This window comes from Microbacterium sp. AC026, from assembly GCF_979258475.1.
Window position 1 is genome coordinate 281,278 of record NZ_OZ409857.1, and the last position, 454,912, is coordinate 736,189.

Annotated in this window: 409 protein-coding genes, 12 tRNA genes, 1 other RNA gene and 52 pseudogenes (1 of these 474 cut by a window edge); 225 read left to right on the forward strand and 249 right to left on the reverse strand. The window is 67.2% G+C overall.

The genetic code is table 11. The features are described from left to right. Positions 1–62: 62 nt before the first annotated feature. Both ACZZ93_RS01515 and ppgK read right to left on the reverse strand, forming a co-directional pair. Positions 63–1,550, reverse strand: a complete 1,488-nt coding sequence (locus ACZZ93_RS01515; protein WP_463510343.1) for an amino acid permease — start codon at positions 1,548–1,550, stop codon at positions 63–65. A 178-nt stretch (positions 1,551–1,728) separates the two neighbouring features. Beyond that, a complete protein-coding gene (gene ppgK / locus ACZZ93_RS01520) occupies positions 1,729–2,475 on the reverse strand; it encodes a polyphosphate--glucose phosphotransferase (RefSeq protein WP_053096292.1) in 747 nt (248 codons plus the stop codon). Between the two features lie 70 nt (positions 2,476–2,545). Between ppgK and ACZZ93_RS01525 the strand changes: the two genes are divergently transcribed. From ACZZ93_RS01525 to ACZZ93_RS01540, 4 genes and pseudogenes are all read left to right on the forward strand, one after another. Further along, positions 2,546–2,758: a hypothetical protein gene (locus ACZZ93_RS01525; protein WP_053096290.1), complete on the forward strand. Its 213-nt coding sequence runs from the start codon at positions 2,546–2,548 to the stop codon at positions 2,756–2,758. A gap of 2 nt (positions 2,759–2,760) precedes the next feature. Then, positions 2,761–4,098 carry a type I glutamate--ammonia ligase gene (gene glnA, locus ACZZ93_RS01530; RefSeq protein WP_042541155.1) on the forward strand — a complete coding sequence of 446 codons (1,338 nt, stop codon included), beginning with the start codon at positions 2,761–2,763 and terminating at the stop codon, positions 4,096–4,098. Positions 4,099–4,107: 9 nt separating this feature from the next. Then, positions 4,108–7,082 (forward strand): annotated as a pseudogene (locus ACZZ93_RS01535) (bifunctional [glutamine synthetase] adenylyltransferase/[glutamine synthetase]-adenylyl-L-tyrosine phosphorylase). A 9-nt stretch (positions 7,083–7,091) separates the two neighbouring features. Then, positions 7,092–8,021 (forward strand): diacylglycerol/lipid kinase family protein, encoded by a 930-nt coding sequence (locus ACZZ93_RS01540; protein ID WP_053096286.1) that lies wholly within the window; start codon positions 7,092–7,094, stop codon positions 8,019–8,021. Here ACZZ93_RS01540 and ACZZ93_RS01545 read toward each other — a convergent pair. Further along, positions 8,008–9,162, reverse strand: coding sequence for an AI-2E family transporter (locus ACZZ93_RS01545; protein WP_082586596.1), 1,155 nt, complete (start codon positions 9,160–9,162; stop codon positions 8,008–8,010). The two genes, ACZZ93_RS01540 and ACZZ93_RS01545, sit on opposite strands and share 14 nt — an antisense overlap. A 141-nt stretch (positions 9,163–9,303) precedes the next feature. Between ACZZ93_RS01545 and ACZZ93_RS01550 the strand changes: the two genes are divergently transcribed. Then, complete coding sequence (locus ACZZ93_RS01550) at positions 9,304–9,492, forward strand: hypothetical protein (protein ID WP_053096284.1); 189 nt, start codon at positions 9,304–9,306, stop codon at positions 9,490–9,492. Positions 9,493–9,550: 58 nt separating this feature from the next. Next, complete coding sequence (locus ACZZ93_RS01555) at positions 9,551–9,790, forward strand: hypothetical protein (protein WP_053096281.1); 240 nt, start codon at positions 9,551–9,553, stop codon at positions 9,788–9,790. A gap of 242 nt (positions 9,791–10,032) precedes the next feature. Here the strand turns inward: ACZZ93_RS01555 and glnA (ACZZ93_RS01560) are convergent. After that, positions 10,033–11,456: pseudogene (gene glnA / locus ACZZ93_RS01560) on the reverse strand (type I glutamate--ammonia ligase). A 160-nt stretch (positions 11,457–11,616) separates the two neighbouring features. Between glnA (ACZZ93_RS01560) and ACZZ93_RS01565 the strand changes: the two are divergent. Further along, entirely contained in the window at positions 11,617–12,003 is a 387-nt protein-coding gene (locus tag ACZZ93_RS01565) for an RDD family protein (RefSeq protein ID WP_150115179.1), read from the forward strand. A gap of 6 nt (positions 12,004–12,009) precedes the next feature. Here the strand turns inward: ACZZ93_RS01565 and ACZZ93_RS01570 are convergent, their stop codons facing one another. Next, entirely contained in the window at positions 12,010–12,489 is a 480-nt protein-coding gene (locus tag ACZZ93_RS01570; RefSeq protein WP_053096276.1) for an ATP-dependent zinc protease family protein, read from the reverse strand. A gap of 26 nt (positions 12,490–12,515) precedes the next feature. Between ACZZ93_RS01570 and ACZZ93_RS01575 the strand changes: the two genes are divergently transcribed. After that, positions 12,516–13,703, forward strand: a complete 1,188-nt coding sequence (locus tag ACZZ93_RS01575) for a RimK family alpha-L-glutamate ligase (protein WP_053096274.1) — start codon at positions 12,516–12,518, stop codon at positions 13,701–13,703. A gap of 63 nt (positions 13,704–13,766) precedes the next feature. Here the strand turns inward: ACZZ93_RS01575 and ACZZ93_RS01580 are convergent, their stop codons facing one another. Further along, positions 13,767–14,477, reverse strand: coding sequence for a DUF4191 family protein (locus ACZZ93_RS01580; protein ID WP_053099128.1), 711 nt, complete (start codon positions 14,475–14,477; stop codon positions 13,767–13,769). Between the two features lie 161 nt (positions 14,478–14,638). On the opposite strand from ACZZ93_RS01580, the gene ACZZ93_RS01585 reads away from it, so the two are divergent. After that, positions 14,639–15,619 (forward strand): hypothetical protein, encoded by a 981-nt coding sequence (locus ACZZ93_RS01585; protein WP_463510344.1) that lies wholly within the window; start codon positions 14,639–14,641, stop codon positions 15,617–15,619. Positions 15,620–16,148: 529 nt separating this feature from the next. Here the strand turns inward: ACZZ93_RS01585 and sucB are convergent. The 3 pseudogenes from sucB to ACZZ93_RS01600 all read right to left on the reverse strand — a co-directional run bounded on the left by sucB (position 16,149) and on the right by ACZZ93_RS01600 (position 20,869). Continuing rightward, a pseudogene (sucB, locus tag ACZZ93_RS01590) lies at positions 16,149–17,950 on the reverse strand (2-oxoglutarate dehydrogenase, E2 component, dihydrolipoamide succinyltransferase). Positions 17,951–18,017: 67 nt separating this feature from the next. Then, positions 18,018–19,390 (reverse strand): annotated as a pseudogene (lpdA, locus tag ACZZ93_RS01595) (dihydrolipoyl dehydrogenase). Between the two features lie 2 nt (positions 19,391–19,392). Then, a pseudogene (locus tag ACZZ93_RS01600) lies at positions 19,393–20,869 on the reverse strand (leucyl aminopeptidase). Positions 20,870–20,972: 103 nt separating this feature from the next. Between ACZZ93_RS01600 and ACZZ93_RS01605 the strand changes: the two are divergent. The 3 genes from ACZZ93_RS01605 (at position 20,973) to ACZZ93_RS01615 (ending at position 24,006) form a co-directional block, all read left to right on the forward strand. After that, the gene (locus ACZZ93_RS01605; protein ID WP_053096264.1) at positions 20,973–21,914 is read left to right on the forward strand and encodes a proteasome assembly chaperone family protein; all 942 of its coding nucleotides are present in this window, start codon (positions 20,973–20,975) and stop codon (positions 21,912–21,914) included. Between the two features lie 167 nt (positions 21,915–22,081). Further along, positions 22,082–23,314: an RNA polymerase sigma factor gene (locus ACZZ93_RS01610; RefSeq protein ID WP_053096261.1), complete on the forward strand. Its 1,233-nt coding sequence runs from the start codon at positions 22,082–22,084 to the stop codon at positions 23,312–23,314. Next, positions 23,314–24,006 (forward strand): coenzyme F420-0:L-glutamate ligase, encoded by a 693-nt coding sequence (locus ACZZ93_RS01615; RefSeq protein ID WP_053096259.1) that lies wholly within the window; start codon positions 23,314–23,316, stop codon positions 24,004–24,006. The genes ACZZ93_RS01610 and ACZZ93_RS01615 overlap by 1 nt, the downstream gene beginning before the upstream one ends. 75 nt (positions 24,007–24,081) lie before the next feature. On the opposite strand, the gene ACZZ93_RS01620 is transcribed toward ACZZ93_RS01615, so the two are convergent. Then, positions 24,082–25,098 carry a sugar-transfer associated ATP-grasp domain-containing protein gene (locus ACZZ93_RS01620; RefSeq protein WP_053096256.1) on the reverse strand — a complete coding sequence of 339 codons (1,017 nt, stop codon included), beginning with the start codon at positions 25,096–25,098 and terminating at the stop codon, positions 24,082–24,084. A 397-nt stretch (positions 25,099–25,495) separates the two neighbouring features. Here ACZZ93_RS01620 and ACZZ93_RS01625 point away from each other — a divergent pair. Then, a pseudogene (locus ACZZ93_RS01625) lies at positions 25,496–25,855 on the forward strand (alanine racemase C-terminal domain-containing protein); the annotation flags it as partial. 25 nt (positions 25,856–25,880) lie between these two features. Continuing rightward, positions 25,881–26,921 carry an alanine racemase gene (locus ACZZ93_RS01630; protein ID WP_463510345.1) on the forward strand — a complete coding sequence of 347 codons (1,041 nt, stop codon included), beginning with the start codon at positions 25,881–25,883 and terminating at the stop codon, positions 26,919–26,921. A 54-nt stretch (positions 26,922–26,975) separates the two neighbouring features. Here ACZZ93_RS01630 and ACZZ93_RS01635 read toward each other — a convergent pair whose 3' ends face one another. Next, on the reverse strand, positions 26,976–27,188 hold the full coding sequence (locus tag ACZZ93_RS01635; protein ID WP_042540282.1) for a DUF7455 domain-containing protein: 213 nt from the start codon (positions 27,186–27,188) through the stop codon (positions 26,976–26,978). Between the two features lie 182 nt (positions 27,189–27,370). On the opposite strand from ACZZ93_RS01635, the gene ACZZ93_RS01640 reads away from it, so the two are divergent. After that, entirely contained in the window at positions 27,371–29,473 is a 2,103-nt protein-coding gene (locus ACZZ93_RS01640) for a DNA gyrase/topoisomerase IV subunit B (RefSeq protein WP_082297819.1), read from the forward strand. An 86-nt stretch (positions 29,474–29,559) separates the two neighbouring features. On the opposite strand, the pseudogene ACZZ93_RS01645 reads toward ACZZ93_RS01640, so the two are convergent. Next, a pseudogene (locus tag ACZZ93_RS01645) lies at positions 29,560–32,000 on the reverse strand (DNA gyrase/topoisomerase IV subunit A). 59 nt (positions 32,001–32,059) lie between these two features. Between ACZZ93_RS01645 and ACZZ93_RS01650 the strand changes: the two are divergent. Further along, the gene (locus ACZZ93_RS01650) at positions 32,060–33,181 is read left to right on the forward strand and encodes an alkaline phosphatase family protein (RefSeq protein WP_463510346.1); all 1,122 of its coding nucleotides are present in this window, start codon (positions 32,060–32,062) and stop codon (positions 33,179–33,181) included. A gap of 27 nt (positions 33,182–33,208) precedes the next feature. Here the strand turns inward: ACZZ93_RS01650 and sepH are convergent, their stop codons facing one another. Next, positions 33,209–34,243, reverse strand: a complete 1,035-nt coding sequence (gene sepH, locus ACZZ93_RS01655; protein ID WP_463510347.1) for a septation protein SepH — start codon at positions 34,241–34,243, stop codon at positions 33,209–33,211. A 196-nt stretch (positions 34,244–34,439) separates the two neighbouring features. Here sepH and ACZZ93_RS01660 point away from each other — a divergent pair, with 196 nt between their 5' ends. Continuing rightward, complete coding sequence (locus ACZZ93_RS01660) at positions 34,440–34,733, forward strand: DUF4193 domain-containing protein (protein WP_042540214.1); 294 nt, start codon at positions 34,440–34,442, stop codon at positions 34,731–34,733. Positions 34,734–34,847: 114 nt separating this feature from the next. Here ACZZ93_RS01660 and ACZZ93_RS01665 read toward each other — a convergent pair whose 3' ends face one another. Further along, on the reverse strand, positions 34,848–35,312 hold the full coding sequence (locus ACZZ93_RS01665) for a DUF3093 domain-containing protein (protein ID WP_056278808.1): 465 nt from the start codon (positions 35,310–35,312) through the stop codon (positions 34,848–34,850). 12 nt (positions 35,313–35,324) lie between these two features. Between ACZZ93_RS01665 and dut the strand changes: the two genes are divergently transcribed. The 5 genes and pseudogenes from dut to dxs all read left to right on the forward strand — a co-directional run bounded on the left by dut (position 35,325) and on the right by dxs (position 42,207). Further along, complete coding sequence (gene dut / locus ACZZ93_RS01670) at positions 35,325–35,798, forward strand: dUTP diphosphatase (protein ID WP_463510348.1); 474 nt, start codon at positions 35,325–35,327, stop codon at positions 35,796–35,798. Continuing rightward, complete coding sequence (locus ACZZ93_RS01675) at positions 35,791–36,378, forward strand: DUF3710 domain-containing protein (protein WP_056278806.1); 588 nt, start codon at positions 35,791–35,793, stop codon at positions 36,376–36,378. Before dut ends, ACZZ93_RS01675 begins: the two co-directional genes overlap by 8 nt. Further along, positions 36,375–37,109, forward strand: a complete 735-nt coding sequence (locus tag ACZZ93_RS01680; protein WP_463510349.1) for a DUF3159 domain-containing protein — start codon at positions 36,375–36,377, stop codon at positions 37,107–37,109. The genes ACZZ93_RS01675 and ACZZ93_RS01680 overlap by 4 nt, the downstream gene beginning before the upstream one ends. Positions 37,110–37,217: 108 nt before the next feature. Further along, positions 37,218–40,098, forward strand: a pseudogene (locus tag ACZZ93_RS01685) (aconitate hydratase). A 168-nt stretch (positions 40,099–40,266) separates the two neighbouring features. Continuing rightward, entirely contained in the window at positions 40,267–42,207 is a 1,941-nt protein-coding gene (gene dxs / locus ACZZ93_RS01690) for a 1-deoxy-D-xylulose-5-phosphate synthase (RefSeq protein ID WP_056278804.1), read from the forward strand. 57 nt (positions 42,208–42,264) lie between these two features. Here dxs and ACZZ93_RS01695 read toward each other — a convergent pair whose 3' ends face one another. The 4 genes from ACZZ93_RS01695 to ACZZ93_RS01710 all read right to left on the reverse strand — a co-directional run bounded on the left by ACZZ93_RS01695 (position 42,265) and on the right by ACZZ93_RS01710 (position 45,151). After that, complete coding sequence (locus tag ACZZ93_RS01695) at positions 42,265–42,960, reverse strand: SPFH domain-containing protein (RefSeq protein WP_053096235.1); 696 nt, start codon at positions 42,958–42,960, stop codon at positions 42,265–42,267. Between the two features lie 141 nt (positions 42,961–43,101). Beyond that, positions 43,102–44,031 carry a glycerol-3-phosphate dehydrogenase/oxidase gene (locus ACZZ93_RS01700; RefSeq protein WP_463510350.1) on the reverse strand — a complete coding sequence of 310 codons (930 nt, stop codon included), beginning with the start codon at positions 44,029–44,031 and terminating at the stop codon, positions 43,102–43,104. Beyond that, the gene (locus ACZZ93_RS01705; protein WP_463510351.1) at positions 44,007–44,546 is read right to left on the reverse strand and encodes an FAD-dependent oxidoreductase; all 540 of its coding nucleotides are present in this window, start codon (positions 44,544–44,546) and stop codon (positions 44,007–44,009) included. The genes ACZZ93_RS01700 and ACZZ93_RS01705 overlap by 25 nt, the downstream gene beginning before the upstream one ends. Further along, the gene (locus tag ACZZ93_RS01710; RefSeq protein WP_463510352.1) at positions 44,543–45,151 is read right to left on the reverse strand and encodes a TetR/AcrR family transcriptional regulator; all 609 of its coding nucleotides are present in this window, start codon (positions 45,149–45,151) and stop codon (positions 44,543–44,545) included. The genes ACZZ93_RS01705 and ACZZ93_RS01710 overlap by 4 nt, the downstream gene beginning before the upstream one ends. 20 nt (positions 45,152–45,171) lie before the next feature. Here ACZZ93_RS01710 and ACZZ93_RS01715 point away from each other — a divergent pair, with 20 nt between their 5' ends. The 3 genes from ACZZ93_RS01715 to ACZZ93_RS01725 are packed head-to-tail and all read left to right on the forward strand — an operon-like array spanning position 45,172 to position 49,356. Next, a complete protein-coding gene (locus tag ACZZ93_RS01715) occupies positions 45,172–46,803 on the forward strand; it encodes an FAD-binding oxidoreductase (protein WP_463510353.1) in 1,632 nt (543 codons plus the stop codon). Beyond that, on the forward strand, positions 46,796–47,707 hold the full coding sequence (locus ACZZ93_RS01720; protein WP_463496943.1) for a YegS/Rv2252/BmrU family lipid kinase: 912 nt from the start codon (positions 46,796–46,798) through the stop codon (positions 47,705–47,707). Before ACZZ93_RS01715 ends, ACZZ93_RS01720 begins: the two co-directional genes overlap by 8 nt. Next, entirely contained in the window at positions 47,704–49,356 is a 1,653-nt protein-coding gene (locus ACZZ93_RS01725) for a GMC oxidoreductase (protein WP_463510354.1), read from the forward strand. The genes ACZZ93_RS01720 and ACZZ93_RS01725 overlap by 4 nt, the downstream gene beginning before the upstream one ends. 44 nt (positions 49,357–49,400) lie before the next feature. On the opposite strand, the gene ACZZ93_RS01730 is transcribed toward ACZZ93_RS01725, so the two are convergent. From ACZZ93_RS01730 to ACZZ93_RS01745, 4 genes are all read right to left on the reverse strand, one after another. After that, complete coding sequence (locus tag ACZZ93_RS01730; protein WP_463510355.1) at positions 49,401–51,560, reverse strand: 3-hydroxyacyl-CoA dehydrogenase NAD-binding domain-containing protein; 2,160 nt, start codon at positions 51,558–51,560, stop codon at positions 49,401–49,403. 5 nt (positions 51,561–51,565) lie between these two features. After that, positions 51,566–52,771 (reverse strand): thiolase family protein, encoded by a 1,206-nt coding sequence (locus ACZZ93_RS01735; protein WP_463510356.1) that lies wholly within the window; start codon positions 52,769–52,771, stop codon positions 51,566–51,568. A 73-nt stretch (positions 52,772–52,844) separates the two neighbouring features. Continuing rightward, entirely contained in the window at positions 52,845–54,038 is a 1,194-nt protein-coding gene (locus ACZZ93_RS01740; protein ID WP_463510357.1) for a ribonuclease D, read from the reverse strand. Continuing rightward, positions 54,031–54,612 (reverse strand): DUF3000 domain-containing protein, encoded by a 582-nt coding sequence (locus ACZZ93_RS01745; protein WP_056278798.1) that lies wholly within the window; start codon positions 54,610–54,612, stop codon positions 54,031–54,033. Before ACZZ93_RS01745 ends, ACZZ93_RS01740 begins: the two co-directional genes overlap by 8 nt. Before the next feature lie 25 nt (positions 54,613–54,637). Here ACZZ93_RS01745 and ACZZ93_RS01750 point away from each other — a divergent pair, with 25 nt between their 5' ends. Beyond that, positions 54,638–55,792: an alpha/beta hydrolase family protein gene (locus ACZZ93_RS01750; RefSeq protein ID WP_056278797.1), complete on the forward strand. Its 1,155-nt coding sequence runs from the start codon at positions 54,638–54,640 to the stop codon at positions 55,790–55,792. Here the strand turns inward: ACZZ93_RS01750 and ACZZ93_RS01755 are convergent. Further along, the gene (locus ACZZ93_RS01755; protein ID WP_053096218.1) at positions 55,776–56,207 is read right to left on the reverse strand and encodes a SufE family protein; all 432 of its coding nucleotides are present in this window, start codon (positions 56,205–56,207) and stop codon (positions 55,776–55,778) included. The two genes, ACZZ93_RS01750 and ACZZ93_RS01755, sit on opposite strands and share 17 nt — an antisense overlap. Positions 56,208–56,226: 19 nt before the next feature. Then, a complete protein-coding gene (locus ACZZ93_RS01760; RefSeq protein WP_463510358.1) occupies positions 56,227–57,120 on the reverse strand; it encodes a sulfurtransferase in 894 nt (297 codons plus the stop codon). 146 nt (positions 57,121–57,266) lie between these two features. On the opposite strand from ACZZ93_RS01760, the gene zapE reads away from it, so the two are divergent. From zapE to ACZZ93_RS01780, 4 genes are all read left to right on the forward strand, one after another. Then, positions 57,267–58,316: a cell division protein ZapE gene (gene zapE, locus ACZZ93_RS01765; protein ID WP_056278794.1), complete on the forward strand. Its 1,050-nt coding sequence runs from the start codon at positions 57,267–57,269 to the stop codon at positions 58,314–58,316. 115 nt (positions 58,317–58,431) lie between these two features. After that, on the forward strand, positions 58,432–59,670 hold the full coding sequence (locus ACZZ93_RS01770; protein WP_053096211.1) for an ammonium transporter: 1,239 nt from the start codon (positions 58,432–58,434) through the stop codon (positions 59,668–59,670). 20 nt (positions 59,671–59,690) lie between these two features. Next, the gene (locus ACZZ93_RS01775; RefSeq protein ID WP_083569336.1) at positions 59,691–60,269 is read left to right on the forward strand and encodes a type II toxin-antitoxin system PemK/MazF family toxin; all 579 of its coding nucleotides are present in this window, start codon (positions 59,691–59,693) and stop codon (positions 60,267–60,269) included. A gap of 94 nt (positions 60,270–60,363) precedes the next feature. After that, entirely contained in the window at positions 60,364–60,747 is a 384-nt protein-coding gene (locus ACZZ93_RS01780) for an SPW repeat domain-containing protein (protein WP_463510359.1), read from the forward strand. 51 nt (positions 60,748–60,798) lie between these two features. On the opposite strand, the gene ACZZ93_RS01785 is transcribed toward ACZZ93_RS01780, so the two are convergent. The 3 genes from ACZZ93_RS01785 to ACZZ93_RS01795 all read right to left on the reverse strand — a co-directional run bounded on the left by ACZZ93_RS01785 (position 60,799) and on the right by ACZZ93_RS01795 (position 61,871). After that, positions 60,799–61,167, reverse strand: coding sequence for a GIY-YIG nuclease family protein (locus ACZZ93_RS01785; protein ID WP_463510360.1), 369 nt, complete (start codon positions 61,165–61,167; stop codon positions 60,799–60,801). Positions 61,168–61,250: 83 nt separating this feature from the next. Further along, complete coding sequence (locus tag ACZZ93_RS01790; RefSeq protein WP_463510361.1) at positions 61,251–61,703, reverse strand: hypothetical protein; 453 nt, start codon at positions 61,701–61,703, stop codon at positions 61,251–61,253. A 92-nt stretch (positions 61,704–61,795) separates the two neighbouring features. Continuing rightward, positions 61,796–61,871: transfer RNA gene (locus ACZZ93_RS01795), tRNA-Val, on the reverse strand. Between the two features lie 152 nt (positions 61,872–62,023). Between ACZZ93_RS01795 and ACZZ93_RS01800 the strand changes: the two genes are divergently transcribed. The 3 genes from ACZZ93_RS01800 (at position 62,024) to ACZZ93_RS01810 (ending at position 62,317) form a co-directional block, all read left to right on the forward strand. Beyond that, positions 62,024–62,096, forward strand: a tRNA-Gly gene (locus ACZZ93_RS01800). Positions 62,097–62,149: 53 nt separating this feature from the next. Further along, a tRNA-Cys gene (locus ACZZ93_RS01805) sits at positions 62,150–62,220 on the forward strand. 25 nt (positions 62,221–62,245) lie between these two features. Next, positions 62,246–62,317: transfer RNA gene (locus tag ACZZ93_RS01810), tRNA-Val, on the forward strand. A gap of 71 nt (positions 62,318–62,388) precedes the next feature. On the opposite strand, the gene ACZZ93_RS01815 is transcribed toward ACZZ93_RS01810, so the two are convergent. Further along, positions 62,389–63,738, reverse strand: coding sequence for a cryptochrome/photolyase family protein (locus ACZZ93_RS01815; protein ID WP_463510362.1), 1,350 nt, complete (start codon positions 63,736–63,738; stop codon positions 62,389–62,391). 56 nt (positions 63,739–63,794) lie between these two features. After that, positions 63,795–64,214: a DoxX family protein gene (locus tag ACZZ93_RS01820; RefSeq protein WP_463510363.1), complete on the reverse strand. Its 420-nt coding sequence runs from the start codon at positions 64,212–64,214 to the stop codon at positions 63,795–63,797. Positions 64,215–64,315: 101 nt separating this feature from the next. Here ACZZ93_RS01820 and ACZZ93_RS01825 point away from each other — a divergent pair, with 101 nt between their 5' ends. From ACZZ93_RS01825 to ACZZ93_RS01835, 3 genes are read left to right on the forward strand one after another with little or no spacing between them, the layout of a single operon-like run. Next, on the forward strand, positions 64,316–64,675 hold the full coding sequence (locus ACZZ93_RS01825; protein WP_053096200.1) for a YnfA family protein: 360 nt from the start codon (positions 64,316–64,318) through the stop codon (positions 64,673–64,675). Between the two features lie 46 nt (positions 64,676–64,721). Beyond that, complete coding sequence (gene thrS, locus ACZZ93_RS01830; protein ID WP_053096198.1) at positions 64,722–66,722, forward strand: threonine--tRNA ligase; 2,001 nt, start codon at positions 64,722–64,724, stop codon at positions 66,720–66,722. Next, positions 66,719–67,267 carry an HIT family protein gene (locus ACZZ93_RS01835; RefSeq protein ID WP_463510364.1) on the forward strand — a complete coding sequence of 183 codons (549 nt, stop codon included), beginning with the start codon at positions 66,719–66,721 and terminating at the stop codon, positions 67,265–67,267. The genes thrS and ACZZ93_RS01835 overlap by 4 nt, the downstream gene beginning before the upstream one ends. Before the next feature lie 21 nt (positions 67,268–67,288). Here ACZZ93_RS01835 and pdxY read toward each other — a convergent pair whose 3' ends face one another. After that, complete coding sequence (gene pdxY, locus ACZZ93_RS01840; RefSeq protein ID WP_320488356.1) at positions 67,289–68,140, reverse strand: pyridoxal kinase PdxY; 852 nt, start codon at positions 68,138–68,140, stop codon at positions 67,289–67,291. Between the two features lie 46 nt (positions 68,141–68,186). Beyond that, positions 68,187–69,494: an aminotransferase class I/II-fold pyridoxal phosphate-dependent enzyme gene (locus tag ACZZ93_RS01845; RefSeq protein ID WP_463510365.1), complete on the reverse strand. Its 1,308-nt coding sequence runs from the start codon at positions 69,492–69,494 to the stop codon at positions 68,187–68,189. A gap of 114 nt (positions 69,495–69,608) precedes the next feature. On the opposite strand from ACZZ93_RS01845, the gene pdxS reads away from it, so the two are divergent. From pdxS to ACZZ93_RS01870, 5 genes are all read left to right on the forward strand, one after another. Further along, positions 69,609–70,502 carry a pyridoxal 5'-phosphate synthase lyase subunit PdxS gene (gene pdxS, locus ACZZ93_RS01850; RefSeq protein WP_056278787.1) on the forward strand — a complete coding sequence of 298 codons (894 nt, stop codon included), beginning with the start codon at positions 69,609–69,611 and terminating at the stop codon, positions 70,500–70,502. Continuing rightward, a complete protein-coding gene (gene pdxT / locus ACZZ93_RS01855) occupies positions 70,492–71,097 on the forward strand; it encodes a pyridoxal 5'-phosphate synthase glutaminase subunit PdxT (RefSeq protein WP_053096188.1) in 606 nt (201 codons plus the stop codon). The genes pdxS and pdxT overlap by 11 nt, the downstream gene beginning before the upstream one ends. A gap of 73 nt (positions 71,098–71,170) precedes the next feature. Then, positions 71,171–72,634 (forward strand): DUF3375 domain-containing protein, encoded by a 1,464-nt coding sequence (locus tag ACZZ93_RS01860; RefSeq protein WP_463510366.1) that lies wholly within the window; start codon positions 71,171–71,173, stop codon positions 72,632–72,634. Then, positions 72,627–73,286 carry a DUF4194 domain-containing protein gene (locus ACZZ93_RS01865; RefSeq protein ID WP_053099121.1) on the forward strand — a complete coding sequence of 220 codons (660 nt, stop codon included), beginning with the start codon at positions 72,627–72,629 and terminating at the stop codon, positions 73,284–73,286. Before ACZZ93_RS01860 ends, ACZZ93_RS01865 begins: the two co-directional genes overlap by 8 nt. Continuing rightward, complete coding sequence (locus tag ACZZ93_RS01870; RefSeq protein WP_463511716.1) at positions 73,283–76,636, forward strand: ATP-binding protein; 3,354 nt, start codon at positions 73,283–73,285, stop codon at positions 76,634–76,636. Before ACZZ93_RS01865 ends, ACZZ93_RS01870 begins: the two co-directional genes overlap by 4 nt. A gap of 15 nt (positions 76,637–76,651) precedes the next feature. On the opposite strand, the gene ACZZ93_RS01875 is transcribed toward ACZZ93_RS01870, so the two are convergent. Continuing rightward, the gene (locus ACZZ93_RS01875) at positions 76,652–78,031 is read right to left on the reverse strand and encodes a pyridoxal phosphate-dependent decarboxylase family protein (protein WP_320488350.1); all 1,380 of its coding nucleotides are present in this window, start codon (positions 78,029–78,031) and stop codon (positions 76,652–76,654) included. 155 nt (positions 78,032–78,186) lie between these two features. Here ACZZ93_RS01875 and ACZZ93_RS01880 point away from each other — a divergent pair, with 155 nt between their 5' ends. From ACZZ93_RS01880 to ACZZ93_RS01915, 8 genes are all read left to right on the forward strand, one after another. Next, the gene (locus ACZZ93_RS01880; protein WP_053096182.1) at positions 78,187–78,948 is read left to right on the forward strand and encodes a YebC/PmpR family DNA-binding transcriptional regulator; all 762 of its coding nucleotides are present in this window, start codon (positions 78,187–78,189) and stop codon (positions 78,946–78,948) included. Between the two features lie 45 nt (positions 78,949–78,993). Beyond that, positions 78,994–79,578: a crossover junction endodeoxyribonuclease RuvC gene (gene ruvC / locus ACZZ93_RS01885; protein ID WP_053096180.1), complete on the forward strand. Its 585-nt coding sequence runs from the start codon at positions 78,994–78,996 to the stop codon at positions 79,576–79,578. Positions 79,579–79,587: 9 nt separating this feature from the next. Next, a complete protein-coding gene (gene ruvA / locus ACZZ93_RS01890) occupies positions 79,588–80,193 on the forward strand; it encodes a Holliday junction branch migration protein RuvA (RefSeq protein WP_056278784.1) in 606 nt (201 codons plus the stop codon). Beyond that, positions 80,186–81,211: a Holliday junction branch migration DNA helicase RuvB gene (ruvB, locus tag ACZZ93_RS01895; protein ID WP_053096175.1), complete on the forward strand. Its 1,026-nt coding sequence runs from the start codon at positions 80,186–80,188 to the stop codon at positions 81,209–81,211. Before ruvA ends, ruvB begins: the two co-directional genes overlap by 8 nt. A gap of 81 nt (positions 81,212–81,292) precedes the next feature. Continuing rightward, on the forward strand, positions 81,293–81,706 hold the full coding sequence (locus tag ACZZ93_RS01900; protein ID WP_053096173.1) for a preprotein translocase subunit YajC: 414 nt from the start codon (positions 81,293–81,295) through the stop codon (positions 81,704–81,706). A gap of 52 nt (positions 81,707–81,758) precedes the next feature. After that, positions 81,759–83,489: a protein translocase subunit SecD gene (secD, locus tag ACZZ93_RS01905; protein WP_053096171.1), complete on the forward strand. Its 1,731-nt coding sequence runs from the start codon at positions 81,759–81,761 to the stop codon at positions 83,487–83,489. Further along, positions 83,489–84,481: a protein translocase subunit SecF gene (secF, locus tag ACZZ93_RS01910; protein WP_056278783.1), complete on the forward strand. Its 993-nt coding sequence runs from the start codon at positions 83,489–83,491 to the stop codon at positions 84,479–84,481. The genes secD and secF overlap by 1 nt, the downstream gene beginning before the upstream one ends. Before the next feature lie 65 nt (positions 84,482–84,546). Then, positions 84,547–86,796: a RelA/SpoT family protein gene (locus ACZZ93_RS01915; RefSeq protein ID WP_053096167.1), complete on the forward strand. Its 2,250-nt coding sequence runs from the start codon at positions 84,547–84,549 to the stop codon at positions 86,794–86,796. Here the strand turns inward: ACZZ93_RS01915 and ACZZ93_RS01920 are convergent. The 3 genes from ACZZ93_RS01920 to ACZZ93_RS01930 form a co-directional block, all read right to left on the reverse strand. Further along, positions 86,783–87,004 carry a hypothetical protein gene (locus ACZZ93_RS01920; RefSeq protein WP_463510367.1) on the reverse strand — a complete coding sequence of 74 codons (222 nt, stop codon included), beginning with the start codon at positions 87,002–87,004 and terminating at the stop codon, positions 86,783–86,785. The two genes, ACZZ93_RS01915 and ACZZ93_RS01920, sit on opposite strands and share 14 nt — an antisense overlap. 74 nt (positions 87,005–87,078) lie before the next feature. Then, complete coding sequence (locus ACZZ93_RS01925; RefSeq protein WP_463510368.1) at positions 87,079–87,333, reverse strand: hypothetical protein; 255 nt, start codon at positions 87,331–87,333, stop codon at positions 87,079–87,081. Positions 87,334–87,394: 61 nt separating this feature from the next. After that, on the reverse strand, positions 87,395–88,552 hold the full coding sequence (locus ACZZ93_RS01930; RefSeq protein ID WP_463510369.1) for a DUF349 domain-containing protein: 1,158 nt from the start codon (positions 88,550–88,552) through the stop codon (positions 87,395–87,397). 415 nt (positions 88,553–88,967) lie between these two features. On the opposite strand from ACZZ93_RS01930, the gene nirB reads away from it, so the two are divergent. The 4 genes and pseudogenes from nirB (at position 88,968) to ACZZ93_RS01950 (ending at position 93,799) form a co-directional block, all read left to right on the forward strand. Beyond that, positions 88,968–91,547 (forward strand): nitrite reductase large subunit NirB, encoded by a 2,580-nt coding sequence (nirB, locus tag ACZZ93_RS01935; protein WP_285365494.1) that lies wholly within the window; start codon positions 88,968–88,970, stop codon positions 91,545–91,547. 8 nt (positions 91,548–91,555) lie between these two features. Beyond that, positions 91,556–91,762: pseudogene (locus ACZZ93_RS01940) on the forward strand (nitrite reductase (NAD(P)H) small subunit); the annotation flags it as partial. Positions 91,763–91,907: 145 nt separating this feature from the next. Next, positions 91,908–92,675, forward strand: a complete 768-nt coding sequence (gene cobA, locus ACZZ93_RS01945) for a uroporphyrinogen-III C-methyltransferase (RefSeq protein WP_053096161.1) — start codon at positions 91,908–91,910, stop codon at positions 92,673–92,675. Beyond that, the gene (locus ACZZ93_RS01950) at positions 92,672–93,799 is read left to right on the forward strand and encodes a uroporphyrinogen-III synthase (protein ID WP_053096159.1); all 1,128 of its coding nucleotides are present in this window, start codon (positions 92,672–92,674) and stop codon (positions 93,797–93,799) included. The genes cobA and ACZZ93_RS01950 overlap by 4 nt, the downstream gene beginning before the upstream one ends. Before the next feature lie 64 nt (positions 93,800–93,863). Here the strand turns inward: ACZZ93_RS01950 and ACZZ93_RS01955 are convergent, their stop codons facing one another. After that, entirely contained in the window at positions 93,864–94,160 is a 297-nt protein-coding gene (locus tag ACZZ93_RS01955; RefSeq protein WP_053096157.1) for a hypothetical protein, read from the reverse strand. Positions 94,161–94,272: 112 nt separating this feature from the next. Between ACZZ93_RS01955 and ACZZ93_RS01960 the strand changes: the two are divergent. The 45 genes and pseudogenes from ACZZ93_RS01960 (at position 94,273) to ACZZ93_RS02180 (ending at position 144,627) form a co-directional block, all read left to right on the forward strand. After that, positions 94,273–95,602, forward strand: a pseudogene (locus ACZZ93_RS01960) (replication-associated recombination protein A). A gap of 161 nt (positions 95,603–95,763) precedes the next feature. Next, a complete protein-coding gene (gene rpsD, locus ACZZ93_RS01965) occupies positions 95,764–96,393 on the forward strand; it encodes a 30S ribosomal protein S4 (RefSeq protein WP_052677824.1) in 630 nt (209 codons plus the stop codon). Between the two features lie 106 nt (positions 96,394–96,499). After that, positions 96,500–96,688: a hypothetical protein gene (locus ACZZ93_RS01970; RefSeq protein ID WP_053096155.1), complete on the forward strand. Its 189-nt coding sequence runs from the start codon at positions 96,500–96,502 to the stop codon at positions 96,686–96,688. Positions 96,689–96,767: 79 nt separating this feature from the next. Beyond that, complete coding sequence (alaS, locus tag ACZZ93_RS01975; RefSeq protein ID WP_053096153.1) at positions 96,768–99,428, forward strand: alanine--tRNA ligase; 2,661 nt, start codon at positions 96,768–96,770, stop codon at positions 99,426–99,428. Continuing rightward, positions 99,425–99,889: pseudogene (gene ruvX / locus ACZZ93_RS01980) on the forward strand (Holliday junction resolvase RuvX); the annotation flags it as partial. The gene alaS and the pseudogene ruvX, both read left to right, overlap by 4 nt. 244 nt (positions 99,890–100,133) lie before the next feature. Beyond that, positions 100,134–101,438 carry an endolytic transglycosylase MltG gene (gene mltG, locus ACZZ93_RS01985; RefSeq protein WP_463510370.1) on the forward strand — a complete coding sequence of 435 codons (1,305 nt, stop codon included), beginning with the start codon at positions 100,134–100,136 and terminating at the stop codon, positions 101,436–101,438. Beyond that, positions 101,435–102,451, forward strand: coding sequence for a hypothetical protein (locus tag ACZZ93_RS01990; RefSeq protein WP_463510371.1), 1,017 nt, complete (start codon positions 101,435–101,437; stop codon positions 102,449–102,451). Before mltG ends, ACZZ93_RS01990 begins: the two co-directional genes overlap by 4 nt. Continuing rightward, complete coding sequence (aroC, locus tag ACZZ93_RS01995; RefSeq protein WP_463507967.1) at positions 102,355–103,530, forward strand: chorismate synthase; 1,176 nt, start codon at positions 102,355–102,357, stop codon at positions 103,528–103,530. The genes ACZZ93_RS01990 and aroC overlap by 97 nt, the downstream gene beginning before the upstream one ends. Beyond that, positions 103,514–104,032 carry a shikimate kinase gene (locus tag ACZZ93_RS02000; RefSeq protein WP_053096143.1) on the forward strand — a complete coding sequence of 173 codons (519 nt, stop codon included), beginning with the start codon at positions 103,514–103,516 and terminating at the stop codon, positions 104,030–104,032. Before aroC ends, ACZZ93_RS02000 begins: the two co-directional genes overlap by 17 nt. After that, the gene (aroB, locus tag ACZZ93_RS02005; protein ID WP_072591293.1) at positions 104,029–105,117 is read left to right on the forward strand and encodes a 3-dehydroquinate synthase; all 1,089 of its coding nucleotides are present in this window, start codon (positions 104,029–104,031) and stop codon (positions 105,115–105,117) included. The genes ACZZ93_RS02000 and aroB overlap by 4 nt, the downstream gene beginning before the upstream one ends. Then, positions 105,114–105,551: a type II 3-dehydroquinate dehydratase gene (gene aroQ, locus ACZZ93_RS02010; protein ID WP_372983530.1), complete on the forward strand. Its 438-nt coding sequence runs from the start codon at positions 105,114–105,116 to the stop codon at positions 105,549–105,551. The genes aroB and aroQ overlap by 4 nt, the downstream gene beginning before the upstream one ends. Before the next feature lie 75 nt (positions 105,552–105,626). Next, positions 105,627–106,187 (forward strand): elongation factor P, encoded by a 561-nt coding sequence (gene efp, locus ACZZ93_RS02015; protein WP_053096137.1) that lies wholly within the window; start codon positions 105,627–105,629, stop codon positions 106,185–106,187. 3 nt (positions 106,188–106,190) lie between these two features. Next, a complete protein-coding gene (nusB, locus tag ACZZ93_RS02020) occupies positions 106,191–106,601 on the forward strand; it encodes a transcription antitermination factor NusB (protein ID WP_053096135.1) in 411 nt (136 codons plus the stop codon). A gap of 56 nt (positions 106,602–106,657) precedes the next feature. Next, positions 106,658–109,957, forward strand: coding sequence for a DEAD/DEAH box helicase (locus ACZZ93_RS02025; protein WP_463510372.1), 3,300 nt, complete (start codon positions 106,658–106,660; stop codon positions 109,955–109,957). Between the two features lie 75 nt (positions 109,958–110,032). Then, on the forward strand, positions 110,033–111,610 hold the full coding sequence (locus ACZZ93_RS02030) for a Rieske 2Fe-2S domain-containing protein (protein WP_463510373.1): 1,578 nt from the start codon (positions 110,033–110,035) through the stop codon (positions 111,608–111,610). 124 nt (positions 111,611–111,734) lie between these two features. Then, a complete protein-coding gene (locus ACZZ93_RS02035) occupies positions 111,735–112,196 on the forward strand; it encodes a hypothetical protein (protein WP_463510374.1) in 462 nt (153 codons plus the stop codon). A gap of 68 nt (positions 112,197–112,264) precedes the next feature. Beyond that, complete coding sequence (gene pyrR / locus ACZZ93_RS02040; RefSeq protein WP_056278772.1) at positions 112,265–112,795, forward strand: bifunctional pyr operon transcriptional regulator/uracil phosphoribosyltransferase PyrR; 531 nt, start codon at positions 112,265–112,267, stop codon at positions 112,793–112,795. Beyond that, the gene (locus tag ACZZ93_RS02045) at positions 112,792–113,757 is read left to right on the forward strand and encodes an aspartate carbamoyltransferase catalytic subunit (RefSeq protein ID WP_053096128.1); all 966 of its coding nucleotides are present in this window, start codon (positions 112,792–112,794) and stop codon (positions 113,755–113,757) included. Before pyrR ends, ACZZ93_RS02045 begins: the two co-directional genes overlap by 4 nt. Further along, positions 113,754–115,058: a dihydroorotase gene (locus tag ACZZ93_RS02050; protein WP_056278771.1), complete on the forward strand. Its 1,305-nt coding sequence runs from the start codon at positions 113,754–113,756 to the stop codon at positions 115,056–115,058. The genes ACZZ93_RS02045 and ACZZ93_RS02050 overlap by 4 nt, the downstream gene beginning before the upstream one ends. Continuing rightward, positions 115,055–115,582, forward strand: coding sequence for a PH-like domain-containing protein (locus ACZZ93_RS02055; RefSeq protein ID WP_056278770.1), 528 nt, complete (start codon positions 115,055–115,057; stop codon positions 115,580–115,582). The genes ACZZ93_RS02050 and ACZZ93_RS02055 overlap by 4 nt, the downstream gene beginning before the upstream one ends. Continuing rightward, a complete protein-coding gene (gene carA, locus ACZZ93_RS02060; protein WP_463510375.1) occupies positions 115,579–116,724 on the forward strand; it encodes a glutamine-hydrolyzing carbamoyl-phosphate synthase small subunit in 1,146 nt (381 codons plus the stop codon). The genes ACZZ93_RS02055 and carA overlap by 4 nt, the downstream gene beginning before the upstream one ends. Beyond that, complete coding sequence (carB, locus tag ACZZ93_RS02065) at positions 116,724–120,011, forward strand: carbamoyl-phosphate synthase large subunit (protein WP_463510376.1); 3,288 nt, start codon at positions 116,724–116,726, stop codon at positions 120,009–120,011. The genes carA and carB overlap by 1 nt, the downstream gene beginning before the upstream one ends. Next, positions 120,008–120,852, forward strand: a pseudogene (pyrF, locus tag ACZZ93_RS02070) (orotidine-5'-phosphate decarboxylase). The gene carB and the pseudogene pyrF overlap by 4 nt, the downstream one beginning before the upstream one ends. Then, positions 120,845–121,753 carry a guanylate kinase gene (gmk, locus tag ACZZ93_RS02075; RefSeq protein ID WP_187249657.1) on the forward strand — a complete coding sequence of 303 codons (909 nt, stop codon included), beginning with the start codon at positions 120,845–120,847 and terminating at the stop codon, positions 121,751–121,753. Before pyrF ends, gmk begins: the two are co-directional and overlap by 8 nt. A 65-nt stretch (positions 121,754–121,818) precedes the next feature. Next, complete coding sequence (gene rpoZ, locus ACZZ93_RS02080) at positions 121,819–122,076, forward strand: DNA-directed RNA polymerase subunit omega (protein ID WP_042536631.1); 258 nt, start codon at positions 121,819–121,821, stop codon at positions 122,074–122,076. A gap of 92 nt (positions 122,077–122,168) precedes the next feature. Beyond that, the gene (metK, locus tag ACZZ93_RS02085) at positions 122,169–123,362 is read left to right on the forward strand and encodes a methionine adenosyltransferase (protein WP_463510377.1); all 1,194 of its coding nucleotides are present in this window, start codon (positions 122,169–122,171) and stop codon (positions 123,360–123,362) included. Positions 123,363–123,369: 7 nt separating this feature from the next. Then, positions 123,370–125,352, forward strand: coding sequence for a primosomal protein N' family DNA-binding protein (locus ACZZ93_RS02090; RefSeq protein ID WP_463510378.1), 1,983 nt, complete (start codon positions 123,370–123,372; stop codon positions 125,350–125,352). Between the two features lie 66 nt (positions 125,353–125,418). Further along, a pseudogene (gene fmt / locus ACZZ93_RS02095) lies at positions 125,419–126,337 on the forward strand (methionyl-tRNA formyltransferase). After that, a pseudogene (locus ACZZ93_RS02100) lies at positions 126,334–127,895 on the forward strand (RsmB/NOP family class I SAM-dependent RNA methyltransferase). Before fmt ends, ACZZ93_RS02100 begins: the two co-directional pseudogenes overlap by 4 nt. Before the next feature lie 3 nt (positions 127,896–127,898). Next, the gene (gene rpe / locus ACZZ93_RS02105; protein WP_463510379.1) at positions 127,899–128,579 is read left to right on the forward strand and encodes a ribulose-phosphate 3-epimerase; all 681 of its coding nucleotides are present in this window, start codon (positions 127,899–127,901) and stop codon (positions 128,577–128,579) included. After that, positions 128,576–128,839 (forward strand): phosphoribosyl-ATP diphosphatase, encoded by a 264-nt coding sequence (locus tag ACZZ93_RS02110; RefSeq protein ID WP_017202142.1) that lies wholly within the window; start codon positions 128,576–128,578, stop codon positions 128,837–128,839. Before rpe ends, ACZZ93_RS02110 begins: the two co-directional genes overlap by 4 nt. Positions 128,840–128,877: 38 nt before the next feature. Then, a complete protein-coding gene (hisG, locus tag ACZZ93_RS02115; protein WP_053096106.1) occupies positions 128,878–129,720 on the forward strand; it encodes an ATP phosphoribosyltransferase in 843 nt (280 codons plus the stop codon). After that, positions 129,720–130,480, forward strand: a pseudogene (hisF, locus tag ACZZ93_RS02120) (imidazole glycerol phosphate synthase subunit HisF). The gene hisG and the pseudogene hisF overlap by 1 nt, the downstream one beginning before the upstream one ends. Then, positions 130,477–130,824: pseudogene (hisI, locus tag ACZZ93_RS02125) on the forward strand (phosphoribosyl-AMP cyclohydrolase); the annotation flags it as partial. The pseudogenes hisF and hisI, both read left to right, overlap by 4 nt. A 7-nt stretch (positions 130,825–130,831) precedes the next feature. After that, positions 130,832–131,422 (forward strand): Trp biosynthesis-associated membrane protein, encoded by a 591-nt coding sequence (locus ACZZ93_RS02130; protein ID WP_463510380.1) that lies wholly within the window; start codon positions 130,832–130,834, stop codon positions 131,420–131,422. A gap of 48 nt (positions 131,423–131,470) precedes the next feature. Beyond that, the gene (locus ACZZ93_RS02135; RefSeq protein WP_053096098.1) at positions 131,471–131,716 is read left to right on the forward strand and encodes an HGxxPAAW family protein; all 246 of its coding nucleotides are present in this window, start codon (positions 131,471–131,473) and stop codon (positions 131,714–131,716) included. 2 nt (positions 131,717–131,718) lie between these two features. Continuing rightward, positions 131,719–132,489 carry an indole-3-glycerol phosphate synthase TrpC gene (gene trpC / locus ACZZ93_RS02140; RefSeq protein WP_072592282.1) on the forward strand — a complete coding sequence of 257 codons (771 nt, stop codon included), beginning with the start codon at positions 131,719–131,721 and terminating at the stop codon, positions 132,487–132,489. Next, entirely contained in the window at positions 132,489–133,757 is a 1,269-nt protein-coding gene (gene trpB / locus ACZZ93_RS02145) for a tryptophan synthase subunit beta (protein ID WP_053096096.1), read from the forward strand. Before trpC ends, trpB begins: the two co-directional genes overlap by 1 nt. Next, positions 133,754–134,556, forward strand: a pseudogene (gene trpA / locus ACZZ93_RS02150) (tryptophan synthase subunit alpha). The gene trpB and the pseudogene trpA overlap by 4 nt, the downstream one beginning before the upstream one ends. Positions 134,557–134,566: 10 nt before the next feature. Then, positions 134,567–135,595 carry a prolipoprotein diacylglyceryl transferase gene (gene lgt, locus ACZZ93_RS02155; RefSeq protein WP_463510381.1) on the forward strand — a complete coding sequence of 343 codons (1,029 nt, stop codon included), beginning with the start codon at positions 134,567–134,569 and terminating at the stop codon, positions 135,593–135,595. Positions 135,596–135,729: 134 nt separating this feature from the next. Continuing rightward, a pseudogene (gltB, locus tag ACZZ93_RS02160) lies at positions 135,730–140,252 on the forward strand (glutamate synthase large subunit). Beyond that, the gene (locus tag ACZZ93_RS02165; protein ID WP_463510382.1) at positions 140,245–141,711 is read left to right on the forward strand and encodes a glutamate synthase subunit beta; all 1,467 of its coding nucleotides are present in this window, start codon (positions 140,245–140,247) and stop codon (positions 141,709–141,711) included. Before gltB ends, ACZZ93_RS02165 begins: the two are co-directional and overlap by 8 nt. A gap of 55 nt (positions 141,712–141,766) precedes the next feature. Beyond that, positions 141,767–143,218, forward strand: coding sequence for a pyruvate kinase (pyk, locus tag ACZZ93_RS02170; protein WP_053096089.1), 1,452 nt, complete (start codon positions 141,767–141,769; stop codon positions 143,216–143,218). Between the two features lie 287 nt (positions 143,219–143,505). Beyond that, positions 143,506–144,012, forward strand: coding sequence for an esterase/lipase family protein (locus ACZZ93_RS02175; protein WP_463510383.1), 507 nt, complete (start codon positions 143,506–143,508; stop codon positions 144,010–144,012). 72 nt (positions 144,013–144,084) lie between these two features. Then, the gene (locus tag ACZZ93_RS02180) at positions 144,085–144,627 is read left to right on the forward strand and encodes a hypothetical protein (RefSeq protein ID WP_187249650.1); all 543 of its coding nucleotides are present in this window, start codon (positions 144,085–144,087) and stop codon (positions 144,625–144,627) included. A 16-nt stretch (positions 144,628–144,643) separates the two neighbouring features. Here ACZZ93_RS02180 and ACZZ93_RS02185 read toward each other — a convergent pair. Next, positions 144,644–144,726: transfer RNA gene (locus ACZZ93_RS02185), tRNA-Leu, on the reverse strand. Positions 144,727–144,827: 101 nt separating this feature from the next. Here ACZZ93_RS02185 and ACZZ93_RS02190 point away from each other — a divergent pair. Then, the gene (locus ACZZ93_RS02190) at positions 144,828–145,448 is read left to right on the forward strand and encodes an ANTAR domain-containing response regulator (RefSeq protein ID WP_042536652.1); all 621 of its coding nucleotides are present in this window, start codon (positions 144,828–144,830) and stop codon (positions 145,446–145,448) included. A 3-nt stretch (positions 145,449–145,451) separates the two neighbouring features. After that, positions 145,452–146,015, forward strand: coding sequence for a GNAT family N-acetyltransferase (locus tag ACZZ93_RS02195; RefSeq protein ID WP_463510384.1), 564 nt, complete (start codon positions 145,452–145,454; stop codon positions 146,013–146,015). Here the strand turns inward: ACZZ93_RS02195 and ACZZ93_RS02200 are convergent. Further along, positions 145,990–146,418: a hotdog fold thioesterase gene (locus tag ACZZ93_RS02200; RefSeq protein ID WP_056278760.1), complete on the reverse strand. Its 429-nt coding sequence runs from the start codon at positions 146,416–146,418 to the stop codon at positions 145,990–145,992. The two genes, ACZZ93_RS02195 and ACZZ93_RS02200, sit on opposite strands and share 26 nt — an antisense overlap. A 45-nt stretch (positions 146,419–146,463) precedes the next feature. Here ACZZ93_RS02200 and polA point away from each other — a divergent pair. The 6 genes and pseudogenes from polA to ACZZ93_RS02230 all read left to right on the forward strand — a co-directional run bounded on the left by polA (position 146,464) and on the right by ACZZ93_RS02230 (position 154,903). Further along, a pseudogene (gene polA / locus ACZZ93_RS02205) lies at positions 146,464–149,096 on the forward strand (DNA polymerase I). Between the two features lie 102 nt (positions 149,097–149,198). Continuing rightward, positions 149,199–150,875 (forward strand): DUF885 domain-containing protein, encoded by a 1,677-nt coding sequence (locus tag ACZZ93_RS02210; RefSeq protein WP_463510385.1) that lies wholly within the window; start codon positions 149,199–149,201, stop codon positions 150,873–150,875. Positions 150,876–150,928: 53 nt separating this feature from the next. After that, a pseudogene (locus tag ACZZ93_RS02215) lies at positions 150,929–151,962 on the forward strand (LLM class flavin-dependent oxidoreductase). A 41-nt stretch (positions 151,963–152,003) separates the two neighbouring features. Further along, positions 152,004–153,356: an MFS transporter gene (locus tag ACZZ93_RS02220; protein ID WP_072591281.1), complete on the forward strand. Its 1,353-nt coding sequence runs from the start codon at positions 152,004–152,006 to the stop codon at positions 153,354–153,356. Positions 153,357–153,393: 37 nt separating this feature from the next. Further along, positions 153,394–154,152, forward strand: a complete 759-nt coding sequence (locus ACZZ93_RS02225; RefSeq protein ID WP_463510386.1) for an SGNH/GDSL hydrolase family protein — start codon at positions 153,394–153,396, stop codon at positions 154,150–154,152. Next, a pseudogene (locus tag ACZZ93_RS02230) lies at positions 154,149–154,903 on the forward strand (formylglycine-generating enzyme family protein). Before ACZZ93_RS02225 ends, ACZZ93_RS02230 begins: the two are co-directional and overlap by 4 nt. Before the next feature lie 16 nt (positions 154,904–154,919). Here ACZZ93_RS02230 and ACZZ93_RS02235 read toward each other — a convergent pair. Beyond that, complete coding sequence (locus tag ACZZ93_RS02235) at positions 154,920–155,069, reverse strand: hypothetical protein (RefSeq protein ID WP_285365548.1); 150 nt, start codon at positions 155,067–155,069, stop codon at positions 154,920–154,922. An 85-nt stretch (positions 155,070–155,154) separates the two neighbouring features. Next, positions 155,155–156,480, reverse strand: a complete 1,326-nt coding sequence (locus ACZZ93_RS02240) for an MFS transporter (protein ID WP_463510387.1) — start codon at positions 156,478–156,480, stop codon at positions 155,155–155,157. Between the two features lie 96 nt (positions 156,481–156,576). On the opposite strand from ACZZ93_RS02240, the gene ACZZ93_RS02245 reads away from it, so the two are divergent. The 5 genes from ACZZ93_RS02245 to ACZZ93_RS02265 all read left to right on the forward strand — a co-directional run bounded on the left by ACZZ93_RS02245 (position 156,577) and on the right by ACZZ93_RS02265 (position 160,263). Beyond that, the gene (locus ACZZ93_RS02245; RefSeq protein WP_053096079.1) at positions 156,577–156,945 is read left to right on the forward strand and encodes a VOC family protein; all 369 of its coding nucleotides are present in this window, start codon (positions 156,577–156,579) and stop codon (positions 156,943–156,945) included. Between the two features lie 15 nt (positions 156,946–156,960). Continuing rightward, positions 156,961–157,506, forward strand: a complete 546-nt coding sequence (locus ACZZ93_RS02250) for a GNAT family N-acetyltransferase (RefSeq protein WP_463510388.1) — start codon at positions 156,961–156,963, stop codon at positions 157,504–157,506. Positions 157,507–157,533: 27 nt separating this feature from the next. After that, complete coding sequence (locus tag ACZZ93_RS02255; RefSeq protein ID WP_372983546.1) at positions 157,534–157,866, forward strand: ArsR/SmtB family transcription factor; 333 nt, start codon at positions 157,534–157,536, stop codon at positions 157,864–157,866. A 34-nt stretch (positions 157,867–157,900) separates the two neighbouring features. Continuing rightward, on the forward strand, positions 157,901–159,010 hold the full coding sequence (locus tag ACZZ93_RS02260; RefSeq protein ID WP_463510389.1) for a GNAT family N-acetyltransferase: 1,110 nt from the start codon (positions 157,901–157,903) through the stop codon (positions 159,008–159,010). A gap of 383 nt (positions 159,011–159,393) precedes the next feature. Further along, positions 159,394–160,263 (forward strand): HNH endonuclease, encoded by an 870-nt coding sequence (locus tag ACZZ93_RS02265; RefSeq protein ID WP_157538185.1) that lies wholly within the window; start codon positions 159,394–159,396, stop codon positions 160,261–160,263. Between the two features lie 839 nt (positions 160,264–161,102). Here the strand turns inward: ACZZ93_RS02265 and ACZZ93_RS02270 are convergent. The 3 genes and pseudogenes from ACZZ93_RS02270 to ACZZ93_RS02280 form a co-directional block, all read right to left on the reverse strand. Beyond that, positions 161,103–161,973: pseudogene (locus ACZZ93_RS02270) on the reverse strand (arsenic resistance protein); the annotation flags it as partial. A gap of 52 nt (positions 161,974–162,025) precedes the next feature. Continuing rightward, on the reverse strand, positions 162,026–162,421 hold the full coding sequence (locus tag ACZZ93_RS02275) for an arsenate-mycothiol transferase ArsC (RefSeq protein ID WP_056278753.1): 396 nt from the start codon (positions 162,419–162,421) through the stop codon (positions 162,026–162,028). Positions 162,422–162,441: 20 nt separating this feature from the next. Then, positions 162,442–163,116 (reverse strand): arsenate reductase/protein-tyrosine-phosphatase family protein, encoded by a 675-nt coding sequence (locus tag ACZZ93_RS02280; protein WP_056278752.1) that lies wholly within the window; start codon positions 163,114–163,116, stop codon positions 162,442–162,444. A gap of 48 nt (positions 163,117–163,164) precedes the next feature. Between ACZZ93_RS02280 and ACZZ93_RS02285 the strand changes: the two genes are divergently transcribed. Genes ACZZ93_RS02285 through ACZZ93_RS02295 form a run of 3 tightly spaced genes read left to right on the forward strand, consistent with a single transcriptional unit; the run spans position 163,165 to position 165,340 of the window. Next, complete coding sequence (locus ACZZ93_RS02285; RefSeq protein WP_056278751.1) at positions 163,165–163,917, forward strand: MIP/aquaporin family protein; 753 nt, start codon at positions 163,165–163,167, stop codon at positions 163,915–163,917. Positions 163,918–163,928: 11 nt separating this feature from the next. After that, on the forward strand, positions 163,929–164,933 hold the full coding sequence (locus ACZZ93_RS02290; protein WP_463510390.1) for an NAD(P)/FAD-dependent oxidoreductase: 1,005 nt from the start codon (positions 163,929–163,931) through the stop codon (positions 164,931–164,933). After that, positions 164,930–165,340, forward strand: coding sequence for a hypothetical protein (locus ACZZ93_RS02295; RefSeq protein ID WP_463510391.1), 411 nt, complete (start codon positions 164,930–164,932; stop codon positions 165,338–165,340). The genes ACZZ93_RS02290 and ACZZ93_RS02295 overlap by 4 nt, the downstream gene beginning before the upstream one ends. 162 nt (positions 165,341–165,502) lie before the next feature. Here the strand turns inward: ACZZ93_RS02295 and ACZZ93_RS02300 are convergent, their stop codons facing one another. The 6 genes and pseudogenes from ACZZ93_RS02300 to ACZZ93_RS02325 all read right to left on the reverse strand — a co-directional run bounded on the left by ACZZ93_RS02300 (position 165,503) and on the right by ACZZ93_RS02325 (position 170,817). After that, entirely contained in the window at positions 165,503–165,814 is a 312-nt protein-coding gene (locus ACZZ93_RS02300) for a hypothetical protein (protein WP_056278749.1), read from the reverse strand. A 27-nt stretch (positions 165,815–165,841) separates the two neighbouring features. Further along, positions 165,842–166,645, reverse strand: coding sequence for a F510_1955 family glycosylhydrolase (locus ACZZ93_RS02305; protein ID WP_230100797.1), 804 nt, complete (start codon positions 166,643–166,645; stop codon positions 165,842–165,844). 158 nt (positions 166,646–166,803) lie between these two features. Beyond that, positions 166,804–167,403, reverse strand: a complete 600-nt coding sequence (locus ACZZ93_RS02310; RefSeq protein WP_056278748.1) for a DUF305 domain-containing protein — start codon at positions 167,401–167,403, stop codon at positions 166,804–166,806. A 602-nt stretch (positions 167,404–168,005) separates the two neighbouring features. Then, a pseudogene (locus ACZZ93_RS02315) lies at positions 168,006–170,040 on the reverse strand (heavy metal translocating P-type ATPase). A 139-nt stretch (positions 170,041–170,179) separates the two neighbouring features. Next, positions 170,180–170,503, reverse strand: a complete 324-nt coding sequence (locus tag ACZZ93_RS02320; protein ID WP_017201932.1) for a heavy-metal-associated domain-containing protein — start codon at positions 170,501–170,503, stop codon at positions 170,180–170,182. Positions 170,504–170,535: 32 nt separating this feature from the next. Then, positions 170,536–170,817 (reverse strand): metal-sensitive transcriptional regulator, encoded by a 282-nt coding sequence (locus tag ACZZ93_RS02325; protein ID WP_026049679.1) that lies wholly within the window; start codon positions 170,815–170,817, stop codon positions 170,536–170,538. A gap of 160 nt (positions 170,818–170,977) precedes the next feature. On the opposite strand from ACZZ93_RS02325, the gene ACZZ93_RS02330 reads away from it, so the two are divergent. Next, complete coding sequence (locus ACZZ93_RS02330; RefSeq protein WP_463510392.1) at positions 170,978–171,544, forward strand: TlpA family protein disulfide reductase; 567 nt, start codon at positions 170,978–170,980, stop codon at positions 171,542–171,544. Next, positions 171,541–172,302 (forward strand): cytochrome c biogenesis CcdA family protein, encoded by a 762-nt coding sequence (locus ACZZ93_RS02335; protein WP_029264089.1) that lies wholly within the window; start codon positions 171,541–171,543, stop codon positions 172,300–172,302. The genes ACZZ93_RS02330 and ACZZ93_RS02335 overlap by 4 nt, the downstream gene beginning before the upstream one ends. 97 nt (positions 172,303–172,399) lie before the next feature. On the opposite strand, the gene ACZZ93_RS02340 is transcribed toward ACZZ93_RS02335, so the two are convergent. The 15 genes from ACZZ93_RS02340 to ACZZ93_RS02410 all read right to left on the reverse strand — a co-directional run bounded on the left by ACZZ93_RS02340 (position 172,400) and on the right by ACZZ93_RS02410 (position 185,299). Beyond that, positions 172,400–173,755, reverse strand: a complete 1,356-nt coding sequence (locus ACZZ93_RS02340) for a peptidoglycan DD-metalloendopeptidase family protein (protein WP_029264090.1) — start codon at positions 173,753–173,755, stop codon at positions 172,400–172,402. Positions 173,756–173,948: 193 nt separating this feature from the next. Next, a complete protein-coding gene (locus ACZZ93_RS02345; protein ID WP_463510393.1) occupies positions 173,949–174,632 on the reverse strand; it encodes a copper resistance CopC family protein in 684 nt (227 codons plus the stop codon). A 112-nt stretch (positions 174,633–174,744) separates the two neighbouring features. Further along, complete coding sequence (locus ACZZ93_RS02350) at positions 174,745–176,226, reverse strand: cytochrome c oxidase assembly protein (RefSeq protein ID WP_463510394.1); 1,482 nt, start codon at positions 176,224–176,226, stop codon at positions 174,745–174,747. Positions 176,227–176,521: 295 nt separating this feature from the next. After that, on the reverse strand, positions 176,522–177,037 hold the full coding sequence (locus ACZZ93_RS02355; RefSeq protein ID WP_036304312.1) for a DUF3515 family protein: 516 nt from the start codon (positions 177,035–177,037) through the stop codon (positions 176,522–176,524). Then, on the reverse strand, positions 177,022–178,623 hold the full coding sequence (gene lnt / locus ACZZ93_RS02360; RefSeq protein WP_463510395.1) for an apolipoprotein N-acyltransferase: 1,602 nt from the start codon (positions 178,621–178,623) through the stop codon (positions 177,022–177,024). The genes ACZZ93_RS02355 and lnt (ACZZ93_RS02360) overlap by 16 nt, the downstream gene beginning before the upstream one ends. Further along, positions 178,607–179,557: a cytochrome c oxidase assembly protein gene (locus ACZZ93_RS02365; RefSeq protein ID WP_017201925.1), complete on the reverse strand. Its 951-nt coding sequence runs from the start codon at positions 179,555–179,557 to the stop codon at positions 178,607–178,609. The genes lnt (ACZZ93_RS02360) and ACZZ93_RS02365 overlap by 17 nt, the downstream gene beginning before the upstream one ends. Positions 179,558–179,582: 25 nt before the next feature. Continuing rightward, positions 179,583–179,918 (reverse strand): DUF6804 family protein, encoded by a 336-nt coding sequence (locus ACZZ93_RS02370; protein WP_017201924.1) that lies wholly within the window; start codon positions 179,916–179,918, stop codon positions 179,583–179,585. Further along, entirely contained in the window at positions 179,915–180,454 is a 540-nt protein-coding gene (gene lspA / locus ACZZ93_RS02375) for a signal peptidase II (RefSeq protein WP_017201923.1), read from the reverse strand. The genes ACZZ93_RS02370 and lspA overlap by 4 nt, the downstream gene beginning before the upstream one ends. Beyond that, positions 180,447–181,151 carry a copper resistance CopC family protein gene (locus ACZZ93_RS02380; protein WP_136025674.1) on the reverse strand — a complete coding sequence of 235 codons (705 nt, stop codon included), beginning with the start codon at positions 181,149–181,151 and terminating at the stop codon, positions 180,447–180,449. The genes lspA and ACZZ93_RS02380 overlap by 8 nt, the downstream gene beginning before the upstream one ends. Beyond that, positions 181,108–182,022: a cation diffusion facilitator family transporter gene (locus ACZZ93_RS02385; RefSeq protein WP_017201921.1), complete on the reverse strand. Its 915-nt coding sequence runs from the start codon at positions 182,020–182,022 to the stop codon at positions 181,108–181,110. The genes ACZZ93_RS02380 and ACZZ93_RS02385 overlap by 44 nt, the downstream gene beginning before the upstream one ends. Before the next feature lie 26 nt (positions 182,023–182,048). Continuing rightward, the gene (locus ACZZ93_RS02390; protein ID WP_463510396.1) at positions 182,049–182,849 is read right to left on the reverse strand and encodes an NAD(P)-binding domain-containing protein; all 801 of its coding nucleotides are present in this window, start codon (positions 182,847–182,849) and stop codon (positions 182,049–182,051) included. Then, complete coding sequence (locus ACZZ93_RS02395; RefSeq protein ID WP_463510397.1) at positions 182,846–183,019, reverse strand: NAD(P)-binding protein; 174 nt, start codon at positions 183,017–183,019, stop codon at positions 182,846–182,848. Before ACZZ93_RS02395 ends, ACZZ93_RS02390 begins: the two co-directional genes overlap by 4 nt. Then, positions 183,016–183,681 (reverse strand): DsbA family protein, encoded by a 666-nt coding sequence (locus ACZZ93_RS02400; RefSeq protein ID WP_017201919.1) that lies wholly within the window; start codon positions 183,679–183,681, stop codon positions 183,016–183,018. Before ACZZ93_RS02400 ends, ACZZ93_RS02395 begins: the two co-directional genes overlap by 4 nt. Before the next feature lie 71 nt (positions 183,682–183,752). Then, positions 183,753–184,226, reverse strand: coding sequence for a hypothetical protein (locus tag ACZZ93_RS02405; RefSeq protein WP_463510398.1), 474 nt, complete (start codon positions 184,224–184,226; stop codon positions 183,753–183,755). Between the two features lie 116 nt (positions 184,227–184,342). Continuing rightward, positions 184,343–185,299: an acyltransferase family protein gene (locus ACZZ93_RS02410; RefSeq protein ID WP_017201918.1), complete on the reverse strand. Its 957-nt coding sequence runs from the start codon at positions 185,297–185,299 to the stop codon at positions 184,343–184,345. 129 nt (positions 185,300–185,428) lie between these two features. Here ACZZ93_RS02410 and cmtR point away from each other — a divergent pair, with 129 nt between their 5' ends. The 5 genes from cmtR to ACZZ93_RS02435 are packed head-to-tail and all read left to right on the forward strand — an operon-like array spanning position 185,429 to position 189,807. Then, positions 185,429–185,788, forward strand: coding sequence for a Cd(II)/Pb(II)-sensing metalloregulatory transcriptional regulator CmtR (gene cmtR / locus ACZZ93_RS02415; RefSeq protein WP_017201917.1), 360 nt, complete (start codon positions 185,429–185,431; stop codon positions 185,786–185,788). Further along, complete coding sequence (locus tag ACZZ93_RS02420; RefSeq protein WP_463510399.1) at positions 185,785–187,695, forward strand: heavy metal translocating P-type ATPase; 1,911 nt, start codon at positions 185,785–185,787, stop codon at positions 187,693–187,695. The genes cmtR and ACZZ93_RS02420 overlap by 4 nt, the downstream gene beginning before the upstream one ends. Next, positions 187,695–188,303 (forward strand): cadmium resistance transporter, encoded by a 609-nt coding sequence (locus ACZZ93_RS02425; RefSeq protein WP_056417465.1) that lies wholly within the window; start codon positions 187,695–187,697, stop codon positions 188,301–188,303. Before ACZZ93_RS02420 ends, ACZZ93_RS02425 begins: the two co-directional genes overlap by 1 nt. Next, on the forward strand, positions 188,300–188,833 hold the full coding sequence (locus tag ACZZ93_RS02430; RefSeq protein WP_056417462.1) for a signal peptidase II: 534 nt from the start codon (positions 188,300–188,302) through the stop codon (positions 188,831–188,833). Before ACZZ93_RS02425 ends, ACZZ93_RS02430 begins: the two co-directional genes overlap by 4 nt. Further along, the gene (locus tag ACZZ93_RS02435) at positions 188,830–189,807 is read left to right on the forward strand and encodes an arsenic resistance protein (RefSeq protein WP_056278740.1); all 978 of its coding nucleotides are present in this window, start codon (positions 188,830–188,832) and stop codon (positions 189,805–189,807) included. The genes ACZZ93_RS02430 and ACZZ93_RS02435 overlap by 4 nt, the downstream gene beginning before the upstream one ends. Before the next feature lie 287 nt (positions 189,808–190,094). Here ACZZ93_RS02435 and ACZZ93_RS02440 read toward each other — a convergent pair whose 3' ends face one another. Both ACZZ93_RS02440 and ACZZ93_RS02445 read right to left on the reverse strand, forming a co-directional pair. After that, entirely contained in the window at positions 190,095–190,520 is a 426-nt protein-coding gene (locus ACZZ93_RS02440; protein WP_463510400.1) for a hypothetical protein, read from the reverse strand. Between the two features lie 46 nt (positions 190,521–190,566). Then, positions 190,567–190,710, reverse strand: a complete 144-nt coding sequence (locus ACZZ93_RS02445) for a hypothetical protein (protein ID WP_157538179.1) — start codon at positions 190,708–190,710, stop codon at positions 190,567–190,569. Between the two features lie 229 nt (positions 190,711–190,939). Between ACZZ93_RS02445 and ACZZ93_RS02450 the strand changes: the two genes are divergently transcribed. After that, on the forward strand, positions 190,940–191,071 hold the full coding sequence (locus ACZZ93_RS02450) for a hypothetical protein (protein WP_268776162.1): 132 nt from the start codon (positions 190,940–190,942) through the stop codon (positions 191,069–191,071). Positions 191,072–191,248: 177 nt separating this feature from the next. On the opposite strand, the gene ACZZ93_RS02455 is transcribed toward ACZZ93_RS02450, so the two are convergent. From ACZZ93_RS02455 to ACZZ93_RS02470, 4 genes are all read right to left on the reverse strand, one after another. Next, complete coding sequence (locus tag ACZZ93_RS02455; protein WP_230100800.1) at positions 191,249–192,490, reverse strand: Fic family protein; 1,242 nt, start codon at positions 192,488–192,490, stop codon at positions 191,249–191,251. Positions 192,491–193,193: 703 nt separating this feature from the next. Further along, positions 193,194–193,985 carry a hypothetical protein gene (locus ACZZ93_RS02460; protein WP_157538177.1) on the reverse strand — a complete coding sequence of 264 codons (792 nt, stop codon included), beginning with the start codon at positions 193,983–193,985 and terminating at the stop codon, positions 193,194–193,196. A gap of 36 nt (positions 193,986–194,021) precedes the next feature. Further along, on the reverse strand, positions 194,022–194,702 hold the full coding sequence (locus ACZZ93_RS02465) for a hypothetical protein (protein ID WP_463510401.1): 681 nt from the start codon (positions 194,700–194,702) through the stop codon (positions 194,022–194,024). Between the two features lie 284 nt (positions 194,703–194,986). After that, the gene (locus ACZZ93_RS02470; RefSeq protein ID WP_463510402.1) at positions 194,987–195,364 is read right to left on the reverse strand and encodes a hypothetical protein; all 378 of its coding nucleotides are present in this window, start codon (positions 195,362–195,364) and stop codon (positions 194,987–194,989) included. A gap of 93 nt (positions 195,365–195,457) precedes the next feature. On the opposite strand from ACZZ93_RS02470, the gene ACZZ93_RS02475 reads away from it, so the two are divergent. From ACZZ93_RS02475 to ACZZ93_RS02485, 3 genes are read left to right on the forward strand one after another with little or no spacing between them, the layout of a single operon-like run. Further along, positions 195,458–195,814, forward strand: coding sequence for a hypothetical protein (locus ACZZ93_RS02475; protein WP_463510403.1), 357 nt, complete (start codon positions 195,458–195,460; stop codon positions 195,812–195,814). 60 nt (positions 195,815–195,874) lie between these two features. After that, positions 195,875–196,081, forward strand: coding sequence for a hypothetical protein (locus ACZZ93_RS02480; RefSeq protein ID WP_463510404.1), 207 nt, complete (start codon positions 195,875–195,877; stop codon positions 196,079–196,081). Beyond that, entirely contained in the window at positions 196,078–196,572 is a 495-nt protein-coding gene (locus ACZZ93_RS02485) for a hypothetical protein (RefSeq protein WP_463510405.1), read from the forward strand. The genes ACZZ93_RS02480 and ACZZ93_RS02485 overlap by 4 nt, the downstream gene beginning before the upstream one ends. Here ACZZ93_RS02485 and ACZZ93_RS02490 read toward each other — a convergent pair. The 3 genes from ACZZ93_RS02490 to ACZZ93_RS02500 all read right to left on the reverse strand — a co-directional run bounded on the left by ACZZ93_RS02490 (position 196,563) and on the right by ACZZ93_RS02500 (position 198,346). Continuing rightward, a complete protein-coding gene (locus ACZZ93_RS02490; protein ID WP_157538173.1) occupies positions 196,563–196,904 on the reverse strand; it encodes an SOS response-associated peptidase family protein in 342 nt (113 codons plus the stop codon). The two genes, ACZZ93_RS02485 and ACZZ93_RS02490, sit on opposite strands and share 10 nt — an antisense overlap. A gap of 25 nt (positions 196,905–196,929) precedes the next feature. Beyond that, entirely contained in the window at positions 196,930–197,427 is a 498-nt protein-coding gene (locus ACZZ93_RS02495) for a hypothetical protein (RefSeq protein ID WP_314094311.1), read from the reverse strand. A 175-nt stretch (positions 197,428–197,602) separates the two neighbouring features. Continuing rightward, a complete protein-coding gene (locus tag ACZZ93_RS02500; RefSeq protein WP_463510406.1) occupies positions 197,603–198,346 on the reverse strand; it encodes a hypothetical protein in 744 nt (247 codons plus the stop codon). Between the two features lie 226 nt (positions 198,347–198,572). Here ACZZ93_RS02500 and ACZZ93_RS02505 point away from each other — a divergent pair, with 226 nt between their 5' ends. Beyond that, positions 198,573–199,025, forward strand: coding sequence for a helix-turn-helix domain-containing protein (locus ACZZ93_RS02505; protein WP_463510407.1), 453 nt, complete (start codon positions 198,573–198,575; stop codon positions 199,023–199,025). Positions 199,026–199,369: 344 nt separating this feature from the next. Here ACZZ93_RS02505 and ACZZ93_RS02510 read toward each other — a convergent pair whose 3' ends face one another. The 4 genes from ACZZ93_RS02510 to ACZZ93_RS02525 form a co-directional block, all read right to left on the reverse strand. Further along, entirely contained in the window at positions 199,370–200,077 is a 708-nt protein-coding gene (locus tag ACZZ93_RS02510; protein WP_463510408.1) for a hypothetical protein, read from the reverse strand. Between the two features lie 786 nt (positions 200,078–200,863). Next, on the reverse strand, positions 200,864–201,202 hold the full coding sequence (locus ACZZ93_RS02515) for a helix-turn-helix domain-containing protein (protein WP_082586583.1): 339 nt from the start codon (positions 201,200–201,202) through the stop codon (positions 200,864–200,866). Positions 201,203–201,206: 4 nt separating this feature from the next. Next, positions 201,207–202,313 carry a tyrosine-type recombinase/integrase gene (locus ACZZ93_RS02520; protein WP_056278731.1) on the reverse strand — a complete coding sequence of 369 codons (1,107 nt, stop codon included), beginning with the start codon at positions 202,311–202,313 and terminating at the stop codon, positions 201,207–201,209. Positions 202,314–202,645: 332 nt separating this feature from the next. Further along, a complete protein-coding gene (locus ACZZ93_RS02525; RefSeq protein ID WP_053096077.1) occupies positions 202,646–202,972 on the reverse strand; it encodes a hypothetical protein in 327 nt (108 codons plus the stop codon). A 100-nt stretch (positions 202,973–203,072) separates the two neighbouring features. On the opposite strand from ACZZ93_RS02525, the gene ACZZ93_RS02530 reads away from it, so the two are divergent. After that, positions 203,073–203,918, forward strand: a complete 846-nt coding sequence (locus tag ACZZ93_RS02530; RefSeq protein WP_463510409.1) for a class I SAM-dependent methyltransferase — start codon at positions 203,073–203,075, stop codon at positions 203,916–203,918. Positions 203,919–203,984: 66 nt separating this feature from the next. Here ACZZ93_RS02530 and ACZZ93_RS02535 read toward each other — a convergent pair whose 3' ends face one another. Genes ACZZ93_RS02535 through ACZZ93_RS02545 form a run of 3 tightly spaced genes read right to left on the reverse strand, consistent with a single transcriptional unit; the run spans position 203,985 to position 207,176 of the window. Continuing rightward, entirely contained in the window at positions 203,985–206,336 is a 2,352-nt protein-coding gene (locus ACZZ93_RS02535; RefSeq protein WP_463510410.1) for an ATP-binding cassette domain-containing protein, read from the reverse strand. A gap of 25 nt (positions 206,337–206,361) precedes the next feature. Next, complete coding sequence (locus ACZZ93_RS02540; protein WP_056279056.1) at positions 206,362–206,772, reverse strand: VOC family protein; 411 nt, start codon at positions 206,770–206,772, stop codon at positions 206,362–206,364. 5 nt (positions 206,773–206,777) lie between these two features. Next, the gene (locus tag ACZZ93_RS02545; protein WP_232224559.1) at positions 206,778–207,176 is read right to left on the reverse strand and encodes a helix-turn-helix transcriptional regulator; all 399 of its coding nucleotides are present in this window, start codon (positions 207,174–207,176) and stop codon (positions 206,778–206,780) included. 179 nt (positions 207,177–207,355) lie between these two features. Here ACZZ93_RS02545 and ACZZ93_RS02550 point away from each other — a divergent pair, with 179 nt between their 5' ends. Then, positions 207,356–207,955 carry an HdeD family acid-resistance protein gene (locus ACZZ93_RS02550; RefSeq protein WP_053096073.1) on the forward strand — a complete coding sequence of 200 codons (600 nt, stop codon included), beginning with the start codon at positions 207,356–207,358 and terminating at the stop codon, positions 207,953–207,955. A gap of 63 nt (positions 207,956–208,018) precedes the next feature. Here the strand turns inward: ACZZ93_RS02550 and ACZZ93_RS02555 are convergent, their stop codons facing one another. Then, entirely contained in the window at positions 208,019–208,783 is a 765-nt protein-coding gene (locus ACZZ93_RS02555) for an SDR family oxidoreductase (protein WP_463510411.1), read from the reverse strand. 120 nt (positions 208,784–208,903) lie between these two features. Here ACZZ93_RS02555 and ACZZ93_RS02560 point away from each other — a divergent pair, with 120 nt between their 5' ends. The 5 genes from ACZZ93_RS02560 (at position 208,904) to ACZZ93_RS02580 (ending at position 211,590) form a co-directional block, all read left to right on the forward strand. Beyond that, the gene (locus tag ACZZ93_RS02560) at positions 208,904–209,377 is read left to right on the forward strand and encodes an NfeD family protein (RefSeq protein WP_053096071.1); all 474 of its coding nucleotides are present in this window, start codon (positions 208,904–208,906) and stop codon (positions 209,375–209,377) included. 9 nt (positions 209,378–209,386) lie between these two features. Further along, the gene (locus tag ACZZ93_RS02565) at positions 209,387–210,487 is read left to right on the forward strand and encodes an SPFH domain-containing protein (protein WP_463510412.1); all 1,101 of its coding nucleotides are present in this window, start codon (positions 209,387–209,389) and stop codon (positions 210,485–210,487) included. Then, a complete protein-coding gene (locus ACZZ93_RS02570; RefSeq protein ID WP_463511717.1) occupies positions 210,369–210,722 on the forward strand; it encodes a glycerophosphodiester phosphodiesterase family protein in 354 nt (117 codons plus the stop codon). Before ACZZ93_RS02565 ends, ACZZ93_RS02570 begins: the two co-directional genes overlap by 119 nt. Next, positions 210,719–211,081, forward strand: a complete 363-nt coding sequence (locus tag ACZZ93_RS02575) for a glycerophosphodiester phosphodiesterase family protein (protein ID WP_463510413.1) — start codon at positions 210,719–210,721, stop codon at positions 211,079–211,081. Before ACZZ93_RS02570 ends, ACZZ93_RS02575 begins: the two co-directional genes overlap by 4 nt. 125 nt (positions 211,082–211,206) lie before the next feature. After that, complete coding sequence (locus tag ACZZ93_RS02580) at positions 211,207–211,590, forward strand: RNA polymerase-binding protein RbpA (RefSeq protein ID WP_053096068.1); 384 nt, start codon at positions 211,207–211,209, stop codon at positions 211,588–211,590. Here ACZZ93_RS02580 and lnt (ACZZ93_RS02585) read toward each other — a convergent pair. The 11 genes and pseudogenes from lnt (ACZZ93_RS02585) to ACZZ93_RS02635 form a co-directional block, all read right to left on the reverse strand. Continuing rightward, positions 211,587–213,110 (reverse strand): apolipoprotein N-acyltransferase, encoded by a 1,524-nt coding sequence (gene lnt / locus ACZZ93_RS02585; protein ID WP_463510414.1) that lies wholly within the window; start codon positions 213,108–213,110, stop codon positions 211,587–211,589. The genes ACZZ93_RS02580 and lnt (ACZZ93_RS02585) overlap by 4 nt on opposite strands. Before the next feature lie 11 nt (positions 213,111–213,121). Beyond that, positions 213,122–215,597, reverse strand: a pseudogene (locus tag ACZZ93_RS02590) (DEAD/DEAH box helicase). Further along, on the reverse strand, positions 215,594–216,352 hold the full coding sequence (gene tatC / locus ACZZ93_RS02595; protein ID WP_053096065.1) for a twin-arginine translocase subunit TatC: 759 nt from the start codon (positions 216,350–216,352) through the stop codon (positions 215,594–215,596). The pseudogene ACZZ93_RS02590 and the gene tatC overlap by 4 nt, the downstream one beginning before the upstream one ends. 54 nt (positions 216,353–216,406) lie before the next feature. Then, on the reverse strand, positions 216,407–216,664 hold the full coding sequence (tatA, locus tag ACZZ93_RS02600) for a Sec-independent protein translocase subunit TatA (protein ID WP_053096064.1): 258 nt from the start codon (positions 216,662–216,664) through the stop codon (positions 216,407–216,409). A 27-nt stretch (positions 216,665–216,691) separates the two neighbouring features. Beyond that, positions 216,692–216,940 (reverse strand): WCX domain-containing protein, encoded by a 249-nt coding sequence (locus ACZZ93_RS02605; protein ID WP_463510415.1) that lies wholly within the window; start codon positions 216,938–216,940, stop codon positions 216,692–216,694. 139 nt (positions 216,941–217,079) lie between these two features. After that, positions 217,080–217,586, reverse strand: a pseudogene (locus tag ACZZ93_RS02610) (WYL domain-containing protein); the annotation flags it as partial. After that, positions 217,498–217,818 carry a WCX domain-containing protein gene (locus ACZZ93_RS02615; RefSeq protein ID WP_463510416.1) on the reverse strand — a complete coding sequence of 107 codons (321 nt, stop codon included), beginning with the start codon at positions 217,816–217,818 and terminating at the stop codon, positions 217,498–217,500. The pseudogene ACZZ93_RS02610 and the gene ACZZ93_RS02615, both read right to left, overlap by 89 nt. Then, entirely contained in the window at positions 217,719–218,669 is a 951-nt protein-coding gene (locus ACZZ93_RS02620) for a helix-turn-helix transcriptional regulator (protein WP_463510417.1), read from the reverse strand. The genes ACZZ93_RS02615 and ACZZ93_RS02620 overlap by 100 nt, the downstream gene beginning before the upstream one ends. Next, entirely contained in the window at positions 218,669–219,586 is a 918-nt protein-coding gene (locus tag ACZZ93_RS02625) for a hypothetical protein (RefSeq protein ID WP_463510418.1), read from the reverse strand. Before ACZZ93_RS02625 ends, ACZZ93_RS02620 begins: the two co-directional genes overlap by 1 nt. A gap of 10 nt (positions 219,587–219,596) precedes the next feature. Then, positions 219,597–220,616 carry a tRNA (adenine-N1)-methyltransferase gene (locus ACZZ93_RS02630; RefSeq protein WP_053096060.1) on the reverse strand — a complete coding sequence of 340 codons (1,020 nt, stop codon included), beginning with the start codon at positions 220,614–220,616 and terminating at the stop codon, positions 219,597–219,599. After that, positions 220,613–221,296, reverse strand: coding sequence for an HAD family hydrolase (locus ACZZ93_RS02635; RefSeq protein ID WP_072591272.1), 684 nt, complete (start codon positions 221,294–221,296; stop codon positions 220,613–220,615). The genes ACZZ93_RS02630 and ACZZ93_RS02635 overlap by 4 nt, the downstream gene beginning before the upstream one ends. A gap of 91 nt (positions 221,297–221,387) precedes the next feature. Between ACZZ93_RS02635 and ACZZ93_RS02640 the strand changes: the two are divergent. After that, positions 221,388–222,235 (forward strand): annotated as a pseudogene (locus ACZZ93_RS02640) (PAC2 family protein). Between the two features lie 18 nt (positions 222,236–222,253). On the opposite strand, the gene ACZZ93_RS02645 reads toward ACZZ93_RS02640, so the two are convergent. Together ACZZ93_RS02645 and ACZZ93_RS02650 are read right to left on the reverse strand one after the other, a co-directional pair. Further along, entirely contained in the window at positions 222,254–223,078 is an 825-nt protein-coding gene (locus ACZZ93_RS02645; protein ID WP_053096057.1) for an undecaprenyl-diphosphate phosphatase, read from the reverse strand. Positions 223,079–223,123: 45 nt separating this feature from the next. After that, the gene (locus ACZZ93_RS02650; protein WP_056278716.1) at positions 223,124–224,419 is read right to left on the reverse strand and encodes a M20/M25/M40 family metallo-hydrolase; all 1,296 of its coding nucleotides are present in this window, start codon (positions 224,417–224,419) and stop codon (positions 223,124–223,126) included. Positions 224,420–224,532: 113 nt separating this feature from the next. Here ACZZ93_RS02650 and ACZZ93_RS02655 point away from each other — a divergent pair. Next, positions 224,533–224,615, forward strand: a tRNA-Leu gene (locus ACZZ93_RS02655). 122 nt (positions 224,616–224,737) lie between these two features. Here the strand turns inward: ACZZ93_RS02655 and ACZZ93_RS02660 are convergent. Further along, positions 224,738–225,834: pseudogene (locus tag ACZZ93_RS02660) on the reverse strand (VIT1/CCC1 transporter family protein). Between the two features lie 125 nt (positions 225,835–225,959). Continuing rightward, a complete protein-coding gene (locus ACZZ93_RS02665; RefSeq protein ID WP_463510419.1) occupies positions 225,960–227,702 on the reverse strand; it encodes a DEAD/DEAH box helicase in 1,743 nt (580 codons plus the stop codon). A gap of 147 nt (positions 227,703–227,849) precedes the next feature. Here ACZZ93_RS02665 and ACZZ93_RS02670 point away from each other — a divergent pair, with 147 nt between their 5' ends. Continuing rightward, complete coding sequence (locus tag ACZZ93_RS02670; RefSeq protein ID WP_053096053.1) at positions 227,850–228,677, forward strand: SGNH/GDSL hydrolase family protein; 828 nt, start codon at positions 227,850–227,852, stop codon at positions 228,675–228,677. Between the two features lie 23 nt (positions 228,678–228,700). Here the strand turns inward: ACZZ93_RS02670 and ACZZ93_RS02675 are convergent, their stop codons facing one another. Continuing rightward, positions 228,701–229,504, reverse strand: coding sequence for a TrmH family RNA methyltransferase (locus ACZZ93_RS02675; protein ID WP_053099109.1), 804 nt, complete (start codon positions 229,502–229,504; stop codon positions 228,701–228,703). A gap of 97 nt (positions 229,505–229,601) precedes the next feature. Here ACZZ93_RS02675 and ACZZ93_RS02680 point away from each other — a divergent pair, with 97 nt between their 5' ends. Further along, complete coding sequence (locus ACZZ93_RS02680; RefSeq protein ID WP_053096052.1) at positions 229,602–230,441, forward strand: Sir2 family NAD-dependent protein deacetylase; 840 nt, start codon at positions 229,602–229,604, stop codon at positions 230,439–230,441. Beyond that, a pseudogene (locus ACZZ93_RS02685) lies at positions 230,438–230,920 on the forward strand (histidine phosphatase family protein); the annotation flags it as partial. The gene ACZZ93_RS02680 and the pseudogene ACZZ93_RS02685, both read left to right, overlap by 4 nt. 130 nt (positions 230,921–231,050) lie before the next feature. Here ACZZ93_RS02685 and ACZZ93_RS02690 read toward each other — a convergent pair. The 5 genes and pseudogenes from ACZZ93_RS02690 to ACZZ93_RS02710 all read right to left on the reverse strand — a co-directional run bounded on the left by ACZZ93_RS02690 (position 231,051) and on the right by ACZZ93_RS02710 (position 237,011). Beyond that, a complete protein-coding gene (locus tag ACZZ93_RS02690; RefSeq protein ID WP_463510420.1) occupies positions 231,051–231,857 on the reverse strand; it encodes an HpcH/HpaI aldolase/citrate lyase family protein in 807 nt (268 codons plus the stop codon). Next, positions 231,854–232,339, reverse strand: coding sequence for a MaoC family dehydratase (locus tag ACZZ93_RS02695; RefSeq protein ID WP_463510421.1), 486 nt, complete (start codon positions 232,337–232,339; stop codon positions 231,854–231,856). Before ACZZ93_RS02695 ends, ACZZ93_RS02690 begins: the two co-directional genes overlap by 4 nt. A 41-nt stretch (positions 232,340–232,380) precedes the next feature. Continuing rightward, positions 232,381–233,528, reverse strand: a pseudogene (locus ACZZ93_RS02700) (acyl-CoA dehydrogenase family protein). Positions 233,529–233,530: 2 nt separating this feature from the next. Then, the gene (locus tag ACZZ93_RS02705; RefSeq protein WP_463510422.1) at positions 233,531–235,453 is read right to left on the reverse strand and encodes an acetyl/propionyl/methylcrotonyl-CoA carboxylase subunit alpha; all 1,923 of its coding nucleotides are present in this window, start codon (positions 235,451–235,453) and stop codon (positions 233,531–233,533) included. A gap of 5 nt (positions 235,454–235,458) precedes the next feature. Next, positions 235,459–237,011: pseudogene (locus tag ACZZ93_RS02710) on the reverse strand (carboxyl transferase domain-containing protein). A gap of 112 nt (positions 237,012–237,123) precedes the next feature. Between ACZZ93_RS02710 and ACZZ93_RS02715 the strand changes: the two are divergent. After that, on the forward strand, positions 237,124–237,717 hold the full coding sequence (locus ACZZ93_RS02715) for a TetR/AcrR family transcriptional regulator (RefSeq protein WP_295104899.1): 594 nt from the start codon (positions 237,124–237,126) through the stop codon (positions 237,715–237,717). Here the strand turns inward: ACZZ93_RS02715 and ACZZ93_RS02720 are convergent. The 3 genes and pseudogenes from ACZZ93_RS02720 to pdhA form a co-directional block, all read right to left on the reverse strand. Beyond that, positions 237,710–239,073: pseudogene (locus tag ACZZ93_RS02720) on the reverse strand (dihydrolipoamide acetyltransferase family protein). The gene ACZZ93_RS02715 and the pseudogene ACZZ93_RS02720 overlap by 8 nt on opposite strands. Next, positions 239,070–240,080, reverse strand: coding sequence for an alpha-ketoacid dehydrogenase subunit beta (locus tag ACZZ93_RS02725; RefSeq protein WP_056278708.1), 1,011 nt, complete (start codon positions 240,078–240,080; stop codon positions 239,070–239,072). The pseudogene ACZZ93_RS02720 and the gene ACZZ93_RS02725 overlap by 4 nt, the downstream one beginning before the upstream one ends. 2 nt (positions 240,081–240,082) lie before the next feature. Beyond that, on the reverse strand, positions 240,083–241,198 hold the full coding sequence (gene pdhA, locus ACZZ93_RS02730) for a pyruvate dehydrogenase (acetyl-transferring) E1 component subunit alpha (protein ID WP_463497047.1): 1,116 nt from the start codon (positions 241,196–241,198) through the stop codon (positions 240,083–240,085). A 168-nt stretch (positions 241,199–241,366) separates the two neighbouring features. Between pdhA and ACZZ93_RS02735 the strand changes: the two genes are divergently transcribed. After that, entirely contained in the window at positions 241,367–241,840 is a 474-nt protein-coding gene (locus ACZZ93_RS02735) for an Lrp/AsnC family transcriptional regulator (RefSeq protein ID WP_463510423.1), read from the forward strand. Here the strand turns inward: ACZZ93_RS02735 and ACZZ93_RS02740 are convergent. Continuing rightward, positions 241,812–242,711, reverse strand: a complete 900-nt coding sequence (locus tag ACZZ93_RS02740; protein ID WP_053096042.1) for an alpha/beta fold hydrolase — start codon at positions 242,709–242,711, stop codon at positions 241,812–241,814. The two genes, ACZZ93_RS02735 and ACZZ93_RS02740, sit on opposite strands and share 29 nt — an antisense overlap. A gap of 80 nt (positions 242,712–242,791) precedes the next feature. Here ACZZ93_RS02740 and ACZZ93_RS02745 point away from each other — a divergent pair, with 80 nt between their 5' ends. The 7 genes from ACZZ93_RS02745 (at position 242,792) to ACZZ93_RS02775 (ending at position 247,241) form a co-directional block, all read left to right on the forward strand. Beyond that, positions 242,792–243,544 (forward strand): exonuclease domain-containing protein, encoded by a 753-nt coding sequence (locus ACZZ93_RS02745; protein ID WP_295102172.1) that lies wholly within the window; start codon positions 242,792–242,794, stop codon positions 243,542–243,544. 267 nt (positions 243,545–243,811) lie between these two features. Next, positions 243,812–244,462 (forward strand): helix-turn-helix transcriptional regulator, encoded by a 651-nt coding sequence (locus ACZZ93_RS02750; RefSeq protein WP_463510424.1) that lies wholly within the window; start codon positions 243,812–243,814, stop codon positions 244,460–244,462. 86 nt (positions 244,463–244,548) lie between these two features. After that, the gene (locus ACZZ93_RS02755) at positions 244,549–244,881 is read left to right on the forward strand and encodes a DUF7882 family protein (RefSeq protein ID WP_056278704.1); all 333 of its coding nucleotides are present in this window, start codon (positions 244,549–244,551) and stop codon (positions 244,879–244,881) included. A 77-nt stretch (positions 244,882–244,958) separates the two neighbouring features. After that, positions 244,959–245,789, forward strand: coding sequence for a glycosyltransferase family 2 protein (locus ACZZ93_RS02760; protein ID WP_463510425.1), 831 nt, complete (start codon positions 244,959–244,961; stop codon positions 245,787–245,789). Then, positions 245,786–246,619, forward strand: coding sequence for an endonuclease/exonuclease/phosphatase family protein (locus ACZZ93_RS02765; protein ID WP_463510426.1), 834 nt, complete (start codon positions 245,786–245,788; stop codon positions 246,617–246,619). Before ACZZ93_RS02760 ends, ACZZ93_RS02765 begins: the two co-directional genes overlap by 4 nt. Next, on the forward strand, positions 246,616–246,933 hold the full coding sequence (locus tag ACZZ93_RS02770; RefSeq protein ID WP_463510427.1) for a hypothetical protein: 318 nt from the start codon (positions 246,616–246,618) through the stop codon (positions 246,931–246,933). The genes ACZZ93_RS02765 and ACZZ93_RS02770 overlap by 4 nt, the downstream gene beginning before the upstream one ends. Then, complete coding sequence (locus ACZZ93_RS02775) at positions 246,876–247,241, forward strand: hypothetical protein (RefSeq protein WP_463510428.1); 366 nt, start codon at positions 246,876–246,878, stop codon at positions 247,239–247,241. The genes ACZZ93_RS02770 and ACZZ93_RS02775 overlap by 58 nt, the downstream gene beginning before the upstream one ends. Here ACZZ93_RS02775 and ACZZ93_RS02780 read toward each other — a convergent pair. Together ACZZ93_RS02780 and ACZZ93_RS02785 are read right to left on the reverse strand one after the other, a co-directional pair. Continuing rightward, positions 247,223–247,296: transfer RNA gene (locus ACZZ93_RS02780), tRNA-Ile, on the reverse strand. The two genes, ACZZ93_RS02775 and ACZZ93_RS02780, sit on opposite strands and share 19 nt — an antisense overlap. 29 nt (positions 247,297–247,325) lie before the next feature. After that, positions 247,326–247,862, reverse strand: a complete 537-nt coding sequence (locus ACZZ93_RS02785) for a gamma carbonic anhydrase family protein (protein ID WP_056278703.1) — start codon at positions 247,860–247,862, stop codon at positions 247,326–247,328. Between the two features lie 140 nt (positions 247,863–248,002). Between ACZZ93_RS02785 and ACZZ93_RS02790 the strand changes: the two genes are divergently transcribed. Beyond that, positions 248,003–248,488: a Dps family protein gene (locus ACZZ93_RS02790; protein ID WP_463510429.1), complete on the forward strand. Its 486-nt coding sequence runs from the start codon at positions 248,003–248,005 to the stop codon at positions 248,486–248,488. A 57-nt stretch (positions 248,489–248,545) separates the two neighbouring features. Here ACZZ93_RS02790 and ACZZ93_RS02795 read toward each other — a convergent pair whose 3' ends face one another. From ACZZ93_RS02795 to ACZZ93_RS02815, 5 genes are read right to left on the reverse strand one after another with little or no spacing between them, the layout of a single operon-like run. After that, complete coding sequence (locus tag ACZZ93_RS02795; RefSeq protein WP_463510430.1) at positions 248,546–250,042, reverse strand: amidohydrolase; 1,497 nt, start codon at positions 250,040–250,042, stop codon at positions 248,546–248,548. Then, positions 250,039–250,680 (reverse strand): FMN-binding negative transcriptional regulator, encoded by a 642-nt coding sequence (locus ACZZ93_RS02800; protein ID WP_053096036.1) that lies wholly within the window; start codon positions 250,678–250,680, stop codon positions 250,039–250,041. Before ACZZ93_RS02800 ends, ACZZ93_RS02795 begins: the two co-directional genes overlap by 4 nt. A gap of 23 nt (positions 250,681–250,703) precedes the next feature. Beyond that, entirely contained in the window at positions 250,704–251,702 is a 999-nt protein-coding gene (locus ACZZ93_RS02805) for an Fpg/Nei family DNA glycosylase (RefSeq protein WP_463510431.1), read from the reverse strand. A 1-nt stretch (position 251,703) separates the two neighbouring features. Next, positions 251,704–252,189, reverse strand: a complete 486-nt coding sequence (locus ACZZ93_RS02810) for a ribose-5-phosphate isomerase (protein WP_053096034.1) — start codon at positions 252,187–252,189, stop codon at positions 251,704–251,706. A 37-nt stretch (positions 252,190–252,226) separates the two neighbouring features. Continuing rightward, positions 252,227–253,411, reverse strand: a complete 1,185-nt coding sequence (locus ACZZ93_RS02815; protein WP_463510432.1) for a ferrochelatase — start codon at positions 253,409–253,411, stop codon at positions 252,227–252,229. Positions 253,412–253,535: 124 nt separating this feature from the next. Between ACZZ93_RS02815 and pepN (ACZZ93_RS02820) the strand changes: the two genes are divergently transcribed. The 4 genes from pepN (ACZZ93_RS02820) (at position 253,536) to ACZZ93_RS02835 (ending at position 259,336) form a co-directional block, all read left to right on the forward strand. Continuing rightward, positions 253,536–256,088, forward strand: coding sequence for an aminopeptidase N (gene pepN / locus ACZZ93_RS02820; protein WP_463510433.1), 2,553 nt, complete (start codon positions 253,536–253,538; stop codon positions 256,086–256,088). A 73-nt stretch (positions 256,089–256,161) separates the two neighbouring features. Further along, entirely contained in the window at positions 256,162–257,235 is a 1,074-nt protein-coding gene (locus ACZZ93_RS02825; RefSeq protein ID WP_320488224.1) for a mechanosensitive ion channel family protein, read from the forward strand. Further along, a complete protein-coding gene (locus ACZZ93_RS02830) occupies positions 257,190–257,681 on the forward strand; it encodes a globin (RefSeq protein ID WP_394194394.1) in 492 nt (163 codons plus the stop codon). Before ACZZ93_RS02825 ends, ACZZ93_RS02830 begins: the two co-directional genes overlap by 46 nt. Continuing rightward, complete coding sequence (locus ACZZ93_RS02835) at positions 257,678–259,336, forward strand: FAD-binding dehydrogenase (RefSeq protein WP_400340988.1); 1,659 nt, start codon at positions 257,678–257,680, stop codon at positions 259,334–259,336. Before ACZZ93_RS02830 ends, ACZZ93_RS02835 begins: the two co-directional genes overlap by 4 nt. Before the next feature lie 12 nt (positions 259,337–259,348). Here the strand turns inward: ACZZ93_RS02835 and ACZZ93_RS02840 are convergent, their stop codons facing one another. Further along, positions 259,349–260,014 carry a hypothetical protein gene (locus tag ACZZ93_RS02840; protein ID WP_400340987.1) on the reverse strand — a complete coding sequence of 222 codons (666 nt, stop codon included), beginning with the start codon at positions 260,012–260,014 and terminating at the stop codon, positions 259,349–259,351. A gap of 51 nt (positions 260,015–260,065) precedes the next feature. On the opposite strand from ACZZ93_RS02840, the gene ACZZ93_RS02845 reads away from it, so the two are divergent. Then, positions 260,066–260,953: an acyl-CoA thioesterase gene (locus tag ACZZ93_RS02845; protein WP_463510434.1), complete on the forward strand. Its 888-nt coding sequence runs from the start codon at positions 260,066–260,068 to the stop codon at positions 260,951–260,953. 29 nt (positions 260,954–260,982) lie between these two features. Here ACZZ93_RS02845 and ACZZ93_RS02850 read toward each other — a convergent pair. The 4 genes and pseudogenes from ACZZ93_RS02850 to ACZZ93_RS02865 form a co-directional block, all read right to left on the reverse strand. Further along, a pseudogene (locus tag ACZZ93_RS02850) lies at positions 260,983–261,470 on the reverse strand (acyl-CoA thioesterase). Between the two features lie 7 nt (positions 261,471–261,477). Beyond that, on the reverse strand, positions 261,478–263,157 hold the full coding sequence (ettA, locus tag ACZZ93_RS02855; protein WP_363520815.1) for an energy-dependent translational throttle protein EttA: 1,680 nt from the start codon (positions 263,155–263,157) through the stop codon (positions 261,478–261,480). An 83-nt stretch (positions 263,158–263,240) separates the two neighbouring features. Beyond that, entirely contained in the window at positions 263,241–263,744 is a 504-nt protein-coding gene (locus ACZZ93_RS02860; RefSeq protein WP_400340985.1) for a DUF6993 domain-containing protein, read from the reverse strand. 81 nt (positions 263,745–263,825) lie between these two features. Beyond that, the gene (locus ACZZ93_RS02865) at positions 263,826–264,371 is read right to left on the reverse strand and encodes a single-stranded DNA-binding protein (RefSeq protein WP_053096024.1); all 546 of its coding nucleotides are present in this window, start codon (positions 264,369–264,371) and stop codon (positions 263,826–263,828) included. Positions 264,372–264,573: 202 nt separating this feature from the next. On the opposite strand from ACZZ93_RS02865, the gene ACZZ93_RS02870 reads away from it, so the two are divergent. Continuing rightward, positions 264,574–264,843 carry a hypothetical protein gene (locus ACZZ93_RS02870; RefSeq protein ID WP_400340983.1) on the forward strand — a complete coding sequence of 90 codons (270 nt, stop codon included), beginning with the start codon at positions 264,574–264,576 and terminating at the stop codon, positions 264,841–264,843. 24 nt (positions 264,844–264,867) lie between these two features. On the opposite strand, the gene ACZZ93_RS02875 is transcribed toward ACZZ93_RS02870, so the two are convergent. Then, positions 264,868–264,943, reverse strand: a tRNA-Arg gene (locus ACZZ93_RS02875). 59 nt (positions 264,944–265,002) lie between these two features. Between ACZZ93_RS02875 and orn the strand changes: the two genes are divergently transcribed. The 6 genes from orn (at position 265,003) to ACZZ93_RS02905 (ending at position 267,658) form a co-directional block, all read left to right on the forward strand. Continuing rightward, positions 265,003–265,629 (forward strand): oligoribonuclease, encoded by a 627-nt coding sequence (gene orn / locus ACZZ93_RS02880; protein WP_187249616.1) that lies wholly within the window; start codon positions 265,003–265,005, stop codon positions 265,627–265,629. Positions 265,630–265,665: 36 nt separating this feature from the next. Then, positions 265,666–265,741 (forward strand) — tRNA-His (locus tag ACZZ93_RS02885). A 125-nt stretch (positions 265,742–265,866) separates the two neighbouring features. Continuing rightward, positions 265,867–266,496: a LysE family transporter gene (locus ACZZ93_RS02890; protein WP_187249615.1), complete on the forward strand. Its 630-nt coding sequence runs from the start codon at positions 265,867–265,869 to the stop codon at positions 266,494–266,496. A gap of 36 nt (positions 266,497–266,532) precedes the next feature. Beyond that, a complete protein-coding gene (locus tag ACZZ93_RS02895; RefSeq protein WP_400340982.1) occupies positions 266,533–266,880 on the forward strand; it encodes a metallopeptidase family protein in 348 nt (115 codons plus the stop codon). After that, positions 266,877–267,170: an ATP-dependent Clp protease adapter ClpS gene (gene clpS / locus ACZZ93_RS02900; protein WP_053096019.1), complete on the forward strand. Its 294-nt coding sequence runs from the start codon at positions 266,877–266,879 to the stop codon at positions 267,168–267,170. The genes ACZZ93_RS02895 and clpS overlap by 4 nt, the downstream gene beginning before the upstream one ends. Next, positions 267,167–267,658 carry a DUF2017 family protein gene (locus tag ACZZ93_RS02905; protein ID WP_053096018.1) on the forward strand — a complete coding sequence of 164 codons (492 nt, stop codon included), beginning with the start codon at positions 267,167–267,169 and terminating at the stop codon, positions 267,656–267,658. The genes clpS and ACZZ93_RS02905 overlap by 4 nt, the downstream gene beginning before the upstream one ends. Before the next feature lies 1 nt (position 267,659). On the opposite strand, the gene ACZZ93_RS02910 is transcribed toward ACZZ93_RS02905, so the two are convergent. The 6 genes from ACZZ93_RS02910 to gatC are packed head-to-tail and all read right to left on the reverse strand — an operon-like array spanning position 267,660 to position 273,211. Beyond that, on the reverse strand, positions 267,660–268,241 hold the full coding sequence (locus ACZZ93_RS02910) for a nucleoside/nucleotide kinase family protein (RefSeq protein ID WP_400340981.1): 582 nt from the start codon (positions 268,239–268,241) through the stop codon (positions 267,660–267,662). Then, positions 268,225–268,542: a hypothetical protein gene (locus tag ACZZ93_RS02915; RefSeq protein WP_053096016.1), complete on the reverse strand. Its 318-nt coding sequence runs from the start codon at positions 268,540–268,542 to the stop codon at positions 268,225–268,227. The genes ACZZ93_RS02910 and ACZZ93_RS02915 overlap by 17 nt, the downstream gene beginning before the upstream one ends. A 37-nt stretch (positions 268,543–268,579) precedes the next feature. Continuing rightward, the gene (gene dinB / locus ACZZ93_RS02920; protein WP_463510435.1) at positions 268,580–269,836 is read right to left on the reverse strand and encodes a DNA polymerase IV; all 1,257 of its coding nucleotides are present in this window, start codon (positions 269,834–269,836) and stop codon (positions 268,580–268,582) included. Between the two features lie 47 nt (positions 269,837–269,883). After that, positions 269,884–271,398 carry an Asp-tRNA(Asn)/Glu-tRNA(Gln) amidotransferase subunit GatB gene (gene gatB, locus ACZZ93_RS02925; protein ID WP_447647755.1) on the reverse strand — a complete coding sequence of 505 codons (1,515 nt, stop codon included), beginning with the start codon at positions 271,396–271,398 and terminating at the stop codon, positions 269,884–269,886. Continuing rightward, a complete protein-coding gene (gene gatA, locus ACZZ93_RS02930; protein WP_463510436.1) occupies positions 271,398–272,915 on the reverse strand; it encodes an Asp-tRNA(Asn)/Glu-tRNA(Gln) amidotransferase subunit GatA in 1,518 nt (505 codons plus the stop codon). Before gatA ends, gatB begins: the two co-directional genes overlap by 1 nt. After that, positions 272,912–273,211, reverse strand: coding sequence for an Asp-tRNA(Asn)/Glu-tRNA(Gln) amidotransferase subunit GatC (gene gatC / locus ACZZ93_RS02935; protein ID WP_053096012.1), 300 nt, complete (start codon positions 273,209–273,211; stop codon positions 272,912–272,914). The genes gatA and gatC overlap by 4 nt, the downstream gene beginning before the upstream one ends. Positions 273,212–273,278: 67 nt before the next feature. Between gatC and ACZZ93_RS02940 the strand changes: the two genes are divergently transcribed. Then, a complete protein-coding gene (locus ACZZ93_RS02940) occupies positions 273,279–274,979 on the forward strand; it encodes a long-chain-fatty-acid--CoA ligase (protein ID WP_053096011.1) in 1,701 nt (566 codons plus the stop codon). Between the two features lie 47 nt (positions 274,980–275,026). After that, positions 275,027–276,870: pseudogene (locus ACZZ93_RS02945) on the forward strand (DEAD/DEAH box helicase). A gap of 104 nt (positions 276,871–276,974) precedes the next feature. Here the strand turns inward: ACZZ93_RS02945 and ACZZ93_RS02950 are convergent. Genes ACZZ93_RS02950 through ACZZ93_RS02965 form a run of 4 tightly spaced genes read right to left on the reverse strand, consistent with a single transcriptional unit; the run spans position 276,975 to position 282,088 of the window. Beyond that, positions 276,975–277,451, reverse strand: coding sequence for a hypothetical protein (locus tag ACZZ93_RS02950; protein WP_056278684.1), 477 nt, complete (start codon positions 277,449–277,451; stop codon positions 276,975–276,977). Then, a complete protein-coding gene (ligA, locus tag ACZZ93_RS02955; protein ID WP_463510437.1) occupies positions 277,448–279,763 on the reverse strand; it encodes an NAD-dependent DNA ligase LigA in 2,316 nt (771 codons plus the stop codon). The genes ACZZ93_RS02950 and ligA overlap by 4 nt, the downstream gene beginning before the upstream one ends. 42 nt (positions 279,764–279,805) lie before the next feature. After that, the gene (gene mnmA / locus ACZZ93_RS02960; protein WP_187249587.1) at positions 279,806–280,903 is read right to left on the reverse strand and encodes a tRNA 2-thiouridine(34) synthase MnmA; all 1,098 of its coding nucleotides are present in this window, start codon (positions 280,901–280,903) and stop codon (positions 279,806–279,808) included. A 9-nt stretch (positions 280,904–280,912) separates the two neighbouring features. Next, positions 280,913–282,088 carry a cysteine desulfurase family protein gene (locus ACZZ93_RS02965; protein ID WP_056278682.1) on the reverse strand — a complete coding sequence of 392 codons (1,176 nt, stop codon included), beginning with the start codon at positions 282,086–282,088 and terminating at the stop codon, positions 280,913–280,915. Positions 282,089–282,183: 95 nt separating this feature from the next. On the opposite strand from ACZZ93_RS02965, the gene glgX reads away from it, so the two are divergent. From glgX to glgB, 3 genes and pseudogenes are all read left to right on the forward strand, one after another. Next, complete coding sequence (gene glgX, locus ACZZ93_RS02970) at positions 282,184–284,256, forward strand: glycogen debranching protein GlgX (RefSeq protein ID WP_053096005.1); 2,073 nt, start codon at positions 282,184–282,186, stop codon at positions 284,254–284,256. 75 nt (positions 284,257–284,331) lie between these two features. Further along, positions 284,332–286,394 (forward strand): annotated as a pseudogene (locus tag ACZZ93_RS02975) (alpha-1,4-glucan--maltose-1-phosphate maltosyltransferase). Further along, positions 286,391–288,595: a 1,4-alpha-glucan branching protein GlgB gene (glgB, locus tag ACZZ93_RS02980; protein ID WP_463510438.1), complete on the forward strand. Its 2,205-nt coding sequence runs from the start codon at positions 286,391–286,393 to the stop codon at positions 288,593–288,595. The pseudogene ACZZ93_RS02975 and the gene glgB overlap by 4 nt, the downstream one beginning before the upstream one ends. Positions 288,596–288,663: 68 nt before the next feature. Here the strand turns inward: glgB and ACZZ93_RS02985 are convergent, their stop codons facing one another. Together ACZZ93_RS02985 and ACZZ93_RS02990 are read right to left on the reverse strand one after the other, a co-directional pair. Further along, the gene (locus ACZZ93_RS02985) at positions 288,664–289,593 is read right to left on the reverse strand and encodes a tetratricopeptide repeat protein (protein ID WP_072591237.1); all 930 of its coding nucleotides are present in this window, start codon (positions 289,591–289,593) and stop codon (positions 288,664–288,666) included. Further along, on the reverse strand, positions 289,590–291,608 hold the full coding sequence (locus ACZZ93_RS02990) for a glycosyl transferase (RefSeq protein WP_463510439.1): 2,019 nt from the start codon (positions 291,606–291,608) through the stop codon (positions 289,590–289,592). Before ACZZ93_RS02990 ends, ACZZ93_RS02985 begins: the two co-directional genes overlap by 4 nt. 179 nt (positions 291,609–291,787) lie before the next feature. Here ACZZ93_RS02990 and ACZZ93_RS02995 point away from each other — a divergent pair, with 179 nt between their 5' ends. Then, on the forward strand, positions 291,788–292,849 hold the full coding sequence (locus tag ACZZ93_RS02995) for an AI-2E family transporter (protein WP_053096001.1): 1,062 nt from the start codon (positions 291,788–291,790) through the stop codon (positions 292,847–292,849). Here ACZZ93_RS02995 and ACZZ93_RS03000 read toward each other — a convergent pair. The 9 genes from ACZZ93_RS03000 to rpsB all read right to left on the reverse strand — a co-directional run bounded on the left by ACZZ93_RS03000 (position 292,846) and on the right by rpsB (position 299,554). After that, positions 292,846–293,559 carry an alpha/beta hydrolase gene (locus ACZZ93_RS03000; protein WP_463511718.1) on the reverse strand — a complete coding sequence of 238 codons (714 nt, stop codon included), beginning with the start codon at positions 293,557–293,559 and terminating at the stop codon, positions 292,846–292,848. The genes ACZZ93_RS02995 and ACZZ93_RS03000 overlap by 4 nt on opposite strands. 2 nt (positions 293,560–293,561) lie before the next feature. After that, positions 293,562–293,849 (reverse strand): hypothetical protein, encoded by a 288-nt coding sequence (locus tag ACZZ93_RS03005; RefSeq protein WP_320488202.1) that lies wholly within the window; start codon positions 293,847–293,849, stop codon positions 293,562–293,564. Positions 293,850–293,858: 9 nt separating this feature from the next. Next, positions 293,859–294,116 carry an aggregation-promoting factor C-terminal-like domain-containing protein gene (locus ACZZ93_RS03010; protein WP_463510440.1) on the reverse strand — a complete coding sequence of 86 codons (258 nt, stop codon included), beginning with the start codon at positions 294,114–294,116 and terminating at the stop codon, positions 293,859–293,861. A gap of 464 nt (positions 294,117–294,580) precedes the next feature. Further along, positions 294,581–295,165, reverse strand: a complete 585-nt coding sequence (locus tag ACZZ93_RS03015) for a DivIVA domain-containing protein (protein ID WP_072591233.1) — start codon at positions 295,163–295,165, stop codon at positions 294,581–294,583. After that, positions 295,165–296,304, reverse strand: coding sequence for a phosphatidate cytidylyltransferase (locus ACZZ93_RS03020; RefSeq protein WP_056278676.1), 1,140 nt, complete (start codon positions 296,302–296,304; stop codon positions 295,165–295,167). Before ACZZ93_RS03020 ends, ACZZ93_RS03015 begins: the two co-directional genes overlap by 1 nt. 5 nt (positions 296,305–296,309) lie before the next feature. Then, positions 296,310–296,864, reverse strand: coding sequence for a ribosome recycling factor (frr, locus tag ACZZ93_RS03025; protein WP_053095997.1), 555 nt, complete (start codon positions 296,862–296,864; stop codon positions 296,310–296,312). Positions 296,865–296,930: 66 nt separating this feature from the next. Further along, the gene (pyrH, locus tag ACZZ93_RS03030) at positions 296,931–297,647 is read right to left on the reverse strand and encodes a UMP kinase (RefSeq protein WP_056278675.1); all 717 of its coding nucleotides are present in this window, start codon (positions 297,645–297,647) and stop codon (positions 296,931–296,933) included. 90 nt (positions 297,648–297,737) lie between these two features. After that, entirely contained in the window at positions 297,738–298,565 is an 828-nt protein-coding gene (gene tsf / locus ACZZ93_RS03035; RefSeq protein ID WP_053095995.1) for a translation elongation factor Ts, read from the reverse strand. A gap of 44 nt (positions 298,566–298,609) precedes the next feature. Then, positions 298,610–299,554, reverse strand: coding sequence for a 30S ribosomal protein S2 (gene rpsB, locus ACZZ93_RS03040; RefSeq protein WP_053095994.1), 945 nt, complete (start codon positions 299,552–299,554; stop codon positions 298,610–298,612). A 305-nt stretch (positions 299,555–299,859) separates the two neighbouring features. Between rpsB and ACZZ93_RS03045 the strand changes: the two genes are divergently transcribed. Further along, positions 299,860–300,387 (forward strand): murein hydrolase activator EnvC family protein, encoded by a 528-nt coding sequence (locus ACZZ93_RS03045; protein WP_463510441.1) that lies wholly within the window; start codon positions 299,860–299,862, stop codon positions 300,385–300,387. A gap of 16 nt (positions 300,388–300,403) precedes the next feature. On the opposite strand, the pseudogene ACZZ93_RS03050 reads toward ACZZ93_RS03045, so the two are convergent. The 9 genes and pseudogenes from ACZZ93_RS03050 to ACZZ93_RS03090 form a co-directional block, all read right to left on the reverse strand. Then, a pseudogene (locus tag ACZZ93_RS03050) lies at positions 300,404–301,305 on the reverse strand (tyrosine-type recombinase/integrase). A gap of 35 nt (positions 301,306–301,340) precedes the next feature. Further along, entirely contained in the window at positions 301,341–302,522 is a 1,182-nt protein-coding gene (gene dprA / locus ACZZ93_RS03055) for a DNA-processing protein DprA (protein WP_463510442.1), read from the reverse strand. Continuing rightward, positions 302,519–304,048 carry a YifB family Mg chelatase-like AAA ATPase gene (locus ACZZ93_RS03060; RefSeq protein ID WP_463510443.1) on the reverse strand — a complete coding sequence of 510 codons (1,530 nt, stop codon included), beginning with the start codon at positions 304,046–304,048 and terminating at the stop codon, positions 302,519–302,521. Before ACZZ93_RS03060 ends, dprA begins: the two co-directional genes overlap by 4 nt. Beyond that, positions 304,045–304,407, reverse strand: coding sequence for a YraN family protein (locus ACZZ93_RS03065; protein WP_463510444.1), 363 nt, complete (start codon positions 304,405–304,407; stop codon positions 304,045–304,047). The genes ACZZ93_RS03060 and ACZZ93_RS03065 overlap by 4 nt, the downstream gene beginning before the upstream one ends. Positions 304,408–304,508: 101 nt before the next feature. Then, positions 304,509–304,835 carry a DUF2469 family protein gene (locus ACZZ93_RS03070; protein ID WP_042541663.1) on the reverse strand — a complete coding sequence of 109 codons (327 nt, stop codon included), beginning with the start codon at positions 304,833–304,835 and terminating at the stop codon, positions 304,509–304,511. A gap of 47 nt (positions 304,836–304,882) precedes the next feature. After that, on the reverse strand, positions 304,883–305,542 hold the full coding sequence (locus ACZZ93_RS03075; RefSeq protein ID WP_463510445.1) for a ribonuclease HII: 660 nt from the start codon (positions 305,540–305,542) through the stop codon (positions 304,883–304,885). Beyond that, positions 305,539–306,273 (reverse strand): signal peptidase I, encoded by a 735-nt coding sequence (gene lepB / locus ACZZ93_RS03080; RefSeq protein WP_053095952.1) that lies wholly within the window; start codon positions 306,271–306,273, stop codon positions 305,539–305,541. The genes ACZZ93_RS03075 and lepB overlap by 4 nt, the downstream gene beginning before the upstream one ends. A gap of 117 nt (positions 306,274–306,390) precedes the next feature. After that, a complete protein-coding gene (gene rplS / locus ACZZ93_RS03085; protein WP_053099097.1) occupies positions 306,391–306,738 on the reverse strand; it encodes a 50S ribosomal protein L19 in 348 nt (115 codons plus the stop codon). A 179-nt stretch (positions 306,739–306,917) separates the two neighbouring features. Beyond that, entirely contained in the window at positions 306,918–307,406 is a 489-nt protein-coding gene (locus tag ACZZ93_RS03090) for an MFS transporter permease (RefSeq protein ID WP_072591208.1), read from the reverse strand. 121 nt (positions 307,407–307,527) lie between these two features. Here ACZZ93_RS03090 and map point away from each other — a divergent pair, with 121 nt between their 5' ends. Next, on the forward strand, positions 307,528–308,310 hold the full coding sequence (map, locus tag ACZZ93_RS03095) for a type I methionyl aminopeptidase (protein WP_053095949.1): 783 nt from the start codon (positions 307,528–307,530) through the stop codon (positions 308,308–308,310). On the opposite strand, the gene ACZZ93_RS03100 is transcribed toward map, so the two are convergent. Together ACZZ93_RS03100 and ACZZ93_RS03105 are read right to left on the reverse strand one after the other, a co-directional pair. Beyond that, positions 308,290–308,766 carry a pyrimidine dimer DNA glycosylase/endonuclease V gene (locus tag ACZZ93_RS03100; protein ID WP_463510446.1) on the reverse strand — a complete coding sequence of 159 codons (477 nt, stop codon included), beginning with the start codon at positions 308,764–308,766 and terminating at the stop codon, positions 308,290–308,292. The two genes, map and ACZZ93_RS03100, sit on opposite strands and share 21 nt — an antisense overlap. After that, positions 308,763–309,500 carry a class I SAM-dependent methyltransferase gene (locus ACZZ93_RS03105; RefSeq protein WP_463510447.1) on the reverse strand — a complete coding sequence of 246 codons (738 nt, stop codon included), beginning with the start codon at positions 309,498–309,500 and terminating at the stop codon, positions 308,763–308,765. Before ACZZ93_RS03105 ends, ACZZ93_RS03100 begins: the two co-directional genes overlap by 4 nt. An 88-nt stretch (positions 309,501–309,588) precedes the next feature. Between ACZZ93_RS03105 and ACZZ93_RS03110 the strand changes: the two genes are divergently transcribed. After that, a complete protein-coding gene (locus tag ACZZ93_RS03110) occupies positions 309,589–310,161 on the forward strand; it encodes a histidine phosphatase family protein (RefSeq protein ID WP_072592272.1) in 573 nt (190 codons plus the stop codon). On the opposite strand, the gene trmD is transcribed toward ACZZ93_RS03110, so the two are convergent. The 4 genes and pseudogenes from trmD to rpsP form a co-directional block, all read right to left on the reverse strand. Further along, on the reverse strand, positions 310,158–310,868 hold the full coding sequence (gene trmD, locus ACZZ93_RS03115) for a tRNA (guanosine(37)-N1)-methyltransferase TrmD (protein ID WP_053095944.1): 711 nt from the start codon (positions 310,866–310,868) through the stop codon (positions 310,158–310,160). The genes ACZZ93_RS03110 and trmD overlap by 4 nt on opposite strands. A gap of 102 nt (positions 310,869–310,970) precedes the next feature. Next, positions 310,971–311,528: pseudogene (rimM, locus tag ACZZ93_RS03120) on the reverse strand (ribosome maturation factor RimM); the annotation flags it as partial. After that, positions 311,491–311,720, reverse strand: a pseudogene (locus ACZZ93_RS03125) (RNA-binding protein). The pseudogenes ACZZ93_RS03125 and rimM, both read right to left, overlap by 38 nt. A gap of 6 nt (positions 311,721–311,726) precedes the next feature. Beyond that, positions 311,727–312,161, reverse strand: coding sequence for a 30S ribosomal protein S16 (rpsP, locus tag ACZZ93_RS03130; RefSeq protein ID WP_053095939.1), 435 nt, complete (start codon positions 312,159–312,161; stop codon positions 311,727–311,729). A gap of 209 nt (positions 312,162–312,370) precedes the next feature. On the opposite strand from rpsP, the gene ACZZ93_RS03135 reads away from it, so the two are divergent. Then, on the forward strand, positions 312,371–313,522 hold the full coding sequence (locus ACZZ93_RS03135) for a glutamate--cysteine ligase (protein ID WP_072592271.1): 1,152 nt from the start codon (positions 312,371–312,373) through the stop codon (positions 313,520–313,522). A gap of 2 nt (positions 313,523–313,524) precedes the next feature. Here ACZZ93_RS03135 and ACZZ93_RS03140 read toward each other — a convergent pair whose 3' ends face one another. Beyond that, entirely contained in the window at positions 313,525–314,496 is a 972-nt protein-coding gene (locus tag ACZZ93_RS03140) for a sugar-binding transcriptional regulator (RefSeq protein ID WP_463510448.1), read from the reverse strand. A 100-nt stretch (positions 314,497–314,596) separates the two neighbouring features. Between ACZZ93_RS03140 and ACZZ93_RS03145 the strand changes: the two are divergent. From ACZZ93_RS03145 to glpK, 3 genes and pseudogenes are all read left to right on the forward strand, one after another. Continuing rightward, a pseudogene (locus ACZZ93_RS03145) lies at positions 314,597–316,305 on the forward strand (glycerol-3-phosphate dehydrogenase/oxidase). Between the two features lie 92 nt (positions 316,306–316,397). After that, on the forward strand, positions 316,398–317,150 hold the full coding sequence (locus ACZZ93_RS03150; RefSeq protein ID WP_053095936.1) for an MIP/aquaporin family protein: 753 nt from the start codon (positions 316,398–316,400) through the stop codon (positions 317,148–317,150). 29 nt (positions 317,151–317,179) lie between these two features. Further along, the gene (gene glpK, locus ACZZ93_RS03155) at positions 317,180–318,694 is read left to right on the forward strand and encodes a glycerol kinase GlpK (RefSeq protein ID WP_463510449.1); all 1,515 of its coding nucleotides are present in this window, start codon (positions 317,180–317,182) and stop codon (positions 318,692–318,694) included. Positions 318,695–318,696: 2 nt separating this feature from the next. Here the strand turns inward: glpK and ACZZ93_RS03160 are convergent, their stop codons facing one another. Then, positions 318,697–319,632: a LysR family transcriptional regulator gene (locus ACZZ93_RS03160; RefSeq protein WP_053095933.1), complete on the reverse strand. Its 936-nt coding sequence runs from the start codon at positions 319,630–319,632 to the stop codon at positions 318,697–318,699. A gap of 78 nt (positions 319,633–319,710) precedes the next feature. Here ACZZ93_RS03160 and ACZZ93_RS03165 point away from each other — a divergent pair, with 78 nt between their 5' ends. Both ACZZ93_RS03165 and ACZZ93_RS03170 read left to right on the forward strand, forming a co-directional pair. Next, positions 319,711–320,412, forward strand: coding sequence for an EamA family transporter (locus ACZZ93_RS03165; RefSeq protein ID WP_463510450.1), 702 nt, complete (start codon positions 319,711–319,713; stop codon positions 320,410–320,412). Continuing rightward, entirely contained in the window at positions 320,355–320,618 is a 264-nt protein-coding gene (locus tag ACZZ93_RS03170) for an EamA family transporter (RefSeq protein WP_463510451.1), read from the forward strand. The genes ACZZ93_RS03165 and ACZZ93_RS03170 overlap by 58 nt, the downstream gene beginning before the upstream one ends. Positions 320,619–320,627: 9 nt before the next feature. On the opposite strand, the pseudogene ffh reads toward ACZZ93_RS03170, so the two are convergent. After that, positions 320,628–322,180 (reverse strand): annotated as a pseudogene (ffh, locus tag ACZZ93_RS03175) (signal recognition particle protein). 13 nt (positions 322,181–322,193) lie between these two features. After that, a complete protein-coding gene (locus tag ACZZ93_RS03180; RefSeq protein WP_463510452.1) occupies positions 322,194–322,814 on the reverse strand; it encodes a TetR/AcrR family transcriptional regulator in 621 nt (206 codons plus the stop codon). Positions 322,815–322,907: 93 nt separating this feature from the next. Here ACZZ93_RS03180 and lipB point away from each other — a divergent pair, with 93 nt between their 5' ends. Together lipB and lipA are read left to right on the forward strand one after the other, a co-directional pair. Beyond that, the gene (lipB, locus tag ACZZ93_RS03185) at positions 322,908–323,561 is read left to right on the forward strand and encodes a lipoyl(octanoyl) transferase LipB (RefSeq protein WP_363522983.1); all 654 of its coding nucleotides are present in this window, start codon (positions 322,908–322,910) and stop codon (positions 323,559–323,561) included. Next, complete coding sequence (gene lipA / locus ACZZ93_RS03190) at positions 323,558–324,547, forward strand: lipoyl synthase (protein WP_053095923.1); 990 nt, start codon at positions 323,558–323,560, stop codon at positions 324,545–324,547. The genes lipB and lipA overlap by 4 nt, the downstream gene beginning before the upstream one ends. 16 nt (positions 324,548–324,563) lie before the next feature. On the opposite strand, the gene ACZZ93_RS03195 is transcribed toward lipA, so the two are convergent. The 3 genes and pseudogenes from ACZZ93_RS03195 to smc all read right to left on the reverse strand — a co-directional run bounded on the left by ACZZ93_RS03195 (position 324,564) and on the right by smc (position 329,544). After that, on the reverse strand, positions 324,564–325,064 hold the full coding sequence (locus ACZZ93_RS03195; protein ID WP_053095921.1) for a DUF2004 domain-containing protein: 501 nt from the start codon (positions 325,062–325,064) through the stop codon (positions 324,564–324,566). 44 nt (positions 325,065–325,108) lie between these two features. After that, a pseudogene (ftsY, locus tag ACZZ93_RS03200) lies at positions 325,109–325,980 on the reverse strand (signal recognition particle-docking protein FtsY). A 24-nt stretch (positions 325,981–326,004) separates the two neighbouring features. Next, positions 326,005–329,544 carry a chromosome segregation protein SMC gene (gene smc, locus ACZZ93_RS03205; RefSeq protein ID WP_463510453.1) on the reverse strand — a complete coding sequence of 1,180 codons (3,540 nt, stop codon included), beginning with the start codon at positions 329,542–329,544 and terminating at the stop codon, positions 326,005–326,007. Between the two features lie 543 nt (positions 329,545–330,087). Here smc and ACZZ93_RS03210 point away from each other — a divergent pair. The 5 genes from ACZZ93_RS03210 to ACZZ93_RS03230 all read left to right on the forward strand — a co-directional run bounded on the left by ACZZ93_RS03210 (position 330,088) and on the right by ACZZ93_RS03230 (position 334,648). Further along, positions 330,088–330,366 carry a hypothetical protein gene (locus tag ACZZ93_RS03210; protein WP_053095916.1) on the forward strand — a complete coding sequence of 93 codons (279 nt, stop codon included), beginning with the start codon at positions 330,088–330,090 and terminating at the stop codon, positions 330,364–330,366. A gap of 13 nt (positions 330,367–330,379) precedes the next feature. Continuing rightward, positions 330,380–331,468 (forward strand): GNAT family N-acetyltransferase, encoded by a 1,089-nt coding sequence (locus ACZZ93_RS03215; RefSeq protein ID WP_463508046.1) that lies wholly within the window; start codon positions 330,380–330,382, stop codon positions 331,466–331,468. Next, positions 331,465–332,544 (forward strand): GNAT family N-acetyltransferase, encoded by a 1,080-nt coding sequence (locus ACZZ93_RS03220; protein ID WP_463510454.1) that lies wholly within the window; start codon positions 331,465–331,467, stop codon positions 332,542–332,544. Before ACZZ93_RS03215 ends, ACZZ93_RS03220 begins: the two co-directional genes overlap by 4 nt. 89 nt (positions 332,545–332,633) lie before the next feature. After that, complete coding sequence (locus tag ACZZ93_RS03225; RefSeq protein WP_053099093.1) at positions 332,634–333,329, forward strand: ABC transporter ATP-binding protein; 696 nt, start codon at positions 332,634–332,636, stop codon at positions 333,327–333,329. Beyond that, a complete protein-coding gene (locus tag ACZZ93_RS03230; protein ID WP_463510455.1) occupies positions 333,326–334,648 on the forward strand; it encodes an FtsX-like permease family protein in 1,323 nt (440 codons plus the stop codon). Before ACZZ93_RS03225 ends, ACZZ93_RS03230 begins: the two co-directional genes overlap by 4 nt. Positions 334,649–334,651: 3 nt before the next feature. On the opposite strand, the gene mutM is transcribed toward ACZZ93_RS03230, so the two are convergent. From mutM to ACZZ93_RS03260, 6 genes are all read right to left on the reverse strand, one after another. After that, positions 334,652–335,515: a bifunctional DNA-formamidopyrimidine glycosylase/DNA-(apurinic or apyrimidinic site) lyase gene (gene mutM / locus ACZZ93_RS03235; protein ID WP_394194176.1), complete on the reverse strand. Its 864-nt coding sequence runs from the start codon at positions 335,513–335,515 to the stop codon at positions 334,652–334,654. Then, a complete protein-coding gene (gene rnc / locus ACZZ93_RS03240; RefSeq protein WP_463510456.1) occupies positions 335,508–336,125 on the reverse strand; it encodes a ribonuclease III in 618 nt (205 codons plus the stop codon). The genes mutM and rnc overlap by 8 nt, the downstream gene beginning before the upstream one ends. 91 nt (positions 336,126–336,216) lie before the next feature. Beyond that, entirely contained in the window at positions 336,217–336,426 is a 210-nt protein-coding gene (gene rpmF / locus ACZZ93_RS03245) for a 50S ribosomal protein L32 (RefSeq protein WP_017830754.1), read from the reverse strand. Between the two features lie 2 nt (positions 336,427–336,428). Further along, positions 336,429–336,977, reverse strand: coding sequence for a YceD family protein (locus tag ACZZ93_RS03250; protein ID WP_463510457.1), 549 nt, complete (start codon positions 336,975–336,977; stop codon positions 336,429–336,431). Between the two features lie 82 nt (positions 336,978–337,059). Further along, positions 337,060–337,557 carry a pantetheine-phosphate adenylyltransferase gene (gene coaD, locus ACZZ93_RS03255; RefSeq protein ID WP_053095905.1) on the reverse strand — a complete coding sequence of 166 codons (498 nt, stop codon included), beginning with the start codon at positions 337,555–337,557 and terminating at the stop codon, positions 337,060–337,062. A gap of 30 nt (positions 337,558–337,587) precedes the next feature. After that, positions 337,588–339,762: an ATP-dependent DNA helicase RecG gene (locus ACZZ93_RS03260; protein ID WP_372983598.1), complete on the reverse strand. Its 2,175-nt coding sequence runs from the start codon at positions 339,760–339,762 to the stop codon at positions 337,588–337,590. A 61-nt stretch (positions 339,763–339,823) separates the two neighbouring features. On the opposite strand from ACZZ93_RS03260, the gene rsmD reads away from it, so the two are divergent. After that, positions 339,824–340,426 (forward strand): 16S rRNA (guanine(966)-N(2))-methyltransferase RsmD, encoded by a 603-nt coding sequence (gene rsmD, locus ACZZ93_RS03265; protein ID WP_372983599.1) that lies wholly within the window; start codon positions 339,824–339,826, stop codon positions 340,424–340,426. On the opposite strand, the gene thiL is transcribed toward rsmD, so the two are convergent. Continuing rightward, a complete protein-coding gene (thiL, locus tag ACZZ93_RS03270; protein ID WP_363522965.1) occupies positions 340,396–341,391 on the reverse strand; it encodes a thiamine-phosphate kinase in 996 nt (331 codons plus the stop codon). The genes rsmD and thiL overlap by 31 nt on opposite strands. A 23-nt stretch (positions 341,392–341,414) precedes the next feature. Here thiL and ACZZ93_RS03275 point away from each other — a divergent pair, with 23 nt between their 5' ends. Then, positions 341,415–341,921 carry a DUF3515 family protein gene (locus tag ACZZ93_RS03275; protein ID WP_053095897.1) on the forward strand — a complete coding sequence of 169 codons (507 nt, stop codon included), beginning with the start codon at positions 341,415–341,417 and terminating at the stop codon, positions 341,919–341,921. Between the two features lie 11 nt (positions 341,922–341,932). Here ACZZ93_RS03275 and ACZZ93_RS03280 read toward each other — a convergent pair whose 3' ends face one another. From ACZZ93_RS03280 to leuC, 6 genes and pseudogenes are all read right to left on the reverse strand, one after another. Beyond that, positions 341,933–343,015 carry a D-alanine--D-alanine ligase family protein gene (locus ACZZ93_RS03280; protein ID WP_053095895.1) on the reverse strand — a complete coding sequence of 361 codons (1,083 nt, stop codon included), beginning with the start codon at positions 343,013–343,015 and terminating at the stop codon, positions 341,933–341,935. Further along, positions 342,921–344,077: pseudogene (locus ACZZ93_RS03285) on the reverse strand (NAD(P)H-dependent glycerol-3-phosphate dehydrogenase). Before ACZZ93_RS03285 ends, ACZZ93_RS03280 begins: the two are co-directional and overlap by 95 nt. After that, positions 344,043–344,798 (reverse strand): lysophospholipid acyltransferase family protein, encoded by a 756-nt coding sequence (locus ACZZ93_RS03290; RefSeq protein WP_053095891.1) that lies wholly within the window; start codon positions 344,796–344,798, stop codon positions 344,043–344,045. The pseudogene ACZZ93_RS03285 and the gene ACZZ93_RS03290 overlap by 35 nt, the downstream one beginning before the upstream one ends. A gap of 5 nt (positions 344,799–344,803) precedes the next feature. Beyond that, the gene (gene murA / locus ACZZ93_RS03295) at positions 344,804–346,171 is read right to left on the reverse strand and encodes a UDP-N-acetylglucosamine 1-carboxyvinyltransferase (protein WP_463510458.1); all 1,368 of its coding nucleotides are present in this window, start codon (positions 346,169–346,171) and stop codon (positions 344,804–344,806) included. A 65-nt stretch (positions 346,172–346,236) separates the two neighbouring features. Then, positions 346,237–346,836, reverse strand: coding sequence for a 3-isopropylmalate dehydratase small subunit (gene leuD, locus ACZZ93_RS03300; protein ID WP_072591193.1), 600 nt, complete (start codon positions 346,834–346,836; stop codon positions 346,237–346,239). Between the two features lie 2 nt (positions 346,837–346,838). After that, a complete protein-coding gene (gene leuC, locus ACZZ93_RS03305) occupies positions 346,839–348,290 on the reverse strand; it encodes a 3-isopropylmalate dehydratase large subunit (protein WP_056278653.1) in 1,452 nt (483 codons plus the stop codon). Positions 348,291–348,477: 187 nt separating this feature from the next. On the opposite strand from leuC, the gene ACZZ93_RS03310 reads away from it, so the two are divergent. Both ACZZ93_RS03310 and ACZZ93_RS03315 read left to right on the forward strand, forming a co-directional pair. Next, positions 348,478–349,773 (forward strand): O-acetylhomoserine aminocarboxypropyltransferase/cysteine synthase family protein, encoded by a 1,296-nt coding sequence (locus ACZZ93_RS03310; protein WP_463510459.1) that lies wholly within the window; start codon positions 348,478–348,480, stop codon positions 349,771–349,773. Then, positions 349,770–351,082, forward strand: a pseudogene (locus ACZZ93_RS03315) (LLM class flavin-dependent oxidoreductase). The gene ACZZ93_RS03310 and the pseudogene ACZZ93_RS03315 overlap by 4 nt, the downstream one beginning before the upstream one ends. Positions 351,083–351,099: 17 nt before the next feature. Here ACZZ93_RS03315 and ACZZ93_RS03320 read toward each other — a convergent pair. Then, positions 351,100–351,597 carry a DUF427 domain-containing protein gene (locus ACZZ93_RS03320; RefSeq protein ID WP_295100346.1) on the reverse strand — a complete coding sequence of 166 codons (498 nt, stop codon included), beginning with the start codon at positions 351,595–351,597 and terminating at the stop codon, positions 351,100–351,102. A 51-nt stretch (positions 351,598–351,648) separates the two neighbouring features. Between ACZZ93_RS03320 and ACZZ93_RS03325 the strand changes: the two are divergent. Together ACZZ93_RS03325 and ACZZ93_RS03330 are read left to right on the forward strand one after the other, a co-directional pair. After that, a pseudogene (locus tag ACZZ93_RS03325) lies at positions 351,649–351,903 on the forward strand (LON peptidase substrate-binding domain-containing protein); the annotation flags it as partial. A gap of 119 nt (positions 351,904–352,022) precedes the next feature. Next, complete coding sequence (locus ACZZ93_RS03330; RefSeq protein WP_463511776.1) at positions 352,023–352,226, forward strand: hypothetical protein; 204 nt, start codon at positions 352,023–352,025, stop codon at positions 352,224–352,226. Between the two features lie 51 nt (positions 352,227–352,277). Here the strand turns inward: ACZZ93_RS03330 and ACZZ93_RS03335 are convergent, their stop codons facing one another. Continuing rightward, a complete protein-coding gene (locus ACZZ93_RS03335; protein WP_053095882.1) occupies positions 352,278–353,282 on the reverse strand; it encodes a TerC/Alx family metal homeostasis membrane protein in 1,005 nt (334 codons plus the stop codon). 247 nt (positions 353,283–353,529) lie between these two features. Between ACZZ93_RS03335 and ACZZ93_RS03340 the strand changes: the two genes are divergently transcribed. The 4 genes from ACZZ93_RS03340 (at position 353,530) to ACZZ93_RS03355 (ending at position 357,035) form a co-directional block, all read left to right on the forward strand. Further along, positions 353,530–354,087: an RNA polymerase sigma factor gene (locus ACZZ93_RS03340; protein ID WP_056278648.1), complete on the forward strand. Its 558-nt coding sequence runs from the start codon at positions 353,530–353,532 to the stop codon at positions 354,085–354,087. Further along, positions 354,084–355,163 (forward strand): DUF4349 domain-containing protein, encoded by a 1,080-nt coding sequence (locus tag ACZZ93_RS03345; RefSeq protein WP_463510460.1) that lies wholly within the window; start codon positions 354,084–354,086, stop codon positions 355,161–355,163. Before ACZZ93_RS03340 ends, ACZZ93_RS03345 begins: the two co-directional genes overlap by 4 nt. A gap of 79 nt (positions 355,164–355,242) precedes the next feature. Then, complete coding sequence (locus ACZZ93_RS03350; protein ID WP_463510461.1) at positions 355,243–355,791, forward strand: ArsR/SmtB family transcription factor; 549 nt, start codon at positions 355,243–355,245, stop codon at positions 355,789–355,791. Next, the gene (locus ACZZ93_RS03355) at positions 355,788–357,035 is read left to right on the forward strand and encodes an MFS transporter (RefSeq protein WP_463510462.1); all 1,248 of its coding nucleotides are present in this window, start codon (positions 355,788–355,790) and stop codon (positions 357,033–357,035) included. The genes ACZZ93_RS03350 and ACZZ93_RS03355 overlap by 4 nt, the downstream gene beginning before the upstream one ends. 52 nt (positions 357,036–357,087) lie before the next feature. Here ACZZ93_RS03355 and ACZZ93_RS03360 read toward each other — a convergent pair. After that, positions 357,088–357,160 (reverse strand) — tRNA-Glu (locus ACZZ93_RS03360). Between the two features lie 153 nt (positions 357,161–357,313). Between ACZZ93_RS03360 and ACZZ93_RS03365 the strand changes: the two genes are divergently transcribed. Continuing rightward, positions 357,314–357,952 (forward strand): MBL fold metallo-hydrolase, encoded by a 639-nt coding sequence (locus ACZZ93_RS03365; RefSeq protein WP_463510463.1) that lies wholly within the window; start codon positions 357,314–357,316, stop codon positions 357,950–357,952. Between the two features lies 1 nt (position 357,953). Next, positions 357,954–358,757, forward strand: a complete 804-nt coding sequence (locus ACZZ93_RS03370; protein WP_463510464.1) for an aminoglycoside phosphotransferase family protein — start codon at positions 357,954–357,956, stop codon at positions 358,755–358,757. Positions 358,758–358,827: 70 nt separating this feature from the next. Here the strand turns inward: ACZZ93_RS03370 and pepN (ACZZ93_RS03375) are convergent, their stop codons facing one another. Continuing rightward, positions 358,828–361,311, reverse strand: a complete 2,484-nt coding sequence (gene pepN, locus ACZZ93_RS03375; RefSeq protein ID WP_463510465.1) for an aminopeptidase N — start codon at positions 361,309–361,311, stop codon at positions 358,828–358,830. Between the two features lie 82 nt (positions 361,312–361,393). Between pepN (ACZZ93_RS03375) and ACZZ93_RS03380 the strand changes: the two genes are divergently transcribed. Continuing rightward, the gene (locus tag ACZZ93_RS03380) at positions 361,394–361,840 is read left to right on the forward strand and encodes a MarR family winged helix-turn-helix transcriptional regulator (RefSeq protein WP_053095875.1); all 447 of its coding nucleotides are present in this window, start codon (positions 361,394–361,396) and stop codon (positions 361,838–361,840) included. A gap of 35 nt (positions 361,841–361,875) precedes the next feature. Beyond that, a pseudogene (locus ACZZ93_RS03385) lies at positions 361,876–362,732 on the forward strand (3-hydroxyacyl-CoA dehydrogenase). A gap of 6 nt (positions 362,733–362,738) precedes the next feature. On the opposite strand, the gene ACZZ93_RS03390 reads toward ACZZ93_RS03385, so the two are convergent. Beyond that, positions 362,739–363,698, reverse strand: a complete 960-nt coding sequence (locus ACZZ93_RS03390) for a DNA topoisomerase IB (protein WP_431739069.1) — start codon at positions 363,696–363,698, stop codon at positions 362,739–362,741. 194 nt (positions 363,699–363,892) lie between these two features. Here ACZZ93_RS03390 and ACZZ93_RS03395 point away from each other — a divergent pair, with 194 nt between their 5' ends. Next, positions 363,893–364,714, forward strand: a complete 822-nt coding sequence (locus ACZZ93_RS03395) for a hypothetical protein (protein WP_072591174.1) — start codon at positions 363,893–363,895, stop codon at positions 364,712–364,714. A 52-nt stretch (positions 364,715–364,766) separates the two neighbouring features. Here the strand turns inward: ACZZ93_RS03395 and ACZZ93_RS03400 are convergent. Both ACZZ93_RS03400 and gltX read right to left on the reverse strand, forming a co-directional pair. Then, positions 364,767–364,838, reverse strand: a tRNA-Gln gene (locus ACZZ93_RS03400). A gap of 149 nt (positions 364,839–364,987) precedes the next feature. Next, positions 364,988–366,493 (reverse strand): glutamate--tRNA ligase, encoded by a 1,506-nt coding sequence (gene gltX, locus ACZZ93_RS03405; RefSeq protein ID WP_056278639.1) that lies wholly within the window; start codon positions 366,491–366,493, stop codon positions 364,988–364,990. Positions 366,494–366,666: 173 nt separating this feature from the next. On the opposite strand from gltX, the gene ACZZ93_RS03410 reads away from it, so the two are divergent. Continuing rightward, positions 366,667–367,911: an acyl-CoA dehydrogenase family protein gene (locus ACZZ93_RS03410; protein WP_463510466.1), complete on the forward strand. Its 1,245-nt coding sequence runs from the start codon at positions 366,667–366,669 to the stop codon at positions 367,909–367,911. 87 nt (positions 367,912–367,998) lie between these two features. Here the strand turns inward: ACZZ93_RS03410 and ACZZ93_RS03415 are convergent, their stop codons facing one another. The 7 genes and pseudogenes from ACZZ93_RS03415 to ACZZ93_RS03445 all read right to left on the reverse strand — a co-directional run bounded on the left by ACZZ93_RS03415 (position 367,999) and on the right by ACZZ93_RS03445 (position 374,679). Then, positions 367,999–368,337, reverse strand: a complete 339-nt coding sequence (locus tag ACZZ93_RS03415; protein WP_463510467.1) for a hypothetical protein — start codon at positions 368,335–368,337, stop codon at positions 367,999–368,001. Positions 368,338–368,392: 55 nt separating this feature from the next. After that, positions 368,393–368,761 carry a class I SAM-dependent methyltransferase gene (locus ACZZ93_RS03420; RefSeq protein ID WP_463510468.1) on the reverse strand — a complete coding sequence of 123 codons (369 nt, stop codon included), beginning with the start codon at positions 368,759–368,761 and terminating at the stop codon, positions 368,393–368,395. Continuing rightward, positions 368,758–370,014: an MFS transporter gene (locus ACZZ93_RS03425; protein WP_463510469.1), complete on the reverse strand. Its 1,257-nt coding sequence runs from the start codon at positions 370,012–370,014 to the stop codon at positions 368,758–368,760. The genes ACZZ93_RS03420 and ACZZ93_RS03425 overlap by 4 nt, the downstream gene beginning before the upstream one ends. Further along, a complete protein-coding gene (locus ACZZ93_RS03430) occupies positions 370,011–370,787 on the reverse strand; it encodes a fumarylacetoacetate hydrolase family protein (RefSeq protein WP_187249545.1) in 777 nt (258 codons plus the stop codon). The genes ACZZ93_RS03425 and ACZZ93_RS03430 overlap by 4 nt, the downstream gene beginning before the upstream one ends. A 78-nt stretch (positions 370,788–370,865) precedes the next feature. Further along, a pseudogene (locus ACZZ93_RS03435) lies at positions 370,866–371,965 on the reverse strand (branched-chain amino acid aminotransferase). A gap of 60 nt (positions 371,966–372,025) precedes the next feature. Then, positions 372,026–373,069 carry a 3-isopropylmalate dehydrogenase gene (locus tag ACZZ93_RS03440; RefSeq protein ID WP_463510470.1) on the reverse strand — a complete coding sequence of 348 codons (1,044 nt, stop codon included), beginning with the start codon at positions 373,067–373,069 and terminating at the stop codon, positions 372,026–372,028. 74 nt (positions 373,070–373,143) lie between these two features. Further along, a complete protein-coding gene (locus ACZZ93_RS03445; protein WP_463510471.1) occupies positions 373,144–374,679 on the reverse strand; it encodes an MFS transporter in 1,536 nt (511 codons plus the stop codon). A 112-nt stretch (positions 374,680–374,791) separates the two neighbouring features. On the opposite strand from ACZZ93_RS03445, the gene ACZZ93_RS03450 reads away from it, so the two are divergent. Then, positions 374,792–375,337 (forward strand): TetR/AcrR family transcriptional regulator, encoded by a 546-nt coding sequence (locus tag ACZZ93_RS03450; protein WP_053095865.1) that lies wholly within the window; start codon positions 374,792–374,794, stop codon positions 375,335–375,337. Positions 375,338–375,409: 72 nt separating this feature from the next. Here the strand turns inward: ACZZ93_RS03450 and serA are convergent, their stop codons facing one another. The 3 genes from serA to ACZZ93_RS03465 all read right to left on the reverse strand — a co-directional run bounded on the left by serA (position 375,410) and on the right by ACZZ93_RS03465 (position 377,997). Then, positions 375,410–377,014, reverse strand: a complete 1,605-nt coding sequence (gene serA / locus ACZZ93_RS03455) for a phosphoglycerate dehydrogenase (RefSeq protein ID WP_053095864.1) — start codon at positions 377,012–377,014, stop codon at positions 375,410–375,412. 114 nt (positions 377,015–377,128) lie between these two features. Next, positions 377,129–377,479 (reverse strand): hypothetical protein, encoded by a 351-nt coding sequence (locus tag ACZZ93_RS03460; RefSeq protein ID WP_056278633.1) that lies wholly within the window; start codon positions 377,477–377,479, stop codon positions 377,129–377,131. Next, positions 377,476–377,997, reverse strand: a complete 522-nt coding sequence (locus ACZZ93_RS03465) for a hypothetical protein (RefSeq protein WP_463510472.1) — start codon at positions 377,995–377,997, stop codon at positions 377,476–377,478. The genes ACZZ93_RS03460 and ACZZ93_RS03465 overlap by 4 nt, the downstream gene beginning before the upstream one ends. A gap of 77 nt (positions 377,998–378,074) precedes the next feature. Between ACZZ93_RS03465 and ACZZ93_RS03470 the strand changes: the two genes are divergently transcribed. Continuing rightward, the gene (locus tag ACZZ93_RS03470) at positions 378,075–379,004 is read left to right on the forward strand and encodes a hypothetical protein (RefSeq protein ID WP_187249538.1); all 930 of its coding nucleotides are present in this window, start codon (positions 378,075–378,077) and stop codon (positions 379,002–379,004) included. Positions 379,005–379,070: 66 nt separating this feature from the next. On the opposite strand, the gene ilvC is transcribed toward ACZZ93_RS03470, so the two are convergent. The 8 genes and pseudogenes from ilvC to ACZZ93_RS03510 all read right to left on the reverse strand — a co-directional run bounded on the left by ilvC (position 379,071) and on the right by ACZZ93_RS03510 (position 387,837). Further along, positions 379,071–380,120, reverse strand: coding sequence for a ketol-acid reductoisomerase (gene ilvC, locus ACZZ93_RS03475; RefSeq protein WP_072592268.1), 1,050 nt, complete (start codon positions 380,118–380,120; stop codon positions 379,071–379,073). 25 nt (positions 380,121–380,145) lie between these two features. Then, the gene (gene ilvN, locus ACZZ93_RS03480; RefSeq protein ID WP_056278631.1) at positions 380,146–380,655 is read right to left on the reverse strand and encodes an acetolactate synthase small subunit; all 510 of its coding nucleotides are present in this window, start codon (positions 380,653–380,655) and stop codon (positions 380,146–380,148) included. Positions 380,656–380,657: 2 nt separating this feature from the next. Next, positions 380,658–382,460 (reverse strand): acetolactate synthase large subunit, encoded by a 1,803-nt coding sequence (locus tag ACZZ93_RS03485; protein ID WP_463510473.1) that lies wholly within the window; start codon positions 382,458–382,460, stop codon positions 380,658–380,660. Between the two features lie 61 nt (positions 382,461–382,521). Further along, complete coding sequence (gene ilvD / locus ACZZ93_RS03490) at positions 382,522–384,240, reverse strand: dihydroxy-acid dehydratase (protein WP_053095858.1); 1,719 nt, start codon at positions 384,238–384,240, stop codon at positions 382,522–382,524. A gap of 9 nt (positions 384,241–384,249) precedes the next feature. Next, on the reverse strand, positions 384,250–384,924 hold the full coding sequence (locus ACZZ93_RS03495) for a trehalose-phosphatase (protein ID WP_463510474.1): 675 nt from the start codon (positions 384,922–384,924) through the stop codon (positions 384,250–384,252). 182 nt (positions 384,925–385,106) lie between these two features. Further along, positions 385,107–386,515: pseudogene (locus ACZZ93_RS03500) on the reverse strand (alpha,alpha-trehalose-phosphate synthase (UDP-forming)). A gap of 51 nt (positions 386,516–386,566) precedes the next feature. Continuing rightward, on the reverse strand, positions 386,567–387,481 hold the full coding sequence (locus ACZZ93_RS03505) for an MFS transporter (protein ID WP_463510475.1): 915 nt from the start codon (positions 387,479–387,481) through the stop codon (positions 386,567–386,569). Beyond that, complete coding sequence (locus tag ACZZ93_RS03510; protein ID WP_463510476.1) at positions 387,475–387,837, reverse strand: hypothetical protein; 363 nt, start codon at positions 387,835–387,837, stop codon at positions 387,475–387,477. The genes ACZZ93_RS03505 and ACZZ93_RS03510 overlap by 7 nt, the downstream gene beginning before the upstream one ends. Positions 387,838–388,074: 237 nt before the next feature. Here ACZZ93_RS03510 and ACZZ93_RS03515 point away from each other — a divergent pair, with 237 nt between their 5' ends. Next, complete coding sequence (locus ACZZ93_RS03515) at positions 388,075–388,356, forward strand: hypothetical protein (RefSeq protein ID WP_053095855.1); 282 nt, start codon at positions 388,075–388,077, stop codon at positions 388,354–388,356. Between the two features lie 3 nt (positions 388,357–388,359). Here the strand turns inward: ACZZ93_RS03515 and ACZZ93_RS03520 are convergent. The 3 genes and pseudogenes from ACZZ93_RS03520 to ACZZ93_RS03530 form a co-directional block, all read right to left on the reverse strand. Continuing rightward, positions 388,360–389,561, reverse strand: a pseudogene (locus ACZZ93_RS03520) (acetyl-CoA C-acetyltransferase). 23 nt (positions 389,562–389,584) lie between these two features. Next, complete coding sequence (locus tag ACZZ93_RS03525) at positions 389,585–390,235, reverse strand: CoA transferase subunit B (RefSeq protein ID WP_187249537.1); 651 nt, start codon at positions 390,233–390,235, stop codon at positions 389,585–389,587. A 1-nt stretch (position 390,236) separates the two neighbouring features. Next, complete coding sequence (locus ACZZ93_RS03530; RefSeq protein ID WP_463510477.1) at positions 390,237–391,010, reverse strand: CoA transferase subunit A; 774 nt, start codon at positions 391,008–391,010, stop codon at positions 390,237–390,239. A gap of 106 nt (positions 391,011–391,116) precedes the next feature. On the opposite strand from ACZZ93_RS03530, the gene ACZZ93_RS03535 reads away from it, so the two are divergent. Genes ACZZ93_RS03535 through ACZZ93_RS03545 form a run of 3 tightly spaced genes read left to right on the forward strand, consistent with a single transcriptional unit; the run spans position 391,117 to position 393,602 of the window. Then, the gene (locus ACZZ93_RS03535; protein ID WP_230100564.1) at positions 391,117–391,902 is read left to right on the forward strand and encodes an IclR family transcriptional regulator; all 786 of its coding nucleotides are present in this window, start codon (positions 391,117–391,119) and stop codon (positions 391,900–391,902) included. Between the two features lie 39 nt (positions 391,903–391,941). Further along, a complete protein-coding gene (locus ACZZ93_RS03540) occupies positions 391,942–392,379 on the forward strand; it encodes a MarR family winged helix-turn-helix transcriptional regulator (RefSeq protein ID WP_230100565.1) in 438 nt (145 codons plus the stop codon). Beyond that, a complete protein-coding gene (locus ACZZ93_RS03545; protein WP_463510478.1) occupies positions 392,376–393,602 on the forward strand; it encodes an MFS transporter in 1,227 nt (408 codons plus the stop codon). Before ACZZ93_RS03540 ends, ACZZ93_RS03545 begins: the two co-directional genes overlap by 4 nt. 99 nt (positions 393,603–393,701) lie before the next feature. On the opposite strand, the gene ACZZ93_RS03550 is transcribed toward ACZZ93_RS03545, so the two are convergent. After that, positions 393,702–394,073, reverse strand: coding sequence for a protease inhibitor I42 family protein (locus tag ACZZ93_RS03550; protein WP_363522920.1), 372 nt, complete (start codon positions 394,071–394,073; stop codon positions 393,702–393,704). 149 nt (positions 394,074–394,222) lie between these two features. Then, positions 394,223–394,295: transfer RNA gene (locus ACZZ93_RS03555), tRNA-Lys, on the reverse strand. A 145-nt stretch (positions 394,296–394,440) separates the two neighbouring features. Here ACZZ93_RS03555 and hisN point away from each other — a divergent pair. Beyond that, positions 394,441–395,238 (forward strand): histidinol-phosphatase, encoded by a 798-nt coding sequence (hisN, locus tag ACZZ93_RS03560; RefSeq protein WP_053095850.1) that lies wholly within the window; start codon positions 394,441–394,443, stop codon positions 395,236–395,238. A 21-nt stretch (positions 395,239–395,259) separates the two neighbouring features. After that, entirely contained in the window at positions 395,260–395,823 is a 564-nt protein-coding gene (locus tag ACZZ93_RS03565; protein WP_056279038.1) for a hypothetical protein, read from the forward strand. 3 nt (positions 395,824–395,826) lie between these two features. Here ACZZ93_RS03565 and ACZZ93_RS03570 read toward each other — a convergent pair whose 3' ends face one another. After that, on the reverse strand, positions 395,827–396,141 hold the full coding sequence (locus ACZZ93_RS03570; protein WP_285362958.1) for a DUF7882 family protein: 315 nt from the start codon (positions 396,139–396,141) through the stop codon (positions 395,827–395,829). A gap of 88 nt (positions 396,142–396,229) precedes the next feature. Here ACZZ93_RS03570 and ACZZ93_RS03575 point away from each other — a divergent pair, with 88 nt between their 5' ends. Further along, on the forward strand, positions 396,230–397,084 hold the full coding sequence (locus ACZZ93_RS03575) for a transposase (RefSeq protein ID WP_463510479.1): 855 nt from the start codon (positions 396,230–396,232) through the stop codon (positions 397,082–397,084). 125 nt (positions 397,085–397,209) lie between these two features. Further along, positions 397,210–398,574 (forward strand): GmrSD restriction endonuclease domain-containing protein, encoded by a 1,365-nt coding sequence (locus tag ACZZ93_RS03580; RefSeq protein ID WP_463510480.1) that lies wholly within the window; start codon positions 397,210–397,212, stop codon positions 398,572–398,574. A 101-nt stretch (positions 398,575–398,675) separates the two neighbouring features. Here ACZZ93_RS03580 and ssrA read toward each other — a convergent pair. Then, positions 398,676–399,044, reverse strand: a transfer-messenger RNA (tmRNA) gene (gene ssrA, locus ACZZ93_RS03585). A 131-nt stretch (positions 399,045–399,175) separates the two neighbouring features. Between ssrA and ACZZ93_RS03590 the strand changes: the two genes are divergently transcribed. Then, a complete protein-coding gene (locus tag ACZZ93_RS03590; RefSeq protein WP_053095846.1) occupies positions 399,176–399,847 on the forward strand; it encodes an SIMPL domain-containing protein in 672 nt (223 codons plus the stop codon). Positions 399,848–399,871: 24 nt separating this feature from the next. Here ACZZ93_RS03590 and hflX read toward each other — a convergent pair whose 3' ends face one another. Beyond that, positions 399,872–401,383: a GTPase HflX gene (hflX, locus tag ACZZ93_RS03595; RefSeq protein ID WP_053095845.1), complete on the reverse strand. Its 1,512-nt coding sequence runs from the start codon at positions 401,381–401,383 to the stop codon at positions 399,872–399,874. Positions 401,384–401,451: 68 nt separating this feature from the next. Between hflX and ACZZ93_RS03600 the strand changes: the two genes are divergently transcribed. Further along, positions 401,452–402,093 (forward strand): class I SAM-dependent methyltransferase, encoded by a 642-nt coding sequence (locus ACZZ93_RS03600; protein WP_053095844.1) that lies wholly within the window; start codon positions 401,452–401,454, stop codon positions 402,091–402,093. Positions 402,094–402,111: 18 nt separating this feature from the next. Here ACZZ93_RS03600 and ACZZ93_RS03605 read toward each other — a convergent pair whose 3' ends face one another. The 16 genes and pseudogenes from ACZZ93_RS03605 to dapA form a co-directional block, all read right to left on the reverse strand. After that, on the reverse strand, positions 402,112–402,762 hold the full coding sequence (locus tag ACZZ93_RS03605) for an HAD family hydrolase (protein WP_463510481.1): 651 nt from the start codon (positions 402,760–402,762) through the stop codon (positions 402,112–402,114). Further along, a pseudogene (dapF, locus tag ACZZ93_RS03610) lies at positions 402,762–403,633 on the reverse strand (diaminopimelate epimerase). The gene ACZZ93_RS03605 and the pseudogene dapF overlap by 1 nt, the downstream one beginning before the upstream one ends. A 22-nt stretch (positions 403,634–403,655) precedes the next feature. Beyond that, positions 403,656–404,132: a GNAT family acetyltransferase gene (locus tag ACZZ93_RS03615; RefSeq protein WP_463510482.1), complete on the reverse strand. Its 477-nt coding sequence runs from the start codon at positions 404,130–404,132 to the stop codon at positions 403,656–403,658. Then, positions 404,125–404,652, reverse strand: a complete 528-nt coding sequence (locus ACZZ93_RS03620; protein ID WP_463510483.1) for a dihydrofolate reductase family protein — start codon at positions 404,650–404,652, stop codon at positions 404,125–404,127. The genes ACZZ93_RS03615 and ACZZ93_RS03620 overlap by 8 nt, the downstream gene beginning before the upstream one ends. A 58-nt stretch (positions 404,653–404,710) precedes the next feature. Continuing rightward, positions 404,711–405,649 (reverse strand): tRNA (adenosine(37)-N6)-dimethylallyltransferase MiaA, encoded by a 939-nt coding sequence (gene miaA / locus ACZZ93_RS03625; protein ID WP_463511719.1) that lies wholly within the window; start codon positions 405,647–405,649, stop codon positions 404,711–404,713. A gap of 32 nt (positions 405,650–405,681) precedes the next feature. Further along, positions 405,682–407,229 (reverse strand): tRNA (N6-isopentenyl adenosine(37)-C2)-methylthiotransferase MiaB, encoded by a 1,548-nt coding sequence (gene miaB / locus ACZZ93_RS03630; RefSeq protein ID WP_463510484.1) that lies wholly within the window; start codon positions 407,227–407,229, stop codon positions 405,682–405,684. Between the two features lie 86 nt (positions 407,230–407,315). Continuing rightward, positions 407,316–407,804 carry a regulatory protein RecX gene (locus ACZZ93_RS03635; RefSeq protein WP_463510485.1) on the reverse strand — a complete coding sequence of 163 codons (489 nt, stop codon included), beginning with the start codon at positions 407,802–407,804 and terminating at the stop codon, positions 407,316–407,318. 395 nt (positions 407,805–408,199) lie between these two features. Continuing rightward, positions 408,200–409,243 (reverse strand): recombinase RecA, encoded by a 1,044-nt coding sequence (gene recA, locus ACZZ93_RS03640; protein ID WP_053095836.1) that lies wholly within the window; start codon positions 409,241–409,243, stop codon positions 408,200–408,202. Positions 409,244–409,528: 285 nt separating this feature from the next. Next, the gene (locus ACZZ93_RS03645) at positions 409,529–409,753 is read right to left on the reverse strand and encodes a DUF3046 domain-containing protein (RefSeq protein ID WP_053095835.1); all 225 of its coding nucleotides are present in this window, start codon (positions 409,751–409,753) and stop codon (positions 409,529–409,531) included. A 23-nt stretch (positions 409,754–409,776) separates the two neighbouring features. Beyond that, positions 409,777–410,085, reverse strand: coding sequence for a helix-turn-helix domain-containing protein (locus ACZZ93_RS03650; protein ID WP_042541772.1), 309 nt, complete (start codon positions 410,083–410,085; stop codon positions 409,777–409,779). Between the two features lie 141 nt (positions 410,086–410,226). Next, positions 410,227–410,709, reverse strand: a complete 483-nt coding sequence (locus ACZZ93_RS03655; RefSeq protein WP_463510486.1) for a CinA family protein — start codon at positions 410,707–410,709, stop codon at positions 410,227–410,229. After that, a complete protein-coding gene (gene pgsA / locus ACZZ93_RS03660) occupies positions 410,706–411,281 on the reverse strand; it encodes a CDP-diacylglycerol--glycerol-3-phosphate 3-phosphatidyltransferase (RefSeq protein WP_053095833.1) in 576 nt (191 codons plus the stop codon). The genes ACZZ93_RS03655 and pgsA overlap by 4 nt, the downstream gene beginning before the upstream one ends. Then, positions 411,281–414,018 (reverse strand): annotated as a pseudogene (locus ACZZ93_RS03665) (FtsK/SpoIIIE family DNA translocase). Before ACZZ93_RS03665 ends, pgsA begins: the two are co-directional and overlap by 1 nt. Before the next feature lie 81 nt (positions 414,019–414,099). Continuing rightward, positions 414,100–414,594, reverse strand: coding sequence for a GNAT family N-acetyltransferase (locus ACZZ93_RS03670; RefSeq protein ID WP_056278507.1), 495 nt, complete (start codon positions 414,592–414,594; stop codon positions 414,100–414,102). A gap of 73 nt (positions 414,595–414,667) precedes the next feature. Then, a complete protein-coding gene (locus ACZZ93_RS03675; protein WP_463510487.1) occupies positions 414,668–416,344 on the reverse strand; it encodes a ribonuclease J in 1,677 nt (558 codons plus the stop codon). A gap of 68 nt (positions 416,345–416,412) precedes the next feature. Next, positions 416,413–417,390: a 4-hydroxy-tetrahydrodipicolinate synthase gene (gene dapA / locus ACZZ93_RS03680; protein ID WP_053095829.1), complete on the reverse strand. Its 978-nt coding sequence runs from the start codon at positions 417,388–417,390 to the stop codon at positions 416,413–416,415. 112 nt (positions 417,391–417,502) lie between these two features. Here dapA and ACZZ93_RS03685 point away from each other — a divergent pair, with 112 nt between their 5' ends. Further along, positions 417,503–418,042, forward strand: coding sequence for an NUDIX domain-containing protein (locus tag ACZZ93_RS03685; protein ID WP_463510488.1), 540 nt, complete (start codon positions 417,503–417,505; stop codon positions 418,040–418,042). Positions 418,043–418,102: 60 nt separating this feature from the next. Here ACZZ93_RS03685 and ACZZ93_RS03690 read toward each other — a convergent pair whose 3' ends face one another. From ACZZ93_RS03690 to ACZZ93_RS03700, 3 genes are read right to left on the reverse strand one after another with little or no spacing between them, the layout of a single operon-like run. After that, positions 418,103–418,864 (reverse strand): SDR family NAD(P)-dependent oxidoreductase, encoded by a 762-nt coding sequence (locus tag ACZZ93_RS03690; protein WP_372983635.1) that lies wholly within the window; start codon positions 418,862–418,864, stop codon positions 418,103–418,105. Further along, the gene (locus ACZZ93_RS03695) at positions 418,864–419,340 is read right to left on the reverse strand and encodes a dihydrofolate reductase (RefSeq protein ID WP_053095826.1); all 477 of its coding nucleotides are present in this window, start codon (positions 419,338–419,340) and stop codon (positions 418,864–418,866) included. Before ACZZ93_RS03695 ends, ACZZ93_RS03690 begins: the two co-directional genes overlap by 1 nt. Continuing rightward, on the reverse strand, positions 419,337–420,146 hold the full coding sequence (locus ACZZ93_RS03700) for a thymidylate synthase (protein WP_320488063.1): 810 nt from the start codon (positions 420,144–420,146) through the stop codon (positions 419,337–419,339). Before ACZZ93_RS03700 ends, ACZZ93_RS03695 begins: the two co-directional genes overlap by 4 nt. 96 nt (positions 420,147–420,242) lie before the next feature. Here ACZZ93_RS03700 and ACZZ93_RS03705 point away from each other — a divergent pair, with 96 nt between their 5' ends. The 3 genes from ACZZ93_RS03705 (at position 420,243) to ACZZ93_RS03715 (ending at position 421,750) form a co-directional block, all read left to right on the forward strand. Next, a complete protein-coding gene (locus ACZZ93_RS03705; protein ID WP_053095824.1) occupies positions 420,243–420,656 on the forward strand; it encodes a thioredoxin family protein in 414 nt (137 codons plus the stop codon). 16 nt (positions 420,657–420,672) lie between these two features. Next, a complete protein-coding gene (locus ACZZ93_RS03710) occupies positions 420,673–421,239 on the forward strand; it encodes a DUF4395 domain-containing protein (protein WP_053095823.1) in 567 nt (188 codons plus the stop codon). An 85-nt stretch (positions 421,240–421,324) separates the two neighbouring features. Then, entirely contained in the window at positions 421,325–421,750 is a 426-nt protein-coding gene (locus ACZZ93_RS03715) for an OsmC family peroxiredoxin (protein WP_056278497.1), read from the forward strand. A 6-nt stretch (positions 421,751–421,756) separates the two neighbouring features. Here the strand turns inward: ACZZ93_RS03715 and ACZZ93_RS03720 are convergent, their stop codons facing one another. From ACZZ93_RS03720 to ACZZ93_RS03745, 6 genes are all read right to left on the reverse strand, one after another. Continuing rightward, on the reverse strand, positions 421,757–422,191 hold the full coding sequence (locus tag ACZZ93_RS03720; protein ID WP_082297789.1) for a hypothetical protein: 435 nt from the start codon (positions 422,189–422,191) through the stop codon (positions 421,757–421,759). Beyond that, complete coding sequence (dapB, locus tag ACZZ93_RS03725; protein ID WP_463510489.1) at positions 422,191–422,931, reverse strand: 4-hydroxy-tetrahydrodipicolinate reductase; 741 nt, start codon at positions 422,929–422,931, stop codon at positions 422,191–422,193. Before dapB ends, ACZZ93_RS03720 begins: the two co-directional genes overlap by 1 nt. 70 nt (positions 422,932–423,001) lie before the next feature. Then, positions 423,002–423,604 (reverse strand): histidine phosphatase family protein, encoded by a 603-nt coding sequence (locus tag ACZZ93_RS03730; protein WP_053095819.1) that lies wholly within the window; start codon positions 423,602–423,604, stop codon positions 423,002–423,004. A gap of 80 nt (positions 423,605–423,684) precedes the next feature. Beyond that, the gene (locus ACZZ93_RS03735; protein WP_053095818.1) at positions 423,685–424,713 is read right to left on the reverse strand and encodes an aldo/keto reductase; all 1,029 of its coding nucleotides are present in this window, start codon (positions 424,711–424,713) and stop codon (positions 423,685–423,687) included. 215 nt (positions 424,714–424,928) lie between these two features. Further along, the gene (locus tag ACZZ93_RS03740; protein WP_053095817.1) at positions 424,929–427,205 is read right to left on the reverse strand and encodes a polyribonucleotide nucleotidyltransferase; all 2,277 of its coding nucleotides are present in this window, start codon (positions 427,203–427,205) and stop codon (positions 424,929–424,931) included. Between the two features lie 54 nt (positions 427,206–427,259). After that, complete coding sequence (locus tag ACZZ93_RS03745) at positions 427,260–429,422, reverse strand: glycosyltransferase (protein ID WP_463510490.1); 2,163 nt, start codon at positions 429,420–429,422, stop codon at positions 427,260–427,262. 154 nt (positions 429,423–429,576) lie between these two features. Here ACZZ93_RS03745 and ACZZ93_RS03750 point away from each other — a divergent pair, with 154 nt between their 5' ends. Continuing rightward, positions 429,577–430,149: a DedA family protein gene (locus ACZZ93_RS03750; RefSeq protein WP_463510491.1), complete on the forward strand. Its 573-nt coding sequence runs from the start codon at positions 429,577–429,579 to the stop codon at positions 430,147–430,149. A 39-nt stretch (positions 430,150–430,188) separates the two neighbouring features. Continuing rightward, entirely contained in the window at positions 430,189–430,365 is a 177-nt protein-coding gene (locus ACZZ93_RS03755) for a DUF5302 domain-containing protein (protein ID WP_091232420.1), read from the forward strand. Positions 430,366–430,425: 60 nt separating this feature from the next. Here ACZZ93_RS03755 and ACZZ93_RS03760 read toward each other — a convergent pair whose 3' ends face one another. Further along, positions 430,426–431,865, reverse strand: a complete 1,440-nt coding sequence (locus ACZZ93_RS03760) for a cation:dicarboxylate symporter family transporter (RefSeq protein ID WP_072591145.1) — start codon at positions 431,863–431,865, stop codon at positions 430,426–430,428. Positions 431,866–432,026: 161 nt separating this feature from the next. Between ACZZ93_RS03760 and ACZZ93_RS03765 the strand changes: the two genes are divergently transcribed. Genes ACZZ93_RS03765 through ACZZ93_RS03775 form a run of 3 tightly spaced genes read left to right on the forward strand, consistent with a single transcriptional unit; the run spans position 432,027 to position 433,991 of the window. After that, positions 432,027–433,097 (forward strand): ATPase, encoded by a 1,071-nt coding sequence (locus tag ACZZ93_RS03765; protein ID WP_463510492.1) that lies wholly within the window; start codon positions 432,027–432,029, stop codon positions 433,095–433,097. Beyond that, a complete protein-coding gene (locus ACZZ93_RS03770) occupies positions 433,000–433,296 on the forward strand; it encodes a sensor histidine kinase (RefSeq protein ID WP_463510493.1) in 297 nt (98 codons plus the stop codon). The genes ACZZ93_RS03765 and ACZZ93_RS03770 overlap by 98 nt, the downstream gene beginning before the upstream one ends. Further along, positions 433,293–433,991, forward strand: a complete 699-nt coding sequence (locus tag ACZZ93_RS03775) for a response regulator (protein WP_187249520.1) — start codon at positions 433,293–433,295, stop codon at positions 433,989–433,991. Before ACZZ93_RS03770 ends, ACZZ93_RS03775 begins: the two co-directional genes overlap by 4 nt. A gap of 84 nt (positions 433,992–434,075) precedes the next feature. Here ACZZ93_RS03775 and ACZZ93_RS03780 read toward each other — a convergent pair whose 3' ends face one another. From ACZZ93_RS03780 to ACZZ93_RS03790, 3 genes are all read right to left on the reverse strand, one after another. After that, positions 434,076–435,428 (reverse strand): FAD-binding oxidoreductase, encoded by a 1,353-nt coding sequence (locus ACZZ93_RS03780; protein ID WP_463510494.1) that lies wholly within the window; start codon positions 435,426–435,428, stop codon positions 434,076–434,078. Between the two features lie 80 nt (positions 435,429–435,508). Continuing rightward, a complete protein-coding gene (locus ACZZ93_RS03785; protein WP_053095813.1) occupies positions 435,509–436,153 on the reverse strand; it encodes an FMN reductase in 645 nt (214 codons plus the stop codon). 1 nt (position 436,154) lies between these two features. Beyond that, positions 436,155–437,378 carry an LLM class flavin-dependent oxidoreductase gene (locus ACZZ93_RS03790; protein ID WP_463510495.1) on the reverse strand — a complete coding sequence of 408 codons (1,224 nt, stop codon included), beginning with the start codon at positions 437,376–437,378 and terminating at the stop codon, positions 436,155–436,157. A 109-nt stretch (positions 437,379–437,487) separates the two neighbouring features. Here ACZZ93_RS03790 and ACZZ93_RS03795 point away from each other — a divergent pair, with 109 nt between their 5' ends. Together ACZZ93_RS03795 and ACZZ93_RS03800 are read left to right on the forward strand one after the other, a co-directional pair. Beyond that, a complete protein-coding gene (locus ACZZ93_RS03795; RefSeq protein ID WP_072591142.1) occupies positions 437,488–438,645 on the forward strand; it encodes an acyltransferase family protein in 1,158 nt (385 codons plus the stop codon). Then, the gene (locus ACZZ93_RS03800) at positions 438,642–439,505 is read left to right on the forward strand and encodes a serine hydrolase domain-containing protein (protein ID WP_463497213.1); all 864 of its coding nucleotides are present in this window, start codon (positions 438,642–438,644) and stop codon (positions 439,503–439,505) included. The genes ACZZ93_RS03795 and ACZZ93_RS03800 overlap by 4 nt, the downstream gene beginning before the upstream one ends. Positions 439,506–439,518: 13 nt before the next feature. Here the strand turns inward: ACZZ93_RS03800 and efeB are convergent. The 3 genes and pseudogenes from efeB to efeU form a co-directional block, all read right to left on the reverse strand. After that, positions 439,519–440,831 (reverse strand): annotated as a pseudogene (efeB, locus tag ACZZ93_RS03805) (iron uptake transporter deferrochelatase/peroxidase subunit). Positions 440,832–440,853: 22 nt separating this feature from the next. Further along, on the reverse strand, positions 440,854–442,086 hold the full coding sequence (gene efeO / locus ACZZ93_RS03810) for an iron uptake system protein EfeO (RefSeq protein WP_463510496.1): 1,233 nt from the start codon (positions 442,084–442,086) through the stop codon (positions 440,854–440,856). Beyond that, the gene (efeU, locus tag ACZZ93_RS03815; protein WP_394194213.1) at positions 442,083–443,033 is read right to left on the reverse strand and encodes an iron uptake transporter permease EfeU; all 951 of its coding nucleotides are present in this window, start codon (positions 443,031–443,033) and stop codon (positions 442,083–442,085) included. The genes efeO and efeU overlap by 4 nt, the downstream gene beginning before the upstream one ends. A 155-nt stretch (positions 443,034–443,188) precedes the next feature. Here efeU and ACZZ93_RS03820 point away from each other — a divergent pair. Further along, a pseudogene (locus ACZZ93_RS03820) lies at positions 443,189–444,192 on the forward strand (isopenicillin N synthase family dioxygenase). Positions 444,193–444,298: 106 nt separating this feature from the next. Here the strand turns inward: ACZZ93_RS03820 and rpsO are convergent. After that, positions 444,299–444,568, reverse strand: a complete 270-nt coding sequence (gene rpsO / locus ACZZ93_RS03825) for a 30S ribosomal protein S15 (RefSeq protein ID WP_017203073.1) — start codon at positions 444,566–444,568, stop codon at positions 444,299–444,301. A gap of 185 nt (positions 444,569–444,753) precedes the next feature. Here rpsO and ACZZ93_RS03830 point away from each other — a divergent pair, with 185 nt between their 5' ends. Continuing rightward, a complete protein-coding gene (locus ACZZ93_RS03830) occupies positions 444,754–446,046 on the forward strand; it encodes an MFS transporter (protein WP_463510497.1) in 1,293 nt (430 codons plus the stop codon). Positions 446,047–446,073: 27 nt separating this feature from the next. Here the strand turns inward: ACZZ93_RS03830 and ACZZ93_RS03835 are convergent, their stop codons facing one another. The 4 genes from ACZZ93_RS03835 to ACZZ93_RS03850 form a co-directional block, all read right to left on the reverse strand. Further along, positions 446,074–446,628, reverse strand: a complete 555-nt coding sequence (locus ACZZ93_RS03835) for a YceI family protein (protein ID WP_053095805.1) — start codon at positions 446,626–446,628, stop codon at positions 446,074–446,076. Positions 446,629–446,809: 181 nt separating this feature from the next. Then, on the reverse strand, positions 446,810–447,178 hold the full coding sequence (locus tag ACZZ93_RS03840) for an FKBP-type peptidyl-prolyl cis-trans isomerase (RefSeq protein WP_053095804.1): 369 nt from the start codon (positions 447,176–447,178) through the stop codon (positions 446,810–446,812). 219 nt (positions 447,179–447,397) lie between these two features. Further along, positions 447,398–448,093: an alpha/beta hydrolase gene (locus ACZZ93_RS03845; protein ID WP_463510498.1), complete on the reverse strand. Its 696-nt coding sequence runs from the start codon at positions 448,091–448,093 to the stop codon at positions 447,398–447,400. 12 nt (positions 448,094–448,105) lie between these two features. Further along, on the reverse strand, positions 448,106–449,446 hold the full coding sequence (locus ACZZ93_RS03850; protein ID WP_463510499.1) for a PrsW family intramembrane metalloprotease: 1,341 nt from the start codon (positions 449,444–449,446) through the stop codon (positions 448,106–448,108). Between the two features lie 88 nt (positions 449,447–449,534). Here ACZZ93_RS03850 and ACZZ93_RS03855 point away from each other — a divergent pair. After that, positions 449,535–450,400: pseudogene (locus tag ACZZ93_RS03855) on the forward strand (fumarylacetoacetate hydrolase family protein). Positions 450,401–450,472: 72 nt separating this feature from the next. Here the strand turns inward: ACZZ93_RS03855 and ACZZ93_RS03860 are convergent. Beyond that, complete coding sequence (locus ACZZ93_RS03860; protein ID WP_053095801.1) at positions 450,473–451,933, reverse strand: aspartate ammonia-lyase; 1,461 nt, start codon at positions 451,931–451,933, stop codon at positions 450,473–450,475. Positions 451,934–452,026: 93 nt separating this feature from the next. After that, entirely contained in the window at positions 452,027–452,941 is a 915-nt protein-coding gene (locus ACZZ93_RS03865; protein WP_072591135.1) for a metallophosphoesterase, read from the reverse strand. Positions 452,942–453,296: 355 nt separating this feature from the next. Here ACZZ93_RS03865 and ACZZ93_RS03870 point away from each other — a divergent pair, with 355 nt between their 5' ends. After that, positions 453,297–453,587, forward strand: a complete 291-nt coding sequence (locus ACZZ93_RS03870) for a hypothetical protein (protein ID WP_463510500.1) — start codon at positions 453,297–453,299, stop codon at positions 453,585–453,587. 25 nt (positions 453,588–453,612) lie between these two features. Here the strand turns inward: ACZZ93_RS03870 and ACZZ93_RS03875 are convergent, their stop codons facing one another. Together ACZZ93_RS03875 and ACZZ93_RS03880 are read right to left on the reverse strand one after the other, a co-directional pair. Continuing rightward, positions 453,613–453,948: a peptidase gene (locus ACZZ93_RS03875; protein WP_187249511.1), complete on the reverse strand. Its 336-nt coding sequence runs from the start codon at positions 453,946–453,948 to the stop codon at positions 453,613–453,615. Beyond that, positions 453,945–454,912: the 3' portion of an inorganic phosphate transporter gene (locus ACZZ93_RS03880; protein ID WP_053095797.1), read on the reverse strand. Its footprint extends 412 nt past the window's final position; only the last 968 of its 1,380 coding nucleotides appear in the window; its start codon lies off the right edge, out of view; the stop codon is at positions 453,945–453,947. Before ACZZ93_RS03880 ends, ACZZ93_RS03875 begins: the two co-directional genes overlap by 4 nt.

Sequence of the window (454,912 nt, forward strand, 5' to 3'; positions counted from 1 at the left end):
CCGCGAATTCCCCAGGTTCCCCGGGGCGCTCTTTTCTCTCGCTCACAGCATCGGAGCGGTCGTCACGCCAGACGGTCCTGCCCCGGCTGATCCTTTCGGGGCGTGGAATCTTCGAGCTTCCTGCGCGCGAGGTTACGTCGCACCAGCGGCCAGAACAGCACGAGCACGCCGGTGGCGACGAGGCTCGTCCAGACCTGGGTGCGACCCGCTTCGCTGAACATCATCACGACGATCACCGCGGCGATGCACGCGATCAGGAGCACGTTCAGCCAGGGGTGCAGCCACATCTTGAGTTTCAGGTTCGCTACCTCTTCCGGCGTCATCTTCTGGCGGAGTCGCCACTGTGTGACGGCGATGAAGACGTACACGAACAGTGCGACCAGGCCCGCGGAGTTCATGATGAAGTCGAAGATGCCCGATCCCGGGGTGAAGAAGTTCACTAGCGTCGCGATCAGGCCGCCGCTGGTCGAGGCGAGCAGCGCCATCACCGGGACGCCGCTCTCCGACCGCTTCGCCACGATCTTCGGCGCGAAGCCCTGCTCGGCGAGGGCCGCGAACATGCGCGACGCCGAGTACAGGCCCGAGTTGAGCACCGAGATCACCGCCGTGAAGATGACGAGCTGCATGATGATGCTCGCGCCCGGGATGCCGAACTGCTCGAGGGCGTAGGTGAAGGGCGCGTTGGCGACGTCGGTCGGCACAGGCAGTTCATTCCAGGGCACCACGGTGACGATGATGAGCACCGAGCCGACGAAGAACAGCAGGATGCGCCAGATGATCGTGCTCGTCGCCTGGCGGATGCCCTTGGCGGGATCCTCCGATTCGGCGGAGGCCATGACGGCGATCTCGGTGCCGAAGTACGAGAAGATCACCAGGGCCACACCGGTGAACGCAACGCCGAAGCCGTTCGGGGCGAATCCGCCGTGTTCCCAGAGGTTGGAGATCGACACCTCCGAGTTCGGCCACAGGCCGAAGGCGAACAGCAGACCGGCGCCGAGGAAGACGACGATCGCGAGCACCTTGACGCTGGCGAGCCAGAACTCCACCTCGCCGAACGCGCGCACCGAGATGATGTTCGTGCCGACGAAGATGCCGATGAGGATCAGCGACCAGGCCCACGACGGCACGGCGGGGAACCAGCTCGCCATCGTCTCGCCGCCCAGCACCGCCTCATAGGCGAGGACACCGACCCAGAAGTACCAGTACAGCCATCCCACGAGGTAGGCGGCCCAGTTGCCGAGGCCCACTCGCGCATATTCCATGAACGAGCCGATCGCCGGGCGCGACGCCGCCATCTCGCCCAGCATGCGCATGGCGAGGAAGACGAGCAGGCCGCCGATGAGGTACGACAGCACGGCGGCCGGACCCACGGCGCGGATGACGTTCCCGGATCCGACGAACAGGCTCGCGCCGATGATGCCGCCGAGGGTGATCATGGTGACGTGACGCGACCGCAGCTTCTTCGCCTGTGGTCTGTCGACGGGCACCATCCCGGCTGTCGTCTCCGGCGATACCGGCCGGTCCCACGATGATTCGGATGGTTCGTTCATCTCGACGCTGCCTTTCGTTGCCGTCCGGCCTCACCGTCGAGGCGCAGACGGGCGGGGTGCTATGGTGTCACGTCGCCGGGCCGCCGTGCGGGTGATCCGGTGGGACGCGCCGCAATCCCGGACGGGACGAAGGCCCCGCCGGATCGGCGGGGCCTTCGTCGTCTCTGTGGTCGGGGAATCAGTCGCCGGCGAGCGAAGCCGCGCCGATGATGCCGGAGTTGTTGCGGTGGATCGCCGGGACGATCGGTGTCTTGAGGTCGAGAAGCGGGAGGAAGTCACCGGCGTTCTTCGACACTCCGCCGCCGACCACGAACAGGTCGGGGCTGAAGAGGAACTCGATGTGCGAGTAGAACTTCTGCAGACGTTCCGCCCACTCCGCCCAGCTGAGTCCCTCGCGCTCGCGCGCCGAGGTGGCTGCATACGTCTCGACCGACTCGTACTCGCCGAAGTTCAGGTGGCCGAGCTCGGTGTTCGGCAGCAGGACTCCGTCGTACAGGAATGCCGAGCCGATGCCCGTGCCGAGGGTCGTGAGCAGCGTGAAGCCGCGCACATCCCGCGCCGCGCCGTGGCGGGCCTCCGCGACGCCGGCGGCATCCGCATCGTTGACGAAGACGATGTTGCGCCCGAGCCCGTCGCGGAAGAACCGCTCGGCGTCGAAGTCGATCCATTCCTTCGAGACGTTGGCGGCCGAGAGCGTCTTGCCGCGCTTGACGATCGCCGGGAACGCCACGCCGAGGGGAAGAGTCGTGTCCTTGACGTCGAGCGTCTTCAGAACCGTCTGCACGGCCTGCAGGACGTCCTGCGGTGATGCGCCCTCAGGAGTGGGTACGCGTACCCTGTCCGAGGCCATGGTGCCGTGCTCGAGGTCGACCAGACCTGCCTTGATACCCGTGCCGCCGATGTCGACGCCGATCGCTTTTGCCATGCTGGTTAGCTTAGCGACCACGCTCAGCGCCAGTAGGATCGATGACACCACGTGAAGAAGGGGATCGGCCATGTCGAACGGCGATGAGAAGTACTGGTACAACCTGGAGACCGGCCAGGTGGAATTCGGCATGATCTCCGCATCGGCCGACCGCGTCGGCCCCTTCGACACCGAGGCTGAGGCGTCTCGGGCTCCGGAGAAGCTCAAGGAGCGTTCGCGCGCCTGGGCTGAGGAGGAAGCAGCCGAGAGCGGCTGGGACGCCGGTATCGGCAAGGCCGAGTGACCGTGGACAAGCAGAGGGATTTCGTCCTCCGGACGATCGAAGAGCGCGGCGTCAAGTTCGTCCGCCTGTGGTTCACCGATGTGATCGGCACGCTCAAGTCCGTCGCCATCGCGCCGGCCGAGGTCGAGGGCGCGTTCGCCGAGGGCATCGGATTCGACGGCTCGGCCATCGAGGGACTGACCCGCAGCTACGAGTCCGACCTGCTCGCCCAGCCCGACCCCACCACCTTCCAGACCCTGCCGTGGCGCGGCGAGATCGACCCGACGGCGCGCATGTTCTGCGACATCACGACGCCGGACGGCCGTCCTGCCGTCTCCGACCCCCGCCATGTGCTCAAGCGCACGCTCGCCAAGGCGGCGGATGCCGGATTCACGTTCTACACGCACCCCGAGATCGAGTTCTACCTCCTCAAGTCGTCGTCGTTCGGCCCTGAGGGTCCGGTTCCGGTCGACTCCGCCGGCTACTTCGACAACGTTCCCGGCGGCACGGCACACGACTTCCGCCGCCGTTCCGTGCGGATGCTCGAGGATCTCGGCATCTCCGTCGAGTTCAGCCACCACGAGGGCGGCCCGGGTCAGAACGAGATCGACCTGCGCTACGCGGACGCGCTGACGATGGCCGATAACGTCATGACCTTCCGCACCGTCATCAAAGAGGTCGCGATCGAGCAGGGCGTCTACGCCACCTTCATGCCGAAGCCGCTGAGCGGTCACCCCGGAAGCGGCATGCACACCCACATGTCGCTCTTCGAGGGCGAGCGCAACGCGTTCTATGAAGAGGGCGCCAAGTACCAGCTCTCCAAGACCGGACGACACTTCATCGCCGGCCTGCTGCGTCACGCCAACGAGATGGCGGCGGTGACCAACCAGTTCGTGAACTCCTACAAGCGGCTCTGGGGCGGCGACGAAGCTCCGAGCTTCGTCACCTGGGGCCACAACAACCGCTCCGCTCTGGTGCGCGTGCCGATGTACAAGCCCAACAAGGGCGGTTCGTCGCGTGTTGAGTACCGCGCGCTCGACTCGGCAGCCAACCCGTATCTCGCGTACGCCCTCATGCTCGCGGCCGGCCTCAAGGGCATCGAGGAGGAGTACGAGCTGCCTCCCGAGGCCGAGGACAACGTGTGGTCGCTCAGCGACGCAGAGCGCCGCGCGCTCGGCTATTCTGCGCTTCCGGCGAGCCTCGACCACGCGCTCGAGTACATGGAGAGCTCCGAGCTCGTCGCCGAGACCCTCGGCGAATCGGTCTTCAACTACGTGCTGCTCAACAAGCGCAAGGAATGGGAGGCCTACCGCGGCCAGGTCACTCCGCTGGAGCTGAAGAACAACCTCGAGCTGCTCTGAGCGTCGTCGATGGCCCGTTCGGACGATTCCGTCTCGCTCTCCGCGCTGGCCAGGCTGGGGTTCGCCGAGCTCAGTGAGGCGGCGGCGAACCTCACCGAGCTCGCGGCCCTGATCGGAGTCGAGCGCTCACTTCTGCTCAGCGAGGCGGACGCGGCCGACCCCGATGCGGCGGTCGAGGGGATGCTGCGCGTGGCACGGCGCGATGCGGCACCCATCGCCGCCCTGTTCACCGACCAGCGGGCGCGCCGACGTGCGTGGCGGGTGTTCGGGGCGTCGCAGGGCTTCGCCGACTTCTTCCTGCGGCATCCGACCGAGATCTCGGTGCTCGGCGACACGTCCACCGAACTGCCGTCTGCGCACGAGCTGCGCGATCGGATGCTCGAGGCCGTCGGAGCGCGCGACGGATTCGCCGAGTCGGGCGATGACAGCGCGGTGGTCACGCTGCGTGTGGCGTATCGCCGCAACCTCGCTCTGATCGCCGCGATCGACCTGACGGCGCACAATCCTGTGCGCATCGTCGCGGATGTCGCCGCCGCGCTGGCCGATATCGCGGGCGCGGCGCTGGAGGCGTCTCTGGCGATCGCGCGCCGGCGGCTGGTCGACACGATGAGTCGCGAGCAGGTCGCGGCCACGCAGCTGGCGATCATCGGCATGGGCAAGGCGGGTGCACGCGAGCTGAACTACGTCAGCGATGTCGATGTGATCTTCGTCGGCGGAACCGCAGACGAGGACGCCGTCCCGGAGTCGCGCGCGATCGACATCGCGACCCGTCTCGCGAGGGAGACGATGCGAGGACTGAGCGGCATCGAGGTCGAGCCCCCGCTGTGGGAGGTCGACGCCGCGCTCCGTCCCGAAGGCAAGCAGGGCGCGCTCGTCCGGTCGCTCGGCTCGCACCTGGCCTACTACGACCGCTGGGCGAAGAGCTGGGAGTTCCAGGCGCTACTGAAGGCGCGACCCCTCGCGGGCGATGCGGAGCTCGGCGCCGAGTACATCGCCGCCGTGCAGCCGAAGGTCTTCTCCAGTGCCGCGCGTGAGAACTTCGTCGACAGCGTGCAGCGCATGCGCGAGCGGGTCATGGAGCACATCGACCCCGAGGATGCCCCGTACCAGCTCAAACTCGGCTCGGGCGGCCTGCGGGACATCGAGTTCACCGTGCAGCTGCTGCAGCTCGTGCACGGCCTCACAGACCCCCGTCTGCGCACGCGGGGCACACTCGAGAGCCTCGACGCCCTGGTGGAGGGCGGCTACATCGGCCGGGCCGAGGCTGCGTCTTTCGCCGATGACTACTGCGTGCTGCGGTTGATGGAGCACAGGTTGCAGCTCCGCGAGCTCAGCCGCACCCACCTGATGCCCCGCACACCGGCGGGCCTTCGGGTGCTCGCGCGCAGCACCGGCCTGGGCGAGTCCGGTGAAGCGATCTGGGCGCGCTGGGAGAGCGTGCGGCGGGAGGTGCGCGACATCCACACCCGCCTGTTCTACCGGCCTCTCCTGAGCGCTGTGGCGGCGCTGCCGGAAGAGGAGCGCACGCTCTCCACGGCACAGGCGCACGACCGGCTCATGGCGATCGGCTTCCGCGATCCGGCCGGCGCCCTGCGCCACATCGGTGCACTCACCACCGGATTGAGCCGCAAGGCGACCATCCAGCGGCACCTCATGCCCGTGATGGTGCGCTGGTTCGCCGACGGCAGCGACCCCGACTATGCGTTGATCGCGTTCCGTCGCATCAGCGAACGCCTCGGCGACACTCCCTGGTTCCTCCGGATGCTGCGTGATTCCTCGGGCGCTGCCGAGAGCCTGACGCGCCTCCTCTCGTCGTCGCGCTACGTCGGCGAGCTCATGGAGTGGATACCCGAGTCCGTCGCCTGGCTCGACAGCAGCGAGCTGCTGCGGCCCCGCAGCGGGGCCGCTCTCGACGAGGAGGCCAGGGCCATCCAGACGCGGCACAGGAACGTCGGCGACGCGCTGCAGGCGGTGCGAGCGCTGCGGCGGCGCGAGCTGCTGCGAACGGCGATGGGCGGCGTCCTCGACGTGCTCTCGATCGAGCAGATCGCGACGTCCCTGACCGAGATCACCGACGCGACGATCCAGGCGGCGCTGCGCGCGGTCCGCCGCGAGATCGTCCCGCTCGACGATGAGGCGCTCGACTTCGCGGTGATCGGCATGGGGCGGTTCGGGGAGCGGAGCTGGGCTTCGGCTCCGATGCCGACATCCTCTACGTGTACGACGCGAACGGCGTCGATCCGCAACGCGCGCAGACGCTCGCCACGCGCATCGTCGCCGGCCTCCGAGAGCACCTCACCGACCACCGTGTGCCGTTGGACCTCGATGCCGATCTCCGTCCGGAGGGACGCAACGGACCCGTCGTCCGATCGATCGACGCATATGCGGAGTACTACCGGCGCTGGTCGCTCTCCTGGGAGGCTCAGGCACTCCTGCGGGCGAGAGGCGTGGCGGGCAGCGCGACTCTCATCGAGAAGTTCACCGCCCTCGCCGACAGCATCCGCTACCCCGCCGAGATCGACCTGCAGGGAACCCGCGAGATCAAGCGCATCAAGGCGCGAGTCGAGGGGGAGCGGCTGCCTCAGGGAGTCGATCCTCGTCGACACCTGAAGCTCGGTCCGGGCACGCTGAGCGACGTCGAGTGGCTGGTGCAGCTGCTCCAGCTGCAGCACGCCCATGATGTACCGGCCCTGCGCACCACGTCGACGCTCACGGCGCTCCAGGCGGCCGTCGACGCAGGCCACGTTCCCTCCGAATCCGCCGATCTCCTCCGGGCCGCGTGGCTGCTGTCGAGCCGTCTGCGATCTGCGATCACCCTCTACACGGGCAAGACGAGCGACGTGCTCCCGACGGATCCGCGCGACCTCGACGCCATCGGTCGGCTGCTCGGGTACCCCGACCGTTCGGCGAGCATTCTCGACGACGACTACCTCGGCGTGACCCGGCGTGCGCGCCGGGCATTCGAGCAGCTCTTCTACGGCTAGCCTGGCTCCATGACGATCTCGAAGCTCGGTGTGATCTGGAACCCCTCGAAGGTCGATGGGGACTCGCTGCGCGCAGCCGTGGCCGAGACCTTCGTCTCCGACGGTGTCGGCACTCCTGTCGAGTGGTGGGAGACCAGCATCGAGGACCCGGGGCGGGGAATGGCCGCCGAAGCTGTGGCCGCAGGCTGCGACGTGGTGATCGCCGTCGGCGGCGACGGCACCGTCCGGGCGGTCGCTGAATCGTTGGCGGGCACGGACGCCGCGCTGGGCATCGTGCCGCAGGGCACGGGCAACCTGCTCGCGCGGAACCTCGAGATCCCCCTGAACGACATCCCCGCCGCGTTGGTTCGGGTGCGCGACGGCGAGCCGCAGCGGATCGACATGGGCTGGGTCGACCACGACGGCACCGAGCACGCGTTCGTGGTGATGGTCGGTTTCGGCATCGACGCGCAGATGCTGGTCGAGACCGACGAGGACCTGAAGAACCGAGCCGGATGGATCGCCTACGTCGAGGCGATGGGACGTGCTCTCGCCGGCACCGAGATGACCGACATCACCCTGACGCTCGACGATCAGGAGCCGCAGGGGCTTCGCGGTCACACCATGCTGATCGGCAACTGCGGCATGCTGCAGGGCGGCATCCGTCTCCTGCCGGATGCAGTGCTCGACGACGGGTTGCTCGACATGCTGCTCGTGAGCGCCGAAGGGCCCCTCCAGTGGCTTGACACCGTCCGTGCCTTCGTGTGGGAGAACGGCATCCGTCGCATGATGGGCAATGTCGACACCGCTGTGAGCACCGACTCGACGACGCACATCTCCGCGGAGCGGGTGCGCGTGCAGCTCGCGTCACCGCAGATGTTCGAGATCGATGGCGAAGAGGTCGGACACATCTCCGACTTCACCGTGCGGGTCCAGCCCGCCGCCCTCACCGTTCGCTGAGGGTTCCCGGTGGGACGACCTTGCTGTCCTGCGTCGGGAAGACGACCTTCTGCACGATGATGATGATGCTCGCGGCGACGGGGATGGCGACGAGTGCGCCGAGGATCCCGCCGAGTGCGCCACCGGCGACGGCCGCGATCACCACGAGCGCTCCGGGAACGGCGACCGCCTTGTTCATGATTCGCGGGGACAGGACGTATGCCTCGATCTGCATGTAGACGAGGTAGTAGCCGAACGCGATGAGAGCGGTCACCGGGCTCACGATGAGGCAGATCAGCGCATTGATGATCGAGGCGCTCAACGTTCCGACGAGCGGGATCATCGAGCCGATGAAGGCGATCAGCGCGAGAAGCGCCGGCACGGGGGCTCCGATGATGCTCAGCACGATCAGGCTCAGGATGCCGTTGATGAGCGCCAGGCTGGCCTGCCCCATCACGTAACGCCCGACGGCGCCGGAGACGTCTTCGAGGAGCCCTCCGAAGGTGTCGCGCTGGTAGGACGGGACGAAGCGCACCGCGACGCGCTTCATGCTTCGCAGCGAGGCCATGAAGTACAGGGTCAGGATGAGCACGATGGTGACGCCGGTGAAGCCGCCGGCGATGCCGGCGCCGACCGCGAAGACTCCGCCGCTGATGTTGAGTATGTTGCCCGGATCCTGGACGAAGCTCAGCACGCCCTGCGCCGCGTCGTCGAAGGTGGAGCCGAACTGCTCGCTCACGTCCTTGAACCAGGCGCTGGCCATGAAGTCCTCGACCATCTTCGGGCCGTCCTGGATCAGGTTGGTCACCTGCTCGATGAGAAGAGGCACGATGGCCAGGATGATGCCGGCGAAGACCAGGATCACGACGGACACGACGATGGCGACGGCGGCCGGGCGAGGGAGCTTGCGTTCGATGAACGAGACGATCGGGTCGAGCCCGAGTGCGAGGAAGATCGCCACCCCGATGTAGACCAGCACCGTGGCGAGCTGGTTGACGATTCCGCCGAGCATCAGCGCGACGAGCACACCCAGAGCACCGAGGAGGCCGAACATGAACGGGTTGATCCGGGCGATCGCCGCGGCCGCTGTCTTCGGCTGCGCGGGAGGAGTCTCGGTGGTGTGGACCCTCTTCGGCTGCAGCCTGTCGTACTTGCGGCGCATGATGGCCCCCCACTTGTGTTCATTCGGACCCCTCAGTTGACCAGTAGGGGCGGGTGAAAGCAAGCGCGACACGGTCGTGCGGGCGGCGGATCCCCCATGCGGGGGATGCGGTGACCGCCAGGCGTTCGTACGGTGGATGACATGACGGATGCAGAGAAGGATTCGCAGAAGAAGCCGCAGAACGGTCTTGCAGTCGGCCTCGGCCTGGGCATCGCCGTCGGTGCGGGGCTCGGACTCACCGTGTTCGACAACCTCGCACTCGGAATGGGCCTCGGCCTCTCGATCGGCGTCGCGATCGGCGTCGCTGTGGATTCGCGCGCCGGCGAGTGAGAACTTCCGCGACCGGGGGGGGGGGGGGGATGCCGCGGGCTCGCGTAGTCTTCAGAACATGGCGAAGCGGGGTGGACGGGGTGCACGGTGGCGGTACCGCCGCGAGTGGCTGCTGACTGCGGTGTCGGCGCTGCTCTTCGCCTACATGGTCGGGCTCGTGCTGGTCACGCTGACCTGGAGCGTCGCATATTCCCTCCCGCAGTGGATCCTCATCGGAGTCATGGTGACCGGGTCGGCCGTGCTGCTCGCATGGCAGGTGCGCAAGGTCCGCGGGCTTCGACGCAGCCGCGACCGGTGAGCTCGGCGCCGCCGTCCGTCGCCCAGGGCTACACCGTAGCGGGCGCGTAGGCCCATCCCGGCCCGGCTCGAACGGGCAGCCTCCCTCTCCGAAAAACTGGACGCGGAGCCGGGGTGAGCTCACGCGCCTAGGGCGGGACCGAGAAAGACTCTACGCGAGACGCACAGAGAGCCCGCCAGGCATGGCCTGACGGGCTCTCTGTGCGATTCGGCGGACCTACCCCGGAATCCCGCGGGATCTGGTTACACCCCGAAGTACAGCTCGTACTCGAACGGGTGCGGGCGCTGAGCCATCGGCAGGATCTCGTTCTCGTACTTGTACGAGATCCAGGTCTCGATGAGCTCCTCGGTGAAGACGCCACCCTCGAGGAGGAACTGGTGGTCCTCCTTCAGTGCGTCGAGCGAGTCGAGCAGCGAGTTCGGGACCTGCGGGATGTTCTTCGCCTCCTCGGGGGAAGCTCGTAGAGGTCCTTGTCGACGGGCTCGTGCGGCTCGATGCGGTTCTTGATGCCGTCGAGGCCGGCCATGAGCTGCGCGGCGAAGGCGAGGTACGGGTTGCCCGATGCGTCAGGCGCGCGGAACTCGATGCGCTTGGCCTTCGGGTTGGAGCCCGTGATCGGGATGCGGATGGCAGCCGAGCGGTTTCCGGCCGAGTAGACCAGGTTGACCGGAGCCTCGAAGCCCTTGACCAGACGGTGGTAGCTGTTCAGGGTCGGGTTCGTGAAGGCGAGCAGCGCCGGAGCGTGCGCCAGGATGCCGCCGATGTACCAGCGAGCGATGTCGCTGAGCTGACCGTAGCCGGCCTCGTCGTAGAAGAGCGGCTTGCCGTCGTTCCACAGCGACTGGTGCGTGTGCATTCCCGAGCCGTTGTCGCCGTACAGCGGCTTCGGCATGAAGGTGGCCACCTTGCCCCACTCTTCGGCGGTGTTCTTGACGATGTACTTGAACTTCAGGATGTCGTCCGCCGAGTGCACCATGGTGTCGAAGCGGTAGTTGATCTCCTGCTGGCCGGCGGTGCCGACCTCGTGGTGCGAGCGCTCGAGGATGAACCCGGCGTCGATCAGCTTCAGGGTGATGTCGTCGCGCAGGTCAGCGGTCTTGTCGACCGGGCTGACGGGGAAGTAGCCACCCTTGTACGGGGTCTTGTTGGCGAGGTTTCCGCCCTCTTCCTCACGACCGGTGTTCCACGCGGCCTCTTCGGAATCGACCTTGTAGAAGCTCTCGCCGGCGGTGACCGAGTAGCGCACGTCGTCGAAGATGTAGAACTCGGCCTCGGGGGCGAAGAACGCCGTGTCGGCGATGCCGGTGGAGGCGAGGTACTTCTCGGCCTTCTTCGCGACCTGGCGCGGGTCCTTCGAGTAGATCTCTCCCGTGCGCGGGTTGTAGATGTCGAAGATCATCACGAGGGTGCTCGCCTCGCGGAAGGGGTCCATGTATGCCGTCGTGACGTCAGGGATGAGCTGCATGTCGGACTCGTGGATGCTGGCGAAGCCACGGATCGAAGAGCCGTCGAACAGCTGTCCGTCCACGAAGAAGTCCTCGTCGACAGTGGCCGCAGGGATGTTGAAGTGCTGCTGAACACCAGGGAGATCAGTGAATCGGATGTCAAGGAACTTGACGTCGTTCTCCTTGATGTAGGTCAGCACCTCGGACGAATCTTTGAACATGTACGACTCCTGGATTGCGGATCGATGGCTTCACGGCCATTGTGCACAGTACGTGCGGGGCGTTACCCCACGGTATCCGCTTTGTTTCGAGCATGTTACGCGCCGGTAGGCTGGATACGTGACGGACGCTGTGAACACGTACCCCGGAGAACGACTCGGAATGCCGCAGACGGGGACGGGCAGCATCGCCCGCCCTGGACGGCGAATCGGGGCCCTTCTCATCGACTATGTGGCTGCGACGATCATCGCCACCGGGTTCCTCGGCTACGACCAGTTCGCACTGCCCGCCGAGGCCGGCCTCACCATGTTCGCGCCGATGGCGGTCTTCGCCCTGCTGCAGATCCTCTTCATCCCGACGGCCGGCGGAAGCCCCGGGCACCGTATCCTCGGCATGCGCGTGGTACGTCTGGGCGGCGGCTGGGTGGGGATCTGGCGTCCGATCGTCCGCACGCTGCTGATCATCATCGTGATCCCGGCGGTCATCTGGGACGCCGATCAGCGAGGAATCCACGACAAGGTGACGGGACTCGTGCTCATCCGCGCCTGATCGGGCTCACTCCTTGCCGCGATTGCGGCGTCTGGCCTCGCGCGGAGCGCGACCGCCGAGGAACGAACGGGCAGGGTCGACGATATAACCCTGTCGCAGCGCTTCGCGACCGATGAGCATGCGGAAACCCATCTCGTCCCGGTTGCTCAGCGTGACCTCCGCGAGCACCTCCCGGTCATGCAGACGGATCAGCATCTCGACGACGAGTCGCTCCTGGGCATGGCCCGATGAGCTGCGCACGGCGCGGCGATCATGCACAGGGGACTCGACGATGACGGCATCCTCCTGGCTGTCCTGCCAGGGCTTCACACGGAACCGAACCCACGACACGCCGTCGCGCTCGAACTCCTGGATCTGGAATGCGTGCAGCGAAGAGGTGCGCGCGCCCGTGTCGATCTTGGCTTTGAGCCAGTCGACTCCGAGATCAGGCAGGCTCACCCATTCTCGCCACCCGATAAGGGTGTTTGAATGGGATGACTTACTCACCCGACCATCCTGGCAGGAAATCCCCCGTGAAGATCGCAGTGCTCTCCCGCGCGCCGCAGGCGTACTCCACCCAAAGGCTGCGCGCCGCTGCGCTCCAGCGAGGTCACAACGTCAAGGTGCTCAACACGCTGCGATTCGCGATCGACCTCACCGCAGACGAGCCGGACCTGCACTACCGGGGCCGTCAGCTCAGCGACTACGACGCGATCCTGCCTCGCATCGGCAACTCGATCACCTACTTCGGCACCGCCGTCGTGCGCCAGTTCGAGCAGATGGACGTCTACACGCCGAACACGGCGAACGGGATCTCGAGCGCGCGGGACAAGCTCCGCGCGAATCAGATCCTCTCGCGCCACAACATCGCGATGCCTCCCACGGCCTTCGTCCGCAACCGTGCGGACGTCCGTCCGGCGATCGAACGCGTCGGGGGTGCTCCTGTCGTCATCAAGCTCCTCGAGGGCACGCAGGGGATCGGTGTGATCCTCGCGCCGCAGGTGAAGGTGGCCGAGGCCATCATCGAGACGCTGCACTCGACCAAGCAGAACGTGCTGATCCAGAAGTTCATCTCCGAGAGCCGCGGGCGCGACATCCGCGCTCTCGTCGTGGGCGACCGCGTGGTCGCCGCGATGCGGCGATCGGCGGCGGGTGACGAGTTCCGCTCGAACGTCCACCGTGGAGGCTCGGTGGAAGCCGTCGAGCTCGATCCGATCTACGAGCGCGCAGCCGTGCGCTCAGCCCAGATCATGGGGCTCCGCGTCGCCGGAGTCGACATGCTCGAAGGCGACGACGGCCCGCTCGTCATGGAGGTCAACTCGTCGCCTGGCCTGCAGGGCATCGAGACGGCCACGAAGCTCGACGTCGCAGGCGCCATCATCGACTACATCGCCGGCCAGGTCGCATTCCCCGAGATCGATGTGCGTCAGCGCCTGACCGTCTCCACGGGATACGGGGTCGCCGAGCTGATGGTGCACGGAGCTGTCGACCTCGTCGGCAAGACACTCGGCGAAGCCGGACTGTGGGAGCGCGACATCACCGTGCTCACGCTGCACCGCGGCGTCTCCGTCATCCCGAACCCGCGCAAGCACGTCGTCCTCGAGGCCGAGGATCGGCTCTTCTGCTTCGGCAAGCTCGACGAGATGCGGTCGATGGTTCCGGAACGTCGCCGTCGCCGCGCGAAGGTCCGTCGCCTTCCGCGTCAGCCGCTGTCGGAGTGAACGACGAAGCGCGGCCGCCCTCGCGATGAGGTGCGGCCGCGCTTCTGCGTGTGCGGGGTCAGCTCAACGCGGACGCTGCGCCCTGACCTTGGTGGGGTCGATGCCCTTCGGGATAGGGAGCGAGGAGATCGACTGCGACACGGACTCGATGCGGCGGATGACGGCACCCATGGTGGCCTTGTCGATGACCTTCGGAAGCTTCTTGATGGTCTTTGCGAGGTCGGCGATCGCGACGTCGTCGTCGCCGTGGCCGACGTAGAGCACCGTGACCGGCACGCCGTGGGCCACACGGGCTGCCTTGCTGCGCTCATCGTTGACCAGTCGGGTCAGGCGGCCGCGGGAGCCCTCTCCGACGACCACGACGCCGCCGCGACCCACGGTGCGGTAGACCGCATCCTGCGTCTTCGGGTTGATGCCGACCGGCGTCTCGGATCCCTGCCAGTTGCGTCCGAGGCTCGTGCTCAGCACGTGGCCCGTGGCGCCCGGCATACCGTCGATCTTCTGGTACATCGCAGAAGTCGACAGGCGCGTCATCAGGAACATCGCGCCGAGCAGGCCGAGCATCAGACCGGAGATGCCCCAGAGGATGAGAGTCCACACCTGGAACGGCGGGATCAGGTAGCCCACGATGAGGCCGATGAGGACACCGATGACCAGCAGCGCGATCTGGGCCCAGGGCAGCCAGGGGTAGATCTCCCTCGTGAACTTGAAGAGGGACTTGATCTGGGAGAAGAATCCCGGACGCTTCTCGGGCGCGGACGTGCGGTTTGCCATGTGCATAAGAATACCGACTCCGGGGTGCGCTGATGGCGTCGTTCGCGTCGGGCGGATTCGGGCGCCTCGTCTTCTCCTGCACACGCGGCCGATTCGTGCGCATGCGTGCACATCATGCGATGTCTGCGTGGGAGCGCCGTGCGATGCGATGACATGGGGGAATGGCGGAGACGGAAACGAAGGCGAGCGGTGCGGCACTGGTGCCCGGTGCGCATCGGACGATCAGGAGGATCGACGCGGACGAGGGGCCGTACGCGGGAACGCTGGTCACCCGAGGCGCGGCGATGGCCGTTCTGGTGGACTCCGCCTCGATCAGCGGGTGGGCTGGGTGGGACCACGCCGGTGACGAGCACGTCGCGGGGCCGCTCGACATCGTGCGGCGCGCCGACGGGCACGACGCGCTGCTCCCATGGTGCACCGAGAGGGTCGTGACGTTCGTCGGTCGTCGCGCGGCAGCCGACGTCGCGCTCGGCTCCGGGGAGATGACGACCCTGGTCGCCAGCATCCTGCGAGGTCTGGGCGAGCTCGGGCGGACCGACGAGCACGAACACACGGGTGGCTGGTGGCTCACGGATGACGGGCGACCGACTTTCGTGATCGGCGCAGGCGAGACGGCACGGACGGCAGCGGCGGGTCTCGTCGCGCGGATTCGCGAGGACTGCGTCGACCGCGCACTCGGTCGCCTGCTCGTCACGATCGAGGAAGGGCTGAGCGCTGCCACAGGACGGCCGGGGATGCCGATGCGACAGCTCGAGGGGTGGGAGGCAGAGCTGTTCGACACCGCGGCGCCGAAACCGCTGAGACGCGATGTGCATGCGCCTGAGCTGGCGAGAAGTGCGGACGCAGCGATCCGCGCAGCGGTCGTGCGACCCGACGAGCGAGGTCGGATGAGAACCCGTGCCACTCGACCTATGGCGGATAGCCGCGTGCGCGCTGTGACGTCTCGCGTCGTCGCGCCCTTGCTGCGTCGCCTCGACCTCTGGCGGGGTGCGATGCTCCTCGTGGTCGCGCGCCGGCATCGGAGAGACGCGGATCGAGCACGCGCCGCTCGCGTCGACAGGAGGATGGAGGCCCCCACAGGGGGCGTCCGAACCCCGTGCGACGTGGGCGGAGGGCGATCGTCGCTGCGGCTGCGGCCGTAGCGGTGCTCGCCGGCGGACTTCTCTGGCCTGGGGGAGCGACAGGGGAACCGGGCGACGGGGGTACCACGGCGGTGCCGACGAGCGGTCGGGACGCGGAGCAGATCGACTCTGCGCCTGCCGATCCGTCACCGGCGGCGACGCCGACGGCACCCGAACCGAAGCCGGACGAGTCCCCGAAGGGATCACCGCCCGAGCGAGCCGATCCGGAGGATCCGGTCGAGGCGGCGCACCACCTCATCGACGCGATCAGGACCTGCGCGGCGAACGACGACGCGGTCTGTGCCGAAGCGGTCGCTCAGGGGTCCATCGGGGTCGCGGACGCATTGGCGGAAGGTGAGGAAGCATTACAGCTCGAACCCGTGGACGAGTACGGGGATGTCGCCGTGATCCGAGCTTCTGCGTCGGGAGGGGAAGAGGACGGGGCGGAGTCCGCCGCTGGGGAGCGGATGGTCGTACTCGTCCGGGTGGCAGAGAAATGGCTGGTCCGCGACGTGTACGACGTCGCGGACCAGCCAGGATGATGCGGTGGTCAGGCTCCGAGCTGAGCGGCGAACTGCGCCGACTCGAGGCGGGCCTTCACAGCACCGAGGAAGCGAGCGGCGTCTGCTCCGTCGATGATGCGGTGGTCGTACGAGAGAGCGAGGTACACGTACGAGCGGACGGCGATCGCGTCTGCGCCGCCGACCTTGACGAGACCGGGGCGCTTGACGACCGTTCCGGTGCCGAGGATCGCCGACTGCGGCAGGAAGACGACCGGAGTGTCGAACAGCGCGCCACGCGAACCCGTGTTGGTCAGCGTGAACGTGCCGCCGGCGAGTTCGTCGGGCTTCAGCTTGTTGTCGCGCGTGCGTGCCGCGAGGTCGGCGATCTCGTGCGCGATCTCGGCGATGTTCTTCGACGCGGCGTCGCGCAGCACCGGAGTGAGCAGACCGCGCTCGGTGTCCACGGCGATCGAGACGTTCTCGGACTCGGGGTAGACGATCTGCTCGCCGTCGACCGTGGCGTTCACGATCGGGAAGGCGCGCAGAGCCTCAGCGGCAGCGAGGGCGAAGAACGGCAGGAACGACAGCTTGTCGCCCGTCTTCTCGAGGAAAGACGCCTTGACGCTGTCGCGGTACTCCGCCAGAGCGGTCACATCGACCTCGACGACCGTCGTGAGCTGTGCGGTCTGCTGCATCGACTCGACGGCGCGCTTGGCCAGAACCTTGCGCAGGCGCGACATCGGCTGCGTGGTGCCACGCAACGGCGAGACCTCGAGCGGAGCGGGCGCAGCAGGGGCGGCCGCAGCGGCGGGTGCCGCCGACGCGCTCTCTGCGGCCTTGAGCACATCTTCCTTACGGATGCGTCCGCCGACGCCGGTACCGGTGACACTGGCCAGGTCGACGCCCTGCTGCGAAGCCAGACGGCGCACGAGCGGGGTCACGTACAGGTTGTCGCTCTCGGTCGGGAGGGACAGCTTCTGCTCGGCCGGAGCCGGAGCCGGAGCCGATGCCGCCGCGGGCGCGGGCTCGGACGGCGCTGCCGCCGGGGCGGGGGCGACAGGTGCGGACGCACCCTCGCTTGCCGGAGCCTGCTGCACGGGGGCTTCTGCCGCGGGAGCAGCAGGTGCCTCTGCCGCAGATGCGGGAGTCTCGGTGGGAGCGGCAGGAGCCTCGGCGGCCGGAGCCTCCGCAGCCGGTGCGGCGGCGGGAGCTGCTCCAGAACCGACACGAGCAAGCACAGCGCCGACCTCGACGGTCTCGTCTTCGGCGGCGACGATCTCCTGCAGCACGCCGGCGACGGGCGAGGGGATCTCGGTGTCGACCTTGTCGGTCGAGATCTCCAGCAGTGCCTCGTCGACCTCGACGGTGTCGCCGATCTGCTTGAGCCAGCGGGTGACGGTGCCTTCTGTCACACTCTCGCCGAGTTCGGGGAGGACGATGTCCGTGGCGTCGCCTGCGGGGGCAGCGGCCGGAGCAGCCGCGGCAGCGGGCGCAGCTTCGGCAGCAGGAGCGGGCTCCGAGGGGGCCTCGGCCTGCGGTGCGGCAGCCTGAGGCGCCTCCTCCGCGGCCGGCGCTGCGGCTGCAGGAGCATCCTCGGCAGGAGCAGCGGCGCTGCCGTCGCCGATACGGGCGAGCAGCGCGCCGACCTCGACGGTCTCGTCCTCGGCGACGAGGATCTCCTCGATCACACCGGTGACGGGCGAGGGGATCTCGGTGTCGACCTTGTCGGTCGAGATCTCGAGCAGGCCCTCATCCGCCTGAACGGTGTCTCCCACCTGCTTGAGCCAGCGGGTGACGGTACCCTCTGTGACGCTCTCGCCGAGAGGGGGAGGACGACGGATGTGCTCATGACTGAGTCTCCTTCAGGAAGTTAAATGACGCGTGTCTAGCTTAGTGAACTGTTCACCGGTTGGTGTTCAGAGGGCGTGCAGTGGCTTTCCGGCGAGGGCGAGGAAGGCTTCACCGAGCGCCTCGCTCTGTGTGGGATGCGCATGGATCAGGGGGGCGATGTCCTCGGGGTGGGCCTCCCACGCGACGGCCAGCTGGCCCTCGGTGATGAGCTCGCCCACTCGGTCGCCGAGCAGATGGACACCGATGACGGGCCCGTCCTTGAGTCGAACCACCTTCACGAGGCCGGCTGTGCCGATGATCTCGCTCTTGCCGTTGCCGGCGAGGTTGTACTCGTACGCCACGACGGCATCGGCGCCGTGCTCGGCGACGGCAGCCTCCTCCGTGACGCCGACTGAGGCGACCTCGGGGCTCGAGTATGTGACCTTCGGGATCTGGATGTCGGGGACGTGCGCGGGGAGAGGCCGGCGATGCGTTCCGCGACGGCGATGCCCTGCTGGAAACCGCGGTGAGCGAGCTGCAGACCGGGCGTGATGTCTCCGACGGCCCAGAGCCCGGGCACACCGGTGCGCAGGTCCTGATCGACCGTGACGAAACCACGATCGAGAGTCACGCCGGCCTCTTCGAAGCCGAGGTCGGCCGTGACCGGACCTCGTCCGACCGCCACGAGGAGGTAGTCGGCGGTGAACTCCTTGCCGTCCTCCAGGGTGACGGTCACCGAGGTGTCGTCCTGCGTGGCGCTCTGGTAGCGGATGCCGAGGGAGTACTGGATGCCGCGGCGGCGGAACGCCCGTTCGAGGCCCTTGCTCATCGCGATGTCCTCGTTGGGCACCAGGTGCGGCAGCGCTTCGATGATGGTGACCTCGGTGCCGAACGAACGCCAGACGCTGGCGAACTCCACGCCGATCACGCCGCCGCCGAGCACGAGCACGCGCTCGGGGATCACGTCGAGCGACAGCGCCTGTTCGCTGGTGAGGATCCGCCCGCCGATCTCGAGTCCCGGGAGGGTCCGGCTGTACGAGCCGGTGGCGAGGATGACATCGGCGCCGACGTAGACGTCGTCGCCCACGCTCACCGACCGGTCGGCGTTCAGGCGACCGAAGCCGGCGACGGTCGTGATGCCGCGGGCCTTCACCAGGCCCTCGAGGCCCTTGTACTTCTTCGCGACGATCCCCTCGCGGTATGCGCGCACCCCGGCGGGGTCGATTCCGTCGAGGGTCGCGGAGATGCCGACGTGGGCGGCGTCTCGCACATGCTCAGCGACCTCGGCCGCGTGCAGCAGCGCCTTCGTCGGGATGCAGCCGCGGTGCAGGCAGGTGCCGCCGACCTTGTCCTTCTCGATGAGCGCGACGGACTTGCCGAGCTCGCTCGCACGCAGAGCAGCGGCGTACCCGCCGCTGCCTCCGCCCAGGACGACGATGTCGAAGGTGTGCGTGGTCATGGTCATGCCTCCTTGTGGGATGCTTCGGCGAACGCGATGATCGACCGGACCATCGCTCCGGTGGGGCCCTTGTCGGTGAAGCCGTACGGTGCGCCGTTGTGCTCGCCGGAGCCGGCGATGTCGAGGTGCACCCACGGGATGCGCGGGGCGTCCTTCTCGTCGGAGACCCGGCCGACGAAGCGGCGCAGGAAAAGGCCGGCGTACGACGCCCCGCCCATCCGATCGCTCATGTTGGCGTTCTGCATGTCGGCGATGGGGGAGTCCAGCGAGTCCTCCATGTAGGCCGGGAGCGGCATGTGCCACGCGAGCTCATCGGCGGCGTCAGCGGCGGCGAGGAACTCCGCGACCGCGTCTTCGTCACCGAACACGCCGGTGTGGCGGTGCCCGAGAGCCATCACGATCGCTCCGGTGAGAGTCGCGACGTCGATGATGACGTCGGGGTTCTCGCGGCTGGCCGCGACGAGGCCGTCGGCCATGACCAGGCGCCCCTCTGCATCCGTGTTCGGAACCTCGACGGTCGTGCCGTCGAGGATGCGGATGACGTCTCCCGGACGCAATGCACGACCTGACGGCATGTTGTCGGTGATGCAGAGCCAGGCGGTGACGTGCACGGGCAGGGCGAGAGCGGCGATCGCCCGCAGTGCTGCGACGCTCGTCGCGGCACCGGCCATGTCGAACTTCATGCCGACCATCGAGGCCGCCGGCTTGAGCGACAGCCCACCGGTGTCGAACGTGATCCCCTTGCCGACGAGTGCGATGTGACGCGTGGCGTTCGCGGGTGCGTAGTCGAGACGGACGAGGCGCGGCGGCCTGTCGGAGCCCTGCGCGACGCCGAGGATACCGCCGAAGCCCTGTTCGGCGAGCGACTTCTCGTCGAGGATCTCCACCGAGACATCTGCCAGACCGTCGACGCTGTCGGCTGCGCTCTGTGCGAGCTGGGCCGGGCTCTGCCACTCGGCCGGGACGAACACGAGATCCTTGATGAGGGCCATCGCCTCGCCGACGGCGATGGACCTGGAGAGTGCGGACTCGTCGAGGTCGGCATGCAGCAGGACGGAAGACGCGCGGGTCTTGCCCGACTCCTTGCGGTAGCCGTCGAACCGGTAGCCGCCGAGCACGGCGCCCTCTGCGGCGGCGGCCGCGAACTGCTCGAGACCGGGAGCCAGGGCCACCGAGACCGTCTCGAAGCCGGTCAGAGACCGGAGGGCTAGTGCCTACGGCGTTGCGCACGGCGGAGGCATCGGGCTCACGGCCCACGCCGACGACGGCGAACGGCAGGTTCGTGACCTCGGGGGCGTAGGCCCGCGTGAACGACGAGGCCGAGCCGGTGTGGCCGACGGCCTGCAGGGAGTCGGCGAGTCCGGGGTAGCCGGTCAGCGACTCTGCGGAGTCCGAGATCTCGGGGATGACGAGCACTGCGGCGTCTGCAGCGCTTCCTGGGAACTGATCTGAGGTGCGCGAGAGCGCGGGAAGCGTCATACCTCCATCCTAGGAGGGTCGCGCGCCCGGGCGCCGAGCGGGTGTTCGCTCTCAGCTTGAAGGTCACCGCCCGGCCGTCCGAAGCTGCTCGTAGCATTGACTCATGCCCTTCTCCGGAGAGATCCATGAACGTGTAGCGAACGCACCGGTCGTGCCGCGCGGACTGCCCCTTGTCCTGCTCCTGACGGGTTTCACCGACGCAGGCAGCGCCGTCTCCGGGCTCATCGAGCACCTTCGCGAGACGACGTCGCCCGAGCCGATCGCCGTCTTCGACAACGACGTGCTGCTGGACTACCGCGCCCGCCGCCCGGTGATCTCCTTCGACCAGGATCACCTGACCGAGTTCCGTCCTGCCCGGCTGGAGCTCTCGCTCGCGACCGACGCCCTCGGCCAGAAGTTCCTCCTCCTCGCCGGTTACGAGCCGGACTTCGCCTGGAACGAGTTCGCGCGCACCGTGCTCGAGCTCGCCGACGAATTCGAGGTCTCCGGGCTCAACTGGGTGCACTCGATCGCGATGCCGGTCCCGCACACCCGCCCCATCGGCACGACGGTGAGCGGCAACCGCCGTGAGCTCACCGTGGCTCACTCGGTATGGCGCCCGCGCACCCAGGTGCCGGCCACTGCGGGGCATCTCCTCGAATTCCGCTTCGCGGAGCACGGTGAGCGCGTCGTCGGGTTCGTGCTGCTCGTACCGCACTACCTCGCCGAGACCGAGAACCCCGACGCCGTGATCGCGGCAGCCGAGAAGCTGATGGCCGCCACGGGCCTGGTCATCCTGCTCGACGAGGTGCAGGAGCGCCGCCAGGACTACCTCACGCGCGTCGACGACCAGGTGCTGGGCAACGATGAGCTGCAGCAGATGGTGCAGGGGCTCGAGCGCCGCTACGACGCGTATATGGCCGGTCGTGATCCTGAGGACGGGTCGTACGACGAGGGCGGATTCAACGAGCGCGACCTGCCGAGCGCGGACGAGCTCGCCGCAGAACTCGAGCGCTACCTCGCCTCGCGCCCCAGCGGCGACGAGGACAAGCCGGGTCGCGGCTGACATCGAGCGAGCGAACTTGGGCGGATTGCACCTGCATGCCCACACGTGTGCGATACTAGGACTCTGACCCGTTGTCAATCGATCTTTCCGGAGATTGGACTTGACAAGGGTCTTACTAGTGTCCGAAATGCTCCGGGGCCTGCGAGCGGCCCCGTGAAAGGCGAAACGTGACTCCTGCCACGACGAAGAAGACCCGGACGAAGAAGACCGCCGACGCTCCCGAGGTCGATGCTCCGGTCGAGGAGGCCGCTGAGAAGCCGGCGCCCAAGACCGCCGCGCAGCGTGCCGCTGCCAAGCGCGCGCCCGCGAAGAAGAAGAAGGCCGATGACATCGTCGAAGACGACGAGACTCCTCCCGCCGCAGAGCCCGATGAGGACGATGAGGACTCCAAGCCGAAGTTCACCGAGCCTCTGCCCACGGGAGCGATCGTCATCTCGTCGAACGACGACGAAGACGTGCCCGTCTACTCCACCCAGATCACCGGTGCGACCGCCGACCCTGTCAAGGACTACCTGAAGCAGATCGGAAAGGTCGCCCTGCTGAACGCGGCCGAAGAGGTCGAGCTCGCGATGCGCATCGAGGCCGGCCTGTTCGCCGAGGAGAAGCTCTCCACGATGACGGCCGCCGAGAAGGCCAGCCAGCTCGGGCTCGACCTGCAGTGGGTCGCCCGCGATGGTCAGCGCGCGAAGAGCCACCTGCTCGGCGCGAACCTCCGTCTCGTCGTCTCGCTCGCCAAGCGCTACACCGGCCGCGGCATGCAGTTCCTGGACCTGATCCAGGAGGGCAACCTCGGTCTGATCCGCGCCGTCGAGAAGTTCGACTACACCAAGGGCTTCAAGTTCTCGACGTACGCCACCTGGTGGATCCGTCAGGCGATCACCCGCGCGATGGCAGACCAGGCCCGCACCATCCGCATCCCCGTGCACATGGTCGAGGTCATCAACAAGCTCGCCCGAGTGCAGCGCCAGATGCTGCAGGACCTGGGCCGTGAGCCCACGCCCGAAGAGCTCAGCCGCGAGCTGGACATGACGCCCGAGAAGGTCGTCGAGGTGCAGAAGTACGGCCGAGAGCCGATCTCCCTGCACACGCCTCTCGGTGAGGACGGCGACAGCGAGTTCGGTGACCTCATCGAGGACACCGAGGCAGTGGTCCCCGCGGATGCCGTGGGCTTCACGATGCTGCAGCGTCAGCTGGAGCAGCTGCTCGACTCGCTCTCCGAGCGTGAGGCCGGTGTCATCCGGATGCGCTTCGGACTCGGCGACGGACAGCCCAAGACCCTCGACCAGATCGGTGACACGTTCGGCGTGACGCGTGAGCGCATCCGTCAGATCGAGTCGAAGACGATGGCGAAGCTCCGCCACCCGAGCCGCTCGCAGTCGCTGCGGGACTACCTCGAGTGATGCAGGCGAACGAAGGCAAGGCGCTCGAGGCGAGCGTCGACGGCAAGAACTACGCGCGCATCCCGCTGCGGACGCGCGTCGTCATGCCGAACGACGACCTCGACTCCGTCGTCCTGGAGTACGCGAAGGAAGCTGTTCAGCCCGGAGACCTGCTGTTCGTGACCGAGAAGATCGTGGCGATCACGCAGGGCCGGTCGTACCGGCTCGACGAGATCACGCCCCGTCCGCTTGCGCGCTTCCTGTCGCGATACGTCGTCCGCACCTCCTACGGCATCGGTCTCGGCATGCCCGAGACGATGGAGATGGCCTTGCGCGAATGCGGCACCCTGCGGATCCTCTTCGCAGCCGGCGTCTCGGTGATCACCAAGGCCTTCGGGCGTCGCGGTGACTTCTACCGCATCGCAGGTGACAAGGCACGCGCCATCGACGGCCCGACGAAGAACACGATCCCGCCGTACAACCAGGCGGTCGTCCTCGGACCGAAGAACCCGCGTGAGGTGGCCCTCCGTCTGAAGAAGATGCTCGGCGGCGACCTCGAGGTCGCCGTCGTCGACATCAACGACATCGGCGGCAACATCCTCGGCTCGACGCTCGACAAGGCGGGGGAGCGTCGGCTCGTCCAGATCCTGGGCGACAATCCTCTCGGCCAGGCGACGCAGTCGACCCCGATGGGGATCGTCCGCGAGGTCTGACCTCCGCGTGATCGACGCCTCAGCAAGAAGGGCCCGGATGCTCAGCATCCGGGCCCTTCTTCATGCCTGCCGCGGTCAGAACCCGATCGCGGCCTGGTAGCGCGGCTTGTGTCCTGTGCGGATCCCGGTGACGCTCGGCTTGTTCTCGTACACGCCGGCGCCCCAGTTGCCCTCGACGAGCACCGGACCGTCAGGCGTGACCACGACATCCCAGCCGACGTACTGGATCTGCGGTACGACGCGCGCGACCTGGTCGACGAACTCGCGGACCTCGTCCATCATCGGCAGCTGGAAGTCAGCGATCGGGAAGCCGGAGTCCGGGTGCGTGACGTGCACGTGGCCGTGAGAGTCGTATCCGGATCCCACAGAGTGACCGTTCTCGTCGAGCATCGTGTAGAAGCCGCCGAAGCTCATCTGGTCGCTCACCGCTCCGCGTCCGAACTTCTGGGCCATCGCGAGGATGTGCGTCTTCTCGCCATCGAAGAATGCGGTGATGCGGGTGGTGTTCACGGTGCCGGGGCACACGGCCGCGAGGTCGGCGTGCTGTCGGATGACCTCTTCGACGAGGACCTGCTTCTTCGAGAGCAGCTCGGCGTGGAACGCATCCCAGTCGGTCACGTCGGCGGCGTGGTAGCGGTGGACACCCGTGCCCGCCTGGCCGTGCGTCTCCTTCACGACGATCGTGCCCTGGCGCTCGGTGAATGAACGCAGCTCGTCTGCGTTGCCCTGCGTGATGAGCATCCACTCCCTCTTGAGGAAGGCATCGAAGACGGCGTTGAACTCTGCCTTGTCATGGAACAGGTGCCGATAGTCGGGGTGGTCGTACTTCTGCGAGATCTCGTTCGACACGGGGTGGGTCATGAACGTGTCGCGCTCCGCCTTGGTGAGGATCGCGAAGTCGTAGTCGATGTAGTCCTGGAACCCGACGTTGTGGCGGCCCGCTGACCACAGCATGTCGACGACCACGAGGGGAACGGCCTTGCCGTGCTGAGAAGACGCCTCTTTGGCCCTCTCGATGACCGAGGCGACGTCGATGCGGCGAGCACGCGCCAGCAGATAGCGGACGCGGGGCGCGAGGGAAAAGCGTGACATGGATCTCCAAGTTCGGGGTCCCCTCCAGTCTACGGTGGGTGCGTGGAGCATCCTGAGAAGGCGGAGCTAGGCTGGAAACGTGTGTGAGAAGACATCCAGCTCCCGCCCGCGCGCGATGATCTCGCGGTCGGCGCTCGCGGTCGCATCCGCTGCCGCCGTCGATGCAGGGGGACGCGTCGCCGACCTCCGCCGCGATGCCTGGGGGCATGGGGTGCTCTCCGTCGCACACGCGGTGGTCGCCGCCGGTGCGGAGGCCGTGCTGGTCGACCATGCCGAGGAGGTCGAGGCCCTGGCTCTCGAAGGCATCGACGCCGTGACGACCGGCGCACCGGATATCGACCCCTTCCTGCTCTACGGGCTCCCCGATGCGGAGGGAGCACTGAGCGCGAGGCCGGTCATGCGGCTCGTCGGCAGAGTGCTTTCCACGAAGCCGCTCAGGGCCGGAGACGCGGTCTCCTACGGCTACACCCATCGAGTGGCCCATGACACGACGGCCGCACTCATCACCGGCGGCTACGCCCAGGGGATCGTGCGCGCGCTGGGCAATGCCGCCCACGTGGAGATCGACGGTGTGCAGCGCCCGATCATCGGGCGTGTCGCGATGGATGTGTGCGTGATAGATCTGCAGGGATCCGCCGCCGTCACCGTGGGCGCCGAGGCCACCTACTTCGGAGGTCGCGGGCCGGCCGCTCCCGGGCTCGCCCGATGGAGCGCCGTCACCGGACTCACGATCGCCGAGCTCGTCACCGTCGCGGGTGCACACGCGGAGCGGGGTGGGAGGCATGAGTCGGCCGGAGCTGCGGATCGACACCGACCTGTTCCGAGCGAACATCCGCGCGGTCCGCGATCGCATCGTCCCGTCGGAGCTCATGGTCGTCCTCAAGGACGACGCGTACGGTCACGGACTCCGGTGGGCCGTCGAGGCGGCGAAGGACACGGGCGTCGAGTGGTACGGGTCATACGACGTCCGAAGCGGGGTCGAAGCACGACGCGTGCTCGGCGACACCGGTCGGATCTTCGCGTGGGTCACCTCGACGGACGAGGAGATCGACGACGCGCTGCGCGCCGACATCGACCTCGGCGTCGGATCGGCGGAGTACCTGGCGCGCATCACCGCCAGGGCTGCGCATGCCGGCGCGCGGGCACGTATCCACCTCAAGATCGACACGGGGCTGCATCGCAACGGTCTGCTCCCGGCCGAGTGGGAGCGCACCGTCGCCGATGTGCGCGCGGGTGAAGCGGCGGGACACCTCGAGCTCGCCGGGATCTGGAGCCATCTCGCCGAGGCGAGCGACGACGAGGACGACGATGCTCAGGCCCTGTTCCTCGATGCCGTCCGCGTCGTGGAGCAGTCCGGACCGACGCCCGAGGCGCTGCACCTGACGGCATCCGCTGCGTCCTGGTGGCGGCCGGAGCTCCGCGGCTCGCTGTCTCGGATCGGGGCGTTCTGCTACGGCGTCCGCTCGGCGGAGGGACCCGACCTGCCGGGTGTCACGCCGGTGGCCGAGCTCACGGCGACGGTCCGGAAGATCTCGGACGGGAACGCTCAGGTCGGCGTCGGGTCGTTCGACGGCATCCCGTCCACTCTCGCAGGAGCAGACGTGGGCACCCCGGGCGGATCTCGCGAGCTGCTGCGGATCGACGAGACGACGTCGCTGGTCCAGGGATGGACGGGGATGCAGATCGGCGACTCGGTCTGGCTGTTCGGCGCGGGCGAGCACGGAGAAGCGAGTGCGACGACCCTCGCCGAGCGCGTCGACACCGTCGGCGAGGAGATCCTCACCCGGCTCACGAGCCGCGTGCGCCGGGTCACCACCCCTTAACGAAGGCGGAGCCCGTCTGATGACGGGCTCCGAGGCGGATCGAACCGCGATCGATCAGTCGATCAGTCGTGCGGTCTCGTCGTGCCAGCTCGTTGCGATGCTGCGGAGCTTCTCTTCGTACTTGCGACCGTGGTGGGCGCAGAACAGGAGCTCGGATCCGTTGACCTCGGCGGCGATGTACGCCTGAGCGCCACATGAATCACAGCGATCCATGGCGGTCAGGCGGAACTCGACGGCGGAGGTCTCACGTTCGGTCGTTGCGTTCATCTCGGGGCCTCCTTGAGTGTCGGGTTCGCTGGCTGGGCGTGTTCAATACAACCACGCTGGGGCTGTGTGCATGCCCGGTTTGCGGCGTGTTTCGCTCAGCGCGTACGCGCGGGTGCCGTACTGAGGGCTCCCGGGGAGTGTCTGCGGCTGGTGGAGAGGCATCGCGAATAGACTCGGAGATTGTGACCGCCGAGTATTCCGCCCATCATCTCCAGGTGCTCGAAGGGCTCGAGGCCGTCCGCAAGCGCCCAGGTATGTACATCGGCTCGAACGGATCCCCGGGCCTGATGCACTGCCTCTGGGAGATCATCGACAACGCCGTCGACGAGGCCGTCGCGGGCAACGGCTCGAAGATCGACATCATCCTGCATGAGGACGGCAGTGTCGAGGTCCACGACCGCGGTCGCGGCATCCCCGTCGACGTCGAGCCGCGCACCGGTCTCACCGGCGTCGAGGTCGTCTTCACGAAGCTGCATGCCGGCGGAAAGTTCGGCGGAGGCTCTTACGCGGCATCCGGTGGTCTGCACGGTGTGGGCGCCTCTGTGGTGAACGCCCTCTCGGAGCGGCTCGACGTCGAGGTAGACCGAGGTGGCAAGACCTATGCCATGTCGTTCCATCGCGGCGAGCCCGGACTCTTCGCCGACAAGGGTGAGAAGCGGCCGGACGCTCCGTTCACCCCGTTCCAGGACAAGAGCGAGCTGCGGGTCGTCGGCAAGGCGCCGCGCGGCACGAGCGGAACACGTATCCGCTATTGGGCTGATCACCAGATCTTCACGAAGGATGCCGCGTTCCAGCTCAACGACCTGGTGACTCGCGCACGTCAGACGGCGTTCCTCGTCCCAGGGCTGGAACTCGTGATCCGCGACGAGCGCGCGGCCAACGGCGCCGAGGTCGAGGGCCAGCCGATCGAGACGTCCTACCGGTACGACGGCGGCATCTCGGAGTTCGTCGAGTACCTCGCGAACGACGCTCCCGTCACCGACACCTGGCGCATCCAGGGCGAAGGCACGTTCAAAGAGACAGTGCCGGTGCTGCAGGCCGACGGCCACATGATCGCCACAGAGGTGGAGCGCGTCTGCGCCGTCGACATCGCGATGCGGTGGGGCACCGGCTACGACACGACCACGCGGTCGTTCGTCAACATCATCGCGACCCCCAAGGGCGGCACCCACCAGCAGGGCTTCGAGCAGGAGCTGCTCAAGGTGCTGCGCTCGCAGGTCGAGCAGAACGCACGTCGATTGAAGGTCGGCAGCAACGACAAGCTCGAGAAGGACGACGTCCTCGCCGGGCTCACCGCGGTGCTCACGGTGAACGTCCCCGAGCCGCAGTTCGAGGGCCAGACGAAGGAGATCCTCGGCACCCCGGCCGTGCGTCAGATCGTGGCCCAGGTGCTCCGGAAGGATCTCGGCGCCCGATTCAGCTCGACGAAGCGCGACGACAAGAGCCAGTCGACGCAGCTGCTCGACAAGGTGGTCGCGGAGATGAAGGCGCGAGTCTCCGCTCGTGCCCACAAGGAGACCCAGCGCCGAAAGAACGCGCTCGAGTCCTCGACCCTTCCGACCAAGCTGGTCGACTGCCGCACGAACGAGGTGGAGCGCAGCGAGCTGTTCATCGTCGAGGGAGACTCCGCGCTCGGCACAGCGAAGAACGCACGGAACAGCGAGTTCCAGGCGCTGCTGCCCATTCGCGGAAAGATCCTCAACGTCCAGAAGGCGTCGGTCGGCGACATGCTGTCGAACGCCGAGTGCGCATCGATCATCCAGGTGATCGGTGCGGGCTCCGGCCGCAGCTTCGACATCGACGCCGCGCGGTACGGCAAGGTCATCCTGATGAGCGACGCCGATGTCGACGGCGCGCACATCCGCACGCTCCTGCTCACGCTGTTCTATCGCTACATGCGGCCGCTCATCGAGCATGGCCGCGTGTTCGCCGCGGTGCCGCCGCTGCACCGCGTGATCGTGATGAATCCGGGCTCCAAGCCCAACGAGACCATCTACACCTACAGCGAGCAGGAGATGCACGCCCTTCTCGCCAAGCTCCGCAAGTCGGGCAAGCGGTGGCACGAGCCGATTCAGCGATACAAGGGACTCGGCGAGATGGACGCGGAGCAGCTCGCCACGACCACCATGGAACGCGGCGGCCGCCTGCTGCGCCGGGTGCGCATGGAGGATGCCGAGGCTGCGGGTCGCGTGTTCGAGCTGCTGATGGGCAACGAGGTCGCGCCTCGACGTGAGTTCATCATCGATTCGTCCGATCGCCTCTCCCGGGAATCGATCGACGCCTGATCGTTCAGCGGCTCAGCGCCAGAGCCGCGCGGTAGACATCGAGCAGCGCGTCGCGGTGGGCGTTCGGCAAGCGGCTCTGACCGCGCTCAGACCAGAGTGCGGCCGATGCTCCCGATCACGCCGTCCACCGGCTGACCCGATGCGTCGCGTCGTGCGCCGGGTTCGGGGAGTTTGCGCACCGCACCCGTCGGATCGACGGCCTGCGCCGGGCTCGGCCCGACCCAGGCGACCATGAGGCGGTCCTCGCCCTTCAGGAAGGCGTGGGCACGGACTCCGCCGGTCGCTCGGCCCTTCGAGGGATACTCCGCGAACGAGGTCACCTTGGCACGTCCCGGTTCGGTACCGGGCAGGCTGCTGTCGGAACCGGAGACCGTGGCGACGACGGCATCGGCATCCGGAGTGACAGCGCCGAAGAACAGCACGGACGCGCCGGCCCCCAGCTTCATGCCCGCCATGCCGCCGGCCGGTGCTCCCTGCGGGCGCACGGCTGAGGCCGAGAAGCGCAGCAGCTGGGCATCCGTGGTCACGAACACGAGGTCTGCGTCATCCTGAGCCTCGACAGCACCCACGACCGTGTCGCCGGGCTTCATGCCGATGACCTCGAGGTCGGGACGCACGGGGAGCGTGGAGGGAACGATCCGCTTGACTGTGCCCTGGGCCGTGCCCAGGGCGATCGGGACGTCGCTGTCGAAGCGCACGAACGCGAGGATCCGCTCTCCGCGGGTGGTGATCCCGAGGTAGTCGCGCAGCGGCGCGCCTGCTGCGAGCTGCACGGAAGACGACGGTACCGACGGCAGATCGACGGGGAGAAGCGCAGCACGCGCCCTTCCGTCGTCAGTGCACCGATCTCCGCGCGCACCGTCGTGTCGACGGTGGTCAGGATCGCGTCGTGCTTGCTCCGTCGGGCCGGCAGCGTGAGCTCCTGCCCCTCGGCGAGGTCCACGCGCACGGCGCGTCCGGTCGTCGACAGCACGAGCACGGTGGGAGCATCGGCGATCTGCAGGTCGACGGCCCCCTTCGTCGCGCGCGGCTTCGGGGGCGCGGCGTTCATCAGGAGCGTACGGCGAGGAGTGCCGTAGGCCTCGGCTGCGGCATCCAACTCCTGTGCGACCACTGCGCGCAGCAGGGCCTCGCTCGACAGGAGATCGCGGAGTCTGGCGATCTCGGCGAGCAGCGCGTCGCGCTCGGTCTCGAGCTCGATGCGCGAGAACTTCGTCAGACGCCGCAGGCGCAGCTCGAGGATGTACTCCGCCTGCAGTTCGCTGAGGTCGAAGACGGACCGCAGTCGTGCGCGCGCCTGCTCGGAGTCGTCGGAGGAGCGGATGACCTGGATGACCTCGTCGATGTCGAGGATCGCGATGAGGAGCCCCTCGACGAGGTGCAGACGCTCTTCGCGGCGAGCGAGGCGATAGCGGCTGCGGCGCGTGATGACCTCGAGCCGGTGCGCGACATAGACGCGCAGCATCTCCTTGAGCCCGAGGGTGCGGGGCTGGCCGTCGACCAGAGCCACATTGTTGATGCTGAAGGAATCCTCGAGAGGCGTGAGCCGGTAGAGCTGCTCGAGGACGGCGTTGGGGTCGAACCCGGTCTTGATGCCGATCGCGACGCGCAGGCCGTGGTTGCGGTCGGTGAGGTCGGTCACGTCGCTGATGCCCTGCAGCTTCTTCGACTGGACGGCGTCACGGATCTTCTCGATCAGTCGCTCCGGCCCGACCATGTACGGCAGCTCGGATACGACGATGCCGGTGCGCCGCGGGCCGAGTGGCTCGACCGACACCTTGCCGCGCACCTTCAATGCGCCGCGTCCGGTCGCGTATGCGTCCTTGACTCCGTCGAGACCCATCAGGATGCCGCCCGAGGGGAAGTCCGGTCCGGGGACGAACTCCATGAGCTCTTCGGTCGTCGCGTCGGGATTCTCGAGCAGGTGGGTGGCGGCGGCGACGACCTCGATCAGGTTGTGCGGTGCCATGTTGGTCGCCATGCCGACGGCGATACCGCTCGCTCCGTTGACGAGCAGGTTCGGGAAAGCTGCGGGCAGCACGGACGGCTGCTGGAACTGGCCGTCGTAGTTCGGGATGAAATCGACGACGTCCTCGTCGAGGTTCTCGGTGAGCGCCATCGCGGGGGAGGCGAGACGCGCCTCGGTGTAGCGCGCAGCCGCGGGACCGTCGTCGAGCGAGCCGAAGTTGCCGTGTCCGTCGACCAGCGGCACGCGCAGCGCCCACTCCTGGGCGAGGCGCACGAGGGCGTCGTAGATCGCCGAGTCGCCGTGCGGGTGCAGCTTTCCCATGACCTCGCCCACGACGCGGGCGCTCTTGACGTGACCGCGGTCGGGACGGAGGCCCATCTCGGCCATCTGATACAGGATGCGTCGCTGCACGGGCTTCAGGCCGTCGCGAGCGTCGGGCAGAGCCCGCGAGTAGATCACCGAGTAGGCGTACTCGAGGAAGGAACCCTGCATCTCTGTCTCGAGATCGATGTCCTGGATACGCTCAGGGGCGAGCTCGGCAGGCGGGGTCTTCGGCATGGGCATCCTGAATGGTGCGAGGCTGAGGGCGTACGGGAGCCTGTGTCAGACTGGCTCGGATGTCCCTCATTCTACCGTCCGAGTCGCCGGCAGCCCGGAGCGTCGTCGGGGTGGCGGACGACGTGTTCGCCGCTCTGCGCGGTGAGTCCGCGACCCTGCCGCGGGCCGAGTCCGTCGTCCTCGTGCTCATCGACGGCCTCGGCGCCATCAGTCTGCGCGCCCATGCCGGCCACGCCAGAGCGCTCACCGCCGGTATGGCGAAGAAGGATGTCGCCCATTCGGTCTTCCCGTCGACCACCGCGGCGGCTCTCACCAGCATCCTCACGGGCACATGGCCCGGCCAGCATGGACTGGTCGGCTACCGGGTCCTCGATCCGGACAGGGACGTGCTGGTCAACCAGCTCACGGGCTGGGAGTCGGATGGTCTCGATCCGGCGACGTGGCAGGCGGCTCCGACGGTCTTCGAGCGCGCCAGGTCAGAGGGTCGTCCGACCTTCGCCGTCGGCGTCGCGGCGTACGCGGGGAGCGGGTTCACCCGTGCGACGCTGCGCGGTGGCGACTTCGTCGCCGCCCAGACACCCGCCGAGCGAGTGGAGGCCGCATACGACCTCGCGGAGCGCCACCCGGGCTCGCTCGTCTACTGCTACCTCCCCGAGGCCGACAAGGCGGGGCACAGATACGGCCTCGACTCCGTGCACTGGATCGCCGCGCTCGAGGAGATCGACGCCGCGCTCTCACGACGTGTGCCGCCGGGTGTCGGTGTGCTCGTGACGTCGGACCACGGCATGCTCGACGTGCCGGCACACCGGCAGATCGTTCTCGAGGCAGAGCACCTCGAGGGAGTTCGCCATCTCGGTGGGGAACCGCGGATGCTGCACGTCTATGTCGAACCGGATGCCGACGCATCTGCGGTCGCCGAGCGGTGGGTTCGTGACCTCGACGGCGTCGCTGATGTCGGAACCCGGGATCAGGCGATCGCGGCGGGATTGTTCGGCCCGGAGGTGACCGACGCGGCCTCGTCGCGGATCGGCGATGTCCTCGTCGTGGCCCGGGGCAACGGTGCCGTCTACGACGGCACGGCTGCAGACCAGCGCGGCCGTGGAATGATCGGGCAGCACGGGGGACTGACTCCGGAAGAGCGTCAGGTTCCGCTGCTCAGGTTCGGAGCCTTCGCGCGCTGAGTCCTCGCACTCGTGCCGGGGGCCGGTCTACTCGTCGGTGCGGGCCCCGAAGACGATCTCGTCCCACGACGGCATCGCGTTGCGGCGTCGACGGCGACCGTTGCCCTCGTTCGCGGGCTCCGGTGCGGGCTCCGGCTCGTCACTCTCCGCAGGAACGCTCTCGAAGGCGTCGAACAGCGCGATCGGACTCTGGTCCGAGTTCTCGTCGTCCGGCTCGTCGAGGATCGGTGCGGTCTCGCGCTGACCCCGCCGGCGTCGCAACGCCTCGAGCAGGTCGGCGGTCTCGGGGCTCGTCGTCGCGGACTCCGGCGCGCGCTTGATCGCGGCGTCCTGCGCCGCTGCCATCGAGCGCTCTGGGGCGATGCTGTCGTCGACCTCGGCTTCGGGCGCCGGGAGCAGACGTGGCCCGAATGCGCCGGAGTCGAAACGGCTGTCGTCCTTGTAGGGCGATGCCTGCCGCTCGGCCTCGACGGCGCGCAGTCGCGGGATGAGTCCGTCCGGCAGCGAGCCCTGGCGAGACAGCTGGGTCGCATCGGCGTTGAGCGGTGCGAGGGCGCTGCGGCGGGGGTCGAAGCTCCAGCGAGCGTCGTGCTCGACCTCGTTGGCGGTGAACTCGAGCTTGATGATCCAGCCGCTCTCGTCCTTCCAGCTCGCCCAGCGCTCGGCAGAGGCCTCGACCTCTGACAGCTTGGCTCGGATCGCGGTGCCGAAAGTCGGCTGAGCGTCGGGCTCGACATCGCTGCCGATCAGGACGGGTACGGCGAGCGCCTGGCCGATGACGTGCTCGCGCTCGGCGAGAACGGGTCCTTCGAAGCGGATGACGTCGTCGACGCCGATGCCGAGGAGGGCCGCGACCTCGGGCGCCGTGAGACCGGCGCGGATCTGAGCCTGGATGTCGCGCGGGCTCGCCGCGAGACGCTGAGCAGCCGGCTCGCTCTGTCGCGTCGCCCGACGGATCTCTCGGTGCAGGACGTCGTCGATGGGCAGCGCGAACCGCTCGCCCGACTCGGTCGCGAGTACGAGCAGTCCTGCTTCTGTGCCGACGATGGTGACGTTTTCCATGCGAATGCCCCTCTGATGGGTGTGCGTTCATGGTGTCACGCGGGGCCGCTCAGAACCGGGAATAGTCTGGGCGTGCCGTGAGTTTGGTCTGTCGCAGCCGCGGGCATTTGCTTATTCCTCCGCGGTCATGCAAACTATGGCCGCCGATTACCCCGACGGCGCACCACCCACTCGCATGAAAGTGGAGATTTACCACATGGCAACCGACTACGACGCTCCCCGCAAGAGTGAAGACGACTCCGAGTCGATCGAAGCCCTCAAGGAGCGTGTGCCGGACAAGCTCTCCGGCTCATCGGGAGACGAAGACGCGGACAACCCGTCCAGCTTCGACCTCCCGGGAGCGGATCTCTCCGACCTCGAGCTCGATGTCGTCGTGCTGCCCGCGCAGCAGGACGAGTTCACCTGCATGAACTGCTTCCTCGTGAAGCACCGTTCTCAGCTCGACCACGAGGGCGCATCCGGCCCCATCTGCAAGGAGTGCGCCGCCTGAGCGCACCATAGAGCGAGATCTCACGCGCCCCCGACCGCTTGGTCAGGGGCGCGTCGTCTTTCCGGCCTTGAGCGGCGTGATCGATCCCGCAACGTGCTCAGGCGGGCGGCGTGGTCAGCGCTGGGCCGCGACGATCGCGGCGGCCAGCCGATCGGGCGTGCGCGACGAGATGGTCCAGGTGTCGACGGGATCGTCGGGGTCGATGTTCGGAACGACGACGATTCCGTCGACTCCGCCCCGGATCAGGTGCCAGCCTCGCGCCGGGAGCCCCGGTCCTCGAGCCTGGCGCGCCTCTTCGCCGTTCAGCGCCCGTGGTGTGCCGAGGTGTCGGACGTCGATATGCGCTCGACCGGCCCGCAGCACATCGCCGTCGACCGAGACGGGCGGGGCGAGTGCGAGGAAGGCGATCACGAGGAGAGCCGAGACCGCTGCGCCGACGACCAGGGCGATGGTCGAGCCGACGGGCACGAAGATGAGCGCCACCATGGGGCCCGCCAGAGCGACCGTCACCAGCAGCCACAGGCTGGGGGACAGTCTCTCGCGGTAGTGGATCCGCGCGTCAGGAGCGATGTTCTGCATTAGCCTCGTGGGGTGACTGATTCCGTTGATGTCCCCATTATCACCTCTGTGGTGCCCGGCTATGCCCACCCCGGTGATGCGGGCGCCGATCTCGTCGCCGCCGAGGCCGTCCGCCTGGCACCCGGCGAGCGGGCGCTCGTGGCCACCGGAGTGCGCATCGCGCTGCCCGAGGGATACGCCGCATTCGTGGTGCCGCGCAGCGGGCTCGCGGCCAAGCACGGGATCTCGATCGTCAACTCGCCCGGCACGGTGGATGCCGGCTATCGCGGTGAGATCAAGGTGAGCCTGATCAACACCGACATCCACAGCGCGTACGATGTCGCCGTCGGCGATCGCATCGCGCAACTGATCGTGATGCCCGTGACCCGAGCCGTGTTCATCCCGGTCGAGGAGCTGCCAGAGAGCGTCCGCGGCGAGGGTGGCTTCGGCTCGACGGGCTACCAGGCAGGATCCCATTCCCCTTCGGCAGGACAGACCAATGACTGACAACAACGCGACTCCTTCGAAGTCCGCACCGGACGACCGGGCGACACAGGGCCCGTTCGACGACTCCGAGGCGAACCCCGTCCGGCCCTACATCGATCTCGGCGGCATCAAGATCCTTCCGCGCGAGGGCCTCAACCTTCGGCTCGAGGTCGAAGAGCAGTCCAAGCGCATCGTGGCCGTCGGGCTCGACTACGCCGATTCGTCCCTGCAGGTGCAGCCTTTCGCGGCACCGCGCTCGGGCGGTCTCTGGGACGAGACCCGGGTGCAGCTGCGTGATCAGGTGCGCACCCAGGGCGGCCGGGTCGAGGAGCGCGACGGTCCCCTCGGCAAGGAGCTCCTCGCCGAGGTTCCCGCGGCGGCCAACGAGGGATCCGAGCTGCGCCTCGCGCGCTTCATCGGCATCGACGGGCCCCGCTGGTTCCTTCGTGGGGTCATCGGCGGAGCCGCGGCATCCGATCTCGAAGCGGCCGCCAAGGTCGAGGATCTCTTCCGGTCGATCGTCGTCGTGCGCGGTGGCGCTCCGATGCCGCCGCGCGACCTGATCCCGCTGAAGATGCCCGCGACTCCCGGCTCCGCGTGACCACCCCGGCCCCGGAGCCCGAGCGCGAGCAGAGCGCGTCGTACATCGTCGGCGCGGCTCTCGGCGGCGCCGCTCGCCGAGCGGGTCTCGACCCGAACGAGAGCGGCGCGACGCACCGTGTGGTGTGGTCCGCGATCGGCGGATGGCGCGGCATCCTCGAGTCCGTCCTTCCGAGCCTCGCGTTCGTCATCCTCTTCACCATCCGCCCCGAGCCGCTGATCGTTCCTCTGGGCGTGTCGGTCGGGCTCGCCGCGGTGTTCACCGTCGTGCGGCTGATCCAGAAGTCACCCCCGTCTGCGGCCATCGGCGGTCTCGTGGCCGCCGCAGCCGCGGCTGCGCTCGCGCTGTGGACGGGCCGCGGCGAAGACAACTTCGTCCCCGGTCTCATCACCAACGCCGTCTATGGCACCGGCATGCTGGTGTCGGCGCTGATCGGCTGGTCGCTGATCGGTCTCGCGGTCGGTTTCCTGATGGGGGAGGGCACCGCATGGCGGCGCGACCGTCGCAAGCGTCGTGCGTTCCTGTGGCTCGGCGTGGCCTGGGCCGCTCTGTTCTTCGCACGTCTCGCAGTGCAGTTGCCGCTGTACCTCGCCGGAGACGTCACCGCGCTCGGCACGCTGAAGCTGATCATGGGCCTGCCGCTGTTCGCGCCGCTGATCGCCGTCACCTGGCTCGTCGTGCGCGCGCTGTATCCGCGCGGCGCCGATGCCGACAAGGCCGCTCAGCCGTGATAGATTTATCTTGACATCAAGATAAATTGCAGGCTTTCGCCTGAGGGCTGAGCGGAGCAGACTGGTTAGGTCTGCCTTGCTAGCCGCAGGGGCTCGCTGGCGAGCAAGATGGAGGCGCCTGTCGCTCCCATCCGAATAGAAGGAGACGGATTCGTGTCCACGGTGAACAGCTTCGGTGCCAAGAGCACCCTGACGGTCGGCAGCACCGACTACGAGATCTTCCGCATCGACACGGTGCCCGGTTTCGACAAGCTCCCTTTCAGTCTGAAGGTCCTCCTCGAGAACCTGCTTCGCACCGAGGACGGCGCGAATGTGACCAAGGCGCAGATCGAAGCACTGGGTTCGTGGGATGCCGCGGCTGAGCCGAGCACCGAGATCCAGTTCACGCCGGCCCGTGTAGTCATGCAGGACTTCACCGGTGTTCCCTGCATCGTCGACCTCGCCACCATGCGCGAGGCCGTCACGGCGCTGGGTGGCGACGCGAACAAGATCAACCCGCTCTCGCCCGCCGAGATGGTCATCGACCACTCGGTGATCGCCGACCTCTTCGGTTCCGAGAACGCCCTCGAGCGCAACGTCGAGATCGAGTACGAGCGCAACGGCGAGCGGTACCAGTTCCTTCGCTGGGGCCAGACGGCATTCAGCGACTTCAAGGTCGTTCCCCCGGAACCGGCATCGTGCACCAGGTGAACATCGAGCACCTGGCCAAGGTCATCTACGACCGTGACGTCGACGGAGTGCTGCGCGCCTACCCCGACACCTGCGTCGGCACCGACTCGCACACCACGATGGTCAACGGCCTGGGTGTGCTCGGGTGGGGCGTCGGCGGCATCGAGGCCGAGGCCGCGATGCTCGGCCAGCCCGTGTCGATGCTCATCCCGCGCGTCGTCGGCTTCAAGCTCTCCGGCGAGATCCCGGCCGGCGTCACGGCCACGGACGTCGTGCTGACGATCACCGACCTGCTGCGCAAGCACGGAGTCGTGGGCAAGTTCGTCGAGTTCTACGGTGAGGGCGTGGCATCCGTGCCGCTGGCCAACCGCGCGACGATCGGCAACATGTCGCCCGAGTTCGGTTCGACGGCGGCGATCTTCCCGATCGACGACGTGACCCTCGACTACCTGCGTCTGACCGGCCGCAGCGACGAGGCCGTCGCGCTGGTCGAGGCGTACGCGAAGACCCAGAAGCTCTGGCACGATGCATCGCAGGAGCCCGTCTTCAGCGAGTACCTCGAGCTCGACCTCGGCACTGTGGTGCCGTCGATCGCCGGCCCGAAGCGCCCGCAGGACCGCATCCTCCTCTCCGAGGCGAAGTCGCAGTTCGAGCAGGACATCCTGGCCTACGCCGCACCCTCGACCTCGGACGACGTCGTCGACCTCGAGTCGAAGCACTCGTTCCCCGCCTCCGACCCGGGCAACGCGCCCGGTGAAGAAGAGCCGCGCACCACCCGGCCCGTGCACATCAACAGCGGCGCACCGGCGAACGCGTCGAAGCCCGTGCCGGTCACCACTCCGTCGGGGAGAAGTACATCCTCGACAACGGTGCAGTGACCCTCGCGGCGATCACCTCGTGCACCAACACCTCGAACCCCTCGGTGATGATCGCTGCAGGTCTCGTCGCCCGCAAGGCGCTCGAGAAGGGCCTGAAGCAGAAGCCCTGGGTCAAGACCACCCTCGGCCCCGGCTCGAAGGTCGTCACCGACTACTACGAGAAGTCTGGACTCGACAAGGACCTCGAGGGCCTCGGCTTCTACACCGTCGGCTACGGCTGCACCATCTGCATCGGAAACTCGGGTCCGCTGATCGAAGAGGTCTCCGCGGCCATCAACGATCACGACCTCGCCGTGACCGCCGTGCTCTCGGGCAACCGCAACTTCGAGGGCCGCATCAGCCCCGACGTGAAGATGAACTACCTCGCGAGCCCGCCGCTCGTGATCGCCTACGCCCTCGCGGGGTCGATGCACTTCGACTTCGAGAACGATGCGCTCGGCAAGGGATCCGACGGCAACGACGTGTTCCTCAAGGACATCTGGCCGACACCCGACGAGGTGCAGGAGATCGTCGATTCCTCGATCTCGCGTGAGCAGTTCATCAAGCAGTACGCGACCGTCTTCGACGGTGACGAGCGCTGGCGCAGCCTGCCCACCCCGGACGACGACATCTTCCAGTGGGACGAGAACTCGACGTACGTGCGCAAGGCTCCGTACTTCGACGGCATGACGATGGAGCTCACCCCGGTGCGCGACATCGAGGGCGCCCGCGTCATGGCGACTCTGGGCGACTCGGTCACGACCGACCACATCTCGCCCGCCGGCAACATCAAGCCCGGCACCCCCGCGGCGCAGTACCTCATGGAGCACGGGGTCGACCGCAAGGACTTCAACTCCTTCGGATCGCGTCGCGGCAACCACGAGGTCATGATCCGCGGCACGTTCGCGAACATCCGCCTGAAGAACCTGATGGTCTCGGCTGTCAACGACGGCCAGGTCGTCGAGGGTGGCTACACCCGCGACTTCACCCAGCCCGGTGGACCGCAGTCGTACATCTACGACGCGAGCATGAACTACCAGGAGCAGGGCACGCCCCTCGTCATCTTCGGTGGCAAGGAGTACGGTTCAGGATCGTCGCGCGACTGGGCGGCGAAGGGCACGAGCCTCCTCGGCGTCAAGGCGGTCATCACCGAGAGCTTCGAGCGCATCCACCGTTCGAACCTGATCGGAATGGGCGTCGTCCCGCTGCAGTTCCCGGCCGGTGAGAGCTGGGAGTCCCTGGGTCTCGACGGCACCGAGATCGTCTCGATCTCCGGTCTCGAGGAGCTCAACAACGGCGTGACCCCGAAGACGGTTCGCGTCACGGCCATGCCGAGTGAGAACTCGCCCGAGGGCAAGCAGGTCGTCGAGTTCGACGCGGTCGTCCGCATCGACACCCCCGGTGAGGCGGATTACTACCGCAACGGCGGCATCCTGCAGTACGTGCTGCGTTCGCTGGTCTGATCGCACGATCGGAAAGGGCTCGGTTCTTCGGAACCGGGCCCTTTCCGCGTGCCGGGGGCGGTGTCAAGGGGGAGTCGCTCTCCGAGCTTTCCCGGGTGCCCGGGGTAGGATCGAGCAGGCGTCCGTACCGGAATCGGCGCCGCGAACGGTGCCTAAGAGGAGGTGCAGATGCCCATTCTTCCGAGCATCTCAGGACCCCGTGACCTCGACTCCCTGTCAGAGGATCAGCTGATCGAACTCGCCGGTGAGATCCGCGAGTTCCTCGTCGAGAACGTGTCGCGCACCGGCGGGCATCTCGGCCCCAACCTCGGTGTCGTCGAGCTCACGATCGCTCTGCACCGCGTCTTCTCGTCACCCGACGACCCCTTCATCTTCGACACGGGGCACCAGTCCTACGTGCACAAGCTTCTCACCGGTCGCCAGGACTTCTCGTCTCTGCGAGTGCGCGGTGGACTCGCCGGGTATCCCCAGCGAGGCGAGAGCCCTCACGACGTGGTCGAGTCCTCGCACGCGTCGAGCTCGCTCAGCTGGGCCGACGGTGTGTCGCGCGCGCTGACCGCCACGGGGCGAGCCGACCGTCACGTCGTGGCCGTCGTCGGCGACGGAGCACTCACGGGCGGCATGACGTGGGAGGCGCTCAACAACATCTCCGACGACAACGATCGCAACCTCGTGATCGTCGTGAATGACAACGGTCGTTCCTACGCGCCGACCATCGGCGGCATGTCCCGGTTCCTCAACCGGGTGCGCACCGCGGCTGCGTACAAGGAGCTGCACCACAAGTCGGACCGACTCTTCCGTGCGTTCGGTCCGGTCGGCCGCGCGGTGTTCCGCGGGGTGCGCGGCGGCACCCACGGCTTCCTCTCGCGGTTCACGAACAACGAGGCGCTGTACTCGAACCTCGACATCAAGTACCTCGGCCCGGTCGACGGGCACGATCTCCCCGCCCTGCTCGAGACGCTCGAGCTGGCCAAATCGTACGGTGCGCCGGTGATCGTGCACACGATCACCGAGAAGGGCCGCGGCTACCAGCCTGCTCGCGACGATGAGGCCGACCAGTTCCATGCGGTCGGACGTATCGACCCCGCGACCGGCGAGACCCTCTCTTCCAGCGGAACGGGCTGGTCCGACGTGTTCTCCGAGTCGCTCGTCGCCATCGGAGAGCGTCGAAGCGACGTCATCGCGATGACCGCAGCGATGCTGCGACCGACCGGTCTCGCGCCGTTCGCCGAGCGCTTCCCCGATCGCGTGTACGACGTGGGCATCGCCGAGCAGCACGCCGTCGCGTCGGCCGCAGGTCTCGCCTTCGGAGGTCTGCACCCCGTCGTCGCGGTCTACGCCACCTTCATGGGGCGCGCCTTCGACCAGGTGCTCATGGACGTCGCTCTGCATCGGGCGGGCGTGACCTTCGTGCTCGACCGCGCCGGCGTCACCGGCCCGGACGGTCCCAGCCACCACGGCATGTGGGATCTCGCGATGCTGCAGATCGTCCCGCACATCCGCATCGCCGCGCCGCGTGACGGAGCCCGGTTGCAGGAGGCCCTCGATGAGGCGGTGCTCGTCGACGATGCGCCGACCGTCATCCGCTTCCCGAAGGGCGACGTCGCGGCGGATCTTCCGGCGATCGAGCGGCTGCACGACGGCGTCGATGTGCTCGCCCGCGGCGAATCCGAGGACGTCCTGCTCATCGGCATCGGCCCGTTCGCCGCGCTCGCGATGGACGTCGCAGAGCGTCTGCGCGCTCAGGGCATCGGCGCCACGGTGATCGATCCGCGCTGGGCCATCCCGGTGCAGCCCTCGATCGTGAGCATGGCAGCTCGTCATCGTCTGGTCATCACCATCGAAGACGGCATCCGCGTCGGCGGCATCGGCACGCGTGTCCGGCAGGTGCTTCGCGAGGCGGGCATCGACACCGCCGTCGACGAGCTGGGGCTTCCTGACGAGTTCATCGATCACGCGTCGAGGGACCAGATCCTCGCCGACGCCGGTCTCACCGCATCGAAGATCGCGCAGGACGTCGTGTCGCAGGTGCTCGGGACTCGGATCCCCGTCGCTCGGGATGCGGGCACGAGCGGGACGGTCGATCTGCCGCTGCACGAACGCCGCTGACCGGCGTCGCCACCGCGTGACGGCGGATGACGGTCACAGACCGTTCGACCGCTGCGATCAGTTGAGAGCGTGGAGTGCGGCGACCGCCTGCGCCCCGCGATCGGTGTCCCGGAGCGCGGCCGAGAGCAGATAGCCGTCGGTGAGCGCGTCACCGGTGACCATGACGCGTACCAGCTCGACGCCGCATGCCCGACGCACCTCGTCGGCGCTGGCCGCGATCACGCGGGTGTTGATCTCGTCGTTGTGGGGCAGCTCCGCGCCCTCGAGGCCGCGGATGACGTCGCGCAGTGCGGCGCCCACGATGTTCGAGGCCCGTTCTTTGACGTTCACGACGTCGAGTTCGAACACTCGGAGATCTCGTCCGGTCGGGATCGGTCGCCACTCGAACGACGCGTGCACCCGGTGCTGATGGCCGCTCGCCCCGGTCATCTCGCGCGCGGGCAGATCCGTCGCCCTGCAGCGCACATCGATCAGTCGATACCAGTAGAACAGGGGGAACGCGCCATGCGACCCCGGATCGAGGACCACGACTTCGCCGACCGCTCCGCCACGTGAGGTGGGGCGCCGTTGCGGGCGGTTCCGGATGATCGGCTTGCCGTTCCGGGTGCGGATCGCAGCCCACCCCTCATCGACCGTGACGATGAAGATCTTCAGCAGCGCCGGCACGACCAGCAGGATCGTGAGGATCGCCGTGCCGGTCTTGAAGAGCCCCGACATTCCCTTGCCGCCCAACATCGAGAGGAGCATGTCCATGCCACCACTGTGCCCCCTCGATCGCGTTCGGAGCGCTCTCTGAGCGGCGCTGGCGAAGGTGTTCATTCGCTGTTCCGTGCTCGTTACCCGGTGTGCCGTGACGCGGATACGGTTGACGGCGGTCGCGCGGATGCGGCGTCGTCAGGAGAACGTGGCGAGGATCTCGGCGACCTCGGATTCGACGAACGCCCTCTGCCGCTCCCGGTCGTCGTCGACGAGGCCGAGCCGGGTGCGGCGGTCGAGGACGTCGTCGGCGGTCATCGCGCCCTCCGCGCGGACGGCGAAGTCGATGGTCGCTGGGGAGATGTGCCCCCGGCCCCCGCTGTCCTCGGCCCTCATCGCGGAGTCGGTGAGGCGGAGGGATGCCGTGCGGCTCGCGCCGGCGTCGAGCCCCGCCGATGCCACGGCGAGGTCGACCGCATCCTCCGCCATCCGCCGGTAGGTGGTCAGCTTGCCTCCGAGGACGTTGACGAAGCCGCGCTCGGAGACGCGGACCAGATGCCGACGGGAGATGTCCGCCGTCGACGCCGCACCGGTGTCGACGAGCGGCCGCAGGCCCGCGAACGATCCTCTGACCTGCGTGCGCGTGATCGGGACGGTCAGTACTCGGTTGAGATTCGCGAGCAGGAACTCGATCTCGCCCTCGGTCGGCTCGGGGACCCGCGGAACAGGGCCCGGCGCATCTTCGTCAGTGAGTCCGACGATCACGCGGCCGTGCTGCTGCGGCAGCGCGAACACGAAGCGGCTGATCGACCCCTCATGCGGAATGGTCAGTGCCGAGGACGGGTCGCCGAGATCCGCGGCATCCAGCACGATGTGCGTTCCGCGGCTGGGCCGCACGGTGATCGACTCGTCGAGGCTTCCGGCCCAGACGCCGGTGGCATTGACGACGGATCGGGCGCGCATGTCCAGACGCTCGCCCGTCAGCACGTCTTCGGCGGTCGCGCCGCCGACGCGCAGCTCGAGCGCTCGGACGCGGGTGAGGACGCGGGCGCCCAGACTGGCGGCTGTCCTGGCGACGGTCACGACCAGGCGGGCGTCGTCGATCAGCTGCCCGTCGTAGGAGAGCATCCCTCCGCGCAGCCCAGCTCCGGCGAGCGACGGGAAGAGCCGCTGTGCCGTTCGCGCCGAGACGACACGCGGCGGGGGAGGAACCGGCGCGGCGTGCCCGCTCGCATCCGCAGCAGGTCACCCAGGGCCATCCCGACCGCGCCGGCTGCGCGCTGGCGGGCCGTCAGCCCTGTCGTGAAGGGCAGCAGCTGCGGGAGAGAGCGAATGAGGTGCGGCGCGATCGTGGTCATCAGCAGGTGACGCTCGAATGCGCTCTCCTTCGCCGTGGCCACATCGCCGGTGGCGAGATAACGGAGTCCACCGTGCACCAGTTTCGAGCTGAATCGGCTGGTGCCGAACGCGAGGTCCTCGCCTTCGAGAAGAGTGACGCTCAGACCCCGCGAGGCGGCGTCGAGCGCGACACCGACCCCCGTGATGCCTCCGCCGATCACCAGAAGGTCGACGGTCTGCTCCGCGGCCAGGGAGAGCTCTGCGGCCCGACGCGCGACGTTGAGGTCGGGGGAGTGCGCGGTCATGGCCGCAGGAGCCCGTCGAGGGCTGCTCGCAGCTCGCGTTCCCAAGACTCCTCAGAGAGGAGCTCCGACACCGTTCCGTGCGAGAGCACGGCCGACTGCGCGATGAGCAGCAGCATGACGGCAATCTCGTCGGGATCGCCGTGCCTCACCGATCCTCCCTGCTGCGCCGCACCGATCGCGGTCGCCAGCCAGCTCAGGATGAGTCTCTGGCTCGAACCCACACGCTGCAGCGTGTAGCGGGTGAACGCCTCCGGTTCATCGGCGAGAAGCCGTCCGTACACGTCGTCGGCACGGAAGAGGGTGGAGAAGCGGAGAACATCGTCGACGAGTCCGTGTCGGCTGGTCGCGTGCGTGGGGAACTGCGCGAGGATCACCGCGACTCTGCGCAGGAGCGCTGAGCGGACGACATCGTCGGCGTCGTTCCAGCTGCGGTAGATCGTCGGCCGGCTGTGACCCGCGCGCCGAGCGAGCTCTGCGATCGTGACGCCATTCACGCCTCGTCGACCGATCAGCGCATCGGCGGCGTCGAGGATGCGCGACTGCGTGGCATCCCACTCCCGAGCGCGGTCGGACATCGCGTCGAGCACCAGTTGACGTTCTTCCATGATCTGTCACACTGTAACGCATGGGCTCAGAGAACGGCAGGGTTGCCGTGACGACGGAGATGCGATGGAACGGCTGGGGCGATCCCGCCAGGGCGTCGGATCTGCCGCGCGCCGTCCGGATGATGCTGCCGTTGCTGCTCGGTCGCGTGCACAGGCCCGCGACGCCCGTGGAACTCGCCGAGGTGGCGCTCGCGCCGTCGTCGCTCCAGGAGGACGATCTCGAGGGACTGGCCGCCGTCGTCGGCGCGGAGCACATCGACATCTCGAGCGAGACGCGCATCCGCCATGCCGGGGGACGTTCGACGCCGGACCTTCTCCGGCGCCGTAGACCTCAGCAGACTTCCCCTGACGCGGTGGTGCTGCCGGGAACCCACGATGAGGTCGCGGCGGTGCTCCGGGCGTGCGTCGACCGGAGGATAGCCGTGATCCCGTTCGGCGGTGGGACGAGCGTGGTGGGCGCTCTCGATCCCGAACGCGGCACGCACCGCGCTGTCGTCAGCCTGGATCTGCGCCGGCTCTCGGGCCTCATCCACTTCGACGAGGCGAGCGGCGAAGCGATTCTCGCCGCCGGAACGACGGGGCCGGATGCTGAGGCTCTGCTCGCGGCCAGGGGGTTCGAACTCGGTCACTACCCCCAGAGCTTCCGGTACGCCACGATCGGAGGGTTCGCCGCTGCACGCTCGTCAGGTCAGAACTCGGCAGGGCATGGGCGATTCGACTCCATGGTCACCGGGCTGAGAGTCGCGACGCCGACCGGCGACATCGAGCTCGGACGGTCGCCGGGATCTTCAGCCGGGCCCGATCTCGTCCGCGTCTTCCTGGGGTCGGAGGGCATCTTCGGCGTCATCACCGAAGTGAGAGTGCGCGTTCATCCGGTACCGCGTGACCGCCTCTTCGAAGCCTGGACCTTTGCGGACTTCACGCAGGGCGTCGATGGACTGCGCCGCGTGACGCAGCACGGTGGCGGCCCGACAGTGCTGCGTCTGTCGGATGAAGCCGAGACGGCGGTCAGCCTCGCCCAGGTCGGTCGGATCGGGCGGGCCCTCGCGAAGGGCGCGAGCCTCGTCACCGTCTATGAGGGAGACGACATCGCCGAGCGTCGGGGGCGCACATCGGCGATCCTGGCGGCGGCCGGTGGGATCTCGTCGGGTGAGGGCGCCGCAGAGGGGTGGCTCTCCGGGCGCTTCGACGGTCCGTATCTGCGCGACTCGCTGCTGGATGCAGGAGTGTTCTGCGAGACGCTCGAGACGGCGACCACCTGGTCGAACCTGCTGCACCTCAGAGCGGCGGTCACGTCGGCTCTTCGCGCAGGATTCGAGGATGCCGGCGCCCGGTCGTACGTGATGTGCCACGTCTCGCACGTCTATCCCACCGGAGCCTCGCTGTATTTCACGGTGATCGCGAACCTCCGATCCGAACCGCTCGACACCTGGACGCAGATCAAGCGACGCGTGAACGATGCGCTGCTCGCGGCGGGCGGTACCATCAGCCATCACCATGCGGTCGGTCGTGATCATGCCGCCTGGCTGGAGCAGGAGATCGGAGACACGGGGGTGCGAATCCTCGCGGCCATCAAGCGGGAGCTCGATCCGACGTGGATCCTCAACCCGGGAGCGGTCATCTCGTCGGATCGGTCGCGCGGACGTGGCTGAGCACATCGCGGTGCTGTCGAACCCGTTCGCAGGAAAAGGTCGTGGTGCCCGAGAGACCGAGGTCGCCGTGGCGCACCTGCGATCCCGAGGAGCGGACGTGCGGGCCTACACAGGAGAGTCGGCAGCATCGAGTCGGCTCCTGGCGACTCGGGCGCTCGACGCGCGCCCGGGGGTGCTCGTCGTGGTGGGCGGAGACGGCACGCTGTCCGGCATACTCGACGTGGTCTGCGCTGCGGGGGTTCCGGTGGTCCTGGTGCCTGCGGGCACGGGCAACGACCTCGCTCGAGCCCTGGGCCTGCCGCGTCGCGACGCGGTCGCTGCGGCCGAGCTCGCTCTGACGGGTATCCCGCGCACGATCGATGTCGGCGAAGTCCGCGCCGCCGACCGCGTCGATCTGTTCCTGACGATCGCCGCCCTCGGCTTCGATGCGAAGGTGAGCGATCGGACCAATCGGCTGCGCTGGCCGCGCGGCGTGCTGCGCTACTACCTGGCGCTGGTCGTGGAGCTCGTGCGACTGCGGCCGATGGATTTCACCGTCTCCCTCGATGGCGCGGAGCCGGTTCACGTGCCGGGAACGCTCGTCGCCGTGGGCAATACGCCGAGCTACGGAGGTGGCATGCCTCTCTGCGTGGGCGCCGCCGCGGACGACGGGATGCTGGACATCGTGCACGTCGCGCCGCTGACCCGGCTCCGCCTGCTGCGGCTGTTCCCGCTCCTGCTGCGCGGAGTGCATCTCGCTCGACCGGAGGTGACGCGGCGCCAGGCTCGCACCGTGACGGTGAGCGCGCCGGGACTCGTCGTCTATGCCGACGGAGAGCGCATCGCCGAAGATGAGTGCACGATCGGAATCCGGCGCTCCGCGCTGGCCGTCCTCGTCCCCTCGGGTGCCGGAGGGACACCGTGAACCACAGGTCGGCTTCTCCTCACCACGCCCAGGACTTCGACGAGGACGTCGTCGTCATCGGCTCGGGGTTCGGCGGATCGGTCGCTGCGTTGCGGCTCGTGGAGAAGGGCTACCGTGTCCGCGTGTACGAGGCGGGCCGACGCTTCGAGGACGAGGACTTCGCGAAGACCAGCTGGGACGTCCGCCGCTATCTGTGGGCACCGAGGCTCGGCTGTTTCGGCATCCAGCGCATCCATCGCCTGCCGCACGTGATGATCCTCGCCGGGGCGGGCGTGGGCGGAGGGTCTCTCAACTATGCCAATACGCTGTACCAGCCCGGCGGAGCGTTCTTCGCGGATCCGCAGTGGGGTGCTCTCGCAGACTGGGAGGAGGAGCTGGCGCCGCACTATGCGACGGCGAAGCGGATGCTCGGAGTGGTCGAGCGCTACCCGCACTCCGGACCCGTCGAGCGCATCATGGCAGGAGCGGCCGAAGATCTCGGCGTAGGAAGCACATTCCGACACGCGCCGGTCGGGGTCTGGTTCGGCGCGCCGGGAGTTCGGACGCCCGATCCCTTCTTCGGTGGGGAGGGGCCGGACCGCACCGGATGCACTCTCTGCGGCAACTGCATGGTCGGATGCCGCGTCGGCGCGAAGAACACGCTCATGAAGAACTACCTGGCGCTGGCCGAGAGGAGAGGCGCCGTCATCGAAGCGCTGCGCACCGTCACCGAGGTGCGCGCCCTGGCAGACGGCGGCTTCGCCGTAACGACGGAGCGCAGCGGAGCGTGGTTCCGGCGCGACCGTCGCACCGTGAGCGCGCGTCAGGTGGTGCTCGCCGCGGGAACCTGGGGCACGCAACAGCTGCTGCATCGGATGAAGCTGTCCGGGGCCCTTCCACGGGTCTCCGATGCGGTGGGTCGCCTGACGCGGACCAACTCCGAGGCTCTCGACGGTGCCGTCGCCGTCGCCGTTCCGGCGTCCCTCGAACTCGCGCACGGTGTCGCGATCACGACCTCGTTCCACATCGACGAGAGCACTCACGTCGAGAATGTGCGGTACGGGCCGGGATCGAACCTGATGGGGGCCCTCGCATCGCTGATGGTGCCGGGCGACCGAGGTCTCGGAGGCCGTCTCGTGAGTGTGCTGGGCCAGGTCGTCCGCGCACCGATCCGTCAGTTTCGCCTGGGCTCGCTCCGACGTTGGAGCGAACGGGGCATCATCGCACTCGTGATGCAGACCCTGGACAATTCGCTCACTCTGTCGCTCCGGCGCAGATTCGGGCGGATGGTCATGACGAGCGCGCAGGGGCACGGCGCACCGAACCCCAGTCATCTTCCGCAGGCTCATCGCGCGGCTTCGGCGATCGCCGCGCGTGTCGAGAAGGACGGCGGGGTCGCCGCCGAGCCTCGCGGATCCTGGCCCGAGATCTTCGGGATTCCGCTCACCGCCCACTTCCTCGGCGGAGCGGTGATCTCTGGGGCGCCCGAGACCGGTGTCGTCGACCCCTTCCACCGGGTGTGGGGTCACCCGGGGCTGCACGTCATGGACGGCGCAGCGGTTCCCGCGAATCCCGGGGTGAATCCGTCGCTCACGATCACCGCGCTCGCTGAGAGAGCGATGTCGTTCTGGCCGCGTTCCGGTGAGCTCGACGAGCGTCCTGCACCGTAGACACGGAAAAGGGGCCGCCGGACGGCGGCCCCCAGAGCTTCAGCTCAGCGGTGCTCGATGCCGCGGATCTGCGGAGTGTGGAACTCTCCGCCGAACGCGCGCTGCGAGGCGCCCTCGCGGTCGAGGTAGGGCGAAGCCCCACCATCGATGAAGGGCCAGCCCGCGCCGAGGATCAGGCACAGGTCGATGTCCTCGACCTCGGGTACGACGCCCTCGTCGAGCATCATCTTGATCTCGCTCGCAAGGCCGTCCTGCACCCGCTGCAGGATCGTCTCGGCCGACGCGGGCGTCTTGCCGACAGCGGGCTTCAGCAGCTTCTCGGCCTGCTTCGTCCAACCGGTCACACGACCGCCCTTGTCCTTCTCGATGACCGCGTCGAGCTCCGCGAGAGCGTGGAAGTTCTCGTTCGCGTAGAAGCGGTCGGGGAACGCGTGCGCCATCGTGTCCTGCACGTGGGCGGCGACCTTCCATCCGACGAGATCGATCAGCTGGAAGGGACCCATCGGGAGTCCGAGGGGCGCGAAGGCCTTCTCGACATCCGTGATCGGGGTGCCCTCGTACACCGCGCGAGCCGCTTCGCCCATGACCTTGGCCAGCAGACGGTTCACGACGAAGCCCGGCGCGTCGGCGGTGAGGACCGCGTTCTTGCCGAGATTCTTCGCGACGACGAACGCGGTCGAGAGCGCCGCCTCCGAGGTCATCGGTGTCTTGACGATCTCGATCAGCGGCATCACTGCCACCGGGTTGAAGAAGTGGAAGCCGACGAGGCGCTCGGGGTGAGCGAGCTTCGCGCCGATCTCCTCGACCGAGAGCGAGGAGGTGTTGGTCGCCAGGATCGCGTCCTCGGCGATGATCTTCTCGATGTCGCCGAACACCTGCTGCTTGACGCCGACCTCCTCGAACACGGCCTCGATGACGAAGTCGCAGTCCGCATAGAGGTTCTTGTCGGTCGTCCCGGTCACGAGCGCGCGCAGCTTGTTCGCGGAGTCCGCATCCAGGCGGCCCTTGGCCTCGAGCTTGCCGATCTCCTCGTGGATGTAGGCCACGCCCTTGTCGACGCGCGCCTGATCGAGGTCGGTGATGAGTACCGGCACCTGCAGCTTGCGCACGAAGAGCAGGGCGAACTGGCTCGCCATGAGACCAGCGCCGATGATGCCGACCTTCGTGACCTTCTTCGCAAGTGCCTTGTCGGGGGCTCCCACCGGACGCTTCGCACGCTTCTGCACGAGGTCGAAGGCGTACATGGATGCTGCGAACTGGTCGCCCGTGACGAGTTCGGCGAGCGCCTCGTCCTCACGGGCGAAGCCCTCCGCCTTGGTGCCGCTCTTTGCCTTGTCGAGCAGGTCGAGTGCGGCGTAGGGCGACTTCGGGACGGTGCCGATCTTCGATTCCAGCATGCCGCGTGCCATCTTGATGGCGATCGGCCACTTCGTGAGTCGCTCGATCTTGCCCGGCTCGTTCCTGCGCTCGACCTTCTTGCCGCCGAGCACGGCGTCCGCCCACGCGAGCGAGTTCTCGAGATAGTTCGCGGCGGGGAAGATCGCGTCGACGATGCCGAGGTCGAACGCCTGCTGCGGCTTCAGCATCCGGTTCTGCTTGAGCGGGTTCGAGATGACCACCTCGAGGGCGTTCTCGATCCCGATCAGGTTGGGCAGCAGGTAGGCGCCGCCCCAGCCGGGGATGATGCCGAGGAAGACCTCGGGGAGTGCGATCGCCGCGGCGGAGGCGTCGACCGTGCGGTAGGTCGAGTTGAGTGCGATCTCGAGTCCGCCTCCGAGTGCGAGTCCGTTCACGAAGGCGAACGACGGAACGCCGAGCTCCCCGAACTTTCCGAGCACCTTGTGGCCGAGCTGCGCGATCAGGCGAGCGTTGTCCCGCGACCCGACCTTGCTGATGTCGGAGAGATCGGCGCCGGCGGCCAGGATGTACTGCTTGCCGGTGATGCCGACCGCCTGGATCTCGCCGGCTGACGCACGAGCGGCCAGGCCGTCCAGCGTCTCACCGAGGGCGGTGAGCGTCGCCGGCCCCAGAGTGTTCGGACGCGTGTGGTCGCGTCCGTTGTCGAGGGTGATCAGTGCGAGCACCTTGCCCGAGGCGAGACGGATGTCACGCACGGGGGAGTGCGTGATCACCTCGCCGTCGGTGAGCGCCTGGATGGGGGAGAAGTCAACGTTCGCGTACTGCTCGGAAATCGAGTGGGCCATCAGGCTTACTTCCTCTTCTTACCGTCGAAGTGCGGGTTCTCCCAGATGACCGAGCCGCCCTGTCCGAGACCGACGCACATGGCCGTCAGGCCGTAGCGCACATCGGGTCGCTCGGCGAACTGCGCCGCGAGCTGGATCATCAGACGCACGCCGGATGCCGCGAGCGGGTGGCCCAGCGCGATCGCGCCGCCCCACTGGTTGACGCGGGGGTCGTCGTCGGGGATGCCGAAGTGGTCGAGCAGCGAGATCACCTGGATGGCGAAGGCTTCGTTGAGCTCGAACAGGCCGATGTCGGCGATCGTGAGTCCGGCCTTCTTCAGGGCCTTCTCGGTCGAGGGAATCGGGCCGATTCCCATGATCTCCGGCTGCACGCCTGCGAAGGCGAACGAGACCATGCGCATCTTCGGCGCGAGACCGAACTCCTTGACCGCGCCGCCTCCGGCGAGCAGTGACATCGTGGCGCCGTCTGTGAGGGGCGACGAGGTTCCGGCGGTCACACGGCCGTGCGGGCGGAAAGGAGTCTTGAGGGCCGCGAGGTCCTCCATGGTGGTCTGCGGACGACGACCTTCGTCCTCCGTCGCCAGGCCCCATGCGCCGTCGGCGGTCTTGGTCGCGACGGGCACGAGATCCGGCTGGATCTTGCCCGCGTCGTACGCCGCCTGCACCTTGTGCTGGCTGAGCATGCCGAATCGATCGGAGCGCTCCTTGGTGAGGTGCGGGAAGCGATCGAAGATGCGCTCGGCCGTGACACCCATGTTCAGAGCGCCGGGGTCGACCATGCGCTCCGCGACGAATCGCGGGTTGGGGTCGGCGTTGCCGCCGATCGGGTGGTGACCCATGTGCTCGACCCCGCCAGCGAGCGCGAAGTCGTACATGCCGACCCCGATCGATGCTCCCATCGTGGTGACGCTCGTCATCGCTCCCGCGCACATGCGCTCGACGGCGAGTCCGGGCACCGTCTGCGGGAGTCCTGCGAGGATCGCCACGGAGCGCCCGAGGGTCAGGCCCTGGTCTCCGGTCTGGCTGGTCGCGGCGATGGCGACGTCGTCGATGCGGTCGGCCGGAACGGCTGCGTTCCGCTCCATCAGGCCGATGGTCGCCTTGACGGCGAGGTCATCAGCGCGGGTGTTCCAGTACATGCCTTTTTCGCCGGCGCGCCCGAAGGGGGTGCGCACTCCATCGACGAAGAAGACGTCCGAGATCTCGGCCACTCTGCCTCCAAGTTTGTGCGGTGGCCTCAGTCTATGGAGGGCCGGAAACGGGGAGGAATCGGTTGGATCGAACCTACGAAGCCGGTGCGGACGCCTCGTCGGGCGTTTGCGCCGCCTCTACAAAGGCGTCCGCGATCTTCTGTGCAGTCTGTGCAATCTGCCACGGGCGGGCACCCAGTGCGGCGAGTGCCTCGCCGATGGCCTCGGGCGTCGTTCCCGGTACATCCCACGCCACACGGCGCAGGTGATCGGGGGTGAGCAGGTTCTCGGTCGGCATCCCGAGTTCCTCGGCCGTGGCCTCGACGACCGGGCGGGCGGCTTTGAGTCGCGCGTCGGCCTCCGGATTGCGATCGGACCAGGCTCGCGGCGGCGGCAGCGTATCGCTGGGAACCCGCTCCCGGGGAAGCTCCTCCGTGGCACGTCCGTCGATCATCGCCTGCCACCAGCGGTCGAGCTGGGTGCGGCTCGCTCGGCCCTGGAACTCCTTGATCCCCGCGAGCGCCTGCTTGCTCTGCGGGTTCGCCAGCACGGCCGCGATGAGCGACCGGTCCGGCACCAGACGGCCGGGAGAGACGTCCTGATCCTGGGCGAAGCTCTCGCGAGCCTGCCACAGCGAGCGAGCGACCGCGAGGTTCCGCGCGCCGCGCACCTGGTGCAGTCCGCTGAGTCGTCGCCAGGGGTCTTCGCGAGGAGGCTTCGGCAGTCGGGCGAGCGTGGCGGCGAACTCCTCGGCCGCGTACTCGGTCTTCCCCTGCTCCTCGAGCTCCGCCTCCAGAGCCTCGTAGACGTCGATGAGGTGCAGCACATCGAGTGCCGCGTACTCGAGCCATGCAGCGGGAAGGGGTCTGGTCGACCAGTCCGCCGCGGAGTGCTCCTTCTTGAGCGTGATGCCGAGCGTGTTCTCGACGACCGCGGCGAGTCCGACTCGGTCATGACCCAGCAGTCGCGATGCGAGCTCCGTGTCGAAGATCGTGTGGGGGAGCAGATCGAGTTCGCGCAGAGACGGAAGATCCTGGCTGGCGGCGTGGAACACCCACAGGGCGTCGCCGATGGCCTGCTGCAGAGGGCTGAAGTCGCCGAGAGCGGGAGGGTCGAACAGGAAGACCCCCGCGTCGCGGCGGAACACCTGCACGAGATAGGCGCGCTGGGAGTAGCGGAATCCGGATGCCCTCTCGACGTCCACGGCGACAGGCCCGGTTCCTGCGGCCAGTGCGGCGCATGCCGCGTGGAACTCCGAGACGTCGGAGATCACGGAGTATTCAGTCACGTGCTGCCTTTCGCGCGCCGATAACGGCGATGCCCTCGGAACCGGGCGGAAGACCCGCCAGCATCCCGACCAGTTCGACCCAGGCCTCGACATGGGGTGTGAAGGGGCCCTCGGGTGTCCAGGACGCCCTCAACTCTATCTGTGCGCCGTCTCCTTCGTCGGCGAGTCCGCCGAACCCCTTCGACAGGGTCTTGGTCGACGTGCCCGACGCGGAGTGGTAGCCGGCGCCTCTCGAGTCGAGTGCATCGACGAGCCAGGACCACGTGACGTCGGCGAGCAGGGGGTCGGTGCCGATCTCGGTCTCGAGCGGCGCCTGGGCGAAGATCACGATCCGCCAGTCGCCGTCCCATGCGGCCGGGTTGTCGGGATCATGCAGCAGAACGAAACGTCCCGTCCCGTATGCCGACTCTCCGCCGTCGTCCGGGCGGACGTCTGCTGCGAGGGCGAGGGCGTGCGGAGCGAGGCCCTGCGGCGTCGCTATCTCGCGGATGGTGATGTCTGAGCGGAAGGCGATGTCGCGCAGTTCAGCCACGGCGGCGTCGAAGATCGTCCCGGCATCGGGGTGTGCGGTCACGGCAACAGGCTAGAGTCAGGAAGCGATGAAGAGTCTCAGGCACGCCGTTGCACTCCTTGTCCCTGCTCTGCTCGCTCTGGGGACGGCGCTGGCTCTGCTCGTCTTCAGCGTCGCCCGTCGGGTCGTCATGCCGGCGAAGCGACCGGCGAACGTCGAGATCCTCGCCGTCGACACCGGAGCGCAGACGATCGAGCTCACCCGGACGCGGGACACCGAGCTCCCGGGTCGATACGGGCTCTTCACCTCGGGGACGTATGGCTACGTCAAGCTCGGCGCGGTGCTGAGCGCTGATGCCACCACCGTGAGGCGCAAGCTGCTGACGCAGATCGAACCGGGCGCCCGCGTCGACAGGAGCGCGGCGTTCAGCGGTTGGTACTACTCCACTCCCGGCGAGCTCCACCTGCCCTCGCAGAACGTGCTCATCGGTTCCCCGGCCGGGCCATGCCCCGCCTGGCTGTTCCCGGCCGACTCCTCGACGTGGGTGATCCAGGTCCACGGACGAGGGGTCACCCGAGCCGAGTGCCTTCGTGCCGTCCCCGTGCTGCATGCCGCGGGCTTCCCGAACCTCGTCGTCTCGTACCGCAACGACGGTGAGGCGCCGCGCAGCCGAAGCGGTGCGTACGCTCTGGGGGCTTCGGAGTGGCGCGACGTCGATGCGGCGGTGTCGTATGCGCTCCGACACGGCGCCGATCGAGTGATCCTGATGGGATGGTCGATGGGCGGAGCGGTCGCGATGCAGACCGCCCTTAACTCGGGCAACCGCGACCGCATCGTCGGTCTCATCCTCGAGTCGCCGGTGATCGACTGGCGCAGCGTGCTGCGATTCCAAGCGCGCGAGTCCGGCATGCACGCACCGCTGCCGGACCTCGCGATGGGCGCACTGTCCGTCCCGTTCACCGCGCGGCTCAGCGGCGCGGAGAACGCGATCCCGTTCGACAGCCTGGACATGGTGTCGCGCGCCGACGAGCTGTCGGTGCCCATCCTCATCCTGCACAGCGACGACGACGGATTCGTGCCCGCCGATGCATCGCACGCACTCGAGCAGGCCAGACCCGACCTGGTCACGATGCCCCGCTTCACGGTCGCCCGGCACACCAAGATCTGGAACTACGACCAGGCAGGGTGGAGCGATGCCATCACCGGATGGCTCGCAGCGCAGGGGTTCAGCGCTTCTGCATGACCTGCTTCTTGGCGCGCATCAGCATGCCGGTCATGCCGCCGATGCGCAGCGGCGACACCGCGCGGGTGAGACCGATCGACTGCGGATAGTCGTCGGGGATCGCGAGAACCTCGTCAGGGGTGAGGCCGGAGATGCCCTGCACGAGGATGCTCGCGAATCCGCGCGTGGTCGGCGCCTCGGGCGGGGCGGTGGCGTGCATGGTCACGATTCCGTCGGCGACCTCGACGTAGATGTAGACCGGTGACTGGCACTCCGCGACGCGCTCGCACATCTCGGGGTGATTCGCGACCTCTTCGGAGACCTCCGGCAGCTCGTCCGAGTACTCCAGCAGGAGCAGCAGTCGATCCGCCTCGGGGGTCTCGAGGAATCCGTCGCGGATCTCGGCGAGGGTCTCAGGAACGTGCGTGGTGCTCATCCCTGTCATTCTCCCACGATCAGAGGGATCCGGGCTCCGTGCCGGTCACGATCGGGACCCGCACCGCGCTGCCCCACTCGGTCCACGAGCCGTCGTAGTTGCGGACGTTCTCGAATCCGAGCAGGTGCTTGAGGACGAACCACGTGTGGCTCGAGCGCTCTCCGATGCGGCAGTACGCGACGACCTCGTCGCCATCGGCGAGTCCGGCCCCGTCACGGTAGATCGCGTCGAGTTCGGCCCGCGACCGGAAGCCGCCGTCCTCAGCCACGGCCTTCGCCCACGGCACGCTCTGGGCGGTGGGGATGTGCCCCGCGCGCAGGGCTCCCTCTTCGGGGTAGGCCGGTGCGGTGGTGCGCTCACCGCTGTACTCCTCGGGAGAGCGCACATCGATCAGCGGGCTGCCGATGTGAGCGAGGACATCCTCCTTGTATGCGCGGATCTCCGAATCGTCGCGTTCGACCACGGGATACTCCGTCGGCGTGATCTGCGGGGCGTCCCGGGTGATCTCGCGGCCCTCGGAGATCCAGCGATCGCGTCCGCCGTCGAGCAGCCGAACGTCCTCGTGGCCGAAGAGCGAGAAGACCCAGAGCGCGTAGGCGGCCCACCAGTTGTTCTTGTCGCCGTAGATCACGACGGTGTCGTCGCGGGAGATGCCCTTGGTGCTGAGCAGCTTCGCGAAGCCCTCGCCGTCGACATAGTCGCGCACGACGGGATCATTGAGCTCGGTGTGCCAGTCGACCTTCACGGCGCCGGGGATGTGGCCCGTCTCGTACAGCAGCACGTCCTCATCGGATTCGACGACGACCAGGCCCGGTGTGCCGAGGCGCTCGGCCAGCCACTCGGTGCTCACGAGACGGCCGGGCTCGGCGTACTCGGCGAACTTTGACGAAGTGGTGTCGAACTCGATGGCCACAGGGATCTCCTCAGACGGTGAGCGGCGATGATGCAGGGGACGACGGCGTAATGTGGAGCCGATACTTCGACGATAGATCCACGCCGTGCGCCCTGCACCCGATTCGTAAGACTTCGACACAGGTGCGCCCCCGACACAGGACCGTGATGACCGACACGCCCAGCCGCACGGGCATCGTGCACCTGACAGATCGACAGCCGACCGTCACCGGTCCCGAGATGCTGGCCAGCCTCGTGCCGCCGCCGCAGTTCGACGGTGCGACGTTCGAGAGCTATCGTGCCGATGCGGCCTACCCCTCGCAGGAGGACGCCAAGGAGACGCTCATCCGGTTCGCCGGACGCGGTGCTCCGCTCAAGCGGGGCGGATTCTTCAGCCGAGCCAAGAAGGAGCCGGAGACGAAGCCGGGCGTCTATCTCGACGGCGGATTCGGCGTCGGCAAGACCCACCTGCTGGCGTCGATCTATCACGCGATGCCCGCGCGCAGGAAGTACTTCGGCTCGTTCATCGAGTACACGGCTCTGGTCGGTGCGCTCGGCTACAAGAACACCGTCGACCTGCTCAAGGGTGCAGACCTGCTGTGCATCGACGAGTTCGAACTCGATGACCCGGGCGACACCATGGTCATGACTCGGCTCATCGGTGAGCTGGTTCCCACCGGCACCAAGCTCGCGGCGACCTCGAACACTCCGCCGAACGCACTGGGTGAGGGCCGCTTCGCCGCACAGGACTTCCTCCGAGAGATCCACGCGATGTCCGACAGCTTCCAGACGATCCGCATCGACGGTGTCGACTTCCGCCAGCGGGCGCTCGACGGGCACGCCGTCGTGAGCGACGACGATTCCTATGCCCGCGCGATCGACGAGGGGGCGGGGCACGGAAACGCATCCGACGATTCCTTCGCCGACGTCATCCGTCACCTGGCCCGGGTGCACCCCTCGCGGTATCTGCGGATCATCGCCGAGCTGGATCTCGTGGGCCTGCGGGACGTGCGGGTCCTGACCGATCAGTCCGAGGCTCTGCGCTTCGTCGCGTTCGTCGACCGCGTGTACGACGCGCAGATCCCGATCGTCGCCACCGGTGTGAGCCTCGACCAGGTCTTCGCAGAAGAGATGCTGAACGGGGGATACCGCAAGAAATACCTGCGCGCTGTCTCCAGACTCAATGCACTTACACACGCGGATCGCAGTGTCGCGTAACGCAGTGTTCACACACGCGGCGTCTCTGTAACGCCACCGCAACAAACCTCACGCATTCCGGAAATCGGGCCTCGTCACACTGAAGCTCTCAGTTTCCCGAATGTGAGGTTTGACTATGGATGCTCCAGGCAACATCTCCTGGGCGATCACCGCGACCGCCCTCGTACTGCTCATGACGCCCGGCGTCGCCTTCTTCTACGGCGGTCTCGTCAAGGCCAAGAGCGTCGTCAGCATGATGATGATGAGCTTCGGCTCGATCGGTCTCGTCGCCGTCCTCTGGATCCTCTTCGGATTCTCGATGAGCGCGGTCGACAGCCCGACGGCATTCGCCGGCAACCCCTTCGCCGACTTCGGTCTCTCGAGCCTCGCGGCCGGTGAGGGCTCGAACGTCGCACTTCTCGGAGTCGCCTACGGCGCGACCTTCGCGATCATCACCGTCGCGCTCATCTCGGGCGCCATCGCCGACCGCGCGAAGTTCGGCAGCTGGCTCATCTTCGCCGGTGTCTTCGCCACCGTCGGATACTTCCCCGTAGCCGCATGGGTCTGGGGCGGCGGCTGGATCATGAACCTCGGCACCACGCTGTTCGGTGAGGACAGCGGCATCGGCGTCATCGACTACGCCGGTGGTACCGCGGTGCACATCAACGCCGGCGCAGCGGCTCTCGCCCTCGCGATCGTCCTCGGCAAGCGCATCGGCTTCCAGAAGGGCATCCTCAAGCCGCACAACGTGCCGCTGACGCTCCTCGGCGCAGCGCTGCTGTGGTTCGGCTGGTTCGGCTTCAACGCCGGCGCGGAGTGGCTCGCAGAGGACATGGGCGGCGTCGGACTCATCGGCCTGAACACCCTCGGCGCCACGGCGGCCGCGATCCTCGGCTGGATCCTCATCGAGCGCATCAAGGACGGCAAGGCAACCTCGGTCGGTGCAGCGTCCGGCGCGGTCGCCGGTCTCGTCGCCATCACCCCGGCCTGCGCGAACCTGACGCCCGGATGGTCGCTGCTGCTCGGTGCCGTCGCCGGTATCGTCTGCGCGCTGGCGGTCGAGATGAAGTTCCGTCTCGGCTTCGACGACTCGCTCGACGTGGTCGGCATCCACCTGGTGGGTGGCCTCATCGGAACGCTGTACCTCGGCTTCTTCGCCACCGAGACCGGTCTGTTCGTCGGAGGCGACGCACGTCAGCTCGCCGTCCAGGCGATCGCAGCGCTCGGTGTGCTGATCTACTCCTTCGTCGTCGCCTTCATCATCGGCTTCGCGATCGAGAAGACGATCGGCTTCCGCATCACGAGCGAAGACGAGATCGCCGGTGTCGACCAGGTCGTCCACGGCGAGGAGGGCTACGCGCTGGCCGACGCCTGAACTGCCGTTAGGGTGACCGTGTGAGCAACACCAACGGCATCCTGGCACGACTCGCGGAGATCCTCTTCACAGCACTGGGATCTGACCGGGCGTCTCGGACGAAAACTCGTCCGAGACGCCCGGTCTCGCGTCTGCGCACCTCCGAGGAGGTCCGCTCCGCCTCAGGGGCGTCGAGAGCGGCGTCGCGCGGCACCGAGACACGGCGGGTCGACCCCGACCGGATCGATGACCTCCGCATCGGCTACGCGCCCGACCGGGACGGCGCCCCTGACGCGGGTGAGATCATCTGGACCTGGGTGCCCTACGAGGAGAACGACGGTCGAGGCAAGGATCGGCCGGTGCTCGTGATCGGGCGCGAATCCGCAGAACGTGTCTATGCGGTGCGGATGACGAGCAAGGCGCACGACGGCGACCGCGACTATCTGTCGATCGGCTCCGGCGGCTGGGACGCGCAGGGACGGGAGTCTTGGGTCGACATCGAGCTGCTGTACAGCGTGCACGAGAGCGGACTGCGCCGTGAGGCCGCGGTGCTCGACCGATCGCGCTACGGGGAGGTCGCTTCGGCTCTGGCTCGACGATACGGCTGGGCGACCGCCTGAAGCCCCGACACGTGTGACCAGGTCGCAATCCGTTCGACGAACGGCTGCGAACAGTCTGTGAGTCGCAGGATGCGACGACACCACAGGAGGAATCATGCGTTTCATCCCCACCAAGGTCCATGGAATTCTCGACTACATCGTCGGAGTGGCGCTGATCGCCGCTCCGTGGCTCTTCGGCTTCGCGAGCATGGGCGGCCCCGCCGTGATCATCCCGATCGTGCTCGGAATCGGGCTCATCGTCTACAGCCTCTTCACGAAGTACGAATGGGGGCCGTTCGGCGTCATCCCGATGCCCGTCCACCTCGTGTTCGACATCGTCGCGAGCCTGTTCCTGGCGCTGTCGCCGTGGATCTTCGGCTTCTCGACGGGGGCGCCGAACGTCTGGGTGCCGCACGTGGTCGTCGGCGTCGCCGTGATCGTGGTCGTGCTGTTCTCGCAGCCGCAGCCCGCGAAGGTCAAGGCCACCGCTCGCGTCTGATGGCGTACGAACTCTGAAGCCCCGCACGGAACGTCGGCCCTGTGCGGGGCTTCAGTTCTGCAATGCCGCCGCCACCCAGCGCGCGTAGAGCTGCCAGGGGTCGTCCAGCGTGCGCAGTCCGTCGATGTGGGCCGCGAGATACGGGGTGAGGGTGAACCATTCGCCGCCCTCCCGGATGTCGGCGAACTCGCGGTGTCTCGATTGCTCCACCGCACGGCCACCCGGCTCGAACGCGAGGAGCTCGTCGTGGCGGATGCTCGCGAGTCGGTGACGCGGCCGGCGACTGGTGCCGATCTTCACCCGACGGTCGTAGCGGATGTAATAGACCACCTCGACCACCGGGCGGGGGAGGTCGGGGTCGGGGGAGTCGCCGTAACGCCACCCGCACCAGTCGCACAGCAGCGCGGTGGTCACGCGCACCGCGTCTCCATGGCCGCAGAGCGGACAAGGGCTCGGGAGCGGAGTGCGCGGCATGGTCGGAACGCTACCGCCGGCCACCGACGTCAGACCTCTCCGCGGGTTCTCTTCACCCCGCGCGGCACCCATCTCCACCACATGAAGTGATGGTCCCCCTGCTCGACATCGAACATCCTCCCGCACACGGCGCATTCGGTGACATAGGTCATCGACCAGCCAGGATCACTCGTCGAGAGGATGCTGACGTGGCCGAGCGCCTGTTCCTTCTCGGGGTCATTCGTGAGCAGCCCGGGGTAAGCGGCGCACCAGCACTCCCTGTCGCGATACTGTTCGAGTTTGGTGAGCGCGTGCGCCAGATGGGCGTTGTTCGAATAGATCATCCCGCCCAGATCGAGCCTCGTCGCCTCGCGCCGGAGCTGCGGAAGCGCGGCGACGAGGGGGTCGAGAGTCGCGGCATCCCGCGAGCGGATCGTCTCCCACACCGCGTGCATCACGCGTCCGCGATCTCCGGAGAGGAAGTCGTCGAGCAGGGTGGGCATGCCGCAACGCTAGCAATCGAAAGATCGGCGCTGGCTCCCGCGCCCTCGCGACATGAGAAAACCCCGCGGCATCTCAGATGCGCGGGGTTCTGTGGTGGGCGATACCGGACTCGAACCGATGACCTCTTCCGTGTGAAGGAAGCGCGCTACCAACTGCGCCAATCGCCCATACCTGCGGGGTACGTCAACCGATACTACCCGACCGTCGGAGGCCAAGTTGACCACCCTGCGAGACACGCGCGAGATTCGGTTTCGGTTTGGACAGTCGCCGATCATCGGCTAATGTTTCATAAGTGCCCGGGACAACAACCGGGAACAACGCGGATGTAGCGCAGTTGGTAGCGCACAACCTTGCCAAGGTTGGGGTCGCGAGTTCGAGTCTCGTCATCCGCTCAAGTGCAGGGGCCTTCTTCGGAAGGCCTTCGGCACGTGGGGTCAATCCACACGGTGGCGTGGCCGAGCGGCTAGGCACCGGCCTGCAAAGCCGTTTACACGGGTTCGAATCCCGTCGCCACCTCTCAGTAACTGAATAGCCCCAACGGGCGCGATTGGCGCAGCGGTAGCGCGCTTCCCTGACACGGAAGAGGTCACTGGTTCGATCCCAGTATCGCGCACAGACAAAACCCCCGGTTCTCCGGGGGTTTTTTGTTGTCCCATGACGGGGCGCAGCCGTCACCGGCGGCGGTCACCCCGAGACCGGGGACGACCGCTTGACGACCTCGTACGCTGCGAGCGCCGCTTTGCGGGTGGCCGCGAGATCGACGATCGGCTCTGTCGGGGCATCCGACGCCCACTCCGAGATGTACAGGCCGTGCGGGTCGAACTTCTTCGCCTGCAGCTCGGGGTTGAACACGCGGAAGTACGGGGCGGCGTCGGCGCCGGATCCTGCCACCCACTGCCAGTTGAACGGGTTGCTCGCGCCGTCGGCGTCGACCAGGGTGTCCCAGAACCACTCCTCGCCGCGCCGCCAGTCGATCAGGAGGTTCTTCACGAGGAACGAGGCCGTCACCATGCGCACCCGGTTGTGCATGAAACCCGTGTGCCACAGTTCGCGCATCCCCGCATCGACGAGCGGGATCCCGGTATCGCCGCGCTGCCACGCCTCGAGTTCCGCCGGCTTGAGCCGCGGCCAGGGGAAGGCGTCGTACTGACGACGGAGGTTCTTCGTAGCGATGTCCGGTGCGTGGAACGTCGTGTGCCAGGCGAATTCGCGCCAGCCCAACTCCGACAGGAACCCGGCCGCGCCATCGGCCTCCACCGCCGCGTGCCACACGGCGAACGGGCTCAGCTCGCCCCAGCGTAGACGCGGTGACAGCAGTGACGTCGCGCCCGCCGACGGCTCGTCCCGCGCGCGATCGTACGAGCCGATGTCGTCATGCAGGAACGTACGCAGCCGAGCTCTGGCCGCCGGCTCACCGGGCTCCCAGGCGTCGCGGAGTCCGCCGGCCCAGTCGGGGCGGGTCGGCAGCAGATTCCAGTCGACGAGATCGTCGGACGCCGGGGGCTGGGGCACCCCAGCGAGACTCCGGGGCGCAGGGAGGGGCGCTCGCGGCGTGGGGAGGGCGAGACATGCCCGCCAGAACGGCGTGAACACCGAGAAGTGGGTGCCGCCGCCGGTCTTCACCGTCCACGGTTCGTGCAGCAGCGACGCCTGGAACGACGTGACCTCGTGGCCGTCCGCGCGCAGCGCCGCCTTGAGCGCGGTGTCGACCTCGCGTTCGGCGCCCCCGTATCGCCGGTTCCAGAAGACGGCAGTCGCGCCGGAGTCTGCGACGGTCTCGCGGACGACGCGTTCGGCAGGACCTCGACGCAGCGTCAGAGTGGCGCCGAGTTCCCGCAGCGCGTTGTCCAAAGACGCGAGGGAGTGGTGGAGCCACCAGCGTGCGGCTCCGCCGAGCGGTCGGATGCCGGGGGACTCCTCGTCGAGGACGAACAGCACGACCAGTGGTTCACCGCGATCGATCGCCGCCCTGAGCGCCGGATTGTCGGCGAGTCGAAGGTCGTCGCGGAGCCAGACGAGCGAGGGAGAGGCCATGGCTCCATTCTGACGGGGTGGACGGAACGAGTGGGCGGGGTTGCGCTGCCGGCTGCTCAGCGGATACGAGGCACCGCGCGCCTCCGCGGTCGAGCCGCCTCAGTCGTCGCCCACAGCGCCCAGACGACGAGAAGAGGCTGGAGGAAGAGTCGTCCCAGACGCCGCGCTTCGGTGTCGAGCCCCGGGGTGGACCGCTGAGTGCGCCACTGGTGCACGTTTCCCGGGAACACGGCGACGAAGAACGCGGCGGTGGCGATTCCGACACGCCGTCTCTCGTTCGGCAGCAGGAGCAGCCCGGCGGCGAGGGCGACCTCCGCGGAGCCCGACGCGATGATGATCGCCTCCTTGTCGAGACGAGTGGCCCGAGTCGCCCAGTCAGGCACGACGACGCGGAAACCGCGGGTGCTCGTGAAGTGGACGATGCCGATCGCACCCAGTGCGAGTGCGAGGATCCAGCGCGCCAGTGGTCTGATCATCCGCTCACGCTACCCCGGCGGAATCGGAGCTCACGGGTGTCGCCCGGGCGCGTCGCGGCAGGTCTGCCCGCTCAAGTGGCGGCCTTTGCCACACTGAGTGCATGACCGTCCTGCGCATCAGCATCCTCTTCGTGCTCGCCGCCGTCGCCGAGATCGGCGGCGCGTGGCTGATCTGGCAGGCCGTGAAGGAGAACCGTGGCTGGGTCTTCGCTGTGCTTGGCGTGATGGCTCTCGGTGCGTACGGGTTCATCGCGGCGCTCCAGCCTGACGCGAACTTCGGACGTGTGCTCGCCTCGTACGGCGGGGTGTTCATCGCCGGATCGCTCGCGTGGGGCATCATCGTCGACGGCTTCAAGCCGACCGTCTGGGACTGGGTCGGCTCGGCGATCGCGCTCGTCGGCGCGGCGATCATCATCCTCGCTCCCACGGCGGCGAACACCGAGTCTGAGGTGGCGTCGTAGCGGTCAGCGGCCCCCGGGCATGCGAGTAGCCTAGATCCAGACCCAGATGGAGTGTGCAGTGCCTGAAAATGCTCAGCCGAAAGACGGCTTCGCCCTGTTCTCTGACCGTTCAGTCGTCGCCATGCGCGTCAACGGGACCCTCAAGGACCTCGCCGCGACAGTGACGGATGCCGACGAGGTCGAGCCGGTCACGATCGACAGTCCCGACGGGCTGAACATCCTGCGTCACTCGGCCGCGCACGTGCTCGCGCAGGCGGTGCAGCGGATCAATCCGCAGGCGAACCTGGGCATCGGGCCGCCCATCACCGACGGCTTCTACTACGACTTCGGCGTCGACACCCCGTTCACGCCCGAGGACATCAAGGCCATCACGAAGGAGATGCAGCGCATCGTCCGTGAGGGGCAGCGCTTCGTGCGTCGTGTCGTCACGGACGACGAGGCGCGGGCAGAGCTGGCCGACGAGCCGTTCAAGCTCGAGCTCATCGGTCTCAAGGGCGGCAAGGAAGCCGCCGAGGGCGCCTCCGTCGAGGTCGGCGAGGGCGAGCTGACGATCTACGACAACACGACCCGCGACGGCGAGGTCGTCTGGAAGGACCTCTGCCGCGGGCCGCACTTGCCCAACACCCGCATGATCGGCAACGGCTGGGATCTGACCCGCATCGCCGCCGCGTACTGGCGGGGCAGCGAGAAGAACCCGCAGCTGCAGCGGATCTACGGCACCGCCTGGCCGTCGAAGGACGAGCTGCGCGAGTACCAGCACCGCCTCGAGGAGGCCGCCAAGCGCGACCACCGCCGTCTCGGCAAGGAGCTCGACCTCTTCTCGTTCCCTGAGGAGATCGGTTCGGGTCTGTCGGTCTGGCACCCCCGTGGCGGCATCGTCCGCGGCGAGATGGAGCAGCACGCTCGCAGGCGCCACATCGAGGGCGGCTACACCTACGTGTACACCCCGCACATCTCGAAGGAAGACCTCTTCCTCACCTCGAACCACCTCGTGACGTACAAGGAGGGCATGTACCCGCCGATCGTCATGGACGAGGAGCGCGACGACGAGGGCAACATCACGAAGCAGGGCCAGGACTACTACCTGAAGCCCATGAACTGCCCGATGCACATCCTGATCTACAAGGAGCGCGCGCGCAGCTACCGTGATCTGCCCCTGCGGTTCGCCGAGAACGGCACCGTCTATCGCAACGAGCTCTCCGGTGCGCTGCACGGCCTCACCCGAGTGCGCGGCTTCACTCAGGATGACTCGCACCTGTTCGTCACCCCCGATCAGCTCGAGGGCGAGGTCGCGAAGGTCCTGGAGTTCATCCTGTCGATGCTGCGCGACTTCGGTCTCACCGACTTCGAGCTCGAGCTGTCGATGAAGGACGACGAGAAGTCCAAGTGGATCGGCTCGGACGAGTTCTGGGAATCGTCGACCGATGCTCTCCGCCGGGTCGCCGTGGCATCCGGCCTGAAGCTCACCGAAGTGCCCGGCGAGGCCGCGTTCTACGGACCGAAGATCGACCTCAAGACGCGTGATGCGATCGGCCGCACCTGGCAGCTGTCGACCGTGCAGGTCGACCCGAACCTGCCCGAGCGCTTCGAGCTCGAGTACATGGACAAGGACGGCCAGAAGAAGCGTCCGATCATGATCCACCGTGCGCTGTTCGGCTCGATCGAGCGGTTCTTCGCGATCCTCCTCGAGCACTACGCCGGCGACTTCCCGGTGTGGCTGTCGCCCGTGCAGGTCGTGGGAATCCCCGTCGCCGACGAGTTCGCCGACTACCTGGGCGAGATCGTCCAGACGCTGCGCACGCAGGGCGTGCGCGCCGAGCTCGACGCCTCCGACGACCGGATGCAGAAGAAGATCCGCACGCACACGACCGGCAAGGTCCCGCTGCTGCTGATCGCGGGCGAGAAGGATCGCGACGCGGGCACCGTCTCGTTCCGCTACCGCGACGGCACGCAGGAGAACGGCGTGCCGATCACCGATGCAGTAGCGCGCATCCGCGCAGCGATCGATGCACACACTCTCGTGCAGACAGCAGGGGACCTGGCGTGACGTCCTCGGAGTCGTGGGAGGACGCCGGCGAGTTCGCGGGCGTCCCCGACGAGTTCCAGCGGCTCTGGACGCCGCACCGTATGGCCTACATCCAGGCTGGTCCTGAGCCACTGCGCGAGGAGTGCCCGTTCTGCGAGGCTCCGAAGTTCCCGGATGCCGAGCGGCTGATCGTCGCCCGGGGGGAGACGGCCTATGTGCTGCTCAACCTTTTCCCGTACAACTCCGGACACCTGCTGGTGTGCCCGTACCGCCACATCGGCACCTACGACCAGGCGACACCCGAGGAGGTCGCCGAGATCGGGGCACTGACCCAGATCGGCATGCGCGTGCTCCGGGAGGTCTCGCGCTGCGACGGCTTCAACATCGGGATGAATCAGGGTGCCGTCGCCGGTGCCGGAGTCGACGGCCACCTGCACCAGCACATCGTGCCGCGGTGGACGTCGGACGCCAACTTCTTCCCGATCATCGCCAAGACCAAGGCCCTGCCCCAGCTGCTCAGCGAGGTGCGCGAAGCCGTAGCGAACGCCTGGCCGACGACGGCGTAGGCCACGGCTCGGAATCGCGGGTCAGCGCACCTGGCGCGCCGTGAACTGCATCCGAGGGTTCGCGTAGAACTCCTGCGCTTCGACGAGCTGCAGCTCGCGCGCACCCGACTCGAGGGTCGCGGCGAGCAGGTCGAACACGCTGGACGCGGTGCGCTCGAGCGCCGTCTTCGCGTCACCGGATCCGACATAGTGGGCCGTGAAGAGCGCCGCGGTGACGTCGCCCGAGCCGTTCGCCTTCATCGGAAGCCGAGGCGTCTGCACGATCCAGGCTCCTGCGGCGTCGGCCACGAGCATCTCGATCGTGTCGTCCTCACGGTCCGGCCGCTCGACGCTCGTGACCAGCACCGTGCTCGGTCCCATCGCCATGGCCAGGTCGACCGAGGCCAGGGTGGACTCGAGCGTGTCGGGCTCTGTGCCGGTCAGGAACCCGAGCTCGAACTGGTTCGGGGTGATGATGTCGGCAGCCGGCACGACCTTCTCGCGCAGCAGGATCGGGATGGCCGGGGCGACGAAGCACCCTGACTTCGCGTTGCCCATCACCGGATCGCAGGCGTACACGGCGGCAGGATTGGCGGCCTTGACGCGGGCCACGGCGTCGATGATCACATCGCCGATGCCCTCGCCGCCCTGGTAGCCGCTCAGCACCGCGTCGATCTCGCCGAACACGCCGCGCTCCTCGATGCCCGTGATGACCTCGCGCACATCGTCCGGAGAGATGAGCGGACCGCGCCAGGCGCCGTAGCCGGTGTGATTGGAGAAGTTCACGGTGTAGACCGGCAGAACCTCGACGCCGATGCGCTGCAACGGGAAGACCGCGGCGGAGTTCCCGACATGCCCGTACGCGACGGCGGACTGGATGGAGAGGACCTTCATTCCCCGATCCTTTCTTTCAGAGCGGGAATGCTCCCGCGGCGGTGGGTCATCGTGCGGCCGATACGAGGTCGGCGACGAGTGTCGCAGTGTCGTCTTCGGACAGATCATGCACTGTGAGGCGCAGATGGCGCGACGGATCGGCGCGTTCGTCGAGGGCGAAGTCGTCGCCGGTTCGAGCGAGCCAGCCTCTGCGCATGAGGCGTTCGGCGACGATGCGCGCCGGCTTCGGCAACTCGATCCACAGGCTCAGACCGTCGGTGGCGGGGGAGTCGAGGCCATGCTCGCGCAGCCGCGACGCGAAGGCCGCATTGCGTGCCGCGTAGTGCTCGCGGGCGTCGGCGATGCGTGCGAGCACCGACTCGTCGGTCAGCTGAGTGAGAGTGAGACGCTGCAGCAGGTGGCTGACCCAGGTGGTTCCGGGACTCAGACGCATGGCGAGGCGCTCTGCCGTGGTGGCATCCGTCGCCGCGATGGCGAGGCACATGTCCGGCCCGAGGAACTTCGAGACCGAGCGCACCAGCGCGAACCGCCGGTGGTCCGGGCCGATCAGCGATTCGTATGGACGCTGCGACAGCATCGAGAAGTGATCGTCCTCGATGATCAGCACGTACGGATGAGCGGCGAGCACGGCGCGCAGCTCCGCCGCACGAGCGGCCGTGAGACTCGCCCCCGTCGGGTTCTGAGCGCGCGGGGTGCAGATCACCGCTCGCACGCCGGCATCCAAGGCGGCGCGCAGCCCCTCGACCGTCATCCCCTGTTCGTCCACCGGCACGGGAACGGCCCGATACCCGCCGAGTCGGACCGTGTGGATGCTCGCCAGGAAGCAGGGATCCTCGAGTGCGACGGCATCGTCGCGCATCAGCGCCTGCGCGAGCAGTCGCTCGACGGCGTCGACGGCGCCGCTCGTGACGGTGATGCCGAAGTCGAGGTGACCGAGATCATGCGCGATCCATTCGCGCGCCCAGTCCTGCAGCCCCGGGTCGATGACGGGCTCGCCGTAGAGCACCGGACGACCGGCCACCGTGGCCAGCGCAGGCGATGGATCGGGGATCAGTCGAGGGTCCGGGTTGCCGGTCCCGACGTCGCGCAGCACCGTATCGGAGGCGAAGCCCTCCTGGGCCACCGACTCGAGACCGGCGATGACCGTGCCGGCGCGACCTCGGGAGATCACGAGCCCGGCCTGAGCGAGCTGTCGGTATGCGGCGACCGCAGTGTTGCGATTGACGCCGAGGGTCGTGGCGAGCTCCCGCACGGGAGGGAGGGGACTGCCGGCGCGCAGCACACCGCGCTCGCGCAGACCGCGCACGCTGTCGGCGATGTCCGCTGCGGTCGTTCCGGTGATCTGGTCGCTCATGTGTCCTCACCACCGATTCTAGGTCGTTCCGGACAGTGCTACTGTTTGGCCTAGATCAAACGAGACATCGTTCGACACACTCATGCACATCGTGCTTCCCCGACAGGAGCTCTCATGACCGAACAGACCACCACCGGATCCTCGCGCGTCAAGCGCGGTCTCGCCGAGATGCTCAAGGGCGGCGTGATCATGGACGTGGTCACCGCCGATCAGGCCAAGATCGCCGAAGACGCGGGCGCCGTCGCCGTCATGGCGCTCGAGCGGGTTCCCGCCGACATCCGCGCACAGGGCGGTGTCTCGCGCATGAGCGACCCCGACATGATCGACAGCATCATCGCGTCGGTGTCGATCCCCGTCATGGCGAAGGCACGCATCGGCCACTTCGTCGAAGCGCAGGTGCTGCAGGAGCTCGGCGTCGACTACATCGACGAGTCCGAGGTGCTCTCTCCCGCCGACTACGTGAACCACATCGACAAGCACGGCTTCGCTGTGCCCTTCGTCTGCGGTGCCACCAACCTCGGTGAGGCGCTGCGCCGCATCAATGAGGGCGCGGCGATGATCCGCTCCAAGGGTGAGGCCGGCACGGGGGATGTCTCCGAGGCGATGAAGCACATCAGGAAGATCCGTGGCGAGATCGCGGCTCTCACGGCTCTTCCGAAGGACGAGCTGTTCGTCGCGGCGAAAGAACTGCAGGCGCCGTACGAGCTCGTGGCCGAGATCGCCGAGACCGGCAAGCTCCCCGTCGTGCTGTTCGTCGCGGGTGGCGTCGCGACCCCCGCGGATGCAGCGATGATGATGCAGCTGGGCGCCGACGGCGTCTTCGTGGGCTCGGGCATCTTCAAGTCCGGCAACCCGGCGGAGCGCGCCAAGGCGATCGTCAAGGCGACCACCTTCTTCGATGACGCCAAGGTGATCGCCGAGGTCTCACGCGGACTCGGCGAGGCCATGGTCGGCATCAACGTCTCCGACCTTCCCGCGCCGCACCGCCTGGCCGAGCGTGGCTGGTAGTCCACGGGTCGGCGTCCTCGCGCTGCAGGGCGACGTGCGCGAGCACGCCGCCCTGCTCGCGGGGCTCGGAGCCGAGGTGGCGCTGGTGCGCCGCCCGGAGGAGCTTGCGTCTGTCGACGGTCTCGTCATCCCCGGCGGCGAGTCCAGCGTGATCGACAAGCTGTCGCGCACATTCGGGATGCAGGAGCCGATCAGGGACGCGATCGCTGCGGGACTCCCCGTGTACGGGACATGCGCCGGGCTGATCCTTCTCGCCGATGAGGTACTCGACGGCATCGAGGGACAGCAGTCATTCGGCGGCCTGGACATCGCCGTACGCCGAAATGCCTTCGGACGCCAGACGGAGTCCTTCGAGATGGACCTCGACGTTCCGGCGCTCGGTGAGGTGCCCGTGCACGCGACGTTCATCCGAGCTCCGATCGTCGAACGCGCAGGCGAGCGGGTCGAGGTGGTCGCCTCGCTTCCGGACGGCAGAATCGTCGCCGTGCGGCAGGGGCCACTCGTCGGCACCAGCTTTCACCCCGAGGTCGACGGCGAGACGCGCTTTCACGAGCTGTTCCTCGCGGGAGTCCGGGAGCGCACCTCGCGCCGTTGACGCCATGCCGTGCGACCCGCCACGGACCGGCGCGTGACAGGCGAGGGCCCGAGGTCGGACTATTCTCGTTCGAGTGACTGGATCCAGGGCTGAGGCCGCGTATGCGCGTGCCGTCACCGCATTCAGCACCCCGACACTCGATCTGCTGCACGGTCGGTTCGCCCCGTTCGTGGTCGCGTCGCTCACTCTTCTGTTCACCGCCGACCGGGCGTCTGTCGCGGTCGCGGATGCGCACGCCGAGCTGGGCGAGGTGCTCGATGAACTCCGAGCGGCGGGGTACGACGACGACAGGCGGCTTCCGTCCGGGAGCGGCCGGGACGTGTGCCGGAACTGGGTGCGCCTCGGCTGGCTGATCCAGCAGATCGACGACGACGTCGAGGTCTACCGCCTGTCTGCGCATGCCGTCGCAGCACTCGAGATATCCGGCCGCACCGGCGGAGGGCGCACGCGCGTGTCGAACTCCCGCGTGCGCACCCTCCTCGACGCGGTCGACCACCTGTCGGTGAGCGCGGAGGTCGACCCGGTCCGGCGGCTGGCGCGTCTGTATGACGAACGCGATCTGCTCGACGCAGAGATCGCTCGCATCCAGGAGACCGGGCATGCCGACCCTGCCGACGATGAGGAGCTCCTCGAGGAGGCCGAGAACGTCCTGCACCTGGCACGCGAACTGCCCGCCGATTTCACGCGCGTCGCCGAGTCGCTCAGGTCGATGCAACGCGACGTCGTCGCCCACCTGCGCAGGGACGAGAGACCGACGAGCGAAGTGCTCCGCGAGTATCTGCAGCGCGCCCAGGATGTGATGCAGTCGACACCGGAGGGGCGCGCGTTCGCAGGAGCCCTGCGTCTGATCGGCGACCCCGATCGCATCGATGCCCTCACGGAGCGGCTTCGCGGGCTGCTCGGCCGGCCCTTCGCCCGTATGCTCGACGCCGCGCAGCGCGCCGAGCTCGACGCCATCGGTCGACGCGTAGAGCAGGGAGTGGAGGAGGTGCTGGCTGCGCAGCGCCGCGCTTCGCACGTGATCACCGGCCAGGTGAAGACGCACGATCCGCTGCGCGATCGTCAGATCGACGACCTCCTGCGCGACGTCATCGCCGGGCTCCATGGGTGGTCCGGCCCGGCGACGGTCGTCGACCCGGTGCGCAGCATGCCGCTGATCGATCTCGGGCATCTGCGTCAGACCACCAGCGATATCCGCCCGCCGCGTGCACCGGCGCCCCTCGCCGACGCCGATGACGTCGACTTCCTCGATCACGACACGCGCGCCTGGGGTGGTCCGAGATATGCCGAGCTCGAGGAGTACGTCGCCGGACTGGGGACGGACTTCGACCTCGCCGATGCCTTCCGGTCGGTGCCCGACGCGGCTCGGCGCCCTGTCGATCTGCTCGGTCTGCTCGAGATCGCGCACCGGAACGGCCTCACCGAGGGAGATGGCATCTCGACGGTCGAAGCATTGCGCCCGGACGGCACGAGCAGACGATTCGCATTCGGCGCCGTGACCGCCCGCAGCACGAAAGAGGATTCAGATGATGAGTGACGACGACCTCACCACAGCCGGCGCGGACGAGGGGTTCATCGCTCCGACGGCGATGGAGGACGACCTCGAGGCGCACTTCCCCGGCGATCGCGGCACGCTCGATCCCGAGATCAGGCGCGTGCTCGTGCACCTGCTCCAGCGGCGTTTCATCTCGATGGAGCGCAACCGACGTGAGTGGACGCTGCTGCTCGAGCACCAGCAGGTGATCGAGTCGCGGCTCAACGACATCTACCTGCGTCTGATCATCGATCACGCCAGAGGGTTCGCGTACAAGCAGCAGCTGCGCTCTGACGAGGTCGAGATGCCCGTGCTGCTGAAGGACTCTCCGTACTCGCGCGCCGAGACGCTCGTCCTGGTGCACCTGCGGACCGTCTACCAGCGCGAGTCCGCGTCCGGCGAGGGTTCAGTGCGGATCGACATCGAGGACGTCGAGCAGACCGTGCTGAGCTACTTCGCGGACGTCGACGGCGGAACCGCGAAGCAGCAGCGCGCCATTCGCAGCGCATTGGATCGGCTGGATCGAGAGGGCATCGTGCAGGAGGAGACCAGCGGACGCTACCGGATCACCGCGCTCGTCGAGGTGGTGCTCAGTGCGGAGACGCTCAAGGAGCTGCGGGAGTGGCTGCGATCCCAGGCGGTGGTGGCGCGATGACGATGATGGACACGCTCTTCGGGATGATCCCCGCGAGCTCACGCGGTCAGCAGTGGGTCGCGGAGGAGCTCCAGCTCATCAACTGGGGCGGCTACGACGGCGGTCCCCACCGCGTGCGGTTCTCGCCCGATGCGACCCTGCTGTGCGGCGGATCGGGGTCGGGCAAGTCGACGCTTATGGACGGCTACATCGCGCTGATGATGCCGCACACGACGCCCTTCAACGGCGCGTCCAACGGCGGCGTCACGGGCCGTCCCCGCGGCGACGAGCAGCGGAACATCCTGTCGTACGGGCGCGGCAAGATCGACGAGTCCCGCACCGAGGAGGGGACGAAGCTCCGCGTGCTGCGCGGCGACGGCGAGGACACCTGGAGTGCCGTCTCGATGACGTGGTTGGATCACGACGGCTCGCGCTTCACGGCGGTGCGCGGGTGGTACATCCCCGCGGACGCCCGCACCCTCGAGGACACCACGCGATTGCGGGCCACGATCGACGGCGCCTTCGACCTCTCGCAGCTCGAACGCGCTGCGGTCCAGCGACTCAGCGACGCGTCGGTGCGCGCCGTCGGGCTGGAGCCCGTGGCGACCGACCGCGAGTTCTCGGCTCGACTTCACGCCGTGCTCGGCATCGGCGCGGCCGGTTCGGGGGCGAAGGCGATCAGTCTTCTCGCCCGCATCCAGGCCGGTCAGCAGATCACGACGGTCGACGACCTCTACAAGAAGCTCGTGCTCGAGGAGCCCGAGACGATGGCGACCGCGGACGCGGTGGTCGCTCATTTCGATGAGTTGGAGAGCACCCGGACGCGGATGCTCGTCGCCAAGCAGCAGGTGGCGGCTCTCGAGCCGATCCGCGAGATCTCGCAGCGCATCGAGGCGGCGTCGGCGCGGATGAGCGTCGTGGACGAGGTCGGGGTCTTCTCGGAGCCGACCTCCCTCGCGTCCCTGTGGAGCGCCGAGCGCCGCCTCGATCTGCTGCGCGAGGTGGAGGCGGATCTGCGTGACCGCACCCAGGCGCTGCAGCTGGCCGTCCGCGAGAAGAACGCACTGATCGCCGCCGCCGAGGTCGAGCGGGAGGGGCTGCTCGACGTCCTGCGGCAGTCCGGAGGCGACCGCCTCGAGACCGCTCAGCGCGAGCTGCGGGGTGTCGAGCGCCGACTGGAGGACGTCCAGCGCGAGCGGGCGCGCTTCGACAGCGTCGCCAGGGAGCTCGGCGCCGAGGTGCGCACCGCATCCGATTTCGAGGAACTGCTCGCCCGCGTCGGCCGGGAGCTCCCGCAGAGCGGACTGCGCGGAGCCCGCGCCGCCTTCGCCGATGCAGAGTCGTCGCGCCGAGCGGTCGAGAGCGAGCTGAGTCGGGCGCGTGCCGAGCAGGACCGCACCCGTGAGCTCCGCGGGAGCATTCCCGCGCATCTGCATGAGGCGAGAACTCTCCTCGCCCAGGCGGCCGGGCTCACCCCGACGGATCTGCCCTTCGTCGGTGAGCTCATCGAGGTGCGCACCGAGTTCGAGCCCTGGCGGGACGCGTTCAACCTCGCCCTCGGCGGGTTCGCGCGGACATTGCTCGTCGATGTCGCGGACCTCGGGCGGTTCCGTGCGGCCATCGAGTCGGTGCGCATCGCTGAGCGGATCAGCTACGAAGGCGTCCCGACGGGCGTCGCCGAGTCTCGGACGGCGGACCCCCGCACGCTCCCCGGTCGTCTCGATCACCGATCGACGCCGTTCACCGGATGGCTTCAGCAGCGACTCCGTGAGCGGTTCGAGTACGTGTGCGTGGACTCGTCGACCGAGCTCGCCGAGCACCCTCGCGGGCTGACGCTCGCGGGGCAGGTGTCGCACGGAGACCGCGGGTCCCATGGCGGGCATGGCCGGGCGAACATGCTCGGATTCTCGAACGCGCGCCGTCTTCGCGAGCTCGACGAGCAGATCAGCCAGCTCGAGAGCCGCCGCGATGCTGCGACTCAGGCCGCTGCGGACGCCGAGGCCGACCTCGACCGGATCGAGGCGACGTCCAAGGCGCACGCGAAGATCGAGGACCTCACCTGGGATCAGATAGACGTCGAGGCCGTCACGGCGGAGCGCGCGCGATGGGTCGCAGTGGAGGCGGAGGTCACCGACGAGAACCCGAAGATCGCCGAGCTGAAGTCGCAGGCCGAGGAGCTCAGAAGACGGGTCGGCCGTCTGCGCGACGAGAGCTCCCGACTCGGGGGAGACCTCACACTCGCTCAGGACCGTTGGGTGGAGGTCACCGACCAGGTCGACGACTGTCAGCGGATCGTCGATGCGGCTGAGGCGGCCGAGATCGCGCTGGAGGAGCGGCATCGTTCGTTCCTCGACGCGCGCTTCCTCGGAGCAGACGCGGCCGTCAGCGTGACGGCGTCGGAGCGCCTCGCTCACCTCGACGCCGCATTGCGCACGGCCGCGACCAGACTGCTCGAGGACCGCACGTCGGCAGCCGCGGCGCACGCCGAGCAGCGTGAGCAGATGCGACGCCTGATGACCGGTTTCCTCGAGCGCTGGGATACGCTCACGATCCTCCCCGACCCCGACGAGTCGGTCGCGGAGTTCGAGAGCATCCTCGTGGCGCTCGAGACCAACGGCCTGCACGAGCTGGAATCCGAATGGCGAGACAGCCTCCTCAAGCTCTCCGGAAACGATCTGACGAGCCTGGATTCGACGCTGGGTCGTGCACTGCGCGAGATCAAGAACCGCATCGACCCGATCAACAGGATCATGGAGGAGCTGCCGTTCTACGACGATGATCACCGTCTTCAGATCACACCGCGCGAGAACCAGTCCGAGGCGCGCAGGCGATTCCGCAAGGAGCTTCGCGAGGTGCGCAGCCTCATCGACGCAGCGGAGACGGATGTCGATCGTGAGAGCGTCTACCGGAGGATGAGCCGTCTCATCGGTCGGATGCGACGCACAGCTCCCGACTTCGCCGAGCTCATCGACGTGCGCAACCATGTGCGGGTGAGCGCGGAGCGGGTCCATGCGACGACCCGGGAGCATGTCGCGCTCTACGACCACATCGGCGAGAAATCGGGTGGAGAGTCGCAGGAGCTGGTCGCCTTCATCGTGGGCGCGGCACTGCGCTACCAGCTCGGCGACGCGGGTGCCGAGCGTCCGAGGTATGCACCCGTGTTCATGGACGAGGCCCTGATCAAGGCGGACGCGCACTTCACGAAGCGTGCGATCGGAGCATGGCGGGGTCTCGGCTTCCAGCTCGTGATCGGTGCGCCGAACGACAAGTACAGCGCCATCGAACCGCATGTCGACGTGGAGTACGACATCCTCAAGGACACGCGCGGCCGCTCCTGGGCACGGCCGAAGGTCGGTCTGCCCGCCGAGTGACACCGGCGATAATGGTCAGCGCGACACGAGAGTTCGGATCGCGCCGACCGTGCGGTCGATGTCGTCCCGGGTCGTCGCCCAGGACGACATCGAGCAGCGCAGCGCAGCGCGACCTCTCCACTCGGCCCCGGTCATGGCGGCGGTGCCCTCCACGAGCACGGCCTCACCCAGCCGTCGCGTCGCCTCATCGGAATCGAGACAGAACATGACCTGCGTGTAGTCGACGTCGTTGAGGATGCGGATGCCGTCGATCGTCGTGAGCCCCTCGGCCATCGCCACCGCGTTCTCGTGCAGCCTGTCGATCAGGTTCGAGATGCCGTCCCGTCCGAGGCTGCGCATCGCCGCCCACGCGGGCACGCCGCGTGCGCGACGGGACAGTTCCGGCGTCACGTCCCACGGGTCCAGACTCGTGTAGATGAGGTAATCGCCACCCGTGCGGAACGCGGCGATCGAGTCCGCAGGGTCGCGGACGATCGCCATGCCGCAGTCGTAGGGCACGTTGAGCGTCTTATGCGCATCTGTCGCCCACGAATCGGCGTCGGACATGCCCGCCGTCAGCGGCCGCAGCGACTCGGAGGCCGCGGCCCAGAGGCCGAATGCGCCGTCGACGTGCACCCAGGCTCCGTGCCGATGGGCTATCGGTATGAGGGCAGCGAAGTCGTCGAATGCGCCGGTGTGCACTTCTCCGGCCTGTAGACAGACGATGGTCGGTCCGGAGCCGTCCGCGAGGACGCTGTCCAGGGCGTCTGGTCGCATGCGCCCCTGCGCGTCGGATTCGACGGCAGTGATGCCGGTGCGTCCGATCCCGAGGAACCGCGCTGCACGGTCGATCGACCCATGGCGGTCGGCACCTACGACGAAGCGCATCTGCGGAGATCCGTGCAGTCCCTTCTCGCTGAGGTTCCAGCCGACTCGAGCGAGAACGGCGTTCCGTGCCGTCGCGAGGCAGGTGAAGTTCGCCATCTGGCCGCCGGTGACGAATCCGACGCTCGCGTCGTCGGGCAGGCCCAGGATGTCGAGCATCCACCGGCCGGCTATGCGCTCCAACGCCACGGTCGTCGGCGTGAGCAGGGCGGATCCCGAATTCTGGTCCCAGGCGGACACGAGCCAGTCGGCGGCGAGGGCAGCGGGATGCGTGCCGCCGATGACGAACCCGAAGAATCGTCCTCCGGGGATCGCGACGAGACCGGGGTCCGCCCGCGACACGATCTCGCCGATCACCTCTTCCGGGTCCATGCCTTCGGCGGGCAGGGGGCCGCCGAAGGCGTCGAGCATCTCGGCGAGCGTCGCCCGCGGCCACACCGGTCTGTCGTCGAGCGACCCGAGGAACTCGAGTGCTGCTCGGTGGGCGGCGTCCAATCCGCGGATCCTGTCATCGTCGACGCTCTGGTCCATGTGTCAGGACTACACCCAGGCCTGCCCTCACACCAGAGCGATCACGGGAACAGGAGGCCGCCGCTCCGTGTGCGGCCACAGGCCGCGGGCATGGTTCGATAGAATGGACGATGCCCTGGGCCGTGCCCACGGGCGGATACGACGAGCGGAGAATTATGTCCGGGCATTCCAAGTGGGCCACCACGAAGCACAAGAAGGCCATCATCGACTCCAGGCGCGCCAAGTCCTGGGCCAAGCTCATCAAGAACATCGAGGTCGCGGCCAAGCTCGGCGGAGCCGACCTGCAGGGAAACCCGACGCTGTTCGACGCGGTGCAGAAGGCGAAGAAGACGTCGGTCCCGAAGGACAACATCGATCGCGCAGTGAAGCGCGGCGCGGGCATCGGCGGCGAAGCGGTCGAGTACACCTCGATCATGTACGAGGGGTACGGACCCAACGGCGTCGCGATGATGATCGAATGTCTGACCGACAACAAGAACCGTGCTGCGGCCGAGGTCCGCACTGCTCTCAGCCGCAACGGCGGAACCCTCGCCGACCCGGGCAGCGTCGCCTACAACTTCAGCCGCAAGGGCGTGATCGTGGTCGGCTCCGAGGGGACCACCGAGGATGACGTGATGATGGCCGCGCTCGAAGCGGGGGCCGAAGAGATCGAGCCGCACGCCGAGGGCTTCGAGATCATCACCGAGGCGACGGATCTCGTGACCGTCCGCAGCGCGCTGCAGGAGGCGGGAATCGACTACGAATCCGCCGACGTCGAGTTCGTGCCGAACCTCAAGGTCGAGATCGACGCCGACACCGCTCGCAAGATCTTCCGCCTCATCGATGCACTCGAAGACAGCGAGGACGTGCAGAACGTCTTCACCAACTTCGATCTCACCGCCGAGGTGCAGGCCGAGCTCGAGAACGACGACGCGTAGGCGCGCCGACCGCGTGCCGTCGGACGAGACGCTTAGCCTGGGGGAGTGACCTCCTCCTCGCTTCGCGTGCTCGGCATAGACCCGGGTCTCACCCGGTGCGGCGTGGGGGTCGTCGACGTCGACCGGGCTCGACGAGGGACGCTCGTGCATGTCGGAGTCATCCGCTCGGCGCCCGATCTCCCGATCGGCGAACGACTCGCGATCGTCGCCGCAGGCATCCGAGAGGTGCTGGAGCTCCATCGGCCCGATGCTGTCGCGGTCGAGCGCGTGTTCGCGCAGCAGAACAGTCACACGGTGATGGGCACGGCGCAGGCGAGCGGCGTGGCTCTGCTGCTCGCTGCGGAGGCAGGACTCCCGGCGGCCACGCACACTCCGAGCGAGGTCAAGGCGGCGGTCACCGGCTACGGCTCGGCGGACAAGCGTCAGGTGCAGACCATGATCGCCCGGATCCTGCGCCTGGATGCGCCGCCGCAGCCGCCGGATGCCGCTGACGCCCTCGCGATCGCGCTCTGCCACGCGTGGCGTCGGGGCGCAGCGGGGGTCCCGGGCGTGGACGCGCTCACCCCGGCCCAGAAGGCATGGGCCGACGCGGAGCGTGTCGCTCGAACATATCTACGATCGGGTGCGTAGGCTGGGCGGATGATCTCCTCGCTGCACGGCGCTGTCCTCCACTCGACCGCCGATCAGGTCATCATCGACGTCGGGGGAGTCGGGTTCTCCGTCTCGGTGCCCGCAGACGTGGCTCACACCGCGACCGTCGGCGAGAAGCTGATGCTGCACACGAGCCTCATCGTGCGCGAGGATGCGCTGTCGCTCTACGGGTTCGCCGACCGCAGCGAGCTGGAGATCTTCGGCCTGCTGATCAGCGTGACCGGCGTCGGGCCGAAGTCGGCGCTGGGGGTGCTGTCGCATCTCACCGTCGACCAGATCGCGGAAGCCGTGACATCGGAGGATGACGCCCCGTTCCGCCGTGTCTCGGGTATCGGCCCCAAGACCGCCAAGCTCATCGTCCTCCAGCTCGCGGGCAAGGTGCATCCGGTGGGCGCGGCGTCGAAGCCCGCCGCGAACGGACCCGTCGACGTCGTCGATCAGGTCGCTGCCGCGCTCGTCGGTCTGGGGTGGTCCGAAAAGGTCGCCGCCGAGGCCGCCGCGCAGACGGCCGCGGAGGCCTCTGAGGCCGAGCGGGCAGCCGTCGCACCGCTGCTGCGCCGCACGCTCGCGCTGCTGGGGCCGGCGCGTGTCTGACATCCGCGACGCCGCCGAGCCCTCGGACGACACCGAGCTGGCGATCGAGGGAGCCCTGCGACCCACGAGCCTGGGTGAGTTCGTCGGTCAGCAGAAGGTGCGGGGGCAGCTCCAGCTGCTCCTCGACGCCGCACGGATCCAGAATCGCCCGCCCGACCACATCCTGCTCGCGGGCCCGCCCGGGCTCGGCAAGACCACGCTGGCGATGATCGTCGCGCACGAGAGCGAACGTCCGCTGCGCCTCTCGAGCGGACCGGCGATCCAGCACGCCGGCGACCTCGCCGCGCTCCTCTCGAGCCTCGTGCCCGGCGAGGTGCTGTTCATCGACGAGATCCACCGGATGGCGCGGTCGGCGGAGGAGATGCTCTATCTCGCGATGGAGGACTTCCGCATCGACATCATGGTGGGCAAGGGCGCGGGGGCGACCAGCATCCCGCTGGACCTCGCACCGTTCACGCTCGTGGGTGCGACGACGCGCTCGGGTCTGCTGCCGAACCCGCTGCGGGATCGCTTCGGCTTCACCGGTCACCTGGAGTTCTACGAGGAGGCGGAGCTCGAGCGCGTCATCGCACGCTCGGCCCTCATGCTGGGCGTCGATCTGCCGCGGGATTCGCTGTCGGAGATCGCCCGTCGCTCGCGCGGCACTCCTCGTATCGCGAACCGCCTGCTGCGTCGAGTGCGCGACTATGCGCTCGTTCACGGCGGCGGCGCGGCCTCCCTGGTCGGGGTCAAGGCCGCGCTGGAGCTCTACGACGTCGACCCCATCGGACTGGACCGCCTCGACAGAGCGGTGCTCGAGGCGCTCGTTCGGCGCTTCCGCGGGGGTCCCGTGGGGCTCAGCACGCTCGCGGTCGCCGTGGGCGAGGAGGCCGAGACGGTCGAGAGCGTCGTCGAGCCCTATCTCGTGCGCATCGGATTCCTGGGTCGCACACCTCGAGGTCGCGTCGCCATGCCGGAGGCCTACAGCCACCTCGGCATCGCGCACCCGGACGGGGCGCTCCGACTTGATGACCTATAATCGCTGAAGACTTCCCCTGATAGAACTGCGCGACCGTCCTGTGGTGCGCGCACCTGAGAAAGGCCCTTTGCCACCATGCCCATGGAAATCCTCCTCTTCGGCCTTCTCGCCGTTCTCGTCGTCTTCATGTTCGTCAACGGACGCAAGCGCCAGAAGCAGATGAAGGCTGAGCAGGAGGAGAAGGCGACCAAGACCGTTCCCGGGGTCAAGGTGCTCCTCCAGGGTGGTATCTACGGCACGATCGTGGCCTACGACCACGACGACCTCGACTCGCCCGCGCTCGTCGAGATCGCTCCCGGCACCGTCATCGAGGTGCACAGCCAGGCGATCCTGCGCATCGTCGAGCCCAAGGACGCGATCGAGACCGACCCGGCAGTGCTCGCCGCCGAGGATGCACCGATCGTGAACGACGTTCCCGTCGTCGACGACGCTCCGGCCCTCGAGACTCCCGAGGAGACCCGTCGCCGTCTCGAGCGCGACGCCGACGACAAATAGCCTTCGCGCTGCACCACCTCGGCACTCCGGCATCTTAGAAAGCTGATCACACGTGGCCACTTCTTCTCCGGTCCGTCATGCCTGGCGGGTCCTCATGGGCCTGCTCCTGGTGACGGGCGTCCTCTTCGGCATCAACGCGCTCGGCGTCCACGTGTTCGAGAAGAGCTCCTGGACTCCTGAGCTCGCGCTCGACCTGCAGGGCGGCACGCAGATCGTGCTCAGTGCCGAGACCGAGGACGGCGCTGCGCCCTCACCGGAGCAGCTCGATCAGGCGGCCGCGATCATCCGCCAGCGCGTCGATGCGTCCGGTGTGGCCGAGGCCGACATCACCACCGAGGGCGGCCGCAACATCGTGGTGCAGATCCCGGGTGTCGCGGACGAGCAGACGCGTGCGCGCATCCAGTCGAGCGCGCAGCTGGAGTTCCGCCCGGTGCTCGCCACGACGGCAGGCACGAATCAGTACGTGGGTGAAGACGGCAACGAGACGGCGTATCCGACCCCGGACGACTCGCTGAACGCGACGCCGACGGCCGAGCCGACGGACGCGAGCGACCTCGCCTGGGTGACCGACAGGCTCGCCGCGGAGTTCCAGGCCTACGACTGCGCCAACCCCGAGAACGACCCCTCGAACGCGCCCAAGGACCAGCCGCTCATCGCGTGCGATCCCTCGGGCCAGGCGAAGTACCTCCTCGGTCCGACCGAGCTCACGGGTGACGCCATCACCGACGCATCCGCGGGTCGCGACCCGAAGACGGGCGCGTGGCTCGTCCAGCTGACGATGAACGGCGACGGCGCCGAGGCCTTCGGCGAGGTGAGCACCCGTCTCAACCAGAACCGCCTCGCGGAGCTCTCGCCGCGTGATCAGTTCGCCTTCGTCCTGGACGGATCGGTGATCAGCGCACCGCGCATGAACGGACAGATCCTCGACGGTCGCCCGAGCATCTCGGGAGACTTCAACCAGGAGTCGGCGACCGCCCTCGCCGACCAGCTCAAATTCGGCGCCCTGCCCCTGAGCTTCGAGGTTCAGAGCTCCGACACCATCTCCGCGACCCTCGGCACCCAGCAGCTTCAGATCGGTCTCATCGCGGGCCTCATCGGTCTCGCACTCGTGGCGATCTACTCACTGATCGTCTATCGGGCGCTCGGCTCCGTGATCATCGCGTCCATCGCCGTGATGGCGGTTCTGACGTACATCATCATCTGCATCCTCGCGTGGCGATTGGGCTTCCGCCTGTCGCTCGCCGGCGTCGCGGGCCTCATCGTCTCGATCGGCTTCACCGCCGACTCGTTCATCGTGTACTTCGAGAGGATCCGAGACGAGCTCCGCGACGGAAAATCGATCACCTCGGCGGTCGAAGACGGCTGGGGCAGAGCGAAGCGCACGATCTACATCTCGAAGTCGATCAACATCCTCGCGGCAGTGGTGCTGTACATCCTCGCGGACTCCACTGTGAAGGGCTTCGCCTTCACTCTGGGGCTCACGACCCTCATCGACGTGTTCATCTTCGTGATCTTCACGCACCCGGTGATGCAGCTGCTCGCCCGCACCAAGTTCTTCGGCGGGGGCCACAAGCTCTCCGGTCTCGATCCCGAATCGCTCGGTGCGGTGTACCGCAGCCGATCGCAGTTCCGTCAGGTGTCGACCGCCACCGCGGGCCGCGGGGCGAAGAACGCCAGAGCCAAGGGCGAAGCCGAGCGCCGTCAGACCATCGCAGAGCGCAAGCGCGCCGAAGCACTAGCCGGTGAGAGAACCACCCGCACCGGAAGCGAGGGGGACGCCTGATGGCTTCCATGAACGAGTTCGGTAACAACCTCTACACGGGAAAGACGTCCTTCCCGTTCGTCGGCAAGCGCCGCCTGTGGTTCATCATCGCGATCGTGCTGGTCGTCGGCTCGGCGCTGGTGCCGCTCATCCGCCCGATCCAGTTCTCGATCGAGTTCACGGGCGGGTCGCAGTTCACCGTGCAGGCGCCCGACAGCTTCGAGCAGGAGACCGCGAAGACCGCGGTGCAGTCGGTCGTACCCGGTGCGGCGACCAAGGTCGTCGTGGTGGGCGGCAACGACATCCGCGTCCAGACCGATCAGATGAGCGCTGCCGAGACGCAGCAGGTCTCCAACGCCCTCGCCGATGCCTATGGCGTCGAGCCCGAGAGCGTGACCTCGTCGTTCATCGGACCGGCGTGGGGTGAGAACGTCACCAAGCAGTCCCTCTGGGGGCTCGCGATCTTCCTCGCACTGACGTTCCTGATCCTCGCGATCTACTTCCGGACGTGGAAGATGTCCGCGGCAGCGATCCTCGGCCTGCTCGACGTCCTCGTCATCACGGTCGGCGTCTACGCCCTGGCCGGGTTCGAGATCTCACCGGCCGCGGTCATCGGATTCCTGACGATCCTCGCCTACTCGCTGTATGACACCACGGTGGTGTTCGACAAGATCAGGGAGAACACCACGGAGGACGGCGAGAACTCGACGCGAACCTTCGGCGAGTCGGTCAACCTGGCGGTGAACCAGACGCTCATCCGATCGATCAACACCTCGGTCGTCGCCGCACTGCCGGTCGGCGCGGTCCTTTTCATCGGAGCCTTCTGGCTGGGCGCCGAGTCCCTCACGGACATCTCGCTCTCGATCTTCGTCGGCATCCTGGTCGCGACCTACTCGACCCTGTTCGTGGCCGCGCCGCTCTACTCGCTCTTCCGCGAGAACGAGCCGCAGATCGCGGCACGAGATGCCAAGATCCGCGAGGCGCGAAGCCTCGCGACCGCAGAGACCCGATAGTCCCCGCTCCGCGGGGCCGCACCCCGTGGAGCACGCGTAAGCTGTTGTGATTCGGAGGTGAGCGGATGGCGGAACCGCAGACGGCGTCGCAGGGCTCCAGCCTGAGACGACTGGTTCCCCGCATCTTCTCCCGCGCGCCCAGGATCAACGACCTCGACAATCTGATCCGCACGGTCCGTGCGAATCACCCGCGAGGCGATCTCGCCGTCATCGAGCGCGCCTACGCCGTGGCCAAGGAGAAGCACACCGGCCAGCAGCGCCAGAGCGGCGAGCCCTACATCACGCACCCGCTCGCCGTCGCGCAGATTCTCGCGGAGATGGGCCTGGGTCCTCGAGCCATCGCTGCGGCGCTGCTGCACGACACCGTCGAAGACACCGGCTATGCGCTCACCGACCTCACGGCGGAGTTCGGCGACGAGGTCGCGATGCTCGTCGACGGCGTCACCAAGCTCGACAAGGTCAAGTACGGCGAGAGCGCCCAGGCCGAGACCGTCCGCAAGATGATCGTCGCGATGTCGAAGGACATCCGCGTCCTGCTGATCAAGCTCGCCGACCGCCTGCACAACGCCCGCACGTGGGGATTCGTCCCGCCCGAGAAAGCTGCGAAGAAGGCCAAGGAGACGCTCGAGATCTACGCGCCTCTGGCCAACCGCCTCGGTATCCAGGCGATCAAGTCCGAGCTCGAGGACCTCTCGTTCGCCGTGCTGCATCCGAAGATCTACAACGAGATCCACAACCTGATCGCCCAGCGCACCCCGCAGCGCGAGAAGTACCTCGCTCAGGTCGTCGAGGAGATCGACGAGGACCTGCGCGATCTGCGCATCCGAGGCAAGGTCGTCGGGCGTCCGAAGCAGCTGTACTCGGTGTACCAGAAGATGGTCGTACGAGGCCGTGAGTTCGACGACATCTACGACCTGATCGGCATCCGCGTGCTGGTCGCGTCGGTGCGCGACTGCTACGCGGTGCTCGGCGCCATCCACGCGCGCTGGACGCCGCTGCCCGGTCGCTTCAAGGACTACATCGCCACCCCGAAGTTCAACCTCTACCAGTCGCTGCACACCACGGTGATCGGACCGTCGGGTCGGACGGTCGAGATCCAGATCCGCACGCACGAGATGCACCAGCAGGCGGAGTACGGCGTCGCCGCGCACTGGATGTACAAAGAGCGGATGAACGGCGGCAAGACCGAGGTCCGCGCCGCCGACAACGACATGGCGTGGCTCGCGCACATCTCGGACTGGCAGGCCGAGACGGCGGATCCCGGCGAGTTCCTCGACTCTCTGCGCTTCGAGATCGGCGCGAAAGAGGTCTACGTCTTTACGCCGAAGGGGCGCGTCGTCGGGCTACCGGCGGGTGCGACGCCGGTCGACTTCGCGTACGCCGTGCACACCGAGATCGGCCACCGCACGATGGGCTCGAAGGTCAACGGGCGCCTCGTGCCGTTGGAATCGGAGCTCAAGAGCGGTGACGTGGTCGAGGTCTTCACCTCGAAGAACCCCGACGCCGGCCCGAGCCAGGATTGGCTCGGCTTCGTCAAGAGCACCCGCGCACGCAACAAGATCCGCGGATGGTTCACGAAGGAGCGTCGCGAAGAGGCGATCGAGCAGGGCAAGGAGGCCATCGCTCGTGCGATGCGCCGCCAGAACATGCCGCTGCAGCGCCTGATGAGCCAGGACTCGTTCGCCGAGGTCGCACATCAGCTCCGCTATGAGGACGTCTCTGCGCTGTATGCCGCCGTGGGCGAAGGTCACGTCTCCACGCAGTCCGTGCTCGAGAAGGTCACCGCGCTGGTCGCGGCGACCGATCCCGCCACAGGTCCGATCGACCTCCCCGGCAGCATGCCGTCGCGGGAGCCACGGGCAGGGGATTCGGGTGTCCTGGTGCGCGGAGCATCGGACATCCTCGTGAAGGTCGCGAAGTGCTGCACTCCGGTTCCCGGAGACGAGATCGTCGGTTTCGTGACGCGTGGCAGCGGCGTGTCCGTGCACCGCACGGACTGCCCGAACGTCAAGGCGCTCGCGAGCGAGGAGGACCGCTTCGTCGAGGTGTCGTGGGCCCCGACGACGAAGAGCGTCTTCCGGGTGCAGATCCAGGTCGAGGCCCTCGACCGTTCGGGGCTGCTCTCGGATGTCACCCGGGTGCTGAGCGAGCATCACGTCAATATCCTGTCGGCGACCGTCAGCACCACCGACGAACGCCTCGCCATCAGCCGCTTCGTCTTCGAGATGGGCGATGCCGTCCACCTCGACCGGGTGCTGAACGCGGTGCGTCGCATCGACGCGGTGTATGACGTGTACCGCGTCACCTCGTCCTGACGAGAATCCTCTCGAGCGCGCCGCGTCCGGCGCGCTTTCCCGGCACACGGGTCATGCGCTCGAGCTCCCGAAGCGCAGCGGATACGAGATCCGGTTCGGCGTCGGCGAGGAGCACCATCCACCGATGCAGGGATCCGTCGCGGTGGAGTCCGAGAGCGAGATCGACCATGGTGCGCTCCGGCGTCATCACCGGTACGCCGCCGATCACGACGAGATCCGACGGCGGCAACGCTGTGTCATGAAGGATCACTCGTGCAGGCAGAGCGGGGCGGATCCGATGGCTCACTGCGCGCCGGACGTGATGGCGTGCAGGGGAGTGTCACCGGCACCGTGGATCCATGCTGCCGTCGGGCCGGAGGCGGCCGTGTCCGCAGGGACGAGGGGCGCGAGCGCGGCTGCTCTCGCGCTTGCGCTCTCGACGAGATCGGCGGGGATGTAGCCCTCGCCCAGATCGACGAGATGCCCGTCGAGCCTAGCCGCGCTGAGTTCGGGGACCGTGAGGCGTTGGCCGGGCAGATACAGGAACGCGGGATGCATCACGCCAGTCTGGCGCGGTGCATCCCGCGTACTGATTCGATCCGGAGATCTGTGGAGAAGGTCAGCCGCCGAGGGCGTTGAGCCAGGTGCGGCGCGCTTCGAGTGCATCCGCCGCGGCCTTGGCGGCCTTCTTGTCTCCCGACTTCTCTGCGGCGGCCAGCTCGGACTCGAGCTTCTCGATCGCCTCGAGCAGCTGCGAGCTCATGTCGTTGGCGCGTGCCTTGGTCTCGGGGTTGTTCTTCTTCCAGTCGACCTCTTCGCGTGCCTTGAGCGCCTGCTCGATCACACGGAGACGATCGTCGAGAGCGCGCTCCTTCTCGCGGGGGAAGATGCGGCCGATCTCATCCCACTGGCGCTGGATGCCGGTGAGCAGCGCGCGGGCGCGCTTGATGTTCGGCTCGTCTGCGACTGCCTTGGCCTCTTCGAGAAGGGCCTGACGCGCTTCGATCTTCGGGGCGGAGTCCGCCTCTTCAGCCGCCGACTGCTCGGCACGAGCGGAGTACAGCGCGTCGCCGGCTGCCTTGAATCGCGCCCAGAGCGCGTCGTCGGCCTTGCGACCAGCGCGACCGGCGGCCTTCCACTCGTCGAGCAGACTGCGATACGCGGGGATGCCGTCGACTCCGCGAGGAGCGAGAGCCTCCGCGCGCTCGACCAGCCGCGTCTTGGCGTCACGAGCGGTCTTGTGGGTGTCGTCGAGCTCGGAGTAGAACGCGCGGCGTGCCTTGTCGACGGTGCCGCGCGCATCACGGAACCGCTTCCAGAGCTGCTGGGACACCCCCTTCGACAGACGAGGGCCGTTCTGCTGCTGCGCCTGCCACGCGTCGAAGAGTTCGCCGAGCTCGGCGGTCACCTGCTTCCACTGCACCTTCGAGAGGTCGCGGGCTGCGATCGCCTCGGCGCGCTCGACGAGAGCCGTGCGCTCGGCGATGGCCTTGTCGACCAGCTCCTTGGCCTGCTGGGCCTCCTGAGCGGTCGCCTCGGAGAGCGAGGAGGTCAGCGTGTTCAGACGCTCACGGAGTCCGGCGAGGTCGCCCACAGCGGCAGCGTCGGTGGCCTCGGTGAGAAGATGACCGGCCTGCTTGACCAGGTCACCCGCAGACGCGCCGCCGGCCTGGTGACGCTGCTCGAGCGTGTGCACCTTGAACGCGATGTCCTCGTACTTGCGCACGAAGTAAGCGAGTGCCTCGTCGGGGGTGCCGTCGGGATACTGCCCGACCACGCGCCACTCGTCGCCCTCGCGAACCTCGACCGTGCCGTCTTCGGCGACACGGCCCCACTTCGCTGCCTCGGCACTCGATGCGGAGGTCGCGGGCGATGCTGCGGCTGCGGGAGTCGCTGCAGTGGGCTTGGTCAGCTTTCGCGGCAGCGGCGCTGCCGGGGGAGCGGGAATGGGGGAGTCGGCTTGGACGGCTCAGACACGGTGATTCTCCTTGCGCGGTAGGGCCCGCGGGAGGCGGAAAGGACGAGCTTCAGCCTAGTACGAGAGCGAGGTTGCAGTGTGGTCGTCGAATCTCACAATGGCCGTTACCGTTCTGTGAGCGAATCGTTCGACGCACGAAACACCGCGCGTCACATGCGGGAAACACCAGGCTCCTATCGTCGCCATCACGACGTCCCCCGGCGATTGGAGCAACATGAGCGAGGTCCTCCTCACACCCCAGGAGATCGTGGTGGTCGGTGCAGGGATGGTCGCGCATCGGTTCGTGGAGAGCCTGATCAGCCGAGCCGAGACGCCGATGCATGTGACGGTGATCGGAGACGAGGCGCGTCGACCGTACGATCGGGTCGGACTCACCGGGTTCTTCTCGGGGGCCACTCCCGAGGAGCTCGAACTCGATCGCTCGGTGTTCGACGACTTCCGCGTGCGATTCCTCGCCGACGACAGGGTGCTGCGGATCGATCGCTCGGCCCGCACCGTCACGACGAGGTCGCGCACGAGCATCCCGTACGACACCCTGGTGCTCGCGACCGGCTCCTACGCCGCGAAGGTCGCCGTGGACGGTGCGGACCTGCCCGGCTGCTTCGTCTATCGCACACTCGACGATGTCCAGGGCCTCAAGGACTTCGTCGAGCGGCGAGGACGCATGCTCGGTCGTCCGCTGCGCGGCGCGGTGATCGGCGGAGGGCTCCTCGGGCTCGAGGCCGCCGGTGCTCTGCAGGGAATGGATGTCGACGCCACCGTCGTGCAGTACTCCGATCGCCTGATGTCCGCTCAGCTCGACTCAGCGGGTGGAGGGATGCTCAAGCGTCTGCTCGAAGCGCGTGGCATCTCGGTGCGCACCGGATCGAGGACGACTCGGCTGGACCCGGATGACTCCGGCGCGGTCACGGCGCTCGAGTTCCAGGACGGATCGATCGAACGGGCGGACGTCGTGGTCTTCACCGTCGGCGTGCGTCCCCGGGACGAGCTGGCGCGCAATGCGGAGATGCAGGTGGACCCACGCGGCGGTGTGATCATCGACGATCGGTGCTCGACGTCCGACCCCCACATCCTGGCGATCGGCGAGGTCGCCAACTTCGACGGTCGCTGCGTCGGACTGGTGGCTCCCGGATACGCCATGGCAGAGGTGGCGGCGACGCGCCTGCTCGGAGGCGATGCGGCGTTCCCCGGCTACGACGACTCCTCCAAGCTGAAGCTCTCGGGTGTCGATGTCGCGAGCTTCGGCGATGCGATGGCCACGACTCCCCATGCGCTCGACGTCGTCTATGCGGATCCTGTCGCCGGTGTCTATAAGAAGCTCGTGCTGTCGGATGACGCTCAGACGCTGCTCGGTGGGATCCTCGTCGGCGATGCGGCGGCCTACGGCGCGCTGCGTCCCCTCGTCGGCGCGAAGCTCGGCGCCGACCCGGCCGCCTACCTGCTGCCGGAAGGCGGGAACGAGGCTCCTGGTGGCGAGCTGCCGGATGAGGCCGTGGTCTGCTCGTGCTCGAATGTGACCGCCGGGCGCATCCGCCGGGCAGTGCACGACGAGGGGTGCACGGACGCCGCCGCGGTGAAGGGCTGCACGAAGGCCGGGGCGACCTGCGGATCCTGCGTGCTGATGGTGAAGAAGGTCGTGGGGCAGGAGCTCACCAAGCTCGGCCAGACCGTGTCGCATGCCCTCTGCGAGCACTTCGATCTCTCGCGCCGACAGCTCTTCGACGCGGTACGGGTGGCTCAGCTCACGACGTTCAGTGGCATCGTCGAGCGCTTCGGGCGCGGCCGAGGGTGCGACATCTGCAAGCCGGCGATCGCCAGCATCCTCTCGGTGCTCGTGGGCGCGCACGTGCTCGACGGCGAGAACGCCACGCTGCAGGACACCAACGACCACGTGATGGCCAACATGCAGAAGGACGGCACGTACTCCGTCGTCCCGAGGATGGCCGGTGGCGAGGTCACACCGGAGGGACTGATCGCGATCGGGCAGATCGCGAAGGACTTCGCGTTGTACACGAAGATCACCGGCGGGCAGCGGATCGACATGTTCGGAGCGCGGCTCGAACAGCTTCCGGTGATCTGGCAGCGTCTGGTCGACGCGGGCTTCGAGTCGGGGCAGGCGTACGGCAAGTCGCTGCGCACGGTGAAGTCGTGCGTCGGGTCGACGTGGTGCCGCTATGGCGTCCTCGACGCGGTCGGCATGGCCGTCAAGCTCGAACTGCGCTATCGGGGGCTCCGTGCTCCCCACAAGCTCAAGCTCGGCGTCTCGGGCTGCGCTCGTGAATGCGCGGAGGCGCGGGGCAAGGACGTGGGAGTCATCGCCACCGAGACGGGGTGGAACATGTATGTCGGCGGCAACGGCGGCTTCACGCCGCGGCACGCGCAGCTGCTCGCGTCGGACCTCGACGACGAGGGTCTCATCAGGGCCATCGACCGCTTCTTCATGTACTACATCCGCACCGCCGATCGTCTGCAGCGCACGGCTCCCTGGTGCGAGGAGCTCGAGGGCGGACTCGACGGGCTGCGGAGTGTGATCTTCGACGACAGCCTGGGCATCTGCGCCGACCTCGATGCCTCGATGGCGCAGCACGTCGATCGCTACGAGGACGAATGGGCGGCCACCCTCGCTGACCCCGTGAAGCTCGAACGGTTCCGGTCGTTCGTCAACGCGGCCGATACGGCGGATCCGTCACTCGCCTATGTCTCTGAGCGCGGGCAGATCCGCCCGGCGTCGCCGGAGGAGCGTCGCGCCGGAGGCATCCTGATCGCCGGAACCGCTCTGGAGGTGCGCCGATGACCGTCGCGATGGACTCCACCACGCATGTGCGGGTATGCACGCTCGAGGACCTCGAGGTCGAACGAGGGCGAGCCGCTCTCTTGGACGGACAGCAGGTGGCGCTGTTCCTCCTCTCGGACGGCACCGTGCTCGCAGTCGACAATCTCGACCCGTTCAGCGGAGCCAATGTCATCTCCCGCGGGATCGTGGGAAGTCGTGGGGATGTCCCCACGGTCGCATCCCCACTTCACAAGCAGATCTTCGATCTCCGCACCGGCGAGTGCATCGAGACCCACGGCAAGCCCCCGCAGCACTGCGGGTGTGGCCGGTCGCGATCGACGACGGCGTCGTGTACGTCCGGATGCCGGAGAGCGTCGGATCATGAGGCGGACGCGTGTGGGCAGGGTCGACCTCGTCGGCGGTGGGCCGGGTCCCGCCGACCTCATGACGGTGCGCGCCTATCGCCTGCTGATGGCGGCCGACGTCGTGGTCGCCGATCGCCTCGGTCCGTTCGCGGAGCTCCGGAACGAGCTCCCGTCGCACGTCGAGGTCATCGATGTCGGCAAACGACCGGGTCACCACCCCGTCCCTCAGCACGAGATCGATGCCCTCCTCGTCGAACGCGCCCTCGCCGGCCACCGCGTGGTGCGGCTGAAAGGCGGCGATCCCTTCGTGCTCGGTCGCGGGGGAGAAGAGGTTCTCGCGTGTGAGGCCGCCGGTGTGCCGGTCAGTGTGACCCCGGGCGTCAGCAGCGCGATCTCGGTGCCTCAGGCCGCGGGGATCCCGGTGACCCATCGCGGCGTCGCGTCAGCGGTGCACATCATCAACGGGCACGGCGACCTCACCCCGAGTGCGCTCGCATCTCTGTCCGATCCGACGGTCACCACCGTCGTCCTGATGGGCGTGGCCTCGCTGCCTCGCCTCGCAGCCTCGGCCGCGTCGCACGGGGTGTCCGGCGACATCCCTGTGGCGATCGTCGAGAACGGTCACACCGAACGACAGCGGACCATCCGCAGCACCCTGGCGACGGCGGCGCAGGACGCGGCCGCTGCGCAGGTCGTGAACCCGTCCGTCATCGTGATCGGCGAGGTGGCTCGCGCGGGACTGCTGCTGCCGACGAGGGCGATGATCGCGGAGAGCGCCACATGACGACCGCGCGCACACTCGACTCGGCGCTGGCCGGATGCACGATCATCGTCGCCGCAGACCGCCGCTCGATCGACCTGGCGACAGCCCTCGAGCGTCGCGGTGCGGTGGTCCATCGCGCGCCGGCGCTGAGCATCGTCACCAACTCCGACGACGCGCAGCTTCTCGCCCGCACCGAGCAGGTGATCGCCGCTCCTCCGGACATCGTGATCGTCACCACGGGCGTCGGGTTTCGCGGATGGATGGATGCCGCGCACGAGCACGGCCTCGACGGACAGCTCGACGCGGCACTGCAGGGCGCGCACTTCGTCGCACGGGGACCCAAGGCGCACGGCGCGATCCAGCAGGCGGGTTTCACGGCTGACTGGGTCGCCGAATCCGAGACGTCGGCCGAGGTCGGCGAGTACCTCCTCGCCTCCGGGGTCGCGGGCAAGCGGATCCTCGTGCAGCATCATGGCGCCGGATCGGACGGCCTCGACGAGTTGCTGGCGGATGCCGGAGCCGAGGTGCTGAGCATCACGGTCTACCGGTGGGGGCCGCCGCCGGATCCTGAGGTGGTGCGGCGTTCGGCATTGCAGGCGGCGGCCGGCGAGGCGGACGCCGTGCTGTTCACCTCGGCACCGGGAGCGGCGTCGTGGATCGCGGTGGCGGAGGAGTCCGGCGCGCTCGAGCGCATCAGGAGACGCGCGGAGTCGGGCCGCCTCCTCCTGGCGTGCGTGGGCCCGATCACGGCCGCGCCGCTGCACGGCGCGAACCTCCGCACCACGATCGCCGACCGGGGGCGACTCGGATCCCTCGCTCGAACGGTCATCGCGCATTTCGGCGGCGGGAGGGCACCGTCACTCCCGACCGACGCGGGTCTGGTCGAGGTACGCAGCGGCGGAGTCCTCGTGGACGGCGTGTTCATCCCGCTCTCGCGGTCGGCTGCCGCCTTGATCGAGGCGCTCGCCTCTGCGGGCGGGCGTGTGCTCTCGCGCGCCGAGCTCGGGGGCGTTCTCCCCGGCGCCGAGCGCAACGGACATGCGGTCGAGGTGGCCGTCGCACGGCTGCGGGAGGCTCTCGGCGGCAACGAACTCGTGCACACGGTGGTGAAACGCGGCTACCGCCTGGCGGTCACCGAGTACTGAGCGAGGTGCGCGCGGGGAGTGCGGGCAGTGAACGCCCGTGTCCGCCACCCACAGGGACCGTGGTCTATCCGGCGGGGGCCTCAGTGGGTGCAGGCTCCGGCGTCGCGGGGTCTGTCGGCACGGGCGCCTCCGTCGGCTCGACGGTAGGCGAAGGCGAGGGGGCCGGGGGATTCACCTGCGCGTGAACGACCTGGCTCACCACGGCTCCGGCGACGATGAGCACTCCGGCGACGACGGCGATCGTGTTGTCGCGGGTGCGACGCCGGATCTGACCCTCATGCCACGTCTTGCGGGCGGTGTGCAGACGTGCGCGCTCCACCTCGGTGCGCGACTGCTGCGTGCTCTTCCCGCGTCCGGCCATTGCGTGCTCCCTTACTGGACGTGAATGTGCAACGTCGCCTGAGAGCCTACCGTCGAGATCGCGTCACGCCGTTCCCACCCGAAGTGTCGGCGCCCCGCGTTAGCCTGGACGGATGACCTCCGCCTCCGCACTGCTCTCCGGGCAGACGCCTCTCGCCGTGCGAATGCGCCCCGTGTCGCTCGACGAGGTCGCCGGTCAGAAGCACCTGCTGCGCGCGGGTTCCCCGATCGTCGCACTCGCCGACCCTGCCGCGACATCCCCGGGTGCCGTCTCGATCATCCTGTGGGGTCCGCCCGGCACCGGCAAGACCACGCTGGCGCAGGCCATCGCGCGGTCATCGGGCCGCCGGTTCGTCGAGCTCTCCGCGATCACCGCCGGCGTGAAGGACGTGCGCGAGGTCATGCAGGAGGCGATCACCCAGCGCGACCTCTATGGTCAGACGACGATCCTCTTCCTCGATGAGATCCATCGGTTCACCAAGGCGCAGCAGGACGCCCTGCTCCCGGGCGTCGAGAACGGCTGGGTGCTGCTGATCGCGGCGACCACCGAGAATCCCTCGTTCTCGGTGATCTCGCCGTTGATGTCGCGATCGCTGCTCCTCACGCTCCAGCCGCTGACGGATGACGACATCGGGCTCCTGGTCGATCGGGCGGTGACCGATGCGCGCGGACTCAATGGCGCGGTCACCCTGGCCGACGACGCGCGCGCGGCGCTGATCCGGCTGGCGTCGGGCGATGCGCGGCGTGCGCTCACCGGACTCGAGGCGGCAGCGGCCGTAGCCCTCTCGAAGGGGAAGAAGGCGCGGTGCCCGCCGCGACGGCGGACGACGTCGCTCAGGCCGTCGACAAGGCGCTGCTGCGATACGACCGTCAGGGAGACGAGCACTACGACGTCATCAGCGCGTTCATCAAGTCGATCCGAGGATCCGACCCGGATGCGGCCCTGCACTATCTCGCGCGGATGATCGAGGCGGGGGAGGACCCTCGCTTCATCGCTCGGCGCCTGGTCATCTCGGCCTCCGAGGACGTGGGCCTCGCCGACCCGCAGGCGCTCTCCATCGCGGTCGCGGCCGCGGACGCCGTCGCGTTCATCGGAATGCCGGAGGGGCGGATCCCGCTCGCCGAAGCGACCGTCTATCTGGCCACGACAGCCAAGTCGAATGCGGCGTACGTGGGAATCGACCAGGCGATCGCCGACATCCGCTCCGGGGGTTCGGACGCGTCCCGCTGCATCTGCGAGACGCGCACTATCCGGGCGCGAAGCGGCTCGGTCACGGCCGGGGATACGTCTACCCGCACGACAGCGAGTTCGGCATCCTGCCGCAGCAGTACCTCCCTGACGAACTGCGCGGAAAGCGGTACTACGAACCCAAGAACCTGGGTGCCGAGCGCGACATCTCGGCTCGCCTCGAGCGCATCAGACGCATCCTCGACGGGCGCTGACGCGAATCTGTTAGACTTGATCGGCTCGAAACCGTGTTTTCGGGCATCTCCTCGTTCACACCACACCTTGCTGGCGCCCCGGCGTGCGCTCCAAGGCAGAACGCGGACGATACGTCCGTGAGTCGTGAAAGACGCGACCACGTCATCGGAAGGAACACTTCGTGACCACGAAGTCCCAGGACCGCCGCAAGGTACGTCTGAGCCGTGCCCTCGGCATCCCGCTCACCCCGAAGGCCGCCCGCTACCTCGAGAAGCGTCCCTACGCTCCGGGTGAGCACGGCCGCACCAAGCGCAAGGCAGACAGCGACTACGCCGTCCGTCTGCGTGAGAAGCAGCGTCTGCGCGAGCAGTACGGCATCCGCGAGAAGCAGATGCGCAACACGTTCAACGAGGCTCGCCGTCAGGACGGCCTGACCGGTGAGAACCTGGTCGAGCTGCTCGAGATGCGTCTCGACGCCCTCGTCGTGCGTTCGGGCTTTGCCCGCACCACCGCGCAGGCTCGTCAGCTCGTCGTGCACCGTCACATCCTCGTCGACGGCCAGCTCGTCGACCGCCCGTCCTTCCGCGTGAAGCCGGGTCAGCTCATCCACGTCAAGGCCAAGAGCGAGGGCACCGAGCCCTTCCAGGTCGCAGCGGCCGGCGGTCACGCCGAGGTCCTGCCTCCCGTTCCCGGCTACCTCGAGGTCGAGCTCGACAAGCTCCAGGCTCGCCTGGTTCGTCGCCCGAAGCGCGCCGAGGTCCCCGTGACCTGTGAAGTGCAGCTCGTCGTCGAGTACTACGCAGCTCGCTGAGTTCCAGCTTTTCCGCAGAAGGCGTCGGGGTCACCCGACGCCTTCTGTCGTTTGCGCATACGATGGTGACACCGCGCCTTCGCGGGTCAGAGGCAAGGATGACGACATGAAGAACGTGCTGTGGTTCCTGATCGGTGTGATCGGCGGATTCGTCGCTGCGCATTTCATGAACAAGGACCCGCGCGGTCACGACATCCTCGCCGAGGTCGACGCTCGCTTCAACGAGTTCACCGGCATCATCGGCGACTCGTACCGCGAGCAGCAGGCGCGACTCGTAGACCCCGCGGACGACTGATCGCGCGCGGTCTCCCGGCCGCTGCCGCATCATCGTCCCGCCCCTCCACACCCTGTACGCAAGGACACCTGGCACCCCTATGAAAACTGCGGAGATCGCGCAGCGCTATCTCGACTTCTTCGAGAAGAACGACCACGTCATCGTCCCCTCGGCCTCTCTGGTCAGCGACGATCCGTCGCTGCTGTTCACGGTCGCCGGAATGGTGCCGATGATCCCGTACCTCACCGGAGTCGTGCCCGCGCCGCACCCGCGCATCGCGGACCTGCAGAAGTGCATCCGCACCAACGACATCGAAGAAGTCGGGAAGACCGCGCGTCACGGCACCTTCTTCCAGATGATGGGCAACTGGTCCTTCGGCGACTACTTCAAAGAGGGCGCGATCCGCTACGCGTGGGAGCTGCTGACGAGCTCGGAGGCAGACGGCGGCCTCGGTTTCGACGAGAAGGACCTCTGGGTCACCGTCTACGAGACCGACGACGAGGCTGAGGCCATCTGGCGCGACATCATCGGCCTGAAGCCGGAGCGCATCCAGCGTCTGGGGCGTGCGGACAACTACTGGAACACCGGTCAGCCCGGTCCCGGTGGCCCCGACAGCGAGATCTTCTTCGACCGAGGTCCCGCGTACGGCAAGGACGGCGGCCCCGCGGCCGACGACTCGCGGTTCCTCGAGATCTGGAACCTCGTGTTCATGCAGGACTTCATCGACAACATCCGCGGCAAGACCGAGTTCGACATCGTGGGCGAGCTGCCCCAGAAGAACATCGACACCGGCATGGGACTCGAGCGCGTCGCGTTCCTCAAGCAGGGCGTCGAGAACATGTACGAGACGGATCAGGTGCGCCCGGTCCTCGATCGCGCGGTCGAGCTCTCCGGCCGCCGTTACGGTGCCGTCCACGAAGACGACGTGCGCTTCCGTGTCGTGGCCGACCACGTGCGCTCGTCCCTCATGCTGCTGTCCGACGGCGTCCGCCCGTCCAATGAGGGCCGCGGATACATCCTCCGCCGCCTCATGCGGCGCACGGTGCGCTCGATGCGTCTCCTCGGCGTCGACGAGCCGGTCTTCCCCGAGCTCTTCGCCACGTCCCGTGATGCCATGAAGTCGGCATACCCGGTGCTCGAGAAGGAATGGTCGACTCTCTCGGCCTCCGCCTTCGCCGAGGAGGAGACCTTCCGGCGCACTCTGGCGCAGGGGTCGACGATCCTCGATCTCGCTCTGGACGAGACGAAGAAGGGCGGCGGGGCGGCGCTGAGCGGCTCCGAGGCGTTCCTGCTGCACGACACGTACGGCTTCCCGATCGATCTCACGCTCGAGGTCGCTGAGGAAGCAGGTCTCGCGGTCGACCGTGAGGCGTTCGACACCCTGATGCAGGAGCAGCGCTCGCGCGCCAAGGCGGACGCTCGCAACCGCAAGCGTCAGCTCGCGGACGTCTCGGTGTACCGCGATCTCCGTGCGCTGGGCGAGACGGGCTTCGACGGCTACTCCGAGCTGGAGGTCGACTCGCGCATCCTCGGCATCCTGGTCGACGGACAGCCGGCCCGCACCGCCTCAGAGGGACAGATCGCCGAGGTCGTGCTCGCCGAGACGACTCTCTACGCCGAGTCCGGCGGTCAGGTCGCCGACAAGGGCGTCATCGTCGGGCCGGGCTACGAGCTCGAGGTGCTCGATGTGCAGCGTCCGGTGCCCGGTCTGATCAGCCACACGGTCGAGGTCACTCGCGGGGCTGTAGCCGTGGACGACCCCGCGACCACGGTGGTCGACGCCGCCAACCGACGCGCCGCCAGGCAGGCGCACTCGGCGACGCACCTCGTGCATGCGGCGCTGCGCGACACGCTCGGACCGACCGCCACGCAGGCCGGTTCGCTCAACCGTGCCGGATACATGCGTTTCGACTTCTCGTGGTCACAGGCTCTCTCGGCCGACACGCGCACCGAGATCGAGGAGATCACCAACCGCGCGGTCAACGACGCCCTCGAGGTCACGACTCGCATCGTGACGCTCGACGAGGCGAAGGAGGCCGGTGCTATGGCGCTCTTCGGTGAGAAGTACGGCGACGTCGTGCGGATGGTCGACATCGGCGGTCCGTGGTCGCGCGAACTCTGCGCGGGCACGCACGTCACCACGAGTGCCGAGATCGGCCTCGTCAGCGTCGTCGGCGAGTCGTCGGTCGGCGCGTCGAACCGCCGCATCGAGGCGCTGGTCGGCCAGGACGCGTTCCGCGAGCTCGCTGCAGAACGCGCGCTCGTGTCGCAGCTGACCACCTCGCTCAAGACCCCTCGCGACCAGCTCGCCGAGCGCATCGCGGATCTCTCCGCCAACCTCAAGGCGGCCGAGAAGCGCATCGCCCAGTTCGAGTCCAAGGAGCGCGCGGGCCGTGTCCCGGCCATCGCCGATGCCGCGAACCGCGTCGGCGCGTTCCGTGTGGCCGCGCAGTCGCTCGGTGAGGTGGCGTCGGCCGACGATGTGCGCGAGCTCGTCCTCGGCGTCCGCGACCGTCTCGGTTCCGACCCCGCCGTCGTCGCTCTCGGCGCTGTCGTGAACGGACGCCCGGTGGTGGTCGTCGCGACGAACGATGCCGCGCGCACCGCCGGAGCGAAGGCCGGTGCCCTCGCGAAGCGCGCCGCCTCCGTACTCGGCGGCGGCGGCGGAGGTCGTGACGACGTCGCTCAGGGTGGTGGCACGGATGTCGCCGCTCTGCAGGCAGCCCTCGAGGCCGTGTCGCAGGAGCTGCAGTCAGCGTGAGCGGCTTCCGCCGCGGCGTGCGGCTCGGTGTCGATGTCGGGCGTGCCCGGGTCGGCGTCGCCCGCTGCGATCCGGACGGCATGCTCGCGGTGCCGGTCGAGACCGTGCAGCGCAACGACACGTCGATCGACAGGATCGCCGCGATCGCCGAAGACTTCGACGTGCTCGAGTTCGTGGTCGGGCTGCCGGTCAATCTGCAGGGCGCCGACACCGCGTCGACGACCGACGCTCGCGAGTTCGCTGCGGCTCTGCAGGCGCAGACGGGCACTCCCGTCCGGCTCGTCGACGAGCGCCTCAGCACCGTCACCGCACACGCCGCTCTGCGTTCTTCGGGCAGAACACAGAAGAAGTCTCGTAGCATTGTGGATCAGATCGCCGCGGTGATCCTGCTGCAGCAGGCGATCGACACGGAGAAGAGCACCGGAAACCCGCCCGGTGCCACGATTCCGCTCGACGAGGAGTCCCCCGATAATGCCCGAACGCGAGAGCGCTTCGCCTCAGCACGATCCGGATGCCCGTCTGGGCGATCTGTTCGAGAACCTTCCCGACCCGTCGCCGCAGATCCCGACGGTCGACAACACCCCGCCCGCTCCAGGGTCGCGCCGGGCGGCGCGTGAAGCCGCGGCTGCGCAGCCCGGGGCTCCGGCCGGGCCAGCCGCCGCCCCCGCGGACCGCTCGTCGTCGGACGATGCGTCGACCAGCGCGATGCCCGCACTGTCCGCGGACGAGCCCGTTGCCGCCCGACTTTCCGAAAGCGAGTCCTCCGTCGGCGAGGCGGCCGCGGACCGAGCCGAATCCGGCTCGGGGTCGGAAGCATCTGTCGGCGCCGCGGTGGGCGCCGCGTCGGGGAGCGCGGCAGCAGGCGGACGCCTCGAAGACCTCTTCCACGCGCATCCGGAACACGATGCCGGCCACCCAGCGCCCGCGAAGAAGAAGCGCCGCACGGGCTGCCTGGTGGCGCTCGTCATCGTCCTCGCCGTGATCGGCGGCATCGTCGGCGCGGGATTCTGGGCGTGGGGCACCTACGGCGACAAGGTCAGCGAGGCGCTCGGATGGGGCGACCCCAAGGACTGGGAGCCCGGGCTCGCATCCGGCGAGGTGCTCGTCACCATCCATGAGGGCGACACCGGCGCTCCCGTGTCCACCGCGCTCTACGAAGCGGGCGTCACGCGCACGGAGGACGTCTTCTACGACTACCTGGTCACCGAGAACGTCGCGGTCACCTTCTATCCGGGCATCTACAGCCTGAAGGAGAAGATGACAGCCGAGGCGGCGCTCGAGGCGCTGCAGGACCCCGCCAACAAACGCGAGAACTCTGCGAGCGTGGGCGAGGGCGCGACCATCGAATCCTCCCTGCCCGACATGGCCGAATCGCTCGGCATGCCCATCGAGGAGCTCCAGGCGGCGGTCGACGCCGACCCTGCGACCTACGGCGTGACCGCGCAGAGCCTCGAGGGGTGGCTGTTCCCGGCCGTCTACACGTTCGATCCGGGAGTCACCGCCACCCAGGTCATCCAGCGGATGGTCGACCGCACGAAGGAATCGCTGACAGAGGCCGGGGTGCCGGCGGAGGACGCTCAACGCGTGCTCACGATCGCCTCGATCATCCAACGTGAGGGCCTCACCGCAGACTTCCCGAAGGTGTCTCGTGTGATCGAGAACCGCCTCGACATCGACATGAAGCTGCAGATGGACTCGACGGCGCAGTACGGCTACGGTTCGCTGCACGAGGGCGTCGTGTCGAGTTCGGCGGAGGCGCTCGAGGACGACAATCCTTGGAACACCTACGTGCACACCGGCCTGCCGGTCACGCCGATCGCGAGCCCGAGCTTCGCTGCGATCGACGCGGCGATGCACCCCGCAGACGGCCCTTGGCTCTACTTCGTGACGACGAACCTCGCCACCGGAGAGACCCAGTTCTCGGTCACCTACGAGGAGCACCTGCAGGGAGTCGAGAAGTGGGAGCAGTGGTGTCAGGAGAACCCCGACGGGGGTTGCTCGGCCGGATGAGCTCCCCGCGGCTCGCAGTCTGGGGCGACCCGATCGCGCACTCCAAGTCTCCGCAGCTGCACGCGGCCGCCTACCGTGCGCTGGGCCTCGATTGGGAGTACACGCGTCGCCAGGTCGACGACGTGGCGTTCGACACGACTCTGGCCACTCTGGACGATTCGTGGCGGGGGCTCTCGCTCACGATGCCGCTGAAGGAGAAGGCGCACAGCGCGTCGGTCACGCACGACCGCTATGCCGACCTCACCGGAGCAGTGAACACGCTGCTGCTCACCGACGGCATCCGCGGCTTCAACACCGATGTCGGCGGGATCCTCGACGCCCTGGGCGAGCAGGACCTTCGGGGAATCGGTGATGTCCGCATCCTCGGCGCCGGCGCCACGGCATCCTCGGCTCTGGTCGCGTGCGTCGAGGCCGGGGCCCGCACTGTCGATGTGAGGGCGCGCCGTCCCGAACGGGCAGCCGGACTGGTGGCTCTCGGACGGAGACTCGGCGTCTCGATCACGACCTCGACGTTCGATGCCGACGCCGACGATGTCGGGCTCACCGTCGCGACGCTCCCCGGAGGCTCCGTGCTGGACGAGGCGACGTCAGCGCGCCTCAGCGAGAGCGGGGGCGCGCTGTTCGACGTCGCGTACTCACCCTGGCCGTCGGCGCTCGCATCGGTGTGGCGCGGGGGCGGGCCGTCTCCGGGGAGGCGATGCTGCTGCGTCAGGCCCTGCGCCAGATCCGCATCTTCCTGCACGGAGACCAGAGCGTTCCGCTCCCCTCGGAGGAGGTCGTGGTCGCCGCGATGGAAGCCGCCCTGTAGTCACCGGCCGTCACGCGGCACGATCCGAGGCGAAACGCGTGGGAGACTAGACCAATGCTCCGCGTGCTCACGGCCGGCGAATCGCACGGCCCAGAACTCATTGCCGTCATGGAGGGTCTGCCTTCGGGCGTCCCGGTGTCCTCCGAGGCGATCCAGGCTGATCTCGCACGACGCAAACTCGGCTACGGTCGAGGCTCGCGAATGAAGTTCGAGCAGGACGAGCTGACGATCTCGGGCGGCGTCCGCCACGGCAAGACGCTCGGAAGCCCGATCGCTCTTCGCATCGGCAACACGGAGTGGCCGAAGTGGATCGAGGTCATGAACCCGGAGCCGGTCGAGCTGACAGACAGGTCGCGTGGCCGGAGCGCACCGCTGACCCGCCCGCGGCCGGGACACGCCGATCTCGTCGGCATGCAGAAGTACGACTTCGACGAGGCTCGACCCATCCTCGAACGCGCCAGCGCCCGAGAGACGGCGGCCAGGGTGGCGCTCGGCGCCATCGCGCGCTCGTTCCTCGGCGAGCTGGGCATCCGTCTCGTCAGCCACACCCTCTCGATCGGACCGGTGCGCGTGCCCGACGGCGCCGCGCTGCCGACCCCGGACGACGTGGACCGGCTGGACGCCGATCCGCTGCGCTGCTTCGACGCGTCGACCTCCGCCCTGATGGTGGCCGAGGTCGATGACGCGAAGAAGGACGGCGACACGCTCGGCGGGATCGTCGAGGTGCTCGCCTACGGTCTTCCGCCCGGACTCGGCTCGCACGTCCACTGGGATCGCCGTCTGGACGCGCGGCTGGCGCAGGCTCTCATGAGCATCCAGGCCATCAAGGGCGTGGAGGTCGGCGACGGCTTCGAGACCACACGACGACGCGGATCCGCGGCTCACGACGAGCTGTTCGCGACGGCAGACGGCATCTCGCGCGGCTCCGACCGCGCCGGAGGCACCGAGGGCGGGATGTCGACGGGCACGGTGTTGCGCGTCCGTGCAGGCATGAAGCCGATCGCCACCGTGCCGCACGCGCTGCGCACGATCGACATCGCGTCCGGCGAGGATGCCACGGCGCACCATCAGCGATCCGACGTGTGCGCCGTGCCTGCGGCAGGCGTCGTGGCCGAGGCCATGGTCGCCGTCGAGCTCGCCAACGCCGTGCTCGAGAAGTTCGGCGGCGACAGCATCGGCGAGACGCGCCGCAACCTCGACGCCTACCTCGCTGCGATCCCGGCCGAGCTGCGGACGACGCCTGCGTCCGAGGCGGCGCTCATCGCGCATGACGAGCGCGGCTGACCCGCTGTCGCTGGTGCTCGTCGGCCCGATGGCGGCGGGCAAGACCAGCGTCGGTCGTCGTGTCGCGCGCAAGCTCGGCGTCCCGTTCGTCGACACGGACAAGCGGGTGGTCGCGGTGCACGGCCCGATCCCCCTGATCTTCGAGGAGCACGGGGAGTCGCATTTCCGCGCGCTCGAACGGGCCGAGGTCGCAGAGGCGCTGCGTGCGGGCGGCGTGATCTCGCTGGGCGGGGGAGCGGTGACCGACCCTGAGACCAGGAGGCTGCTGCTCGACCACCCGGTCGTCTTCCTGACGGTCACCCCCGCAGCGGTGGCTGACCGCATACAGAGCGGCGGCCGACCGCTGCTCGCGGGCGACGACCCTGTCGGGCGATGGACGCAGATCTTCGAAGAACGTCGAGACTGGTATGACGAGGTGGCATCCGTGACGTTCGACACGTCGCGGCGCCCCATGCAGCGCATCGCCGACGACATCGCGGCGTGGAGGAGAGAACTGGGATGACTACGACAACCATCAGCGTGACGGGCGAGAACCCCTACGACATCGCCATCGGGCGGGGGATCCTCGATCAGGTGTCCGCGGCACTCGATCCCGGAGTCCGCAAGGTGCTGGTCGTCCACCCGCCGACCCTGGCCGCGCGTGCGGCAGAGCTTCGTGACAGGCTGCTCGCCGATGTCGAGAACGGTCCGCGGGAGGTCCTGCTCGCCGAGGTGCCGGATGCCGAGCAGGGCAAGCGCATCGAGGTCGCCGCCTTCTGCTGGCAGGTCATGGGGCAGGCTGACTTCACGCGCTCAGACGCGGTCGTCGGATACGGCGGAGGCGCCGTGACCGACCTCGCCGGATTCGTCGCGGCGACCTGGCTTCGCGGCGTGCAGCTCGTGCAGGTGCCCACCACCGTGCTCGGCCTCGTCGATGCCTCCGTGGGCGGCAAGACGGGGATCAACACCGCTGAGGGCAAGAACCTCGTCGGAGCGTTCTGGGCTCCCCGTGCGGTGATCGGCGATCTCGACGAGCTGGCGAGCCTCAGCCCGAACGAGGCGACCGCCGGATTCGCCGAGGTGGTGAAGGCGGGGTTTATCTGGGCACCGGAGATCCTCGACATCATCGAAGCCGATCCGGTGCGCGCCGTCGACTCGACCACACCGGAGTTCCGGCGTGCGGTCGAGCTCGCGATCGACATGAAGGCCCAGGTCGTCTCGGACGACTTCCGCGAGGCGGGGCAGCGCGAGATCCTCAACTACGGCCATACGCTCGGCCACGCCATCGAGCATGCCGAGCGCTACCGCTGGCGGCACGGCGCCGCGATCTCGATCGGCATGCTGTACGCCGCCGAGCTGTCGCGACTCGCGGGGCGACTGTCGGACTCCGCAGCCGAGCGCCACCGCACGATCCTCGAGTCGCTGGGCCTTCCGACCGGCTACCGTGCCGGTGCGTGGCCGCAGCTGCTGGCGACGATGCAGCGCGACAAGAAGAGCCGCGGCGGCATGCTGCGCTTCATCCTCCTCGACGACATCGCGAAGCCCACCGTGCTGCAGGCACCCGATGAGTCGCTGCTCTTCGCCGCGTACCAGGAGATCGGCGAATGACCCGCCGCATCCTGCTCGTCAACGGGCCGAACCTCAACCTGCTCGGCAGTCGCGAGCCCGAGGTCTACGGCACGGCGACGCTCGCCGATGTGGAGCGACTCACCGCTCAGGCGGCCGCAGCCGAGGGCTTCGAGATCCGCGCTGTGCAGAGCAATCACGAGGGTGTGCTGATCGACGAGATCCATGCCGCGCGCGCGGACTGCGCGGCGATCATCATCAATCCGGGCGGGCTCACGCACACGAGCGTGTCGCTGCGCGATGCGCTCACGGGAGTCGCGCTGCCGTTCGCCGAGGTGCACATCTCCGACGTGTACGCACGTGAGGAGTTCCGGCACCACTCGTACCTGCACGATGTCGCTGCGGTGCGGGTCATCGGCGAGGGTGTCGACGGCTACGCGAGCGCTGTGCGGCAGCTCGCAGCGCTGATCCCGTAGAATCGACTCTCGGCCCACCCCAGTCCAGACCGGACGCGAGCGGCCCCCAGACTCGAGAAACGGAAAGTCCAGCGCATGGCATCTACCGCAGACATCAAGAACGGCGTCGTCCTGAGCATCGAGCGGCAGCTCTGGAGCGTCGTCGAGTTCCAGCACGTCAAGCCCGGCAAGGGTGGCGCCTTCGTGCGCACCAAGCTGAAGAACGTCATGACCGGAAAGGTCGTCGACAAGACGTTCAACGCCGGCGCCAAGGTCGAGATCGAGAACGTCGACCGTCGCGACTTCACCTACCTCTACACCGATGGTGACGGGTACGTGTTCATGGACCAGACGGACTACGACCAGATCACGGTCCCCGCTGCGACCGTCGGCGACGCGAAGAACTTCCTGCTCGAGAACCAGCAGGTCACGATCGCGCTCAACAACGGCAACCCGCTGTACATCGATCTCCCCGCGTCCGTGATCCTCGAGATCACCTACAGCGAGCCCGGTGTGCAGGGCGACCGCTCGTCGGCGGGAACGAAGCCGGCCACGCTCGAGACGGGCTACGAGATCCAGGTGCCGCTCTTCGTCGAGACCGGCACCAAGGTCAAGGTCGACACGCGCACCGGCGACTACCTCGGTCGCGAGAAGTAAGGCGTGAGCGCCCGTACGAAAGCGCGCAAGCGCGCACTCGACATCCTGTTCTCCGCCGACGTCCGTGGAGACGAGATCGCGGTGACCCTGGCCGCAGAGGCCAAGCGCGCCGCGAGCGAACCCGCTCGCGAGGCCTCCTGGCTCTACGCCCGTGAGGTGGTGGACGGCATCATCGACCACCACGACGAGATCGACGAGCAGATCACGACCCACAGCCGCGATTGGAGGATCGAGCGCATGCCCGCGGTCGATCGCGCGCTGCTGCGCATCGGCGTCTGGGAGATCCTGTTCAATGACGCGGTGCCGACCGCTGTCGCCATCGATGAGGCGGTCGAGCTCGCCAAGGAGTTCTCCACCGACGATTCGGGCGCGTTCGTGCACGGCGTGCTCGCACGCGTCTCTCGCGCGGCCTGAGCGACGACTCGGGACGCGGTCTCCGAGATGTCGGAGGCCGCGGGAAGGATGGGGCCATGCCCGCGCCGCACGTTGATCTTCGCGACCTCATGCAGATCACCGATGTCGGGGGCTACCAGCGCGGTCTCGCGTACTTCCGCGAGGGCAATGTGCTCGACGTGGTGTGGCACGAGGATCTGCTCGAACTCGAGGGCCATGTGCGCGGCAGCTCGGACGCCCAGTATGTGACCGAGATCGTCTTCCTCTCGTCCAACGGGACGAGACGGGTTCGGACGACCCGCTGCACCTGCCCGGTGCGGAGCGGCTGCAAGCACGTGGTCGCCACGCTGCTCGCGTCCAATGTGCACGAGTACTCGCAGCAGGCCGCGGCTCTCCAGCGGCAGCCCGACGCGGAGCAGAAGCCCGCCGCACCGCGCACCGCCGCAGTGGCGTCGTGGCGGACCCTGCTCGACCCTGCGGTGTCGCAGCACCCGCAGCGCCTCGCTCTCGGCATCGAACTGCGTCACCGTGAGTCTCGGAGCGAGAACCACTGGGGGCCGCGCCCCGTCCGGGCGGCGACCGCGCGCGATCTCGCCCGCCCGAGCGGTGAGCTGCTTCTGGCGATCCGCCCGATGATGCGCAGCGCGCAGACCGGTGCATGGATCCAGGGCGGCGCAGGCTGGGATGCGGTCCGTCGCGACGCCTCGCAGTTCGGTCGCGACCAGAACCGCTGGTTCGGGGATCTCCTCAGCATCTCGCGGGACTCGCTGCTCTCCGGCAATGCCGGCGAGTGGCTCGTCCTCGACCAGGTCGAGTCGCCGCTGCTGTGGAGGCACCTCCGATCGGCCACCGACGTCGGAATCCCTCTCGTTCCCAGTCAGAAGAGCGCCTCGGTGCGGATCGCATCCGCGGCCGACGTCTCCGCGAAGATCAGTCGCACCGAGGAGGGTGCTCTGGAGGTCGCCGCCGACGTGCGCATCGACGATCGAGTGATTCCCGCCCGCGAGGTGCATCCGATCGGTCGTACGGGTGTCTACGCGGCGAGCCTCGTGGGTGCGCGGATCGAGGTCGTCCTCGCCGAAGTGTCGTTGAGCGAGCAGACACGTGCTCTGCTCGCGGCCTCCGACCCTATCCTCGTGCCGGCCGACGACGAGCAGGCGTTCATCGCCGACGCCTATCCGCTTCTGGCCCGGCGCAGCACCGTGCGCACGGTCGGGGAGGTCGCGCTTCCCGACGTGCCCGAACCGGAGGCGGTGCTCACGGTCAGCTACGAGCGCGGCGACGTCGTCAGCTACGCATTCGAGTGGTCGTACGGTCCGTTCGGCCGAGTGCCGTTCGCGTGGAATGACGCAGCGGTGCGAGATGCCGAGAGCGAGACGACCAGACGCGCGGCGATCGAGGCGGCATGGCAGGAGTTCCGCACGACGAGCTTCCGCCCGAGCGGTTCGTTCCACGACATCGATGCGGCGGCGTTCATCGCGGAAGGCGTTCCCGCGCTCGAGGCTGTGGGCGTCCGCGTCGAGTCCCACGGAGAACGCAAGGCGTATCGCGAGCTGACGGGGGATCCTGAGGTCAAAGTCTCGACCGTCGAATCGACCGACTCGGACTGGTTCGATCTCGGCATCCTCGTGACGATCGACGGTCGACTCATCCCGTTCGGACCGCTGTTCACGGCGCTGAGCAGGGGGCGCAAGAAGCTGCTCCTCTCCGACGGCGGCTACTTCTCGCTCAACCACCCGTCGCTGGATCGTCTGCGTGATCTCATCGAGGAGGCGGGCGAGCTCGACGAGTGGGAGACCGGTCCGCGCATCAGCCGCTACCAGACCGATCTGTGGGAGGAGTTCGAAGACCTCGCCGACGAGGCCCAGCCGGCTGTCAGCTGGCGCGCCACGGCCGACGGGCTCCGTCAGGCCACGGGGGTTCCGCCGACGCCCGTTCCTGCGGGAGTGCAGGCCGATCTCCGCCCTTATCAGAAGGCCGGCTTCGACTGGCTTGTCTTCCTGTGGCGTCACCGACTGGGCGGGATCCTCGCCGACGACATGGGTCTGGGCAAGACCCTGCAGCTCCTCACGTTCGTCCAGCACACGCGGGATGCCGGCGAGACGAGACCGTTCCTGGTGCTGGCCCCCACGTCTGTCCTGAGCACCTGGCGGTCCGAGGCGGCCCGATTCACTCCCGGGCTTCGTGTCTCCATCGTCGACAGCACGAGCGGGAAACGGGCCGACGTCCTGAGGGCGGCGGCCCGGTCGAGCGATCTCGTCGTCAGCTCGTACACGGTCGCCCGACTCGACGAAGAGGAGTTCCGCGAGATCGAGTGGGCCGGACTGATCCTCGATGAGGCCCAGTTCGTCAAGAACCCCAAGACGCGGCTCCACCGCGCCATCTCGACATTCCATGCCGACGTCACGTACGCGGTCACGGGAACCCCGATGGAGAACAGCCTCTCCGAGCTGTGGTCGCTGCTCAAGCTCGCCGCCCCCGGCCTTTTCCCCTCGGCTCGGAAGTTCAAGGACCGCTACATCCAGCCGATCGAGAAGGGCAAGGTGCCCGAGAACGAGGAGGGCGGCGAGTACCGCGCGCGGCGCCTCGCTCAGCTGCGTCGTCGAGTGAGACCCCTGATGCTGCGACGTACCAAAGAGCTCGTCGCTCCCGACCTGCCGGCGAAGCAGGAGCAACTGCTCGAGGTCGAGCTGAGTCCGGCGCACAGGGCCCTCTACGACGTCGTGCTGCAGCGCGAACGGCAGAAGGTCCTGGGGCTGATCGACGACCTCGATCGCAACCGCTTCATCGTGTTCCGCTCGCTCACCCTGCTGCGCATGCTGAGTCTCGCTCCCGCGCTGGTCGACGAGGCCGACGCCGAAATCGGGTCGAGCAAGCTCGACACACTGCTCGAGCGCGTCGCCGAACTGCAGGCCGAAGGGCACCGTGCTCTGGTCTTCAGCCAGTTCACGTCGTTCCTCGACCTCGCGGCTGCCCGGCTCGAGGCCGCCGGCATCCCGTACGCGCATCTCGACGGCTCGACGCGCCGCAGAGAGCAGGTGATCGACGGCTTCAAGTCGGGGGAGCAGCCGGTCTTCCTCATCAGCTTGAAGGCGGGTGGGTTCGGACTCACGCTGACGGAAGCCGACTACGTGTTCCTCCTCGATCCGTGGTGGAATCCCGCGGCCGAGGAGCAGGCGATCGACCGGACGCACCGCATCGGTCAGACCAATCAGGTGTTCGTCTACCGGATGATCTCGACCGGCACGATCGAGGAGAAGGTGCTCGAGCTGCAGCGCCGCAAGGCCAGGCTCTTCACCGCGGTGATGGACGACGACGAGCTGTTCGCGCAGTCGCTCACCGCAGACGACATCAAGGGTCTGTTCGACGGCGCGTGATTTCTCCCGGCCGGGTCACCGCGTCCGCCCAGGACCCCGTCGGTAGAATCGAACGGTTCACTTCAGGAGGAATGCATGCGGATCACGGGACTCGGCCACGCCGGGATGTTCATCGAGACGGTCGGCGGGAACATCATCTGCGACCCGGTTCTCGGGCCCTCGTTCTTCGGCTCGTGGTTCCCGTTCCCCGACAACCGCGGGCTCGACTGGGAGCGTTTCGGCCGCGAAGCGGACTTCCTGTACATCTCGCACCGGCACCGCGACCACTTCGATCCCCGGCTCCTCGAGCGCTACATCCGCAAGGACATCGAGGTGCTGCTACCCGAGTACCCGATCGATGACCTCGAGCAGGACATCAGGGCGCTGGGCTACACGAACATCACCTACGCCCCGGCCGGTGAGATCATCGAGCGCGGCGATCTGAAGATCATGATCACTCCGCTGCGCGCTCCGAGCGACGGACCCATCGGAGACTCGTCGCTGAGCGTCGACGACGGCACCGGCTCGGTGCTCAACCAGAACGACTCGCACCCTCTCGATCTCGACACGTTGCTGCACTTCGGCAAGCCCGACGCGTACTTCACGCAGGTCTCGGGTGCGATCTGGTGGCCCATGGTCTATGACCTGCCGCTGGATGCGAAGCAGAACTTCGCGAAGCTCAAGCGCGACGCGCAGAACAAGCGGGCGATGTACTACATCGACAAGGTGGACGCCCCTCATGTCTTCCCGATGGCCGGTCCGCCGATGTTCCTGCGCGACGAGCTCTTCGATTTCAACGGAGTCGGCCGCAACGGCGAATCGATCTTCACCGACCAGAAGCAGTTCCTGGCCCACATGAAGGAGCTCTCGCCCCAGTACGACGGACATCTGTTCGTGCCGGGCACGGTGGTCACCGTCGAGGGCGGCTCCGTGTCCACCGAGCAGTCGCTCTACACCGAGGCCGAGCTCGCCCACATCTTCGACGAGAAGTGGGACTACCTCGAGGAGCAGCGCGCCTCCCGACAGCGGGAGATCCGTGACGAGGAGGCGTCGCGCGCCCAGGTCATGCCCGCCGCCGAGATGCTCGAGGAGCTGAAGACCTGGTGGGAGCCGCTGCTGAAGAAGTCGCGCACCATCCGGCTCGGAGTCGGGGGATGCGTGCGCTTCAGGATCGGCGACCTCGACATGGTCGTGGACTTCCCCCGCGCGAAGGTTCGCGAGTACGCGGGCGAGGAGTGCATCTACTGGTACACGATCCCCGCCGACCTCGTCTCGACGAACATCCGCGACCACGAGATCGACTGGTCGAACTCGATCTTCCTCTCGATGCAGTTCGAGGTGGGGCGCAGCGGAAAGTTCAACGAGTTCCTCACGACGTTCCTCAAGTGCCTCTCGGTCGATCGCATCGAGTACGTCGAGAACTGGTATCAGGAGCAGACGGACCAGACCGAGGATGCCGAGATCGGCGACTGGGTCGTGCAGCGTCGCTGCCCCCACCTGCGCGCCGACCTGACCAAGACCGGAAAGGTCGACGACGACGGCATCCTGACCTGCAGCATGCACGACTGGAAGTGGGACCTCAACACAGGCCGCTGCCTGTCGACGAGCGGCCACCCGATCCGCTCCACGAAGATCGACGAGGTCACCGACGCAGTGCTTCGCGAGGCCAGCTGACGTGGTTCGTTCCTCGCACCCGCACGGATCGGGGCGCGACGCTCGAACGCCGATGCCGATGTTCACGGGGCCTCTCCGCGGGGCTCGATGGATCACCCGCTCCACGCCGGAACGGCTGATCCGGGTGGCCGTGGAATTCCTCGAGGACGCCGGCTTCGAGCAACGGCACGATGGCTTCGACGAGAAGCTGAGAGGCCGCGGATCCGAGTGGACGGCCGTCGCGCTGGAGATCGGGGACGAGGAGAAGTCGAAGAGGCGCGCACTGCTCGGACTCGTGATCGACGAACTCCCGTTCCCCGTCCCCCGGGCGTTCCAGCGTGTGCTGTCGCCGACGCTGGTCGTCGTCGCGTCCCGCCCCGTCGGACCCCTCGTGTCGGAGCTGATCGTCTTTCCCCACACCTCGCGTCGCGGTGCGCCGCCCTACTCGAGAGCCGCGGCTCCTCGCGTGCGTGACGCCCTCGAGCAGATCACCGCGGCAGCGGGCCTGGAAGGCGCGATGCTCTCGCACGAATCGCTCGCCGGAGTCCCGGATGACGGTTCCCCCGTCTCGCAGGCGGTCGTCCGAGAGGTCCTGGGCTGGCACTGACGCACGCTAGACTGGTGCCATCAAGCAACCTTTAACACCGTCCTGTGAGGCGGAGAAGGGAGCGGCCGATGTCTGCACGAACCGTGCTGCACGAAGCCGATATCTCGCGGGCTCTCACCCGTATCGCGCACGAGATCCTCGAATCCAATCGAGGGGCTGAGAACCTCGTCCTGCTGGGCATTCCGACCCGCGGCGTCACTCTCGCCCACCGCCTGTCCGCAGCGATCGGCGCCATCGCGCAGACCACCGTTCCGGTGGGGGCTTTGGACGTCACCCTCTTCCGTGACGACCTCGCCTCGCAGCCGACGCGTTCTCCGCGGCCCACGGACATCCCTGCCGGCGGGATCGACGGCAGGACCGTCGTCCTCGTCGACGACGTGCTGTTCTCCGGCCGCAGCATCCGCGCCGCACTCGACGCGCTGCAGTCGATCGGTCGCCCGTCGATCGTCCGCCTCGCGATCCTCGTCGATCGCGGCCACCGGGAACTCCCGATCCGCCCCGACTTCGTCGGCAAGAACATCCCGTCGTCTCGCCAGGAGCGCGTCAACGTCCGGCTGACCGAGCACGACGGCACCGAAGAGGTGACGATCGAAGCATGAGACACCTGCTGGATACCCGCACCCTCGACCGAGAGTCGGCTCTACGCATCCTCGATGTCGCCGAAGACATGTCCGACACCCAGTCGCGCGAGGTCAAGAAGCTTCCGACCCTTCGCGGCAAGACGGTCGTGAATCTGTTCTTCGAGGACTCGACCCGCACCCGCATCTCCTTCGAAGCCGCTGCAAAGCGCCTCTCAGCCGATGTGATCAACTTCGCAGCCAAGGGCTCGAGCGTGTCGAAGGGCGAGAGCCTTAAGGACACCGCCCAGACGCTGCAGGCGATGGGAGCGGATGCGGTCGTCATCCGCCATCCCGCCTCCGGCGCCCCGCAGACCCTCGCGACCAGCGGGTGGATCTCCGCCGGAGTCGTGAACGCCGGCGACGGCACGCACGAGCATCCGACCCAGGCTCTCCTCGACGCGTTCACGATCCGCAAACGGCGCTTCGGCGCCGACAGCCGCGGTCGTGATCTCGCCGGCATCCGGGTCGTGATCGTCGGCGACGTGCTCCACTCCCGCGTCGCACGGTCGAACGTCTGGCTGCTCGCCACGCTCGGCGCCGAGGTCACCCTGGTCGCGCCGCCCACCCTGGTGCCGCAGAACGTCTCGCTCTGGCCTGCGAAGGTCGTCTACGACCTCGATCAGGCTTTGGCGGACGGTCCGGACGCCGTGATGATGCTCCGCATCCAGCTCGAACGGATGAGCGCTGCATATTTCCCCACTGAGCGGGAGTATTCCAGGCGATGGGGTCTGGACGCACTGCGTGTGGCCGGCCTTCCGGACGGTAGCATTGTGATGCACCCCGGACCCATGAACCGAGGGTTGGAGATATCCTCCGAAGCCGCAGATTCCCCGCGCTCGACAGTGCTGGAACAGGTGACGAACGGGGTGTCCATCCGCATGGCGGTGCTGTACCTGCTCCTTGCAGGAGAACGAGACGACGAACGAGGGGGAGACCAGTGAGCGAGACCCTCGTCATCACCGGAGCACAGCTTCTCGGTGCCGAGCGCGCCGACATCATAGTGGAGAACGGGCAGATCTCCGAGATCGGCACCGGACTGAGCCGCTCCGGTGCGCGAGTCATCGACGCCGACGGCCTGGTGGCCCTTCCCGGACTCGTCGACCTGCACACCCACCTCCGGGAGCCGGGCTACGAAGCCTCCGAGACGATCCTCACCGGGACCCGTGCTGCGGCGGCAGGCGGGTTCACGGCGGTGTTCGCGATGCCGAACACCTCGCCGGTCGCGGACACGGCCGGTGTGGTCGAGCAGGAGCTCGCCCTGGGCGAGGCCGCCGGGTACGCGACCGTGCAGCCCATCGGCGCCGTCACCGTGGGGCAGAAGGGCGAGCGCCTCGCCGAACTCGGTGCGATGGCCACCTCGCGCGCCCAGGTGCGCGTCTTCAGCGACGACGGCTTCTGCGTCTTCGATCCGCTGATCATGCGGCGCGCACTCGAGTATGTGAAGTCGTTCGACGGAGTCATCGCGCAGCACGCTCAGGATCCACGCCTCACCGAGGGCGCCCAGATGAACGAGGGCACAGTGTCGGCCGAGCTCGGACTCGCCGGATGGCCGGCGGTCGCGGAGGAGTCGATCATCGCTCGCGATGTGCTCCTCGCGGAGCATGTCGGATCCCGACTGCACGTGTGCCACCTGTCGACCGCAGGCTCTGTCGACATCATCCGCTGGGCGAAGAAGCGGGGGATCAACGTCACGGCCGAGGTCACCCCGCACCACCTCCTTCTCACCGATGAACTGGTGCGCGGCTACGACGCCCGCTACAAGGTCAACCCGCCGCTGCGCCGTGAGGAAGACGTCATGGCGGTGCGCGAGGGCCTCGCCGACGGCACCATCGACATCGTGGCGACCGATCACGCCCCGCACCCAAGCGAGCACAAGTCGTGCGAGTGGCAGGCCGCAGCCAACGGCATGGTCGGACTCGAAAGCGCCCTGCGCGTCGTGCACCAGTCGATGGTGCAGACCGGCCTGATCGGCTGGGAGGACGTCGCCCGGGTGATGAGTGCAGCCCCCGCACGGATCGGACGCCTGTCCGATCATGGGCTGCCCCTGCAGGCCGGTGCTGCTGCGCAGATCACCCTCTACGACCCGTCCGCCGCCGGCGTCTTCACCGAATCCGACCTGCACGGTCGGAGTGTGAACTCGCCGTACCTCGGTCGCGACCTCCCCGGCCGCGTCGAGTTCACGATCCACCGCGGGCTGCTGACGGTCGACGGCGGATCCGTGGTCGAGGAGCTGAACGCATGAGCACGCGCGACATCGCCATCGCGATCACGATCGCCGTGGCGGCACTTGTCCTGGTCGCCATGTTCACGGCGTGGCGCCGACGACTCCGACGCGACTCGGGTCTGGCGGCTCCCTTGGGCGTGCCGGAGCATGCGGAGGTCCTCGACCGTCACGAGGTGCTCTACGTCTCGACGACGAAGCACGATCAGCCGCTGGAGCGCCTCGCCATCCGGCCGCTCGCCTATCGCGCCAGGGGAGAGGCTGCGGTCACCGACCGCGGGCTCGCACTCTGCCTCGACGGTGCGCCGACCGTCTTCCTCGCCTCTGCACGACTCGCGAGCGTCGACCGCGCCACGGTGACGATCGACCGCGTCGTCGAACCGGGTGGACTCGTCCGCGTCGCCTGGAATGCGGACGACGACACGATCGTCGACTCGTATCTCCGGGTCACCGACGGCGATCCCCAGAACTTCATCTCAGAACTGCAGCGCCTCGTCCCCGCCACGGACGACAGCGCCGCCCCCGACACAGGAGCAACGTCATGACAGCCCTCCCCGAACCCGCCGTCCTCGTCCTCGAAGACGGGACCCGCCACGTCGGCCGTGCATACGGCGCGCTGGGCACCACCTTCGGCGAGGTCGTCTTCTCGACCGGCATGTCCGGATACCAGGAGACGCTCACCGACCCGTCGTACGCGGGCCAGATCGTCCTGCAGACGGCCCCGCACATCGGCAACACCGGCATGAACGACGAGGACCCTGAGTCCCGTCGCATCTGGGTCGCCGGCTACATCGTGCGCGACCCGTCACGAGTCGTCTCGAACTGGCGTGCGACCGCTTCGCTGGACGAGATCCTCGAGCGGGACGGCATCGTCGGCATCAGCGGCATCGACACCCGATCGATCACGCGGCACATCCGCTCTGCCGGGTCTATGCGCGGCGGCGTCTTCTCGGGCGAGGCCGCGCAGATCGACGCCGACGAGCAGCTGCGCCTCGTGCGCGAGGCGCCTCAGATGGCCGGTCAGAACCTCTCGGCGCAGGTCTCGGTCGACGTCGCCACGGTCACGACGGCGATGGGGGAGCGGGTCGGCAATCTCGCCGTCCTCGACCTCGGCGTCAAGCAGGCCACGATCGACAACCTGGCGGCCCGTGGCTTCGAGGTGCACGTCCTGCCTCAGAACGTCACGATCGATGACATCCGTGCGATCGATCCCGTCGCCGTCTTCTACTCGAACGGCCCTGGCGACCCCGCAGCCTCCGGCGACCACGTCGAGCTGCTGCGCTCGGTGCTCGACGACGGGCTGCCCTTCTTCGGCATCTGCTTCGGCAACCAGCTGCTCGGCAGGGCGCTGGGTCTCGGCACCTACAAGCTGCCGTTCGGGCACCGCGGCATCAACCAGCCCGTACTCGACAAGTCCACCGGACGCGTCGAGATCACCGCGCACAACCACGGGTTCGCCGTGGATGCGCCGCTGGAGGGCTCGTTCGACAGCCCCCACGGCTACGGCAAGGTCGAGGTCAGCCACATCGGCCTGAACGACAACGTGGTCGAGGGCCTCCGCGCTCTCGACATCCCGGCGTTCTCGGTGCAGTACCACCCGGAGGCTGCGGCCGGACCGCACGACGCCAACTATCTCTTCGACCGGTTCCGTGACATGGTCATCGCCAGCAAGAAGGACACCAAGTAATGCCCAAGCGCGACGACATCAACTCCGTTCTCGTCATCGGCTCCGGCCCGATCGTCATCGGTCAGGCGTGCGAGTTCGACTACTCCGGCACCCAGGCCTGCCGCGTCCTGCGCGAGGAGGGCGTGAGGGTCATCCTGGTCAACTCCAACCCGGCGACGATCATGACCGACCCCGACTTCGCCGACGCGACGTACATCGAGCCGATCACCTGGCAGGTCATCGAGACGATCATCGCGAAGGAGCGTCCCGACGCGATCCTGCCGACCCTCGGCGGGCAGACGGCCCTGAACGCCGCGATCGAGCTGCACAACCACGGCATCCTCGAGAAGTACGACGTCGAGCTGATCGGTGCGAGCTTCGAAGCCATCAACAAGGGCGAGGACCGCCAGATCTTCAAGCAGCTCGTCCTCGATGCCGGCGCCGACGTCGCCCGCAGCATCATCGCGCACACCATGGACGACCTGCTCGAGGGAGCGGCCGAGCTGGGCTACCCGCTCGTCGTGCGCCCCTCGTTCACGATGGGCGGTCTCGGGTCCGGCTTCGCCTACGACGAGGCGGATCTGCGTCGCATCGGCGGTGCCGGTCTGCGCGACTCTCCGACCACGGAGGTGCTCCTGGAGGAGTCGATCCTCGGCTGGAAGGAGTACGAGCTCGAGCTCATGCGCGACACCGCCGACAACACGGTGGTCGTCTGCTCGATCGAGAACGTCGACCCCGTCGGCGTGCACACGGGCGACTCGATCACCGTGGCTCCCGCTCTGACGCTCACGGACCGCGAATACCAGAAGCTCCGCGACATCGGCATCGACATCATCCGCGCGGTGGGCGTCGACACCGGCGGCTGCAACATCCAGTTCGCCATCGACCCGAGCAACGGGCGCATCATCGTCATCGAGATGAACCCGCGCGTCTCGCGCTCGAGCGCCCTGGCCTCCAAGGCCACGGGGTTCCCGATCGCGAAGCTCGCCGCGAAGCTGGCGCTCGGCTACCGTCTCGATGAGATCCCGAACGACATCACGGGTGTCACCCCCGCGAGCTTCGAGCCCACGCTCGACTATGTCGTCGTCAAGGTGCCGCGGTTCGCGTTCGAGAAGTTCCCGGCCGCTGACGCGACGCTGACGACCACCATGAAGTCGGTCGGCGAGGCGATGGCGATCGGCCGCAACTACGCGACCGCGCTGCAGAAGGCGCTCCGCTCGCTCGAGAAGCGCGGTTCCAGCTTCCACTGGGGCGCGGAGAGCCGTTCCGTCGACGAGCTGCTCGAGATCTCGAAGGTCCCGACGGACGGTCGGATCGTCACTCTCCAGCAGGCGCTGCGCAAGGGCGCGACGGTCGAGCAGGCGTTCGAGGCGACTGCGATCGATCCCTGGTTCATCGACCAGATCGTCCTGATCAACGAGGTCGCCGAGATCGTGCGCACGGCACCGGAGCTCGACGCGGCCACGCTGCGCTACGCCAAGGAGCACGGCTTCTCCGACGCGCAGATCGCGGAGCTCCGCGGCGAGAAGGAAGCGGAGATCCGCGGCGTGCGCCACGGACTCGGCATCCGTCCGGTGTTCAAGACCGTCGACACCTGCGCCGGCGAGTTCCCGGCTCGCACGCCGTACCACTACTCGAGCTACGACTTCGAGACCGAGGTCACGCCGTCGGATCGCACCAAGGTCGTGATCATCGGATCGGGTCCGAACCGCATCGGCCAGGGCGTCGAGTTCGACTACTCGTGCGTGCACGCGTCGTTCGCCCTCTCGGATGCCGGCTTCGAGACCATCATGGTCAACTGCAACCCCGAGACGGTGTCCACCGACTACGACACGTCCGACCGGCTCTACTTCGAGCCGCTCACGCTGGAGGACGTGCTGGAGGTGCTCGACGCGGAAGCCGCGAGCGGCACCATCCTCGGCGTCGTCTGCCAGCTCGGCGGCCAGACGCCGCTGGGGCTCGCAAAGGGCATCGAGGCAGCCGGCTACCAGGTGCTCGGCACCAGCCCCGAGGCCATCGACATCGCCGAGGAGCGCGAGCTGTTCTCGCAGCTGCTCGACACGGCAGGCCTCATCGCCCCGCGCCACGGCACCGCTGTGGACGCGGACGGCGCGGTGGCCGTCGCCGAGGAGATCGGATACCCGGTGCTCGTGCGTCCGAGCTTCGTGCTCGGCGGACGCGGCATGGAGATCGTCTACAGCTCCGAGTCGCTGCGCGAGTACTTCGTGCGCACGGCGGGCGAGGTCATCATCGAGGAGGGCAAGCCCCTGCTCGTCGATCGCTTCCTCGATGACGCGATCGAGCTCGATGTCGACGCCCTCTACGACGGCACCGAACTGTTCATCGGCGGCGTGATGGAGCACCTCGAAGAGGCCGGCATCCACTCGGGCGACTCGAGCTGCACCCTTCCGCCCGTCTCGCTCGGCCGCACCGACATCGACCGGGTGCGCGACGCGACACTCGCGATCGCGAAGGGCGTGGGCGTCCGTGGCCTGCTCAACGTGCAGTTCGCGATCAGCGCCGGCGTCCTCTACGTGATCGAGGCGAACCCACGCGCGAGCCGCACCGTGCCCTTCGTCTCGAAGGCGCTGGGCATCCCGATGGCCAAGGCCGCGAGCCGTGTGATGGTGGGGTCGACGATCGCGGAGCTCCGCGCCGAGGGCATGCTGCCCGAGCAGGACGGCTCGCGAGTGCCCCTCGACGCCCCCGTCTCGGTCAAGGAGGCCGTGCTTCCGTTCAAGCGGTTCCGTACGGCCGACGGCAAGGCCGTCGACTCGATCCTCGGCCCGGAGATGCGCTCGACCGGCGAGGTCATGGGCATCGACCGCGACTTCCCGACCGCGTTCGCCAAGAGCCAGGCGGCCGCGTACGGCGGAATGCCGACCTCCGGCACGGTGTTCATCTCGGTCGCGGACTCCGACAAGCGCGCCGTGATCCTGCCGGCGCATCGCCTGCAGCAGCTGGGGTTCACGATCGTGGCCACCGAGGGCACAGCCGAGATCCTCTCGCGCAACGGCATCGCGGTGACGGTGGTCGAGAAGTACAGCGAGACCCAGGAGTCCGGCGCGACGAACATCGTCGACCTCATCAACGACGGCTCGATCGACATCGTCGTGAACACCCCGTCCGGGGGCGCGGCGCGTGCAGACGGCTATGAGATCCGCGCGGCGGCTGTCGCGGCCGACAAGGCGCTGTTCACCACGATGGCGGTGCTCGGCGCCGCCGTGAGCGGTATGGACGCAGCGCACGAGGGCTTCCAGGTGAAGAGCCTGCAGGAGTACGCCCTCGACCGGAAGGCCGCAGTGTGAGCGCACGCTTCGGCGAACGGGTCCGTGTCGCCCTCGCGGCGCACGGCCCGCTGTGCGTGGGCATCGACCCGCACGCCGCCCTGCTCGGATCCTGGGGCCTCGGCGACGACGCCTCGGGCGTCCGGGAGTTCGGGCTGCGCACGGTCGAGGCCGCGGCGGGCCGTGCCGCGATCGTGAAGCCTCAGGTGTCGTTCTTCGAGCGCTTCGGATCCGCAGGATTCGCGGCGCTCGAAGAGGTCATCGCGGCTGCGAGGGACGCCGGCCTCCTCGTGATCGCGGATGCCAAGCGCGGCGACATCGGGTCGACCATGGACGCCTACGCGGCTGCCTGGCTCACCCCGGGGTCTCCGCTCGAGGCCGACGCCCTCACCGTGAACCCGTTCCTGGGTGTCGGCGCGCTCGACGGCGCCTTCGCCCTCGCCGATCAGCACGACAAGGGTCTGTTCGTGCTGGCTGCCACGAGCAACCCCGAAGCCGGGGTCCTGCAGCGCTCGATCTCCGAGACCGGCCGTGCCGTCTCGGCGGACATCGTCTCGGTGGTCTCGGCGCGCAACACCGAGCGCACGCCCGCAGGGGAGTGGGGAGCTTCGGCTTCGTCATCGGCGCGACCGTGGACTGGACGGATGCCGGCATCGCCGCCTTCGCACCGGTGGCACCCATCCTCGCTCCGGGATTCGGCACGCAGGGTGCGACGCCGTCAGACCTGCACCGCCGGTTCGGTTCGATGAGCGCCGCCGTCATCGCGAGCGAGAGCCGCAGCATCCTCTCGGCCGGACCCGCCGGTCTCGCCGCCGCCATCGACGCCCGCGTCGCAGAGTACAGGGAGGCCGGCCGTGGCTGAGTCCCGTCCCGTCCCCGAGGTCGACCGCGCTGCCGCCGCACGCAAGGCGGTCGAACGACGCCGCGCCCGCGCATCGCTCAAGCGCGATCTGACCACGCGTGTCGTCACACCGCAGGCCGTGCTCGAGCGGGCGACCGCAGACCCGGACTCGGTCGAGGGGTCCATGCGCATCACGGACTTCCTGCTCGCTCTCCCCGCGATCGGCGCGGGCAAACGCGACCGCATCCTGGCAGAGCTGCACATCTCGCCGGTCAAGCGACTGGGAGGTCTCGGCGTCCGCCAGCGGGTGGCGCTCTCGCAGTGGCTCGACGCGCGCTTCCCGCTGCTCGAGCCGCGTGGCGCGCGAAGCCGTCTGCTCGTGCTCGCCGGGCCCACGGCAGTCGGCAAGGGCACCGTCGCCGCCCACATCCGTGAGCACAACCCCGAGATCCATCTGTCGGTCTCGGCGACGACGCGCGCACCGCGTCCTGGCGAGATCGATGGCGTGCACTATTACTTCGTCGACGATGCGGAGTTCGACCGTCTGATCGCCGACGACGAACTCCTGGAGTACGCCGTCGTCCACAACAAGTCGCGCTACGGCACGCCGCGGGCTCCGATCGACGCCGCTCTCGCTGCAGGCAAGACCGTGCTGCTCGAGATCGACCTGCAGGGCGCGCGCCAGGTGCGCAAGGCGGAGCCTGCAGCCACGCTCATCTTCCTGCTGCCTCCGACCTGGGACGAACTCGTCCAGCGGCTGGTCGGACGAGGCACGGAGGGCGCGGAGGAACGAGCTCGCAGACTGCGCACCGCGAAGGTCGAATTGGCGGCGCAGAACGAGTTCGACCACCTCATCGTGAACGAGGACGTCGCCGCTGCGGCCGCGGAGGTCGTAGAATTGTCTTCGAGCTCTGCGCGCTGAGCGTCTTCGCGCGCCCGCATCACCGTCTTCGCGACGATCCCGTCGCCTGATCAGGAGGTCCCACCATGGCCGGACACCACACCAACGGAATCATCGATCCCCCCATCGACAACCTGCTCGACCGGGTCGACTCGAAGTACGAGCTCGTGATCTACGCCGCCAAGCGCGCCCGTCAGATCAACGACTACTACTCCGACCTCCACGAGGGCAACCTGTTCGACAACGTCGGGCCGCTCGTCGACTCGTCCGTCGAGGACAAGCCGCTGACCATCGCTCTGCACGAGATCAACGAGGACAAGCTCCGCCTCCGTCACGCCGAGTGACGTCCGATGACCGCACCGCCGACTGATGTCGGCGGTGCGGTCCATCATGGGAGCCACCCCTTCCTGCTGTCCGATTCCGTTCTGGAGCCCTGATGAGCGCGCTGCGTCTGTTCACGTCCGAGTCCGTCACCGAGGGGCACCCCGACAAGATCTGCGACCAGATCTCGGACAGCATCCTCGACGGACTCATCGCGAAAGACCCCGGCTCCCGGGTGGCCGTCGAGACGCTGGTGACCACCGGTCTCGTCCACGTCGCCGGCGAGATCCGCACCGAGGCGTACGTCGACATCCCGACGATCGTCCGCCAGGTGGTCAACGGCATCGGCTACACCTCGAGCGAGACCGGCTTCGACGGAGACTCCTGCGGTGTGAGCATCTCGGTGGGAGAGCAGTCGACCGACATCGCCCACGGCGTCGACAACGCCCAGGAGCACCGCGACGGCGGCTCCATCGATCCTCTCGACGGCCTCGGCGCTGGCGACCAGGGCATCATGTTCGGCTTCGCGACGAACGAGACCCCGCAGCTCATGCCCATGGCTGCGTGGACCGCGCATCGCATCGCGGAGCGGCTCAGCGAGGTGCGACGATCGGGTACGCTGCCGTTCCTGCGCCCGGACGGCAAGACCCAGGTCACTCTCGGATATGAGGGCTTCACCCCGAAGACCGTGGATGCCGTCGTGCTGTCGACCCAGCACCACCCCGACATCTCGCAGGACGACCTCAAGGCTCAGGTGCGCGAGCACGTGATCGATCCGATCCTGGCCTCCACGGGGCTCGATCTCGGCGACCTCACGTACTACATCAACCCCGCCGGTCCGTTCGTGACGGGCGGCCCCAAGGGCGATGCCGGACTCACCGGACGCAAGATCATCATCGACACCTACGGCGGAGCGGCGCGACATGGTGGCGGTGCCTTCAGCGGCAAGGATCCGTCGAAGGTCGACCGCTCCGGCGCCTATGCCACGCGCTGGGTGGCCAAGAACGCGGTCGCCGCAGGACTCGCCGACCGTCTCGAGGTCCAGGTCGCCTACGCGATCGGGGTCGCTCGTCCGGTCGGTCTCTACGTCGAGACATTCGGCACGGGCAAGGTGTCCGACGAGGTGATCACGCGCGCCATCGACGAGGTCTTCGATCTGCGTCCCCAGGCGATCATCGAGCAGCTCGACCTCCTGCGCCCGATCTACGCGCAGACCGCCGCCTACGGGCACTTCGGACGGGAGTTGCCGGAGTTCACGTGGGAGCGCACCGACCGCGCGGAAGAGCTGCGGCGCGCTGCAGGACTCTGAGGGCCGCATGCCTGATGGCGTCCCTTCTCCTCTGACATCGCAGAGTCGGAGGATCGCGCGCGTGCTCTTGGACTCGCCGCTTCCACAGTTGGATCGTCTCTTCGACTACGCCGTGCCTGCGGAGCTCGGAGACGTCCCTCTGGGCGTGCGCGTGCGTGTGCCCCTGCGTACCGCCGGTCGTGTCATCGACGGCTACGTCGTCGAACTCGACACCGAACACGATGGCGACAGGCCACTGTCCGAGGTCGACAGCGTCGTATCCCCTGTGGCGGTGCTTCCGGAGCGTCTCTACCGCCTCGCGCGCCGCGCCGCCGATCGCGCTGCGGGCTCCGCCTCCGACGTCCTGCGGCTCGTCATCCCGAAGCGCCAGGTGCGGGTGGAGAAGGCCTGGAGCGACGACTCCCCGGAGCTCGCCCCATCAGACGAAGCACTCTCGGCCGCATCCGAGCTGATCGCGTCCTACGACTCGCTCGCCGATGTGCTCGATGCGGGCGGCCGGGCCGCGGTCGAGGCGATCCCCGTGCGCAATCATGACGATCCCGGGTGGGCGGCTCTTCTCGCGTCCGCAGCGGCGCGGACGCTGGCAGCGGGCCGCTCCAGTGTTCTCGTCGTGCCCGACCACCGCGACCTCGATCAGCTGCTCGCCGCTCTCGGCTCGTATGTCCCTGACCAGGCCGTCGTGCGCTTCGACTCGCGCCAGACGAACCCCGATCGGTACCGCGCGTTCCTCCGCTCGCTCGAGGACGCGCCGTGCATCGTGGTGGGCAATCGTTCTGCGGTGTACGCGCCGGTTCGTGCGGGCGTCGTCGCTGTGTGGGACGACGGCGATCCTCTCCTCGGCGAGCCGCTCGCGCCGTACATCAACGCACGGGATGCTGCTCTCCTCCGTCAGGAGCAGGAGGGATCCGCACTGCTGTTCGTCGGCCACACCCGCACCACCGACGTCGAACGCCTCGTCGCCCACGGATGGCTGCAGGATGTCCGGGCCGCGCGTCGGGTGCTGCCGCGCGTGATCCTCAGCACACCCCAGGAGATGGATGCTCCGACTGCACAGCGGATGCCGTCGTCCGCGTTCCTCTCCGCACGCAATGCCGCAGCCGAGGGACCGGTGCTGGTGCAGGTGTCTCGACCGGGGTTCGCCCCGTCGCTGGTCTGCGCCGAATGCCGGGCGCCTGCACGGTGCGCCCACTGCGGCGGACCGCTCGGAGCCAAGCACCGTGGTGCCGTGCCGGTGTGCGCCTGGTGCGGCAGGGGAGCCCGAGCGTGGGCGTGCCCGACGTGCTCGTCGACCAAGCTGCGCCTCGCGTCCTCGGGCAGCGAGCGGACGGCGGATGAGCTGGGCAAGGCGTTCCCCGGAATCCGGGTCATCGTGGCAGACAGCGCTCATCCGGTCGAGCGCGTCGCCGACAAGCCGGCCCTCGTCGTCGCGACACGGGGGGCCGAGCCGCTGGCGGAGGGCGGATACCGTGCCGTGGTCCTGCTCGACGGACCGAGGATGCTCCAGGCTCCCGACCTGCGGATCGGCGAGTCCTGTCTGCGGTGGTGGTCGAACGCGGCTGCACTCGCGGCTCCCGGTGCTCCCATCCATCTGGTCGGCGTCGACGGAGCGATCGCGCGAGCGCTTGCCACCTGGAGCCAGTCCGCCTATGCGAGGACCGAGCTCTCCGAACGTGCGCCGTTGCACATGCCGCCGGCTGCGAGGGTCGCGCTGGTCGAGGGGTCGACGGCATCCGTGGCGAGAGCGCTGGCGTCGCTGCAGGAGCTCGCTCTGCCCTCCGACGCGGTACTCGGCCCGGTGCCGATCGAGTCTGACGACTACCCGCCGCGTGTCAGGGCCCTGATCCGGTTCGACTACAGCGCGGGTGCCAGGGTCGCCACCACGTTGCGGGCCGCGGTCGTCGCCGAAGCGGTCAGCAACCGGCGGGGCAAGGGCAAGTCGACTCGGAGCGCCCTCACGGTTCGACTCGATATCCTCGATCCGGAACTCTGAACGCGAAGAACCACCTCGCGCTCCGATTTCACCCGATCCACCCCCGCATCCCTCCGGAGCACCTTCATGCGTCTCGTCTTCGCCGGCACACCGTCAGCAGCCGTCCCCACACTCCGCCGCCTCGCGGCCGAGCACGACATCGCTGCGGTCGTCACCCGCCCGGACGCGCCGCTGGGCCGCAAGCGGGTGCTCACGCCGTCGCCTGTCGCTCACGCCGCCGACGAGCTCGGACTGCCGGTCATCAAGGCGGCTCGCCTCGACGACGACGCGACGGCCGCCATCACCGCGCTCGGTGTCGAGCTCGGTGTGATCGTGGCGTACGGCGGACTCGTTCGCGAGCCGCTGCTCTCCACACCGTCGAAGGGCTGGATCAATCTGCATTTCTCGCTCCTCCCGCAGTGGCGCGGTGCCGCACCCGTGCAGCGCGCACTGATCAACGGCGATGCGCAGATGGGTGCCAGTGTGTTCCAGCTCGTTCCCGCGCTCGATGCCGGTGATGTCTTCGCGACGCGGGTCGTCGCGGTCGCTCCCGAGGCGACGGCGGATGCCGCACTCGACGCACTCGCTCTCGATGGCGCCGAACTGACGGCGGAAGTGGTCGCGGCCATCGCCGACGGCACTGCGCGCGCTGTGCCCCAGGAGGGAGGCGTCGCTGGCCCCGAAGCTGACTCTCGACGATGGTCTGCTCGATTGGACCCGCCCGCTCAGCGAGGTGTTCGCGCGGTTCCGTGGAGTCACCCCCGAACCGGGCGCCCACACGACCGTCGACGGGATCCGCCTCAAGGTGCTGGAGGCCACTCCCTCGGAAAATGACGTCGCCCTCGCGCCGGGCGCGTTCACCGCGACCAAGTCCGCTCTCCTCATCGGAACGGCCTCGGCCCCGCTCGCGGTCACGCGTGTGCAGCCCTCGGGCAAGGGCGCGATGAGCGCGGTCGACTGGTGGCGCGGCCAGCGCGACACCGAGAACCTGCGAGCCGGCGCATGAGCGGGCGGCAGGACGACGGCGCACGCCGCGAGCCGCGTCGCGGCGAGTCCGGCCGCGGATCCCATTCAGGACCGAGCACGCCGCGCGATCAGCGTCCACGTGACGGCCAGGCTCGGGGCGGGAAGCGCGACGGACAGTCCCGCGGCCCGCAGCGCACGGCGCCGCAGCGCACGGTGCAGCCTGCGCGGCGCGTGGCCTACGACGTGCTGCGGGCGGTGTCGGAATCGGATGCCTACGCGAACCTGATCCTTCCGGCCGCGATCGCGGACGCAGGACTCACTCCACAGGACGCCGCTCTCGCCACAGAACTCGCCTACGGCACACTGCGACGCCGCGGAACGTATGACGCGATCATCGCCGCGGCCGCCGACAGGCCTGTCGAGGAGATCGACGCCGGTGTGCTCGACGCGCTGAGACTCGCGACCCATCAGCTGCTCGCGACCCGCGTCGCGTCGCACGCGGCCGTCAACGAGTCGGTGAACATCGTCGCCGCCACCCAGGGCCGCGGTGCATCCAGCTTCGCGAACGCCGTGCTGAGGCGAATCTCCCGCGAGACGCCGGGGGAGTGGGAGCAGCGCATCGAGTCCTCCGCGCGGTCGGACGACGAGCGGCTGGCGCTGCGCTCCGCTCACCCCGTCTGGGTCATCCGTGCCCTGCGTCGCGCGTTGGCCGCTGAAGGTCGCGTCGAGGAGCTCGACGACCTCCTCGACGCCGACAACGCCTCGCCGGAGGTCACTCTCGTCGCTTTGCCCGGCCTCGCCGAGCCCGGGGAGCCACGTCGACCGTATGCGCCGACGGCCTACGGATCTCCGGGCGGCGACCCGCACCACGTGATCGCCTCCTCGGGCGGCACGGTGCGTGTGCAGGATGAAGGGTCGCAGCTCGTCGCACTGGCTCTCGCCGAAGCTGCGCCGATCCGTTCCGGCGAACGCTGGCTCGACCTGTGCGCAGGCCCCGGCGGCAAGACGGCGCTGCTCGCGGCGGTCGCGCGACAGCACGATGTGTCGCTGGAGGCGAACGAGGTGGTGCCCACCCGTGCGCGACTCGTCCGCAACGCCCTGCGCGCCGTGCCCGCCGATGTCGTGGTTCATGAAGAGGACGGCCGCACGTTCGGCACCTCCCACGCGGGCCAGTTCGATCGCATCCTCGTCGATGCGCCGTGCACGGGACTCGGGGCTCTGCGGCGGCGGCCCGAGGCGAGATGGCGCAAGACCCCGGTGATGTCGCCGAGCTGGTGCCGCTGCAGGTCGAACTGCTCTCGGCGGCCCTCGACGCGCTGGCGCCCGGCGGCATCGTCGCGTACGCGACCTGCTCGCCGCATCTCGCCGAGACGACGGGCGTCGTCCAGGAGGTGCTCCGTGGCCGCACCGACATCACCGAGCTCGATGCGCGTGCGGTCCTCGAGGGTGTCGTGACCTCACCGATCGATCTCGGCAGCGACGGCACCGGGCGGGTCCAGCTGTGGCCACACCGGCACGGGACCGATGCGATGTTCCTCGCGCTCCTCCGACGAGCCGACACCGATCAGCGCGACGCCAGCGCCGAGCAAGGAGACTAGAGAGTGGACCTGCCCCGCGCACCGCGCATCAACCCCAGCATCCTGGCCGCCGACTTCGTGAACATGCAGCGTGATCTCGCCAAGATCGCCACTGCCGACTTCGCGCATGTCGACGTCATGGACAACCACTTCGTCCCGAACCTCACGTTCGGGCCGCAGATGGTCGAGCGGATCCAGGCGACCAGCCCGATCCCGCTCGACGTGCATCTGATGATCACCGACCCCGAGCGGTGGGCTCCTGCGTATGCGGAGCTCGGTGCCGCGAGCGTCACGTTCCACCTCGAGGCCGCCGCCGATCCGATCTCGCTGGCCCGCACTCTGCGCAGCATCGGGGCGAGGGCCGGAGTGGCGATCAAGCCGGACACACCCGCGGACGGTCTCTACAGCGTGCTCGAGGAGTTCGACCAGATCCTCGTGATGACCGTCGAACCAGGGTTCGGCGGGCAGGGATTCATGCCCGAGACGATGCCGAAGCTGCGCGCTCTCGCCGACGAGGCGAAGCGGCGAGGGTCGAACGTCTGGCTGCAGGTCGACGGCGGGATCTCCGATGCGACGATCGAGGCGGCGGCCGCCGCCGGCGCAGACACCTTCGTCGCAGGATCCGCGGTCTTCGGCGCCGACGACGTCGAGGCGGCCGTCACCCGGCTCAGAGACCGCGCCAGAGCCGCTAGCCTGGAATCGTGAAGACTTTCGACGAGCTGTTCGCCGAGCTCAGCGTCAAGGCCGAGACCCGCCCCGAGGGATCAGGCACGGTTGCAGAGCTCGACGGCGGCGTGCACACGATCGGCAAGAAGATCGTCGAGGAGGCTGCCGAGGTCTGGATGGCGTCCGAGTACGAGTCCGACGAGGCCGCTGCAGAGGAGATCTCGCAGCTGCTGTACCACGTGCAGGTGATGATGCTCGCGAAGGGCCTGAGCCTGCAGGACGTCTACCGACATCTGTGAAGCGCTCCGCCCCACTCGCTTCGATCTGAAGGCATCCCATGCTGCGCATTGCTGTTCCCAACAAGGGCTCTCTCTCCGAGACGGCCGCCGACATGCTCGCGGAGGCCGGCTACGCCGGTCGTCGTGACCCCAAGACGCTCCACGTCGTCGACAGCGACAACGACGTCGAGTTCTTCTACCTCCGTCCGAAGGACATCGCGACGTACGTCGGCTCCGGCGCCATCGATGTCGGCATCACCGGTCGCGACCTGCTTCTCGACGCCCGCATGCCCGGCGCGCGCGAGATCGAGGCGCTCGGCTTCGCCGGCTCGACTTTCCGCTTCGCCGCGCCCTCGGGGCGCTACACCGAGGTGTCCGAGCTCGACGGTCTGCGCATCGCGACCTCGTATCCCGGTCTCGTCGACGCGTTCCTCGATGAGCGCGGAATCGCGGTCGACCTCGTGCCGCTCGACGGTGCGGTGGAGTCCGCCGTGCGCCTCGGTGTGGCCGACGCCGTGGCTGACGTCGTCGAGACGGGCACGACCCTGCGTCAAGCGGGGCTCGACGTCTTCGGTCCCGTGATCCTGCAGTCCGAGGCCGTGCTGATCGCGGGTCCGCAGGACGCCGAGGGATCCGAGACGCTTCTCCGCCGTCTCCGCGGCGTCATGGTGGCCCGCCGGTTCGTGATGATCGACTACGACCTGCCGCTCGCTCTGCTCGACGACGCCGTGAAGATCGCCGGCGGCATCGAGTCTCCCACCGTCTCGCCCCTGCGCGACCCCGAGTGGGTCGCGGTGCGGGTCATGGTGGCCCGCGCGCGGGTCAACCCCGTGATGGATGCGCTCTACGCTCTCGGCGCCCGAGCGATCCTCGTCACGGCGATCCACAACGCGAGGCTCTGATGGCGCTCGCGAGTCGCGTCATCCCCTGCCTCGACGTCGCCGCCGGCCGCGTCGTCAAGGGAGTCAACTTCGAGAACCTGCGCGACATGGGCGACCCCGTCGAGCTTGCCCGCCACTACGCGGCGCAGGGCGCCGATGAGATCACCTTCCTCGACGTGACCGCGACGGTCGATGCGCGCGCGACGACCTACGACGTCGTCCAGCGCACCGCCGAGCAGGTGTTCGTGCCGCTGACGGTCGGCGGGGAGTCCGCAGCGTCGACGACGTGTCACGCCTGCTGTCCGTCGGAGCCGACAAGGTCGGTGTGAACTCCGCTGCGATCGCGCGCCCCGAGCTGATCGGCGAGATCGCCGACCGCTTCGGGGCGCAGGTGCTCGTGCTGTCGCTCGATGTCAAGCGGGCCGACACGACCGCATCCGGCTTCGTGGTCACCACCCACGGCGGACGCACGCAGACCACCCTCGACGCACTCGACTGGGCGCGAGAGGCCGCTGAACGCGGCGCGGGCGAGCTGCTCGTCAACTCGATCGATGCCGACGGCACGCGAGACGGCTTCGATCTCGAGCTGGTGAAGCTGATGCGCGAGGCAGCCTCGGTGCCCGTGATCGCGTCGGGCGGAGCAGGCAAGGCCGCAGACTTCGCTCCGGCGATCAAGGCCGGGGCGGATGCGGTTCTGGCAGCCAGCGTGTTCCACACCGGCGCGCTCACGGTCGGCGACGTGAAGGATGCACTGCGTGCGGAAGGAGTGCTCGTCCGATGAGCGACGTCGAAGAGCGCATCGCGCAGGTCGCCTTCAATGACGACGGTCTCGCACCGGTGATCGTGCAGCAGTGGGACACTGCAGAGGTCCTGATGCTCGCCTGGGTGGATGCCGAGGCGCTGCGACGTACCCTCACCACCGGACGTGCGGTCTACTGGTCTCGATCCCGCCGGGAGTACTGGCGCAAGGGCGACACCTCGGGCAACATCCAGGTGGTGCACGAGGCGCGGCTCGACTGCGACGGCGATGCGATCCTGCTGCGTGTCGACCAGACGGGACCGGCCTGTCACACGGGCACGCGTACCTGCTTCGACACGACCGACCTGCAGGCCGTCGAGGGGGCTCCGCAGAATGACGCTCGCACGCAGAGGCCGGTCGATCGCCGTCTCGGGGTTCCTCCTCTCCGGTGCGATCGGCATCATCTCGTCGACGCAGACCTGGCTGACCGTCGCGCGCACCGATGCGGGAGAGGCGATCCTCGTGCCGGGGGCGTCCGCGCTGCCCTTGCTCGCGCCTCTCAGCCTCGCCGTGCTGGCGCTCGGCATCGCGCTCTCGATCGTCGGCCCCGTGCTCCGGCTGATCTTCGGCGTGCTCGCCACCGCTGCCGCGCTCTTCCTCGGGTGGACGACGCTCCAGTTGGTGCTGACCGAGCCGCTGAGCGCCGTCGGCCCCACCGTCACCGAGACGACCGGTCTCGCCGGGAGCTCGGCGATCACGGACGTGGTCGCCGGCATCGAGCTCTCCGCCTGGCCCGTCATGACGCTCATCGGCTGGGTCATCCTGCTCACGGCATCCCTCGTCGTGCTCGTCACGTGGCGCCGCTGGAAGCGCGGCGGCCGCCGCTACCGCACCGATGCCGCACATGTGGACGCGACCGCCGGCCCCGTGGACGCGATCGATTCGTGGGACGACCTGTCTCGCGGAACCGACCCGACGCGATGACCCCGATAGACTTGACCCGAACCAGCACGTCGTCCCCCGGAGGAGACCATGACCAACCCGATCGCTGACCCCGGCCACGGACACTCGCCTGCCGCATGGACGGGCGTCATCATCATGCTCGCCGGCTTCACGATCGGCACGCTGGCGTTCTGCCTCGCCGAGTTCAGCCCCGTCTGGGTCGCGCTGATCTGGGTCGGCGCGGCCATCATCCCGATCGGCGCTCTCGTGGGCTGGCTGCTCGCGAGGGCCGGCTACGGCGTGAAGGGCCCCAAGTACTCGCCGAAGGCGCACTAATGGTGCTCGCCGACCTCACGGCCGGCGCAGTCGCAGACGCTGAGCGTCGCGCTCTCACCAGGCCACTGGCCGAGGTGGAACGCGATGCTCTCGCACGCCCCGCCGCCAAGGACGCCCTGGCGTTCCTCGCTCCCGCCGAGCGCGTGAAGATCATCGCCGAGGTGAAGCGCGCGAGCCCGTCGCGTGGCGCCCTGGCCGAGATCCCGGATCCCGCTCTCCAGGCGTCGCTGTACGAGACGGGCGGCGCGTCGGCGATCAGCGTCCTGACCGAGGAACGCCGGTTCGGCGGCAGCCTCGCCGATCTCGAAGCTGTCACCGCGCGCGTGTCCCTTCCCGTACTGCGCAAGGACTTCATCGCGAATCGATATCAGGTCCTCGAAGCACGAGCCGCCGGTGCCGATCTCGTGCTGCTGATCGTCGCGGGGCTCGAGCCGCATGTGCTCCGTGAGCTCTTCGGCTTCATCACCGAGCTCGGCATGACGCCGCTCGTCGAGACGCACTCGGCCGACGAGCTCGAGGTCGCGATCGATCTCGGGGCATCGCTGATCGGCGTCAATGCGCGCGACCTGAAGACCCTCGAGCTCGACCGCGATCTCTTCGGCCGTCTCGTCGACCGGATCCCTGAGACCGCGGTCAAGATCGCGGAATCCGCGGTCCTCACACCTGAAGACGTCAGGCACTACCGCTCAGCGGGCGCTGACGTCGTCCTGATCGGGGAGGCGCTCGTCACGGGCGACCCGGTCGCCACACTCAAGAGCTTCCTGGAGGCGTGATGAGCCTGCGAGACCAGCACGGTCCACTGTTCGGCGACTACGGCGGACGCTACATGCCCGAGTCGCTGATCGCCGCGATCGACGAGCTCTCGGCGGCATACGCCGACGCGATCGTCGATCCGGTCTTCCGCGACGAGCTGGCGTCTCTGCTCAGCTCCTACGCCGGGCGCCCGTCGCCGCTCACCGAGGTCGCCCGGTTCGCCGAGCACGCCGGCGGAGCGCGAGTGTTCCTCAAGCGCGAGGACCTCAACCACACCGGCTCGCACAAGATCAACAACGTGCTGGGTCAGGCGCTGCTGACGAAGCGCCTCGGCAAGACCCGCGTGATCGCCGAGACGGGGGCAGGCCAGCACGGCGTCGCCACGGCTACCGCTGCCGCTCTCTTCGGCCTCGACTGCACCATCTACATGGGCGAGGTCGACACCGAGCGCCAGGCGCTCAACGTCGCGCGGATGCGACTGCTCGGCGCCGAGGTGATCGCGGTCACCTCCGGATCGCGCACGCTGAAGGACGCGATCAACGACGCGTACCGCGACTGGGTGGCGAGCGTCGAGACGACCAACTACATCTTCGGCACCGCGGCGGGGCCGCACCCGTTCCCCGCGATGGTTCGGGACTTCCAGAAGATCATCGGCGAAGAGGCTCGCCAGCAGCTGCTCGACGAGGTCGGCCGACTGCCTGACGCGGTCATCGCGTGCGTCGGAGGCGGCTCGAACGCGATCGGAATGTTCGATGCGTTCCTCGACGACGCCGGCGTGAAGCTCTACGGAGTCGAGGCGGCCGGTGACGGCGTCGACACACCTCGCCACGCGGCCTCCATCGAGCGTGGGCGTCCCGGCATCCTGCACGGCGCGAAGACCTACGTCCTCCAGGACGAAGACGGCCAGACGGTCGAGTCGCACTCGATCTCCGCAGGTCTCGACTACCCGGGCGTGGGCCCGGAGCACTCCTGGCTCGCCGACATCGGTCGCGCCGAGTACATCCCGGCGACCGACGACGAGGCCATGCAGGCGCTGCGCCTGCTGAGCCGCACCGAAGGCATCATCCCCGCCATCGAGTCCGCCCACGCCCTCGCGGGCGCCCTGCGCCTCGGACGTGAGATGGGTCCGGACGCCGTGCTCGCGATCTGCCTGTCGGGTCGCGGCGATAAGGACATGGACACCGCAGCCCGCTACTTCGACCTCTACGACGCCGAGGCGCTCGCGCACGATGTCGCCGACGAGAGCGACGCCGAAGCAGCCGCGTCGAAGGGGGAGCCGGAGCTGTGAGCCGCGTCGAACAGGCGATCGCCGCCGCCCATGACGCGGGCCGCAGCGCTTTCGTCGGATACCTCCCCGTCGGCTACCCCGACCTCGAGACGAGCATCCGCGCCGCCATCGCCCTCGCCGAGAACGGCGTCGACATCATCGAGCTCGGACCGCCCTACAGCGACCCGGTGATGGACGGCGCCGTGATCCAGGAGGCGACCACCGCGGCTCTCGCGAACGGCTTCAAGATGAAGGACCTCTTCACGGCCGTGCGCGCGATCACCGACGCCACCGACGTGCCCGTCCTGGTCATGACGTACTGGAACCCGGTGTTCCAGTACGGCGTCGATCGCTATGCGGACGACCTGCTGGCCGCGGGGGAGCGGGCCTGATCACGCCCGACATCACCCCTGACGTGGCAGGGGAGTGGATCGCAGCGAGCGAGCGCACGGGCCTCGACCGCGTCTTCCTCGCCGCGCCCACCTCGACCGACGAGCGCCTCGACCTCGTCGTGAAGTCGTCCACCGGCTTCGTCTACACCGTCTCGACCATGGGCATCACCGGTGAGCGCACCGAGCTCGACCGCGCTGCGCGCACCCTGGTCGGACGCCTGCGCGAGCACGGCGACATCCGCGCCTGCGTCGGGATCGGTATCTCGACCGCCGAGCAGATCGCCGGAGTCTCCGAATACGCGGACGGCGCCATCGTCGGCACCGCACTCGTCCGCGCCCTCCGCGACGGCGGCATCCCCGCCCTCGCAGAGGTCACCCGAAACCTGGCGGTCGGCACGTCGTCGGCACGCCCCGTACACGAGAACTAGAATCGCACTCATGTCCCTCGCGCTCCACAGCACCTTCAGCGGCGTGCTCGCCAGCATCCCGAGCCCCACGGTCTCCTACATCGACCTCGGCCCGCTCCGGATCCACTTCTACGCGCTCTGCATCATCGCCGGCATCATCGCGGCGGTACTGCTCACCAACCACCGCCTCACCAAGCGCGGTGCAGAGCCGTGGGTCGTGATCGACATCTCGATCCTCGCCGTTCCGCTGGCCATCATCGGCGCGCGCATCTTCCACGTCCTGACCCACCCGAACTTCTACTTCGGCGAGGGCAGGAACACCTGGAATCCCTTCGAACCCGGATCCGTCTGGGCCATCTGGGAGGGCGGTATCGCCATCTTCGGCGCCCTCATCGGCGGCGCAGTGGGCGCGTACCTCGGATGCCGCTGGACCGGCATCCGCTTCTGGACCTTCGCCGACGCACTGGCACCCGGGCTCCTGCTCGCACAGGCCATGGGCCGTTTCGGCAACTGGTTCAACAACGAGCTCTACGGTCTGCCCACCGACCTGCCGTGGGGCCTCGAGATCCCCTCCGACAACTCCGCGTTCCCTCCCGGCCTTCCCGAGGGCACGCTCTTCCACCCCACGTTCCTGTACGAGGTGATCTGGAACGGTCTCGGCGTGATCGTGCTGCTCTGGCTGAGCCGCAAGGCGACCGCGTTCCAGTGGGGAAAGCTCTTCGCCATCTACCTCATCTGGTACAGCGCCGGACGTGTGGTCTGGGAGTCGATCCGCATCGATCCGAGCGAGATCATCCTGGGTCTCCGCAGCAACGTGTGGGCCGCCATCATCGGCATCATCGTGGGCATCGCGATCCTCATCGTCCAGTCTCGCCGTCACCCCGGTCTCGAGCCGTCGCCCTACCAGCCCGGCCGCGGCCGGAAGGACCTCGACGCTGATGTAGAATCGCAGAACAATCCCTCCGATTTCGTGGACGTGAGTGAGCCTCCGTCCGAAGAAGTCGCCGCAGGAGCCAGCGCCACAAGCAACGCTCCCACGGACTCGGAAGGCGCTCGATAGCCCACCGGTCCGTGCGGACCCCATCGCATCCACCCGGCCAATGACGCCCCCGGGTCATCCGAAGATCTGAGGACGGTACTGGTGTATTTTCAGCCTCCCTACGGCGCTTCCGGCGCTTACCCCCGAAGCAGGGCATGTACAACCCGGCGTTCGAGAAGGACGCCTGCGGCCTCGCCATGGTCGCGACCCTCCGCGGCGAGGCGGGCCACGACATCATCGCGCTCGCGCTCGAAGCGCTGCGCAACCTGGAGCACCGCGGGGCGATCGGCTCGGATGCCGGCACCGGAGACGGCGCGGGCATCCTGACGCAGATGCCGGACGCGTTCCTGCGCGCCGTCACCGACTTCGAACTGCCCCCGGTCGGCGAGTACGCCGCGGGCCTGGCATTCCTGCCGCGCGATTCCAGCGAGCGCCGCCAGCAGAAGGCCGGCATCGAGAAGATCGCCCGCTCGGAGGGACTCCGCGTCCTCGGCTGGCGCGAGGTTCCGACGGTCAACGACAACCTCGGAAAGCTCGCCGACGAGGCGCGTCCCGCCTTCGAGCAGCTCTTCGTGAGCGCCGGGGGAGCGACGCACTCGGACGCCCCGCTGACCGGCATCGCCCTCGACCGCGTCGCATACCGACTGCGCAAACGCGCCGGTCACGAGCTCGGCGCCTACTTCGTGACGCTGTCCGCCCGCACTCTCGGCTACAAGGGCATGGTCACGACGCTGCAGCTCGAGCCGTTCTACCCCGACCTGCAGGACGAGCGCTTCATGTCCGAGCTCGCGGTCGTGCACTCCCGCTACTCCACGAACACGTTCCCCTCCTGGCCGCTCGCTCAACCGCTGCGCATGCTCGCGCACAACGGCGAGATCAACACGGTCGGCGGCAACCGCAACTGGATGCGGGCTCGCCAGTCGCAGCTCGAATCCGAGCTGCTGGGCGATGTCGCGCCGCTGCTGCCGATCTGCACCGACGGTGCCAGCGACTCCGCGTCGTTCGACGAGGTGCTCGAGCTGCTCACCCTCACCGGTCGCAGCCTGCCGCACGCCATCATGATGATGGTCCCCGAGGCGTACGAGAAGCAGTCCGACATCTCTCCGGAGCTTCGTTCGTTCTACGAGTACCACTCGAACCAGATGGAGCCCTGGGACGGCCCGGCGGCGCTCATCTTCACCGACGGCACCGTCGTCGGCGCGACCCTCGACCGCAACGGGCTCCGCCCCGGGCGCTGGACCGAGACGACCGACGGCCTCATCGTCATCGGCTCGGAGACCGGTGTGCTCACCTTCGAACCCGAGCGGATCAAGCGTCGCGGACGCCTGCAGCCCGGCAAGATGTTCCTCGTCGACACGTCGCAGCGACGCATCATCGAAGACGAGGAGATCAAGCACGATCTCGCGACCATGCACCCGTGGCAGGAATGGCTGGATGCCGGTTCCGTGCGGCTCGCGGACCTCCCCGAGCGGGAGCACATCGTGCACCCGCCCGCATCGATCACCCGCCGTCAGCGCACCTTCGGCTACACGGAGGAGGAGGTGCGCATCCTGCTGACCCCGATGGGCCAGAACGGTGTCGAGCCTCTCGGCGCGATGGGATCCGACACTCCGATCGCGGTGCTCAGCAAGCGTCCCCGCCTGCTCTTCGACTACTTCACTCAGCAGTTCGCGCAGGTGACCAACCCGCCGCTCGACTCGATCCGCGAAGAGGTCGTCACGAGTCTGAAGCTCGGTCTCGGCCCCGAGAGCAATCTGCTCACCTGGGGTCCCGACCACACCCGCACGGTGTCGCTCGACTTCCCGGTCATCGACAACGACGAGCTCGCGAAGATCCGTCACATCGACAAGGCTCTTCCCGATCGCTCCAGCGTGACGATCAGGGGCCTGTACCACTTCGACGCCGGCTCGAACACGCTCGAGAAGCGTCTGACCGAGATGTGCGACGAGGTCGATGAGGCCATCGAGAGCGGTGCCGAGTTCATCATCCTGTCGGATCGCGACTCGAACAAGGATCTGACCCCGATCCCTTCGCTCCTCATGGTCTCGGCCATCCATCACCACCTGATCCGTCGTGAGAACCGCATGAAGGTCGGTCTGATCGTGGAGGCGGGTGACGTCCGCGAGGTGCATCACGTCGCGACGCTGATCGGATACGGCGCGTCGGCGGTCAACCCGTACCTCGCGATGGAGACCGTCGAGCACCTGGTGCGCACCGGCTACATCACCGGCATCAGCCCCGAGAAGGCCGTCCGCAACCTGATCTACGCGCTCGGCAAGGGCGTGCTGAAGATCATGTCGAAGATGGGCATCTCGACCGTCTCGTCGTACGCCGGCGCACAGGTCTTCGAGGCCGTCGGTCTGAGCGAGGAGTTCATCGACAAGTACTTCACCCGCACCGAGTCGAAGCTCGGCGGCATCGGCATCCAAGAGATCTTCATCGAGAATCAGGCTCGTCACGATTACGCCTACCCGGAGGATGAGGCTGCTCGCGCTCACGAGCGCCTCTGGACCGGTGGCGAGTACCAGTGGCGTCGCGACGGTTCCCCGCACCTCTTCAACCCGGAGACGGTGTTCAAGCTGCAGCACGCCACACGCGAGCGCCGCTACGACATCTTCCGCGAGTACACCAGGATGGTCGACGATCAGGCGGCGGAGCTCAAGACTCTGCGCGGTCTGTTCTCGCTGCGGACCGGTACGCGCAAGCCCGTGCCGCTCGACGAGGTCGAGCCGGTCTCGGCGATCGTCAAGCGGTTCTCGACCGGCGCGATGAGCTACGGATCGATCTCGAAAGAGGCACACGAGACTCTCGCGATCGCCATGAACAGGCTCGGCGGCAAGTCCAACACGGGTGAGGGCGGGGAGGATGCCGACCGTCTGCTCGATCCCGAGCGCCGCAGCGCGATCAAGCAGGTCGCCTCGGGACGCTTCGGTGTCACCAGCCTGTACCTCACCGAGGCCGACGACATCCAGATCAAGCTCGCCCAGGGTGCGAAGCCCGGCGAGGGCGGTCAGCTGCCTCCGCAGAAGGTGTATCCGTGGGTCGCGCGCACGCGCGGCGGAACACCCGGTGTGGGACTCATCTCGCCCCCGCCGCACCACGACATCTATTCGATCGAAGACCTGAAGCAGCTCATCTTCGACCTGAAGCGGGCCAACCCCGAGGCGCGGATCCACACGAAGCTCGTCAGCCAGTCGGGCATCGGCGCGGTCTCGGCGGGTGTCGCGAAGGCTCTGAGCGACGTCATCCTGGTCTCAGGTCACGACGGCGGCACGGGTGCGAGCCCGATGAACTCGCTCAAGCACGCGGGAACGCCGTGGGAGCTCGGCCTCGCCGAGACCCAGCAGACGCTGATGCTCAACGGCATGCGCGACCGCGTGGTCGTGCAGGTCGACGGCCAGCTCAAGACGGGACGCGATGTCATCATCGGCGCTCTGCTGGGCGCGGAGGAGTTCGGATTCGCGACGGCTCCGCTCGTCGTCAGCGGCTGCATCATGATGCGCGTCTGCCACCTCGACACCTGCCCGGTGGGCGTCGCGACGCAGAACCCCGTGCTGCGCGAGCGCTTCACCGGCAAGCCGGAGTTCGTCGTGAACTTCATGGAGTTCATCGCCGAAGAGGTGCGCGAGATCCTGGCCGAGCTCGGCTACCGCTCGATCGATGAGATCGTCGGCCGCACCGAGCTGATCGAGGCGAACGCCGCACTCCAGCACTGGAAGGCGGAGGGCCTCGACCTGAGCCCCGTGCTCGAGGGGCCGGCATTCCCGGCGAGCGAGCCGCGTCGCAGCCGCCGCACGCAGGATCACGAGCTCGAGAAGCACTTCGACGTGCAGCTCATCGACATCGCCAAGCCGGCGCTCCTCAACGGCGAACCGGTGGTGGTCGAGCTGCCGATCGCGAACACCGAACGCGCCGTCGGGACGATGCTGGGTCACCAGGTCACCTCCCGACACGGCGCCGCGGGGCTTCCCAGCGGCACCATCGACGTCACGCTGCACGGCACCGCCGGTCAATCGCTCGGCGCTTTCCTGCCTTCTGGGATCGTGCTTCGACTCGAGGGCGACGCGAACGACTACGTCGGCAAGGGGCTCTCGGGCGGCGACATCTCGATCCGTCCCGCTCGCGGGGCTGCCATCGCTCCGCACGAGAACGTGATCGCCGGCAACGTGATCGGCTACGGCGCGACGTCCGGGACCATGTATCTCTCCGGGGTGGTCGGCGAGCGATTCCTCGTGCGCAACTCCGGCGCGACAGCCGTCGTCGAGGGAGTGGGCGACCACGCGCTCGAGTACATGACGGGCGGCGTCGCGGTGATCCTCGGCTCGACGGGTCGCAACCTCGGCGCCGGCATGTCCGGGGAGTGGCCTACATCCACTCGCTCGACAGCGGCAAGATCAACGCCCAGTCGCTCGGCAGCGGCGAGCTCCGGCTCGAACCGCTCGACCGAGCCGACCTCGAAGTGCTGCGGAGCCTGATCGTGGCACACGTGGAGCGCACGGCCTCGCCGCTCGGCTCCGACATCCTGGCACGGTTCGATGAGACCGCAGGCCAGTTCACGAAGGTGCTTCCTCGCGACTACGCGGCAGTCCGCAGCATGCGCGAAGAAGCGGTCGCCGAGGGCATCGACCCCGACGGCGACATCGTCTGGAACCGCATCCTGGAGGTGACCGGTGGCTGATCCCAAAGGTTTTCTGAAGGTCACAGAACGTGAGCTTCCCCCGCGTCGCCCTGTGCCGGTGCGCATCATGGACTGGAAAGAGGTCTACGAGCCCGGCGACCAGGCCGTCCTGAAGCGGCAGGCAGGTCGCTGCATGGACTGCGGTGTGCCGTTCTGCCATCAGGGCTGCCCGCTGGGCAACCTGATCCCCGAGTGGAACGACCTGACCTGGCGCGGCGAGGGCCGTGCGGCGATCGATCGCCTGCACGCGACCAACAACTTCCCGGAGTTCACCGGTCGCCTGTGCCCGGCACCGTGCGAGAGCTCGTGCGTGCTCGGCATCAACCAGCCTCCTGTCACGATCAAGCAGATCGAGGTCTCGATCATCGACGAGGCGTTCGCCAAGGGCTGGGTCGAACCGCAGCCACCGGCCCGCCTGACGGGCAAGACCGTCGCGGTCGTCGGGTCCGGCCCTGCCGGTCTCGCCGCTGCTCAGCAGCTCACGCGCGCCGGTCACACGGTCGCGGTGTTCGAGCGCGACGACCGCATCGGCGGCCTGCTGCGTTACGGGATCCCCGACTTCAAGATGGATAAGGGGCAGCTCGAGTCGCGCCTTCGCCAGATGCAGGAAGAGGGAACACGCTTCCGCGCCGGAGTAGAGATCGGCAAGGACATCTCGTGGGCCGACCTGCGCGCCCGCTACGACGCCATCGTGATCGCCACCGGATCCACGGTTCCGCGCGACCTGTCTATCCCTGGTCGCGACCTCGACGGAGTGCACTTCGCGATGGAGTACCTGGTCGAGTCGAACCACGCGGTCGCCGGTGACAAGGTGCCGGAGCAGATCACCGCCGAGGGCAAGCACGTCATCGTGATCGGCGGCGGTGACACCGGTGCAGACTGCATCGGCACCGCACACCGTCAGGGCGCGATCAGCGTGACGAACCTCGCGATCGGCAAGCAGCCAGGCACCGAGCGGCCGGGCCACCAGCCCTGGCCGATGATGCCGACGCTGTTCGAGATCTCCTCGGCACATGAAGAGGGCGGCGAGCGGGTCTTCCTCGCCTCGACCGTCGAATTCCTCTCGAACGATGTCGGCGAGGTGCGCGCGCTCCGCGTCGCCGAGACCGAGTTCATCGACGGCCGCCGGGTTCCCAAGAGCGGGACGGAGCGCGAGATCCCCGCAGATCTCGTACTGATCGCGATGGGCTTCACCGGTCCGGAGCAGGACGGCTACTCCGAGGACACCCTCCCGCAGGTGACCGACCGCGGTGCCTTCCGACGTGATGACAGCTACGAGTCCACGGTTCCCGGCGTCTTCGTCGCCGGTGATGCCGGTCGCGGACAGTCGCTGATCGTCTGGGCGATCGCCGAGGGCCGCGCGGCTGCGGCGAACGTCGACCGATTCCTCATGGGAACCACCGTGCTGCCCGAGCCGGTGCGACCACATGAAGTCGCTATCGGTCTCCAGCCCGCGTAGGCTGAGCGGCGGCACCGTCGCCTGATTTCCATCCCCCACTACCCTGGAGCAATCTTTGAGACGCGCGAAAATCGTCGCCACCCTGGGCCCCGCCACCTCCACGTACGAGACCGTGCGTGCACTCATCGACGCCGGAGTGGACGTCGCCCGTCTGAACCTCAGCCACGGTGACTACTCCGTGCACGAGAACAACTACGCCAACGTCCGTCGCGCTGCCGACGATGCGGGCCGCGCCGTCGCCATCCTCGTCGACCTTCAGGGGCCGAAGATCCGTCTCGGCAAGTTCGAGAACGGTCCCTACGAGCTCGCCGAAGGCGACATCTTCAAGATCACGACCGAAGACATCATCGGCAACAAGGAGATCTCGGGCACGACGTTCAAGGGCCTGCCCAACGACGTCAAGCCGGGCGACTTCCTGCTTATCGACGACGGCAAGGTCCGCGTCGAGGTCGTCGAGACCGACGGAGTCACCGTCACGACGCGCGTGATCGTCGCGGGCGCCGTCTCGAACAACAAGGGCATCAACCTGCCCGGCGTCGCCGTCAACGTTCCCGCGCTCAGCGAGAAGGACGAGGACGACCTCCGTTGGGGCCTGCGCATCGGCGCCGACCTCATCGCCCTGTCGTTCGTCCGCAACGCCGAAGACGTCAGCCGCGTGCACGAGATCATGGCAGAGGAGGGCGTCAAGGTCCCCGTCATCGCCAAGGTCGAGAAGCCGCAGGCCGTCGACGCTCTCGAGGAGATCGTCGACGCGTTCGACGCGATCATGGTCGCCCGTGGCGACCTCGGGGTCGAGCTGCCTCTGGAGGCCGTGCCGATCGTCCAGAAGCGCGCTGTCGAACTGGCACGCCGCAACGCGAAGCCCGTCATCGTCGCCACTCAGATGCTCGAGTCGATGATCAACAGCCCGGTGCCGACGCGCGCCGAGACCTCCGACGTCGCCAACGCCGTGCTCGACGGCGCGGATGCCGTGATGCTCTCGGGCGAGACCAGCGTGGGTGACTACCCGGTCGTCGTCGTCGAGACGATGGCTCGCATCATCGAGTCCACCGAAGAGCACGGACTCGAGCGCATCGCCCCGCTGACGAACAAGCCGCGCACGCAGGGTGGTGCGATCACTCTCGCCGCTCTCGAAGTGGCCGAGTTCGTCGACGCGAAGTTCCTCTGCGTGTTCACCCAGTCCGGTGACTCGGCGCGTCGTCTCTCACGTCTGCGCTCGCGTATCCCGATGATCGCGTTCACACCCGAGCCGAGCATCCGCCGTCGCATGGCGCTCACCTGGGGCATCCGCTCGAAGCTCGTCGACATGGTCCAGCACACGGACCTGATGTATCTGCAGGTCGACGATTATCTGCTCAGCAGCGGCCTCGCCGTCGAGGGTGACAAGGTCGTCGTGATCTCCGGTTCCCCTCCCGGAATCGTCGGCTCGACCAACGACATCCGCGTGCACAAGGTCGGAGACGCCGTGAACGGCGCGGCTCCGATCTACAAGGAAGCCACGGTCTGATCCAGGCAAGAGGCGAAGGGGCGGAGCCACGGTTCCGCCCCTTCGTCGTATCCTTCTCGGGGGAGGCCTGGCGGTTGGTATCGTCTGGCGTGACGGATGCGGCGCGGCCACCAGGGGAGGGACATCATCGATCTCGTGAGACGGGCCCGCTGGTGGATCGCGGACTACGCCTATGCCGCCTACTGGCAGGTGCGCTCGGCCTTCGACCGCCGCGATCCGTCTTCGTTCGCCGGGGTCATGCCGCTCCGATCGTCATCCTTCCCGGTGTCTACGAGACATGGCGTTTCATGCAACCGCTGATCACGGCCCTGCATGATCGCGGTCATCCGATCTACGTGGTCGATGCCCTGAGACGCAATCAGCGTCCCGTGCGGGATGCAGCGCGGGTCGTGACGGCCTTCCTCGAGCGCGCGGACCTGTCCGACGTGCTGCTCGTCGCGCACAGCAAGGGTGGACTCGCGGGCAAGCTCGCGATGGCCGGCCCGGCGGGGACTCGAGTACGCGGCATGTTGGCGGTCGCGACTCCCTTCGGCGGTTCCCGGTACGCACGGATACTCCCTGTCCCGTCCCTGTGGGCCTTCGCCCCCTCGCATCCCTCGATCGTGGAGCTCGCTCGGCATCAGGACGTGAACGAACGGATCGTATCGGTGTACGCCACGTTCGATCCGCATATCCCCGAGGGCAGCGAACTGCCGGGTGCGCGCCGGAACGTCCGGCTCGACACAGGCGGGCACTTCCGGATCCTCGCGGATCCTCGCGTCCTCGGCGAGGTCGCGTCTCTCTCCGAACCCTGAGCGGGTCGACCTCGGCGCCCGCGGCACCGTCTCGGGACCGGTCGGCGCCGCGACATGACGGATTCTCAGCGCATGACGGATACTCTGGTGCTGGCGCACGCCGTGACAGACCACGCGGGCGCCGTGCCCATGGATGAAGCGACCATCGAACCCGCCACGGACGCGCGCCTCGACAGCGCCCGGCCGCCGTGCGGCGTGCCCGTTGCGGGTCGTTCGGAGGCCCCGGCCGACCCTGCTGCGGTGATGGCTGATCCGATGACGTCGTCGAAGCCCGGCAGCATCGGGGTCCGCTATCGCCTCAAGCGTCGATTCCGAACGTGCGACGCGATCGCGTGCGTGCCGGTGCCGCTCGCGCAGACCCGCATCGCCGAGACGATCGCGGCGGACGACGGAGCCCGCATCTACGGTGGCGGCACCTACATGCCCGTGCTGCGTGACGGAGCCCCGGTTGACGCCTCCGACGAGAACCTCGACGCGATCATCCGTGCGGCGGTGCCGACACGGGTCGTGCTCGCAGAGCATCCTGCCGTCGCGGAGCGCGAACTGCACGCGGCCATGCGGCCCGCGCTGGATCGCTACCTCCTCATCGACGATGAGATCTGGTCACTCGTCTGAGGGCTGTTCTCTGATGTGCCGGCGGTGGGACTCGAACCCACACGCCCTTTCGGACAAAGCATTTTGAGTGCTCCGCGTCTGCCATTCCGCCACGCCGGCTCGTGTGTCGCGTCTTCGACTTTAGCGCAGCGGATCAGTGTCGATCCTCACGCGCCGCGGCATCGGGGGACCTCAGAGGCGCTCTCCACTAGGATGGATCTGTGACCGAGCAAGAACAGGCAGCCGAGCAGCCCACGTCATCCGCACCCCGACGCGTCGTCGTCGCCGAGGACGAGTCGCTGATCCGTCTCGACATCGTCGAGATCCTCCGCGACAACGGCTTCGATGTCGTCGGCGAGGCCGGCGACGGAGAGACCGCCGTGGCGCTGGCGACCGAGCTGCGCCCCGATCTCGTCATCATGGACGTCAAGATGCCGCAGCTCGATGGCATCAGCGCCGCCGAGAAGCTGCACAAGGGCAACATCGCACCCGTCGTCCTCCTCACGGCATTCAGCCAGAAGGAACTCGTCGAACGGGCCAGCGAGGCCGGCGCCCTGGCCTATGTGGTCAAGCCGTTCACGCCGAACGACCTGCTGCCCGCCATCGAGATCGCTCTCGCTCGCCACGAGCAGATCATCACGCTCGAGGCCGAGGTCGCCGACATGGTCGAGCGCTTCGAGACCCGCAAGCTCGTCGACCGCGCCAAGGGACTGCTCAACGAGAAGATGGGCCTTTCCGAGCCCGAGGCGTTCCGCTGGATCCAGAAGGCATCGATGGACCGCCGCCTGACGATGCAGGACGTGGCGAAGGCGATCATCGAGCAGCTCGCTCCGAAGAAGTAGCCTTTGCTTCCACTCGACGCAGAGCATGTTCTGCGTCCGGTCCGGACCGGCGACGGCGCGGCCCTCGCGAGAGCGTACTCCGCGAATCGCGACCATCTCGCGCCGTGGGAACCGCTCAGGGCTCCGGAGTTCTTCACTCGGGAGTGGCAGGAGTTCCATGCGGAGCAGTGTGTCATCGAAGCCTCGGCCGGTCGCAACATCCGGTTCGTGATCGAGTCGTCCGATGGTGAGATCCGCGGAAGGATCAACCTCAACAACATCGTCCGCGGGGCTTTCTGGAATGCGGACCTGGGCTACTGGGTCGACAGGACGCGTCTGCGGCGGGGACTCGCTTCCCGCGGCGTGCACCGGGTCGCCGAGTACGCCCGCGACGAGGTGCAGCTGCACAGGCTGCAGGCAGCGACCCTTCTGCACAACTCTGGTTCACAGCGTGTGCTCGCCGACAACGGCTTCGAGCGCATCGGAATCGCGTCGCAGTACCTGCGCATCGCGGGGGAGTGGCAGGATCACCTGCTGTTCCAGTTGCTGCTGGTCGAGCCGCTCAGCCTGCCGCGGGAGCGTCCTTGATCATGTTGGTGATCCGGATGGTCGAGCAACGACGCCCCTGATCGTCGGTCACGACGATCTCGTGCACGGTGATGCTGCGGCCGAGATGGACGGGTGTGCAGACGCCCGTCACGACACCCGACGTGGCGGAGCGCGTGTGGGTGGCGTTGATGTCCACCCCGACCGCGAGTCGGCCCGGGCCCGCGTGCAGGTTCGCCGCCATCGAGCCGAGCGACTCACCGAGAACCACGTAGGCACCGCCGTGCATGAGGCCGACGGGCTGTGTGTTCCCCTCGACCGGGAGCGTCGCGACGCATCGCTCGGTGGTGAATTCGAGGAACTCCATGCCCATCTTCTGAGCGAGAGCACCCATTCCACGGGCTGTCGCCCAGTCGAGTCCTGCACTGGTGGCAGTGTCGCTCATGGTTCCTCCTCAGCGGGTGTCTGTCGTCCTCGTTAGGCTGACAGGGTGACGGACTCCGCAAAGCCTACCCTCATGGTCGTCGACGGCCATTCGCTCGCCTATCGTGCCTTCTTCGCCCTCCCGGTCGAGAACTTCACGACGAAGGACAATCAGCACACGAACGCCATCTACGGCTTCCTGTCGATGCTGGTGAACCTCATCAAGGCCGAGCAGCCGACGCACATGGCGATCGCGTTCGACACCTCCCGTCATTCGTTCCGCACCGATCAGTACCCCGAATACAAGGCGACGCGGTCGGAGTCCCCGCAGGAGTTCCGGGGTCAGATCCCGCTGCTGCAGGACTGCCTCGCGGCGATGTCGATCCCCGTGCTCACCAAAGAGGGCTTCGAGGCCGACGACATCCTCGCGACGCTCTCGACGCAGGGCGCGGAGCAGGGATACGACGTCCTGGTGGTCTCCGGAGACCGCGACACGATTCAGCTGGTCACCGACGACGTCACGCTGCTGTACCCGTCCGTGCAGGGCGTCTCGCAGCTCAAGCGCTACGACCCGGTGACCGTGCAGGAACGCTACGGAGTGCGGCCCGAGCAGTATCCCGACATCGCGGCTCTCGTGGGCGAGACGAGCGACAATCTCCCCGGCGTGCCCAAGGTGGGGGAGAAGACCGCCGTCAAGTGGCTGACGCAGTTCGGTTCGCTCGACGACCTGCTCGAGCGAGCCGATGAGATCAAGGGGGTCGTGGGCGGCAACCTGCGCGATCACATCGAGGACGTGCGCCGTAACCGTCGGCTCAACCGACTGCTGCGCGACGTCGAGCTTCCCGTCGCTCCCGACGACCTCGCGGTCGCCCCGATCGACGCTCAGGCCGTGCGCGACATCTTCGCCCGCCTCGAGTTCCGCACCCTGCTGCCCCGTGTCTTCGAAGCAGTCGGCGCCGGCGAGGTCGCCGACGATCCGGCCGCGACGGTGGTGCTGCCCGAACCGACTCAGGTCATCGCAGCCGAGTTCGTCAGCTGGGCCGACGCGCAGACGGACGACGTCGCACTGCGTATCGTCGTGCAGGGCGGGGCACCGACGCGTCTCGGCGCCGCGACCGCGAGCGAGCTCCGCGAACTCGACTGGAACGATGACGACATCGAGGTGCTGAGACCGTGGCTCGAGTCGACGCGCCCCAAGGTGCTGCATGATGCGAAGCCCCAGGTGAAGGCGCTGCTGCGCCTCGGCATCCGGCTCCAGGGACTCGCTTACGACACCAGTCTCGCCGGCTGGCTGCTGCGACCGAGCTTCCCCGACAAGACCCTGTCCGACCTCGTCGAACGGTATCTCGGAGAGAAGCTGCCCGAGGCGGATCCCTCGCAGCTCGTGCCGGAGACGGAGGGCGCCACCCCATCGCAGGAGGCCTGGTTCGCGCTCCGCGTCGCCACGGTTCTGCCTGACGACATCCCCGAGTCGGTCGCCGCTGTGCTCACCGACATCGAGCTTCCGACCCTGCTCACCCTGGCCGACATGGAGGTCGCGGGAGTCGCGGTGTCGCACGACGTCCTCTCGACGTTCTCGGGCGAGCTGGCGACGCGCGCGGACCGCCTCGCACAGGAGGCGTTCGGGATCGTCGGTCGCGAGTTCAATCTCGGATCTCCGAAGCAGCTCCAGGAGGTGCTGTTCGACGACCTGCAGCTGCCCAAGACCCGCAAGACGAAGACCGGATACTCCACGGATGCTGCGGTGCTCGCCGATCTCCAGGAGTCGCATCCGCATCCTTTCCTCGGTCTGCTGCTGCAGCACCGTGAGGCCACGAAGCTCCGTCAGATCATCGAGTCGCTCGACACCGCGATCGGAACCGATCACCGTGTGCACACGACGTATGTGCAGACCGGAAGCCAGACCGGGCGCCTGTCGAGCACAGACCCGAACCTGCAGAACATCCCGGTGCGCACCGAGGAGTCGCGTCGCATCCGCAGCGCGTTCCAGGTGGGAGAGGGGTACGAGTCGCTGCTCACCGCCGACTACTCGCAGATCGAGATGCGCATCATGGCCCATCTGTCCGGCGACGAAGGCCTCATCGAGGCGTTCAACAGCGGTGAGGACCTCCACCGCTTCGTCGGCGCGCGAGTGTTCGGGGTCGAACCGAGCGAGGTGACGTCCGCGATGCGCACGAAGGTGAAGGCGATGTCCTACGGCCTCGTCTACGGTCTCTCCGCGTTCGGCCTGTCGAAGCAGCTCCGCATCGAGCAGTCCGAGGCGAAGCAGCTGATGGTCGAGTACTTCGCGCGGTTCGGAGCGGTACGCGACTACCTCCGGGCATCTGTCATGAAGGCCAAAGAGGTCGGCTACACCGAGACCATCTTCGGGCGGCGGCGACCCTTCCCCGACCTCGCGAGCCCCAACCGCGTGCTGCGCGAGAACGCAGAGCGCGCAGCGCTCAACGCACCGATCCAGGGCAGCGCGGCCGACATCATGAAGATCGCGCTGCTGCACATCCACGAAGACCTCAGGTCGGAGGGACTGTCCTCGCGTGCGCTGCTGCAGATCCACGACGAACTCGTCGTCGAGGTCGCACCGGGGAGTGGGACGCGGCCGAGCGGATCGTTCGGACTCGCATGGGCGATGCGGCGGATCTCACCGTGCCGCTCGACGTGCAGGTCGGGCGCGGGCAGGACTGGAACGAGGCGGCGCACTGATTCCGACCGCGCGTCCGTGACGACGGATGCGACCGCGAGGGCCGACAGCCCCGGCGACGGGTACCAATATCCTGCGCCGGGGCGCAGGGCTACGCTGGAGGGATGACCTCTTCCTCTCGCACACCGTCTGCCATCGACAGAGTCGCCGATGAGTGGGTCGACACCATCGCGGTGCTCGCTCCGACGCTCGGCACTTACATCGGCCGGGACGACGTCAACGACCGTTTCGGCGACCTGAGCCCCGAGGGGCACGAGGAGATCGTGCGAGCGACTCGCTCGACCCTCGCCGCGCTCGAAGCGCTCGAACCCGTGGACGCGATCGATGAGGTCACCAAAACCGATCTGGCCGCCGAGCTGAGTCTCGACCTCGAACTGCACGATGCCGACTGGCACCTGCGCGACCTGAACGTCATCGCGTCGGCGGCGCAGGACGTGCGGTCGGCCTTCGACCTGATGCCCACCGCGACGGCGGACGACTGGAGCGTCATCGCCACCCGCCTCGCCGCGGTCCCTGATGCGCTCCGGGGCTACACCGAGACCCTCCGTGCAGGCATCGCCGCTGGAGTGACCCCCGCACGCCGTCAGGTCGTGGAAGTCGCGACGCAGATCGATCGCTATACCGCCGATGACGGATTCTTCGCTGCATTCGTCGCCGAGGCAGCGCCTCAGGAAGGCAATCTCCCCGCATCGCTCGCCCGTACTCTGGCTGACAACTCGGCCGCCGCTCGGGTCGCCTACGACGAGCTCCGCAGCTTCCTCGCTGACGAGCTGGCACCGGCAGCGACTGAGACGGACGCCGTCGGCCGAGAACTCTACGCGCTCAACTCGCGACGTTTCCTCGGAGCGACGATCGACCTCGACGAGACCTATGAATGGGGCCGCGAAGAACTCGCCCGCATGGTCGCGGAGCAGACCGCGATCGCGAACGAGATCCTGCCCGGAGCCACCGTTGAAGAGGCTGTCGCCCATCTCGAGGCCGACCCGTCCCGCAAGCTCGTGGGCACCGATGCTCTACAGCGCTGGATGCAGGAGACGAGCGACCGTGCCGTCGCAGAGCTCGGCGCGACGCACTTCGACATCCCGGAGGCGATCTGGACCCTCGAGTGCATGATCGCTCCGACGCAGGAGGGCGGCATCTACTACACCGGCCCCACCGACGACTTCTCACGCCCCGGCCGGATGTGGTGGTCGGTGCCCGAAGGCGTCACCGAGTTCGACACCTGGCGGGAACTGACGACCGTCTACCACGAGGGCGTCCCGGGGCACCACCTGCAGATCGCCCAGGCGGTCTACAACCGCGCGGAGCTCAACTCCTGGCGCCGTCTGCTCGCAGGGACGTCGGGACACGCCGAGGGATGGGCGCTGTACGCCGAACGTCTGATGCAGCAGCTCGGCTACCTCGACGACCCGGCGGACAGGCTCGGCATGCTCGACGGTCAGCGGATGCGCGCAGCCCGCGTCGTGCTCGACATCGGCGTACACCTCGGCAAACCTCGTCTCGACGGTCAGGGCACGTGGGATGCCGACTACGCCCTGGACTTCATGCGCAAGAACGTCAACATGTCCGATCAGTTCGTGCAGTTCGAGGTCAATCGGTATCTGGGCTGGCCGGGGCAGGCTCCGTCGTACAAGGTCGGGCAGCGCATCTGGGAGCAGGTGCGCGATGCGTATCAGGCGGAGCGTGGCGCGGCCTTCGATGTGAAGGAGTTCCACAAGCGCGCGCTCGACATGGGCGGGGTCGGACTCGACACGCTCCGCACGGCACTTCTGAATCGCTGAGGGAATGCCGCGCCGGTGTGCGCTGTTCATTCAGCTGAATAGAAAGGGCTGACATGAGCATCGAGTTCGGACTGGACACCTTCGGAGACATCACGAGAGGCGACGACGGCGAGCTCCTGACCGGCGCGCAGACGATCCGCAACATCGTCGAGCAGGCGGAGCGAGCCGACAGCGTCGGTGTCGACTTCTTCGGTGTGGGGAGCACCACCGCGAGGAGTTCGCGGTGTCGTCCCCGGAGATGGTGCTCGCCACCATCGCAGGGCGCACAGAGAACATCCGCCTCGGCACCGCCGTCACCGTGCTCTCCTCCGACGACCCGGTGCGCGTCTTCGAACGGTTCTCGACACTCGACGCGCTCTCCAACGGACGCGCCGAGGTCGTGCTCGGGCGCGGATCGTTCATCGAGTCCTTCCCGCTCTTCGGATACGACCTCCGCGACTACGACGCGCTCTTCGAGCAGAAGCTCGACCTCTTCGTCGAGCTCCTCAAGGAGGAGCCGGTGACCTGGTCCGGCTCGATGCGCGCATCGCTCGAGAACGCGAATGTCTTCCCGAAGACGGAGAACGGTCTGCGCACCTGGGTGGGTGTCGGCGGCAGCCCCGAATCCGTCGTGCGGGTCGCCCGCCACGGACTGGGCCTGATGCTCGCGATCATCGGAGGTCCTGCGGGGCGATTCCGTCAGTTCGTCGACCTCTACCACCGCTCGATCGCATCCTTCGGCACGACGTCGCATCCGATCGCGGTGCACTCGCCTGGTCACATCGCCGATACCGACGAGGAGGCGTGGGAGGCCGCGTACTCCGGTTTCGAAGCGATGAACAACACCATCGGTCGCGAGCGCGGGTGGCCTCCCTACAGCCGGGCGCGGTTCCAGAACGACGTCGGTCCCGCGGGTGCCCTCTACGTCGGTTCTCCCGACCGGGTCGCGGCCAAGATCGCCGACACCGTCACGACGCTCGGACTCGGGCGATTCGACATGAAGTACGCCACCGGCACGCTGTCGCACGACTCGATGATGCGCAGCATAGAGCTCTACGGGTCCGAGGTCATCCCTCGGGTGCGCAAGCTGCTGGCCGCCCAGGACTGACGCGGGACTCGGCAGCGCGGCGCTCCCTCTACGATGAGGGGATGGCCAACACCGCGCTGCCGAGCCGGGCGTCCATCGCCGGGCGTCTCGATGAGCTTCCGTTCACGCGCCGCCACCTTCGTCTGCTCACAGGATCAGGCGTGGGGTGGGCTCTGGATGCGATGGACGTGGGACTCATCTCGTTCATCCTCGCCGCACTCACCCAGCAGTGGGGCCTGACGAAGGCGGATGCCGGGTGGATCGCCTCCGTCGGCTTCATCGGAATGGCGATCGGCGCAACGCTGGGCGGACTTCTCGCCGACCGGCTCGGACGGCGCCAGGTCTTCGCTCTGACGTTGCTCATCTACGGCATCGCCACCGGAGCGAGTGCGCTCGTGAGCGGCCTCGCCGCGCTTCTCGTGCTGCGCTTCCTGGTGGGGCTGGGGCTCGGCGCCGAGCTTCCCGTGGCGTCGACGTACGTGAGCGAGTTCGCGCCGGCGCGCATCAGAGGCCGACTGATCGTCATACTCGAGGCGTTCTGGGCGGTGGGATGGACGGCGGCCGCACTGATCGGCTTCTTCGTGATCCCCGCGTCCGACGCCGGCTGGCGCTGGGCGTTCGCCCTCGGCGCGATCCCCGCGGTCTACGCACTGATCGTGCGCTGGGGACTGCCGGAATCGCCTCGGTGGCTCGCGTCGCGCGGGCGCATCGCCGAGGCCGATCGCATCGTCTCGGCGTTCGAGGCCGACGCCGGTGTCGAGCCGGGGCCTGCGATCAGACGCGAGCCGATGTCGCGGGCGATCGCCGTGACGACGCGAGCTCGTCTGACGACACTGTGGAACGGCGAGTTCCGCGTGCGCACCCTGTGTCTATGGGTCGTCTGGCTGTGCGTGAATTTCGCGTACTACGGCGCCTTCATCTGGATCCCCAGCATCCTGGTCGATGCAGGCTTCGATCTCGTCCGCTCGTTCGGTTTCACTCTCATCATCACGCTCGCGCAGCTTCCGGGTTACGCCGTCGCCGCGTGGCTCATCGAGGTGTGGGGTCGACGCACGACGCTGTCGGTCTTCCTGATCGGCTCGGCGGTCTCGGCCGTCTTCTTCGGCACGTCGACGACCGAAGCCGCGATCATCGCCTCGGGCATGGCTCTCTCGTTCTTCAACCTGGGCGCATGGGGTGCGCTGTACGCGGTCACACCGGAGATCTACCCGACCTCGCTTCGCGGCACCGGCGCGGGCTGGGCCGCCGGAGTGGGGCGTATCGCGTCCATCATCGCTCCGCTCGCAGTGCCGGTCGTGCTCGTCGCCGGGGGCGCGCCGGTGCTGTTCGCGGTGTTCGGCGCGTGCTTCGTGGTCGCGGCCGCGGCGGCATGGGGCCTGGTCGATCGCGGCGGGATGGCGCTGGACGACCGCTGATGCGCCTGGTGTCGGCGAGCGGGAATAGGCTGTCGAGGTGACAGACGTTCGCTATGTGGCCATCGGAGATTCCTTCACCGAGGGAGTGGGTGATGTGCTGCCCGACGGCCGCGAGCGAGGCTGGGCCGATCTCGTGGCTCAGGGGTGGGCCGATGCCGCCGGCCATTCGATCAGCTATGCCAACCTCGCCATCCGCGGCAAGCTGGCTTGGTCGATCGTCGAGCAGCAGCTGGAGCCGGCGCTCGCGCTGCGCCCGACCCACCTGTCGTTCAACGGCGGAGGCAACGACATGCTGCGGCCGCGGACCGACCTCGAGCACATCGCTGACGCGTTCAGCCGGGTCCTGCGCCGCTGCGACGAAGAAGGCGTCACCCTGATCCTCCTCTCCGGAGCGAATCCGAGCGGCCAGCTCCCGATGGGATCGCTCGTGCAGCGGCGAGGCGACCAGCTCTCGGATGCCGTGCTTCGACGCGTCGAAGGGCGCGACGATGTCGTGCGCGCATTGAACTGGCCCGACCGCGAGTTGGCAGATGCGAAGTACTGGTCCGAGGACCGCCTGCACATGAACGCCGCCGGTCACCACCGAGTCGCCGCACGGGTGCTGCAGGGGCTGGGCTACGAGCCTCCGTCGACCTGGTGGTCACCGACAGCCCTCACCGCGGGTGGCCCCGCGGGGCTCGCCTACTATCGAGAGTTCGTCGGCCCGTGGGTCAGGCGACGCGTCACGCGCACCTCGTCCGGTGACGGACGTGCCGCGAAGTACCCCGACTGGGTCGAGAGGGTGCCGCAGGCGTGACCGATATCGAGATGCGACCGATCCGGGGCGGGTCGGTCACACTGCATGATGCGCGCCGAAAGGTGGAACGCACCGTCAGTCTCGAGGATTTCGAGATCGGCGTCTTCCCGATCACCGAGGAGCAGCTGGCGGAGATCCTTCCGATCTCCTCACGCCATCCCCGTCGACCGGCCGCGGACCTGAGCTGGTTGCGCGCGATCCACTTCTGCAATGCCGCATCGGAGTGGGAGGGATTCGACCCGGTCTACCGATTCGACGGCGAGGACGTCACGTGGGACGTGACCGGAGAGGGCTATCGTCTCCCGACTGAAGCCGAATGGGAGTACGCGTGCCGGGCAGGGTCGACGGGGCCGCACTATGCACCTCTCGCCGAGGCCGCGTGGACGAGTGCCGACGGTGTGTCGGCTCCCCAGGAGGTCGGCGGCAAGCTGCCCAACCTCAACGGGCTGTTCGACATGCTCGGCAACGTGTGGGAGTGGTGCTGGGATCTGCTGGATCCCGCGCGATACGACGACTATCGCGTGTTCCGCGGGGGCGGCTTCGCAGACGATTCGTGGAGCGTCCGCGCCTCGGTGCGTCGCGGGGAGGACCCCGCATGCACCATGAGGACGTCGGGCTTCGAGTCGCGCGCGGCGCGTATGAGACTCCGGGAGAAGCTCAGGGGTGGTCGACGCGCGCCGACCAGGAGAGAGCAGCGTTCGACGGCCCGGTGCCGTTCGGCTGGACGCCGTTGCGGCGCCCAGGGCGCTGAATCGCTCGAGGCCGTCTCATCGCGACATGGGCCTGATCATGTACCGGCTCGGTCCCTCCGGCTCGGAGAAGCCGAACTTCGCGTAGAGGCCGTCCGCATCGCTGGTGGCGAGCATGATGCGCTTCACGGTCGAGGTCTCCTGCAGATCATCGACGATGCCCTGCACGAGCATCCTTCCGATTCCGATTCCGATTCCGAGTCCTCGTTCGAGAAGGTGAAGCTCGGGGGCATGAGCACCATCCGCGGATTCCTCAGCGTCGCCGCTCAGGATCCAGCCCCATCCGAATGCGGGTGCGCTTGCGTTCGATCACGATGAAGGTGACACCGAGGATCCACAGCGGGATGGGCATGAGGAACGCCACTCGGAACGCCTCCAGCGAGTAGGTCTCCGGCGTCCCCGCGCCCTGCAGGTCGAGTGCGAGACCGATGAGGAAGATCGCGATGAGAGCGGCGATGAAGCCACCGGCATTCGTCACTCCTGTGGCCGTGCTGAGACGATGCGAGGGGTTGTGCGTGCGCGCGTGGTCGAAGGCGATCATGCTCGCCGGGCCTCCCGTCGCGAGTGCCACGGCGAGGACGTAGAGCAGCCAGAGCGGAGCCGGTTCGGGCAGGGCGAGGACGGCGACCCATGCGACGACCTGCACCCCGACGGCCGGAAGGACGAGTGCGAGCGAACGCTGATTCGGCAGCCGACGCGAGAGGTCTCCGATGATGGGGCCCAGTGCCATTCCGGCGATCACATACACCGAGATGATGCCCGCAGCATGCGCCGTGTCGAGCCCCTGCGCTGCGGTCAGGAAGGGCATTCCCCAGAGGAGGATGAACGCCGTGCCCGCGAAAGGTGTCGTGAAGTGCGACCAGAACGCGAGGCGGGTGCCGGGGTGCGCCCACGCGGCGCGGATGCCGACACCGGTGTCGATCGCCGACGTGACGACGCGGATGACACCCGTGTCGGTGTTGACCGTCACGTCGGCCCCACGCTCCGCCGGGTGATTGCGGATGACGAGCGCGACGAGAATGGTGAACAGCACGCCGAGCCCCGCGATGCTGCCGAAGGTGATCGTCCACGTCGTCGCGTGCAGGAGTGCGGCGAGGGGCACGAGTGCGATCAACTGTCCCGCCTGCCCGATGATGCCGGTGAACTGGACCATGATCGGCCCGCGCTGCGCAGGGAACCACGTCGCCACGAGCCGCAGCACGGCCGGGAAGATCGCCGCGTCGCCGGCGCCGAGCAGGATGCGCGCGAAGATCGCGATGCCGATGCCGGGGGAGAGGGCCATGGTGAGCTGACCTGCAGCCATGAGCAGCATGCCGATCGTCATGATCGGGCGCGAGCCGAAACGGTCGAGCAGGACGCCGATCGGAATCTGCATTCCGCCGTAGACGGCGAGTTGGACCACGGCGAACAGCGCGAGGGTCGACGCGTCGGCCTGGAATCGATCCGCGGCCTCCACCCCGACGGCGCCGAGGGAGGTGCGGTTCGTGATCGCCAGGACGTACGCCGCGACGCCGACACCCCAGATGAGCCAGGCTCTCCATCCCGGGGCGGTCACGGGGGAGCGGGGAACCTGATGCACTCCTCCCACGGTACTCCTGGTCGCGACCTCCCCTGTCGCGCAGCCCGCCCTCTCGGTTGTCTGGCGCATGTCGGATGCTGTCGCTAGCGTGGCCGCATGACACCCGCACCCGTGCACCACGCCATCAACTACGTCGAACTCGTCGTCAATGATCTTGAGACGGCGAAGCGCTTCTACCGCGACGCCTTCGGATGGGTTTTCGTCGACTACGGTCCCGCCTATGCAGGGATCGCCTCGCCCACAGGCGACGGATCCGAGGTCGGCGGGCTGCTCCTCTCCGATCAGGGGCGCCCGCCCGGTGGCCCTCTCGTGCTGTTGTACTCCGACGATCTGGATGCCACCCAGGTGGCGATCACCGAGGCCGGCGGTGCGGTCGTGCAAGGTCCGTACGAGTTCCCGGGCGGCCGCCGTCTGCACTTCCTCGACCCCAGCGGCAATGAGCTCGGCGTCTGGTCCTCGCGCTGAGGGCAGAATGAACCTGTGACCGAACTGCCTGATCTCGACACACTCATACGCCCCGAGCGCGCCTCTGTCCGCATCCGCCCGACGAACCTGCACGGTTCCGACGCGGTTGCGGTGACCCATCTCGTGCGGACGTATCTCCTGCAGACCGAGGACGAGAAGCGAGAGCACGGGATCGCAGTGCCCTCCCCGCCCGGCTCGCTGCCGCCGCGGTACAGGCAGGAGGCTGATGACCCCGCTCTGGCGTACGCCGGGTGCGTTGTGCTCATCGCGGAGCTGGACGATCAGCCCGTGGGAGTGGTCGTCATCCGGCCGGTCGCCGGAGAAGCAGAGGTCAAGAGGTTCTGGACGGATCCGAGCGTGCGGGGACGAGGCGTCGGCGGTGCTCTGCTCGATGCCGCCCTGGAGGTCGCGGGTTCCCCTGTCCGGCTGTCCGTCTGGCATTGGCGTGATGCGGCGATCCGTCTGTATGAATCCCGGGACTTCCTGCGTGTCGAATCCTGGGAGGATCGCGAGGCCCTCGTGTGCATGGTGCGACACCGCGACACTTTGCACTTGCGCTAACCGTCCAGGTGCAGAATACTTTCATCTATGGCTAACCATGACGGCGTGAACGGAGTGTTCCTCGCGCTCGCAGACCCGACGCGGCGGGAGGTGATCCGGATTCTCGGATCGGGTCCGGCGAGCGTGGGGGAGTTGGCGAAGTCGTTCGCGATCACGCTGCCCTCTTTCATGAAGCACGTGCGCACACTGGAGGGGAATGGTCTCATCCGCACGACCAAACGCGGACGCGTGCGCACCTGCAGCCTCGACCGCGATCGACTCGCCACCGTGGGGGACTGGCTCGACGATCAGCGCCGAATCTGGGATTCCCGTACCGATCGACTCGAAGCGGTCGCTGCAGGACTGGAGGAGCCCCGATGATCGACACGCTGGTGGCTGGGACCCCCGAGGCCCCGTGACGAACACATCCGGCCGAGCGGGCGCAAGACCCCTTCCTGGTCGCCTGCGGACGGCGCGCCTGATCCTTCGGCCGCAGACCGCCACCGACGCGACCGTCTTCCACACGCTCTGGACCGAGCGGGATGAGCGCGTGCCGGCGCACCGGAAGCTGGACGCAGCCGGACACCCGACGGCGTCCGACATCGCCGCGCACATCACCGATCCGGCCTCGGAGCGATCGAGCCTGCTCACAGTGGAGGACGCGGTGTCAGGGGAGGTTTACGGATACTGCGGGCTCGTCTTCGACGCGAACGGCAACGATGAGGAGCCCGAGGTAGCGTTCGAGCTCCTCCAGGCCGTGCACAATCGCGGATATGCCACGGAGGCCGCGACGGCGGTCCTGCGGTGGGCTGCCGAAGCGGGCTATCGCCGTGCGTGGGCGGGAGTCTGGGAGTGGAACGTGAGTTCGCGTCGCGTGCTCGACAAGCTGGGGTTCGTGGATTCGGGCCGATCGGGCCGCGTCAGCGAGCACGGTCGCACCCTCATCACGGTCCGCGACCTCGGGACCGAGCACACCCCAGTCGAACGCACCGAGCTCGTCGAGCATCAGGATCTTTCCACATCGCAGTTGTCAGCGCTCGGCAAACTCTTCGACTCCGAGTACCGCGTGACGCACGGCGCCTGGAATCCTGACCGCCCGTACGGGTATTCGCCGGCGCATGTTCATGTGATGCTGTCGATCGGCCGGATCGTGATCGCGCATGTCGGCTTTCAGCGACGCACGATCAGTGCAGGCGGCCACGAGATCGTCGTCGCCGGAACCGGGGGAGTCCTCGTGCATTCCGACTGGCGCGGCAGTGGGGTCGGGCGACGGGTGATGGCGCGTGCCCAGCAGGCGATGCGGAACGACGCGCTGGTCGACTTCGGATACCTCGGATGCCGTGAGGCGGTCGTGCCTTTCTATGAGAGCACCGGCTGGAGGCGGATCCGCGCGCAAGAACGTCACATATCGATCGCCGACGGTTCCGACGCGACCGAGCACTTCGGAGCTCCCATACTCATCTACGACGCATCTGACTCGCGATGGTCGCCGGGGGACGTCGATCTGAGGGGTACGCCCTGGTGACGCTCAGGCCTCCGGGAGAGGGCGCTTCGCCCTCTACTGGGGAGGAGCATTATCAGGCTCGCTATTATGCGGGCGGCATCAGACCGGGGGACGGTAAGCGGAGCTGACGAGCGCACACTCGCCATGTGACGTCGCGGGTATCGACGAAAGGAACGATGATGCTTCGCGGACATCACGCAACTCAGCGCGACCTGTTGCGCGGCATCAGAGGGTGAGGCTCAGCTGCTGTATACCCGTCATCGGCTCTGCATACGGAGCGCCCAGGTGGGTGCGCCGGAGCTGTCTCGTGGATAGTTGAGCTGCGGTGTTGACGAAGCTTGAGACTGGTCCGGCGAGTCGGTGACGGGCCCCTGATGTCGAGGGCGACGAGTACAGTCTGACCCGTGAGCGATTCCTCCGGCAAACGTCGCGTACGCGGTGTGATTGAGAGCGTCAACGGGCGCGCAAATGGTCGCGGTGTCCCCGAACTCAGTCAGGCCGTTCTTCGACTTGAAGACGGGTCAACCCTCGAGGTGCGTATGCCACAACCGCTGGGAGCGGAGCGTAATTTTCGAGCGCTTCCCGTCGCCTTCGACTTCATCGACTTCGGTGTGTGTCCGATCTGCCTAGAGCCAAAACCCCGCAGCCGGGAGCATGTCCCACCCCACTCCGTCGGCGGAAGCGTCATCACGATGACGTGCGAGACGTGTAACAACGAGTTCGGAAGCAAGTACGAGCCGCACCTGCGTAATTGGTACGAGAACGCGATAGGAAAGGTGCGACTCTCGGGTAAAAACCTACCCGGACTCCGAAACGCGGGAGAGTACCTCCTGCGCGAGAACACATCCGGCGGGTTCGTTCTCTTCCAACACGGAAGGCACGACCCGGCGGTCAACCAGATCATTCGAGAACATGAGTTCGAGATGAGCTACGTGCCTATCGACGCAACGCGCTCACATATTGCAGCAGTGAAGACCGCGTACTTAGCCGGATGCGTCGCGCTACGGCAGATCCCGAGAACACCGCACGCTGATGCACTGCGAACTGCACTCCTTTCTGCTCGAGACGTGCCCCGTACCCAAGATCTCACGGTCGACGACACGGTGACATCAATCAAGGTCGCGCGCTCCGCACATCAACCAAACCCGGGTGAAATCGTTCTGATGGCGTTCTCAGACGGATCGGAACCGGCGATGATTATCAGCTTCAATCGCGTCTTCGCCGTGAATTGGCCGCTCGACCCGATTACTGGATTCACTAGGCGTGTGGACTGATGATGGCACGTAACGATCGCCGGGGCGAGAACAAGGGAGCGCCAGTGATGCAGCCCACGGAAATCGTGGAACGCTTCGTGCTGCGTGCGCGGCGGGTTGCCGCGCAATCGCTCTCGCAGTCGAGGGAACGCCTCCAGGCGTTCGCCCACACCATGATCCGCGGCACCATCGATCTAGCGGGCCGCTTTACCGTCGTAGAGGATCTGCCCGATGAGGATCGCAGAGCCTGGCGTGATGAAACACCACGACGCAGCCGCCCGCGAATGACGAGGCGGAGGCATACATGCGTGAACGGATCCGCGTCCTCCAGAACCCGCCTGAGGCACAGTCAGAGACCTATCTGGCCTCGACGATGGTTCGGACTTCGACGCCCACAGGTTCTCCTGAAAACGCAGCTCGCCCCGTAGAGCGTGATCGGGGCTGGTCCCGACAGGTCTGGGGTACCCGCGGGACCACCTGCCGGCTTCGCTGGGGACTCCACCGGCCCAAGGATCGCGATCTTCTGCGATCTCGGCTCAACATATCTTCGGAACAGTCGGGCTCGTCGGCCCCTTGAGCGGTTCTTCGTCGGGGTCTATCATTCCGGCTTCTGCTGCTCGCTCTACGGTGCGGACTGGTCCGCCTGGGAGGATCGAAGAATGCCCGAACCTGTCGATGTCACCAATGCTGATCACTACGTGTGGGGCGAGGTCTCCGACGGGTGGCGACTACTCGACAGCCCCGGGCTGTCGGTGATCGAGGAGCGAGTCCCGGCCGGAGCCGGCGAAGAGTGGCACGTGCACCACACCGCGACCCAGTTCTTCTACGTGCTCGAAGGAACCGCCCAGATGTAGACCGCCGAGGGCGAGGGCGAGCGGGAGAACCACTAGGGAGTTGCGGGTCGCGCCGGAGAATACGACAGCGCGAGTGCTGGAGACGTCGAGTCGTGCCGCACGCCCCGCGAATATCCCTACCGGGATCATGACCGCCGCGAAGGCGGCATAGATCGGAACTGTGGCGAGCAGTGCAGGAAGTTGCCGGCTGACGCCGTAGACCTGGGAAGGGACGACGACGGCGAGCGTGAGCATCATCAGCGGCACCATGGCGGCTAGAGCGGTGTCTCGGAGAGTGCGACCCCAGCGCGTGCGGGAGGCGACGTACTGGGTGAGGCCGGCCGCCATGAGCGGGAGCACGATGAGCAGGAGGAAAGCGTCGACGAAGGGCGCGAGGTCGACCGCGGCGATGAGTTCAGGGCCGACGAACAGCCAGAGGTATGCCGGCAGGAGCAGCATCTGTCCCAGCATGAGGATCGGCGCGGCCGCAAGTAGCCGTTCCTTCGCCCCTCCGGCGAGCCCCGTGAAGACGATCACATAGTCGATGCAGGGCGTCAGCAAGACGAACAGCACACCAACCAACAGCGCCTGATCGTGAGCGACGAACCGAGACAGGCAGAACACGATGACCGGCACGATCACGAAGTTCACGACCAGCACCACGAACAGGAACCGCATCGCGGAAGGCGCGTCCGATCATCGAGAAAGGGACACCGAGGAATGTCGCGTACAGCAACAGCCCGAGAACGGGGTTGATCGCGAGCTCGAGCGGGTGCGCGGCTCCTGGTACCAACAAGCCCAGCACGACGCCCGCAGCGATCGCTGCGAGATAGAGGGCGATCTGATGACGTTCCCACCAGGCGACGAGGTTGCTCACGTTCCCAGCATGTCGACTCATCCGGTCCTGCACGAATCACCCACGCCAGGGCCGGGTTCGTGACAAGGGAAACTCAGGCAAGAAGCGTCGTACGAATCTTCTCGGCCACCGCTTCCCGTAGCGGGCGCACTGCTTCGGCGTCCCAGGACTCGGGGTTGGGGAACGACCACTCCAGAACCTTTCCGCGAGGGGTGGAAGGCAATGTGAGCCCGGGCTTCATCAGGACGATGACGTCGGCGGCATCCAGATCTTCGACCGTGACGGCGCGCGGTACGCGCCCCGTGATGTCCACCCCGAGCTCCGCGACAGTGGCGGCCACAGCCGGGTTCACTTCGTTCGCCGGGGAGAGGCCCGCAGACGTGGCACGAAACCGGTCCCCGGCCAGGTGCTCTAGGAGAGCCGCGCCGAGCTGCGACCGGCCGGCGTTGTGCTGGCAGATGAATAGGACGGTCGGAGTGGTGTCAGTCACGGGTTCTCTTTCAGGGTGAGTCAGCTGGCGGCGAGCCGGGGTGCGAGTTCCGCGATACGGCGCTCCAGCTCGTCGTAGGCGGTGTCGAAGGCGTCATCGGTGCCGATCCGAACAGGGTCGGGGATCGACCAGTGCAGGTGTCCGATGGCGCCGAGTTCTTCGTGGGCGCTGTCGCACACCGTCACCACGAAATCTGAATCGGTCAGGACCGAAGTCAGAGCGCGGGGTGCCTCATCGTGCAGCGCGAGAGTGTGGCGATCGGCAGCGGCGACTGCGCCCGGATCTATCCGCCCCGTCGGGTGCGTTCCTCCCGACGTCGCGGGGATACTGCTGCGGGTCGACCACAACGCCGCGGCGAGCTGCGACCGGGCGGAGTTCGCCGTACAAACGAACACGACGCGATCTGCGCGCTCGACCCGGCCGGGTGTGAGCCCGCGGAGTGCGTTATCTGAGAGGTGAACGTAGCTGCGCCGTCTATCGGCCTCCGAGCGGGACCGCGAGACCATCCCCACCGACTCCAGCACGTTCAGATGATGGGTGACGAGGTTGGAGGGAAGGCCCAACGCCATTCCGATTTCGGTGGGCGAGAGGTCGCCCAGCGTGAGACGATCGACGATCCGCAGGCGAGATGGGTCGCTCAGCGCAGCGTGCTTCGCGGCGCGCGCCTCCACCTGGTCAGTTCGTTCAGTGTTCATTGTCTCAATCTTGACTGAAGTACCCCGTTCGGGTCAAGATGAGCCGACATGAAAACACCTCACCCCGCCCTCGCACGGCCACACCTTCTGCGCCGAGCAGCCGCCGAGTTCCTTGGAACTGGTCTGCTCGTCACTATCGTGGTGGGTTCCGGTATCGCCGCGCAGCGGTTGTCCCCGGATGATGTCGGTCTCCAGCTGTTGGAGAACAGCCTGACCACTGCCCTCGGTCTGACGGTGCTGATCCTGATGCTCGGGCCAGTGTCCGGCGCGCACTTCAACCCCGTGGTGACGGTCGCGGATTGGCTGCTTGGCCGCAGCGCCAGCACCGGGCTTCCGTTGCGCGACGTCGCTGCGTACGTGCTCGCGCAGATCTTCGGCGGCATCGCCGGCACCCTGCTAGCGGGGGTCATGTTCGACACCGGTCCCGGGTTCTCGTCCAACGACCGGGTCACAGGCGGACATCTGGTCGGGGAAATGGTCGCCACTGCAGGGCTCGTGCTGCTGATCTTCGCTCTCGCCCGCACCGGAAAGGGGTCGGTCACGGCCGCCGCGGTCGGTGCGTACATCGGCGCGGCCTACTGGTTCACCAGTTCCACATCGTTCGCAAATCCCGCCGTCACGATCGCCCGAATGTTCACCGACACGTTCGCCGGTATCGCACCGTCGTCTGTTGCGCCGTTCATCGCTGCACAGCTCTTCGGGGCTGCCATCGGCCTCGCGCTGCTGCTCGCCCTCTATCCAATCGCCGCCCGCACGGCCGGCGACGTCGTGGTTCCTCAAAAACTCGAAACCCAGCCCTGAAAGGCATCCTCATGCATCTTGTAGCGATCGGCGGAAGCGACGCCGGAATCTCCACCGCCCTCCGGGCCCGCGAACTTGACCCGTCTGTTGATGTCACTGTCGTGGTGGCCGATGCCTACCCGAACTTCTCGATCTGCGGCATCCCGTACTACTTCTCCCGCGAGGTACAGCCCTGGCAGTCGCTCGCCCACCGCACCCACGCTGACCTCGAAGCCACCGGCATGAACCTCCGTCTGGACACCCTCGCTACAGGTATCGACGTCGACGGCCGCCGACTCACGGTCCGCGACGCGAACGGCAGCGAATCAACGATCGCCTACGACGAGCTCATGGTCGGCACCGGGGCCTCCCCGTCAACCGCGGGCATCGCGGGTCTTGACCGGCTCGGCCCCGATGACGGCGTGCACCTGTTGCACTCGATGGGCGACACGTTCGCGCTCGAGAAGTACCTCGACGAACATCAGCCCGAGACGGCGATCATCGTCGGAGCTGGCTACGTCGGCCTCGAAATGGCCGAAGCGCTCACTGTGCGGGGCCTCCAGGTCACCCAGCTGCAGCGCGGCCCCGAAGTCCTCTCGACCCTCGATCCCGAACTCGGTTCACTTGTCCGCGACGAACTCACCCGACACGGGGTCGACGTTCTCACCGGTACGCGTGTCGAAGCCGTCGCCCGTGACGGCGGCAGGATCACCGTCACCGGCATCCACGACGGAGAGGCGTTCTCCCGTACCGCTGACGTGGTGCTCGTCGTCGTCGGCGTGCGGCCCAACACCAGCCTTCTCACCGCAGCCGGCGCAACCACGGGCGCGGGCGGCGCTGTCGTCGTCGACGAACAGATGCGCACTGGCCTGCCGCACGTGTGGGCGGCCGGCGACGGAGTGGTCACCCACCACCGCCTCCTCGGGATCACCTACCTCCCCTCGGCACGACCGCCCACAAGCAGGGACGTGTCGCGGGCGAGAACGCGATCGGGGGCGATACGCGGTTCGCCGGGAGCCTCGGCACACAGGTCGTGAAGGTCTTCGACGTCGTCGCCGCACGCACAGGCCTCCGCGACCACGAAGCCACAGCCGCCGGCCTCGCCCCGCACAGTCACACCGCCATCGCGGACGACCACAAGCGCTACTACCCGGGCGCCACGCCCGTCAGCATCCGCATCACCGGCGACACCAATGACGGTCGTCTGCTCGGCGCGCAGCTCGTCGGCAGCCGAGGTGCCGAGATTTCGAAGCGCGTCGACACCTACGCCACGTCTCTGCACCACAGGATGACCGTCGCCGCGATGAGCGACCTTGACCTCTCCTACACGCCCCCGCTCGGCTCCCCGTGGGATGCCGTGCAGATAGCGACCCAGGCATGGGAGCGCGAGGCGCGCTCCTCTCGCGTGTCTGAAAGAAATGGTGACCACGGCCGGGCACGATGAGTGCCTGGCCGTGGTCATCGTCATCCCGACGTATTGTCCGGGCGTAGCCGCAGGGCCACCCACCAGGCGCAGCGACGACAGATGAACACCCCATCGTCCCCGAGGGCATGCACCTTCTTACGGGGTAAGGATCGCCCGCAGCATGTGCACACCTGGTCGGAGTCAGTTGCCATGAGTGAGGATGGCCTCTCGGATCTGCTCGACCGTCGGGAGACCAGCCAGACCCGCCGGGGTTGCGTAGATGCGGCAGGCTAGGTCGACACTGGGCTCCGCACCAGGGAAGAGGTCTTCCCCGTTCAGGGTGACTGTGGGGGACCCCGAGAAGGGAACCTCCGCTGCGTCCTCCTCAGAGCGGATGAGTCGATAACGCAGTTCTGTTGCCGCGTGGCTCGTTTCTCGGAGGGCCTCGGTGACACGGCGACCGGCTTCGATCCAGCTAGGGCATTCAGCGATGTGTAACAGCTCGATCTTCACGTTTCCAGCATCCTCCTTTTTGGGCGCTCACTCCTGGGGTACATGGGTGATCCCGCTGTCGTCGACGATGAGCATGTCGCCGGTATTGGTGATCGCGATGGCTTGCGCGGTCCCGTGAACGGTTCCGGCCTCTGTCCACTGGGTAGCTCCCGCGGTGGTGACCCAGATCTTCCCACCGTTTCCGACGCCGACGAGCCGTTGATGGTCAGGGGATGCGTTCAGCATGAACAACAAGGGTGCGTTCGGCCAGAGGGCGAACGTGGCCGCGTCGTCGGTGCTGACCTGGAGGCCATCGGGGGTCGCGGCGACGATCCGGCCCGCGGTGTCAACCGCGAAGGAGACGGCGACAAGTGCCGCACCTGTCGCGTTCCAGGTGGATCCTTGGTCGGTGCTGATCTGCAACTGTGTGCTGTCCGAGGAGAGCCCGTATATGGTGCCATCGGGTCCAGCGGTGAGGGCGTGGAAGTCCTTCTCACCGGTGAAGGCGACCGGTTCCCAGGTTTCGGCCCGGTCGGCGCTGCGGATGATGCCGAGGTTGGGGGTGCCAAGTTCGACGGGGGTGTCCGGTCCGGGATGTCCGGACGCGAGCAGTGTGTCGTCGACGACAGTGAGCCCCATGGCGTCGAAGTCCGACCCGGTGACTCGTTGACCGAGTTCGCCGGTCTGGGTCGCGGGGAAGATACCCTCGTGTGTTCCGAGAAGGAATCCATCTCCTTCGGGGTCTGCGACGATGCCGTGAACGTGGGAGAGCGCCTGATCAGTGTGGCCGTCGCCCGTGGTCGCGGTGGTGGCTGCGCAGCCGGCGAGGGCGAGCAGAGCAGCTGTGCCCAATCCGATCAGGTGCACTGACCGCCGACGAGTGGGGGATTTCGAAAGAGTCGCGAGGATGCGCGTGGGAGCGCTGGAAGTGGTGTGCTGACGCATGGCTTGTCCGCATCGTCTGACCGATCGTGTGGCGCGGCTGTGGGGCCGCGCCACACGATGCGGGGTCAGAGAGTTGCGAGAATCTCCTCCATCGTGGTGATCTCGGCCGTCTGGGTGTCGATGATCTTCTGGGCGAGCGAGACGGCGTCACTGTTCTGCCCGTCGTCGACTTCGTCCTGTGCCATGTCGATCGCGCCACGGTGGTGCTCGATCATCTGCTCAAGGAACAACCGGGATGCTTCGGTGCCGGTGGCCGCATCGAGGGCTTGCATGTCCTCTTCGGTCATCATGCCGCTGCCGTGATCCATGCCTTCCATGTCGGAGGTATCGGCACCCCAGTCTTTGAGCCAGGATTCGAGTTTGTCGATCTCGGGCTGTTGGGCCGCTTTGATCTCTTCGGCAAGGGCGGTCACCCGCTCGTCGATGTCGGCCTTTCCGAGGATGGTGTCGGACATGTCCACGGCTTGCGTGTGGTGCTCGATCATCATGCTCGCGAACATGATGTCTGCGTCGTTCGCGTCCGCTGTTTCTGCCGGTGCGGACGAGCTGTTGCTGTGGTCCATGCCGGGCATGTCACCGCCGGAGCCGGCGCTGCCGGCGCAGCCCGTGAGGGCGAGCAGTGTGGTGAGGGTGATTGCGGCGATTGCCGCGGGTCGGATCTTCATGAGTGTTCTCCAAGGGTCGGTGATGACACCCGACGAAAGCCGGGTATTCAGGGTGCGTTGCCCGCGTGGGCGGGCTAAAGCGTCATCACGTGCGACTGATGCAGAGAACCGTGAGGGAAGGGGAGGGGGAAGGGAGTACGCGCGCGCCGGCCACTGTGCCATCACGACCGCGAGCAGCATGGCCGGTGGGGTGCGCCGCCAGCTGAGGCCGACCCGACCAAGAAGAATGATGGCGACAAGGAGAGCGAGCACACACGCCATCCAGGTCATCGCATCCTGGTCACCACCGCACGTTGCGCACCCCGCCTCCTGCGAAGCAGTACCAGGGGTCACGGCGACGGTGGACGGGGCGGGATGCTGCTCTGACATGTCGCCGGTGTGCGCGCTCACGGTGACGGAGTCGTGGTGCCCGACAGATGTCGCATGCGAGTTGAAGGAATGCATCGCCAGCAGCCCGGCGATGACGCCCACGGCGACGATCAGCACGGTCAGAACGTTGCGGGTGAGCGTGCGCGAACCCCACACACGTTGTGCGACAGCAATCAGCGACATACTCACCTCCCGTTCTCCTAGGGTACGTCCGGGGTCGACGGTTCCCTGGTCTAGTTGCCTGTGACGGCCTCGGGGCGCAGGTCCAGCCGCCGCAGCAGCTGCGCGTTGAGCGCAACGACGATAGTGGACAGCGACATCAGTACCGCTCCCACCGACATGGGCAGCACGAACCCGATCGGGGCGAGCACGCCGGCCGCGAGGGGGACCGAGAGCAGGTTGTACCCGGCGGCCCACCAGAGGTTCTGCTTCATCTTCCGGTAGCTCGCTCGCGACAAGTCGATCACGGACAGCACCGACCGGGGGTCGTCGCTGGCAAGGATGACCCCCGCAGACGCGATTGCGACATCGGTTCCCGCCCCGATCGCAATACCGACGTCCGCCTGCGCCAGCGCGGGGGCATCGTTCACCCCGTCACCAACCATGGCGACCTTTCGACCTTCGCCCTGAAGCTCTTTCACCTTCGACGCTTTGTCCTCGGGGCGTACCCCGGCGAAGTACCGGTCGATGCCGAGTTCGCCCGCCACGGAGGCGGCGACCGCGTCCGCATCACCGGTGATCATGACCACCTGCACACTGCGCTCATGGAGCGCGTCGACCGCATGGCGCGACTCCGAGCGGATCTCATCCGCCAGACGCAGCGCGCCCACAACCTGACCGTGGACGAGCACGTGAAGGATGATCGCACCCTCGTTCCGCCACTCGTCAGCAACGGGCACCTCCTGCGCATTCTCCTGCTCGAGCATGTACGGGCCACCGACCTGCACGACACGTCCGTCAACGCGGGCACGCACCCCGACAGCGGGGGATGACTCGAAGTCGGTTGAGCGTGGAACGGTCAGCGTCTTCTCTTTGCCGCGTTGACGATCGCGCGGGCGAGGGGGTGCTCGGAGTCTGCTTCCGCCGCGGCCGCCCACGCCAACAGCTGATCGGCGTCGGTCCCCGTGACGGGGTTGATGGCGGTCACCGCGGGGGTGCCCTTGGTGAGCGTGCCCGTCTTGTCGAACAGAACAGTGTCGACGGTGCGCATGCTCTCCAGCGCGAGACGATCCTTGATGAGCACGCCCCCGCGGGCGGCGCGCTCGGTCGCGATCGACACGACCAGCGGGATCGCCAGGCCCAGCGCGTGCGGGCAGGCGATCACCAGCACCGTGATGGTGCGGATGACGGCGGCGTCGGGTAGGCCAACAACCGTCCAGACGATCGCGGTGATCGCTGCGGCGCCGAGCGCGAACCAGAACAGCCACCCTGCGGCCTTGTCCGCGAGCCGCTGCGCCCGAGACGACGAACTCTGCGCCTCGGTGACCAGCTTCTGAATCCCCGCGAGAGCGGTGTCCTCACCGATGGCCGTGATCTCCACCCGCACTCCGGAATCCGTGGCGACGGTACCGGCAATGACCGGGTCGCCATCGCTGCGGCGCACCGGCCGGGATTCTCCGGTGATCATCGACTCGTCCATGCTGGCCGATCCCTGAACGATGCGCCCATCGGCGGGGACCCGCCCGCCCGGACGCACGACCACGACATCGCGTACCTGCAAGTCCGAGGGCGCGACCGTTACGGTCGTATCGCCGTCGACCTTTTCTGCCTCGTCAGGCAGCAACGCCGCTAAGGAATCCAAGGCCGATGTCGTCTGCGCGAGCGAGCGCATCTCGATCCAGTGACCAAGCAGCATGATCACGATCAGCAGCGCCAGCTCCCACCAGAAATCCAACTCGTGGTGCAGCATGCCGAGGCTCGCACCCCAGGACGCCAGGAATGCCACGGTGATCGCAAGGGCGATCAGCAGCATCATCCCGGGCTTGCGTGCACGGAGCTCGCTCACGGCACCCGTGAGGAACGGGGCCCCGCCCCACACATACATCACGGTCCCGAGAACCGGGGACACCCAACCCACCCACGCGGCGTCGGGCAATGGGTACCCGAGCAGCATCGAGAACATCATCGAGAACCCAACCACAGGGGCCGCGAGGACCAGCATGATCCAGAACAACCGCCGGAACTGACCGACATGATCGCCGTGACCGCCGTGACCGCCGTGGCTCGTGTGACCAGCGTGCTCTGGGGAGCACCGTGGTCGTGGCTCATCGCCGTGTGGTCATGCTCCGTTGTCGGCACGCTGCCGTGATCCTGATGCGCAGTGTGTTCGTGGTGCTGGTCATGCTGGCTCATCGGAAACTCCTTGCTCGGATGCACCCGGATCAGCCGGGCGCAAACGGATAGCGACTCAGATCGGGGAGGTCGCGAGGGTGTAGCCGGCCTCTTCAACCGCAGCCCGTACAGCCGTGGGATCGATAGGGGCGGCGCTGTGGACAATCACGCGGGATGCCCCGCCGGCATTCAGGTCGACCGTGACACCGTCGACACCATCGATGGCGTTCAGCTCATCGCTGACGCTGGAGGCGCAATGCGAGCATGTCATCCCCGCAACCAAGATCTCGGCCGAGACCGGGGCCGCGACAGGCGCGGATGCGTCAACGGATGAAGGGGCAGCGCAGCATGCGCACCCCGCATTCGCGTCCTTCAAGCCGAGTTCGATGCGATCAGTCATGATGTGCTCCTTCGAGTAGACAGACGTAGTAGTTATGAACGGACGAGACGAGCGATCGCTTCGTTGGCCTCGCGGACCTTCGCCGCAGCCACCTCGCCTCCCTCAGCACTTGCCTGAGCGACACAATGAGCGAGATGGTCACTGAGTAGCGACAACGCCACCGTCTCGAGGGCCTTCGTCGCCGCAGACACCTGCGTCAAGATATCGATGCAGTACTTGTCCTCATCAACCATTCGTGCGATACCTCGCACCTGACCCTCTACCCGGCTCAACCGCTTACGCAGATCAGCCTTGTTGCTCTCGTAGCCGTTCACTCCCAAAAGATACCCCCTAGGGGTATATAACACAATGCATGCGAGTCTATTCCCGGTCGGGAAGTGTCCGAGGCAAAGGTGACGCATAGGTGATCTGTGTAAGGTTCGAAATATGCGTCGAAGACCCCGCTTTCGTGCCGTTCGTGGCGCGGTCGGGGCCATGCTCGCTGTGTTCGTGATCGGGCTGACCGGGTGCGCGCCGGATCCGGTCAGCGATTCCTTCCTTAAGGGTGAGAACACCGGGTATGTGGCCGCCGACGGCGCGATTGTCGAGATCCCGGTGGCCGAGCGGAGCGAACCAGTCGTCTTCAGCGGCGTTACTGAAACTGGCGATGATTTCGACAGTGCCGACAACGCCGGCAAGGTCACGGTGGTCAACTTCTGGTACGCGGGGTGCGCGCCGTGCCGCGTGGAGGCGAAGGATCTCGAGAGCGTCTGGCGCGAGTACGGCGGCGAGGATGTAGCTTTCATCGGCATCAATACCCGCGACCAGGCTGACACTGCCCAGGCTTTCTCCGACGAGTTTGGCATCACCTACCCGAGCCTGATCGACGTGAACACGGCCGAGGCGAAACTCGCTTTCTCCGAGGTGGTGCCGATCCAGGCGACACCAACGACTCTCGTGCTCGACAAACAGGGACGCGTCGCCGCCCGCATCATCGGACCCATCGACGGCACCTCGATCCTCTCGACGCTCGTCAAGGACGCTCTGGCGGAGACACCATGAACGCCGACACCATCATCGGGTCCGGTGCGCTCTGGCTCGCAGTCCCCGTCGCGATGCTCGCCGGTCTCGTGTCGTTCCTGTCGCCCTGCGTACTCCCGCTGGTCCCCGGCTACCTCGGCTTCCTTGGTGGGGCGGTCGCGCCGGGCTCGAAGGGTGGCGCGACGAATGCAGTCGCGCCCCAGCGCCGTCAGCTCGTAGTCGGCGTACTGCTGTTCATCCTCGGATTCAGCGTCGTCTTCGTTCTCATCACCGCGCTGGGCGGCACGGCCGGCGTGTTCTTCCTACGCTGGGGCGACCTAGTCACACGCATCCTCGGAGTCGTCATCATCCTGATGGGGCTCGTCTTTCTCGGGTTGTTCAGTTTCGCCCAGCGGGAGGTTCGCTTCCACGTCGGCTCCCGGGCCGGAATCGCAGGGGCGCCGCTACTTGGAGTGGCACTCGGTATCGGCTGGGCACCGTGCATGGGTCCGACGCTTGCCGCGATCATCGCGCTTTCGTTCAATGCTGGCGACCCTGTCCGGGCCGGCTTCCTCGGCCTCGCGTATTCGCTCGGCCTCGGCATCCCGTTCCTGTTGGTCGCATTCGGGTTCGGTTGGGCGGCGAAGACAGCCGAGTTCCTCCGTCGTCACATCCGAGTGGTGAACGTCTGCGGCGGCATACTGCTGATCGTCCTCGGCCTCCTGATGGTGACAGGGCTGTGGACCGACATCATGTCGCGGCTGACGGCGGTGATGGGCAGCGTCATCCTCCCTCTTTGAGATCCCTAGCAAGGATGTCGCGAGTGACGACTGGAGCAGCCCTCTCTACCCGACTGCTCGTGTCGACGGCACCACTTCGTAATCCCGTGTCGGAGCTTTAGATATAGACGCCGCGGTCTTCCATGAATCGGACGGGGTTGGTGTAACCACCATTGATGTAGACCTCGAAATGCAGATGGCAGCCGAAGGAGCGTCCAGTGTCACCTGCGTAAGCGATGACCTGGCCGGAGTTGACCCATTGGCCTCGACCGACGACGATGCCTCCTGGTTTGATGTGGGCGTAGCCGGTGCTGACGCCTCCGCCGTGTTGGATTCGGACGTAGTTGCCGTAGTTACCGTTGGCGCCGGCGTAGTCCACGGTTCCGGAGTTGGCGGCGTAGATCGCGGCACCGCAGCCGTTGGCCATGTCCGCGCCGTAGTGGTAGCTCGAGGAGCAGCCCTGCGAGCCACAGATCGGGGTCCGAGGACCGTAGCTTGAGCTGCGGCCGCCTCCGTGGGGCCGGACCCAACCGCCACTTCCGGCGGAGCCTCCGCCGCCACCATTGCCGCCTCCGTTGGCTGCGGCTTCGGCGGCTTCGCGTTCGCGACGGGCTCTCTCTTCTGCCTCGCGGGCGGCCACACCCGCCTGATAGCCGGCGACCGTCTGCGTGGTGGTGTCTTTCAGCGCGGCGAGCTGCGCCTGCATCGTCTCGAGGTTCGCGGCTTGCTCGTCGAGCGCGGCCTGTGCGGCGTCGGCCGCTTCTTGTGCGGCAATCATCTTCTGCTCTGCGACCTGCTGCAGTCGGTCCCGTTCGTCGCGGGCGACCTTCGCCTGATCGGTCAGCGATTGGGCGGTATTGCGCGCCGAGATTGCGTCGTCGTAGACCGATCGGTTGTACTCGAGCAGCTTGTCCATGGTGCCCAGGCGGGACAGGAGCTCATCGGCGTTGGCCGCGGAACCGGAGAAGAACAGTTGAAGTGCTGAATCGTCTCCACCGTTGCGGTACAGCTGTGCCGCAACTTGACCGGCCCTGCGCGCAGAGGTTTCGGCAATCGCTGATTGTTCGTCCGCCTGCGCCTGCAGGCTGTCCGCTTCCGTGATCGCAGCGAAGTATTCCTGCTGCGCCGCATAGAACGCGTCGGAGGCTGTATCGGCGGCAGCCTGAGTCTCGGCGACCTTTTGCGTCAGAGATTGGATCAGCCCTTCGATCCGAGTGATCTCGGACGCTTTGGCGGCTTCGTTGTTCTTGGCGCGTTGCACATCGTCCCAGCTCGGGTAGGACGCAGCGTACGCGGCTGAGACGCCGGAGCCGATACCGAAAGCAGCGAATGCGGCGACGCCGAGGGCGCCGAGCCCGAAAGCGCCACGTCGAGTAACACTCAGCTTCCAGAACGAGTCACGTTCGGCGGGCGTGGGTGCACACCCGCATTCTTCAGTCGCTTCCGTGGCCGCAGAGAAGCTTCGTTCGTTCACTGTGCCCTCTCCTTGAGCTCGGTTTCGTGGATTCTGCTGCCATGGGCGCGCAGATTGGCCATGCTCGCGTTGCCCGTCGTCTGGTCTATCGTCCGTTCGTGGGGGTCGAAGTCGCGCCGACTCGCCCGTGATCTCTGATCTGTGGCCCATATCTGACGCATCGAACTTGAGTTCGCCTGCCCTGACACGAAGCTCACGCTTTCGTATCCGTATGGACGTCGGCGCTCAACCTGTTGTGCTTTTTCTTCTTCACTTGCCGTACGACAACGGTGGCCGTGATCACCGCGGCACCTGTGACAGCCACGGCGATGATGAGCGGGATCGCGATCGAAGCCACCTCGTTCTCGCCTGCGGATGCCGCCGGGGGAGGGGTGTCCGCTGCTGGAGATTCGGTGGTTGGCGCGGCGGAGGGCGACGCCTTTGCCGGTTGGATCCGTGATTGTTCGTTCCCACATGCTGGTTTGTCCCATCCCAGCCCTGGCTCGCTCCCGCTGGGAGCGTATGTGAACGCGAAGCTCTCGGATATGGGGTGACCGTCGCTGGAGACGGCGTTCCATAGCAGGGTGTAGAGGCCCGCTTCTCCGAGTGCGACTGGGGTGGTGAGGATGTTGCGATCGATGGTGGAGCAGCTGGATTCGTAGAAGAGGCCGTCGGGTCCTTGCACTTGGGCGAAGCTGGCTTGGCTGAAGTCAATGAGTTCCCCGCTGAATGTGAGAGCGACATCGTCAAGTCGGGTGACGGTTTCGTCTGCCCCCGGCACGGTGTCCAGGAGATTGTCGTGCGCGAGAGCTGCGGGGGCCGGTGCGGCCACGATTCCCAGTGCGATGAGAGCAAGAAGGGTGCGGGCGAACCAGCGAGTGCGGTGGGTGGAGGTCACAGGCGTGGATCCTTTCGTACGGCGGGCACGGGGGTGCTACCGGCAGGTCGGTTGTTGCGTTTCGTGTGGAGGACGGAGAAGCCGGTGAGGATTGCGAGCGTTCCCGCGATCATCAAGGTGACGCCTCCGGCGAGGGCCTGATCCTGGAGGGGGTGGGACCCCACGTCCGCCCCATGGCGCCAAACCACTCGGCGACGATGAGGTCGGAGCGCGTGCTAGTGGCGATGCCGAAGAAGGCGGCAAGGCCTGTGAGCGCAGTGAGTGAGGTCACACGCCACCGCCCCTCGGGCGTCGTCGACGCGTGAAGGGAGAGCGATCGTACGAAGAGGCACCCGGTGACGAGGAGTTGGCTGATCATCCATTCCCCTCCGAGCTGGTCGTAGAGCGACCATCGGAACAGGTCGGAGTAGTGGATGAACCACAGCGATGTAGCGAACAGGGACGCGGCGACGACGGGGCGCAGAGCGAACCGTGCCAGCGGGCTGTGGGCGACCCAGAGAAGCCATTCGCGCGGTCCTCGGCTTCCATCGTCCCGTGCATAGATGACCAAGGTTGCGAGCGTGATCGGCGCCGCGAAGACGAGGAGCAATGGGATGGCGAGGCTGAGGAGAGCGAAGGAGAGGAACCGCATACTGATGAGCGAGTCGTCGTAGGCGGCGAGCGGACCACTGGTCGTCCACAGAAGCGCCCCCATCCCCGCAATCCAGCTGATCGTCCGCCTGGCTGGCCACGGATTCCCGCGGCGCCGTGCGCGTCGGACGCCGACGAGGTAGAGGACGATTCCGAAACTGGCGACGAGCACCCAGAGGAGGTCGGGGCTCCACGCCGTGAACCATCTCTGCAGGGTGAGTTCGATCGGGACGGGTGCGTCGGTGAGGATCTCCGCGGCGGTGTTTTGCGGCGGCGTGATCGTATCGGCGGGGGCGGCGGTGCGGGCGAGGGCGGCGGCGGCACCGCTCGCGACACCCATGAAGCCGAGTTCGACGCTCACGATCATCCAGAAGGCGCCACGGCCCTCGTTGGCCTTTGCGATGAGTCGGCGGCGGTAGGCGGCACCGAGGACGCCCATGACCAAAAGCGCGCCGATCTTTGTGAAGAGGATGATGCCGTACGGTGAGGCCACGTCTTCCCACCGGCCGAGGGCAGTGAGCGCCCGCGCGAATCCCGAGACGGCGACGCCGATGAACGCGATGAGTGCCACCGTCGAGTACCGGCGGAGCAGGTTCTCAAGTTCATGCGGAGAGCTGATGGGTCGCGCGGCGACGAGCAGGATGAGACCGCCGAGCCATATCGCTGCTGAAATGACGTGCAGGACGAGGGACACGACCGCGGGATCGTGGTTGGCGAGCTCACCCGAATGACCCTGGGTGGCCATGGGTATCAGGCTGATGATCGCGAGCACGGTCGTGAACAGCACCGCCCCATTGCTGCGAACAGCGAATGCGAGGACTGTCACGACCGAGGCGAGGATCACGGTGATAAGCCATGATCGTCCCAGCTCCGTGTCGAGAAGAAAGCGGCCCAATTGCGCACCGAACTCGGCGTTCAGGCTCACTTGCGGATTGAACGACGACAGGAAGGTGAGGAAAGCCACCACCCCGCTTGTGATGGTGAGGGTCGCGGCGCCGGCGGAGGCGATATCGAGCGCGACGGTGAACGGTTTCCCCCTGAGGGGAGAGCGAACACCGCCAGCACCAGGGGCCCGAGCATTGCCGCACCGGAAAGATTGACGATCAGCTTCGCGGCCGGGAGTCCCCATCGCACGAGCGCTCCAGGGTCATTGGTGAGTCTTGGTGCAGCTCCTCCACCGATCGCGAGCCCGACCACCGCAGCGATGAGTGCGGCGACAACGAGAATCGTCGGACCAACAATCCGGAGAACAACGGGATTCATGGAGCGGTATCTCCCGTCTCATCGCCCACGACGTCTGGGTCTTCGGTCACAGGTGCCGTGCATTCACCGGTCTTGGGGAGCTGCTGGATCGCCCCGGCGAGAGATTCAAGAACCGCGTCTGCCGACAGGGTGGTGGTGTCCACGTACACCTGGGCAGCTGGCTCTCGGCCGTAGGTTGTGAGCCGCAGATTCGGGGTGTCCTCCTCGTCGACGATCCAATCGACGCCACCCAAGCTGACACATTGCAGCGTGGTGGGGGCCGGGGGCTCCGACCCGCAGGTGAGGAGCACGCTGCTGGGGGTGCCCCATGCTGCGGTGGCCTGAGCGTCCGTCCAGACGCGATCCTGGTCGCCTATCGAGTCCGGTAGTCGTACGGTGACCTCTGCGCACAGCGGGTCATTCGCGTTTGCTGCGGGCTCGAGGTGGACGGTGGGTGCGCAGCTGCTGAGTAGAAACAGTGCGCAGAGTGCCGCGACAGAGGTCAGAATCTTGAGTTTCACAACTTCATCCATCCGTCTTCCTGGGAGTGAGCATCCGACCGCCGCTGTCGGATCGACACGACGAGCAGCGCGAGTACGCTTCCGATACTGAGTGTCCAGCCGAGCCACGGCATCAGCACGACGGCGAGGGTCGTGCCGGTGCGGAGGGGGACCTCGGTGATCTTCGCCGCGGTCGTGTCCACCGCAACCTGAGCCAACACTTTTCCATCGCGGCCGATGACTTGACTGGTCCCGGTGGTGGAGACGTTGACGGCAGTTCTCCCTGTTTCGAGCGCGCGCATACGGGCGATGGCCAGCTGTTGGAGGTTCTCGTCGGTGCCTCTGAAGTCCGCGTTGTTGGTTTGAAACACGAACATCTGCGCACCAGAGGCCGCGCTTTGGTGGATGACGTCGTTGTAGATGACGTCGAAACAGATGGCCAGACCGATGGGCACATCGCCAACGTTCACGAGGGGTGTGTTGGAGCCGGGCGTGTACTCGCGTTGTATCAATCCGATGAGGTCGGGGGCGACGGCTTCGTAGAACCAACGGTCCGGGACGTATTCGCCGAAAGGGACGGGGTTGGCCTTGTCGTGGAGCTGCTGCGGCCCGGCGCTGGTCCACAGCATCGAGGTGTTGAACGTGTCGGCTCCGCGGGTGGTCGCCGCATTCACCAGTGCCGGAGCGCCGGCACCCTGCACGAGTCGATCAAGGCGGCCCGCGACGGCGACATCGCGCAGGGGATCGGCGTCGACGGCCCCTTCTGGCCAGACGAGAAGGTCCATCTCACGGTCCAGAAGAGGAGCGGTCGCTTCTTCCTGCGCGCGCAGGATGTCACCTGTTGTTTTGGTGTCGAAGTAGCCGCTGGGACCGTTGCCCTGCACCCATCCGACGCGCAACATTCCCGCTTGCTCAGTCGGGAACAGAGGGACGGCTATCGCGGCAACGACGATGACCGCCGCTGCTGCTGCTGGCTCCCATCGGCGGAGGATGAGGGCTTCCACAACGCTCGCGCAGACCAGGACTGTCAGGAAGGACAGCCCGGTGGTCCCCACCCAGGATGCGGCCTCCGCGAGCGGGCTCTCGGCGAGACTGAAACCGACGCGCGCCCATGGGAACCCGGTGTACGGCGTGCTACCCATCAGCGTTTCTCGCAGCACCCACACCCCGGCGACCAGCAGAGGGGTAATCGCGCGGTACCCGTATCCGGTCCGGGTGGTGGCTCGATAGGCGAGTGCGATCAGCACGCCGCCGGCACCGAACAGCAGAGCTTCCAAGCCAGCCAGCGCGACCCACGGGATAGGCCCCAGAAACCGTGACACCCATGCCAAGTGGGTGAAGTAGAAGGCCGCGCCGTAGACGAGGGAGATCAGGAACGCACCGGGTAGAGAACGTCCGCGGAGCGTCCACAGCCCGATGGTTACGCTCACGAATGCTGCGGGCCACCACCCGTATGCGGGGTAGGCGAAATCCAGTATTCCTCCTGCGACGGCGGCCGCGATGATCGCTACGGAAAACGGCACCGCAACAGGCAGTCGCGCGTTGTGCTCTCTGGGGTTGCCGCGCCTCGATCGAACGAAAATGGGGGGTCCCACCAACGGGTCAGCGGTCACGGTCATGAGAGCTCAGATTTTTCAGATAGGCGTTGTACGTGTCGAGGTCGGCGTTCCCATGCACGTCGGCGTACCGGTCCGCCGCGGCAGCACGAGCGGTGTCGCTGCGGAACCAACGATGCATCACGTAGATCAACATCAGCACGGTCGGGGCTTCGCCGTAGGACCAGGCCAGAGCACCGGCTAGCTGCTGGTCAGCGAGGGGATCGATGCCTAGCGCCTCTGTGGGGGCGACGAACGAGCCGACCAGGATCGTGCTGGCCATCATGAGGAACACCCCGAAGAATGCGTGGAGCGCGGCTTCAGCAAACACATCCAGCGCACGGGCACCGTGACCCAACCTGACCGGCAGAGGATCGGAGGACAAGATGGGGATGGTGAACAGCATGCCGGCGAGGAGGAATCCGACCTCGAGCGCGACGTGACCCGTGGGGAGAGTGAGGATGGAATCGGCAGCACCCGCAAGGTAGATGCCGTAGAACGCGAACAGGTAGAGCGGCACAGTGGCCCACGGGCTAAGTACCCATCTCGCGGCCGGGCTTCGAAGAGCACTGTGGGCCGCTGTGAGGACTACCCGTCCCGCTCCGTGATGCGGTGTTGCTCGCAGAAGAAGGGTTCCGGGTGAGCCGAGGACCAGTAGCGGCGGCACCATCATCATCAGAGTGAGCTGCTGGAACATGAAAACGGACACCAGCGCCTGGCCATACGTTTCAACGCCCAGGCCAGTGACCGCCGCGAGGAGAACGCACCCGAGAAGGAAGCTGACCGTCCGCCACACGGGCCAACGACGCCCGTGCGTCCACAATCGGATCGCTCCGACGAGATAAAGCGCAGCGAGGATCCCCGCGACGATGGGTAGCACCGGAAGAGGAATGTCGGCCGGTGCGAGGAACGTCTGCAGTGACGGGGGACTGTCCGGGATCTCGCCGCTCACACGCATGGTCGTGACGCGAAGCTCACGCCGCTCACTTCCGGATCACCTTGATCGTCGCACCCGCTGCCAAGAAGACCACGGCCGCGACGGGCTGTGCTGTGGTCCACACGACACCGGAGAAGGGGAACGGCATCACCGGATTCCAGAGCACGGCGATCGCGAGGAAAACCGGGATCCACCACCAGTGGCGTGCCTGCAGCGCAAACCACCCGACGATCAGCCCGAAAATCGAGGCGATGAAGAGGACGAGCGGTGCCCAGTTCGCCTGGAAGAGCGCCGGGGCCAGGAACAGGATCGCGGCGGCGACGAGGCTGGGGGCCAGGGCATTCCGCTGGTAAGTGGAGGGGACGCGTTCTTTGGGACTCATGGGTGAACCGTTTCTTCGGCGGGTACAGGGTCGACGGGATCGGGGCGGGACGCGGGGTCTGGCCGGCGACGGCTTGTGCGCAGACCCGCGACGATGAGGAATACGGCACCGATGCCGAGAGCGACATCGGCGAGGTTGCCGATGAACAGGTTCCCGTAGGCGAGGAAGTCGGTGACGTGCCCGATCCCGAACGCGGGCGGCGAGAATAAGCGATCGATGAGGTTTCCGATCGCACCGCCCACGATGAAACCGAAACCAACCGCCGACCAGACGTTCCGGGCTCGGATGGCGGCACCGATGAGGACCGCGGTGACAGCGACCCCGATGACGGTGATGACCCATGTGGAACCTTCCCCGAGCGAGAAGATCGCCCCGGGGTTGAAGGCCAGTTGAAGACCGAGCCAGTCACCGATCAGCGGTATACGCGCATCTTGCCGCAACGTGTTCAGAGCAAGAGTCTTGGTGCCTTGATCGATCAGGATGACGATGGCGGCGACGATGAGCATCACGGCCGACCGGCGGACTCGATCACGCATCGGCGTCGTTCTCCGTAGCTGCGGCATCCTTGGCGGCCTGTGCGCGGTCGCGCTGGTGACGCTGGCGCCCGGCCATAACCACTCCCACAACGCCGATCCCCAGAATCAGTGCCAGACCCGAGAGGAAGAACAGGGGCAGCAGTTCGAAAGCGCCGCCGCCGGATGCCGTGCCACCGTATGTTTGCGCGGGTCGGGCCGGTTCCGGCTCCTCGGTTGGGGAGGTTTCAGGGGTGGGGCTTGTGGTCGGAGTGCTGGGTTCCGTGGCCATCGCGGGCGTGACGGTGTAGACATACTCTCCGCTGATCGGGTGTCCGTCGGCGGAGACGGTCTTCCAGCGGACGGTGAAGATGCCGGTTGCGGCGTCCGGGGAGAGGTGTTGGGTGATCGAGTCACCGCTCACCGTCGGCGGGTCGACGGCGACGTTTGCTCCGCTTTCATCGATAACCTCGACGACCGTTGCGTCGTCACCACCGGTGAGGGTTCCGGTGAACATCAGAGAGATCTCGTCGGGGGATCCGTTGATGGTCGAGTCGGCGGTGGGGTACGACGAAACGAAGTCGTCATGAGCGGCGGCCGGAGATGCAGCCCCAAGTACGACGGATGCCGACAACAACAGGGTGGTGAGGACGGCAGTGGTGCGTGCCGAGAGGCGTTTATGCATGGGTGTCGTGCTCTCCGGGGTGGGATTCGGGTTCAATCTGGAAGGTGGAGTGTTCGATGCTCACGGCGAAATGTTCGCTGACGCATTGCTGAAGTGATGCCAGCAGTTCGGCGGAAGCTTCCATCGTGACGGTGTCATCGACCACAACATGGGCGGTGAGCGTGGGGAGGTCGGTCGAGACCTGGGTCGCGTGGAGGTCGTGCACCGCGACCACGTGCGGAAGGGCAAGGATGTGGCGGCGAACATCCTCGAGGTCGAGACCGGCAGGTGTGGACTCCAACAGGACCCGGCCGGATGCTCGCAACAGGATGAGGGTGCGGGGAATGATGAGTAGCGCGATTAAGACGCCCGCGACAGCGTCCGCCTGATACCAACCGAAAACGGCGATGAGGATGGCGCTGGCGATGACGCCGACGGAACCGAGGGCATCGTTGACGACCTCGAGGAACGCGGCGCGCATGTTGAGATTGCGCCCGCGGCCGCTGAACAATACGAGCATGGAGGCGATGTTGGCGACGAGACCGACGATGCCGAAGAACAGCAGACTTCCCGAAGCGATCTCCGGGGGCTCGAACAGCCGACGTACGCCTTCCACGAGCGCGAAGATGCCCACTCCGAGCAGCAGAGCTGCTTGAGCGAGTGCACCGAGCACCTCAGTGCGTTGAAGACCGAAGGTGTACTTGGGAGTCGGGGGACGGTTCATCAGATGCGCAGCGGTGACGGCCATCGCCAACCCGACGACATCGGTGAGCATGTGCGCCGCATCAACGAGCAGTGCGAGGCTGCCTGTGATGATTGCCCCGACTACTTCGATGATGAAGACCGAGGAGGTGATCGCGAACGCGATGACCAGGCGATTGCGGGGAGTGGCGTCACCGATACCGTGACTGTGCCCTGTTTCTGTCATGGTGCTCCTTTATGGCCGTCCGACGATTAGCCGGGCGACGGTCGCCGCTTCACGGCTCGCCCCAGCGAGGGTGTCAGCGTCCGCCCGGGAGTATCGCGGCATGCCAACAGTGAACAGTCCGGGGATGCGCGCACTGACGTGTAATGGCTGCCCGGGGGCTCCGAATCGGGCAGCCATCCGTCTGCCGGCTCGTACCCGGTCGCGAGGATCAGGGATTGCGGCTTCATGGACGCCCCATCGGCGAACATCACGGTGTCTCCGTTGACCCCCGTTACGGCGGCGGCATGAGTGACGTCTGTCGAAGCTGCGCGGGGGCGTGCCTCGGACATCGGACCCTTACGTCGCAGCCTTGACCAGATGGGCCGCTCTGATGCCCGTGGTGGTTCCGCTCGAGTCGCGAGGGTGACGTCGTGGGAGGACGTGAGTTCTTCAGCAATCTCCACTCCGCTGTATCCGCCGCCAACGATCAACACGCGGCCGGGGGGTATCTGCGCGGGGTCGAGGTACTGGCTGGAATGCAGCACAACACCGGGCACTGCCAGTTCCTGGCGCCACCCCGGTATGCGCGGCACGGCGGCAGCTCCCGTTGCACAGACCACATTTCGTGTTTGCACTTCCCCGGCGGAGGTCGACAGATGCAGCGTGGATCCGTCGCCCAACCGGTTGACTCCAAGAGCTCGTGTGCTCCACACGGTCTTCACACCGATGGCTTTCTCCACCGAAGACAGATAGTCGGACATCTCATCCGCACTCGGATGACGATCTTCATCGCCCGGGAAAGGGAACCCGCGGACGACACTGTGGCGTGCCGCACTGCGCAGTTTCATCGACTGCCACCGTGTGGCCCAGCTTCGTTGACCGGGGGTGCAGAATCGATGATCACGAAGTCTTTCTGTGGCTCAAGCCCGGAGGACCTGAGCGCGGCGGCTGTCGCCAATCCGGAATGCCCGGCGCCAACGATGATGACGCGACGGTGCGATAGCGAACGCGCCATCATTCAGCACCGTTCACCGCGGCTTCAATGCTGTCCTCCAGGTCGGTCCACGTTTCCAGCACGACAGGCTCTCCATCGATGAAGAACGAGGGGGTACTGCTGACACCGAGCTGCTCACCCTCGTCGAGATCGAACTGGACCCGTTCTGCTGTCGCCGGATCAGCGACCGCATCATCGAACGCGGCCATGTCCAATCCGAGTTCCTCCGCAAACCCCCGGAACAGGTCCGCACGAGACTCTTGAGCCTCACCCCATTGAGGCTGCGTCTCGAACAGGCGGTGATACATGTCTTCCAGCCGCCCCTGCTGCGCTGCGGCTTCGGCAGCGATTGCGGCGTTCTTCGAGTTGAGGTGACCAGGCAGCGGGAAGTAGCGGATCACGTACGTGATCTCGCCATCGAACTTGCCGCGCAGATCCTCGACGAGGGGATAAAACGCACCGCAGGCCTCGCACTCGAAATCGAGGAATTCGACAACCGTCACCGCCCCTTCCCCTCCGTCATCGAGGACATGCGAGTTCTCACGGACGACCTGTGGACCGTCAGCGGTCCCCGTCTCGGGTGCGGCAGCTCGATTCTGATTGACAAGGACGAAGACCAGCGCGACGACCAGCAACACCACGGCGAGAGCAACGGTGACAAGTACCGCTTTCACGGAAGATTTCATAGACACTCCAAACACACACAACGAACGAGGGCGACCAGTGGAGCGCCATCGAAGAGATGGCGCCGCCAGAGTCAGGTCCGCGACAGAGAAAGCTGTGTGAGAGAAGGAGGCAATGCGAACAGGCGCCCCGTCATGGCCGCCAGTGATGGTGCGCGCGGCAAACGTTCGCGAATGTGAGAACCGGAGACGTGCCGGCGGAAGGTCCGCGTGACGATGAGCACCAAGAAGCAGCAGATGATACCCAAGAGGCACCCGGCAACACCGATCACGATGTCGTTTGCGGTATCCCCGGTCACGAATTGTTCGGCGGTCGCGCCGACAACGCTTTCACCGGAACCAGCGGAGTCCTGGCCGACAGAAGGCGTCCCTAGTGACGACGAGGATGTCGTGCTCAGATACGGAGTCGTATCTGTCACGTCACGATGGCCGCCCGGCCATGCTCCGACAACGAGAAGAAGCGCCAGCCCGAGGGCTGTAATGATCTTCGTTATCAGGAACTCGTCGGCTCGGCTAACGCATTTGTGAGCGCGACCGTGGACGACCATGACCTCAGGATGATACCAGCCCCACCAATCAAGTCTTCTTGCGAACCCGTGAGCCACGCGCCCGTTCTACGGGCGAAGCGAGAAAGCCTTGGGACGTCGTCCGCTGAGCCAGCCCATCACCCATCAACTGGACCAGTTCCAACAAACCGCCACCACACCCAACCCGCCCCGATCATGCCCGGAACGATCACCAGCCATCCCAAGTAGAAGTTCTCGGCAGGGCGGCCATACGCGTTACTCCAGAGTGCGATGAGACCGCCGTGCAGCAAGTACAGGGACAACGCCACCTGACCGCACGCGCACAGGGGAACAAAGACAGCACCCCAAAAACGCTCTGCATGCTCCCGCCTCACCGTAGCCCCCAGCACAACGCAGACGTAGACGGCGAACACCAAGCCAATATCCCTCAGAGAGTCCAGGTAGTCCCCCGATAACACCGTGCCGAAGCGCTGCCCGAAACCCCAGGCAAGATACGCCAACAGCGCCACAGCCGCCATGATCCACAACAAGCGATCGCGTTTCAAGCCGTGACGGATCAACAGGGCACCGATGAGGAACACCGGCAACAGGTTGACCACCCGATACTGAGGGCCCAGGAACATCCAGGTCGTGACCTCACGCACGGGCGGCGGCGCGGTGTAGACCCAAATCCAGGTGCGTGCGACGCTCAGCAATGGCTGACTGGCCAGGACAAGGACCGCTGTCGCGGCGATCACGACCGAGCTGCGCAGGAGTAGAAGGGGCGCGCCGAGGATGATGAGCAGCCCGAGATAGCTCAGGATGACCGCCAGCCAGGAGCCCCACGTGGCCATCCACACACCCAGGACGATGAGGAACAGGCCACGCAGAGCCTGTTGCAGCAACGTCACCCCCGCAGCGCCGCCGCGTCTCCACACAAGCTCCGCCGACATGCCCATGACGAGTGCGAAGAGCGGCGACGCGACACTACTGAAGTTCGCCGTGACGAATTGCACCGCCCACGGTGCGTTCGGCACGAACGGAGCAGCGTGCGCGATGAGCATCGCGACAATCGCGAACCCGCGGAGCGCGTCCGGAACCAGAAGACGGCTCATGTCAGAGACGCGTCGAGCTCGCCTGTGCATTCTGGGCGGCAGCGTTCTTTCGGGCTCGAAGACCATGCCCTGAGGGCATTGGCTTGACCGCATAGGAAATAGGTCAGCGGAGACTGTATAGTTCAGCTTATGCTGACCATTGCTTCTCGTCTCGACGTCATGAATCGGCTCGGCCGCGCCATGGCTGATCCTACGCGTTCTCGGATTCTCATGACTCTGCTCGGTGGCCCGAGCTACCCCGCAGTCCTGTCCCGTGAGCTAGAGCTGACGCGCTCCAACGTGTCGAACCATCTCACCTGCCTGCGTGACTGCGGGATCGTTGTCGCCGAGCCTGAGGGCCGGCAAACCCGCTACGAGATCGCCGACCCTCATCTCGCCGCGGCCCTCCTCGCGCTTGTGGATGTGACGCTGGCTGTGGACGAGCACGCGCCGTGTGTGGACTCGGCCTGCACGGTGCCGGGCTGCTGCGGAGCAGGGGCTGACGCGTGAGCGCGGCGTGCGGCTGCGAGCACGAGTCCGCCGCCCCGGCGGGAGAGGAACACGAAGAGGCTGAGCGGCCGTGGTGGAGGGACCGCGGGATCATGGTGCCGGTCCTTTCCGGCGTTGCGTTCCTCGTCGGCCTGATCCTCGAGTGGTCCGGCCTCGAGATTCCGGCGCTCGTGCTGTTCTGGGCCGGTCTGCTGCTGGGTGCGTCGACGTTCACGCCTGGCGCGATACGAAAGCTGTTCAAGGGCAAGCTCGGCATCGGACTGCTGATGACCATCAGCGCCATCGGTGCAGTCGTCCTCGGATACGTCGAGGAGGCCGCGGCTCTGGCGTTCCTGTACTCGATCGCTGAGGCGCTCGAAGACAAGGCGATGGACCGGGCCCGCGGGGGGCTACGGGCGCTCCTGAAGCTCGTCCCGGAAACAGCGACCGTGCTGCAGGGCGGCAACGCTGTGCAGGTGCAAGCGAGAGAGCTTATGGTCGGTCAGGTCATGGTGGTCCGCCCGGGCGAGCGGATCGCAACGGATGGGATCGTCCGCTCCGGTCGCTCCAGCCTGGACACCTCGGCGATCACTGGGGAGTCGATCCCGGTCGAGGTCCAGCCTGGCGATGTTGTGTCGGCCGGCGCGATCAACAGCGCCGGCGCGCTGGAGGTCGAAACGACGGCTGCGGGCACCGACAACTCGCTCACCACGATCGTCGAACTGGTAGAGAAAGCACAGACCGAGAAGGGCGAGCGTGCTCGTCTCGCGGACAGGATCGCCCGCCCGCTGGTGCCCGGCGTGCTGATCCTCGCAGCGCTTGTCGCGATCATCGGTTCGCTGCTGGGCGACCCCGAGGTGTGGATCACCCGCGCGCTCGTCGTGCTGGTCGCCGCTTCTCCGTGTGCGCTGGCGATCTCGGTGCCGCTGACGGTCGTCGCTGCGATCGGTGCGGCGAGCAAGTTCGGTGTGATCATCAAGTCCGGCGCCGTTTTCGAGCGCTTCGGGACGGTCCGGCACGTCGCCGTCGACAAGACCGGAACCCTCACCCGCAACGAGCCCGTGGTCACCGCCGTGCTCACCACGAACGGTGTAACCGAGGTCCAGGCGTTGGCGTGGGCGGCTGCCCTGGAGCAGCACAGCACACATCCTCTTGCCTCAGCAATCACCGCCGCAGCCTCGGGGACACCGGCAGCTGCAGATGTGACCGAGCAGGCCGGCCACGGTATTGACGGCACCGTCGACGGATCGAGAATCACCGTCGGCAGTCCCCGCTGGCGGGACGCCGGCGACCTCGTCGAGCGGGTCGCAACGCTGGAAGAGCAGGGCATGACCGTCGTCATCGTGCACCGCGACGGGTCACCGGTCGCCGCGATCGGCGTCCGTGACGAGCTGCGCCCTGAAGTCTCTGACGTAGTCCGGACACTCACCGGCCAGGGCGTCGGCGTGACGATGCTCACCGGCGACAACGCCCGGACCGCTCGTGCTCTGGCTGCGCAGGCCGGGATCAGCGCCGTGCGAGCGGAGCTGCGCCCGGAGGACAAGGCGACCGCGATCGCAGAACTGTCGAAGGCAGGACCGGTCGCGATGATCGGCGACGGCATCAACGATGCCCCGGCCCTCGCTAGCGCAGACGTCGGCATCGCGATGGGCGCGACAGGCTCCGACGCAGCGATCGAATCCGCCGACGTGGCCTTCACCGGCCATGATCTGCGCCTCATCCCGCGGGCGTTCGATCACGCCCGGCGCGGTCGACGGATCATCAACCAGAACATCATCCTGTCGCTGCTGATCATCACCGCCCTGCTCCCGCTCGCGCTCTTCGGCGTCCTGGGGCTCGCGGCTGTCGTCCTGGTCCACGAGGTCGCGGAGGTCATCGTGATCCTCAACGGCCTGCGTGCCGCCCGCACGCCACGACTGGAAAGCTGATGCTCGCCACCATCGGTTCAGCGATCGGCCTTTTTGCGGCGACGAACATCGACGACATCGTCGTGCTCACCGTGCTGTTCCTCGCCTCCAGTCGAGGGAAACCCCGCCCGTGGCAGATCATCGCAGGCCAGTATCTCGGGTTCATCACCCTGGTCGTGATCAGTGTGATAGCCGCGCTCGGGCTCACGATCGTTCCGGACGAATGGGTCGGGTTCCTGGGTCTGATCCCGCTCGGCATCGGCGTGTGGACGCTCATTCGCGGCTTGCGCCGCAACGGCGACAATGACGACGACGACTCCAAGATCACCGCGGTCGGACTATGGGGCGTCGCAGGGATCACGATCGCCAACGGGGCCGACAATATCTCCCTCTACACGCCAATCTTCCGCACCAGCACCCCAGTCGACGTCGCGATCATGATCGTCGTGTTCCTCATCCTCGTCGCGGTCTGGTGTGCGGCCGGTCGGCTCATCGGCACCAACAAGGCAGTCACCGAAGCGCTGGAGCGCGTCGAGCACTGGCTGGTACCGGCAGTGTTCATCGGCCTGGGCCTGTTCATCCTGATCGAATCTGGGGTCATCGTCCGTCTGATCGAGGTCCTCGCATGACCTCCTCCCGGACAGAGGCTCGCCCGCCCGCTGCGCGCAAGCTGTCGTCGGCACGGCGGTGGCAGCTCACTGGTGGAACGCTCCTGATCGCCGTGGTTGTCGTGCTGATTGATCAGGGAACCAAGGTGTTGGCCGAAGCGACCCTCACCGAGCGCGAGCGCATCCCGCTGATCGGTGACCTCCTGGGTTTGCAGCTCGCCTATAACCCCGGAGCGGCATTCTCGTTCGGGGAAGGCTTCACCTGGGTATTCGCGCTGCTCGCTGTCGCCGCCACCGTCACAGCGATCGTGTTCGCGTTCCGAGTGCAACGCCCGGCGTGGGCGATCGTGATCGGCGCTCTCGGTGGCGCTGCCGCCTCACACGCAGGCGACCGCCTCTTCCGCGACCCCGGATTCGCCCGTGGACACGTCGTGGACTTCCTCGCCTACGGGAACTGGTTCATCGGCAACCTCGCCGACATCGTGATCTTCGCCGCAGCGATCACCGGAGCAGTTTTCATGATCCGCGCAGACGAGGAGAGCACCGAGTGAGATCTCTCGTGCGGTGGTGGGACACTCATCAACTCGCCCTCTACATCGGCGCAATCGCCGTGGGGGCGGCCATCGGGCTGATAACGCCGCAGGCCGCTCCGAGCCTCGAGCACTCGATCGAACCCGCACTGATGTTGCTGTTGTTCGCCACTTTCCTCGGCGTCCCGCTTATCGAGGTGAAGCGCGCGTTCCGTGACATCAGGTTTCTGGGCACGGTGCTGGTGGCGAACTTTGTCATTGTGCCGATGCTCGCCTGGGGTCTCTCCCGTTTCGTAGTCGACGACCGGGGACTGCTCCTCGGGGTGTTGTTCGTCCTGCTGACCCCGTGCATCGATTACGTCATCGTGTTCGCTGGTCTCGCGGGTGGTGCTGGCGCGCGACTGCTCGCAGCCGCACCGCTGCTGATGTTGGTCCAGATCCTGCTGCTCCCGGTGTTCCTGTTCCTCTTCGCCGGCGGCGCTGTGCTCGGTGTGGTTGACATCGGCCCATTCATCCGGGCATTCCTGTTGCTGATCGTGGTCCCACTCTCTGCAGCAGCGGTTGTGCAGGCTCTTGCGCGTCGTTATCGGGGAGGGCGGTTTATCGAGAAGATCATGGCGGGTGCGATGGTGCCGCTGATGATGGTGACCCTCGCCGTAGTCATCGGTTCCCAGATCGCCGCCGTTGGATCGCAGATCACCGCGCTCCTGCGTGTAATGCCGCTGTACATCGCATTCGTCGTCCTCGCCGTCGCGATCGGGAAGCTCGCCAGCCGCGTCGCACAACTAGACGTTTCCGCCACCCGCGCGGTGATGTTCTCCACCGCGACGCGCAACTCGCTCGTCGTCCTACCGCTCGCTCTCGCCCTTCCCGCCTCGATGAGCATGGCCCCGCTCGCGATAGTCACGCAAACCCTTGTCGAGCTGGTCGCGATGCTCGTCCTCGTCCGCGTGGTCCCCCTTCTCGCGCGCGAACCACGGCCGAGCCTCGCCTAGCCGCAGCACTGAACTATAAATCGGAGCGGTCGTCCCACCGAAAACGATCGTTTCCGGCGGCTTGGAGGATCGCCCTGGTCAACGTCACGACACGCCGAGGATCGACCCGCCGTAACCCCCTGCCGAAACGCAATAGCACCGAAACCGGTGGTGTAGCGTTTCCGGCTGGCCAATCCGAGCGGGTTCGGCCGAACCTGAAGGCCCACGTCAGTCGCGAGCGTTGAACACCTGGAAGGCGACGCCATCCTCGTGCTGCCAGTGGGAGGCGATGCCGAGCGAGCGCTTCGTCAGCTCATGCCGGAAGGCCTCGATGTCGTCTTCCGTGAAGATCCACGCGTGCTGGGACGAGCGGGCACGGTACTGGGCGAAGGCGCGGATGTTGATCCTGCAGGCGAACGATGAGAAGTCGACGCTGCGGGGAGAGCTCGCCCGGCTTCGCGATCGACCTGCCTGGGCGAACCGCGGTGGTCGCCGTACTCGGTGCCGGCGCGCATCATCTCGGCGACCATGTCCAGGCCCTTCAGGTGCTCCGGCGTCGGGTACGTGGGTCGCTGCGCGGCCATGAGGGCGTCGTACTCATCACAAAGACGCCGCTGGTCGACGCTGTAGATAGTCCTGAGATCCGAGAACGCGCGCTCGTTGTCGTTGATGACCTGACGCAGAGCAACCAACTCGCCGGTGTCGTGCGGGGTCGTGCTGTAGATGAGAACCATCGGTGTTCTCCTCGAGGTCGTGTGTGGGGTGAGCGTCGAGCGCAGGTCAGTCGATCTCGCCTGCCTTCAGCGCGCGCTTGATCGCTTTCATCGACCGCCAAGGGCGACCCTTCAGCGCGTCGTCCTGCGTGATGACGAGAGCTCGGATGTGCCGGGCGGTCTTCTTGTCGATCGGTTTCTGTTCAGGCATGGGGCCACTTATTCGGGGTCAGGGTCGGTCGTGACGAGCGGGGTGGAGGCTCGCTGAGCAACTGAGGTTTGTGAGGTTGTAAACACGTAAACCCCGGAATCACGCGGATCGACGAGGACTCCGCATAGAGAGGTTTCTGGGGTTGCGGTCGCCAGCCGCAGTGGCTGTCTGAACGGATCCGTCGCGCGGGGGATGACCGGGGGCACGCCGAGTCCGTAGCGTGAATCGCATGGATATCGCTTCGATGATCATGGGCGGCTCGATCGTTTCGATCGGGTGGATCGCGTTCTGGCCGTGGGCGCAGCTGAAACGGCTTCGCGAGCTCGAGGGAACTGCAGCCGCAGGTCCGGACCCGGATTAGACCTCGTTCAGAGGCAATGCGCGCTCGGATCCGCTCGATTGCTGGGGGTCTCCGTCGAAGTGCCCAGCAACCGAGCGCAGGGGAGCGCACGAAATCCGCGAGATTCCGCGGAAGTCGGATCGGGGGTCATAGGCAGTGCCGACCCGCCGGGGCTTATGACCCCGCGCTGGCGCGCGGCTAGCCTCGAGCGGTCATCCGGCGGATCTGCTCGGCGTATCCGTCGAGGACGTCGAAGATCCCGCGGTGCTGCCAGACGCGGTTGCGTCCTTGGCCGGTCGTCTCGGTGAGCACCCCGCGATCGGTGAGTGTGTCCAGCGCGCGCAGCGCCGCCATCTCGCCGAGTCCGAGCGCGCTCATGAGGTACTTCGTGTTCACAGCCGGCTGGCCCACGAGCGCGGGAAGGACCTTCCAGACCGCAGCGTCGGAGCGGACGCCCTGGAGTAGAGCGCGGGACTCGTCCAGCTGCGCGACGAGATCGTCGACCAACTGCGTCCCCGTGGACGCGGCGATGCGACTCGCCATGGCGAACTCGCGGATGATCGGGGCAGCGTCGCCGGCTCGGAAAGCGGTCAGCGCCTGGAAGTAGCGCCCGGTGTTCACGAGTAGTCCTGCAGAGATCGGTACGGCGGTGGAGCTGACGAGACCCTTGTTGCGCAGGATCGACTGCGCGAGCGCGCGGCCGGTGCGGCCGTTGCCGTCGACGAACGGGTGGATGGTCTCGAACTGGGCGTGCGCGACAGCGACCTGAACAAGCACGGAGATGTCCTGGCGCTGCACGAATCTGACCAGGTCACCGATCGCACCGGGAATCCGGTCGTGGTGGGGACCTATGAACTCCGCGTGGCGGGGGCCGGCGTTGCCGGGGCCGATCCAGACCTGTTCTTGGCGGTAGACACCGGCTTCCTGCTCGAGGCCGGATTGGTGGCGCAGCAGAGCGTGGTGCATCTGCAGGATGGAATCCTCGGAGATCTCGTCCGAGAGCGCGAGGGCTGCCTCCATGGCGCGGACGTTCCCGATGACGGTGAGCGCGTTGGCCTTGTCGCCTTCATCGATCTCGGCGAGAGCGAGCTGCTTCGCCGACGTCGTCAGCTGCTCGATCTGTGAGCTGGACGCGGACTCTGTGCGGAGCAGGATCGCGGTCATCGGGCCCAGGGCCGGGTTGTCGGTGCCCAACGTGCGCCGCGCATGCTCGTCGAACGCGACCAGCTGGCGCGTGGCGTCTTCGACGTCAGCGGCATCTTCGCTCGGGACCTGCGGGCTCCAATGAGCGATCGGAGCTGTGACCGTCGCCTCAAAGGGCCCGGTCTGACGCACAACCTCGGCCCGTGAGAACATCCCCGGTGCCCGCGGCTTCCAGTCCAGGGTCTCGCTCGAGATGGCATCGATGGGGATGCGGGTGCTGGGCGAAGACGTGGGCATCACACCATGATACCAACACTTATGAAACTAGGTGTTTGTAGGGGGTGACTCAACCCGCGTCTGGCGCGAAGAGCTATCTGCGGCGAGATCATCTCGCCGGATGAACTCGAGCGTCTCTTGGGTCGTGCAACCGTAGAAGGCGGCCCCGCAACGCTCAACCTGGGTCCTGAAGGCCAGCCGGAGCTGGGCACGACGATTAGCGAGGCGCCCGCGTTCACCGCCTTCTACGACTACCTACGCGCACGGCACCCCGAGCACGACCACCGGTATGACACCATATGGGACGCGCTCCGCCCCACCAACGCCAACACCGCCGTCGTTCTTTCGGCATGGTCTGAAGTCGTCGACGACGCACGATCCCTCGCCCGCCTCCTTGAGGTACGCGACGGCAAATGGTCCGTCCCCATCATCACAAGCCTCCTGGTGAGCCAAGGCAAGCTCAACGCGGCCTACGAAGAGATCGCGTCCCGTCTCCAGAGCCTCCGCAACAAGGTGGGCGGCGCCACCGAACCCCCACCGACGAGGTCGTGGACGACTTCGCATCCACCACGCGCGTCGTACGAGCACAACTCCGAAAGGCAGAGAAAAGCATCCGTCTCGCGCAAGCACGCGACCAGCTGCCCACGGACCAGTCACCTCACCGCCAGGCGGGTTCTGGCCGTGAATCGGGGACGAGTGAGGCAAGCAGCGGGTGTGCTGACGATCAGTAGGCCATCGGGTCGATCTTGGTGACGATGTCGTAGCCGTACTGTTCGGCTCCGTTCATGGCGAGCTGCACGTCGCGCTTGTACACGAACACCCGGTACCACTTGGTGGCGAAGAATCGCGGGGCGTTGCGGGTCTTTTTGAGGAGGGCGGCCCATTCGTCAGCACGCCATGAGCCGTCGACGAGCACGAAGGATTCACGGTGTGCTTCCAAGAGGCGGCGGTTACGAACGTACTCGTCCATGACCTGACGGAGGTCGAGGTCCTGCTCAATCGCAGCTTTGATCGCCGCCGAGAGGCGCGGCCCATAAGGTTCGGGCCACTCCCACGCCCAGAGCGGGTCGTAGGGCGGTTGCAGCAGGCGCTTGATGTTGTGCGCGATTGCGTCCGGAACGGCCAAGAGGTCGAGGTCCGACTCGTGCTTCGTGCGCTCGGTGAAGATCGCGTCCGCGGAGGACTCGACCTCGTCGAGCAACTGCACTACCCGATAGGCGTGCACGATGCCTGGGTAACGCTCGAGTGGTTCTCCTGTCGGAACGGCTTTCACCACCGGGACCAATCGGTCGAGCTGAGTTCGACCGGGAGTTAGATCATTGCATTCTTCGTCCCAGACGATCGGATGCCGGAGCACTGCACGTGCCTTCTCGACCACCGCACCCTCAGCATTGGTTACCTCAAGACTTCGAGCGCGCTTCGATAGGCGGCGCTCGGCACCGAGCACAACGCCACCAACCAGCCCACCTGTGACCACGCCGACGAGCAGGTCGGGTAAAAACGAATCCCAATTCACCCGCTCAGTATGCCGTGCGGTGGCGAAGAGCGAAGGTCAGGCGGGCGGAAAGATCGTGTCGAAAAGACGTTGGCCTAGTACGCCCAGCAGTGCGCCGATAACGAGGAGCAGCCCTTGTATGCCGACGGCGCGGAATCGAGAGGGGCCACGTTCGCCAAGAACCACTCGAGACCGCCCCGTGAAGGCAATGTAGGCACCGAGAAGGGCTACCTGGCCGATGGCTGAAGTGAGCACGGCGGGCAGCCAGTCGGCGCCCAACGCGATCAACCCGAAGTAGATCACGGCGTTGGCCGCGAAGAGCAGACCCGTGAAGGCGAGCCACCCTCGGAACGTGGTCAGCCACGCCCACTTCGGTACGAAGCGGATGATGGCTTCTCGCGCCCACGGTTCGGTCAACCGCAGCCAGTCTTGGTCGGTCGACTGGAGCATGATCTCGACGCTCCGCTGGACCAGCGTGATGCGAATCATGCGATCCCCGAGCGTCAGCCGAAGCCCGACGTACGCGTGAGTGCTGGGGATCTCGATCGTGGACACGACGTCCTCGACGGCAACCGTGGGATGGTCCTCCCGCCCCTGCTTGCTCTTGGTCACCCAGTAGACCGAAATCGGGGTGTCCACATCGACGTTTGCCCCGGAAGTCAGGTTGCGTTGCGCGTCGCTGATCAGTCCGACGAACTCAGTTGGGGTGATTCGCCACACGTTGGCGGTGAAGGGCACGACAGACGGCATCATCCGAATAACGAATCGGGAATCACGATCACCGCGGGGCAGCGGGGGATCGCAACACACCGATGTGATCAGCTGGAAGTGTGAGCGGAGCTCCTGTTAAGTTGTGCTTGCACCTGAACTGTGACCGAAGCCTCGCCCAACCGGCGGGGCTTTTGTCGTACCCGGGAGACGAGGTGTGTGGGCGGCCGGGGTCTGGAAAGGCCCGGACGCGCGGTCCCCAGCCCGCAGCGGCGCCCCTGGCACGAGTAAGCCGCCGCCCACGTCCCGGTCGGTTAGTCGACGAGTGTGACGGTGAATCGCTGCTGCAGGTCGACGCCGTTCACGTTCAGGCCCGCGTGGGCGCTGTCGATGCCGTCGGGCCCGACACTGGCGTCCACGAAGTGCACCGAGATCGATTCGCGAGTGATGGTGACCTTGTCGAGCGGGTAGTTCGACTGACCGCCACCCATGTGGTCGAAGACGAACGCGCGGACCTCGGGGTCTTCGGTGCCCATGAACTTCACCCCAAACTGCTTCAAGCTGCTGGCCCGACCGCCGTACACCGTGACCGAGCACATGAAGTACTCGACACCGCTGGCGGGCGCCGGGTCGCCGAGCGCCCAGGTGATGTGCACGCCGTTGTCGTCGCGGCCGACGAGCACGCTTTGCATCAGTCTGGGGTTGACTACACCGCTCGCTCGTTCCATGCCCTCACCGTATCGGAAGCCGCAGGGGAGGGCACGTGAGTAAGCGCACGCACAACCGTGAGGACCAGCGGCAGCGGACCGAGTTCATTCGAAGCGGGCAAGCTGCTCGACGCGGACCCGGCGACCCGCCACCTGTCGGTGTGCTGGATCTGCACGCTGCGCATCGACTGCGAGCAGGCACCGGGTACGACGACCGACTCGCACACCCTCGACCACTACTACCCGGTCGAGGACTTTCCCGTGCTACAGAACGAACCCGACAACTTCCGCCACGCGCACTTCGACTGCAACAGCAGCCGCGGCAAGGGTGACGCCGAGCGTGGGCTTGGCGAACCAATGCCGGCGTGGTGGCGATTCGCCACCCCATCTTCCGGCTCGCTTCGCTGCGGCGCACATACCTCGCGCATGGGCTGAGCGAGCCGGACTTGACCGAACGGAGAAGCCTTGACCGCTGTCGCACCCATTGAGGGAACCGTGGACATCACTCTCGGCGCCGGTACGCCGACGCAGGTGGCGTCGTTCACCGTGCCCGTGAGTCTCGAGGACCAGGGTGGCGGGCGCGTGGTGCTGCACGCGGCGGCGGTCGACCCGATCAAGGCCGCGGCCGGCGAGGCGCTCTCGCAGGCAGCGGACGCCCTACTCGCATCCATCCCGACCGCGATCCTCGAGGACGCCCGATGAATCGCTTCGCAGCTGTGGGACTGTTCGTGGAGGCGGCGAAGGGCAAGCGCATCGCGGTCTTCACGCCGCGCCATGCTGACATCACGGATGTGCTGCGCTGCTTCGAGCGGGTGCCCAGGGTGGTCGAGTGGCCGGGTGTTCGCATTCGCCACTACAAGGGGGATTCGCACATCGACCTGGGTGGGCGCGGCCGCATCACGTTCCACAGCGTGCGTTCGAACGTACGGGGGATCAGCGCCGACATGGTGTTCATCAACCAGGACGCGGACCGTTCACTGGACGACGGGCGTCACGATGACTTCCATCGCGACGCCCGTGCCATCGTGCTGCCAGACCCAAGGGGAGGTGGTCCGCGCATGAGTACCGACAAGGCCCACCCGGACCCGCGGGCGACAGTCCCACGCGTGGATGTACCGCCCGGCCAGGTGTCCAACCGCCACCGGCGCGGCTTCACGAACGCGTCCACTGCGAGGGAAAGTCGTCAGTTGTGAGCCAGCTGATGGGCTCTCCGTTGACCATCAGCACGATCCCGGCCACGCTGAGCGCGACTCCGCCGAAGGCGATGATCGCCCAGAGAATCTCTCGACGCCCAGCCATTAGGCGGCCTGCTCCAGCAGAGTCGGTTCAGCGGGGTCGACGGTGCGCGAGCTGCAGACCTTCCCGCCAACGATGTGCTCACGGATCGGGGAGGCGACAGTGCTCGAGCCGTGAGCCAGGTATCCCAAGTGTCGGGCGTCAGGAACGCTGGCATGCGGTCGTGCACCGCGCCACTGGCGTCGCGCGCTTCGCGGGAGATGACTACGAAGCAGGAGCTGAAGTTCAAGTTCGGTGCTCGTCGCTGAAGACGATCACGTCTTGCTGGAGTTCATGATCACCGCGACAATCGAATTCGGATCCCTCTTCAGGCGCAACCACTGCGCCGGGGTGACGAGCTCTAGCGCAGGGCTTCGAGTCGTCATGAATGAGTACACACGCTCAGCAGACCACGATTCTGGAAGTGCCTTTCCTAGTTGCGTGACGCCCTCGAGCACGCCGCAAAATCGGTCAAACTGCCACACGGGGTAACGCCGTTTCCGGTTCACCACAAAGTAGTAGAGGGAGCCTTGTTGAGCGCGTCGCCGGACCTGACGTGCACCGACCATGAGAAAGTCAGCAGTTTCATCGTCGCTCCAAGAATCGATGACGGCCTCGAGTCGTAGTCGGTACTCGGGACGAAGCCGAAGTCTCGGTTCAGCCGGCGAATCAATTGGAGTAGCCGTTTCGTTGCTGGTTGTGCTCGTCTCAGGAGCCGGCGACTTTGCCGATATAAACAGATCGCCTTCGGTCTCCAGCACCAGTTCGATCATCGTGCGGAGGATTGCGTCGATAAGTTTCCGATCGCGCCCGGAATCTGCTGCCGCTTGCACGAGCCGTCTGAACGCCTCGAGAACTGAATCGAGCTCCTCTTGCGTGACTGCGTCGTGATCACCAGGAGTGCTCACTCCCTTACGGCGCGACGAGGGCTCACGCTCCTGGGGGTCGCTATTCACTCTCCACCTCCAAAGTCTCGAGAAAGTCGGCGATCTGGTGTGGATCACTCCCTCGCATTAACCAGTCGGCGGGAGAGACTGAGCCGCCATCGTCGGCGAGTTCGCGGCGCGGAGTCATCATGAACGAGTTGATCGTGGCCGGCGACCAATCCTTCGGAATGGCGGGGGCGACGATATCGATTCCCGGTACGACAGCGAATCGTGGTCGCCCCGCGAACTGCCAGGACGGGTATCGCCACTCGGAGTCGCACTCGACGACGTGCAGATAGCCGCGACGAGTGAGTCGACGCAACGACGTTGGCGCGACGCGCAGTAGAGCGCGGGCTTCGACCGCGCTCAGGGAGTGCTCCGACGCGTCGGTCGCCGTGGGCGATCTCGCACCGCCTAACGCTTTATTACTCTCGCGGGGTTGCGCTTGGAGTGCACGAGACTGCTCGCGAAAGCGGTGACCGACTCGAAGACTACGTGTGACCTGTCGGTCGTATTCGATGTATCCGCGTCGGCGCCATTCGATAGCCACGTGGCTACGGAAGCTGCTGTTCCCGCGGCGTCGCTCTAAGACATCCCATTCCGTGGGGAGGCGGGCAGGAACTCCACCGGTGTCGGGGAGCAAGTGCTCGAAGAGTTCCCGGAAGGTCGGTCCCTGCGACTGACGACGGCGGTACTGGGCAATGAAGATGCCTGCTGCCAAGCCCCATTCATCGGCAGAGTCCTCTCCGGTGAAGTCCTCGAACATGTATGCCCACGAAGCGGGCGGGGGATGGCCCACACCGCGCCACCACGAACCCCAAGAACTACTCGCCACGATAACCGTCACAATCGCGGTCGCACGCATCGGCCCAGCCCTGCGGTGCGACCGCGGTGTCCGTAGGGCGGGCAGCACACGTGCAGAGTGGAGGGAGGATCCGGCGAAAGTCGATTGTTTCGTATGGCCAGAGTAATTATGCCATACGGACTAGGCCATGTCCTCTGCACCGAATCGCGAGGCTAGAGATGTGGTTCGGCGAAATGAGTTGGCGGAAGCCGAGTGGAGCGCGTACGCGCAGCAGCTCGCGGTCGCACTTCGTCGAGTTCGGCAGGAGGCTGGGCTGAGCCAAGAGGACGTGGCGTACGGCGCCGGCATGAGCCGTTACACCTATCAGAAGTACGAAAAGGGGAGTCCCGTCCGGGGATGCCGGCGAATCCCTCACTTCGATCACTGTTCGCAATATCCCAGGCCCTCGGGGTCGGTTTGGATGCCATTCTTCCCGGAGGCGTGCCAGACCTACGCCCCCGCTAGCCGACGGGTGGTGTCCGGCGGACGGCTCGACGGGATCCGCATACGTGTTCTCGCGTTGGTCTCCCTCGAGTCTCGAAACTTGCTTGATCGACCATGCCATGAACCCTCCGCCTACAGCTTTGATGTGTCGCACTAGCGTCGGGGCGGCACACTCAAGCGCGACAACGCAGAGGATGAAGAGACGTTAGCGTTCATGCTTCAGCCCGCGCCGTGGGAGAGCCGCACCGACGATGATGCCGCTTCGACTTCGAAACTAGGCGTTCGACACGACTGAGCCGGAACGAGACTCTGCTAAATCCTCGGTGGAGGCGGAAGCGGCTACGCGACCGTTCGTAACGGCGGGGCTATACGACTCGCAGACCGCGCTCTCGCAAGCGTTCGCCCTCCGGTTTGTCGCCCGAGACGGGGGAGTGGCTGCTGACCTTGGCTCTGAACGAGAGATGTTGCTGAACAGCACCGAAGGCGCACCGGCCGACGACGTCAGGAGGTTTCATCCTCACGGTGAAATCGGCCATGCACGTACTGTTCGAAGCGGACGCCCTGGTGGATCTCATGCTGGTCCATCGCGTTGAAGCTGAATCCCATCGCCATTGCGACGAGCGGCGCTGGCATCCGGGTGACGAGGTCGTCCAGGCTGGTGTTCTTCGCTGCGAGAACGTCGATACCAAGCGCGTTTAGCTCCTCTTTCAGTTGTTGCGCGGTGATATGTCTGCCGGCTCGCATCCCGGGGAAGAGGTACGAATTGTCGTCGACTCGCTGGGTTCGGACGCGGGCACGCGCGGCGAGGTGTGCGGAAACGATACTCGCGAACGGCTCCGGCACCGGTACGTCCTTCCCGGAAAATCTGACAATCAGTTCATCGGCATCGGTGCGGGTGAACTGATCAACGCGCATTTTCGAGAGGCGCGTCAGCGGTTGACCGAACAAGAGAAACATCAATGCTGCCGTGCGGGTCGCGAGTTTCAGGTCAGTGGCGTCGCAGTAGAAGCGGATCCAGCGAAGGCGTTCGTCCGCGTCCATCCTTCGCGTGGAGCGCGCGTTGCGGCGCGGCACCGTCAGCGGGTGGGAGAGCTTGTGTTCCGTGCAGTAGTCCAGGAACAGCTTGAGGTTATAGCGTGTGGTCGGCCCAGTTGTCAGCCATTCATCGACGAGTCCCTGTCCACAATCGCCGAGGCTGACATTCTGCACCTCTAGCCATTGCAAGAACTCGCTCGCCGCCGTGATCTGCTGTTTGGCGTAATGTGCGGGGAGTGGGCGTCCTGCCCCCGCTCGACTAGTTGTCGCACACGATTCAGGTGATGCCAGACGGCATACTGCGTGAGAGGCAGACGCTGGTTCGGCGGGGTCTCTTGGACAACACGGTTGACCCAGTTTTCAAAGGAGACGTAGGCCTCATCGCGAGTCGGGAGCAGCTTCATATCGACGAGCAGTGCTCGTATGTGTTGCACGGCTCCCGTACGCCCAGCACTGTCGAGACCTTCATGGGTGATCGAGATGGATCCGTCCGCGAGTCCGCGGAGGATGGTCTTGACCTTGGGTGAGCGCATCCAGGTAAGCACGCTTGTCGGACGGTCGCTCTCGAGTAGGCGGGTCTTGAGCGCCGACATCGTCGGATCAAACTGATCAGCCCCGTTCAGGACTTCGCTGAGATCGTCGTCAAGGGAACATCGTTCACAATTCCCGCGTCGGAAGATGGCACCCTCGTGCCCGCATCGGTGACAAATGAAGCTGCGCCCGAGGCCGCCGCAGTCAGAGCACACCGAGCGTCCCGACGAGTCGATTCCGGGCAGCAGCCTGTTGGTCGAACACCCGGGACAGTCGCCGAAGGTGTGGGTCGCTCGGTCGTAGCAGCGCCCACAGATCAGACCTTCAGGAAACCGATACTTCGTTGTCGTCTTGGGTGTCTGTTCCTGGCACCGCGCGCACGTGACCTCGCCCGGCGCCCGTGGTCGGCCCTTTGGTCTCCTCCCGTTGTCAGCGGTCATCGGCAATCACCCTCGCTCGTTTCGGTCGGGCTCGGCTCCCCACGGCGTTCAGGTTGGTGACCTCATTCACTGCTCGTTTCGCGGATGCGGCATCTGTTGCCGACGTAGTTATCAGGTCGGCAGGCGTGCAGTGAAAGATGTCGCACAGTGCGGCAAGCAGCGGCAGCGAAAGTCGTTCAGGCCTCCCAGTGACCATCCGCCAAATCTGCGCTGACGACAAGTTGATCCCCCGATCCGCTAGGTGGGGAGCGAGATCTGTGGAGTTATGCATGGCGTTGCGTGCCATCAGCTCAGACAGCTTCCAGTCGTAGTCGGTTGTGCGGCGCATTTCATCATTCCTTGGATCCGTTTCTGAGAGCGTCTCCGATAGTTCCACCGAGCATGTCTCGAACAGTCGAGGTGAGGTATTCGTCGGAAACACCCGTGTACAGCGCGGTGGTCGACGCGTACTCATGACCAACCTGCCTCTGTACAAAGTACGCTGGTGCGCCTGCTTCGATGAGGTGTGTGATGTACGAGTGTCGCAGTGAGTGCATGACGACCTCGCGTCCTAGCCCTATATCGTCCCGATACTGACGGAACCTGGCGCCTAGGGCAGTTTCGGACACGAACGTTCCACGTTCAGTTGTAAATAGCTCGGTGCCGCCTTGAGTTGCCAAGTGGGGATGCCCTCTCTCGAGCCACTCCTCGAGTATCTCGCTGCCCCACGGGAAGAGGGCGAGGACGTTGCGCTGTTTGTAATCCGATCCTCGCATCGCCTTTCCGTACCGGACGTTGAGGTGACCGTACTTACCGAACTCGGGCGCTTTTCGATTGCGACTGAAGTCGAAGGTCTCAAGATGACGGACTTCGTTCCTGCGAAGCCCGAAGCAGTATGCGATCTTGAAGAGTGTCGCGTCGCGAAACGCTGCCGCCCAGCCTTTTCGATCTGTCCGTGCTATGCGTTCGACCTCATCATCGGCACGGTCGAAAAAGGCTTGAAGCTCGGTGTGACGAAACGGTCGACGTCGTCCTCCGTGCTCCGCTTCTTGGATGTGTCGAGCGGTATTCCAGTAGTGGAAGACCGGCGCGGGATGCGTGTCGAAGAGTTCCATACAGCGGTCTATCCAGCCGTATGACTCCGAGCAGATGTAGTCGGTGAAACCCGACAGCGCGTTCTGGTAACTGCGGATCGTGGAACGTTGGTTGCCGTGGACCGCGCGACGGTCAGCGAAGAACTCATCGACCATGTCCACACTCCAGGCCCAGGGGTACTCATTCATCTCGGTAGCGAAACGGCGGATCAGTCCCTCCCGATTCTCGACAGTGGAGAAAGCGAGATTTCGCGTCAGCTGCTGGCGCCGAAAGCCTTGCAACATCTCGGAAAACACAGTCTCTTCCGGGTGAAGCAGCACGAATCCGGATTGCTGCACGAATCGTCCTTGCTCGTCGAGACCCATGATCTATCCTTTCATTTGATGATTGAATCATGCACTTAACGAAGGATCCGCGCAACCACTAGTTTTGGCACCCATCGACGCGCGTGCTTCTGCTTGGTGGCCACGGACCCGCCACGCCCTTGATGACGAGTAAGCCGATGGCTTCTTCCCAGATCAGACGGCGCTTCTTGCTAGATTTGATCGAGCCGCCACGCACGCGCGAAGGGAACCGCGGCGGATTTCATCTGTTGAAATAAAGCTCAGTCTCCCTGACATAATGTGCATTATCGGCTATTACCCGTTCCGATGGCTCCCGCTGCGCCGTCGTCCAGAACGCCGCGGGACGGCCGGTGTCATTCGAGGTCGTATCCGGGTGGATACTCGATCTCCAGCGGCTGACTCGTCGGAGACTCGATAGAACGGGTGCGCTGTCGCAGTCGCTCGACGAGTTCGGGATCCTCGATCTCCGGACCCTCGCCAGCGGCCTCCTTGGACACGATCTGGCTCGCTGGACCGATGAGGAACTTCGCGACTGCTGTGCCGCCGTCGTTCTCCCGCACCGGGATCTCGACGATCTCCGCACGCTCATCGTCTCCCAGTGCTCGGCTGTAAGCCAGCAGCGCATCGGCGATCGCATCTCCAGTGAGGTACTCATCTCCGGCGTAGATGATCTTCTGCATGCTGCTTTTCTAGAGGATGACGCCGTCGACAAGATCTCCCTTGATCCGCGACTCGTTATTTGCTACGAGAACGATGCGAGCGCATCGCTAGGCTCTAGGCGTGAACGGTAGCAACATCGACATCGATTGGACGGTCGCCCGCGACGCCAATCAGGACAACTGGAACGATCGCGTACCGCTGCATGAGGTCGCCTACGGTCTCGACGCGTTCGACGATCCTTCGCATCTCAGCGACGTCGTCAGTGCCGATCTCCCGGTGCTTCGCCGATTCGTGCCCGACAGCAGGATCACGGGACTCGACCTGTGCCATCTGCAATGCCATATCGGTACCGACACCGTCTCGCTGGCCCGTGCGGGAGCGACCGTCACCGGCGTCGACTTCTCGGCGCCGGCCCTTGCTGCGGCCGAAGCGCTGGCCGAGCGCACGGGGGTTTCGGCGACATGGATCGAGACGGACGTCCTCGACGCACGCGCAGCCGTGAGGGGTGACTTCGATGTCGTCTACACGAGCATCGGCACGATCACCTGGTTGGACGACCTCGACCGCTGGGCTGCGCAGATCGTCGGCCTGCTGCGTCCGGGAGGCACGTTCTTCATCCGCGACGGACATCCTGCTCTGTACGCGCTCGACGAAGATGCGCCGACGCTCGTGACCCGCTACCCGTATTTCGGCGACGGCCGGGCGCAGCGATGGGACGACGAATCGACCTACGCCGGAGACGGCAAGGTCGCGCACCCGCGCACGTACGAATGGCCGCACCCGCTCTCGGAGATCCTGGGGTCGCTGTTGAAAGCGGGCCTGCGTCTTCTGCACTTCGACGAGGGACGAACACTCCCCTGGCGGTTCAGTCCTCGGATGGTCGAGGTCCCCGGCGGGTATGCCTGGCCTGAAGCGGAACGGAACCTTCTCCCCTGCACGTACACGGTGGTCGCACGCAAGGACTGATCGCTCCTCGCGAAGGTTCGTACTCATCTGGCGACACGACTCGTGACATGGCGCCAGCCGCCCGCTCTACGCGCCGACGTACTCTGCCAGATGCTCGCCCGTGACCGTCGTTCGCGCAGCCACGAGTTCTGCGGGGCTTCCCTCGAAGACGACGCGGCCGCCGTCGTGGCCCGCGCCGGGACCGACGTCGATGATCCAGTCGGCGTGCGCCATCACAGCCTGGTGATGCTCGATCACGATCACGGTCTTTCCGGATTCGACGAGTCGATCGAGCAGTCCGAGGATGTTCTGGACGTCAGCGAGGTGGAGCCCCGTGGTCGGCTCGTCGAGCACGTACGTGTCGCCCTTCTCCCCCATCTGGATGGCCAGCTTGATGCGCTGGCGTTCGCCTCCGGACAGAGTGGACAGCGGCTGTCCCAGCGATAGGTAACCGAGGCCCACATCTTCGAGGCGTCCGAGGATCGTCGCTGCCGCCGGCAGCTTCGCCTCCCCCTCGGAGAAGAACACCCGTGCCTCGGCGACCGGGAGATCCAAGACCTCGGTGATGTCCTTGCCCGCCAGCTTGTACTCGAGGACGGCAGCCTGGAAGCGCTTGCCGCCGCAGTCCTCGCAGGGTGTCTCTATCGTGTCCATGAACCCGAGTTCGGTGATGATGACACCGGCGCCCTTGCAGGTCGGGCAGGCACCCTCGGAGTTCGCGCTGAACAGGGCCGGCTTGACGCCGTTGGCTTTGGCGAACGCCTTGCGGATCGGTTCGAGCATGCCCGTGTAGGTGGCGGGATTGCTGCGCCGTGATCCCTTGATCGCGCCCTGGTCGATCGCCACGACCCCCTCGCGCTTCGACACGGACCCGTGGATCAGGGAGCTCTTGCCGGAACCCGCGACCCCGGTCACGACGGTGAGGATCCCGGTGGGGATGTCGACATCGACGTTCTGCAGGTTGTTGGCCGAGGCGCCTCGGATCTCGATCGCGCCGGTGGCACTGCGCACCGAATCCTTCAGCGCGGCTCGATCGTCGAGGTGGGCGCCGGTGCGGGTTCCGCTGGCCTTCAATCCCTCGATGGTCCCCTCGAAGCAGATCTCACCGCCGGCGCTTCCGGCGCCGGGACCGAGATCCACCACGTGGTCTCCGATGGCGATGGTCTCCGGCTTGTGTTCCACCACCAGCACGGTGTTGCCCTTGTCGCGCAGGCGCAACAGAAGGGTGTTCATCCGCTGGATGTCATGCGGGTGGAGGCCGATGGTCGGCTCGTCGAACACGTACGTGACATCGGTGAGAGACGAGCCGAGGTGACGCAGCATCTTGATGCGCTGCGCCTCTCCCCCGGACAGCGTCCCAGATGGACGCTCGAGGCTCAGGTATCCCAGGCCGAGCGTGACGAACGCGTCGAGGTTCGCGCTCAGCGCCTCGAGCAGGGGCGCCGCCCCGGGGAGTTCCAAGCCTCTCACCCACTCGGCGAGATCGGTCACCTGCATGCGGCAGGCATCGGCGATGCTGATGCCGTCGATCTTGGAGGACCTCGCTCCTTCGGTGAGGCGGGTGCCATCGCACTCCGGGCATGTCGCGAACGTCGCCACGCGTTCGACGAAAGCGCGGATGTGCGGCTGCAGCGCGTCGAGGTCTTTCGAGAGCATCGACTTCGTGATCTTGGGGATCAACCCCTCGTACGTCATGTTGATGCCCGAGATCTTGACCTTGGTGACCTCGCCGTAGAGGAAGAGCTGTCGCTGCTTCTCGGTGAACTCCGAGACCGGCTTGTCGGCGGGATAGAAGCCCGATGCGGAGAAGCCCTTCACCATCCAGCCGTCCGCCGTGTAGCCGGGAACCATGATCGCTCCCTCGTCGAGAGACTTCGACTCGTCGACGATCTGCGCGAGGTCGAGATCCGACACCGCTCCCCTGCCCTCGCACCGAGGGCACATGCCGCCGAGGTAGATGGCGTCCTTGACGATCTTCTTCTCGCCGCCCGGCCCCGTCATCACTCCGCTGGCTTTCTGAGTCGGGATGTTGAACGAGAACGCCGTCGGGCCTCCGATGTAGGGGTCACCGAGCTTGCTGAAGAGGATGCGCAGCATGGCGTTCGCGTCGGTGACCGTTCCGACGGTGGATCGCGGATTCGCGCCGAGACGCTCCTGATCGACGATGATCGAGGTCGTGAGTCCCTCGAGCACGTCGACGTCCGGACGCGGGACCGACGGCATGAAGCCCTGGACGAACGCGCTGTACGTCTCGTCGATCATGCGCCGTGACTCGGCGGCGATCGTGTCGAAGACCAGCGAGCTCTTGCCGGATCCGGAGACGCCGGTGAACACGGTGAGGCGACGCTTGGGAATGTCGACGCTCACCTCTTTGAGGTTGTTCTCGCGCGCACCCTGTACGCGGATGATGTCGTGGCCGTCAGCGGGGTGCGTCGTCATGGTGATCCTCGAGTAGCGACCGGGGTCAGCCGGCCTGGTTGATTCGGAGCAGGTTGCCTGCGGGGTCTCGGAAGGCGCAGTCGCGCACGCCGTAGGGCTGATCCATGGGCTCCTGCACCACATCGGCGCCGTTGTCGACAAGTCGCTCGAACACCGCGTCGAGATCGTCGCTCGCGAGAGTCAGCGCGCCGTAGCTGCCCTTCGCGATGAGTTCGAGGATCGTCTGGCGCTCGGCGTCCGTGATCCCGGGATCGGTTGCCGGCGGGTGCAGCACGATCGACGTCTCCGGCTGCCCCGCGGGACCGACCGTGAGCCACCGCAGGCCGTCGTAGCCGACGTCGTTGCGCACCTCGAAGCCAAGGGCGTCACGGTAGAAGCCGAGAGCCGCCTCGGCATCGGTGTGCGGAAGGAATGCGTAGTGGATGCTGATGTTCATGAGACTCACGTTAGGTGCGCGCCCGTGCGCGGCGCTTCTTGATTCCTGATCGGTCGGATGACGTGCTTCGCCTGGAACGTCGGAATGCCGTCGACGTCGGCGGCGCGCTCACGATACACGCGGGGTGGGACACCGACCAGTTCCGTGAATCGAGTGCTGAACGTGCCCAGCGATGAGCATCCGACTTCGAAGCACACCTCGGTGACGCTGAGGTCGCCGCGGCGCAGCAGAGCCATCGCGCGCTCGATCCGCCGCGTCATCAGATAGGAGTATGGCGACTCGCCGTAGGTCTCCTTGAAGCGCCTGCTGAGATGGCCGGCCGACATGTGTGCTCCGCGGGCGAGCGCCTCCACATCGAGAGGCGTGGCGTACTCGCGGTCGATCCGATCCCGCACCTTGCGCATCACGACGAGCTCGCGGAGCCGCGCGTCATCGTCCGAGGTCACCCCCTGATTTTGCCATGACCGCGCGTGACGGAGTGTGAACGTCGGCGACATATCGATATCGGGTTCCCCCATCCGTCACCGGACAGCGCTACTCTGTCAGCATCCCTCACAGGATTTTCTCAGAAAGGGTCCCCACCATGACTGATTCCCTCGCTTCCGAAGCGAAATCGCTGTTCAAGTCCATTCGAGTCGTCCTGGCCGTCTCCGGTGTCATCGCACTGATCGCGGGCATCGTCCTGCTCGTCTGGCCCGCCAAGTCCGCCGTCATCGTGACGGGCATCTTCGCCACCTACCTCGTGATCGCGGGCCTCGTCTACATCGGGCTCGGCATCTTCTCCCGCGTGAAGGGCGGGTGGGCTCGAGTCGGGCACATCGTGCTGGGCCTCGTGTACATCGTGGCCGGCGTCATCGCGTTCGCGAACCTCGGCGTCGCCGCTGCCACTCTCGCGCTCGTCGTCGTCATCTTCATCGGCATCAGCTGGATCGTCGACGGAGTGGTGGCGTTGTCGCTTCTCGGAAAGGACGGCTCGCGAGTCTGGACGCTGCTCTACGCTCTGCTCAGCATCATCGCCGGTATCGTCGTCCTCTTCTCGCCCCTGTACGCGGCAGCCGTGCTCTGGCTGGTGCTCGGCATCTCGCTCGTCGTCCTCGGGATCGTCCAGATCGTGCGCGCGATCACACTGGGCAAGGACGCGAAGGAGTTCGTGGCATCGGCGAAGGCCGACTCCGCGCTCTGATCCTCCCCGCAACGCGAAGAGCCCCGTCCACGCGGACGGGGCTCTTTCGGTGCTATCAGCCGCTCACTCCGCGACGAATGCGCTCACATCGCCGACGAGACGCGTGTTGTCGGCGGGGACAGCGTCGATTGCCGCGCGAGCGACCTCCGCGGCGAACTCCGACACGTTGTAGAGCTTGCCGGCGGATTCGCGCCGCTCCGCGATCGCTCCGGGGTTGGCGCGCTCGAGCAGAGTCGCGGTGATCGTGCCTTCGATCATGTCTCCGGACACCACGGTGAAGCCGATGCCCTTACCCGCGAGCCCGGGGATCCGCTCGCGGAGCGCGTCTTCTCCGGCGCGCTTCGACAGGGCGACGGGCTCGTACTGCGGCATGGTCGGGGTGGTGCGGATGAAGTGCGCCTGGTGGCTCGTGACGAAGACGACCCGCGCGCCGTCGCCGAGCAGCGGAACAGCCGCATCGAGGACGTTCAGCTGCGCGTCGCGGTTGAGTGTCAGGGCGTAGTCCTCGGCCATTCCCGATTCCATGCCGCCGGAGGCATTGAGGACGAGGACGTCGAGGCGTCCGAATTCGGCCTTCACCGCATCGAACATCTCGCCGACGGACGCGGGGTCGGTCAGGTCGGCACCGACGACCAGCACGCGGCGGCCCAGCTCGCGCAGCTGCCCGGCGAGCTTCTCTGCACGTGGGGCCTTGTTGCGGAAGTTGATCACCACGTCGGCGCCGGCCTCGGCGAGGTAGCGCACGGTGTCCGCCCCGATGCCTCGAGACGAGCCGGTGACGAGGGCGACCTTGCCCTCGAGAGAACCTGCGGGAAGAACGTCGGTCACAGTGACTCCTCTGATGCGTGATTCGCCGTGATGACACGGCGCTTTCAGACTATCAAGCCGGCCCCGTCCAGCCGGGACCGGGCTCGACCTGCGTGATAGGTTGACCGCAAAGGAGGCCGCATGGACAACTTCGCGACATTCGTTCAGTTCATCGACCAATGGGCATGGATCGGTTGGCTGATCCTGATCGCCATCTTCCTCGTGATCGAGATGCTGACTCTCGACTTCACCTTCCTGATGCTGAGCTTCGGCAGCGTCGTCGGGCTCGTCACGGACTTCCTCGGCATCCCGGTCTGGGTACAGGTGCTGATCGCCGCCGCGGCGGCCGCGCTCTTCATCCTGTTCCTGCGTCCGCCGCTGATCAAACGCCTGCATCGAGGCGAGGACCCGACCAAGTCCAACGTCGACGCGCTTCTCGATCTCCGAGGCATCGCGCTGCAGGACATCACCCAGATCTCCGGCCAGGTGAAGCTGAGCAACGGCGACACCTGGACCGCCCGCACCGCCGGAGCCGTGCCGATCCCGCAAGGATCACCGATCGCCGTCATGACGATCAACGGCGCGACCGCGACCGTCCGTCCCGTCAACGACTAGGAGAGTCTCTTGGACGATGCATCGTTCATCCCCGCAGCGATCGGGTGGATCCTCGTCATCGCGATCATCATCTTCGTGGTGGTCACGCTGGCTCGCTCCATCCGTATCATCCCCCAGGCCACGGCCGGCGTGGTCGAGCGCCTGGGCCGATATCACAAGACACTGACGCCGGGTCTGAACATCCTGGTGCCGTTCATCGACCGGCTGCGTCCCCTCATCGACATGCGCGAGCAGGTGGTGTCCTTCCCACCGCAGCCCGTGATCACCGAGGACAACCTGGTGGTCTCGATCGACACCGTCGTCTACTTCCAGGTGACCGATGCTCGCGCTGCGACATACGAGATCGCCAACTACCTGGGCGCCGTCGAGCAGCTGACGACGACGACACTGCGAAATGTGGTCGGTGGACTCAACCTCGAAGAGGCCCTGACCAGTCGCGACAACATCAACGGACAGCTTCGCGTCGTGCTCGACGAGGCGACGGGCAAGTGGGGAATCCGCGTCGGCCGCGTCGAGCTGAAGGCCATCGACCCGCCCATCTCCATCCAGGACTCGATGGAGAAGCAGATGCGCGCCGAGCGGGACCGTCGAGCGGCTATCCTCACGGCTGAGGGAACCAAGCAGTCGGCGATCCTCGAGGCCGAAGGTGCGCGACAGGCGGAGATCCTCCGCGCAGAGGGCGACAAGCAGGCCGCCGTGCTGCGCGCCCAGGGTGAGGCCGAAGCGATCCAGAACGTCTTCACCGCCATCCACCAGGGCGAGCCTGACGACAAGCTGCTCGCGTACCAGTACCTGCAGATGCTTCCGAAGATCAGCGAAGGCCAGTCGAACAAGCTCTGGATCATCCCGAGCGAGCTGACCGAGGCGCTCAAGGGCATCGGCACCGCGTTCACCCCGCGACCGGGACAGCCCCGACGAACCTGCCGGGCGCGTGACGCACCCGTATTTCGTCAAGGCGCGTCACCCCCGAGTCCTCGCTCACCGCGGTCTGATCACCGCGGCGGGCGGGGACTCCGGTGTCTGGGAGAACTCGGCCGCCGCCGTCGCCGCCGCTCATGCCGCCGGAGCAGAGTACATCGAGACCGACTGCCGAGTGACGGCCGACGGTGACGTCGTGCTCTTCCACGACGCGACGCTGCACAGACTGGCCGACGATCCCCGTCCCGTCGGTGAGGTGCGCACCCGCGAACTCTCGGCGATCTTCTCCGACCACGGCGGGCTGCTCACGGTCGCTGACGCACTCTCCGCCTTCCCGACCACGCGCTTCAACATCGACGTCAAGACCGTCGACGCGGCAGCACCCTCGGCCCCCTCCTGGCGGACCACACGCATCGAGTTCTCGTGACCAGCTTCTCCGATGCGAACCGACGTGCGACGATCGCAGCGGTCCTGCGCGCGGGGGCTCCGCTCCGACCGGCGACGTCGGGCGGCAGCCGCACCATCGCCGCGGTCCGCGCTCTCTCCACTCTGCGCCTCTCCCCCGGCCGCGCTCTGCTCGACATCGACGTGCTGCAGATTCCTGAGCGGCATCGCGGCGTGAAGGTGCTGACGCCTGCGCTCCTCCGAGCGGCGCACCGGCGCGGCGTCGAGGTTCACGTGTGGACGGTGAACGACGCGGACTCCATGCGACGACTCGTCCGGCTCGGCGTCGACGGCATCGTCACCGACCGCGCCGATCTCGCGCTGGCCACGATCGGCCGTTGAGCCCGCCACGTCGCCATTACGCTGTGGCGCTGGGATTCCGCTGTGAATAGCGCCGAGAACGCGCTCGTATGGATGAAGCGCACAGGCTGGAGCGTTATACCTGACAGCGACGAGAGGACCACACAATGGCAGATCGCAGCCTACGCGGCATCCGACTCGGCGCCCAGAGCCTACAGAGCGAAGAGGGCGTCGTTTTCATGGAGCGCCGTGAAACCACCTACATCTGTGACACCTGCGGCCATGTCACGAACCTGATGTTCTCGGCGGACGCAGAGCCGCCCCAGACGTGGGAATGCCGTTCCTGCGGAGCGGACGCGCGACTGAACGTCGACGGCCAGGCCGTCACGCTCGACGCCACGGACGAGAAGGCCGCCCGCACACACTGGGACATGCTTCTCGAGCGTCGTACCCGCGCAGAGCTCGAGGAGCTCCTCGAGGAGCGACTCGCCTTCATCCGTGCCCGCCGCGGCGCAGGTGAAGACCCGACCCGCGAGAAGATCGGCGCCTAGCGCCTGCGAGCGCGCAACCACCCGAAGGCCAGCGCGCCCAGTCCGCCCCAGACCAGAAGACCCTGGATCCAGGGTCCCAGGACGACTCCAGCAGTCAGGCCGGAGCGCAGCTCGACATCCTCGAGCAACGCTCCGGCCTTTCCTGCGTCCAGGCTCGAGACCGTCGTGCCATCCGCGCGGATCACCTGGCTGGTGCCGACCGTCGAGATGTTCACGACGCTGCGGCCGGTCTCGATCGCGCGCATCCGCGCGACGGCGAGTTGCTGCAGATTCTCATTCGTCCCACGGAAGTCCGCGTTGTTCGTCTGGAAGACGAGCACTTCGGCACCGTCTGCCATGCCCTCGCTGATCACGTCGTCGTAGATCACGTCGAAGCAGATCGCCAGCCCGACCTTCACACCGTCGACGTCGATGACCGGCGGATTCGAGCCCGGGGTGTACTCGCGCTGGATCAGACCGATCAGATCGGGTGCGAGTGCGTTGAAGAAGGCGCGGTCGGGGACGTACTCCCCGAAGGGGACCGGATGCCGCTTGTCATGGACCTGCCCGTCGGCGCCCTCTTCCGTCCAGAGCATCGACGTGTTGTAGAACAGACCGTCTCGTTCCGTGGCGGCATTCGCCAGCAGCGGTGCGCCGATACGCGAGGCGATCGCGCTCATTCTTCTCGCTAGAGAGTCCGATTGGAACGGATCGAAGTCGAGCGACCCCTCGGGCCAGACCAGCAGGTCGACGTCCTCGCCGTAGAGCGGTTCGGTCGCGTCGGTCTGCGCGTCGATGAGCGAGTAAGGCTCGCGCTCGTCGAAATACCCGCTCGGCCCGTTCCCCTGCACCGCCGCGATGCGCAGCGATCCGCTGGTGGTCGTGGGGAAGAGCGGTGTGAGCAGCAGAACCACGGTCACGACGACCGGTGCGATCAGCGCAGCCGGCCGGCGCCAGAGTCGTTCGCGCACCACCTGGATCACGAGGGCGACGAGGAACACCATCAGGAAGCTGAGACCGCTCACGCCGGTCCAGGACGCGACGTGAGCCAGCGGGCTCTCGGCCTGGCTCATGCCCAGACGAGCCCAGGGGAACCCTCCATAGGGCCAGGAGCCGACGAACACCTCGCGCCCGACCCAGAGCGCCGCCACCACGGCCGGAAGGAGCAGGAGCCGCGCCCAGACGCTCGGGAAGGCTCGGGGCATCCAGCGATAGGCGAGGGTGATCAGGATCACGGCCACCGCCGTGAGCACGCCTTCCAGGACACTCAGCGCCGCCCAGGGCAGCGGGCCCAGGTAGCGAGACGTGAAGGACACGAGCAGTCCGAAGAAGAGCACACCGTAGACGAGTCCGACCGCCAGAGCTCCGCCGGCCCGTCGACCGATCAGCGCCACGAGCAGCAGCGCTGTGGCCGGGAAAGCCAGCACCCACACCGCAGTGGACGGATAGGACAGATTCATCAGGAGCGCGGCCATCGCCGCAGCGGGGAGGGCGAGCGAGAGCGGCAGGAGGGGGCGCTGCGGCACGCGGGGTTCGGGCATCCTTCCTATTCTCACATCGAGGAATAGGCGACGATGCCGCGACGGACGCCGTCCAGAGCCACGCGGGCGTTGCGGGCCAGCGCACCGTCTTCCGCGACGATCGAGAGCTGATCGAGCAGATCGATCGTCTGTTTGGCCCATCGCACGAAGTCGCCGGCCGCCATGTCTGCGTCCACGAGGACGCGGTCCAGCATCCCTCCTCGCGCCCACGAGTGCATCGCACCGGCGAGGCCTGCCGACAGAGGCTCGGATCCCGGCAGATGGTGGTCCTTCTCGAGGTCGTCCAGCTCGGCCCACAGGGTCGTCGTCTTCTCGTACGCTGCGCGGAAGGCACCGCGGGGCAGGTCCCGCTCCCCGCGTTCGCCTCGTCGCGACGAGGCTCGTAGACGAGGCAGCAGGCCATCGCAGCGAGGGACGGCGCGTCGAGACCGTTCCACAGCCCCTGCCTGAGAGATTCGGCCACCAGCAGATCGCGTTCGCCGTAGATCCGGCGCATCGTCCGCCCGGCCTCGGTGAGCGTTGTCTCCCCCTCGTCGTCTCGGTGGAGATAGTCCAGGGTCTCGAGCACCTCGACGACGCGATCGAAGACGCGAGCCACCGTGCCGGTCCTCGTCTCGATCTGTCGGCGGATGCGATCGTTCTGACGCTTGAGCTTCCAGTACCGCTCGGCCCAGCGCGCATGGGCTTCGCGATCAGGGCATCGATGGCATCCGTGACGCTGCATGCGCGTGCGGAGGCTGTGGATCTGCTTCATGCGCTTGTCGCGCGATGTGCGCGGCGCGTTCGAGTCCTGGCGGTTCTTCTTCTCGAGATCGCTCAGCTCGCGGCGGATGGAGGCGTAATCGAGGAAGTCGCCGTGATCGCAGACCATCGCCGCCTTGTACCCGTCCAGCGACTCCTCTGCTTCGCGGACCTGTCTCGCCAGTCCGACGACTGCGCGGTCGGCCTGGAACTGCGCGAAAGACGACTCGAGCACTTCGCGGGCCCGGGGCTTGCCGAACAGATCGATCAGGTTGACGGCCATGTTGTACGTCGGCCGGAAGCTGGAGTTCAGCGGATAGGTGCGGCGAGACGCGAGGGCCGCGACCGCCTGCGGATCCATGCCCTCGGTCCACTGCACCACCGCGTGACCTTCGACGTCGATGCCGCGTCGTCCGGCGCGACCGGTGAGCTGCGTGTACTCCCCGATGTGATCGCGACTCGGGCCTCGCCGTTGAACTTCTCCATCTTCTCGAGAACGACGGTTCTCGCGGGCATGTTGATGCCCAGAGCCAGGGTCTCGGTGGCGAAGACGACCTTCACGAGCTTGCGCTTGAAGAGGTCCTCGACGACCTCCTTGAAGGCCGGCAGCAGACCCGCATGGTGCGCAGCCACACCGCGCTCGAGATTCTCGAGCCACTCCCAGTAGCCCAGCACGCCGAGGTCCTCATCCTGCAGCGAACGGGTCCGGTCCTCGACGATCGCTCGGATCTCCGCGCGCTCCTCGGTCGACGTCAGCCGCACGCCCGATCTCCGGACCTGCTGCACCGCCGCATCGCACCCGACTCTGCTGAAGATGAAGAAGATGGCAGGCAGGAGGTTGGCCTGCTCGAGCAGCCGCACCACGTCCGGGCGATCCATGCGCTCGATCCGACGCACGTTCGCGGAACGGACGGGGCGACGTCCGCCTCGTGGCGGGCGCTGCGCCTGTCGGCCGGCATGGCGATTGCTGCGATACTCCTGCGCCGAACGATTGTTGTCGTAGTTGGAGCCGGTGAAGGAGCGGATCCGCATCAGCTCCTGATTGACCTGTGCGGTCGCGATCCCCGCCCGATCGTCGAAGAGCGGCAGCAGATCATCGCGGACGAGCACGTGCTGCTCGAGCGGAACCGGACGGACCTCCGAGACGATCACCTCGGTGTCCCCGCGCACGGTGTCGAGCCAGTCCCCGAACTCCTCGGCGTTCGAGACGGTGGCGCTCAAGGAGACCAGCCGCACGTGCTGCGGCAGGTGGATGATCACCTCCTCCCACACTGCCCCGCGGAAACGATCCGCGAGGTAGTGGACCTCGTCCATGATGACGTAGCGGAGGTCTCGGAGCGCGGCCGAGTCGGCGTAGATCATGTTGCGCAGCACCTCGGTCGTCATCACGACGATCCGGGCATTGCCGTTGATGTTCGTGTCGCCGGTGAGCAGACCGACGTCGTCCGGGCCGTACACATCGACCAGCTCGCGGAACTTCTGATTCGAGAGCGCCTTCATCGGCGTCGTGTAGAAGGCCTTGTCCCGCGGAGTCTGCATCGCGAGATGGATGGCGAACTCGCCGACGATCGTCTTGCCTGCACCGGTCGGCGCGGCGACGAGCACGCTCTGGCCGTCTTCGAGTGCGTGGCATCCTTCGACCTGGAAGGGGTCGAGCTCGAACTTCTGGTTCGCGGCGAAGGCGACGGTCGCCGGGTGCCCTGCCGCCTGTCGAGCCGCGGCGTATCGTTCGGCCGGCGAGCTCATACGGCCACGGGTTCGATGCCTGCAGCGGCGTCGCGCTTGCGCTTGCGTCGGTCGAAGAGCATCGAGATGAAGGTCGCCGCGAAGTACAGCACGATCATCGATCCCATCAGCAGCAGCATCGAGAACACATCAGCAGGCGGAGTCGTGACGGCGGCGAAGATCGTGCACACCAGGATGGCGACTCGCCAGCCCTTCAGGATGTCGCGACCGGATACGATTCCCGCGACGTTCAACGCGACGAGGAAGACCGGGAGCACGAAGGCGATGCCGAGCACGAGCAGGAACTTGAAGACGAAGTCGTAGTAGGTGGAGTAGTCGAAGAACTGCGCCATGCCGGTGGGGACGAACGACGCCATGACTTCGATCACATGCGGAAGCACGAAGAACGCGACGGTGCAGCCGCCGAAGAACAGCGGGATGGCCGCCCCGAGGAATCCCCAGGTGTACTGGGTCTCCTTCTTGGTGAGGCCGGGCATGACGAAGGCCCACACCTGCCAGAGCCACACGGGTGCCGAGAGCAGCAGACCGATGGCGAACGCGATCCGCATCCGCAGATCGAACCCGCTCGTGACGGTCGTGAAGTTGAGACCCGTGTACTCGCGCCCGGCTTCTGCAGCGATCGTGCGGATCGGCACCGAGAGGAGCTCGATGATCGGCTCCGTCACGAAGAAGGCGATGATCATGCCGACCACCAGGGCACCTGCCGCGATGAACAGACGCTTACGGAGCTCGATCAGGTGCGCGCCGAGAGACATCCGCCTGTCACGGCCCGGCGTCTCCTGGTCGGCGGAATCGAGAGCGGACACGAACTAGGCGGATCGAGGAGGCTGACCCGGATCCGTGTCGCGAGCCGTCACCGTGGTGTCTGCGACCGAGGTCGTGGTGGTCGGGGATGCCGGATCTGCGGCATCAGTCGCGTCCTCGTTCTTCATCGCCTTCATCTCGCCCTTGAACACCCGGGCGGACTGACCGAGGCTCTTCGCCAGTGCCGGCAGCTTCGCCGCACCGAAGAGCAGCAGGATGACGGCGAGGATGATCAGCAGATGTGGCCAACCGAAAGCGCCCATGATTCTCCTTCGTCGTTTGGTGAAAGTCTAACGGGCGTTGTCGCCTTCGGGGTGGCGATACAGGGCGAGTCCGGCCGCAGCCCATTCCCGCGCCGCAGTTCGAGCGACGCCGGGATCCACCACTTCGAGGGCGCCGCCGAACTTCGCCGCCAGTCGCTTCACTCCCCGAGGGTCTGCGAGATGCAGCCGAACGGTGACGATCCCATCGCTGGCGTCGGAGTTGTCGGCCGTCAGGAAGTCTCCGAGCAGGGGCGCCATCCGCTCGGGCACCCGCACTCGCACCTCCCTCGTCCTCGACGGCCGAGAAGGCCTCAGGGACGTGCTCGCCCGCGTGCGTGATCGGGATGTCGGTCAGCCGGGCATCGCTCACGCGATCCAGGTGGAAGGTGCGCATGGCCTGTCGCATGTGGCACCACCCCTGCAGATACCACTGCGCGTTGGTGATGAGCACCTGCACGGGATCCACGGTGCGCGTCGTGGGCGCGGCATCGGGCGCCTGATACGTGAACGACACGGCGACGCCGTTCTGCACGGCCCTCGACACCACCTGGCGGACCTCGTCGACGGCGCTCGGCGCGACGACGACCTCGGCCGGCGCATCGGCCGCGCCGCGCGAGAGCTTCGAGATGAGGCCGCTGACCAATCCCGAGTCGGAGACCGCCGGCACGGCGGCGACCATCTGCAGGCCCGCGAGGAGCGCGGCGGCTTCTCGGGCCGTGAATCGAGGAACCCGGCGCAGAGCGACGTCGTTGGTGATCTCGATGATGTCCTCTTCGTCGAGGAGGTCCCAGTTGATGTCGAACATCTCCTGCGGCTGCTGCCAGAAGCCGGAATCACCGGGCAGTCCGATGACCGTGAGCTTCTCGACCATCTGCCGCATCTCCGTCGAGGTCACACCGAACTCGGCAGCCGCCTCGGCGAGCGAGACCTGTCCGTGCTCGAGGAGATAGGGCACCAGAGTCAGATAGACGCGGACTCGGTCGGCGGCGAGCAGCGGCTTGCCTTGGGCGCTCATCGGACCTCCCCGCATCCGAATTCGTCGCCACGACCGCGGTCAGGCGATCGACGACGGCCGAGCGGAGCTCCGCAGGCTCGACAACCCGCACCTCGGGACCGTACGACGCGAGCTCGTCGGCGAAGATGTGCAGGTCCACGAACGGGACGAGGATGCCCTGGGTCGCCGCCGGAGTCGCCCGGCGTCCGAGCCGCAGCGACGCCTCGGTGCCGGGTGTGACCTCGAGCAGCGCAGAGTTCTGAGCGGCGACGCGCTCGAGACCGGCCAGGGCACGCTCCCCGCGCCCTCGCGCAGCGCAGGGTCGAATGCCTTCGCCGTGATCTTCACATCGCCGACGATCCTGCTGAGCAGGAACATGCGGTCCTGCTCGATGTCCACATCGACGCCGAACACGTGCCATCTCGCTTCATAGTCGACGAGTGCGAGCGGGCGGATGCTGCGGCGCCGCGGTGCGCCCTCCCCCGGCTTGAGGTAGTCGAAGACGACCACGCGGCTCTTCTCGATTGCATCCTGCAGTGGAGGGAAAGCGGCATCGCGCGCGGTGATCCGCGGCGCGAACCCGATGATCGGTTCGTCGCCGTCGATCCCGAGCGCCCGGATCTTGCGCACGCCGGCCTTGGCGTCGCCGGATGCGGACTCGGCGCTCCACACGCTCCCCGCCAGCTGCAGCACGGCGAGCTCGGCGGCCGTGAACTCGATATCGCTGGGCAGGTCGTATTCCGCCTGCGGAATACGGTAACGCGCTTCGCGGAGGTCATTCGGATCGGCCTGATCCCCGATCGTCTCGACGGGGACGCCGAGAGTGCGCAGCTCATCCTTGTCGCGCTCGAACATCTTCTCGAGTGCATCCGAGCGCACGCCCGCATCGGCGCGCTGACGATAACCCGACACGTTGTCGAGGATCTGCTGCTTGGTGAGCCCGATCTCCGTGGCCATGAGCGCCACGACGAGATTCGTCAGGCGCTCTTCCGCGGGAATACGGGCCGCCATCACTGCTCCGGGACGGGAACGACGCCCAGGATGTCGACCACGATGGCGGTCGCCGGGTTTCCGTCTGCCTCGGGCACGACGACCAGGAGCTGGGAGCCGACCGTCGCGCCGACGAGCTCCTTCGCTGCCGGGCCGATGTTGGGCTCGGCACCCCACGTGCTCGAGGTGACCGTCTTGTCGTCCCATCCGAGCGCCATGATGTTGGTCACGATGGTCGATTCCTTCTCGACCTTCTCCCCGTCGCCGTTGATGAGCGTCTGAGTGACGGTCTCGGTGGGGGCGTCGCTGTCGGGGATGATCACTCCGGGGGTGCCATCGGGAGCGCGGACGACGGTCGGCAGGCCCCGGGCGTCGTTGAATTGCGATGAGCCCTCGGCGTGAGCGAGGTAGACATCCTGGAGGTCGATGATGGCGACCACGTTCTCATCCTCTTCGAGACCGAAGGCCTCGACATTCGCCTCGCCGAAGTCCTCGGGGGTCAGCACCGCGACGATCCGGCTGCCTCCGGTCGCGCACTCCAAAACGGTCTCGAGACCGGCGGACCGCTCTGCCCAGTAGGAGATGCTGTGCACACGGCTCGGGTCGCCGTTGAACTCGGACTCATACAGCTTCTCGCCGCTCTCGCCGCCATAGAAGGCGATGTCGAGCACCATCGGCTGGGAGGTGGTGCTGAGGGTGTTTCCCTCTCCGGTCACCACGTCGGCGAAGGACGTCTCGTCCGCCTTCACCGGGCTGTACACGGTGACGTCCGGAGCCTCTCCGAGGTCGCCCTCGACGGTGACCGAATCCTTCACGGATGCGGTCGATGCCGCCGCCCGATCGCACGCATCACCGGCGAACGAGGGCGCCGAGGCGCATCCGGTCAGAGTGAGGACGGCGAGGCTGATGGTTGCCAGAACGGCGGACGTTTTACGCACGCGCTCCAGTCTATTCCGTCGGTGGCTCGGATTCGCGCGAACCGGCGGCGAGACGGGCGCCCTCAGCGGCCTTCGCGGCCTCTCTCGCCCGCTTGCGCAGATTCTTGTCGTTGATCTCGCGATCGCCGACAGCCCCCGGCGTCCACGCCTCGACATCCGCATCGCCGTAGCTGCTCTTCGATGCCCTGCGCTTCACCTGAGGAGCCACGGCGCCCGGCGCCAGCCGACGAGCCGTGAGGAGGAAGCCGGTGTGCGCCACCATCCGGTGATCGGGCCGCACGGCGAGACCCTCGACGTGCCAGCCGCGAACCATCGTCTCGGACGCCTCGGGATCCGTGAACAGGCCCGTGCTCCGGATGTACTCGGCCACCCGCGAGAGCTGCGTGGCGGTGGCCACGTAGCACAGCACGACGCCGCCGGGGGTGAGTGCGTCGGCGACGACATCCATGCATTCCCACGGCGCGAGCATGTCGAGTACGACACGGTCGACCGTGCCCGCCGGGAACTCCGCCGGCAGCGCATCCGCGAGATCTCCCACCACGACGTCCCAGGTGTCCGGCGTCTCGCCGAAGAAGGTCTCGACGTTGCCCCGTGCGACCTGGGCGAAGTCCTCACGACGCTCGAACGACACCAGCCGGCCGACCGGACCGATGGCCCGCAGGAGCGAGAGCGAAAGGGCACCGGACCCGACACCCGCTTCCACGACGACGGCACCGGGGAAGATGTCGGCCTGCATCACGATCTGCGCGGCGTCCTTGGGGTAGACGATCGCGGCGCCGCGCGGCATCGACATCGCGAAGTCGCGGAGCAGAGGGCGGAGCGCGAGGTACTCGTGTCCCGAGCTGTTCGCGGCCACTGAGCCGTCGGGCAGACCGATGAGGTCGCGGTGCCGGAGCACGCCCTGGTGCGTGTGCAGCTCGCCGTCCTCTCGGAGGGTCACGGTGTGCAGGCGCCCCTTGGGGCCGGTCAGCTGCACCCGATCGCCCTCGCGGAACGGCCCGCTCGGCCGCTGTGAGGTGGTGTCGGTCATCGGGTGGCTCCCGTCATGGAGGTCTTTCGGTCGAAGAGTTCGATCAGGTCGGCGGCGGTGCGCCCCTCGAGGCTCGGCCACAGCTCATGCGCGCCCACGTGATCGAGCGAGACGATGTGCGGCACGCCGAGGGCGACGGCGCCGGATGCGATGCCCGCGCGGAGCCCGGTCGGCGAGTCCTCGATGACCACAGCATCGGCGATGTCGATCTCGAGCAGGGATGCCGCGTGGAGGTAGGGCTCGGGGTGGGGCTTCGGGTTGGTCACATCATCGCCGGCGACGACGATGTCGAAGGCCTGGAACTCGATCAGGTCGACGACGCTCAGCGCCATGCGACGCAGCGACATCGTGACGAGTCCTGTGGGGATCCCCGCTGACCTCAGGTCCTGCAGCAGCTCGCGGGCGCCGGGGCGGAAGGGCACTCCTTGCGTGCGCAGTGCATCCTGGACGCCGTCGGTGAGGAGCGAGATGATCGCCTCGGCATCCATGTCGACGCCCGCGTTCTGAAGGATGATCGCGCTGTCGATGAGTCCGTTGCCGACGAGCTGAAGCGCATCTTCGTGGGTCCACGTGCCGCCGAAGGATTCTACCAGCGCGGTCTCGGCCGCCATCCAGTACGGCTCGGTGTCGACGAGTGTTCCGTCCATGTCCCAGAGGATCGCGCGGGGCTGTCTGCTCACCGAACCATGTTACCCGTGGCTCCACCCCGTCCCCGCGCCGTCGGACTAGCCTGGAGGGATACCGATCCGGAATCCACGAAGGGAGCCCACGATGGATGGCCTCGGTTCACGCATCGTCATCGTCGCCTTCGACGGGTGGAACGACGCAGGGGAAGCCGCGAGCGGCGCGGTCGCCGCACTGCGCGAGACGACGGACTACGACCTCGTGCACTCGATCGACCCGGAACTGTACTTCGACTACCAGTACACGCGCCCTGCGACGAAGATGGACGCCGAAGGGCGTCGCCAGCTCACCTGGCCCGAAGCCGGACTCTGGCGCCCGCGCGACCCCGGCCCCGGTCCCGAGTTCTGGATCCTCACGGGCGTGGAGCCTGCGCGCACCTGGCAGGCTTTCGCATCGGAGTTCATCGACGTCGCTCTCCGCGACGACATCACGGGCTTCGTGACGCTCGGCGCGATGCTCTCCGACGTGCCCCACACCCGCCCCATCTCGATCTTCGCCTCGAGCCAGAACGAGCAGGTCCGCGAGGCGCACGGCCTCGAGCGCTCGCTCTACGAAGGCCCCGTCGGAATTCTCAGCGTCATCGAGCACTTCGCCGAGAGCGCCGGCATTCCGACCGCCAGTCTGTGGGCGAGCGTGCCGCACTACGTCGCCTCCGCCACACCGTCGCCCAAGGTGACCCTCGCTCTTCTCGATCGGCTCGAGGAGCTGACCGGCGTGGATGTGCCTCGCGACCACCTGCGCACCGAGGCCGCCGCCTGGGAGGCATCGATCGATGCCGCCGCCGCGGACGACGAGGACATGACCGAGTACATCCATCAGCTCGAGCGCACGCGCGACACGTGGGACTCCCCGATGCGTCGGGCGATGCCATCGCTCAGGCCTTCGAGCGCTATCTCAAGCGCCGTGGCGACGGCCCCGGCGACCACAAGCGGTAGTCGCCGGGGCCCTCGTCATCACGCCGCGATGACGCCGGTCCCCAGCAGCACCAGGAGGACGGTGCCCAGGAGGATGCGGTAGATCACGAACGGCAGGAAGCTCCGCTTCGAGATGTAGTTCATGAAGAAGGCGATCACGCCGAGCGCCACGACGAATGCGATGCCCGTCGCCGCGAGCGTGTCTCCGAAGGAGAAGAACGACGGCTCGTCCCAGCTCTTGAACACCTGGTAGAAGCCACTGCCGAACACGGCGGGGATCGCGAGCAGGAACGCGTAGCGAGCGGCTGCGGCACGCTCGTAGCCGAGGAAGAGTCCCATCGTGATCGTTCCACCGGAGCGCGAGACTCCGGGGATCAGCGCCAGAGCCTGCGCGAAGCCGTATGCGATGCCGTGCGGGTAGGTGAGCTGATCGAGCTTGCGCCGCTTCGCGCCGACGTGGTCGGCGATCCCGAGCAGGATGCCGAAGACGATCAGCATGATCGCGACGATCCAGAGGGAGCGGAAGACGGTCTCGATCTGGTCCTGGAAGAGCAGCCCCAGGACCACGATCGGGATGCTGCCGATGATGATCATCCATCCCATGCGCGCATCCGGATCGCTGCGCGGGACCCTGCCGGTCAGCGACCGGAACCACTGCGCGATGATCCGCACGATGTCGCGCCAGAAGAACACCACGACCGCCGCCTCCGTGCCGATCTGGGTGATCGCGGTGAACGCGGCGCCGGGATCCTCGCCCGACGGCAGGAAGGTGCCGAGGATGCGCAGATGGGCGCTGGAGGAGATCGGGAGGAACTCGGTGAGTCCCTGGACGATGCCGAGGATGAGCGCTTCGAACAAGTGCATGGAGGAGCTTTCTGAGTCGTGGTGCGCGGACGTGGAGCCGAGAGCTCAATACGTGCGCAGCAGATCGGCCAGCACCCGCTGACCGAAGACAAGCGATTCTACGGGCACCCGCTCATCGACCCCGTGGAACATCCCGGTGAAGTCGAGGTCTGCGGGAAGCCGGAGAGGCGCGAACCCGTACCCGGTGATTCCGAGATACGCGAGCGCCTTGTTGTCGGTTCCTGCACCCAGCAGGTACGGGATGACCGGCACACCGGGGTCATGCCGGCCGAGACTCGCGACCATCGCCTCGACGAGCTCGCCGTCGAAAGGCGTCTCCATGCCGATGTCCCGCACCACCGTCTGGATCTCGATCTCGTCGCCGACGATCTGCTGCAGCTCGGCGAGCACGTCGTCTTCGGTTCCGGGGATCACCCGCACGTCGATCAGCGCCTCGGCACGCTCGGGGATCACGTTGTGCTTGTATCCGGCGGACAGGGCGGTCGGGTTCGTCGTCGTGCGGAACGACGAACGGAGGAAGGCCTCGGCGGGCCCTGCAGCCGCCGCGAGGGCATCCGGGTCGTCGACGGAGCGCCCGGTGAGATCGCTCAAGCCCTGCAGCAGTGCCTCGGTGGTGGGAGTGAGTCGCAGGGGCCACCGCGTGCGACCCAGGGCCGCCACGGCCTCCGCGAGCTTCGTGACCGCATTGTCGTCGTGGAGACGGCTTCCGTGGCCGGCGCGGCCCTTCGCCACGAGGCGTATCCAGATGAGCGCCTTCTCCCCCACCTGCAGCAGGTAGGCGCGGCGATCGTCGACCGTGATCGAATAGCCGCCCACCTCGCTGATCGCCTCGGTCGCGCCCTCGAACCACTCGGGGCGGTTCTGCACCACGAGAGCCGATCCCTCCACTCCGCCGTTCTCCTCATCGGCGAAGAAGGCGAGCACCAGGTCGCGTTCGGGCTGCTCGCCCGCTCGCAGCAGGTCGCCGACCGCCGTCAGGATCATCGCGTTCATGTTCTTCATGTCGACGGCGCCCCGCCCCCAGAGCATGCCGTCCTTGACGACGCCCGCGAAAGGATCGACGGTCCAGTCCTCGGCCATGGCCGGGACGACGTCGAGGTGGCCATGCACCACGAGCGCCGGCTTGCTCCGGTCGCGTCCGGGCACCCGCGCCATGACGTTCGTGCGCCGCGGGATGGGCTCGTAGTACTCGACTTCCAGGCCGAGATCCTGCAGATAGGCGCCGACGTACTCGGCCGCTTCCCGCTCGCCCTTCGCGTTGCCCCCGCCGAAGTTCGAGGTGTCGAATCGGATCAGGTCGCGCGCGATGCGAACCACCTCGGGCAGAGACACGTCAGTCATGGAGTCCAGGCTATCGAAAGGCCGTGGCGCGCCCGGGCGTCGCCGTCGGTTTCTGAGTGCCCCGAAGCTCGTGCTAATGTAAATCTTCGTTCGGCAACGAACATCCAACACCTGCGCGGGTGGCGGAATGGTAGACGCGCTACGTTGAGGTCGTAGTGCCCGTAAGGGCGTGGGGGTTCAAGTCCCCCTCCGCGCACAGACAGGCCCCGGATATCCACATGATATCCGGGGCCTTCTTCGTTTCCGATGTCGCCGTGTCATCGGACAGGACTCGCGTGGATCGTCGAGTCCTGTCCGACGCGGTCGGGCCGGCGCCTGTCAGACCGCGCCGACGCCGAACACCAGACCGAGCACGTACGTGACCGCTGCGGCTCCGAAACCGATCGCCAGCTGACGCAGCGCACGACGCAGGGGCGGCCCTCCGGACAGGATGCCGACCATCGCTCCTGTCGACAGGAGCGCGATGCCCACGAGCACGAGAGCGACGACCACCGCTGTGGTCCCCTCGAGCCCGAAGAGCCACGGGAGCACGGGGATGATCGCGCCGGATGCGAAGAGCAGGAAGCTCGAGATCGCGGCGGTCCAGTCGCTGCCGACGATCTCGTGGTCGTCTCCGGCGTGGACGTGGACCGGCCCTGTGGCGGTGCGTTCCACGCCGGCGCGCGCGGCATCGACGATGCGCCGTGCGCGCTCCAGAGCCTCCTGCTGGCCGATCCCGCGCGCCCGGTATACCAGAGCGAGCTCGTTCTCATCGATGTCGAGGTCGGCGGCGGATGCGGCAGCATCCTCGTTGGCCTCCGTCGACGCGAGCAACTCTCGTTGAGACCGCACGGACACGAACTCCCCGCTCCCATCGACAGCGCGCCGGCGAGCAGGCCTGCGATGCCGCTGAACAGGACGAAACCCGAACTGACGCCCGTGGCGCCGATGCCGAGCACGAGCGCGAGGTTGCTCACGAGGCCGTCGTTGGCCCCGAAGACCGCTGCGCGGAACGAGCCCGACAGGCGACGCCGACCCCGCGCAGCGAGACCGCGAACCACCTCGTAGTGCACTTTCTCGTCAGCGCGCATCGCCGGCGTCGCGTACTGCTCCGAGTCGTACGGTGAACGTGCCTCGGCGCTCTGCGCGAGGGCCAGCACGAAGATGGATCCGAAGCGGCCCGCCATCCAGCCGAGGAGGCGGGAGCGGATGCCGGCGCGTGGCAATCGGACCGGTTCCGCGCCGAGCAGATCGAGCCAGTGCTGCTCATGGCGCCGCTCGGCGTCGGCGAGGCTGAGAAGGATCTCACGCTCCTCACCCGTGCGTCGGCTCGCGAGCTTCTGGTACACGTGTCCTTCGGCGCGTTCCTCGACGAGGTACCGCGCCCAGCGGCGGCGGTCTGCGGCGGTGGGCTCGGCGGCAGCGGGGGCTGTCATGAAGTCTCCTGATCGACGGTCCCCGTTCTCGGGGCAACCGTTCAACGCTAGCTTCGGGAGCCCGTCTCAGTCGCACCCGGCGACGGTATTGCCAGCTTTTCGGGTATCCGAACCGACGCCAGGGTTCAGGAGCGGACGCGCTTGCGGAGTACGTCGATACGGGACTGCAGCTGCGTCACGGTCGCCTGGGCGACTGCTGGTCCACCGCAGATCCGGCGCAGCTCGGCATGGACCGCGCCATGCGGTTCGCCCTTCTGACGGGCGTACAGCCCCACGAGGCTGTTCAGCAGCTGCCGTTGCTCGCGCAGCGTGCGGTGCAGGGGCGCAGGGAGCGTCGTCGTCTCGGTGGGACCCGCCTCGGCTTCTCTCGTCTCTCGCAGTCGCGTCTGCCGCGCCTGTCGCTGCATCAGGAGCTCGTGCACGTGCTCGGGCTCGAGAAGACCGGGAAAGCCGATGAACTCCTCTTCTTCGGGGGTGCCCGGCTCGGCCAGCTGACCGAACTCCTGGCCCTCGAACACGACGCGGTCGAAGTGGGCCACCGATGAGAGCGCCTGATAGCTGAATTCCTGGGTCAGCGCGTCGGGCGCGTCGTCCTCGCGGTTCGCGGAGTCGAGCAGCGAGTCCTCAAGCCCGTCGTCGTCCTTCGACTGACGGTCGAGCGCGTGATCGCGCTGCTTGTCCATCTCGTTCGCGAGACCCATCAGGACCGGCACCTGAGGGAGGAATACGCTCGCGGCCTCGCCACGGCGGCGTGCTCGCACGAATCGGCCGATGGCCTGAGCGAAGAACAGCGGCGTCGACGACGACGTGGCGTAGACGCCGACCGCGAGACGCGGCACGTCCACCCCCTCGGACACCATGCGCACCGCGACCATCCAGCGGTCCTCGCTGTTGCTGAACTTCTCGATGCGTTCGGAGGCCGTCGCGTCATCGGACAGGACGATCGTCGGCTGCTGACCGGTGATGCTGTGCAGGATCTTGGCGTAGGCACGCGCGACGGTCTGATCGGTCGCGAGCACCAGGCCGCCGGCATCCGGAACGTGATGCCTGATCTCGGTCAGACGACGATCGGCTGCGGACAGCACAGCCGGCATCCACTCGCCCTCGGGGTCGAGCGCCGTGCGCCAGGCCTGCGAGGTCACGTCCTTGGTGTTGTCCTGCCCGAGATGCGTCTCGAGCTCGTCTCCGGTGCTCGTGCGCCATCGCATCTTGCCGGCGTACATGTGGAACAGCACGGGGCGGACGACGCCGTCAGCCAGGGCGCGACCGTAGCCGTAGTTATAGTCGGTGCGGGAGATCCGTGCACCGGACTCGTCAGGGTGATACTCCACGAACGGGATCGGTGCGGTGTCGCTGCGGAAGGGCGTTCCAGACAGCAGCAGTCGGCGCTTCGCCGGCCCGTACGCGTCTCGGATCGCATCACCCCAGCTGAGGGCGTCTCCGCCGTGATGCACCTCGTCGAGGACGACGAGGGTCTTCGCATCCTCGGTCAGATGACGGTGGACCGACGACTTCGCCGCGACCTGCGCGTAGGTCACGACGGCGCCGTGGTAATGCCGCGCCGGCGCCCAATGACTGTTGCGGAACCGGGGATCCAGACGGATGTGCACCCGCGCTGCTGCATCGGCCCACTGCGTCTTGAGATGCTCGGTCGGCGCGACCACGATGATCCGGTTGACCTCCCCCATGCGCATGAGCTCGACCGCGAGGGTGAGCGCGAAGGTCGTCTTGCCTGCACCGGGTGTCGCCGCGACGAGGAAGTCACGCTGATCCGCCTGGAAGTACTGTTCGAGCGCCTCCTGCTGCCAGGCGCGCAGCTTGTTCGCAGTGCCCCAGGGGGCGCGCTGGGGGAAGGACGGAGAAAGCATCGAGTCAACGATAATCGCTGCCGCCGACACTCGGCACGCTCACGCGATCCGCCGCGCGCGTCCTCCCCGCAGCCCACGCACCCGAGTAGGCTCGGTCACTGCGTGGCCGCCCCAGATGGGCCGCGTTCGTTCGCGAAGGAGAGCTGGATGACAGACCAGGATTCGATCCGAACCCCGGAACTCGACAACGAGAATCCGCACCCCTGGCGGAGGTTCGTCGCGATCGGCGACTCGTTCACCGAGGGGATCGGCGACCCCGACCCCTCGCAGCCCGGCAGCCACCGCGGCTGGGCCGACCGCGTCGCCGAGGTGCTCTCGCGTCAGGTCGACGACTTCGCGTACGCCAACCTCGCCGTGCGCGGCAAGCTGATCGCCCAGATCGTGCGCGACCAGATCGAACCCGCCGTGGCGCTGCATCCCGACCTGATCTCGATCTGCGCGGGCGGCAACGACGTGATCCGTCCGGGCACCGACCCCGACGCCATCGCCGTCCAGCTGGAGGACGCCGTCGCACGCCTGTCGTCGACGGGTGCCGCCGTGCTGCTGTTCACCGGGATCGACACCGCCTTCACTCCTGTCTTCCGAGCGTTCCGCGGCAAGGTCGCGATCTACAACGAGAACGTCCGCGCGATCGCCGAGCGCCACGACTGCATCGTCGCCGACCAGTGGGCGCTCAAGGTCGTGCAGGACATGCGGTTCTTCGATGACGACCGTCTGCACTACAACTCGCTGGGCCATCATGAGGTCGCCCGCATGGCGCTGCGCGCGCTCAACGTGCCCAACGACCTCGAGTCCATGCAGCCCGAGCCGCTTCCGCTGCGCACCTGGCGGGAGGCGCGCTCCGAAGACCTCGGCTGGGCGCGGGAGCATCTGGTTCCGTGGGTGCTGCGGCGTCTTCGCCATGAGTCATCCGGTGATCACATCGTCGCGAAGCGTCCCGAGCCCTCGCCGATCATCTTCCCGTCGTCCGACTGACCATCTCATCCCATCCCATCCCGTCAGCGGCGTCCGAGCGCCCACAGCGCCACCGCCGCGGCAGACGCCACGTTCAGCGAGTCGACGCCTCCCGACATGGGAATCGTCACCACGGTGTCTGCCTCGTCGAGGGCGGTGCGTGAGAGTCCGTCGCCTTCGGATCCCATGACGAGAGCGACGCGCTCGGGGCGGGACGCGACGTAGGCGTCGAGAGTCACCGCGTCGTCGCTCAGCGCGAGGGCTGCGACGTCGAACCCTGCGGCATGAAGGTCGGTGACGGCGGACGCCCAGTCCGTGATCCGGGTCCACGGCACCTGGAACACCGTTCCCATGCTGACACGCACGCTGCGCCGGTACAGGGGGTCGGCTCCCCCGGGAGACACCAGCACGGCATCCGCTCCGAGCGCGGCGGCCGCACGGAATGCGGCGCCGACATTCGTGTGATCGCCGACGTTCTCGAGAATCAGCACGAGCGTGGCGGAGTCGATGACCTCACGCACCGTCGGCAGGTCAGGACGATGCATCGAGGCGATCGTGCCCCGGTGCACGGCGAAACCGGTCAGCGCCTCCGCCACGTCGTCCGGGACGACGTACACAGGTACATCGAGTTCTCCGACGATCGCTCGGATGTCCTCCACCCGCCGCTCCTGAACGAGGACCGATCGCGGACGATGCCCCGCAGCGACTGCTCGCGCGATGACTTTCGTCGATTCGGCGATGTACAGCCCGCCGGCCGGGTCGCTCACACTTCGGAGCGCGGTGTCGGTCAGTGCGCGATAGTCGTCGAGTCGTCGATCATCGGGATTCGTCACGCGCAGCAGTTCCACGAGCCCCAGTCTGCCATCGCTCTCCGAGTCGCCGTCGCGGTCGGCCGCGACGCGTCGAGCGGCCTGCGCACGCCGTAGACTCGCACAGGGAGGTCCTGTGAGCGCATCGAGTCCGGTCGAACTGTCGACCACCATCGCTCGCACCGCCGAACTCCTGCGCGGTCGGAAGATCGCCTTGCTCACCGGCGCCGGGATCTCCACGGACTCGGGAATCCCCGCTTACCGCGGCGAAGGGTCGCGCAACCGGACTGATCCCATGACGATCCAGCGGTACCTGGCCGATGAGACGGCGCGGCGTCGTTATTGGGTCGGCGGGCATCTCGGCTGGCGGGCGTTCGCCCGCGCCGAGCCGAACCCCGGCCATCTCTCTCTCGCCGCCATGGAGTCCTCCGGACACGTCACCGGCGTCATCACCCAGAACGTCGACGGACTGCATCTGCGCGCGGGCAGCTCGCACGTCATCGAAGTGCACGGCACCATGCGCAGGGTTCTCTGCCTGAAGTGCGGCCAGGTCTTCGATCGCCGCGACATCGCAGTGCAGATCGAAGAGCGCAATCCGTGGATCTCCGTCCCCGAGAATGTGGCGCTCGCTCCCGACGGCGACGTGCTCCCCGAGAGCACCGACGGCTTCATCGTGCCGGTGTGCACGGTGTGCGAAGGGATGCTGAAGCCCGACGTCGTGTTCTTCGGCGAGTACGTGCCGCAGGGGCGCTTCAAGGCCGCGGAGTCGCTGCTCCGGGCGAGCGATGCGCTGATCGTCGCCGGCTCTTCCCTCGTCGTCAACTCCGGTGTGCGCCTCGTCGAGCGCGCACGACGCCGCAGCATCCCCCTCATCATCATCAACCGCGAGCCGACGCGCGCGGATGTCTGGGCCGATGCCACCATCGCCGCAGGCACCAGCGACGTGCTCCCCGCGATCCAGGAGCTCCTCGAATGACTCTGCTCACGCTCATCCGCCACGGCCAGACGGATTGGAACCTCGCCCGACGGATCCAGGGCTCCACCGACATCCCCCTGAACGAGAAGGGCCGTGCGGACGCACGGACCGCCGCGGATCGTCTCGAGGGCGTGACACATCACTCGATCTACGCCAGCCCGCTGAAGCGGGCGCGGGAGACGGCAGAGATCATCTCCGAAAGCCTGGGCCTCGGGGCTCCCGTGCTGGTGCCGGACATGCGCGAGCGCGAGTTCGGTGAGGGCGAGGGCATGCTCGTCTCCGACTACATCGAGAAGTACGGCGATTGGCTCTCGCCGGTTCCCGGCGCGGAGACCCTGGAAGGTGTCGCCGAACGGGCGCTGGTCGCCCTCGACGCGATCGCCCGCGATGCTCGCCGTCGCTCCGCACCGGTGGCGGAGTCCGTCATCGTCGTGACGCACGGCGGCGTGATCCGGTCACTGATCAACCACGTCTCAGGCGGCACGCTGCCGCGCGTCGGCGAGGTGCTCGCGAACGGTTCCGCCCACCGTTTCGAGGCCTCCCCGGATCTCTGCGTCTCATCGACCAGGCGATCCTGGTCTGAACGACAGACCGCCACAGGTCGTTCGATCAGCGGGTGCGACCGAGCAGCGACCGAGCATGCCTCAGCACGGGCTCGTCTATCATGCGTCCGTCGAAGCGGAACACGCCTCGCTCGCTCGCTGAGGCGGCGAGAACCCGGCGGGCCCACTCGAGCGTCGCGTCGTCCGGAGCGTACGCCGCGCGGATGACCGCCACTTGACTCGGGTGGATGCACGCGGTCGCGACGAACCCGGACGCGGCAGCGTCGACAGCCTCGGCCTCCTGACCTGCGACATCGCCGATCTCGATGTGCACGGCGTCGATGGCGCCCTTGCCCTGTGCCCCCGCTTCGAGGAGAACGCGGGAGCGGGCATAGCGCGCGATGTCTCGATAGCCACCCTCCGGTGTGCGGCTCGATGTGCCGCCGAGGGAGGCGACGAGATCCTCCGCGCCCCACATCATCGCGACGACCTGCGGATGTGCTGCGATGCGATCTGCCGCGTGGATCCCCTTCGCCGTCTCGCACAGGGCGATCAACGAGAACCTCTCCTCGAAAGCGGTGAGGCTCTCAGCGCTCTCGGTCTTCGCGACCATCACGGTGCGGAAGTCGGTCTGAGAGAGCATGGCGAGGTCTGAGACGAGGGCGTCGGAACCCGGTGGGTTCACGCGGACGATCACTCGATCGGGGTCCAGGTCGGCATCGACGAGATTGTCGCGAGCTGCGGCCTTCGCCTCGGCCAGCACCGCGTCTTCGAGGTCGAGGATGACAGCGTCCGCCTTCTCGAGGGCGCCGCGGAACCGTTCGGGTCGATCGGCAGGGCAGAAGAGCAGTGCCGGTCCGAGATCGAAGCTCATCGTTCCCCCTCGGGAAGGCAGTGCACGAGCACCGTTCGGGTCGCGGTGGCGACGACTGTGCCGTCCTGGTTGCGTCCGGTATGCGCGATGGTCACGATCCCCTGCCCCGCTCGTGACGTCGAGAGCCGCTTGTCGACGACCACGCTCTCGGTGTACAGCGTGTCACCGGCGAACAGCGGATGCGGGAAGGCGATCTCGCCCAACCCGAGCTGCGCCACCAGGGTGCCTTGCGTGAGCTGCGCGACGGATGCCCCGACCATGGTCGAGAGCGTCCACATCGAGTTGATCAGACGCGCACCGAACGGCTGCTGCCCATCGGCGAAGGCGGCGTCGAGGTGCAGCGCCTGGGTGTTCATCGTGAGCGTCGTGAAGAGGACGTTGTCGGCCTCGGTCGCGGTGCGCCCAGGGCGATGAAGATATCGGGCATCGGTGACGAACTCCTCGAAGTAGAGACCGCGCTGGACGATGTCGTGCACGATCACCTCACTTCCTCGGTTCGCTGAGCGGATGGCATCCTGCCACGCTACCCGGCGAGCCCCAGCGCTCGCGCGATCACGAGGAGCTGCACCTCGGTGGTGCCCTCGCCGATCTCGAGGATCTTCGAGTCGCGATAGTGACGGGCCACCGGGAACTCGTTCATGAAGCCGTTGCCGCCGAAGATCTGCGTCGCGTCCCTGGCGTTGTCCATCGCGGCCTCGCCCGCCACGAGCTTCGCGATCGCCGCCTGCTCCGCGAACGGCCGCCCGGCGTCACGGAGCCGTGCCGCGTGGTGCCAGGCGAGCCGTGCCGTGTGCACTCGGGCACGCATGCGCGCGAGGGTGAACTGCGCGTTCTGTCGCGTGCTGAGGGCGCTGCCGAAGATGGTGCGACTCTTCGCATAGTCGACGGCTGCCTCGAGGCAGCCCTCCGCGGCGCCGGTCGACAGCGCGGCGATCGCGATGCGGCCCTCGTCGAGGATGCTCAGGAAGTTGCGGAAGCCGCTCCCCTGCTCGCCCAGGAGGTTGCCGGCGGGGACCCGTGCCCCGGTGAAGCTGAGCGGATGCGTGTCGGACGCGTTCCACCCGACCTTGTCGTACGGCGCCTCGACGGTGAAACCGGCTGTGCCGTTGGGCACGATGATGGTCGAGATCTGCTTGCGGCCCCCTCGTTCCCGGTGACCGCGGTGACCGTGACGAAACGCGTGATGGGCGTTCCTGAATTGGTGATGAACTGCTTCGACCCGTCGATGACCCATTCGTCGCCGTCGAGCCGGGCGGTGGTCCGGGTCGCTCCCGCGTCGCTCCCGGCCTCCGGCTCGGTGAGGCCGAAGCCCGCGAGCGCACGGCCGGCGAGCAGGTCCGGCAGGTACTCCTGCTTCTGCTCTTCGGTGCCGAAGCGGAAGACGGGCATCGCACCGAGGCTGACTCCGGCTTCGAGCGTGATGGCGATGGACTGGTCGACGCGTCCGAGCGCCTCGATCGCGATGCCCAGCGCCATGTAGTCGCCGCCCTGACCCCCGTACTCCTCGGGAAACGGCAGGCCGAACAGCCCGAGGTCACCCATCTGGGCGACCACGTCCATCGACAGCGTGTGCGTGCGGTCCGCCTCGTAGGACTGCGGCGCGACGACCGTCTCGGCGAACTCTCGCACCATCGCCGCGAGTTCGCGCTCTTCATCGGTCAGCTCATGCATCGTCACTTCTCCTCTGTCGTCATGTGCGCGACCGGCTGGTCGCGTCGAACCTGATCGCCGACGGCGACCATGAGGCGCACCGTCCCGTCCTGGGGCGCCAGCACCGGGTGCTCCATCTTCATCGCCTCGATCGATACAAGAGGGGTGCCGGCGGTCACGACGTCGCCGTCCCGGACATGCACGGCCACCACGCTTCCCGGCATCGGAGCTCTCGCATCCGGACCGTTCGCGGACTCGCTCTGCTCCCTCTGCTGCAGACGGTGCAGCAACAGGGCTCGGCGATCGAGAGGCTCCAGGCGCACGGTGCGTCCGTCCTCGCTGACCCAGACCGCACCGTCGTCGTCCACCGCAGCCATGGTGCGCGACCGCGAGCCGCTGGATGCAGGCGCGGGGAGGACCTCGCCGCGTTCGGTCCGGAAGGAAATCTCGCGCCGATCGTCCTGCGTGAGGTCCTGCCACACCGCGCCCGCTCGCTGACTCGCCCTGGTTGCGCCGACCGCGTCATCCGTGCCTGAGACGGTTCGCCGTGCGGCGGCCAGCATCGTCGGCGATGGCGGCTCCTCGACGAGCGGCAGAAGCGTCTCGATGAGTCCCGTGTCGAGGTCCCCGGCCGTGACCCGCTCATCGCGGCAGAGTGTGCGCAAGAACCCGATGTTCGTGTCCACACCCAGCACGACGGTCCTGCTCAGAGCCTCATCGAGCAGGCGGAGCGCGGTGGTCCGGTCGTCAGCGAACGCGATGATCTTCGCGATCATCGGGTCGTAGAATCCGGTCACGTCGTTGCCCGTCTCCACGGCCGCATCGACCCTCACGCCGCGCGGCGGATCGAACAGCAGCACGCGTCCGGTCGAGGGCAGGAATCCGCGCTCAGGCGATTCCGCGTACACGCGCGCCTCGACGGCGTGACCGTGCAGACCCGGCGCAGGGTCGAGACGTCCGCCTGCCGCGACGTGGATCTGCAGGGCGACGAGGTCGAGGCCGGTGACCTCCTCGGTGACGGGGTGCTCGACCTGCAGGCGGGTGTTCATCTCGATGAAGAAGACCTGGTCCGGAACATCGGCGTCGATGAGGAACTCCACGGTTCCGGCGCCGACGTACGAGACGCTCTGTGCGGCCTGCGTGGCGGCTTCGAGGAGTCGGTCCCTCGTCGACTCGGGGATCCCCGCAGAGGGAGCCTCCTCGATCACCTTCTGGTGACGTCGCTGCAGCGTGCACTCGCGCTCGCCGAGGGTGATCACCGTTCCGTGAGCGTCGCCGAACACCTGCACCTCGATGTGCCGGGGGCGTCGGATGAGCCGCTCCAGGATCAGGGAGTCGTCACCGAACGCCGAACGCGCCACCCGTCGAGCGGACGCCAGTGCGGCGCTGAGCCCGGATGCCGCCTCGACGACCTCCATACCCTTGCCGCCGCCGCCCGCACTCGGCTTGACGAGCAGCGGGTAGCCGACAGTGTCGGCCTCGTCAGCGATCTCCGCGTCCGACAGTCCTCTCGCATCGAAACCCGGCACCACCGGGACGCCGGATCGCACGACATGATCACGGGCCTTCGCCTTGTCTCCCATGACCTGGAGTGCGTCGACCGACGGACCGATGAAGACGATGCCGCTCTCCGCGCATGCCTCGGCCAGCCCGACGCTCTCCGAGAGGAATCCGTAGCCCGGATGGATGGCCTGCGCTCCGGTCGCGCGGGCTGCGGCGATGACGGCATCGATGTCGAGGTACGACTCGGCGACCGGCGCCGGGCCGATCCGCACGGCTTGATCGGCCTCGCGCACATGGGGGGCGTCGGCATCCGCATCGCTGTAGACGGCGACGCTGCGGATGCCCATCGCACTGAGAGTGCGGATGACCCGGCGTGCGATCTCGCCTCGATTGGCGACGAGGACGCTGTCGAAACGATGGGAGGTGGAGACACTGTTCGTCATGGCGGTCACATCCGGAAGAGGCCGAAACGCGGCTCGGGCAGCGGGCTTCGCGCGACCACATCGAGGGCGAGCCCCAGCAGGTCGCGGGTCTGGGCGGGGTCGATGATGCCGTCGTCCCACAGGCGGGCGGTGGCGTAGTACGGCTCACCCTGGGTCTCGTACTGCTCCCGGATGGGCTGTTCGAACGCGAGCCTCTCGTCGGTATTCCACGCCTGTCCGCGAGCCGTCAGCTGGTCGTCCTTCACCGTCCCGAGAACGGAGGCCGCCTGGGCGCCGCCCATCACCGAGATACGGCTGGCCGGCCACGTCCACAGGAAGCGAGGCGAGTACGCACGTCCGCACATGGAGTAGTTGCCGGCCCCGAAGGATCCGCCGATGATGACGGTGAGCTTCGGCACGCGGGTGCTGGCGACGGCGGTGACCATCTTCGCTCCGTCCTTCGCGATGCCGCCCGCTTCGGCTTCCGATCCGACCATGAAGCCGGAGATGTTCTGCAGGAACACCAGAGGGATGCCGCGTTGGTCGCAGAGCTCTATGAAGTGCGCGCCCTTCAGGGCGGATTCGCTGAAGAGCACTCCGTTGTTCGCGACGATCCCGACCGGGTGCCCGTGCAGGCGCCCGAAGCCGGTGACGAGGGTCGTGCCGTACTCCTTCTTGAACTCGCGGAACGTGTCGCCGTCGATCAGCCGATCGATCACCTCGTGCACGTCGTACGGGGTGTTGACGTCGACCGGGACGACGTCATAGAGCGAGCCGGGTTCGGACGGCCGACGCGACTCGACCACGTCCCAGACCGGAGCGAGGGGCGACGGCAGGGTGGCGACGATGTCGCGCAGGATCTCGAGTGCGTGCTCGTCATCCTCGGCGAGATGGTCGACCACCCCGCTGCGCCGGGCGTGCAGTTCGCCGCCGCCGAGCTCCTCCGCCGACACGATCTCACCGATCGCCGCTTTCACGAGCGGAGGGCCGCCGAGGAAGATCGTCCCCTGGCCACGCACGATGACGGTCTCGTCACTCATCGCGGGGACATAGGCTCCGCCCGCCGTGCACGAACCGAGCACGGCGGCGAGCTGCGGGATCCCCTCCGCGGACATCCTGGCCTGGTTGAAGAAGATGCGTCCGAAGTGCTCGCGGTCCGGGAACACCTCGTCCTGCTTGGGGAGGAAGGCGCCGCCGGAGTCGACGAGGTAGAGACACGGAAGTCGATTCTCGAGCGCTATCTCCTGTGCGCGCAGGTGCTTCTTGACCGTGAGCGGATAGTAGGTTCCGCCCTTGACTGTCGCGTCGTTGCACACGACCATCACGTGCCTGCCGTGGACGAGGCCGATCCCCGCGATGACTCCTGCGGCTGGCGCCTCTCCCCCGTACAGTCCGTCGGCCGCCAACGGGGCGATCTCGACGAAGGGGCTGCCCTCGTCGAGGAGTCTGGTCACGCGATCACGCGGGAGGAGCTTGCCGCGCGCGACGTGCCGTTCCCGGGATGCCTGCGGCCCCCTTGAGCGGCGACGGCCAGTCGTTCGTGCAGCTCGGCAGCGAGAGACTGCTGGGTTGCGGGCATCGTGACGTCCTCCTCGACCACATCGCGCCGGCGTCATCGCCCTGGCGCATTCGATGCTTTCTCGGTTAGTGTTCACTAACCGATCGCATCAGGTTAGCGAGGATTAACTGAGATGACAAGCCCTCCCACTGCGCGAGACCGCGCCAAGGCGGAGCGGTCTGACGCGATCCTCCGAGAAGCCGCACGGCTCTTCGCCGAGAGCGGATACAACGGTGTGAGCCTCGAGGACATCGGCGCCGCCGTAGGCGTCTCCGGACCGGCGGTCTACCGCCACTTCGCCGGCAAGCAGGCGCTGCTCGGCGCCGTGCTCGTCCAGGTGAGCGATGACCTGGTCGCGGGCGGCACGAGTGTCGCGGCGGGCGGGTCCACACCCGAGGAGCGCATCCGCGCGCTCGTCGCCTTCCACGTGGAGTTCGCGCTGGGTCACGCGGATGTGATCCGAGTGCATGACCGGGACGTCGCGCATCTCGCCGCTCAGGATCATGCGGAGGTCCGCCGGCTGCAGCGCGCATACATCGAGCTCTGGATCGAGACCCTGAGCCCTCTGGTCGATGCCGACGCCGACGAGCTTCGCCTGCGGGTGCAAGCGTGCTTCGGGCTCATCAACTCGACACCGCACAGCACGCGCGCGGCGTCCCGGCAGCGCTCCGCCACCGCGACAGTGCTCGCCGCGATGGCGGAATCAGCGCTCCGAGCGACTACCTGAGCAGCATCGCCCTCCCAGGTTCCTCCAACACGTCCGCGACGTCCTTGAGGAACCTCGCTCCCTCCGCCCCGTCGACGATGCGGTGGTCGAACGACAGGCTGAGAGTCATCACCTGGCGAAGGGCGATCTCACCGCGGTACTCCCACGGAAGGCGCCGGACGGCGCCGACGGCGAGGATTCCCGACTGCCCCGGAGGCAGGATGGGGGTGCCCGCGTCGATGCCGAACACACCGATGTTCGAGATGGAGAAGGTGCCGCCCGCCAGCTCGACAGGAGATGTGCGTCCTTCCCGCGCGGTGACGGCGAGAGATGCCACCGCATCGGCGAGCTCCGTGAGTGTCAGAGACTCGGCGTCGCGGATGTGAGGCACGATGAGTCCCCGCTCGGTCGCTGCGGCGATCCCGAGGTCCACGTATCCGAACTGCACGATCTCGCCCGCGGACTCGTCCCATCGGGCATTGAGCCCGGGCGTGCGACTCAAGGCGAGACAGGCCGCTTTCGCCACCACCGCAAGCGGACCGATCCGATGCTCCGAGAGTGAGCTGTCGCCCCGCAGCGAGGCGATGAGGTCCATCGTCGCCGTGACATCCACCGTGTGGAAGACCGTGACGTGCGGTGCGGTGAACGCGCTCTCGACCATCGCCGCAGCCGTGTGCTTGCGAATTCCGCGGATGGGGATCCGCGTCTCCCGAGAGCCACTACCGAGGCTCGCGGCATCGTCCGGAACCCGCGGTCGGGGAGGCGCGGGATCGACCTGTTCTGCGGTCGTCGCCGTACGAGACGCGTAGTCGTCGACATCCCCGCGGGTGATCACGCGATCCCCCACCGTCGCCGCCACCAGCACGAGATCGATCCCGAGACGCTTGGCATACGCACGCACGGGCGGAGTGGAGCGCGGCCGCTCGGCGACGACCTCGACGCTCACGGTCGGCGACGCGTCGTGCGGCGCCGCTTCGAGCACGGCCGTGTCGGTCGCCGCCCGTCCGCCGACCGCACGTCTGGCACGTCGGGCCGGTCGCCCGGATGCTGATGGCGCAGCTCCGTAGCCCACGAGGTTGGGCTGCGCCTTCTCCTCAGCACCGCCGCCATCCGAGGCGGCAGACGAAGCGTCGTCGGCTCCCTCGACATCGAACTCGATCAGCGGCGCGCCCACTGCGACGGTCTCCCCGCCGCAGCATGCAGGGCTGTGACGACGCCTGCGTGCGGAGAAGGCAACTCGACGATCGCCTTGGCGGTCTCGACCTCGGCGAGAGTCTGATTGAGCGCGACGACATCGCCGGGAGCGACGAGCCACTGGACGACCTCCGCCTCTGTGAGTCCTTCTCCGAGGTCGGGCAGTCTGAACTCCGCGTTCACGCGTCTGCTCCCGTCAGGCTGTTCGGACGGTCGAGCACCCGGTCGACGGCGTCCAGCAGTCGGTCGAGATCCGGCAGATGGTATTTCTCGAGCTTCGCCGGCGGGTACGGGACGTCGTGTCCGGTCACGCGCAACGGCGCCGACTCGAGGTACTCGAAGCAGCGCTCCGTGACGCTCGCGATCACCTCAGCCGCCATACCGGCCTCTCGCGACGCCTCGTGCGCGACGACGACACGGCCGGTCTTGCGGACCGACGTCGCCACGGTGTCGTAGTCGACCGGCGACAGCGAACGCAGATCGATGACCTCGAGCGAGATGCCATCGTCTTCGGCGGCCTCGGCGGCCTGCAGCGCGGTCGTCACCATCGCCCCGTAGGTGATGAGCGTCGCATCATCGCCTGTGCGGACGACTCGCGCGAGTCCCATGGGGGCGGCATCCGCGAGCGGGGCGTCGAGATCGACATCGCCCTTGTGGTGGTAGAGCCGCTTCGGCTCGAAGAAGATCACCGGGTCGTCCGACGCGATCGCCTGGCGAAGACTCCGGTAGGCGTCTTCCGGATTGGAGACCGCGATCACACGGAGCCCTGCGGTGTGCACGAAGTACGCCTCAGGCGATTCCGAGTGATGCTCGGCAGCACCGATGCCTCCCGCCCAGGGGATGCGGATCGTGATCGGCATCTTCACTCGGCCCTGCGTCCGGTAGTGCAGCTTCGCCACCTGCGCGACGATCTGGTCGAAGGCCGGATAGACGAAACCGTCGAACTGGATCTCGACCACAGGCCGATAGCCGCGGAACGCCAACCCGACCGCCATGCCGACGATGCCGGATTCAGCGAGGGGCGTGTCGATGACACGCTGGGGCCCGAACTCGTCGAGGAGTCCATCCGTGATGCGGAAGACGCCTCCGAGCTTGCCGATGTCCTCGCCCAGCAGCACGACCTTGTCGTCGTCGCGCATCGCCCGTCGTAGACCTGCTCCGAGCGCCTTTCCGAGAGTGATCTGAGTCATGCTCACGCCTCGCCGTCGAACGACGCGAGGTACGCGGCGTACTCGTCGCGCTGCCGCTCGAGGCCGGAGTGCGGCTCTGCGTAGACGCCGTCGAACACCGCGAGCGGAGGACGCGTCACCATGCCCAGGCACTCGGCGCGCATGTCTCGAGCCGCGGCGTCCGCCGCTCTCTGCGTGTCCGCGAGCTGGTCGTCGTCGAGCTCCCCGATCGAGCGCAGGTGTGCCTCCAGCCGGGCGATGGGGTCACGCTCACGCCATGCCTGGAGTTCGTCGTCGCTGCGGTAGCGGGTCGGGTCGTCGGCTGTCGTGTGCGGCCCCATGCGATATGTGACGGCCTCGATGTAGGCGGGGCCCTGTCCGGACCGCGCGTGCGCGAGAGCCCAGCGCATCGCGGCCATGCAGGCCAGCACGTCGTTGCCGTCCACGCGCAGGCTCGGGATGCCGAAGCCGGGCGCGCGTCCGGCGATCGGATACTGCGATTGCACCGACACCGGCTCCGAGATGGCCCAGTGGTTGTTCTGGCAGACGAACACCACCGGAGCCTGATACGAGGACGCGAAGATCATCGCCTCGTTCACATCTCCCTGGCTCGTGGCACCGTCGCCGAAGTAGGTGACGGCGACCTCGTCGGCATCTTCGTGACGGATGCCGAGCGCATACCCCACCGCGTGGAGCGTCTGCGCTCCGATGATGATCTGCAACGGAGCGACGCGGAGCGCTGCGGGGTCGTGACCCGCGCCCTCTTCACCACGCCACATACGGACGAAGTCGCCCGGCTGCGCGCCACGTGCATAGATGACACCCGTCTCGCGGTAGCTCGGGAAGACGTAATCCTGCGGTGCGAGCGCCCTCGCGGTTCCGATCTGGGTCGCCTCCTGCCCCTGGCATGGCGCCCAGAGACCCAGCTGGCCCTGGCGCTGGAGCGCCACCCCCTCCGCGTCGATGCGCCGGAGGACGACCATGTCGCGGTGGAGCGCGCGCAGTCCGGCACCGTCGACGTCGGCGACGAACCCGTCGAGACGAGTGTTCGCGACGCGCTCGCCGTCCGGCGCGAGGATGCGCTCCGCGAGTTCGAGATCCTGCGCCATGTCGGCGATCGGAGTGATCTGGGGTGACATCGTCGTCCTCCTCGTTCGTGGCCGTCGTCACGGGTTCTACGCGCGGCCCCGGCCTCAGCGCCGGTTCACTTGAGAGTACGTCCGCTCATCACCTCGCTCAAGCAATCGAGAGCGGCTTGAGCATGTTGCCAAATCTGGGGTACATCGTGCCTGCTATCGTTTGGCACTATGGCCGGACTTGACCACATTGATCTGGAACTTCTCGCCGCACTCGCCGATGACCCTCGCGTGACGATCGTGGCGCTGGCGGAGAATCTCGGACTCTCCCGCAACACCATCCAGGCGCGCATGGCGCGACTCGAGCAGACAGGGATCTTCCAGTCGTACGAGCGGTCGTTCTCGACCGACGTGCTGGGGTTCCCCCTTCAGGCGTTCGTGAGCATCGGCGTGCGTCAGACCGAATTGCCGCGGATCATCAACGAACTGGCGCGCATTCCCGAGGTCGTGCAGGCGCACGGACTCAGCGGATCGATCGATCTGCTGGCACGCGTCGCGTGCAGGGACGCCCGCCACCTGTTCGACACCGATGCGCGCATCCTGTCGATCGACGGAGTCGAGCGGACCGAGACCTCCCTGGCCATGGGCGAGGTCATCCCCTTCCGCGTTGCCGGCCTCATCGGGCTCGCGAGACGGGAATCCTGAGGAATCGTCGTACGGCGCCTGCAGCCTCGGCAGGCGTCTCGTAATGGATCAGGTGTCCGACCTCGGCGATCTCCACGAGGGTCGCGTCATCGAATCTGGTGGCGAGCTCCCGCTCGACCTCGATCGGTGTGATGTCGTCGCGCTGAGCGGCGATGAGCAGAGTCGGGGTCGGGATCGAGCGGGCGAATTCGCTCACATCATGCGACACGCTCGTCACGAAGGCGTCCCGCAGGACATCGCGGTCGGCGAAACGCGAGAAGTAGGTGTCGTGCTGATCGTGGATGAAACGGCGCAGCTGCGGGTCCGACGTCTTCGCCATCGTGATGCTCATGACTCTGACGATCAGTCGATTCCGCAGCAGAGCAGTGCCCAGCCGCTCGGGCAGCCGCGCCCCGAGCGAGTAGTACAGCACGGCCAGCCGCGTCATGATGCCCTTGGGTCCTTCGAGGGCGGGTGCGCCGATCGGATTGATGAGGATCAGCCGCGGAGTCTCGAGCCCTGCCGCCACGGCCGCGGAGGCGACGATCGATCCGAAGGAGTGCCCGAGGATCACCGCCCCGGGGGCCACCGCAGCGGCGAACTCGGTCAGCCACGCGACGTACTCATCGAGATCGTACGAGCGCCCGGCGACGGGCGCCGTCTCTCCGAAGCCGGGAAGGTCGGGAGAGATCACCCGGACCTCGGGAAGGAACGCGAGAACCGGCTCGAGACCGTGGTGCTCGCCTCGGAATCCATGCACGGCGACGACTGTCACATCTGCGTCGGAGGGACCGTACTCCCAGTACACGGTCGTCCCGCCTCTGACCTCGACCTCATGACGCACGACCGGCAGTCGGCTCAGACGGTCGGCATACGGAGAGGGCGCTGGCATGGATCAAGTCTAGGGTCGTCGCATGCGGGATCCCCGTGTGCCTCCGCCCCGATGTCGGAGCCCGGTTCTACGGTGAGATCATGCCCCCGGCACCCTCGCTCCCGCACTGGATCACTCGCGTAGGCGTGTTCGACCTCGAGACGACCGGTGTGGACGTGGAGCACGACCGCATCGTCAGCGCACACGTCGGGCTCCTCGACGCCGGCGGCCGCGAGATCGCCGCACGGGACTGGCTCGCGGATCCCGGCATGCCGATTCCGGACGGCGCCACCGCCGTGCACGGGATCTCGACCGAGCACGCGCGCCGCCACGGACGGCAGGGCGCCGAGGTGGTCCGAGAGGTCACGGCGGCCCTGCGATCCCTGCTTTCTCAAGGTGTGCCGATCGTGGCCTACAACGCCGCATACGATTTCTCCCTCCTGGCGCACGAGGCGCATCGCCACGGCATCCCGCCACTGGAGGACCCTTCACCGATCATCGACCCGCTCGTGATCGACAAGGCCTATGACCGCTATCGTCCGGGCAAGCGCACGCTCGAGGTGGTCGCAGCCCTCTATGCGGTGCGCCTCGAGGACGCCCACGAAGCGGCGGCGGATGCCGTGGCCGCCGGCCGGGTCGCGCAGGCTCTGGCCCGCCAGTTCGTGCTTCCGGATACGCTGGAAGAGCTGCACACACGCCAGATCGGGTGGGCCCGCTCTCAGGCGGCGAGCCTCACGGAGTACTTCATCCGGATGGGCCGCATCGAACCTGATGAGCGCCTCGACGGAACCTGGCCGGTCCGTGCACGTCGAACCGTTCAGGAGGTGCCCCGCGATGCGATTCCGTACCAGTGACGTCTCGCGTGTCGAGAGCACCTGGAAGCAGTTCGTTCCGTCCGCCGTACTGCACGACGTCGACCCGCAACGCTTCCGCTTCGACTGGCACTCTGCCGATCTCGGTGCCGTGAGTCTCGTGCGCTACGACCTCGCCGCCGAGGTGCGCTCGACAGCCGAACCACAGGACCAGGTGCTGGTCTGCCGTGTCGATGGGCCCGATGCCCGGGTGTACTCCGATCGAGGAGATCTCGATGCGAGTCTCCCTGGATCTCCGATGGTCCGAGAGTGCGCGCCCGCTGGGATGCGGGAGCGAGGGTCACGGCACTCGTCTTCGAGCGGGACACCCTGACCCGCCTCGCGAAGAGGATCAGTGGCGACGACGGCGTATCCGTCCGCGTGGGCGATCTCGCTCCGCGCTCCGCGCACGCCGGGGCTGCCTGGGATCGCATGTTCGCGTATCTCGAGATGAGCGCCGCGGATCTCGTCGACGATGCGGACGATGACGATCTCGTGCGCAGCGAACTGGCCCGCCATGCCGCGGCGACGACGCTCGCGGCCTTCGCGACGACGAGTCGCCTGCAACGGCATCGGCCGGCGCAGAGCACGCCGGCGCCGGCGACGGTGCGTCGCGCCCTCGCCTTCATCGCCGAGAACTCGCACCGGCCGATCACGGTCGACGACGTCGCCGCTGCCGTCCACATCTCGACGCGAGGCCTTCAATACGCCTTTCGGCGCGCGCTCGACACGACGCCGGCGGAGTCGCTGAGGCAGGCGCGCCTCGATGGAGCGCACCGCGACCTGCGTACGGGCTCACCGACGACGGTCGCCGCGGTGGCCCGCCGGTGGGGTTTCTCGCATCCGTCTCGCTTCGCCGCGGCGTATCGCGAGAGCTTCGGCGTGCTTCCTTCTGTGACGGCGGCGAAGCACCGTCGATGACACTATGCGAACAGATTGTTCGCACGTGTCGCGCGCCGCGACCAGCACGCCGAGAGCGGCGCCGACTGAGACATATATTCCGAGATATGGGTTCTCTCTATTACGGCGGCTCGGAGCCGATCCATATCGAAGATCGGGCGCTCGCGCACCTCAAGGTCGTCGTTGCGACGAAGTTGCGTCGCAACGAGAGCTTCACACTCACGTGGAAGCATCCTGACGGTGACACCGAAGGCCGTTCGACGGTCTGGCTGCATCCGTCGATCCCGCTGCGGTTCGTCTTCGACGAGAGCGAGACGCCCGAGCTCAGCCGCCGATGGATCGAGGATCTCGCTCATTCGGCCAACTCGAGCGGGGGCATCACGCTCGTCGACGAGGTCATCGACCCCTCGCCCGACCTCGACGCCGCGGGCACTCGCTGACGTCCACAGGCATCGGCACGCACCCGCCGGTGTCAAGTCCCTCGCGCCCGACGTCGGGTGATGCCACGATCGAACCGATGACGGCACACACCGAGGGGCACACGATGGAGACGGTCGATGGCCTTCCGTCGACGGCGAATCAGGGCACACGGCTCACCACGTCAGTGGTCATCCCGGTCAAGGACGATGCCGAGCTGCTGGCGCGCTGCCTGAGCGCTCTGCACGCCCAGGACCAGCCGGCCGACGAGATCATCGTCGTCGACAACGGCTCATCCGACTCGTCGGCCTCCGTCGCCCTCGCCTGGGGTGCGCGCGTGCTGACGTGTCTCTATCCCGGCATTCCCGCTGCAGCGTCGACCGGGTATGACGCGGCTCTCGGCGAACTGATCCTGCGCCTCGACGCGGACTGCGAACCGGATGCTCAGTGGATCACGGCCATCGTCTCGGCCTTCGACGACGACGAGCACCTCGGGGCGATCACTGGGCCCGCGCGCTTCACGGACGGGCCGGCAGCCCTGCGCACGCCACTCTCGCGGCTCTATCTCGGCGCCTATATGACCCTCTTGAGCGTCACTCTCGGACATCTGCCCCTCTTCGGATCCAATCTCGCGTTCCGCAGGGAGGCCTGGCAGGCCGTGCGGTCCGACGTGCACCGAGGAGACCCCGACATCCACGACGACCTCGACCTCGCCTTCCACCTCGGCGAGAACCACCGCATCGCCCGGCTCCCGCACACCACGATGGGGATGTCGATGAGGCCGCTCACCGCAGGACAGTTCGGTCGACGCGTGCACCGAGGCGTCCGTAGCGTGCTCGTGCACTGGCCCCGCGACTTCCCACCCCTGCGTTGGGGACGGCTCATCGTCCGCCGCCGCCTGTTCAGCACCGCGGGACGGAGCGCCCGGTGACGGTCGTGCCGCTGATCGGTCCCGTTGCTGCACCGGACCTGCACGTGATGTCGTTCAACATCCGTCGCGCGATGGAAGGCGCCCTGCGTCGGAAGCGTGACCGCTGGAGCCATCGCGAGCCTGCGGTCGCCGAGATGATCCGCTCGGAGCGGCCGACCGTCCTCGGACTGCAGGAAGTGCTCCCCCGATCGCTGAACGCCGTCACCGACGCCCTCGGGCGGGACCATCGGTTCATCGGCAGAGGGAGGAACCGCGATGGCACTGGTGAGGGAACACCCATCCTCTACGACGCGTCGCGGCTGGAGCTGCGCGGGTGGGACCAGCACGCTCTCTCGACACGGATCGACGAGCCGGGCAGCCTGTCATGGGGAGCGCTCTTTCCTCGCATCGTCGTCTCCGCGGAGTTCAGGGACAGGTCGACAGGGGTCGGGTTCCTGGTCGTCAACACCCATCTCGATCATCTCTCGCGTCGGTCTCGGCGACGTTCTGCCGAAATCATCGCCGCACTGGTTCGCGCGCGCGCCCTTCCGACGGTCGTGATGGGAGACCTGAATGCGGGCCCCGGCTCCCAGGCCCTGCGCACACTCGTCTCGCGCGCCGATCTGAGCGACTCCTGGGGCGCGGCAGACGATCGGCTGACGCCCCTGTGGAGCACCCTCAGCGGATATCGGCGTCCGAAGGTCGGCGGTCGACGCATCGATTGGCTGCTCGTCAGTCCGGATGTCCGAGTCCGTGCGGCTGCAGTGAACGCACACGTCTTCGACGGGATCGCACCCTCGGATCATCGCCCGGTGCAGGCGCTCCTGCGCCTGACGGGGAGGACACCGTGAAAGAGGACTTCCTGCGACCGCCGCGCACCGTCACGGAGTGGTCGGCCGACTTCGTGCGGGCGGTGGGCATCATCGGGGTCGCCGTCGCGCTGGTATGGCTCGCCCCGACCGACGCCGGCATCGCGGCGCTTGCGCTTCCCGCTCTGATGCTGCCGCGAGTTCTGGGCATGCGCGGGTGGTTCGACCTCACTGTATGCGCCACCGTGCTCGTGGCGGCGTGGAGCAATGTGCTCGACCTGTACCGGTCGATCCCCGGATGGGACCTGCTCCTGCACCTGATCTGCACGGGGTTCTCACGGTCGTCGCCGCACTGATCCTCACCCGGGCAGATGTCGTGCCCCTGACTCGCGACTCGGGCGCCAGCCGACGCACCTCGCTGATCCTCGCGCCCGTCCTGGCGCTGGCGCTGAGCGCGGTGTGGGAGATGATCGAGTGGCTCGGCTGGGCCTACCTCAGTGACGAGATCTTCGTCACCTACCAGGACACGATCGGCGACATGGTCTTCGGCGCCTTGGGCGGGATCGCCGCCGGAACAGTCCTCGCGACGTCGTCCCTCGATCGACAGCGGTCGACCGATGACGTCGCTGCGAAGCGGAGCAGGAGTAGGGCGGGCGGGACTTGAACCCGCGATCGTTGGGTTATGAGCCCACTGCCTTAACCAGCTTGGCCACCGCCCCGTGAGGACCAGCCTATCGGTCGATTCCGATCAGATCGGTGTCGCCGCGGCGTGGGTCCGGACGTGCGCGAGGTAGACGTCGGCGTTCGCGATCAGGTCAGCACGCTCCTGGTCGCTGAGCGCTCGGCGCACCTTCGCGGGCACCCCGGCCACCAGTGATCCGTCTGGCACCTCTGTGCCTCCGAGCACGACGGCTCCACCGGCGATGAGACAGCCGGCGCCGATGACGGCCCCGCTGAGCACGACGGCTCCCATGCCGATGAGCGAACCGTCTCCGATCGTGCACCCATGGACGACCGCGTTGTGACCGATCGACACCTTCGCGCCGATGACGACCGGATGCGCCGCGTCGACATGGACCGAGACATTGTCCTGGACGTTGCTGTCGCGTCCGACCGCGATGGAGGCAGAGTCGCCTCGAAGGACCGCGTTGTACCAGACACTCGCACCCTCGGCCAGCGACACGTCTCCCACGATGCGTGCGCCCTCGGCGATGAACGCGTCGGCGGCGATCCACGGGGACTTCCCCGGCAGGGCGAGGACGGAGGCTCCGGCAGCGATGCTCATAAGGTGAGACTATCCTCCCAAGCCCGGATTTCCGCGTGATTCCGGGCCACTAAGCCGAGCCTTCGCTTGCTTGCGGAATGATTTCAGACGAGTAGCGTTGTCCTCATCAGGCACGAAGAGACAACTCCGGAGGAGTCACAATGAACAAGGTACAGACCGTTTCCACCACCGCCAGCGACCCGACCGTGGCCGCTGCAGCGTCTCAGTTCCTCTCCCCCGTCGTGCTCGGTCTCCAGGCGCTGACGATCGACGGCAAGCAGGCTCACTGGCATGTCCGCGGCGCCAACTTCGTCGGAGTTCATGAGCTTCTCGACACCATCGTCGCGCACGCCGGCGACTTCGCCGACACGGCCGCCGAGCGGATCGTCGCCCTCGGTCTCCCGATCGACGCGCGCATCAGCGCCGTCGCCGCCAAGGGCGGTGCGACGTCGGTTCCGGCTGGCTTCACCCAGTCCGATGAGCTCGTGCGCGCCGTCATCTCCGACATCGACGCGATCCTCGTCGACGTGAAGGCAGCGATCGACGGGCTCGACGAGGTCGACCTCACGAGCCAGGACGTCGCGATCGAGATCATGCGCGGGCTCGAGAAGGACCGCTGGTTCCTCGTGTCGCACATCGCAGCCTGAGCACCCACGCGACGAAGAAGGGCACCGGGCTTCCGGTGCCCTTCTTCGTTCTCGCGCTCATCCGCCGTAGGTCAGCCGCCCGGCGACCATCGTCGCCATGACCGGCATCCCTCGCAGATCCGCACCTGATGCGGAGAGCGGGTCGTAGCCGCACAGGGCGATGTCTGCGGCCTCCCCCGGACGCAGAGCCGTGCGGACGCTCGCCTGGATCGCCTGTTCCCTCGTCAGTCGCTCTTCGGGGTGCCAGGGGTCGCGATCATCGTCCGTGCGGGTGACCGCAGCGGCGATCGCCTGCCAGGGATCGAGGGGAGCCACGGGAGCGTCGGATCCGAAGCGGATCTCCACACCGGCGTCTCGGAGGGCACTGAGCGGATAGCCGATCGACGTCTGCCCGGCCCAGTGCCGGCCGACCAGATCCCTGTCATCGAGCGCGTGCTGCGGTTGCACACTCGCGATGACGCCGAGCCTGCCGAACCGCGCGAGGTCGGAGTGCCGCACCAGCTGAGCGTGCTCGATGGTTCCGACGGCACCCGCCACCGTGAAGGCGTCCAGCGCCCCGGTGACGGCGCGATCACCGATCGCATGCACCGCGACCGAGAGCCCTGCGCCGGTGGCGGTCGTGAGCAGCTCGGCGAGCTCGGCGGTCGGCACATTGAGCACCCCGAAATTCTCGGGATCGCCAGGATACGAATGCGAGCAGGCCGCGGTGCGCGTGCCCAGCGAGCCGTCGCTGATGATCTTCAGCGGCCCGATCCGGATCAGGCCGCGCCCGGCTTCCGGTGCGTCCGCCGCCTCGTGCAGCTCGCCCGACCGGAGCCCGGCGCGGATCGCACGTCCGAGGTCGAAAGGGTAGATGGCGAACTCGACACGATGGGCAGCGAACCCGGCACGGATACGCCGCGGCCAGGCATCGGCGTTCCAGGCCATGTCGAAGTCCACCAGGCCGGTGATGCCTCGAGAGGCGGCCCTCTCCCCCGCGTCGCGGACCGCTCTGTCGCCGCGTTCCGGGTCGACGGCGTTCAGGCGACGGGAGATCTCGAAGGCTTGCTCCTCTCTGAGCATCCCGTCCGGACTGTCGAAGCCCTCGAGCCGCAACGCCGCCGAGTTGAGCCACGTGCTGTGCACATCCGCGTTGATGAGATAGGTGGGCACTTCTCCCGTGGCGCTGTCGAGAAGTGCGAGCGAGGGCTGATCGGGCCACATCGCATCACGGAACCCGCTGCCGACCTTCCGCCCGTCCGGGAGGGGCGCCGCGGAGGACATGATCGCAGCCGCCTCAGACGCGGAGCCCGCGCCACCGAGAGCGACGCGTTCGGCGGCCAGAGCCCACTGCACCGTGTGCACGTGGTTGTCCCAGAGGCCCGGCACGGCCCACGCTCCGTTGCCGTCGAGGATGCGCCCCTGTGGCGGCAGCGCTCCGGCGGGGGCGATGTCGCTGATCCGGCCGTCTTCGATGAAGATGTCGACGGGCTCGTCGTCGATCAGGAACTCCTTGCCCGGTCCTGAGACCCGGACGCCCGACAGGGTGGCCACGCTGTCTGCGGCTCCGGTCACGAGCGGGCTCCGACGCGCGCCTGCTGGGCGCGACGCATCTCGGCGGCGAGGGCGGGCTGTGCGTACGGCCCATCGGCCTCGAGTTCGGCGATGATGGTCTCCACTGTCTCGGCCGGCTTGTTCTGACTCAGTTTGCGTTTGGCGACGACGCGTGTCGGGGTGAGCCTGAATCCCACCGTCCCTGCGGCCAGCCGTGTGATGAACGCGGGGTCGTTCGGCCGTTCCCACATCTGCCGTGGCTCCGGCATCCGCCCCTCGAAACGGTCGACGAGTCGATCGAGAACGGCGAGATTCTCTTCGTCGCTGAGTATCTCGGGAACTCCGGCAAGATGAACGGCCGTGTAGTTCCACGTCGGAACGGACGGGACATCGCCATACCAGCCCGGTGAGATGTAGCCGTGCGGCCCCTGGAACACGATGAGCAGTTCCCTCTCGCCCAAGCCGTGGATCAGGTCGTCGGGCCGGCCGACGTGACCGACGACCGTGAGATCATCGCGATCCTGGTCGAGCAGCACGACGTAGTGAGAGGAGACGAGGCCCTCCGGTCCGTCGCTCACTATGGTCGCCCACGGATCGGCATCGATGACCCGACGGATCTCGGCCACATCAGCGAGCGTGAAACTGGGGTTCTGACGCATCCTCTCAGCCTACGGCTGACCGGTCAGGCCTGGCAGCGCGGGCACCAGTACAGCTTGCGGGCGCCGATCTCCTCGAGTGCGATCTCGGTGCCGCAGATACGACACGGCAGACCGGCACGATGGTAGACCCAGTGGCGATCGTCGCGGCTCGCCATCGCCGCCCGATAGGCGTCGGGCGACAGATTATCCATGGTCATCATCTGGCCGGTCTCCACACCGACGGCCAGCAGCCGCACCCAGTCGCGCCACAGTGCTCGCACGACCTCCTCGGGCACCTCGCGGCCGGGCGTGTGGGGGTTCAGCCGCTGTCGGAACAGCATCTCCGCCCGATACACGTTTCCGATGCCGCTGACCACGGCCTGATCCATCAGCAGAAGTGCGATCACTGTCTGCTTCTTACGGACCGCCTGCACGAAGCGCTCCTCGTTCTGCGCGGGATCCCCCACGAGGGGATCCGGGCCGAGCTTGGCGACGCTTGCGAGCATCTCCTCCGGACTCTGGAGCACGCAGGCCGTGGGGCCGCGCAGATCGGCAGCCGTGATGTCGGTCATCAGACGCAGTCGAACCTGACCGACGACCGGCGGCGGCCATTCGAGTCCCTCGTCGGCGAGCCCCTTCGTCTGCTCCGACATGCGCACGTGCACCCGAGTCCGGCGAGGTGCGCCGATCGAGGCGAGCGAGTTCTCTCCGGCATCGTCGAGGATCTCCTCGTCGACCACAGTTCCGCGCTGGTTCGTCTGGCCCATGCGGCCGTTCGCAGAGGCGATCGTCGGGTCGACCAGGATGTCGCCGGCGAAGTCCCACGCTCCGTACAGGCCGAGGTGCACCCGAAGCCACACATCGCCTTCGGCTTCGAGGAACATCTGCTTCCCCACCGCCTGCACGCTGATCGCCTCACGACCGTTCAGGACGGCCGCCCCCTCGGCGAATCGTCCCTGGGGGCTCGAGGCGAGCATCTGCTTGCCGACGAAGTTACGGTCGAACTGGCGCGCGATGCGGTGGACCGAATGTCCCTCGGGCATCTCAGGCTCTCGGATCCGGGAGCAGCGAGCCGTTGCGCTCGAAGTCCGCGATCTGACCGATTCGGCGGATGTGGCGCTCGTCCTCCGAGAACGGCGTCGCGATGAAGGTGTCGATGAACGAGGTGACCTCGTCGAAGGAATGCTGCCGCGCCCCGATCGAGATCACGTTCGCGTCATTGTGCTGGCGGGCCAGCTCGGCGGTCGACGTGTTCCACACCAGCGCGGCACGGACGCCCTCGACCTTGTTCGCGGCGATCTGCTCGCCGTTGCCGGAGCCGCCGAACACCACACCGAGCGTCTCGACACCGGCCGCCTGATCCGCGACGACGGCCTGCGCCGCACGGATGCAGAATGCGGGGTAATCGTCGAGCGCGTCGTACTCGATCGGCCCGTGATCCACGACCTCGTGTCCCGCGCCGCGGAGGTGATCCTGTAGCTGCGTGGAGAAGTCGAGACCGGCGTGATCGGTGGCGATATGGATGCGCATGGCATCCATCCTAGAAGCGCCGCGGGTCAGCGGGTGCTCACGGGGCCACGCCGGCGGCGGCCGGCTTGAATCCGGCGCGGACGTTCTCGCAGCAGCCCGGACGACACACGTCGAACGCACCCGGCAGCGACGTCACATGAGGGCGCTCCTCGTTGGGGCGGCCTTCCAGCCGCTCGGCGATCAGGTCGACGATGCCGGTGACGAATGACGGCGCCACCCCGGGCGTCGGAGTGCGTGTGAAAGCCAGTCCGGCCTCTTCCGCAGCTTCGGCCGCCTCGGTGTCGAGGTCCCAGAGAACCTCCATGTGGTCGCTCATGAAACCGACCGGCACGACCGCCACGGCTTTCCGACCGCGCTCGGGGAGTTCGCCGATCACGTCGCACACATCCGGCTCCAGCCACGGCTGCGAGGCGGGACCCGAACGGGACTGGTAGACGAGCTCCCACGACACGTCGGCCGCCTCGGGGATGCTCTCGCGGACTCGATCCATGACCCACGCGGCGACCGCGAGGTGCTGCGCCGCGTAGGCGCCGCCCTCGCCCCAGTCGATGTCCCGCGCACCGGAGCGCTCCGCGTCGGCCGTCGGGATGCTGTGGGTCGAGAACAGGATCTGGATGTCCGCGGGGGCGATGCCCTGTCCGAGGAACGCCTCCACGGCCCCGCGGACGCCCGTCTCGAACGACTCGACGAATCCGGGGTGGTCGTAGAAGGGACGGATCTTGTCGATCGTCACCGTGTCACCGAGCTTCGTCTCCTCGAGCACGCGTGCGAAGTCCTCGCGATACTGCCGGCAGCTCGAGAACGAGCTGTAGGCACTGGTGGCGAACGCGAGCAGCGTCGTCTTCCCGTCGGCGGCCGCCTCGGTCACGACCTCCTCGAGGTACGGACTCCAGTTGCGGTTGCCCCAGTACACCGGAAGATCGATGCCGCGGCGTGCGAGCTCGCCCTCCAGAGCCTCCTTGAGGATGCGGTTCTGACCGTTGATCGGGCTCACGCCACCGAAGTGACGGTAGTGATGCGCCACCTCTTCCAGTCGTTCATCGGGGATACCGCGACCGCGCGTGACGTTGCGGAGGAACGGGATGACGTCGTCCTGTCCCTCGGGCCCTCCGAATCCGGCGAGCAGGATGCCGTCGTACGCCGTCGGCGTCGATACGTAGGGCGCACCTTCGGCAGCGGCAGCAGAGGCAAAGAGGACGTGGTTCGGCTCGATCGCGGTCACCCCTCCATCCTTTCACCTTCCAGACGTGAGACAGGCCGCCGTGCTGGCGTAGGCTGTCATGGTTGCCGTGGGCGCCAACTGCGCTGGGTTGCGGCAGCATCCCCTCACCCCTGGGAGTACAGCTGTGCCTGGAGAGAACCTCACCCGCATCGAAGCGCAGGAGCGCCGCGACGTCATCGACACTCAGTCGTACGAAGTCTCGCTCGACCTGACGAAGGGTGCGGAGGTCTTCGGCTCCCGCAGCGTCGTCCGGTTCACCGCGACGCCGGAGAGCACCACCTTCATCGATCTGATCGCCCGCGACGTGCGCGAGATCTCGCTGAACGGCGAGCAGTTGGACCCCGACGAGGTCTTCGCCGACTCGCGCATCGCACTCGCCGGTCTGCAGGCCGAGAATGTCCTCGTGGTCGACGCGGACTGCCTCTACACGAACACCGGAGAGGGACTCCACCGGTTCGTCGATCCCGTGGACGGCGAGGTCTACCTCTACTCGCAGTTCGAGGTCCCCGACTCCCGACGCGTGTTCGCGGTGTTCGAGCAGCCCGACCTCAAGGCGACGTTCCAGTTCACGGTCACCGCACCGGCGTCGTGGAAGGTCGTCTCCAACTCCCCCACGCCCGAGCCCATCGTGCACGACGACCACTCGGTCGCCACCTGGGGCTTCGAGCCCACCCCGCGCATCTCCTCGTACATCACCGCGCTCGTCGCCGGGCCCTACGAAGCGACGTTCTCCGAGCTCACCAGCGCCTCGGGCCGGGTGATCCCGCTCGGCGTCTACGGACGCAAGAGCCTCTGGCAGCACCTCGACTCCGACTACATCTTCGACAAGACCCGCGAGGGATTCGCATACTTCGAGTCGAAGTTCGGCGTCCCCTACCCGTTCGCGAAGTACGACCAGCTCTTCGTCCCGGAGTTCAACGCCGGCGCCATGGAGAACGCGGGCGCGGTGACCTTCACCGAGACCTACGTCTTCCGCAGCAAGGTGACCGACGCCGTCAAGGAGCGTCGCGTCGTCACGATCCTGCATGAGCTCGCACACATGTGGTTCGGCGACCTCGTCACGATGAAGTGGTGGAACGACCTCTGGCTGAACGAATCGTTCGCCGAGTGGGCGTCGACGATCGCGACCGCCGAGGCCACCGAGTGGACCGAGGCATGGACCACGTTCAACGCGATGGAGAAGACCTGGGCCTACCGTCAGGATCAGCTTCCGTCCACCCACCCGATCGTGGCCGAGATCAACGATCTCGAAGACGTGCAGGTGAACTTCGACGGCATCACCTACGCGAAGGGCGGCTCGGTTCTCAAGCAGCTCGCCGCCTGGGTCGGCATCGAGGAGTTCTTCGCGGGTGTCTCGCAGTACTTCCAGAAGCACTCGTGGGGCAACACCGAGCTGAGCGATCTTCTCACCGAGCTCGAGGCCACCAGCGGTCGCGATCTGAGCACCTGGTCGAAGAAGTGGCTCGAGACCGCGGGCGTGAACACGCTCGAACCGGTGATCGCCGACGACGTCGACGGCACCATCACGCGGTTCGCCGTGACGCAGACTGCTCCCGCGGACTACCCCACCATCCGCCCTCACCGCCTCGGCATCGGCTTCTACAATCTCCAGGACGGCGCACTCGTGCGGTCGCACTATGCCGAGGTCGACGTCGACGGAGACCGCACCGAGGTCCCCGAACTGCACGGCCTCAAGCGCCCCGACCTGGTGCTGCTCAACGATGACGATCTCGCCTACGCGAAGATCCGCCTCGATGACCGTTCCCTTGCCACGGCGATCGAGCACCTCGCAGACATCCGTGATCCCCTCGCACGCTCGCTCGTGTGGGGAGCGGCGTGGGATCAGACCCGCGACGCCGAGACCGCCGCATCCGATTACATCGATCTGGTGCTGGGGAACATCGGCCACGAGACGGAGTCGACCACGGTCCGTACGACCCTTGCGCAGCTGCGCACGGCTGCGACGCTCTACGTCACGCCGGAGGACCGCCTCGCGGCCCGCCAGAAGGTCGCCGACGGTCTCTGGGCACTCGCAGAATCCGCCGAATCGGGCAGCGACAGCCAGCTCCAGTTCGTGACGGCCTTCGCGAACGCGCTCGTCACTCCCGAGCACGCCGGCATCGTGGGTCGACTGCGCTCCGGCGAGGAGACGCTTCCCGGTCTCGAGATCGACGCGGACCTCAGCTGGCAGCTCCTTGTGGGCCTCGCCACGATCGGAGCGACGGACGCAGCATCCATCGATGCCGCGCTGTCCTCGGACAACACCTCGAAGGGCGGCGAGTTCGCCGCGCAGGCCCGTGCCGCGCTGCCGGACTCCGCCTCGAAGAAGGCCGCGTGGGCCTCGCTGATCGATCGTGACGACGCTCCGAACACGATCGTGCGTTCGGCCGCACTCGGCTTCGTCCACCCGGCGGGCGCCGAATCGCTCCGCGAGTTCGTTCCGGCGTACTTCGACATGCTCGTGCCGATCTGGGAGTCCCGCAGCTACCAGATCGCGCAGTACCTCATCGTCGGCCTGTTCCCCACCGCCATCGCGGATGTCGAACTGCGCGATGCGACGCGGGCCTGGCTGTCCGCGAATCAGGACGCCGCACCGGCACTCCGTCGTCTCGTGCTCGAGAACCTCGCAGACGTCGAGCGGTCGCTCGCCGCGCAGTCTCGCGACGCAGAGGACTGACCCGTCTCTCCCGATCAGGCCTCTGTGCGGTGCATCCAGCCCGCGCAGAGGCCTGATCGCTACTCTGGAGGGGATGATGCAGCCATTCGATACGAACCCTGACCCTGCAGAGACCCCACTCCCCGACTGGTGGATGGATGCTGTCACCGTGCTCCGGGACGTGGGCCTCCAAGCTCTCGGGGTCGTCGCGATCATCGGCGGCTGCATCCTGATCGGTCTGGTCCTCCGGGTGGTCATCCGACGCGTCGTGCACCGGATCGTCGACAGTGCGAAGAGCAAGGCAGACGTCGACGACACCCAGGCCCTCGAGCGATCTCCGCTCGCCGACATGCGCCTCGTGCAGCGGACGCGAACTCTCGGGACGATCCTGCAGAACATCGTCAATGTGATGCTCGTGGTGATCGCGATCGTGCTGGTGGTCAACCATCTGTCCCCCACCCTGCTCGGTTCCCTCACCCTGCTCACTGCGGCGGTCGGCGCGGGCCTCGGCTTCGGCGCTCAGAACATCGTCAAGGACGTGCTGAACGGCATGTTCATCGTCGCGGAGGATCAGATCGGCATCGGCGACGTCGTCGATCTCGGTCTCGCGTCAGGCGTCGTCGAGTACGTGAGTGTGCGCATCACCCAGGTCCGTGATGTGAACGGCACCCTCTGGTACGTCCGCAACGGCGAGGTGCTCCGCATCGGCAACATGTCCCAGGGTTGGGCGCGCGCGATCATCGACGTCGGTGTGCCCGTCGACTCGGACTTCGACAAGGCCGAGCAGACCATGTTGGACACCGCGCTGGCGCTGGCCAAGGATCCGAAGTGGCGAACTCGCATCGTCGAGAAGCCGGAGCTGTGGGGTCTCGAGTCGATCGACGGCGACGCCCTGGTCATCCGTCTCGTCATCAAGGCTCGTGCGAACGCCAAGGACGACGTCGCGCAGGAGCTGCGCAAGCGTCTGCGGTCGGCCCTGCTCGAGAACGAGATCGCGCTCCCGAGCATGACGACGGTCGTGCCCACCGGTCTCGACGGTGCACGCCGGGTTCGAGGTGCGAATCCGCCCAAGACCCGTCCGAACGCGGTCACCGGCGTGCCTGTGATCCCGGACAGGGGAATCTGGCGACGCAAGAAGACGAACGACGACGGGAGCTCCCAGAAGTGACTTTCTACGACGAGGTCGGCGGTCGCGACACCTTCGCGAAGATCGTGTCGGTCTTCTACCGCGAGGTCGCACTCGATCCTGTCCTGAAGCCGATGTATCCCGAAGAGGATCTCGGCCCCGCCGAGGAACGCCTGCTCCTGTTCCTCGAGCAGTACTGGGGTGGCCCCACGACGTACGGCGAGACTCGTGGCCACCCCCGCCTCAGGATGCGCCACATGCCGTTCCACGTCGACCCCGACGCGCGTGACCGGTGGCTCCGGCACATGCGAACGGCCGTGGACGAGGCGCAGTTGTCGCCACTCCACGAATCGACGCTCTGGGACTACCTGGAACGAGCCGCGTATGCCATGGTGAACACATTCGAGCCGTCCGGCATCGGCGCACCCTCCGCCGGGCGTCCCACGCTCGAGACGCGATCACGTCAGGAATCAACGGAGAGCACATGACGACCACGCCCCTGTCTGCAGACGTACTGGTCATCGGATGGGGGCTTGCCGGGCTCGTCGCGGCGAGTGAGGCGTTGGATGCCGGGCGTCGCGTGATCCTCGTCGACCAGGAGCCGCGCACGAATCTCGGCGGGCAGGCGTGGTGGTCGTTCGGCGGACTCTTCTTCATCGATTCGCCCGAGCAGCGACGGATGGGGATCCGGGATTCGCTCGCGCTGGCGACTCAGGACTGGTTCGGAACGGCCTCCTTCGACCGCCCGGAGGATCACTGGCCGCGCCGGTGGGCCGAGGCCTACCTCCAGTTCGCGGCCGGTGAGAAGCGCGCGTGGCTGCGCGAACGCGGCGTCTCGTTCTTCCCCGTGGTCGGATGGGCCGAGCGAGGCGGATACGGTGCACTCGGTCCGGGCAACTCGGTTCCGCGATTCCACATCACCTGGGGCACCGGGCCCGGTGTCGTGGCTCCGTTCGCCGCAGCAGTCGAACAGGGTGAGCGCGAGGGCCGGATCACGATCGTGCCCCGCCACCGGGTGACCGAACTCGTCACCACCGACGGAGCCGTCACCGGCGTACGGGGAACGATCCTGGAGTCGAGCCCCGCGCTTCGCGGCGTCGAGTCGTCACGGTCCGCGATCGGCGACTTCGAGATCAGCGCCGGAGCGACGATCGTCTCCTCGGGCGGCATCGGCGGCAACCACGATCTCGTGCGTGCGGCATGGCCTGCGAGCCTCGGCGTGCCGCCCGAGCACATGCTGACGGGGGTGCCCGCGTACGTGGACGGATCGATGCACGCCGTCTCGGACGCGGCGGGGGCTCGCCTCGTGAACGGTGACCGGATGTGGCACTACGTCGAAGGCATCACGAACTGGGATCCGGTCTGGCCGTCCCACGGCATCCGCATCCTCCCCGGACCCTCGTCGCTGTGGCTCGATGCCACGGGGACGCGATTGCCTGTCCCCTTGTTTCCTGGCTTCGACACGCTGGGCACGCTCGCCCACCTCCGCCGCACCGGCTACGACCACTCGTGGTTCATCACCTCTCGTCAGATCGTCGAGAAGGAGTTCGCCCTCTCGGGAAGTGAGCAGAACCCCGACCTGACGGGCAAGGACGTCGGTCTGCTGGTGAAGTCCCGACTGGCGAAGGGACCGACCGGCCCGGTGCAGGCATTCCTCGACGAGGGTGAGGACTTCATCGTCGAGAACGATCTCGAGTCCCTGCTCGAGCAGATGAAGCGGCATCCCGGCGGCGAATCGCTCGACATCGACCACGTCCGACGGGAGGTCGTGGCGCGCGACCTGGAGATGGACAACGAGTTCTCGAAGGACGCCCAGATCGGCATGCTTCGCTCCATGCGCGGATATCGTGGCGACAGGCTGATCCGCACCGCCGCACCGCACCGGCTCCAGGATCCGGCAGCAGGTCCGCTCGTCGCTGTGAAACTGCACGTCCTCACGCGGAAATCACTCGGCGGAATCAATACCGATCTCGACGGCCGTGCTCTCGGAGCCGACGGCGAACCGATCCCCGGCCTGTATGCCGCGGGCGAGGCGAGCGGCTTCGGCGGCGGCGGGATGCACGGCTACCGCGCACTCGAGGGCACGTTCCTCGGCGGATGTCTCTTCTCGGGTCGTCAGGCCGGGCGCGCTGCCGCGCGGTGAGCTCGTACGCGTCTACTGTGCGGAGCCCGTACCCCTGACGGCGGTCAGGCCCGACGCAACGGGACCTCGAGAGAGAACGTGTCCGCGACGGAAGGCGAGCCGAGTCCATCGCCCCGATTGCATGACCGGAACGTTCTCCTCGCCGGAGATGAAGCCGAACGCGTCCGCCGCGAATGCCACTCCGCGCGGCAGACCGCCGAGATCGTCATCGGGCTCGCCCCAGATGGCCGCACGGAGGGCTCTGACCGCCTCCTCGCCCGCGCCCGGCGTCGCTCCACGAGCAACGGCGCTGATCCCCCACTGGGCGCGTCGGGCGATCACGGATGCCGGCAGGGTCGACGTCGCCCGCCAGTGACCGCGCGGCGGGGCGACCCCGGCCCACGCGGGTGAGAGCCCGGTCTCCGGCAGCGTCAGGGCGCGCTCGTCGTCCGTCGCTGTGAGCGCGGCGACGACGACGTCGCACTCGAGCTCGGGGTCCGCCTGGACGACTCGCATCGCCAGCACCGTCGGAGTCTGATCGAACAGCCCGTGGGGAGAGAGCGCGGCGCCCGTCAGCGCGAGAACTCCCCGCGCTGCCTGCAGCCGAACCCCTTCATCGGAGATGCGGGTCGCTCGTCCGAGGAAGGTCAGAACGTCCTTCGCGGTCTCGGCGTCTGCGAGAAGAAGCTGGTGGGGCACACCCTCTAAACTAGCAACGCCAGAAGCATCCGCAGTCGCGGGAAGGAAGTCATGACCGCCGACGCCCACGCGATCCGCACCGTCGAACAACTCCTCGACCTACTCGATCTCGACTCGACGCAGGCACGCACCACCGAGGACATCTTCACCGGTTCGTCGCATCCGATGCCGTCCGGACGGATCTACGGTGGCCAGGTGCTCGCGCAGAGCCTGCTCGCCGCGGAGCGCACGCTTCCGGAGGATCGGGCTGTCCACTCCATGCACGGCTACTTCCTGCGGCCGGGCGACGCGAGTCAGGGAATCACGATCGCTGTGGATCGCATCCACGACGGGCGATCCTTCTCGACTCGCCGATCACAGGCCTATCAGAACGGCGTACCGATCTTCTCGATGATCGCGTCCTTCCAGGACGAGGATCCGGGACTCGAGCATGCCGTCCCCATGCCCGCCGATGTCCCCGGTCCCGACTCCTTGCTCCCCGATGAGCAGCGCGTCGACGGTCTGCCCTCCGGCGTCGTGCGGATGCTCAGTGATCGCGCGGCCGACGTGCGCCATATCGACTCGCCTCTGTTTCTGCCGAGCGCAGACGACCGCGTCCCTCAACAGGGTGTGTGGATGCGCATGAAGGCGCCGCTTCCCGATGACCAGCGCATCCACAGGGCGGCTCTCGCATACCTGAGCGACATGACGATCCAGGAATCGATCCTCCGGGCCCATGGCGTCTACTGGGGCCTGCCCGGGCTCAAGGTGGCGAGCCTGGACCACGCGATGTGGTGGCACCGTCCCGCACGTGTCGACGGGTGGTTGCTCTATCTACAGGAGTCCCCGAACGCGCGCGGCGGCCGTGGACTCGCCCAGGGACGCATCTACACGCAGTCGGGCGACCTCGTCGCCTCGGTCGCGCAGGAGATCATGGTCAGGGTGCCGGCACCGGCGTGATCCGGCCGGCGCCGACGAGTCAGCTCACCTCACCGGTGGGCGTACTCGATGGACGGCCCGACGTACGGTTCCCAGGCCTCGCGCATCTCCTGCGTGAGCCGCGTGGGTCGTCCGGTCTTCGCATCGACGAGCACGATGATGGCGGTGGAGCGCGCATAGATCGTACGAGGTTCCGCCGTCGGGTCGTTGTGCACCTCGTAGCAGACCTCGACGCTGGAGCCGCCGAGCTTGCCGAACCACATCTGCACCTCGAGCGGGCGCCGTTGATACGGCACCGGTGCGAGATACTCGATCTCCTGACGAGCGATGAGCGTCAGCGTTCCCTCGTCGATGCCTGAGTCGAGCACAGCGGTGGATGGCGCCTGCTCACCGGGACCCGCACGCCAGAACGCGCGTACGCGCGCCTCCTCGAGGAGCTTCAGCATCGAGGTGTTGTTGACGTGATTGAATGCGTCCAGATCCCCCAGCGGAGGTGGATCGGGATGTGCAGCCGGGATCCCGGTGTCAGGTCGGACATCGGGCGGTCAGTCGCGCGTGAGCTTGCGGTGCGTCGAGCGGTGCGGCTTCGCCGCGTCTGCACCGAGGCGCTGGATCTTGTTCTCCTCGTACGCCTCGAAGTTGCCCTCGAACCAGTACCACTGGTCGGGCTTCTCGTCGGTACCCTCGTACGCGAGGATGTGCGTCGCGATGCGGTCGAGGAACCACCGGTCGTGGGTGATCACGACTGCGCAGCCGGGGAATTCGAGCAGCGCGTTCTCGAGGGAGCTCAGCGTCTCGACGTCCAGGTCGTTGGTGGGCTCGTCGAGCAGCAGCAGGTTGCCGCCCTCCTTCAGAGTGAGGGCCAGGTTCAGTCGGTTGCGCTCACCACCGGAGAGCACACCGGCCTTCTTCTGCTGGTCCGGCCCCTTGAAGCCGAACTTCGAGACGTACGCGCGCGAGGGGATCTCCGTCTTGCCCACGGTGATGAAGTCGAGCCCGTCGGAGACGACCTCCCACAGCGTCTTGTCCGGGTCGATGTTCGACCGGGACTGGTCGACGTAGCTGATCTTGACCGTCTCACCGATCTTGAGGTCGCCCCCGTCGAGCGGCTCGAGGCCGACGATCGTCTTGAACAGCGTCGTCTTACCCACACCGTTCGGGCCGATCACCCCGACGATGCCGTTCGGCGGAAGGCTGAAGCTGAGGCCGTCGATGAGCGAACGCCCGTCGAACCCCTTCTTCAGGTTCTTCGCGTCGATGACGACACTCCCGAGTCGGGGACCCGCCGGGATCGTGATCTCCTCGAAGTCCAGCTTCCTGGTCCGCTCGGCCTCGGTCGCCATCTCCTCGTACCGCGCGAGACGTGCCTTGGACTTGGTCTGACGGCCCTTCGCGCTCGACCGCACCCACTCGAGCTCCTCCTTGAGGCGCTTGGCGAGCTTGGCGTCCTTCTTGCCCTGGATCTCGAGGCGTTCGCCCTTCTTCTCCAGATAGGTCGAGTAGTTGCCCTCGTACCCGATGAGCCGACCACGGTCGACCTCGGCGATCCACTCGGCGACGTGGTCGAGGAAGTACCGGTCGTGGGTGATCGCGATCACCGCGCCCTTGTACGCCTGCAGGTGCTGTTCGAGCCAGAGCACGCTCTCGGCGTCCAGGTGGTTGGTGGGCTCGTCGAGCAGCAGAAGATCGGGCTTCTGGAGCAGGAGCTTCGCCAGCGCGACTCGGCGCTTCTCTCCGCCGGAGAGAGGCGCGATGGCGGCATCGGCCGGCGGCGTGCGGAGGGCGTCCATCGCCTGCTCGAGCTGCGAGTCGAGGTCCCAGCCATCGGCTGCATCGATCTCTTCCTGCAGTGTGCCCATCTCAGCCAAAAGCGAGTCGAAGTCCGCATCCGGGTCGGCCATCAGCATCGAGATCTCGTTGAAACGGTCGACCTTCGCCTTGATGGCGATGCCGTCCTGGATGTTCTCGATGACGGTCTTGCTCTCGTCGAGCTCGGGCTCCTGCATCAGGATCCCGACGGAGAAGCCGGGAGACAGCTTCGCCTCGCCGTTGGACGGCGTGTCCATGCCGGCCATGATCTTGAGGATCGTCGACTTGCCGGCGCCGTTCGGACCCACCATGCCGATCTTGGCACCGGGGAGGAATGCCATGGTGACGTCATCGAGGATGAGCTTGTCGCCCACCGCCTTGCGCGCACGAACCATCGAGTAGATGTACTCAGCCACCGAAAACCGCTCCTTCTGTTGGCGTCGAAGATCGACACTCCAGCCTACCGGCGATCGCAGGGCTCGCTACCGAAGCCGCCGTATCACCAGTCGATTGCCCGCGTCGCACCGACGAGACAGCGCCCTTCTGCGAGCTGGGGCATCACGACGGCGACGGGCTCGCCGGTCGACGGTCCCACCTGACCGACGAGGCACTCCGCGTCGCCCCAACGCACCGCGAACTGCAGGCTCTCGACCGGGTTTCCGACCGTCGTGACGTCTGCGGTCACCTGCATGGCGGCCTTGTCGAAGCCGGCCGCCGTCAGGGCATCGATATACGCGCGGCCGGAAACCCTCTGCTCGGATGCCCATACGCCGTCGGTCACGGCTGCGAAGAGCGGCAGGTTGTCCTCCGCACTGCCGTCCGCCACGAACACGGGACCTGCCGGAGATGCCGACGGCCCCGGCGACGCAGCGGCGTCGGTCGAACCCGGTGCCGGTGCGGGCGAGGCTGTCGGACCGCACGCCGTCAGCAGCAGCACCAGAGTCGTGCCGATGCCGACTGCGATCGCCGAACGCGGTGCGGAGGAGTCCGGTCGTCGAAGCACGAACCGAGTCTACGGGCGTCCTCCTCCGCACGCGTCCGGCTCACCACGATCGAGTGCGTCGGACGCAGTCCTCACCCGCCCTCAGGACGCACCGGAACCTGAGGGGAACGAACCCACGAGGTCGCTGCCTGATCCCGCAGGCTCGGCGTCGTTCGCGGCCCACGACGTGTCGATGTCCTTCATCTCATCGCTCGAGCCCAGGCTCCCCGCGTCGTCGCTGACCGCATCCGACGGCGCCGCGCCACCTCGCGGAGGCGCGTCGACGGTCGATCTGGAACTACGGCGATACGCGGTCGTGCCCCAGCGGAGGTCGTGGCCGATCGCATCCGCGTCGATGTCGACGCTGGTCCCCTGCTTGCCGTTGTTCTCCCATGCGCGGATCTTCATCCTCCCGGTGACGATCACGCTGTCGCCCGCCCGCAGCGAGGCCTTGGCATGCTCTCCCAACTGGCGAAAAGCCGCGACCGAATACCAGTTCGTGACCACGTCGATCCAGGTCCGCGTCGATTCGTCGAACCGCCTGTGAGTGCTGGCGAGTCGGAAGTTCGTGACAGGGATCCCGCTGGTCGTGCGCCCCTGGGTGGGATCGGTCGCAACGTTTCCCACGATCGTCACTGTGTCGTACATGTTCGCTCCTCTGTGCCCGGAACGTGCGTCCGGCTCGCTACAGAGTGCGCTCCGGCGGTGCTTCCTGCGCACGCGGAACACCAGATCCTGAACAACCAGAATCGACGTCCGCATGTGCAGAAGAACTGCGCTTGCCGCCGCATCATGCCACCCGCGCAATGTCGGTGGTCGGTCATACGTTCGAATCAGGAAAGGAGATTCGATGTCCGCCACCCTGATCACGTCCGTCCCCGAGGTTCCCCACGCGGCGCCGCGGCTGTCGGCGAAGAAGGAGCACCTTGTGCGCGCCTCAGCCCATCTCTGGCGGGTGCAGGACGCGAAGGACCGGGTCCTCGGGCATCTGCGCCTCGTCCCAGATCCCCTCGGGGTCAGGTATCGGGCGGAACGCCTCCACCTCGCCACGTCGTCTTTCCGACTCGTCGGAGACTTCTGGAGCGCAGACGATGCGGTGGCCGCGCTGCGGAACGGATGAGCCTCCGCGCACGGGCCCGGGCGATGGTGCCCCCGGCAGGATTCGAACCTGCGACCAAGAGATTAGAAGGCTCCTGCTCTATCCCCTGAGCTACGGAGGCGCACAGAACTACCGTACCGCGCCCGACTCGGATGTCGGAGCCGTCGATAGGATGGCGACATGGTATCTGCCTCAGAGAACGACCGCCTCGTCTGGATCGACTGTGAGATGACCGGTCTCGATCTCTCCGTCGACGAGCTCGTCGAGATCGCCGTCGTCATCACTGATTTCGAACTGCGTCCGGTCGATCCCGGCTTCCAGATCGTGATCCGCCCGAGCGACGCAGCACTCGAGAACATGAACGACTTCGTGACGAAGATGCACGAGTCCTCCGGGCTGATCACAGAGATCCCGCATGGCGTCTCGCTGGCCGAGGCCGAGGAGCAGACCCTCGCCTACATCAAGCGGTTCGTCCCCCTCGAACGCAAGGCTCCGCTCGCAGGCAACACCATCGGCACCGACCGCATGTTCCTGGCGAAGTACATGAGCCAGGTGGACCAGTGGCTGCACTACCGCAACGTCGACGTCTCCAGCATCAAGGAGTTGTCGCGGCGGTGGTACCCGCGGGTGTTCTTCCAGGCGCCGGCGAAGGACGGCGGACACCGCGCCCTCGCGGACATCCTCGAGTCGATCCGCGAGCTGCGGTACTACCGTGAGGCGGTCTTCGTCGACGAGCCCGGACCGTCGAGTGACGACGCTCGCGACATCGCCATTCGCACCGTGTCAGAGTTCACCCCGAACATGTAATAGACTCGTCTGGTTGCCAATCGCGATTGGCACATGGTGGGTATAGCTCAGCTGGTAGAGCGCTGGCTTGTGGTGCCGGATGTCGCGGGTTCGAGTCCCGTTACTCACCCCACTCAGAAGAAGGTCCGAGTCGAGAGACTCGGACCTTCTTCTGTTCTCCTCGTCGGATGACGCCGCGGTCCTGAAGCCCAGGCGGCCGTGATCGAGAGCACGCTGAGCTGCCCCTAGGATTGCGGGGTGTCGCTCGCCGTGTGGTTCTCGCTTCTGACCGCCTGCGTGGTGATCAGCTTCACACCGGGCGCCGGTGCGATCAACACGATGTCGAACGCTCTGAGTCAGGGCTGGCGCCGATCGATCTGGGGCATCCTCGGGCAGCAGCTGGCTCTCATCCTCCATGTCGTGATCGTCGCCGCCGGCCTGGGGCTTCTCGTCTCGCAGTCCGAAGTCCTCTTCAACGTGATCAGGTATGCCGGCGCGGCGTACCTGGTCTTCCTCGGAATCCGACTGATCCTCACGAGGCCTCGACGTGCCGCCGATGAAGACGGGACGGTCGTCGACCTGCACGAGGGCCACTGGTCGATGATCAGACGCGGATTCTGGGTCAACCTGCTCAATCCCAAGGCGATCGTCTTCTTCCTCGCCTTCATCCCGCAGTTCATCCGACTGGACGAGCCCCAACTCCCCCAGTACCTCACTCTCATCGGCACCGTCATCATCGTCGACATCGTGGTGATGTGGGGATTCTTTGCCACAGCGGCCGGACCGTTCCGCAGGCTCACGAGATCCTCGCGGGGGCAGCGGACGCTCAACAGTGTCTTCGGCGTCCTCTTCATCGCCGTCGCGGGCCTCCTCGTCTTCCTCCACTGACACGCAGCTCCCCCAGCCGGCAATAGGCTGGAGCTGATGGAGATGGATGCAGCGGACTTCGAAGAGCTCGTGATCGACGAGCTCGATCGCCTGCCCGACGAGTTGGTCGACGGGCTGGAGAACGTGGTGTTCGTCGTCGAGGATCGTCCGGAGGATGGAAGCCTCGACCTGCTCGGACTCTATGACGGCTTGGCCCTGACGGAGCGAACGCAATACGGCTCCGGGGAGCTCCCGGATCGGATCGTCGTCTATCGCGAGTCTCATCTGGCCGCCTGCGACAGCGATGACGAGCTTCGCGACGAGATCCATACGACCCTCGTGCACGAGATCGCGCACTTCTACGGCATCGACGACGAGCAGCTCCACACGCTGGGGTGGGCATGAGTCCCCTCGCCACACCTGACATCGACGAACAGCTCGATCTCTCGGCCGCCCCGCTCGAGCCCTGGGAGGTCGTCGTGTGGAACGACCCGGTGAATCTGATGAGCTACGTCGTGCGGGTCTTCCGCACCTATTTCGGATATTCGCTCGAGCGAGCCACGATGCTGATGCGACAGGTGCACCACGACGGTCAGGCCATCGTCGCTACGGGCCCGCGCGAGACGATGGAGGTGCACGCGCAGGCGATGCACGACTACGGCCTCTGGGCGACCGTCCGAAAGGCTTCGAGGTGACCGACCTGACCGTACGGGTGCGGATGGCCCGCGTCGAGGGTGCGCAGCTGGTGCACCTGGTCGACGACTTCCGTGAACTCGTGGGAGCGAACCGCGACGTCGAGGATCCCGCGATCGGTCGCCTGATTCCAGACCCCTATCCCGAAGACGAAGACTCGTCGCGCGCGTTCCGTGACGCGACCCGAGACGATCTCTTGGATCGACGCGCTCTGGACGCGGACATCGTCCGTACCGCACTCGCCGGGATGCGCGGGGACCTCGGCGACATGCCCCGGGACGAAGCCTTCGCAGAGCACGATCTCGACATTCCCCTGTCTGATGTCGACGCGTGGATGCGCACGCTCACCGCCCTCCGACTCGTCATCGCCGAGCGTCTCGGCATCCAGACCGATGACGATCATGATCCCGACGACCCGAGGTACGGCGTCTACGACTGGCTCGGATATCGTCTTGAGCTGACTGTCGAAGCGGCGGACCGCCTTCTCTGAGCTACGGCACTTCGATGACCCTGGTCGCCAGGGAGCGGGGATCATCGCGCGCGATGTGATCGCTTTCCTGCCGCGCCCACTGCTCCCAATGAGGCCGATACGTGTCGCCATCCCGCGCCAGAGCCCGCGCCTTGCGGCCGGTTTCGGCGGACTCGATCCAGACGCGCACGTCCGCGATCGCCGCAGTGGCCGGCGTCAGTATCCCGCTCCCCTCGATGAGCACGCCCAGCGAGGGGTCTACCGCGTGAGTCTCAGCCTCGGCGCCCTTCGCCCAGTCCCAGCGTCGCCACTCCCCGAGGTACCCGCGACCATGCGGACGCAGAATACCGTTCAGTGCTCGCTCCACTCCGTCGCTGAGGCCGTCCCAACCGGGGTAGATGGAGTCGAGAGCGACGAGCTGCACCCGTCCGGCGATCGGCCAGCGCTGGACGAGCATCCGGGCGAGAGTCGTCTTACCGGCACCGCTGCGACCGTCGATGAGGACGACCGGATTGGCCGCAGACAGCATCCGGATGTCCTCGACGATCTGGGTCGCTGCGCGCTCGAGCGCGACAGCGACCGGGTCGTCACTTCTTGAGTGCACGGATGATGCGAGAGAGCGCGCGCCCGGTGACCCAGATGAACGGCACGGCGACGACGAGCAGCGTCACGATGTTGGGCTCGAATCGGAGTCCCTCCTCGCGGCGGACGTAGACGCCGACCGGAACGGAGACACCGCCGCCACCACCGCCTTCGGCGCCGTCACCGCTGCCTCCGCCGAAGCCGGAGTAGGTGAAAGCGACAGGAGTGATGCTCACTCCATCGACATCCTGCTGTTCGCCGTACGCGCTCTTCACGCCGAACGCGGCGGCCTGCTTTCCGAGTTCCAGTGCAATGTTGGGCATGGCTCCACGCTAGTCCAGGAATCGTCCGCGACAAGCGTCAATCCAGTCCATGGGCCTTGGGATGCTGGGCAGCACCGCGACCGTCACCGCGCCCTATGTGGCGCGCTCGACTGATCGTGGCGCTCCCGAACCGTGCCACGGCGTCGTCGACCGCGCCCTCGACGCGTCGCCAGTCCTCATCGTCGTCCCACAGGCCGAACCCGCCACCGCCGGCGGGACGCAGCTTCTCTGCGCGCACCCCGACGAGCCGCACAGGATCGCGTCGCTCGATCTGATCGAAGAGTGTCTGAGCCGCTTCGCCGATGCGCTGCCCCACCGCGGTGGGTTCCGGGAGCGTCTGTGAACGGCTGATGGTGCGGAAGTCGTCGAACCTGATCTTGATGGCGACGGTCGAGGTCTCCCACTCTGCTTTCCGCAGACGCGCCGCGACGCGGTCCGCGAGGCGCAGCAGTTCAGCCCTGAGGAACGATCGGTCCATGATGTCCGTGTCGAAGGTCTCCTCGTGCCCGATGCTCTTCTCCACCCGCTCGGTCTCGACTGCACGGGGGTCCTCCCCGCGGGCGAGTTCCGAGAGCCGAGCGCTCAGAGCCGGTCCGACGGCACGGTCGAGAATCGCCTGCGACGAGGTGCGGATGTCCCGCACTGTGCGAATTCCTCGTCCCTCCAGCGCTTCGGCGGCTTTCGGGCCCACACCCCACATCGCACGCACTGGGCGCGGATCGAGGAAGTCCTGGGTTTCCGATGCGGCGATGACCAGCATCCCGTCAGGTTTCGAGATCGTCGAGGCCATCTTCGCCACATACTTGGTCGCAGCGACGCCGACGCTGCAGGTGATCCCGACCTCTTCTCTGACTCGCTCGCGAACGAGGTGCGCGATTCTCGCAGGGCTCCCCCACAGACGTCGGACGCCCCGCACATCGAGAAACGCCTCGTCGACAGAGAGCGGCTCGACGAGAGGCGTGAACGACTCGAAGATCGCCATGACCTGTCGCGAGACGGCGTGGTATCGATGGAAATGCGGAGGGACGATGCGCGCAGAAGGACACAGGCGCAGAGCCTGAGAGACCGGCATAGCTGCGCGAACGCCGTAGCGACGAGCCTCGTACGAGGCGCTCGACACCACCGAGCGACCGTCAGGCGCTCCGATGATCAACGGCAGTCCTCGCAGGCTCGGATCATCGAGCACCTCGACGGCCGCGTAGAACGCATCCATATCGACGTGCAGGATGCTCGTGCCGGTGTCGTCGGCATCCGCGGACGACACGATGCGCCCTCTGCCGTCACCGTGACCCATGACACCATTCTCCCCCGGGCCTCGGACATGAGGCCCGGGGGAACCGGTTACTGCGCAGCGCGCTCGAGGACGAGTTCGCGGACACGGGCGGCGTCCGCCTGGCCCTTCATCGCCTTCATCACAGCGCCGATAACGGCCCCGGCGGCCTGGACCTTGCCGTCCTTGATCTTGGCCAGCACATCGGGCTGCGCTGCGAGTGCGTCGTCGATCGCTGCGATCAGCGCACCGTCATCCGAGACGACCGCGAGTCCGCGGCCGTCGACGACCTCCTGAGGCGTGCCCTCGCCCGCGATGACGCCCTCGAGCACCTGACGCGCGAGCTTGTCGGTGAGCGTTCCGGCGTCGACGAGCTTCTGCAGGGCCGCGACGTTCTCGGGCGAGACCAGCTCGGTGACGTCCTTCTCCTGCGAGTTGGCGAGGCGCGTGATCTCGCCCGTCCACCACTTCCGGGACGTCGCCGGAGTCGCGCCGGCGGCGATCGTCGCTTCGACGACCTCCAGCAGCCCTCCGTTGCGCACGTCCTGGAACTCCAGGTCCGTGAAGCCCCACTCGGCCATCAGACGGCGTCGACGGGCGACGGGCTGTTCCGGGAGCTCGGCACGCAGGGCTTCGATCAGCTCTGCTGCAGGCTCCACCGGGAGGAGGTCGGGCTCAGGGAAGTAGCGATAGTCGTCCGCATCCGACTTCGGACGACCGGGCGAGGTCGTCCCGGTGTCCTCGTGCCAGTGTCGCGTCTCCTGAGTGATGGTCCCGCCATCGGCGAGGATCTGCGCCTGACGCTGGATCTCGTACCGGACGGCACGCTCGACCGAGCGCATCGAGTTGACGTTCTTCGTCTCGGTGCGGGTGCCCAGCTTCTCCTGTCCGCGGGGACGCAGCGACACGTTCGCGTCGCAGCGCAGGTTGCCTCGTTCCAGACGCGCTTCGGAGATCCCGAGGCTGCGCACGATGTCACGGATCGTCGCGACGTATGCCTTGGCGACCTCGGGGGCGCGGTGCTCGGTGCCGAAGATCGTCTTCGTCACGATCTCGACGAGCGGCACACCGGCACGGTTGTAGTCGACGAGCGAGTATTCGGCTCCCTGGATGCGTCCGGTCGCGCCACCCATATGGGTGAGCTTGCCGGCGTCCTCCTCCATGTGGGCGCGCTCGATGGGGATCTGCACGATCGTGCCGTCCTCGAGCTCCACCTCGACGGAACCCTCGAACGCGATCGGCTCGTCGTACTGGGAGATCTGGTAGTTCTTGCCGAGATCCGGGTAGAAGTAGTTCTTCCGGGCGAAGCGGCTCGACGGTGCGATCGAGCATCCGAGAGCGAGACCGAGACTGATCGACGAACGGATCGCCGTCTCGTTCACGACCGGGAGCGATCCGGGCAGGCCCAGATCCACCGGCGCGATCAGCGTGTTGGGCTCGGCGGCGTGGTAGAGCTCGTTCGCCGGGTTCGGCGCGTCCGAGAACATCTTGGTGTGCGTGTTGAGCTCGACGTGGACCTCGAACCCGAGCACGGGCTCGTACAGTTCGAGCGCCTTGTCAAAGTCCATGAGCTTGGCGGTGGCCATCAGCGGGTCCCTCCCACGAGCTGGGGTGCACGCGTGAGAAGCGGCGCTCCCCACGAATCGACGAGCAGCGTCTCGACGGCGGCGCCCACCTTGTAGAGTCGCGCATCCTCCCGCGCCGGTGCGATGAACTGGATGCCGACGGGCAATCCGTCTTCCGACGCGAGTCCGCTGGGGACCGAGATGCCGGGAACGCCCGCGAGGTTGACGGGAATGGTCGTGATGTCGTTCAGATACATCTGCAGCGGATCGTCGATCTTCTCGCCGATCTTGAACGCAGTGGTCGGAGCCGAGGGCGTCGCGATGACGTCGACCTCCGCGAAGGCGTTCGCGAAGTCCTGCTGAATGAGCGTGCGCACCTTCTGAGCACTGCCGTAGTACGCGTCGTAGTAGCCGGCCGACAGCGCGTAGGTGCCGAGGATGATGCGTCGCTTCACCTCGTCGCCGAACCCGGCGTCACGCGTGGCGGACATGACGTCCTCGACGGTGGGGGTGCCGTGGGGCGTGACGCGCAGGCCGAAGCGCACCGAGTCGAACTTCGCGAGGTTGCTCGACGCCTCTGCAGGCAGGATCAGGTAGTAGGCCGCGACGCCGTACTCGAAGTGCGGAGCGCCGATCTCGACGATCTCCGCGCCCTGCGCCTCCATCATCGCGAGCGCGCTGCGGAACGATTCCGCGACACCGGGCTGGAACCCGCTGTCCGGCAGCTCTCGGATGACACCGACCTTGAGCCCCTTGAGCACGTCACCGCGCGCGCCCTCACGGGCCGCGTCAGCGAATGAGGGCCACACGTCACGCAAAGACGTGGAGTCCTTCGGGTCGTGCCCGCCGATCGCATCGTGCAGGAGACCCGCGTCGAGCACTGTACGCGTGACGGGTCCGACCTGGTCGAGGCTGGAGGCGAGTGCGATGGCCCCGTAGCGGCTGACGCCGCCGTAGGTCGGCTTGACGCCCACCGTGCCGGTGACATGAGCAGGCTGACGGATCGAGCCGCCGGTGTCGGAGCCGAGTGCCAGCGGAGCCTCGAAAGCGGCGACTGCTGCCGCCGATCCGCCGCCGGAACCGCCCGGGATCCGGTCGAGGTCCCACGGGTTGCGGGTGGGACCGTAGGCGGAGTGCTCTGTCGAGGACCCCATGGCGAACTCGTCCATGTTGGTCTTGCCGAGCGGGATCAGCCCCGCCGCGCGCGAGCGGGCGACGACCGTGGCGTCGTACGGCGAGCGGTAGCCCTCGAGGATCCGCGAGCCGCTCGTCGTCGGCTGGTCGGTCGTCACGAGGACGTCCTTGATCGCGAGCGGCACGCCGGCGATCGGGCCGAGCTGCTCACCCGCCGCACGCTGGGCGTCGACAGCGGCGGCCGCCTCGAGCGCACCCTCGTTGATGTGCAGGAAGGCATGAACGTCGCCGTCGACGGATGCGATGCGGTCGAGGTGAGCGCGAGTGGCCTCGACGCTCGAGATCTCGCGGCTGGCGAGCTTATCGGCAAGCTCCGCCGCAGTCATGCGGATGATGTCGCTCACTGCTCTTCTCCCAGGATCGCGGTGACGCGGAATCGGCCGTCGGCCTGATCCGGCGCGTTCTGGAGCACCTGCTCGTGTGTGAGGGTCTCGCCCACCACATCGGGACGGTAGACGTTGCTCAGCGGAATCGGATGACTCGTCGCTGCGATGTCGGGGCCTGCGACCTCCGACACCTTCGCGATGTTGTCGACGATGGCATCGAGCTGGCCCGTGAGTCGGGACACCTCGTCGTCGTTGAGCTGGATGCGCGCGAGCACGCCGAGATGACGCACGAGATCAGGGGTGATTTCAGACACGGCCCCAGTCTAGTTGCCGTGCTCACCGGGTCCCTGCAGTCCGGCGAAGCCGCCCTATGCTGGGCGGGTGAGCTCGTACCAGCCTCCTCGCCCATGGATCGCCAGCTATGCCGCAGGCGTCCCGGAAGACCTCTCCCCCGTGTCCGGATCGCTGGTCGACATCGTCGCCGCGTCCGCCCGCGACTACCCGGATGCCCCCGCCCTGCAGTTCTTCGGTCGTGAGACGTCGTACTCAGAACTGCAGAATGCGATCGACCGAGCAGCCGCAGGACTGCGCGACCTCGGCGTGCGGGCGGGCGATCCCGTGGCGATCGTGCTTCCGAACTGTCCGCAGCACATCGTGGCGTTCTACGCGGTGCTCCGTCTCGGCGCCGTCGTCGTCGAGCACAACCCGCTCTACACCCCGCGCGAGCTGCGGAAGCAGTTCGAGGACCATGGCGCGAAGCACGCGATCGTGTGGAACAAGGTCGTCGCCACGGTGCAGGAGTTCCCCGCCGACCTCGCCGTGACGAACCTCATCTCCGTCGATGTGACGCGCGCGATGCCCCTTCTCACTCGTGTGGCGCTCCGGCTGCCGGTGGCGAAGGCCCGTGAGTCTCGCGCCGCTCTGACCGAGAAGGTGCGAGGAACCGTCACCTGGGACTCGCTGGTGCAGTCCGCCCCGATCCCTGCCGCTCATCCGAAGCCCGCCACCGACGACCTCGCGATCATCCAGTACACGTCCGGCACCACGGGAACCCCCAAGGGCGCCGCCCTGACCCACGGCAACCTGCTCGCGAACGCCGCGCAATCGCAGGCATGGGTTCCGTCGATCCAGCGCGGCAAGGGCTGCGTCGTGTACGCGGTGCTGCCGATGTTCCACGCCTACGGTCTCACGCTCTGTCTGACATTCGCGATGTCCATGGGTGCGCGCCTGGTGCTCTTCCCGAAGTTCGATCCGGATCTCGTGCTCGACGTGATGAAGAAGCACCCCGCCACCTTCCTTCCCCTCGTGCCCCCGATCGCCGACCGCCTGCTGTCGGCGGCGAAGGCGAAGGATGTCTCGCTCGACGGCATCGAGGTCGCGATCTCCGGCGCCATGGCTTTGCCGCACGAACTCGTGGTGCCGTTCGAGGCGGCGACGCATGGCTTCCTCGTCGAGGGGTACGGACTCAGCGAGTGCTCCCCCGTGTTGATGGCGAACCCCGTAGCTGACAACCGCGTCCCCGGCACCGTGGGACTTCCTCTTCCGGGAACCGAATGCCGCGTCGTCGATCCCGAGAACCCGACCGTCGACGTTCCTGAAGGATCCGCGGGTGAGCTCCTGGTGCGCGGACCCCAGGTGTTCTCCGGCTACTACGGCAAGCCGGAGGAGACGGAGGCGGTCTTCGTCGACGGCTGGTTCCGCACCGGTGACATCGTGACGGTCGATGAGGCGGGTTTCATCCGGATCGTCGACCGCATCAAGGAGCTGATCATCACCGGCGGCTTCAATGTGGCCCCCACCGAGGTCGAGAGCGCTCTGCGTCAGCATCCTCAGGTCGTGGACGCTGCCGTGGTCGGTCTGCCGAGCGACCACTCCGGCGAGGAGGTCGTCGCCGCGATCGTCGTCGACGCGGGGGCAGACGTCGACGTCGAAGCGATCCGCGAGTATGCGCGCAGCATCCTCACCCCGTATAAGGTTCCGCGGCGTCTGTTCATCGTCGACGAGCTGCCCAAATCGCTGATCGGCAAGGTGCTGCGTCGCCAGGTCAAGGAGAGACTGCTCACTCTGACTTCCGGCTCCTGAGGGCGCCCTCACAGGCGCGGAATCCCGCGAAGCGCTACCCTTGGTCAGTGACTCCTGAAGACGCTGTGCCCACCGACGCCCCCGAGACCCCTGGATTCGAGGAGCTCGGCATCACCGGCCCCGTCCTCAAGGCCATCAAGGACCTCGGCTACGAGACCCCCTCCCCATCCAAGCCGCCACGATCCCGACCCTGCTCTCCGGTCGCGATGTCGTCGGTATGGCGCAGACCGGAACGGGAAAGACCGCGGCATTCGCGCTCCCCGTGCTCGAGCGCCTCGACGTGTCCCAGAAGACCCCGCAAGCTCTCGTGCTCGCTCCGACCCGCGAGCTCGCTCTGCAGGTGTGCGAGGCGTTCGAGTCGTACGCGTCGAAGATGAAGGGCGTCCACGTCCTCCCCGTCTACGGCGGACAGGGCTACGGCGTGCAGCTGTCGGCGCTGCGCCGCGGCGTGCACGTGATCGTCGGCACCCCCGGTCGCATCATGGACCACCTCGCCAAGGGCACCCTCGACCTGTCCCAGCTGCAGTACCTGGTGCTCGATGAAGCCGACGAGATGCTCAAGATGGGCTTCGCCGAAGACGTCGAGCAGATCCTCGCGCAGACGCCCGAGGAGAAGCAGGTAGCCCTCTTCTCAGCGACCATGCCCCCGCAGATCCGCCGACTCGCGCAGAAGTACCTGCGTGAGCCCGAAGAGATCAGCATCACGTCGAAGACCGCCACCGGTACCAACATCACGCAGCGGTACCTCGTGGTGTCGTACGCGCAGAAAGTGGATGCGCTCACTCGCATCCTCGAGGTCGAGAACTTCGACGGCATGATCGTGTTCGTCCGCACGAAGAACGAGACCGAGACGCTGGCCGAGAAGCTGCGTGCCCGCGGATACTCCGCCGCCGCCATCAACGGCGACGTGCCGCAGGTCCAGCGTGAGCGCAGCGTCAACCAGCTCAAGGCGAGCAAGCTCGACATCCTCGTCGCGACCGACGTGGCCGCTCGCGGTCTCGACGTCGAGCGCATCAGCCACGTCATCAACTTCGACATCCCCACCGACACCGAGTCGTACGTGCACCGCATCGGCCGAACCGGCCGCGCGGGACGCACCGGAGACGCGATCAGCTTCATCACCCCGCGTGAGCGCTACCTGCTCAAGTCGATCGAGAAGGCCACGCGTCAGCAGCCCACTCAGATGCAGCTGCCCAGCCTCGACGACGTGAACACCACGCGCCTCGCCCGCTTCGACGACGCAATCACGACCGCGCTCAGCGATAGCACCCGCATCGAGAAGTTCCGCGACATCATCGACCACTACGTGCGCAACCACGATGTGCCCGAGGCCGATGTCGCAGCTGCGCTCGCTGTCGTCGCCCAGGGCGATACTCCTCTGCTGCTCGACCCGGCCGACGACGCCCTGTCGAAAGCGGTCGAGTACGACAACCGTCCGCCGCGGGAGAGCAACACTCGCGAGCGTCGCGAGACCCGCGAACCGCGCGAGCGCCGTGGGCGCGGCGACTACAAGCCGTACCGCATCGAGGTCGGACGCCGTCACCGCGTCGAGCCCCGTCAGATCGTCGGCGCACTCGCGAATGAGGGCGGCCTGGGTCGTGATGACTTCGGCGCGATCAACATCCGGCCGGACTTCACTGTCGTCGAGTTGCCGGCGAACCTCGACTCGTCCGTCCTGGAGAAGCTGAAGGACACTCGCATCTCGGGTCGGCTCATCGAGATCAAGCCCGACCGTGGGCCTGGAGCCCGTCGTAACGACGGCCCTCGCGACGGCGCCCGCGGTGGGTTCGAGCGCCGCGATGACCGTCCGCGCTACGACCGTGACGACCGTCCTGCTCGCACCGATGAGCGAGGCGAGAAGCCGTTCCGCAAGCCCCGACACAAGGGCTGATCAGCCGTAGAACGCATCGAGCGCGCCGTGCCCGGACGAAAGTCCGGGCACGGCGCGCTCGATGTGCACCGATGGGCAGCCATCCTGAAGGGCCAGCCTGCGCGTCAGGCTCCTGAAGGCCTGTGGCGAGCGAGACGCGCGGCCACGTCGATGAGCTGTTCAGGGCGCGCGAGCAACGCTCTCTGCTCCGGGTTGTCGATGAGATGCTGCAGCAGCCGGTGTGCCCCGTCCACCGTCGGTGTCCAGTACCCGCCGACGTGGTGACGGCTCAGCGGTGCGATCGACGTTTCCCCGTCTGCCAGGAGCTCGACCGCGCCATCCTCAGGGTCGAATCCGAGATCGGACACGGCGAGGAACGTCAGGGCGCCGAGGACGAGCGTGCTCAAGAGGCCGGGCAGACGGAACCGCGTGGTGGGCACGTCGAGGATCACTCGCTGCACCTGGGACCAGGGAATGATCCCCCGGTTCTCTGTGCCGTGGCGGATCAGGAGCGCATCAGGCGTCAGACGCAGGTGGTTGCGGCCCGGGTCTCCCACAGCCATCGCGCCGGAGACGGCGATCAGCGGTCCATATCGCCTCATCCCAGAGCGTCCGGCCCCTCCGTGACGAGGATGTGGAACTGAGCGGCATCGAGGATGCGGATGCCGAGCTCCTCCGCCTTCCCCAGCTTCGACCCCGCTCCGGGACCGGCCGCGACGAAGTCCGTCTTCTTGGAGACGCTCGACGCGGCCTTACCGCCCGCCTTGAGGATGGCCTCCTGCGCTCCATCTCGGGTGTACCCGTCGAGCGAACCGGTCGCCACGACCGTGATCCCCTCCAACACACCGCCCTGGACGACTGCCGCGCCCGGACCGGGATGACCGGGCGTGGCCCACTGGACGCCTGCCTCGGCCCAGCGACGAACGATGTCCTGGTGCCAGTCGACATCGAACCACGCGAGCAAGGAGTCGGCGATGATGCCGCCGACTCCTTCCACAGCGGCGAGCTCGTCGCGAGAGGCCGCGCGGATCGCGTCGAGCGAACCGAACCACTGCGCCAGCGCCCTCGCCGCGACCGGCCCGACGTGACGGATGTTCAGTGAGACGAGCAGCCGCCAAAGGTCCTTGGTCTTCGCCTTCTCGAGTTCCGCGAGCAGAGTCACAGCTTGAGAGGAGGGCTGGGGGCCCTCCAGCCCCGACTTCTTCTCTGTCGCGGTCGGGTTGCGTCGGAATGGCGCCCTCGTCTTCACGAGACCGTCTTCGTCCTCCTTGGGCAGCCCCGTCTCGGCATCGCGCACGACGAGCTCGATCGGCACGATCTCATCGAGCGTCAGCGCGAACAGTCCGGCTTCGGTCTCGAGAGGCGGTGTCGCCGGCGAGGTCGGCTGGGTGAGCGCGGCCGCCGTGACTTCTCCGAGCGCCTCGATGTCGAGGGCGCCCCGCGAACCGATGTGCTCGACACGACCGCGAACCTGGGCCGGACACGAGCGCGCGTTGGGGCAGCGCAGATCGATGTCGCCCTCCTTCATCGGACGCAGCGGCGTGCCGCACTCGGGGCATTCGATCGGCATCACGAACTCCCGCTCGGTACCGTCGCGTTTCTCGACGACCGGACCGAGGACCTCGGGGATCACGTCGCCCGCCTTGCGCAGGACGACGGTGTCGCCGATCAGCACTCCCTTGGCTTTCACCACGTCCTTGTTGTGCAGCGTCGCCTGCCTGACGACGCTCCCCGCGACCTGGGCGGGAGCCATCACCGCGAACGGCGTCGCCCTGCCGGTTCGACCCACAGACACGACGATGTCGAGCAGCTTCGTCTGCACCTCTTCGGGCGGGTACTTGTACGCGATCGCCCAGCGAGGCGCCCGACTGGTGGCGCCGAGCTCGTCGTGGAGGGACAGCTCGTCGACCTTGACGACGATCCCGTCCAGCTCGTGCTCGATATCGTGCCGGTGCTCGCCGAAGTACTCGACGAACGCAACCACGTCGTCGATGCTCGTGCACACCCTGGTGTGCGGGCTGGTCGGCAGCCCCCAGTCCGACAGCTTGTCGTAGACCTGACTCTGTGCGGCGACCGGCGGATTCTCCCAGGCCCCGATGCCGTGCACGTACAGCGCGAGCGACTCGATGCGCAGCATCCCCGCCTCGAGCTCGAGCCCGTCCTTCTTGTCGATCTGCTGACGCAGGCCACCACTCGCGGCGTTCCGCGGATTCGCGAACGAGGGGAACCGCCGAGCCGCAGCAGTTCGCGCCTTCTCTTCGTCGAAGGGCTTCTTCGCTCCGCTCCGAGCCTCCCAGCGGGCGAGAGCATCGGCGTAGGCCCGGTCGCGGAACTCCGCCTGTGCGGCATTCAGGCGCTCGAAGGCGGCCACGGGAATGAACACCTCGCCGCGCACCTCGACGATGGGAGGGTGACCTTCGCCGCCGAGCTCGAGGGGGATCTCGGGAAGGCGCAGCGCGTTCTCGGTGACGATCTCACCGACGCGCCCATCTCCCCGCGTCGCCGCCGACGTCAGCCGCCCGTTCTCGTAGCGGAGATTGATCGCGAGGCCGTCGATCTTGAGTTCGGTGAGCCAGTCGACAGCTCGCCCCGCAGAGGCGCGCGTCTTGGCGGCCCAATCCCTGAGCTCGTCGATCGAGAACACGTTGTCGAGACTCAGCATCCGCTCCGCGTGCTCGATGGTGGCGAGCCCGGTGGCCTCGGCCGCCCCCACCATCTGAGTGGGCGAGTCCTGACCCTGCAGCTCGGGATGCATCCGCTCCAGCTCTTCGAGCCTGTGCATCCACCCGTCGTAGGTGAAGTCATCGACGAGTGAAGTGTCGCGCCCGTAGTACGCGTCCTTCGCTTCGAGGATTCGAGTGGTCAGCTCGTCCGCTTCGATACGGGCGTCTTCCAGCGAGATGTTCTCCGGCACCCCGCCAGTCTACGAGCGGGCGCCGACATCGAGAGGCAGGCGCTATGCGTCGACCGGCACTGCGGACACGGTGCGGTCGATCGTGAACTGGCCGAGCACGCGCGTTCCGACGTACAGCACGGCGGTCTGGCCCGGCGCGACGCCGTTGAGCGGCTGCTCGGGAACGACGCGCACGCCCTCGGGCGAGACGAATGCCCGGGCTGCTTCCGGCTCGGCGTGGGCGCGGATCTGCACCTCGCAGTCGAACTCGGAGTCGACGGGCGCTGCGCCCGCCCAGCTGAATCGATCGCCCGAGATCTCACGCGTCGCGAGAGCCTCCTTCGGCCCCACGACCACCGTGTTGGACACCGGCCGCACCTCGAGCACGAAGCGGGGCTTGCCGTCGGCCGCCGGGACGCCGAGCTTCAGACCACGGCGCTGACCGACCGTGAAAGCGTGCGCGCCCTCGTGCGAGCCGACGACGGAGCCCGTGCGGTCGACGATCTCACCGGTGGCGGTACCGACCTTCTCGGCCAGCCAGCCTCGCGTGTCACCGTCGGGAATGAAGCAGATGTCGTGGCTGTCGGGCTTCTGCGCGACACTCAGCCCACGCTCCTCCGCCTCGGCACGCACGACCGCTTTGGACGGAGTCGTTCCGAGCGGGAAGTAGGTGTGCGCGAGCTGCTCGGCGGTGAGTACGCCGAGCACATAGGACTGATCCTTGGCGTTGTCCGCGGCTCTGTGCAGCTCGAGACCGGCGTCCGTGGGGATCAGCGTCGCGTAGTGCCCGGTGCACACCGCGTCGAAACCGAGCTCGATGGCGCGCTCGAGAAGGGCGGCGAACTTGATCTTCTCATTGCAGCGCATACAGGGATTGGGGGTGCGCCCTGCCTGGTACTCCGAGACGAAATCGGCGATCACGTCGTCGCGGAAGCGCTCGGAGAAGTCCCAGACGTAGAACGGGATGCCCAGGAGATCGGCCGCACGACGCGCATCGAGCGCGTCCTCGATCGTGCAGCATCCCCGGCTTCCGGTGCGCAGCGTGCCGCCCGCCCGGGACAGCGCGAGATGCACGCCGACGACGTCGTGCCCCGCGTCCACGGCCCGTGCGGCCGCGACTGCGGAGTCCACTCCGCCACTCATGGCCGCAAGAATCCTCATGGGACCAGTCTACGAGCGTGCGGCTGAACCGGAGCCGGAAGCCCGCAGGTAGGCCTCGCCGATGGATGCGAGGACGGCATCGACGTCGGCGTCCGTCGATGTGCGTCCCAGCGTGAATCGGAGGGCGCTGCGCGCGTCCTGCTCACTGCGCCCCATCGCCATCACGACATGCGATGGCTCCGCCACGCCCGCCTGGCAGGCCGACCCGGTCGACGCGGCGATGCCTGCCATGTCGAGAAGGAAGAGCAGGCTCTCCCCCACCGCTCCGGGAAACAGTATGTGGGCGTTGCCGGGAAGTCGTCGCGAGCCGTCTCCCAGAAGCTCGGCCTGCGGCACCCGCGCCAGGATGCCGTCGATCAGCCGATCGCGCATCGTCGCCAGCCGCGCGGTCTCCGTCTCTCGCTCCGACTCGGCGAGCTCGAGCGCGGTGGCGAAGGCCGCGGCACCGGCCACGTCCTGCGTTCCGGCGCGAAGTCCGCGCTGCTGCGCGCCGCCGCGAAGGAGTGCGGAGAGCCGCGCGGTGCGAGCGACCACCAAGGCTCCGACGCCGACCGGCGCGCCGATCTTGTGTCCGGCCACGCTCATCGCGACCAGACCGACCGAGTCGGGCGCATCGCCTCTCAGCGCGCGGAACGACAGAGGTAGGTGGCCGAGGGCCGCGACCGCATCGAGATGGAGGGGAACGAGCGCCTGCGCGGTCGACGACGCCAGCATCGCGGCGTCGTTGATCGTCCCGGCCTCGTTGTTGGCGACGAGCGCGGTCGCCAGCGCCGCGCCCGGAAGCTGGGCAGTGAACTCGTCCACGTCGATGGCCGCCGAGCGATATACCGGAACAGCGCGCAGCACCGCCCCTGCCGCCACCAGGGCCTCGACGGTGTCCATCGTCGCGTGGTGCTCGGCATCCGGCATCACGATGGCATCCGACTCCGCCGGCCGCGCCTGCCACAACCCCTGAAGCGCGAGATTGATCGACTCCGTGCCCCCGGAGGTGAACACGACCTCGATGGGGTCGCAGTCGAGCACTGCGGCCGAGCGCTCGCGTGCCTCCTCGAGCAGGCGCCGCGCGTCCTGGCCGGCACCGTGCGTCGATGACGCATTCCCGACCATCTCGCTCGCTTCGAGCCACGCCTCCCGCGCCTCGGGACGCAGCGGCGTCGTCGCGGCGTGGTCGAGATAGTGCTGCATCCCTCCACTCTCCCCCATTTTCCGCGCAGTGGCGTGCACATGGAACTGAGTGCATGCTGTCCTGAGACCCGAGCGCAGACCTCTATGGTGTACTCATGCCCGCGATCCGAGACATCACCGTGCCCGGCGGTACTGCACTCGACAACCTCGGTGTGCGCCTTCACGACGGCGTCGGAACCCTCCGCGTCTGGTCGCAGAACGCGTCCTCCATCGAACTCGTCGTCTTCGATGCCACCGACCTCGACTGGGTCATCGACCAGGTCGATCTCGCACGCCTTCCCGGCGGCATCTGGGAGGTGACGACAGAACTGCTCCAGCCCGGCACCCGGTATGCGATCCGCGTCGGAGGGCCACACGGGCCGGGGAACACGTTCAACCCCGAGACTCTGCTCCTCGACCCCTACGCTCGCGGTCTCGCGCAGGGCGACGGCTACGAGGAGTGGCGCTCCGTGGTGATCGTCGACGGGTTCGACTGGGGAGAGTCCGTCAAGCCGCGGATACCGCTCGACCGCACCGTGATCTACGAAGGGCACCTGAAGGGGCTGACCAAGCGTCAGCCCGATGTGCCCCCGGCTCTGCACGGCACATACGCCGGACTCGCGCATCCCGCGATGATCGAGTACTTCCACTCGCTCGGGATCACCTCGATCGAGCTCCTGCCCGTCCAGGCGTTCGTTCCGGAGCCTCGCCTGCTCGAGCGCGGCCTCACGAACTACTGGGGCTACAACACCCTCAACTTCTTCACACCGCACAACGCCTACGCCACGGAGGACGCACGCAAGGGCGGCCCCGAGGCCGTTCTCGCCGAGTTCAAAGGCATGGTGCGACTGCTGCACGAAGCCGGACTCGAAGTCATCCTGGACGTCGTGTACAACCACACGTCGGAAGAGGGCCTCGGTGGACCTCGGTCCAGTCTGCGCGGCATCGACAACGCCAGCTACTACCGACAGGACGCATCAGGCGCGTACATCGACACGACAGGCTGCGGCAACACGCTCGACACCTCGACCGATGCCGGAGCGCGCCTCGTGCTCGACTCGCTGCGCTACTGGGCGCAGGAGATGCAGATCGACGGCTTCCGCTTCGATCTCGCGGCCGCGATCGCGCGCGACGGCTCGCACACCTATACGCCCGAGCACCCGCTTCTCACCGCCATCGCGAACGATCCGATCCTCCGCGACACCAAGCTCATCGCCGAGCCGTGGGACGTCGGTATGGGCGGCTGGCAGACCGGCAACTTCCCGAACGGCTGGATGGAGTGGAACGACCGCTACCGCGACCGGGTCAGGAACTTCTGGCTGAGCGACATCGACTATGCGCGTCGTGCGTCCGCTCCGGTCGGCATCGGGGGCTTCGCGACGCGTCTCGCCGGCTCGTCGAACACTTTCGCCGATGTTCGGGGACCGCTGGCCAGCATCAACTTCGTCACCGCGCACGACGGCTTCACCATGCACGACCTCGTGTCGTACGACGTCAAGCACAATGAGGCGAACGGCGAACAGAATCGCGATGGTGCCGACATGAATCGGGCTTTCAATCATGGTATCGAGGGGCCGACCGACGACCCTGCGATCCTCGCTGCCCGGCGAAAAGCGATGCGCAACCTGCTCGGCACCCTGCTGCTGTCCGCCGGGATCCCCATGCTCACGGCCGGCGATGAGGTCGGTCGGACGCAACGCGGAAACAACAATGCCTACGCCCAGGATTCGTCGATGACGTGGCTCGGCTGGGACGCGGAACCGTGGCAGGAGGACCTGCGCGCACACGTCGCTCGACTCATCCAGCTCCGTTCCGAGAATCCCGCCCTGCGTCCCAGCCGGTACGCCCGACTCGGTGAGCACATCCCCAACGCCTCTGTCATGGACTGGTTCGACCAGAACGGCGAGACGATGGAGAGCCAGCAGTGGACGGACCCTGGTAACCGCACTCTGCAGTATGTGGCGGCCTCAACCCCCGATCGCGAATCGGCCAATCGGATCCTCCTCATCGTGCACGGGACGGAGTCGCCCATCGACGTGCGTCTGCCCGACGACCTCGAGGAGGCGACGCGTTTCGTCTCGCTGTGGTCGAGCGCCGACGACCGCCCGCAAGACGGCGGCGAGGTGTTCGCCCCCGGCGACGTCCTGCCCATCCCCGGCACCTCCATGCGACTCTTCCGCGTGGAATGAACGGCGGCGCGCCGGGGCCCTTCGCGAGCTACCCGCTTCACGCCGCGAGCGGTACATTCGGGGGTGGCCGCACGTATGAGCAGCATCAGTCCGAAGGCTCTCCGAAGCCCCGCGCAGATCCCGTCGCGCCCGCTGGGCGCCGTCTCGGACGGCGACGGACTCGTCGCGACGCGAATTCCTCTGGTGGGCGGCGCACCGTCCGTCCCCGGAGGCTTCGCGCCCAAGGCGTTCGTCGGCGAGGTGGTGCCGTTCAGCGTCGTCGCCTTCCGTGAAGGGCACGACCTGATCGGGGTGCAGCTCCGGTTGACGGCCCCGAACGGCGAGGAGTCCCTGCACCGAATGACGCCCTTGCTCGATGGGAGCGATCGCTGGGCAGCGGAGGTCGCTGTGGACATGCAGGGCCCGTGGGCGTTTCGCTTCGAGGCGTTCTCCGACGACTTCGCGACCTGGGCGCACGCCGCCGAGGTGAAGGTCGCCGCGGGCGTCGATGTGCCGGTCATGGCAGCCCTCGGCGCCGAACTTCTCGCGCGCGCAGCGAAGAGAAGGATCGCCCTGCGGCTCAGCGCAGACGCATCAGCGAACTCGCCACCGCACTGGCGGGGGGCGATGCAGAGACCACCACCGCGGTCTCGACCGACGCCGAGCTGGGCGGTCTCTTCCATGAGCGGCCTCTCATGACGCTGCGTTCAGCATCTGCCACGCACACTCTGCTCGTGGAGCGGACCGCCGCAGGCGTCGGGGCCTGGTACGAGTTCTTTCCCCGCTCGGAGGGCGCGAAACGCCTGAAGGACGGCACTGTCAAGAGCGGTACGTTCAGGACAGCCGCCAAACGTCTTCCCGCTGTCGCCGCCATGGGCTTCGACGTCATCTACCTGGTGCCGATCCATCCGATCGGAACGACCAACCGCAAGGGACGTAACAACACTCTGACGACGGAGCCAGGCGATCCGGGCTCACCGTATGCCATCGGCTCCGTTGACGGCGGCCACGATGCGATCCACCCGGAACTCGGCAAGCCGGCCGACTTCCGCGCATTCGTCAGGGCGGCGAAGAACGAAGGGCTGGAGGTCGCTCTCGATCTCGCACTGCAGGCCTCTCCGGACCACCCGTGGGTCGATGAGCACCCCGAGTGGTTCACCACTCTCCCGGATGGCACCATCGCCTACGCAGAGAACCCGCCCAAGAAGTACCAGGACATCTACCCGCTGAACTTCGACAACGATCCCGCCGGTATCTACCAGGAGATGCTCCGCATCGTGCAGCACTGGGTTCGCGAAGGCGTGAAGATCTTCCGCGTCGACAACCCGCACACGAAGCCGCTGCAGTTCTGGGAATGGCTCATCGCGACCGTGAACGCCCAGGACCCGGACGTGATCTTCCTGGCCGAGGCGTTCACTCGACCCGCCGTGATGCGTGCGCTCGCGGCCGTGGGGTTCCAACAGAGCTACAGCTATTTCACCTGGCGCAACACCAAGGCGGAGCTCGAGGAGTTCCTCACCAGCGTCTCGCACGAGACGAGCGACTACATGCGGCCGAATCTCTTCGTGAACACGCACGACATCCTCACGGAGTACCTGCAGTTCGGCGGCCGCGCCGCCTATCGGATCCGCGCCTGCATCGCCGCCACCGCCGCCCCTGTGTACGGCGTGTACGCCGGGTACGAGCTCTTCGAGAACGTGGCGAGGCCCGGTTCCGAGGAGAACATCGACAACGAGAAGTACGAGTTCAAGTTCCGGGACTGGGAGGGCGCGGAGGCATCGGGTGACTCGCTTGCGCCTCTCCTGCGCCGACTGAACGAGATCCGCCGTGAGCACCCGGCTCTTCGACAGCTCCGCAATCTCTCCGTGCACTGGAGCGACGACGACTCGGTGCTCGTCTACAGCAAGCACCTCGATGCCGCGTTCACCGGCACGGGCCACTCCGATACGATCCTCGTCGTCGCCAACGTCGATCCGCATTCCGTGCGTGAGACCACCGTGCACCTCGACACCACGATCTGGGGCGTACCACCTGGCGAGCCGTTCGAGGTGGAGGACCTGCTGACCGGTGCCGTGTGGACGTGGGCCGATCACAACTACGTGCGCCTCGACGCCTTCGCCGAGCCGGTGCACATTCTGAAGGTGAGGAGACGAGCATGAGCTGCGTCGAAGATGCCACTACATCACCGGACTGGGCGGCTGTCGCAGCCGGCGCCCATCACGACCCGCACGCGGTGCTCGGCTCCCACCCGTTCACGGATGCGAGTGACCGGACCGTCACGGTGATCCGCGCTCGCCGACCTCTCGCGTCCTCGGTCGCAGCCGTCTTCGAGGACGGGAGCCGATTGGAGCTCGATCACGTCGCACACGGCATCTGGGAGGCCCAGCACGACGGTGCCCCGGTGGCGTATCGCGTCGCCACCGCGTACGGCGACGACGACGAGACGATCACCGGCGACCCGTACCGGCACCTCCCGACTCTGGGCGACGTCGATCTCCATCTGATCGCCGAAGGGCGGCACGAGCGGCTGTGGCAGGTGCTGGGTGCGCACGCGACGGTCGCAGACGGCGAAGACGGCGTCGCATTCGCCGTCTGGGCCCCGAATGCCACAGCCGTGCGAGTCGTCGGAGATCACAACGGGTGGAACGGCGAAGCGCACGCGATGCGCTCGATGGGCGTGAGTGGCGTCTGGGAGCTGTTCATCCCCGATCTCGCCGTCGGAACGACATACAAGTATCAGATCCGCACCCGCGGCGGCTCCTGGATCTTCAAGGCCGACCCGATGGCGCAGGCCGCGCAGGTGCCGCCCGAGACCGCGTCGGTGGTCACGCTGTCGGACTACGCATGGTCAGACGGCGCGTGGATGACCCGCCGGGCAGCGACTCACGCGGTCGCTCAGCCGCTGTCGGTCTACGAGGTGCACCTCGGCTCCTGGCGCGGAGGCCTGAGCTACCGCGATGCCGCAGAACCGCTGATCGCACACGTCACCGAGGCCGGTTTCACGCACATCGAGTTCATGCCGCTCGCCGAGCATCCGTTCGGCGGCTCCTGGGGCTATCAGGTGAGCGGGTACTACGCGGCGACCAGTCGCTTCGGCAGCCCGGATGACCTGCGATACCTCATCGACCAGCTGCATCAGGCCGGAATCGGCGTGATCATGGACTGGGTGCCCGGGCACTTCCCCAAAGACGCGTTCGCCCTCGCGAGGTTCGACGGACAGCCGCTGTACGAGCACCCCGACCCTCGTCGCGGTGAGCATCAGGACTGGGGAACGCTCATCTTCGACTACGGTCGCCCTGAGGTGCGCGGATTCCTGGTCGCGAACGCACTGTTCTGGCTGAGCGAGTTCCATGTCGACGGCCTGCGAGTGGATGCCGTGGCGTCGATGCTGTACCTCGACTACTCGCGTAACGAAGGCGAGTGGGAGCCGAACATCCACGGGGGCCGGGAGAACCTCGAAGCGATCCGCTTCCTCCAGGAGGTCAACGCGACCGCCTACCGCCTGCACCCCGGCGTGCTGATGATCGCTGAGGAATCGACGAGCTTCCCCGGTGTGACCGCGCCCACCGACCACGCGGGTCTCGGCTTCGGGTTCAAGTGGAACATGGGCTGGATGAACGACTCCCTCCAGTACATCGAACGAGACCCGATGTATCGCGCGCACCACGAAGGTGAGATGACGTTCTCGTTCGTCTACGCGTTCGGGGAGAATTATCTGCTGCCGATCAGCCACGATGAGGTCGTGCATGGAAAAGGCAGCCTCGTCTCGAAGATGCCCGGCGACCACTGGCACAAGCTCGCCAATGTCCGCGCATACCTCGGATACATGTGGGGTCACCCCGGAAAGAAGCTCCTCTTCATGGGGCAGGAGTTCGGGCAGCTCGCCGAATGGTCGGAATCCCGCCAGCTCGACTGGTGGCTCCTCGACCAGCCGTCGCACGCGCAACTACAGGGTTTCGTCGGACAGCTCAACCGCACCTATCGCGCTCAGGCCCCGCTCTGGGAGCGGGACAATGACGGATCCTCGTTCTCACGCCTCGGTGCCCCGAGCTGGGATCCCAATGTCATCGCCTTCGAACGCCGCGACGCACATGGCGGCCGTCTCGTGGTGATCAGCAACTTCGCCGGCGTCGAGCGTAGCGGCTACAGCCTCGCGCTGCCTATCCCCGGCGTGTGGCAGGAGATCCTCAACACGGACGCCGCAGAATACGGCGGTCGCGGATCCGGCAATCTCGGCATGGTCGTCGCGCACTCGGAGGACGACGGACCTGCCCTGGCGACGATCACGGTACCCGCACTGTCGACCATCTGGCTGCGCCACGAGAGCAACCCGCACGTACCCACGATCAGCCGCGGCTGACGGCCTCTGCCGAACAGCGAGACGGCCCCGGCCCGACAGAGCCTGGGCCGTCTCGCTGCACTCTCAGCTCAGAACAGCAGGGAAGACAGTCTGTTGCGCGCGGTGATGACGCGTGGATCTGCGACGCCGATCAGGCCGAACAGCTCGAGAAGACGCTCGCGCACGGGCGTTCGTTCATCCGAGGGCAGCTGGGCGAACAGGTCGAGAAGCCTTCCGAACGCATCTTCGACATGGCCTCCCGCGAGGTCGAGGTCGGCGACATCGAACTGTGCCTGGATGTCCAGGGGCCCGGCTGCAGCCGCGGCCCGAGCATCTTGGAGATCGAGTTTCTGGACGCGGTCGAGCAGACGGACCTGGCCCAGGCCTGCGATCGCATCCTCGTCGCGCGGATTCTCCGCGAGAGCCTTCTCGTATGCCACGACCGCCGCGGCGTAGTCGCCGTTCTCGATCGCGGCGAAAGCCTCCGCGTGCAGCGGCGGCATCGGCGGCTCCTCCGGCGTCTGCTCGCCCTCGGGCGCCTCTCCGACGTTCAACGTGCCCGTCACCCCGTTCTGAGCAGCGAGCTGAAGCAGCTGCGCGAAGACCTCTCTGACCTGTTGCTCGGGCACTGCACCGGTGAACATCGGAACCGGCTGACCGGCGATGAGTGCCACGACCATCGGGATCGACTGCGCGCGGAATCCCTGGGCCAGCTGCGGGTTGGCGTCGACATCGACCTTCGCGAGAAGCACCCTGCCGCCGAGTTCACGCGTCACCTTCTCGATGATGGGGCTCAGCTGCTTGCACGGCCCGCACCATTCGGCCCAGAGGTCGACGACCACCGGCACTGTCCGTGAGAGCTCGAGGATCTGACCGAACGACTCGTCGGTCGCATCGACCACGATGTCCACGGCCCCGGGAGCAGGGCTCTGCGCTCCGGCGGCAGCAGCCGCGGGCCGGTTTCGCAGAGAGGAGAGGTCGACGGCTCCACGAAGCGCGGCGGGAGAGATATCGGTCATTTGATCACCTCGACGGAGAGTAGGTCCTGTCGGACCGCCATGAGTCGGATCTGCTCCGTCGAGCCCTGCGCGGGAACGGAGAAGAACAGCTGGAATTCGTACTTGGTCGTGAAGCCCTTCGCGGACTCCGTGACACCCGTCAGCGCCTTCGCCTGCGGATTCGCGTCTTCCAGTCGGATGACGGCGTCCGGTGACGTCGGGGTGACGGATTCGGTGTCGATGAGCGAGACGGCCACGATCGCACCGCTGTCCAGCGTGGTCATCGAGACCGGCTCGGAATCGGCCGGGAGGATGTCGAAGGCGGTCTGAGAAGTCTCGGCCGCTCCGTTGTCCGCGAGCGTCTGCACGACCGCCTGCCGGCTGTCGCGGATCGACTGGGCGAGGTTCTGCGAGATCTCGTCGAACATGCCGTACGAAGGGCTGGCCTCGCCCGCGTCGACGACGTCGGCGAAGGTCTCCGCAAGCTCTCCCGGCGGGATGCTGAGGAATGCGGAATCGTCGGGAACGAGCGAGGTGCCGAGCCACGCTGCAGCCACGTCGGGGAAGACGGCATCCGCAGACATCTCGGCCATGTTCGTGACCTTGTAGTTCGACCACGGATCCTGCTGCGTCATGGTCAGGATGACGGGGGGAACGGTGTCGTCGTCAGCGCTCTTCGAGAGCAGGAGCACCGTGCGCGGCCACCGGTCGGTGGCTTCGGGAAGCACGACCTCGACGTCATCGGTCGGGAGTGCGGCGGGCGGTGCGGTCTCCGGAAGAGCTGTCCGAAGCGCGTACTCGGTGGTGCGAGCCGTGAGCGCCGGGCCGTCCAGACGAGTGCCGGCCAGAGCGATGTCCATCGACGCGTCCGCGTCGGACAGGGTCGTCGACACTTCCTGCAGGATCCGCTTCGCCTGGGCCTCCGTCACTGCCGGGGGCTTCTGATTGTCCGGGGCGATCACCGTCGCGCTGGGAGACGGCGAGGGCGTTCCCTCTCCGAGCTGCGGCCATGAGTCAGGCGAGCAGCCGCTCGCGAGCAACGCGGTCACGGCGAGGGCGGGGACCGCGAGCAGGCGCCGTCGACGGTTCACGGGTCGCGCACGCATCTCCGTCCTCCGATCGGGGTCTGGGTTCTTCGGACCGGCGGCGTCGACTGCCCCCGGGTCACCGGCGGCTGCCGCGTCAGAGTCTGCGCCGGTCCGACCGGGCTCATCCCCGGCAGCGGTGGTCGAGGTGTCGTCGATCGCCGCGCGTTCCGATGGCGGTAGCTGAGCCACGTCGATCGGCTCGGTGGCCGGAAGGGGGCCGGGGCCCTTGCGCCGCGGTCCTCGCCCGCGACGCTGGTGCCGGATCGCGAGGACGTAGAGCACGAGTCCGACGAGAAGCATCGCCGCGCCCGCCGCCATGAGCGGTCCGGCGAGAGGGGTGGACGTGTCCAGCGGCCAGGACACCACGATGTCGTCCGGTGCGTCGGCGGTGCCGTCGTACGCGATGATCAGACTCACGCCCTCGGGCAGCTGCATGTTGTCTGCGATGAGTGTGTCGGTCTCGGTGAAGGAGTCCAGCCAGAGGTCGGAGCCGGCGGGGTTGCGGCCCGGCTCTGCGGCTGCATCGCCCTCGGCGGGCGTCTCCGCCGGTGCCGGAGTCTCGGCCGCGGCCGGGGTCTCGGCAGGGGCGGGGGTTTCGGAGGCCCCATCACCTTCCGGTGCTGATCCGGCGGGGACCAGCTCGACCTCCAGGTCACCGTCGTCGCCGACCGTCACGCGGTTGTACGACGAGTCGGCAAGCCACGCTTCCATGTCGGCGGTGCGGCCATAGGCGGCGAAGATCTCGCCCTCTCCGCGCACCAGCAAGGTCTGAGATCCCGGGTGCTCACGAAGGACGTCGCCGTCCATCAGCACAAACGGGGCGGGTTCCTCTGCAGCGACTGAGACTTCCTGAGTCGACGGACCCATGAAGATGGTTCGCTGCGCGATGCCCGCAGCGATCAGTCCCGCAGCCAGCACGAAGGCCACGACGGCCCATACGAAACGCACGAATAGTCTCCTCACACGGCCCGGACGCACGCCCGAGTCGCAACACTCGACATTTCAGACTAGCGAAATCACCTGTGTGTTGCCCACGAGGGGCATGCGGCACCACGTGCGGCACGTCGTCCCGGCCGGTCGTGGTGCGGTGGATACGCTTGCAGAGTCCCCCATTCCGAGGAGCAACGATGAAGATCCACAACCCGTTCCGCACCGCCCTCGTGGCGACGCTCGGCGTGGGACTGGGAATCCTGCTGATCGGAAGCGTGGAGAGCCTGTCGACCGTGCTGCTCTACGTCGGTACGGCTCTCTTCCTCAGTCTCGGCCTGGACCCGCTCGTCTCCTTCCTCGAGCGCAGGCGTCTCCCCCGCTGGCTCGCCGTGCTCATCACGATCCTCGCGGTGCTCGGGATCTTCGCCGGGATCATCCTGATCGTCATCCCCGTGCTGGTCGACCAGATCTCGCAGCTCATCGCCGAGATCACGGCCATCGTCCAACGCGGGACATTTCTCCTCGACCTGCGCCAGTGGATGGTCGACACGTTCCCCAATCTCAAGGTGGATGACGTCTTCGCCTATGTGACCGACTGGCTGGAGACGAACCTGGCCCAGATCGGGGGGTCCATCGGGCAGGGCGTGCTCGCCGCCGGCGGGGCACTGCTGAGCGGACTGTTCGGCGCGTTCATCATCCTCATCCTGACGATCTATCTGACGGCCTCGACACCGTCTCTCAAGCGCGCCGTCTACCAGCTCGCTCCTGCATCCAAGCGCGAGCGCTTCATCGACCTGGCCGAGCAGATCACCGATTCGGTCGGCTACTACGTCATGGGCCAGGTCTCCCAGGGGGTCATCAACGGCATCCTGAGCATGATCTTCCTCACGATCATCGATGCGCCGTTCCCGGCCGTGCTCGCCGTCGTCGCCTTCTTCTTCTCACTGATTCCACTCGTCGGCACCCTCACGGGGTCGACCATCATCGTGCTCGTGTGCCTGATCCCCGGCCTGGGATCACCGGCGACAGCGATCGCCGCCGCCATCTACTACCTCATCTACATGCAGATCGAGGCGTACGTGATCTCGCCGCGCATCATGAGCCGGGCCGTGTCCGTACCCGGAGCGGTCGTCGTCGTCGCGGCGTTGGCGGGCGGAAGCCTCCTGGGGCTGCTCGGCGCGCTGATCGCGATTCCGGTGGCGGCCAGCATCCTGATCCTCTACCGGCAGGTGCTGATCCCTCGCATGAACGAGCTCTAGTCGGCGGGCCACTCCGTCGGCAGCGGAAGAGCTGCCGGGTTCACGGCAGCGACGATCTCGGTGAGGACTCTCCGAGTCTGGCTTTCCCCCACCCAGAGGTGCTTGCCACCCTCGACGGCGATCAGCTTCGCATGCGGAATCGCGGAGAAGCGCTCGCGTGCTTCGGCCGGGCGGAGGTAGTCGTCGAGCTCGGGTACCAGCACCACGACGTCAGCATCGGAGTCGGCCCACTCCGCCACCTCGGCGTCTGTGGCGCGGTGAAGTGGCGGGGACAGGAGGATGATCCCCTCGACATCGTGTTCCCGACCGTACTTCAGCGCGAGTTCGGTGCCGAACGACCAGCCGAGCAGCCACGGGCGCGGAAGACCGCGCTCGCGCACGAAGCTCATCGCGGCCGCGACGTCGAACTGCTCCGCCTCTCCCCCATCGAACGCGCCATCGCTGGTGCCACGCGGAGAGGTGGTCCCTCTCGTGTTGAAGCGCAGCACAGCGAGGTCCGCCAGCGCAGGCAGACGGGCGGCAGCCTTGCGGATGATGTGCGAGTCCATGAACCCGCCGGCCGTCGGGAGAGGATGCAGCGTGACGAGCGTGGCCACGGGCGCCGACGACTCGGGAACCGCCAGCTCTCCGACCAGTGTCAGCTCGTCTGCGGTCTCCAGTGCGATGTCTTCGCGCCGCGCAGGCAGCTCGATCGGTCCACGGATCTCCATGCTCACGCAATCCTCCAACAGTGTGTGTGCCAATGCCTGCGTGCCGCGAGGTCTGCGGCGTCACCGAGCACCCCGTCTGCGCGCCAGATCACGAGGTGAGCGGTCCCGGGAACAACCGATCGCCCGCACCCAGGACAGATGTACTCCTTCAGCGCCTGAGCTGCCGACACCGGCTGGACGGTCCACTCGGACCCACGACGGACTTCCGTGCGCTTCCAGGACGAGAGGAGTCGATCGAGCGAATCGTCGGTGTCAGGGCGCGCCGGACGGCGTCTGCGAGAGCGGGCCATGAGGCCGACTCACCACCAGTGGTTGTTCGTCCAGAAGGCGTGGGCGCCCGCCCAGCTTCCGTATCGACCCGTGGCGTATCCCGTTGCCCAGCGCAGGTTGTCCACCGGGTCGTAGCCATTGCCGGGAACCTTGCTGCATGGCAGAGCCTGGACGAGCCCACACGCTCCAGAGGACTTGTTGGTCGCGTTCGGGTTCCAGCCGCTCTCGCGGGAGACGATGTAGTCGACGAAGCCCCAGTCGGACTCCGCGATGCCCGCTGCGGCCATCCACTCCGCAGGGGCTCCCCGCCGGTGTAGTACAGAGGAGCGCTGGGACCGGGTTTCGATGACCCGGACGACGCGGTCGTCGGTGTCGGGGTGGGAGTCGGCTTGGGCGTCACGTAGACCGAGAACGATCCACGCTGAACCGGTGCGATAGCGGCACCCTCTGCGGTCACCGTGAGATTCTGCGTCTGCGTGAGCGCCGCTGAGTACGCCGACTCGGGGCCTTCCGTCTCAGGCTGCTGAGCCAGCGCGACGCCGGTCGGGGCGACCATCGCGGCCGCGAAACCCACGACCGCGAGGGCGCTGACGAAACCGACGACGCCCCGTCGGCGGCTACCGCTGCGCGCCGAAAGCGCCGCCGATGCAGGCACCGGCGTGACGTCTTCGCGATGAGGTGTGATGTCGTTTCGGGAGTTCACGATGAGTGGCAGTCTACCCGGTGAGGCGTGAGTCGGCCATCAGAACGCTCAGCGAACCGCCAGGATCACATCGACGGTAGCGTCGAGAAGGGCATCCACCTGCTCTTCCCGGTACCCGCCGCGCTGCATGCGGAACGCCGCCGAACGCAGCTGCTCGGCCGTCAGCGGTTCGCCGTCTCGCAGATAGCGGGCAATGCGGGTGCCCACATGGTCGACCTCGTCGATGCGATACCCGAAGGTGAGGACGCCCGTGCGCGCGAAACGCTGACGCTTCGGACGCGCGAGGTGGTCGAGGATGATCTGGGCATCGTCTCGTGCCTGCTCGACCCATGCCCCCGCGCCCTGCGACCGGACGGCCCGGTCACGCGCGCGAGCCGCCAGCGCGTCCTCGACTCTCCCGAGCGCGGCATCGACCTCTGCCACGACATAGCCGTTCTTCACGAGCGGGAAGGACGCCACGCGTACGTCGGCTGCGCCGAGATCGTCCGCGTCGCCTTCGAATGCAGCCCGAGCGGCTGCCAGGAACGTGTCGACCGCTGCGCGGTGATAGCCGCGCACGCGACCGGTCGTCACAGAGAACGCGGCCGGAGGCTGAACCGAACCGTCCGATGTTCGCACGTCGTCGGAGACCATCACAGCACCACCCAGGAGGAGAAGAGGAAATACAGGCACAGCGCGGGCACCGTCGACGGAAGGATGCTGTCGAGTCGATCGAGGAGCCCGCCGTGACCGGGTAGCCAGGAGCTCATGTCCTTGATTCCGAGATCACGCTTGAGCATGGACTCCCCGAGGTCGCCGAGGGTCGCGGACAGCAGGATGGCGACGCCGAAGATCACGCCGATCCACCACGGCAGGTGCAACAGGAAGATCGCGAGGAGGACACCCGCCGTGATGGAACCCACCACGGCTCCACCGAACCCTTCCCACGTCTTCTTGGGACTGATTCGCGGGGCCATCGGATGCCGGCCGAAGGCCAGCCCGGCGGCATACGCGCCGGTGTCCGCAACGACGGCGATGGCGATGAAGCTCAGCACCCACCACTGGCCACCCTCCTGCTTGAGCAGGATCAGGGCGACCGCCGCGAGGAACGGCACGTAGATCTGAACGAAGCCTCCGATGACGGCATCCGTCAGCACATCGCCGTAGGTTCTCCCGTCCTTGGCGACCATCTGGGCGACCAACCGCCACACGATCACGAATGCGACGGCGAAGAACAGCATCACCCAGACGAACCACAGGTCGAGGAAGAACGCGGACAGCACGAGCAGCGTCGCCGCCACGAACTGAGCGATCACGTCGATCCGCCGCCCGGACGCGCGCAGTGCCAGGGAAAGCTCGTACACCCCGAGCAGCGCCGCTGCCAACGCGAACGGCACGAAGAGGACCTTGATGAACAACAGCGAGGCGAGCAGGGCGGCGCCGAACGCCAGCCCGATCAGCGTCGCGAGGATCAGGTCACGCCCTGTGCGCTCTTTGATGCGCTCGTTCGCCTGGTCGAGCTGCCCGCGAGCATTCGTGACGTGGGTCCCGAACTCGTCGCGTGCGGCACGCCACTGCTCTCTGATCGCGTTGTGATCAGCTGTGTCCAACGGGGACTCCGTCATCGCGCGCTCCTCGGCGGGGAGAGGTGGACGTGGCGGGATGCTCGTCGCGTCGAACGCCGGGAAGGCGCCATCGACCAGCGGGATGGCGCCGGTCGAGGTCGACGAGTCGCGCGCCTCCCGGCGCGTCTGCGGCTTGTCGGTGCCGTCATCGGTGCGTTCGTCGGACATGCCGCCTACACCTCGAGGAGCTCAGCCTCTTTGCGCTTGAGTGCGTCGTCGATGAGGTCGACGTGCTGGCGCGTGAGGGCGTCGAGTTCCTTCTCTCCGCGAGAGATCTCGTCTTCTCCGAGCTCGCTCTTGAGACCGTCGAGTTCGTCCTTGGCCTTGCGACGGATGCCGCGCACGTGCACCTTGGCGTCCTCGGCCTTGGTCTTGACGAGCTTGACGTACTCCTTGCGGCGCTCAGCCGTGAGCTCGGGCATCGTCACGCGGACGAGGTTGCCGTCGTTCGTGGGGTTCGCGCCGAGGTTCGGCATGTCCCGGATCGCCTGCTCGATCCCCTTCAGAGCACTCTTGTCGTAGGGAGTGATGATGAGGGTGCGCGCCTCCTGGTTCGCCAGAGAGGCGAGCTGGGCGAGCGGCGTCGGCGTTCCGTAGTAGTCGACGAGCACCTTCTGGAAGAGCTGCGGGTTGGCGCGACCCGTGCGCACCGTGGAGAAGTCCTCCTTGGCGGCCTCGACCGCTCGTGCCATACGGGAGGTGGTTTCAGCGAGGACATCCGCGATCACGGTGACTCCTATCGTCGGGGTGTTCTGAAATTCTATCGGGCGCGGCGCGTGAGCACCGTCAGGGACTCAGGCGGTGACGAGAGTGCCGATCGGCTCGCCGAGGAGCGCACGCGTGACATTGCCCGCCGGCTCCATGCCGAACACCCTCATGTCCATGTTGTTGTCCATGCAGAGGCTGAACGCGGTCGAGTCGACCACCTTGAGGCCGCGCTGAAGGGCATCGCGGTAGGTCACGCGCTCGATGCGCTCGGCGTCGGCGTGCTTGTTCGGGTCCGCGGTGTAGATGGCGTCGACGCCGTTCTTGGCCACGAGCACCTCCTGCGCCCCGATCTCCAGCGCGCGCTGCGCGGCGACCGTGTCGGTGGAGAAGTACGGGAGGCCCGCTCCGGCGCCGAAGATGACGACGCGGCCCTTCTCCATGTGCCGCTCGGCCCGCAGCGGGATGTACGGCTCGGCGACCTGCGTCATCGAGATCGCGGACTGCACGCGGGTCGGCGCGCCGGCCTGCTCGAGGAAGTCCTGCAGCGCGAGGGCGTTCATCACCGTGCCGAGCATGCCCATGTAGTCGGCTCGCCCCCGGTCCATTCCGCGCTGGCTGAGTTCCGCTCCGCGGAAGAAGTTGCCGCCGCCGACGACGATCGCGATCTCTACGCGGTCGACGGCCGCGGCGATGTCACGGGCGATCTGGCTGACGACGTCGGGGTTGACGCCGAGCTGTCCGGCGCCGAACGCCTCACCGGAGAGCTTCAGGAGAACGCGACGGCGTCCGTTGCCTTCGGTCATGGGGGTGTTCCTCTCGTCCCGATTCAAGATAGTGCCTTCTGGGCATGAAGAAGGGGTTCGGATCATGTGATCCGAACCCCTTCGACGGTGTTACGCGCCGACCTTGAAGCGCGCGAAGTCCGTCACGGTGATACCGGCGTCCTTCGCCACCTGGGCGACGGAGAGCTTGTTGTCCTTCGCGTAGTCCTGCTCGAGCAGTGCGACCTGCTTGATGAACGCGGAGACACGGCCCTCGACGATCTTGGGCAGAGCCGCTTCCGGCTTGCCCTCGTTGCGGGAGATCTCGGTGACGATCTCGCGCTCCTTCTCCACGGCGTCAGCCGGGACGTCCTCGCGGGACAGGTACGACGGGTTCGCGAACGAGATGTGCTGCGCGATGCTGCGAGCGGTCTCGGCGTTGTCACCCGTGTAGGCGACGACGACGCCGATCTGCGGCGGGAGGTCCTTGCTCGTGCGGTGCAGGTAGACCTCGACGTTGTCGCCGGTGATCGTGCGAACGCGACGAAGTTCGACCTTCTCGCCGATGATCGCAGCCTCTTCCGAGATGACCTGTTCGACGCTCTTGTCGCCTGCCTGGGCGGCGAGTCCGGCCTCGACCGAGTCGGCCTTGACGGCCGCGACAGCGTCGGCGACCTTGTCGGCCAGTGCGATGAAGCGCTCGTTCTTCGCGACGAAGTCCGTCTCGCAGGCGAGCTCGATCAGCGTCACTGCGCCGTCCTGCTCGCGAGCGACGATGAGGCCCTCGCTGGTCGAACGGTCGGCACGCTTCGCGTTGCCCTTGGCACCCTTGAGACGCAGGATCTCGGTGGCCTTCTCGACGTCTCCGTCGGCCTCCTCGAGCGCCTTCTTGGTGTCGACCATTCCCGTTCCGAGCTGCTCACGCAGCGCCTTGAGGTCGGCGATGGTGAAGTTGGCCATGTGTGGTGGCTCCTTGCTTCGTGATGTGTGTGGTGGTCGCGGAATTACTTGGCGTCTGCTGCCTCGGCGGCGGCGACCTCAGCGGTCTCCTCGCCGGAAGCGGCAGCGATGGCCTCGTCGTGCGCCTCGGCGCCGGCCTCGTCAGCAGCGGTCTCGTCGGCAGCGGGGGTCTCGACGGTGGCAGCTTCGTCAGCTGCGGCGTCATCGACCTCTGCGGCGTCAGCCGACTCCTGGACGGGAGCCTCGAGGAGCTCCTTCTCCCAGTCGGCGAGCGGCTCAGCGTCGCCCGTCTCGGGGTTGTGCTTCTGCTGCAGGCCCTCTGCCGCTGCGTCCGCGATGATGCGGGTGAGCAGCGAGACCGAGCGGATGGCGTCGTCGTTGCCGGGGATCGGGTACTGGAAGTCGTCCGGGTCGGCGTTGGTGTCGAGAATGCCGATCACCGGGATGCCGAGCTTCTTGGCCTCGTCGATGGCGAGGTGCTCGCGCTTGGCGTCGACGACCCAGAGAGCGGACGGCGTCTTGGTGAGGTTGCGGATACCACCGAGCGACTTGTGCAGCTTGTCGAGCTCGCGCTTCTTGAGAAGGAGTTCCTTCTTGGTGAAGCCCGAGGCAGCCGGGTTCTCGTAGTCGAGCTCCTCGAGCTCCTTCATGCGAGCGAGACGCTTCGCGATGGTCTGGAAGTTGGTGAGGAGTCCACCGAGCCAGCGCTGGTTGACGTAGGGCTGGCCGACGCGCGTGGCCTGCTCCGCGAGGATCTCCTGCGCCTGCTTCTTCGTGCCGACGAAGAGGATCGTGCCGCCGTGCGCGACGGTCTCCTTGACGAAGTCGTAGGCCTTGTCGATGTAGCCGAGCGACTGCTGGAGGTCGATGATGTGGATGCCGCTGCGCTCCGTGAGGATGAAGCGCTTGACCTTCGGGTTCCACCGACGGGTCTGGTGTCCGAAGTGCACGCCGCTGTCGAGCAGCTGGCGGATGGTGACCACAGCCATGGTCGTCTCCTTGTTCCGGCGCGATTCTGCGCCCTTGAGGTTGTCGAGTCGATCGGACGACCGAACTCCCTGGTGCCCGGCGCACACCCGCCTGAGTGGAATCAGGACCAGTGGGAGTGGATGCCACGACCGAAGTCGCTCTGGGCACGCGTAGTCACCCCGAGATCGAGGTGCTCCAACAGCATACAGGATGCGGCGGCCTCACTCCTCCTGCACGATGCACCGAAGCCATGTCTTCCCCACATGGATCGCGGGGGTTGCGATGACGCGTCCCTCCGCCGGCGGGAGCGACGGACCATTGCCTCATGAACTTCCGCGTACGCGCGACCATCGCGTTCCTTCTGCTGGTCGCCCTGATTCTCGTCGCTCCGATCCCGACGCGTGCGCACGCGTCATCCGCGGAAGGTGAGAGGTGTCCCGTCTGGCTCTGGCCGACCGATGAGCGCCGCGCGGTCGCGTCGCCGTATCGCGCTCCCGCGCACGAGTACGGTGCCGGCCATCGAGGGATGGACCTCGCGACGACGCCGGGGGCTGTGATCCGCGCTCCCGCCGACGGGACGATCGCATTCCGCGGAACCGTCGTCGACAGGCCTCTGATCACGATCGAGCACCCCGGTGGCTACGTGTCGACGTTCGAGCCGTTGTCCTCCGAACTCTCGCCGGGAGACGCGATCTCATCGGGGCAGGAGATCGGCACGGTGGCTGCCGGTGGCCACGCGGCGCCCGGTACTCTGCACCTCGGTGTGCGAATGGATGGCGCGTACATCAACCCGATGCTCCTCTTCGGCGCCGTACCCAGGGCGGTGCTGCTCCCCTGCTGCACGACCCCATGAATCGGTGACCGGGTGTTCAGGCGCGCGGGTGTGCGAGGCGATACGTCGCGGTCAGCCGTTCGGCGGACACGTGGGTGTAGATCTGGGTCGTGCCGAGACTCGCATGGCCGAGGATCTCCTGCACCGCTCGCAAGTCCGCGCCGCCGTCCAGGAGGTGGGTCGCGGCAGTGTGTCTCAGCGCATGCGGGCCGACCGTGTCCGCCCCGATGAACGGTGCGAGCACGTCGGCGACGAGCGAATAGACCGCGCGCGGTCCGATCCGCGCGCCTCGACTGCCGAGTAGCAGAGCCGGCGACGGTCGGGCAGCTCGTGCGGCGAGTGAGGGGCGCCCTCGAGACAGGTAGGCACCGGTGGCATCACGTGCAGGAGCACCGTAGGGCACCACCCTCTCTTTCGCGCCTTTCCCCAGCACGCGCGCCGTGCCCCGGTCGAGGTCCAGATCGTCGACATCGAGTCCGCACAGCTCGGAGACTCGGATCCCTGCCCCGTACAGCAGCTCGAGAATCGCATGGTCGCGGAGCGCGATCGGATCACCGGCGGCGGCGGCGTGCCGTTGCGCCTCGAGAAGAGTCGTCATCGCGTCCTGAGAGGCGATGACGGGCAGCGTCCGCCCCCGCTTCGGGGCTACCAGCCGGAGACTCGGATCGTGTGCGACGAGCTGCTGCTCCTGCGCCCAGCTGAAGAAGGACCGCGCCGCCGCGGCGCGCCGCGCGAGTGTTGACCGCGCGTCCCCCGTTGAGTCGCGCGCCACAGCCAGTCGCGCAGTGTCTCGAGTGTGACGTCTTCGAGCTCGCGATCGCCGACGGTCTCCGCGAGATCACGGAGATCAGATCGGTAGGCCCGCACAGTCGCTGAAGACAGCCGACGCACTCGGGAGAGATGCTCGGTGAAGGCGTGTGCTGCTGCCTGGAACTGCATGGATCAAGTGTGCAGGAGCGCGAATCCGCACGGTGTCAGCCGCGCCGCTCTCCGTCCGGCCGTTTCTGCCATCCGCTCTCGACGCGCGTGACAATCCCATCCAGCTCCAGGAGCCCGAGGAGGGCGCCGATCCTCTCGGGAGCGAGCCCCGATCTTCGGGACAGCTCGAGAACGGGTCGTGCGGAGCGACTGCTCAGGGCGTCGAGCACCCGAGACCGATCCGGGTCCGTGGCTCCGCCAACGGTCGTCCCGGCTGCGGCGTCACCCCACAGCTCGCGTATCTCGGCGGTGGTCGTGACGCATCTCGCGTCGTATTCACGAAGAAGCCGATGACAGCCGGCCGACGATGCGGAGGTGACAGGCCCAGGCACCGCACCGAGCGGCCGTCCGAGCGCAGCCGCGTGTCCTGCGGTGTTCAGTGAACCGCTCCGCCACCCTGCCTCCACCACGACCGTCGCGTCGCCGAGAGCGGCGATGAGTCTGTTGCGCGAGAGGAATCGCCACTTCGTCGGCGCGGTGCCGCAGGGCACTTCGCTCACCACGGCTCCGGTCTCCACTATTCTCCGCAGCAGCTGCTGATGGCCTTGGGGATACGCGCGATCGACTCCCCCGGCGAGGAAGGCTACGGTCTTGCCGCTCACGCCGAGGGCGGCCCGATGGGCTGCCCCGTCGATGCCGTACGCTCCGCCGGATACGACGACCGTGCCGGTGGCTGCGAGCTCGCCGGCGAAGTCACCGGCGAGCATCTCTCCATAACCGCTGGCCGCCCTCGCGCCCACGATCGCGACTCGGCTCGGAGCCGTGAGCAGCGCCGGGTCTCCGCGAACCCAGAGCACTGTCGGCGCATGCACCCCAAGGTCGTCGAGAGATCTCGGCCAGAGGTCGTCCCCCGGCAGAAGCAGCCGAGCGCCGACCTCGGCTGCTGCACGGATCGCATCGAGAACGCTGCGCGCATCCGCGCGGACCATCCACCTGGCTCGTCCCTCGGCGAGAGTCCGTTCGCTGACCTCCGAACTCGCCACGGCCCCTCCGCCGATCGCCAGCCCCAGTGATGCCACTGCGCCCCGCTCCGCGATGAGCGCGCCGGCGACTCCGTCCCCCGGCTCGGTGAGGACTGACCACGACACTCGTGCCAGCGCCTCGTCCAGGTCATCGACTAGTCGCACCTGTCGCAGCGATCGCCGCACCGCCGCTTCGCCTCTGAGAGACTCGATCACGATAGGTATCCCCTCTTCAAGAACAGTGCCCGTCCTATTTCTTCCCGGCCTGGACTGTCGACCTCGGCGAGGTCCGCCATGGTCCAAGCCAGCCGCAGAACCCTGTCATAGCCGCGAAGAGTGAGCGCTCCCCGCTCGAGAGCCCTGTCCATTGGCGCCCTTGCCTCTGCGGCGATCCGCAGATCGAGTTGCCTCAATCGGGCGCCCGGAACCTCGCTGTTGCGGACCCACGGTGTCCCCCGCCACCGCGAGACGGCCCGCTCACGCGCCTGCATGACTCTCGCTCGAGCTCGCTCGCTCGTCACCTCCGTACGGTCGCCGATCATGGCCCGAGCAGCAGACACGCGCGAGACATGCAGCTCGATATCGACCCGGTCGCGAAGCGGACCGGAGAGTCGGGTCGAGTATCTCCGGATCGCCAACGACGGACATGTGCATTCCGCACCGCGCACCCCGTAATTGCCGCACGGGCACGGATTGAGCGCCATGACCAGTTGGAAGCGTGCGGGGAACTGTGCGGTGACGCCCGATCGACTCACCTCGATGACGCCGGACTCGAGCGGCTGCCGCAGTGCGTCGAGCGCGACTCTCGAGAATTCCGCTGCTTCGTCGAGGAAGAGTACACCTCTGTGCGCGCGAGAGATGGCGCCAGGACGAACAGACCTCGTGCCGCCTCCGACGAGCGCCGCAACCGAGGCGCTGTGGTGAGGCGACTCCATCGGCGGCGTGGCGTCGAGAACCCGCACCGCCTCGCCGGTGAGTGAGCGGATCGAGGCCACTTCGAGAGCCTCGTCGTCGGAGAGACTCGGAAGTATGCCGGGGAGTCGCCGCGCGAGCATGGTCTTACCTGCGCCTGGCGGGCCGCTGAGCAGCATGTGGTGGCCTCCTGCTGCCGCGACGATCAGCGCCTCGACGGCCTCGTCCTGGCCGACGACGTCCGCGAGGTCCAGCCTCTCGCGATGCTCCGGCGCGAGTGTCGCCGAGGCGACCGGATCGGCATCGAGCACGTCGATCTCTGCGCCGTGCCAGACGGCGACCTGCGAAAGACTCGCTGCTGCGCGAACCTCGATTCCGGGCACCAGCCTCGCCTCCGCCTCGTTGCCCCACGGCACGATCACGGTGTCGAACCCGGCACGCGCAGCGGCGAAGACGGACGGGAGCACCCCGGGCACGGGACGGAGCCGGCCGTCGAGTCCGAGTTCGCCGAGATGCACCGTTCCCGCGATGGACCGCGTCGACAGCGCTCCCCCTGCCGCGAGAGCGGCGACCGCGATGCTCAGGTCGAAACCGGCTCCCTGCTTGGGAAGGCTGGCGGGCGAGAGGTTGACCGTGAGGCGGCGGCGCGGAAGATCGAGTTGCGTGTTCTTGCAGGCGTTGTGAACCCGCTGAACCGCCTCGCCGAGTGCTTTGTCCGGCAGGCCGATGATCTTGAAGTCGGGGGTCTGGTTCGAGATGTCGGCTTCGACCTCGACCATGTGCCCGTCGACCCCGGTGAGCGCGACCGCCCACGTGCGGGCCGTTTTCACGACACGTCCACGAGATGTTCGAGAGTGCTGTGCTGCGGGTCGGCTCCGATGATCCCGATCGCCTCGATCCGGATCGCGAGGCCGACCGCCTGTTCGGGATGGTCGGCCGCCCACGCATGAGCCAATCGCCACAGTCGTCGGATCTCTCGGGAATCCACGGCCTCGAACGGGTGTCCGTGGGAGATCGTCCGTCGTGTCTTGACCTCGACGATGGCGAGGTGGTGACCGCGACAGGCGACGATGTCGATCTCGCCCTGCGCACATCGCCAGTTGCGGTCGAGGACCACATATCCGATGCCGGTCAGATACCGAACCGCATGTTCTTCGCCGGATCTACCGAGCTCGTCTTTCGCTGCCATGAAGACAGCCTGTCGATCGGGATCGACGACCGCGCTTCAGGAGTGGGGACGTTGCGGAGTGCGGGGACAGCCCATCAGAAAGCCGGACTGTGCAGAAGTGGTCACTCCCCGTCGAGCGACAGCTCCTGGGGCAGCTCGAACTCGCGGCGCTGAAGCTCTTCGACGTTGACGTCCTTGAACGTCAGCACGCGCACAGCCTTCACGAAGCGGTCGGCACGATAGATGTCCCACACCCAGACGTCACTCATCGAGATCTCGAAGTAGAAGTCGTGCTCGGTGTCACGACGCACGACGTTCACCTCGTTGGCGAGGTAGAACCGGCGTTCCGTCTCGACAACGTACTGGAACTGCGCGACGACATCGCGGTATTCGCGGAACAGCGCCAGCTCGAGCTCGCGGTCGTAGTCGTCGAAGGCTTCCTCATCCATGATCACTCCATCCTAGAGTCGGCGACGCGTCGATGCCGCACGCAGGCTCAGAACAGAGTCGGGACATCCGCGATCGCCCAGGATGATCGGTGGTGTGGAGAGAGCCCGAGGCTGCGGATCGCATCGCGATGCTCGAGGCTCGCGTATCCCTTGTTCCGGTCCCACTGGTACGCGGGGTGACCCTCGTGGAGCTCCGCCATGTAGGTGTCCCTCGCCACTTTCACGATCACCGATGCCGCCGAGACCGATGCGCAGTCGCGGTCGCCCTTGACGACCGGTCGCACCCGTAGAGGCACCGGATGCACCCGCGAGACATAGTCGTGGTTGCCGTCGAGGAGCACCAGAGCCCCGTCGAGGCGAACTCCCGAATCGACGACGCTCTGCACGGCGCGCGACGCCGCAAGACCGAGCGCTCGCATGATGCCCACCTCGTCGACCTCGGCCGCGCTGGCCCAACCGACTCCAGAAGCCTGCACCCATGCCGCGGCTCGCGCAGCGACATCGGGCCGACGCCTCTCGGTGACCAGCTTCGAATCCCGAAGCCCTTCGGGAACGCGGCGGCGCGCCCCTGCCGCATCCATCACGGCAGCTCCGACCGCCACCGGCCCGGCAAGCGCACCGCGTCCGACCTCATCGAGGGAGATGATCAGATCGCACTCGCTCAGCAGCCTGCGCTCCAGAGTGAGCTTCGGAGCGACGACGGTCATTCCGGATCCGGGACGCCGTTGAAGCTGTCATGGTGGCCGTCGATCGTGCCCAGACGGTCGAAGGGCCACGTGGTGAAGAACGCCTTGCCCACGACGTTCTCGATCGGGACGAAGCCGCCGCTCGGAAGATCCTGATGCGCCCGCGAGTCGCGCGAGCGATCGCGGTTGTCTCCGAGGAGCCACAGCGACCCATCCGGCACGACCACGTCGAACGGATCGTTCGACGCTGCGGTGTCGCCGTCTGGCAGGTTGAGGTAGCTGAGCTCGTCGATGGGCGCTCCGTTGACCGTGATCTGTCCGAGCGCGTTGCAGCAGACGACGTGGTCACCTGGGAGACCGATCACACGCTTGACGAGGTGATCCTGCGAATCCGTGGCCGAGATCCCGACGACGTTGAGCATCCAGTCGAAAGCCTCGACGAGAGGCGGCTGCGCAGGAGTCTGCGGCTGGCCGTCGAGCCACCCGCCCGGGTCCTTGAAGACCACGACGTCGCCGCGTTCGTAGGCGGTCCACCGCGGCGTCAGCTCGTCCACGAGGATCCGATCGTTGACCAGGAGAGTTCGTTCCATCGACGCGGACGGGATGTAGAAGGAGCGGACGATGAAGGTCTTGACGACGAAGGAGACGAGCGCCGCGATGACGACGATCACGAGGACGTCGCGCAGGAACACGAGGAACCCACGACGCCGCTTCGTCGGTCGAGCGGACGCGGCGGCGGAGTCAGTCGTCATGGGGTTTCCTTCACAGTCTCGCACCGCACGGAGACGGCAGTATCAAGGGTCGCACACCCCGGGAGAACACAGCACCCCGGGACATCGTGTCCCGGGGTGCTGTGGAGAGCCTGCGCGTCAGTTGTCGCGCTTCTCCTTGATCTTGGCCTTCTTGCCCCGCAGCTGACGGAGGTAGTAGAGCTTCGCGCGACGCACGTCACCGCGGGTGACGACCTCGATGTGGTCGATCACCGGGGAGTGCACCGGGAACGTACGCTCGACGCCCACCTGGAAGCTGATCTTGCGAACGGTGAAGGTCTCACGCACGCCGTCGCCCTGGCGGCCGATGACGACGCCCTTGAAGACCTGGATACGCGAGCGGGTGCCCTCGGTGATGTTCACGTGCACGTTGACCGTGTCACCGGGGTGGAAGACGGGAACGTCTGAACGCAGGGATGCTGCGTCGACGGCGTCGAGGATCTGCATGATCGTCTCTCTCTGCACTCGCCTCAGGTCGGTTGCATGCTGTAAGTAGGAATAAGAAGAAGTGTGTGCTGAACGGCGCCGAAGCGTCCGTGGGCTCCCCTGAGGCAGAACCGGTCACGGCACAAACAGTCATTCTGCCATGGATGCCGCACACGGCCAAAACGTCGCGTGCGTTTCCGTCACTCCGGCGAGTCCTTCTCCCGGATGACGAAGACCTCTCGCACGCGGGTCTCCGGCGCGGGCTCGTCGACGCCGGGAACGGTGGACCACGAGATGGTCTCGCGGATCCGTGCTCCGCTTCCCTTCGCCTCGTTCCACAGCTGCCAGAGCTGCAGCCAGACCAGACCGATGCCGACGACGACGGCGGCGGCGAGAAGCCAGCCGAACGCGCCGTCGATGAAGCATCCGACAGCGATGGTCAGCCCGTGCCAGAGCGTGAATCCGCCGACATCCCACCACGAGACGGCCCTCTCGACCCGCACCGACGGGCGAGACCGAGTCAGGAGCGTGAGAAGAAGCTGGCCGACGAACACGGAGGGGACCGCGATGAAGAGGACCCAGAGGATGGCCCAACCGCCTTGGAAGACGCCCCACCCCACGAGCAACCAGAGCGGCAGGAGGAACGCTGCCGGAATGAGCCACCGGAAGAACGCCTGACGCAACCACATGTCACAAATCGTACGACGGCGTGCGGCCGATGATCCAGGTGTTCGCTCTGAGCACGCGGCCTCGAGGCGGACGCCCGTCACCCGGAGATCGGGGAGAATGGAGAGGACGAGAGGACACCCGATGATCGAACTGCGCACCCCTGCCGAGATCGACGAGATGCGCGCCGCCGGTCGCTTCGTGGCCGAGACCCTGGCAACCCTGCGCGACGAGACGAAGGTCGGCACGAACCTGCTGTCGATCGATCGCCGAGCGCACGACATGATCCGCAAGGCCGGAGCGGAGTCCTGCTACATCGACTACCACCCGTCCTTCGGCGCCAGTCCCTTCGGCAAGGTGATCTGCACCTCGATCAACGACGCTGTACTGCACGGCCTCCCCCACGACTACACGCTGCGAGACGGCGACCTGGTGTCGCTCGATTTCGCCGTCTCCGTCGACGGATGGGTGGCCGACTCCGCGGTGTCCTTCGTCGTCGGCACTCCCCGCGACGAGGACCTCCGCATCATCGAGACGACAGAGCGCGCTCTCGCTGCGGCCATCGACGCTGCCGTGGTCGGCAACCGGATCGGTGACATCTCAGCCGCCATCGCCGCGATCTCACACGGCGAGGGGTATTCGATCAACACCGACTTCGGCGGTCACGGTGTCGGACGCATCATGCACGGCGACCCCCACGTCCCCAACGACGGTCGCGCCGGACGTGGATTCCCGTTGCGCGAGGGCCTCGTGTTCGCGCTGGAACCGTGGCTGCTCGAGACCACGGACGAACTCGTGACCGATCCCGACGGATGGACCCTGCGGAGTGTGGACGGTTCCAGGGGCGCGCATTCGGAGCACACCGTGGCCGTGACGGCCGATGGCCCGATCGTCCTCACCGACAGGTCATTCCTCGGCGTTCGCTGACCCGCGGGGCTCAGCCGGCGGCAGCGCGCGTTCCCACGCGGCGACCGGACCCTCGAGGACGTGGAACGCAGGATGCGGTTCGGGCACCGAGACCGCGGACCAGAGTCCGAGCACGTCGGGATTGCGCTCCGCGAGCTTCGCGCTGAGATGCGACCATTCCCGCGCGAGCTGGCCGGTGGTCACGGACAGGATCGACTCACCTCTCGCATCCGGTCGATCGATTCGCGATCGGTCGAAGGTGTAGCTGCGCACGTCCGCCTCGACGGCGACGCCCCGAAGGTACGCGCCGATGGCATCGAGCGGATCGGGATAGGCACGGAACCGCTCCAGTTGGGGGTGACCGGTGTAGCCACGGGTTCGCCCGGCGAGCACCGCTTGAGCGAGCAGCGCCTCCCGCCAGCAGGCCACCAGACCCTGGCGATCGAGGTACTGCGGGTGCAGTGACCAGATCCTCATGCGCGCCGATAGACGAACACGTCGGTGATGATCGGCAACTCGAGCTGTTCGCGCCCGCGTGTGTCCGGGTCCCCGTCGAGCACCGCTTCGATGGCGGTCGTCATCACCGAACGGGCATGGTCGTCGGCCACGAGGAAGGTGCTCACCGTCGACCAGCGACGGAGGTACGCCTCGCGGCTGATCTGCTCCGTCCAGTGGATCGCTTCGCTCGTCACGAACGTGAATCCGGGGAGCTCCGCCGCGGCGGTGCTGGTCGTTCCGTCCGTGTCAGCGACCGCGGGGTGCGCGATACGGTGCGCTGCTCGATCCCACGAACTCGACGGATCCGAGTGGTTCCAGACCAGCCCGAGAGTTCCGCCCGGCGTGAGGATGCGCGAGATCTCCGCACAGGCCGACTCCCGATCGAACCAATGGAACGCCTGCGCGACGGCGACGACATCCGCCGTGCCGTCCGGCAACGGAATCCGCTCGGCACTGCCGATGAGGCCTTCCACATCCGGAAGCTTGGCTCGCAGAACCGACAGCATCTGCTCGGAGGGCTCGACAGCGATCACGCGTTCCACTCTGGCCGACAGCAGTTCCGTGAATTTCCCGGTGCCCGCGCCGAGGTCCAGCGCAGTCCCGATGCGCTGTGGTGCGATGAGCTCGACCGCCTCCACGGGGAATCCGGGACGGTAGCGGTCGTAATCCGCCCCGATCGTCTCGAACGACTTCGCCAGCACCTCATCGACCATGGTGCGACGCTATCAGCCGCCGATTCCGCCGGGTACGGAGGCGACGCGGCTATGCCATCCTGAGTCCATGATTCCGGAGGATCGGCATGTGCCAGAACACCTGTTCCTGGTGCGGCACGGGCAGACCCGCTGGAACCTCGATCATCGGCTGCACGGACAACTCGACTCGCCTCTGACCGAGGACGGCATCCTTCAGGCGCAGAGCGTCGCCGCGCGCCTCGTCGACCGAGGCATCACCACCGTGTGCTCCAGCCCGCTCGGCCGCGCGCTCCGGACCGCGGTCGTCGTCGCCGATCGGATCGGCGCAGATCTCGTGGAGGTACCGGAGCTCGCCGAGCTCCATCACGGTGAGATGGCCGGGCTGACCTGGTCCGAGATCGATGAACGATTCCCCACCGCCCGCGAGGACCGGGCTGAGAACCGATATGGTTGGGCATTTCCCGGAGGTGAGAGCTACGCCCAGGCGAAGGGACGTGCCCGCCGGGCGCTGTCGGTGTGCGGGTGGGCTTCGTCCGGGATCCCGCTGCTGGTGAGTCACGAGATGATCGGTCGGCTGCTGCGTGCGGAGCTCCGGGGCCTGGACCCCGCATCCGCGCTCTCGCTGCGGCACCCTCAGGGCGTGGTGTTCGAGATCGACTCGGGGATCGAACGGATCGTCTAGCGGTCGTCGTCCGGCAGCAGATCCGGGCGCCGACGTCGCGTCCGTTCGATCTGCTGATCCCGCCGCCAGGAAGCGATCACGCCGTGATTGCCGCTCAGCAGCACGTCCGGCACCGGTCGCTCTCGCCACACCGACGGCTTCGTGTAAGACGGGTACTCGAGGAGTCCGTCCTCGTGAGACTCCTCGACGAGGCTCGCCGGATTTCCCACGACACCGGGGATCAGGCGACCGATGGCCTCGATCATCGCCATCGTCGCCACTTCCCCGCCGTTGAGGACGTAATCGCCGAGACTGATGAGCCGCACCTCGCCGAGCGATGAGGCGTATTCGAACACCCGCTCGTCGATCCCCTCGTATCGACCGCATCCGAAGATGAGGTGGTCGCGAGTGCTGAGATCGCGTGCGGTGGCCTGCGTGAAGACCTCGCCTGCGGGCGAGGGGAAGATGATCGTGGGCCGACTGCCCTCTTCGGACGGAGCAGATGATGCCAGCTCGTCGAGCGCGAGCCCCCAGGGCTCCGGCTTCATCACCATCCCCGCCCCGCCCCCGTAGGGGGTGTCGTCCACGGTGCGGTGACGATCAGACGTCCACTCGCGGAGGTCTCGGACACGCAGGTCGAGGATGCCGGTACTCTGCGCCTTCCCGAGCAGGGAGAGCGTCAGACCGTCGAAGTACGACGGGAAGATCGAGAGGACGTCGATGCGCACTGGCGGGCCGAACGAGGGATCAGTCAGTGGCGTCGGAGTCGGAGGACTCCCCGCCTCCGTCGCATCGGACGCGTCAGGGAGCTCTTCGAAGAGGCCCGCAGGCGGCGTGACGATGACGCGCCCGGCGCTGATGTCGACCGTGGGAACGATCGCCTGGACGAACGGCACCATGATGTCCTGCTCGCCGGACCTGACGATGAGCAGATCCTGCGCAGGGAAATGCTCGACGCGAGCCACCTTGCCCACGACGACGCCGTCACGGACGACGTCGAGACCCACGAGCTGATGGTCGAACCACGCGTTGTCCTCGACCTCGTCGTTGTCCTGATCGATCCAGAGGATGGCTCGGACGAGAGTCTCTGCGCCCTCGCGATCGTCGACATCCTTGAGGAAGACGACGGGGTTGCCGTTCATCACGCGGTATTCGCGAACGACGACGGTCTTGCCGTGCCACGGAGATGCCTCAGGCACCTGCAACGTGAACTCGGCTCCCGGAGTGAATCGGCGTTCCGGGCTGTCGGTGTACAGCTCGAGCTTGAGAGCGCCCTTGAGGCCGTGGGCCTTGACGAGGCGCCCCACCCGGAGCTGGTTCTTGCCCTGGTTGCGGTCCTTGGACACCACGTCAGTCATCCGCGACGTCGACCCGGACACGCCGCCCATCCGCGAGAGCGGCGATGAGCGTGCGCAGTGCTTTGCGGTGCGGCCGCCGCGCCCGATCACTCGACCACGGTCGTCGGGGTGCACACGCACCTCGAGCAGGTCGCCTCTCGGCGTCGTGGAAGCGTTGATGCGGACATCTTCAGGGTGATCGACGATCCCCTTGACGATGTGTTCGAGCGCGGCGGCGAGCACGACGAATTACTCTGCGTCGGCGGCGGGAGCCTCTGCGGCCTCCGCGTCGGCCTTGGCGGGAGCCTCCTCAGCGGGGGCCTCCACCTTCTTCTCGGCCTTGGGCTTGACGACGGACTTCTTGGACGCGTCGATCTCGAACGGAACCTTGGGCTCCTTGACCTTCAGCGTGGACTTCGCGTCCTTGTCGCCCTTGAACTTGCCCCAGTCGCCCGTGATCTTGAGCAGAGCAGCGACCTGCTCGGTCGGCTGAGCGCCGACGGAGAGCCAGTACTGCGCACGGTCGGAGTCGATCTCGATGAACGAGGGCTCCTCGGTGGGGTGGTACTTGCCGATCTCCTCGATCACGCGACCATCGCGCTTGGTCTTCGAGTCGGCGACGACGATGCGGTAGTACGGCGCACGGATCTTGCCCAGGCGCTTGAGACGAATCTTGACAGCCACGATTCTCCTGAATTGTGTGGAAGGTAACGAACCGATCGCCTGGAGAGTGGGGTGCACACCCGGCGGAAGCTCAAATAGGGAGGACGAGTGCTGGATAGAGGGTCGAGCACGTCGTCCGACCTTCTATTCTGCCAGATCCGCGGCCCAGGAGCGAAACGCGGCGACACGACGGTTGCCGTGTCGCCGACAGCGCGTGTCAGACTGTGCTCGTGAAGCTCGATTTCGCGCCATCGGCCCGGTCCACCGTCGGTCTCGAGTGGGAGATCATGCTCGCCGATCCGGTGAGCGGTGATCTCGTCGGCCGCGCCCCCGAGCTGCTGTCGGCACTCGAGGATGAGAGTGCAGAAGAACGGCACACCGTGACGGGCGAGCTCCTCACCAACACGATCGAGGTCACCAGCGGCATCGGCGATTCCGTGGCCCATGCCGTGGACGACATCGCCAACGCGATCACCGCTGTTCGTGCGGCGACGGATCCGGCCGGCATCGAGCTGCTCTCGGCCGGCAGTCACCCGTTCGCGCAGTGGTACCACCAGGAAGTGACCGACAAGACGCGCTACCACACCCTGATCGAGCGCACCCAGTGGTGGGGTCGGAACATGATGATCTGGGGGATCCACGTCCACATCGGCGTGGAGGATCAGCGCAAGGTCATCCCGATCATCAACGCCCTCGCCGCTTATCTCCCGCATCTGCAGGCTCTCTCCGCCTCGAGCCCGTTCTGGGCCGGTGAGCGCACCGGATACGCCTCGAACCGTGCTCTGGTGTTCCAGCAGCTGCCCACTGCGGGGCTCCCGTGGCCGCTGCAGGACTGGTCGGAGTACGAGGCCTACCTCGACGACATGGTGCGCACCGGTGTGATGGCGGACGCCACCGAAGTGCGCTGGGACATCCGGCCCGCACCGCGGTGGGGGACGATCGAGGTGCGGGCATGCGACGGGCTCTCCACGCTGCCGGAGCTCGCGGCGGTGGCCGCGCTCGTGCAGGTCCTGGTCGAGCATCTCTCGCGTCAGATGGACGAGGGACTCCCCCTCGCGCAGATGCCTGCCTGGTACCACCGGGAGAATAAGTGGCGCGCCGCGCGCTACGGCTTGGACGCGCGGGTGATCGTCGACGCCGCCGGAACCCAGCGTCCCGTGCGCGAGCATCTTTCGGAGGTGCTCGAGGAGCTCGCCCCGGTCGCGGTCGAACTCGGCTGCGTGCGTGAGTTCGGCAGCATCGAGACGATCCTCACGGACGGCGCGAGCTACGAGCGTCAGCTGACGATCGCGAACGCGACGGGCGGCGACCTCGGTGCAGTCGTCCAGCATCTGATCCGAGAGTTCCGCTCCGGCCCGGAATCCTCGACCGACGAGCCGTAGGGTCAGTCCTCGACGAGCCTGCGCGCGAGTCCTTCATCGAGCACCACGTCCGTGATGAGGTCGGCGGCGATGGCGGCGCGGAGGCTGGCGAGCTTCTGAACACCGGACACCACGCACACGCGTCGGGGCACCCGCCGCAGCCGGTCGAGACCCGGACCCGTCGCCCGTGCGTTGACACGGATGTCCCTCCAGGACCCGTCCGCGCGGAAGAAGACCGTGGCCACGTCGCCGATCGCATGGTCCTCCCGGAGGCTCCGGTAGTCGTCGCGACCGAGATAGCCGCCGACGTACACGCGACTGGGGACCTCCGCGGCGGGCGAGCCGAGACTGAACACGGCGATGTCCATCTTCGACTGCAGGTCGAGCACCCGCAGAGTGCTCCGCTCTCGCCACATCGCCTCGCGCGTCGACGGATCGTCGAAGAACGCGGGCACGGGGAACTGCTGCACCTGCGCACCGAACGCGCTGCCGAAGCGCTGGAGGATGTCGCTCGAGTACTCGACCCCGCTGGTCTGCGTGTTCCCGGCACCGTTCAACTGCACGAACGTCGTGTTGTGCGTCTCCTTCTGCGTGAGACCACGACTGACCGCGCTGATCGTGGATCCCCACGCGACACCCACGATCATGTTCGAGTCGACGAACTGCGACAGCAGTCGCCCTGCGGTCAGGGCCACCCGCTCGAGCCTCTCGACCTCGCTGACGATCTCGGGGATGGGCACGACGTGGGCCACGAGGCGATGCCTGTCCCGGATGCGCTGCTCCAGCATGCCGAGTCGCTCGAGAGGCGAATTGATGCGGATGTCCACGAGTCCGCTCTCGCGGGCGAAGCTGAGCAGGCGCGACACCGATGATCGCGAGGTCTTCAGCTCCTGCGCGATCACCTCCATGGTCTTGTCCTGCATGTAGTAGAGCTGCGCCGCGGTGAGCGCGGCGATCAGCTTGGAATCGCGCGATCCCGCGTCAGACTGGCGCATGACGACCTCCTCGAGTCGATCTTTGCACATATGTGCAACGGGCTTGCGCGTGGTGGGCGATCAGGTCGAAGCTGGGAGCACGCACAGAGAAGGGTCGAAGATGATCGAGTCGACACACTCATCACCGGAACGCGCGGCAGTCCGCGCCGTCCGTGAGTCCGGACGCACGAGCGTCCTTGTCATCGGAGCCGGGATCAACGGGATCTCCGCGTTCCGTGATCTGGCGCTGCAGGGCGTCGACGTACTGCTCGTCGAGCGAGGCGACTTCGCCTCCGGCGCGTCGGCGGCGTCGAGCCACATGATCCACGGCGGCATCCGCTATCTCGAGAACGGCGAGTTCCGACTCGTGCGCGAATCGGTCGAAGAGCGCAACGGTCTGCTGAAGATCGCCCCGCACTACGTCAAGCCGCTCGAGACGACGATCCCCATCTACTCGACCTTCTCCGGCATCCTGTCCGCTCCCCTGCGCTTCCTCACGCACAAGAGCGGCAAGCCCCAAGAGCGTGGAGCGTTCCTGATCAAGGTCGGACTGACGATCTATGACACGTTCTCCCGCGACGGCGGCATGGTGCCCCGTCACCGGTTCCTGGGTCGCAAGCGCTCGCTCACCGAGCTCCCCTCGCTCGACCCGAACATCAAGTACACGGCCACCTACTACGACGCGTCGATGCACGACCCGGAGCGCCTCGCGCTCGACGTCCTGCAGGACGGACGCGCCGCACACCCCGGCGCCGTCGCACTGAACTACGTCGAGGCGATCGCGCGGGACGGCGAGAAGGTCGTCCTCCGCGATCGTGAGAGCGGGACCGAGTTCACCGTCACCGCCGATGTCGTCGTGAACGCATCCGGTCCGTGGACCGATCTCACCAACGACGCGCTGGGCAACGACACGCGTTTCATGGGCGGCACCAAGGGATCCCACATCGTCCTCGACCACCCTGAGCTCCTCGAGGCGACGCGCGGACGCGAGATCTTCTTCGAGCACTCCGACGGTCGCATCGTCCTGATCTACCCGCTCAAGGGCCGCGTTCTCGTGGGGACGACCGACATCGACGCAGACCCGCGCGAGGTCCCGGTGTGCACCGAGGAGGAGATCGACTACTTCTTCGACCTCATCCACCACGTGTTCCCGACGATCGACGTGACCCGCGAGCAGATCGTCTTCAACTTCTCGGGGATCCGTCCGCTCCCCCGGCACGAGGACACCGCGCCGGGATTCGTCTCTCGCGACTATCGCATCGAAGTCGACGAGAAGGGTGCCGCCCTCTCGTGAGCCTCGTCGGAGGCAAGTGGACCACCTTCCGAGCCCTCGGCGAATCGCTCTCCGACGTGGTGCTCGGTCTGATCGGTCGCACCCGCACCGTGTCCACCGCCGGACGCGCCATCGGCGGAGGCCGTGACTTCCCGCGCACCGAGAAGGCACGTCGCATCTGGATCCAGGAGAATCTGCCCGGAGCCGGCGATCGCGCCGAGCGTCTTCTCGCCCGATACGGAACCCGCGCCGCGCAGGTCTGGGAGTTCATCGAGCAGGGCGACGACGCGCCTCTGGTCGGCGGCGACCTCTCGACGCGTGAGCTGGCATGGATGGTCGAGAACGAGATGGTCGCGCGACTGCAGGACGTCGTTCTGCGCCGCACCAGCATCGCTTTCACCGGCAACGCCGACGCGGATGTGCTCCAAGAGCTTGCAGACGCGCTGTCTCCTCTGCTCGACTGGGATCGCGCACGGCACGATGCCGAACTCGAGCAGACGCGGGCGCTGCTGAACGAACGCCATGGACTCCAGATCTCGTCACGCGCACGCGGCTGACGAGACATCCGAACACCGCCCTCCACGCGGTGTAATTCCCAACAAGTGCCAGGGCTAAGGGGCCCTGGCACTCAAGAAAGGTCAATGAAGACATGACTGAAGTGAATCTCGGTCTCTACTTCCTCTCGGAGTTCGTCGGCACAGCGCTGCTGATCCTCCTCGGATGTGGTGTGGTCGCCAACGTCGCGCTAGCCAAGAACAAGGGCTTCGGCGGCGGTTTCCTGATGGTCAACTGGGGATGGGGTCTCGCGGTCTTCGTGGGTGTCCTCGCCTCCGCCTACTCCGGCGCCATCCTGAACCCTGCTGTCGGCATCGGCCTTCTCGTCGCAGGCAAGATCGACTTCTCTCAGTTCGCGGTCGCGACCGGTGCTGAGCTGCTCGGCGCGATCGTCGGTGCGATCCTCACCTGGCTGGCCTACAAGCAGCACTTCGACGAGGAGCCCGACCCCGCCAACAAGCTCGGCGTCTTCTCGACCGGTCCCGCGATCCGCTCGTACGGCTGGAACCTCGTCACCGAGGTCATCGGCACGTTCGTCCTCGTGTTCGCGGTCTTCGCGTTCGCTGACTACGGCGACATCGAGATCGGCGTCCCCGGAGGCCTCGGCCCGCTCAGCGCCCTTCCCGTCGCACTCGTCGTGGTCGCCATCGGTGCATCGCTCGGTGGACCGACCGGATACGCGATCAACCCGGCACGTGACCTCGGCCCCCGCATCGCCCACGCCATCCTCCCGATCAAGGGCAAGGGTTCCAGCGACTGGTCCTACTCGTGGGTCCCGGTCGTCGGTCCGCTCATCGGTGGTGTCCTCGCCGCCGTCGCTGCGCCGGTACTGCTCAACCTCGCCTGAACCCGAACCTGACTTCAAAGGAGAACACAATGGCCGACTACATCATCGCCATCGATCAGGGCACCACCTCCAGCCGCGCGATCATCTTCGACAAGAAGGGCAGCATCGTCGCGACCGGTCAGAAGGAGCACGAGCAGATCCTGCCCAAGGCAGGCTGGGTCGAGCACGACCCCGCTGAGATCTGGCGCAACGTGCAGGAGGTCATCGGACTCGCACTGAGTCGCGCCGACCTGACGCGCCACGACATCGCCGCGGTCGGAATCACCAACCAGCGCGAGACCGCTGTGGTCTGGGACAAGACCACCGGCAAGGCCGTCTACAACGCCATCGTCTGGCAGGACACCCGTACGCAGGAGATCGTCGACCGCCTCGCGGCCGACGGCGGGGTCGAGCGGTTCAAGCCCATCGTGGGCCTCCCCCTCGCCACCTACTTCTCCGGCACCAAGATCGCCTGGATCCTCGAGAACGTCGAGGGCGCTCGCGAGAAGGCGGATGCCGGCGACCTCGTCTTCGGCACGACGGACAGCTGGGTGCTCTGGAACCTCAGCGGCGGTGTCGACGGCGGCGTTCACGTGACGGACGTCACCAACGCCTCGCGCACGATGTTCATGGATCTCGAGACGCTCGAGTGGCGCGACGACATCCTCGAGGCGTTCGGCGTTCCCCGCTCGATGATGCCCGAGATCCGCTCCTCCTCCGAGGTCTACGGCGCAGCCGAGGACTCGTCATTGCTGCGCGAGACGCCGATCGCCGGCATCCTCGGCGACCAGCAGGCCGCGACCTTCGGCCAGGCCGCATTCAACACGGGCGAGAGCAAGAACACCTACGGCACCGGGTGCTTCCTGATCTTCAACACGGGTGAGGAGATCGTCCACTCGAAGAACGGCCTGCTCACCACTGTCGGCTACAAGCTCGGCGACGGACCGACGCACTACGCGCTCGAGGGCTCGATCGCCGTCACCGGATCCCTGATCCAGTGGCTGCGCGACCAGCTGGGCATCATCGGCTCCGCTCCCGAGGTCGAAGAACTCGCGAAGCAGGTCGACGACAACGGCGGCGTGTACATCGTCCCGGCGTTCTCCGGTCTGTTCGCGCCCTACTGGCGTCCGGACGCCCGCGGCGCCATCGTGGGCCTCACCCGCTACGCGAACAAGAATCACATCGCTCGCGCAGCGCTCGAGGCGGTCGCATTCCAGACCCGCGACGTGCTCGACGCCGTCAACGCGGATGCCGGGGTCGACCTCACGGAACTCAAGGTCGACGGCGGGATGGTCGCGAACGACGCGCTCATGCAGTTCCAGGCCGATGTGCTCGGTGTGCCGGTCGTTCGCCCCGTCGTGGCGGAGACGACGGCGCTCGGCGCCGCTTACGCGGCCGGTCTCGCCGTCGGATTCTGGAACGGACTCGACGATCTCTCCGCCAACTGGCAGGAGGACCGCCGTTGGGAGCCCTCCATGGAAGACGGAGAGCGCGATCGCCAGCTGCGTCTGTGGCGCAAGGCCGTCAGCAAGTCGATGGACTGGGTCGACGAAGACGTGAAGTGACCTCAGATACCTGAGTGGGCGGGCCCGGAGGATTCCTCCGGGCCCGCTTCATCATTCCGGCGCGACGTCATCGACTCGACGACGCGGAGGAAGGCGGACGTGACGTTGCGCGGGGCGCGATCGTCCCAGGCGACGTACTGAACCCGTACGGGACCATCGACGAGATCGACCGCCGCGACGTCGAAGGACGACGTAGCGATCACCCCCGGTGCCAGCAGTGAGATCGCGAGCCCCTGGGAGACGAGACCCAATATCAGCTCAGACGAGTCCGCTTGGAAGGGCACGTCACGTGTGATGCCGGCTGCCGCGAAGGCAGCGTCCGCCTGGGCGCGGCCAGATGTGCCCGCGGGAAAGTCCGCGAAGACCTCATCCGCGAGGTCGGCGAGGCTGACGCCGACATGCCCGGAGATGCGGTGAGCAGGGGATGCCGCGACGACAAGGCGTTCGCGGGCGAGTGCGCGAAATGCCACGCTCCGAGGCTCGACGCCCTCTCGCAGTCCCAGCAGAGCGACATCGAGGTCGCCGCGCCGAACGGCCTCCACCAGCGTGTCGCTGTTGCCGACCGTGAGCTCGACCGCGGCATCCGGATGAGCGGCGCGGAACCGTGCGATCGCTTGCGGGACAGGGACGGCGCTGCCCGTGGGGATGACACCGAGATGAAGGGTGCCCACGACGCGGCCGGCCGTGGCAGCCGCAGCGTCACGCGCATCGTGCGCTGCTCTGACCGCCCGATTCGCATGGACGAGGAATGCCTCACCCGCCTCGGTGGTGCGTACGCTGCGGCTCGATCGGACGAACAGCCGCTGCCCGAGTTCCCGCTCGAGAGCAGCTATCTGGTGGCTCAGCGCCGACTGCGTCACGAAGCAGCGCTCGGCGGCGCGCGTGAAACTGGCGGACGACGCGACTTCGACGACGTATCTCAACTGCTGCAGATCCATGCATTCATGATCGCAGTTCATGTGTCAGGTGAGAACCATGCGTTGGACTCATGGCTAATGGGCATTCAGGCTGAAGGAATGAACCGCCTCGCCCTGCTGCTGCTCACCGCGCTGGCCCCTCTGTCGTGGGGCACCACCTACCTCGTGACGACGGAGTTGCTCCCGACCGGTCATCCCCTCTTCGCAGGACTCCTCCGCGCGCTTCCTGCGGGATTCGTCGCCATGGCGATCGGTCGCGCTCTGCCGCGTGGAGCCTGGTGGCTGAGATCTCTCGCACTCGGAACCCTCAACATCGGCGCATTCTTCCCGCTCCTGTTCATCGCCGCGGAAAGGCTGCCCGGCGGAGTCGCCGCCGCCGTCGCGGGTGTCCAACCGCTGACCATCCTCGGACTGAGTGCTCTGCTGCTCGGAGACCGCATCCGCCCTGTCACGGCGATCACTGCCGCCGTGGGTGCCGGAGGCGTCGCTCTCGTCGTGCTCGGACCAGCAGCCCAGCTCGATGCCCTCGGCATCCTGGCGGCGCTCGGCGGGGTGACTGCGACCTCGGTGGGGATGATCCTCACCAAGCGCTGGGGGCGCCCGGCAGGCGTGGGGGCCGTCGCCTACGCGGGGTGGCAGCTGACTGCGGGCGGGCTGGTCCTGCTGCCCCTCGCCCTGCTGTTCGAAGGCACTCCCCGACCGTCGACGGCGGAGCAGCGCTCGGGTACGTCTGGCTCGGATCGGTGGGAGGCCTGCTCGCCTACATACTGTGGTTTCGAGGCATCCAGCAGCTGCCGGTGATCGCACCCGGGCTGCTCGCTCTGCTCTCCCCCGTCGTGGCGAGTCTGCTGGGCGCACTCGTCGCCGGTGAGAGGTTCACGACGGCTCAGGTCGTCGGTGTCGTTCTCGTCCTGGTCGCCCTCGTCGGAGGACAGCTGACCGCGCTCCGGCGACCCCGCCGGTCGTCACGTGTTCCCGAACCGGCGCCGCCCGCGCGCCGACTCTGAAGGGACGCCTCAGCTCTTGCCGAAGAGCTTCTGGATCTCCGCGAGGTCGGCTTCGCTCGGCGCCTTCGCGCCCCCGAGACCGAAACCCGAACCCGTCGGAGTCGACGTCGGAGCGAGGCCGGCGTTCTCGGCGGCGCGCTTGGCGGGGTTGCCCGAACGCGAACCGCCGGAGGACTTGCCCTTCTTGCCGCGCTTCGACGACGCGCCGGGCTTGCCCATGCCGGGCATCGACCCCATGCCGGGGATGTTGGGGGTGCCACCGCGCGCGACGGTCTTCATCATCTTCGCGGCCTGATCGAAGCGCTGGACGAGCTGGTTGACATCCGTGACCGTCATTCCCGAACCGCGGGCGATACGCAGGCGACGCGAGCCGTTGAGGACCTTCGGATTGCGGCGCTCACCGGGAGTCATGGAGCGGATGATCGCCTCGGTGCGATCGATCTCGCGCTCGTCGAAGTCCTCGAGCTGCTGCTTCATCTGCCCCATGCCGGGAAGCATTCCCAGCATCTTCTTCATCGATCCCATCTTCTTCATCTGCTGAAGCTGGTCGAGGAAGTCTTCGAGTGTGAACTGCTCGGTCGCGAGCTTCTCGGCCATCTTGACGGCCTCTTCCTCATCGAAGGCCTGCTGGGCCTGCTCGATGAGGGTGAGGATGTCGCCGAGATCCAGGATCCGGCTGGCCATGCGATCGGGGTGGAACGGCTCGAGGTCTTCGAGGCGCTCACCGGTCGATGCGAAGATGATCGGGCGTCCGGTCACGGAGGCGACGGACAGCGCCGCACCACCGCGGGCATCTCCGTCGAGCTTCGACAGCACGACGCCGGTGAAGTCGACACCCTCCTGGAACGCACGAGCGGTGTTCACCGCATCCTGGCCGATCATGGCGTCGATGACGAAGAGAACCTCGTCGGGGTCGGTGGCCTTGCGGATGTCGGATGCCTGCTTCATGAGCTCGGCATCCACGCCCAAGCGTCCGGCGGTGTCGATGATGACCACGTCGTGCTGGTGACGTCGCGCATGCTCGACACCGTCACGCGAGACCTTGACCGGGTCGCCCACGCCGTTGCCCGGCTCGGGTGCGTAGACGGTGGCACCGGCCTGCTCGGCGACCACCTGGAGCTGGTTCACGGCGTTCGGGCGCTGGAGGTCCGCCGCGACGAGCAGAGGAGTGTGTCCCTCCCCTCGAGCTGCTTCGCGAGCTTGCCCGCGAACGTCGTCTTACCCGAACCCTGGAGTCCTGCGAGCATGATGACCGTCGGCGCGGTCTTGGCGAACTGGAGACGACGCTGCTCGCCTCCGAGGATCTGCACGAGCTCCTCGTTGACGATCTGCACGACCTGCTGGGCCGGGTTCAGTGCCTTGTTGACCTCGTCGCCGAGGGCACGTTCGCGCACCTTCGCGGTGAAGTCCTTGACGACCGTGAGCGCGACGTCGGCGTCGAGCAGCGCACGCCGGATCTCGCGCACTGTGCCGTCGACGTCGGCCGCAGTGAGCTTTCCCTTCGTGCGAAGGTTGCGGAAGGTCTCGGTGAGCCGATCGGAGAGCGTGCCAAAGGTAGCCATGGTGACACCGAGTTTACGCGAATCCTGACCCGTTCTCCGCGCTCGCTGCCGCGGTCCACGGCAACCGCGCGATCGCGCGCACAGCGTCGGCGAATCGATCGCTGACCGAACCGCGACCTGCGCCGCTCTCGGCCCAGGCTCGCACCGCAGCGAGAACCGCGGCGGCCCACGTCGCTGCCGCGATGTCGGCGGTGAGCGCGGGGACGCCAGAGCGCCGGGCGAGATCGGCGAGGGTCGCAGCCAGGCGCGCCTGTCGCCGTGCGGCGTCCTGCTCGAGTTCGTCGTCGAGCCCCATCGCGGACGAGTTGTTGATCGCGAGTGCGAGGCTGTCGGGTGCGAAGTCGTCGACGAGAGCCGAGAGGATGCGTCTGACGTGCGCGCCGTCACGATCTTCGTGCACCGCGACCAGATCTTCGACCGCACGACCGATGCGGTCGTCGAGACCGGACCAGAGCACGTCGCTCTTCGACGAGAAGTAGTTGAAGAAGCTCGAGCGGCTCACTCCGGCTCGCTGGGTGATGTCGGCGACCGAGGTGGCGTCGTATCCCTGCTCGAGGAACAGCTCGCAGGCAGCCTCGGCGAGAGTCTCCCGCGAAGACACCTTCGGCCGCCCTGCTCGGCTCGTGCTGCTCATGTCAACACGCTACCGCGCGTCGCTGCGGCGCGCCGCCGTCAGTGCGGAGGAGTATTCTTAGACGCAATCCATTTATTGACGAGAGTGGTCTCCATGCTCGAGATACTGACGGCGGGTCTCGCCCCGACGTACGTCCCGTACACCGTGGGCTGGGATCTGCAGCGCAGCATCCATGCCGACGTCGTGTCCGGCACCCGTCCGGACACGCTCATCCTCCTCGAGCATGAGGCCGTGTACACCGCCGGCAAGCGGACCGAGCCGCAGGAGCGCCCCCACGACGGCACTCCGGTGATCGACGTCGACCGCGGCGGGAAGATCACCTGGCATGGCCCCGGCCAGCTCGTGGGATACCCGATCGTCCGACTGCCCGAGCCGATGGACGTCGTCGCTCACGTCCGCCGCCTCGAGCGCATCCTGATCGACGTGCTCCGTCCGCTCGGCGTCGACGGGTACCAGGTCGAGGGACGCAGCGGCGTATGGGTCCGCCGCCCGCTCTCGGAGGACAAGGTCGCGGCGATCGGGGTGCGTGTGCAGCAGGGCGTCACGATGCACGGCTTCGCGATCAACTGCGACAACACTCTCGCGGGCTTCGGCGGCATCATCCCGTGCGGGATCACCGACGCGGGCGTGACGACGGTGAGCGAGGTCGTCGGTGCTGACGTCTCCCCCGCCGACATCAGCGCCTCCGTGTCCGCCGCCTTCCTCGCCGATTACTCGACCGCCGACCGTGTAGGAGCCTCCAGATGACCGCCGCACCCGAGGGACGCAAGCTCCTCCGCCTCGAGATCCGCAACGCCGAGACGCCCATCGAGCGCAAGCCGGAATGGATCAAGACGAAGGCCAAGATGGGGCCCGAGTACACCGCGCTCCACTCGCTGGTGAAAAGCGAGGACCTCCACACCGTGTGCCAGGAGGCGGGGTGTCCGAACATCTTCGAATGCTGGGAGGACCGAGAGGCGACCTTCCTCATCGGCGGGTCGCAGTGCACCCGTCGGTGCGACTTCTGCCAGATCGACACCGGCAAGCCCGACGCCTACGACACGGATGAGCCGCGCCGGGTCGCCGAGAGCGTCGTGCGGATGAACCTCCGCTATGCGACGGTCACCAGCGTCGCCCGCGACGACCTCCCGGACACCGGAGCCTGGCTGAATGCCGAGACCGTCCGGAAGATCCACGAGCTCAACCCGAACACCGGAGTAGAGCTGCTCGCCAACGAGCACAACGCCGATCCAGCCTTCCTCGGCCAGATCTTCGACGCACGCCCCGAGGTCTTCGCCCACAACGTCGAGACCGTGCCGCGCATCTTCAAGCGCATCCGCCCTGCATTCCGGTACGAGCGCTCGCTCGATGTGATCACCCAGGCACGCAACGCGGGACTGATCACCAAGTCCAACCTCATCCTCGGAATGGGCGAGGAACCGGAGGAGGTCGTCCAGGCGCTGAACGACCTGCACGACGCCGGCTGCGACATCATCACCATCACGCAGTATCTGCGGCCGTCTCCTCGTCACCTGCCTGTCGCACGGTGGGTAAAGCCGACCGAGTTCGTGGAGTTCAAGGAGGAGGCCGAGCGGATCGGCTTCCTCGGCGTGCTCGCAGGCCCCCTCGTGCGCTCGTCCTACCGCGCCGGCCGGCTGTGGGCGCAGTCGATGGTGTCGAAAGGACGCGAGATCCCGCCGCACCTGGCGCACATCGCCGAGAGTGCAGACCTCGGCTTCGCCCAAGCCGTCTGAACTGAGGCGGGAACGGTCAGTCCGCGCTCATCACGGATTGCACGCTGCCGTCGGAGCCGAGGTTCACGAGCAGGACGTCGTCGGTGGTGGTGGCGTCGAGCGCGTACTCCAACACGGCGAAGGGCTCGGACCCACCGTGCTCGTCGGCGAGGATCGTCATGCTCATGAGCCGGAGCGATCGGATGATGTCGACGGCGGCGTCACCGCTCACGTCGACGAGGACGTCTTCGAGCTCGTCACCATACGCCTCCTGCTGCTGAAGGATGTACTCGGTGACCTCGCTCGTGCGATCGTCGACCTCCGCGAGCATGCCCCGCCGCGAGACCGCGTCGACGTTCTCGATCCCCGCGATGAGCGAAGCGGCGATGTCGAGCGCGTCGGCAGAGACATCGTCCTGGTCGGGAGCCGTGAGGTCGACGGTGACGCTCTGGTCACCGAGCTCCACCGTCTCGGACCAGAAGATCGAGCCGTCGGGCCCTGAGGACAGGAGTCCGAAGTAGTCGTGTTCGATCGCCATAACGCTATGAAACCAGCCTCGTGCTCGCGGCGGTAGTCCCGTCGTCAGCCGACGAGCGACTTGACGAAGACATGGGGGGTGAATCCGGTCAGATCATCGATGCCCTCGCCCTGCCCGAGGAGCTTGACGGGGATGCCGGTGCGCTCCTGCACGGCGAGGACGAAACCGCCCTTCGCCGATCCGTCGAGCTTGGTCAGGACGAGACCGGTGACGCCGGCATGCTGGAGGAAGGCCTCGGCCTGCATCACTCCGTTCTGCCCGGTCGTGGCGTCGAGCACGAGAAGGACCTCGCTGATCGGCGCCTGCTTCTCGATCACCCGACGGATCTTTCCCAGCTCATCCATCAGCCCGCCCTTGGTGTGCAGACGACCGGCCGTGTCGATGATCGCGATCTCGATGCCCTCACGCTGGGCGAACTCGATCGTCTGGTAGGCGACGGATGCCGGATCCTGGCCCTCCTGCTGGGGACGGACGATCGCCGCTCCCCGCGCTGCGCCCAGGTGGCGAGCTGATCGACGGCCGCCGCACGGAACGTGTCGGCTGCGCCGACCACCACGCTGCGCTGGAACCCGCGGAGGAACTTGGTGAACTTGCCGATCGTCGTGGTCTTGCCGACGCCGTTGACTCCCACGACGAGCACGACCGCCGGTCGCTCGGTGAGCTTCAGGGTGGTGTCGAACTTCGCGAAGTGCTCCTCGAGCGTCTCGCGCAGCATCCGCTGGAGATCCTGCGGATCGGTCGTGCGGTAGCGCTCGACCTTCTCTCGAAGCTCCTCGACGACCCTCTCGCTGATGTCGGGACCGAAGTCAGCCGTGATGAGGGCGGTCTCGAGGTCCTCCCACGTCGTCTCGTCGATAGTGGGCTTGACGAACATCCCGCGCAGCGCGCGAGTGAGGGACCACGACTTCTCCGCCATGACTCCAGCCTACGGGTAGCGCCGTCAGACGGCGGCCGCGCGGTCGCCCACGCGCTGCCCGACGACCGCAGAGACGCCGTCCTGACGCATCGACACACCGTAGAGAGCGTCCGCGATCTCCATGGTTCGCTTCTGGTGCGTGATGACGAGCAGCTGCGAGCTCTCGCGAAGCTGCTCGAACACGGTGAGCAGGCGGCCGAGATTGGCGTCGTCGAGCGCCGCCTCGACCTCGTCGAGGATGTAGAAGGGGCTCGGGCGCGCCTTGAAGATGGCGACGAGCAGCGCGACCGCGGCGAGGGAGCGTTCACCTCCCGAGAGCAGGGAGAGCCGCTCGATCTTCTTGCCGACCGGACGCACCGACACCTCGATGCCCGTGGTGAGCATGTTCTCGGGATCCGTCAGCGAGATGCTTCCGGATCCGCCGGGGAACAGCAGCGGGAAGACCTCTCCGAACGCGATCCTCGTGTCTTCGAACGCGCTCGCGAAGATCGTCTGCATCCGCTCGTCGAGATCGGCGATGATCGTGAGCAGATCCTGACGGGTCTGGGTCAGGTCGGCGAGCTGTTCGGTGAGGAATGCATGGCGCTGCTCGAGTGCCGCGAACTCCTCCAGCGCGAGCGGGTTCACGCGCCCGAGTTGAGCGAGCTTGCGCTCCGCATCAGCCAGTCGACGCTGCTGAATCCGTCGATCGAACGGGATCGCCGTGTCGAGCTGCTCGTCATCGGCGGGCTCCGCAGCGGGGTCCCGCGGAACGAGCTGGTCGGGACCATATTCCGCAACGAGAATATCTTCGTCGAGCGCGAGCTCCGACGCCACCCGCTCCAGGAGGCTGTTGAGGTGCAGCTTCTTCTCATGGATCTGCAGCTCGAGACCGTGGACGCTCTCGGTGAGGCCGGCCAACCTCTCCCGGAGCGAGGTCTCCTGCGCGCGCAGAGCGGTCAACTCCTGGTTCTGCGCCGATCGCGCCGACTCCGCCTCGGCCAGCGCGACGCGTGCCTCGGTGACGGACCGATCGATCGAATCGAGGATGCGCGGGAGCTCTAGCGCGACGCCGGATGCCGCCTCGCGCTGCGCACGGCGGATGACGGCCCGGCGCGCTGCCTCGGCAGCCGCGTCCCGCTCCTGCTCGCGCTGCCGCTCGAGACCGACAACCCGGGACTGGGCAGCGCGCACGCGCTCACGCAGCGTCTCGATCTCCAGGCGAGCCCTGACCTCGCCCTCGCGTGCGATCTCGAGCGCTTCGAGCAGTCCGTCACGCGCTGAGGCGTCGAGCACGGGCCGCGGCGCCGCGACAGCGGCGTCCCACTCGGCCTTGGCTGCCTCCGACGCGGCCTCGGCCTCCTGCACCGCGCTCTGCGCCTGCGCGAGCCCGTTCTCGAGTCGCTCGCACTCGGCGACCGCCGATTCGTGGGTGACCGTGATGCGGTTGACCTGCTCGGCGTGCGTCGCCAGCGCGGCATCGTGCTCGCGGAGCGCCCGGAGCGCGTCCTTCGCCAGACGACGGGATGTCTCGACGGACTCGTTCGCGTCCTCACGCGCCTCCCGCAGCGAGTCGACGATGACCTGCACTTCGGCCAGGCGGTCGTTCGCCGCGTCTCGTTCGGCGGCGAGCTCGAGGCGCGAGCGTTCGCCGCCGGAACCCGTGCGCAGAGTCTGAGCGGTGACGACGTCGCCGGCGGTGGTCACGATCGTGGTGGTGGTGTCGCCGGCGAGATCGAGTGACACTCGCGCGGCACGCGCTGCGTCGAGGCTGTCTGCGATGACCACGTGCGACAGGATCCCGAGGACGCCGTCCGGCGCCGTGACCGTGTCGACCGCGCGGGTCACCCCATCGATGGTTGGTAGCTCGATCGACGGACGCGCGGAGTCGGCGATCACGAAATCGACCACTCCCCGTCGCTGCTCCGACGCGTCGCCGGCGAGGTCGAACGCATCGTCCGCGCCGTCGACGAGGACGCCTTCAGTGAGGGGACCCAGCACCGCCGCGACGGCAGCTTCGAATCCGCTCCTGACCTGCACCGAGTCGCCCACGAGTCCGCGTATCCCCGGACCGCCGGTCTTCACGATCTCCGCGGCTCCTCCGGAGATCGCGAGCGCGCTCCCGAGCGCCGCCGACTTCGCGGTGAGCGCGTCGACCTCGCGTTCCGCCGCGTGCAGCCGCTCTCGGAGTGTCTCCCGCTCGGCTTCGGCCGCGGTCGCAGCCCGCTGCGCGTTCTCGTACGTTGCGGAATGCTCGGCTGCCGTGCCCTCAGGCCCCTCTGCATCGGCGATCGCCTCGAGGGCTTCCGCTGCCTCACGACGGCGCGCGTTCGCCGCCTCGAGAGCGTTCTCCTGTCGAAGAACCGCACCCCGCACGGCAGCGAGAGCGGACGCCGCCGCATCGGCTGTGCCACGCAGCGAACTGATGCGCATGTCGTACTCCGACACCAGCGCGCTCTGTTCGGCGATGTCGACGTCGAGAGTGTCGAGTTCGGCGCGCGCGAGCATCACCTCGCGGCTCGCCACGGTCGCCGCTTCCTGGGCGTCACCGAGGCCCGCGGAGATCACGGTGATCTCATCTTTCGCCTCGTCGATCGTGCTCTGCGTGACCGTGACGGCGGTCACGGCCGCGTCATCGTCGTCCGAGCCGAGCAACGCGAGCCGCTGATTGGCCAGAGTGTAAAGCCCGCGCATCCGCTCCTGCACCTGCTCGAGACCGAAGGCGACGCTTCGCGCCTGATCCACCGCGGCCGAGTTCTGATCCTGCTCGAGCCGTGCGATGTTCGCCCGCACCGCCTCCGCCTGATCGGACAGCACCAGTCGTTCGGTATGTCTCTCGTTCTCCGTGCGCGTGTGATCGGCCAGGGCGGTGCGCAGCGCCACGACGTCGTCGGCGAAGATCCGGGCCTTGGCATCGCGGACGACCGCGGCGATCGTCTGCGCCTCTCGCGCGATCTCGGCCTGGCGTCCCAGCGGCTTCAGTTGACGGCGGATCTCACCCGCGAGGTCGCTCAATCGCGTGAGGTTGGTCTCCATCGCATCGAGCTTGCGAAGGGTCTTCTCCTTGCGCCGCCGATGCTTGAGGATGCCGGCGGCTTCTTCGATAAAGCCACGACGGTCTTCCGGCGATGCCTGGAGCACTGTGTCCAGCCGGCCCTGTCCGACGATGACGTGCATCTCGCGTCCCAGCCCCGAGTCGCTGAGGAGCTCCTGCAGATCGAGCAGGCGGCAGTTCTCTCCGTTGATCGCGTACTCGCTCGATCCGTTGCGGAACAGAGTCCGGCTGATCGTGACCTCGGCGAACTCGATCGGCAGTGCTCCGTCGCTGTTGTCGATCGTCAGCTGCACCTCGGCGCGGCCCAGCGGCCCCCGGGTCGAGGTGCCTGCGAAGATGACGTCTTCCATCTTGCCGCCGCGCAGCGTCTTGGCCCCTTGTTCGCCCATGACCCACGCGAGGGCGTCCACCACGTTGGACTTTCCTGACCCGTTGGGTCCGACGATGCAGGTGACACCCGGCTCGAAGACGAAGCTGGTCGGCTGCGCGAAGGACTTGAACCCCTTGAGGGTCAGGCTCTTCAGATGCATGCGCGTACCGCGTCTCGGGGGTGAATCACGCCCATACGCTACCGGAATGACGGCTCAGAACGGGCATCCCGCGCGGGTTCGCAGTGAACCGGAATTCCGCGCGACACGCCGATCCACGCCGGTCATGCTTGACGGACACGCCCGGGTTTCGCTACCGTAACCTCCGGATCGCCACACGAAAGGAGGTTACCGATGATCACTCAGCTCACTGCTCAGGCCACTGGCCTCGCCGCGCCATTCGCGCCGCGCTCTGCGCACTCGGTAACCGCCGGCGTCCGTCGAAGCGCTCTCTCGTAGAACCGCAGCCCGAGAACTCTGCCCCGAACCATCCACCGGTCTCCGACCTGTGACGGGGCTTCTCGCCCGCTCTACTCCGCGCTCCGCCCTCTGATCCTCTCCGGATCACGGCTCTCCGCCGATCCCGGTGCTCGCCTTCGGGCGCACCGGGCTCTCGACTCTCACCGCGCACCGCCGCCCTTCAACGAAGGCCCTGCGGCCGCGTTCGCCGCACCCATCACCACCATTCATCTCGAAGGAATCATCGTGAACACCACGCTGTACCGCAGCATCCCCCACCCTCCGGATACCGAGGACCAGCAGGTCCTCCACATCCCCGCACCCGATGAGCTGCGGCGCCTCGCGCTGGCAGATCGTCTCTCTCTCCGGATCGGCCTCTGGCTGCTCCAGAGGGCACAGCGCCCTCGCCCGGTACGTCGTATCGCCGCCGCCGAAGCGGATGCGCTGCGTCTCGATCGACGTGATCGCACGCCCGGCGAGACCTACGCCCTGCTCACCTACGACCTGCAGCGTCAGCTGCGCTGACCTGGAGATCGCCATGAGCATTCCGCTCACCCCTGATGCGTCGCTGCATCCGCTCGTGCTGCCGGCACGAGCGGATGCAGCTGACGCCGCCGAATTCCGCGAGCTCGCCCGCGTTCGCAACGCCGTCTACCGAGAGCTCACCGGACGCACCGAGCAGGATCTGACGCCAGAGGCGCTGCTTCCGATCCTGCGCTCTCGCAAAGAGCGCACGACTGCCGTGTGGGCGGTGCGCGTCGGAGGCGAGATCGTCGGGCGCACAGTCATCGACATTCCTCATGAGGAGGGGTCGCGTGTGGCGATCGCCGCGATCGAGATCCACCCCCGTGTCTGGGGTCAGGGGATCGGAACCGCGATCCTGCCGCACGTCGAGGCCTTCGCCCGTCTCCACGGCCGCGAGGTCATTCAGAACTGGTCGGAGCAGCCGGCCAGCGACGGACCCAGGCTGCAGGCGAAGACGGGCTTCGGCAGCGTTCCGGACGATCACGTCGCACGATTCCTCATCCGCCACGGATTCGCCCTCGAGCAGGTCTATCGGGTGAGCCGCCTCGCGGTCACCCAGGAGACGGTTCAGCGTGCCGAGGAGCTGCGCGAGGACGCGCGAGCGCTCTCACAGGACTATCGCGTGCTCCAGTGGATGCTTCCGACGCCACCGGAGCACGTCGACGGCTACGCATGGCTCAAGTCGCGCATGTCGACCGACGCCCCCTCGGCCGATCTCGAGACCGACGAGGAGGCCTGGGACGCAGAGCGTCTGGTCGCCACGGAGAAGAGAGTCGCGGAGATGGGCCAGATCATGCAGGTCACTGTCGCGCAGCACATCCCGACAGGCGAGCTCACCGCATTCACCGAACTCGGAATCGGTCCGGATCCCACCGCCACCACACACCAGCACGACACCCTGGTGCTCACCGAGCACCGCGGCCATCGTCTGGGGCAACTCGTGAAGTGCGAAGCGTTCCTGTCGTGGACAGGCATCGCTCCCGCGTCACGCGACGTGATCACTTACAACGCCGAGGAGAACCGGCCGATGCTCGCCATCAACGAGGCGATGGGATTCACCGCCGTCGCCTATGAAGGCGCGTGGAAGAAGGAGCTGTCATGACGACCAGCACACTGACGATCACACCTCTGGCCGTCCCCCGCGCGCTGGACGCCGAGGATGCCGCGGACTTCCGCGCATACGGAGAGCTCAACAGGCAGATCTGCGAGGAGCTGGTCGGTCTGCCCGACATCGCCCCCGATGCCGCGCAGATGCTCGCATCGTGGCAGGATCCCAGCGATACCCTGCAGACCGGGTTCGTCGCCAGGCTCGGAACCGAGATCGTCGGCATGATCACTCTCTCCTACGCTCAGGAGGCGGAGGCGAACGCCGCAGAGGCGGACCTCCTCGTGCCGGCGAGCCAATGGGGACGCGGTGTCGAAGACGCTCTCCTGTCGCTCGCCGAGGCGGAGGCGCGCGCACACGGCCGATCCCTGGTGCAGACCTGGACGCTGCACAGGCCCATGGAGTCGGACCGGATGATCACACCGCGAACAGGGTGGGGTCGCATTCCGGCGATTCCGCTGTCGGACGCTCTCGTCGCCCGCGGATACGAGTTCGAGCAGGTCGAACGCAACAGCGAGCTCGATCTGCGCTCCGACCCCGCCCCGCTGCGGGCCGCTCTGGAATCGGCGAAGACCGCCGCCGGCGACGACTACCGGGTGCTCCAGTGGATGGCGCCGACACCGCCCGAGTTCCGTGACGGGTACGCGGCGATCCTCGCTCGCCTGTCTACTGACGCCCCGAGCGGCGACATGGACTTCGTCGCCGAGGAGTGGGATGCGGAACGTGTCGTGCGCCGTGAGCGACGGCTCACGGGGGCCGGTCAGGCTCTGTCGATCGTCGCGGTGCAGCATGTGCCCAGCGGAGACATGGTGGCCTACAACGAGCTGCTCGTCGGGGCGGACCGCGCAGGAGTGACCCACCAGCTCGGCACTCTGGTGTCTCGCGAGCACCGCGGGCACCGTCTCGGCACGATCGTCAAGTGCGCGAATCTCCTCCGTTGGAGAGAGCTCATGCCGCTCACCCCGACAGTCTCGACGTTCAACGCAGAGGAGAACCGTCCCATGTTGAGCATCAACGAGGCGATCGGTTTCGCGCCTGTCTCCTATGCGGGAGCGTGGCAGAAGCGGATCTGATCGAGATCATCCGAGCGGTGTACGCGGCCGGCCACGGATCATCCGCCCGGCCGACGCAGCGGTCTCGGTATGGCCGCGAGGCTGGATGCATGAACACGACGGTCCTCGACGCACGCTCTCTGACCAAGTCCTACGGAACGACCCGCGCACTCGCCGGGGTGGATCTCACCATCCACCGCGGCGAGTCGGTCGCCATCATGGGTGCCTCCGGGTCGGGCAAGACCACTCTCCTCCATGTCCTCGCCGGCATCATCAGTCCGGACTCGGGCACCGTGTCGTTCCAGCCCTCGGTCGGTCAGGCGGTGGAACTCGCCGGACTCGGAGAATCCGCTCGTTCCCGGCTGCGGAGAGAGCGGTTCGGGTTCGTCTTCCAGCAGGGTCTGCTCATTCCGGAGCTCACGGCGGTCGAGAACGTGGCGCTCGCATCGATGATCAACGGAGTGAAGAGAGCGCAGGCCACCGCTCACGCGGCGTCCTGGCTCGCCGCGCTCGGGCTGGCCGGGATGGAGGACCGCCGAATCGGCGAGCTGTCCGGCGGGCAGGCGCAGCGCGTCGCGATCGCACGGGCTCAGGCGACGGGTGCGGAACTCGTGTTCGCCGACGAGCCGACCGGCGCCCTCGACTCGCACACGTCGCAAGACGTGATGAATGCGCTGCTGTGGTCGACGACGGGCCAAGGGCGCACGCTGCTCGTCGTGACACACGATGCAGACGTGGCGGCGCGCTGCTCGCGGATCGTCTCCGTGCGCGACGGCCAGATCATCTCGTCGGCGGTGACGGCATGAACGCCCGCGTCCTGGCTGTGCTTCTTCGCGCCGGGACGGGAGAGAAAGCGGTGCTCGCGCTTCCGCTCATCGCTTTCGGCATCGTCACCGCCCTCGTGCTGACCGTCGTGGGCGGGGCTCAGTCGTTCTGGACCTGGACCGATGAGTACGCGCCGGTGTACCAGGCATTGGCCGCGATCGCGCTCGTGCTCCTCATCGTCCCGCTGATGAATCTCGGCGGGGCGGCCGCCCGTCTCTCAGCCCGCCGTCGTGACGAGCGTCTCTCGACCCTGCGGCTTCTCGGCGTGACGCCTCTAGGCGTCGGCGTCGCTACGGTCATCGAATCCATGATCGTCGCGGCCGCCGGTGCCGTCGCCGGAGTCGTCGTCCATCTCGCCCTCACCCCTCTCGTCGGACTCATCCCGTTCCGTGGCACGGCTCTCGGCGTCGAGGCGATCATGCTCTCGCCCTTCAGCGTTCTCGCCGTCGTGGGAGGCGTCCTTCTCGTGGCGGCAGCGAGTGCTGTGCTGGGGCTCCGGCGCGTGATCATCTCGCCCCTCGGCGTGCGCCTGCGGACGACCGTCTCCACCGCGCACTGGTTCCGCGCGATCATCGCAGTCTCCGTTCTTGCGCTCGTGTTCGTCCTTGTCACGGTCTTCCCGTCCGTCGCAGGACTCGCGGCGACCATCGCCGTCCTCGCCCTGTTGTTCGCCGTCTCCCTGGCGGTGCTCAACGTGATCGGACCATGGGTCCTGAAGGTCGCCGCCGGCCGTCAGCTGCGCAAGGCCGAGCACGCAGATCGGCTGCTCGCCGCCCGTCTGGTGCTGGACTCCCCCAAAGCCGCGTGGCGTCAGGTGAGCGGCATCGCGATGGCGAGCTTCATGGCCGTGTTCGCAGGAACCGGCGTCTCCCTGATGAATGTGATGAACAGCGGCGACACGACGTCCGCGGATGCGGCCCTCGCCGCGGACATGCGCACCGGCCTCGTCATCACCCTCGTCGCTTCATTCCTGATGGTCGCGGCATCCGTGGGGGTCAATCAAGCCGCGGCCGTTCTCGATCAGCAGGAACTCCACCGGAGTCTGCACCGGCTGGGCGTGCCGCTCGCGATCGTCGACAGCGCACGCCGCCGGGCGATCATGTCTCCACTCCTCGTGACCGCGATCGGCTCGGCCACCTGTGCCGGCGTGCTGGTCTTCCCGCTGCTGGGGATCGCCCTGGTCGCGGCACCCGAGTCCCTCCTCACGATCGCGCTCGTACTGGCCGTGGGGATCGGAATCGTCTGGATGAGCACTCGAGCGACGCGGCCGCTGCTCGCCCGGTCGTTCGAGATGGTGTGAGTCTCAGCGACGCCGCTGGCAGCGCGGACAGTAATGACTCGAGCGGTTCATGAAAGCCTCCCGGCGGATCAGAGTGCCGCAGCGCGGGCACGGCTGTCCGCCTCGACCGTACGCGTTGAGCGAGTGGGCGAAGTATCCTGCCTGACCGTTCACATTGACGTACTGGGAATCGAAGCTCGTGCCGCCCTCGGCAAGGGCCTTCACGAGCACCACTCTGATCTCGGCGAGGAGGCGCCTGCTCGCTTGCGTCGACAGGGCACTCGCGAGCGTCGCCGGGTGGATGCGCGCCGCCCACAGCGCCTCATCCGCATAGATGTTGCCCACGCCGCTGATCGTCTGCTGATCGAGCAGCACTCGCTTGATCGCACTGCCGCGTGTGCGGAGTGCACGCAGGAAGCGATCGTCGTCGAACAGCGGGTCTATCGGATCACGGGCGATGTGCACGACCTGAGTCGGGATCCACGTCGGTCCGTCCGGCACCAGACCGTCGACCGCCAACGACCCGAAAGTCCTCTGGTCGGCGAAGACGATCGCGAGCTCGCCATGCCGAGGATGCTCGATGCTGATCCGGATGCGCTCGTGGCGTTCCGCCTCGGCGTCCGGCGCGCGCAGCAGCATCTGTCCGCTCATTCCGAGGTGCGCGATCAACGCGGAATCAGCGGTGTCCAGCGGCAGCCAGAGGAACTTGCCCCGTCGGTCGGCTGCAGTGACTCTGCGTCCCTCCAGGCGCGCGACGAAGTCGGACGGCCCGGCCGCATGCCGTGTGAGAGCTCGTTCATCGAACACGCTCACGGCCGTGATGAACGAGCCGATCACCGCGGGAGCGAGACCCGCCCGGACGACCTCGACCTCGGGAAGCTCAGGCACGCTCGTTGAGCAGTCGCCACGCGCTGAGCGCGGCGGCCATCTCTGCCGTCTTCTTGCTGCTGCCCTTGCCGGTCATCGCCAGATCGCCGACGACCACGGTTGCGAGGAATCGACGATCGTGGTCGGGGCCGCTCGCCTCCACCGAGTACTGGGGCGGAGTCGCACCGACTCGCGCAGCCAGCTCCTGCAGGCTCGTCTTCGGATCCATCGCCGCGCCGTAGCGCTCGGGGTCGGCGAGGAGTGGCGCGGTCAGCCGGAGCACGAGCTCGGTCGCCGCCTCAGGACCCGCTGACAGATACGTCGCGCCGATCACGGCTTCCATCGTGTCGGCGAGGATCGAGTCCTTGTCGCGACCGCCCGTCTGTTCCTCACCGCGTCCCAGCAGCAGATGGCTGCCGAGATCGATCGCTCTCGCGACCTCGGCGAGAGCGACCGTCGAGACGACGCTCGCGCGCCGCTTGGCCAACTCCCCCTCATCCAGCCCCGGATGGGTCGTGAAGAGCATCACCGTCACGGCTTGTCCGAGAACGGAGTCGCCGAGGAACTCGAGACGTTCGTTATGGGGGATGCCGCCGTGCTCGTAGGCATAGGAGCGATGGGTGAGCGCCAACTCCAGAAGCTCCGCGTCGATATCGACGCGGAGCTTCTCTGGGAGCGGTCTCGTCCCCCAGGGACCTCAGTCACAATCGTGAAGTCGCGACTCAGACGTCGGCGACCTTGCGACCCTTGTACTCGAGGAAGAGCTCGGTGCCCTGCGAGTCTGTGACGACCTTGGCCTGGTGAGGACGGCTGTAGACGACCTGACCGTTCTCGATGGTCTTGACGAGTGCGACGGGCGCCGCCTTCCACTGCGCGCGGCGCGAGCGGGTGTTCGAACGGGATACCTTGCGCTTCGGGGGGTTACCAGCCATGACTAGCTCTCTTCTTTCTCGGCGGCTCGGCTCTGTGCCTCACCGTCTTGGTCTGTGATCTGCTGGAGCGCGCTCCACCGAGGATCGATGGGAGCCACCTGCTCCGTCCCGGTGCTCGCGGTCAGCCTCTCGCCCGTCTCCGGGTCGAGCCCGGGGCAATCCGGCTGACACACCGGCTGAAATGGAAGCGCCAATACGGCCGCATCCCTGACTAGAGTTTCAAGATCCACGTGGTCGTCTTGAACCTCGAAGTCAGTTTCTTCCTCACCAGGATACGCGAAAAGCTCCTGGAACTCGACTTCGACGGGCCGGGTGATGTCGATCAGGCATCTTCCGCATACGCCGGAGTACTCAGCATCGGCGGTTCCGGAGACCAGGATGCCCTCGTGAACCGACTCGAGACGCACGTCCAGGTCGAGCGCAGAACCGGCTTCATACGCGACGATTCCCTCTCCCCAGCCTTCGCCGAGGGTCACCGAGAACTCTTGCTCGCGCATCTCGCCCGGCTTGCGGACGATGTCACGGACGGGCAGGACGAAGGGACCATTCATTCGGGAACGCACCCGGCAATGGTACCGGCTCCTGCGGGATGGAGGCTGGTTCCGCGCTGTGTGGAGACGGCGCCTCCGGAAATCAGATCCCGCGTGATCCGGTGTCGAGGAAGGAGGCGACTGCCGGAGGCACGAACGGCGACACGTCACCGCCGAGGCCGGCCACCTGGCGGACCAGGGAGCTGGAGACCAGGGCATGCGCGGGGTCGGGCAGGAGGAAGACCGTCTCGATGTCGGCGAGATGACGGTTGACGATCGCCATCGGGGATTCGTACGCGACGTCGATCTGCGAACGGATGCCCTTCACGAGAACTCCCGCGCCGACGTCGCGGGCGTAGTCCACGAGCAGCCCCATGCTCCAGGAGCCCACGACGACGTTGTCGCCGATCCCGTCCTCAGCGATCGACTGCTCGAGCAGCGACATCCGCTGAGCGATCGGGAGCAGCGCCTCTTTGCCGGGGTTGTGCACCACGAGCACGTGGAGTTCGTCGTACAGCTTGGCTGCGCGACGGATCACGTCGAGATGACCCAGGGTCGGCGGATCGAACGATCCAGGGACGACGGCGATCCGGCTGCTCATGCCCCCAGCCTAAAGCACGCGATGCCGCGGTCAGTTCTTCGCGAGTGCCGCCCGGTCGTCGTCGCTCACGCGTCGCTCGATCGCCGAGCGGAGTCCGGGATTCGCCCGCAGATCCGGGTCGTCGGAGAGGATGCCCTCCGCGAGCTCCCGGGCTCGGACGATCAGGCCCGAGTCCTTGACGACCCGCAGCAGCTTCAGGGAGGACCGAGCTCCAGCCTGTGCGGCACCGAGCACGTCACCTTCACCGCGGAGCTCGAGATCGACCTCCGCGAGAGCGAATCCGTCGAGAGTCGCTGCCACCGCGTCCACGCGTTCGCGCGCCACTGACCCCTCTTCGGCTTCGGTGACCAACAGGCAGAGCCCTGGAACGCCTCCTCGACCGACACGGCCCCTCAGCTGGTGCAGCTGCGACACCCCGAACCGATCGGCGTCGAGAACGATCATGGTCGAGGCGTTCGGGACGTCGACGCCGACCTCGATCACGGTCGTCGCCACCAGCAGGTCGATCTCGCCGCGCGCGAAGGACTGCATGACGGCGTCCTTCTCGTCGGACGGCATGCGACCGTGCAGCACGGCCCGTCGGACGTTCCCGAGCCGGGGGTGCGTCGCCAGGGCCTCATCGAGCTGCACCACGCCCCAGCGAGGACCTGACGCACCCTCGGGCGGGATCACGGGCTGCTCCCCCGCTTCCGCCGTCTTCTTGGTCGTGTCGATCGCCGCGCATACCGCGAACACCTGTCGGCCCTGAGAGATCTCCTCGGCGGCGCGCTCCCAGACTCGATTGAACCAGCCGGGATGCTCTGCGAGCGGAGCGACGAAGGACTCGATTCCGGCTCGTCCCTTGGGCATCGTGCGGATCACGGAGGTGTCGAGATCGCCGAACACCGTCATCGCGACCGTGCGCGGGATCGGGGTCGCGGTGAGAACCAGCGCGTGCGGGCTGGACCCCTTCGCGCGGAGCGCCTCTCGTTGCTCGACTCCGAACCGGTGCTGCTCGTCGACGACGACGAGGCCGAGATCAGCGAAGGTCGTCTTCTCGCCGAGGAGCGCGTGCGTGCCCACGACGATCAGCGCCTGTCCGGAGGCGACGCGGAGCGCAGCCTTGCGACGCTCGGCGGCCGGCATCTGACCGGTGAGCAGGGTGGGCATCACGAGCGGTGACATCTGCGGCCCGAGCATCTTCGCGATCGATCGCAGGTGCTGCCCTGCGAGCACCTCGGTCGGGGCGATCAGCGCCGCCTGACCGCCGGACTCGGCCACCTGGAGCATCGCACGCAGCGCGACGAGGGTCTTGCCGGACCCGACCTCACCCTGCACGAGACGATTCATCGGCCAGGCGGCGACGAGGTCGCTCGCCACCTGCTCGCCGACCGTCTTCTGGTCGGGCGTGAGGTCGTACGGCAGCGAGGCGTCGAAGCGCTCGAGCAGCCCACCGGGCTTCGACGGACGCGCGGTCGCCGACAGCGACCGCACGGCATCCCGCTGCTGCAGGAGGGCGGTCTGGAGAGTGAGCGCCTCGTGCATCCGCAGGGTGCGGACCGCAGGATCGATGTCGTTGCGGGTCTTCGGGCGGTGAATCTGCTCGAGCGCCTCTCGGGCGGTCAGAAGTTCCTCCCGCGCGCGGACATCGGGGGCGAGAGGCTCCGGCACGTTGCCGAGGCCGTCGAGCGCCCGCGTGATGAACTTCGCGATCTGCCACGTCTGCAGCGTCGACGTCGCGGGATAGATGGGAATCAGCACGGCAGCGCGCGCGTCCGCCCGGCGTCTGGCCGCATCCTCGTCGTCGAACAGCTCGTACTCGGGATGCGCGAACTGCGTCATGCCGTTGAACTCGCCGACCTTGCCCGAGAAGACACCTCGACGTCCGACCGCGAGGTCCTCGGAGCGCCACTTGGCCGCGCCCAGGTTCTTCGCGAAGAACGTCAGAGACATCTTGCCGATGCCGTCGCCGATCACGACGTCGACCATCGCACCACGACGGTTGCGCATCGCCCTGGCGCTGGAGGACAGCACCTCGGCGACGATCGTCACCGTCTCGCCCAGAGGGAGTTCACGGATCGGGGTCAGCTCGCCCGGATCCGCGTACCGTCGGGGATAGTGCGACACGAGATCGCCGACCGTCTTCATGCTGAAGGCTCTGTCGAGAGACTTCGCCGGCGTGGCGCCCAGCGCCTCCTCGAGCGACGAATCCAGCGTGAGCGACATGATCCGAGTCTAGGAGTCCGCACGGACACGACGTGCGCCGCAGCTGTCGTATCGTGAACGGGTGACGAGGATCATCGCCGGAACAGCGCGCGGCGCGCGGCTCGACGTGCCCCGCGCGGGAACGAGACCCACCAGCGACCGCGTGCGGGAGTCGCTCTTCGGAGCGCTGGAGTCGGCGGACGCCATCGTCGGCGCGCGGGTACTCGACCTCTATGCCGGCTCGGGTGCGCTGGGACTGGAGACCCTCAGCCGCGGCGCGACGAGCGCGGATCTCGTCGAGCACGGCCGAGAGGCGGCGTCGGTGGTCCGCCGCAACGCCGCCACCGTCGCGAAGGCCGGAGCGCCGAGCGCGAGGGTGCACCAGAGCACCGTCCGATCGTTCCTGCTGCGCGCCTCCGGCCCGTACGACCTCGTGTTCTCGGATCCCCCGTACGACCTCGACGACGAGGCGATGACGGCGGACCTCGTCACGCTCGCGCCGCTTCTCGCTCCCGACGCCCTCGTGATCATCGAGCGCGCCCGGCGATCGACCCCTCCCGACCTCGCTGCGGCCGGACTGGAGCTGATCCGCGAGAAGGCCTACGGCGACACCGCGCTCTGGTGGGCCGAGCCCGCTCCCGCGACGGAGTCGTCTCAGCCCGAGGCCGAGTCCCAGTCGCGATAGGGATCCCAGCCGCTGACATCCGCGGGTGCGCCGTCGACCAGCAGCTCGTGCTCGCCCCGGGGCACGACAGTGCCGATGACGCGGAAGCCCGCCGGCACGATCCCCGGCGGGAAGCAGGCGAGAAGGGCGTGATCCTCGCCACCGGCGAGAGCTCGCTGGGGGCTGTCGCCGAGGGCTGCGCTGTCGAGTGCGATGGTGACCTCGGAGGCCGCTGCCATCCGTCGCGCGTCGAGCGCGAGCCCGTCTGAGATGTCCATCATCGCGGTCGCGCCCGCAGTGGCAGCGAAAGGGCCGAGACCGATCGGCGGCGATGGACGGAGCTGAGCCGCCAGAGCAGCGCTCTCACCCGGGGCGAGCAGGGACGCATCGACGGGGACCGGCGCCTCCCCCTCACGGAACCTTCCGAAGAGCACCGAGAGTCCGTGAGCGGCGTGCCCCAGTTCGCCTGCGACCGCGACCGCGTCACCGACCCGTGCACCCGACCGGGTCACGGGCGGCCGGCCCTCGAGATCGCCGAGCGCGGTGACCGCCACGGTCAGGACGTCCGAGACCGTGAGATCGCCGCCGACCACCGCGCATCCCGGTGCGAGTGCGGCGCAGGCTTCTCGGAAGCCGTCTGCGAGGCGCTCGATGAACGACAGTCGAAGGTCGCGGGGAACGGCCAGCGCCACCAGGAGCGCCGTCGGCCGTGCGCCCATGGCCGCCACGTCGGCGAGGTTGACGGCGGCGGCCTTCCAACCGAGGTCGTACCCCGACGACCACGCGAGCCGGAAGTCCGGGCCGTGCACGAGAGTGTCCGTCGTGGCGACCACCGAACCCGAGGGAGCGGCGATCACCGCCGCATCGTCGCCGGGTCCGACGAGCGTGTGAGAGGCCCGCGCGGTCCTCACCAGAATCGCTCTGAGGATCTCCCCCTCCGACAGTTCGCCGAGGGTCGGATCATCGTCGCGAGGTCGGGAGGACATGCAGTCAAAGGTAGCCTGGATGCATGCCCCGCTCTCGCCGTCTCGCCGTCGTCGCGGGCTCGCTGGTCCTCCTCGCCGCACTGTCCGGCTGCTCGACGACGATCCACCTCGAACCCGCTGAGGACGCCAACGATCCGGCCTGCGCCGAAGTGTCCGTGCTCCTCCCCGACGCCGTCGGCGATCTCGATCGGGTGTGGACCGATGCTCAAGCGACCGGAGCCTGGGGCGACCCGACCGTCGTGCTGCGCTGCGGCGTCGAACCGCCCGCGCCGTCGACAGAGGTGTGCACGACCATCGGCAGCGTCGACTGGCTCGTTCTCGATCAGGAGGAAGACCGGCAGCGCCTCGTGACGTACGGTCGCGAACCCGCCATCGAGGTGATCATCCGCCGTGGCGAGGAGATCGACTTCCGTACGGTCGTCGAGAGCCTCTCCACGAGCATCCAGTCGGGCCTCGCGCCCGCCACGGCACGCTGCACCGACCGGGTGCCCACCGAGGAGAACCCGGACGACGGATCGACCGAAGGCTGACCCGTCGAGGGTCAGCGGCGCAGGCCCGCCTCGATCAACTCGGAGATCAGGTCACCGTAGCTGAGTCCGGAGGCCACCCAGCACTTCGGGAACATCGAGATCGGAGTGAATCCCGGCATCGTGTTCAGCTCGTTGACCACCAGCTCTCCCGTAGGAGTGAGGAACATGTCGACGCGCGCAAGACCTCGCCCGTCCACCGCCTCGAACGCACGGACTGCCGCATCCTGAATGGCCGCGACCTCGGAATCCTCGAGCTCCGCCGGGCACACGACGTCGACGCCGTCGCCGCCGAGGTACTTTCCCTCGAAGTCGTAGAACCCTCGAGTCGTCAGCACGATCTCGCCAGGAAGCGACGCTCGGACGCCGTCGGCACCTTCGAGCACGGCGACCTCGATCTCGCGGCCGACCACGCCCGCCTCGATCAGGACCTTGTCGTCTTCTGCGAACGCGATCGCCAGCGCCGCATCGAGCTCGTCGGCGCTCTCGACCTTCGAGACGCCCACGCTGGATCCCGCGCGAGCCGGCTTCACGAAGAGCGGCAGGCCGAGCGCCGCCGCCGAGTCGCGGATCGCGACGGCATCCTGTTCCCACTGGCGCGCGCGCACCGTCAGTCCGGCCGCCACCGCGATACCGGCGGCCCGCAGCGCGATCTTCATGAAGTGCTTGTCCATGCACAGTGCGGAGTCGAGCACCCCGCCGCCGGCGTAGGGGACCTCGAGGGTGTCGAAGTACCCCTGGATGGTGCCGTCCTCGCCGTGCGGGCCGTGGAGGATCGGCAGCACGATATCGATCTCGCCGAGGGATTCGGTGGTGCCGTCGGTGCGCACGACGCGCAGGCTGCGATCTCCGCCGGGTTCCGGCCACAGCACCCGTGTGCCGTTGTCGGCGACCTCGGGCAGGTGAGCGGCATCCAGCGGGAACTTCGCCGGGTCGTCGTCCTCGAGGACGAAGGCGCCGTCGCGGGTGATCCCGACCGGGATCACGGCGTACCGATCGCGATCAATCGCGCCCAGCACTCCGCCCGCTGTTGCGGAACTGATCGAATGCTCGCTGGAGCGCCCTCCGAAGAGCACCACCACCGTCTGCTTGTCCATGGTTGGTCCTCTCACCCTGCGGGGTGTCGTCGTCCGTCGTCAGGTGGGGTGCGATGTCACGGGGGTTCATCTTGCCGTCGAGCACCATCTTCACCTGCTCGACGATGGGCATGTGCACGTCGGACTCGCGGGCGAGTTGCAGCACGGGCGCCACGGACGCGAGGCCCTCAGCGGTCTGCTGCATCTGCTTCACGACGTCCTGGAAGCTGTATCCCTGGCCGAGCAGGCGCCCGGCCGTGTTGTTGCGGCTCAGCGGGGACTGACATGTCGCGATGAGGTCGCCCAGGCCCGCGAGTCCCTGCAGGGTCTCGGGGTGAGCGCCGTTGGCGACGGCGAAATCGGTCATCTCCACGAGCCCGCGGGTGATGATCGACGCCTTGGTGTTCTCGCCGTACCCGACGCCGTCGACGATGCCGATGGCCACCGCGATGAGGTTCTTCAGCACTCCCCGAACTCCGTGCCGATCACGTCGGTGTTCACGAACGTCCGGAAGTAGCTGTTACGTGCCGCGCGCGCGACCTCCTCGGCGGTCTCCCGACTGCGTGAGGAGATCACGGCGGCCGTGGGCTGCTCGCGAGCGATCTCGAGCGCGAGGTTCGGCCCGGAGGCGACCGCGATACGGTCGGGATCGCAGCGCAGCTCCTGCTCGATGACCTGGCTCATCCGGAGCCCCGTCGTGCGCTCGACGCCCTTCATCAGGCTGACGATCTTGGCGTCGTTGTCGGCGAGCAGCGGCCGAAGCGCCTTGAGGTTCTCCCGCAGCGACTGACTCGGCACCGAGAGGTACACCTGGTCGACATCGCGGAGCGCGATCGCCAGCTCGTGCGTCGCGGACATCGTGCGCGGCAGGTTGATGCCGGGCAGATAGCGGGAGTTGCGCTTGGCCTCGTCGATCTCGTGGGCGAGTTCGGCTCGGCGCGCCCACATCGTGACCTGCGCCCCGCCGTCGGCGAGGATCTTTCCGAACGTGGTGCCCCAGCTTCCGGCACCGATCACCGCGACGCGTGGTCCTGCGGGAGCGTTGCGCTTAGGAGTCAAGGCGACCCGTCTCCTTCTGTCCATGGGCGGACGGGTTCCAGCGCTCGGCCGGAGCCTTCTCGTCACGCAGGTCCTCGAGCAACGCCGTGATGGCCTGCATCAGTCGTTCGGTGGCTTCGTTCAGCGCCGATGCCTCGCCCGCACGACCACGGAGGTCCGACAGATCGACGGGATCGCCGATGACGACGTCCACGGGCTTGCGCAGCGGCCAGAGGCTGAGCCCCTTCTGGTAGCGCCCCATGATCCGCTGGGTGCCCCAGTGGGCCATCGGGATGAGCGGGATGCCGTCGGTCAGCGCGAGCCGGACAGCCCCGGACTTTCCGCGCATCGGCCACATGTCGGGGTCGCGGGTCAGCGTGCCCTCCGGATAGACGATCACACCGCGACCGTGCTCGACGAGCTCGGCCGACTGCTTGAGCGTCTGCTTCGCCGCGGATGCCGACGAGGCGCGTGCCACGGGGACCATTCCTGTCGCGCGGAGCACGGCTCCGAGCACAGGAACCTTGAAGAGACTCTCCTTCGCCATGAAGCGCGGAGCTCGACCGATGCGCCACACCGCGAGTGCGACCACGAGCGGATCGAACTCGGAGTAGTGGTTCGGGGCGAGAACGTACGCTCCCTCACGCGGGAGCTTCTCGCTTCCCGTGATGCGGAGCTTCGCGACGAGCGAGATCAGCGGCACGGCGATCGCCGCGACCGGCCAGAACGCACTCGGTCGCGTGGTCTCCGTCGAGCGGGAACCCATCGGGGTCACCGGATGACGTCGAAGTCGGCGCCCACGGCATCGAGCTTGGCGAGGAACTTCTCGTAGCCGCGGCTGAGGATGTCCACTCCGGACACCCTCGACTCGCCTTCGGCGGTCAGCGCCGCGATGACGTGGCTGTATCCGCCGCGAAGGTCGGGAACGACGATGTCTGCGGCGTGCAGCGGCGTCGGGCCAGTGATGACGGCGGCCTGCTCGAGGTCCCGGCGCGGGACACGACGGGCTCCGTCCTGCAGTCCGCGGGGGTGCACGACGATGTCGGCGCCCATCTTGACGAGCGCCTCGGTGAAGCCCAGACGGTTCTCGTAGACCGTCTCGTGCACGACCGAGCGGCCCTTGGCCTGAGTGAGCGCCACGACGAGAGGCTGCTGCCAGTCGGTCATGAATCCGGGGTGCACGTCGGTCTCGACGATGACCGGCTTGAGCTCGCCGTCGCGACGGAACAGGATCCCGTCCTCCTTGATGTCGAACCATCCGCCTGCCTTGCGGAACACGTTGAGGAACGTGAGCATCTCCTGCTGCTTCGCGCCGCCCACGAAGATCTCGCCGTCGGTGGCGAGTGCGGCGGACGCCCAGGATGCGGCTTCGTTGCGGTCGAAGATCGAGCGGTGGTCGTACCCCCGAAGCGTCTCGACACCCTCGATGAGGATGACGCGGTTCGGCTCGTAGGAGATGATCGCGCCCATCTTCTGCAGCACCGCGATCAGATCCATGATCTCGGGCTCGATGGCGGCGTTGCGAAGCTCCGTGGTGCCCTCGGCGCGAACGGCCGTGAGCAGCACCTGCTCGGTCGCTCCGACACTCGGGTACGGGAGGTGGATGTTCGCACCGTGCAGGCGCGCACCACCCGTCGACAGGCGGATGCCGCTCGGCAGCTTCTCGACGATGGCGCCGAACTTGCGGAGCGCGTCCAGATGGAAGTCGATCGGGCGGTCGCCGATGCGGCAGCCGCCCAGGTCGGGGATGAAGGCCTGACCGAGACGGTGCAGCAGCGGGCCGCAGAAGAGGATCGGGATGCGCGAGGCACCCGCGTGAGCGTCGATCTCCTCGAAGTGGGCCGACTCGACGTCGCTGGGGTCGAAGACGAGAGCTCCGGGCTCATCGCCGTCGGAGACCCGCACGCCATGGACCTCGAGCAGCGAGCGGACGACCGCGACGTCGCTGATGGCCGGCACGTCGCGCAGCACGCTGACGGTCTCTCCGAGCAGGGACGCGACCATCGCCTTGGTCGCGAGGTTCTTCGCGCCCTTGACGTCGACGCGGCCGCGCAGCGCGCGCCCTCCGCGAATGGCGAGGACGTCTCCGGTGAGTGGGGGGACTCCGTCCGGAAGAGCGTCGCGCACAGGTGTCGTCATTCGGAGCCTCACTTCATTCAACGGAATTCGGGGCGGGGTCGCCCTCGGCTCCCCCGCCCCGCCGTTCACTGCTGAACGGGAAGGGTCCGGGGCCGCCACGACTCGCGACGGGCCTCGAACTGCGCGATCTTGTCTTCGTTACGCAGGGTGAGCCCGATGTCATCGAGCCCTTCGAGGAGCCGCCATCTAGTGTAATCGTCGATCCCGAGGTCAGCCTGGATCTCACCGATCGATGCGACTCGCGCCTCGAGGTCGACCGTGATCGAAGCCCCGGGATTCCGGTCGATCTCGGCCCAGATCCGCTCGAGATCCTCTTCGGAGATGGTGGCGGCGAGGAGCCCCTGCTTGCCCGAGTTGCCCCGGAAGATGTCGGCGAAGCGCGGGCTCAGGACCACCGCGAAGCCGAAGTCGCGCAGCGCCCAGACGGCGTGCTCGCGGCTGGATCCGGTGCCGAAGTCGGGGCCGGCGACGAGCACCGATGCGCCCTGGAAAGCCGGCTGGTTGAGCACGAACTCGGGATCCTGACGCCAGCCGTGGAACAGTGCGTCCTCGAAGCCGGTCTTCGTGACCCGCTTGAGGAACACGGCGGGGATGATCTGGTCCGTGTCGACGTTCGAGCGCTTCAGCGGGGCGGCGATGCCGGTGTGGGTGGTGAACTTCTCCATGGTCAGACCTCCGCCATCTCGTTCAGGTCGCTCGGACTCGACAGCGTGCCGCGGATCGCGGTCGCGGCGGCGACGAGCGGCGACACCAGGTGCGTGCGTCCACCCTTGCCCTGCCGGCCCTCGAAGTTGCGGTTGGAGGTCGACGCGCAGCGCTCCCCCGGCGCGAGCTGATCGGGGTTCATCCCGAGGCACATCGAGCACCCCGCGAATCGCCACTCGGCTCCGAAGTCCTTGATGATCTTGTCGAGCCCTTCGGCCTCCGCCTCCAGCCGCACCCGGGCAGAGCCGGGAACGACCATGACGCGGACGCCGTCGGCCTTCTTCTTGCCTTCGACGATCGACGCGAACGCGCGGAGATCCTCGATGCGGCTGTTCGTGCACGACCCCATGAAGACGGCGTCGACCGGCACCTCCTTGAGAGGCGTGCCAGGCGTCAGATCCATGTACTCGAGGGCCCGCTCGGCTGCGGCACGCTCATTGGCATCGGCGATCTCTGCCGGGTCGGGAACCGCCGCCGACAGCGAGCTGCCCTGACCGGGGTTGGTGCCCCACGTCACGAACGGCTCGAGCTCATCGGCATCGATGAAGACCTCGGCGTCGAACGTCGCCCCCTCATCCGTCGGCAGCGTTCGCCAGTACGCGACGGCGTCGTCCCAGTCCTGCCCCTTCGGGGCGTGCGGGCGACCCTTCAGGTACTCGAAGGTCGTCTCGTCGGGCGCGACCATGCCGGCACGAGCGCCGGCCTCGATCGACATGTTGCAGATCGTCATCCGGCCCTCCATCGACAACGCCCGGATCGCGCTGCCGCGGAACTCCAGGACGTAGCCCTGACCGCCGCCGGTGGTGATCTTCGCGATCACCGCGAGGATGATGTCCTTCGCGGTGACGCCGGGTCGCAGCGTGCCCTCGACGTTGATCGCCATGGTCTTGAACGGCTTCAGCGGCAACGTCTGCGTCGCCATGACATGCTCGACCTCGCTCGTGCCGATGCCGAAGGCCATGGCGCCGAACGCGCCGTGCGTCGATGTGTGCGAGTCGCCGCAGACCACCGTGATGCCGGGCATGGTGAGACCGAGCTGCGGCCCCACGACGTGGACGATGCCCTGTTCGGCGTCGCCGAGCGAGTGCAGACGCACGCCGAACTCCGCGGCGTTGCGGCGCAGCGTCTCGATCTGCGTGCGGCTCGTGAGGTCGGCGATGGGCTTGTCGATGTCCCAGGTCGGCGTGTTGTGGTCCTCGGTGGCGATCGTCAGGTCGAGGCGCCGCAACGGTCGCCCCTCCGATCGCAGTCCGTCGAACGCCTGCGGGCTCGTCACCTCATGCACCAGGTGCAGATCGATGTAGATGAGGTCCGGCTCGCCGTTCTCGCCCTTGACGACGAGATGGTCGTCCCAGACCTTCTCGGCGAGGGTCCTGGGACGGACGGGAGCAGTGTCTGCTGCGGGGGTGTTCATTGCGTGTCTCCTGAAGCTGGCGGTTCGGCCCACGATGGACTCCGCGACGAGGAGGGGCTCAGAACGAGGTCTCGTCGCGGCCGCTAAGAAGGAGCACGATCCGCATGACGTCAGATTACCACCGCTTCAGCGCCCGGAGTCTCCGCGTGACACGCTACTGTCACCCACACCTTCGAGAGGCACCCGCATGACCGAAGACAGCACCGGATTCGCCACGAGAGCGGTCCACGCGGCCCGGAATCAGGGGCCCGCATCGTCGAGGGCGACGCCGATCTACCTGACGGCGGGCTTCGAGTTCGACGACTTCGACCACGCCGCCGACCACTTCGGCACCGGCGCGGGGTTCGGATACACGCGCACGGGGAATCCGACGGTGCACGCCGTCGAGCGCCAGCTCGCCGCACTCGAATCCGCCGCAGAGGCCGTGCTCGTCGCCAGCGGCCAGGCCGCGGTCGTCACCGCACTGCTGACCGTCGCCGGAGCGGGCGATCACATCGTCTCCTCGACGCACATCTACGAAGGCACGCGAGGGCTTCTGCTCGACAACCTCGCTCGCCTCGGCATCGAGACGACGTTCATCGACGACATCGCCGATCCCGGCGCCTGGCGGGGTGCGATCCGCCCGACCACCCGGGCGCTGTTCGGCGAATCCATCGCGAACGCGCGCAACGACATCCTCGACATCTCCGCGGTGAGCGCGGTCGCCGACGAGTTCGCCATCCCGCTCATCGTCGACAACACCCTCGCGACGCCGTTCCTGCTCCGGCCGCTCGAGCACGGCGCCGCCATGGTGGTGCACTCCGCCTCGAAGTTCCTCGCCGGTCACGGGTCGGTGCTCGGAGGCGTGATCCTCGACGACGGTCGCTTCGACCCGGCGAAGGCGGGGCACAACGCTCCGCATCTCGTTCTTCCGGGGCGCGGCGGGTTCCCGAGCGTGGCTTCGCGTCATGGCGGCAACGCGCGCATCGCCTACGCGCGCGAGTCCGTCGCTCCGCGATTCGGCGCGTCCCCGTCGCCGCTCAACGCGTTCCTGATCGGACAGGGCGCCGAGACCCTCGGTCTGCGGGTCGAGCGGCAGTCCCGGAACGCCCTCGAGATCGCCCGCTGGCTCGCCGCGCAGGAAGCGGTCGAGAGCGTCGACTACGTCGGCCTCGACACGCATCCCGACCACGGCCTCGCCGAGAGGTACCTCTCGGGAGGGTACGGCTCGATCTTCACCTTCACGCTCCGCGAGGGCCTCGACGCCGCACGCGACTTCGTCGAGAGCGTCGACGTGTTCACGCACATGACCCACATCGGCGACGTGCGCTCGCTGGTGCTGCACCCCGCGACCACCAGCCACTCGCATCGCACGCCCGAGGAGCGCGACGTCCTCGGAGTGCAGCAAGGAACCCTGCGGCTGTCGGTCGGCATCGAAGACGTCGCCGACCTCCTCGGCGACCTGGCCCGAGTCCTGGAACCCGCACGAGAGGCCGTCTCATGACCAGGCCCCAGCACTTCGGGTGGTTCCTGGCACGCGGCTTCGGCCCGCAGGGGTGGGGCTATCCGTCGCTGGACTGGGACTACGACTGGACCCGTCCGGAGATCTACCAGGAGGCGGCTCGCACACTCGAGCAGGCAGGCTTCGACCTCCTCATCATCGAGGACGCGCCGTCGCTCGGCTCTCCCGACACGATCGACCTCCGGGTGCGCCATGCCTTCGGCGGCCCCAAGCACGACCCGCTGCTGCTCGCTCCCTACCTCTTCCAGGCGACACGGCATCTCGGGGTCGTGCCCACCGTGAACCCGGCGGCGTACCTGCCGTATACCGCGGCTCGACAGTTCTCCACGCTTCAGCACCTCAGTGGCCACCGCCTCGGGCTCAACGTGGTGACCGACACCGGCAGTGCGCGACATTTCTCCGCCGCGGAACAGCTCGGGCACGATGCGGCATACGACCGCGCCGAAGAATGGCTCGCCGGCATCCGCTCGCTCTGGCGCAGCTGGGACGACGGTGCACTGGTCCGCGATCGCGAGACCGACGTGTTCGCCGACGGATCGACGCTGCGCTCCGTGCAGCACCGCGGAACGCACTTCGACTTCGACGGCCCGTTGAACGCCGTGCCGTTCACCGACGGGGAGCCGTCGATCGTCTCCCCGGCGGCTCCGGCCGCGGCCTCGGATTCGCCGGCGCCAACTCCGATGTGCAGCTCGCCCTCGCGCCGCTGGACCAGGCCTCGGTGCGTGCCTATCGAGCGAAGATCCACGATGCGGCGATCGCCGCCGGACGCTCGCCGGACGACATCAAGATCCTGTTCGCGATCCAGCCGGTGATCACATCATCCGCCGAGGAGGCCGACCGAATCGTCGCCGCCTCCGCGCATCCCGACGACGCGACCCTCGTGCAGATCGCACGCAAGCAGTCCAGCGACCTGGAGACGGATCTGACCTCGCTCGATCTCGACAGACCACTCGACCTCGAGATCTTCGGCGAGCACGTCTCGCGCGGGAGCATCCAGCGCCTGATCGGCGACCGCGGAGACGATGCTCCTCTACGAGTCCATCTCGCCGCGCTCGCTCGGACGGGCCGCATCTCCGATCGCTCGGGTTTCGTCGGCACTGCCGAGGAGTTCGCAGATCTGATCGAAGAGCTCGGCGAGTGGGGCAACGACGGCGTCCTGCTGTGGGGCGACTTCCACCCCGTCACGCTGCATCGGACGCTGGATGAACTCGTGCCCGTTCTTCGACGCCGGGGCATCCTGCGCCGGGACTACGTCGACGGAGGGCTGCAGGCGAACCTCCGCGCGTTCTGACGCGTAGGCGAGCAGGGTCACCAGCCCAGGGTGCCGGGTTCACCCTTGAAGGGGCCGACGACCGTCGACGTGACCCACCCGCCGTAGAACCCGCCCGGCTGCGGTGTGACGACCTCGTCCCCCACCGTGCACTCGTCCATCGGACCCGCATAGACGGCGACCCGGTCTGCCAGCATCTCGAAACCTCGAGAGGGATTCGGGTAGTTCCAGGCGGCCCCGGCCGCCGTCTGCGCTCCACCTCGCACATCGAGGTAGCGTGCGGCTCCCTTGAACTCGCAGAACGAGGAGCCCGGCGCGTCAGAGAGCGAGCCCGCGGTGAAGTCGGCGATCGGCAGGTAGTACACGGGAGGATGGCTCGTCTCGAGGACTCGCACCGCGTCGCGCGTGTCGGCGATGAGCTCGCCGCCGAGGCGAACGGTGATGCGCGCAGCCACGGGCTCGACCTTCGGCGGTCGAGGATAGTCCCAGACGGATTCCTGACCGGGCGAGGGCATGAGAGGGCGGGGTCTGCGCATCTGTTCACTGTACGTCGCACGGTGTTGACTGGGGCCATGTCAGAAATACCGATGTTCCCGCTGGGGTCGGTGCTCTTCCCGTACACCCCGCTCCCGCTCCGCGTGTTCGAGCCGCGGTACCTCACCATGATCGGGCAGCTGCTCGACGAGGACGACCCTCAGTTCGGCGTCGTGCTCATCGAGCGCGGACATGAGGTCGGCGGTGGCGACCGCCGCAGTGGATTCGGCACGATGGCGCGCCTGGCGAGCGTGGCGGCGGATGCCCAGGTGCTGCACACCCTGGCGGTCGGCACGGCACGGTTCACCGTCGAGCAGTGGCTGGACGAAGCTCCTTACCCGCGCGCAGAGGTGACCCCGCTGCCCGAGCTGACCTGGAACGATGCCCTCACCCCCTGCGCACCGAAGCCGAGGCGATCGTGCGCCGGGTGCTGGCACGCACCGACTCGCCCTGGGACGCCGACACCGAGCTGTCGGAAGAACCGCTCGCGGCCGCCTGGCAGCTCGCCGCCATCGCGCCGCTGGGCGAATACGACCAGTACACGCTGCTGCAGTCCACCACGGTGGGCGCTCTGCTGCGTCAGGTGATCGATCTCACGCTCGACGCCGAGGCGCTCTGGACAGCGGAGTGACACGTCTCCTGCTCGTCGCGGGAATCGCGGGCGCCGCGGAGAGCGACCGCCTCACTCGACCGTCGGGCTGACCCGCTGCGCCCGCTTCTCCCGAGACGAGGCGATGAGGCTGGCGACGGTGGCCACGGTCATCGCCACGACGATGACGCCCAGCGACACCATGTTGTCGATGTCGGGAACCCACTCGACATGCTGACCGCCGTTGATGAACGGCAGCTCGTTCTCGTGCAGCGCGTGAAGGATCAGCTTGATGCCGATGAATCCGAGGATGACCGCGATCCCGTAGTGGAGGTAGCGCAGACGATCGAGCAGATCACCGAGCAGGAAGTAGAGCTGGCGCAGACCCATGAGCGCGAAGATGTTCGCAGCGAAGACGAGGAACCCGTTGGTGGTGATCTCGAAGATCGCCGGGATCGAGTCGATCGCGAAGATCAGGTCGGTGACGCCGATCGTGATGAACACGATGACCATCGGCGTCCACATGCGCTTGCCGTCGACGGTCGTGCGCAGCTTCGAGCCGTCGTACTCCTCGCTGATGTCGATGCGGCGCCGCAGCAGGCGCACGATGAAGTTCTCCTTCTTCACATCGTCTTCGTGCTCGCCCTCGGGCATCGCCTGCTTGATCGCGGTGTAGATGAGGAAGGCACCGAAGATGTAGAAGATCGGCGAGAAGTGCTCGACGATCGTGACGCCGACGAGGATGAACGCTCCGCGGAGGACGAGGGCGATGATGATGCCGACCATCAGCACCTGCTGCTGCAAGCGTCGCGGCACCGCGAACTGCGCCATGATCAGCACGAAGACGAAGAGGTTGTCGATCGAGAGGCTGTATTCGAGCGCCCAGCCGGTGATGAAGTCGCCGGCGTTTCGCCAGCCTGCGACGTTTCCGAGAAGAACCGCGAAGAGCAGCGCGAGTCCGACGTAGAACACCACCCACAGGGTCGACTCCTTGGTCGAGGGGATGTGGGGACGAAGTCGGATCAGAAGCAGGTCGCCGATCAGGATGATCGTGAGGACGATCATCGAGGTGATCTCGAACCAGACAGGGATTTCCAAGGGCGTACAGCACCTTTCGGGAGGGTCGGAAAAACGCCGAAAGTCTCTCCCACGCACAGAGTGCGTCGCACGACCGGAGCAGCGATGTCGGTGCTCGTGATGACGGTGGATGCGCTTGCGGGATACTCCCTCTCGCCTCAGCAATGGTAGCGGAGTCGAAGACGCTTGCGGATGCCGCCGCCACCGATCTGAGACGATGGGGCGTCGACCGACACTTCCTGGGTGAGAGACACCGAACGGAATCGGGATGCCAGTGCAGACGAGTGACCAGAGAGTGGCGGCGCGGGCCGCGGCAGGTGACGAGAGCGCCTTCCGCGAGCTGTACCGCGCGTACGCCCGCCCGGTCTACTGGATCGCACACGGGATCGTCGGCGCCGCCGCGGATGCCGAGGACGTGACTCAGGAGACCTTCGTCACGGCGTGGCGGAAGCTGCCGGGGTTCGAGCTGCAGGGAGACTCCATCCTCCCGTGGCTCGCGACGATCTGCCGCTTCCAGGCCGCGAACCGCCTGCGCCAGCGCAGACGCGACCAGGCCAACACCGCGGATGCGGTCGATGAGACCCTCCCCTCGACGGTCAGCGTGGAGGAGCAGGTGATCACCGCGGATCTCGCAGAGCGGATCGCGGCCGAGGTCGGCACCCTCAGCGACCTCGATCGCGCGATCTTCCGCCTCTGCGCCGCGGAAGGCTACGCCTACCAGGCTGCGGCCGAGGAGCTCGGCGTGAGCCACGCCATCGTCCGGAACCGTCTCTCCCGAGTCCGCACCCGACTGCGTGGTGCCGTGAAGGAAGCGAGCGACGCATGAACGACACCTCCACCGAGCCACTGCCCGAGCTCACCGATGCCGCAGTGGAGCGCATCGAGAGAGCCGTGTTCGAGGACATCGCCGCCGAGCAGCCGCGGCAGTCGCCTGCAGAGAAGCGCGGTCGCGTTCGTCGTCGTCGGTGGCTCACCGGCACGGGCATCGCCGCGGCGTTCGTCATCGGCGTCCTCATCACCCCGCCCATCCTCACCGCGGTCGGCGGTTCGGCGACGAGCTCGGCCGACGGCGGAGGCGTGATTGTCGTCGAGGACGCTCGCTCGGGCGCCGTCGACCAGAGCGCGCCCTCGGCTCTGACCGAGTCAGCCGAGTCGGGCGCGGTCGCCGGAGATGTCGCAGCGGGTGATCGTGAGATCATCGCCACGGCCAACGCCACAGTGGAGGTGAAGGACGTCTCGGACGCCGCAGTCGCCATCGGGGCACTCGCAGAGTCGCATGGCGGCTACGTCGAGAGCACCGAGATCGGCGGGACCCCTGCCGTGGACGCCTCCTCCGATCCTGTCGCCGCGGACTCGGAGTACGGCTGGATCAGCATCCGCGTGCCGTCGGCGGATCTTCCCGCCGTCATCGATGAGCTCACCGAATCCGGCGAGGTGCTCTCCTCCTCCATCGCGCAGCAGGATGTGACCTCGACCGCGATCGATCTGCGAGCGCGCATCGATGCGACCAGGGCATCCGTCCAGCGACTCAGCGAGCTCATGTCCCAGACCGGCACCGTCGCGGAGCTCATCGAGGCGGAGGTGGCGCTGACCGATCGTCAGGCGCAGCTCGAGTCGTACGAGCAGCAGCTCGCCTCGCTCGAGGACCAGGTCGGGATGTCGAGTCTCTCGGTGCAGCTGACCCGCACCGCCGCGCCGACGACGGCCGATCCCGCAGGATTCTCCGATGGGCTCGTCGCGGGATGGAACGGGCTCGTGGTCTCGCTGAACGCCCTGGTGGTCTCTGTCGGATTCCTGCTTCCGTGGCTCGCAGTGGCCGGACTGGTCGTGCTGATCATATGGGGCGTCCGCCGAGCACGCCGCGGTCGTCGAGGCTCCGACGCGTCGGGTACCGACGGCTGAGATCACCCGTGAAATCCCGGATTTCCGGGGTATACAAGAACTCTTGTGAGAATCGGGAACCGGTTCTAACGTGACGTTCATGGAAGACATCTCGGTCGTCACCGCCGTGCACCACCCGCTGCGCCGACGCATCTACGACTACCTGCTGCTGTACGGCACATCGCAGGTGACGGCACTCGCCCGGTCGCTCGATGCGCAGGTCGGCAGCATCAGCCATCATCTGCGCATGCTGGAGCGGGCGGGCCTCGTCGAGCGCGCCGAGGACCCGTCGGGCGACCGGCGCACGAGCTGGTGGAAGATCGCCCGTCGCGGCCTGACCTGGTCGGCGGAAGACTTCGCGGACTCCCCCGCCGACGCGCTTCTGGCGCGCGAAGCGCAACGGCAGAACATCCGGATGCAGATCGAGCGCCTCCAACGCTGGCAGCGCCGGCACGATGATCCGGCCGTCGCCGGCTATGACGCCTCGAACACCGAGACCACGGCCTGGGCGACGCCGGACGAGCTGCGCGACCTCAGCTCGAGGCTGTCGGCGACGCTGAAGGACTGGCGCGACTCGGTCGATCTCGAAGACGGGCAGCAGCGGACACCGATCTTCTTCTTCGCGCACGCCTTCCCGACGACACCATGACCGCCGCAGACCCTGTGCAGCTCGTCGAGCCGCCGGCGTTCCGACGAGACCATCGAGTGCATGCGTGGATCCTCGTCAAGGCGCTCTCGGACGCGGGCGACGCCCTGTGGACGCTCGCGCTGGCGTGGACCGCCGTCCAGACGGCCTCGCCTGCGGTCGCAGGACTCATCGTCGCCGCCGGCACTCTGCCTCGCGCGGTCGTCCTGCTGTTCGGCGGCATGATCGCCGACCGCACGGACGCGCGCCGAGTGATGATGCTGTTCAACGCCGTCCGGGTGGGCGTTCTCGTGACGGTGGCGCTCTGGGTGCTCTCCGCGCCGCCCACCGTGGGTGTGCTCCTCCTCGCCGCCATCGCATTCGGCGTCTGCGACGCCTTCTACGAGCCCTCGGCGGGCACCGTCGCCCGCCAGCTCGTGCGAGCCGCTGACCTGCCGTCCTACGGCGCTCTCTCGCAGACCGCATCGCGACTCGGAACGATGGCCGGCGCGGCCGTCGGCGGTGTGATCGTCGCGTCCGCGGGCCTCGTCGGAAGCGCGGCAGTGAACGCGGTGACTTTCACCGTCGTCATCGCGTTCATCGCCATCTGGCTCAGACCGCGGTTCCTGCTCGCACGGGCAGACCGACAGTCCGCTCTTCGCGACATCGCGGGTGGATTCGCCCACCTCGGCGCACATCCGACCACCCGCACGCTCGTCATCGCCCTCTCGGGGCTCAACCTCGCGGTCGGTCCGGCCGTCGGGATCGGCCTCGCGCTCCGAGCACACGACGAAGGCTGGGACGCGCCGGCTGTAGGGCTGTTCGAAGCTCTGTTGGGACTCGGCGCGGCGATCGGCGCCGTGTCCGTCGCCAGGTGGCGGCCTCGGCGCGAGGCACGCGCGGGATTCCGTGCTCTGATGCTGCAGGGAATGGCCATCGTCGCACTCGGCTGGGGTCCCGCGTGGAGTGTCGGAGTCGCTGCCTTCGTCATCGGTGCGACCGCCGGCTACGCATCGGTGCTGCTCAGCGCCACGTTCTCGGCAACCGTCGACACCGCGTACCTCGGCCGCATGAGCTCCATCACCCGGTTGGGCGACGACTGCCTGATGCCGCTCGCGATGGCCGCGTTCGGTCTGCTCGCGTCGACCACCGCGCTCTGGGTTCCCTTCGCCCTCTTCGGTGGAGCGATGACGGCATCGATGGTGGCGCCGTTGGCCAACCCCGCGTTCCGGAGCATGTCGCTGCGTACAGCCGTCGGATCCACATGATGGATGCGGAGACGACGAAAGCCCTCGGAGAACCGAGGGCTTTCGCTTGTTGTGACCCCAGCGGGATTCGAACCCGCGTTACCGCCGTGAGAGGGCAGCGTACTAGGCCGCTATACGATGGGGCCGTCTGGCGGAACGTTTCCGTGCCGCGACAACTGTTCAAGTATGCCACGACGATTCTCACGTCGCCAAATCGAGCGGGACGGTCTTCAGATCCCGGGCGTGGCGCACCTGCCGAGGGGTTTGCCACGGCGCCCCTGAAGGAGTTGACTCATCTCATGCGCGTCACCAAATTCGAACATGCCGCTCTTCGCATCCAGCAGGGCGATGACGTCCTTCTCCTCGACCCGGGCTCGTTCACCTCTCCCCTGAACGATCTCTCGGGTCTCGTCGCTGTCGTGATCACTCACGAGCACCCCGACCATTGGACCCCCGAGCACCTGGATCGGATCCTGCGCGCAGCCCCCGGCACCCCGATCTACGCCCCGGCGGGCGTCGCGCGCGCGGCCGACGGCTATGACATCTCCGTGGTCGCTCCGGGCGAGACGGTGGAGGTCGGTGCGTTCACGCTCCGCTTCTTCGGCGGCACGCATGAGGTGATCCACTCGTCACTGCCGGTGGTCGAGAACGTCGGCGTGCTGATCAACGATGTCTTCTACTATCCGGGCGACTCGTACGCGATCCCCGAGGGCGTCGAGGTCGGCACTCTCGCGGCACCGCTCGGCGCGCCGTGGCTGAAGATCGGCGAGGCCATGGACTACGTCCTGGCCGTGAAACCACGGCGGGCGTTCGGCACTCACGACATGACGCTGTCCGTCGCGGGCAAGACGATGCACCGGCAGCGGCTGCAGTGGGCGACCGAGCAGGGCGGCGGCGAGTTCTCGATAATCGAACCGGGCGACTCGCTCGACATCTGACGTGGCGGACTCCCCCTCTGCCGAGTACTCGCTCGACGAGGGCGGCGTACGAGATCTCCTCCGAAGCACGGACCCCGCCCTCGCCGAGCTTCCGCTGAGGCTGTTCGCCGACGGCTGGGACAACTCGATGTGGCGCCTCGGCTCCGAACTCGCCGTGCGACTGCCTCGACGCGATCTCTCGGTGCCGCTCATCACCCACGAGCAGCGTGCCCTGCGCACGAACGGCCCGGCTCTCGCCGCCGTCGGCATCCGTGCGCCCGTCCCCGTGATCGTGGGCGAGCCGAGCGCGCACTTTCCGCGACCCTGGTCCGTTCTGCCCTGGATCCCCGGAACGACGGCGCTCGCGTCCTCCCGCCCGGACAACGCGACCTGGGCGCCCCGACTCGCGGACGCCCTGCGCGCGCTGCACGTCGCCGCGCCGGTCGATGCTCCCCGCAACCCGGTGCGCGGACGCGCCCTGTCCACTCGAGACGCCGCCATTCGGCCACGTCTGGACGCGTTCGACCGCCGGACGGCACTGCGCGACGCCTGGGTCGCGGCACTCGCAGCGCCGCCCGCATCGGAGCAGGTCTGGATCCATGGCGATCTGCACCCGGGCAACGTGCTCGTCGCCGACGGCACGCTCACCGCGCTCATCGACTTCGGCGATGTCACGGTCGGCGACCCCGCCTACGACCTCGCCTCGGCCTGGATGCTCTTCGACGCCTGCGGCCGAGAGGCATTCCGGCGAGCGACGAGGAGCGTTACGACGACGCCACCTGGACCCGCGCGAGAGGCTGGGCGGCGTACATCGCCCTCGTCCTGATGACTCAGAGCGATGACAGGCCCGAGTACTTCGCCGTCGGAGCGAGCACGGCCGACGCGCTCGAAGAGGACTAGCTCTGCGCGGCTCGAACGCGCAGAGCTCGAGCCAGGTGGTCGCGCTGTTCGATGACGATTCGGCGCAGAGCGGCGGGCGCCGTGTCGTTGTCCGCGAGCCACGCATCCACGGCATCGAGTGTGGGCGAGGCGGGGAAGAGTCCGACCACGAGGCGTTGCGCCAGCTCGATGCTCCGTGTCGCCCACGCATCGCCGATCCGCCCGAAGTACTCGGCATCGAACCTCTCGATGAGATCGCGGCGTCCTCCGGCTCGGAACCCGCCGATCACCGCGTCGAGATGATCGTTGCTGAGCGATCCGTCGTTCCACGCCGCGTCCCAGGCGGCAGCCCGGACGTCCGGTTCGGGACGCGAGGCCAGGGCCCTGCGGGCAGCGGTGCGTCCGCTGCCCGTGTCGTCGGACTCCAGCTCCGCGGCCACCGCATCGGCATCCGCGTGTCCCGTGGTGACGAGGGCGGTGAGGAGCTGCCACCGCAGATCCGGGTCGATCGTGAGCCCGTCGGGGGCATCGCCATGCAGGATCGCGCGGATGTCGTCTGCACGCACATCGTCGAAAGCTGATGCCGATGCGAGCGCACGCGCCCAGGAGAGCTGTGCATCGCTGCCGGCATCGGATGCCTGGAGCGCAGTCCACGCGGTCTCGACCCATGCTGTCAACTCACGCTGTCGCGCGTCATCGCTCGCGTAGTTGCGGATCGCGAAGAGCGTATTCGCGAGGATGCCGGCGAGAAGGCCGATGTTCGACTCCCGCGGAGCGTGGGCACGAACGATCTCGGCGTACCGAGCGACCGCGAGCTCGCCGTCGCGGGTGGCGTTCCAGAGCGATGACCAGATGACAGCCCTGGCGAGAGGATCGTCGAGCGAAGACAGTGATTCCCGCACCGTCGCCAGAGAGGCGTCATCGAGACGCACCTTGGCATAGGTGAGGTCGTCATCATTGAGGAGCACGAGATCCGCAGCCGGGATGACGACCGGTGTCCGCTCGTCGTCGATGTCGAGCGCGATCTGATCGCGACGGACGACCCTCCCGTCGACGCGATCGTAGAGACCGATGCGCAGGCGGTGCGGCCGAGGGTCGCTCTGCATGACGGCGGCGCCGCCGTCGGCATCCCGCTCCACCCACAGCGTCGAGACCCCGGTGGTCTGCAACCAGGCACGCGACCAATCGGTCATGTCCCGCCCGGAGACCGCACTCAACTGCACGAGGAAGTCGTCGAGGGTCGTGTTGCCGAAGGCGTTCGCCGCGAAGTACCGCCGCGCGCCCTCGAAGAACGCCTCGTCGCCGACGAACGCGACGAGCTGCTTGAGCACGGCGGCACCCTTGGCGTAGGTGATGCCGTCGAAGTTCAGCTTCGCCGCCTCGAGATCGGGGATGTCCGCGACGATCGGGTGCGTCGTGGGCAACTGGTCCTGCTGGTACGCCCACGCTTTGCGGTTCGCAGCGAATTTCACCCAGGCGTCGTGGAAGCGCGTCGCCACCGCCGAGGCGTGCGAACCCATGTAGTCGGCGAACGACTCCTTGAGCCACAGGTCGTCCCACCACTTCATCGTGACCAGGTCGCCGAACCACATGTGCGCCATCTCATGCAGGATCGTGTTCGCGCGAGCGGCACGCTGGGCATCCGTGGCGGCCCCTCGCGACAGGTAGGACTCTGTGAATGTCACGAGGCCGGGGTTCTCCATCGCGCCGAGGTTGTATTCGGGCACGAAGATCTGGTCGTACTTGCCCCAGGGATAGGGGTAGGCGAACGCGTCGGTGAAGAAATCGAGACCCTGGCGGGTGATCTCGAGGATCTCGTCCGACTCCAGGTACTGCGCGAGGGACTGTCGCGCGAACAGGCCCAGCGCGATGCGCTGATCGTCGCGCTGCCACTCGCCGTCGACTCGAGCGTAGGGTCCCGCCGCGATGGACGTGATGTAGCTGGAGATCGGAAGCGTAGGAGCGAACTCGACACGTTGCACGCCGACGCCGGCGTCGACGCTGACCGCCGCCTGGTTCGACAGCACCTGCCAACCCGCCGGAGCATCGATCACGAACGTGTAGGGCGCCTTGATGTCGGGCTGCTCGAAGCAGGCCATCACCCGTCGCGAGTCGGCGGGCTCGTACTGCGTGTAGAGGTAGGTGCGGTCATCGACCGGGTCGTGGAACCGGTGCAGGCCTTCGCCGGATCGGCTGTAGCTCGCGACAGCCTCGACACGGACGACGTTCTCGGTCCCGAGGCCGCTCAGCTCGATGCGCGACCCGTCGTAGACGACATCGCGGTCGACGCCGTTGACGACGACCCTCTCGACACTCTCTCCGATGAAGTCCACCCAGGTCGAGTCCGCCGTCGCGGTGAAATCCAGGGTCGTGGTCGTGGAGAACCCGCTGCGTGCCCGCTCCGGTGCACCCGTGAGGTCGAGTTCTACGCGGATGCTGCGCACGGAGACGGCGGCGGATCGCGCCGCGGTCTCCTCTCGAGAGAGATTGGCTGTGTCCATGCCTCCATCCTTTCATCCGCGTTCCCGCCCTGCGGAACCTACGTACGTTGCATTACGCAACAGAAGAGCGTAGAGTTGCGCTATGCAACATGAGACCGGGTCAGACGAACGCCGAACCGACAGCGCCGCCGTCCTGAAGTCGCTCGTCGCCATCACGCGGCGCGGCCTGGTCGACGCCCGCGCGGGAGAGCCGACGCTCTCGATGACCGACCAGTCCATCGTCATGGCGATCGCCGACCAGCCCGGGATCCGGTCGACGGACATCGCCCGGATGTTCCGGCTGAACCGCTCGACCGTTTCGCGTCAGCTGTCCGCACTCATGTCTCTCGGCCTCGTGCAGGAGACCCCTTCGAACTCCGGACGCGGCCGACCGCTCGAGCTGACCGCCGAGGGCGAAGAGGCATTCCGCGGCACACTGCGATCGCTGCAGGACGTCATCGACGCCCATCTCGCGCAGTGGACGGATGACGAGGTGCAGCGCTTCGCGCATGATCTCCGGCGTTTCGACAGCGGCGACGAACAAGCCTGACCACGGCCCACAAGGCCACCAGAGGAAGAAGAGAAATGAAGAACATCACTGTTCTCGGCACCGGCGTGCTCGGATCGCAGATCGCGTTCCAGACCGCCTTCCACGGTTTCGACGTCGTCGCATACGACATCGATCAGTCCGCGCTCGATCGCGCGGCCGAACGATTCGAGGGTCTCGCCTCGCGCTACATCGCAGACGGCGTGGAGAATGCCGCTGACGGCGGCGCGAAAGCCGCGATCGACCGCATCCGGCTCACGTCCGACCTCGCGGATGCAGCCGCTGCGGCTGACCTCATCATCGAGGCGGTGCCCGAGAACCTCGAACTCAAGCAGAGCATCTACCGGACCCTCGCCGACGCCGCACCGGCGACCACGATCTTCGCGACCAACTCCTCGACCCTCCTGCCGAGCGCGCTCGCGGAATCGACGGGTCGCCCCGACCGGTTCCTCGCCCTCCACTTCGCGAACGAGATCTGGTCGCACAACACCGCCGAGGTCATGGGAACCCCCGCAACCGACCCCACCGTCTACGAGACGGTCGTCGAGTTCGCGACGCAGATCGGGATGGTCCCCATCCAGATCAAGAAGGAGAAGGCGGGCTACCTGCTGAACTCGCTGCTCGTGCCCTTCCTCCAGGCCGGGGCCGAGCTGCTCGTCGACGGCATCGCCGAGCCCGCGGACATCGACGCGACCTGGCGGATCGGCACGGGCGCGCCGGCAGGCCCTTCGAGATCTACGACATCGTCGGTCTGACGACCGCCTACAACATCTCGCGCATGGGCGGCGAGAAGCAGCAGCGCTTCGCAGACCTGCTCAAGGAGCAGTACATCGACCACGGCAAGCTGGGGGTCGCGACGGGCGAGGGGTTCTACACCTACCCTCGCGAGAGCTGACGCCCCTCACCGCCCGAGGAGCTTGCGGATGGCAGTCTCCGGCGACACCGACAGGTCGAGAGTGCGACCGCGCGCGTAGAGCCGGAAGACCCGCGGGTCGATATAGCTCCCTCGGGCGACCGCGAGAGTGTTGCCGAGCGCCGACGCCGTGGCCTGCACAGCGAGGCGCTCGGCCCGCCGTCGATCGGTCTTCGTCTCGAGTCGGCCGATCCGCGCCAGCGCGTCCGCCGCGAGGATCGTACCGTGCAGCGTGCGGAAGTCCTTCGCGGTGAACGACGATCCCGCCACCTGCCGTAGATAGTCGTTGACCTCGCTCGAGGTGAGGCGCACCCGGCGACGGCCCTTGCGATAGGCGAGCAGCGGAGCCTTCGGCGAACCGACGGCGAACTCCGACAGCGCCTCGGCGAGCGGCGCATCGGTGATCTCGATCGAGGCGAGCTGCTTGCTCTTCGCAGGGAAGCTGAGCGCGACCGTACTCCCGTCGATCCGCACGTCCCGTCGCCGAAGCGTGCTCAGGCCGCGACTGCCGTGTTTCACCAGGTAACGCTCCGAGCCGATGCGCAGTGCAGCGTCGTCCAGCAGCCGGAAGGAGACGGCGAGGGCGCGGTCACGTGTCAGTCCCGGTTCACCGATGGCACGGGTGACCTTCGCCCTGGCGGCGGGCAGCGCCTCGGCCAGTTTGAGCGCCCGGGCGAACTTGCGCTGATCTCTGCCGGTGCGCCAGAGGGGATGGTAGAGATACTGACGTCTGCCCGCATCGTCTGTGCCGACCGCCTGAATGTGAGCGAGGGGGTCGGCGGCGATCCACACGTCTTTCCACGCGGGAGGTATCGCGAGGTCCCGGATGCGCTCTCGATCGGCCTCGGCCACGGGCGTGTTACCGGCATCGACGTATCGGAAGCCGGAGCCCGATCGCACGCGTCGAATTCCCGGCGTCTCGCCGGGGACGACTCTCGTGAGTGCCATTGGCATCCTCCCTGTCATGCCGCGTCGGGCATCTGCGATCACGATGCCCGGCCCGGCGACGGCAGTGAAGGGCATGGCGCGACACGGGCGCGCTCTGCTAGGCGATATCTCCCTCCGGACGGCATGCTCCGTCGGCAGCGGCATCGCGCCGATCGGATTGTCCGGGCACCCGATGGTCTGCCATCCTCGTGACTATGGCGATGTCATTCGAGGAGTTCCGTGCGTCCCTGACCCGTGCAGATCTGCGCGCCCCACTCGGGTTGCAGCTCACCGACCTCGAAGCCCGACAGGTGGCCGACGACACCGCGTCCGCTCAGAGCTGGTACGCCTACTGGGTGTCGACCCAGCCGACCGCTCCCCCGCCGCCCACGGGCCCCGCATACGACGCACCTCCTCCGGCGTACGACGCACCTCCTCCCGCATACGACACGGCGCCCGTGTACGCCACGCAGGCCCCGGCGCCAGCAGGCCCGCCGGTGTACCCGGGATACACGGCCGCGCCCGACGGCCCTCCGGGTCAGAAGAGGCGTGTCGGTCTCTGGGTGGCGCTCTCGATCGTGGGCGCGCTCCTTCTCATCGCCGCGATCGTCGTGATCTTCGCCTTCGCCACGGCGCGACACTGGACCAAGACCGATGTACCCGAGCAGCCAGAGACCTTCCGCAGCGAGGAGTACGAGACCGGGCGCTACGACGTCACGATGGACGACGTGAACCCCTGCAGCGTGAACCAGGACTGGACGGACTGCACGAACCTCATGGTCGCGACCTACACGGCAGCCTGCGTCGATGTCGAGCTCACCGAGAGCGCGACCCGCCTGTGCGCCGAGTACAGCGCGGCGATAGACGAGATGAAGGCGCAGGACGGCGACGGCTACTTCGTGGCCACGCTCGGCAGCTATGGCAGCCTTCACCGGACGCCTGAGATCGATACACGTCAGGTGTCGAACGACGACTACGAGCCAGCCGTCACGCACGAAGCGGTGTGCTACCTCGGGTTCATCGGAGAGTGCGAGTAGGCACGCGTCCAGTAACGACAAAACCCCCGCCTGAGCGGGGGTTTTTGTCTTGCTGGGGTACCTGGACTCGAACCAAGAACAACGGAACCAGAAACCGCCGTGTTGCCAATTACACCATACCCCAAGGGCGAAACCGGAGTCTCGCACCGAGAGTCAAGCTTACCCGAGCCGCGGCCCTAATACCAAAACGCCGCCGTTCGTCCGGGCGCGTCGCGGGCGGGGATGACGAGGGAGAGCACTCATCGGCGACTCTCCCTCGTCGACCAGGCCGTCTCAGCCGGCCAGGAACTCCGACAGCAACCGGAGCCGTCGCAGCGACTCGTCCTTGCCCAGGAGCTCCATGGATTCGAACAGCGGCGGCGAGATGCGGCGTCCCGTGATCGCGACACGCGGAGGACCGTAGGCGACACGCGGCTTGAGCTCGAGGCTCTCGACGAGCGCCGCTGCGAGAGCCTCCTGAATCTTCTCGGGGGTGAAGTCGGTCACCGGCTCGAGAGCCACCACGCACGCGTCGAGAACCTCGCCGGCGTTCGCAGGGAGCCCCTTGAGCGCGTCGGCGTCATACGAGACGTCGTCGGAGAAGAGGAAGCCGACCATGCCGGGCACGTCGCCGAGCAGCTGCACGCGCTCCTGCACGAGCGGGGCGACCCGGAAGGCGAGCACGAGCTCTTCGTGAGTCGGCTCGTCGAAGAGGCCCGCGGCCGCGAGGTACGGGATCGTCCTCTCGGCGAAGTCCTTCTCGTCGAGCTTGCGGATGTGGTCGCCGTTGATCGACTCGGCCTTCTTCTGGTCGAACCGAGCCGGGTTCGGGTTGACGTCCACGATGTCGAACGCCTCGGTGAACTCCTCGAGCGTGAAGACATCGCGGTCGTGACCGATGGACCAGCCGAGCAGCGCCAGATAGTTCAGGAGACCCTCGTGGATGAATCCGCGATCCCGGTGCAGGAAAAGATCCGCCTGAGGGTCGCGCTTGGAGAGCTTCTTGTTGCCCGTCTCGCCGAGCACGAGCGGCATGTGAGCGAACCGCGGGACGAACGTGGTGACGCCGGCGTCGATCAGGGCCGCGTACAGCGCGAGCTGACGAGCCGTGGAGGGCATCAGGTCTTCGCCGCGCAGAACGTGCGTGATGCCCATGAGCGCGTCGTCGACGGGATTCACGAACGTGTAGAGCGGGATCCCGTTCGGACGCACCACCACGAAGTCCGGGAAGGAACCGGCGGGGAAGGTCACCTCACCGCGGATCAGATCGACGTAGGTGAGGTCCTCGTCAGGCACGCGCAGTCGGAGTGCCGGCTGACGACCCTCCGCGCGGAACGCGTCCTTCTGCTCAGTCGTGAGATCCCGGTCGTGATTGTCGTAGCCGAGCTGCTTCGCGCGTCCGGCCGCCTCGTTGCGGGCGTCGATCTCCTCCGCCGTGGAGAAGCTCTCGTACAGGGCGCCGGAGGCGAGGAGCTTGTCGATCACGCCGCGATAGATGTCGTGACGCTCGGACTGGCGGTACGGGGCATGCGGCCCACCGACCTCGACGCCCTCATCCCAGTCGATCTTGAGCCAGGTCAGAGCGTCGACGAGCTGGCGGAAGCTCTCCTCACTGTCGCGCGCGGCGTCGGTGTCCTCGATGCGGAACACCATCTTCCCGCCGTTGTGGCGGGCGTACGCCCAGTTGAAGAGGGCCGTGCGGACCATGCCGACGTGCGGCAGTCCGGTGGGCGAGGGGCAGAAGCGGACGCGTACGTCGGAGCCGCTGGCGGTCGTGGTGAGGGGGTGCGGGGTAGCCATATCCCCTCGATTCTAGTTGCCGGGTGGCGTCTCGACCTCCCCGATCGCCAGCGGTCGCGGGCCGCTCAGGAGGGGTCACCGTGGGTAACAGTCCCTCACCCTGGGTAACAACCCGCATTCGACGCCGACGCGCTCCTATCGTTGCCGCATCGACCAACCGGAAGGGTGACAACATGACAATCACGGATGCAGTGACGACAGGCCTCAGCGATCGCTGGCGCGGCACGCCAAGACCTCAGACCAGCCTCGAGTGGATCGACCGCGCCGAGGAGGTGGCCGACATCCTCGCGGTGGATGCCGTCGAGCGGGACCGCGCGAATGCGACCCCTCGGGCCGAGGTCCAGCTGCTCAAGGACTCGGGGCTGGTCACCCTGCTCGGCCCTCGCGCCCACGGCGGCGCCGGTGAGAGCTGGGACACCGCCTACAAGGTGATCAGGGCGGTGGCCCGCGGCGACGGGTCGATCGGACAGGTCCTCGGGTATCACTACCTCTGGGCGTGGGCGGCCCGTCTCGTCGGAACCGAAGAGCAGATCGCCGCGGTCGAGGAGCTGTACACCGCGAACGACTTCGTCTTCGGCGGCGCGGTCAACCCGCGCGACTCCGACTTGGTGATCCGCGAAGACGGCGATGATCTCGTGTTCTCCGGGCGCAAGTCCTTCTCGACGGGCGGCCAGATCTCGGACCTGACCGTCCTCGAAGGCGTCCTCGAAGGCACCGAGACGCACATCTTCGCGATCGTCCCCACGGCTCAGGAGGGGATCGTCTTCGGAGACGACTGGGACAACCTGGGGCAGCGACTCACCGAATCGGGCTCGGTCGAGATCCGCGACGTCCGAGTCCCCTGGTCGGCGGCAGCCGGCTTCGTCGACCGGGTGTTCCGCCCCTTGACCTACAACACTCTGAACGTGCCGACCATCCAGCTCGTCTTCGCGAACTTCTACCTCGGCATCGCACAGGGTGCCCTCCAGACGGCATCCGCCTACACGCGATCTGTGACCCGCCCGTGGCCGTACGGCGGCGATGACAAGCAGCACGCGACAGACGAGTGGTATCTGCTCGAAGGCTATGGCGAGCTGGCATCGAAGCTGTGGGCCGACGAAGCGCTGCTCGATGCCGTGGGCGCCGAGATCAGTGCGGTGCTGCACGCCCCGCGCGAAGAACTCACTGCACGTCGACGTGGCGAGATCGCCGTGCGCATCGCGGCGGGGAAGCTGCGCATCGTCGACGACGGCCTGGAGGTCGCCACGAAGATCTACGAGCTCACCGGCGCCAGGGCCTCGGCCAATTCGGTCGGCCTCGACATCTTCTGGCGCAACCTGCGCACGCACAGCCTGCACGACCCGATCGCGTACAAGAAGCGGGAGGTCGGCTACTACGTGCTGCGCAACGAGGTGCCTGAGCCGACCTGGTACACCTGATCGCCGCGATTCAGGTGCTCCTCGGTGCCGCGCTCACGGAGGCGGTCGCGGCACCGGGGAGCCCTGGGCATTCTGCCCTGGGCGGTCTCAGCCTCGCGGCGCGACGGCGACCGCCGCAGAATGCGCCAGCGGCAGGCGTCCGGCGATCGACCGCTCGGCGCACACGAACTCGAAGGCCGCGCGGAACGAGCGCCGACCGGCGTCGTCGAGCGCACGGTAGAACTGACCGGCTCCCCCGACGCCTCCCTCGGCGGACGCCCACAGCGCGGTCGCATCGGCCGACCACGTCCAGGTGATCTCAGACACCTGCGGGCGCGGCCAGCCCGCGTCGTCGAGCATCCTCGCGAAGCCGTCGACGGTGCGCTCGAAGTCCTTCTCCGGCGGCAGTCGCTCCCCGTCGCAGGAATGAGTGCCGCACGCTCGCACACCTCCCGCCAGAGCCAGGTGGGCGAGTTCGTCCAGATCGTCGCCGACACCAGATCTACGGAGACGCGGAGGAGCTCCGCCGCGGATGCTCGGGGTCGGCGACGTGGTTCAGCACGAAGTTCGCCACGACGACGTCGAACTGGCCGTCCTCGAAAGGCAGGTCAGGCAGCGTTCCGTCGCGCACCGGAATCTCGGGATGCTCGCGCAGCGCGACGTCTCGCATCGTCGGCTCGGGCTCGCATCCGGTCGCATCCCAGCCGGCATCGGCGAATGCGGCCGTGAGCATTCCTGTGCCCGACCCCACGTCGAGCAGCGTCCGTTTCCCAGGGGTTCCGAACGCTCCGAGCAGGGCCTCCGCGGTCCCGACGCAGAGCGACGCGTAGGAGTCGGCGTATGCGCGCCCGGTGCCCGTCCAGTCCTTCATCCGCGCGAGCGGCCGAGCGGCGACAGCGCGACGATGGCGATGACGATCACCGATGCCGCGATCCCGAGCCCTGCGTACTGGAAGTTCGCGAGCACCACACCCGCGAGCACAGCGCCTGCTGCGGCCGAGAGGCTCATCAGCGAATCGCTGCGGCCCTGCCTGCGCGTGCGGATCTCGGGGGCACTCGACTCGGTCAGCAGCGCGGCCCCTGCCACCGTCGCCGCGCTCCATCCGAGTCCCAGCAGGATGAGAGCGACGATCACGCCCCACTCCCGATCGTTCGCGAAGACGGCGAAGGCGAGCGCCCCGCCGAGAAGGATCTGACCCAGCAGAACCACGCGCAGCCGGCCCCATCTGTCGGCGAGGATGCCGAAGACGGGTGACAGCGCGTACATGCCTCCGACGTGCAGGGCGATCGTGATGCCCACGAGAGCCGAGACATCGGCCGGGGTGGGCGCCATGCCGTGTGCACCGTGCGCCATGTGGGCGAGGTGGACCGGGGTCATCGCCATGACGGAGGCCATCACCACGTGCGAACCGGCCACCGCGAACATCGCGTAGCGCGCGACCACAGGTCGGTCGGCGACGACGGCGCCCGTCGCCTTCGCGGCCGCCGAGGCGAGCCGCTGCGCTGCCAGAAGCGGGTCGGGCCGGAGCGCCACGAGGTACAGGACGAGCGCGACGCACTGAGCGACGAACGAGAAGGCGTAGGAACCGGTCTGTGGCGGCATGCCGATCGCCGCCCCGACGATCTCCCCCGGCCCCAGCAGCAACGGCCCAGCGACACCGCCGATGGTGGTCGCCCAGACCACGATCGAGAGATCCCTTCCGCGATGCTGCGGTGCGGCGAGGTCGGTCGCGGCGAACCGCGACTGCAGATTGCCCGCATTGCCGGCGCCGATCATCAGGATGCCGACGAGCAGCAGCGGGAACACCCGCAACGACGCCGCGAGGATCACCACCGCGATGCCGACGAGTGCGAAAAGGTTTCCCAAGGTGAGGGCTCGGCGTCGGCCCATCTTGGCAGCCAGGCGCGCGAGCGGGATGGCGCACAGCGCGGCCCCGAGGGTGACCGACGCCGTCGCGAGCCCCGAGAGGGCGTCGCTGCCCGAGATGTCGGCCGCAAGCAGAGCGCCGAGAGACACCGTCGCCCCGAATGCGATCCCGCCCAGCACCTGCCCTGTGGAGAGAACCAGCACGGTTCGCCGCTGCACCGCCGCCTGCTGAGCAGCCGTGAGGGCGACGACGGTCATGATGCGCGCACGGCGTCGCGCACGGTGTTGCGCAGGATACCCAGTCCGGTGATCTCGACCTCGACGGTGTCCCCGGCGACGAACTCCCCCACACCTGCCGGCGTACCCGTGAGGATGACGTCACCGGGGAGCAGCGTGAAGGCCGCCGAGGCATGCTCGATGATCGCCTCGACCGAGTGGATCATGTCGGTGAGCGGCGCCTTCTGCCGCACCTCGCCGTTGACGCGGGTCTCGATCGTCGCGACCGAGGGGTCGAAGTCGGTGCTGATGGTCGGGCCGAGAGGGCAGAAGGTGTCGAAGCCCTTCGCCCGAGCCCACTGACCGTCCTTGCGCTGGAGGTCACGCGCGGTGACGTCGTTGGCGATCGTGTAGCCGAGCACGTGATCGAGGGCATCCGCGGCCTTCACGTTCTTCGCGACCCTGCCGATCACGACAGCGAGCTCACCCTCGTACTCGGTCTGCTCCGAGATCGAGGGGCGCACGATGGCGTCTCCCGGGCCGATGACGGCGGTGTTGGGCTTGAGGAACAGCAGCGGCTCCTCGGGGGCGACTCCGCCCATCTCGGCGGCGTGATCGTGGTAGTTCTTGCCGACGCAGACGATCTTGGAGCGCGGGATCACCGGAGCGAGGATCACCGCGTCCGCGATCGGCACCCGGTCACCCGTGGGCTCGTAGCCCGCGAAGAGCGGATCGCCCGAGAGGACGACGAGGTCGGTGTCATCGACGATCCCGAAGAGGATGGCGTCGTCATGGCTGAATCGGGCGATCTTCATGCCACCAGCCTATCCAGCGTGCTGCACGACGAGACCCCGCTGCACGGAAGCGCAGCGGGGTCTCGAGAGTACGAAGGCTCAGGCGTCGAGCCGCAGAAGCCAGCCGTGCTTGTCCTCACGGCGGCCGTACTGGATGTCGGTGAGCTCTTCGCGCAGCGACAGGGCCAGTTCGCCGAGCGGCTGCGGCTCATCGAAGCCCTCGCCGACGAGAGCACCGATGGGAGTCACGACGGCGGCGGTGCCGCAGGCGAAGACCTCGACGATGTCGCCTGAGGCCACACCCTCGCGCCACTCGTCGATGGAGATCGGACGCTTCTCCACCGTGTAGCCGCGGTCTTCGGCGAGCTGCAGCAGCGAATCGCGTGTGATCCCCTCGAGGATGCTGTCGGACTCGGGCGTCACGACGCGGCCGTCTTTGAAGACGAACACGACGTTCATGCCGCCGAGCTCCTCGACGTTGCGCTGCTCGTTGAGGAACACGACCTGGTCGCAGCCCTTCGCGCTCGCCTCACTCTGCGCGAGCAGGCTCGAGGCGTAGTTGCCGCCGGTCTTCGCCTTGCCGGTGCCGCCCTTGCCGGCACGGGCGTAGTCCTCGGAGAGCCAGATCCGCACGGGCTTCACTCCCCGGTGAAGTACGCTCCGGCTGGGCTGGCGATCACGTAGTACGCGACCTTCTGAGCCGCGCGAACACCGAGGAAGGCCTCCTTGGCGAACATGAACGGACGCAGGTACAGGCTCTGGTCGGCACCTGAAGGCACCCAGCGACCGTCGACCGCGATGATCTCGCGCAGCGACTGGATGAAGTACTCGGTGGGCAGCTCCGGGAGCGCGAGTCGACGCGCGCTGGCCTGCAGTCGTGCCGCGTTGCGGTCGGGGCGGAACGTGTGGATCGAGCCGTCGGCGTGACGATAGGCCTTGATGCCCTCGAAGATCTCCTGGGCGTAGTGCAGCACGGACGCGGCCGGGTCGAGCGGGATGGGTCCGTAGGGCTGCACGCGCGGTCGGTGCCATCCGCCCTTGACGGACCAGCAGATGTCGACCATGTGGTCAGTGAACACGACACCGAACCCCGGGTTCTCGTGAACCTCGGCGACCCGACCGGGCGTCGCGGCGGTCAGGTTCTTGGTCACAGCGAACTCCAGCGGAGCCACGGTGGTCTCGGCGTCGATGGTCGTCATCTCGTCATCCATTCCTCATGCGGCGCGCATCCTCGCGCCGTCTCAGCCTACGCCTGTCGGTCAGAGCAGAGCAGCGATCGCGGAGCCGATCTCCGCGGTCGTGCGCGCACCCGTGCGGGTCGCGATGTCGGATTCGACGGCGGCACTCACTCGAGCGGCCTCCGCTCCGAGTCCGAGGTGGTCGAGCAGCAGCGCGACCGACAGGATCGCCGCGGTGGGGTCGGCCTTCTGCTGCCCCGCGATGTCGGGAGCCGAGCCGTGCACCGGCTCGAACATCGACGGGAAGGTGCCGTCGGGGTTGATGTTGCCCGATGCGGCGAGTCCGATGCCGCCGGTGACAGCGCCTGCGAGATCGGTGAGGATGTCGCCGAAGAGGTTGTCGGTGACGATCACGTCGAAGCGCGAGGGATCGGTGACGAGGAAGATCGTCGCGGCATCGACGTGCAGGTAGTCGACGGACACGTCGGGATGCTCGGACGAGACTTCGTCGACGACGCGCTGCCAGATGGCGCCGGCGTGCACGAGCACGTTCGTCTTGTGCACGAGGGTGATCTTCTTGCTGCGACGTTCGGCGAGATCGAACGCGTATCGCACGACCCGCTCGACACCGAATGCCGTGTTCACCGACGTCTCGTTGGCGACCTCGTGCGGTGTGCCCTTGCGGATCGCGCCGCCGTTGCCGACGTACGGCCCCTCAGTGCCCTCGCGGACGACGACGAAGTCGATCTCGCCGGGGTTCGCGAGCGGACCCGAGGCACCGGCGAAGAGCTTGGACGGACGCAGATTGACGTAATGATCCAGCGTGAAGCGTAGTTTCAGCAGCAGGCCGCGCTCGATGTTCGCGTCCTTCAGGCGCGGGTCTCCTGGCGTGCCGCCGACCGCGCCGAGCAGGATCGCGTCGTGTTCGGAGATCGACTGCAGATCATCGTCGGTGAGAGTGTCGCCCGTCTCGAGGAAACGGGCGGCGCCGAGCGAGAAGCGCGTCTTGTCGAACGTCACATCGCTCGATGCGGTGACCGCGTCGAGGACCTTCTCGGCCTCGGCGACGACCTCTGGGCCGATTCCGTCACCGGGGATGACGGCCAGCTTCACGACACGCGACATGACACTCCTTGCATCGGGATGGACCGGCCGACGCTCGGATGCATGCCGAGCGGCCGGTCCTCCCAGCGTACTGGTCAGTGCGAGGGCGCCTTGCGCAGTGTGACGGCGGCGATCACCCCGGCCACGATCACCAGGCCCGCGCCGATCAGCGAGGTCACCAGGACACCCGATCCGAAGGCGGCGGCAGCCGCATCCCACAGCGCGTCTCCGAGCTGCGCGGGCAGATCCTTCGCGGCAGTGTAGGCGCCGGCCAGCGTCTCCGTCGCGGCGTGCGCCGCCTCCGCTGGGATGCCGGAGGGAATCACCAGCGCCCCGCGGTAGAACGCGGTGATCAGGCCGCCGAGGACGGCGGTGCCGAGCACCGCTCCCAGCTCGTAGGCGGTCTCGGAGACGGCGCTGGCCGCGCCCGCCTTCTCGGCCGGAGCACTGGACAGGATCAGCTCATTCGAGATCGTCTCCGCCGCCCCGATGCCGATGCCCAGCACCACGAAGGCGATGATCAGCGGAGCGACGCCGTGATCCGCCGTCGTGAACGCGACCAGGAGGTAGCCGGCGACAGAGAACGCGAGACCGGCGGGCACGAGCACGTGCGGTGGCACTCGCCGTGAGATCGGCACGACCGAGAGGCCGGCGACGATCATCGCGGCCATTCCGGGCACGAGCGCTGCGCCGGCCGTCATCGGCGAGAGACCGAGGACGAGCTGCAGGTGCTGCGACACGAAGTAGAGGAAGCCCACGAGCGCCACGACGCTCAGGAGGTTCACGAGGATCGCCCCCGAGAAGGAGCCCCGGCGGAACAGCTGCATGTCGAGCATCGGGACCTCGGCAGCGAGCTGACGCCGCACGAAGAGATACCCCATCACGATGCCGAGCAGCGCCCACGCCCCCGCAGTGAGGCTGGGGCCGTCGACGGCGAGCGACTTGATCGCGTAGACGACCGGGATCATCGCTGCCATCGAGAGCATGATGCTGACGATGTCGATGCGTCCGGGGTGCGGGTCACGGCTTTCGGGAACGTGCAGCGGCGCCGCGATGAGGAGCGGGATCAGCACGGGCACGGCGATCAGGAAGACCGAGCCCCAGTCGAAGTGCTCGAGCAGGAAGCCGCCGACGATCGGCCCGAGGGCCGAGCCCGCGGAGAACGCCGACGCCCAGACCGCGATGGCGAGGCGCCGCTGATCGCGGTTCGTGAAGATCGAGCGCAGCAGCGAGAGGGTCGACGGCATCAGCATCGCACCGAAGAAGCCGAGCAGCGCTCGCGCGGCGATGAGAAGACCTGCCGTGGGGGCGAACGCAGCGAGTGCCGACACGGCCGCGAAGCCGGTCGCGCCGATCAGCAGCATCCGACGACGCCCGAAGCGGTCTCCGAGTGTGCCCATGGTCACGAGCAGCCCGGCGAGCACGAGCGGATACACATCGATGATCCACAGCTGCTCCGCTCCGGTGGGCGCGAGCGCGATGGAGATCTCGGGCAGTGCGAAGCTCAGCACCGTGTTGTCCACCGACACCAGGAGCACCGGCAGCATGAGCACGACGAGTGCCGCCCAGCCACGGGCGCCGACGCGGGGAGCATCCGTCTCTGTCGTCGGGATCGACGCAGTACGGGTCATGGAACACCTCTCAGGATCACGACGGCATCGTTACTAAACCGTCCAGATGGTATAGTAACAGAATCGTCATACGGCCGCGCTACTGTGAATCGAGACGAACAGAGGATCCCCGATGCCCCGACCTCCCCTCGCCCGCGAACGCGTCCTGGACGCCTTCGAATCGATCGTCATCGAAGACGGTGAGCGGGCGGCCACGTTGGATGCGACAGCGAAGGCCGCCGGCGTGTCGAAGGGCGGCCTCCTCTATCACTTCGGCTCGAAGGACGAGCTGGCAGCGGGCCTCATCGAGCGCCTCGATGCGCTCACCACTCTGGATCTCGAGCGGATGACCTCGGCCGAAGAGGGCCCCGTCGCGTACTACGTGCGCACCTCCGTGATGGAGGACGACGCGCTGGACCGCGTCCTCATCGCCGCCACCCGCCTGGCCCAAGGCGGCTCGGCACCCGCTGCCGACGCGCTGCGACGCAACCGCGACCGCTGGGAGGACACGATCCGTCCTCATGTGCGGGATGCCGCGAGCCTCGATCTCGTGATGCTGCTCAGTGACGGCCTGTACTTCAACAACTCGCTCGATGTGCACGGTCCCGAGCGCCTGGTGCCGAGAAGTGACGAGCTGTCCGACCTGATCGCGCTCGTGCTGCGCGCCACCGCTCCCTGAGGCCGGGAACGACAGAGCGGGAGGAGCGACCTCCCGGTCGCTCCTCCCGCTCTGTCGGAGTCTCCCCTGCGATCAGACCTCGGTGATCTCGATCTGACGGAACAGGTCTGCGTCGATCTCGTTGCGCAGGTCGTCGAGCAGATCGTCCGAGACCGGCGAGTCGAGGGTGAGAACGCTGAGCGCCTGATCGCCCGCCCCCAGGCGCGAGATCTGCATGCCTGCGATGTTGATACCGGCCTCGCCGAACTTCTGACCGTAGACCGCGACGATGCCGGGACGGTCGGTGTAGAGCATCACGACGTGGTGCTTCTCGATCGGCAGCTCGAGGGCGTGGTCATTGATGGCGACCAGCTTCTCTGCCTGCTTGGGACCCGTGAGGGTGCCCGACACCGACAGCTGCGTGCCGTCGGAGAGCGCTCCGGCCAGAGTGATGACGTTGCGGTACTCGTCGCTCACGTCGTCCTTGAGCAGACGGACCGCGATACCGCGCTGGTCGGCGAGCAGCGGTGCGTTGACGTACGACACGGTCTCGCTGACGATGTTCGTGAAGACGCCCTTGAGCGCGGCGAGCTTCAGCACGCTCACGTCGTAGTCGTTGAGCTCGCCGTGCACCTCGACATCGAGGCTCGTGAGAGGCGACGTCGCGAGCGCCGCGAAGATCTGGCCGAGCTTCTCGACGAGCGAGATGCCGGGGCGCACATACGGGTCGATGACTCCCCCGGCCACGTTGACCGCATCGGGAACGAGGTCGCCGCCCAGCGCGAGGCGCACGGAACGCGCGACCGAGACCCCGGCCTTCTCCTGCGCCTCCTCCGTGCTGGCACCCAGGTGCGGAGTGACGACGACGTTCGGGAGGTCGAGCAGCGGACGAGCAGTTCCGCCCTCGGCCGGGGGCTCGGAGGTGAAGACGTCGAGACCCGCACCCGCGATCTCACCGGCGACGAGGGCCGCGTGCAGCGCTTCCTCGTCGATGAGGCCACCGCGGGCGACGTTGACGACGAAGGCCGTGGGCTTCATGGCCGTGAACTGCTCGGCACCGATCATGCCGGTCGTCTCCGGCGTCTTCGGCATGTGGATCGTGAGGAAGTCCGCCTCTGCGACGAGCTCGTCGAGCGAGAGGAGCTGGACACCGAGCTGCTGCGCGCGGGCCGAGGTGACGTAGGGGTCGTAAGCGACGACGCGCATGTCGAACGCGGCGAGGCGCGCGGCGACGAGAGCTCCGATGCGGCCGAGGCCGACGATGCCGACCGTCTTCTCGAAGAGCTCGGCTCCCGTGAACGAGCTGCGCTTCCACTGACCGGCCGCGAGCGATGCGTGTGCGGCGGGGATGCGACGGGCGAGGCTGAGGATGTGGCCGACCGTCAGCTCGGCGGCCGAGACGATGTTCGAGGTCGGCGCGTTGACCACCATGACACCCGCGGCGGTGGCTGCCTTGATGTCGACGTTGTCGAGCCCGACGCCCGCGCGGGCGACGACCTTGAGCTTCGGAGCGTGGGTGAGCGCCTCTTCGTCGATGTGCGTCGCCGAACGGATGAGCACCGCGTCGGCATCCGCGAGCGAGGCGAACAGCGCTTCGCGGTCGGTGCCGTCGACGTTGCGAACGTCGAAGTCGGGGCCGAGGGCCTCGATCGTGGCGGGAGAGAGAACTTCAGCGATGAGCACGACGGGCTTCGGCACAGGGATCCTTCGGGGCAGCGCGACAGGGGGCCGATGCGCCGCACACCGTGGGGGCGCGATCACTTCAACTGTACCCGAGCGGCTCCGCTGCTCCGTGCCGTGTGACGCCGTCCGTCAGAGAGCGACGGTCACGAGATCGGACATGTTGAGGATGCTGTAGCCGATCAGGCTCAGCCAGAACACCGCCACGACGCCGAGACCCGCCAGCAGCACCAGAGCGAGCTCGCCCGCGCGTCGCCGTCGCCCGATCACGTACGCGAACACGAAGACGAGCGCCGGGAACACCACTCCGAAGAGAAGGGTCACCCAGCCGATGCCGGTGAGTCCGCTCTGGGCCATGGAGACGAGGTGAGCGACGGCATTCCAGATCGCATAGGCGTAGAAGAGTCCTGCGACTCCGAGCACGAGTGCATTGAGCCACCGCGGGGAGGCGGAGGTCGCCGGAGAGGTCGACTGCTCGGTCATGATCCGATCACCCCCACCGTCACGAAAGGCCAGGGCACGAGCAGCACCACTCCGAGCAGCAGCAGTCCGACCCGGACCCACGTCGCCTTCGCACGGGTCAAGACCCACACCGCGAGGAACCAGAGTGCGGGCGCCGCGACCGCGAGCACGAACCACGGCACGTACATGGCATCGGCCACGATCAGATTGGCCAGCGGCTTCAGCCGCATCCCTCCGACGACCCATCCGATGCTGTACAGGAGGTACACGCCGCCGACGACCCCGAGGGTCAGCAGCATCGCGGTGCTCAGGTGTGCTGATTCCTGCTCGTCCGGCATCGTGACGGTGCCGTCGGTCTCGACGCGACCGACGGCCTCGCTGCCGCGGCCGACGGCGTTCCAGCCGTCCGGCAGCGCCGCATCGTCGGCGTGATCCCGCTGGGTGGACGCCTCGCTCTCAGGGCGCTTCGGAGTGCGCGCCTTCGGCGCGACGCCGTCGTCGCCGTCCCAGCTCAGGGCATCGTCGGAGTCGGAAGTCATGTCCCCAGCGTAGGACACGTCGTCCACTATGCTCGGGGGCATCTGGGCCACCGCGGCCCTCTCCGGAAGGGAAGCCAGTGGCCGAGCAGAACGACAGGGTCGACCAGAGCACACCGGGCGGAGCCGACGAGCCCGCCGCGGGATGGAAGCCGACAGCCGCGGCGAAGTCGCGGGCGACGACGTTCCGCTGGATCGCCGCGGTCCTGTGGGGTCTCGCCATCGCGGCCGAGGCGGTGTCGATCTTCTGGCTGCTCCGCCAGCGCGAGTACGTCGGCGAGGACGGCACGCTCGTGCGCGACCCCGACACGGGCCTCCTGGAGGAGCAGGGCGTCACGGCGCAGTTCCCGCAGTGGGCGTTCGTCACGCTTCTCGTCCTGCTCGTGGTCATCGCCGCGCTAGCGATCACCGGCTCGCTGCTCTGGAAGAAGGCGAACAGGCTCGACCCTGCGCGCCGATCCGAGACCGTGCGCTTCTTCGTGCAGAACCAGCTCGGCGCGATCATCGCGGTCGTGGCCTTCCTCCCCCTGGTGATCCTGATCTTCCTCAACAAGGACATGAGCAAGGGGCAGAAGACGACGGCCGGCATCGTCGGCGTGGTCCTCGCCCTGCTCGCCACGGTGATCGGTGTCGACTTCAACCCGCCGTCCGTCGAGAAGTACACGGCCGACCAGTCGGCGGTCATCCTGATGCTCGGAAAGGACGAGGTCGTGTGGGTCGACGGCGGTGCGGTTTACCACGTGTGCGATGAGGTCTCCGACATCCAGACCGGCAGCGAGAAGCGCACCGGCACCACCGCTGAGGCCGTGGAGGCCGGCAAGAGCCGCCTCACGCTGAAGTTCGCCTCCGAGCTGCGCACCTGCGGTCTCGCCGTGCCCGAGAACGCCGACGAGATCGAGGACGCGTTGCGCGAGATCCAGGGCGGAGCGGTCGACACTCTTCTGCCCGCGCCGGTATGGGCAGACCCCGCCGACGCCCCGATCGAGGTCGAGGAGGCTCCGGCGGAGTGACCCGCAGAACCGCGAGAAGGGGCCCGGTGCGATCCGCACCGGGCCCTTCTCTTCGACCGTCTCAGATCAGCGCGCAGCGCTGCCGTCGACGTAGTCTTCGTCCTGCTGCTTCCATGCGAAGAGCGAGCGCAGCTCCTTGCCGGTGGCCTCGATCGGGTGCGTCTCCTCCTTGGCACGCAGTGCCAGGAACTCCTCCGCGCCGTTGTCCTGGTCGTCGATGAAGCGCTTCGCGAAGTTGCCGTTCTGGATGTCCGCGAGGATCGCCTTCATCGACTCCTTGACCTCGGGGGTCACGACGCGGGGGCCCGAGACGTAGTCGCCGTACTCAGCAGTGTCGGAGACCGACCAACGCTGCTTCGCGATGCCGCCCTCCCACATGAGGTCGACGATGAGCTTCAGCTCGTGCAGCACCTCGAAGTACGCGATCTGCGGCTGGTATCCCGCTTCGGTGAGCGTCTCGAAGCCGGCCTGCACGAGGTGGCTGACGCCACCGCACAGCACGGCCTGCTCGCCGAACAGGTCGGTCTCGGTCTCTTCGGTGAAGGTCGTCTTGATGACGCCGGCGCGGGTGCCGCCGATGGCCTTCGCGTACGAGAGCGCCGTGGCCCACGCGTTGCCCGATGCGTCCCGCTCGACGGCGATGATGTCGGGGATTCCACGGCCGGCGACGAACTCGCGACGGACCGTGTGACCCGGAGCCTTCGGGGCGACGAGGATCACGTCGACGCCCTCAGGAGCATCGATGTAGCCGAAGCGGATGTTGAAGCCGTGCGCGAAGGCGAGCGTCTTGCCCTCGGTGAGGTTCGGTGCGATCGACTCGCTGTAGATCGTGCGCTGGTGCTGGTCCGGCGCGAGGATCATGATGAGGTCGGCCCACTGCGTCGCGTCGGCGACGGTCTTGACCGCGAATCCGGCCTCTTCCGCCTTCGGCGCCGACTTCGACCCCTCCTTGAGGGCGATGGCGACCTCGACACCCGAGTCGCGAAGGTTCTGCGCGTGCGCGTGACCCTGCGAGCCGTAGCCGACGATCGCGACCTTCTTGCCCTGGATGATCGACAGATCGGCGTCTGCGTCGTAGAAGATCTCGGTGCTCACTGGTTTCTCTCCTTGATTGATGTTCGTGTACGTGTGTGAAATCTGGTCAGCCGCGCAGGACGCGCTCGGTGATGCTCTTGCCGCCGCGGCCGATGGCGAGGAGGCCCGACTGCGCGATCTCCTTGATTCCGAAAGGCTCGAGGGCCCGGAGCATGGCGTCGACCTTGCCCCGGTCACCGGTGACCTCGATCACCAGCGCGTCGGAGGCGTAGTCCACCACAGAGGCGCGGAACAGGTTCGCCACCTCGATGACGTTCGACCTGGTCGCGTTGTCGGTGCGCACCTTGACGAGCATGTGCTCGCGCTGCACCGAGGTCGGAAAGTCGAGCTCGACGATCTTGATGACGTTGATCAGCTTGTTGAGCTGCTTGGTCACCTGCTCGAGAGGAAGATCCTCGAGGTCGACGACGACCGTGATGCGCGAGATGCCAGGCACCTCGGTCACGCCCACCGCGAGAGAGTCGATGTTGAAGCCACGGCGTGCGAACAGTCCCGCGACTCGGGTCAGCAGGCCGGGGGTGTTCTCCACGAGGAGGCTCAGCACGTGAGTCGACATGGTCAGTCCTCCTCGTCGAATGCGGGCGCGTGCTCGCGGGCGTACTGGACGTAGCTGTTGCTCACGCCCTGGGGAACCATCGGCCACACCATCGAATCGGCGCTGACGACGAAGTCGATGACGACGGGACGGTCGTTCGTCTCGAGGGCGAGCTTGATCGCCGCGTCCACCTCCTCCTCCTTCTCCACGCGGATCGCGAGGCAGCCATATGCCTCCGCGAGCTTCACGAAGTCGGGGATGCGGACGGTGCCGTGACCGGTGTTGAGGTCGGTGTTCGAGTGGCGGCCGTCGTAGAACAGCGTCTGCCACTGGCGCACCATGCCCAGCGACGAGTTGTTGATGATCGCGACCTTGATCGGGATGTTGTTGATCGTGCAGGTGGCGAGCTCCTGATTGGTCATCTGGAAGCAGCCGTCACCGTCGATCGCCCACACCACACGGTCGGGCTCGGCGACCTTCGCGCCCATCGCAGCGGGAACCGAGTAGCCCATGGTTCCTGCGCCCCCGGAGTTCAGCCAGGCGTTGGGGCGCTCGTACTTGATGAACTGCGCAGCCCACATCTGGTGCTGTCCCACGCCCGCGGCGTAGATGCCCTCCGGCCCGGTCAGCTCACCGATCCGCTGGATCACGTACTGCGGCGCGAGGAGGCCGTCGGTCGTCGGCGCGTACCCGAGCGGGAACTCGTTGCGCAGCCCGTCGAGGTACGACCACCACTCCTCGGTATCAGGGGTCGTGGTGGTGATCGCGGTGCGGAACGCCGACTCGAGATCGACCAGCACGTCGCGGACGTCGCCCACGATCGGCACGTCTGCGGTGCGGATCTTCGAGATCTCGGCCGGATCGATGTCGACGTGCACGACCTTGGCGTTCGGCGCGAAGAGCGCGGCCTTGCCGGTCACGCGGTCGTCGAACCGCGCCCCGAGGGACACGATCAGGTCGGCCTCCTGCAGCGCCAGCACCGCCGGAACGGTGCCGTGCATGCCCGGCATGCCGAGGTGCTGCTGGTGGGAGTCGGGGAATGCGCCGCGAGCCATGAGTGTGGTCACGACGGGCGCCTTCGTGGTCTCGGCGAGGCCGAGCAGCTCGGCAGACGCGCGACCGCGGATCACACCGCCGCCGACGTACAGCACCGGCTTCTTGGCCTCGGCCAGAAGGGCCGCCGCCGCCTGGATCTGCTTGCCGTGCGCTTTGGTCACGGGGCGGTATCCGGGCAGGTCGTACTTGGGAGGCCAGACGAACGGCGCCATCGCCTGCTGGGCGTCCTTCGTGATGTCGACGAGCACCGGTCCCGGTCGGCCGGTCGAGGCGATCTCATAGGCCGCCGCGATGGCGCCCGGGATCTCCGACGCATCCTTCACGAGGAACGAGTGCTTCGTGACCGGCATCGTGATGCCGACGATGTCGGCCTCCTGGAACGCGTCAGTGCCCATCAGCGTCGAGAACACCTGCCCGGTGATCGCGAGCAGCGGCACCGAGTCCATGTAGGCGTCGGCGATCGCGGTCACGAGGTTGGTCGCACCAGGACCCGACGTCGCGATGCAGACGCCGACCTTGCCCGAGGACGACGCGTAGCCTTCGGCGGCGTGTCCCGCTCCCTGTTCGTGCCGCACGAGGATGTGCCGCAGCTCGGCGGCGTCCATCAGCGGGTCGTAGACCGGGAGGATCGCTCCTCCGGGAAGACCGAAGACGTCCTTGACGCCGAGGAGCTCGAGCGTGCGGACCACGGCCTCGGCTCCGGAGATCTCCGGTGCGGCGGACTTGGGTGCGGGCGGCCTCGGCACAGCCGAGACGGTGTCAGCAGTCATGACACTCCTTCTGGTGGTCTGTTGGCGACGTCGGAGGCTGGGATGCCGGAGCCGACGCGGATCAGCCGGTCGTCGCGCCCTCGGCGGCGGACCGCACGAGACGCGAGTACTTGGCAAGAACGCCACGGGTATAGCGCGGGGGTAGCGGCTCCCAGCCAGAGCGGCGGGAGGCGAGCTCCGCCTCGTCGACGAGTAGGTCGAGAGAGCGAGCTGCGATATCGACCCGTATCAGATCACCATCGCGCACGAAGGCGATAGGACCTGCGTCCACCGCTTCGGGTGCTATGTGGCCGATGCACAGGCCGGTTGTGCCGCCTGAGAATCGTCCGTCAGTCAAGAGTAGTACATCTTTCCCGAGCCCCGCGCCCTTGATGGCCGCGGTGATGGCGAGCATCTCGCGCATACCGGGTCCGCCCTTCGGACCCTCGTAGCGGATGACGATGACGGTGCCCGCCTCGATCTCGCCGTTGGCCACGGCGTCCATGGCCGCGCGCTCGCGCTCGAACACCCGGGCGGAGCCCTCGAAGACGGCCGCGTCGAAGCCCGCGGTCTTCACGACGGCACCCTCGGGCGCGAGCGACCCGTGCAGGATCGTCAGGCCGCCGGTCGCGTGGATCGGGTTGTCGAAGGTGTGGATGACCTCGCCATCGATGGGCTGCGGGTCGAGGTCCGCGAGGTTCTCGGCGAGCGTCTTGCCCGTCACGGTGAGCGCGTCACCGTGCAGCAGGCCCTCGTCGAGCATCGCCTTCATGATCACGGGGATGCCGCCGTGGCGGTCGACGTCGTTCATGACGTACTTGCCGAACGGCTTCATGTCCGCGACGTGCGGCACCTTGTCACCGATGCGGTTGAAGTCGTGCAGGCTCAGCTCGACCTCGGCCTCGCGCGCGATCGCGAGCAGGTGCAGCACGACGTTGGTCGAACCGCCCAGGGCCATCGCGAGGGCGATCGCGTTCTCGAACGCCTCCTTGGTGAGGATGTCGCGGGTCGTGATGCCCTGGCGGAGCAGGTTGACGACGGCCTCGCCGGAACGGTGCGCGAAGTAGTCACGACGACGATCCGCGGCGGGCGGAGCGGCGGAACCGGGAAGGCTCAGGCCCAGGGCCTCGGCGACCGACGCCATCGTGTTCGCCGTGTACATGCCACCGCAGGCGCCCTCACCCGGTGCGATCGCGCATTCGATGCGCTTGAGGTCCTCTTCGCTCATGAGTCCCGCGCGGCAGGCGCCGACGGCCTCGAACGAGTCGATGATCGTGACGTCCTTCTCGGTGCCGTCCGAGAGCTTGACCCAGCCCGGTGCGATGGAGCCGGCGTAGAGGAACACGCTCGACAGGTCGAGCCGGGCGCTGGCCATCAGCATTCCGGGGATCGACTTGTCGCAACCGGCGAGCAGCACCGATCCGTCGAGTCGCTCGGCCATCATCACGGTCTCGACCGAGTCGGCGATGACCTCGCGCGACACGAGCGAGAAGTGCATGCCCTCGTGGCCCATCGAGATGCCGTCCGAGACCGAGATCGTCCCGAACTGCAGCGGGTACCCGCCGCCGGAGTGCACGCCCTCCTTGGCACCCTGCGCGAGCCGGTCGAGGCTCAGGTTGCAGGGTGTGATCTCGTTCCAGCTGGAGGCGATGCCGATCTGGGGCTTGTCCCAGTCGGCGTCGCCCATGCCGACGGCACGGAGCATGCCTCGGGAGGTCGTCGCCTCGATGCCGTCGGTGACGACGCGGCTGCGGGGCTTGATGTCGATGGGCGCGCTGGTGGAGGGATCATGCGAGGACATGACGGAAGTCTATTCCCGCCGGGAGGTGCGCTCGTCCGCGAGCGCCTCCAGAAGCAGGGCGATCTGTTGTGGGTTCTCCACACGAAGCTCGGCGGCGCTCTCCCCCGGTCCCACGCGGACGCCGAGATCGTCGCCGCTGAGCACGCGCATGGCGTCCTCGTCCGTGACGTCATCGCCGGCGAAAAGGATGGCGGTGGCGTCGAAATGCTCGCGCAACGCGGTCATCGCGGCGTCCTTGCCCTCGTTCCGCGACGAGAACTCGAGCACGCGGTGCCCCGAGCGGCGTCGCCAGTGCGGGAAGCGCTCCGCGACGAGTGCATCGATCTCGGCGAACACCGCCTTCTCGACCTCCGGTGTGGCCGTGCGGGTGTGCACACCCATTCCGAAGGTCTTGGGCTCGAGCTCCGCCCCCTCGTATCGATCGATGATCGGCCGCGCGGCCTCCCACAGCTCCTCTCGCGACCCCTCCGCGGTGTCGCCGTCGGCCTCGTTGGCGCCGACCCCGGGATACCAGTACTGCGCACCGTGCGATCCGGCCAGCGCGATCAGCGAGTCATCCGTGTGCTCGGTGATCACCCGCAGGTCGTGCATGCTGCGCCCGGAGACGTAGGCGACGACCGTGTCGGGGAGCGCCGCGAGACGGGCGACCTGCACGGCGACCTCGGGCAGAGCCCTGGCGGCCATCGGATCGGGGACGAGCGGAGATGCCGTGCCGTCGAAGTCCAGCGCGACGATCAGTCTGGGTGTGGCGGCGATGGCGCTCAGCGCCGGGTCTGCGGCTCCGGGGTCCAGCTACGGGTCACAGTGTCTCCAATCGAGGCGGTGTCCTCCCAGTATGACCCGGCGGAACGGTGCGACCCGGCCGATCAGCGTCCGCGGACGTCCGCGAGTGCGCGCAGGAACGACGACGACCACGCGTTCACGTCGTTCTCCAGCACGCGACGTCGCAGCGACCGCATCCGCTTGCCCTGCTCAGCGGGCGTCATGGTGACCGCGGTCATGATCGCGTCCTTCAACCCGGCGATGTCGTGCGGGTTGACGCGCACCGCCTGCCGCAGCTCGTCGGCGGCGCCCGTGAACTCGCTCAGCACGAGCACCCCGCGATTGTCGGCCCGCGTCGCGACGTACTCCTTCGCGACGAGGTTCATGCCGTCGCGCAGCGCGGTCACGAGCATGACGTCGGCGGCGAGGTACAGTGCGACCATCTCCTCGCGCGGGTAGCCCTGGTGCAGATAGCGGATGGCGGTGTGCCCCATGGTGTCGTGATCGCCGTTGATGCGCCCGACCGCGAGTTCGATCTCATCGCGAAGATGCACGTACGCGTCGACACGCTCTCGGCTCGGACTCGCGACCTGCACGAAGGTGACGTCGTCGACGCTCAGCTTGCCGTCTTCGAGGAGCTCGCCGTACGCCTTGATGCGATGCCGGATGCCCTTGGTGTAGTCGAGGCGGTCCACGCCCAGGAGGATCTTCTTCGGGTTGCCGAGGCTCGCTCTGATCTCGGCCGCGCGCGCTCGGACATCGGGGCGTGCCGCGAGCTCGAGGTACGGAGCGGTGTCGATCGAGATCGGGAAGGCCCGAGCGACGGCGGTGCGCGTGCCGCCCCCTCGGTCGGGATGGTGACCGCCGACCCCTTCACCTCGTGACGCAGACGACGGCGCACAGCGGTCAGGAAGTAGGTGGCGTCCTGTGCGCGCTGGAAGCCGATGACATCAGCGCCGAGCAGGCCTTTGAGCACCTGATCACGCCACGGGAGCTGGGCATAGAGCCCGTGCGCAGGGAACGGGATGTGGTGGAAGTAGCCGATCGTGACATCGGGCCTCAGTTCGCGGATCATCTGCGGCACCAGCTGCAGCTGGTAGTCGTGCACCCAGACGGTGCCGTCCTGTGCGACGACGTCGGCGGCTGCCTCCGCGAAACGGCGGTTGACCTTGACGTACGCCTCCCACCATTCGCGGTGGTACTGCGGCGGCGCGATGACGTCGTGGTACAGCGGCCAGATCGTGTCGTTCGCGAAGCCCTCGTAGTAGTCGGCGACCTCCTCGGCGCTGAGCGGCACCGGGATCAGGTCGATGCCGTTGATCTCGAATCGATCCAGCTCGACATCCGGCTGGCCGGCCCACCCGACCCAGGCTCCGCGCGCACTGCGCATCATCGGCTCGAGTGCGGCGACCAGACCGCCCGGGGAGGTCCGCCACTCCTCGTCTCCGTCAGGACCCACGACCCGGTCGACGGGAAGTCGGTTGGCGACGACGACGAAATCTGCGACTGACATGGGTGAGTGCTCCTGACGATGCAGTGGGGGTGCTCCTCAGGCTACAGAAGCTCAGACCGAGGCTACGCGAGGTCGGGTGCCGCTCAGCCACCAGTTGACAAGCCCGGCGACGAAGGCTATCGCCGCAGAGATGATCGGCAGCACGAGAGCGCTGGTCGTTCCCGCGCTCTCGGCGAGCTCTCCCGCCACGGCCGCGCCGAGGGACTGGCCGACGACGATCCCCGAGCCGAGCATCGTCATCACGGTCGCCGAGCGCCCCAGAGGGCTGCGCGCAGCCCCGAAGCTGTACTGCGTGACGAGGGTCGGGCCGATGCCGATCCCCATGATCCCGAGAGCGATCATCATGGTCGCCGGCGAGTCGACGAGGAGCAGCAGCAGGCTTCCGCCGAGCAGGATGCCGGCGAAGAGCAGCCAGCGCGCGCGGAGCGAGAACCGCACCGGGAGCCACGCGACGCCGAGCGCGAGAATCGCCGACCCGACACCCATCACGCCGTAGAGGAGCCCTGCCTGTTCTGCGGCGCCGCGGTCCGCCATGAAGGAGGTGAGCGATGTGAGCATCGTGCCGAAGAACATGCCGACGCCGAGGATGCCGACGACGACGATCAGCAGACGCGGGCTGAAGAGCTCGGTCACGGCCGACGGCGCCCGCCCGTCCTCGCCTCGGTGCACCGAGACGACACGCGCGCTCGGATGCAGGGCGAACGCGCCCACGAACACGACCGTGAGCACCGCCGCACCGATGAGCGGGGCCCACGGCGCGATGGCGGAGGCGAGGATGCCGACGATGAACGGGCCGAACACGAACACGGTCTCATCGGCGGCGGACTCATACGCCATGGTCCCCGAGACGGTGCGCGTGCGCGCCGCCTCAGGCATCCGATCGGCGATCATCGTCACGAGTCTGGATCGAGACATCGGAGCGACCTGCGGAGCGGTGGCGCCGATGCCGAACGCGGATATCAGCACCAGCGCGTCCGCTCCCCCGTGTAGACGACGACGGTGAAGAGCACCAGCATCGCCCCGTTGGCGATCGCCAGGATCAGCAGCACCATGCGCTGTCCGAACCGATCGGCGGCGGCGCCGAGCAGAGGTCCGAAGCATGCTGTGCCGAGTCCGACGGCCGCGGAGGTGAGTCCGCCGAGCGAGAGCGAACCGCGCGCCGAGACGACGACCGTGAGCACTCCGACGACCATCATCGCGAACGGAAGCCGGGCGATGAACGCGATGATGAAATACGGGAGCCCCGCGATGCGGAGCAGTCCTCGCTCCTCAGCCGCGGGGATCGGGGCAGGGTGCTCGGGAATGGGAGTTGCGTGTGTCATGGGCTCTCGCGCGTCCACGGACGCGGGGTCGGGTGCCGCCGCTGTCCGCCGGGAAGCCGGCGGCCGGTAGATACACGGATTGCGGCCGCGGACCAGCCGCGACCCTTCCATGGTATCGCGGTCGGCGGGACGACGCCTGGGTTCCCGGGCCGCCTCATCGGCGAACGGCTCTGACAGATTCCCCGCCGAGTTGTCAAGGCGGGGCGCGACGCAGCCGTCGACGGGTAGCGTGAAGTCATGAACTACCTCTCGGGCACCGGAATCGTCGGCGCGATCATGACGGGCGTCACTCTGCTCCGCGGATCCCGCGACACCAAGATCACCTGGCGCTCCGCCCTCGCGTGGGTGAGCTGGGGAATCACGCTCGCGCTGTCGATCGGCGCTGTCATCGACACCCGCCGCGCGAAGCAGGGTCGCCCCGTGTCGCCCGATTCGCCGGTCTATGCCAAGCAGCAGAAGGAGCGCGAGAAGGAAGCCAAGAAGCAGCGCTCCGAGGGCGTCAAGCCGATCAAGCGCTGAGTCTCAGCGGGTGAGGATCAGCGCCTCGCCCTGACCGCCTCCTCCGCACAGCCCCACAGCCGCGACGCCGCTTCCTCTGCGAGCGAGTTCGTGTGCCATGTGGACGACCAGACGTGTGCCTGACGCGCCGATCGGATGACCGATCGCGATGCCGCCGCCGTGGACGTTCACGATGTCGCTGGAGAGCCCGAGCTCGAGCTGCGATCGGGCGACGACCGCTCCGAAGGCCTCGTTGATCTCGACGACATCGAGGTCTGCGGCTGTGATGCCCTGCTTCTCGCACGCGCGTTCGATGGCCCGCGCGGGCTGCGCCTGCAGCGAGTTGTCCGGCCCTGCGGTCTGCCCGCTGGCGCCGACGGTGACGAGCACCGGCCAGCCTCTGGTGACCGCCGTGGCGCGGGTCGTCACGACGACCGCCGACGCTCCGTCGGAGATCTGAGACGAATTGCCGGCCGTGATCGAGCCGCCCTCGGCGAACGCCGCCCGAAGGCCCGCGAGAGACTCGACGGTCGTGTCGGGCCTGATGCCCTCATCGGCGGTGACGAGCGTCGGCTCCCCCGCCGCTGGGGAACGGCGACGGACACGATCTCATCGTCGAAGACGCCGGCGGCCTGAGCCGCCGAAGCACGCTGATGCGACAGCGCCGCCACCTGATCCTGAGCCCCGCGCGTCAGCTCGTAGCGGGCGTTGTGGCGCTCGGTGGACGCGCCCATGCTCTCTTTGTCGTACGCGTCGGTGAGGCCGTCGTGGGCCATGTGATCGAGCACCTCCACGCTGCCGTACGTCCATCCGTCCCGCGACCCCATGAGCAGGTGCGGAGCCCTGGTCATGGATTCCATGCCCGCCGCGACGACGACCGCCGCGTCTCCCGTCCGGATCATCCGAGCCGCGTCGATGATCGCCGTGAGACCTGAGAGGCACACCTTGTTCACGGAATGGGCGGGAACGTCCCAGCCGATACCGGCTCCGATCGCCGCCTGTCTCGCTGCGTTCTGTCCCGAGCCGGCCGCGAGGACCTGGCCGACGATCACGGCGTCCACGTCCGAGGGATCGATGGACCCCTGTTCCAGGGCACCTCGGATCGCGAATGCGCCGAGCTCCGGCGCGCTGAAGCTCGCCAGCTGTCCCTTGAGGCGGCCCTGGGGAGTGCGTGCCGCGGCGACGATCACGACGTCCGCGTCGCTCGAGTGGTCTGGGGCGTTCATCTCCGCCTCTCCGTTCTGTGCGTTCATCGGTCGTGCAGTTCTTCGGGGACCGTGAGTGTCGGCTCCGTCGCCGCCACGACCTGCTCCACCGTCACGCCCGGTGCGAGCTCGACGAGCGAGAGACCGTCCGGTGTCACGTCGATCACCGCCAGGTCGGTGATGATGCGATCGACGACCCCGCGGCCTGTGAGTGGAAGCGAGCAGTCGTGCACGATCTTCGCCGATCCGTCCTTCGCGGTGTGCTCCATCAGCACGATGACGCGCGCGGCACCGTGCACGAGATCCATCGCGCCGCCGGGTCCCTTCACCATCTTGCCTGGGATCATCCAGTTCGCGAGGTCTCCGGTGGCGGACACCTGCATGGCGCCGAGGATCGCCGCGTCGATCTTGCCGCCTCTGATCATGCCGAAACTCGTCGCGGAGTCGAAGTACGCGGCACCGGCCAGCACCGTGACGGTCTCTTTGCCCGCGTTGATCAGGTCCGGATCCACCGCGCCCTCGTGCGGGTACGGTCCGACGCCGAGGATGCCGTTCTCGGATTGCAGCACGACGGTCACGCCGTCGGGCACGTGGTTCGGCACGAGCGTGGGCAGCCCGATGCCGAGGTTGACATAGGAGCCGTCCCGCAGCTCTGCGGCAGCGCGAGCGGCCATCTCATCGCGTGTGAGCGCCATGTCAGACTCCTTCCGGCGTGACGGTTCGACGTTCGATGCGCTTCGGGATGTCGGTGCCGACCTCGACGACGCGGTGCACGAAGACACCCGGCAGATGGACGCGGTCCGGATCCAGCTCCCCCGGTTCGACGAGCTGCTCCACCTGCGCGATGCAGATTCGTCCGGCCATCCCCGCGAGCGGGTTGAAGTTGCGCGCCGCCTTGTTGAAGATCAGATTCCCGTGCCTGTCCCCCGCCAGCGCATGCACCAGCGCGAAATCGGTGGTGATGGCCTCTTCGAGCACATACTCACGCGGCCCTGCCGCGGTGTCGAAGGTACGAACATCCTTCGCCGGAGACGCCACCGCGATGCTGCCGTCGGCGTTGTAGCGTCGCGGGAGCCCACCCTCGGCGACCTGCGTGCCGACGCCGGTCTGGGTGAAGAATGCGGCGATCCCAGACCCTCCCGCCCTGAGCTTCTCGGCGAGGGTTCCCTGCGGTGTCAGCTCGAGCTCGAGTTCGCCGGAGAGGAACTGCCGTTCGAACTCCTTGTTCTCCCCGACGTAGGACGAGGTCATCTTGCGGATCCGGCGAGCGGCGAGCAGGATGCCGAGCCCCCAGTCGTCCACTCCGCAGTTATTGCTGACGATGCTGAGCCCGCTCGTGCCCCGGGCGAGCAGTGCGTCGATGAGCGCAGTCGGATTCCCGGAGAGCCCGAATCCTCCGACGGCGAGAGACGCACCGTCCTCGATGTCTGCGACCGCTTCTTCGGCGCTCGCCCACTGTTTGTCGATCACGCATGCTCCTTCGAATGACGCTCGTTCCTTCAGCATCCGCTCTCCGGCATCCTCGAGGGAAGAACATTCTTGCGATGTGGACACATCAACGAATAGCGTCCACATTATGGAACCCTCCGCCTCGATTCCCGGAACGCAGGCGATCGCGCGCGCCGCGAAGCTCTTGAGGCTCGTGACCTCCAGCGGCCACGACGGTGCGTCGCTCCAGGAGCTGTCCGCGTCCGCCGGGTTGTCCCGCTCGACCGCGCATCGCCTGCTCTCCGCACTTCGCGCCGAGGGTCTGGTCGACCGCGACGAGTCCACCACGCGCTGGATGCCCGGGCCGGAGCTCTATCTCATGGGATCCGTCGCCGCAGCCCGCTACGACGTGACTGCACTGGGGCGTGATATCGTCCGCTCGCTCGCGGTCAAGACCGAGGAGAGCGCCTTCCTCTCGGTGCGCCGTGCCGATGAGACGGTGTGCCTCGTCCGCGAGGAGGGCTCCTTCCCGATCCGGTCATTCGTGCTGAGCGAGGGCGTGCGGTTTCCGCTCGGCGTGGCAAGCGCCGGGCTCGCCATCCTGGCATTCCTCCCTGACCACGATGTGGACGCCTACCTGGAGCGTCATCCGGAGCTCGAGGCCAACTGGGGCAGATCTCACGGCGCCGCACCTCTGCGAACACGGCTGGCCGAGACGAAGGAGAGAGGCTATGCGGTGAATCCGGGGCTGATCGTGGAGGGCAGCTGGGGTCTCGGCGCGGCGGTCTTCGATCGCTCGGGTCGACCGGAATGGGCCTTGAGCCTGACCGGCGTGGGATTCCGCTTCGGCCCTGATCGGATCGGCGAGCTGGGCAGGACGCTCCTCGCCCATGCGCACCAGCTCTCGGCTCGGATCGCGGGGGCTCGGCGCTGACCCCGACTTATACATACCAGTGGGTATATACTTTCTGGTATGAATCGTCAGGATGTCATCCCCTCGCTCGTGCTCTCCGGGTATGCGCTCGGCCGGATCGCCGCACAGGACGCCGGCAATGATGCGCCTGCCGCGCAGTGGCGGGTGCTGAGTCTGCTCGAGCAGTCCGGGCCCAAGCGGGTCGGAGAGCTCGCGGCAGCCGCACGCACGACCCAGCCCGGGATGACCCGGCTCATCGGGAATCTCGAGCGCGAGGGATTGGTCCTTCGCTCCCCCGTCGCCGAGGACTCTCGCGCGACCGCCGTCGCCATCACCGTGGCCGGGTCCCGCGCGCTGCAGTCATGGCGCGAAGAGTTCCGTGACACGCTCGCCCCTCGCTTCGCCGACCTCGACGGCGACGAATGGAGCATCCTGACGCGCGCCGCCGAGATCCTCGCGGCGCACACCACCACCGACTCGACAGGAGCAGCAGCGTGAACACCCCCGCCACCTCAGTGTGGAAGCAACCAGCCCAGGTCTGGGCCGTCGCCTTCGCGTGCGTCGTCGCATTCATGGGCATCGGCCTCGTGGATCCCATCCTCCCCGCGATCGCGGAATCCCTGCAGGCGACCCCGTTCGAGACGGAGCTCCTGTTCACGAGCTATCTCGCGGTCACCGGTCTCGCGATGCTCGTGACCAGCTGGATCTCGAGCCGCATCGGCGCCAAGAAGACGCTTCTGATCGGGCTGGCGCTCATCGTGGTGTTCGCCCTGCTCTGCGCGCTCAGCGGCAGCGTCGACGCGGTCATCGGCTTCCGCGCAGGATGGGGTCTGGGCAACGCGCTGTTCATCTCCACCGCTCTCGCGACGATCGTGGGCGCGGCATCGGGGGGCAGCTCAGCTGCGATCGTCCTCTACGAGGCAGCCCTCGGGCTCGGTATCGCCATCGGTCCGCTTCTGGGCGGCCTGCTGGGCGAGCAGAGCTGGCGCGCCCCGTTCTTCGGAGTGGTGGTGCTCATGGCGATCGCCTTCCTCGCCGTGCTCGTGCTTCTGCGCGGCCCCGAGGACAAGCGCGCGCCCATCCCGTTCTCGGCGCCCTTCAGGGCCCTGGGTCGTCCTGCACTCGCGATTCTCGCGATCGCGGCCTTCTTCTACAACATCGGCTTCTTCATCCTGCTCGCGTTCTCGCCGTTCCCTCTGGGATTCGGAGCCATGGGGATCGGCTTCACGTTCTTCGGCTGGGGCCTCGCCCTCGCCATCACGAGCGTCTGGGTGGCTCCCCTGCTCATGCGCCGGATGTCCCGCACGAGCGTGATCCTCACCGTCCTGCCGCTTCTCGCCGTGGATCTGATCATCGCCGGCCTGCTGGTCGAATCCGCCACTGCGCTGGTCGTGTGCATCGTCATCGGCGGACTGCTGCTGGGTGTGATGAACACCGTGCTCACCGAAGCGGTGATGGAGGCCACGGACCTGCCCCGCTCGGTCGCATCGTCGGCGTACTCGTCGGTGAGGTTCCTCGGCGGAGCCATCGCGCCGCCCCTCGCAGCGGCTCTCTGGCACGCGTTCAACGCGACGATCCCGTATCTGGTCGCCGCTCTCGCCGTGCTCATCGCAGCGGCGACGATCTTCTTCGGCAGGAAGATCCTCGCTCACATCGACGACGAGCCCGACGACGCCGCGATCGAGGACGCGCAGGCCATCCTGCTCGGCGACGCCGGGTGACCCGCCAGCCTGCTGCGTTCGATACCGTGGGGCGATGAGCGACCTCTCAGAGCGCAGCAGGCCCACCGGCGGCGCTGTCATCGCAGTCGCCTGATCGACCTACTTGACGGTGACCGTGATCTCCGCGGTCTTCTGGTCGTCGAGGTCCTCGGGAACGGCGCCGCGGAATCGGTACTCGAACTGGATCACGGTGGTTCCCTCACCCACGGGCGCGAAGCGGTAGGTGAGCGCGCTCGGCGCTCCGGTCTCACCCTCCTCGCCCAGGTACCGCGACCGCTCGTCGCCCGGTCCCAGAACCGCCGGATCGGGCTCCCGCGTCAGCACCCACTCCTCACCGACGGTGGGATTGATGTCACCGAAGTCGACCACGAGCGCCTCATCCGGGGCCAGCGTCACCGAAGAGGCCGTGTAGGCGATGCTCGTCTCGAGCCCAGCCGAGCATGCGGTGAGCGGAAGACTGCAGACGGCCACGATCGCTCCGACTGCGAATCTCTTCACCCGTGCGCGCATCGCCACCCCTTAGCGTTTGCATCAAACTAGCGCACGGAAAGCGCTGTCGGCGGCATCACCGCGACGCAGAAAAGCCCCGATGACTGGCGAGAGTCATCGAGGCTGATCCGTGCACCCCCTCGGACTTGAACCGAGAACCCACTGATTAAGAGTCAGTTGCTCTGCCGATTGAGCTAGAGGTGCGTGGCGCGGTATTCCCCGGCCGAGGAATTACATTACCAGCCGATCGCCGCGGTGCGAAATCGAGTCGGGTCCCACGTGTTCGCCGCGCGTGTCGCCCCGTGTCACGAGCCCTCGGGTCCCCGGGCGGGGCGGTTATCCTGGAGATGTGACCGCCTCCCCCCGCGTCGACGACTTCTCTCGCGACCTCGCACTCGCCCTTCGACTCGCCGACGCCGCAGATGCGCAGTCGCTCCCCCGGTTCGACAGCTCCGACCTGGAGATCTCGACCAAAGCGGACAATTCGCATGTCACCGATGCGGACCTCGCCACCGAACGGGCGATCCGCGCCATCCTGTCGATCGAACGGCCCGACGACGGCATCTTCGGCGAGGAGTTCGGCGCTGAGGGCAGCACCCATCGGCAGTGGATCATCGATCCCATCGACGGCACCGCGAACTTCCTCCGCGGAGTGCCGCTGTGGGGCACGATGATCGCCCTCGCGGTCGACGGCGTACCGCAGGTCGGAGTGGTCAGCATGCCCGCGATCGGACGCCGCTGGTGGGCGGCGTCAGGGTCAGGGGCATGGACGGCGACGGATGCCGAACCGCGCCGCGTCTCGGCATCCTCCGTGTCGTCTCTCGACGACGCGAGCGTGAGCTTCCAGAGCATCACCCAGTGGGCTGAGTCCGGTCACCTCGACCAACTGCTGAAGCTGGCCGACCGGGTATGGCGCGACCGTGCCTACGGAGACATCTACGCCTACATGCTCCTGGCCGAGGGGCGGATCGACATGGTCGCGGAATTCGGCGTCAAGGAGTACGACGTCGCGGCCGCAGTCCCGATCGTGCGCGAGGCGGGCGGTCGGATGACCGGTTTCGACGGCGCAGAGACGATCTCCGACCTTTCGGCGCTGGCCACCAACGGCATCCTCCACGACGCGTTCCTCGCACTTCTGCACGACTGACCCCTGATGAAGGCACGCGCGATGAACCGCTTCACCTCCGCCGCACTCGGTGCGCTCCTGCTCACCGTCGCGCTCGTCTCCTGCGCAGCGACGCCCGAGGGAGCGCCGTCGCCCACCCCCGACTCGCCGAAGCCCTCCCCCACGGCGACTGCGGAGCCGGCAGCCACTCCCACACCCTCCGCGGCGGTGGAGCCAGCCTGCGACACGATCGTCTCGGCCGGAACCGTGCAGGCACTCACCGATCAGGGCTGGACCTTCGAGGAGAAGGAGTTCGTGGTGGGTGGCGTGACGCTCGCCGACGGGCTCCTCTGCTTCTGGGCCGACTACAGCGTCGCCTCAGATCACGGTCAGCTCTACGGGTGGTCGACGATCAGCGCTGAAGACGCCACTGCTGCACAGACCTCCCTCCTCGGAGAAGGCTGGACCCGCGAGGACGGGCCCGACGGCATCTACATCACCGAGAACCCGCAGTTCGCGATGGGCACCGACGAAGACGGCTACGGCATGACGTATCTGTTCGGCGACGGCTGGGTGAAGTTCGCGGACACGCGCCAGGGCCTCATCCTGATCGAGTGGGCCGGCTGACGCTCACTCGACCGGAGAATCGATCACCTCGTCGACGAGGAGGATGCCGCCTGTCGAGTTCACCGACTGCATCAGATCGTCGATCCACCGCGGGTTCAACTGAGGCTGCTCCGGCTCGTCGAAGGTGAAGCGCAGCGGGATGGACGGATGGATCCAGATGGTGGATCGTCCGCCGGGCTCTCCCTCGGGATGACGCCATGACAGGGTGAAGCTCTCCTGACGGCGGAGCTTGGTCGCGATGACGATCTTCAGATGCGCGAGTGCTCGATCCTCGATGTGGATCGGAACGTCCGACGCGCCATAGAACAGCGTTGCCATGCGAACCAGAATACTGGCACAGGTGGCTCGGAACGCGCATCTGACGTGGCAGGGAGGAGCTCATCCTGCGCGGTGTATCGTCGCACGCATGGACTCCCCGCTCGCTGACATCGCAGTGGAGCTGTACACGGGGTCACCTGCAGAGTTCGTGAGCGCACGCAACGCGCGCGCCGCCGAGGCCGACGACGCGGGCCTCGCCGCGCAGATTCGCGATCTGAAGAAGCCGTCGGTCGCCGCCTGGGTGGTCAACGTCTTCGCACACGAGCGCGCCGCGCAACTCGGAGAAGCGCTTCAACTCGCCGAAGAGCTCCGCGAAGCTCAGGCGGACCTGGATGCTCGCGCGCTCGCGCAGCTCGGTCGCAACCGCCGCGCCCTCACGAGCCGACTCGCGGCAGATGCCGCTGCGCTCGCTGAAGCGCGCGGACAGCGCGTCACGGCTTCGACGAGAGAGGCGGTTCAGCAGACCATCAGCGCGGCCTTCTTCGATCCGACTGCGGCCGCCGCCGTCGCCTCGGCGAGGCTCGTGCGCGAGCTGGAACCGGCCGGCACGTTCGCCGACATCGCCGACACCCTCGTGGGTGGAGGCGCACCCGCACCACCCGCGATCTCGCCCACACCCGTCGACGAGGTGCGGTCACGCAGAGAGCGACGGGACGCGGAACGGGCCGTCCGAGAAGCCCAGAAGGCTCACGACACTGCGGCACGCGAAGCGGCGACGGCCGACCGAGCACTCCGCGATGCTGCGGTGAGGATCGAAGCCCTCACACGTCGTGAGCGTGAACTCGAAGCCGACCTGGCGAAGGTCCGACATGAAGCGAAGCGCGCGCGAGAAGACGCCGAGGAGGCGGAGGCCGAACAGGAATCGCTCGCGCAGCGAGTGCGGGAGTCGGAAGAGCATCTCCGCTCCGCAGAGGACGCTCTCGACCGGCTCACCACCGGCTGACCACCGACGCGGGAGGACGTGTCAGCGGACGCACGCGCCGTCGAACGACCTCGACAGCGTACCGGTATTCTGTGTGTATCCTGAGCGCGAGGCTCCACGGCGGAGCCGATTTCACAGGGAGTGGCATGCGCAATCGGTTCCTGAGTGCCATCCTCGTCGCGACCGCGGTCGTCGCAGGCTCGCTCACTCCGTCAGCGGCGGTGGCAGCGCCTCCGCCATCGACGGAAAGGGTACCCGTCGGCACGCTCCTCGATCAGCTGCGTGTCGAGGCTCCGTCCACCGTGAAGTACAACCGCGACCTCTTCTTCGAAGGCGCGGATCTCGACGGGGACGGATGCCGCACCCGTCAGGAGGTGCTGCTCGAGGAGTCCGACATTCCGACGACCGTCACCGGCGCGTGCACCGTCACTGGAGGTCAGTGGTTCTCCTACTACGACAACGTCACGCACATCGACCCCGCCGCGATCGAGATGGATCACCTTGTCGCGCTCAAGGAAGCGTGGGCGTCCGGCGCGTGGGCCTGGACCGACGCGCAACGACAGAGCTACTCCAACGACCTCGACGACCAGCGCACCCTGACCATGGTCACCGCCGCCGTGAACACCGCGAAGGCCGACAAGGATCCTGCATCCTGGTTGCCTCCATACCGGCCGATGCGGTGCACCTATGTCTCCGAGTGGGTCGCGGTGAAGTGGCGGTGGAACCTGTCCGTCGACCCCGTCGAGAAGAGTGCCATCCAGACGCTCCTCCAAGAATGCGGCCCCCAGTGGGACGCCTGGATGCCGGCGACGCCCACCGTCGGACGGCCCTCCGCGCCGCCGATGCCAGACCCCGTCGGCGTGTACCGGTTCTGGAGCCCCGTCTACCAGGGGCACTTCTTCACCACTGACCCGACGGAGCGCGATCAGATCATCGCCCGTTGGCCGAATGTCTGGACCTACGAGGGGCAGCGGTACACCGCGTTCACGACTCGGGTCGCCGGAACCATCCCGCTCTACAGGTTCTGGAGCAGCACGTACTCGGGGCATTTCTACACCGCAGACCCCACCGAGCGCGCGGCTGTCATCGCCAAGTGGCCGAACATCTGGAAAGACGAAGGGATCGCGTACTACGTCTACCCGGCCGACTCCACGCAGGCCGGCACCGTTCCCGTCGCGCGGTTCTGGTCGAACTCCGCGGCTCATCACTTCTACACCGCGGACGCGGCCGAACGAGATGCAGTCCTCGCCAAGTGGTGGCGGGTGTGGATCTACGAAGGCGACAACTTCCGAGTACCGTCCTCAGGCATCCCCGTCCCTCAGCCGCCTCAGCAACCTCAACCGCCTCAGCAACCGGGGGACCCCGGGGACACGCGGAATTGCACGGACTTCGCGAACTACGCTGCAGCGAAGGAATGGTTCGACCGGTTCTACCCCTACTACGGCGACGTCGCAAAGCTCGACATCGACAACGACGGCATCCCCTGCGAGACCCTGCCTGGCGCGCCTTAGGCCGAGTCTGAGCCGCGTCGATTCCCGATCACGCATACAAAGGCCCGCCTCCCTAGTGATCATCACCAGGGAGGCGGGCCTTCTTGCTTGTGACAGCGACGTGGTGGAGCTGGGGGAATCGAACCCCCGTCCAACGCTGAGTCTCCACGCCTTCTCCGGGCGCAGTCTGTGAAGACGTTCTGCTCGGCTCCGACCTTTGTCACAGACACCTAAGTCGACGAGCCCAGCCTGGGAAGAGTCCCACGTGACGTCCAGACGCCATCACGCAGCAAGATTCCTAAATGACGCCAGGATCCGTATCGGAATCACATACGGCCTGACGGACTATCGGGCTCGCTTATGCAGCGAGGGCGAAGTCGTTGCGCTTGGTTTCGGCAACTATTTTTTTGCAGAGAGCGTTTACGAGATAACTCTGCATCCTCGGCCCGCTTCTCGTGGATTCACAGGCGCTGTCGAAACCGATCAGCCCCGTGGTCCTTCTCTCGAAGGAGCCGCTGTCACTCTGTGTACTTATCATCCCGGGAACCGGAGTCCCCGAGCCTCACAGACTACAACGTTCGCGAGGCCTTCGCCATTCCATGCCCTGGCGTAGAGTCACGACATGAGCGAAGTCACCGTCACCGTCCGCGGCGAGCACGAGGCGCGAGTTGCGCCCGAGCGCGCCACCATCCACGTCAGTGTCCGCGCAGACGGCGCCGACCGCGCAGGAGTGGTCGATAGCGTGATGCATCTCACCGAGCCGGTGCGCGAGAGCATCACCGCGCGGCTGGACACGGGCATCGTGGTCGACTGGTCCAGCAAGCGGTTGTCCGTGCGCGCCGAGCGCCCGTGGAACTCGGAGGGCACGCAGCTCGCGCCCGTTCACTACGCCGGCGTGGATCTGACTGCGACGTTCGCCGAAGCCTCGGCGCTCTCGCTCTGGGTGTCCGAGGTCTCGGCATGGGACGGTGTCGAGGTCGGCTGGGTCGACTGGCACCTCACCGCCGAGACGAGGTCCCGGGTCGAACGGGAGGTCGCGGCGCAGGCCGTCGGAGCGGCCGTGACTCGCGCGCAGGCATACGCCACAGCGCTCGGACTCGGTTCCGTCGTTCCCGTCGAGATCGCCGATGTCGGGCTGATCGCCCCCGCACCCGTTCAGCCGCTCGCGGGCATGCCCAAGATGCGCGGGGCGATGATGCAGGAGTCCCAGGACGTGGGCGGGCCGTCGATGGACTACGAACCCGACGAGATCGTCATCTCCGCAACGGTCGAGGCGCGATTCGTCGCGCGCTGAACCGCGCACCGCACCGCAAAGCGGTCAGGCGTCGATCGCGAACGGCGCCAGATCGGCGGCGAGTCGCTCCGACACACGCGCGTGCACGACTGTGCCCTGCTCGCTGTGGTCCACCGCCAGCAGCATCCCTGTCTCGTGGATCGCCGCGACCAGATCACCCCTGTCATAGGGAACGACCGCGTGCACCTCCACGGCCGGCTTCGGAAGCGCCTCTTCGATCGCCGCTCGAAGCTCTTCGATGCCCTCGCCCGACCGGGATGAGACGAAATGCGCCGTGGGCTCGAGGCCTCGCAGCACGAGACGCTCGTCGTCGTCGATCAGATCGGCCTTGTTGAACACCACGAGCTCGGGCATATCACGCACACCGACGTCGCCCATGACGTCCCGCACGGTCTGCAGTTGACCGGCGGGATCGGGGTGAGATCCGTCAACGACGTGCAGCACGACGTCGGCGTCGCCGACCTCTTCCAACGTGGATCGGAAAGCCTCGACGAGCTGGTGCGGAAGGTTGCGGACGAAGCCGACGGTGTCCGTCAGCGTGTACACACGCCCGTCCGACGTCTCCGAGCGGCGGACCGTCGCATCCAGCGTCGCGAACAGTGCGTTCTCCACGAGCACCCCTGCGCTCGTGAGAGCGTTGAGAAGGCTCGACTTGCCGGCGTTGGTGTATCCGGCGATGGCCACGGAAGGAATCGTGTTGCGCTTGCGCTCGGCACGCTTGGCCTCTCGCGCCGGGCCGAAGTCACGGATCTGCCGACGAAGGAGCGCCATCTTGGTGCGGATGCGGCGACGGTCGAGCTCGATCTTCGTCTCACCGGGGCCACGGGAGCCCATTCCGGCACCACCGGCACCGACCTGGCCACCCGCCTGACGGCTCATCGAGTCACCCCAGCCGCGCAGGCGCGGCAGGAGGTACTCGAGCTGCGCGAGTTCGACCTGGGCTTTGCCCTCACGGCTCTTGGCGTGCTGGCTGAAGATGTCGAGGATGACGGTGGTGCGGTCGATGACCTTGACCTTGACCACGTCCTCGAGAGCTCGTCGCTGGCTGGGGGCGAGTTCCGTGTCGGCGATCACGGTGTCCGCGCCCGTGGCCGCCACGATGTCCTTCAGCTCCTGCGCCTTGCCGCGCCCGATGTAGGTCGCGGCGTCCGGGTGCGGTCGCCTCTGCAGAACGCCATCGAGGACGACGGCTCCTGCGGTCTCCGCGAGGGCTGCGAGTTCGCGGAGCGAGTTCTCCGCGTCTTCCTGAGCGCCCTGCGGATACACGCCGACCAGCACCACGTTCTCGAGTCGGAGCTGGCGGTACTCGACCTCCGTGACGTCTTCGAGTTCTGTGGAGAGACCGCCGACGCGCCGCAGCGCATGACGATCCTCGAGGTCCCACTGGTCGCCGTCCGAGAACGCGTGTGACGCGGTGGACTGGTCCTGCAGCGCCTGAGCGGCGCCGAAGACTCGTGCCTCCGTCCGCTTCTCCGCATTCGCGAGAACGCGATCGACTGCTTCGTCACCTGTGGAGTGTGTGCTGGTCTCCGTCATCCGTCCCTTATCTCTGGGTTTTGTTGCGAGCCTTAACCTTAGCCCGCGCTGTCCGCTACGCTCACGGTATGGGGTCCGACCATTACTTCACCGCGGCCCCGGCAAGCCCCGAGAACCTGCGATCGATCCGTGTGACGCTCGCAGGCCGAGAGCTGGACGTCACCACTGCTGGCGGCGTCTTCAGCCCGGATCGGCTGGATGCCGGTACTGCCGTCCTTCTCGCAAACACGCCTCCGGTTCCGCCGGGAGGCCATCTTCTCGACCTCGGAAGCGGGTGGGGACCGGTCACGCTGTCGATGGCATTGGCCGCGCCCCATGCGACCGTATGGGCGGTCGATGTGAACGAGCGGGCTCTGGATCTCGTGCGTCGCAACGCCGCGGCTCATGGTCTCAAGAATGTCAACGCCTCACTGCCCGAGGATGTTCCCGCTGACGTGACTTTCCGCTCGATCCGCTCGAATCCTCCGATCCGCGTCGGCAAGAACGAGCTTCACGGCCTGCTCGAGAAGTGGATCCCCCGCCTCGACGAGCGCAGCGACGCGTGGCTCGTCGTGCAGCGCAACCTCGGCGCGGATTCGCTGCAACGGTGGATCGGCTCGACGTTCCATCCTGGTTTCAGCGTGCACCGCACCGCGACCTCCAAGGGCTATCGCATCCTCAAGGTGCGCAAGCACGGCACCCCACCCACCGAGCCGATCGCTCTCGTCTGACGTCTCGCCGCAGCGACATCAGCGACCGAGAAGGTCGGGAAGGTCGCGCATGTCGGCGAACACGACGGCTCCTTCCTGTTCGAGCCACTCGGCTGGGGTGAGCCCGCCGGCGTAGCCGTATACCCGCATCCCGGCGGATCGAGCGGCGCGGACGCCGAACCGGCTGTCCTCGACGACCGCGCAGTGTTCGGGGTGCACCCCGAGCCGATCTGCGGCGTGCAGAAAGAGATCCGGGGCGGGCTTACCGACGACCACGTCATCCACGCTGAAGATCCTTCCCTCGAATCGCGGAAGGAGACCGGTCATCCCGAGCGTTCTCCGGATCTTCGCATGGGTACCGCTCGAAGCCACGCACGTGGCCGTCACGATCTCGTCGAGTGCGCGCTCGACGCCGTCCACCGCGATCAGCTCAGCGAAGGCAGCGACGTACCACGGCTGATAGGTCGCCTCCCAGTCATCGCGAAGCGGGCTCCCGAGGAACGACTCGATCTCCGAGCGGAAGTAGGCGGCAGAACGTCCGACGAACCGGTGCACGATCTCGTCCGAGGACAGTTCCCACCCGAGATCGGCGAGCACCCGCCGGTCCACCTCGATCGAGAGCCGCTCGCTGTCGACGAGGACTCCGTCGCAGTCGAAGATGACCAGATCGAGCGGACCGGTCGCGCCCATCAGATCAGGTCGACCTCGCCGCTGAACACGAGCTGCGCGGGGCCGGACAGCGCGACGTGCTCGCCGTCCTCCGCGGGGAACATGCGCACGCCGAGCGTGCCACCCGGCACCTCGACCCGCCAGTTGTCGGGCGCCTTCGCACCTGCCCAGTAGCGCACCGCCAGAGCTGTGGCCGCCACACCCGTGCCACAGCTGAGAGTCTCCCCACACCGCGCTCGGAGACGCGCATCGAGACGTGCCCGATCCCGTCCCGCACAAGCGGCTCACCCGGGACGACGAACTCGACGTTCGCACCCGCGGGCGGGGTGGGTTCGAGCACCGGAGCACGGTGGAGTTCGAGTGAGGCGAGTTCCGCCTCGGATGCGAGGGCGACCACCACATGAGGATTCCCGACGTCGATGCCCAGCCCCGGGCGCGTGACGGGGAGCCCGTCCGCCGTGACAAGAGGGTCGTCGCCGGAGAGCTTCCACAGGCCGAGATCCACCTGATATCCCGTCTCACTGCGGGTCACGTCGCGCACGCCCGCTCGGGTTCCGATCGGGAGCGTCGAGCCGGGCTGGATCGTGGCTAGCCCGGAGCGCACGAGATAGTGCGCGAAGACGCGGATGCCGTTGCCGCACATCTCGGCGATCGATCCGTCGGCGTTGCGGTAGTCCATGAACCATTCAGCTGCCGGCTCCTCAGCGAGTGACGCCCGCCCGTCCACGATCGCTGCAGAGCGCACGACACGAAGGATGCCGTCGGCTCCGATGCCGCGGTGCCGGTCACAGAGCACTGCGACCTGTTCCGAGCTGAGTTCCAGTGAGCCGTCGGGGTCGGCGATGATCACGAAATCGTTGCCCGTACCGTGCCCTTTGGTGAATGCGACCATTCGTCCAGTCTAGAGATCTCGGCTAGGCGTCGACGATCAGGCGTCTGCCCGTGTTCGACACGGAGAATCGTTCGTAGCCCAGGTCGTCGTAGAAACCGAGGACGCCTTCGTTCCCCTCCCTGACCATGAGCTGCACCTTCGGGCAGCCCATGGCGACGAGAAGCCGTTCGGCCTCGTGCACGAGTGCTCGCGCGATCCCCCGCTGGCGGTGCGACTTGGCGGTCGCCAGGTAGTAGAGCCAGCCGCGGTGGCCGTCGTAGCCGGCCATGACCGTCCCGAGGATCGATGCTGAGCTCGATTCGGGCTCGGCGCTCTCGACGACCAGAAACAGCTCCGGCTGCACCGTGAGCTTGCGCTCGATGTCGAGCCGCGGATCGTTCCACGGGCGCGTGAGCCCGGCCTCGTCCCAGAGCGCGACAACCGCCTCGGTGTCCGCCCGATCGAACGCCCGGACCGGCCAGCTCTCGACTGCGCGCCGAGGAGCTGACGCCTCAGCCACGGCGCACGCGGTAACGCCCGCACATGAAGTTGCGGTTGCGAGCCACGTCGAGAAGCTCGAGGTCCAGCATCCGCGGCAACAGGGGCGCCCCGGATCCGAGAGTGACCGGCGCGTACTGCACCCACACCTCATCGAGAAGACCCGCATCCGCGAACTGCCCGGCCAGGTCTCCGCCGCCGACGACCCACAGATCCTTGCCGCCGGCGGCAGCGACCATCTCGGAGTGAACGGCGGTCACATCGCCCTGAGCCTTGCGGACGTCGGCGCCGACGGGAATCTCGAGCTCCCTGTGCGTGAACACCCAGGTCGGCTGCTCGTAGCCCCAGCGCCCTTCTTCGTGCTGCATGACCCAGTTGTAGGTCGATGCCCCCATGGCCAGCGCCCCGATCGTCTTCTCGAACGCCCCATAGGACATCGGTCCTTCGGCGTCGATGTCCTGCTTGAGGAGCCAATCGAGGGAGTGCTGGTCAGTCGCGATGAAACCGTCGAGGCTGCTCGCCGTGTAGAAGTGGGTGGCCATGCATCCACCTTCTCATCGGTCACCGACATCGCGCGATGGCGGTGAGGGAGATGTCGACTCAGGACTCGACGAGTGCCGTCGCGTCGACCGGGGGTTCGTGCCAGGTGAGACCCGGATACCGCTTGAACCAGGACACCTGACGTCGGGCATACCGACGCGTGAGGGCCTGCGTCTCGGCGATCGCCTCGTCTTGACTGAGCCGCCCGTCGATCTGCCCCAGAGCCTGGGAGTAGCCGATGGCACGCTGCGCAGTGACGCCATCCTCGAGCCCTTGCCGCCGGAGCCCCGCCACCTCGTCGACGAGGCCTGCACGCCACATCTGTTCGACCCGTGCGTCGAGCCGTTCGACGAGGACGCTGCGCTCGACATGGAGACCGATCAGTCGGGTGTCCGCCTGCCAGAGCGACGGCTGTTCCGGCAGAGCGGCACCGTGCGTGGCGCTGCCCTGCTCGAGCACCTCGAGGGCGCGGATCACCCGTCTCCCGTTGTGGGGGTCGACGCGCGCCGCCGTGGCCGGGTCGAGCGCTCTCAGCCGGTCGAGCATCGCCCCCGCACCCTCGTCCTCGAGCTCGCGTTCGAGCCGAGCGCGGATGACCGGGTCGCGCGGCGGGAAGGCGAAGTCGAAGACGACGCTGGAGACGTAGAGCCCGGAGCCGCCGACGAGGATGGCGTTAGCACCACGGCGCTGGATATCGATGATCACGGAGCGCGCAAGAGGCTGATACCAGGCGACCGCCGCTTCCTCGTCGACCTCGCGCACGTCGAAGAGGTGGTGCGGAATGCCGCGTCGGTCAGCGGCGGCGAGCTTCGCCGTGCCGATGTCCATTCCGCGGTAGAGCTGCATCGCATCGGCGTTCACGATCTCGGCTGCGTTGCCCCGCCGGCGTAGCGCCTCGGCGAGATCGAGCGCGAGATCGCTCTTGCCCGTCCCCGTCGCGCCGACGACTGCCCAGAGCCGCGGCGCATCGTGCGTGCCGCCCGGCTCCGTACCCGTCATCCCTTGGATACCGGCTTCGTCGCGAGCAGCGGTCACCTGCCGACGCGCAGCGTCGGCAGGCCGAGAGACACCGCCCGCGTGCCGTCGGGCGCCGCAGGCGCCGGCACGGCGCACGATTCCGCCTGGGCGCGATCCCACGCGTCCCCGCCGCGCGTGCGACGGATCTTGAGCGAGGAGCCCGTCGGGTCATCGGCGAGCAGGTGGAACGGAGCCGCATGGGTGATGGTCACCGAGACGACGTCACCGGGCCGGGGAACAGCCGACCCCGGGGTCACCTCGAAGTGCACGAGGCGGTTGTCCTCTCCCCGGCCGGTCAGCCTATGCGTCTCGGCGTCCTTCTTGCCCTCGCCCGTCGAGACGAGGACCTCGACCTCGCGGCCGATCTGCTTCTGGTTCTCTTCGAGCGAGATGCGCTCCTGCAGCGCGATGAGCCGGTTGTAGCGTTCCTGCACGACGGCCTTCGGAACCTGGTCTTCCATGGTCGCCGCCGGTGTGCCCTCACGGATCGAGTACTGGAAGGTGAAGGCGCTCGAGAAGCGGGCCTGTTCGACCACCCGCATCGTGTCCTCGAAGTCCGCCTCGGTCTCACCGGGGAACCCGACGATGATGTCGGTGGTGATCGCGGCATGCGGAATGCGATCACGGACGCGGTCGAGGATTCCGAGGAACCTCTCACTGCGATAGGAACGACGCATGGACTTGAGGATGCGATCGCTGCCGGACTGCAGCGGCATGTGAAGCTGCGGCATCACAGTGGGAGTCTCAGCCATCGCGTCGATCACGTCGTCGGTGAACGCAGCCGGGTGAGGACTCGTGAAGCGAATGCGCTCGAGTCCTTCGATCTCGCCCGCCGCGCGCAGGAGCTTGCCGAATGCCTGGCGATCGCCGAACTCCACGCCGTAGGAGTTGACGTTCTGTCCGAGGAGGGTGACCTCGATGGCACCGTCCTCCACGAGGAGGCGGATCTCGTTCAGGATGTCACCCGGACGGCGGTCCTTCTCCTTGCCGCGAAGGCTCGGAACGATGCAGAAGGTGCACGTGTTGTTGCATCCGACCGAGATGGACACCCACCCGCTGTGCGCAGAGTCGCGCTTGGTCGGGAGCGTCGAGGGAAACACCTCGAGCGACTCGAGGATCTCCAGCTCGGCGTCACCGTTGTGTCGCGCTCTCTCGAGAAGGCCGGGAAGCGACCCCATGTTGTGCGTGCCGAAGACCACATCGACCCATGGGGCCTTGTCGAGAACCGCTTGCTTGTCCATCTGGGCGAGACAGCCCCCGACGGCGATCTGCATGCCGTCCTTGCGGCGCTTCACCGAAGCGAGCTGACCGAGGGTCCCGTAGAGCTTGCCCGCGGCATTGTCGCGAACTGCGCACGTGTTGATGATCACGACATCGGCCTCGGCGCCGTCCGTGGCTCGGACGTATCCCGCACTTTCGAGCGAGCCCGAGAGACGTTCGGAATCGTGGACGTTCATCTGGCAGCCGAAGGTGCGGACCTCGTACGAACGCTGGCGCCCGTCACGGTCGATTGCGGCTGACGACGACGCGATGATCGTCGGTTCACTGCGCGGGATAGTCATGATCTCCCCATTGTACGAGCGGTTCCCCCTCGCTGCCGCTGCCGCTGACCGGCCGGCGCCGGGCGAGGTGCGCGCCCTCCCCGGTGTCAGTCCGAATCGACGAATCGGACCCGCGACGAGGAAGAGCCGGAAGAACCCTCGGCGAGGGCCGTCTTCGCAGCCGTCATCGCGACAGAACCGTTGTACCCGCGACGTGATAGCTGACCGACGAGGCGTCTCAGAGCAGTATCCGGGTCGAGGCGGGACATCGATCGTGCTTTCGAGCGAGCGTACTCGAGTGCACGCTCCGCGTCGTCGTCGGGAACGTCGCCCAATGCCGCGTCGATCACATCGCGGGGAATCCCCCGCTGCGAGAGCGCTCGCGACAGAGCGACCCGTCCCTGTCCTTTTCGCTCGATTCCCGACATCACGAGCTGATCGGCGAGAACCGCGTCATCGAGGTAGCCGCGGCGACAGAAGTCGTCGATCACGTCGTCGATCGATCCGGAGTCGAGCCGGACGCCGTTCTCTTCGTAGCCCTTGAGCACCATCCGCGCCTCGGACAAAGAGAGCGATCGAGCCCTCAGCTTGCGCACGAGAAGCTCCTCGGCGTCGACACGCAGCTTCGACGGATCGACTCCGCTCTCATCTGCTGAGTCGTCGTCGTGTGGTTGCAGTGCACGCAATCGGGGTGCAGACCGAGCCGCAGCGCCTCGAGCAGGATGCCGTTCGCTGGGCCCACGAGAGTCGACGAGTGGAGCTGGAGCCGAGTCGCCGGTGGATGCGACTCCCACCGCCGTCGATTCCACGAGGCCTGCGTCTTCCGCGGCGCGGGGGTGACTGCATCGGACCCGGCAGTACTTCGATCGACCGGCTTCATCCGCGCGGAATCGCGGCCGAACAGAGGGATGATGGGGGCGAGCTCCTGAGGCTCGCCCCCGCCATCACTCATGGTTCACTCCGGTTGCGCCACAACCGCGAACCATCACGATCATGCCGGGCGGCGCTCGGCGAGCTCGTCAGCAGGTGCCTCGGTGGCTCCTCCGATGCCGAGCTTCTGCTTGATCTGGGTCTCGATCGCCAGCGCGATGTCGGGGTTCTTGAGCAGGAACGTTCGCGCGTTCTCCTTGCCCTGTCCCAGCTGATCACCGTCATAGGTGTACCAGGACCCGGACTTCTTGACGATGCCGTGCTCCACACCGAAGTCGATCAGGCTGCCCTCACGGGAGATGCCGACGCCGTAGAGGATGTCGAACTCAGCCTGCTTGAACGGCGGAGCCATCTTGTTCTTCACGACCTTGACCCTCGTACGGTTTCCGACTGCGTCGGTGCCGTCCTTCAGCGTCTCGATTCGGCGGATGTCCATTCGGACGGACGCGTAGAACTTCAGCGCCTTTCCACCCGCGGTGGTCTCCGGCGAGCCGAAGAAGACACCGATCTTCTCTCGCAGCTGGTTGATGAAGATCATCGTGGTGTTCGTCTGGTTGAGCCCACCGGTGAGCTTTCGCAGCGCCTGAGACATCAGACGAGCCTGCAGACCCACGTGGGAGTCACCCATCTCGCCCTCGATCTCGGCTCGAGGCACGAGCGCGGCCACAGAGTCGATGACGATCAGGTCGATCGCCCCGGAGCGGACGAGCATGTCCGCGATCTCGAGCGCCTGCTCACCCGTGTCGGGCTGCGAGACGAGAAGGGCGTCGATGTCGACACCGAGCTTCGCGGCGTAGTCAGGGTCGAGCGCGTGCTCGGCGTCGATGAAGGCAGCGATTCCGCCGGCGCGCTGAGCGTTGGCGATCGCGTGGAGGGTGAGCGTCGTCTTACCCGACGACTCAGGACCGTAGATCTCGACGATTCGTCCACGCGGCAGTCCTCCGACGCCGAGGGCGACATCGAGAGCGATGGAACCGGTCGGAATGACGGCGACAGGCGCACGCTCGTCGCTGCCCAGTCTCATGACCGAGCCCTTTCCGAACTGACGATCGATCTGGGCGAGGGCGGTCTCGAGGGACTTCTCGCGGTCAGCGGGTGATGGCATGACGTGCTCCTTATGCTCGCGTGGTGCCGCCTGTAGGCTGTCGCGGTCCTCCCGGCTGGGCGGAACTCTCCGACAAGGCGTATGGCTCTTCGGCTTGTTCTTCACCGTAAGAGGAGCCTCCGACATTGCGTCGTCAGCACCGCGAAACAGGGAGAGAAACGTCTCTGAACCACTTGTGCAGAAGACTACGCCGGTTTCGAACACATATTCGACGACACGCCGTCGCGGCGTGTCGCAAATCGAAACCGCCTCGAACGCGGCCCTCGCCGCGAACACCTCAGAGGGTCATCGCTTGCGCGGCTCCAGACGACCTGCACCGTGTCGCCGCTCCAGGGGGACATCCGTCTCGGCGCACAGCGCCAGCCAGATCTCGCGCGGTGCGACGCCAGCGTCCAGCGCTTCGTCGGCAGTGCGCCCGGCGAGCTGAGTCAGAACGAGGTCGCTGATCAGAGATGACCCGCGACCGCCGAATTCCGCATCGACTGCGCGGAGGAACTCACTACGTCGCATCAGAGGCTATGAGAGTCCGACGTTCAGTGGAGCGACAGCTCGGGCTCGACAGAAGCCACGAGATCGTCCGGAACGACATCAGGGAAGACCTGAATGCCTTCGAGGACCGAGATCCGGTCGCCGACCTCGCGCATGATGATCGAGATGGGAACATCCAGAGCGTCAGCCACCGAGGCGAGAATCTCACTCGATGCTTCCTTCTGGCCCCGCTCGACCTCGCTGAGATAGCCCAGCGCCACAGAAGCCTTGCTTGCAACCTGCCGGAGCGTCCGCCCCTTCTGCAGGCGGAAGTCCCTCAGCACATCGCCGATTTCCTGTCGTACAAGAATCATCGGAACCTCCTCCCAGATCGCCTTCTCGAGGTCTCCCTCGAAGAGACCGCCAGTCTAGTCCTACCGACCTTCACAAAATCTACCTTCGCACGCTGTGCTTTCGGTGTGAGCACATAGGACATAACGGAGCGCACCCATCCCCTATTCCCGCAGAACCCGAGCGAGCATATCGATCGCCGCGTCGACCGCCTGCGCCCGCACCTCGGTACGATCACCGTCGAATCGAAACACCTCCGTCACCGAGGAATCCGGCGTCACCACGGCCACATGCACCGTGCCGACCGGCTGACCGTCAGGTGAGTCCGGCCCCGCGATACCCGTGGTCGAGACGCCGACGTCGGCAGGGGCCCCGTCGACGTTCAACGCACCGCGCGCCCCCGCCGCCATCTGAAGAGCGACGTCGGGGTGCACGGGACCGTGCGCGTCGAGCAGCGCGTCGTCGACGCCCAGCAGCGTGTGCTTCACCGGAGTGGCGTACGCGACGATCGCTCCGCGGAGCGAGGCCGACGCCCCCGGCACGGAGACGAACTCGGCCGCGAGAGCACCGCCCGTCAACGACTCCGCGACACCGAGCGTCCAGCCACGCTCGACCAGCGCGGCGAGCACGGCCGACGCAGATGTCACGAGGGCTGCCGCGCGCCTCGCACCTGCGCGACGATGTAGTCGATTCCGCTCGCCACGGTGAGGATCAGCACGAGGACCATCAGGATCGCGGTCACGAGCAGCCACGGCTCCAGCCCGATCACGACGTGCAACGGAAGCAGCGCCCAGGACAGGGCCACCGCCTGCACTGCCGTCTTGATCTTGCCCATCCAGGCCGCAGCCACGACGTGCTCCTTCGCCACCATGAGACGGTGGATCGTGATGCCCCACTCCCGGATGAGGATGATGATCACCAGCCACCAGTTCAGCTCGCCGAGTATCGCGAGACCGATGAAACCGGCGCCGGTGAGCAGCTTGTCGGCGATCGGGTCCCAGAGCTTTCCGAAATCGCTGACGATCTCGTAGCGGCGGGCCAGATAGCCATCGACCCAATCGGTCGAGATCGCGACGATGAAGAGAACGGCGGCGATCCAGCGGACAGCGATGTCGTCGAGTCCGAACGTGCCACCGATCAGCAGAAGGACGAAGAAGATCACCGCGAGCGGTATGCGCGCGACCGTGATCGCGTTGGGAAGCTGCCGTGGAATGGCCATCAGTCGCGTCCCGTCAGTCCCCAGGCGTCTTCGTCGCCATCGTCTTCAGCCTCGACCACAGGAAGTCCCTGGAACTGCGCCTCGACCGGGTCGTGCGGCGTTCCGGCAGCAGTCGCGGCCGAGGAGGGGGCAGGCGGCTTCGGCGGAGTGTCGTCGCCTCGCAGCTTCGCCATGACCTGGGGCAGCTGTTCGGCCGTCGCCAGCACATCGCGCGCCTTGGATCCTTCTGACGGGCCGACGATCTCTCGCGACTCGAGGAGGTCCATCAGGCGACCGGCCTTCGCGAACCCGACGCGGAGCTTGCGCTGCAGCATCGACGTTGACCCGAACTGCGACGACACGATGAGTTCGGCCGCGGCGAGAAGAAGCTCGAGATCGTCGCCGATGTCCTCGTCGACTTCCTTCTTCTTCGTGGGCTCCAGCGCTTCCTGGACGTCGGCGCGGTAGTCCGGACGAGCCTGACGCGTCACGTGCTTGACGACCGCGTCGATCTCCTTCTCATCGACCCACGCACCCTGCAATCGGAACGGCTTGGACGACCCCATGGGCGAGAACAGCGCATCGCCCTGTCCGATCAGCTTGTCGGCGCCGGGGCTGTCGAGGATCACGCGGCTGTCTGTGACGCTCGTGACGGCGAACGCGAGGCGTGAGGGGACATTCGCCTTGATCAGACCGGTCACAACATCGACGCTGGGTCGCTGCGTCGCGAGCACGAGGTGGATACCGGACGCGCGTGCGAGCTGGGTGATGCGGACGATCGAGTCCTCGACGTCGCGCGGGGCGACCATCATCAGGTCCGCCAGCTCGTCGACGACGACGAGGAGGTACGGGTAGGGCTTGAGCACGCGTTCGCTTCCCACAGGAAGCTCCACCTCGCCGGCGCGGACGGCACGGTTGAAGTCGTCGATGTGACGGAACCCGAACGACGCGAGGTCGTCATACCGCATGTCCATCTCCTTCACGACCCACTGCAGCGCTTCCGCCGCCTTCTTGGGGTTCGTGATGATGGGTGTGATCAGGTGCGGCACCCCGGCGTAGCTCGTCAGCTCCACGCGCTTGGGGTCGATCAGGACCATCCGCACATCCGTGGGTCGGGCGCGCATGAGCAGACTCGTGATCATCGAGTTGACGAAGCTCGACTTTCCGGAGCCGGTGGAACCGGCGACAAGCAGGTGAGGCATCTTCGCGAGGTTGGCGATGACGATGTTCCCACCGACGTCCTTTCCGACGCCGATCGTCATCGGGTGGGTGCTCTTGTGCGCTGCCGGAGACCTGAGCACATCGCCGAGCGCGACCATCTCCTTGTCGGCGTTCGGGATCTCGATTCCGATCGCGCTCTTTCCGGGTATCGGCGAGAGGATCCGCACATCGTTCGATGCGACCGCATACGCGAAGTTGTTGCTCAGCTGGAGGATCTTCTCGACCTTGACGCCGTGCCCCACCTCGACCTCGTACTGGGTGACCGTGGGGCCACGCGAGAAACCAGTGACCTTCGCGTCGACCTTGAACTGCGTCAGCACGCTCGTGATCTGCTCGATCACCTTGTCGGTCGCCTCGGAGCGCGCGACCGGTGGAGGCCCTTCGACCAGAAGACCTGGCGACGGCAGCACGTACGGGGCGACGGGGGCCTGGGGGCCTCGCTCCCCGGCCCTGCCGTGCCGAAGCCGTCGAGACCCGGAAGCTCCGGCATCTCTCCTGTGTCGGACTCGTCGTCGAGCAATGCGGTGGTCTGCTGCCCTGCCAGGGATTCCGTCACGGACCGCACGTCCGTCAGCACCTCCGTCGCCGCGTCGTACGGATCTTCCACGACGACGGCCTGATCGTAAGCCGGAGTCGGCTCGGAGGTCGTCAGCAGCGCGGTGATGTCGTCGGAGCCCAGCGTCCCCTCGTCGGGGTCTTCCTCACGGCCGGTCTTGTTCCGCCGCCACCAGGGAAGGACGTCAGGGTCGTCGACCTTGTCGGACTCGTCGATCGCCGCGGCTTCCTTCACAGGCTTCTCGGTACGCTCAGCGTCGAACATCCACGCGTAGAGGTCGCCTAGGCGCTGCCCGATACGGTTCGGCGGAGTCTTGGTCAGGATCAGGATGCTGAGTCCCGCCAGCAGGGCCAGGACGATATAGGCACCCACCGGAGTGAGATACGAGAGCGGCTCACCGATCATCCAGCCGAAGAGACCGCCCGCTTCGCTGAGCGCAGGCATGCCGTCCCGGGGCTGCGCACGAACGAGCAGTCCGGCGGAGTCGACTCGACCCGCTGCGATGTGGCAGAAGCCTGCCAGGGTGAGTACGAAGAGTCCGAAGCCGATGCCGATGCGCCCGTTGTCGTGGACGGATGAGGGATGGCGGAACAGCCACCCTGCCAGCAGCAGCAGCAGCACGGGCATGACGAAAGCCACGCGCCCGACCAGAAGCCCCACCGAGTAGGCGCTGATGTTCGACGCGACCTCGTTGCCGATGAAGAACCATTCGTTGACCGCTCCGGCGATCGCCAGAAGCACCAGCAGGAAGGGGAATCCGTCGCGCCGGTCATCCTTGTCGAGCGTCTCCGGGCCGAATGCCCGGAACAGACCACCGACGCCGTGGGCGAGCCCGTTCCACGCTCGTACCGCCACCGGAGGCTTGTCGATCTCGTCGATGTACTTCTTCGGCGCAGCCTGGGCCTTCGGCGCAGCCTGCCGCTTCGGGCGAGGCGTGGCGCTCTCGGACGCGCGCGCGGACTTCGTGGTACTCCTGGCCATGCTCTCACGTTACGGCCAGAGGCCGACATTCACCCGTAATGACGCGGCATTCCGGCCGGTTCCCGGGCCCGCGAAGGGAGATCAGGACGTGCGATGCACCATCGTGTCACGGAGATCCCCCGCGTCGGTGACCACGAAACCCTCCGACCGATACAGGGCGTGCGCGAAGTTGTCCCGTTCGACGCTGAGGCTGATCCGAGGGTGCCCCTGCTCGCGCGCGTGGGTGACGAGGCGTCGAAGCAGGGTCCGTCCGACTCCGTGCGCCCGCCAGATCGGCTGCACTCCGATGATGAGCTCGGGCACCGCGGTTCCGACGAAACCGAAGCCTGCGTCGTCCGGCGCGAGCATCCGATACCACGCCGCACCGATGGGTCGCAGATCGGAGTCGAGCGCGATGAACCCGGCATCCGCCGGCCGCATCCACCCCGCGATGTAGCGCCGGTGCTCGACGGCGCTGAGAATCTCATGCCGAGCGCGTGCCCCGCCGGAGCGCCAGTTCGCCGCCTCGACGACCATGTCGCCGAGGAAGCTCCCGTCCGCCTGGTCGGCGGGTCGAATCGAGAAGACGTCCGGCATGGAGTGAGCCTAGGCCGTTCGCGTTACAGCCGAGTGTCGGTCGACTGGGAACCCGCGAACCACCGGGCTCCGATCACGCTTCGATGACCAGTGGGACGATCATTGGACGACGACGGAGCTTCTGGTTGACCCAGCGCCCGATGGTCCGACGGATGACCTGCGAGAGCGCATGCGTGTCGCGCACGCCGTTGCCGGAGGCCTCCTTGAGGGCGGCGACGATCTTCGGGGTGACGTCATCGAAGACGGAATCGTCTTCGGCGATGCCGCGCGCGTGGATCTCCGGACCGGAGATGATGCGACCTGTGGCGGCATCGACCACGACGATCACGGAGACGAAGCCCTCTTCAGCCAGGATCCGACGATCCTTGAGGTCTGCGTCCGTGATCGCGCCGACGGTCGAGCCGTCGACGTACACGAAACCGAGATCGAGCTGGCCGACCACTCGGGCGTCGCCGCCCTTCAGGTCGATGACCGTGCCGTTCGAGGCGATGATCGTGCGCTCGGCCTCGATGCCCGTGTCCTGCGCCAGCTTGGCGTTGGCGATCAGATGGCGGTACTCGCCGTGCACGGGCAGCACGTTCTTGGGTCGCAGGATGTTGTAGCAGTAGATGAGCTCACCCGCTGCAGCATGGCCCGAGACGTGCACCTTGGCGTTCGCCTTGTGCACCACGTTCGCGCCGAGCTTGGTCAGACCGTCGATCACGCGGTACACGGCATTCTCGTTGCCGGGGATGAGGCTCGAGGCCAGGATGACGGTGTCACCCGGTCCGGGCTCGATCGCGTGGTCGAGGTTGGCCATGCGACTCAGAACGGCCATGGGCTCGCCCTGCGAGCCGGTGGACATGTAGACGATCTTGTCGTCCGGAAGGTCGCGGGCCTTCTTGTAGTCGATGAGAAGACCGCTCGGCACCTTCAGGTATCCGAGGTCCTCGGCGATCGTCATGTTGCGCAGCATGCTGCGTCCGAGCAGCGCGACCCGTCGGCCGTGCGCATGCGCGGCGTCGAGAACCTGCTGCACGCGGTGCACGTGACTCGAGAAGCTCGCGACGATGACCCGGCGAGGCGCCTTGCCGATGACCTGATCGAGCACGGGGCCGATCGAGCGCTCCGTGGGCGTGAACCCGGGCACGTCGGCGTTCGTCGAGTCGACGAGGAACAGGTCGACCCCTTCCTCGCCGAGGCGGGCGAACGCGCGGAGGTCGGTGATGCGTCCGTCGAGCGGAAGCTGGTCCATCTTGAAGTCGCCGGTCGCCAGCACGAGGCCCGCGGGAGTGCGGATCGCCACGGCGAGTGCGTCCGGGATCGAGTGGTTGACCGCGACGAACTCGAGGTCGAACGGTCCGACCTGCTCCCGCTGGCCCTCCTTCACCGTGAGGGTGTAGGCCTTGATGCGGTGCTCCTTGAGCTTCGCCTCGACCAGCGCGAGCGTGAGGCCCGATCCGATCACGGGGATGTCGCTCTTCAGGCGCAGCAGGTAGGGAACGGCACCGATGTGGTCCTCGTGCCCGTGGGTGAGGACGACTCCGACGATGTCGTCGAGGCGGCTCTTGATCGGCTCGAAGTCCGGCAGGATCAGGTCGACTCCGGGCTGGTGCTCCTCCGGGAAGAGCACTCCGCAGTCGACGATCAGGATCTTGCCGTCGAACTCGAAGATGGTCATGTTGCGACCGATCTCACCGAGTCCGCCGAGCGGAGTGACCCGCAGCGTCCCCTCGTCGAGAGCTGCGGGTTCTGCGAGCGGGATGGACATGCTGTCTCCTCAGTCGGACACTCCACGCGTCCGTTCGTTCATGGTGACGCGCCTCGGCGCGTGCGTTCTCAGCGGGTCGTGCCGTGCACCTTCGGCAGGGCGCCGCCCGCGGCCGCGTTGCGGTCGGGGCGGAAGTTGGAGAAGTCTGCTCCCGGAACGTCCCTCACGAGATCGAGCTCGTCCTCGATGAGCGCGGCCTCCCACTCTTCGGGACCCACCAGGGGCAGACGCACGCGGGGGCTGGAGATCCGGCCCAGGCCGTGCAGGATGTACTTCGCGGCGACGGTTCCCGGGACATGCGTCATGACCGCGCGCACGAGCGGCTCGAGCCTCTTGTGCTCTGCCGTGGCCGTCGTCAGATCGCCTCGGTTGACGGCGTCGATGATGGTGCGGTACGGAGCCGCCGCGACGTTGGCGGTCACGCCGATCAGGCCGGTCGCGCCGATGGCGAGATGCGGCAGAACATTCGCGTCGTCTCCCGAGAAGTACATGAGGTCGGTCTGGTTCAGGACGCGGCTCACCTCGGAGAAGTCGCCCTTGGCGTCCTTCACTGCGAGGATGTTCGGGTGCTTGGCGAGGCGCAGGATGGTCTCGTACTTGATCGGCACGCCGGTGCGACCGGGGATGTCGTAGAGGATCACCGGGAGGTCCGTGGCGTCGGCCACCAGGCGGAAATGCGTGAGGATCCCGGCCTGGGTCGGCTTGTTGTAGTACGGCGTGACGATCATGATGGCGTCTGCGCCGGCCTTCTCGCTCGCCTTGTAGAGCTCGATCGCGTGCGCGGTCTCGTTGGATCCACCGCCGGTGATGATCTTGGCGCGTCCGGCCGAGACCGACTTTCCGACCTCGACGAGCTTGAGCTTCTCAGGGTCCGTCAGGGTCGAGGTCTCGCCGGTCGTTCCCGTCACGACGATTCCGTCAGCACCGGCGGTGATGACGTCATCGATGTGCTTCTCGACGGCGGGCCAATCGACTTCGCCGTCGGCCGTCATCGGAGTGACGAGCGCGACGAGAACCTGTCCGAAGGGGTTGCCCGAGTGCGTCATGCCCCCAGCGTATCGGTTCGGATGCCGCTCACCCAGACGAGGGACGGCGGATGACATCTCCCCGGACGATCGCGACCATCATCTCGATAGGGATCCACATAGGCTCGACTCCATGGCATGGGTCACACACGAATCGTCGACGGTGTACGAGAACCGGTGGATCGAGGTTCGGGAGGACCAGGTCACGGGGCCCGGGGGCGATGGCATCTACGGTGTGGTGACCATGCGGCATCCGGCAGTCTTCGTCGTCGCACTCGATCACGAGGACCGCGTCTGCCTCATCACTCTCGAGCGCTACACGACCGGAGTCTCGATCGAGATTCCTGCCGGAGGAAGCGACGGCGAAGAACCGCTCGCGGCAGCGCAGCGCGAGCTGCTCGAGGAGACGGGCTTCGTCGCCGAGGACTGGACGGAACTCGGAACGATGAACGCCCTGAACGGGATCGCCCACGCCCCCGAGCACGTGTTCCTCGCTCGGGGTCTGACTCCGTCCGACGACTCCACTCGCACGCAGGCGGAGGAGGGCATCGACGCCGTCACCTGGGTACCGTTCTCCGACGTCCTCGGCATGATCTCCGATGGCCGCATCACCGATGGAGAGACCGTGGCGGCGATCGGATACGCCGGTATCCGTCTGGGCAGATTCCGCTGATCTCCTAGCGCCCTCATTCGCGCACGGCGCGCCCACAGCGGGACGCGGTCGACGTTCAGATCAGACGCGGCCGCGACGTGCGACGCCGGAGGTCAGCGCGCTCGGAAGCAGGGACGCGACAGCGACGATCGCCTTGTAACGCAGCGACGGGATCGAGACGGCCCTTCCGCGCGCCGCGTCACGGAGCGCCTCGCGGACCACATTCCGCGCGTCGAGCCACATGAAGCCGGGAACGCCCTCGTGCCCCGGTTCGAGTCCCATCCGCTCGTGGAAGGTCGTGTGCGTGAAACCCGGGCAGACGGCGGTGACCGTCACTCCGTCGGGTGCGTACTCGACATTCGCCCAGCGGCTGAATCCGATCAACCAGCTCTTGCACGCGGAATACGTGGAGCGCGAGATGAACCCTGCGACGGACGCGACGTTGATGATCCGGCCCCCACGGCCGCGCATCGTCTGAAGCGCCGCGTGCATGAGCCGCATCGACGCCTCGACGTGAACGCGCAGATGGCGCACCTCGTCGTCGATGTCGTTGTCGGCGAACTGCAGCGGGAGGCCGAAGCCTGCATTGTTGATGAGAAGGTCGACCGGATCGGAGACATCACGGAGACGGTCGGCCACGCGCTCGACATCCTCGTCGATCGACAGGTCGGCGGGAAGCACCTCGACCGCGACACCGTGCTCGCTGCGCAACTCGGCCGCCACGACCTCGAGATCGCCGGCGGAACGTGCGACGAGGATCAGATCGGCTCGGCGCCGGGCCAACTGGCGCGCGAACTCTGCGCCGAGGCCGGCGCTCGCTCCGGTGATCAGTGCGGTGGGCATCAGCGCTCGTATCCCAGGAAGCGGAACCGGATGCCGGAGCGCGACGTCTGCCACTCCCCCTCGTTCACGAGCCGCCACCCGGCTTTGGACGGCGCATACGCGTCGCCGGAGACCTCGATGTCGAGCTCGGTGACTTCGAGGCGGTCGGCGTCGGCGATCACCAGGCGGAAGATCTCGGCGCCGCCGATGATCCATACCTTCTCGTGGCCGCGCACCGCGTCCGTGACGGTCGCGGCACGACGGGCGCCGTCCGCGGACCAGTCCTGCTGGCGGGTGATGACGATGTTCTCTCGCCCTGGAAGCGGGCGGAAGCGCTCAGGGAGCGAGTCCCACGTCTTGCGACCCATGATCACGGGAGCGCCGAGGGTGACTTCCTTGAAGTGAGCGAGATCCTCGGGGACGTTCCAGGGCATGCCGCCCTCTGCTCCGATGACGCCGCCGTGCGCCTCGGCCCAGATCAGCCCGACCCAGGTCATACCGCGACCGCCGCCCTGATCGGAGCGTGGTGCTGGTAATCCTCGACGACGAAGTCCTCGTAGTCGTAGTCGAGGATCGACTCGGGCTTCCGGGCGAACCTCAGCGTCGGGTATGGATACGGTTCGCGCGTGAGCTGTTCATTCACCTGGTCGAGGTGATTGTCGTAGATGTGGCAGTCACCCCCGGTCCAGACGAAGTCACCCGGCTCGAGTCCCACCTGCTGGGCGACCATCAACGTCAGCAGGGCGTAGGACGCGATGTTGAACGGGACGCCGAGGAACAGGTCGGCGCTGCGCTGATAGAGCTGGCAGGAGAGCTTGCCGTCCGCCACGTAGAACTGGAACAGGGCGTGACAGGGAGCAAGCGCCATGTCGGGGATGTCCGCCGGGTTCCAGGCAGACACGATGAGTCGCCGGGAGTCGGGCGTCTGCCGGATCTGCTCGATCACCTGAGCGAGCTGATCGATGCTCTCACCCTCCGGCGTCGGCCAGCTGCGCCACTGCACTCCGTAGACCGGACCCAGATCGCCGTCGGCATCCGCCCATTCGTCCCAGATGGTGACGCCATGCTCCTGCAGCCACTTCACATTCGAGTCGCCCCTGAGGAACCAGAGGAGCTCGTAGGCGATCGACTTGAAGTGCACCCGCTTCGTGGTGATGAGCGGGAAGCCCTCGGAGAGATCGAAGCGGATCTGCCGCCCGAAGACGCTGGTGGTGCCGGTTCCTGTTCGATCGGACTTGTGAGTGCCGGACTCCAGCACGTCTCGGAGAAGGTCTTCGTACGGCGTCGGGACGGCTGCGCTCATGTGTGCCAGACTACCCGCCCTGGGGGCTGTCGAGTCGGATCGTCACGATGCGACATATCGGCCCGGGCGGTGCCGGATCGCCCGTATTCTCGACGCATGTCACCCGCCGTCGCCCTTCTCCTCGCCGCAGCGCTGCTCGTGCTCGCCGGCACGATCGGTGTCGTGCTGAGACTTCTCGACGGGCGGCGTCGCGGAGGCGGCCATCTGCGCTTCGATCCGAACGACGCGGGCGTGTCGCGCCTGGGCGCGAGAGCGACAGTCGTGCAGTTCAGCACCGAGATGTGCACCCGCTGCCCCCAGGTACGACGCATGCTCAGCAGCTACGTCGCAGAATCGGAGGGCCTGGACCACGTGGAGGTCGACCTGACGCATCGACCGGATCTGTCGGCTCGATACAAGGTCATGCAGACACCGACGACCTTCATCGTCGACGGATCAGGAGCCGTCCGCGCACGCTTCCATGGCGTGCCCCATCGACACGCGTTGAACGACGCGCTGGCAACCGTATGACGAGGACGGAAAGCACATGACGACACCGGCCGGCATCGATCCCCGCGGCCCGCGATTCGCAGCGACGGTCACGACAGTGCTGCTGCTCGTCGCGACATATCTGGCGCTGGTCGGCATCTCGACCGCACGGACCTTCGGCTGGTTCGCCTATCAGCCGCTCGACTCGGCCGACATCGGCTCGGCCACGTGGGCCGTGACGTCGGCGACCCTTGCACAGCGCGCGCTGGACCCGGGGTTCCTCCTCACGATCGTGATCGCCCTGCTGTTCCTGTGGGGCGTCCTGTCACCCGCGACTGCACCATGGGGCGTCGTGTTCCGCAGGGTCATCCGTCCGAGACTGGCCGCTCCGACCGAGCTCGAGGATCCGCGTCCACCGCGGTTCGCCCAGGGTGTCGGTCTCGTCGTCGTCACGATCGGTCTCGTGCTGCACCTCGCCGGGGTCCCGTGGGCGCTGCCCATCGCGACCGCCGCCGCTTTCATCGCCGCCTTCCTCAATGCGGCGTTCTCCTTCTGCCTCGGATGCCAGATCTATCTGCTGCTGCAGCGAGCAGGCATCCTCGGTCGCGCGGCGTCGACCGCCTGAGCGCTGTTCCGCCGCACGCCCACGCTCGATAGGCTGGCCGCACACGCGACCCGCATCGAGCAGCGCGCGATACAACGGAGGAATCATGCCCGTCACCAGCGAAGCCACCACCACCTGGACCGGATCCCTCACCGAGGGCTCGGGCACAGTCGCGTTCTCCTCGTCGAAGCTCGGGACCTTCCCGATCAACTGGAAGGCCCGCAGCGAGGGCAGCGACACCACCACCACGCCTGAAGAGCTGATCGCCGCAGCCCACGCGTCGTGTTTCAGCATGGCGCTGTCTCACGCGCTGTCCGAGAACGGCACTCCGCCGGAGCGCGTCAACACCAGCGCGTCCGTCACCTTCAAGCCCGGTGTCGGAATCAGCGGAAGCCACCTCAACGTGAACGCGGTCGTTCCCGGGCTCAGCCCTGAGGAGTTCCAGTCGATCGCTGCCGAGGCGAAGGTCGGCTGCCCCGTATCGCAGGCGCTCGCCGGCATCGAGATCACGCTCGAGGCCACGCTCGCCTGACGTCGGTCATCCGCGAGCGATGCGAATCGCCTCGCGGATGCTGGCGCGAGCATCCTTGCGGCGGCCAGCGGCATCCTGGACGACGCCGAGTCGGTAGCGCGCGCGCCAGTCCGTCGGCACCGCATCCGCCTCCCCCGCGTATCTCGCGATGAGCGGGTCTGCGTCGGCACGAGCGATTCGGCCACTCGGCGTCAGCTCGGACTCCGCCGCGGGCATACCGCCCTCGGCATCGAGCTCACGCCCGAGCCGGTCGGCAGCGAACCCGAACTGCATCTCTCGGACGAGCGCCCATGCCCCGATCGGGGCGAGAACGATCAGCGCGATGCCCATGCCGATGGACACCGGTGTGCCGACAGCGAAGAACATCACGGCCAACCAGATGGCGACGGCGAGGTAGACCAGCAGTGCGGCGGCCATCAGGCCGACGCCGATCCGCGACATCACGAGCGGATGCCGATGTCGATCATGCTCTCGAGCCCGACGAAGACGCCGATCGCCTGGGCCGCGAACGGCACCGCGAGACGTATGCCCGGGGCGTAGGCGAGTGCGGGGTCGACCGTGTCATGCGTGAACGTGAGGGACTCACCGGGGCCGGACAGGACGACCTCCTGTTTGGCGATGACGCCGGGACGCCGGAGCGAGTGGATCGGCACGCTGCCGACCTGCTGTCCGCGCGCTCGCTGGTCGGCGTGCGGTGCGCTGACGGGACCCTGTTCGGCGCGTGCGGCGGCGATGAGCTCGGCCGTGCGCACCGCAGTGCCGCTCGGCGAATCCACCTTCGCCTCATGGTGCGCCTCGACGATCTCCGCCGATCCGAAGAACGGCGCGGCTACTGCGGCCAGAGCCGAACCGAGCACCGATCCCAGCGAGAAGTTCGGGATGAAGACAGCCCCGGTTCCGGCGTTCTCCACCAGAGGACGCACGAGTGCGATCCGCTCGGTGGACCATCCCGACGTGGCGACGAGAATGTTGATCTCGCGCTCGACCGCAGCGCGCACGACGTCGACACTGACCTGAGGCGTGGTCGCGTCGATCACCAGGTCCGCACCGTCGAGCTCGGCGAGGTCGCTACGAGACGTCAGCACGCGCGTCACCTCGAAGCCCTCGAGCTCGTCGATCACCGCACCGATGATCGATCCGAGCTTCCCGGTTCCGCCGACGAGTGCTACCTGGGTGGTCATGCGTTCAGTCTATTTCTCGACGTCGATCCGCCCGGCGCGGCGGGCCGGAACTCAGGGAATCAACCGGGAATCAGACGGGCATCGCATCGGGGATGCCGGTGCGCAGCTCGACCGGGAGGTGCCCGGTGTCGTTGTGAGTGAGGAGCGTCCAGGGCCGGCCCTGTTTCTGGGCGATCACCGTGAGGCCGCAGTGCGCCTGGTTCAAGGTCATCCATCGCCACTCGGGGGCACCGAGGACCTCACGCACGAACCACGAGATCACGAAGTTGTGCGTGATGAGAACCTCGTGCACGTCACCCGGTTTGCGCACCAGGAACTCGTTGACCGCGTCGAACATCTGAGCACGCCCGGCATCGAGCTCCGCCTCGGTCACCGAGCCGAAGAACGGTTCGTAGGCGGCCGGGGTCTCGTCGGTCATCCCCGTGGGCACGCAGTCGAACAGCAGTGCGGTCGGCTCTGGATCGACCGACGGGAGCCGCTCGGCGATCGCACGGGCCGTCTCGTTGGCGCGCAGGAGCGGAGAGTGCCAGACGGCGTCGAGCGGGAGTCCCGAGAGCCGATCTGCGATGAGTTCGGCCTGACGCTGGCCACGCGGCGACAGGGGTCCGTCGGCGAGACCGTGCTCGGCGTCCTGATGTTCACCATGTCTGACCAGATATATGTAATGCGTCACAAACTCGCTCGCTTCATCGACAGCGTCCGCCGGGATTCACTCCACCCTATGCCAGGTCTGTGACAGAGGCGTTACGACGCTCAGTTGCCGGCGCGAGTGAGCTCGGTGACCTGTGCGCGCGACAGCGTGACGCCGGCGCCCTGCATCAGCTCGTCGACGTGCTCGGTCGCGAAGGTGTTGACGATGGGCGCCGCGATGGTCCGCTGCGCGAGCAGCCACGCGATGGACACGGCGGCCACGGGAACCTCGAGTTCGGTCGCGACCTGGTCGAGAGCCCGCAGGATCTTCGTGCCACGCCTGTTGAGATGCCCCCGCAGCTGCTCCCCGCGTACGCCCCGCGAGGTCAGCGCCTTGCTGCGGTGGCGACCGGAGAGGAAACCGTGCTCGAGAGCGTGCGACGGCGTGACCGCGAGGCTCTGCGCACCCGCCACCAGACGCAGGTCCCCTTCGAACGGCTGACGGCGGACGAGGTTGTACGGCGAATCGATGACCTCGATGCGTGGGTACCCGGCCGAGGCGAGGATGCGCGCCTCCACGAGCCGCTCGGGTGCGAAGCCGAATGCGCCGAGTGCGCCGATCTTGCCCGCGTCGACCATCCACTCGACCGTCGCGAGGGTGTCCTCGAGATTCGTCGTGCGGTCGAGCGTCGCGTCGAGATACAGCACGTCGATGCGCTCGACGCCGAGTCGCGTGAGCGACCCCTCGACAGCGCGGACGAGGTTCACCGAGCCGAGACCCGGATTGTCTGCGTGAGCACCGATCCGCACGCTCAGCAGGGCGCGGTCGCGTCGCCCTCTGGACTGCAGCCATTGGCCGATGATGTGCTCGCTGCGACCGCCGGAGAATCCGTCGGCGGTGTGGATGGCGTTGCCACCGAATTCGACGTAGCGGTCGAGGATCCCATGGCTCGTCTCGAGATCGACGTTCCAGCCGAACTCCGCCGCACCGAGCATGAGCGGAAAGGTCTCGAGCCCGGTCTCGCCGAGAGGGACGCGGATGGTCTCCCCTATTCCGGGTCCGACGATCGGGATGGGTGCGGACGGGTGCTCTGCGGCGCCCTGCTGCGCGCGATCGGCCGGCGCTCCTGCGCCTACACTGAACAACCGCATATCCTCACCCCCGCGTCAATCGGTGCGTACCGACCTGCGTCACTGCCTGAAATGCACCCCCGGTGCGTACTTCGAGAGTAGGCGAGATCTGCGAACTCCCCGACCAATACGGGGAACGGCGCAAGAACTTCCCATAACGGTTTGATCACATCGGATACGACGAAGCCCGGACCGTCCGTGTGGACAGCCCGGGCCTCGTGTCGAAGCGCTGGCGATTACTCGGCAGCGGCCTCGTCAGCAGGAGCTGCGTCCGCTGCGGGGGCGTCGTCGAGCACGGGCTCGAGCGACAGCTTGCCGCGGTCGTCGATCTTCGTGATCTTCACGAGGATCTTCTGGCCGACGGACAGGACGTCATCGACGTTCTCGACGCGCTTGCCACCGGCGAGCTTGCGCACCTCGGTGACGTGCAGCAGGCCGTCCTTGCCGGGCAGCAGCGAGACGAACGCACCGAACGTCGCGATCTTCACGACGGTTCCGAGGAACTGCTCTCCCACCTCCGGGTTGGTCGGGTTCGCGATCGCGTTGACCTGGGCACGGGCAGCCTCGGCCGAGGGGCCGTCGGTCGCGCCGATGTAGACGGTGCCGTCCTCCTCGATGGAGATCTGCGCGCCGGTCTCGTCCTGGATCGCGTTGATCGTCTTGCCCTTCGGGCCGATCAGCTCACCGATCTTGTCGACCGGGATCTGCACGCTGATGACGCGCGGCGCGGTCGGCGCCATCTCGTCGGGAGCGTCGATCGCGGCGTTCAGCACGTTGAGGATGGTCAGACGGGCGTCGCGAGCCTGGGTCAGCGCGCCGGCGAGCACAGACGACGGGATGCCGTCGAGCTTCGTGTCGAGCTGGATGGCCGTGACGAACTCGCTGGTACCGGCGACCTTGAAGTCCATGTCGCCCAGTGCGTCCTCTGCGCCGAGGATGTCGGTGAGGGCCGCGTAGCGCGTCTCTCCGTCGACCTCATCGGAGACGAGTCCCATCGCGATGCCGGCGACGGCTGCGCGCAGAGGCACGCCCGCGTTCAGCAGCGACAGGGTCGACGCGCAGACGGAACCCATCGACGTCGAGCCGTTGGAGCTCAGCGCCTCGGAGACCTGACGGATCGCGTAGGGGAACTCCTCGCGGCTGGGCAGCACGGGCACGAGCGCGCGCTCGGCGAGGAAGCCGTGCCCGATCTCGCGACGCTTCGGCGAACCGACCCGGCCGGTCTCACCGGTCGAGTAGGGCGGGAAGTTGTAGTGGTGCATGTAGCGCTTGCTCGTGGTCGGCGACAGCGAGTCGATCTGCTGCTCCATCTTGAGCATGTTCAGCGTGGTGATTCCCATGATCTGGGTCTCGCCGCGCTGGAAGATCGCGGAGCCGTGAACGCGCGGGATGACCTGGACCTCGGCGTCGAGCGGACGGATGTCGGCCAGGCCGCGGCCGTCCATGCGCACGCTCTCGGTGAGGATGCGGCCGCGGACGATCTTCTTCGTGACGGACTTGTACGCTGCGGAGAACTCGATCGGGGCTCCAGCGGGCAGGTTGCCTGCTTCGACCGCTTCGATGAGCTGCGCCCTGACGCGGTCCTTGACCTCGTCGTCCTTGCCCTGACGCTCCTGCTTGTCGGCGATCTGGTAGACGTTCACCAGGTCGTCGTAGGAGCGCTCGGCCACGAAGTCGTAGACCTCGCTGGAGTACGGCGGGAAGACCGGGTACACACCCGGCTCCTTCGACGCGCTGGCGGCGAGCTCGGCCTGAGCCTTGACGAGCTGAGCGATGAAGGGCTTCGATGCCTCGAGGCCCTGCGCGACGACAGCCTCGTCGGGCTTGGTGGCGCCGGCCTTGATGAGGTTCCAGCTGCCCTCGGTGGCCTCAGCCTCGACCATCATGATCGCGACGTCTTCGGTGCCGTCGGACTTGGTGACGACGCGACCGGCGACGATCAGGTCGAACACGGCCTCGCTGACCTGCTCAGCCGTCGGGAACGCGACCCACTGGTCCGCGTGCTCGCCGTGGCCGGGGATGAACGCGAGGCGCACACCGGCGACGGGACCCGAGAACGGGAGACCCGAGATCTGCGTCGACGCGGAAGCCGCGTTGATCGCGAGGGCGTCGTAGAACTCGCCCGGGGCGATCGACAGGACGGTGATGACGATCTGGACCTCGTTGCGCAGGCCGTCGACGAACGACGGACGCAGCGGACGGTCGATCAGACGGCAGACGAGGATCGCCTCGGTCGAGGGACGTCCCTCACGACGGAAGAACGAGCCGGGGATCTTGCCTGCTGCGTAGGAACGCTCTTCGACGTCGACCGTCAGCGGGAAGAAGTCGAAGCCCTCGCGCGGGTGCTTGCCTGCGCTGGTGGCCGAGAGGAGCATGGTCTCGCCGTCGAGGTACGCGGCGACTGCGCCCTGAGCCTGCTGCGCGAGGCGGCCGGTCTCGAAGCGGATGGTGCGGGTGCCGAAGCGGCCGTTGTCGAGAACGGCCTCGGTGGCGGTGATTTCAGGACCTTCCAAGAGGTCTCTCCTTCTTTGTTTAGACTCGCGAGTCCGTGTGACGCGCGAGCGCATTCATGAAGGAGCGGATTCAGCCGGATACGGGCGCGCGGGCATCCCCGCGAATCTCACCTGCGCTGGCCACCAGTAGAAAGCCACCCGACGTCGCGCCGAGGAACCCACCACAGGGGACCAGCTCTCCGCCGATCGCTCCATGAGTCGATATGAAGTTGTGCGGTCGACACACGTCGACCTCCTCCAGCCTATCAGCGCGGCCTTGAATGTCCTCCGTTTCCGTCCGCGGCGGGTTCGGTCAGTGGACCTTGACGTCCTGCGGAGCGCTCGATCGTCCGAGATAGACGTAGTCGTCGTGCTTCGCGACCCGGCCATCCCCGGCCGCCCGACCGTGCAGTCGTCGCCACACCCAGGGCAGCGCATGGCGGCGCCACCACAGTCCCGCGCCGATCTGCTCGTTCTCGTGCAGCGCGGCATCGAGCACCCCCAGCGCGTCGGCGTGCGGCACCGAGAGGACCTCGCCCGCGCGATACGCGAGGAATCTGTGACCACGACTGCTGAGGTGGACGAGGTCCTCCCCCAGTTCGGGCGATCCGGAAGCGACGGGTACAGGTCGGTGTCGATCAGGATCGCGCCCGTCCGCGCGGCGATGCCGGACAGTGCCGTGGCGAATGCCGCGAACCTCCTGGTGTAGATCCCGGCCGCTCTCCGACGGGGCAGGAACGGAGTGACGAGCAGCACGTCGGCCCCGATGTCGCGGAGCCGGGTGACCGCGCCCTCGAGCTCCGCGGCGAGCGCGGGCACGTCGACCGTCGACTTAACCAGATCGTTGGCGCCGATCAGGATGGACACGAGGTCCGGCTGCAGTTCGAGCGCTCGATCGAGCTGGGTGCCGCACACATCACGCACACGCTTCGACCGGACGGCGAGGTTCGCATACCGGAGACCTCCGCGTGCGGCGAGCAGCAGGGCGAGCCGGTCGGCCCATCCACGGAGCGCACCATCCGGTGCCGGATCGCACAGGCCTTCCGTGAGCGAGTCCCCCAGCGCCACGTAACGCCGCCAGGTGCGCGCTTGCACCGGGGCGATGGGCTCCGGCCGCGTCAGGCGGCGAGCGCGCGCTCCCTCATCGATCATCCTGAGCTCTCGGGCCTCCTCGTAATGCCCCATCAGCTGAGAACAGACGTTCGCCCAGCTGCGACCCTGCACGGCCTCGCGTCCTGCTGCGCCGAACGCCCGGCGTTTGCGGCCGTCGCCGGTGAGGTCGACCACGCGCATCCGCAGGTCGCCGAGATCGCCGGGACGGTAGAGCCATCCGTCGATTCCCATCCGGACGAGGCCGAGGGGACCGCCGCGACCGGTGGCGACGACGGGCACCCCGCTGGCGTGGGCCTCCTGGAGGGTCTGTCCGAAGGTCTCGCTCTCTCCCGGGTGCACGAACACGTCGAAGGATGCCATGGCTGCTGCGAGCGCGTCGCCTTCGAGGTGCCCGAGGAAGCACGCACCGGGCATCAGGGACTCGAGTCGAGGCCTGCTCGGTCCGTCCCCCACGATCACGAGGCGCGCACCGGGGATCGTCTGCAGCACTGCCAGGTCTTCCACCTGCTTCTCGGGTGCGAGCCTGCCCACGTAGCCGATCACGACCTCGCTCGTCCACTCCGCGCGCAGTGTCGCGCTCCGGCGGGCCGGCTGGAACCGCTCGGCATCCACGCCTCTCCCCCACAGACGGATGCGATCCACACCGAGCTGCGCGAGCTGCTGCGCCGAGTCGGGCGACGGCGCGAGCGTGATGGTCGCGCGCCGATGGAGCCGCGCGATGTGCGATTCGGCGACACCGGTCGCCACAGGGATGCGATACCTCTGCGTGTATGCCGCGACATCGGTCTGGTACGCGGCGACGGCGGCGACGCCGATGTGCTCTGCGGCGAGCGCGCCTCGCCATCCGAGGGCGAAGGGCGAAGCCAGGTGGATGACATCGGGGCGGAAGCGTCGCAGCGATGCCGCGACCTGACGTGCAGGCGGGGTTCCCACGCGCACACTGCGGTACCCCGGCAGCGCGAGGCTGGGGACCGCTTCCACAGCGGCTCCGTGCACCTCCCCGGGGATGCCGGTCCCATCGGGCGCGATCACATGCGCATCATGGCCAGCACGTTCGAGGTGACTGAGGATCTGCAGGACGGATCCGGTGACACCGTTCATGTGCGGAAGGAAGGACTCTGTCACGATCGCGACTCTCACGTCCTCAGGATGCAGCCCTCGACTCCCACCCGAGGCGCGAATCGGGTCGGAGCACCAGAAGTTCACCGGATGCTGGACGGCTCTTCACCGGCTATCCCGGCGTTGGTTCCCGTTCACCTCCGACGACCACGGTGGGAAAGTGTCCACTGAACTGATCGACGGCCCCTGGGCTCTGGTGGTCATGAGCCTGCTCGTGCTGGGCGACTCGTTCTTCGTGGTGGTTCCGGGAGAGATCGCGGTGACCGCGCTCGGCGCCGTCGCATCGACGACCGGCGATCCTCCCCTGTGGTGTGTGATCCTGTGGGCGGGCATCGCCGCGGTCGCCGGAGACGTCACCTGCTATCTCGTGGGTCGCAGCGTGGGCGTCGACAGGTGGCGCTGGATGCGCACGCCCCGAGTGCGCCGAGCGCTCACCTGGGCGCGGCTGCGTCTGGAAGGCGGGACCGCCACCGTGCTCTTCACCGCGCGCTTCGTCCCTTTCGCTCGACTGGCGATCAACCTCATGGCAGGGGCCTCGCGGATCCCGCCGGCTCGGTATCTGCCGCTCGTGACGATCGCGGCGTTCGGGTGGTCCGCCTACCAGGCATCCGTGGGCGCCATCGTCGCCGTGCTGCTTCCGGGAGGCCCTCTGGTCGCTGTCCTCGTGTCCGTCATCGTCGCCGTCGGGCTCGGCGCCGCGATCGATGTCGTGTCGCGCCGAGCACGGAACTGATCCACCCATGCCTCAGATGCGTGCCCTAGGCTGGCGAGCATGAGCACCGAAGAAGGCGCCTCCTCCAGCGAGGAGATGAAGCGCAAGTTCAAGGAAGCGCTCGAGAAGAAGAACGCGCACCACCGGCAGGGCGAGGCCCACCTGGATGGCGACTCCGCCGTCCATGGCGCGCCCGCCCCGCAGACGCGGCGCGAGTTCCGACGCAAGAGCGGTTGACCACACGGATGCGGGAGCCGACTGCCGTCGACTCCCGCATCCCTCTTCTCAGCAGGCAGCTCAGCTTCGCGCCGCGCGCGCCCGTGCCCGCTCCTCCTTCGCCGCCATCTCGTCGAGCGCGGATTCCTTGAGGCCCTGGATGTCCACGGCCGTGCGCTCGTCCGCCATGCCGTGGTCGTCCACGCCGTCGAGCGAGGACTCCTCGAACGGCAGCGCGCCGCTCAGCACCTGCTGCACGCGTTCGCGATCGATCTGGCGCGTCCAGGTGCCGATGAGCAGCGTCGCCACCGCGTTGCCGGTGAAGTTCGTCAGGGCGCGTCCCTCCGACATGAACCGGTCGATGCCCACGATCACGCCGACGCCGTCGACCAGGTCGGGACGGTAAGCCTGCAGCCCGCCGGCGAGGGTGGCGAGTCCGGCTCCGGTGACACCTGCGGCACCCTTGCTGGCGATGATCATGAAGACGAGCAAGCCGATCTGCTCACCGATCGTCATCGGCTGCCCCATGCCGGTCGCGATGAAGAGCGACGCCATCGTGAGGTAGATCGCCGTGCCGTCGAGGTTGAACGAGTATCCGGTGGGGACCGTGATGCCGACGACGGGCTTGGATACCCCGATGTGCTCCATCTTCGCGATCAACCGGGGAAGGGCGGACTCAGATGACGAGGTGCCGACGATCAGCAGGTACTCGCGGGCGAGGTACTTCACCAGGCTGAAGATGTTGACCCGGGTGACGGCGAAGAGCAGGGTTCCGAGCACGACCACGATGAACAGGATGCAGGTGATGTAGAACGCGACCATCAGCACGCCGAGGCTCCAGATCGCGGCGATGCCCGTCTTGCCGACGACCGCGGCGATGGCTCCGAACGCGCCGAGCGGTGCAAGCCACAAGATCATGCCCAGGATGCGGAAGACCAGCTTCTGGAGGTTCTTGACCGCATCCATGATCGGGGCGCCCTTTTCGCCGAGTCCCTGGAGTGCGAAGCCGACGAGCAGCGCGATGAACAGAACCTGCAGCACGCTCTCGCCCGTGAAGGCGGAGAAGAACGTCGTCGGGATGATGCCCAGGATGAACTCCGTGGTGGTCTTCGCCTCGGTCGCTGTCGCGTCATAGCTGGAGTTCGCCATATCGAGGCCCGCACCGGGGTGGATGATGTTGCCGACCACCAGGCCGATCGCCAGCGCGAACGTCGACATGACCATGAAGTAGAGCAGCGCGAGTCCGCCGATCTTGCCGACGGTCGCTGCCTTGGCGATCGAGCCGACGCCCACCACGATCGTGCAGAAGATGATCGGCGCGATCATCATCTTGATGAGAGAGACGAAGCCCTTGCCGATCGGTTCGAGGCTCTGTCCGACCTCGGGCCAGATGAGGCCGACCGCGGCTCCGAGCACGACGGCGATGATCACCGACACGTACAGCCACGTGTGCCTGTCCCATGCCTGCTTGCCGCGCCGCCAATGGAATCCGGGAAGCGAGAACCCTGTCGTGATGGCCATGTTTTCCTCCTTGATCATGAACGTCTTCGTCTCATGCCCTCGGGCGCCCTCGCCTTCGGTAAGCTCACCGTCGCGGACATCACTCGGCAAAGCCATTTGTGGTCGTATTGGTCATTACCGATATGCCGGACTCCGCGATCACCGTCGATCGGAAGGACGCGATGAGACCTGCCCGCAGCATCGCCTCACGGGTGTTCGCCGTGCTCCTGGTCGCCGCGCTCGTCGTGGGAGCTCTGGTCGCCGTCTTCCTCGTGATCGATGCGCAACGCGCCACGCATGCCGAGGCCGAGCGCGTCACGGCGGCGACAGCAGTGACTCTCGCCGTGTCGCCGCTCGTGATCGACACCCTCGAGGCCGGCGATCCCGCAACGGCCACGCAGACCCTCGAGCCCTATGCGCTCGATGTGATCTCGGACGCGGATCTCGACTTCGTGACGATCATGACGACTGACGGCACCCGCGTGACCCATCCTGACATCGAGCAGATCGGGGCGAGATACCTCGGCACCATCCCCGACACGCCTCGAACCTTCACCGAGGTGTTCACCGGCACTCTCGGGCCCTCGGTGCGAACCATCGTTCCGGTACTCGCCTCCGATGGCGAACCGGTGGGCTGGGTCTCGGCCGGCGTGACGACCGAGACCATCTCCGACACCCTGATCCGTCGTCTCCCCCTGTCACTCGGCATCACCGTCGGCCTCATCGCTCTCGGTGCGCTCGGCGCGTGGATCGCTCGCCGGTTCACGCGCGGTATCGCAGGAGATCTGCCGCCGGGTCAGGTGAGGGACGCCGTGTCGTCATACGAATCCCTGCGCACTCTGGGCGACGCGCTGCGCGCTCAGACGCACGAGCACGGCAATCGCATGCACACGGCGGTCGCGCTTCTCGAGCTCGGCCGTAGCGAGGAGGCGATCGACATCCTGACCGAGACCTCGCGCCAGAGTCAGTCGCTCGTCGATCAGGTCACCGCACGACAGGCCGGCGACCCCGCCGTCGGTGCCCTGCTTCTCGGCAAGGCGTCGCAGGCCAGGGAGCGCGGGATCGACTGGCGGGTGAGCATCGACCCGGACACTCCCGCCTCCCCTCTCCCCCGTCGACAGCGTCGCCGTGCTCGGCAACCTGATCGACAACGCCATGGATGCCGCCGCCGCCGGCGCCGAGCGCTGGGTGGGGGTCTCGCTGCGCCCCTCGAAGAACGGCGGAATCGTCCTCGAGGTCTCCGACGGCGGTGACGGCATACCCTCCGACCTGCGCGAGCGCGTCTTCACCCAGGGCTTCTCGACCAAGCCTGCAAACAACCACGGGCGCGGAGTCGGGCTCGCTCTCGTCCGCGCGGTGGTGGCCGGGGTGGGCGGCACTGTGGAGCTCTCCGCTCATCCGACCACGTTCACCGTCACCCTCCCGCCAGCGAGAGGACGCAGGAGCCCATGATCCGCACGCTGATCGTCGATGACGACGCTCTGACACTCGAGCTCCACCGCTCGTACCTCGAGAGGATCGACGGCTTCATCGTGGGCGGCGAGTGCACCGGCGCCAGGGCCGCATTGACCGCCGTGCTCGATCAGCCGCACGACGAGCCGTTCGACCTGGTCCTTCTCGACATCACGATGCCCGACGGCTCCGGCATCGATGTGCTCCGAGGGCTGCGTGCCCGACACGCTGCCGTCGATGTGATCGCGATCACCGGCGTGCGCGATGCGGACACCGTCCGGCAGATGGCAGCTCTCGGCGTCTACCAGTACCTCGTCAAGCCGTTCCCCTTCGCGGTGTTCCATGAGCGTCTCACCGCGTATCGCATCCATCGGGAGCAGGCACGGTCGACGGCCGGAGAGGCGACCCAGGCGGAGATCGATGCGCTTCTCGGGCGCACGACGGGGACGATCCCGATTCCCAAAGGGCTGTCGACCGCGACGCTGCAGAAGGTGACGACAGAGCTGCGCTCCTCCAGCGCCGCGGTCTCGGCGAGCGAGGCCGCCGCGCGACTCGGGATGTCACGCGTGTCCGTACGGAGGTACCTGGAGCATCTCACCGATTCGGGCATCATCACACGCAGCGCTCGCTACGGCGCACGTGGACGCCCGGAGACGGAGTACCGCTGGACGAGACGCGTCGACGGGGACGAATGATGCCGGCGCGGCACCCCCGCCCGTCCCGATCGTTCGAACGACGCGGATCCTTTCCGCTGGATGCGGCCCGGTCTCAGCCCGGTGTCAGCGCGGGAGCCGCCCCTCGTGGATCAGCGAGTCGGGGTCGGCGGCGGCCCTGATGGCGCGAAGGCGATCGATCGACGTCGGGTCACCGCAGCGCTCGAGGGTCTCACCCGGACCCAGGAACGTCGGGACCGTGCACGGGGCGATCGCGTGCGCCAGCACCTCACGGAAGCCCGCCATGCTCGCCTCCCCCGGTTCGCTCGGCACCCCGGGGAAGACGGGCACCAGGGCGTGGAGCAGCCAGCCGACGCCCTGAAGCGTCGCGAATCCGGCGCGTCGAGGATCGTTCAGCGCGCCACCGAGCATCCGGATGTCGATGCCCATGATCGGCCACTGATCCGGCAGCTCGCGGAACCGCAAGAGATCGTCGATCGTCGCGTCGTCGAGCGACGAGAGCGCAGCAGACACGCCTTTGCCCGGCGTCGGTTCGGTGGGTTCGCCGCTCGACGCCGCGACGGTCTTCGGCGATGTGGCCCCCGACATCTCACGACGGACCGTGCCTGCTCGCCGCACCCGCTCGAACAGCTCATCGGCGGATCCGACCGTGGACAGCGCCCGCACGCTGAGGAAGCTGCGTCCGCGGATCTCCTCGGGAAGCTGCGGAGCGTCGGGCATACGCATCGAATTCACGAACACGTTGAGCGATGCCGGGGCCTCTGCGGACAGATCGCGGACGGCCCGCAGCACCGACCCGGCGTCTGCGGCGTCGAAAGTGAGTTCGGTTCCCCACAGCGACGGCGCGGGAACCAGGTCGATCTCGAGGGCCGTCACGATTCCGACGACGCCGCCCGCTCCGCGAAGCGCCCACATCATCTCCGGGTCGCTCTCGTCGTCGACCCGATCATGGGTCCCGTCGCTCCGCAGCACCCACGCGGCCCTGAGGTTGTCCGACCCGAGTCCTGCTGTGCGACTGAACCAGGAATGGCCGCCGCCCAGGGTGTACCCCGCGACGGCGACGACCGGGCTCGTGCCGGCAGGAGCCACCCAGCCCGTTCCTTCGAGCGCCTCGACGACGGCGCCCCAGCGGACTCCGCTGCCGACGCGGACCACCCCCGAACCGAGGTCGATCGACAGCTCGTCGAAGGCCGCCATTCGGACGATGACGGCGTCGGCCAGGTCTCCGCCGGCGCCGTGCCCGGTGGGCTGGACCGCGAGCGTCACGCCCGCGTCGCCAGCGGCGTCGAGAAGAGCGCGCAGATCGCGCAGATCGGCCGGTGCGGCCACGCCCGCCGGATGCTGTTCGATCGCCAGGTTCCACGGACGACGCGCCGCGTCGAAGGATTCGTCGCCGGGGAGGACGAGAGCACCGCGCAGGGCATGCCGCGCGGATTCGAGCACAGAGCGAAGGGCCATGAGGTCACCGTACGACTCCCTTCGGACATCGTCTACGGCCTCATGGCCCTGCGCTCATTCCCGGTCGTGCCGGGGATCGATCATTCGCCGGCGAGACCGCCGAGCATGTGGCCGAACGAACGGCCCTCTCCGAGATACGTCGCCGGGTCGTACGGGTCGGCGGCCGCAGCCACCTCGCGCTTCGCGATCGCCTCAGCCAGCTCGCGAGCGCCCTTCTCGACGCGCTTGGCCAGAGGCGCGACGTCGTCGCCGCCCCCGCCCCAGTCGCTCGACGCCGCGAACACACCGGTCGAGACGGCGTCGGCATGCAGGTAGGCGAAGAGCGGACGGATGGCGTAGTCGATGGCGAGAGAGTGCCGAGCCGTGCCGGCGTTCGCTCCGATCAGCACCGGCTTGCCCGTGAGCGCGTCGGGATCGAGCACGTCGATGAACGACTTGAAGAGCCCGTTGTAGCTCGTCGAGAAGATCGGCGTGACGGCGATGAGCGCGTCCGCCGACACCACTGTGTTGATCGCGGTCTCGAGCGCGGGCGGTGCGAATCCAGTGAGCAGGTTGTTCGTGATGTCGTGGGCGTAGTCGCGCAGCTCGATCACGTCGACGCTCGCCTCGATGTCGTGCCCCGCGAGGGCCTTCACGGTCTCGGCCGCGAGGCGATCCGCGAGCATGCGCGTGGACGACGGGTTCGAGAGCCCGGCAGACACGACGGCGATACGACGAGTGGTCATCTCAGGCCCCCGTCCGGCTGAGTCCGAACGCGGCTCCCGCCGGAGCGGGAGAGTCCTGATAGGGCGAATCCCCCGTCAGGTTGTCACCGCGGTTCGCACCCGGACGAGCCTGACGCGTCGGTCCGTCGCCGAACTCGGCCCTCACCCGTGCGGCATGGGTCGGAGCATCCGGCACGCCGGCCGGACGATCCTTCGCCAGCTCCTTGCGCAGCACGGGCACGACCTCGGAACCGAGGATGTCCAGCTGCTCGAGGACGGTCTTCAGCGGAAGGCCCGCGTGGTCGATCAGGAACAGCTGACGCTGGTAATCGCCGTAGTGCTCGCGCATGGCGGCATAGCGGTCGATGACCTGCTGAGGCGAGCCCACCGTCAGCGGGGTCATCTCGGTGAAGTCCTCCATGCTCGGTCCGTGACCGTACACAGGGGCATTGTCGAAGTAGGGGCGGAACTGATTCACGGCATCCTGCGACTTCGCCGCCATGAACACCTGGCCACCGAGGCCGACGATCGCCTGTTCGGGTGTGCCGTGTCCGTAGTGCGCGTAGCGCTGGCGGTACAGCTCGATCAGGCGCTGGTAGTGCTCCTTGGGCCAGAAGATGTTGTTCGCGAAGAAGCCGTCGCCGTAGTACGCGGCCTGCTCGGCTATCTCCGGGGTGCGGATCGATCCGTGCCACACGAACGGCGCGACTCCGTCGAGGGGACGAGGCGTCGAGGTGAAGCCCTGCAGCGGGGTGCGGAACTTACCCTCCCAGTTCACGACGTCCTCACGCCACAGCTTGTGCAGCAGGGCGTAGTTCTCGATCGCGAGCGGAAGCCCCTGACGGATGTCCTGACCGAACCAGGGGTACACCGGACCCGTGTTGCCGCGGCCGAGCATGAGGTCCATGCGCCCGTCCGAGACGTGCTGCAGCATCGCGTATTCCTCGGCGATGCGCACCGGGTCGTTGGTCGTGATCAGGGTGGTCGACGTCGAGACGATCAGACGCTCGGTCTGAGCCGCGAGGGCGGCGAGGAACGTCGTGGGGCTCGAGGACCAGAACGGAGGGTTGTGGTGCTCGCCGATCGCGAAGACGTCGAGGCCGACCTCCTCGCTGTGCTTGGCGATCGCGAGGGTCGCCTTGATCCGCTCCTGCTCACTCGGCGTCTCGCCGGTGGTCGGGTCGCGGGTGATGTCGCTGACCGACATGATGCCGAACTGCACCGGGACGCCTGCCTGCTCACTCATGATTGCTCCGTCTTCTCCGAATCGGGTGCCCTGCATCCGGTTCTATTCATTTGAATGTATCTGAGTCAACGCGATGCGAGCAACTTTATTCCCCGAGTAGCCTCAGAGCATGCACAGCGACGGATCCGCCCTGACGAACCCCGCCACCGGATCCGTCCAGAAGCCCCGCAAGCGCGTGCCATTCTGGGACAACGCGCGATATGCGTGCATCGTCCTCGTGGTGCTCGGCCACGCGATCCAGCGCCTCACCTACGACTCCGACATCGCGCTCGCGGCCTATCTCGCCCTCTACGCCTTCCACATGCCGGCGTTCGCGATCATCTCGGGCTACTTCTCGAAGTCCGGTTCCCCGACGCGTGTGCAGATGGCCAGGGTGATCACCGACATCCTGCTGCCCTACGTGATCTTCGAGTTCCTGTGGACCCTCACGAAATGGCTGGTCGAAGGTCAGGCCGACCCGAACTTCACCAAACCGTCCTGGACCCTCTGGTTCCTCCTGGCGCTCGGCATCTTCCGCCTCGTCCTCCCCTACCTCGCGCTGCTGCGGTGGCCGCTGCTGTGGACCGTCATCATCTCGATCGGCGTGGGCTATCTGCCCAACGTCGACAGCACGTTCTCGCTCTCGCGGACCCTGGGCCTTCTGCCCTTCTTCGCACTCGGCTGGTGGCTGCGCGAACGCGACGTCGTCACTCGCTTCCGCCTCCTCGAGATCCGCCCGTGGTGGATCCGCGTCGTCAGCGTCGTACTCCTCGCCGCGGCAGGGTTCTCGGCCTGGCGGTGGATCGATGTCTGGAAGGAGCTCGATCTGCGCCACTGGTTGTTCTACGAGGACGCGTACGCGGACCTCGGCGGAGAGCAGTGGTGGGCCGGCGGTGTGCGCGTCGCACTCATGCTGATGGCAGTGATCCTGAGCGCCGCCTTCTTCGCTCTGATCCCCCGCGGAACCTACTGGTGGACGAAGTTCGGCCAGTACACGATGTACGTGTTCCTGCTCCACTCGTTCGTGCTGTACCCCTTCCGCGAGACCGGGGTGCTGCGCGACCTCGACCCGACGTGGCTGTGGCTGCCGCTCGTGACGCTGCTGTCGGTGGTGCTGGCTCTCGCGCTCGCCACCAAGCCCGTGCGCTGGCTCTTCCGCCCGCTGGTGGAGCCCCGCCCGTCCTGGCTCTTCCGAGACCCCGAGCTGGCTCGACGCGAGGGCCACCGCAGCGACCCGACCGGCTCTCGTCGGCCCCGTCAGGGCGCAGCGGCTAGCCTGAAGGAGTGACGAGAGCCGAGATGATCCGCGACCGCCTCGTGGACCATGCGGACTCGTCGGGGTTCGGGGCTCACGGGCTCCACGTGCTCGTGGGTGACGACGTCGCCGAGCACCGGTGGACTGCCGACGTCCGCGAGGAGATCCACTCGGTTGCGAAGGGCGTGTGCGTCCTCGCGGCCGGAATCGCTGCCGCCGACGGTCTCATCTCGCTCGATGCCCCGATCGCAGAGTACGTGCCGGACCTCACCTTCGGAGACGGCGTCGAGCACCTCACGCTGCGACGACTGCTCTCGATGTCGAGCGGAGTCGATCTCGCCTGGTCGGAGACCATGATGACGGACTGGCCCGATCTCGCACGAGAGTTCCTCTCGCGCCCGTCTCGCGGTCACGTCTTCCAGTACTCCAACGCCAGCACGTACGCGGCGATGATGATCCTGGCCACGCGGACCGGTGACGTCGTCGAGTATCTGCGCCCCCGGCTGCTCGCGCCTCTGGGCTTCGACGACCTCGAGTGGGAGCGGTGCCCGCAGGGACGCATCGTCGCGGGAGGCGGCATCGCACTGCGCACGGAGGAGATGGCGCGCCTCGGTCGGCTGATCCGCGACCGTGGCGAATGGCAGGGCCGACGACTCGTGCCGACCGAGATCATCGACGCGATGCACTCCGACTGGGTGGTCGCCGGTGAGAATGCCGGTTACGAGCGCTATGCGCTCGCGGGCTGGGACGGCCCGGGCCAGGTGTGGCGCCTGCACGGGGCGTACGGACAGCTGCTGATATTCGGTGAGGATGCCGTCGTCACGATCACAGCCGACGACCATTTCGGTGCGGATGCCTACGCGACCTTTGTCGCGGAGACGCTGCGCTCCTGACCCTCGACCGGCATCAGGCGAAGAGGTCGGCGCCGACGAACGAGCCCGGCTTCGAGCCTCCGGGGACCGCCCAGATCCCTGACCCGACATGCGTGACGTACTCGTTCATCCGATCCGTCGACAGCCGGCGCTGCAGCGAGACGAACTGTGCGGGATCCCGCTGGTACGACAGGAAGAAGAGCCCCGCGTCCAGCCGTCCGAGATCGTTGTTGCCGTTGACGTAGTTGAATCCTCGCCGCAGGATCCGGATGCCGTCGTTCTGGTCCGGATGCGCGAGACGCACGTGCGCGTTCTGATCGATGGCCGACGTACCGAAATCCGGCGCCGCGAACTCGTCGCCGCCGGAGAGCGGAGCGCCCTCGCCCTTGTCTCGCCCGATGATGGTGTTCTGCTCGGAGAGCCGCACGCGGTCCCAGGTCTCGATCCGCATCGCGATCTTGCGCGCCACGAGGTACGACCCGCCGACCATCCACTCGGGCCTGTCATCGGGGCCGAGCCACACGTTCTCGTCGAGGGCGACGGAGTCATCGGCGAGGATGTTCGCGGTCCCGTCCTTGAAGCCGAACAGGTTGCGGGGCGTCGCCTGCGCCGACGTCGTGCGGGACGTCTTGCCGAACCCGAGCTGGGACCAGCGCAGCTTGGCACGACCGAAGGCGATGCGGCTCAGGTTGCGGATCGCGTGCACGGCGACCTGGGGGTCGTCGGCGCACGCCTGGATGCAGAGATCGCCGTGCGAGGTCTGCGGGTCGAGATCGTCGCCGAGGAAGGCGGGAAGCCTCTCGAGCCGCTCGGGACGCAGGGAGGCGATGCCGTACCGGTCGCCCTCGTCGCTCTCGAACAGGGTCGGGCCGAAGCCGAACGTGATCGTGAGGCCGGCTGCCGTCAGCCCGAGAGCCTCGCCCGTGTCATCCGGCGGCACCTCCGCATCGCCCCCGACAGCGCCGGTGGCACTCACCTCGAGCCCCTGCGTCATCCGCGAGGCGGCATAAGTCCAATCCTGCAGCAGCGAGACCAGGTCTTCGCGGTCGGTGCGAGGCATCATGTCGAAGGAGGCGAAATGCAGATGCTCCTGCACGGGCGTCGTGATTCCCGCCTGATGGGCGCCGAAGAAGTCGTACGCACGCTGGGCGTCCGCTTCTGCTCTCGCGCGTCCGAGCGCGACTCCCCCGACAGTCCGGCGCCGACTCCGACGGCGAGGGACGCGACGCCGCCGCCGAGTGCCAGTCCGAGGAGTCCGCGCCGGCTGAGACCCGTGGCCGAGGATGCCGCGGCCGCCGACTCCGGGAGGGAGTCGGCAGCTGCAGCGTCCTTCGCGCTGTCGTTCATGTGCGAGACCGTGTCCGTCGGATCAGTCGAGGACGGTGCCGGTGAGCTGCGAGAGCGGCTCTGCGAGGGCGTTGATGAGATCGGTGAACTCGCGCTTGTCCGCATCGGTGAGCTCGGCGTAGCCGACGAAGCCGTCGGAGAGCGAGCCGTGCGCCGCGAGGGATTCCTCGAGAGCGGAGTATCCGCCTTCGATCTCGGTCACGAGATCCGCGCCTTCATCCCCCTGTGCCGTGGCGAAATCCTGAACGAGCGAGAACGCCATCTTCGACCCCTCGACGTTCGCGGCGAAGTCGTACAGGTCGGTGCCGGACCACCAGTCCTCCTCGCCGGAGATCTTGCCCGTCGCCACTTCGTCGAGCAGCGCGATCGCGCCGTTCGAGATGCCGCCGATCCCCTGGTCGTCGAGAGCCGCGGTGAAGTCGTCCGAGTGCACGTAGTCGTAGAGCTCCTGCACGTCGGCGATCAGCTGGTCGCCGTACTCGGCGCGCTCCTCCGTCGTCGACGGTGCCCAGTCCTGCCATGCGGGCGTCTCGCCGTCGGCGTTGAGGGCGTCCTGCGCCGGCACCCAGAGGTCCTTCTCGATGCGGTGGAAGCCCGTCCAGTCGAGGCCCTCCGCCACAGCGTCGACCTCGCGGTAGTCGATGCGGGGGTCGAGCGTCCCGAGCGCTTCGGCGACGGGCTCGATGCGCTCGTAGAACGCGCGCGTCTGGGGGAACAGCGCTCGCGCGGCCTCATCATCGCCGGACTCATAGGCGGTGACGAACTCGTCGACCGACGGAACCAGCTGACCGACCTGGTCCTTGACGAAGGCGGCGTAGAGGTCGACGGCCTGCTGCTTCTGATCGGCATCCTCGCCGTCGACAGCGACCCGGTCGCCGGTCACGGTGAACGCGGACTTGCCGACCCCCTCGCCGATCATGCCCGGCTTGCACAGCGTGAAGTACTCCCCCGGCTGAGCCACCACCGTGAGGGTCCGCGACGCTGAGGGCGCGATGTTCTCGACCTCGCCGACGATGCGGAGGCCGTCTTCTGCGAGCAGATAGAACTCCGAGGTCTGCGCGCTGTCGTTCTTCACATCGAACGTGAGTGTGCCGCTCTTGGCGGTCGCAGCCGAGACGGCGCACGCCGAGTCGGTCGACGAGACGTCGAAGGATGCACCTGCGGCGACATCGCTCTTGGCGACGCACCCGCAGAGGACGAGTGCTGCCGCGCCTGCTGCGGCGACGGCACCGAGGATTCGGCGAGAGGTGGTCATGCTGCTCCTTGCTGGGTGAGAGTGGATGCCGACGTGTCCCGACCAGGCGACGTCTGCATGTGTGGGGTGGCGGACCGGCGTGACCGGAGCCCCCGGATGAAGAAGAGCCCGACGACGACGATGTACACGGTCCAAGCCGTGACCTGGAGCCACGTCATCCGTGGCATGAAGCCGACGGTCGCCTGCAGGATGGTCGCCCAGGCACTGTCGGGCGCGATCACGTTCGTGACATCGAAGGCCCAGCCGAAGGGGAATGCCGCCCAGCCGAGAGCGACCGCCCCGGTGGCCGCGTCGATCGGTGCCGCTGCGGTGAACGGTCCCGGCAACGCGCCGGCCTCCTGGAGGTCCATGATCGCGTAGGCGAGCACCCCGGCTGCGACGATGACGAGGAACCCACTGGTCCATGTGAAGAACCGGCGAAGGTCGAGCCGGACGGCCCCGCGGGCGAGCGCCCAGCCGATCACCACGGCGGCGAGAAGCCCGAGCACCGCGCCGAGCAGCGCCGACGGAGCATCACCGAAGGACTGCACCATCGACCACAGCAGGAGAGTCGTCTCGATCCCCTCGCGTGCCACCGAGACGAAGCCGATCGCGATCAGCGCCCAGACGCCGCCCTGTGTGAGCGCGCGGTCGAGCCCGCCCTCGAGGGTCGCCTTCATCGTGCGCCCGGCCTTCTGCATCCAGAAGATCATCCAGGTCACCATGCCCACCGCGAGCAGCGACAGCAGTCCGCCGATCAGCTCCTGAGCTTCGAAGGTCAGCGAGTACGCACCGAAGGTCAGGACGGCCCCGATGCCGAGTGCGAGGGCGATCGCCAGGCCGACCCCCGCCCAGAGCCTGGGCAACGCGTCACCGCGACCGAGCCTGCGCAGGTAGGCGACGAGGATGCCGACGACGATCGCGGCTTCGAGGCCTTCACGAAGACCGATGAGAAAAGTGGCGAGCACGGAGGGAACTCTCTGGGAAAGACTGAGGTAAGGCATCCCTTACTTCAGAGACATTAGCACCCCTTCCGCTCGGGCCTCGCACACACGCGATCGCCTCTCGGTAATTCGGCGCAACACTGAACCGCACTCGCCCAGACCCGATCTACGCTCGGTGAATGGCTGATCTCTCGCTTCCCATCCTCGACCTGTCCCAGCTCGATGCCGGTCCCGAAGCCGCTGCTCGGTTCCGCGACGACCTTCGCGCGGCCACGCACGACGTGGGCTTCTTCTATCTCACCGGCACAGGCATCTCCCCCGAGCTGGAGGCGAGGTTGCACCGCGCGGCGCTCGATTTCTTCGCGCTGCCCGACGACGAGAAGCTCGCGATCGAGAACGTCAAGAGTCCTCATTTCCGCGGGTACACGCGGGTCGGCGGCGAGCGGACGCAGGGCAAGGTCGACTGGCGCGAGCAGATCGACATCGGCCCCGAGCGCGAGCCTGTCGAGGGCGGTCCGGCCTTCAATCGACTCGTCGGCCCGAACCTGTGGCCCGCCGCACAGCCCGAGCTCAAAGCGGTGATCACCGAGTGGCACGACACGCTGACCGAGGTCGCCCGCAAGCTCCTGCGCGCCTGGGCCGTCACGCTCGGGGCGGACGAGTCGTACTTCGACGAGCCCTTCCGTGATCCGTCGACGCTGATCAAGATCGTCCGCTACCCCGGCACCCACGAACCCCAGCCGCAGCAGGGCGTCGGAGCGCACAAGGACTCCGGAGTGCTGACCCTGCTCTGGGTCGAGCCCGGCAAGGGCGGCCTGCAGGTCGAACGAGACGGCGAGTGGGTGTCAGCCCCGTCCGTCCCGGGCGCGTTCGTCGTCAACATCGGCGAGCTGCTGGAGTACGCGACCGGCGGCTACCTCAAGGCGACCAACCACCGCGTCATCTCCCTCGGGCACCCGAAGAGCGCATCTCCATCCCGTTCTTCTTCAACCCCGCGCTCGATCAGCAGCTGCCGCTTCTCGAGCTTCCCGCAGATCTCGCCGCGGCGGCGACCGGCATCACCGAGGACCCGAGCAACCCCATCCATGCCACCTATGGCGAGAACGCCATGAAGTCGCGACTGCGTGCGCACCCCGACGTGGCTGCGATCCACCACCCCGACCTGGTCGGCACGAACGCCTGACCCGGGGAGGCGCCGCACGCCTCCCCGAACATGACGAAGGCCGCCCCACACCTGGGGCGGCCTTCTCAAGAATGTTCTGCGCGATTGTACGCTGGCTCGCTCCGCGTTATCGGCGGAGACCCAGGCGTGCGATCAGCGAGCGGTAACGCTCGATGTCGACGCTCTGGAGGTAGCCGAGCAGACGACGGCGCTGACCCACGAGCAGGAACAGGCCACGACGCGAGTGGTGGTCGTGCTTGTGCTCCTTCAGGTGCTCCGTGAGGTCCTTGATGCGCTGCGTCAGCATCGCGGCCTGCACCTCGGGGGATCCGGTGTCACCGGGGTGCGTCGCGTACTCTTCGATGATCGCCTTCTTGACGTCTGCTTCCAGTGCCATAGATTCGATCCCCTCTCTGCTTGTTGCGCGGTGCCCGACGCCTGATGCGTGAGCTCTCTTTATCCGCGGCCGATCAAACGGCAACCTGAAGAGTCTACCAGGACTCGATGCCGCTGGGTGACCGTGCCCACGCCCGCCCGACGGCACCTCGGATACTCTCGAATCATGCATGACGGATACGCGGCGTGAGCGCTGCACGCAGCCATCTGATCGATCTCAGCCCCCTGCGGGCCAGCCCTGCATTCGCACGCATGTGGATCGGCTCGGTGCTCGCGGGGATCGGCGGGCAGCTGACGATCGTCACGGTGATGCTGCACGTCTTCGCGCTCACCGGAAGCACCTTCGCGGTATCGATGATCGCGGTCGCCGGACTCGTCCCCATGATCCTCGCCGGCCTCTACGGCGGGATGCTCGCGGACGCGTTCGACCGCCGCCGCGTGGCGTTGGTCGCGGCCACGGTGACCTTCGCCTCGACCGCGTTGCTCGCCGCGCTCACCTGGACCGGTGCGGAGACGATCTGGTGGCTCTATGTGCTGAGCATCGTCAACTCCGCCGCGAACTCGGTCGGCATGGCCACCCGGACCGCGATCGTGCCACGGCTCATCCCCCGCGACAAGCTGGCCGCCGCGTCCGCGCTCAACGGAGTGGCGTTCGGCCTCACCGTGATGGCCGGCCCCGCGATAGCCGGCATACTCGTCGCGCTGACAGGCTACGGGTGGACTTACACACTCGACGTCATCCTGATGCTGTCGATGTTCCTCGGCCTGTGGAGTCTCCCTCCGCTGCGGCCGGAAGGGGACATCGTGCGGCCGGGGTTCGCATCGCTCGTGGACGGGTGGAAGTTCCTGCGCCGCGCGAACAACATCCGAATGCAATACGTGGTCGACATCATCGCCATGACATTCGGGCAGCCCCTCGTGCTCTTCCCTGCACTCGGCACCCTTCTGCTGGGCGGCGGAGCGATGACCACCGGCATCCTCACCGCAGCCGTCGCCGCGGGCACATTCGCATCGAGCCTCTTCTCCGGTCGGGTCGTGCAGTACCGCTGGCACGGACGCGGCATCGAGCGCGCGGTCGAGGCCTATGGCGCGTCCATCCTGCTCTTCGGCGTGGTCCTGGTCATCGGAGCCGTCTCTGCCGGGGCGACCGCGGCGACACCGGACGTCGGGCTGATCATCGCCTCGTGCATCGCGCTCGCGCTCTCCGGTGCATCCGACAACATCAGCTCGATCTATCGCAACACGATGATGCAGGCGGCCGTGCCCGACACCATGCGCGGTCGCCTGCAGGGGGTCTTCATCATCGTGGTCGCCGGCGGCCCCCGCATCGGCGCCCTCTACGCGGGCACGCTCGCGACCCTCACGACCCTGTGGTTCCCGCCGCTGCTGGGCGGATTGCTGGTGATCACCCTGGTCGCCCTGCTCGCACGGCGCAGCCCGGGATTCCGCGGCTACGACGCAGAGAACCCCGAGCCCTGAGGGCCCGGGGTTCTCGAGATCAGGTGATCAGTCCTGCTGCAGAGCGCCCTGCAGGTCGAGGCTGATCGTGACGTCCTTGCCGACGAGCACGCCGCCGGTCTCGAGCGCGGCGTTCCACGTCAGGCCGAAGTCCTCGCGGTTGATGACCGTCTTGGCCGATGCGCCGGCCTTGTAGTTGCCCCACGGGTCGGAGCCGAAGCCACCGAAGTCGAGCTCGAAGCTGACGGGCTTGGTGATGCCGCGGATCGTCAGGTCGCCGTCGACGAAGAGCTCGCCGTCCTCGGCGCGCGCACCCGTCGACACGAACTCCATCGTGGGGAAGTTCTCGGTGTCGAAGAAGTCGCCGGAGCGCAGGTGCGTGTCGCGCCCCTCGTCCTTGGTGTCGATCGAGGTGACGTCGACGCTCGCCTCAACGCGGGCCTCGAGCGGGTTCTCGGGAGCGATCAGCGTCGCGCTCTTGACGCCGAACGTGCCGCGCACCTTCGAGATCATCATGTGGCGCACGCTGAACGTGACCTCGCTGTGCGACGGGTCGAGCACCCAGGTGCCGGGACGGTAGCCGGGAATGTCGATGCTGGTCATGGTTTCTCCTCTGGAGACATCAGCCGCATGTGTGCGGCAACGGATGAGGGGCCGTGTTCACGGCGTCACGCGTAACAACTTACATGCACATGCATGTATTCCCCTGAATGCGGATATTTCCTCGGGCGACGAAAAGGCGCCGAGCCCGCAGTGGGCCCGGCGCCTTCCGGCGTCGATCGGGTCAGCCGACGGCGACGAGATCGATGATGAAGATGAGGGTCTTGCCCGAGAGGAAGTGGCCTCCTCCGACCGGGCCGTATGCGAGGTGCGGCGGGATGACGAGCTCGCGCCGTCCGCCTTCCTTCATGCCCGGGATGCCGTCCTGCCACCCCTGGATCAGGCCGCGAAGCGGGAACTGGATGGTCTCGCCGCGACCCCACGACGAGTCGAACTCCTCGCCCGATTCGAACTCGACACCGGCGTAGTGCACGGTGACCGTGTCGCCGGGCTTGGCCTCGGCTCCGTCCCCCTCGATGATGTCGCGGATCACGAGCTCCGCAGGGGCGGGTCCGGTGGGGGCGTCGAACTCAGGCTTTGTGCGATCAGTCATGTCCTCCATCAAACCCGAGTCGCACGGCGCGGGTCAACGCGATCGCTCCGCTGAGGGCGAAACGGCGATGCCGCCCGTCGACTGCCCCTAAGCCCTTGACACCCGCGCACACCGGGTGCACCCTGTTTACAGATCAACTCAGCGCCCGGTAGACATGCAGGCATCGCCGCAGCACCGGGCGCTGAGTCTTGGTACGGAACCTGCTTGACGGCTCGAGCATCATGACGCTTGCTGCTCCTGCGCGTAGGCGATCAGCATCGATGCGAGCTCTTCGGGCCGGCTGAGGGCGACACAGTGACTCCCCTCGATCTCGTCGGCGACGATGCCCAGGCGCTTCCGGGCGAGGTCGCGAAGGAATGCGGGCGGGAAGAACTTGTCCTCCGTGCAGACGATGAACCGAGTGGGGATAGAGGGCCAGGCCGTGAGCGGCCACGGGACGGCCGTCGATGCGACCGACGGATGTGCTCTCTCCCGACCGATCGCCTCGTCGGCGAGCGCTCGCGGCACGTCGTGATAGAAGCCGATGTGCGGATCATCGTTGCCGGTGAGGCCTCCGTCGCGGGCTGCCTGCGCCGCCACGGCATCCTCGAATCCGGTGTTGGACCACCACTCGTCCGGACGCTCCCCCGGCTCGGGAATCATCGCCGCCAGCATCACGAGCACGTCCGCCGCCAATCTCTCGGCGACGATCGGTGCGGTGAATCCCCCGAACGAATGGCCGACCACGACACCGCCCCGTCTCGCGTCTGCCACGGCCACGACGGCATCCGCGTAGTCGGTGAGCGTGAGTGACTCGTCATCGCCCGGCAGGTCGGGTGCGATCACCTCATGTCCGCGCTCTCGCAGCACGGCGGCGAGCCGATGCCATGACCACCCCGTGTCTCCTGCTCCGTGCACGAGGATGAAGAGGGCCATGATCAGCGGGTCTCAGTAGGCCAGCAGAGCAGCCCGAGTGGCGCGGGTTCGGGCGAGCAGCGCCTGCTCGTCCGCCGGTGCCATAGGGTCGCGCCCCGTTATCGCGCGCTGACGGACGGATGCCAGCATGGTGGCGTCCTTGATGAAATCGCGCATCAGCGGACGCCGATCGCCCCGAAGCTGCGACGCCCATGCCAGGCCGGTCTTGCGCCCGGCGGGAGTCGCGAGCATCGTGACCTCCTCGGGGGTGAACCACCCGGCGGCCGCGTAATCGCCCAGACGCGCCTTCGTGAGGCGAGACTCCTCGCGCCTCAACGCGATGATCCCCACGATGAACCCCACGAACAGCGGCACCTGGAGGACGAAGTAGAGGAGGAAGAAGTTCGCGAAGGACGATCCGTTCCACAGGCCGTGGAGCACCATCGCCCCCAGCATCCCGAGCAGACCGAACCCGAGTGCGGCCCCTGTCGACGCGTGCCGTCGAGCGGCCAGGCCGATGGCGAGACCCGTCAGCGATGTGAACATCGCGTGGGCGAAGGGCGACATGATCGCCCGAAGGATGAACGTCACCGTCAGCTGCTCGCCGCCGCCCTCGATGAGGCTGATCGCGAAGTACTGGATGTTCTCGGTGAACGCGAAGCCGGCACCGACCAGCGCCCCGTAGACGACCCCGTCGACCGGACCGTCGAACGAGCGACGCGCGATGAGGAAGATCAGGAAGACTCCGAAACCCTTCCAGAACTCCTCGACGATCGGCGCCTGGATGACGGCGCCCGCCACTTCTCCCCGGAACCCCAGCAGCGCGGTCAACCCGAGGTCGACGAGGAGCGTGAGTCCCACGGCGGCGATCGCACCCCAGGCGATCGCGAAGAACACCAGCGACTTGGGCTCGGGTTCCCACCGGTCGATCATACGGACGACGAAGAAGACGATGGCGAGCGGGACGAGCGCGAGGACGAGGCCGATGATCGACGCGAGCGGACCCAGGAACAGACCGAAGTAGGCGATGAGCCCGAGCATCAGCAGACCGAGGAAGCCGAACAGCGCGAACAGCGCGACGCGTCCGCCTCGGCGTGCCGCCGGCAGGGCAGGAAGACCGGGCGCAGGCGAGGGTGCGGCCGGAGCGGGAGGCGAATACGGGGTCGGCTGAGCGAGGACCGAGGCGTACTGCGGACGCTGGGAGAACTGCGGCGGGGCGTAGTTCGACTGCGCGTACTGCTGCGCCGAATACTGCGGGGGCTGCGCAGCATACTGCTGGGGATACGTCGGCGGCTGCTGGGGATACGTCGGCGGCTGCTGCTGCGCGGGCGGCGGCGTGTACGGCGATGGCTGGGACGGTCCTCCGGAACTCATAGCCAAAGCATATGGCGAACAACCAACTTCGCCCGGGTCTGGCGACTTCCTCCAGGCAATCGAGCCGAGCAGCGGATAGCGTAGGAGCATGCGGTTCGCTCATCTGCGTCGTGCCGACTCTCCCGCTGCGCATCTCGCAGTGGTGGAGGGTGCCGATGCCATCCTCGTCTCCGATCTCCTTCCCGACCCCCTGCGACGCTTCAGCAGCTGATCGAAGGGGGCGAGCAGACGCTCACCGCTCTTCGCTCGGCCCTCGACGGCGATGCCCCGCGGCACCCGCTCGACGGGTGGAGCTTCGCCTCAGCGGTCATCGCTCCCCCGGCGGTCCTCGCGGTCGGCCTCAACTACGCGGCTCACTCGAGCGAGCTCGGTCTGAAGACCGACGCCGCTCCGACCGTGTTCACCCTGTGGCCGAACTCGCTGACAGGCCACGAGCAGACGACGTCGTGGCCGCGTTCGCTGAGCGAGGCTGTGGACTACGAGGCGGAGCTCGGTGTGCTGATCGGCACCCCGGCGAAGGATGTCGCAGAGGCCGACGCGCTCTCGCACGTCTGGGGCTACACCGTCGTGAACGACATCACCGCGCGGAACGTCCAGTTCTCTGAAGCGCAGTGGTCACGGTGCAAGTCGTTCGACGGCTTCACCCCGACCGGTCCCTTCGCCGTCACGGCCGACGAGGTCGCCGACCCGCAGGACCTGCACATCTGGGCGATCGTCGACGGCCAGACCGTCCAGGACGCGAGCACGGATCAGATGGTGCGGTCGGTCGCGAAGCTCATCGCGCATCTCTCGCAGTCCCTGACGCTGCTTCCCGGCACTCTGATCTCCACCGGGAGCCCCGGCGGTGCCGGATACTCTCGAGACCCCCAGATCTTCCTCCGGGATCGTTCGACGGTGACGGTCGGCATCGACGGCATCGGCGAGCTCACCACCCACTGTCGCGTGCTGGACTGATCACCCGCTCACTCTGTGACACACGGAAGGGCCCCGGCGAGATGTCGCCGGGGCCCTTCCGTGTGCTCGGAGTCAGATCTCGATGAGGTCCTCGGACCCGATCACCGGGATCGCGGCCGTGATGGCCTCGAGTCCCGACAGACGCGCGGGCGACAACTGCTTGATGACCTCTTCGCGAGACATCAGTCCGGCTTCGACGACCAGGTCGGCGACGTTCCTGTTCGTCAGCAGCGCGGTCTTGGCCAGCGCGGCCGCGGCGGCGTATCCGATGAACGGCGTGAGTGCTGTGATGACGCCGACCGAAGCGCCGACCATGGCGCCGAGGCGGTCTCGGTTCGCCGTGATGCCGTCGACGCAGTTGACGCGCAGCGTCCACATCGCCTGTCGCATCCAGGTGATGGACTGGAAGATCGAGTGGGCGATCACGGGCTCGAATGCGTTGAGCTGGAGCTGCCCGGCCTCGGCCGCCATCGTCACCGTCATGTCCGCGCCGGCGACCGCGAACGCCACCTGGTTGACGACCTCCGGGATCACCGGGTTCACCTTGCCCGGCATGATGCTGGAACCGGCCTGCATCGCCGGCAGGTTGATCTCGCCGAAGCCCGCCTGCGGACCCGACGACAGCAGTCGCAGGTCGTTGCAGATCTTCGACAGCTTCATGGCGTTGCGCTTCAGGGTCGACGAGAACGACATGAACGAGCCGGTGTCGCTGGTCGCCTCGACGAGGTCGCCGGCCGTCACCAGGTCGAGTCCGGTGATCTCGCGCAGATGCTTCAGCACAGCGGGTGCGTAGTCGACGTGCGTGGTGATGCCGGTGCCGATGGCGGTCGCACCCATGTTGATCTCGAACATCAGCGAGGCGTTCTCGGTGAGGCGCGTGTGATCGTAGCCGAGGGTCGAAGCGAAGCCGTGGAACTCCTGACCCAGAGTCATGGGCACGGCGTCCTGCAGCTGCGTGCGTCCGACCTTGAGCACATCGTGGAACTCGTGCGACTTGTGCAGGAACGAGATGCGCAGCAGATCGAGCTCTTCGAGCAGCGAGCGGAGTGTCAGAGAGAGACCGATCTTGACCGCCGTCGGGTAGACGTCGTTGGTCGACTGACTGCGGTTCGTGTGATCGATCGGCGAGAGGAACGCGTAGTCGCCCTTCTCGCGTCCGGCGAGCTCGAGGGCGATGTTGGTGATGACCTCGTTGGCGTTCATGTTCGTCGACGTGCCGGCACCGCCCTGGATCACACCGACGGTGAACTGATCGTGGAACTCTCCGTCGATGACACGCTGGGCGGCCCGATCGATCAGGTCCGCACGCTCGGGGTCGAGGACGCCGATCTCGCGGTTCGCTCTGGCGCTGGCCTGCTTGACCATCGCGAGTGCGACGACGAGGTCCGGATAGACCGAGATCGGACGCTTGGTGATCGGGAAGTTCGCGTCGGCGCGGGCGGTGTGGATCCCCCAGTACGCGTCGGCGGGAATCTCCATGCTCCCGAGCGAATCGGTCTCGGTGCGGGTGGGGGCAGGCGCGGCAGAAGCCATGTCACATCCTTGTGGGTAGTGGCGAGTGTGTGGTGCGGGGGATGCAGCCAGTCTACGCCTGCGTGCATGCACGGCCAGGGATACGACGGCGGGTCAGCGTTTGCGAGAGAAAGCCTCGAGACGCTCTGCCGGGCTGAGACGGGCCATTCTCTCCAGCCACGCCATCGAGAAATGATCGCCGGTCGGCGCGTCGGTCACGGGCACCACGGTGTGGGTGATCGTCTCGGGTCGTACATGCACGATCTGGAACGCCTGCGCCGCATCCATGCCGTTCACATCGGCGGCCGGACGAGCGACATTCATCGTGTAGCAGGTCGCCGAGGACACGCTGACAGGCACGCCCGCGAAGGTGCCGTGCGACGAGTAATGCAGGTGGCCGGCGAGGATACCGCGCACGTCCGTGTCACGAATGACCTCTGCGAGTTCGTCCTGGTGCCGCAGCTCGAGTATGTCGAAGAGCGGAAGGTGGCTCGGGAGCGGCGGGTGGTGCATCGCGAGCAGCGTGCCGTGCGGCGCCGGTTGCTTCAGGATCTCCGCCAGCCAGGAGAGCTGGCCGGGGTCCAGGTCGCCGTGATGCCATCCGGGCACACTCGTGTCGAGGGCGATCAGGCGCAGACCGTCGAGGTCCCATGCGCCCGTCACGGGCTCCTCCGTCGCGGGCAGGTCGAGCAGCCCCTCGCGCAGCGCCGGCCGCTCGTCGTGGTTGCCGGCAACCCAGACGACGGTCGTCCCCAGCTCCTGCGCCACGGGCTCGACGGCGCGGCGGAGACGGCGATACGCATCCGGCTCCCCCAGGTCGGCCAGGTCGCCGGTGATGACGATCGCCGACGGGTGCGGGTGCACGGCCCTGATCGCCTCAAGGGTGCGAGCGAAGTTCGACTCGACGTCGTATCGTCCGCCGAGCCGCGCTCCACCTGCGAGGAAGTGCGGGTCGCTCACATGGATGACGACGTGCGAGGCGGGATCATGGCGACCGAAGACGAAGCCGCTGTCGGAAGGCGCTGACATGGTCTCAGCCTAGGCCGCGGCGCGACACCGGACGGGCGACGACTCCACGGCAGCTGTAGTAGTCGCGATACAGTGCTCGGATGGCGAAGAACGAGACACGGCGACGGATCATCGCGGATGCAGGGCTGACCGTTCTGGCGACCGATGGCTCTCGCGGTCTCACCCACCGAGCCGTGGACACCGTCGCGGGCGTGCCGGTGGGCACCACCTCGAACTACTTCCGCAGCCGAGAGGCGCTCATCGCGGGCCTCGTCGATCGGATCGGCGAGCGTCTCGCCCCCAGCGACGACGACCTCGCACGGCGGTCATCGGAGGAGCCGAGCAGGAGCTCTTCGCCGAGTACATCCGCGACATCGTGCGTCGCCTCACCGACGACCGCGACGTCACACTCGCACTGTTCGAGCTGCGGCTCGAGAGCAGCCGCCGCCCCGAGGTCGGCGCCCTTCTCGGCGCGTGGCAGCGAGCGGGGTTCGACGCGGACGTCGCTTTCAACGCGGGAGCGGGCCTTCCGGGTGGTCGCCGAGAGATCGCGCTCTTCCACTATGCGATCGACGGCCTGCTGCTCGATCGGCTCACGACCCCGATCGATCCGGACACCACCACCGACGAGATCGTCGACGACCTCGTCGCGGGTCTCCTCCGCTGACGCCCTTCTGGGCAGGACTCCTCGGTCAGTGCCCGACGACGATGATCAGGATGCCTGCCACGACGGCAGCCGCGCAGAGCGCGAAGCATCCGTACGCGCCGAACAGCGCGATCCGTCGCTGCCCCTCGGTGAGCGGACTCTTCTTCGCCGCCTTGGCCGCCTGCTTGGCAGCCCGCTTGAGCTCCTTCTCGGAGATCACGGTGATGGCGTCGGTGAACTCCGCCGGGCTCACGACCGGCGCGTGTCCGCTGCGAACAAGGAGCCGAAGACCGAACGCATAGAACGTCACGACCGCGCAGGCTCCGATCAGAGCCGCAAGGAACACCTGGACGAATGCGCCCCAGTCGATGCCGACACTCACTTCGACTCCTCGCTCTTCGCCGTCTCGGGACTGTCGACCCCGGGGCCGTCGACCCGCGTCGAGGCTCCCGTCTTCGGGGCCTTCTTCGCGGCCTTGGCCGCTGCCTTCGCCTTGGCGTCCGCCTTGGCCTGAGCCTTGACCTTCTCGCGCGCCTCCGCACGAGCCTTGGCCTCGGCCTTGGCCTCGATGATCCGCTGCTGTCGACGCGTGGGCGGGGGCGTGTCGGGGTGCTCGATCGCGAGCCCCGACTCGGCCACATCGCTCATGGCGTTCGCCGAGGTCACTGCATCCTTGCGGGAGCGAAGGAACAGGCCGATGATCACGGCCAGCGCAAGGACCGCGTCGATCGCGATGCCCCAGAGGCCGAGCCAGGTGATGAGCAGGGCCGCGAGGGCACCGACTGCACCTGCAGCCGGAAGTGTGAGGAGCCAGCCGATGGCGATTCGACCGGCGGTCCGCCAGCGGACCGTGGAGCCGCGGCGGCCGAGGCCGGAGCCGATGACCGAGCCCGAAGCGACCTGCGTCGTCGAGAGCGCGAAGCCGAAAGCGCTGGAGGCGAGGATCGTCGCTGCCGTCGAACTCTCGGCCGAGAAGCCCTGCGCGGGCTTGACCTCGGTCAGCCCCTTGCCCAGCGTGCGGATGATGCGCCACCCGCCGAGATAGGTGCCGAGGGCGATCGTCACCGCACAGGCGATGATGACCCAGAGGTACGGATCGGCCTGCTCGCTGCTCTGCCACCCGACAGTGATCAGCGCGAGGGTGATCACGCCCATCGTCTTCTGAGCGTCGTTCGTGCCGTGCGCGAGTGCGACCAGTGACGACGTGAAGATCTGTCCCCAGCGGAAGCCGTCGCGCCCGTCGGGCTTGCCGTCGTAGCGTCGCGTGATCGAGTACGCGAGCTTGGTCGCCGCGAAGGCGATGATGCCGGCCGTCAGCGGGGCGATGAGCGCCGGGAGGATGATCT

Excerpts from the sequence above, each read along its gene's own strand:
- ACZZ93_RS01515 (WP_463510343.1), bottom strand. The coding sequence starts at position 1,550 with ATGAACGAACCATCCGAATCATCGTGGGACCGGCCGGTATCGCCGGAG.
- ppgK (WP_053096292.1), bottom strand. The coding sequence starts at position 2,475 with ATGGCAAAAGCGATCGGCGTCGACATCGGCGGCACGGGTATCAAGGCA.
- ACZZ93_RS01525 (WP_053096290.1), top strand. The coding sequence starts at position 2,546 with ATGTCGAACGGCGATGAGAAGTACTGGTACAACCTGGAGACCGGCCAG.
- ACZZ93_RS01540 (WP_053096286.1), top strand. The coding sequence starts at position 7,092 with ATGACGATCTCGAAGCTCGGTGTGATCTGGAACCCCTCGAAGGTCGAT.
- ACZZ93_RS01545 (WP_082586596.1), bottom strand. The coding sequence starts at position 9,162 with ATGCGCCGCAAGTACGACAGGCTGCAGCCGAAGAGGGTCCACACCACC.
- ACZZ93_RS01550 (WP_053096284.1), top strand. The coding sequence starts at position 9,304 with ATGACGGATGCAGAGAAGGATTCGCAGAAGAAGCCGCAGAACGGTCTT.
- ACZZ93_RS01555 (WP_053096281.1), top strand. The coding sequence starts at position 9,551 with ATGGCGAAGCGGGGTGGACGGGGTGCACGGTGGCGGTACCGCCGCGAG.
- ACZZ93_RS01565 (WP_150115179.1), top strand. The coding sequence starts at position 11,617 with ATGCCGCAGACGGGGACGGGCAGCATCGCCCGCCCTGGACGGCGAATC.
- ACZZ93_RS01580 (WP_053099128.1), bottom strand. The coding sequence starts at position 14,477 with ATGGCAAACCGCACGTCCGCGCCCGAGAAGCGTCCGGGATTCTTCTCC.
- ACZZ93_RS01585 (WP_463510344.1), top strand. The coding sequence starts at position 14,639 with ATGGCGGAGACGGAAACGAAGGCGAGCGGTGCGGCACTGGTGCCCGGT.
- ACZZ93_RS01605 (WP_053096264.1), top strand. The coding sequence starts at position 20,973 with ATGCCCTTCTCCGGAGAGATCCATGAACGTGTAGCGAACGCACCGGTC.
- ACZZ93_RS01615 (WP_053096259.1), top strand. The coding sequence starts at position 23,314 with ATGCAGGCGAACGAAGGCAAGGCGCTCGAGGCGAGCGTCGACGGCAAG.
- ACZZ93_RS01620 (WP_053096256.1), bottom strand. The coding sequence starts at position 25,098 with ATGTCACGCTTTTCCCTCGCGCCCCGCGTCCGCTATCTGCTGGCGCGT.
- ACZZ93_RS01630 (WP_463510345.1), top strand. The coding sequence starts at position 25,881 with ATGAGTCGGCCGGAGCTGCGGATCGACACCGACCTGTTCCGAGCGAAC.
- ACZZ93_RS01635 (WP_042540282.1), bottom strand. The coding sequence starts at position 27,188 with ATGAACGCAACGACCGAACGTGAGACCTCCGCCGTCGAGTTCCGCCTG.
- ACZZ93_RS01650 (WP_463510346.1), top strand. The coding sequence starts at position 32,060 with ATGTCCCTCATTCTACCGTCCGAGTCGCCGGCAGCCCGGAGCGTCGTC.
- sepH (WP_463510347.1), bottom strand. The coding sequence starts at position 34,243 with ATGGAAAACGTCACCATCGTCGGCACAGAAGCAGGACTGCTCGTACTC.
- ACZZ93_RS01660 (WP_042540214.1), top strand. The coding sequence starts at position 34,440 with ATGGCAACCGACTACGACGCTCCCCGCAAGAGTGAAGACGACTCCGAG.
- ACZZ93_RS01665 (WP_056278808.1), bottom strand. The coding sequence starts at position 35,312 with ATGCAGAACATCGCTCCTGACGCGCGGATCCACTACCGCGAGAGACTG.
- ACZZ93_RS01675 (WP_056278806.1), top strand. The coding sequence starts at position 35,791 with ATGACTGACAACAACGCGACTCCTTCGAAGTCCGCACCGGACGACCGG.
- dxs (WP_056278804.1), top strand. The coding sequence starts at position 40,267 with ATGCCCATTCTTCCGAGCATCTCAGGACCCCGTGACCTCGACTCCCTG.
- ACZZ93_RS01695 (WP_053096235.1), bottom strand. The coding sequence starts at position 42,960 with ATGGACATGCTCCTCTCGATGTTGGGCGGCAAGGGAATGTCGGGGCTC.
- ACZZ93_RS01700 (WP_463510350.1), bottom strand. The coding sequence starts at position 44,031 with ATGCTCTCCTACGACGGGCAGCTGATCGACGACGCCCGCCTGGTCGTG.
- ACZZ93_RS01705 (WP_463510351.1), bottom strand. The coding sequence starts at position 44,546 with ATGACCGCGCACTCCCCCGACCTCAACGTCGCGCGTCGGGCCGCAGAG.
- ACZZ93_RS01710 (WP_463510352.1), bottom strand. The coding sequence starts at position 45,151 with ATGGAAGAACGTCAACTGGTGCTCGACGCGATGTCCGACCGCGCTCGG.
- ACZZ93_RS01715 (WP_463510353.1), top strand. The coding sequence starts at position 45,172 with ATGGGCTCAGAGAACGGCAGGGTTGCCGTGACGACGGAGATGCGATGG.
- ACZZ93_RS01730 (WP_463510355.1), bottom strand. The coding sequence starts at position 51,560 with ATGGCCCACTCGATTTCCGAGCAGTACGCGAACGTTGACTTCTCCCCC.
- ACZZ93_RS01750 (WP_056278797.1), top strand. The coding sequence starts at position 54,638 with ATGAAGAGTCTCAGGCACGCCGTTGCACTCCTTGTCCCTGCTCTGCTC.
- ACZZ93_RS01755 (WP_053096218.1), bottom strand. The coding sequence starts at position 56,207 with ATGAGCACCACGCACGTTCCTGAGACCCTCGCCGAGATCCGCGACGGA.
- zapE (WP_056278794.1), top strand. The coding sequence starts at position 57,267 with ATGACCGACACGCCCAGCCGCACGGGCATCGTGCACCTGACAGATCGA.
- ACZZ93_RS01770 (WP_053096211.1), top strand. The coding sequence starts at position 58,432 with ATGGATGCTCCAGGCAACATCTCCTGGGCGATCACCGCGACCGCCCTC.
- ACZZ93_RS01780 (WP_463510359.1), top strand. The coding sequence starts at position 60,364 with ATGCGTTTCATCCCCACCAAGGTCCATGGAATTCTCGACTACATCGTC.
- ACZZ93_RS01790 (WP_463510361.1), bottom strand. The coding sequence starts at position 61,703 with ATGCCCACCCTGCTCGACGACTTCCTCTCCGGAGATCGCGGACGCGTG.
- ACZZ93_RS01815 (WP_463510362.1), bottom strand. The coding sequence starts at position 63,738 with ATGGCCTCTCCCTCGCTCGTCTGGCTCCGCGACGACCTTCGACTCGCC.
- ACZZ93_RS01820 (WP_463510363.1), bottom strand. The coding sequence starts at position 64,214 with ATGATCAGACCACTGGCGCGCTGGATCCTCGCACTCGCACTGGGTGCG.
- ACZZ93_RS01825 (WP_053096200.1), top strand. The coding sequence starts at position 64,316 with ATGACCGTCCTGCGCATCAGCATCCTCTTCGTGCTCGCCGCCGTCGCC.
- thrS (WP_053096198.1), top strand. The coding sequence starts at position 64,722 with ATGGAGTGTGCAGTGCCTGAAAATGCTCAGCCGAAAGACGGCTTCGCC.
- pdxY (WP_320488356.1), bottom strand. The coding sequence starts at position 68,140 with ATGAAGGTCCTCTCCATCCAGTCCGCCGTCGCGTACGGGCATGTCGGG.
- ACZZ93_RS01845 (WP_463510365.1), bottom strand. The coding sequence starts at position 69,494 with ATGAGCGACCAGATCACCGGAACGACCGCAGCGGACATCGCCGACAGC.
- pdxS (WP_056278787.1), top strand. The coding sequence starts at position 69,609 with ATGACCGAACAGACCACCACCGGATCCTCGCGCGTCAAGCGCGGTCTC.
- ACZZ93_RS01865 (WP_053099121.1), top strand. The coding sequence starts at position 72,627 with ATGAGTGACGACGACCTCACCACAGCCGGCGCGGACGAGGGGTTCATC.
- ACZZ93_RS01870 (WP_463511716.1), top strand. The coding sequence starts at position 73,283 with ATGACGATGATGGACACGCTCTTCGGGATGATCCCCGCGAGCTCACGC.
- ACZZ93_RS01875 (WP_320488350.1), bottom strand. The coding sequence starts at position 78,031 with ATGGACCAGAGCGTCGACGATGACAGGATCCGCGGATTGGACGCCGCC.
- ACZZ93_RS01880 (WP_053096182.1), top strand. The coding sequence starts at position 78,187 with ATGTCCGGGCATTCCAAGTGGGCCACCACGAAGCACAAGAAGGCCATC.
- ruvA (WP_056278784.1), top strand. The coding sequence starts at position 79,588 with ATGATCTCCTCGCTGCACGGCGCTGTCCTCCACTCGACCGCCGATCAG.
- ACZZ93_RS01900 (WP_053096173.1), top strand. The coding sequence starts at position 81,293 with ATGGAAATCCTCCTCTTCGGCCTTCTCGCCGTTCTCGTCGTCTTCATG.
- secF (WP_056278783.1), top strand. The coding sequence starts at position 83,489 with ATGGCTTCCATGAACGAGTTCGGTAACAACCTCTACACGGGAAAGACG.
- ACZZ93_RS01915 (WP_053096167.1), top strand. The coding sequence starts at position 84,547 with ATGGCGGAACCGCAGACGGCGTCGCAGGGCTCCAGCCTGAGACGACTG.
- ACZZ93_RS01925 (WP_463510368.1), bottom strand. The coding sequence starts at position 87,333 with ATGCATCCCGCGTTCCTGTATCTGCCCGGCCAACGCCTCACGGTCCCC.
- nirB (WP_285365494.1), top strand. The coding sequence starts at position 88,968 with ATGAGCGAGGTCCTCCTCACACCCCAGGAGATCGTGGTGGTCGGTGCA.
- cobA (WP_053096161.1), top strand. The coding sequence starts at position 91,908 with ATGAGGCGGACGCGTGTGGGCAGGGTCGACCTCGTCGGCGGTGGGCCG.
- ACZZ93_RS01950 (WP_053096159.1), top strand. The coding sequence starts at position 92,672 with ATGACGACCGCGCGCACACTCGACTCGGCGCTGGCCGGATGCACGATC.
- ACZZ93_RS01955 (WP_053096157.1), bottom strand. The coding sequence starts at position 94,160 with ATGGCCGGACGCGGGAAGAGCACGCAGCAGTCGCGCACCGAGGTGGAG.
- ACZZ93_RS01970 (WP_053096155.1), top strand. The coding sequence starts at position 96,500 with ATGAAGAACGTGCTGTGGTTCCTGATCGGTGTGATCGGCGGATTCGTC.
- alaS (WP_053096153.1), top strand. The coding sequence starts at position 96,768 with ATGAAAACTGCGGAGATCGCGCAGCGCTATCTCGACTTCTTCGAGAAG.
- mltG (WP_463510370.1), top strand. The coding sequence starts at position 100,134 with ATGCCCGCACTGTCCGCGGACGAGCCCGTTGCCGCCCGACTTTCCGAA.
- ACZZ93_RS01990 (WP_463510371.1), top strand. The coding sequence starts at position 101,435 with ATGAGCTCCCCGCGGCTCGCAGTCTGGGGCGACCCGATCGCGCACTCC.
- aroC (WP_463507967.1), top strand. The coding sequence starts at position 102,355 with ATGGAGGGTCTGCCTTCGGGCGTCCCGGTGTCCTCCGAGGCGATCCAG.
- ACZZ93_RS02000 (WP_053096143.1), top strand. The coding sequence starts at position 103,514 with ATGACGAGCGCGGCTGACCCGCTGTCGCTGGTGCTCGTCGGCCCGATG.
- aroB (WP_072591293.1), top strand. The coding sequence starts at position 104,029 with ATGACTACGACAACCATCAGCGTGACGGGCGAGAACCCCTACGACATC.
- aroQ (WP_372983530.1), top strand. The coding sequence starts at position 105,114 with ATGACCCGCCGCATCCTGCTCGTCAACGGGCCGAACCTCAACCTGCTC.
- efp (WP_053096137.1), top strand. The coding sequence starts at position 105,627 with ATGGCATCTACCGCAGACATCAAGAACGGCGTCGTCCTGAGCATCGAG.
- ACZZ93_RS02025 (WP_463510372.1), top strand. The coding sequence starts at position 106,658 with ATGCCCGCGCCGCACGTTGATCTTCGCGACCTCATGCAGATCACCGAT.
- ACZZ93_RS02030 (WP_463510373.1), top strand. The coding sequence starts at position 110,033 with ATGCGGATCACGGGACTCGGCCACGCCGGGATGTTCATCGAGACGGTC.
- pyrR (WP_056278772.1), top strand. The coding sequence starts at position 112,265 with ATGTCTGCACGAACCGTGCTGCACGAAGCCGATATCTCGCGGGCTCTC.
- ACZZ93_RS02045 (WP_053096128.1), top strand. The coding sequence starts at position 112,792 with ATGAGACACCTGCTGGATACCCGCACCCTCGACCGAGAGTCGGCTCTA.
- ACZZ93_RS02055 (WP_056278770.1), top strand. The coding sequence starts at position 115,055 with ATGAGCACGCGCGACATCGCCATCGCGATCACGATCGCCGTGGCGGCA.
- carA (WP_463510375.1), top strand. The coding sequence starts at position 115,579 with ATGACAGCCCTCCCCGAACCCGCCGTCCTCGTCCTCGAAGACGGGACC.
- carB (WP_463510376.1), top strand. The coding sequence starts at position 116,724 with ATGCCCAAGCGCGACGACATCAACTCCGTTCTCGTCATCGGCTCCGGC.
- rpoZ (WP_042536631.1), top strand. The coding sequence starts at position 121,819 with ATGGCCGGACACCACACCAACGGAATCATCGATCCCCCCATCGACAAC.
- metK (WP_463510377.1), top strand. The coding sequence starts at position 122,169 with ATGAGCGCGCTGCGTCTGTTCACGTCCGAGTCCGTCACCGAGGGGCAC.
- ACZZ93_RS02090 (WP_463510378.1), top strand. The coding sequence starts at position 123,370 with ATGCCTGATGGCGTCCCTTCTCCTCTGACATCGCAGAGTCGGAGGATC.
- hisG (WP_053096106.1), top strand. The coding sequence starts at position 128,878 with ATGCTGCGCATTGCTGTTCCCAACAAGGGCTCTCTCTCCGAGACGGCC.
- ACZZ93_RS02130 (WP_463510380.1), top strand. The coding sequence starts at position 130,832 with ATGACGCTCGCACGCAGAGGCCGGTCGATCGCCGTCTCGGGGTTCCTC.
- ACZZ93_RS02135 (WP_053096098.1), top strand. The coding sequence starts at position 131,471 with ATGACCAACCCGATCGCTGACCCCGGCCACGGACACTCGCCTGCCGCA.
- trpB (WP_053096096.1), top strand. The coding sequence starts at position 132,489 with ATGAGCCTGCGAGACCAGCACGGTCCACTGTTCGGCGACTACGGCGGA.
- lgt (WP_463510381.1), top strand. The coding sequence starts at position 134,567 with ATGTCCCTCGCGCTCCACAGCACCTTCAGCGGCGTGCTCGCCAGCATC.
- ACZZ93_RS02175 (WP_463510383.1), top strand. The coding sequence starts at position 143,506 with ATGCAACCGCTGATCACGGCCCTGCATGATCGCGGTCATCCGATCTAC.
- ACZZ93_RS02180 (WP_187249650.1), top strand. The coding sequence starts at position 144,085 with ATGACGGATACTCTGGTGCTGGCGCACGCCGTGACAGACCACGCGGGC.
- ACZZ93_RS02200 (WP_056278760.1), bottom strand. The coding sequence starts at position 146,418 with ATGAGCGACACTGCCACCAGTGCAGGACTCGACTGGGCGACAGCCCGT.
- ACZZ93_RS02210 (WP_463510385.1), top strand. The coding sequence starts at position 149,199 with ATGACCTCTTCCTCTCGCACACCGTCTGCCATCGACAGAGTCGCCGAT.
- ACZZ93_RS02220 (WP_072591281.1), top strand. The coding sequence starts at position 152,004 with ATGGCCAACACCGCGCTGCCGAGCCGGGCGTCCATCGCCGGGCGTCTC.
- ACZZ93_RS02245 (WP_053096079.1), top strand. The coding sequence starts at position 156,577 with ATGACACCCGCACCCGTGCACCACGCCATCAACTACGTCGAACTCGTC.
- ACZZ93_RS02255 (WP_372983546.1), top strand. The coding sequence starts at position 157,534 with ATGGCTAACCATGACGGCGTGAACGGAGTGTTCCTCGCGCTCGCAGAC.
- ACZZ93_RS02280 (WP_056278752.1), bottom strand. The coding sequence starts at position 163,116 with ATGAACACTGAACGAACTGACCAGGTGGAGGCGCGCGCCGCGAAGCAC.
- ACZZ93_RS02285 (WP_056278751.1), top strand. The coding sequence starts at position 163,165 with ATGAAAACACCTCACCCCGCCCTCGCACGGCCACACCTTCTGCGCCGA.
- ACZZ93_RS02290 (WP_463510390.1), top strand. The coding sequence starts at position 163,929 with ATGCATCTTGTAGCGATCGGCGGAAGCGACGCCGGAATCTCCACCGCC.
- ACZZ93_RS02310 (WP_056278748.1), bottom strand. The coding sequence starts at position 167,403 with ATGAAGATCCGACCCGCGGCAATCGCCGCAATCACCCTCACCACACTG.
- ACZZ93_RS02320 (WP_017201932.1), bottom strand. The coding sequence starts at position 170,503 with ATGACTGATCGCATCGAACTCGGCTTGAAGGACGCGAATGCGGGGTGC.
- ACZZ93_RS02330 (WP_463510392.1), top strand. The coding sequence starts at position 170,978 with ATGCTCGCTGTGTTCGTGATCGGGCTGACCGGGTGCGCGCCGGATCCG.
- ACZZ93_RS02335 (WP_029264089.1), top strand. The coding sequence starts at position 171,541 with ATGAACGCCGACACCATCATCGGGTCCGGTGCGCTCTGGCTCGCAGTC.
- ACZZ93_RS02355 (WP_036304312.1), bottom strand. The coding sequence starts at position 177,037 with ATGGATGAAGTTGTGAAACTCAAGATTCTGACCTCTGTCGCGGCACTC.
- lnt (WP_463510395.1), bottom strand. The coding sequence starts at position 178,623 with ATGACCGTGACCGCTGACCCGTTGGTGGGACCCCCCATTTTCGTTCGA.
- ACZZ93_RS02365 (WP_017201925.1), bottom strand. The coding sequence starts at position 179,557 with ATGCGTGTGAGCGGCGAGATCCCGGACAGTCCCCCGTCACTGCAGACG.
- ACZZ93_RS02370 (WP_017201924.1), bottom strand. The coding sequence starts at position 179,918 with ATGAGTCCCAAAGAACGCGTCCCCTCCACTTACCAGCGGAATGCCCTG.
- lspA (WP_017201923.1), bottom strand. The coding sequence starts at position 180,454 with ATGCGTGATCGAGTCCGCCGGTCGGCCGTGATGCTCATCGTCGCCGCC.
- ACZZ93_RS02385 (WP_017201921.1), bottom strand. The coding sequence starts at position 182,022 with ATGACAGAAACAGGGCACAGTCACGGTATCGGTGACGCCACTCCCCGC.
- ACZZ93_RS02390 (WP_463510396.1), bottom strand. The coding sequence starts at position 182,849 with ATGAAACTGCGCAGTGCGGCACGCCACAGTGTCGTCCGCGGGTTCCCT.
- ACZZ93_RS02395 (WP_463510397.1), bottom strand. The coding sequence starts at position 183,019 with ATGATGGCGCGTTCGCTATCGCACCGTCGCGTCATCATCGTTGGCGCC.
- ACZZ93_RS02400 (WP_017201919.1), bottom strand. The coding sequence starts at position 183,681 with ATGAAATCTTCCGTGAAAGCGGTACTTGTCACCGTTGCTCTCGCCGTG.
- ACZZ93_RS02405 (WP_463510398.1), bottom strand. The coding sequence starts at position 184,226 with ATGGTCGTCCACGGTCGCGCTCACAAATGCGTTAGCCGAGCCGACGAG.
- ACZZ93_RS02410 (WP_017201918.1), bottom strand. The coding sequence starts at position 185,299 with ATGAGCCGTCTTCTGGTTCCGGACGCGCTCCGCGGGTTCGCGATTGTC.
- cmtR (WP_017201917.1), top strand. The coding sequence starts at position 185,429 with ATGCTGACCATTGCTTCTCGTCTCGACGTCATGAATCGGCTCGGCCGC.
- ACZZ93_RS02425 (WP_056417465.1), top strand. The coding sequence starts at position 187,695 with ATGCTCGCCACCATCGGTTCAGCGATCGGCCTTTTTGCGGCGACGAAC.
- ACZZ93_RS02430 (WP_056417462.1), top strand. The coding sequence starts at position 188,300 with ATGACCTCCTCCCGGACAGAGGCTCGCCCGCCCGCTGCGCGCAAGCTG.
- ACZZ93_RS02440 (WP_463510400.1), bottom strand. The coding sequence starts at position 190,520 with ATGGTTCTCATCTACAGCACGACCCCGCACGACACCGGCGAGTTGGTT.
- ACZZ93_RS02445 (WP_157538179.1), bottom strand. The coding sequence starts at position 190,710 with ATGCCTGAACAGAAACCGATCGACAAGAAGACCGCCCGGCACATCCGA.
- ACZZ93_RS02450 (WP_268776162.1), top strand. The coding sequence starts at position 190,940 with ATGGATATCGCTTCGATGATCATGGGCGGCTCGATCGTTTCGATCGGG.
- ACZZ93_RS02455 (WP_230100800.1), bottom strand. The coding sequence starts at position 192,490 with ATGCCCACGTCTTCGCCCAGCACCCGCATCCCCATCGATGCCATCTCG.
- ACZZ93_RS02470 (WP_463510402.1), bottom strand. The coding sequence starts at position 195,364 with ATGCAAAGCGTGCTCGTCGGCCGCGACGACAACGGCGTGCACATCACC.
- ACZZ93_RS02485 (WP_463510405.1), top strand. The coding sequence starts at position 196,078 with ATGAATCGCTTCGCAGCTGTGGGACTGTTCGTGGAGGCGGCGAAGGGC.
- ACZZ93_RS02495 (WP_314094311.1), bottom strand. The coding sequence starts at position 197,427 with ATGATCGAACTGGTGCTGGAGACCGAAGGCGATCTGTTTATATCGGCA.
- ACZZ93_RS02500 (WP_463510406.1), bottom strand. The coding sequence starts at position 198,346 with ATGTTCGAGGACTTCACCGGAGAGGACTCTGCCGATGAATGGGGCTTG.
- ACZZ93_RS02505 (WP_463510407.1), top strand. The coding sequence starts at position 198,573 with ATGTCCTCTGCACCGAATCGCGAGGCTAGAGATGTGGTTCGGCGAAAT.
- ACZZ93_RS02515 (WP_082586583.1), bottom strand. The coding sequence starts at position 201,202 with ATGCGCCGCACAACCGACTACGACTGGAAGCTGTCTGAGCTGATGGCA.
- ACZZ93_RS02520 (WP_056278731.1), bottom strand. The coding sequence starts at position 202,313 with ATGGGTCTCGACGAGCAAGGACGATTCGTGCAGCAATCCGGATTCGTG.
- ACZZ93_RS02525 (WP_053096077.1), bottom strand. The coding sequence starts at position 202,972 with ATGCAGAAGATCATCTACGCCGGAGATGAGTACCTCACTGGAGATGCG.
- ACZZ93_RS02535 (WP_463510410.1), bottom strand. The coding sequence starts at position 206,336 with ATGACGACGCACCCCGCTGACGGCCACGACATCATCCGCGTACAGGGT.
- ACZZ93_RS02540 (WP_056279056.1), bottom strand. The coding sequence starts at position 206,772 with ATGAACATCAGCATCCACTACGCATTCCTTCCGCACACCGATGCCGAG.
- ACZZ93_RS02545 (WP_232224559.1), bottom strand. The coding sequence starts at position 207,176 with ATGCGCAAGGTGCGGGATCGGATCGACCGCGAGTACGCCACGCCTCTC.
- ACZZ93_RS02550 (WP_053096073.1), top strand. The coding sequence starts at position 207,356 with ATGACTGATTCCCTCGCTTCCGAAGCGAAATCGCTGTTCAAGTCCATT.
- ACZZ93_RS02560 (WP_053096071.1), top strand. The coding sequence starts at position 208,904 with ATGGACAACTTCGCGACATTCGTTCAGTTCATCGACCAATGGGCATGG.
- ACZZ93_RS02580 (WP_053096068.1), top strand. The coding sequence starts at position 211,207 with ATGGCAGATCGCAGCCTACGCGGCATCCGACTCGGCGCCCAGAGCCTA.
- lnt (WP_463510414.1), bottom strand. The coding sequence starts at position 213,110 with ATGCCCGAACCCCGCGTGCCGCAGCGCCCCCTCCTGCCGCTCTCGCTC.
- tatC (WP_053096065.1), bottom strand. The coding sequence starts at position 216,352 with ATGTCTCTCGGCGCGCACCTGATCGAGCTCCGTAAGCGTCTGTTCATC.
- tatA (WP_053096064.1), bottom strand. The coding sequence starts at position 216,664 with ATGGGCGCTTTCGGTTGGCCACATCTGCTGATCATCCTCGCCGTCATC.
- ACZZ93_RS02620 (WP_463510417.1), bottom strand. The coding sequence starts at position 218,669 with ATGGCGGCCCGTATTCCCGCGGAAGAGCGCCTGACGAATCTCGTCGTG.
- ACZZ93_RS02630 (WP_053096060.1), bottom strand. The coding sequence starts at position 220,616 with ATGACCGACACCACCTCACAGCGGCCGAGCGGGCCGTTCCGCGAGGGC.
- ACZZ93_RS02645 (WP_053096057.1), bottom strand. The coding sequence starts at position 223,078 with ATGCACTTGTTCGAAGCGCTCATCCTCGGCATCGTCCAGGGACTCACC.
- ACZZ93_RS02650 (WP_056278716.1), bottom strand. The coding sequence starts at position 224,419 with ATGACTGACGTGTCTCTGCCCGAGGTGGTTCGCATCGCGCGCGACCTG.
- ACZZ93_RS02665 (WP_463510419.1), bottom strand. The coding sequence starts at position 227,702 with ATGCTTTCTCCGTCCTTCCCCCAGCGCGCCCCCTGGGGCACTGCGAAC.
- ACZZ93_RS02670 (WP_053096053.1), top strand. The coding sequence starts at position 227,850 with ATGACAGACCAGGATTCGATCCGAACCCCGGAACTCGACAACGAGAAT.
- ACZZ93_RS02690 (WP_463510420.1), bottom strand. The coding sequence starts at position 231,857 with ATGAGCTTCGATCTCGGACCGGCACTGCTCTTCTGCCCTGCCGATCGA.
- ACZZ93_RS02705 (WP_463510422.1), bottom strand. The coding sequence starts at position 235,453 with ATGACGAACAGTGTCTCCACCTCCCATCGTTTCGACAGCGTCCTCGTC.
- ACZZ93_RS02715 (WP_295104899.1), top strand. The coding sequence starts at position 237,124 with ATGACAAGCCCTCCCACTGCGCGAGACCGCGCCAAGGCGGAGCGGTCT.
- ACZZ93_RS02725 (WP_056278708.1), bottom strand. The coding sequence starts at position 240,080 with ATGACTCAGATCACTCTCGGAAAGGCGCTCGGAGCAGGTCTACGACGG.
- pdhA (WP_463497047.1), bottom strand. The coding sequence starts at position 241,198 with ATGTCACCCCAGATCACTCCGATCGCCGACATGGCGCAGGATCTCGAA.
- ACZZ93_RS02735 (WP_463510423.1), top strand. The coding sequence starts at position 241,367 with ATGGCCGGACTTGACCACATTGATCTGGAACTTCTCGCCGCACTCGCC.
- ACZZ93_RS02740 (WP_053096042.1), bottom strand. The coding sequence starts at position 242,711 with ATGCCAGCGCCCTCTCCGTATGCCGACCGTCTGAGCCGACTGCCGGTC.
- ACZZ93_RS02745 (WP_295102172.1), top strand. The coding sequence starts at position 242,792 with ATGCCCCCGGCACCCTCGCTCCCGCACTGGATCACTCGCGTAGGCGTG.
- ACZZ93_RS02755 (WP_056278704.1), top strand. The coding sequence starts at position 244,549 with ATGGGTTCTCTCTATTACGGCGGCTCGGAGCCGATCCATATCGAAGAT.
- ACZZ93_RS02760 (WP_463510425.1), top strand. The coding sequence starts at position 244,959 with ATGACGGCACACACCGAGGGGCACACGATGGAGACGGTCGATGGCCTT.
- ACZZ93_RS02775 (WP_463510428.1), top strand. The coding sequence starts at position 246,876 with ATGGGACCTGCTCCTGCACCTGATCTGCACGGGGTTCTCACGGTCGTC.
- ACZZ93_RS02785 (WP_056278703.1), bottom strand. The coding sequence starts at position 247,862 with ATGAGCATCGCTGCCGGAGCCTCCGTCCTCGCCCTGCCGGGGAAGTCC.
- ACZZ93_RS02790 (WP_463510429.1), top strand. The coding sequence starts at position 248,003 with ATGAACAAGGTACAGACCGTTTCCACCACCGCCAGCGACCCGACCGTG.
- ACZZ93_RS02800 (WP_053096036.1), bottom strand. The coding sequence starts at position 250,680 with ATGCGTCAGAACCCCAGTTTCACGCTCGCTGATGTGGCCGAGATCCGT.
- ACZZ93_RS02805 (WP_463510431.1), bottom strand. The coding sequence starts at position 251,702 with ATGCCCGAGGGACATTCGGTCCACCGCATCGCGCGCCAGTTCGACCGT.
- ACZZ93_RS02810 (WP_053096034.1), bottom strand. The coding sequence starts at position 252,189 with ATGCGCATCCATATCGCCACCGATCACGCCGGTCTCGACTTCTCCACG.
- ACZZ93_RS02825 (WP_320488224.1), top strand. The coding sequence starts at position 256,162 with ATGATGCAGCCATTCGATACGAACCCTGACCCTGCAGAGACCCCACTC.
- ACZZ93_RS02835 (WP_400340988.1), top strand. The coding sequence starts at position 257,678 with ATGACGACCACGCCCCTGTCTGCAGACGTACTGGTCATCGGATGGGGG.
- ACZZ93_RS02845 (WP_463510434.1), top strand. The coding sequence starts at position 260,066 with ATGACCGCCGACGCCCACGCGATCCGCACCGTCGAACAACTCCTCGAC.
- ACZZ93_RS02865 (WP_053096024.1), bottom strand. The coding sequence starts at position 264,371 with ATGTACGACACAGTGACGATCGTGGGAAACGTTGCGACCGATCCCACC.
- ACZZ93_RS02870 (WP_400340983.1), top strand. The coding sequence starts at position 264,574 with ATGTCCGCCACCCTGATCACGTCCGTCCCCGAGGTTCCCCACGCGGCG.
- orn (WP_187249616.1), top strand. The coding sequence starts at position 265,003 with ATGGTATCTGCCTCAGAGAACGACCGCCTCGTCTGGATCGACTGTGAG.
- ACZZ93_RS02895 (WP_400340982.1), top strand. The coding sequence starts at position 266,533 with ATGGAGATGGATGCAGCGGACTTCGAAGAGCTCGTGATCGACGAGCTC.
- clpS (WP_053096019.1), top strand. The coding sequence starts at position 266,877 with ATGAGTCCCCTCGCCACACCTGACATCGACGAACAGCTCGATCTCTCG.
- ACZZ93_RS02915 (WP_053096016.1), bottom strand. The coding sequence starts at position 268,542 with ATGCCCAACATTGCACTGGAACTCGGAAAGCAGGCCGCCGCGTTCGGC.
- dinB (WP_463510435.1), bottom strand. The coding sequence starts at position 269,836 with ATGGGTCACGGTGACGGCAGAGGGCGCATCGTGTCGTCCGCGGATGCC.
- gatB (WP_447647755.1), bottom strand. The coding sequence starts at position 271,398 with ATGGCCACCGCCAAGCTCATGGACTTTGACAAGGCGCTCGAACTGTAC.
- ACZZ93_RS02950 (WP_056278684.1), bottom strand. The coding sequence starts at position 277,451 with ATGAGGCGATATGGACCGCTGATCGCCGTCTCCGGCGCGATGGCTGTG.
- mnmA (WP_187249587.1), bottom strand. The coding sequence starts at position 280,903 with ATGAGGATTCTTGCGGCCATGAGTGGCGGAGTGGACTCCGCAGTCGCG.
- ACZZ93_RS02965 (WP_056278682.1), bottom strand. The coding sequence starts at position 282,088 with ATGCAGCACTATCTCGACCACGCCGCGACGACGCCGCTGCGTCCCGAG.
- glgX (WP_053096005.1), top strand. The coding sequence starts at position 282,184 with ATGCCCGCGATCCGAGACATCACCGTGCCCGGCGGTACTGCACTCGAC.
- glgB (WP_463510438.1), top strand. The coding sequence starts at position 286,391 with ATGAGCTGCGTCGAAGATGCCACTACATCACCGGACTGGGCGGCTGTC.
- ACZZ93_RS02985 (WP_072591237.1), bottom strand. The coding sequence starts at position 289,593 with ATGACCGATATCTCTCCCGCCGCGCTTCGTGGAGCCGTCGACCTCTCC.
- ACZZ93_RS02995 (WP_053096001.1), top strand. The coding sequence starts at position 291,788 with ATGAAGATCCACAACCCGTTCCGCACCGCCCTCGTGGCGACGCTCGGC.
- ACZZ93_RS03000 (WP_463511718.1), bottom strand. The coding sequence starts at position 293,559 with ATGGAGATCCGTGGACCGATCGAGCTGCCTGCGCGGCGCGAAGACATC.
- ACZZ93_RS03005 (WP_320488202.1), bottom strand. The coding sequence starts at position 293,849 with ATGGCCCGCTCTCGCAGACGCCGTCCGGCGCGCCCTGACACCGACGAT.
- ACZZ93_RS03010 (WP_463510440.1), bottom strand. The coding sequence starts at position 294,116 with ATGGCCGCAGCGGGCATCGCGGAGTCCGACTGGGGCTTCGTCGACTAC.
- ACZZ93_RS03015 (WP_072591233.1), bottom strand. The coding sequence starts at position 295,165 with ATGGTCTCCGACGACGTGCGAACATCGGACGGTTCGGTTCAGCCTCCG.
- ACZZ93_RS03020 (WP_056278676.1), bottom strand. The coding sequence starts at position 296,304 with ATGTCCGACGAACGCACCGATGACGGCACCGACAAGCCGCAGACGCGC.
- pyrH (WP_056278675.1), bottom strand. The coding sequence starts at position 297,647 with ATGACCGAAGGCAACGGACGCCGTCGCGTTCTCCTGAAGCTCTCCGGT.
- tsf (WP_053095995.1), bottom strand. The coding sequence starts at position 298,565 with ATGGCCAACTTCACCATCGCCGACCTCAAGGCGCTGCGTGAGCAGCTC.
- rpsB (WP_053095994.1), bottom strand. The coding sequence starts at position 299,554 with ATGGCTGTGGTCACCATCCGCCAGCTGCTCGACAGCGGCGTGCACTTC.
- ACZZ93_RS03045 (WP_463510441.1), top strand. The coding sequence starts at position 299,860 with ATGAACTTCCGCGTACGCGCGACCATCGCGTTCCTTCTGCTGGTCGCC.
- ACZZ93_RS03065 (WP_463510444.1), bottom strand. The coding sequence starts at position 304,407 with ATGGCAGCGAAAGACGAGCTCGGTAGATCCGGCGAAGAACATGCGGTT.
- ACZZ93_RS03070 (WP_042541663.1), bottom strand. The coding sequence starts at position 304,835 with ATGGATGAGGAAGCCTTCGACGACTACGACCGCGAGCTCGAGCTGGCG.
- ACZZ93_RS03075 (WP_463510445.1), bottom strand. The coding sequence starts at position 305,542 with ATGACCGTCGTCGCTCCGAAGCTCACTCTGGAGCGCAGGCTGCTGAGC.
- lepB (WP_053095952.1), bottom strand. The coding sequence starts at position 306,273 with ATGACGACTGACTCCGCCGCCGCGTCCGCTCGACCGACGAAGCGGCGT.
- rplS (WP_053099097.1), bottom strand. The coding sequence starts at position 306,738 with ATGCAGATCCTCGACGCCGTCGACGCAGCATCCCTGCGTTCAGACGTT.
- ACZZ93_RS03090 (WP_072591208.1), bottom strand. The coding sequence starts at position 307,406 with ATGTGGTTGCGTCAGGCGTTCTTCCGGTGGCTCATTCCGGCAGCGTTC.
- map (WP_053095949.1), top strand. The coding sequence starts at position 307,528 with ATGATCGAACTGCGCACCCCTGCCGAGATCGACGAGATGCGCGCCGCC.
- ACZZ93_RS03100 (WP_463510446.1), bottom strand. The coding sequence starts at position 308,766 with ATGAGGATCTGGTCACTGCACCCGCAGTACCTCGATCGCCAGGGTCTG.
- ACZZ93_RS03105 (WP_463510447.1), bottom strand. The coding sequence starts at position 309,500 with ATGGTCGATGAGGTGCTGGCGAAGTCGTTCGAGACGATCGGGGCGGAT.
- ACZZ93_RS03140 (WP_463510448.1), bottom strand. The coding sequence starts at position 314,496 with ATGCGCCAGTCTGACGCGGGATCGCGCGATTCCAAGCTGATCGCCGCG.
- ACZZ93_RS03150 (WP_053095936.1), top strand. The coding sequence starts at position 316,398 with ATGACTGAAGTGAATCTCGGTCTCTACTTCCTCTCGGAGTTCGTCGGC.
- glpK (WP_463510449.1), top strand. The coding sequence starts at position 317,180 with ATGGCCGACTACATCATCGCCATCGATCAGGGCACCACCTCCAGCCGC.
- ACZZ93_RS03160 (WP_053095933.1), bottom strand. The coding sequence starts at position 319,632 with ATGGATCTGCAGCAGTTGAGATACGTCGTCGAAGTCGCGTCGTCCGCC.
- ACZZ93_RS03165 (WP_463510450.1), top strand. The coding sequence starts at position 319,711 with ATGAACCGCCTCGCCCTGCTGCTGCTCACCGCGCTGGCCCCTCTGTCG.
- ACZZ93_RS03180 (WP_463510452.1), bottom strand. The coding sequence starts at position 322,814 with ATGAGCAGCACGAGCCGAGCAGGGCGGCCGAAGGTGTCTTCGCGGGAG.
- lipB (WP_363522983.1), top strand. The coding sequence starts at position 322,908 with ATGCTCGAGATACTGACGGCGGGTCTCGCCCCGACGTACGTCCCGTAC.
- lipA (WP_053095923.1), top strand. The coding sequence starts at position 323,558 with ATGACCGCCGCACCCGAGGGACGCAAGCTCCTCCGCCTCGAGATCCGC.
- ACZZ93_RS03195 (WP_053095921.1), bottom strand. The coding sequence starts at position 325,064 with ATGGCGATCGAACACGACTACTTCGGACTCCTGTCCTCAGGGCCCGAC.
- smc (WP_463510453.1), bottom strand. The coding sequence starts at position 329,544 with ATGCATCTGAAGAGCCTGACCCTCAAGGGGTTCAAGTCCTTCGCGCAG.
- ACZZ93_RS03215 (WP_463508046.1), top strand. The coding sequence starts at position 330,380 with ATGAGCATTCCGCTCACCCCTGATGCGTCGCTGCATCCGCTCGTGCTG.
- ACZZ93_RS03220 (WP_463510454.1), top strand. The coding sequence starts at position 331,465 with ATGACGACCAGCACACTGACGATCACACCTCTGGCCGTCCCCCGCGCG.
- ACZZ93_RS03225 (WP_053099093.1), top strand. The coding sequence starts at position 332,634 with ATGAACACGACGGTCCTCGACGCACGCTCTCTGACCAAGTCCTACGGA.
- ACZZ93_RS03230 (WP_463510455.1), top strand. The coding sequence starts at position 333,326 with ATGAACGCCCGCGTCCTGGCTGTGCTTCTTCGCGCCGGGACGGGAGAG.
- rpmF (WP_017830754.1), bottom strand. The coding sequence starts at position 336,426 with ATGGCTGGTAACCCCCCGAAGCGCAAGGTATCCCGTTCGAACACCCGC.
- ACZZ93_RS03250 (WP_463510457.1), bottom strand. The coding sequence starts at position 336,977 with ATGAATGGTCCCTTCGTCCTGCCCGTCCGTGACATCGTCCGCAAGCCG.
- coaD (WP_053095905.1), bottom strand. The coding sequence starts at position 337,557 with ATGAGCAGCCGGATCGCCGTCGTCCCTGGATCGTTCGATCCGCCGACC.
- ACZZ93_RS03260 (WP_372983598.1), bottom strand. The coding sequence starts at position 339,762 with ATGTCGCTCACGCTGGATTCGTCGCTCGAGGAGGCGCTGGGCGCCACG.
- thiL (WP_363522965.1), bottom strand. The coding sequence starts at position 341,391 with ATGTCCTCCCGACCTCGCGACGATGATCCGACCCTCGGCGAACTGTCG.
- ACZZ93_RS03275 (WP_053095897.1), top strand. The coding sequence starts at position 341,415 with ATGCCCCGCTCTCGCCGTCTCGCCGTCGTCGCGGGCTCGCTGGTCCTC.
- ACZZ93_RS03280 (WP_053095895.1), bottom strand. The coding sequence starts at position 343,015 with ATGGACAAGCAGACGGTGGTGGTGCTCTTCGGAGGGCGCTCCAGCGAG.
- ACZZ93_RS03290 (WP_053095891.1), bottom strand. The coding sequence starts at position 344,798 with ATGGGTTCCCGCTCGACGGAGACCACGCGACCGAGTGCGTTCTGGCCG.
- murA (WP_463510458.1), bottom strand. The coding sequence starts at position 346,171 with ATGACGACACCTGTGCGCGACGCTCTTCCGGACGGAGTCCCCCCACTC.
- leuD (WP_072591193.1), bottom strand. The coding sequence starts at position 346,836 with ATGGAGAAGTTCACCACCCACACCGGCATCGCCGCCCCGCTGAAGCGC.
- leuC (WP_056278653.1), bottom strand. The coding sequence starts at position 348,290 with ATGAACACCCCCGCAGCAGACACTGCTCCCGTCCGTCCCAGGACCCTC.
- ACZZ93_RS03310 (WP_463510459.1), top strand. The coding sequence starts at position 348,478 with ATGACCGAAGACAGCACCGGATTCGCCACGAGAGCGGTCCACGCGGCC.
- ACZZ93_RS03320 (WP_295100346.1), bottom strand. The coding sequence starts at position 351,597 with ATGCGCAGACCCCGCCCTCTCATGCCCTCGCCCGGTCAGGAATCCGTC.
- ACZZ93_RS03340 (WP_056278648.1), top strand. The coding sequence starts at position 353,530 with ATGCCAGTGCAGACGAGTGACCAGAGAGTGGCGGCGCGGGCCGCGGCA.
- ACZZ93_RS03345 (WP_463510460.1), top strand. The coding sequence starts at position 354,084 with ATGAACGACACCTCCACCGAGCCACTGCCCGAGCTCACCGATGCCGCA.
- ACZZ93_RS03350 (WP_463510461.1), top strand. The coding sequence starts at position 355,243 with ATGGAAGACATCTCGGTCGTCACCGCCGTGCACCACCCGCTGCGCCGA.
- ACZZ93_RS03355 (WP_463510462.1), top strand. The coding sequence starts at position 355,788 with ATGACCGCCGCAGACCCTGTGCAGCTCGTCGAGCCGCCGGCGTTCCGA.
- ACZZ93_RS03365 (WP_463510463.1), top strand. The coding sequence starts at position 357,314 with ATGCGCGTCACCAAATTCGAACATGCCGCTCTTCGCATCCAGCAGGGC.
- pepN (WP_463510465.1), bottom strand. The coding sequence starts at position 361,311 with ATGGACACAGCCAATCTCTCTCGAGAGGAGACCGCGGCGCGATCCGCC.
- ACZZ93_RS03380 (WP_053095875.1), top strand. The coding sequence starts at position 361,394 with ATGCAACATGAGACCGGGTCAGACGAACGCCGAACCGACAGCGCCGCC.
- ACZZ93_RS03390 (WP_431739069.1), bottom strand. The coding sequence starts at position 363,698 with ATGGCACTCACGAGAGTCGTCCCCGGCGAGACGCCGGGAATTCGACGC.
- ACZZ93_RS03395 (WP_072591174.1), top strand. The coding sequence starts at position 363,893 with ATGGCGATGTCATTCGAGGAGTTCCGTGCGTCCCTGACCCGTGCAGAT.
- gltX (WP_056278639.1), bottom strand. The coding sequence starts at position 366,493 with ATGGCTACCCCGCACCCCCTCACCACGACCGCCAGCGGCTCCGACGTA.
- ACZZ93_RS03410 (WP_463510466.1), top strand. The coding sequence starts at position 366,667 with ATGACAATCACGGATGCAGTGACGACAGGCCTCAGCGATCGCTGGCGC.
- ACZZ93_RS03420 (WP_463510468.1), bottom strand. The coding sequence starts at position 368,761 with ATGAAGGACTGGACGGGCACCGGGCGCGCATACGCCGACTCCTACGCG.
- ACZZ93_RS03425 (WP_463510469.1), bottom strand. The coding sequence starts at position 370,014 with ATGACCGTCGTCGCCCTCACGGCTGCTCAGCAGGCGGCGGTGCAGCGG.
- ACZZ93_RS03430 (WP_187249545.1), bottom strand. The coding sequence starts at position 370,787 with ATGAAGATCGCCCGATTCAGCCATGACGACGCCATCCTCTTCGGGATC.
- ACZZ93_RS03440 (WP_463510470.1), bottom strand. The coding sequence starts at position 373,069 with ATGTCGCGTGTCGTGAAGCTGGCCGTCATCCCCGGTGACGGAATCGGC.
- ACZZ93_RS03445 (WP_463510471.1), bottom strand. The coding sequence starts at position 374,679 with ATGACCCGTACTGCGTCGATCCCGACGACAGAGACGGATGCTCCCCGC.
- ACZZ93_RS03450 (WP_053095865.1), top strand. The coding sequence starts at position 374,792 with ATGCCCCGACCTCCCCTCGCCCGCGAACGCGTCCTGGACGCCTTCGAA.
- ACZZ93_RS03460 (WP_056278633.1), bottom strand. The coding sequence starts at position 377,479 with ATGACCGAGCAGTCGACCTCTCCGGCGACCTCCGCCTCCCCGCGGTGG.
- ACZZ93_RS03465 (WP_463510472.1), bottom strand. The coding sequence starts at position 377,997 with ATGACTTCCGACTCCGACGATGCCCTGAGCTGGGACGGCGACGACGGC.
- ilvN (WP_056278631.1), bottom strand. The coding sequence starts at position 380,655 with ATGTCGACTCACGTGCTGAGCCTCCTCGTGGAGAACACCCCCGGCCTG.
- ACZZ93_RS03485 (WP_463510473.1), bottom strand. The coding sequence starts at position 382,460 with ATGACTGCTGACACCGTCTCGGCTGTGCCGAGGCCGCCCGCACCCAAG.
- ilvD (WP_053095858.1), bottom strand. The coding sequence starts at position 384,240 with ATGTCCTCGCATGATCCCTCCACCAGCGCGCCCATCGACATCAAGCCC.
- ACZZ93_RS03495 (WP_463510474.1), bottom strand. The coding sequence starts at position 384,924 with ATGGCCGCCAGGGCTCTGCCCGAGGTCGCCGTGCAGGTCGCCCGTCTC.
- ACZZ93_RS03510 (WP_463510476.1), bottom strand. The coding sequence starts at position 387,837 with ATGACACACGCAACTCCCATTCCCGAGCACCCTGCCCCGATCCCCGCG.
- ACZZ93_RS03515 (WP_053095855.1), top strand. The coding sequence starts at position 388,075 with ATGAACTACCTCTCGGGCACCGGAATCGTCGGCGCGATCATGACGGGC.
- ACZZ93_RS03525 (WP_187249537.1), bottom strand. The coding sequence starts at position 390,235 with ATGGCGCTCACACGCGATGAGATGGCCGCTCGCGCTGCCGCAGAGCTG.
- ACZZ93_RS03535 (WP_230100564.1), top strand. The coding sequence starts at position 391,117 with ATGGAACCCTCCGCCTCGATTCCCGGAACGCAGGCGATCGCGCGCGCC.
- ACZZ93_RS03540 (WP_230100565.1), top strand. The coding sequence starts at position 391,942 with ATGAATCGTCAGGATGTCATCCCCTCGCTCGTGCTCTCCGGGTATGCG.
- ACZZ93_RS03565 (WP_056279038.1), top strand. The coding sequence starts at position 395,260 with ATGAACCGCTTCACCTCCGCCGCACTCGGTGCGCTCCTGCTCACCGTC.
- ACZZ93_RS03570 (WP_285362958.1), bottom strand. The coding sequence starts at position 396,141 with ATGGCAACGCTGTTCTATGGCGCGTCGGACGTTCCGATCCACATCGAG.
- ACZZ93_RS03575 (WP_463510479.1), top strand. The coding sequence starts at position 396,230 with ATGGACTCCCCGCTCGCTGACATCGCAGTGGAGCTGTACACGGGGTCA.
- ACZZ93_RS03580 (WP_463510480.1), top strand. The coding sequence starts at position 397,210 with ATGCGCAATCGGTTCCTGAGTGCCATCCTCGTCGCGACCGCGGTCGTC.
- ACZZ93_RS03590 (WP_053095846.1), top strand. The coding sequence starts at position 399,176 with ATGAGCGAAGTCACCGTCACCGTCCGCGGCGAGCACGAGGCGCGAGTT.
- hflX (WP_053095845.1), bottom strand. The coding sequence starts at position 401,383 with ATGACGGAGACCAGCACACACTCCACAGGTGACGAAGCAGTCGATCGC.
- ACZZ93_RS03600 (WP_053095844.1), top strand. The coding sequence starts at position 401,452 with ATGGGGTCCGACCATTACTTCACCGCGGCCCCGGCAAGCCCCGAGAAC.
- ACZZ93_RS03605 (WP_463510481.1), bottom strand. The coding sequence starts at position 402,762 with ATGGGCGCGACCGGTCCGCTCGATCTGGTCATCTTCGACTGCGACGGA.
- ACZZ93_RS03620 (WP_463510483.1), bottom strand. The coding sequence starts at position 404,652 with ATGGCCACCCACTTCTACACGGCGAGCAGCCTCGACGGTTTCATCGCG.
- miaA (WP_463511719.1), bottom strand. The coding sequence starts at position 405,649 with ATGACGGGTACGGAGCCGGGCGGCACGCACGATGCGCCGCGGCTCTGG.
- miaB (WP_463510484.1), bottom strand. The coding sequence starts at position 407,229 with ATGACTATCCCGCGCAGTGAACCGACGATCATCGCGTCGTCGTCAGCC.
- recA (WP_053095836.1), bottom strand. The coding sequence starts at position 409,243 with ATGCCATCACCCGCTGACCGCGAGAAGTCCCTCGAGACCGCCCTCGCC.
- ACZZ93_RS03645 (WP_053095835.1), bottom strand. The coding sequence starts at position 409,753 with ATGCGACGTAGTGAGTTCCTCCGCGCAGTCGATGCGGAATTCGGCGGT.
- ACZZ93_RS03650 (WP_042541772.1), bottom strand. The coding sequence starts at position 410,085 with ATGATTCTTGTACGACAGGAAATCGGCGATGTGCTGAGGGACTTCCGC.
- pgsA (WP_053095833.1), bottom strand. The coding sequence starts at position 411,281 with ATGGCCATTCCACGGCAGCTTCCCAACGCGATCACGGTCGCGCGCATA.
- ACZZ93_RS03670 (WP_056278507.1), bottom strand. The coding sequence starts at position 414,594 with ATGCCGGACGTCTTCTCGATTCGACCCGCCGACCAGGCGGACGGGAGC.
- ACZZ93_RS03675 (WP_463510487.1), bottom strand. The coding sequence starts at position 416,344 with ATGTCCATCCCGCTCGCAGAACCCGCAGCTCTCGACGAGGGGACGCTG.
- dapA (WP_053095829.1), bottom strand. The coding sequence starts at position 417,390 with ATGACGCACTCGGGCAACCCCTTCGGACAGGTTCTCGTCGCGCTCGTC.
- ACZZ93_RS03685 (WP_463510488.1), top strand. The coding sequence starts at position 417,503 with ATGGCATGGGTCACACACGAATCGTCGACGGTGTACGAGAACCGGTGG.
- ACZZ93_RS03690 (WP_372983635.1), bottom strand. The coding sequence starts at position 418,864 with ATGCCCACCGCACTGATCACCGGAGCGAGCGCCGGCCTCGGCGCAGAG.
- ACZZ93_RS03695 (WP_053095826.1), bottom strand. The coding sequence starts at position 419,340 with ATGACCTGGGTCGGGCTGATCTGGGCCGAGGCGCACGGCGGCGTCATC.
- ACZZ93_RS03700 (WP_320488063.1), bottom strand. The coding sequence starts at position 420,146 with ATGAGCGCAGCCGTCCCGACGCCGTACGAAGACCTTCTCCGAGACGTG.
- ACZZ93_RS03705 (WP_053095824.1), top strand. The coding sequence starts at position 420,243 with ATGTCACCCGCCGTCGCCCTTCTCCTCGCCGCAGCGCTGCTCGTGCTC.
- ACZZ93_RS03710 (WP_053095823.1), top strand. The coding sequence starts at position 420,673 with ATGACGACACCGGCCGGCATCGATCCCCGCGGCCCGCGATTCGCAGCG.
- ACZZ93_RS03715 (WP_056278497.1), top strand. The coding sequence starts at position 421,325 with ATGCCCGTCACCAGCGAAGCCACCACCACCTGGACCGGATCCCTCACC.
- ACZZ93_RS03720 (WP_082297789.1), bottom strand. The coding sequence starts at position 422,191 with ATGTCGCGGATCGGCGTCGGCCTGATGGCCGCCGCACTGCTGGTCTAC.
- dapB (WP_463510489.1), bottom strand. The coding sequence starts at position 422,931 with ATGACCACCCAGGTAGCACTCGTCGGCGGAACCGGGAAGCTCGGATCG.
- ACZZ93_RS03735 (WP_053095818.1), bottom strand. The coding sequence starts at position 424,713 with ATGCGGTTGTTCAGTGTAGGCGCAGGAGCGCCGGCCGATCGCGCGCAG.
- ACZZ93_RS03755 (WP_091232420.1), top strand. The coding sequence starts at position 430,189 with ATGAGCACCGAAGAAGGCGCCTCCTCCAGCGAGGAGATGAAGCGCAAG.
- ACZZ93_RS03760 (WP_072591145.1), bottom strand. The coding sequence starts at position 431,865 with ATGGCCATCACGACAGGGTTCTCGCTTCCCGGATTCCATTGGCGGCGC.
- ACZZ93_RS03765 (WP_463510492.1), top strand. The coding sequence starts at position 432,027 with ATGAGACCTGCCCGCAGCATCGCCTCACGGGTGTTCGCCGTGCTCCTG.
- ACZZ93_RS03770 (WP_463510493.1), top strand. The coding sequence starts at position 433,000 with ATGGATGCCGCCGCCGCCGGCGCCGAGCGCTGGGTGGGGGTCTCGCTG.
- ACZZ93_RS03775 (WP_187249520.1), top strand. The coding sequence starts at position 433,293 with ATGATCCGCACGCTGATCGTCGATGACGACGCTCTGACACTCGAGCTC.
- ACZZ93_RS03780 (WP_463510494.1), bottom strand. The coding sequence starts at position 435,428 with ATGGCCCTTCGCTCTGTGCTCGAATCCGCGCGGCATGCCCTGCGCGGT.
- ACZZ93_RS03785 (WP_053095813.1), bottom strand. The coding sequence starts at position 436,153 with ATGACCACTCGTCGTATCGCCGTCGTGTCTGCCGGGCTCTCGAACCCG.
- ACZZ93_RS03790 (WP_463510495.1), bottom strand. The coding sequence starts at position 437,378 with ATGAGTGAGCAGGCAGGCGTCCCGGTGCAGTTCGGCATCATGTCGGTC.
- ACZZ93_RS03795 (WP_072591142.1), top strand. The coding sequence starts at position 437,488 with ATGCACAGCGACGGATCCGCCCTGACGAACCCCGCCACCGGATCCGTC.
- efeO (WP_463510496.1), bottom strand. The coding sequence starts at position 442,086 with ATGACCACCTCTCGCCGAATCCTCGGTGCCGTCGCCGCAGCAGGCGCG.
- rpsO (WP_017203073.1), bottom strand. The coding sequence starts at position 444,568 with ATGGCACTGGAAGCAGACGTCAAGAAGGCGATCATCGAAGAGTACGCG.
- ACZZ93_RS03835 (WP_053095805.1), bottom strand. The coding sequence starts at position 446,628 with ATGACCAGCATCGACATTCCCGGCTACCGTCCCGGCACCTGGGTGCTC.
- ACZZ93_RS03840 (WP_053095804.1), bottom strand. The coding sequence starts at position 447,178 with ATGACTGATCGCACAAAGCCTGAGTTCGACGCCCCCACCGGACCCGCC.
- ACZZ93_RS03845 (WP_463510498.1), bottom strand. The coding sequence starts at position 448,093 with ATGGCCCTCTTCATCCTCGTGCACGGAGCAGGAGACACGGGGTGGTCA.
- ACZZ93_RS03850 (WP_463510499.1), bottom strand. The coding sequence starts at position 449,446 with ATGAGTTCCGGAGGACCGTCCCAGCCATCGCCGTACACGCCGCCGCCC.
- ACZZ93_RS03860 (WP_053095801.1), bottom strand. The coding sequence starts at position 451,933 with ATGGCTTCTGCCGCGCCTGCCCCCACCCGCACCGAGACCGATTCGCTC.
- ACZZ93_RS03865 (WP_072591135.1), bottom strand. The coding sequence starts at position 452,941 with ATGTCAGCGCCTTCCGACAGCGGCTTCGTCTTCGGTCGCCATGATCCC.